The sequence below is a fragment of the Streptomyces sp. YKOK-I1 genome (assembly GCF_054660435.1).
The window spans coordinates 4,919,975-5,371,262 of record NZ_BAAGDR010000001.1; the positions used below are offsets into that span (position 1 = coordinate 4,919,975).

The following is a 451,288-nucleotide window of genomic DNA, read 5'->3' on the forward strand; positions in this document are numbered from 1 at the left end:
GGCGCTGGGGGCCACCGTCGCGACGGGCCGGTTCGGGGCGCGGATGCGGGTGTCGCTGACGAACGACGGCCCCTTCACGGTCCTCCTGGAGATCTGAGCCCCGGGGACATGAGGCGGCTTACGGCTCGACCACCGTCTCCTGGGCCGCCGCCGTGGTGCCGGCCATCAGCGGGGCGTCCACGGGGACGTTCCGCTTGACCAGGGCCAGGGCCACCGGGCCCAGTTCGTGGTGGCGTACCGAGGTCGTGATGAAGCCGATCTTGCGGCCGTCGGGGGCCTCGTCGGCGACCCGGAGCTCGGTGCCGTGGGGCGGGAGGTGGACCTCGCTGCCGTCGAGGTGCAGGAAGACCAGGCGGCGGGGCGGCTTGCCCAGGTTCTGGACCCGGGCGACCGTCTCCTGGCCGCGGTAGCAGCCCTTCTGGAGGTGGACCGCGGTGCCGATCCAGCCCAGTTCGTGCGGGATGGTGCGGTGGTCGGTCTCGAAGCCGACGCGGGGCCGGTGCTGCTCGACGCGCAGGGCCTCATGGGCCAGGATCCCCGCCGCGGGGCCCGCCTTCCCGGCGTACGACTCCAGGTCCGCGCGCGGGAGGAAGAGATCGCGGCCGTACGGCGTCTCGCGGACGACGGTGCCCTCGGGCACCTCGGCGATGGAGCCGGCCGGGAGGTGGACGACGGCGGTGTCGGCGGTGCGGTCGGCGACCTCGACCCGGTAGAAGAACTTCATCGACTCCAGGTAGGCGAGGAGCGCCTCCCGGGTGCCGGGCTCGACATGGGCCCAGACCGTGGTGCCGTCGTCGACGAGGTAGAGCGCGTGCTCGATGTGGCCGTGCGCGGAGAGGATCAGGGCCTCGGCGGCCTGGCCGGCCGGGAGGTCGCTGACGTGCTGGGTGAGCAGCAGATGCAGCCAGCTCAGCCGGTCGCCGCCGGTGACGGTGACGACTCCGCGGTGCGAGAGGTCGACGAAACCGGTGCCGTCGGCGAGGGCGCGCTGCTCGCGGAACAGGTCGCCGTAGTGGGCGGCGACACCTTCGTCCACGCCCTCGGCGGGGACGGCGCCGGGCAGGGACAGCAGAGGGCTCTTCATGCGCCAAGCCTACGACTCGGTAAGGGAACCCTTGGCGGTCGAACGTCCGTCCGCCACGGCCTTGGACGTGCAGTCCCGGCACCGGCCGAAGATCGCGAAGTGCTTCATGTCCGTCTCGAAGCCGAAGGTCTCCCGCAGCTTGGCGGTGAACTCGGCGGCCACCTGCACATCCGCCTCGATGACGTTCTCACAGTCCCGGCAGACCAGGTGGATGTGGTGGTGCCGGTCGGCGAGGTGGTACGTCGGCGCGCCGTGCCCCAGATGGGCATGGCTGACCAGGCCCAGCTCCTCCAGGAGCTCCAGGGTCCGGTAGACGGTGGAAATGTTGACCCCCGAAGCCGTCCTCTTCACTTCCGTGAGGATGTCGTCGGGGGTCGCGTGCTCAAGGGTGTCCACGGCTTCCAGCACGAGTTGCCGCTGCGGCGTCAGCCGGTAGCCGCGCTGCCTGAGGTCGCTCTTCCAGTCGGTGTTCACCACACGGGAAGTCTAGAACTACTTGAAGAACGCGATGCCGTCGTCGGGCATGTCGTCGGGCAGGGCCTTGGCCCAGCGCTCGACGTCCTCGGGCGTGACGACCTTCTTCAGATGGGCCGACATGTAGGGGCGCAGCTCCACCTCGGGGGTCTGCTTCTCCCCGACCCACATCAGGTCGCTCTTGACGTAGCCGTAGAGCCGCTTGCCGCCGGTGTAGGGGCGGGAGGCGGCCGTGCGGGCGACGGCGTCCGTGAACAGGTCGATCTGCGGCTTCTTGTCGGCCATCTCGCCGTACCAGATCTCGATGACGCCGTCGTCGCGGGTCATCGTCACCTCGACCTTGCGGGAGCCGTCGATCCGCCAGAAGCCGGACTCGGACTCCAGGGGACGGACCTTGTTGCCGTCGTTGTCCAGGACCCAGGTGTGGGACCGGTACTCCAGGAAGTCACGGCCGTCGTGGCCGAAGGTGACCTCCTGCCCGAAGTTGCACTTCTGCGCACCGGGGAAGTCGTGCACCCCGGCGCCCGCCCACGTGCCCAGCAGGAAGGCGAGGGGGACGAGGTCCTTGTGGAGGTCGGACGGGATCTCGATCATGGTTGGCAGTTCCTGGATCGGTCGGTCAGCGCTGGCCCTGGTACAGCTTCTTCACGGTCAGGGCGGCGAAGGCGAGGACGCCGACGCAGACCAGGACCAGCAGGGTTTCGAAGAAGATCTCCACGGGGTGCTCCTCGGATGAGCGTGTTTGGTTCCGTACGTACACAGGGCCGGCCCCCAGCTTACGCGGCCGGGGACCGGCCCTCCGTGTGAGGTGGGCCCTCACGGGCGCCGCGCGGTCACTCCAGCAGTTCGCTCTGGAGGACCACCGTCTGCTGGAACGGGATCACCGGCATGCCGCCCTTCCCGGCCTGCACGATCATCGCCAGGACGTCGCCGGCGCTCAGGTACGCGAGGCGGACCTGCTCACTGCCGTACGGCTTCGTCTCCGCGTACGGCGTCAGCGCGACGTTCTTGGACTGGGGGGTCAGCGGGAAGTCCTCGTCCCGCTCGTAGGCGTCGGCGCCGCGGACCGGGTAGACCGGGCCGTCGTAGCGCGTGAGGTCGTCGCCGAGGACCTGCTCGGTGACGGCGACCGAGCCGAATCGCAGCAGGTAGACCCGGGTGGTGACACCGTCCGGGGTGGTCCAGCCGCGGGCCGCGATGTGCCTGAGGCCGGCGTCCACGAGCTTGTCCTGGATGTCGCCCCGCCGGGTCTCCTCGAACTCCTTCAGGAAGTCCTTCGTCGCCAGCCAGCCGTCGGCGCCGGCCAGCGTCTTGTCCTGCGTCGCGCCCTCGGGGGCGGGCAGCACGAGGGCGCGCAGGTCGGCGTAGTGGGCTCCGGAGGGGTTGGCCCGGGTGAAGGGGGCGGGGCTGCCGGAGGGGAGGGGCGGCCTGGTGAGCGTCGGGTACGCCCACCGGCCGTCGGACCGCGTCTCCAGACCCGGTACGTCCGTGCGGTCCATCCTCGTGATGCCGTACGCGGTGGACGCGCCGACCAGGGCGAAGACGGTCACCGCGGCTGCCCAGCGCAGGATGCCGCGCAACCGGGCACCACGAACCGCCTCGCCTCCTGCTTCCCCACCCGTGCGGCTTTCGTCGTCGAGCACGGCCGGCCCCGGTACCACGTCCCCACCACCGGCACCCGCGGCTCCCAGCGACTCCCCGGCAGCCACCGCGGCTTCATGCTGCTTTGGGCCGGACACCGCGGCTCCGAGCGGCTCCGAAGCAGCCGCCGCAGGTTCGTGCGGCTCCGAAGCGGGCGCCGCAGCTCCGAGCGGCTCCGAAGCAGCCACCGCGGCTTCGTACGGCTCCAGGCCGGACACCGCAGCTCCGAGCGCCTCCCCAGCAGCCACCGCGGCTTCATGCGGCTCCAGGCCGGACACCGCAGCTCCGAGCGCCTCCCCAGCAGCCGCCGCCGTTTCGTGCGGCTCCGAATCGGACACCGCAGGTTCGTGCGACTCCGGAGCGGGCACCGCGGCTCCGAGCGGCTCGCCGGCAGCCACCGCGGCTTCATGCGGCTCAAGGCCGGACACCGCGGCTTCGAGTGGCTCCCCAGCAGCCGCTGCGGATTCGTGTTGCTTCGGGTCGGACACCCCAGGTTCGTGCAGCTCCGGATCGGGCGCCGCGGCTCCGAGCGGCTCCCCAGCAGCCGCCGCGGCTTCGTGCGGCTCCGGGCCGGACACCGCGACTCCGAGCGGCTTCGGAGCAGCCGCCGCGGCTTCGTGCGGCTCCGGGCCGGATACCGCGGCTTCGTGCGGCTTCGGTGCAGCCGCCGCGGCTTCGTGCGGCTGCGGAGCGGGCGCCGCGGCTTCGAGTGGCTTCTCGGCAGCCGCTGCGGATTCGTTTTGCTTCGGGGCGGGCGCTGTCTGTGGGGGAGCCGCGTCAGGCGGGATCGGGGGCCGTTCGTCGGTCATACCGCCTCCCCCGGTTCCGCGATGCGGTCGAGTTGTTCGCTCAGGAGCAAGGCGACTCCCTTGGTGTCGAGTGGCTTGACGGCCTCGGCGTTCAGGCTGACCAGGACCTCGCCCACGTACGCGGAGCAGAACATGCCCTCGAGGTCGGAGTCGGCGTCCTTGGGCGGCAGGAAGCACTTCGCGTTCTTGTGGCCCTTGATCTGCGGCCCCTTGCGGAAGATGTCCAGCGCGTCGAGGAACTCGCCCTGGAAGGTGGCGATGTCCCGCACCGCCGCCTTGTTGTCCATCTGGGACAGCGTGATGCTGACGGAGTACACCCCCTCGTTCACATCGAGGGCACTGGTCTCCTCGCTGAGGTAGCTGCGCATCGCCATGCCCTTGATGCGCTGCTTGTCGATCCGCTGCTCCAGCCGCTTGCGCTGCGACCGCGGCAGATCCTTCAGCGACTCCTTGCGCAGGGCGGCCGCCCGCTCCCCGCTGAGCTGCGCGTCGGCGCCGAACTCACCAATGTCCGGCCCCCGGGTGAACCCCTCCGTGCCGTACGGGACGAGCATCGCGGCCAGGCCGGTACCGCTCGCCCCGGGCCACTCCGGCTGCTCGGACGCCGGCGTCTCCTTCGGGAACTTCCACACGGGCTCCCCGGCGTCCCGGTCGGCGTCCCGCACGGTGACGACCGTGAAGCCGACCCCCGCGACCACGGCCCCGGCCAGCACCAGGGACCCCGCGACGGCCGCGGCCCGACGCCGCCGCCTGCGCTGTGCGGCGGGGTCGGCGGGTTCGGCCGGTGCCACGATCAGTTCGGGGCCCACCGGCTCCACCGGGCCCACCGAGCCGGCTCCCCCGGCCTCGTACTCCTGCTCGCTCACAGCCGCTCCATCTGCCGCTCGGCCAGGTCCATGACCGTCTTCTTGCTGATCGCCTCGGACCCGTAGATCCAGACCTCCATGGCGATGTCGCCGCGCCAGGCGTGCGCCTCCGCGCTGTAGAGCGGCAGGTACCCGGCCTCGGTCTTCGGCTTGCGGTGGACGTACGCCATCCCCGTGCCGGTACCGGCGATCGGCCAGCTGTCGGTGGAGGCCTCCTTCTCCGCCCAGTACTGGCCGTTGTCGCAGTAGTCGGCGGCCGCGACCGTCTCCTCCTGCCGGAACTGCACCAGCCGCAGCTCCACGGTGTACGAGCTGCCCGCTTCCCAGCCGGTGACGGCGACCCTGCGGAACTCGTTGCCGACCAGGTCGCCGAACATCTCCTCCGGCTTCTCGTAGGAGTCGGCGTAGGCGGCCAGGTCCAGCCAGCCGTCCTGGCCCTCGAGCCAGGAGGCGTCCTTGGTGCCCTTCGGCTTCGTCAGCAGCAGCTTGCGCAGGTCGCCGTCGGTCTTCACCTGACGGTCCCGCGCCGCCGCCAGCGGCTCGGGGGCGGGCCCCTTCGCCTGCGGCATCGTCGGCTGTGAGAGGGAAGGCAGCTTCGTCGGCTCCCGGTCGGCCTGGACCAGATAGCCGGCGCAGGCCCCGGCCACCAGGCCGAGCACCACGGCACCGGCGATCAGCGACGCCGTACGGCCCCTCCTTCGTACGGGAGCCTCCCGCGGTCTTTCATGAACCTCTTCCGGCACACCGTCCCCCTCCGTGGATGCAGCGCCGACATCCGTGTCCGCATCGGCGCTGCACAGGAGACACATGATCAACACCGTGAGTTGTAAGGGAGTTGATTACGATTCGGGCATGGCGAAGAAGCTCGTGATCAAGGTGACCGCCGGGGCCGACGCCCCCGAGCGGTGCTCGCAGGCGTTCACGGTCGCGGCGGTGGCCGTGGCCAGCGGGGTCGAGGTGTCGCTGTGGCTGACCGGGGAGTCCGCGTGGTTCGCGCTGCCGGGCCGGGCGGCCGAGTTCGAGCTGCCGCACGCCGCCCCGCTGCCCGATCTCCTGGAGTCGGTGCTGGCCGGCGGGCGGCTCACGCTCTGCACGCAGTGCGCGGCCCGGCGGGACATCACGGAGAAGGACGTCATCGACGGCGTACGGATCGCGGGTGCGCAGGTGTTCGTGCAGGAGGCCCTGGCCGAGGACACCCAGGCACTGGTCTACTGACGGCGCTTCTTGCCGTCCAGTTCGTCCCACCACTCGTCGGACTCCGGGTCGCCGGAGGGGTCGTCCCACCAGCGGTCCTCCGGGCCGCGCCGGTTGGCGACCATCGCCGCGAGCGGCGGGATGACCATGGCGACCACGCACATGCCGACCGCCACCGGCACCGACCAGATGCGCACGACGGCCCAGGCCAGGACGAACAGGCCGATGCAGGTGCCCATCATGGCGAAGTAGAGGTGGCGCCGCCGCGCGTACATGCTTCCAGCGTAGGTCCGGCAACGGCCGAGGGCCGTACCCGCGGGGTCATCCCCGGGGTACGGCCCTCAGTCATCAGGCGTCCGTCACCAGGCGTCCGTCACAGACCGCCCGAGCCCTGCGGTCCTCAGACCGCGATCGCGACCTCCGCGAGTCCGCCCTGCTGGGCGACGACCGTACGGTCGGCGGTGGCGCCGGGGACGAGGGCGCGGACGGTCCAGGTGCCCTCGGCCGCGTAGAAGCGGAACTGTCCCGTGGCGGAGGTGGGGACCTCCGCGGTGAACTCGCCGGTCGAGTCGAGCAGCCGGACGTATCCGACCACCGGCTCGCCGTCGCGGGTCACCTGGCCCTGGATCGTGGTCTCACCGGGCTTGATCGTCGAGGCGTCCGGGCCGCCGGCCTTCGCTCCACACATGTCTTTCTCCATCGGGGTCTGACCGGACGGAAGGAAGGCCGGTCGGTCGGGATTGCGGGCTGGGTGGGTTACTTGTTGGCGCCGAGCTCGATCGGCACGCCGACCAGGGAGCCGTACTCGGTCCAGGAGCCGTCGTAGTTCTTGACGTTCTCGACACCGAGCAGCTCGTGCAGGACGAACCAGGTCAGGGCCGAGCGCTCGCCGATACGGCAGTAGGCGATGGTGTCCTTGGCGAGGTCCACCTGCTCGGCGGCGTAGAGCTCCTTGAGCTCGTCGTCCGACTTGAAGGTGCCGTCGTCGTTGGCGTTCTTCGACCACGGGATGTTGCGGGCGGTCGGGACGTGGCCCGGGCGCTGGGACTGCTCCTGCGGCAGGTGGGCCGGGGCGAGCAGCTTGCCGGAGAACTCGTCGGGCGACCGCACGTCGACCAGGTTCTGCGCGCCGATCGCGGCGACGACGTCGTCACGGAAGGCGCGGATCGCGGTGTTCTGCGGCTTGGCGGTGTAGGCGGTCTCGGCGCGCGCCGGGACCTCCTCGACCAGCTCGCGGGCGTCCAGCTCCCACTTCTTGCGGCCGCCGTCGAGAAGCTTGACGTTCTCGTGGCCGTACAGCTTGAAGTACCAGTACGCGTAGGACGCGAACCAGTTGTTGTTGCCGCCGTAGAGGATCACCAGGGTGTCGTTGCCGATGCCCTTGGCCGAGAGGAGCTTCTCGAAGCCCTCCTGGTCGATGAAGTCACGGCGGACCGGGTCCTGGAGGTCCTGGGTCCAGTCGATCCGGATGGCGTTGCGGATGTGGTTCTTCTCGTAGGCCGACGTGTCCTCGTCGACCTCGACGATGGCGATGTCGGCGTTGTCGAGGTTGGCCTCGACCCAGTCGGCGTCGACCAGGACGTCGTTGCGGCTCATGCTCGTTCTCCTCCGGGGCAGTTGCGGCGGGGGTGTGCAAGAAAGAGGGGGTGCGCGGCCGGGTCTCGCCGGCGGCCGGCGCACGGATGCCCTCGGATCGAGGGCGCCGGGAGGCGCGGAAGGCCGGCGGCGCTTCCGCTGTCAGACAGGGCGACAGAGCATGGCGGCGACGCGGCACAGGTCTACTGCCCGCCGCTTCGTGAGATCCGCCTGTCGCTGCATCATGCGGTCGATCGTAGGGACGGACAGGCGGGCGTGTCATCAGCTGGCCGGATGATGAGATGCGATCGTCCACATGTCGGGACGAGGAAGGCGTCCGGTCCGTCCCCGCGGGGGCTCCGGGCGGATGTATCCGTCGTCACATCTACGGTTCGGACGGCGGCGTCTCGCCTGTCGGACTTCGGGGCGGACATCGGGTCGGACGTCGGGTCGGACGTCGGCCGTCCGAATGTCCTGGATGTCGCCGGGGCCGGATCCGGTCGGGCCGGCGCGCCAGGGGTCCTACCCGGCGAGCCGGACGTTCGAACCCTTCACCGTGATCTCCACACCGTTCTTCCCCGCCTGCACCTTGTCGAGGCTGATGCCGCCGGGCAGCCCCTCGATCTTCTGCTGGAAGTCGGTGACGGAGCGGACCTCGTTCTCGGCGGCCGTCACCCCGCGGAAGTCGGGGAGCGAGTCGGCGTGCACCCGGACGGTGTCGCCCTCGACGCTGACCGTGCTCAGCACGGAGACCGGCTCCTTCAGCTTCACGCCCAGGACGGTCGCCTCGACGGTGACCTTGATCTTGCCGTTGCCGCCGTCGGAGAGGCCGACGACCTCGGCGGTGAGTCCGGGCGCGACCCGGGTCTCCTCGGACTTGGCGGTCTTCAGAAGCTCGTCGTAGGCGACGGTCGCCGTACCGGAGGCCGTGGTGGCGGTGGCGGAGCTGTAGTCGCCGGAGAACGCGACGCCCTTCATGTCGGCCCGGAGGTCGTCGATGCGGAGGGTCTGCCCGTTGACACCGGTGTCGGCCTCGTAGTCCTCGATGCCCACCTCGACGTCGTCCAGCGAGCCGCCGGCCAGCTGGGTGAGGAAGGGGAAGCCCTTGATGGACACGTCGGGGGTGGTGGCGAGGCCCTCGGTGGTCTTCAGCTTGTCCGCGACCTCGCCCTCGGCGAAGTGGACGGCGAGACGGTCCGCGAGGACGAAGAGGCCCCCCAGGACCACGACGATGACCAGCAGTATTCGAAGCGCGCGCATTGCCGTTGATCCCCCGGATGGCCTGACGGTCGGTCTGCTCTGTCTGCTCTGCCTGCTCTGCCTGCCCTGTGTGCACTTTCGCTTGGTTCGCCGACCACCGTAACCCCGGGGGCGAGGGCCCCCGGGGAATTGTCGATCAGCTGTGACAGAGCCCGTCCGGGCCCGCCGGTACGGCTGGGACCTGTCCTAGCCGAGCGCCCGGCCCAGCACGTAGACCGCCGGTGCGGCGGCCGCGAGGGGCAGGGCCACGCCCGCGGTGAAGTGGACGAAGCGGGAGGGGTAGTCGTAGCTCGCGACCCGGTGGCCGATCAGGGCGCACGCCGCGGCGCCCGCGCCGAGCAGCGCGCCCTGCGCGCCCATTCCGGTCATCCCGCCGACCGCGATGCCCGCGCCCGCGGCGGCGAGCAGCGACACGACGACGGAGGCCGGGGTCGGCAGCGGCAGCGCGCGGGCCAGGACGGCGACGGCGACGGCCGCGGTGCCCACGGTCACCGCCTCGGGGTCCGCGCCGAGGTGCCCGGTCGCGATGATCGCCAGCGCGGCGGAGACGACGGTCGCCATCAGGCCGTACATCCGCTCGTCGGGGTCGGCGTGCGAACGCAGCTGGAGCACCAGGCAGAGCAGCACCCACACGCCCAGGGTGCCGAGGATCGCGGCGGGCGCGTTCTCCCGGCCCGCGGCGAGCAGCGCCACGTCCGAGACCAGCGCGCCGAGGAAGGCGAGCGCGATGCCCTGCCGGGCCGGCCACATGCCGTTCAGCCGGAACCAGCCGGCCGCCGTCACGGCCTGGAGCGCGACGAGCGGCACGAGCAGGGCGTACGACCCCACGGCCGCCGCGCCGGACAACAGCAGCCCCAGCAGCGCGGTGAGCGCGGCGGGCTGCATCCCGGGCTCGATGATCGGCGAACGCCCTTCGAGCCGGGCCCGCTGGGCGTCGGTGATCCGGGAGTTGCCGACGAGGGTGGCGGGGCCGTAGGCCGCGGCCGCCTCGGGTTGGGCGGGCGCGGCGGCCTGGGCCCCGTAGGCCTGGTGGCCGGGCTGGCCCGGCTGTCCCGCGTGGCCCGGCTGTCCCGCGTGGCCCGGCTGTCCCGCGTGGCCCGGCTGTCCCGCAAGGCCCGGCTCTCCCGCGTGACCCATGTGACCCATGTGCCCCGGCTGTCCTGCGTGACTCATGTGCCCCAGCTGTCCCGCGAGGCCCGGCTGTCCCGCGTGGCCCATATGACCCGGCTGGCCCGCGTGCCCCGGCTGCCCCACGTGACCCGGCTGGCCCGCGTGACCCGCATATGCCTGGCCCGCGGCGGTCCCGTCGGTGGCGGGTGCCGCGTATCCGCCCTGGTACCCCTGGGCCGGCATGGGGGCCGGGTCCGCGGTGACCGGGGGCTGGACGCTGGTCTCCCAGGTCTGCCCCTGCCACTGCTGGGTGTACTGGAGGTGCGCCTGCGGGTCGTCGTGGCCCTGCTGCTGCGCGGGCCAGTTCTGCTGGTCGTACCCCGGATACTGCTGGTACGGCTGCTGGTCGGTCATCCTCACCCTCCTGCGAACGGCGGGAGCACCTCGACCGTGCCGCCGTCGGCCAGCCGTACCGTCTCATGTGCGCGGGTGCCCACGGGGTCACCGTCGATCAGGAACGAGCATCGCCGCAGCACACGCGTGAGTTCGCCGGGGTGTCGCGCACGCGCGGCGTCGAGGGCCTCGGCGAGGGTGTCCGCGTCGTACGGCTCCTCGTCGACCCCGGCCGCGGCCTTGGCGGCGGCCCAGTAGCGCACCGTGACCTTGGGCATCGCGTTCCTTCTCGGATCGGTTCGTCGGATCGGTCGGTCTGTCGTCGGTTCCCCGACAGGGTTCAGGCTAGCCCGCCCGGGCCGCCGCCCAGTCCGCGATCCGGGCCAGCAGGGCGTCGTCGGTCGCGTGCTCGGCGTGGCCCATGCCGGGTTCCAGCCAGAGTTCGCCGTACTCGCCCGCTGCCGCGGCGAGCATCCGGGGGTGGTCGAGGGGGAAGTAGCCGTCGCGGTCGCCGTGGACGATCAGCAGCGGGGCGGGCGCGATCTTCGGGACCGCCTCGGCCGGGGAGAGCGGTATGGGGTCCCAGTCGCGGTGGTGGATCCGGGTGCGGAAGCCCCAGCGGCCGAGCAGCCGGCCCTCGGGGCGGGTGATCAGCCAGTGCACCCGGCGCATCGCGACGGTGCCCCGGTAGTACCAGCGGGCGGGCGCGCTGACGGAGACGACGGCGTCCACGCCCCGGTGCAGGGCCGCGTGCCGCAGCACGACCGAGCCGCCCATCGAGAAGCCGACGGTCACCACGCGCGCGTGTCCGAGCGAGCGGGCCCACGCGACGGCGGCCTCCAGGTCGAGGACCTCCTTGTCGCCGACCGTCGAGCGCCCGCCGGAGCGTCCGTGGCCCCGGAAGGAGAAGGTGACGACGGCCCCGTACCGCGCGAAGGCCTCCGCGACCCGGCGCACCTGGGGGCGGTCGGCGTCGCCGGTGAAACCGTGGGCGATCACGAACACCGGGTGAACGGTGGATGACGGCGAGCTGTTGTATACGACCGCACCCGGGTTGTATACGGAATCAATCGGAATCCCGTCGACGGTGCGCCGAAACGTCCGCAAAGGTGTACGGGTGCCCGTCTCACAGTTCGGACGAACGGCGGAACGGCCCACATGACCTGCCCGGCTGTTGCTCATGTGGGCTATTCTGCTGGGCAGAGGACTCGGGCAGCGTAGCCCCCGGGTCCTTTTGTGCTTTCGGAAGCGTTGTATACGAAGCGGGAAACTCCAGGTGACCGCGGGTGTACGGGGCCTTCGGGAACGTGCAGTGCAGTGCCGCAGTGCCGTAGTGCCGCAAACGTCCTCGCAGGGACCGAGGAGGAACCAGACATATGAGTTCTCTGCTGCTCCTGACCAATGCCCTCCAGCCGTCGACCGAGGTGCTGCCCGCCCTCGGCCTGCTGCTGCACAACGTGCGCGTCGCCCCGGCGGAAGGACCCGCGCTCGTCGACACCCCGGGCGCCGACGTCATCCTGATCGACGGCCGACGCGATCTCCCGCAGGTGCGCAGCCTGTGCCAGCTGCTGCGCTCGACCGGGCCCGGCTGTCCGCTGATCCTCGTCGTCACCGAGGGCGGCCTGGCCGCCGTCACCGCCGACTGGGGCATCGACGACGTCCTCCTCGACACCGCCGGCCCGGCGGAGGTGGAGGCGCGGCTGCGGCTCGCCATGGGCCGCCAGCAGATCGTCAACGACGACTCCCCGATGGAGATCCGCAACGGCGATCTGTCGGTGGACGAGGCGACCTACAGCGCGAAGCTGAAGGGCCGGGTCCTCGACCTCACCTTCAAGGAGTTCGAGCTGCTGAAATACCTGGCCCAGCACCCCGGCCGGGTGTTCACCCGCGCACAGCTCCTCCAGGAGGTGTGGGGCTACGACTACTTCGGCGGCACCCGCACCGTCGACGTGCACGTACGGCGGCTGCGCGCCAAGCTCGGCCCGGAGCACGAGTCGCTGATCGGCACCGTCCGGAACGTGGGTTATCGATTCGTTACGCCTGAGAAGGCGGAGCGCGGGAGTGACGACGCGAAGGCCAAGGCCGGGCAGGCAAACGAGGACGATTCGGACAACGCGGTCACCGTGGGCGCCGAAGAGGTCGCGGCGGACGCGTAGTACTCGCCGGTACCCCTCGGTTACCCGTCGGTACCACCCAGGATCCGCTCGGCGGAGGCATTGCTTCCGCACAGGGACGTGACGTACGCCCTGCCCAGAGCGGGTCCATCCGCGTAGACTCCGCGCGTGGCCAAGGTGACTCGGGACGATGTAGCACGCCTGGCGGGGACCTCCACCGCCGTCGTCAGCTACGTCATCAACAACGGACCCCGGCCGGTCGCCCCGGCCACGCGCGAGCGTGTCCTCGCCGCGATCAAGGAGCTGGGGTACCGGCCCGACCGGGTGGCCCAGGCGATGGCGTCCCGGCGCACGGACCTCATAGGCCTGATCATCCCGGACGCCCGCCAGCCCTTCTTCGGCGAGATGGCGCACGCGGTCGAGCAGGCCGCCTCCGAGCGCGGGAAGATGGTCCTCGTCGGCAACACCGACTACGTCGCCGAGCGCGAGGTCCACTATCTGCGGGCGTTCCTCGGGATGCGGGTCTCCGGCCTGATCCTCGTCAGCCACGCCCTCAACGACCTGGCCGCCGCCGAGATCGAGGCCTGGGACGCCCGGGTGGTGCTGCTGCACGAGCGGCCCGAGGCCATCGACGACGTCGCCGTCGTCACCGACGACCTGGGCGGCGCCCGGATCGCCGTCCGCCACCTCCTGGAGCACGGCTGCGCGTACGTCGCCTGTATGGGCGGCACCGCCGAGACCCCCTCCGTCGGCGACCCGGTCTCCGACCACGTCGAGGGCTGGCGGCAGGCCATGGCGGAGGCCGGGCTCAGCACCGAGGGCCGGCTCTTCGAGGCGCCGTACAACCGCTACGACGCCTATCGCGTCGCCCTCGACCTGCTCTCCGGCCCCGACCGCCCGCCCGCGATCTTCTGCTCCACCGACGACCAGGCGATCGGTCTGCTGCGCGCGGCGCGCGAGCTGCGCATCGACGTCCCGGGCGAGCTGGCCGTCATCGGCTTCGACGACATCAAGGAAGCCGCCCTCGCTGATCCGCCCATGACAACGATCGCATCGGACCGCTCGGCGATGGCCCGTGCGGCGGTGGACCTGGTCCTGGACGACGGGGTACGGGTCGCGGGCTCGCGCCGGGAACGCCTCAAGCAGTTCCCGTCCCGTCTGGTGACCCGCCGCTCCTGCGGCTGCGCCTGACCGTACGAGACGCCGTACAAGACGTCGTACGAGACGCCGTATGAGAGGCCTCTGAGAGACCCGCGCCCGGCGCCTGTTCCGCCTTTATATCGGGCATACGAGGTTCTGGCGGCGTTCTCAGGGAGCACTCAGGGAGCTCTCATGGTCACGGGACAAGCTTCTTTCCATGACCGAGAGCTTCCGCCGCAGCGGCGAGTACGAGAACTTCGACACCCCTTACCAGGGCGCCCAGCAGCACGCTTCCTCCCCCGTCAACCCGGAGTGGCCGCCCCCGCCGGCGTACGTGCCGGTGCAGCAGCCGGTGGTCGAGCCCACCGCGGTGTGGCAGACGCCGGTGCAGACGCAGGCCGCGCCGGCCGGCGGGGACGGCAACGGCGGCGGAACCGCTCTCCTCACCCCCGTCGCGGCCGAGCCGGGCGCCCCGGAGCCCAGGAAGAAGCGCACCCGCGGCCCCCTGGCCCTGCTCGCCGCCGTGGCGATCGTCGCCGCGGCCATCGGAGGCGGCACGGCGTACGGCATACAGGAGCTGACCGGCAAGGACCAGGTCGTCTCCTCCTCCACCACGACCAGCGTGGTGCCGTCCAGCAAGACCGGTGACGTCGCCTCGATCGCCGCGGCGGTCAGCCCGAGCGTCGTCGAGGTCAACGCCACCCTCAGCAACGGCTCCTCCACCGGCTCCGGTGTGATCATCACCAGCGACGGCGAGATCGTCACCAACAACCACGTCATCTCCGGCGCCTCCTCGATCAAGGTGACGACCAGCGACGGCAAGACCTACACCGCGAAGGTCGTCGGCACCGACAGCAAGAAGGACCTCGCGCTGATCAAGCTGGAGAACGCCTCCGGTCTGAAGGCGGCGACCCTCGGCGACTCCGACGGTGTCCAGGTCGGCGACGAGGTCGTGGCGATCGGCTCCCCCGAGGGCCTCACCGGCACGGTGACCAGCGGCATCGTCTCCGCGCTCAACCGTGACGTGACCGTCTCCACCGACGAGAGCCAGGGCCAGCAGCAGCAACAGCAGGGCAGCGGCGGGTGGCCGTTCGAGTTCGGCGGCCAGCAGTTCAACGGTGACACCGGCACCTCGACCACCACCTACAAGGCGCTCCAGACGGACGCCTCCCTCAACCCCGGCAACTCCGGCGGCGCGCTCATCGACGCGAGCGGCAACATCATCGGCATCAACTCCGCGATGTACTCCGCGTCCTCGTCCTCCTCCTCGGACGCCGGCAGCGTCGGCCTCGGCTTCGCCATCCCGATCAACACCGTCAAGTCCGACCTGGCGACCCTGCGCGCCGGCGGTTCCGACAGCTGACCATCCACCGCATCAGTAGGGAGTACGTCATGATCAAGCAGGTTTCGCACACGGTGACCGGCGTCGGCGCGGCCGACCTCGCCCTGGCCCTCGACGTGGCGTACGAGCTGCACGAGCCGGTGACGCAGCTGGTCGTACGGGCCCCGGAGGTGGCGGCCCCGCAGCTGATGGGTCTGCGCACCCCCGCCACCCGCCCGCACCGCCGCAAGGTCCCCCTGAACCGCCTCACGGCGATGCGCGGCTGATCTCCCGCAGCCCCTCTCTCTACGAACGGACCGGGAAGCATGCGAGGCTGAAGGTCTCGTCCCCCGTCCGTCCCACCGCACCCGAGGATCCACGCCCATGAGCCCCGCCGAAGGCGACCGTGACACCCAGCGCATCCTGATCGTCGACGACGAGCCGGCGGTGCGCGAAGCACTCCAGCGCAGTCTCGCCTTCGAGGGCTACGACACGGAGGTCGCCGTCGACGGCGCCGACGCCCTGGACAAGGCGACGGCCTACCACCCCGACCTGGTCGTCCTCGACATCCAGATGCCCCGCATGGACGGCCTGACGGCCGCGCGCCGCATCCGGGGCGCGGGCGACACGACCCCCATCCTCATGCTCACGGCCCGCGACACGGTCGGCGACCGGGTCACCGGGCTCGACGCGGGCGCCGACGACTACCTGGTCAAGCCGTTCGAACTGGACGAGCTGTTCGCCCGGGTCCGCGCGCTGCTGCGGCGCAGCTCCTACGCGGCGGCGGCCGGCGCGGCCGTCGTGGAGGAGGACGAGGCGCTCACCTTCGCCGATCTGCGCATGGACCTCGCGACCCGCGAGGTCACCCGGGCCGGGCGGCCCGTCGAACTGACCCGCACGGAGTTCACCCTCCTGGAGATGTTCATGGCGCACCCGCGCCAGGTCCTCACGCGTGAGCAGATCCTGAAGGCGGTGTGGGGCTTCGACTTCGAGCCGTCCTCCAACTCCCTGGACGTGTACGTGATGTACCTGCGCCGCAAGACCGAGGCGGCGGGCGAACCGCGGCTCGTGCACACGGTGCGGGGGGTCGGGTACGTCCTCCGACAGGGCGGCGCGGAGTGAACAAGCTGGTACGGCGTTTCCGGACCCTCCCGATCCGGGCCCGCCTCTCGATGCTGGTCGCTGCCGCGGTGGCGTTCGCGGTGGCGGCGGTTTCGGTGACGTGCTGGTTCATCGTGCAGGGGAAACTGTACGAACAGATCAACGCCGATCTGCGGAAGTCCGCAGCGATGGGCCGCCTTGGCGATCAGGCCAACGCTGCGGTCACCAACTGCACCCAGACCACGACGAACAATGGCTTCGGGCCCAACACGTACATGCAGGTGGTCCTGGAGAACGGAACGTCCTGCGTCATGGACTTCTCCGTGGGCCTGGTCAAGGTCACCCAGTCGGACAAGACGGTGGCGAAGAACGGCACCGATGGGGTCTTCCGCAACGGAACGGCCTCCGACGGCGAATCCGTCCGTGTGCTCACCCTGCCCCTCACCCCGAACAGCCCCAACCTGCCCAAGGCATCCGTACTCATCGCCCTCCCTCTGAAGAACACCGAGAAGACCCTCAACGACCTTGCCCTGGTCCTCCTCCTCGTCTCCGGCATCGGAGTCGTCGGCGCCGGCGCCGCCGGCCTGGCCGTAGCCCGTGCCGGACTCCGGCCCGTCGACAAGCTCACCGAGGCCGTCGAACACGTGGCCCGTACGGACGACCTGAGCACCCGCATCCCGGTGGAGGACGACGCCGACGACGAGATCGCCCGTCTCTCCCGTTCCTTCAACTCGATGACCGCCTCCCTCGCCAACTCCCGTGAGCTCCAGCAGCAGCTGATCGCCGACGCCGGGCACGAGCTGCGTACGCCGCTCACCTCCCTCCGGACGAACATCGAGCTCCTCACCCGCAGTGAGGAGACCGGCCGCCCCATCCCGGAGGCCGACCGCAAGGCGCTGCTCGCGAGTGTGAAGGCGCAGATGACGGAGCTGGCGTCACTCATCGGCGACCTCCAGGAGCTGTCCCGCTCGGAGGGCCAGCGCGGCGAACGCGTCCAGGTGGTCGACCTGGAGGACACGGTCCAGGCCGCCCTGCGCAGGGCCCGGCTGCGCGGCCCCGAACTGACGATCAACGCCCACCTGGAACCCTGGTTCACCCGGGCGGAGCCCGCCGCGCTGGAGCGCGCGGTGGTCAACATCCTCGACAACGCGGTGAAGTTCAGCCCCGAGGGCGGCACGATCGACGTCCAGCTGACGAACGGCGTCCTGACCGTCCGCGACCACGGCCCCGGTATCTCCGAGGACGAACTCCCGCACGTCTTCGACCGCTTCTGGCGCTCCCCCAGCGCCCGCGCCCTCCCCGGCTCCGGCCTCGGCCTGTCCATCGTGGCCCGCACGGTCGAGCAGGCCGGCGGTGACGTCACCCTGGCCCGCGCCCACGGCGGCGGCACGGTGGCCACCGTACGGCTGCCGGGCGCGCCGACGTCTCCCCCCGAGGCGCCCGAAGCGCTGTAGCCGACGCCTCGGCCGCCCCCGAGTCGACCGTCAGAGAAATCGCAGCCGTTCGAGCGCCTCGCGGAGGTCGCTGACCCAACGGGCGTAGGCCGGCCGCCGGCCAAGCCTGTCGAAGTCGTGCTCGGGCCGGTGCCGCGGGCCGAACGCGTCGGCGGGGATCGGGCACCGCGCTTCGCACTCCGCAGGACGACGGAGTCTCAGTGGAAGCCGAGCATGCCCGGGGAGTCGATGTCGACCGTGACCACGCCCGGTGGGTAGTTCTGCTCCCGGTCCGTGAGCAGGATCGACATCCCCGTGAACTCGGCGCGCGGCAGCGCACAGTACAGGGCATGGCAGGTGTCCACGCCGCCGTAACCGTCCCGGATCATGGTGCCGACCGTGACCGAGGAGACGGTGTCAAGGGGGTCGACGACCACCGAGGAGTACGAGAGCACTCGGCGCGCAGCCCCCGCGTCCTCCGATTCCGCCTGCATGAGGCAGAGGGCGGGAATCCGGAGAAGGTCCCCCGGAGTGCGGGCCATGTTGCCGGCGAGCAGGTTCAGCGTCTTGTGCCCCTCGGCGAGGGCACGGGTGGCGCCGGTGTCGAGAATGATCACGCGGCGGCACCTCGCGCCGCACGTACCTTCTCGGCGGCGATCCGGTAGATGTTGCCGAGTACATCGGGTGCCCGCTCGAACTCCTCGTCACTGATGTCGACGCCGATCACCTCCCGGGCGACCTGCCGGTCGGCCGCCAGCCTCTCGGCCGTCTGCTCGGCCGTGAGCTGCTGAGCCGCAAGTTCCTCGACAAGCTGCCCCAGAGTCATCCCCCGGTCCTTGGCGACCTGGGCAAGGTGGTCCCGGGCCTGCCGGGACACCTGAATGGTCGTGTGATCCGCCATGGCTCCACCATAGCCACACTGCAGCCGACCTTGTCCGGCCTGGGTTCCCACTTCGCCCGATCGTGTTCCAGCACCCCTCGTCGAAATTTCCATGAGTTCGGCAACCTTTCCGTTCCGTGCGGCGACCTACCCGCGGTCCCACTCCCCGCATGGAACGGAATGTCGTATGAGCGCGCACAGAAGCACGGGCACGGGCACGGGCAAGCCCCGGCACCGCAGGCGCCGGACCGCACTCGCCGCAGGTATTCCCCTCGCCCTGACCGCCGCGGGGACTCTGGCCTACGGCACGGACCTGGGGCTCTTCGGCGCCGACGCGCAGACGAAGGCGTCGGCGGCCGGCGCCGCGCCCGCCTGGGCCACCGCCTCCGCCGACGGTTTCGCCTCCGTGAACGCGCTGGGCCAGAACGGGACCTACGGCGGCCGGGACGGCAAGACCGTCACGGTGAAGACGCTCGCCGATCTGGAGAAGTACGCGACGGCCACCGAGCCGTACGTCATCGTCGTCGCCGCGACCATCAACATGGACCCGGTCGGCAAGGAGATCAAGGTCCAGTCGAACAAGACGATCATCGGATCCGGGACGTCCGGGCAGATCGTCGGCGGCGGCTTCTTCCTCGGCCAGGGCGTCCACAACGTGATCATCCGGAACCTGACGATCCGGGACGCGTACCAGGGCGTCTGGAACGACAAGGAGCACGACTACGACGGCATCCAGATGGACGGCGCCCACCATGTGTGGATCGACCACAACGACATCCGGCACATGGCCGACGGGCTCATCGACAGCCGCAAGGACACGACCTATCTGACGGTCTCCTGGAACAAGCTCAGCCAGGAGAACAAGGCCTTCGGCATCGGCTGGACCGACAACGTCACCGCGGACATCACCATCCACCACAACTGGATCCGCGAGACCGAGCAGCGCAACCCCTCCACGGACAACGTCGCCCACGCGCACCTCTACAACAACTTCCTGGAGGACGTGGCGGGCACGGAGATCAAGTCGTCGTACGGCAACTACGCGCGCGGCAGGACCAACATGGTCCTGGAGAACTCGTACTTCCAGGGCCTGACCAACCCCGTCGTCCGCGACACCACCGCCACCCTGGTCCAGCGCGGCAACGTGTTCTCCGGGACCACCGGCAAGAACGAGAGCGGCGGCTCGGGCACGGCCTGGGACCCGAAGAAGTACTACGCGTACACCCTGGACAAGGCGGCCGACGTCCCCTCGCTCCTCAAGTCGGGCGTCGGCCCCCGCAGCAGCCTCGGGACGTCCGCCGGCACGAGCACGGACACCACCAAGGCGGCCACGACGACGATCACCGTCGCCGCCGACGGCACCGGCCAGTACAAGACGGTCCAGGCCGCCGTGGACGCCGTACCCGCGAACAACACCGCTCGGGTCGTCATCTCCGTGAAGCCGGGGACGTACCGCGAGGTCGTGAAGGTCCCCGCGAACAAGCCGCACGTCACCATCCAGGGCAGCGGCGGCAGCCGCAAGGACACCACGATCGTCTACGGCAACGCGGCGGGCATGACCAAGCCCGACGGGTCGGGGACGTACGGCACCCCGGGCAGCGCGACCGTGTCCGTCCTCTCGGACGACTCCCAGGTCCGCAACCTCACCGTCACCAACGACTTCGACGAGTCCAAGCACCAGGACATCGCGAACCAGGCGGTGGCGCTGCTGACGCAGGCCGACCGGATCGTGCTCGACGGAGTCATCGTCAACGGCGACCAGGACACCCTGGAGATGGAGACCGCCGCCAAGGACAAGCTCGGCCGCGTCTACATCAGCAACTCCTACATCACCGGCAACGTCGACTTCATCTTCGGCCGTGCCACGGCGGTCGTCGACAAGTCCGTCATCACGCTGAAGAAGCGCTGGAACGGCACGAGCGCCGGCTATGTCACCGCCCCCAGCACCCCGGCGGGCCGCAAGGGCATCCTGATCAACCGCTCGACGATCAACGGGGACGTCGGCGCCGCCTCCTTCTTCCTCGGCCGCAACTGGCACCCGGGCGGCGACACGACCGTCGACCCGCAGACCACGGTCCGCGACAGCTCACTCAGCGCGGCGGTCAAGTCGACCCCCTGGTCCGACATGGGCGGCTTCTCCTGGAAGGACGACCGCTTCGCCGAGTACAAGAACACCGGCGCCGGCGCGGGGGCCGCGAGCAGCAACCGCCCGCAGCTGACCGACGCCCAGGCCGCCGCCCAGGAGGTCGCGGACTGGCTCGGCGACTGGACGCCGTCGGCCTCCTGATCCCAGCCCAGCCACACCCCTCTGCCAGCTCAGCCACAGCCCTCCGCCCCACCGTGAAGGAATGGTGAATCAAACGGTGAGGGGAACGGAAACGGGCACCACGACGCACGCGGCGGGCAGGATCCTGCTCGCCGACGACGACGCGGACATAAGGGAAGGCATCGGCAGACTGCTCAGGTTCGAGGGATACGAGACCGTCCTCGCCGGCGACGGACGGCTCGCCCTCGACCTGATCGCGGCCCCCGGCAGCACACCCGACCTGGTCCTGATGGACGTCACCATGCCGGGCCTCGACGGCCTGGCCGCCACCCGCCGCATCCGCGCCTCAGGCTCCACGGTCCCGATCCTGATGATCACCGGCCGGAACGCGGTCGGCGACCGTATCGTCGCCCTGGACAACGGCGCCGACGACTACCTGATGAAACCCTTCGCCGTCGAGGAACTCCTGGCCCGGGTCCGCGCCCTGCTGCGCCGCGCCACCCGCCGCACACCCCCGCCCCCGCCGCCCTCGGCCCCGGACACCCTCACGTTCCTCGACGTCGTCATGAACCACTCCACCCGTACGGTCACCCGGGCCGGCCACGCCGTCGACCTCACCCGCACGGAGTACACGCTCCTCGAGTACCTCCTGCGCCACCCCGCGAAGGTCCTCAGCCGCGCCCAGATCCTCCACGACGTCTGGGGCTTCGACTTCGAGCCCACCTCCAACACCCTCGACGTCTACGTCATGTACCTCCGCCGGAAACTGGAGAACCACGGCCGCCCCCGTCTGATCCAGACGGTGCGGGGGCTGGGGTACATGCTCCGGGAGGGCTGAGCCGCCCTGGTTCCGGTTCCTACAGCCGCAGGACCAGGGTGTCCTCCGCCCAGTGCTGCCTCGCGGCGGGGGCGGTGGACCAGGGTTCGGTGAGGCGGGTGTAGGCCGGGCAGGTCCTCATCAGCGTGTCATGGGTGCCTGCGGCCAGGAGCCGGCCCCCGTCGATGAGGAGGACGCGGTCGGCCTCGGCGGCGAGGCTGAGGTCATGGGTGATCATGATCGTCGTACGGCCGGACATCAGCCGCCGCAGGGGCTGGACGATCTGGCGGGCGGCCACCGAGTCGAGGCCGGCGGTGGGTTCGTCGAGGACGAGGACCGGGGCCGCGCGGAGCATGGCGCGGGCGATGGCGATCCGCTGGAGCTGACCGCCGGAGAGGGCGGCGGTGCCGGGGGCGATGGGGGTGGCGTAGCCCTCGGGCAGGGCGCTGATGAAGTCGTGGGCCGCCGCCGCCCGGGCCGCGTCCTCGATCTCCCGGTCGCTCGCGCCCGGCCGGCCGCAGGCGATGTTCTCGTGGATCGTGCCGTTGAGGACGAGGGTCTGCTGGGGCAGCAGGGCCACGTTCTCGCGCAGGAACTCCAGCGGTACGTCGGTGAGGGGGACTCCGTCCAGGGTGATCACGCCCGCGTCGGGGTCGTAGAAACGGGTGAGGAGCTTGGCGAGGGTGGACTTGCCTGCTCCGCTCGCGCCCGTGACCAGGATCAGTTCGCCGGGGGAGGCGGTGAGCGTCAGGTCCGTGAGGGAGGGGCGCGGGGTGTCGGGGTAGGTGAAGCCGACGCCGTGGAAGCCGATGTGGCCGTGGACCGGCCAGGTGGGGACGGGGGCGGCCGGGTCCGCCACGGCCGGGCGGGCGTCCAGGATCTCGGCGATGCGGTCCGCGCCCGCCGTGGCCGCGGTGACCGTCAGACCGAGCTGGCCGAGGCTGCGGACCGGTGGGTAGAGGTAGCCGATGAAGGCGGCGAAGGCGAGGAGGGTGCCGAGGGTCATCCGGCCGGCGGAGATCTCCCAGACGCCCAGGCCGATCACCGCGAGGACACAGAGGGTCTCGACGACCTCGACGAACTGCTCGTACATCTCGCTCAGCCGCGCTCCGCGCACGCTCGCCCGCATCCAGGCGCGTGCCTCGCGGTCCAGGCGGCGCTCCTCGTCGGCGCGGCGGTTGTACGCCTGGGTCAGCACGACGTTGCCGAGGGACTCCTCCACCACCGAGGTGATCGCGCCGTCCGCGACCCGTTCGTCGCGCGACGCCTGCTTGATGCGGCCGGAGAAGCGGCGGGCGGCCAGCAGGAAGAGAGGGGCGAGCAGGAAGGTGGCCAGGGCCAGGTCCCAGCGCAGATACAGCGCGGCGGCCGAGTAGAAGACGGCGGAGAAGGCCGCGGAGACCGTGCCCACCACGCCCGAGACCACCAGCTGTTCGATCGCCTCCACGTCTCCGGTCAGGCGTTCCACCAGGTCGCCCTGGCGGTGCCGCTGGAAGAAGTGCGGTGGCAGGCCCTGGACATGGGCGAACGTCCGTGCGCGCAGGCGCAGCACGAACCGCTCGGCGGTCCAGGTGGCGAGCGAGTTGCCCAGGTAGCCGACGAGCGCGCCCAGCACGGCGACGCCCAGCCAGGCGCCGGCGGGCCCCCAGAACGCGGAGAGCGAGCCCTCCTTCAGGGCGTTGTCGGTGAGCTGGGCGAACAGCAGGATGGCGGCGGTCTCGGCGAGCGCGGAGACCACCACGCAGGCCACGATCACCAGCATCCAGCCGCGGTCGCCGCGGGTCAGCGGCCAGAAGCGGCGGAAGGCCTCGCGGGCTTCCCTCATCGTCGGTTCCTTCCGTGCATGGCCGAGGCGGGGCCACCGGGAGGTGGCCCCGCCTCGTGGCGTTGCGTCAGCCCTGGTGCGAGACCGGGCGGCGCTTCGGCGCGGGCTGGGCGGCGGCCTTCTTCTTCGCGGCGCCCTTGCAGTCCTTCTTCGCGGCCTTGGCGGGCTTGGAGGTCTTCGCGATCGGGGCGATCTTGTGGAAGCTCATGGGAATTACCTCTCGCTTTAACAGGTGCTGATTACGTGGTTTTTATTTGTCGCGGGTTTGCAACAGTTTCTGCTGCAACCTGGTTCCGCTCAGTTCTTATGGGAGACGGGGCGGCGCTGCTGAGCCGGCTTCGGCGCCTCCTTCTTCTTGGCGGCGGGCTTCGGCGCGGGGGCAGAAGCGGTCTTACGGGCCTTCTTGACCGGGGTGATCTTGCGGAAGCTCATGGCGTTCTCCATTCACGGTGTTCGCGATCTTCGCTTTTGCGTCGTTCGCTCTCGACGTGGAAAACACTACGGGACACCCGGAGCGGAAAAAGCCGATTCCGCTGAGACCTCAATGAATTACGGCTGAGACAAGTTTTCAGGCGGATACGGGAACCCAACGGGGACTCACACAGGTTTTAAACACAGGTCCCGGAACACGACGAGGCCGCCGCGTCGATGACGCGACGGCCTCGTGAGGGACGAGCCGTGGGCTACTGCACGATCGTGATCCGGTTCGCCACCGGCGGCGCGATCGGGCTGGTCGCCGAGGAGTTGGCGGTCAGGTACTGCTCGAGGGCCGCGAGGTCGTCCGTGCCGACGAGGTCGCCCGTGCCCTGGCCGAGGGTGGTGAAGCCGTCGCCGCCGCCCGCGAGGAAGCTGTTGGTGGCGATGCGGTAGGTGGCCGCCGGGTCGACGGCCGCGCCGTTCAGCCGGATGGAGTCGGTGACGACCCGGTCGGCGCCGGTCTTCGTCAGATCCAGCGTGTACGTCAGGTTCGCGGACGGCTGGAGGATCTTCGGCGCGCTCGCGTTGGTCCCGCTGACCTGCTCCTTGAGGACCTGGATCAGCTGGGCACCGGTGAAGTCCTGGAGGTTCACGGTGTTGGAGAACGGCTGGACCGTGAAGCCCTCGGCGTACGTCACCACACCGTCGCCCTCGCTGCCCTTGGCCGCGTAGGTGAGACCGGCCCGGACACCGCCCGGGTTCATCAGCGCGAGGTCGGTCTCGGGGTCGAGGCCCTTGCCGTACGCCAGCTGCGCGTCCGCGATCAGGTCACCCATCGGGGACTCGGTGCCCGTGTTGGGCACGTCGGCCGAGATGTAGCCGATGGCGCGGTTGCCGATCGGGGCGGCGAGCGTGTTCCACTTGCCGATCAGCTCGGTCATGTCCGGCGCCTTGGCGACGGTCCGGGTGACCACGTGGTTCGCCGACGTCGGCGACTTCACCGCCGTGCGCGCGATGTCGCCGGTGAAGCGGTCGTACGTCAGCGTGGTGTCCGTGTAGAGACGGCCGAAGGACGCGGCCGAGGTGACCATGCGCGGGTTGCCCGCCGGGTCCGGGATCGTGCAGACGTACGCGGCGTGGGTGTGGCCCGTCACCAGCGCGTCCACCGACGGGGAGATGTTCTTCGCGATGTCCACGATCGGGCCGGAGATACCGGCACCGGCGCCCGCGGAGTCGCAGTTGTAGTTGTACGCGCCCGACGCCGGCAGTCCGCCCTCGTGGATCAGCGCCACGATCGACTTCACGCCCTGGCGCTGGAGCACCTTGGCGTACTTGTTGATCGTCTCGACCTCGTCCTTGAACTTCAGGCCCTTGACGCCCTCGGCGGAGACCACGCCCGGGGTGTCCTCCAGGGTCACCCCGATGAAGCCGATCTTGACGTCCTTCTTCTTCCACACCCAGTACGGCGCGAGGACCGGCTTGCCGGTCTTCTCGTTCAGCACGTTGGCCGCCAGGTACGGGAAGTCGGCGCCCTTGAACTTCTTGTCCGTGTAGCAGCCGGCCGTCGGGTGACAGCCGCCGTACTGCAGACGGGCCAGTTCCTTCGCGCCCTCGTCGAACTCGTGGTTGCCGACGGAGGTGACGTCCAGGTCCAGCTTGTTGAGCGCCTCGATGGTGGGCTCGTCGTGGAACAGACCCGAGATCAGCGGGGACGCGCCGACCATGTCACCGCCGGCCGCGGTGATGGAGTACGCGTTGTTCTTGCGGGCCTCGCGCAGATGGGTGGCGAGGTACTCGACACCGCCCGCGTCGATGGTCTTCGTCGTGCCGTCCGCCTGAAGCTCCGTCACCCGGCCGGACGAGCCCGACGGGGGTTCCAGGTTGCCGTGCAGATCGTTGAACGACAGCAGCTGCACATCCTGGTAGCGGCTGGGCAGCGGCTTGCCGTGGTGCGCGTCGTGGGCGTCCGCCGGAAGAGCCGCGGCCAGCGCACCCGTGGTGGCGAGCGTGGCGGCGGCCGCGAGCAGACGGTACGTACGACGTCTGCGGCCCGGGTCCGGCTGGGAAGTGGCTGGCATGCGCCCCCCTGTGAATCGGCTGAGGTAGGTGGCCCCGTCCGGCGCAGCCTAAGGTCAACGCGCGTAGCGCGACAGGGGGTTCCGGGTTACATCCTGGTTTCCCTTTGCCCTCCCCTTTGCCCCCATTTTGCGGCGCCCGCCCCTTACCCTCGTACGCATGACCAGCGACGACATCGCACGGCCCCACGGCTCCCGATCCATCGAGACCCTCATCGAGCTCTCCCCCGAACAGACCGATGCCGTCCTCGACCTGCTCGCGGAGGCCCTCCACACGGACGGGCAGCAGGCGGTGTCCGAGCAGGGCCGGCTGCAACTGCGCGGGGGCCCCCGCGACGGCGTCTCCCATCTGGTCCTCACCGTCGGCGGCGAACTCGTCGGCTACGCCCAGCTGGAGGACACCGACCCGATCGAGGCCCCGGCCGCCGAACTGGTCGTCCACCCCTCCCACCGCGGCCACGGCCACGGCCGCGCCCTCGGTGCCGCGCTGCTCGCCGCCTCCGGCAAGCGGCTGCGGGTGTGGGCCCACGGCGGCCACTCCGCCGCCCGCCATCTCGCCCAGGTCCTCGGGCTGACCCTGTTCCGCGAACTGCGCCAGCTGCGGCGGCCGTTGACCGGCCTCTCGCTGCCCGACCCGGTGCTGCCCGAGGGGGTCACCGTCCGCACCTTCGAGCCCGGCCGGGACGACGCGGCCTGGCTCGCCGTCAACTCCGTGTCCTTCGCCCACCACCCCGAGCAGGGATCCCTGGTCCAGCGCGACCTCGACGACCGCAAGGCCCAGCCCTGGTTCGACCCCGCCGGCTTCTTCCTCGCCTTCCGGGGCGAGGAACTCATCGGCTTCCACTGGACCAAGGTCCACGCCGAGGAACAGCTCGGCGAGGTGTACGTCCTCGGCATCGCCCCCGGCGCCCAGGGCGGCGGCCTCGGCAAGTCCCTCACCACGATCGGCCTGCGACACCTCGCGGACCAGGGCCTGCCCACGGCGATGCTCTACGTCGACGCCGACAACAAGGCGGCGGTGGCGGTGTACGAGGGCCTGGGCTTCACCACCCACGAGACGGACCTGATGTACCGGACCGAGACGTGACGGGCGATCAGGAAGAGTCCGTGCGGGCGGCCATCGGCGCCGAGCTGTCGCTGCTCGATCCCGGGGTGCGCGCTTCCGGCGAGCGGGTGCTCGCGCTGCTGGACCCCGAGTTCGAGGAGATCGGGGCCTCCGGGCGCCGGTGGGACGTGAAGACGATCCTCGCCGCGACCGGTGACGGCGAGGTCTCCGCCGAGGCTCCGGTCGAGGTCGGTGAGATGACCGGGACCCTTCTCGCTCCGGGTCTCGTCCATCTCACCTACTTCTCCGACCGCCGGGGCCGCCGGGTCCGGCGCAGCTCCCTGTGGCGCCTCACCGAGACGGGCTGGCGGATGTACTTCCACCAGGGGACCCCGGCCGCCTGAACGCCGGCCCCGGGCCGAGGGGTTCTCGGGTCCACAGGGCGCATATCGCCAGCGTCACTCCCAGGACAGCCGCCCATCGCAGCTGTGCCGGCTCCCACCAGGGGTCGGACGGTGTGGCCAGCAGGCCCCAGCGGTCGGGGGTCAGGACAGCCACCGCGGATGCCGTGACCAGGGATATCGCCGTGCTCCTGCCCACCTGGGGGGAGTCCGTGAAATGGACGGCGAGCGTGGCGAGGGCCAGGGCGGCCGCGGTCGTCGCCGCCGCCTGGAGCGTGACCGGGAGGAGCGGGGGCCGGGTCGGTGACGGGACGAGGAGGAGAGCCGTCGTCCACCACAGGGCGGTCAGCGGGAGCGCCATCGCCAGGCGCAGGACCGTCCGCAGCGGGCGGGCGACCGGAGTGGTCGCACTGGTGTTGCGCGCCGGGTCGTCCAGGAGGAAGGCCAGGCCCAGGGCGCCGGAGAGTGCCGTGAGGCGCAGGACGAACAGGCCCGGCTCGGTGCCCGGGGCGTGGTCGGGGAGGCGGGTGCTCGCCGCCAGCAGCAGACCCACCGCGCCGGCGATCGTCAGGGCCCGCCGGGGCAGGGTGCGCCAGACCGGCACCAGCAACCCGCGGAGCAGGGCCGCCGTGTCTCTCCTCCCGTCCACCGTCGCCCCGACGGCCTCCGCTCCCTTGATCTCCGTCCCCTTGGCCTCCGTCCTCCTGATCTCCGTCCCCTTGGCCTCCGGTCCGTTGTTCTGCACTCCCCCGGGCTCCTCTACTCCTCGCATGTGTTCGCCTCCTTCGGTACCGGGACGCCCAGCAGCTTCGCGGCCTGGGCCGTCGTCGTCGACGCGGACGTCAGCTCCGTCCAGTGGTTCTTGACCCGTTCGGTGATCTCGGCCCGCGGGCGGTCCAGGAGCTCCCGGACGACCGTCGTCTGATCCGCCCCCAGGGAGAACCCGCTGGTGGGGGCGAGGATCACCGCGGAACCCTGGTCGCTGTCGTCGAGCCGGACGTCACGGAAGGTGGCCAGCGGGGTGGGGTCTGCGCCCAGGGCCAGCCACATGATCGACACCGCGCGGGCGTCGCCGCAGAGTTCCCCGCTCGTCGCGTCCTCCGTGCCGGCCACGAGGACGGAGGCGACACCGACCGCGAACTCGGGGACCCGGTTGCCACCCCAGTGCGTGCCGACCGTGACCTCGCCGGGCGTGGACAGGGCGACGAGGGAGCTGTCCTGCTCCACACCGCCGCTGAGGTCGATGCGCTGGCGGATCGTCAGCGGCCTCGTCGCGGCCGTGCCGCCCGCCTGGGAACGCACCCTCCGGACCACACCGGCCCAGTCGTCCCGTACGCCGTTCCACTCGGGGAAGGAGCAGTACGTCGAGCCGTCGAACCTGGTGCAGGACTGCACCTTCAGCGGGGTCTCGGACGCCACCTTGCGGGCCGCCTCCAGGGCCGCCGTGTCCCGGGGCGCCTGGCCGACCACTCCGGCCGCGGTGGTCGCCAGCGCGAGGACCGCGGCCGCCTTGACGGCGCGGGTGCGACCGCCGGACAGGAGCAGGGCCGCACAGACCACCAGGGCGCACAGACCGAGCAGGTAGACGGCGTGCCAGGCGGCAGGGCGGCCGAGCAGGTCGGAGGGGACCGGGTCGCCGCTGGGCAGGGAGTCCAGGGAGACCGGGCTGAGCCACTGCCAGGCCCAGCCCTTGCCCTGGTCGGCGAGGTTGGCGGCGACGACCAGGGCCAGGTAGAAGACGATGACGAACAGGAGGGGCGCGAAGGTCAAGGGCAGCAGACGGGCCAGCAGCACACCCACGACCCCGGCCAGCAGGACCGTCAGGGGCCCCACCGCGAGTTCGCCGAGCGAGCCTTGTCCGATCGCGCCCGGCTTGAGCGCCTCCCGCGTGTACTGCGCGAGGACGAGGAGCGCGGTGAGCGCCGCGAAGGGCACCACGGACAGGATGTGGGCGAGGGTGCGCCGCCACGGGTCCATGGCCAGGACGTCGAGCTGATGGACCGTGCCGTGCTTGCGGGAACGCAGCGCGGCCGCGTTCCCGCAGACGAGCACGGCGAGCGCGAACAGCGGGGAGACCCCCTGGGTCTGCCGGTCCACCATGTTGAGGATCGGGTAGTCGTCCATGCCCTCCTGCCGCACCATCTGCACGCCGACGAGGACGAGGCAGAGGGCGAAGAAGAAGAGGATCTGGATCTGCGTCAGCAGCTCGCGCGCCTCGAAGCGGGCCAGAGCGAGGACCGCGCGGGAGCGGCCGCGCTCGCCGGGCTGCCCGGAACCGATGGCGGCGGGCGCCTCGTCGAGCGGCGCGGCCGGGGGGCCGGCCGGAGTGACCGGGGCATCGGGGGCGGCGGGAGTGGGGCTCATGCCGTCACCTCCGCGCTCTGCCCGTCCAGGGCCAGCAGATAGCCGTCCTCGAGGGTGGGTTCGAGCAGATCGGCACCGGCGGGCGGGTCGCCGATGTTGCGGAAGGTGCCCATCCCGGTGCGCCAGCCCGCCAGCGCGTCCGGGGCGCGTTCCGCGCTGCTCCAGACCCGGCCCGCCGCGCGGGCGGTCAGCTCGGCGGGGGTGCCCTCGAAGCGGACCCGGCCCCCGGCGAGGACGACGACCCGGTGGCAGAGCATCGCCACGTCCTCCGTCTGGTGCGTGGACAGCAGGACCGTACGGCCCTCGCCGGCCTGGGCGATCAGGTCCCGGAAGCGCATCCGCTGCTCGGGGTCCAGGCCGACGGTCGGCTCGTCCAGGACGAGAAGACCGGGGTCGCCGACCAGCGCGGCGGCCAGGGCCACCCGCTGGCGCATCCCGCCGGAGAGCCGCTTGAGCCGCTTGCCGCGCACATCGGAGAGGTCGACGGCGTCCAGGACGCGGCGCACCTCGCGGTGCCGGGCCCCCCGGTCGGTCAGCTCCTTGAGGATCGCGACGTAGTCGACGAACTCGAAGGCCGTGAAGTCCGGGTGGAAGCCGGGGGTCTGGGGCAGATAGCCGAGCTCGCGCCGCAGGGCGAGGCGGCCGGCGGCGGTGCGGGGGTCGTGGCCGAGGGCGGTGAACCGGCCGTCGTCGGCCGGTACGGCCGTGGCCAGCACCCGCAGCAGGGTGGTCTTCCCGGCGCCGTTGGGACCGAGCAGCCCGGTGACACCGCGCGTCAGCCGGAGGGAGACGCCGTCGAGGGCACGGGTGCCGCCGAACCGCAGGGCCAGCCCGTCGGCCCGCAGTGTGGGCTCGGTGAGGGGATCGATGGTCACGCGGGGCTCCTGAAAGTCCTGGAAGAGAGTCCTGGAAGGGGGAGGGGAAGACGGGAGGAATACGGGGAGGCGGGGGCAGGGCGGTCCGGGCTCATGCCGGGCCCCCGTCCGCGAAGCCGCGCAGCGGGCGGACGTCGAAGCGGTCCCGGGCCTGGTAGAGCAGCAGGGCGGCGACGACCGTCACCCCGGCAGCGGCGGACTGGCCGGCCGCGGTGAAGGGGGCGAGGGTGCCGGCGGTGTGCGGCTGGTTCTGCAGCACGACCAGCAGGGACAGCCAGGCGCCGCCGACCAGGGCGGGCGCGAGGACCGGGCCCAGCCGGGCGGAGAGGGCCAGACCCGTGGTGGTGAGGGCGAGGGCGGGCAGCAGCCAGGCCAGGGCCGTCAGTCCGTACCCCGGCAGGGCGAGGGTCGCCAGGCCGTTGAGCGCGAGTCCTGTGATGAGGACCGCGACCGTGCGGATCATCAGCAGACGGAAGCCGTGCAGTGGGGCGACGACCGCCATCTCGTACGTCGGGTCCAGGCCGGGGCCGTAGGACAGCGCGACGCCGGCCAGCGGGAGCAGCGGGGCGAGCGCGAGGAACAGCCCCGGCAGGTCCGCGACCCGTACCGCCAGCACCGTCATGACCAGCAGGGACAGCACCGACAGCAGCCAGGAGCGGCGCAGCACCGGCGTCGCCGTCAGCAGCCGCGCGGTGTGGTCGGCCACGCCGATCCGCACCAGGAGCCGCTCGGTCAGGCTCGGCCGGGGCGCGTCCAGTTCGGCGTCCAGCCGCTCCCAGGCGGTGTCCAGTGCCACGGGGTCGGCGCCGGCCGCGAGCCGGGCCCGGCACTCCGCGCACCGGGTGAGGTGCGTGTCGGTGGACCACAGCAGGGGTGGCGCCAGCTCGCCGAGGGCGTAGGCCCGCAGATCGTCCTCCGCCACATGCCATGTCATGCCTGTGCCTCCCTCGGTCATGCCTGTGCCTCCCTCGGCTGGTGCCGGTCGGCACCGTCGTCCGAGCGGTCGTACGAGCTGTCGTGCACGCGGTCGTGCACGCGGTCGGACGAGCCCTCGTGCGAGCTGTCGTGCGAGCCCTTGTGCGAGCTGTCGGACGCGCCGCCGTACCAGCCGTCGGACGCGCCTCCGTGCGAGCGGTCGTCCCGGCCGTCCGCGATCCGTCTCATGCCAGCGCCTCCCGCAGTTGCTTGCGGGCGCGCAGGGCCCGCGTCTTGACCGTGCCGGGCGGGATGCCGAGCAGAACCGCGGCCTCCCTGGTGGTGAGCCCGTCGATGACGGTCGCCTGGAGGACGGCCCGCAGCTCCGGTGAGAGGCGGGTGAGGGCCCCGGCGAGGTCCCCGTGCTCCACCCCCGCGAGCACGCGTTCCTCCGCCGAGACCTCGTCGCGGTGGCGCAGGCGCGACAGGGCCTGGCGCAAGCGGCCGCGCGCGCCGTCACCGCGCAGGGCGTCGACCAGCCGGCGCGCGGCGATGCGCCACAGCCAGCCCGCCACGTCGCCCTCCTCGCGATAGCGGGCACTGCCCCGCCACACCGCGAGGAACGTCTCCTGCACGACGTCGTCGACTATCCCGGCGTCGGCGCAGCGGCCGCGCATCCGCGCGGTCAGCCACGGCGCGAACCGCCGGTACAGCTCCTCGAAGGCGTGACGGTCCGCGTCTGCCGCGATGGCCCGCAGCAGCTCCCCGTCGCTTCTCGTTTCGCTCACAACCCCTCATCGGTCCGGCCCCGCCGATCGGTTCACGATCCGGCCCAGGAATTTTCCTCGAGCGGTATCGACCCGGGGTCCACCCCCTCCACCTGGCCTTTCGTCCCGATCACCGGCCGGGATCAGGGCAGTTGGGTCTCCGGCGGGGGCGTCCGCACCCGGCCGGCCGCCTTCTCGATCTTGACTTCCCCCGCCCCTTCCACCACCCTTTCACTACTCAATTAGTGAAAGTAGGGAAGGGGGTTGATCCGCGTGGTCGAGTACCGCATCGACCGGCACAGCGGCGTGGCCACCTACGTCCAGATCGTCCAGCAGACCAAACAGGCCCTGCGGCTGGGCGTGTTGCGGCCCGGGGACAAGCTGCCCACCGCCCGCGAGGTCGTCGAGGCGACCGCCATCAACCCGAACACCGTGCTGAAGGCGTACCGCGAGCTGGAGCGCGAGGGGCTGGTGGAGGCGCGGCGCGGACTCGGCACGTTCGTGCGGCGCGGCCTGAGCACCGCCCCGGCCGACTCGCCCCTGCGCACCGAGCTGGACGCCTGGGCCGTACGGGCCCGGGACACCGGCCTGGACCGCGAGGACGTGGCCGCGCTCTTCACCGCCGTACTCGAAGAACACTTCGCCCCGCCGGCCGCTCGCACAGAGCCCGTCCATCCCCAGGGAGACCCCTCATGACCGACCTCGCCATGGCCGCCAGCGCGCTCGGCAAGCGATTCGGCCGGCGCGGGGGCTGGGCGCTGCGGAACTGCACGTTCCGGCTCCCCGCCGGGCGGGTCTGCGCCGTCGTCGGACCGAACGGGGCCGGGAAGTCCACGCTCCTCTCCCTCGCCGCCGGGCTGCTGGTCCCCACCGAGGGCACCGTCACCGTGCTCGGCACCGACCCGGCGTCCGCACGCGCGCGTGTCGGCTACGTCGCCCAGGACAAGCCGCTGCACCCCCAGCTCACGATCGCCGAGACGCTGCGCATGGGCGCCCACCTCAACCCGGGCCGCTGGGAGGCCACGGCCGCCGAGCGGATCGTCGCCGCGGGAGAGCTCGACCCCCGACGGAAGATCCGCGCGCTCTCCGGCGGCCAGCGCACCCGGGTCGCCCTCGCGCTCGCCCTCGCCAAGCGGCCCGAGCTGCTGCTCCTGGACGAGCCGATGGCCGACCTGGACCCGCTCGCCCGGCACGAGCTGATGGGCGCCCTCATGTCCCAGGCGGCACAGCACGGGACGACGATCGTGATGTCGTCGCACGTGGTCGCCGAGCTGGAGGACTCCTGCGACCATCTGCTGCTCGTGGGCGGCGGCCGGGTCCGGCTGGCCGGGGAGATCGACGACCTGCTGGCCGCGCACACGCGCGTGAGCGCGACGGCGGAGGGCGCAGAGGCCGCAGAGGGCGCGGCAGAGGCGGTGGCCGGGCTCCCCGGCCTCTCCGCGCACACGGTCGTCGAGTCCCGGGTCACCGGGCGCCAGGTCACCGCGCTGATCCGCCCCGCCGGGCGCCTCGCCGACGACTGGCGCACCTCGGCGCCCTCCCTGGAGGAACTCGTCCTCGCCTATCTGCGCAACCCCGAGGCCGCCTCCCTCACCCCGGCCGCCCCCGAGGAGGCCCTGGCGTGAGCACCCCTCTCAGGCACCCCGCCGCCCTGCTCCGGCGCTCCACCCCATCCACACCCTCGCCGCCCGCGTCCTCGCCATCGGCCCCCTCACCGTCCGCGTCCTCGCCATCCGCGCCGCCGCCATCCGCGCCCCCGCCGTCCGCGTCCTCGCCATCCGCGCCCTCACCGCCCGCACCCTCCCCAACCGCACCCTCACGGCCCGCGTCCTCGCCAACCGCACCCTCACCGTCCACACCCCCGCCGCCCGCGTCCTCGCCGCCCGCCCTCTTCCCATCCGCCCGCTTCCCGCCCACCCTCGCTCGGCCGGCCCTCGCCCTGCCCGCCCTCGCTCGGCCCATCCACTCCCTGCCCATCCACTCCCTGCCCATCCACTCCCTGCCCATCCACTCCCTGCCCGCCCACTCCCCTTTCCCCGTTCAGGAGGCAGCCGTATGACCGCCGTCGCCCACCCGCGAACCGGCGCCCCGCAGCCCGCCGCCGAGGCCGTGCCCCCGGGTGCCTCCTGGGGCACCGTCCGTACAGTCCTGCGGCTGCACCGCACCGCGCTCGTCCTCTGGACGCTCGTCGTCGTGGGCCTGTCCGGCTGCCTGGTGTGGCTGGGCGCGGTCACCGCCGACGACGAGCGCGCCACGGTGGAGGCCTGCGACCGTGCGGGCCAGGACTTCTGCGACATGACGACGTCGTACTTCTCGGGTGGCATGGGCCTGATCGGCATGTTCCTCGCCTACTCCTTCCTCGTGGTGGCCGCCTTCGCGGGCGGCTCGCTGATCGGCCGCGAGATGGAGAACGGCACCGCGCACCTGGCGTGGACCCAGGGCATCAGCCCGGTCCGCTGGCTCACCGCCAAGCTCGCCGTCCCCGCGCTGGTGCTGACCGCCGGCACCACCACCCTGGTCCTCCTCTACCGCTGGGCCTGGGACGGCAACCGGGACCTCCTGTACTACGCCTGGATGGGCGAAGCGTTCACCGCCCGTGGCCCGGCGGCCGTCGCGTACGTCCTGTGCGCCCTCGCCGTCGGCGCGCTCGCCGGGCTGCTGCTGCGCCGCGCGCTGCCCGCCCTCGCCGCCGCCACCGGCACGACCTGGGCGCTCTCCTTCGTCATCTCGCTGTACCGCGCCCGGCTGTGGCCCACGGTGACCACCACCTCGACGACGAAGGGCTACCCCCACATCCCCGACGCCGCATGGCAGGTGGAGAACGGCGCGTTGATCCACGGCCGGCGGGTGGCGAATGCCGGGTCCTGGCAGTGCGACGGAAGCGCCGCCGAGATACGGCGCTGCTTCGACGACCTGGGCATCACCGGCTACTACGCCTCCTTCCACCCCGAATCCCATTACTGGCCGATCCAGCTCCGGGAGACCGGGATCGTGCTCGCCGTCACCGTCCTCGCCACCGTGGCCGTCTACCGGCTGGTGCGCCGCCGCACGGCCTGAGCCGGCGGCCCGGGTGAGCCCGGGGTGCGTACGCCCCTCCGCGGGGGAGACGGCCGTACGCACCCCGTCACGGCACCCAGCGCCACCGGCCCCGCCACCACCCGGCTCCGCCCCCCGCGAGCCGCCCCCCGATATCCCGCACGCCATGTCTCCGTAACCACCGGTTAAGACGACCTTGCGAGGCTCGGCGAATGAAGCCCGCCGCGCCCGAGGCCTCGCCGCCCCCCGAGGGGAACGACCCCGACGGGCAGCCCGTCATGCTCCCGCCTGCACGTTCTGACGCGCCCGTATCGCTGCTGGCGCGGAAGAATGGGTACATGAGCCAGTCACATGCCCCTCAGGCCGATGTCCAGCACGCGCAGCCCTCCGTGGGCTCCATAGCCGCGCACCGCCCGCACACCGTCGCGGCCGCGGTCTCCGATCTGGAACCCGACATCGACGCCGACCTCGACGCGTACGAGGAATCGCAGGCCGACGGGGTCAAGCTCCCGCAGGGCCGCTTCCTCGACCGGGAGCGCAGCTGGCTCGCGTTCAACGAGCGGGTGCTCGAACTCGCCGAGGACCCGAACACGCCGCTGCTCGAGCGGGCGAACTTCCTCGCCATCTTCGCGAGCAACCTGGACGAGTTCTTCATGGTCCGGGTGGCCGGGTTGAAGCGCCGTATCGCGACCGGCGTCGCCACCCGTTCCGCCTCCGGGCTCCAGCCACGCGAGGTGCTGGAGATGATCTGGGCCCGCTCGCGCGAGCTCATGGCCCGGCATGCCGCGACCTACCACGAGGACATCGCCCCCGCGCTCGCGGAGGAGGGCATCCACCTCGTCCGCTGGAACGAGCTGACCGAGAAGGAACAGGCCCGCCTGTTCACCCTCTTCCGGCACCAGATCTTCCCGGTCCTCACGCCGCTGGCCGTCGACCCCGCGCACCCCTTCCCGTACATCTCGGGTCTCTCGCTGAACCTCGCGGTCGTCGTCCGCAACCCGGTGAGCGGTCACGACCACTTCGCGCGCGTCAAGGTGCCGCCGCTGCTCTCCCGCTTCCTGGAGGCCTCCCCGGGCCGGTACGTCCCCATCGAGGACGTCATCGGCGCCCACCTGGAGGAGCTGTTCCCGGGCATGGAGGTGCTGGAGCACCACGCCTTCCGGCTCACCCGGAACGAGGACCTGGAGGTCGAGGAGGACGACGCCGAGAACCTGCTCCAGGCCCTGGAGAAGGAGCTCATGCGGCGCCGGTTCGGCCCGCCGGTGCGCCTGGAGGTCGAGGAGTCCATCGACCGCAAGGTGCTCGACCTGCTGGTGCGCGAGCTGAAGATCTCCGAGGCGGAGGTCTACCCGCTGCCCGGCCCGCTCGACCTCACCGGTCTCTTCCGCATCCACGGCCTCGACCGGCCCGAGCTGAAGTACAAGAAGTTCATCGCCGGCACGCACCGTGACCTCGCCGAGGTGGAGTCCGCCTCTCCCCCCGACGTCTTCGGCGCGCTGCGCAGCCGCGACGTGCTGCTGCACCACCCGTACGACAGCTTCTCCACCTCCGTCCAGGCCTTCCTGGAGCAGGCGGCCGCCGACCCGGACGTCCTCGCGATCAAGCAGACCCTGTACCGGACCTCCGGCGACTCGCCGATCGTGGACGCGCTGATCGACGCGGCCGAGTCCGGCAAGCAGGTCCTCGTGCTGGTCGAGATCAAGGCCCGCTTCGACGAGCACGCCAACATCAAGTGGGCGCGCAAGCTGGAGGAGGCCGGCTGCCATGTCGTCTACGGCCTCGTCGGACTGAAGACCCACTGCAAGCTGTCCCTGGTGGTCCGTCAGGAGGGCGAGACGCTACGGCGTTACAGCCACGTCGGCACCGGCAACTACCACCCGAAGACGGCCCGGCTCTACGAGGACCTCGGGCTGCTCACCGCGGACCCGCAGGTCGGCGCGGACCTCTCCGACCTGTTCAACCGGCTCTCCGGCTACTCGCGCCGCGAGACCTACCGCCGTCTCCTCGTCGCCCCCAAGTCGCTGCGGGACGGACTGATCTCCCGGGTGGAGAAGGAGATCCAGCACCATCGCGCGGGGCGTCCGGCGTACGTCCGGATCAAGGTCAACTCGATCGTCGACGAGGCGCTGATCGACTCCCTCTACCGGGCCTCCCAGGCGGGCGTGCCCGTCGACGTGTGGGTGCGCGGGATCTGCGCGGTGCGCCCGGGCGTGCCCGGCCTGTCGGAGAACGTCAAGGTCCGCTCGATACTCGGCCGCTTCCTGGAGCACTCCCGGGTCTTCTCCTTCGGCAACGGCGGCGAGCCCGAGGTGTGGTTCGGCAGCGCCGACATGATGCACCGCAACCTCGACCGCCGTATCGAGGCCATGGTCAGGGTCGTGGACCCGGCCCACCGGGCCGCCCTGAACCGGCTGCTGGAGACCGGCATGTCCGACGCCACCTCCTCCTGGCACCTCGGCCCGGACGGCGAGTGGATCCGGCACGCGACCGACCCGGACGGCCAGCCCCTGCGCAACGTCCAGGAGATGCTCATAGACGCCCGGAGGCGCCGGCGTGGCACAGCAACACCATGACCTGACGGACCCCGCGGCCGGGCCCGGTGTCGTCGCCGGGCCCGTCCCCGGGCCCGTGACCGGGGACGCCCTGGCGGGCTATCTGCGGGCCCAGGCCACGGACTTCCTCCGCGCGCTGCGGCTGCACCGGGAGACAGGAGGCGGCGGTACGGCGGCGGGCGGGACGTCGGCCGCCGGCCCCGCCGCGTCCCCCGGTGCGCCGGGCGGCGCGGCGGACGCCGTCGACGCGGCGCGCGCCCTGCGCCGCGCCGCCCGCCGCATCAGCGGCAGCCTGCACACCTTCCGCCCGCTCCTCGACCCCGAGTGGTCGGAACAGATCCGCCCGGAACTGGCCTGGCTCTCGGGCACGCTCGCTCTCGAACACGCCTACGAGGCCCGCCTGGAGCGCCTGCTCCTCGCCCTGCACCGTCTGTCGGGCTCCACGCCGGTCCCGTCCCAGACGCCGGGAACCCCGGGATCGGGTGCGGCCGCGGGCGGTCGTGGCGCCGGGGCGGCGTCCGTCCCGCAGCGCGCCGCGCTCGGCGCGGCCGGCACCCGCGCCGCGGCGACCCCCGACCGCGGCAACCTCACGGTCGGCGCCGCGAAGGCCGGCGCCCTCCTGGACCGCCAGCTCACCCTCGCCCGCACCCGCGCCCACAGCACCGCCCTCCAGGCCCTCGGCTCCTCCCGCTTCCACGCGGTCGCCGACCAGGTCGCGGTCCTCGCCAGCGAGGTCCGGCTCACCCCGGCCGCGCCCGGCACCGACCTGCACCCCCTCGCCGCGGCCGCCGAGGAACGCCTCGCGGACGCCGTCGCCGCCCTGCCCCTCCTCACCGCGGGCAGCCCCTACAACGCGGAGGCCCTGATCCACGGCCTCTCCCCCGACCCGGCCCCGCACCCTCAGGACGCCCCGTGGCACCAGGTCCGGCTGCTGCTGCGGCTGCACCGCTACGCCTGCGAGGTCCTGCACGGACCCGGAGCGCCCCTGGACATGCGGCTGCTGACCGCGGGCCAGGCCCTCGACCGGCACCGCGACGCCTCGGAGGCGGCGGCCGCCGCGGCCCAGGCGGCCCGTACGCCCCGGATCGCGCCGGCCACCGCGTACGCGCTCGGCGTGCTGCACGCGGACCAGCGGCACGAGGTGGAGGCGGCGCGGTACGCGTTCCAGCACTGCTGGCAGAAGCAGACCGCCGGCAGAGCCTGAGGCCCCGCCCGCGCGGCGGGGCGCACCGGGCGGACACCCTGCCGTAAGCCGCAGGACAACACCACGTCGACACCAGGACAGGCGGCCGGGAAGACATCAGGACAGGATGTCGGAAGTCGGAAGTCGGAAGAGCCAGGCGGTGAGGACGAAGTGAGTTCCCCGAACCGGACCCCCTTGCAGACCACCCCCGTACAGGCCGCGGGCTGCGTCCTGTGGCGGCGCTCCCCGAGTGGCGGTGAACTGGAGGTGTGCCTCGTCCACCGACCCAAGTACGACGACTGGTCACACCCGAAGGGCAAGCTCAAGCGGGGGGAGGACCCGCTGGCCGGTGCCCTGCGCGAGGTCGCGGAGGAGACCGGGTACCGGGCGGCGCCCGGCGCGGTGCTGCCGTCCGTGAGCTACTACGCGAACGGCCGGCCCAAGCAGGTCCGCTACTGGGCGGCTCAGGCCGTCTCCGGCGCTTTCAGCCCGAACGACGAGGTAGACCGCCTCCTGTGGCTGCCCGCGTCGGCGGCCCGCAACCGCCTCACCCAGCCCCGGGACCGCGACCTGGTGGACGCCCTCCTGAACACCCTGCGCCTCACCTGACCCGGGACCCCGCTGTGTCCTCGGCGTAAGCGTTCCGTGACCTAACCGGGCCTTCCCCATGGGTTCACCCGCCGTTCACTCGTGCCCGTAGGCGCCTTCACCTGATCTGCCTAATTTCGGCCTTACCCGGTGCGGTGCGCGGTCCGACGACCACGCCCATGCCACCCATGGCTTTCGCACGCCGCCGAATTCAGGACGGCGGCTACTGGAAGGATCTCCCTCAAGTGAAGCTTCAGCGCATGAACCGGCGGGCCCTCACCCTCGGTGCTCTCGCCGTCTCCGGCGCCCTGGCCCTCACGGCGTGCGGCTCCGACGACACGGGCTCGAGCGGCAACAGCAGCAGCAGCTCCTCCGCGACCGCCGCCGCCGGCTCGATCAAGTGTGACGACGCCAAGGGCCAGCTCCTGGCCGACGGCTCCTCGGCGCAGAAGAACGCGATCGACGCCTGGGTGAAGAACTTCACGCAGGCCTGCTCGGGTGTCCAGGTCAACTACAAGGGCTCCGGCTCGGGCGCGGGCGTCACCGCCTTCACCCAGGGTCAGGTCGCCTTCGCCGGTTCGGACTCCGCGCTGAAGCCCGAAGAGGTCACCGCCTCCAAGTCGGTCTGCACCGGCGGCCAGGGCATCGACCTGCCGATGGTCGCGGGCCCGATCGCTGTCGCGTACAACGTCTCCGGCGTGGACGACCTGGTGCTCGACGCCTCGACGATCGCCAAGATCTTCGACGGCAAGATCACCAACTGGAACGACGCCGCGATCAAGAAGCTGAACCCCAGCGCGAAGCTTCCCGACCTGAAGATCCAGCCGTACCACCGCTCCGACGAGTCGGGTACGACGGACAACTTCACCAAGTACCTGATCGCCGCCGCCCCGAGCGACTGGAAGTACTCCGGTGGCAAGGCCTGGCAGGCCAAGGGCGGTCAGTCCGCCGCCGGTTCCTCCGGTGTCGCCCAGGGCGTGAAGCAGACCAACGGCGCGATCGGCTACATGGAGCTGTCGTACGCCAAGGACGGTCTGGGTGTCGTCTCCATCGACACCGGCGCCTCCGCCCCGGTGGCGGCCTCCTCCGAGGGCGCGACCAAGGCCGTCGCCGCCGCCCAGGTCGTCGGCACCGGCAGCGACCTGTCGCTGAAGCTCGACTACACCACCAAGGCCGAGGGCGCGTACCCGATCACCCTGGTGACGTACGAGATCGTCTGCGACAAGGGCAACAAGGCCGCCACCCTGCCGGCCACGAAGGCGTTCCTGACCTACCTCGCCTCCACCGACGGCCAGGGCATCCTCTCGGGCATCGACTACGCGCCGATCCCCGACGCGATCATCTCCAAGGTCCGTACCACGATCGACGGCCTGAGCTGATCTGAAGGTGCGGTCCGGCACCGGGGAGACCCGGACCGGACCGCACCCGTCCGGTGCACCGCCGCCAGGGGCCGCCCGAGGGCCGGCCCCGTCCGAGCCGCCCACACCCGCAGCGGCTCCGCAGACCGGAGACCCCGATGGACATATCCACGCAGAAGACAGGCGCCGACGGCGCACCCCCGCCCCACGACGACCCTCCCCCCACGACCTCCGCCAACGGCCCCCACAAGCGCGCGGCCCGCGGCACCACCCGACCCGGCGACCGGATCTTCCTCGGTCTCTCCCGCGGGTCGGGCATCCTGCTGCTGGTGATCATGGCGGCGATCGCGGTCTTCCTGACCTACCGCGCCTACCTCGCCATCAGCAAGGACGACGCCAACTTCCTCACCACCTTCGAGTGGAACACCGGTCTCGTTCCGCCGAAGTTCGGCATCGCGGTCCTCGCCTTCGGCACCGTCGTGTCGTCGATCATCGCGATGGGGATCGCGGTCCCGATCGCCGTGGCGATCGCCCTGTTCATCACGCACTACGCCCCGCGCCGCCTGAGCGGCCCCATCGCGTACGTGGTGGACCTGCTCGCCGCCGTCCCCTCCATCGTCTACGGCCTCTGGGGCGCCCTCGTCCTCGTGCCGCACATGGACGGACTGTTCGGCTGGCTCAACGACTACTTCGGCTGGACCGGGATCTTCTCCTGGGACGAGGGCGCGCCGCGCTCCATGCTGACGGTCGGCATCCTCCTGGCGATCATGATCCTGCCGATCATCACCAACGTCAGCCGCGAGGTCTTCCGCCAGGTCCCGCAGATGCACGAGGAGGCGGCCCTGGCGCTCGGCGCCACCCGCTGGGAGGTCATCCGCATGGCGGTGATCCCCTTCGGCCGCTCCGGTGTCATCTCGGCCTCCATGCTCGGCCTCGGCCGCGCGCTCGGCGAGACGATGGCCGTCGCCACGGTCCTCTCCCCCGACTTCGACATCCACGCCAGCCTGCTGAACCCCGGCGGCGGCACCTTCGCCCAGAACATCGCCAGCAAGTTCAACGAGGCGACGGAGTACGGCCGTGACGCGCTGATCGCCTCCGGTCTCGTCCTCTTCGTCATCACCCTGCTGGTCAACGGCGCGGCCCGCATGATCATCGCCCGCCGCAAGGAGTACTCGGGGGCCAACGCATGAGCCACGCAACCGCAGTCGCCGACAAGCGCCCCAGCACGCTGCGCGGCGCGAGCCTGCCCCGCTGGTCCCCGTACGCGATCGCCGGCGGTTCGGTCGTCGTCGCCGTCGGGATCGGCCTGGCCGCCGGCCTGGACAGCAAGGTCCAGTGGGGCCTGATCGCCGGTCTCCTGTTCGTCGCCGGCACCTACGGCATCGCCGCCAAGGTCGAGGGCCGCCGCCAGGCGAAGGACCGCATCGCGACCTCCCTGGTCTGGGTGGCGTTCTTCCTGGCCGTGGTCCCCCTGGTCTCCCTCCTCTGGACCACCATCGTCCGCGGTGTGAAGGTCCTGGACATCTACTTCCTGACCCACTCCATGGGAGTCGTCGCCGACTCCGAGCCGGGCGGCGGCATCTACCACGCCATCATCGGCACCCTGGAGCAGGTCGGCCTCGCCACCCTGATCGGCGCCCCGATCGGCATCCTCACGGCGATCTACCTCGTCGAGTACGGCCGCGGCGGCCTGGCCAAGGCGGTCACGTTCTTCGTGGACGTCATGACGGGCATCCCGTCCATCGTCGCCGGCCTGTTCATCCTCAGCCTCATGCTGATGTTCGACATGCAGCCCTTCGGCTTCGCGGGCTCCCTCGCACTGGCGATCCTGATGATGCCGGTGGTCGTGCGCTCGACCGAGGAGATGCTCAAGCTCGTCCCGAACGAACTGCGTGAGGCGAGCCTGGCGCTCGGCGTGCCGAAGTGGCGCACCATTCTGAAGGTGGTCGTCCCGACCTCGATCGGCGGCATCATCACCGGCGTCATGCTGGCGATCGCCCGTATCGCGGGTGAGACGGCCCCTGTCCTGCTCCTCGTCTTCGGCAACCCGTTCATCAACAACAACCCCTTCGAGGGCGCGCAGGCGTCTCTGCCGCTGTACATCTACCAGCAGTACTCGCAGAGCGCCGGTTCCACGGCGGCGTACGACCGTGCCTGGGCGGCCTCGCTCACGCTGATCGCCTTCGTGATGATCCTCAACCTCGTGGCCCGGGCCATCGCCCGCTGGAAGGCCCCGAAGACCGGTCGCTGACCGCGGCCCCACAGCATCAGCGACCGAGACGGAAGTGAAGAAGCAACCATGTCCAAGCGAATCGATGTAAGCGGGCTCACCGCCTACTACGGCACCCACAAGGCGATCGAGGACATCTCGATGACGGTCGAGCCGCGCACGGTGACGGCCTTCATCGGCCCGTCCGGCTGCGGCAAGTCGACGTTCCTGCGCACGCTGAACCGTATGCACGAGGTGACGTCGGGCGGCCGGGTCGAGGGCAAGGTCCTGCTGGACGACGAGGACCTGTACGGCGCGGGCGTCGACCCCGTGGCCGTCCGCCGTGAGATCGGCATGGTCTTCCAGCGACCGAACCCGTTCCCCACGATGTCCATCTTCGACAACGTGGCCGCGGGCCTGCGCCTCAACGGCAACTACAAGAAGTCGCAGCTCTCGGACATCGTCGAGAAGTCCCTCAAGGGCGCGAACCTCTGGAACGAGGTGAAGGACCGCCTCAACAAGCCGGGCTCCGGCCTCTCCGGCGGCCAGCAGCAGCGTCTGTGCATCGCGAGGGCCATCGCGGTCGAACCGAAGGTGTTGTTGATGGACGAGCCCTGCTCGGCCCTCGACCCGATTTCGACGCTGGCGATCGAGGACCTGATCGGCGAGCTGAAGGAACGCTTCACGATCGTCATCGTGACGCACAACATGCAGCAGGCGGCGCGTGTCTCCGACCGCACGGCCTTCTTCAACCTCGCCGCCGTCGGCCAGCCCGGCAAGCTGATCGAGATCGACGACACGGAGCGCATCTTCTCCAACCCGTCCGTCCAGGCCACCGAGGACTACATCTCGGGCCGCTTCGGCTGACCGGGCCTACACCTCGGCCAACCCCAACGGACCGAGACGGTCTGCCAGGGCTGACCAAGGCCTGAGCCTCGGGCTGCTACGCCTGCCCGAGGCCACCACGAACCCCTCGCGGTGCTGCATGGCGGTGCCACCGCGAGGCCACAAAGGGCCCGCTCCCCGACCACTTCGGGGGGCGGGCCCAGGTGCGTCTCCGCTGGGCACCGGCTTGGCGCGGGGGCGGGGCCCGGTGCGTTGTCCGCTGGGCACCGGCTTGGCGTGAGGGCGAGGCCCGGTGCGTTGTCCGCTGGGCACCGGCTTGGCGTGAGGGCGGGGCCCGGTGCGTTGTCCGCTGGGCACCGGCTTGGCGCGGGGGCGGGGCCCGGTGCGTTGTCCGCTGAGCACCGACTTGGCGTGAGGGCAGGGCCCAAGTGCGGTTCCTGCGGGCCCCGGCCTGGTACTTGGGCGGGCGCAGGCGCGGTTCCCCACGGGCCCCGACCCGGCAGTAGGGCGAGCCTGCGTGGTTGCCCAGGCCCCGACCCGGCACGAGGACAAGCCCAGGCACGCTTCCCACAGGGCCCCAGCCCGACACCAGGGCGAGCCCAGGCACGGTTCCCCACAGGCCCCGACCCGACACCAGGGCTAGCCTGCGCGGTTTTCCCAGGCCCCGACCCCGCACTAGGGCGAGCCATGTGCGTTCCCCCTCGGGCCCCGGCCCCGCACGAGGACAAGCCCAGATGTGGTTCCTGCGGGCCCCGGCCCGCCCCTCACCCCGCATCCGGCCGACACAACGCCCACCCCTCGACGAACCGAGACGGGTGGGCGGGTGGGCGGGACGGGTAGGTGGCCCGGCGCCTACAGAAACGCCAGGTTCACCACCCAGAACGCCCCCGCAGCGACCAGCGCAGCAGCCGGCATCGTGATGAACCACCCCAGCACGATGTTCTTCGCGACACCCCACCGCACCGCGTTGACCCGCTTGGTAGCCCCCACACCCATGATCGCCGACGTGATCACATGCGTCGTGGAGATCGGCGCCTTGAACAGGAACGCCGTCGTGAACATGATCGTCGCCCCCGTGGTCTCCGCGGCGAACCCCTGCGGCGGATCCAACTCGATGATCTTCCGCCCCAGCGTCCGCATGATCCGCCACCCACCGGCGTACGTCCCCAGCGACAACATCACCGCACACACGACCTTCACCCACACCGGAATCGGATCATCGGCCCCCTGCACATCCCCGATGACCAGCGCCATCACCACCACGCCCATCGTCTTCTGCGCATCCTGCAGACCGTGCCCGAGCGCCATCCCCGCGGCCGAGACCGTCTGCGCTATCCGGAACCCCCGCTTGGCCTTGTGCGGATTGGCCCGCCGGAAGATCCACAGGATGAGGCACATCACCAGATACCCGCCGACCAGCCCCACGACCGGCGAGAGGAACATCGGGATGATGACCTTGTCGACCACGCCCGACCAGATGACCTCCGTCCCCCCGGCCAACGCCGCCCCCACCATGCCGCCGAACAGCGCATGAGAGGAGGACGAGGGAAGCCCGAAGTACCAGGTGACCAGATTCCAGACGATCGCCCCGACCAGCGCGGCGAAGAGGATCGCCATCCCCGTGGAGCCCTCGGGCGTCTCGATCAGCCCGCTGCTGACGGTATGAGCGACCCCGCTCCCCAGAAAGGCCCCGGCGAGGTTCATCACCGCGGCCATCGCGAGCGCGGCGCGCGGTGTGAGCGCCCGCGTCGACACCGACGTGGCGATCGCGTTCGCCGAGTCGTGGAAACCGTTCGTATACGTGAAACCGAGCGCGACACAAATGGTCACGACCAGAGCAAAGGTGTCCATGTAAAGCTCAGGACTCCTTGACGGCGATGGTCTCCACCGTGTTCGCCACATGCTCGAACGCGTCGGCAGCTTCCTCCAGCACGTCCACGATCTGCTTGAGCTTCAGCACCTCGATCGCGTCGTACTTGCCGTTGAAGAGGTGGGCCAGCAGCTTCCGGTGGATCTGGTCCGCCTGGTTCTCCAGCCGGTTGACCTCGATCCAGTACTCGGTGAGGTTCTCCATCGTCCGCAGATTCGGCATGGCCTCCGCCGTCAGCTCGGCCGCCCGCGCCAGCACCTCGATCTGCTGCTCGACCCCCTTGGGCAGATCCTCGACGTTGTAGAGGACGACCAGGTCGACGGCCTCCTCCATGAAGTCCATGATGTCGTCGAGGGAGGAGGCGAGGGAGTAGATGTCCTCGCGGTCGAACGGCGTGATGAACGAGGAGTTCAGCTGGTGGAAGATGGCGTGCGTCGCGTCGTCACCGGCGTGTTCCGCGGCCCGCATACGCTCTGCGATCTCGGCCCGGCCGGCGGTGTCCGCCCCGAGCAGTTCCATCAGGAGTTTCGAGCCCGTGACGATGTTGTCCGCGGATGCGGCGAACATGTCATAGAAGCTCGTCTCCCTGGGGGTCAGACGAAAGCGCACTTGGGGTCCTCGGGATGCATCGGTTTCGGTCAGCCGGTGGCCAGAGGTGATGCTAAGCGGCACCATCCGGACATGGCTATCGGGCCGTCCCCCAGTGTCACCCATCGGACAGCATGATCAGCACGGGGGCTTCAAGGGTCCTGTACCCGGCAAAGTTCGTTACGATATACCCGGCAGGGGTATATGTCCGTAACGGGAGGACGCGATGACGACGACACGGGCCACCGAGCCCACCGACCCGGCACCCGCCGAGGACGTGCCGCACGTCACGCACGGCTACCACAAGCAGAAGGAAGAGCACCTCAAGCGCCTGCGCCGGATCGAGGGCCAGATCCGCGGCCTCCAGCGCATGGTCGACGAGGACACCTACTGCATCGACATACTCACCCAGGTGTCCGCCTCCACCAAGGCCCTGCAGTCCTTCGCCCTGCAGCTCCTGGAGGAACACCTGCGCCACTGCGTCGCCGACGCGGCCCTCAAGGGCGGCGACGAGGTCGACGCGAAGGTGGAGGAGGCGACCAAGGCGATCGGCCGTCTACTGCGGACCTGACGCGGCCGGCGGACCAGACGCGCCGGACGCGGCCCCGCCCCCGTCCGGCTCCTCCCGCACGCGCAGCACCTGGTCGATGCTCTCCAGGCTGAGCCGTTCCTCCCCGGCCGCCGAAGCCGCGATGATCAGCTCCCCGCACAGCTCGATCTCGGCGAGGGCCACGTGGTCCTGAACTGCCGTACCGCCGACCGGAGCCACGCGCATCACCTCGTCTCTGCCGTCACCGGCTTCCTAGAGTAGGGAGCGGTGTACACGGCGCGCATGGCACGGACGGGCTAGTCCTTGCGCGGGCCCGGTGACCTCAGTCCTCCGCGATCCGCCCCGCGAAGATGTCCCGAGCCGCCGGCAGCCGTACGTCGGCGGGGGCCCCGAAGTCGTACAGCAGCGTCGTCGAGGCGACCGCCACGGCCTCCGCCTGCCGCCCGTTGACGAAGCTGAACCGGTGTCTGACCTTCCGGATCCGCCCCGCGTCGTCCAGATACACGTCGAACGGCACCCTGGCCGTGGCGAAGCCCTTCGCCGCCGCCGCCAGCGCCCCCTTGCTCCCCGCCGACGCCCCCTCGGCCGCCACCGCCAGATCCGCGGTCCCGCGGTAGTGCCGCACCGCCGTCCCTGCGACCTCGCTCCGCCCCATGTACGTCGCGGTGCGCGCCCCCCGCAGCACCTCCGCCGCGGCGAACGGATCCGTGGCCCCGCCCGTCACCAGGTTCCCGTCGGACAGCGTCGCCGTCTCCACCCGGACCCATTTGTCGTCCGGCACCCCGGCCCCGCGGTGCTTCATGAACAGCGCCCCCGGCGCGAGCAGTTCGGTGATCGGCCGGTGCTCGCTCGTCCCCGCCGGATCCTGCGGCAGCAGCACCTTCAGCCGCCCCCGCTGCCGGCGGTAGTCGTAGACCCCCTCGCCCCGGATGGTCACCCGCGTCCCGCCGGTGGCCATCTCCATGGACGTACGCGCCTTCGAACTGCCCGTCTCCCGCAGCGTGTCCGCGGCCCCGCGCAGCAGCCGTACCGCGTCACCGCCCCGCGCGTCCACCGCCCCGGCCGCCCCGCCGGCGACCCCACCGGCGGCTCCCGCGCCCGAACACCCGGTCACCCCCGCACACCCCCCGGCCACCAGCCCGGCGGCCACGACCACCGCACCACCCCACCCGCGCCGCCTGTACCACCGCTCCGTCATCGTCTGCCTACCCCCAGCCGGTACGTCCGTCACGGGTCCCCCTGTCGTCCCGCCTAACGACGGTCACGTGCCCCCGTCACGCGCCCCACCCCCCGCGCGACCGCCGAACGGGTCGTTCCGGCCGCCCCGCGCCCGGCATACGTGCCTTTTACGTTTCCTGGGTAACGTTGTCTGCGTGACGCAGCAGGACGGCTCGGCCCCTCCCCGTACCGAGGGGGAACACTCCACCACGACCGTCGAACAGGGCCGGTTCTGTCTGGCCCGGTGCACCTGCGGCTGGCGCGGTCCGGCCCGCAGAGCGAGAAGCCTGGCCCGGTCGGACGCCGAGGGGCACGCCCGCGGCTGACGTCACCGTTCCGTCACCGCCACCGCCCGCGGGAACCCGCACCCCCGGCACCCCGTCTCGCACAATGAGGCCGACAGGCCGCGGGAAGCCGACAGGCCGACGGAAGGCGCAGAACATGGAACGGCGTACGTTCATCGCGGGCGGAACGGCCGCAGTCGCGGCGGTCACGACGGCGGCGTGCAGCACCTCGAAGGGCGGCGGAGCGAGCGCCTCCGCCGGTGGGACCGCCACCGGCCTCACCTCCCTCACCACCACCGCCGGCGCCGGCCCCGCGAACTGGGCGGCGCTCGCCCGCGACCTGGACGGCACCCTGGTCCGCCCCGGCGACGCCTCCTGGACGACGGCCCGGCAGCTGTACAACACCCGCTTCGACAACCTGAAGCCCGCCGCGGTGGCGTACGTCGCCCACGCCGACGACATCCGCACCGTCCTCTCCTACGCCCGCGCGCACCGCACCAAGGTCTCGATCCGCAACGGCGGCCACTCCTACGGCGGCTGGTCCTCCGGCGACGGCCGGCTGATCGTCGACGTCTCGAAGCTGCGGACGGTCCGCGCGAGCGGAAGCTCGGCCGTCGTCGGCGCGGGCGCCAAGCTGATCGACGTCTACCGCGCCCTCGCCGCCAAGGGCGTCACGATCCCGGCCGGCTCCTGCCCGACCGTCGGCGTCTCCGGCCTGGTCCTCGGCGGCGGCCACGGAGTCGTCTCCCGCGCCTACGGCCTGACCTGCGACAGCCTCACGCAGGCCACGATCATCACGGCCGACGGCAAGCAGCTGGTCGCCGACGCCACCCAGAACAAGGACCTGTTCTGGGCCCTGCGCGGCGCGGGCAACGGAAACTTCGGCATCGTCACCGAGCTGCGTTTCAAGACCCACGCCGCCCCGCAGGCCGTGACCGGCTATCTCACCTGGCCCTGGGCGAAGGCGGCCGCGGTGATCAAGGCCTGGCAGGAGTGGGGCCCGTCCCAGCCGGACGAGATCTGGTCCTCCCTGCATCTGGAGAACTCGGCGGGCGGCACCCCCCGGGTCGCCGTCGCCGCCTTCTGCATCGGCACCTACGGCCAGCTCCAGAACGCGGTCGACCGCCTCGCCAACCGGGTGGGCGCCCCCGCGTCCTCGGTGTCCCTGCGCCGCAAGGGCTACGAGGAGGCCATGGAGGCCTATGCGGGCTGCTCCTCCTTCAGCGCCGACGCCCAGTGCCATCTGCCCGGCTCCACCCCGGGCCGCTCCCCGCAGGGCAAGCTGGGCCGGGAGACGTACACGGCCCGCAGCGACTTCTTCGACCGCTCCCTGTCCTCGGCGGGCGTCCAGACCCTGCTGAAGCAGATCACGGCGGTCCAGGGCGGCGCCGGCAGCATCGCCCTCACCGCCCTCGGCGGCGCGATCAACCGCGTCTCTCCCACGGCCACGGCGTTCGTGCACCGCCGCTCGCGCATGCTGGCCCAGTACCTCGTGTCCTGGCGGGCGGGTACGACGGGTTCGACGGCCCAGTCCTGGCTGAACACGGCCCACAAGGCGATGCGGCCGTACGCCTCGGGCGCCGCCTACCAGAACTACGCCGACCCGACCCTGACGGACTGGCGCAAGGCGTACTACGGCGACGCGCTGCCGCGCCTGACCCAGCTGAAGAAGCAGTACGACCCGACGGGCTTCTTCACCTACCCGCAGGCGCTCTGACTCCCAGGCCTCCAAAGGCCTCTCAGGCGGCGAGATCCCGCTCCTCGGCGGCCGCCCCGGAGCGGGCTCCCGGAATGAACGCGTCCCGGGCCCGCTCCCGCGCGCCCCTGCTCCGCACGACCCACCCCGCCCGCGGCGACCGCTCGACGGCCTTCAGCAGCGGGGTGAGCGCCAGCGAGGCGAGCGGCGACAGCAGCAGCGCGACGGCGGTCCCGAGCGCGAACCCGCCCACCACGTCGGTCGGGTAGTGCACGCCCATGTAGACCCGGCAGAACCCTTCGAGCAGCGCGATCGCGATCCCGTAGAGCCCGAACTTCCGATGGGCCACGAACAGTCCGACGGCCATGGCCATGGTCAGCGTCGCGTGATCGCTCACGAACGAGTAGTCGGTCTTCCCGGAGACCAGGACCTCGAGCCCCTGGTGATCGAGGAACGGCCGGGGCCTCTCCACGAATCCCCGTATCGGCACGTTCACCAGCACGGCGACGGCGGCGGCCAGCGGCGCCCACACGAGCGCGGCGACCGACGCCGAGGCCTCCTCGGCCCCCCGCACCGTGCGCCGCCCGCTGGCCCAGCACCACAGAATCAGCAGGACCATGGCGAGGAGCAGTCCGTACTCCCCCACGAACTCGACGATCCGGTCGAACCAGTGGGGGGCGTCCTTGGCGAGACCGTTGATGTCATAGAGCAGGTCGACGTCGGGGTTCGACCCGGAATCGGCGAGTCCAGCCATGGTGCTGCGGCCCCTTCGTCATGTTCTGCCCAGCGCATCTCTCATGCGCACGCCTCAACAGGAACGCACGGCCCCGGTTGATACGTTCCACTCTCCACTGAATGATCACTCAGACGTTATCGAAGAGAGATGCAAAGCCGCAGCTCAGGGGGATTTTCCCGGACTGTCTCAGACGTTCGTCGGGAGCGCTTTCGCGCCATCTTCGGTCACCCGGGTGGCACCAAAGTACTCAGCCGTGTCGATGGGATCAAACCGGATCACGGCCCCCGTGTAGGGCGCGTCGATCATGTACCCGCCGCCGACGTAGATACCCACGTGGTGGATGGCCCGTGAGTTCCCGAGATCGGTCGAGAAGAACACCAGGTCCCCCGGCAGCAGTTCACTGCGCTTGGGGTGCGGCCCGGCGTTGTACTGGTCGTTGGCGACCCGGGGCAGGGTGATCCCGACGCTCTCGTAGGCGGCCTTGGTCAGCCCGGAGCAGTCGAACCGTCCCCCCTGGTCAGCGGTCCCGTTGCCGCCCCACAGATAGGGCGTGCCGAGCTTCTTCTGGGCGAAGTAGATGGCCCCGGCGGCCTGCTCGGAGGGATCGACACGGGAGACGGGCGCGGCGAACGACTCCTCCAGCGTCGTGATCGTCTTCACGTAGTTCCGGGTCTCGCTGTACGGCGGCACACCGCCGTACTTGATGACCGCGTACGCCCCCGCGTTGTAGGCGGCGAGCATGTTCTTCGTGACGTCCCCGGGGACGTCCTTCACGTACGAGGCGAGCTGGCAGTCGTACGAGGCGGCCGACGGAATCGCGTCATTCGGGTCCCATACGTCGCGGTCACCGTCTCCGTCGCCGTCGATGCCGTGCGTGGCCCAGGTCCCCGGGATGAATTGCGCTATCCCCTGCGCGGCGGCGGCGCTCTGCGCGCGCGGGTTGAACCCGCTCTCCTGGTACAACTGCGCGGCGAGCAGCGCGGGATTGATGGCGGAGCAGAGATTGCCCCACTTCTGCACGAGCGCGCTGTAGGCGGCCGGCACGGCCCCCTTGGCCAGCGACTTGGTGCTGCCGCCCACGCCGTTGACCATGTTCCCGGCGACGATGTAGACGCCGACGACGAGCACCATCATGAAGGCGGCACCGGCACCGACTGCAGCGGTCGCCACGATCCATGCCCTACGCACCGTCAACCGCCCCTCGCCGCCCGGGAGTCCACCCCGGCCAGTGTAGGGGCGCCCCCGCCCTTCGTGGTGATCATGCACGGGGTGGTTTCTGCAGGTTCTCCGGGCCCCGGGAGGTTTACGGATCGGCGGCCGCGTCCTCGTAGAGTTCCGCGGCCTCCGCGCCCAGCACCACGCTGTACGAGATGTCCGCCGTCGCCCCGCCCTGTTCATGGCCGCCGAGGACGCCCACGATCCGGTCGTCGCCGTTGACCCAGGGGCTGCCGCTGGTGCCGCCCGTGAAGTCGGGGCAGTCGATGCGCTGTTGGGTGGAGCTGTGGGCGGTGGGGCGGTTGACGCAGCGGACGGGGGTCTCGCGGGAGTCCGGGTAGCCGGTGACGGTCACGGCGGTGGCGCCGGTGGTCGTACGGGTCGCGAGCCGGTTGGCCCCCACGACGTCCTCGATCTCCTTGCCGCCGTCGGCCCGCAGAACCGCGAAGGCGACGTCGCTGTCCTCGTCCTGGCCCTTCGCCCACCCGTCGGGCAGGAAGACACGGGCGACCTTCCAGGTCCCGTACGGCGCCTTGCCGTCCCGGTATCCCGGCACGAAGACGAGGTCGCCGCCCCCGCCGAGGCAGTGCGCGGCCGTGACGAGGAGGTTGCGGTGGGGGGAGTGGACCACGGAGGCCGTACAGAAGTGGGCGCCGGCCAGACGGCCGGCGTCCGCCGCGTCGAACAGCGCGCCGACGCGCGCCGAGTCGGTCGTCGCCGCGGCCACGGTGGTCACCCCCAGGGGGCCCGGCCCACCGTCCGCCGCCGCCTCGGAGGCGGAGGTGACGGCCACGGCGAGCAGCCCGACCGCACCGAGCAGAGCGTTTCGCTTCACCGGCTTCACCGGACCCACTGTGACCCACGAAGGTGAGAGAAGCGTCAGACAATGGAGCGATCACTGGTCCGTACGAGTGACGGGTGACGGGTGACCAGTGACCGGAGGGAAGGAGCCCCCATGACCGCGTCCCCTGACATCCCCGCCGGCCTCACCTGGGTCCGTGCCGCCCCGCCGGAGGCGACCGGGCCCGGTCCCTGGATCGAGATCGCCTTCGGCGAGGGAGCCGGGGACGACGACGGCGAGGCGCCCGTCTACCTCCGGGAGACCAGCGCCCCGGACACCGTGGTCACCACCAACCGCCGCAAGTGGGACGCCTTCGTCCTCGGCGTCCAGGCGGGGGAGTTCGACCACTTCGTGGAGGGCGTCGAGCTCGGCGAATGAGGGGGCGGGGCGTTGTCAGTGGGGTGCCGTACGGTTCAGGACATGACCCGAACCGCCCGCCTGGTCGCCACGCTCGACGCGCCGCTCCCCGACCCCGACGCCGCCCCCGCGACGCTCCTCCGGCTGCGCGACGGGCGTACGGCGCTCATGCAGCGCGACGACGACGAGGTGGTCGTACAGCCCCTGGACGACGCCTTCCGACCGGTGGCGCGGATACGGTTCCCGGCTCCGTGGACCCACCGCTTCGGCACCTGCGCCGTCTCCCCCGACGCCGACGTCGTCGTCTTCGCGGGCACGCACGCCCTGCGCGCGGTGGACCCGAGCGGTGCCACGCTCTGGGAGATACGGCACGGCTGCTGGGGCTGCCCCGCGTCGCACGGCTCCTTCGAGGAGTACGCGACCGACGGCGGGCACCGGTACCCCGAGGGCGGTTCCGCCGGCTTCTCCGTGGACGGCTCGCTGCTGTGGGCCCACATACGCGGCCCGCTCGCCGAGGGCGGCGAGCTGGACTCACAGCCTGTGGACGAGTGGCTGCTGCTCACCCCCGAGGACGGCCGGGTGCTGGCCCGGGTCGACGCGCGGGCGGCCGCCGCCGGCAGCGACCACGTCCCGCACCCGGACCCGCGCCGGATGGGCCTGAGCATCGGCGAGGGCCAGGACGGCGCACCGATGCGCTGGGGCCGCTGGGACGGCGAGCGGCTGACGGTGGAGTACTTCGAGGGACAGGACCTGGCCCTGCTGGACGTGAGCCCGTCCGGGGCGCACTTCATGACCGTCTCGCACGACCAGGACAGGCTCGCGCTGTACGACACGTCGTCCGGGGCCCCGGTCGCGGAGTGGGACGTGGAGGAGTGCGTGCCCCGGCACCCGGACGCCGATCCGGGGAACGACGAGGTGTGGCCCGCCTGGGACTGGGCCGGCGGTTTCGTCGACGACGCGACGATGGTCGCCGGGACCGTGTGGCAGGACGAGGAGTGGGGCGAGGGCCGGCACTGGCTGGTGGCACGGGACGCGCCCCGGCCCGAGCCGCTCGTCTACCCGGGCCCGGTCACCAGCTCCCCGGCCGCGCTGGGCGCCGGCCACTGGTACACGCACAGCGAGGACCACCGCACCGTCTCGGTGTGGACGCTCGGCCCACGCTGAGCGCCCACGCTGAGCGCCCGCACCGAGCCCCGCCGGGCCTGAGGCGCTCACGCCACCCCGACCCCCGACCGCACCCCGGTCAGCTCCTCCGACAGCGTCCACAGCCGGCGCGCCGCCTCCGCGTCGCTCGCCGCGGCCGAGCGTCCCACCAGCGTGGGCGCCCCGCGCATCTCGCCCGGCCCGTCCGGCCCGACGTAGCTCGCCCCGGGCAGGTCCTGGGTCGCGGCGTACAGGGTGGGCAGCGCGCCCGCGCGGTCGTCCTGGGCGAACAGGACGTTGCCCACGCGCATGAGGACCCGGGCGAGCGGACTGGCCGCGTGGCTCTGGAGATTGGTCGCGGAGTATCCGGGGTGCGCGGCCAGGGCCCGTACGGACGAGCCGGACCCGGCGAGCCGACGCTGGAGCTCCAGTGTGAACAACAGGTTCGCCAGCTTGGACCGGGCGTAGGCGCGCTGCGGCGTGTAACGCGCGGTGAGGTTCGGATCGTCGAAGTCGATCACCGCGCCGCCCCACCGGTGCGCGCCCGAGGAGACCGTGACGACCCGGTCGGTGACGGCCGGCAGCAGCAGGTTGGTGAGGGCGAAGTGGCCCAGGTGGTTCGTGCCGAACTGGCGCTCGAAGCCGTCCGCGGTCGACTCCCGGGGCACCATCATCACCCCGGCGTTGTTGATCAGCGTGTGCAGCGGGGCCCCGGCCCAGTCCGCCGCGAACTCCCGCACGGACGACAGGTCCGCCAGGTCGAGGCGCCTGACCTCCGTACTGCCCGGGATCCGCGCCGCGGCGGCCCGCCCGCGCTCCGGGTCCCGTACGGCGAGGACGACGTGCGCCCCCGCCTTCGCCAGTGCGTCGGCGGCGGTGAACCCGATGCCGCTGTTGGCCCCCGTGATGATCACCGTGCGCCCCGTGGCGTCGGGTATGTCCGCGGAACTCCATGCCTTCTTCTTCTCAGCCATGATGCCAATGTAGACGCCGACAACAAAGAGGGCAATGACAACAATGATGACGCCGCCTACATCGGGATATGATGCCCCCATGCCGCCGTCGCCGTCCCTCGAGAACCGCCCCTACCACCACGGCGACCTCCGCTCCGCCCTCCTCGCCACCGCCGAGCGCACCCTGCGCGACAAGGGCGCCACCGCCCTCTCCCTGCGCGAACTGGCCCGCGAGATCGGCGTGAGCCATGCCGCGCCCGGCCGGCACTTCAAGGACAAGCAGTCCCTGCTCGACGCCCTCGCGCTCACCGGCTTCGACCGCCTGGCCGAGGCCCTCGAGGCCGCCGACGACCCGGCCCTCGCCCTGGAACCCCGGCTCACCACGCTCGCCCGCGCCTACCTGGGCTTCGCCCTCGACAACGCCGCACTGCTGGAGCTGATGTACGCCCGCAAGCACGCCCCCGCCACCCCGGACACCGCCCAGGGGATGGCCGCCGCGATGGACCGCACGATCGGCGCGCTGGAGCGGCTGATCGCCGACGGACAGCGGCGCGGCGAGATCGTCGAGGGCGAACCGGCCCGGCTGACCCTGTTCCTGGGCTCCACCCTGCACGGGTACGCCTCGTTCGCGGCGAACGAGATGCTCACCCCCGAGGCCGTCCTCGCGGGCGTCGCCGATCTGGTCCACCACACCCTGCACGGCCTGATCCGCCACTGACCGCCCGGCCCACACCCCCTGTGCCCCGTCTGTGAGCAGGGTCAAGGACCGGCCACCCCTCACCCATCCGCCCACCATCGACGGGCAATCCCCCCATCCCCCCGGGTAAGGCGGAAGTCAGAACTCCGCAACCCTCCTTGTTGTCGCGTACTCAACAAGCGCACAGTCGTCGCGGGCCGCCGCCCGCCGCCGGGGACCACGCACCGGCGGCAACGCATCACCCCCACCCGCACCGCCCCTGTCACCCACCTCAGGAGCTGTCCGTTGCGTACGACGACTTCCCCCAACCCCCCTGCCGCCCCCGGCAGATGGCGCCGCGTCGGCGCCTCCCTCCTCGGCACCGCGGCCCTCGTGCTCGCCGGCCTCGGCACCGCGGCCCACGCGAACGCGGCCCCCACCGCCACGCCCTCGAAGGTCACCTGGGCGGCCACCCCCTGCGCCACCCCCAGGCACACGGGCGAACTCGCCTGCGACTCCTTCCGCGTCACCGGCGGCACCACCGCCTTCCAGAAGGCGCAGGCCCGGCGGACCGGCGACACCGCACAGGTCACCCCCAAGGCCGCCGCCGCCAGCCCCACCGGCTACGGCCCCTCCGACCTCCAGGACGCCTACGGCCTCACGGACGCCGCCGCCGACAACGGCTCCGGCGAGACCATCGCGATCGTCGACGCCTACGACGACCCCAACGCCGAGGCCGACCTCGCGAAGTACCGCTCCTACTACGGCCTCTCCGCCTGCACCACCGCCAACGGCTGCTTCAAGAAGGTCAGCCAGACCGGCTCCACCACCTCCCTCCCCTCCGCCGACAGCGGCTGGGCCGAGGAGGAGTCCCTCGACCTCGACATGGCCAGCGCGGTCTGCCCGAACTGCAACATCCTGCTCGTCGAGGCCAAGTCCGCCACCATGGCCAACCTCGGCACCGCGGTGAACCGGGCCGTCACCCTCGGCGCGAAGTACGTCTCCAACAGCTACGGCGGCTCCGAGTCCTCCTCGGACACCTCCTACGACTCCTCGTACTTCAACCACGCGGGCGTCGCCATCACCGTCAGCGCCGGCGACGAGGGCTACGGCGCCGAATACCCCGCCGCGTCCAAGTACGTCACCTCGGTGGGCGGCACCGCCCTCTCGTCCTCCTCCACCACCCGCGGCTGGACCGAGAAGGTCTGGAACACCAGCTCCACCGAGGGCACCGGCTCCGGCTGCTCCTCCTACGACGCCAAGCCCAGCTGGCAGACCGACACCGGCTGCTCCAAGCGCACCATCTCCGACGTCTCCGCGGTCGCCGACCCCGCCACCGGCGTCTCGGTCTACGACTCCTACGGCGTCACCGCCGGCTGGTACACCTTCGGCGGCACCAGCGCCTCCGCGCCCATCATCGCCGCGGTCTACGCCCTCGCCGGCACCCCCGGCAGCAGCGACTACCCGGCCTCCTACCCCTACGCCTACCTCGGCACCTCGTCCCTGAACGACGTCACCAGCGGCAGCAACGGCACCTGCTCCTCCAGCGCGAGCTACCTGTGCACCGCCAAGTCGGGCTACGACGGCCCCACCGGCGTGGGCACCCCGGAGGGCATCGACGCCTTCACCGGCTGACATCCCCTCACCACCCCGAAGGACAGCCGCAGTGGACCGTGGGGGCCACAGTGGCAAGGGCGAACGGGCCGCGGCATCCAGCCGCGGCCCGTTCGCCATGCGTTCCAGCCGGACATGAGACCATCGAAACGTGCACTCACCCGACCAGCCGTCAGAAACGGCACGGAGCCGTGAAGTGGGTCAACGACGGAACCACACCCAGGTTCCGTTCCGGCCTCATTGCCCGGCGTGACCTGCCGTGATACACAGAGTGACCGTACCAACCATTCATACGAATCCCACCCGTCAATGACGCCAAGTCGACATACGGCGGCGACATCGTCGGCGACAATGAGGCCTGACCTCTGCACTCCGCAGGGGGCAGGCGGAACTACCCACCAGGGGCGGTGACTTACATGCTGTTCGCGGCCGACAAGGGCGACATCAACACCATCATCGGCGGAATCGCTCCGGACTGGGGGCCCTTCGGCAGCCTGGGCAACGAGGCGAAGGTGATGATCGAGGTCGTGATGGCGGTGGCCATCCTCCTCTGCCTCGGCATCGCCGTCTGGGGTGCGGCCAAACAGCGCATCGGCGCCACGGCCCTGAGGGACACCTTCAGTGCGGAACAGGGCAAGGGCCTCATCATCGCCGGACTCACGGGCGTCTTCATCATCGGCTCCCTCGGCACACTGTTCACGATCGTGTACGGCATGGCCGTATAGCCGCCCGCCGACGCCCCTCCTCCCCCACCCACCCGTCGTGCCCACCGGCTGAGGTTGCGTTTCCCTGATGTCGAGTCACCACACCGCGCCCGCGCGGGAACCAGCACGGCTACCGTCGTACTTCTACGCTTTTCAGTACGGCAACGAGGGGGCGAACGCGGCATGACTCCCGGCGACGAACACGACTACGGCGAGCCCACGGGCACCCGCGTCCGCCTGCCCGAGGCCGACCCCTACGGCGGCGCCCGCCGCCCCGCCCGCTCCTCCTCCCGCAGCCTGGTCACGGTGGTCGGCGTCGTCGTCCTCCTCATCGCGGCCATCGCCTTCGCGAATCGAGGCGGCGACAACTCCACCGAGTCGGAAGCCACCCCCGACACGAACAAGCCGAAGACGACGTCGACGGCAGCGAGCGGGACGAAGCCGGTGGACACGAAGACGGGCGGAATCCCCTCGGGCTTCGCCCACACCGAGCAGGGCGCCCAGTCCGCCGGCGCCAACTACGCGGTGGCCCTGGGCTCGACCGGCATGTTCCAGAAAGACAGCAGACACACCCTCGTCGACACCGTCTACACCAAGGCCGCCGCGGCCAAGCTGCAGAGCGCCATGGACCAGGCCTACTCGGCGGACTTCCTCGCCAAGATGGGCCTCGACGCGAACGGCAACACCCCCGAGGGCAACACCTTCGTCTCCCGCGTGGTCCCCGTCGGCACGACGGTCCAGAACTACTCGGACACCACCACCCAGGTCGCCGTCTGGTACCTGGGCCTCATCGGCATGTCCGGAACGGACTCGACCGACCCCGTCACCTCGTCCTGGAAGACCTGGACCTTCGACCTGACCTGGACCGACGGAGACTGGAAGATCAGCACCGACAGCCAGAAGGACGGCCCCGCGCCGGTCCCCGGCGACGACCAGGCCGCCGCCTCCGACGAGATCAGCAAGGCCATCGAGGAGTACGGAGGGTTCACTTATGCCCGGTAACCCGCACCGCCTGCTCAGGCTCGCCGGAGTCGTGACAGCCGTTCAGACGAGCGCCGTCCTGCTGGCCGGCCGCGCCTTCGCGGCCCCGACACCCGACCCCTCACCCAGCCCGTCGGGCTCGGCGTCCCCCTCGCCCAGCGGCTCCCTCGACTGCAGCCTCATCTCCGGCGAAGCCAAGAAGTACTGCGAACGCGGCAACAACTCCACCGGCAGCACCGCCACCAACCCCGGCGTCTCCGACACCCTCGACCCCCTCTCCTCCCTCGCCAAGGGCTGTGCCGACGCCGCCTCCTGGACCGTCGACAAGCTCAGCGAAGCCGTGAAGGAGACCGCCAACGTCGACTTCACCAACACCAGGTTCCTCCAGCAGTACGCCGTCGTCTTCGCCGCCTCCACCGTCCTCACCCTCGTCCTGTGGCTCCTGGCCGTCGCCAAGCGAGCCGTCCGGGGCGTCCCCCTCACCACCGCCATCGGCGAAGCCGTCGGCTTCCTCTGGCTCACCGTCCTCGCCTCCGCCTTCACCCCCCTGATCCTCTACACCGTCGTCTCGGCCACGGACGGCATCACCGAAGTCCTCGCCAAGACCACCGGCGACCAGACCGACACCTTCTTCGGCACCTTCTCCGCCGCCCTCGCCAAGGGCGAAAACATCGGCGGCGGCCCGATCATGCTGATCGTCGTCTCCCTCGTCTCCATCCTCGCCGCCGGCGTCCTCTGGCTGGAGCTCGTCATCCGGGCCGCCCTCCTCTACGTCGGCGCCCTCCTCGGCACCGTCGTCTACGCCGGCCTCGTCGACAAGAACCTGTGGAGCCACGTCCGCCGCTGGGCCGGCATCATGATCGCCGTCATCCTGGTCAAACCGGTCATCGTGATCGTCCTCGGCCTCGCCGGCGCCCTCTCCGCCGACGACGGCCCCGACGCCTTCTCCGCCGTCGTCTCCGGCCTCGCCATCATCCTGCTCGCCATCTTCGCCAGCGCGATGATCTACCGCTTCGTCCCCGGCTTCGGCGACGAGATCGCGAACTCCCGCAGCAACCGCATCATGCAGGGCGCCGAAGGCAAGGCCGCCGCCGTCATCAGCTCCCCCGCGACCCTCGTCGCCCAGGGCATCAAGACCCACAGCACCCGCGCCGACAACAACGGCGGAGGCGGCCAGTCCTCCTCCGGCCCCCGCCCCTCGAACCCCGCCTCGGGCGGCGTCGCCGCCCACAGCTCGCGCCCCTCGAACGGAGGCGGCGGATCTGTCCCCTCCGCCGCACCCGCACCCCGCTCCAGCAGCGCGGTGAACAGCCCGCACACAAGCAACACCCGCAACAACCGCACGGGAGGTGAAGGGCGTTGACGACGGATTCCCACCTGGCCCACGTGTCCCACGTGGTCTCGCCCCGCCGCACATATCTCATCGGCCGCGCCCGGCCGAACGCCATCGTCGGCCGCAACCGCGAAACCGGCGAGATCGCGCTCATCGTCGTCGGCGCGTTCCTCGGCATGATGTGCGGACTCCTCGTCCCCCTCCTCCCCCTGCGCATCGTGCTGCTCGCCGGCTTCCCGATGATCGCGCTCGCCGCGGTCTACGTGCCGTACAAGCACCGCACGTTCTACAAGTGGTTCGAGATCAACCGCAGCTACAAGCGCACCCTCCGCCAGGGCACGACCTACCGCTCCGGCGCCATGGAGGCCGGCACCCGCATCGACGGCCAGGAGGTCGAGGTAGGCCCGCCCCCGGGCATCGGCCGCATCAGCTGGCTCGCCGCCCCCTTCGGCCCCGACGAGATCGCCGTACTCCTGCACGCGGACCGCCGCACCGTCACCGCCGCCATCGAGATCGAGGGCCCCGGCGTCGGCCTGCGCGACAGCGAGGACCAGGAAGCCCTCGTCGACCGCTTCGGCACCCTCCTCAAGCACGTGGCCAACGGCGACGGCTTCGTCACCCGCCTCCAGATGCTCGCCCGCACCCTCCCCGCCGACCCCGACGCCCACGCCAAGGACGTCGCCCAGCGCGGCGACGGCAGGGCACCGGGCTGGCTGGCCCAGTCCTACGACCAGCTCCAGTCCATGGTCTCCACCAGCAGCGAGCAGCACCGCGCCTACCTCGTCGCCTGTATGCACTACACCCGCGAGCTGGCCGCCGAGGCGCACGCCATGGCCCGCGCCGCCCGCCCCCAGTCCGGCCGCAAGCTGGACCGCGACGCCGGCCTCGCCGTCGTCATGGCCCGCGAGCTGACCGACATCTGCTCCCGCCTCCAGGAGGCGGACATCCGCGTCCGCCAGCCCCTGGGCCAGGGCCGGCTGTCCTCGCTGGTCCACTCCATGTACGACCCGGACCACCCCATCGACCACATCCAGGCGATGACCCGGCGCAACGCCTGGCCGGCCGAGCTGGACGCCATGGAGCCCACGTTCCTCCAGGCCAAGACCCGCGAGTCGACCACCCGCGCCCCCTGGTGCCACGCCACCGCCTGGGTGAAGGAATGGCCGATGACCCCCGTGGGCGTCAACTTCCTCGCACCGCTCCTGGTCCACACCCCGGACGTCATCCGCACCGTCGCCGTCACGATGGACCTCGAACCCACCGAGATCGCCATCGAGCGCATGCTCACCGAGAAGACCAACGACGAGGCCGAGGCCAGCCGCGCCGCCAAGATGAACCGCACCGTCGACCCCCGTGACGTCGCCGCCCACTCCCGCCTCGACCAGCGGGGCGAGGACCTGGCCTCCGGCGCCGCCGGCGTCAACCTGGTCGGCTACATCACCGTCTCCTCCCGGACCCCCGAGGCCCTGGCCCGCGACAAGCGCACCATAAGGGCGTCCGCAGGCAAGTCGTACCTGAAGCTGGAGTGGTGCGACCGCGAGCACCACCGCGCGTTCGTGAACACGCTCCCGTTCGCCACCGGCATCCGAAGGTAGGGGCTTCACATGCGGGACCCGCTGTCCGTCCTCACCGACGCCTTCACGTCCTTCCTCTTCGGCAAGGTCGAGACCACCCGCCTGCCTGTCCGCACCTCCACCGGCCAGGCCCAGGCGGTCTACCTCCCCACGGCCGCCCCCGGCCTCGGCGACTCCGGCGTCATCATCGGCCGCGAGGTCTACTCCGGGAAGGGCTACATCTACGACCCCTTCCAGCTGTACGGCCAGCAGCTCCCCGCTCCGCACTGGCTGGTCCTCGGCGAGTCCGGCAACGGCAAGTCGGCGCTGGAGAAGACCTACGTCCTGCGCCAGCTCCGCTTCCGCGACCGCCAGGTCGTCGTCCTGGACGCCCAGGGCGAGGACGGCGTCGGCGAATGGAACCTCATCGCCCAGGCCCTCGGCATAACCCCCATCCGCCTGGACCCGATGGCCGCCCTGAACGACGGCATCCGGCTCAACCCCCTCGACCCCTCGATCACGACGACGGGCCAGCTGGCGCTGCTCCGCACGATCATCGAGGTGGCGATGGGCCACGGCCTGGACGAACGCTCCGGCTTCGCCCTCAAGGTCGCCCACGCCTACGTCAACGAGACCATCGTCGAACGCCAGCCGGTCCTCACCGACATCGTCGAACAGCTCCGCCACCCCGAACCGGAATCGGCGGAGGCGATGAACGTCGCCATAGACGACGTCCGCGCCTGGGGCCTGGACGTCGCCCTGGTCCTGGACCGCCTGGTCGACGGCGACCTGCGCGGCATGTTCGACGGCCCGACGACGGTGGGCATCGACCTGGACGCCCCCCTGATCGTCTTCGACCTCTCGCACATCGACCGCAACTCCATCGCCATGCCGATCCTGATGGCGATCGTCGGCGTCTGGCTGGAACACACCTGGATCCGCCCCGACCGGAAGAAGCGCATCTTCCTGGTCGAGGAGGCCTGGCACATCATCAACAGCCCCTTCGTGGCCCAGCTCTTCCAGCGCCTGCTGAAGTTCGGCCGCCGACTCGGCCTGTCCTTCGTCGCGGTGGTCCACCATCTGTCCGACGTGGTGGACGGCGCGGCGGCGAAAGAAGCCGCGGCGATCCTCAAGATGGCCTCGACCAGGACGATCTACGCCCAGAAGGCGGACGAGGCGAGGGCCACCGGCCGCGTCCTGGGCCTCCCCCGCTGGGCGGTGGAGATCATCCCCACCCTCACCCCCGGTATCGCGGTCTGGGACGTCAACGGCAACGTCCAGGTGGTCAAACACCTGGTCACCGAGACGGAACGCCCCCTGGTCTTCACCGACCGGGCGATGACCGAGTCCTCCACCGACCATCTGACCTCCGAGGACGCCCTGCACGCCGCCGAACTCGAACAGGAACGGCGGGCGGCGGCCTTCATGGAACAGCACCTGGCCGACTTGGACGACTCGTCCGAGTCGACGGTGGCCTAGCGGCAGGGGGTTGCCATGAGACCCGGTGACGAGCGCGCCCCCGGCCGCGAAGGCGGCCAGGCCGGCGGCATCCCCGACGGCCTCCTGGTGGGCCTGCTGGCCTTCCTCCTCGGCATGACCCTCCTGGTCTGGACGGCCACGGGCCTCGCCGCCCTCTTCACCCACGGCTCCTGGCCCGACGGCGTCACCTTCACCCGCACCCCCCTGGCCATGCGCCACCTCATCGCCCAGCCCCACGACATCCCCGGCGCCTGGCCCGACGCGACCCCCACCGCCCTCTCCGGCTACGGCCTCTTCTGGGGCCTCTTCATCGGCCAGCTGATGATCCTCTTCGTCCTCACGGTGTTCGCCATAGGGACGGTGGCGAGGTGGCGGGCCGTGCGAGCCCGGAGAAGGGCGAGACCCGAACCGGTGCCACAGCCGTACGAGGTACCGACCCCCAGAGCCGAACAGGAACCGCAGAGCGAACCTGCTCCTGCCGAGGAACGTGAGCCGGATCCTGGCTTGCTCACTTCTCTGTCCGAGGGTGAACAGGCGGGCAGATGGGAGAGCACCCGCGCCGAAGGCGCGGTCCGCTACGCCCCACCGGACATCCGCAAGGCCACCGCCGCCCAGGCCCTCCGCGACGCCGAGGCCGCAGCCCTCGTCCTCACCTCCAACCCCGCCCTCTGGCAGGAGACCAAGGACGCCAGGGCCAAACTGGGCCCGGTCCACCTCTACGACCCCACCCACCTCTGCGACACCCCCGCCCGCCTCCACTGGTCACCCACCGCCGGCTGCGAGGACAAGGCGACAGCGGCCCACCGAGCCACCGCCCTCCTCGCCCCCGTACGCCCCACGGCTCGCCTCGACCAAGCAGTCACCGACACCGCCGAAACCCTCCTCCGCAGCTACCTCCACGCCGCCGCCATCGACGGCCGCACCATCCGCCATGTCCATCGCTGGTCCCAGGGCACCGGTATCCAGGACGCGGTCCGCACCCTCCGCACCAACCCGAAGGCCGCCCCCGGCTCCGCCGGCGAACTGGAGGCCGCCCTCACCGCCCACCCCGAGCGCCGCGACATCGCCCAGGAACTCACCTCCCGCGCGCTCTCCGCCCTCTCCACGATCAACATCCGCGAGGCATGCACTCCCAACCGAAGTGATGCCCTCGCCTTGGATTCCTTCGTGGACGAAGGGGGAACGCTTTACGTGGTCGGCGAATCCCTCGAGGACCCCAGGACAAACCCAGGCGCCATGCCTCTCCTCACGGCCCTCGTCTCCAGCGTGGTCGAGCGCGGCCGGCGCATGGCCGAACGGTCATCCTCCGGTCGCCTCGACCCACCACTGACCCTGATCCTGGACGACATCGCCGCTGTAGCACCTCTCCCCCAACTCCCGGACCTCCTGGCAACCGGAGCGGACCGCGGCCTGCCCACCCTGGCTCTCCTGCGCTCCCGCGAACAGGCCAGGGCCCGCTGGCCCCACCACGAACTACCGGTCTGAGGGATTTCTACCCCCGCTCGCGCACAAACTCGATCTCGACCTCCCCCGAGAAGTCCCCGAATCCCTCCCCTACGGGTACCGTCACCCCGCTCGGCGCGAACCCCACCTTCCGATAGGCCTGCTGCGCCCGAAGGTTCTTCTGGTGCACCAGCAACCGCACCCGCTCCACTCCGGCCCCCCAGGCCCACTCCACCCCGGCCTCGAACAACTCCCGGGTCATCCCACCCCCACGCCACTCGGGCCGTACGTACACGCCCACCACATGCCCCTGCCGCCGCTCGACGGGCAGCCCGGCCCAGTCGACGCTCCCGGCCTCCTCCACGAGCACGGTGACGGTCCCGACCCATTCCCCGCCGGCCGCCTCGGCGACGAACTGCCGCACCGCGCCGGCCTCTCCCCCGGCCCCCAGGGCCCGCTCCTGCCAGAAGGAGTCCGGCCGCGCCACGGCATCCTCGTAGGTCTCGAGAAAGGCGATCGCCGCAACGGAATCCTGGAGCGCCTCCAGACGCAACGCCTTGACCGGACGCCACTCGTCGGCCTGTATACCGCGCACCACAAAATCATTCATGCGGGTCACGGTACCTAAACGCAGAAAACCCCCGCACCGTATTTTGGTGCGGGGGTTTCCCGGAATGATTGTTCGGCGGTGTCCTACTCTCCCACAGGGTCCCCCCTGCAGTACCATCGGCGCTGTGAGGCTTAGCTTCCGGGTTCGGAATGTAACCGGGCGTTTCCCTCACGCTATGACCACCGAAACACTATGAAACTGTTTCAGCCGCACCACGCTGTGGCAACGTGGGGCCGTTCGTGGTTTCAGAACCAACACAGTGGACGCGAGCAACTGAGGACAAGCCCTCGGCCTATTAGTACCGGTCACCTCCACACATTACTGTGCTTCCAGATCCGGCCTATCAACCCAGTCGTCTACTGGGAGCCTTACCCCATCAAGTGGGTGGGAATACTCATCTCGAAGCAGGCTTCCCGCTTAGATGCTTTCAGCGGTTATCCCTCCCGAACGTAGCCAACCAGCCATGCCCTTGGCAGAACAACTGGCACACCAGAGGTTCGTCCGTCCCGGTCCTCTCGTACTAGGGACAGCCCTTCTCAATATTCCTGCGCGCGCAGCGGATAGGGACCGAACTGTCTCACGACGTTCTAAACCCAGCTCGCGTACCGCTTTAATGGGCGAACAGCCCAACCCTTGGGACCGACTCCAGCCCCAGGATGCGACGAGCCGACATCGAGGTGCCAAACCATCCCGTCGATATGGACTCTTGGGGAAGATCAGCCTGTTATCCCCGGGGTACCTTTTATCCGTTGAGCGACGGCGCTTCCACAAGCCACCGCCGGATCACTAGTCCCGACTTTCGTCCCTGCTCGACCCGTCGGTCTCACAGTCAAGCTCCCTTGTGCACTTACACTCAACACCTGATTGCCAACCAGGCTGAGGGAACCTTTGGGCGCCTCCGTTACTCTTTAGGAGGCAACCGCCCCAGTTAAACTACCCATCAGACACTGTCCCTGATCCGGATCACGGACCCAGGTTAGACATCCAGCACGACCAGAGTGGTATTTCAACGACGACTCCACAACCACTGGCGTGGCTGCTTCAAAGTCTCCCACCTATCCTACACAAGCCGAACCGAACACCAATATCAAACTGTAGTAAAGGTCCCGGGGTCTTTCCGTCCTGCTGCGCGAAACGAGCATCTTTACTCGTAGTGCAATTTCACCGGGCCTATGGTTGAGACAGTCGAGAAGTCGTTACGCCATTCGTGCAGGTCGGAACTTACCCGACAAGGAATTTCGCTACCTTAGGATGGTTATAGTTACCACCGCCGTTTACTGGCGCTTAAGTTCTCAGCTTCGCCACACCGAAATGTGACTAACCGGTCCCCTTAACGTTCCAGCACCGGGCAGGCGTCAGTCCGTATACATCGCCTTACGGCTTCGCACGGACCTGTGTTTTTAGTAAACAGTCGCTTCTCGCTGGTCTCTGCGGCCACCCCCAGCTCGGGAAGCAAGTCCCCTCACCAGGCGTGGCCCCCCTTCTCCCGAAGTTACGGGGGCATTTTGCCGAGTTCCTTAACCATAGTTCACCCGAACGCCTCGGTATTCTCTACCTGACCACCTGAGTCGGTTTAGGGTACGGGCCGCCATGAAACTCGCTAGAGGCTTTTCTCGACAGCATAGGATCATCCACTTCGCCACAATCGGCTCGGCATCGGGTCTCAGGCTATGTGAACGGCGGATTTGCCTACCGTTCGCCCTACACCCTTACCCCGGGACAACCACCGCCCGGGCTGGACTACCTTCCTGCGTCACCCCATCACTCACCTACTGCAAGTCTGGTTCGTCGGCTCCACCACTCCCCTTTGCCCGAAGGCTCCGGGGCGGCTTCACGGACTTAGCATCGCCTGGTTCGATGTTTGACGCTTCACAGCGGGTACCGGAATATCAACCGGTTATCCATCGACTACGCCTGTCGGCCTCGCCTTAGGTCCCGACTTACCCTGGGCAGATCAGCTTGACCCAGGAACCCTTAGTCAATCGGCGCACACGTTTCTCACGTGTGAATCGCTACTCATGCCTGCATTCTCACTCGTGAACCGTCCACAACTACCTTCCGGTGCTGCTTCACCCGGCACACGACGCTCCCCTACCCATCACAGCACCCGTTGGGGCTTATCGCTGCAATGACACGACTTCGGCGGTACGCTTGAGCCCCGCTACATTGTCGGCGCGGAATCACTAGACCAGTGAGCTATTACGCACTCTTTCAAGGGTGGCTGCTTCTAAGCCAACCTCCTGGTTGTCTCTGCGACTCCACATCCTTTCCCACTTAGCGTACGCTTAGGGGCCTTAGTCGATGCTCTGGGCTGTTTCCCTCTCGACCATGGAGCTTATCCCCCACAGTCTCACTGCCGCGCTCTCACTTACCGGCATTCGGAGTTTGGCTAAGGTCAGTAACCCGGTAGGGCCCATCGCCTATCCAGTGCTCTACCTCCGGCAAGAAACACACGACGCTGCACCTAAATGCATTTCGGGGAGAACCAGCTATCACGGAGTTTGATTGGCCTTTCACCCCTAACCACAGGTCATCCCCCAGGTTTTCAACCCTGGTGGGTTCGGTCCTCCACGAAGTCTTACCTCCGCTTCAACCTGCCCATGGCTAGATCACTCCGCTTCGGGTCTTGAGCGTGCTACTGAAACGCCCTGTTCGGACTCGCTTTCGCTACGGCTACCCCACCCGGGTTAACCTCGCAACACACCGCAAACTCGCAGGCTCATTCTTCAAAAGGCACGCAGTCACGAGGTAGGAACAAGTTCCTACCCGACGCTCCCACGGCTTGTAGGCACACGGTTTCAGGTACTATTTCACTCCGCTCCCGCGGTACTTTTCACCATTCCCTCACGGTACTATCCGCTATCGGTCACCAGGGAATATTTAGGCTTAGCGGGTGGTCCCGCCAGATTCACACGGGATTTCTCGGGCCCCGTGCTACTTGGGTGTTTCTCAAACGAGCCGTACAGATTTCGACTACGGGGGTCTTACCCTCTACGCCGGACCTTTCGCATGTCCTTCGCCTATCCATACGGTTTCTGACTCGCCGACCAGCCGGCAGACTGATCAAGAGAAATCCCACAACCCCGTATGCGCAACCCCTGCCGGGTCTCACACGCATACGGTTTGGCCTCATCCGGTTTCGCTCGCCACTACTCCCGGAATCACGGTTGTTTTCTCTTCCTGCGGGTACTGAGATGTTTCACTTCCCCGCGTTCCCTCCACACTGCCTATGTGTTCAGCAGCGGGTGACAGCCCATGACGACTGCCGGGTTTCCCCATTCGGAAACCCCCGGATCAAAGCCTGGTTGACGACTCCCCGGGGACTATCGTGGCCTCCCACGTCCTTCATCGGTTCCTGGTGCCAAGGCATCCACCGTGCGCCCTTAAAAACTTGGCCACAGATGCTCGCGTCCACTGTGCAGTTCTCAAACAACGACCAGCCACCCATCACCCCCAACCACACGGTCAGAGTTCACTGGGGCCGGCATCCGAGGGTTCATTCCCTCAGACACCCAACAGCGTGCCCGACACCCTCGCCCCTCCAACTCGCGTTCCACGCCGAAGCAGTACTAGCGACCAGAGCAGGTCAAGAGTGCCGAATAATCAACGTTCCACCCATGAGCAACCAGCACCGGACACTCGCCGGTGTACTGGCCTCTGGACCGCAGAGCGGCCTAGAAGTGCTCCTTAGAAAGGAGGTGATCCAGCCGCACCTTCCGGTACGGCTACCTTGTTACGACTTCGTCCCAATCGCCAGTCCCACCTTCGACAGCTCCCTCCCACAAGGGGTTGGGCCACCGGCTTCGGGTGTTACCGACTTTCGTGACGTGACGGGCGGTGTGTACAAGGCCCGGGAACGTATTCACCGCAGCAATGCTGATCTGCGATTACTAGCAACTCCGACTTCATGGGGTCGAGTTGCAGACCCCAATCCGAACTGAGACAGGCTTTTTGAGATTCGCTCCACCTCACGGTTTCGCAGCTCTTTGTACCTGCCATTGTAGCACGTGTGCAGCCCAAGACATAAGGGGCATGATGACTTGACGTCGTCCCCACCTTCCTCCGAGTTGACCCCGGCGGTCTCCTGTGAGTCCCCATCACCCCGAAGGGCATGCTGGCAACACAGGACAAGGGTTGCGCTCGTTGCGGGACTTAACCCAACATCTCACGACACGAGCTGACGACAGCCATGCACCACCTGTACACCGACCACAAGGGGGCGACCATCTCTGGCCGTTTCCGGTGTATGTCAAGCCTTGGTAAGGTTCTTCGCGTTGCGTCGAATTAAGCCACATGCTCCGCTGCTTGTGCGGGCCCCCGTCAATTCCTTTGAGTTTTAGCCTTGCGGCCGTACTCCCCAGGCGGGGAACTTAATGCGTTAGCTGCGGCACCGACGACGTGGAATGTCGCCAACACCTAGTTCCCACCGTTTACGGCGTGGACTACCAGGGTATCTAATCCTGTTCGCTCCCCACGCTTTCGCTCCTCAGCGTCAGTAATGGCCCAGAGATCCGCCTTCGCCACCGGTGTTCCTCCTGATATCTGCGCATTTCACCGCTACACCAGGAATTCCGATCTCCCCTACCACACTCTAGCTAGCCCGTATCGAATGCAGACCCGGGGTTAAGCCCCGGGCTTTCACACCCGACGTGACAAGCCGCCTACGAGCTCTTTACGCCCAATAATTCCGGACAACGCTTGCGCCCTACGTATTACCGCGGCTGCTGGCACGTAGTTAGCCGGCGCTTCTTCTGCAGGTACCGTCACTTTCGCTTCTTCCCTGCTGAAAGAGGTTTACAACCCGAAGGCCGTCATCCCTCACGCGGCGTCGCTGCATCAGGCTTTCGCCCATTGTGCAATATTCCCCACTGCTGCCTCCCGTAGGAGTCTGGGCCGTGTCTCAGTCCCAGTGTGGCCGGTCGCCCTCTCAGGCCGGCTACCCGTCGTCGCCTTGGTGAGCCATTACCTCACCAACAAGCTGATAGGCCGCGGGCTCATCCTTCACCGCCGGAGCTTTCGACCCTCACAGATGCCTGCGAGAGTGATATCCGGTATTAGACCCCGTTTCCAGGGCTTGTCCCAGAGTGAAGGGCAGATTGCCCACGTGTTACTCACCCGTTCGCCACTAATCCACCCCGAAGGGCTTCATCGTTCGACTTGCATGTGTTAAGCACGCCGCCAGCGTTCGTCCTGAGCCAGGATCAAACTCTCCGTGAATGCTTTTCACGGGAGCGGAACAGTCGGAGGAATGATCCGACCGTTCACAGCGTCCTCGCTGTGTTTTTTCAAAGGAACCTCATCCTCGGCTATCACTGCCGGGGACGGGGTATCAACTAATCTGGCGTTGATTTTTGGCACGCTGTTGAGTTCTCAAGGAACGAAAGCTTCCTTTGTACTTGCCTGAGAGGCTCTCTCAGGTTTTCCTCCGGGCTTCCCTTCGGTCTTGCTTTTCCGACTCTATCAGATCTTTTCTCGATCCGATTTCCTCGGTGCTTTCCAGGTCTTCGCTCTCGCGTTTCCCTTTCCGGCGGTTCCGACTCTATCAGATCCTTTCGGCGTCTGATTCCCAGTCAGCGGGGTTTGTCTTCCCGGCCCTTCGGCCGTTCCGACGTCTCAAACCTTAGCGGATCCGCTCGGCAGTTCCTAATCGGGCTGCCGGCCCCAAATCGAATTGAATTCGGGCACGCCGAATTCGACCCCGTGGGGAGATCGTGCTGTTGGTGTGAGGTGCCGCTGCTGCGGCGGGAGTGTCACCGAAGAACCGTTCCGGCTCCCCGACAACCCGAAGAACTTTACGCGCCCCACGCATGCGCGTCAAGCACCCCGTGTCAAGATCTTTTCCGACCGGGTCAGTCCAGGTCGCTGAGCCGCCCGCCGGCGTCCGGCTGGGCGTGCTCCACCCGGCGCAGAAGCCTGGTCAGGACGTCTCCGAGCGTCGTGCGCTCCTCGGCGGAGAGGTCCTGGAGCAGGTCCTCCTCGAAGACGGTGGCCAGGCGCATCGCCTCCAGCCACTTCTCCCTCCCCTCCGGCGTCAGCTCCACGATGACGCGCACACGGTTGGACTCGTCCCGTTCCCGGGTCACCAGTCCCTCGGTGACCATGCGGTCGATCCGGTGGGTCATCGCGGCCGGCGTCAGCCCGAGGCGCTTGGCCAGGTCGCTGGGACCGAGGCGGTAGGGGACGCCGGCGAGGACGAGGGCCTTGAGGACCTCCCACTCGGCGCTGCTGATGCCCAGCTCGGCGGTCTGGCGGCCGTAGGCGACGTTCATCCGGCGGTTGAGCCGGGAGAGCGCCGAGACGATCTTCTCGACCTGGGGGTCCAGGCCCCGGAACTCGCGCTGGTACGCGGCGATCTGTTCTTCGAGCGTCGGCTCTGTGACGCCGGGGGTCTCGGCCATGTGCGCAGTATCGCATGCACCTCCTTTGCCTTGAAGTCCTTCGGTCTGTACTCTTTAGCTTCGAACTTTAGCTTTGAAGTCTTCACTCCTAACTAGTGAGAGAGGTGAACGTGACCAGGGCCAAGGGCGCAGCGATGCGCCGGATCCACGTGGGCAACGCACTCAGCGCTTTCGGGCTCGGCTTCACGGTCCCCTACCTGTACGTCTATGTGGCGCAGGTACGGGGACTGGGAGCCATGACGGCGGGGCTCGTGCTCACCGTCTTCGCCGTGGCCGCGCTGATCGTGCTGCCGTTCGCCGGACGGGCGATCGTGCGGCGCGGCCCACTGCCGGTCCTGCTGGCCGCCCTGGTCGCCGCCGCCGTCGGAGCCCTGGGCCTGGGGCTGGCCGGTACCGCCACCGCCGTACTGGCGGCCTCGGTCGCGCTGGGGGCGGGGCAGGCCGTGATGCAGCCGGCGCTGGCGACGATGATCGTGGACTGCTCGACGACGGAGACGCGGTCGCGGGCGTTCGCCATGCAGTTCTTCCTGCAGAACCTCGGGCTGGGCATCGGTGGGCTCATCGGCGGGCATCTCGTCGACACCACGCGCGTGTCGTCGTTCACGCTGCTGTTCGCGATCGAGGCGGCGATGTTCCTGCTGCTGGTCGTGGTGATGGCGACCGTGCGGGTGCCGTCCGCGCCGCGGGTCGGGGACGCGTCCCGGCAGCCGGCCCGGGGTGGCTGGCGGCAGCTGCTCGGCAATCGGGCCATGGTGCAGTTGTCCGTGCTGGGCTTCGTGCTGTTCTTCGCCTGTTACGGGCAGTTCGAGTCGGGGCTGAGCGCGTACGGGGTCGAGGCCGCCGGGATCTCGACGTCGGCGCTCGGTTCGGCGCTGGCCGCCAATACGGCCGTGATCGTCGTCGCCCAGTTCGCCGTGCTGCGGTTCGTGGAGCGGCAGAAGCGGTCGCGGGTGATCGCGGCCGTGGGGCTGATCTGGGCCGTGGCGTGGGTCGTGGCCGGGTATGCGGGGCTGGGGCACGGAAGCCGGGAGATGGCGACGGCGGCGTTCGTGTCGACGTACGCGCTGTTCGGACTGGGTGAGGCGATGCTGTCGCCGACGGTGGCGCCGCTGGTGGCCGATCTGGCGCCGAGTGGGATGGCGGGGCAGTACAACTCCGCGTTCGCCCTGGTGAAGCAGCTGGCGCTGGCCTTGGGGCCGGCGGTGGGCGGGCCGATGGGGGCGTCGCTGCACGCGCCGTACATCGTGACGTTCCTGCTGTTCTCGCTCGGGATCACCTACCTGGCGCTGCGGCTGGGGCGGCAACTGACCGCCGTACAGGATCAGCCGTGGCTGGCGCGGAACCGGGTGGTGGCCAAGGGTGGGGCCGCTGTGGGGCCCGTGGCCGCGGAGGCGCAGGCCTGAGGCGCCGGGCCGGTGAGGGCGGCCGTCGTTCCTGGGAGGGACGACGGCCGCCCTCTTTTATGCGATCAGCCATGCCATCAGCGATGCCATCAGCTAGGTGATCAGCTCTTGTGTGATCAGCGGATCGCGGTCACCAGGGTGGCGCTGAACGGGAAGGTCGTCGTGTCGGTGGGGAGGTGGGCGCGGATCGTGTCGGCTGCCCGGGTGAGGGCTTCTTCTCCGGCGGTCTCGATCAGTGCCTGGCCCCAGGGGATCGCGGCCAGGTGGCCGGGGACGTAGTCCTCCAGTGGGGGCAGGTTGATCGCGAACGTCAGTTCGCGGATCGTCAGGTCGTGGAAGCCGGCGCCGGTCAGGGAGGTGGTCATGCGGTCGGCTGCGGCGAAGGCCGACCTGAAGGCGGCCGCGTTCTCGGGGGTGCCGTGCTGCTCGACGGCGCGCTGCTGGGCGACGAAGTAGGGGGTGTCGTCCAGGTGGGACCAGACGGTGGCGGCGAAGCGGCCGCCGGGGCGGGTGACCCGGGCCGTCTCGCGCAGGGCCGCGTCGAGGTCGGGGAAGAACTGGGCGCCCTCCTGGCACAGGACGGCGTCGAAGGTCGCGTCGGGGTAGGGGAGGTCGTCGGCGGAGGCGGTGGTGAACTCGATGTCCGGGTAGAGGCGGGGGTGGCACGCTACGGCGATCTCGAGCATGCCCTGGTTGACGTCCGCGCCGGCGACGCGGCCGGTGGGACCCGCCTGGGCGGCCGCGGCACGGGCCGCGAAGCCGGTGCCGCAGGCGAGGTCGAGGACGGTGGCGCCGGGAAAGAGGTCCGCGGCGTCCACGAGTGCGGTGACGAAGGGCGCCATGAGGGGCGCGACGTAGTGTTCGTAGCGCTCGGGGGCGCTTCCCTTGAGGTGAAAGCCCGTTGCGTCTGCCATTGGGAAGCAATTAGCACCGAGGAGCGGATTCGCCTAGGTCGTCGGCAGGACGAACTCGCACCACACCGCCTTTCCGCCGCCCGGGGTGCGCCGGCTGCCCCAGTGCGAGGCGATGGTGGCGACGATCGCGATGCCCCGGCCGGACTCGTCGCCCGGTTCGGCGCGGCGGCGGCGCGGGAGGTGGTCGTCGCCGTCGGTGACCTCGATGATCAGCCGGCGGTCGGTGCGGCGCAGCCGCAGCCGCATGGGCGGGGTGCCGTGCTGGAGGGAGTTGGCGACGAGTTCGCTGGTGGCGAGGACGCCCGCGTCGTGGAGGTCGCTGGGGAAGCGCCAGCTGGTGAGGACGCCGGAGGCGAAGGCACGCGCGCGTGGGGCGGCTTCGACGCCGCCGAGGAGTTCGAGGGCGGCGTTGCGGAAGAGTTCGCTGTCGGCGCCGGTGCGGGCGGGGTGCTGGAGGACCAGGACGGCCACGTCGTCGTCGTGGTCGGCGGTGACGCCGGCCGAGCGGACCAGGCGGTCGCAGACGACCTGGGGGGTGCCGGTGGCGCCGGCGAGGGCGCGCTCCAGGGCGGCGATGCCTTCGTCCAGGTCTTCGTCCCGGCGTTCGACGAGTCCGTCGGTGTAGAGGACGGCGGTGGAGCCGGGGCCGAGCGGGATGGAGCCGGAGGCGTGCATCCAGCCGCCGGTGCCGAGGGGCGGGCCGGTGGGTTCGTCGGCGCGCTGGACGTGTCCGGTGTCGTCGCGGACCAGGATGGGGAGGTGTCCGGCCGAGGCGTACACCAGGCGGCCCTCGTTGGGGTCGTGGACGGCGTAGACGCAGGTGGCGATCTGGTTGGCGTCGATCTCGGTGGCGAGGCCGTCGAGGAGGTTGAGGACCTCGTGCGGGGGGAGGTCGAGGCGGGCGTAGGCGCGTACGGCGGTGCGGAGCTGGCCCATGACGGCCGCCGCGCGGACGCCGCGGCCCATGACGTCGCCGATGACGAGGGCGGTGCGGCCGCCGCCGAGGGTGATGACGTCGTACCAGTCGCCGCCCACGGCGGCCTCGGTGCCGCCGGGCTGGTAGGTGGCGGCGATCCGCAGGTCGTCCGGTTGTTCGAGTTCCTGGGGGAGCAGGGAGCGCTGGAGGGTGACGGCGGTCTCGCGCTGGCGGCGCTCGCTGGTGCGCAGGCGTTCGGCGGCCTCGGCGTGGTCGGTGACGTCGGTGGCGAATACGAGGACGGCGCGGTCGGCGCGGTCGGCGCGGTCGGCGCTGCCCGTGCCGTCGGCGTCGTCCTCGGCCACGGGGGTGCAGGTGAAGGTGTAGTGGCGGCCGTCGGGGGCCTTGCGGGACTTCAGGGTGCGGGGCTTGCCGCTGCGCAGGGCCTGGTCGAGGAGCGGCATGAGACCGAGGTCGCGCAGTTCCGGGAGGGCTTCGGCGGCCGGTTCGCCGCAGGGGCGTGCGCCGAAGGCCGCCGTGTAGGCGTCGTTGACGTAGGCGAGGCGGTGGTCGGGGCCGTGGACGAGGGCGACGAGGGCCGGGACGCGGTCGAGGACCTCACGGACCGGGAGTTCGTCGACGGCCGGCACGGGCGGCGGCTCGTCGGTCAGTTGTTCGGCGCGGGCCGCGGGTACGGAGCCCTCGCTCCGCCGGTCCGTGGTGGTGACCGTGTGCTCGGCCCGCGCGGCGGCGCGGCGCTGAGTTCCGGGGAGCCGGGAGCTCCAGCGCGTGAAGTTCACGAATCCTTGCCTCGTGTAGTCGTCGTCGGCCAGCTCCGGGCCCGGCCTGGGCTCCGGGGGCCGCGCGGCGGTGGCCGCACATTGTTGCAGCACCCGGGGTGTGGAGCACTGGGGAACAGCCTCGTGAGTGTGGCGATGAGCAGGGAGCAGTCTGGCAGGGTGGCCGCGGTCCGGGCCGACATTCGTCAGACGCGGGGGCGGCCGGGGGAGTTCCTGTATGGCCTGTATGGGGTCAGGACGAGCCCTTCGGGTCGTCGGAGGCCTCGTCAGAAGGTTTTCCCCCGGCAGCGAGTTCGAACTCGGCGCGCGGATGTTCGAGGGATCCCAGGGAGACGATCTCGCGTTTGAAGAGCCCGGAGAGGATCCACTCGGCGAGCACGCGCGCCTTGCGGTTGAAGGTGGGCACGCGGCTGAGGTGGTAGGCGCGGTGCATGAACCAGGCCGGGTAGCCCTTGAGCTTGCGGCCGTAGACGTGGGCGACGCCCTGGTGGAGGCCGAGCGAGGCGACCGAGCCGACGTACTTGTGGGCGTACGTCTGGAGGGGTTCGCCGCGCAGGGAGTGCGCGATGTTGTCGCCGAGGACCTTGGCCTGGCGGAGGGCGTGCTGGGCGTTGGGGGCGGTCTCCGCGCCGGGTTCGGCGGCGGTGACGTCAGGGACGGCGGCCGCGTCTCCTGCCGCCCACGCGTGCGTGACGCCGTCGACGGTCAGCTCGGGGGTGCATTTCAGCCGACCTCGCGCGGTGCGGGGGAGGTCGGTGGCGGCGAGCACGGGGTGGGGTCTGACGCCCGCGGTCCACACGATCGTACGAGTCGGGAAACGGGCGCCGTCGCTGAGGACGGCGACGCGGTCGACGCAGGACTCCAGGCGGGTGTTCAGACGGACGTCGATGTTGCGGCGGCGCAGCTCACTGACGGTGTAGCGGCCCATCTCCTCGCCGACCTCGGGCAGGATCCGGTCGGAGGCCTCGACGAGGATCCACTTCATGTCCTCGGGCTGGACGTTGTGGTAGTAGCGCGTGGTGTAGCGGGCCATGTCCTCCAGTTCGCCGAGCGCCTCCACTCCGGCGAAGCCGCCGCCGACGAAGACGAAGGTGAGGGCGGCGTCGCGGATCGCGGGGTCACGGGTGGAGGAGGCGATGTCCATCTGTTCGATGACGTGGTTGCGCAGGCCGATGGCCTCTTCGACGGTCTTGAAGCCGATGGCGTGGTCGGCGAGGCCCGGGATGGGGAGCGTGCGGGCGACGGAGCCGGGCGCGAGGACGAGTTCGTCGTACGTCAGCTGCCGGGCGCCGGTGCCCTCCTCCTCGGTGGCGAGGGTGGTGAGGGTGGCGGTGCGTTTGGCGTGGTCGACGGCGGTGACCTCGCCGACGACGACCCGGCAGTGCGGCAGGACGCGGCGCAGCGGGACGACGACGTGGCGGGGCGATACGGCGCCCGCGGCGGCCTCGGGGAGGAACGGCTGATAGGTCATGTACGGCTCGGGGGTGACGACGGTGATCTCCGCTTCGCCCCGGGCGAGTTCCTGTTTCAGATTCCGTTGGAGCCGCAGTGCCGTGTACATCCCGACGTAGCCACCGCCGACAACGAGAATGCGCGCACGTTCCTTCACCATCCCATGACGCACCCGGCGCCGGATTTTGTCCACAGCCCCGACCATTTGTGTGACTGCCGGTCGAGTGCTCGCGGGGTTGGCCGAAACACCGGCGTGTGGGGCAGATACGCAGGTCAGAAGGTGTGCGCCGGGGTGCGGGAGGGGGTGCAATCAGGACGTAAACGACCCGTACTCCGATCGGGGGGCGCTCCGTGCGGAACCTGCCCCTTCTGAATTGACTGCCTCTCAACTATGTTCGTGTCGACGGGGTGTCAGGGGGAAGTGCGCTCCACGGGTCCGCGACGGGCGGGTCCGGGAAGCAGTCCCCTGTTCCATGCGCCCCGGAATTTCGATGGCGGGGAGAGTCTCCGGGGGGAGACGTCATTACCGGGGGATCATTCATGCATATTCAGGACACGCATTGGTCGTCCGCCTCCGCGCTCGCGCATGGCGGCGGCGTGAGCGCGGCGGTGGGCAACGGACGCGGGGACGGCCCGCGGACCACGCCGCTGCGCGTGGACGCACAGCGCAATCTCGAGCACGTCCTGCGGGCGGCGCGCGAGGTGTTCGGCGAGCTGGGCTACGGCGCGCCGATGGAGGACGTGGCGCGACGCGCGCGCGTGGGCGTGGGGACGGTGTACCGGCGCTTCCCCAGCAAGGACGTCCTGGTGCGGCGGATAGCCGAGGAGGAGACGTCGCGGCTGACCGGCCAGGCGCGGGCGGCGCTGGGCCAGGAGGACGAGCCGTGGTCGGCGCTGTCGCGCTTCCTGCGGACCTCGGTGGCCTCGGGCGCCGGGCGGCTGCTGCCGCCGCAGGTGCTGCGGGTCGGCGCCTTCGCCGAGGACGGCGCGCAGGGTCCGGGGGCCGAGGAGCCGCGGGTGCCGCAGCAGCGGACCCAGCCGGGCGGTGGCGAGCTGCGGCTGGTCGCCGAGGACGGTGCGGCGACGGGCGGGCCGGCCGGTTCCGTCGGCGCGGCGGGCTCCGTGGGCTCCGTGGGTGACGATGCCGGGGCGGCCGCGCTGCTCGAGGTGGTGGGCCAGCTCGTGGAGCGGGCGCGGGCGGCGGGTCAGCTGCGGCCCGACGTGTCGGTGTCGGACGTGCTGCTGGTGATCGCGACGGCGGCGCCCTCGCTGCCGGACCCGGCGCAGCAGGCGGCGGCGTCGGCGCGGCTGCTGGACATCCTGCTGGAAGGACTGCGCTCGCGGCCGTCCTCCTGAGGGAGGGGGTCACGGGTCGCTCGAAGGGGTGAGCGGGGCGGGGGCGTGGCAACGCCCCCGCCCCGCCCCGCACCGCCGGGTGAGAGTGAGTACGGGAAGGCGACAGGTCCCCACGGACGAGTGGACGGCCCCTTCCGTCCGGTCCTGACCAAAAGCCACTGTGGCACTCTGACCCGGTGTCGGGACCGGTAGGGCAGGCGGCGGGGGCTTTCCGCGATGAGCGTTGACGGGCGGGACGAGCAGGTACCGGGCCAGGGCAGGCGCACCTCCCGGGCGGGCGGGGTCCCCGCACAGTGGGAACGGTCCGACGACGGCGTCCTGCCGCCGCCCCGCGATCTGCCGGCCGCCGACACCGATCTGATCGCCCGGATGCGCGGGGGCGACGACACGGCGTACGAGGAGCTGTACCGGCGCCATGCCGACGCCGTGCGCCGCTACGCGCGCACCTGCTGCCGGGACGCCCATACGGCCGACGACCTCACCGCCGAGGTCTTCGCCCGAATGCTCCAGGCCGTACGCGGCGGCTCCGGGCCCGAGTACGCCGTCCGCGCCTATCTGCTCACCTCCGTCCGGCGCGTCGCCGCGGGCTGGACGCGGTCGGCGAAGCGCGAGCAGCTCGTGGACGACTTCGCCCTGTTCGCCGCCCAGGCGGGCCGCGCCGCGGAGACCTCCGACGACACGGCGTCCCTGGGCTCCTTCGGGGCGGGCCTGGACGTCGGGGCCGAGGTGCGCGCCCTGCACGAGGCCGAGCAGTCCATGGCCATGCAGGCCTTCCGCTCACTGCCCGAGCGCTGGCAGGCCGTGCTGTGGCACACCGAGGTCGAGGACGAGTCGCCGAGCGAGGTCGCCATGCTCTTCGGCCTCGACGCCAACGGCACGCGCGTGCTCGCCAGCCGCGCCCGCGAGGGTCTCAAACAGGCCTACCTCCAGGCCCATGTCAGCTCCACCCTCACCAGCGACGAGGAGTGCGCCCGCTACGCCGACCAGCTCGGCGGCTACGCCCGTCGCCGGCTGCGCACCCGGGCCGAGCGCGGGCTGCGCAGGCATCTGGAGGAGTGCGCCAAGTGCCGGCTCGCCGCCCTGCAGATCGAGGAGGTGGCGAGCAGCATCCCCGCCGTCGTCCCGGTCGCGGTCATCGGCTGGTTCGGCGCCGCCGGATACGCCAAGGCCCTCGGGCTCATCGCCGGCGGGGCCGGGGTCGGGGCGGCGGGTGCCGCGGGCGCTGCCGCCGCGGCGAGCGGGGGCGCGGCCGGAGGGGCGGCGGGGAGCGGGGCGGCCGGAAGCGGTGGCGCCTCCGGCGGGGCCGGCGGGAGTACGGCCGCCTCGGAGGGACTGGGGGCGCCCGTGAAGGCCGGGATCGCCGCCGGTGTCGTCGCGGTCGCGGCCGCCGCGCTGGCCCTCGCCCTCGTCGGCGACGAGAGCCCCGCCAAGCAGCCCGCGGCCGCGCCCGCGGCCTCCGCACCCGCGGCCCGCCCGCAGGACCCGACGCCCGCGCCCACGCGTACGACGGCATCGCCCGAGCCGGAGGTACCCGCGACGGTCGTCCCCGCCGCGGCCCCGACCCGGACGCCCGCGCCCACCCCGCGACGGACGTCCGCACCGGCCCCGGCCGCCACCCCCGCACCGACCCCCACGCCGACCCCGACGCCCCCACCCCGCGCCGCGACCCCGCCCCCGGCGCCCGCTCCCCCGCCCACCCCCGCCGTCTACCCGCTGAGCGAGCTGTCCTTCGACGTCAACGGCGACGGCACCGGACCCGAGATCCGGCTGGGCGGCAGCAGTTGGGTGTGGCAGCGCTACGGGGTGTCCGTCGGCGGCCGGCAGTACGCACGCGGGGTGACCGTCCACGGCCGGTCCTCCGTGACCGTCGACCTCAATCGCGCCTGCGCCTCCTACGACGCACTGGTCGGCCTGGACGACCTGACGCCGTACCTCGGCGAGGTGACCTTCTCCGTCTACGCCGACGGGGCCCGGCTGTGGACGTCCGGGACGGTGAAGGGCGGTGATCCCGCCGTGCCCGTCCATGTGGACCTCGTCGGCCGGACGACCGTGCGGCTGGTGGTCGAGCCGCGCAGCCCCTTCGACGGGGTGGCCCTCGCGGACTGGGCCGAGTCGAAGTTCAGCTGCTCGTAGGGGCCGGCGGGCCGACGGCCGGCGCCGGGTGCGTCCGTACGGCCTCGGCGAGTTCCTTCTGGACCTCGGTCACCGTCAGGTCGCCGCCCCGGGCCCGCTCGGCGGCGTGCCGCTCCGCGCCCAGGGCCCGGCGGGCCTGCGCCTCCGCGTGTTCGGCGCGCTCGCACCGTAGAGCCGCACGGGGGAGGGGACCGCGCAGCCGGTCGGCCGCGGCCAGCAGCAGCACCGTGCGCGGGAAGTCCCCGAGCCGGGCGAGCTGGTCGGCCGCGCCGTCCACGACCGCCGCGACGATCGCTTCGCTGCACTCGTCGGCCACCGCCCGCCGCAGTCCCTCGGCGAGCATCGGCAGTGCGTGCTCCGGGCCGGACTCCAGGCCGGTGAGCTCCGCGTCGAGCAGGGTCAGGGCAGCGGTGAACTGGGGCGGCGGAGTGCCCTGCCGCACCGTCACGAGGTTCACGTCGCACAGTTCACGCGCGCGGACGACATCCCCCTCCTCCAGCGCGACACAGGCGCGCAGCAGCATCACGAAGGCCTGGGCGTCCGCCACTCCCTGCCGGTCGGCGGCGGCGCCCGCCTCGTCCAGGACGGCCATGGCGCCGGGGAGATCGCCCGAGCGGTAGGCGATCTCCGCGAGCCGGGCCATCAGGAACGGCGCCTCGGTGTACGCGCCGACCTCGTAGGCGAGCCGCAACGCCTCGCGGTACGCCGCCTCCGCCTCCGCGAACCGGCCGCGCGCCATCTCCGCCTCCGCGGCCGCGCTGCACACCTGGGCCAGCATCCAGCGGTCGCCGACCCGTCGGCTGATCAGGCGCAGCTCCGCCAGGTCGTCGTCCACGCCGGCCATCCCGCCGGGGGAGTCGACGACCATGTGCGTACGGAACATCAGGGTGCAGCCCAGCTCCCAGTCGCTGCCGTGCTCACGGCAGTTGGCGACGGCCGCGTCCAGGAGGCCGCGGACGTCGAAGGTGCCCCGCATCTCGAAGGCCGCCGCCACCGGCCAGACCAGCCCGGGCATCCGGGCCGCCGCCGGGCCGCCCGGCTGGAAGCAGGCCCGCAGCCGCAGGAGGTAGGCCCGGTAGCGGGGGTCGCCCTCGACCTCTCTGGGCTCGGACTCGGAGAGCAGGAACACATGCAGCATCCGCAGGTCCATCCGCTGCGCGTGCCGGGGATGACCGCCCGACGCACCGCCGTCATCCGGCCCCTGCGCGGTGTCCGGCTCGGCGAGGAAGGCCTCGACCGGGTCGACGGCGGCCATGCGGGCGGCGAGATCGGCGGGGACGGGGAGGGAGCAGCAGGTGGGGGCGGATGCCGTCGGGGAGGGATGTGCGGTGTCCGTCGACGGGGTGGGGAGCGTGTCCAGGACCGCGCCGAGGCGCAGGACACGGTCGGCCCAGGCGGCGCCCTCCTGGCGGTAGTTGCGCAGCCACCAGAACCAGCCCATGGCGAGGCAGAGGGCGGCGGCGTCCTCCTCGTCGGCCGCGGTGATCGCGCGCCGGGTCGCCACCCGGATGTTGTCCAGTTCGGTCTCCAGGCGGGAGATCCACGGGAGTTGCTCGGCGGAGCGGAGCAGGGGGTCGGCACGCTCCACGAGCGCGCGCACCCATGCGCGGTGCCGTCGCTCGGCCGCCTCGCGTGCGGGCGGGTCCTCGGCGGCGCGCTCCACGGCGTACTCGTGGATCGTCTCCAGCATGCGATAGCGCATGCCGTCGCCATCGCCCCCGCCGTCGCCGTGGTCGCCACCGGTGCCGTCGGGCGGGTGCGGGGCCGCCAGGACCAGGGACTTGTCGACCAGCGCGCCGACGAGGTCGGCGACCGGGCCGGTGCACACGGCCTCGGCGGCCTCCAGGTCCCAGCCGCCCGCGAAGACGGACAGCTCGCGCAGCAGGGTCCGCTCCGCTTCGTCGAGCAGGTCCCAGGACCAGTCGACGACGGCCCGCAGGGTCTGCTGGCGGGGCAGGGCGGTGCGACTGCCGGAGGTGAGGAGGCGGAAGCGGTCGTCGAGGCGGTCGGCGATCTGGCGGGGGGTGAGCAGCCGGAGCCGGGCGGCGGCCAGCTCGATGGCCAGGGGCAGTCCGTCGAGCCGTCGGCAGATCTCCGCGACCGCCTGCTCGTCCCGGTCGGGCGCGGTGGTGGCCGTGGTGGGGCGGACGGCGGCGGCGCGCTCCCTGAAGAGGCGGTGCGCCTGGTCGGGGAGGAGGGGGTCGACCGGGCGGACCGACTCGCCGGGGACGCCGAGGGGTTCACGGCTGGTGGCGAGGATCGTGAGCCCGGGACAGCGGGTGAGGAGGGTCTCGGCGAGGGCGGCGGCCGCGTCGATGACATGCTCGCAGTTGTCAAGGATCAGGAGCCGGCTGCGGGTGGCGCAGTGCTCGACGAGCAGGGCGACCGGGTCGTCCTGCGCGGGCGCGAGGTCGGTGGCCATCAGGGCGGTCTCGCGCAGACCGAGGGCGCTGACCACCGCGCCCGGTACCGCCTCGGGCCGGTCGAGCGGTGCCAGCTCGACCAGCCATGCCTGCGGGAGCCCGGCGGCGGCTTCCTCGGCGAGACGGGTCTTTCCGGAGCCGCCCGGTCCGGTGAGGGTGACGAGGCGGGCCCTGTGCAAGTCCGAACGGATGGCGTCGATCTCGGGTTCCCGGCCCACGAAAGAGGTAAGACGCGGACGGATGTTGCCGTTTCGCCCGGGCGGTGGGGGTGGCGGGAGGGGCCGGGGCTCGGGGCGGGCGAGGAGTTCGGCGTGGAGGGCGCGCAGTTCGGGGCCCGGGTCGGCGCCGAGGGTGTCGGCGAGGGTGCGGCGGGCGGTCTCGTAGGCGGCGAGGGCGTCGGCGGCGCGGCCGGTGTCGCGCAGGGCGCGGATGAGGAGGGCGTGCAGGGGTTCGTCGTACGGGTGTGCGGCGACGAGTTCCCGCAGGCGGGGTACGGCTTCCCGGGCGCGGCCGAGGAGGAGGTCGGCCTCGGCGCGGGCGCGGACCGCCTCGGCGTGGAGGGCCTCGGGGCGGGCGGCCGGGGCGCGGTCGGGGAGGTCGGCGAGGGCGGGGCCGCGCCAGAGCGCGAGGGCATCGTCGAGGGTGCGGGCGGCGGTCTCGGGGTCGCCGCCCTGTTCGAGCGTCGTGGTGGCCTCGCGTACGAGGCGTTCGAAGACGTGGAGGTCCACGTCGGTCTCGGTGGCGGTGAGGCGGTAGCCGCCGGGGGTGGAGGTGACGGCGTCCTTGCCGAGGGTACGGCGGAGCCGGCCGACGAGGGCCTGGAGGGCGGCGGGGGCGTCCTGGGGCGGGGCATCGGGCCAGATCTCGTCGATGAGCGTTTCAGGGGGTGTGGGCCGGCCCGGACGGAGGGCGAGGGCGGTGACGAGGGCTCGGAGGCGGGGGGCGGTGAGGGGTATGGGGGTGCCCTGGTCGTCCTCGGTCTGGGCGACACCCAGGATGTTGAACCGCACGGGTTCATTGTCGCCGGGGGTTGGGGCGGGGGCACGGGGTTTGCGCCGCGGGGTGTGTTGGACCGGGGGTTGGGCTGATGAACGTGGCTCCTGGTTGCCCGGGGTCGGTGCCGGCCGGGGGTGGGTTCAACTCGCGCGCTGCCAGGGTGCGGCCGCACCCCCTGTGCCACCCAGCGGCACGGCTGCGGCAGTGGCTACGACGATGGCGGCCCTCGGCTACGCCAAGCAATCGGGCAACGCGACCGCAACCCCCCAGGGGCGCGGGGAACTGCGCGACCGGCCACGACGAACCCGCACCCGAACGACACGACGCACCCGCACCCGCACCCGCACCACAGCCACAGCCACAGCCACAGCCACAGCCACAGCACCACACGGACAACGTGCCGCGTCCGAGAGGAGACGCGCGCTCCCCCGCCCCCGGCTCAGCCTCCGGAGGACACCGCTCGGCGTTGTGGCGCGATTCCCGCCGGTACCGCGCGGGAGCGGGCCGGGGTGCCGGTCCAGCAGGTGCCCCGGCGGGAGAGCAGGCGGCGGAGCCAGAGTTCGAGGGAGATCAGGTCGGCGAGGCCGTCCAGTGGAAGGGGCTCGCCGGAGGCCGCCGCGCGGACCGCCTTGCGGACGACCCGCGCCTCGATCAGGCCCGCCTCCGCGAGGAGGGGCGCGTCGAAGAGCGTGAGGAGAGGGTCCGTGGCGAGGCGGAGGCCGTTGCGGGCGGTCGTGGCGGCGGTGCCGTGGGCGGGGGCGCCCCAGCCGGGCGGCAGGTCGGTGATGCCGGCGCCCTTGAGGACGGTCCGCAGGATCGCGGCACGCGCGCCCGGCTGCACGCGCAGGGTCTCCGGGAGGGCGCGGCAGGCGCGGACGACCTGGTTGTCGAGGAAGGGGGCGTGCAGGCGCTGGGAGCGGATCTCGGCGGCCTGTTCGAGGATGCGCAGGTCGGCCGCGTGCCGGGTGAGCGCGGCACGCGCGCGGTAGTCGCCCGGGCGCTGACCGGGGCCGATCCCGGCGCGATGGGCCGAATTCTGCAGAAGAACCGATACTTCAGCCAGGGCCTCACCCGTCAGCCAGCGGGCCGCGGGGCCGGGTCCGGCCCAGGTCAGCGCCGCCAGCGAGGCGCCGACCGCGCCTCCCGGGTCGTCCTCGAAGCTGCGGTGCAGCAGGCGGCCGGCGAGGTTCTCGACGCCCGCGCGGTACGGCGTACGGGCGAGTCTTCGGGCCGCGCCGTACACGCGCGCGGGGACGAGCACCGAGCCGTCCGCCTTGGTCAGGGCCGCCACCGGGCGGACCAGGTGACGGCGTTTGCGGTCCATGAGCAGGTCCGCGAGGCGGGCCGGGTGGGCGTCCAGGACCTGCCGGGCGCCGTAGCCGGTGAAGTGGTCGGCGCTGCCCGCCGCGAGGCGCGCACGGTGGCGGGCGGCGGTCACCAGGCTGGGGCCGGGTTCGTCGGTCAGCGGGCCGTCCAGGTCGGCGTACGGCAGGGTCTCCTCGGCGCCGGTCACGACGACGTGGTGCAGGCGCGGGTTGGCCGCCAGGGCGCCGGCCCGTTGCAGCTCCTCCTCACGCGCGCGTGTCGTCAGGTCGTTGAAGGTGACCGCCAGCAGCCGCTCCCCCGCGCCCGTGCCGTGGCCGAGGACGGTGCCCGGCATACCGGGCAGGCCGGCCGCCAGCAGGGCCAGCGTGCCGGAGGCCGGGCCGCCGGAGAGGTCGGCGCCGATGCCCGGGACCGGCATCCCGCGCGCGGCGCGCCGCTCGGCGGGACCCATTCCGGGCACGGGACCGGGATCGATGTCGGGCACGTGTCTGGGCGCGGACAGACGCGCGCGTACGGCGTCTACGAGCGCGTCGCGCACCGCGTCGACCGCGCTGTCCGGGTCGGCCGGCGGTGCCGCCACGGCGAGCGACGCGACCGGGTCGTAGCCGGCGATCTCACGCGCCCCGGCGCGCAGGATCAGCGCGTGCCCCGGCGGAACGCGCCGCACGCCGTCGTACGGGGTGGAGTCGTGCAGGGCGGCGGGGACGTCCGGGGCGGCCAGGAGCGCGGCCAGGTGGCCGAAGTCGAGGTTGGCCTCGATGAGGTCGGCGAGCGGCAGCGCGGCCGTGGCGTAGGCGGTTCCGCCTGCCCAGGGGGTGTGGAAGACCGGGCGGGCGCCCGCGAGGTCGCCGCAGACGGTGACCCGGCGGCCGACCTGGACGACGGCGGTGTAGCTGCCGGGCCAGGCCGTCAGATGGCGCAGTGCGCCGCCGCGCGCGGCGAACAGTCCGACGCGCAGCTGCTCGTCGCTCGCCCCGCAGGTGCCGAGGACCGCGATCCGGGTCCGGGCGTCGGCCTTCACCACCCGTACCTCGTCGGGGCGCCAGTCGCCGACCGCCCACAGCGGATCGGGGTCGCCCCACAGGAGTTGGGAGCCGACGGGGTGCAAGGTCTCCCCGTCGTAGCCGACTTGACCGCCGTGGGTGTCGCCGCCGTCGTAACCGACAGCCCCGCCCAGCGCACCCGCGGCGGTGCTGCTCCATCCCACCAACCACCGCATCGACGCCTCCACGGGCCGTGGACAACCAGGTGCACCGTACGAACGGTTCACCATGCTGCCACGAAGAACGCGCCGCAGCGGGAGGCGGCGCCGCTTGTGATCCGGGGAGTGCGCCCGTGTCGACGCGTCGCCGCCGGCCCGTGCGGCCTGGGGTACCCCGGTGTCTGCGGCATGAATGCGCCCCCGGTACGCTCCCCCAAGTCGCCCTGTGCGCCCTCGATTTCCATGGTCGGAGGCGTTGTCACCCATGGAACGCAGGGTCGATTTTCGGCCAAATCCGGCGCGGGCGAGTCCCGTCGGCCGTCCCGTGCGCAGGCTCCGCACACGCTCCGTACACACGCGCGTACCCGTCACGAGCCGCGCCGGCCCGGGAGACGGAAGACGTCTCCCGGACCGCTCCGCCGCCCGCGGGGATGAAGGCGGCGGTGTCCCCCAGCCCACTGGATCCAGTACAGCGGGCCGACCCACGCACGACCCATGGAACCGCTCCCCCGATGGCCGGAGAAGAGCGCACACGCAGGCGCACGGCCACACAGCGGGAGCACGCGGCGACGGACCGTACCGAAGGCCGTACTTCAGTACGGACCACAATCCCGCCAACCGGCAGAATGCCCCTTAACGCTTGGGATGCGGCGAACTACGCTGGGTTTACGAATGCCGCGTGGTTATGCCAGAGCGGCAGCCGGATGTGTCGAGGGGTGGCGCAATGTCCAGGGAGCAACGCGGGCCGAACGAAAAGCTCGGCGCCGTTCTCGCCCTCGCGGGAATCAGCAACGCAGGACTCGCGCGCCGCGTCAACGACCTTGGCGCTCAACGCGGGTTGACTCTTCGCTACGACAAGACGTCCGTGGCGCGCTGGGTGTCGAAGGGCATGGTGCCGCAGGGCGCCGCGCCGCACCTCATCGCGGCCGCCATCGGGCAGAAGCTCGGCCGCCCGGTGCCGCTCCACGAGATCGGCCTGGCGGACGCGGACCCCGCGCCCGAAGTGGGCCTCGCCTTCCCCAGGGACGTCGCCCAGGCCGTGCGCTCGGCGACGGAGCTCTACCGCCTCGACCTGGCCGGCCGCCGGGCCGGTTCGGGAGGCATCTGGCAGTCCCTGGCCGGATCATTCGCAGTAAGCGCATACGCAACGCCCGCGTCGCGCTGGCTGATAACCCCGGCCGACAGTTCGGTGGCGCGTGAGGCCCACTCCCTGGAGGGGACCGGCGCACCGCTCAAAGTCGGCCACAGCGATGTGCAGAAGCTGCGGGAGGCCGCCGAGGACGCCAGACGGTGGGACTCCAAGTACGGGGGCGGGGACTGGCGTTCGTCGATGGTCCCCGAGTGCCTGCGGGTGGAGGCGGCGCCGCTGCTGCTGGGCGCGTACTCCGACGAGGTCGGGCGCGCCCTGTTCGGGGCGAGCGCCGAACTGACCCGGCTGGCGGGGTGGATGGCCTTCGACACCGGTCAGCAGGAGGCCGCTCAGCGGTACTACATCCAGGCGCTGCGGCTCGCCCGCGCGGCGGCGGACGTACCCCTCGGGGGGTATGTGCTGGCGTCGATGTCGCTCCAGGCGACGTACCGGGGCTTCGGCGACGAGGGCGTCGACCTCGCGCAGGCCGCCCTGGAGCGCAACCGGGGGCTGGCGACCGCCCGCACGATGAGCTTCTTCCGGCTCGTCGAGGCACGCGCGCATGCCCGCGCGGGGGACGCGCAGGCCGCCGGGGCGGCGCTGAAGGCGGCGGAGAGCTGGCTGGAGCGGGCGCGGGAAGGGGATCACGACCCTTCGTGGCTCGGGTTCTACTCGTACGACCGGTTCGCCGCCGACGCGGCCGAGTGCTACCGGGACCTGAAGGCGCCCCGGCAGGTGCGGCGCTTCACCGAGCAGGCCCTGTCGCAGCCGACCGAGGAGTTCGTGCGCTCGCACGGGCTCAGGCTGGTCGTGTCCGCGGTCGCCGAGCTGGAGTCGGGGAACCTCGACGCGGCGTGCGAGCAGGGGGTGCGGGCGGTGGAGGTCGCCGGGCGGATCTCGTCCGCGCGGACCACCGAGTACGTGAAGGATCTGCTGCACCGGCTGGAGCCGTACGGGGACGAGCCGAGGGTGGTGGAGCTGCGGGAGCGGGCACGGCCCCTGCTGATGGCTCCGGCTTGAGGATCTTCGCCTCTCATCCGCCCGGCCCCTGGGTGGGCTGTACTGACCCGCGTTTGAAGTGGCTGTCAGTGGCGCAGTGCACTATCGAGGGTGGAGGTGGTGCCGGTGGTGGCGTACGACTGTGATGTGCTCGTGATCGGCGGGGGGATCGTCGGGCTGTCGACCGCGTATGCGATCTCCCGTGCCGCACCGGGGACCCGGGTCACCGTGCTGGAGAAGGAGCCGGGACCGGCCCGGCATCAGACCGGGCGCAACAGCGGGGTGATCCACAGCGGGATCTACTACCGGCCCGGCTCGCTGAAGGCGCGGTACGCGGTGCGGGGCGCCGCGGAGATGACCAAGTTCTGCGCGGAGTACGGCATCGCGCACGCCGTCACGGGAAAGCTGATCGTCGCCACCGAGCGGGACGAGCTGCCCCGCCTGCACGGGCTCGTGCAGCGCGGCCGGGAGAACGGCATACCGGTGCGGGAGCTGGGCATCGCGCAGATCGCGGAGTACGAACCGGAGGTGCGGGGCCTCGCCGCGATCCATGTCGGGACGACGGGGATCTGCGACTACACGGCGGTCGCCCAGCGGCTCGGTGAGGCGTCCGGGGCGGAGATCCGCTACGGCGCCGAGGTGGTGCGGATCGACCGGCGGCCCGAGCGGGGCGTGGCCGTGCTCACCGCGCGCGGGGACGTGGTGCGGGGCCGCGCGCTGGTGAACTGCGCGGGGCTGTACTGCGACGAGATCGCCCGGATGACCGGGGACGAGCCGGAGGTGCGGATCGTGCCGTTCCGGGGCGAGTACTACGAGCTGGCGCGTCCCGACCTGGTGCGGGGACTGGTGTATCCGGTGCCCGATCCGGCGTTCCCGTTCCTCGGGGTGCATCTGACCAGGGGGATCGACGGCGGGGTGCACGTGGGCCCCAACGCCGTGCCGGCGCTGGCCCGCGAGGGGTACGACTGGGGAGTCGTACGGCCCCGGGAGGCACTGGCGACGGCGGCGTGGCCCGGGGTGTGGCGGATGGGACGCCGGCACTGGCGGTACGGGGCCGGGGAGCTGCGGCGGTCGGTGTCCAAGGGGGCGTTCGTGCAGGCGGTGCGGCGGCTGTTGCCGGCGGTGCGCGAGACGGACCTGGTGCGGACGGACGCGGGGGTGCGGGCGCAGGCCGTGCTGCGGGACGGCGGCCTGGTGGACGACTTCCTGATCCGGGAGGGCGCCCGGGCGGTGCATGTGCTGAACGCGCCCTCACCGGCGGCGACGGCCTCGCTGCCGATCGGCCGGGAGGTGGCCCGCAGGGCCCTGGAGGTGCTGGGGACCCGGTGAACCTGGTGAGCCCTGGGCACGGCAGTAAAATCGACTCCACTGTGTCTGATTCCGTGAACACCCCCGAAGTCCCCCGGCCCGCTCCCGGCGGCGAGCACCACCCCGGCGAGTCCGTCCGGCACACCCGGGCCAAGGGGGAGCCACGCTTCCCCGACGGCCCGAAGGCCGACCCCGCCGGGTCGCACTTCGAGCGGCGGATCAGGAGCTTCCAGCCCCGGCGCAGCCGGGTGACGGCCGGGCAGGCCGACGCGCTGCAACGGCTGTGGTCGCGGTGGGGCCTCGACATCGACGGGCGTGCCGTCGACCTCGGCGAGCTGTTCGGGAACGACCGACCCGTGGTGCTGGAGATCGGGTTCGGGATGGGCGAGGCCACCGCGCAGATGGCGGCCGCCGACCCGGACACCAATCTCCTCGCCGTGGATGTGCACACCCCCGGCCAGGGCAATCTGCTCAACCTCGCGGACCAGGGCGGGCTGGACAACGTCCGGGTCGCCAACGGCGACGCGATCATCCTGCTGCGGGAGATGCTGACACCCGACTCGCTGGCCGGGCTGCGGGTCTTCTTCCCGGACCCCTGGCCGAAGAAGCGCCACCACAAGCGGCGCCTCATCCAGCCGGAGTTCCTCAGCCTGGCCGCGACGCGGCTACGGCCCGGGGCGACCGTGCACTGCGCGACCGACTGGGAGCCGTACGCGGAACAGATGCTGGACGTCCTCACCGCGCACCCCGACTTCGAGAACACGCAGGCCGACGGCGGTTTCGCGCCCCGGCCCGCGTTCCGGCCGCTGACCCGTTTCGAGGGCCAGGGTCTGGACAAGGGTCATGTGGTGAACGACCTCCTCTTCCGTCGCGTACAGCACGGCGATCGCTGACCGACAGACCGTCCACCACAGTCCCCTCCCTCGTTAGGGCCGATGCCGTGGCCATCAGTCACCCGTTTCCGCCGTACCCACCGCACCCGGGCGGCCCGGCCGAGGACGCCCGGCTCCGGCGGGTGCACTGGTGGCGGAGGAGAGGGGTGCGGTACGGGGCGCTCATCACGCTGCTCACGCTGTCCGGGCTGGTGATCCTGGCGCTGGTGCGGGAGCAGACCGGCACCGAGGGGTTCCTGGTCGGGCTGGGGCTCGCCGTGCTGCCGGTGCCGCTGCTGATAGCCGCCTTCCGCTGGCTGGACCGGGTGGAGCCCGGCCCCTGGCGGAATCTGGTGTTCGCCTTCGCCTGGGGCGCCTGCGCGGCCGCGCTGATCGCGATCGTCGCCAACAGTTTCGCCACCCGCTGGATAGCCACCGCCACGGCGGATCCGTCCGGGGCGGACACCCTCGGGGCGACCGTCATAGCGCCCGTCGTCGAGGAGTCCGCCAAGGCCGCCGCGATCCTGCTCGTGTTCCTCTTCCGCAGACGGGACTTCACCGGGCCGGTCGACGGGGTGGTCGTCGCCGGGATCACCGCCACCGGCTTCGCGTTCACCGAGAACATCCTCTATCTGGGCACGGCGTTCGGCACCGACCAGCTCAGCGGGGAAAGCGGCATCGCGTCCGTGACGGCCGCGACCTTCTTCGTGCGGATCGTCATGTCGCCGTTCGCGCACCCTCTGTTCACCGTGCTCACCGGCCTGGGCTTCGGGCTCGCGGCGCGCTCCGGGTACGGCCGGCAGGTGCGCCGCGTCCTGTTCCCGCTGGGCGGGCTGCTCCTCGCGATGGGCATGCACGCCCTGTGGAACGGCTCCTCGACCTTCGGCGACTTCGGGTTCTTCGCGGTGTACGCGTCGTTCATGGTGCCCGCGTTCGGGCTGCTCACCTGGCTGGTGGTGTGGACCCGGCAGCGGGAGCTGCGCACGGTCCGCGAGGAGCTGCCGGCGTACACGGCGGCCGGCTGGCTCACCCCGGCCGAGCCGTACGCGCTCGGCTCGATGCGGGCGCGGCGGCTCGCCCGCGAGTACGCCAAGTGGCATGGGGGTCGGCCGGCCGCGCGGGCGGTCGCCGAGTACGAGGCGTACGCGACCTCGCTGGCGTTCCTGCGGCACCGGGGGCGGGGCGGACGGGCGGGCGACGACTTCGTCGTACGGGAGCGGGAGCTGCTGAACGAGCTGTGGCGGCGCCGGGAGGTCGCCCGGCCGGCGCTGGACCATGCGGCGCGGATGACGGCGCCCGCGGCGCCCGCGCCGGTCCACGGGTACGGATACGGATACGGGTACGAAGCCGGATACGGCAGCCCGCATGGGTACTACGGGTACCAGGGGTACGGGTATCCGGCGGGGCCGTATCCCGCCCAGAACCCCTATCGGTCGTAGGGGGCGGGGCGGTTCGGCACCGCCGGAACGCACACCCGTGCCTACGCCGAGGCCGCCGTCAGCCTGGTGAGCTCCTCGTCCGTGAGCTCCAGGTCGGCCACCGCCAGCAGGGGCGGCAGCTGGTCCAGGGTGCGGGCGGAGGCGATGGGGGCGACGACCGTCGGCTGGGCGGCGAGCCAGGCCAGGGCGACCGTGGCGACCTCGGTGCCGTGGGCCCGGGCGATCTCGTCGAGGGCGGCCAGGACGCGGACGCCCCGCTCGGTGTCGAGGTGCTTGCCGGCCCCCGCGGCGGCTCGCGGTCCCTCCACCGTCGTACCGGGGCGGTACTTGCCGGTGAGGAAGCCGGAGGCCAGGGCGAAGTAGGGGACGGCGGCGAGACCGGAGCGGGCCGCGAGGTCCTGGAGGCCGCCCTCGTAGGTGTCGCGGGAGACCAGGTTGTAGTGCGGCTGGAGGGCGACGTACCGGGCGAGGCCCTCGCGGTCGGAGAACTCCAGGGACTCCCGGAGGCGTTCGGGCGAGATGTTGGAGGCGGCGATGTGCCGCACCTTGCCCGCCCTCACCAGCTCGTCCAGCGCCCCGATGATCTCCTCGACCGGCACCTCGGGCTGGTCGAAGTGGGTGTAGTAGAGGTCGATGCGGTCGGTGCCGAGGCGGGTGAGGGACGCCTCGGCGGCGGCCTTGATGTTGGCGGCGGTCAGGCCGGGGAAGTCCGGGTGCTGGCTGACCTTGGTGGCGATGACGACGTCGTCGCGGTTGCCGCGCTTGTTCACCCACCTGCCGAGGATGGTCTCGGACTCGCCACCGCTGTTGCCGTCGACCCAGGCGGAGTAGGAGTCGGCGGTGTCGACGAAGTTGCCGCCGGCGGCGGTGTAGGCGTCCAGGACGGCGAAGGAGGTCGCCTCGTCGGCGGTCCAGCCGAAGACGTTGCCGCCGAGGGAGAGAGGGAAGACCTCGAGGTCCGAGGAGCCGAGCTTGCGCAGAGAAGTCATGTCGTACGTCAACAACGGCTTCGGAGCGGCCCATTCCGCCCGCCGCGCCGAAGCGTACGAAGAACGTGTGAACAGGACCGCTCCGAGAAGGACGGTGCCGGGAGGACGGTGCCGGGAGGGCACCCTTACGGGTTGAGCCCCTTGCTGTGCAGCCAGGCCATCGGGTCGATGCCGTTGGCGGCGCCGTCGGGGTGGACCTCCAGGTGGAGGTGGGCGCCGGTCACGTTGCCGGTGGCGCCCACGCGGCCGATGACATCGCCGGTGGCGACCTTCTGGCCGGCGCTGACGCTGATCGAGGACTGGTGGCAGAACCACAGCTCGGTGCCGTCGTCCAGGGTGAGGATGGTGCGGTAGCCGTAGGAGCCCGCCCAGCCCGCCTCGGTGATGGTGCCGCTGTGGACGGCCTTGATGAGGGTGCCGGTGGGGGCGGCGAAGTCGAGGCCGGTGTGGTAGCCGGAGGACCAGTAGGCGCCGGCCTGACCGAAGGTCGCGGTGAGCGTGTACGAGGAGGTCGGCAGCGTGTACTGCTTCGCCAGCTCGGCCAGGCGCGCGGCCTCGGCCTTCTCCTTGGCGGCCTGCTCGGCCTTCTCCTGCGCGGCGGCGGCCGCGTCCTTGGCGTCCTTCTCCGCCTTGGCGACGGCGGCCGCCTCCGCCTTGGCCGCGGCTGCCTCGGCACGGTCGGCGACCTGGGTCTGCTGCGACTCGGCCTGCGCGATGATCCGCTCGCGCAGCGCCTCGCCGGCGTCGGCGGAGGCGCCGCCGCTCTTGTCGGCGGTGTCGGAGGCCTCGGTGCCGAAGCCGGAGAGCGCGGGCGCGGCGTCCTGGCCGGAGTCGTCGTCGGAGATGAAGGAGCCCACGGAGGGCAGGTCCGGCATGGAGATGGAGACCGGGGGCTTGCCGGTGTTGGCGCTGGCCATGCCGCCGGCGCTGAAGGCGGCTATGACGCCGACGCCGAGGACGGTGGAGCTGCGGGCGAATCCGCCGCCGCGCTGCTTGGCGACCCGGTGCTTGCCCCGGGGCGGGGCGAGGGACTCCTCGGTGGGATTCCACTCCTCCCAGGGGCCCTCGTCAGCGCGGTAGCTGCCGTAGCCGAAGGTGTCGGAAGAGGAACGCTGGCTCGGCACGAAGGGGGCTTCGGGAGCAGGCCGGTTGGACGCCACGCGGGCGCACTCCTTTCCTTCCGACGCCTACCGGGTTAGCTGACGGGTTCGGAGCGGGAAGGTCTCCTACGCGCGTAAACCGTTCGTGACTCTGTGAGTTCACGACGGCGTCCGTGCGATTCACCCCAAGGTGGTGGTTCCCCGGTTCCCTTACGGGATTCGACGCGTGCGCACGGAGCCGACTCTTGTGACGGCTGGGACGACCGCGCTGCGTTATCGAACGTTAATAGACCCGGGCGTAGCTTTCCAAGCTCTTCTGCTTGATCAACAACCTTTTTTGGCCTGGACTTTCGGGCCATGACCGGTGAAAAACGGGCGAGTTGCCGGAATTCACAGTACACACACAGCCCTCACGTGGGGCCGGGGGAAGAACGCACGACACAAACACCGATGGCCGGAACCCTTTCGGATTCCGGCCCTCGGCCTTCAGTAGCGGGGACAGGATTTGAACCTGCGACCTCTGGGTTATGAGCCCAGCGAGCTACCGAGCTGCTCCACCCCGCGTCGGTGAAACCACTGTATCACCCGGTCAGGTGCAGGTTCGCCACCCTCGCCCGCTCGGCGTACTCCGGGAGGACGACGACGTCCACGCCCTCGGCCGTCAGCAGCCCGTTTCCGTCGGCGGCCGTCACGAAGGTGTCCGGCTCCTGCCAGGCGGTGACCACCCGGCGCACCCCCGCGTCGAGGATGAGCCGCGCACAGGGCTTCGGGCGGGAGGCGCGGCGGGCGCAGGGTTCGAGGCTGCTGTAGACGGTGGCCGTGGCCAGCCGGGGGTCGGCCGGGTCGAGTTTCGCGAGGGCGGCCTCCTCGGCGTGGACGACGGGGTCGCCGGCCTCGCGGGAGTGGCCGCGCGCCAGTTCCGTGCCGTCGGCGGCGACGATCACCGCGCCGACGCTGAAGGCGGTCTCGGAGGGCGGGCACGCGGCGGCGAGCTCGCAGGCGAGGGCCAGCCAGTGGCGGTCGGCGGCGGAGGGAAGCAGGCCGGTGCCGGGGGCGGTGGGCTCGTACCGCATGAGGACGACGTCCTCGATCCGCCGGGTCTCGGTCAGCCGGAGCCGTCCGCCCTGGTAGGCGCCGGGGCCGAAGAGGCGGGGTGCGCCCGGGTCGCCGACGAAGAGGGGGGCGAGGACGAGCTGGACCTCGTCGGCGAGGCCCTGCTGGAGCAGCTGGGTGTGGATGGTGCCGCCGCCCTCGACCATGAGCCGCCGTACACCGCGCTCGTCGTGGAGGTGCTCCAGGAGGCGGCGCCAGTCCAGGTCGGGGCCGAGCGGGACGACCTCGGCGGCGATGCCGAGCGCCCCGGCGCGCCGGGCGCCCTTGTCCGTCGTGTAGACGACCTTGTCGCCGCCGGTGTGCCAGAAGTGCGCGGCCGGGTCGAGGTCGCCGGAGCCGCTGACGGTGACCTTGAGGGGGTACTCCGGTTTTCCGGCCGCCACGCGCGCGTGTCGGCGGTCGGCGGAGTTCACCAGCAGCCGGGGGTTGTCGGCGCGGATGGTGCCGGCGCCGATCAGGATCGCGTCGACCGAGGCCCGTACCTCGTCGACGCGGTCGAAGTCGGCGGGGCTGGACAGCAGCAGGCGCTCGGCGGTGGTGTCGTCCAGGTAGCCGTCGAGGGAGACGGCGGCGGACAGCAGGACGTACGGGTACGGCATCGGCGCGGCTCCCCGGGTCTTGGTTCAAGTTTGAAACAAACCTACACTGGAGGCATGACGACCCGCTGGCTCACCCCCGAGGAGCAACGCGCCTGGCGCGCGTACGTCGCCGGCTACCTCCTCCTGGAGGACGCCATCGACCGGCAGCTCCAGCAGGAGGCCGGCATGCCCCATCTGTACTACTCCATCCTCGCGAACCTGTCCGAGTCCCCCGAGCGTCGGCTGCGGATGACCGATCTCGCGGAGTCGCTGAAGATCACGCGCAGCCGGCTGACGTACGCGGTGACGCGCCTCGAGAAGGACGGGCTGCTGCGGCGCGAGGACTGCCGCTGGGACAAACGCGGCAGTGTCGCGGTGCTGACGGAGGAGGGCATGGCGGCCCTGGAACGGCTGGCCCCCGGCCATGTGGAGACGGTCCGCGCCGGCCTCTTCGACCGGCTCACCCCCGAGCAGGTCCGCCAGCTGGAGGAGATCTTCACGCAGGTGGTCGGCGGATTCCAGGACGACGACGAGGCGCTGCCGGAAGAACTGCCGTGGCGGCGGCGTTCATCCGGATGTTCCGGCAGCTCGTGAAGCGCCCGTGAATCGCTCGTGAACCGGGCCACAATCCAGTTGCTTCAAATTTAAAACATGGGGTAGGGTCTCATCCGGCACACTGCTTCAAATCTGAAGCAGCAGCCGTACCGACCGCACTCGCCCCGGGAGACCCGCATGCCCGACACCCCCGCCGCCACCCAGCGCGCCCGCGTCCGGGTTCCGCTGCGCTTCCAGGACGGCTACTCCGTCGACGCCGAGCTGGTCACCTTCCACGGCCTGGCCGACGGGCAGGAGCATGTCGCCGTGGTGCTCGGCGAGCCCGCGCCCGGCACCGTCCCGCTGGTCCGGCTGCACTCCGAGTGCCTCACCGGGGACGTCTTCGGCTCGGCCCGCTGCGACTGCGGCCCGCAGCTGCGCGAGGCCGTCGAGCGCATAGCCGAGACCGGCGGCATCCTGCTCTACCTGCGCCAGGAGGGCCGCGGCATCGGCCTCTACAACAAGCTCGACGCGTACGCCCTCCAGGACCAGGGCCTGGACACCTACGAGGCGAACGCCGCCCTCGGACTGCCCGAGGACGGCCGTGACTACACCGCCGCCGCCCAGATGCTGCGCGCCCTCGGCGTCACCAGCCTGGACCTGCTGTCCAACAACCCCGACAAGGCCGACCAGCTGCGGGCGCTCGGCATCGACGTCCACGACCGGGTGCCGACCGGTGTGTTCACCACCCCGCACAACGTCCGCTACCTGCGCGCGAAGGTTCTGCAGACCCAGCACACGCTGCCGCTGGCCCAGCTCAGCGCCGGCTGAACGGACCGTCCAGGGCGGCCCACTGGAGCAGCATGATGGTCTTCGCGTCGGCGATCGCCCCCGAGCGGATCATGCCGAGGGCCTCCCCGAACGGCAGCTCCACGACGGCGATGTCCTCGCCCTCGGCCGCCACACCCGCCGTGTCGGCGCCGGGGGCCGAGCCGTCGTAGGGGGCGGCGAAGAAGCCCAGGCGCTCGGTGACCGAACCGGGGCTCATGAACGCGTCGAACACGTGCTCCACCTCATGGACGGTACGTCCCGTCTCCTCGACGGCCTCACGACGGATCGCCGCCTTCGGGTCGTCGCCGTCCAGCAGCCCCGCCGCCGTCTCCAGGAGCATGCCGTCGGGGTGGCCGTTGACATAGGCGGGCAGCCGGAACTGACGGGTCAGCAGGACCGTTTCCCGTACGGGGTCGTAGAGCAGGATCGTCGCGCCGTCGCCCCGGTCGTAGGTCTCCCGCCGCTCGCGGCTCCAGTGGCCGTCGTGGTGCCGGTAGTCGAAGGTGGTGCGGCGCAGGACCGCCCAGTCGCAGGCGAGGACCTCGACGTCGAGGATGCGGACACGCGGGTTCCCGGTGAGGTCACGGCCGTGCAGGTGCAGGCCGGTGCGACCGCGGGGGTCGGGGGTGTCGATGCCGGCGGTCATGGAGGCTCCTCGGGTCGCGGCGGGCTTCGCTCGGATGTTCCATGATCCCAAGGCCCCGGAGCGGGGCAGCGATCACCGGCCGGGCGGGCGGTCATACGGCGTCGGCGGCAGCGTCCTGCTCTCTCGACGGTGGGGGTGAAAAGCCGGCCGGCGGCAGGACGAGCACGGGGACGGTCCAGCGGGTGCCGGGCACGACGGCGGCATCGCGTGCGAGGCCCCGCCGGGGCGCTGCGCACCACGCTGTGGAGGACCGAGATCTCCAACGGGGCGGCCTTCGTGGGACAGCGCCCGGTCTCCGGGGACACCCGTGCCCTGCGCGCCGAGGAAGAGGCGGTGCCACCGGGTCCCGGGCAGGTTCGCTATGGGGCGCGGTCCACGTCAGGACGGCTTCTGCCACACCGTCCGCTCGGGCGCTCGCGCGCCGGACAGCAGATTCTGGAAACCCGTGCGCACCCCCCTTGCCAAATGGTCAAGAAGTGTTGACCATTGTGGACATGCCAACCGACGACCTCCCCGAGACGTTTCACGTCACCACTGACGACCAGCTGCGTGCCGTTTCCAATCTCACGCGTCACCGGATCATGGCCGTGCTCCGCTTCGAGCCCTCGACGATCACGCAGATCGCCGAGCGGGTCGGCCTTGCCAAGGGGAGTTCCAGCTACCACGTACGGCTGCTGGAACGGGCCGGCCTGGTGAAGGTGGTGCGGACGCGGAAGGTTCGAGGGGTCACCGAGCGGTACTACGCCATGGCCGCGCGGGCGATCGTGCTGCCGGATCCGGGCGAGGGAGGCCCGGATGTGCTGATGCGGCATGCGGTGGCGGACCTGGAGGCAGCGCCGGCGGATGGTGAGCGGCACGTGCGGATGGCGCATCTGCGGCTCACCGAGGAACAGTTCGCGGAGCTGGGGGCGCGGCTTGAGGCATTGGCGGACGAGTACCGGGAGCTGTCCGATCCGTCGCTGCCGGACGCGTCACTCGTCTTCGCACTGTTCCACCCGGCATCGGGCCACCGGACCGAAGGGGACGCCAAGTGACCTCAGACATCCGGAAGTTGCCGACCGGGTTCGGACGGCTGTGGACCGCGCAGACGATCTCCTCGCTCGGTGACGGGGTGACGCATGCCGCGCTGCCGCTGCTCGCGTTGACGTTGACGCGGGACCCGATGGCGCTCGCCGTCGTCACGGCCGTCGGAACGCTGCCGTGGCTGCTCTTCGGGGTGCTCGGCGGTGCGCTGGTGGACCGTTGGGACCGTCGCCGCACGATGTGGGTCACGGACGCGGCCCGTGCGGCGCTGCTGGCGATACCGACGGCAGCGGCCGTCCTCGACGTGCTGAGCATTCCCCTGCTCGCGGCCGTCGCCTTCCTCCTCGGCCTCGGCGGACTCTTCTTCGACACGGCCGCCACGGCCTATCTGCCGGATCTGCTCGGCCGCGACCCCGCGCTCCTGGAGCGCGCCAACTCCCGCCTGCGCGGCACCCAGACCGCCGCGTCCGGGTTCGCCGGGCCGCCCGCGGGCAGTGCCCTGCTCACACTCGGGCGGGCGGTTCCGCTGCTCGCCGACGCGGTCTCATTCGCCCTGTCCGCACTGCTCGTACGGTCGCTGCCTGCCGCACCCCGGCCCGTGCCGCAGGCCCGTGAGTCGCTGCTGCGGCAGGCACGGGCCGGCGCCTCGTACGTCTTCCGGGACCAGGTGCTGCTCGGGCTCGCGCTGCGTCCGGCGGTCGGGAACATCGCCTTCATCGCCGTGGAGACCGTACTCGCCCTCTTCGCGCACGAGCGTCTCGGCATCGACACCTACGGCTTCGGCCTGCTCCTCACGGCGGAGGCCACCGGCGGCCTGCTCGGCGCGGGCATCGCCTCCTCCCTCGGCCGGCGACTCGGCACCGGCACCGCGCTGACCTGCACAGCCGCCATTGAGGGGCTTGCCGTCCTGGGCCTCGCCGCCGCCCCGAACCCGTACGTCGCCGGCCTCGCGCTCGCGGTCTGCGGGGCCGCCATGGGCGCCACGATGGTGCTCGGGCCATCCCTCCGGCAGGCGATCGTCCCCGCCCAGCTGATGGGCCGGGTCGCCTCCACCTCCCGAATGCTCGCCATGTGTGCCGCCCCGTTCGGCGCCTTCCTCGGCGGCTGGCTGGCTTCCGCCTACGACATCCGCACCCCGCTCTACGCCGCCGCCGGCATCCTCCTGGCGATGACGGCCATCACGGCATCCATGACCGGCAACCGCCGGGTCGAGGCGGCGCTGCGCGCCGTCGCCACGGCAGATGGGCCAGATCACCCGGAATCCCGGGATCCCTTTGTAGAACGTGCCTCTTAGGGCTCCCCGGCCTGCCGAAAGTGCTGGCCAACAGCCTGGCCATGCTGCAAGGGTTTGCGGATGTCGTCGGCGAACTGAACGCGGAGGGAACCTTGTTGGCGGATCTGCCCGTGCTCGTCGCGTTGCCGGTGACTGCGGTCCAGGCCACCGGCGGCCACTTGACGGCGCCCGCCCGGCCCTGCCCCGGCTGACGTCACCCGCGAGATCACCACCGCCCTCGGCTCCGCTTGAGGGCGGAGACGTCCGAGCCATTCCTCGTCCTACCGAAGGGACAGCCATGAGCTCCACGAACGCGTCCACCGCCGTATGGACCGGCATGGTGCAGGTCGACGACACCGCGTTGGCGGTCACCGACACCGGCGGCGACGGTACCCCGGTCATCTACTGCAACGGCCAGTTCGCCACCCAGGAGTACTGGCGGGGAGTTGTCGCCGCACTCGGTCCCGGCTTCCGGCACATCACCTTCGACGAGAGAGCCCGCGGGAAGTCGAAGACGTCGAGCGACTATTCCTTCGAAGCCGCTGTCCGCGACGTCGACGTCGTGCTGGACGCTCGGGGTGTCGACCGGGCGGTGGTGGTGGGCTGGTCATACGGGGCCTTCGTCGCGGCCCACTGGGCCAGCCGCAGTCCCGCCCGCGCCATGGGGGCGGTTCTGGTCGACGGCGCGCAGCCGTATGACTGGCTGGACGAGGCCATGGAGCAGCGCATCCGCAAGCTCTTCAAGCGACTGAGATGGATCACGCCGCTGCTGCGCCCGTTCGGCCTGGCCCCGCGCATGAGCGCCGCGCAGCAGGCCGAAAGCAACATCGAGATGGGCGTCATCGCCCGCGAACGCGAGCTGGGGCCGGTGCTGGACAACATCACCGTGCCGACCCGGTACGTGCTGGCTTCCGGGGCGTCGTTCGGCAGCAAGGGCGACGAGCAGGAACGTATCCGCGCCAGCCTCGGCGCGGTGGTCGAGCGTAACCCGAACATCGAGATCAGCGCCAAGGTCGCCAGCAACCACGGCGCCATCCTCAAGAAAGACGCCGCGGCCGTCGCTGCGGCCACGCGCGAGGTGGCCGAAATCAACCGGCCGTCAGGCTGACCGCACTGCCGACCCGAGCACCGGCTCGACGCCGACCGGACCACTCGGCCACGCACCCCAGAGCGGTCGGCAACGGGTCTCAAGGACCGTGAGCCGACCGTTCGGTGAGGGGATGGCGGAGCGCCGGCCCTCGGCTCCCGGTTCTCCGTGCCGTCGGCGGCCACAGGTCACGCGATCTGTGCGGCGCAGTCGACACGTTCGGATGCGCCGCCGCCCACCTCCTGGAAGCGGTTCGGGTTCTGTCGGATCCATCCACACCGTTGACAGCACTCTTACTTGATCGAGGTCTTTCGAATGATCGACACAGTCATCGTCGGTGCCGGCCCGACCGGTCTCATGCTGGCCGCCGAGTTGCGCCTGTCCGGCGTACGGCCGCTGGTGCTGGAGCGACTGCCACAGCGTCGCGACGCCCCGAAGGCAGGTGGTCTGGGCGGGCAGATCCTGGAGCTGCTGCGCTTTCGGGGCTTACTGGAACGGTTCGAGGCGGCCTGCACCGGGCCCGCTCCGGCTCCCCGGTTCCCGTTCGGCGGAGTGCATCTGGACCTCACCCAGCTGGCAGATCCCCCGCTGCACGCCCTGCCGCTCCCGCAACAGCAACTGGAGCGGCTGCTGGACGAACGCGCCGGCGAACTCGGTGTCGACATCCGCCGCGGACACGAGGTGACCGGACTCAGCCAGGACGAGAACGCGGTCACCGTGGACGTACGGGGCCCGGACGGCTCCTACCAGGTGACCGCCCGCTACCTCGTGGCATGCGACGGCGCCCGCAGCCGGGTCCGGGACTGGGCCGGCATCGGCTTTCCCGGCACCACCTACCCGGAGGTCAACCGGCTGGCCCAGGTCACCCTGCCGGACGCGGTGACCGTGCGCGACAACGGCGATCTCGATGTCCCCGGCTTCGGCAGGATCCGCTCGGGCTTCACCCGCACCGACCAGGGCCTCCTCGGAGTCGGCTCCTCGCCCGCCTCCCGGGCCGTCTCCCTGTACACCGTCGAGGACGAGACGGTCGAATACGACGACGACGTCCCGATGACCGTGGCCGAACTGCAGGACAGCATCCGCCGGGTGATCCGCGTGGATCTGCCCGTGGCCGAGGCGACGCGGCTGTCCCGGTTCACCTTCAAAGCCCGCCGGGCCGAACGCCATCGTCAGGGGCGGGTCCTGCTGGCGGGCGACGCGGCGCACCTTTTCCCCGCCACCGGAGTGGCACTCAACGCCGGCATGCTGGACGCGGTGAACCTCGCGTGGAAGCTGGCCGGAGACCTGCACGGCTGGGCGCCGGCAGACCTGCTGGACACTTACGAGAGCGAACGCCGTCTGGCCGCCGACCGCACCATGTTGCACACGCGAGCCCAGGTGGCCCTGCGCCGCGGGCACGACACGGCCGCCGAGGCACTGCGGGAAGTCTTCCAGGAACTGCTCACCGACGAACAACCGTTGCGCCGTATGGGAGCCATCGTCGCCGGAACCGACATCCGCTACCCGATGCCCGGTTCCCCCCACCCATGGGCCGGCACCTTCGCACCCGACCTCACTCTGAACACCGACCAGGGCATCACCAGCGTCGCCGAACTCATGCACGGCGCACGGCCGGTACTCCTCGACCTCGCCGACCGGCCGGACCTGCGGGAGACGGCCCGAGGCTGGCAGGACCGCATCGACGTCCACTGCGCCAAGACCGATCAACGGCCGGCCGACGCCCTCCTGATCCGCCCCGACGGCCACATCACCTGGGCCGCCACCATCGACGAACCCGCCGACACCGCCACCCTCGCGCTACGAAGCGCGCTCTCCGGCTGGTTCGGCACACCCCGGACACAGACAGACCCAGCCACCGACCGGCCATCCTGACCGCGAGGGCAACGGTCTCCTCGAACGTGCAGGGGTGACGCGTTACGGGTGGCAGGGCGCTGCTCGGTGTCGGCGTGCGTGTCACCTCGTACGCCGACACCGGGACGGGGAAGTCGCACTCCGCGGAGGGGCCGGCTCACCCTTGCCAGGCTCCGCCGGGGGTTCCGCCGCCCCGCGTGAAGGCCGCCCGTCTCGCCGACGTACCCAGCCCTGTGCGGCACTCAGCTCACTGGTCGACCCGTAGCAGGCTCAGCCCTCCCGGGATGACGTAGTCACCCGTCTCTGCCGGTCATGGTCTGCGACTGCGGATAGCGCGCCTTCAACGTCGGGCGCACAGGCTCCATGACCCGTGGCCATCCGGCGCCCTCGGCGAGCCGACGCAGCGCGTTCAGTAATCCCCGGCAAGGCCGCGTCCCTTGAGCGACGGCGTGACGATCGCCCCACAGATCACCAGAGTGTCGGGGTCGACGCCCTGCTCTCGGCCCTCGACGGCGCGGATGATGGCCTGGGTGTAGCCGGTAGGGAGCGTTTCGGTCCGCCCGTCCCACCGGGTCGGTATGCCCCAGCCGGACGCGACCGGCTGTGATGAACTCCGGGAAACCCTCACTGAAGAGCTCGCGCAACTGCGCATCAGGCCACGTACGTGCATCTGTTCGCTCAACGATCAGTGTCACGGGCCCGCGGGGTTCGCTCTTCAAGTGGCCCGCCCGAAGAAGCCCTTCCTGTACGTCGTGTGCGCCTGCGGCATCGTCGGCGATGTCGGCACAGACCGGCTGCCCGATCCGCTCGGCCTGGCGCACGCCCGGCGAAGCCCGACCGCTCCCGCCCGCGGACGCCATCGCCGTCGTCCCGGCAACCTTCAACACGGTCGACAAGTGGGCCGCAGGCACCTCCGACACCCTCGCCCTGGGCATCCTGCGAGGCATACGGCACGGACATCCCCACCGGACCACTCACGCAAGCCCCCGAAACCGAAGCAGCGCCCGACCCGACCGAAGTCGACCCAGGCGCTGCACCGCAGGTCAGAAGGGGTAACCCCTCCCCCGCATCCGTAGGCCCTGTGGGACTCGAACCCACAACCAATGGATTAAAAGTCTGATGAGTGCCCAACGCGCGTCGTACCGCGCTGTATCGGGCCGTGCCGCCAATCGCCATAACGCCCTGATCAGACACCCGCTGCCGATGATCCTCAGCAACCTCTCACCGTGCCTCGTACCGCCTCGTACCGCGTTGCAACGTGGCTTTCGGGCCAGCACGGGGCCAGCAAGAAGGGCCCCCGACCCGCAGGTCAGAGGCCCTTCATCTGTCCCTCAAGTCTACGCCGGGGACTCCCCGTTGTCAGCGCTGGCCCGTACCGTGGAGGAGTCCATTTCAGCGTCTGCAACTGGCTGCGACGCGCCCGGCCCCTGCTGCGGGACAGCGACCGAAGCAGGGGCCTGCTGCTGCCCACGGCGAGCGCGGGGCACCACGGCGGCCGCCTTCTCGGTCAACTCGTCCTCGTACTCCTCGAACAGCTCCATGTATGTGTCCGACGTCAGCGTGATGGTGCTGTGCCGCAGCTTCACCTTCGCGTCGTGCAGCTCACCGCCGCCCGCCTTCACCAGCGCCGCAGCTCCGTGCCGGAGGTCGCGCAGGTTGATGGGCGGCAGGCCGGCCGCATCCGCGATCCGGCGGAACGTCTTCGAGACGACGTCCGGGTGGAGCCACGCGCCGTCCTCAGCTGTGAACATCTTCCCCGTGTCGAGCCAGTCGGCTACGTTCTCGCCCGCGGCCCGCCGCTCGGCGGCCCGTGCGTTCCACGCTTTGCGCTCCTGCTGCTGTCGTTCGCGGTGTTCGAGCAGCACGCGCACCGTCTCCTGGTCGATCTTCACGACGCCCACGGATCCGTCGGTCTTCGGCTCGGTTTCAATGGGCGTCCAGCCGTCGACCACGATCTCGGCGGAGACGCGGATCTCCTTGCGCGCCGGGGAGAAGTCGTCCCATCCCTGGCCGACGCCCTCACCGCGGCGCAGGCCGTGGTGGGCGATCAGGTGGAAGAGGGGGTACAGCGGGTCGCCCTCGGCAGCGTCGAGGAACTGGCCGAGGAGCGCGGGTGTCCAGACCATGACCGGGCCGGGCTTCTGGCCCGTCTCCCGCCAGCGCGCAATACGCTCGTCGGTCCACAGCAGGCCCTTCGGGCGGGCACCGGCCGCCAGCTCGACGTGCTGTGCCGCGTTGAAGGTGATGAGCTGCGCGCCGATGGCCTTGTTCAGCGCCATGCGCAGTGTCCGGCGGATCGCCTGCTTGGTGGCAGGCCCCGTCACCTTCCGGAAGGGCGGCATCGCGGCGAGCTTCTCGCGCTCGGCCGCCAGCTGCGCCCGCTCGGCTGCCTTCGGTGCGCCCGGCTTGCCTCTCTTGCAGCGGGCGACCTGCTCACGGCGTGCCTGGTTCTCGGCGCGGACGACGTCGTTGCGGTCGTTGATCGCGTTGAACATGTCCTGGACGTGGCCGACTCCGAGTCGGTCCAAGCGCAGGTGGCCGAGTGCAGGCTTCAGGTGTACGCGGATGTGAGACTCGTAGCCGTGGTTCGTGGTGGCGCGGGTTGCCTTGTTGGCCATGACGTGGTCGAGCCACTGGGCGACGGTCATCGTGCCGTCGAGGGGAACGCCGACCCCGAGTCGACGCTGCACCTCGGAAGTCTCTGGGATGTCTGCGCGGCGCCGGGCGATGTCGGCGAGTAGATCGCCCACGCGTCGCTGTTCGTCGGGGTCATCACCGGGGAGGTCGAGGATGGCCTGTAGGCGGGAGAGATCGCCCTGGGCCTCCGTGACGCTGCCGTACCCGGTGCGCCTGAACGTCCGGCGCGTCCCCTCGGCATCCGGCGGGAGCTCTTGCCGGATCGCAGGGGCGCCATGGTTCTTGCGCTTCAACTTGGGGCACGTCTGCCCCAACAGCTTGCCGTCGGGACCGCGGCACTCGCAGCGGCGGCGGATGCTGCCTGCGCGGCGGGCTGACGGCATCTGGCTACTCCTCTCGAGCCAGGTCGGGCGGCTTCTGCTGCTCAGTCTGGCCCAGATGAGCCAGGCCGACTCCGAGAACAAACTCTGCGGTCGCGTTCAGAGCATCGACGAGTTCCTCGGCGGTTGCCGTCGGCCGGACCGCGAACGCGAGGCCCTGGCTGTTTTTGATCGGTACGATCACCTCCCCCGACGGCACCCTGTCGTCGAAGAAGTACCAGGCTCGCGAAGCCTGTGGTGACACCATGCAGCCTCCCCCATCTCCCGCAAGCGCGTTCGATACGTGGCTTAGACCAGCGCTCTTTTGGCCTCAGAGCGTCTGGACATGATCGCACCACGGGCCACAGATATCCACTGTCCGCTCGTAGATGTCACCGTGAGTGATGCAAAGGGGAACGCATGAGTTAGTCAGCATCACCCAAACGCGGTGGAACCAGTGAGTCAATCAGGCTAAGCAGGCGCTCGCGCTGGTCAGGCGGCAGTGAGTCGAGCTTTCGAACATAAGCGACCGCTTCCCCCGTTCCTGACCGAAGCGGGTCCACGCCATGGAACTGCGCGCCGGCCGCATCCTGGAGCCGTTCGACTGGCAGCCGGTAGGCAGCAGCTAGCGCCGCCAGCTCTTCGTACACCGGAGGGGTGACCTTTTCGGCCCGTTCCAGCCGGTTGATCCTCCCCCGGGTCACCCGGACGCCACTGACCGGATCAAGAGCCTTGGGCGCGATGGTGTCGAGGGACTCACCCAGCTCCGCCCGGCGCTCCCGGAGCAGGTCGCTCATGTGCGTGCGCCGTTCAGGGCTAGGAGTCGTGTCACGTGGGGGTTCATCCGTAGCCGCCATGGGGCTCATCCTGCCACTCCTGCGCTCTCTGTGACTGAGGGACCGTTCAGGGTTCGTTGACGTCTTCCCGACGTACGGGCAGGTCAGACGCGCCGTTCATTCTGCACGCTGAATGAATTGTTCAACACACCGGGTCGACCCGCTAGGTAGCGAAGAGTCATTGGCCGATTACCGACGCGCGCCCCCGGTCATTCAACGAGCTGGACAAACCGTTCAACCCATGGAATGCTCACAGCCTCCCCATTCAACTCGTTGAATGATCTGTACTACGAGGTGAACGTGAGTAACGAGACCAGCCCGCCCACCATGTACGCGGTCCACAGCAGCGACCGACTGAAGACGCTCATGGAGCGCACCGGCGACGGAGAGCAGATCTCCAGCCGCGAACTCGCCGCCAAGGCCGGCGTCGCCCACGGGACCATCGGCGGCCTGATGTCGGGCGCGCAGCGCATCGTCCCGGAGGACAAGGCCCAGGCCATCGCCGACGCCCTCGGCGTCAAGCTGCTGGTCCTCTTCGTCGAGATGGTGCGCGACGGCCGCGTCTTCATCCCCGCCCAGGCCGCCGTATGAGCACCGCCACCGCACTCACCCCGGACGAGGTCCGCGCCCTGCCCGCGATGCTCAGCGCCAAGCAGGCGTTCGCCGCGCTCGCGCTTGGCGAAACGCTCGGCTACCAGCTGATCGATGACGGGGACTTCCCCATCGAGGTGCTCCGGTTCGGCCGCGTCTACCGATTCCGCAAGGCCGACGTGATGACCGTCCTCGGCCTCTCCGAGACCGCTGCTGCCGAGGTCCAGTCGGCAGCAGCCACCCATGACGACGGCGCCCCCGGGGTCCAGCCGAAGGCGCCGTCCGAGCAGTCCGCACCCACCCGCGCCAGCAAGTAGAGAACGGGGTCCGCTCATGCCTGAGCTTCCCACGGCCGCCGAGCCGTCCACCACGCCCGAGGTAGCCCGCGTGCTCGCCGAGATCGAGGCCGCCAAGCTGGGCGCCAGCGACGACGTCGCTGACTGTCTCACCACCATCGGCGACCTGATCAGGACCACCGGCACACCGAAGGCCCTCGACTGGGTGAAGGACTTCCTCATCCGCGAGGAGCTGCGGGTGTTCGCCGAGCGGCACCGCGTCACGCTGCACGAGTCGCGGGCCACCAACGAGGAGCAGCTGGACCGGGCTGTCGTCATCTGGACCGTCGGCGGCGACGGGATGGCCATCATCCCTGCCGGACAGGCTCCGGCCGCCACGCTCCTTCACCTGCGCGAGGAAGTCGCGCAGCGCGACGAGGACCTGAAGCGGGCCATCGACTTCCAGGCGTCCGTCGCGGCCGGGCACGTCGAGAGCCTGGCCGACTGGGACGCGCGCACCGCCCAGGCGGGTCAGTGACGGCGACCAGCGCGCGGGCCCGGGACACCCCGGGCCGGGCGCCTGCCCGTCCGCAGATCGAGGGCCTGCTGGTCATCGACGCGAAGAACACCCGCGCTCACTACGAGTGCTACCGCCTTGGGTGCCCCAAGCCCCGCGAGGTCCCGATCCAGCCGTCCGCCATCAGGGCGTTCATCGGCGGGATCAAGGCCCGGCACCTGCGCCAGTACCACGGGGAGAACCGTTGACCGACTCACAGACCCCAGACCTCCGGGCGGCTGCCCGCGAGCTGCACGACGCTGGCCTGTGCGTCCTGCCCATCAAGGCCGACGGCAGCAAGGCGCCGGACGTCCGCAGCTGGACCCCGTACAAGCTCGACCGCTCGACCCCCGCCGAACACGACCAGTGGTTCGGCGGCGACCGACCCCACGGCATCGCAATCGTCTACGGCTCCGTGTCCGGGGCGGTGGAGATGCTGGAGTTCGAGGGCTTGGCCGTCCGCGAGGGCATGCTGAACGCCGCAACCGAGATCATGGAGGCGTCCGGCCTCGGCGAGCCGTGGGCGGCCGTACTCAGCGGCTGGGCCACCGAGTCACCGTCCGGTGGCAGGCACTACCGCGTCCGCGTCGAAGGCGCCGACGTGCCGGGCAACACCAAGTTGGCCAGTCGCCTCGCTCGCGAGGACGAGTACACCGCCGAGGAGCGGCAGCGTCTCCGGGAGAAGCCGGGCGCGCGCATCGTCCGCGTCCTGATCGAGACCCGGGGCGAGGGCGGGTACGGCCTGGTGGAGCCGTCCGGCGGCACGGTGCACGCCTCTGGCCGGCCGTATGTCCGGCTGGAGGGCGGCCCGGCCACCATCCCCGTCCTGGACGCGGACACCATGGCCGCGATTCGCGATGTCTGCCGCATGCTGGACCAGCTGCCCCGGCCAGAGGCTCCGAAGTCCACTGCACCTCGCCCCGCACCGCCCCGGCCGGACGGAAGCCTGCGGCCGGGCGACGACTTCGAGGCCCGCGCCACCTGGGCGGACATCCTCCAGGGAATCTTCCGCCCCCTCACCACCCGCGGCAGCGAGACCTACTGGGGCTGGGCCGACGGCGTCGGCGGGGTGAAGGCCACCACGGGCAAGGACGAGCACGACAGGCTCTTTGTCTTCGCGACCGGATCGGACTTCGCCCCCGAGGTGCCGTACAGCAAGTTCGGCGCGTACGCCGTACTCCAGCACAACGGCGACCACAAGGCCGCTGCGAAGGAGCTGGCCCGCCAGGGCTACGGAAGCCGGCACCTCGCTGCGGTCGGGCCCCGCCCTGCCGCTGCTCCCCCGGCGCCCGAGCCCTCCGTGGACGAGCAACAGGACGCTCCCCCCGCAGCCGCCGAGGACGAGCGCGACCCCGAAGGGTTCGACTACGCCGAGGCGTTCGACCTCCCGGCCACCGTGCGCACGCCCTACGACTACCGGGTCACTGGCCGGGGTGTCGAGGTGCTCAGCACCAGCGGCGAGAACTGGATCAGGGTGACGTTCGCCCCGCTGGTCGTCACCGCCACCTTCGAGGACCCCGAGGGAGACCAGTACGTCGAGCTGTCGTGGATCGACCGCAGCCTGGGCAGGCCGCGCCGGATCTCCCGGATCGTCTCCCGCGAGACGGCGAAGCGCGGGCGCAAGCTGATCGAGACTCTCGGCAGCGCAGGCCTGCCCGCGGTCGAGGGCGACGCACGCGCCGTCGAGAAGTGGCTGGCCGAGTTCGAGGCACGCAACGTCGGCCGCATCCCCTCCGAGCAGCTGGCCCGCTGGCTCGGTTGGCAGGACGACGGCACGTTCGTCTCCTCGCCCGAGGACGGCATCAAGGTCGACGTCCCGTTCGAGGAGCAGCGTGGCCCGGCCCGCGCGCACGCCAGGAAAGGCACGCTCGACGGCTGGCGGGACACCGTCGCCCAGCTCGCCGCCTACCCGGTGCCGCGCGTCGCCATCGCGGCCGCGCTGGCCGCGCCCCTGCTCAAGCCGCTCGGCCTGAACAGCTTCACGTTGGATATCTCCAGCCGCTCCACGAAGGGCAAGACGACCGCGCTCCAGTGCGCGCTCAGCGTGTGGGCCGACCCGTCAGAGCACGCCTCCGCGATGAGCAACTGGAGGACCACGCTCTACGCGATCGAGAAGCGGCTGAACCTGGTGCGCGGCATCGTCACGATCTTCGACGAGACGATGGCCGTCACGGACGACACCCTCATCGACGAGGTGCTTTACCAGCTCCCGATGAACCACGGGAAGGCCCGGTCCGGCGGGGCGTTCGGCAACATGCTGCCCTGGGAGACCATCCTCCTGTCCTCCGGCGAACGTCCCGCTCTCTCCTTCACGACCAGCCAGGGCGCTGCGGCCCGCATCCTCGGTACGACGATCGCCCCATTCGGCGACGGCGGCGGCCCTACGGCGGCGGCGGCCCGGGAGGGCGTGCTCGCCAACCACGGTCACGCCGGTCCCGAGTTCATCCGCTACATCCTCAGCGGCCTCGCCCAGCCGAACGGCCGGGAGAAGCTGAAGGAGCATCACCGCACGCTGGTGGACGAGTTCCGCGGCGGCGGAGACATGACGAACCGGCGCGCGCCGATGGTCGCGGTCCTGGTCCTCGCCGAGACCCTGGCCTGCCGTACCGGGCTGCTGCCGTACGAGCCGCTGCCGCACGATGTGTGGCGGGGCCTGTTCACCGCTCACAACCCGACCGACAACCGGCCTGAGATGGCGCTGGACGTCCTCCGGGAGTACGTGGCCGGCCACGCACACGAGCTGTACAGCGCCGCCCGGGCCGCCATCAACGAGCGGCCGCCGTACTCCGGTTGGATCGGCGCCCTGTCGGGTGACGGCAGCACGCGGAAGGTCGCCCTGCTGCCGGAACGGGTCCGCAAGATCCTCGCCGAGGCTGGCTACTCCCTCGACGCCGTCGTGGGCAGCTGGGTCGACGCCGGATACCTCGAGACCCTCAAGAGCCAGCGACCGCCGCACCTGGTGCCCAAGCGGTTCGACGGCGCCCGGGCGAAGTGCCTCGTTTTCACCCCCGAGGGCATCGGCTTCGGCGATGACGAGGCAGCGGCATGAAGGCCGTGATGCGGGTGGTACGCACGATGTGCGTACCACCCGGCCGCCCCGCTTTCCGCAGGTCAGAGGCGTACACGGGCCCCATTCAGGGGCGGTACGCAGTCGCCCGGAAATGGCACCCCTCGGGCATGGGCGCGTGTGCGCGTGCGTGCGTGCGGGTGCGCACACGTGGACCCCTGTCTGTTTCTGCGTACCTGCGTACCACTCCCTCTAGAGAGAGACATAAGAGCAGCTCACAGGCACTTTCGCCCCGGTACGCAGCCGGTACGCAGCCGGTACGCAGCGCGTACCGCCCCTTCCCCCACTCCATCGAATCGAGGTGACCCATGTCTTTCACCCCCCGCCCCTATCAGGTCGACGCCATCGAGGCGCTCCGCCAGGGCTGGACCACGGGCCGGAACCGCCTCGCCGTCGTCCTCCCCACCGGCGCCGGCAAGACCGTGGTGTTCTCCCACCTGGCCCACCAGATGCTCGACAGCCTCAACGGCCGCCGCGCGCTCGTCATCGCCCACCGCGAGGAACTCATCGAGCAGGCCGCCGCCAAGCTCCTCGCCGTCGACCCGATGCTGCGCGTCGGCATCGTCAAGGCGGCCCGCGACGACCACCACGACGCCGACGTGATCGTGGCCAGCGTCCAGACCCTGGCCGTGAAGAAGCGCCGCGAGGCCATCCGCGACATCGGCCTGATCATCGTGGACGAGTGCCACCACGCGGCCGCCCGCACCTACATGGAGGTGCTCCAGCACTTCGGCGCCTGGGACGGCGTGCCCACGGCAGGCTTCACCGCGACCATGACCCGCACCGACGGCGGCCTGGCCGAGGTCTGGGAGGACGTCGTCTTCCGCCTCGACATCCTCGACATGATCAGCGACGGCTACCTGTGCGACGTCCGCGGCAAGGCCATCACCGTCGACACCCTCGACCTCAACAAGGTGAAGACCAGGGGCGGCGACCTCGTCGAGGGCCAGCTGGGCCAGGCGCTGGAGGACTCCGGGGCGCTGGACGCCATTGCCAAGGCCTACCTGGAGCACGCGGCCGACCGGCCGGGCGTCGTCTTCACGCCGACCGTCGCGACCGCCCAGGCCGCCGCCGCCTCGCTGCGCGCGGTCGGGATCAGCGCGGCCCCGGTCTGGGGTGACATGGGCCGCGACGAGCGCCGCGCCACGCTGGCCCAGTACGTGGCCGGTGAGGTCCAGGTGCTGACCAACTGCATGGTCCTCACCGAGGGGTTCGACGCGCCGCACACCAGCTGCATCGTGGTCGCCCGTCCGACCAAGTCGCCCGGCCTGTATGTGCAGATGGTCGGCCGCGGCCTGCGCCCGGCTCCCGGGAAGACGGACGCGCTGCTGCTCGACGTCATGGGGTCTGCGACCCGCCACAAGCTCGCCAGCATGGTCGACCTCACCGAGCGGGATATCGGCGAGCAGGAGAGCGGCAAGAGCCTGCGGGAGACCGCCGAGGAGCACGTGGCCGCCGAGAAGCGCCGGGTCCTGGCCGCGCAGATCCAGGCCGAGGAGATCAACCTGTTCGGCGGATCGTCCATCTGCTGGCTGCGGACCCCGGCCGGCACCTGGTTCATCCGGGTGTCCAACACGATGACGCTCTTCCTCCAGCGCGACCCCGGGACCCGGCTGTACCGGATGCGCCGCTGGACGGCGGAGGACGGAGTGCGGCCGCCGCGCGAGGACACGGCCCGCCCGCTGGGTGAGGCCCTGGCCTGGCTGGAGCAGCAGGCCCGTGTGCTGGCGCCGGGTGCGTTTGTCGACCGCCGGGCCCGCTGGCGGGCGGGCAAGCCCAGCCCGAAGCAGATGGGGCTGTGCCGCCGCCGGGGCATCGCCGTGCCCCGGCAGGCTTCGGCCGGCGAGGTCGCCGACCTGATCGACACCGAGCACGTGACGTCGGTCCTCGACGTCCTGCTGACTCCTGCTGCCTGACGGCCCGGGCCTGTCGGAATCAGGCCCGGACCTCCACCCATCACACCACGGAGGACCAGATGCCAGCTTTCCGCTACGACTGCGGGTTCAGCGTCACCGACTTGTTCTGCGGTCTCGGCGGCGCCAGCCAGGGGCTAATCGAAGCCGGGTTCTGGCTGCGCCTCGGCATGAACCACGACCCCATCCAGGTCGCCGCCCACCGTGCGAACCACCCGGATGCTGAGCACCTGTGCGAGGACATCAACGCCTTCGACAAGCGCAGCCTGCCCCGCACCCGCATCCTGTGGGGCTCCCCGATCTGCACCGAGATCAGCCCCGCCGGCGGCCGGAAGCGGACCCGCGGGCAGATCGCGCTACTCGATCAGGACGGCCAGCCGATCGAGGGCGACCCGCAGCCTGAGTTCCAACGCACCCGCGCGACCGCGCTGGACATCATCGCGGCCACCGAGGTGCACCGGTACGACGTCGTCCTGTGCGAGAACGTCCCGGAGTTCTTCCTCGACTGGGAGCTGTTCGACTGGTGGCTCGGCGGCTTCCGCATCCTCGGCTACAACCACCAGATCGTCTGTGCCAGCAGCGCGCACCTCGGGGACGGTGACAACGACCTGGCGCCGCAGCACCGCAACCGCGGGTACGTCGTGTTCACCCGCGAGGGCATCCCGCTCCCCAACCTTGAGGTACGCCCCGCCGCCGACTGCCCGACGTGCGGGCCGGTCCGGGCCATGCAGGTCTGGCGTAACCCCCGCCGCCGCAAGATGGGCAGCTGGGGCGTGCAGTACGACTACCGCTGCCCGACCCGGGCCTGCGGTCTGATCCTGGACCCGACGACCCGGCCGATCGGCGACGTCATCGACTGGTCGGCCCCTGGCCGCCGGATCGGCGACGGCCGCCCGGACCGGAAGAAGTTCACCCCGTACGCCGTGTCGACGCGCGAGCGGGTCGCCGCTGGCCTTGCCCGGTTCGGGCACGAACCGCACGTCACCATGCTGCGCCGCAACACCACCGCGGTCAGCGTCAGCGGACCGGTACCCGCGGTCTCGGCGCAGGGCAAGCACCACGCACTGATCGTCCCCAACGGTCGCAAGGGTGCCGTCCGCACGACGGACGAGCCGCTGACGACGGTGGCCTGCAAGCCGCACCACAGCCTGGTCCGCCCGGCACCGGAAGTCGACGACTGCACGCTGCGGATGCTGTCACCGCGCGAGCTGGCCTCGGCGCAGCGCTTTCCCGCGGATTACATCCTCCCGGACGCCAGCCAAGAGGCGCAGATCCTCGGCATCGGCAATGCCGTGTCGGTGAACGCCGCGCGCTGGCTTGGCGAGCGCGTTCTCGCCGTCCTGGCCTGACAGCAGACCGGCCGCCCCGCAGTCGAGTTGCGGGGCGGCCTCCCACCCATCACACCACGGAGGACCTCATGGCTGACTTCACGTCCGAGACCGTCACGCGCACGATCCGCCGCTGGGTCGTCCCCGCCGCCGAACCCTGGGGCGCGGCGGCTGCCGAGATCGGCAAGGCGTGGGCGGCCGCTGAGCGGGCGTACCGGGAGCACTTCGAGATCCCCGACGAGCGCCCGCTGCACGACGACGCGCTGCGCTTTCACGTCCGGGACGAGGAGATCGTCATCGAGTTCGCGACCGAGGCGAGGAACTCGTGATGGCCCGCCCGCGCTGCGCCAGTGGCCACTTCATCCCCGCCACCGCCCAGCCCGGCGGCCCCTGCCACTGCGCCCCTTCCCCACGCCGACGCGCCCGCGTGCGCGACCACAGAGATCTGTGGGGCCAGGGCCGCCGCATCAACCACCGCCGCATGACCACCGTCCAACTCGCCGGGAGCTACCTGTGACCCTCACCGACCGAGTCCTGCGCTGGCTCTACCTCGCCGCCGGCGCCTTCACCGCCCACTGCGCCAGCATCAGCGCCGAGGCCGGCGACCTCCGGTACGCCCTCGGCCTCGGCATCGTCACCGTGCTGTTCGTCGCCGCGGAGGTCCGCGAGTACCTCGCCGCTGACGGGCGCCGGGCCGCCAAGGTGCGGGCCGAGCGCGTCGCCCGGCTCCGGGACCGGGCCGAGCAGGACCGCATCCGCCAGGCCGCCGACGCCCTCGGACACACCTGCTGCGAAGTGTGGTGGACGTCCTGCGGCACCCGCCACACCCGCACCTGCAAGAACCAGCGGAGGCCCGTATGACCGCGAAGCGCCACACCGCCGACAGCATCACCGACGACGCCCTGGACGAGCTGTACGCCAACGCGTCGAAGGGCTGGCGCCGCGGCGACGAGTGGAAGGAACGGGCGGTCGCCGCCGCGGCCGCCGTCGCCCGCCTCACCGCCTGGTGCGACGAGCTCGACGCCCTCGCCCGGCGGAACGCCAAGGACCAGACGATCGTGCACCCCGTGGCCGCCAACATCCGCGCCAAGCTCGCCGCCCCCGAGGAGACCAGCACACCGTGAACGACTGCGGACTGTGCGAGCAGCAGCTGGGGCACGGCCACCTGTGCCCTGGCTGCACCCTCGCCACCCTCAACCGCCTCGAACGCATGCCGAAGCTGTGGGCAGACCTCGCCGAGTTCCTCGCGCCTGGCAGCGGCGCCCCGCAGTACGGGCGCGTCCGGCCCGTCGAGGCTCCGCTGCCCGTCGTCGAGGACGTCCTCAGCCTCCGGGCCCAAGGCGGCATCCTCGGCGTCCTGGAGGACTGGTACAGCGCCATGCGCCTCGACCGCGGCTGGGCCCGCCCGCTCCGGCGCCGGCCGAAGGGCGACGGCGTCGGGGCCCGGGTCGAGGCCGCCGCCCAGGCGCTCGTGCTGAACCTGGAGTGGATGGCCGAGTACTGGCCGACCGCCGGTCAGTTCGCCCTGGAGATGCGGCAGCTGGAGGCCGAGGTGCTGTCCATCGTCGACCCCCGGGACCCGGACACCGTGGGCCGCCGCTACGGGTACTGCGTCGCCCTCAACCAGGGCGGCGAGGTGTGCGGGGCAGTGCTGCGGATGTACCCGGGTGAGACGGCGATGACGTGCCGCTGGTGCCAGTACGTCTACCAGCCGGCCGACTTCCTTCGGCTGCTCGCGCTCCAGCCCGACACGGGCGCGGAACCCGCCGAACCCGTTGCCTAGAACCCTAGGGTTCGGGTAGTCTGATCTGCGTGCCAACCACCAATTGGCGCGAACGAGTTGATGCCGAGGACCGAGAACAGACACGACTGCTGGCCCTGATCTCAGCCAGCGCCGGACGAAGAGCGGCAGCGCTCGAAGACGGCGTACGCGAGTTGGGGAGCAAGAGCGCGGTCGCTGCGGTCCTCGGTGTCAGCCCGAGCGCAGTCCGAAGATCCATCCGCGAGCACGGGACCGGGACCCTACCCCCGACCGGCAGCTCCCCGACCACAACCGAATAGGCCCGGAAAGCGGGCAGTCCCCAGCTAAGCCGACCCTACCGGCCGCCGGGGACCACCACCTGATCACGAGAGAGATGGACCCTCCTCATGACCCAGCGGAACCTTATCGCCCCCGACCAGGGGGCCGCCGCGCGCGTCGCTACGCTGCACCAGCTCGCCCGCGAGGACTACGCGAAGGGCCAGCGCGAGCGCGCGGAGCACGTGGCCCTGAGCGCCACCCGCCTCGCCGACCCGTCGCTCACCAGCCCGTCGGAGCCGAGCGACCTCGAGGTTGCCATCCGCGTCGGCCAGCAGCTGCTCGACAGCAACCAGATCCTCTCCGTCCGCGAGGCCCTCCGCCTGCTCCTGCGCGCCCTCGGCGCCGAGCCCGCGGCCAAGCCGACCCCGACACCGCCCCTCAGGCGGTGCCCGGCCGCCCACCGCGACGACCCCACCCCGTGCGCTGGCCCGGTCGCCGTCATGGTCCTCGACGCGGGCAACGCAGGCGCCCGCAGTTGCGAGCACCACGGTGCCCGGCTCCTCGCCAGCCTCAACGGGGGCCGCGTCTACGCCCTCCCCGACGCCCCCGACGGCGCCGCCATCCGCGTCTTCAAGGCCGCCGCCACCACCCGCCCCTACGCCTGGGTCGAGCGGGGTGAGGGCCAGTGACGTCCTACACGCCGCTTCACAGCGCCGACGAAGAGCCCCCGTTCCCGGCCTCCCTCGACGGCGAGCTGAAGCTCACCCGCCAGTACCTCGACCAGGTCGCCGCCTCCAACATCCACGACCACACCGCGATGGTGAAAGCCGCGGTTGGCCTCAACTACCGGCTGCGCGCTCTCGCCGCCGCCCTGGACGCCGAGCGGGGTGGCAAGCGGTGACCACCCGCGAACTCACCAACGGGCAGGCCGTCGTCCTCGGCGCGGCCGCGCTCGCCACGACCGTCATCGGCGGCATCGGCGCCGCAGGCACCTACAGCAACGCCGTCACCGAGTTCCACCGGCAGGCCACCGCCGCTGGCGTCGTCGCCGCGGGCGAGGGCCTCACCCTGATCCTCGCGCTCACCATGCTTGGCCTCACCATGCTCAACCAGGCCGCCCCGGCCTGGGTGCGCATCGGCCTGTGGCTGGCCCCGGTCGGTGCCAGTCTCACCGGCCTGGCCATCGCCGACAGCCCCCGCGAGCGTGTCGTCTACGCCGTCACCCCGCTCGCCATGTCCGGCGCCGCCGAAGGCCTCGGCCTGATCGCGCGCCGCGTCGTCATCTACCGCACCGGCCGCGACGCCGAAGCCGACCGCCGCAACGCCTCCGTCGTCCAGCGGCTCGCGTACCAGCAGGCGCTCGCCGCCGGGCACCCCGACGAAGAAGTCCAGCAGGCCGCGACCCGGAAGGCCTGGAAGCTCGCTGGCCACGTCGGTGTCGGCGACCCCCAGCTCGGCGAGGACCTCGTCGACGTGTCCCGCGCCAAGCTGACCGCAGGCGCCGGCCACGCCCTCGACCGCATGCTCGCGCTCCCCGCAACGACCCCCAGACCCGTTGCGCCCGCCCGCCGGACCGCGTCCGCGACCGAGGTCCTGCGTGCCAACTTCGCCACCATGGACCCCTCCGACGCCATCCGCTTCGCCGCCCAAGGCCGCCCTGATGCGGACGCCGTCGAGCTGGCCGACATCCTCGGCACCTACGGCCTCGCCGTCGACCCTGTCGCGGTCGCTCTGGTCCTCGGCCAGCAGCCCTCCGAGTACACCGTCGACAGACCTGATGCAGGTGTTGCGCCGCAGTTCAGAGAGCTGCCCGCACTCAACTTGCAGGGCGCTGTCGAAGAGGCCGCAACCGCCCTGGGGCCGGACGCAGTCGCCCGCGATATCGCCGGGCACCTGGAGCGCACCCGGCGCCTGATCGTCCCCGAGAACCACATCCGGGCCGCTCTCTCCCGCGCCGCCGCGAAGAAGTCCGAGCCGGAAGAGCCGGCCAAGCCGATGGAGGGCGGATACGCATGATGCGCATCATCTTCGGGGCCATCCTCGGCGTCCTCGTCGCCTACCCGACGCTGTTCGTCTTCCTCCTGTCCGTCGTCGCCGCGCTCATCTCGCAGCCCGTCATGCTCGCGTTCGCCGCCGGCGTCCTGCTGTGGCCGCGCATCAGCCGCCGTATCAGGGGGTGGGCGCAGTGAGCGACCCGCTCGCCAAGGCCGAGGCCGCCGCCGTGGAGGCCGCCGAGAACACGGACGTCGTCCGGATCGTGGCCGCCGTCCTCGCCGCCCAGCAGATCGCCCAGCAGCAGGCCCCGGCCCCCGCGCCCGCCCCGGCCTCGCCGTTCGACGCCCGCAAGTGGCTGACCATCGGCGGCCTCGGCATCGCGGGCGGCCTGGTCGCCTCCCTGTTCGCCGTCGCCGTAGCGATCGGCGCCGTGTCCGTGGCGATCCTCGCCCTGGTCCTGCGCGCCATGTGGCGCGACTTCCAGAAGGGCCGCTGACCTGCCCTTCCGTCCTCCGCCAGGCGTTTCATCTGAAACACCTGCGGGGGTGCGGTGGGGCCGGACAGTCCGACCCCAGACCGAGAGGAGCCCACCGTGGCGAACGACTTCATCGAGGCCAAGGCCGCCCAGGCGCTGGCCGCCATGGCCGCCGGAGACCCGCAGGGCGTCGGCCACGCCCTCGCCGAGGCCATCAGCGAGAACGACGCCCCGTTCGAGCAGACCGTCCAGGCCATGACCGACGCCGTCAACCGCCAGAAGGGCAAGTGACCATGCCCAAGCGCGACATCACCTGGGACGACCTCAACGGCGCCGAGAAGCGGGCCGTCCTACGCGCTGACCTGCGCGGCAGCTGGCAGATGCTCCGCGGCGCCAGCGGCACCCCGCGCGTCGACAAGCGCGTCGAGGCCATCTACGACAAGGCGCGCAAGCGCATCGCCGACGGCAAGTAGCTCCACCCCGGGGACGACCACGGCTTGGCGGTCAGGCCGTCCCCGGGCCCGGAACGCCCATCAGAACGACCGGAGAGATCAGCATGACGGACAACGTCGTACAGCTCCACAAGACCCCGCCGACCATCGACACCGACACCCTCACCGAGACCATCATCGACGTCGTCGCCAACGCCGAACCCCGGCCCGTCGACCCGCCCACCCCGGCCTCGGAGCCCGGCACCTGGATCGCTGAAGCGCAGGCCTACCTCGCCGACGCCCCGCCCGTCGTACCCCCGGCCCTGCGCCGCTGGGACGCCTTCACCAACGCCGTCCGCTGGACCGCGTCGTACTACGCGCACGTCACCGGCTTCCACACCCTCCGCGCGCCCGTCTACCTCGCCCGCCTGCTGCTCCGCTCTCCGCGCGGCACCGGCCGGCTGATCGTCCGCTGGGGTAAGTGGGTCGCCGACACCGAGGCACGCCCCGTCGAGGCCAAGGCCGCCGCGTCCGCGGACGTCGAAGCGTGGCTCGCCCTCTCGCGCGAGCACTCCCGCCGTGTCCGCCCCCGCCGCGTCGCCTCCCTCGCCGTCGCCACCACCACGGGCATCACCAGCCTGATCAGCGTCTTCCTCGTGCCCGGCTGGAGCCTCACCGCCGCTGTCGGCGCCGCCGCCCTCACGGGCCTGGCTGGGAAGAAGCACGGACGGCCGCTGATCACCCGGTACGTGGCCACCAACGTGATGCGCCGCCTCGACTCCACCGAGGTGTTCGACGCGCTCGCCGCCATCGGCATCGAGGGCAAGAAGGGCCGCAAGGGCGTGGAGTTCGCCTCCGAGGTCATGCGCGACGGCCCCGGCTGGCGCGCCGAGGTCGACCTGCCTCCGGGCATCGAGGCCACCGCCGTCCTGGAGAAGCGTGCCGCGCTCGCCGCCGCCATGCGACGGCCCATCAGCACGGTGTGGCCGGAGGCCGACCGCACCGCCCACCCCGGCCGGCTCGTCCTGTGGGTCGCTCAGCGCGACCCCGCCAAGGCCGGCCGCAAGCTGTGGCCGCTCATGAAGGACGGCCAGGCCGACGTCTACGAGCCCCTGCCGTTCGGGTTCGACCCGCGGGGCAACCTTGTCGAGATCACCCTCATGTACTCGAACCTGCTGGTCGGGGGCATCCCCGGCTCCGGCAAGACGTCGTGCGCGCTCGCCATCGTCCTCGGTGTCGCCCTCGACCCGACCGCCGAACTGTGGATCTACGAGCTGAAGGGGTCCGGGGACCTCGACTCGGTCAAGCCCATCTGCCACCGGTACGTGTCCGGCGACGAGGACGAGGACCTGGAGGCCGCCCTCGGCGGCATGCGGTCCGGGATCGCCGAGTACCAACGCCGTGCCGCGTTCGTGCGCTCCCTGCCCGCCTCCGAGGTCCCCGAGGGCCGCAAGGTCACCCGCGCGCTCGCCGAGAAGTACCCCGAGCAGGACCTGGGCCCGCGCGTCATCGTCATCGACGAGGTGCAGGAGCTGTTCACCCACGCCGAGTACAAGGAGGAGGCCGCCGCCCTGGCCACCCGCCTGATCAAGAAGGCCCGGGCCTACGGCATCATCCTCATCCTGCTCACCCAGAACCCCGACGCCCCGTCCCTGCCCACCTCCGTCTCCTCCTCGGTCGGCACCCGCCTGTGCCTCGCCGTCATGGACTGGCGGGCCAACAACAACGTCCTGGGTACCGGCGCCTACGACCGCGGCATGCGCGCCACCGACATCAGCGTCGACGAGCAGGGAACCGGCATCCTCGCCCGCGGCCGCGAAGGCATCACCGTCCGCGCCGCGTTCATCAAGCAGACCGAGGCCGAGGACATCGCCGCCCGCGCGCTCGCCCTGCGCACCGCCGCCGGCACCCTGTCCGGGCAGTCCGTCGGCGCGTCCGTCGAGGAGCAGGACGTCGAGACGGTCGTCGACCACCTGCGCGCCATCTGGCCCGACGGCGTGGAGTCGGTGCACTCCCACCGCCTCGTCGAGGCCCTCGCCGCCTACCGGGCCGACCTGTACAAGCCGTGGACCGAGATGGACGCCGCCGGATCCTCCACCGCGCTGAGTGCTGCCCTGAAGCCCTTCAAGGTGTCCACCCGGCAGCTCACCATCCGGGAGTGCTGCGGGGGCGCCAAGGGGCTCCGCTGGGCCGACATTCCGGCCGCCGAGGACGGCGAGTAGAGGCCATCAGACCGGTTTCGGATCAAGCCGATGGTTTCACCTTGATCCGAAACCGGTTTCGCCCCCGATATCGGCCCCCACCTGCACAGTTTCGGGTTTCGGGGCTAGCCGCGAGGGGCCGTATCCGCCCCGGAACCAGCCCCGCAGAGTGGGCCGCCGGGCGACACCGTTGCCGCATCATGGAGGCATGGAGTCGCAGATCCTTCGCCCCGGCTACCTCACCGCCCACCAGACCGCCCGCACCCTCGGCGTCGACCTCGCCACCGTCCGCCAACTCGTCCACCGCGGCCAGCTGAAGCGCGCTGGCGGCAGCGCCCGCCAACCCTGGTACGCCGTCGCCGAGGTCACCGCCTACGCCGCGAAGCGCGCCGCCGTCAAGGTCGCTTGACCTGCTGGTCAGCACGGTGTCACGATCTCCGTGTACAGCCATGCCCGCATACGGGCACCACAGACACACGACGAAGCCCCTCGGTGACCTGAACCCGAGGGGCTTTGTCGTGCAAGCACGGCGGCGCGGAAGACGGGTTGCACCGTCCGCGTGCAGGAAGGGCGCCTGCCCGCGCCGCCGCCCCCACGTCACAACACGGACACACCGTCACCTGCAGCACTCCGCGTCGCGCATGATGCACCCTCAGTCACACGGACCCAAGGGGGACCATGCGCACCCGCATCATGGCGGCCGCCATCACCGCCGCGCTCACCATCGCCCTCGCCGGATGCAGCAGCGACAAAGGCGAAGCCGCAGACGTCACCACGCCGAAGGCCCCGGCAACCCACACGCCCGACCCCGGCTACAGCGAGGCCATGAAGGCCGCCGGCATCCCGCCCGAGCCCACCGGCGCCAAGCGCACCGCGCTCCTCAGCGCCCTCGCCAGAGTGAACCCGGACATCGTCAACTACGAGGGCAAGGCCATCGACGCCGCCCGCAACCAGTGCTCGTCCATCAACCGCGGTGCCCTGCGCCTGGACCAGTCCGCAGCAACCCGCTTCACCTACAAGGACGTCACGACCACCGAGGCCCAGGGCAAGCAGATCAACCAGGCCCTGAAGGACAGCGGCTTCTGCAAGGTCTGACCCGCGACGCCCACTGGCCCGGCCGCGCCCCGCGAGGCCGGGCCGCGCCACGTCCAGGAGGTGAGCGTGGCCACCGACCGCGGCGAACTCACCAGCTACGCCTACCGCCAGCTGCGCGCCCGCATCCTGCGCGAGTCCGACGTCTGCATCGTCTGCGGCCACGGCGCATCCGACGCCGTCGACCACATCCACGCCGCCAGCAAGGGCGGCGCCCGCCTCGACCCCGACAACCTCGCCCCCATCCACGGCGTGAACGGCTGCCCCACCTGCCTCCGCAAGTGCAACTCGGAGAAGGGCGACCGGCCGCTCGCCGACGTCGTGCAGCTGCACACCTCGGTCGACTGGTTCGCCGGACCGTAGAGAGGAGAGCACGTGGCCATCACTCGCGAGCAGGCCGAGGCCATCGAGGAAGCGCAGCGCCGCGCGCAAGGACTGGGCTGGGCGACAGGCCACCGGCTCACCATCCACAACCAGATCGAGTCCAGGCCAGGGCCCGTCCAGGACGACGGCACCTCATGGCTGGAGAACCGTTCGGTCGGCATGGTGCACCTGCTGTGCAACTGCGGCTACAGCTCAGGGTGGATCCCTCGCGACCAGATGCCCGGCCCCGACCAGCTGAAGGCAGAGCACGGCGTGCCCTTCGAGGCCCTCATCATCTGGTGAAGGCAGGCAAGGCAAACGTGCAGGTCAAAGTCGTGATTCCGAGATGATCGATCCGATCGAGCTGGGATCTCCCAAGATTTTTTAGAAATCGGACATATCGCAACCCCGCGCCCAGCTTTTATTTTTCTCCCCCCGGGCCGATGACCCTGGATGATCATGGAAGGGGGCGTCATGGGCCCCGTCGAGGAGGCCGTGCGCAGCGACGTCGAGCAGCTCGGCGACCTGGCCGGCGTCGAGCCGTCGCTGTCCGAGCTGGCGTTCACGCTGGCCCGCTCGATCGACACCGTGGCGAGCGGCGAGTGCCAGACCTGCGGGGAGGCGGTGACCGACGCCGGCGACAAACTGCTGCCCCAGTTGACCCGCGAGCTCCGGCAGACGCTCGCCACGCTGCTGGAGGGGCGGGCCGCTGACGATGACGACGACCTCGGAGACCTGGGCTCCCCCGACTGAGTTCGCCGAGGACCTCTACGAGCGGTACGGACTGACCTGCCCTCCCCGGTGGGGGACCCCCCGGCATCCGGACCGGCCGTCGCTCGGGCCGAAGCTGTGGAAGGTCATGACCAAGCTCGGCGCCCCGCCGATGCCCTGGCAGCGCTACGTCAGTGACGTGGCCCTGGAGCTGGACCCGGACACCGGCCGGTTCGCGCACCGGGAGGTCGGTCTCTCCGTCTCCCGGCAGCAGGGCAAGACCGAGCTGACCCTGGGCGCCCAGGTCCACCGTGCGATGGCGTGGCCGCGGCAGAACATCGTCTACGCGGCGCAGACCCGGGGCATGGCGAGGCAGCGCTGGGAAGACGAGTTCTGGGAGAAGATCAGCGGCTCCGACCTGGCCCGGTACGCGCGCATCCGGAAGAGCAACGGCAACGAGGCGATCCTCTTCCCCGGCAAGCGCTCGCGCATGGGCATCACCGCGAACACGGAGAAGGCCGGCCACGGGCCGCCGCTCGACCTGGGCTTCATCGACGAGGCGTTCGCGCACGAGGACGACCGCCTTGAGCAGGCGTTCTCTCCGGCGATGCTGACCCGGGCCATGGCACAGCTGTGGTGGGCGTCCGCCGGCGGGACGACCAAGAGCGTGTGGCTGAACAAGAAGCGCGAGAACGGCCGGGCTCTGATCGAGGCGCTGTTCGCGGCGCTCGCCGAGGACCCGTTCGCGGCCCGGCCGCGCTCGGCGTACTTCGAGTGGTACGCGCCGGAGGACATGGACCGGTCGGACCCGGCGACGTGGCGGGCGACGCTGCCCGCGCTGGGGTACACGGTGACCGAGGAGATCATCGCCGCCGAGCTGGAGAAGATGGACCCGGCCGAGTTCGACCGGGCCTACCTCAACCGGACGCGGAAGCCGACCCCTCCGTCCGACCCGAACGTGCCGAAGGCGAAGTGGCCCGGCCTGGTCGATGCAGCCAGCAAGGCGAACACCGACGTGGCTCTGGCCATCGACGTGTCGCAGGACCGCAAGCACGCGGCGATTGGAGCGGCCTGCCGGCTGCCGGACGGCAAGGTGCACCTTGAGGTCGTCGCGCACCGCGCCGGTACCGACTGGCTCGTCCCGGCCGCCGTGCGGCTGGCCGCGCTGTGGAAGCCGGTGGCCGTGGCGGTCGCCGCCGGGTCACCGGCCGCCTCGCTCATCGACGACCTGGTGGCCGCGGGCATCGACGTGCCGAAGGACAAGGCGGAGCCGGAGCGCGGGGACCTGGCCGTGATGCGGTCGGGCGACATCACCGAGGCCTGCGGGCAGCTGGCCGACGCCATGAACCAGGGCACCGTCAAGCACATCGACCAGGTGCCGCTCACCGCCGCGGTGAACGGGGCGAGGACCCGGCGGCAAGGGGACGCCTGGACGCTGGACCGGACGAACAGCCTGGTCGACATCAGCCCGCTCGCCGCCACGACCTTCGCCCGGTGGGCGCTGGTCATCCGGGGCCCGCACGTGCTGGACGACTACGACCCACTCGACTCGATCTACTGAAGGAGGGGCGTAGTGCGCGAGCGGATGACGACAGCTCTCGACACCGTCGGCCTGCTGCTCGTCGCGGCCGGCGCGGGCGCCGGGGTGTACCGGTGGCTGGGGTGGGCGGCGCTCGCCGTCAGCGGTGTGGTGGTCCTCTCCGGTTCCTGGCTCGCTGCCGGGGCCGGCCGGACGAAGGGCGGTAGGACGTGAGCCTGTTCCGCCGCCGCGACTTCGCGGGCCAGACCGCCGACCAGCTGATCCCGCCACGGCCCGGCTCGTCGGGCGGGGCCGTGGCCATCACGAACGACACAGCCCTCCGGCACAGCGCGGTGTGGGCGTGCCTGCGGCTGCGGGCGAACCTCATCTCGACGATGCCGGTGGACCTCTACCGCAAGGTCGACGGGATCCAGGTCGAGGTGCCCAAGCCAGCCGTCCTCGTCACCCCGGGCGGCGACGAGGTCGAGATGCCGGAGTGGATGTACTCCAGCCAGTTCGACCTCGACCGGGCCGGGAACACGGTCGGCCTGATCACCGCGCGGGACGGGCTGAACCTCCCGGCCCGTATCGAGCTGGTGCCTATCGGCGACGTCACGGTGCGGATGCGCAAGGGCCAGAAGAAGTACCGGATCGCGGGCACCGAGTACGACCCGAGCGAGGTGTGGCACGAGAAGCAGTACACGGTGCCCGGCCTGCCCGTGGGGCTGTCGCCGGTGGCGTACGCGGCATGGTCCATCAGCGAGTACCTGTCCATCCAGCAGTTCGCCATGGACTGGTTCCGCAACGGGGCCGTGCCCTCGGCGCATCTGAAGAACACCGCCAAGACGATCACCCAGGATGTGGCCGACGCGACCAAGCTCCGCTTCAAGGCCGCCGTCCAGGGCCGGGACCTGTTCGTCACCGGCAACGACTGGGACTACGAGATGATCCAGGCCGAGCAGGCGGGAGCCGACTGGATCGCCGCGAAGCAGTTCGGCATCGGGGACATCGCCCGGTTCTTCGACTGCCCGTCCGACCTGATCGACGCCTCGGTGTCGGGCAGCTCGGTGACCTACGCCAACATGACCCAGCGCAACCTTCAGTTCCTGGTCATGTCCCTCGGCCCCGCCGTGTCCCGCCGTGAGAACGCGCTGAGTCGCCTGTCGTCGCGGCCGCGGTTCGTGAAGCTCAACCGCAACGCGCTGCTGGCGATGGACCCGCAGGCCCAGGCCAGCGTCCTCAAGACGCGCATCGACTCCCGGACGCTGACGCCGTCCGAGGCCCGCGCCTTCTACGACCAGCCGCCGCTGACCGAGGAACAGAAGGCGGAGTTCGACCGGCTCTTCGGCAAGGGCGCCCAGGCGCAGCCCACCACCGCGACCCCGACTGGAGGCACCCCCTCATGACCGACATGGCGACCCTGCGGCAGCAGGCTGCCCAGGCCCGCGCCGGCGCGGCGGGCTCGACGGCGATGGCCGTCCCCCGGGACCGGCCCGAGTCACCCGAGCTGCGGTTCACCTCGCAGCTGCGGGCGAAGAAGATCGTGCGGGACGACATGGAGTGGTACCAGGTCGAGGGCTACGCGAGCGCCTTCGAGCAGGGCTACGAGATGTACGACTTCTACGGCCCGTACACCGAAATCGTCTCCCTGGGCGCGGCCGATGGCACTCTCGCCGCCGACCCCGAGGTCGTGTTCCGCTTCAACCACGCGGGCACGCCGATGGCCTCGACGCGCAACGGCCGGCTGACGCTGTGGGCGGACGAGCAGGGGCTGGGGCAGCGCGCGCTGCTGAACCCCAAGCGGGCCGATGTGCAGCTGCTCGTCCAGGCCATCGAGGATGCGGACGTGCGCGAGCAGTCGTTCATGTTCCGCATCACCTCGGGCCAGTGGTCCCCGGACTACACCGAGTACCGCATCAATAGCTTCGACCTGGAGCGCGGCGACGTCGGCCCCGTCACCTACGGCGCCAACCCGCACACCAGCATCGCCGCCCGCTCCGGCGAATTCCTCGACCTCATCCCCAACCTGCCGCCGCTGCTGGCCCGCGAGGCATACAGCCGCCTGGCCCAGCGATCCGACCTCACCATCCCCGCCGCCGTGCCCGTGCCGCAGATGCCGGCACCCGCACGTGCCGCGGCCCCGGCCGCCAGCGGGCGGTCGATCTCCATGCTCCGCACTCAGCTGCTCGTCGACTGCGACGAGGACTGAGCACACCAGACACAGCGCGCTGTCCGGGCAGACGCCCCCGGAAGCTCACCGCCCTGTGCCGCCCGGCAGATGACCCGGGTGGGCCGTGGCCCCGCTGTTGCTGCACCCACCCCTGCCCCATCTGCACGGAGGGAACTTCCCCATGCCCGGAACCATCGACGACCTGATCGCCTCGATCGAGGTCGAGCTGGAGGCCGCCCAGAAGCGGCTGAAGAAGTGCGGCGCCGAGGTCCAGCTGATCCTGGACAAGGCGCAGCAGGACGGCCGCTCCAACCTCTCCGCCGAGGAGGACGAGCGCGTCGCCGAGCTGTTCGCCGCGCGCGACCAGGCGAAGAACGACATCGCCGGCATCGAGAACAAGCTGGCCACCACGCAGCGACTCAAGACCGAGGAGCAGGAGCGGGAGGCGAAGCAGCGGGAGGTCCGGGCGACCGAGACCCGCAAGCCTTCGTACGACCAGGTCGCCCGCGTCGGCCAGGAGGAGCGGACCTACCGCAAGGACCAGGACCCGCTCGGCAAGGGCTTCCTGATGGACGTCTCCCGGCAGTTCCTGTTCCAGGACGTTGAGGCCTCACACCGGCTCGCCCAGCACATGCGTGAGGAGCGCGTCGAGCGGGCCGAGTACATGCAGCGTGCCGTCGGCACGGGCGCGTTCGCAGGCCTGACGGTGCCGCAGTACCTGACGGACCTGTACGCCCCGGCCACGGCGGCGCTGCGCCCGTTCGCGGACGTCTGCAACCGGCACCCGCTGCCGGAGGCGGGCATGTCCGTGAACATCTCCCGCGTCACCACGGCGTCCAGCGCCGCGGTGCAGGCGTCGGAGAACACCGCGGTGTCCGAGACGAACATGGACGACACGCTGCTCACAGTGAACGTGCAGACCGCGGCGGGCCAGCAGACCGTGTCCCGGCAGGCGATCGACCGCGGCACGGGCATCGAGGACGTCACGATGCAGGACCTGTTCAACCGGGTCGCCACCGTGCTCGACTCCACGCTGCTCAACCAGGCCACCAACGGTCTGACGAACGTGGCGAACGCCAATGCCTACACCGACGGCACCCCGACGGGCGCCGAGCTGTACCCGAAGATCCTCGGGGCGGCCGCGGGCGTCGAGGCGGCGCTGCTGGCGATGGGCCGCCCGAGCCACGCCGTGATGCACTCCCGGCGCTGGTACTGGCTGTCGTCCCAGATGTCCTCGACGTGGCCCCTGATCAACTGGTCGGGCCTGCCGGTGCAGGCGGGCGGCACGGCCAACCCGAACAGCTCCTACGCCTCCGGCCCGCGCGGTGTCCTGCCCTGCGGCCTGGAGGTCGTCGTCGACAACAACATCGCGACGAACCTCGGCGCGGGCACCAACGAGGACGAGATCTACGTGGTGCCGTCCTCGGAGTGCCACCTGTGGGAGGACCCGAACGCGCCGCTGTTCATCCGTGCCGAGCAGCCGGCCGCCGCCTCGCTGGGCGTCCTGCTGGTGGCGTACTCGTACTTCGCGTACACCTTCGGCCGCTACACCAACGGCACGCAGAAGGTCGGCGGCACGGGCCTGGTCACCCCGGCGTTCTGACCGTCCCTGACCGCGCGGCCCGGCCGACTCCCCGGGCCGCGCGGTCCACCACGGCACACGGGACGGGAGCCCCACACGATGTCCACTCTCCAGGCGCTCGGCGGCGACCGGCTGCCGAACTCTGTACGGCTGTCGTCGGCGCAGGCCGGGGACGGCGTCTCGACGAACGTCCTCGATCGCGGGGCGGCCGTCGAGCGGCCCGCGCTGCTGGCCATCACCACGGCGGTTGGTGCGACGCCGACATGCACGTACGCGATCGAGGGCAGCGCGGATGGCACCAACTGGTTTGCCGTCTCCTACGCAGCCCCGGCCACGCCCGACACCGGGGCGGTCGCCACGTTCGCCATCACCACGGCGGGCACCACGCTGAAGATCCTGCGGCCGGACCAGCCGTGGCGGTTCCTGCGGCTGACGTACTCCGCCAACACCAACGTCACGAACACCGCTGACGTGACCGTCTTCTGAGGAGGCCCCATGGCCAGCATCGACAACATGCTCGCCGCGCTCAAGCGGGAGCGCGCCGGATACGAGAGCCGCGGCCTGGACGACCGCGTCGCGCAGGTCGACGAGCAGATCGCCCTGCTGCGCGGCGACGACGAGCAGGACGGGCCGCAAGGCCGTACGGCTGCGCCGCAGCAGACCGCCGCCCAGGGCAAGCCCCCGGCGAAGAAGACTGCCGCGAAGAAGACCGCGGCCCCGGCCTCGCCCGAGCCGCCGTCCGCGCCGCCGACGGAGTGACGCCCGGTGGCCAACGAGTACGTCACCCTGTACGAGCTGAGGCGCCAGTTCGGCCTTGAGCCGGACGACGAGAGCCGGGACGCCGAGCTGGACCGGGTCCGCGCTTCGGCGTCCCGCAGCATCGACAAGGCCACCGGCCGCCGATTCTGGCTCGACGAGGCGCCCGTGCAGCGGACGTTCCGGCTGGCCGGGCGTGTGGTGTGCGAGGACGACGGAGACCTGCTGCTGGTCGACGACATCGGCGACGCCACTGGCCTGGTGGTGGAGACCGGAAGCGGCTCATCCTGGACGGCCATCACCGGATACGAGACCCAGCCGGACAACGCCCTCGCCGACGGCCGCCCCATCACCGGACTGCTGCGCTCCGGCAGCTGGGGGAGCACCACCACACGCGTGCGGGTCACCGCCCGCTTCGGCTGGCCCGCCGTGCCCGAGGACATCCACGAGGCCGCGCTGATCCAGGCGTCCCGCCTGTATAAGCGCAAGGACAGCCCGGAGGGGATCATCGGCTCGGCCGAGTGGGGCGTGCGCAACCTCTCCCGCCGCGACCCGGACGTGTGGGCGTTGATCGAACCGTTCATCCTGCCGGGCTTCGGATAGGGAGCAGCATGCAGATCTCCGCCGTGCGCGACGCGCTCGCCGACGCGGCCCGCGCGGTCGTCCTCCCGGACGGCCTGCCCAAGCTCACCGCGACCGGATACGTCCCGGACGCCGTGATCGCCCCGCACTTCTTCGTCGCCGAGTACGAGCAGGACTTCGACAAGGCCATGCGCCGGAGCCTGGACGAACTCGTCTTCACGACCCGCATCCTGGTCGGCCGCGCCGACGACAAGGCCGGACAGCAGCTGCTCGACCTGATGCTGTCCGGCTCCGGCCCGGCCTCGCTGAAGCAGACCATCGAGGCCGCGCGCGGGGAGCCCGGCGAGTACGCCCTGGGCGGCCTGGCCCACGACCTGCACGTGATGCGCGTGCAGGGCTACCGCTGGTACGACCACGCCGGCACCACCTACGTCGGCGCCGAACTGATGATCAAAGTCATCGGAGAAGGGAGCTGACATGCGCATCCGCATGCTGGTCCAGATGCCCGACGGGGCCACCCGCGACGGCGAGCCCTGGCCCGCCAAGGGAGAGGCGGCCGAGCTGCCGACGGCGGCCGCCGCGCACCTGGTCGCCTCCGGCGTCGCCGAGGAGGTCACCGACGAGGACGACGGCCAGGCCCCGGCCGAGCCGCGCACCCGCCGCCGCAAGTCGGCCGAGACCGAGGGCGAGGCGACGTGAGCAAGACCGTCCTGCTGAACGTCCGTACGTTCGCCGCCGGCGTCGACCTTACCGGCGCCTCGAACAAGATCGAGCTGTCCTCGGAGGTCGAGGACAAGGACTCGACGAACTACGCGTCCGGCGGATGGAAGGAGGTCCTCGGCGGCCTGGGCTCGGCGGAGCTGTCGGGCGAAGGACAGTGGGAGGCGGCCGACCCGTCCAAGGTCGACGACGCGTCATGGGCGCACATCGGCACCGTCATCCCCTGGTCCGTCAGCGCGAACAACGCCGCGAACGTGGGCGACCTGGCCTACCTGATGTCGGCGCTGCGCTCGGACTACGCCCTGTTCGACGCGGTCGGCGAGGTCGCCCCTTGGTCCGGCACGGCGAAGTCCGCCTCGCCTCTGGTGCGCGGGCAGTTCGCCCACCCGCCCGGTACCGCCCGCACCGCGACTGGTACCGGCACGGGCCTCCAGCTCGGCGCCGTCCCGTCCGGCAAGAAGCTGCACGCCGCGCTGCACGTCCTGTCCGTGGCCGGCACCAGCACGCCCACCATCACCGCGCGCGTCGAGTCCTCGGTGGACAACACCTTCGCCAGCCCGACGACTCGGCTCACCTTCGCCGCGGCGACGGCAGTCGGCGGGCAGATCCTGCGCACGAACGGGACCGCGATCACGGACACGTGGTGGCGGATCGCCTGGACGATCAGCGGCACCACGCCGTCGTTCCTGTTCGTCGGCTCGCTCGGCATCGGCGCGTAGCCACCCTCGTAACCCACTCCACCCCGGCCCGCACCGGGGCCGTAGTCACGCCCTGGAAGGGGGCCCGTCATGGCCAAGATGGTTCTGCTCGCCCAGTACCTGTCGATCAACGGCACGGTCCTGAGCTCCAACACGAAGAAGGCCGAGCTGTCGGTCGAGGTCGAGGACAAGGACGTCACGACCTACAGCTCCGCCGGATGGAAGGAAGTCCTCGGCGGACTCAAGAGCGCCGAGCTCGCGGTCGAGTTCCTCCAGGACTTCGCCGCCGCACAGCTCGACTCGATCATGTGGCCCCTGCTCGGGACGGTCGTGGCGTTCGAGGTGCGCGCCGACCAGGCCGCGGTCGGCACGTCCAACCCGAAATACACCGGGTCGATCCTGATCAAGGCGTGGAACCCCATCGAGGGCAGCGTGGGCGACGAGGCCACGGTGGGCGTGTCCTTCCCGACGTCGGGCGCCGTCACCCGCGCCACGGCCTGATGGCTGGCGGCGGCCCGCCGTTCTCCCTCGGCGTCGAAACGCACGAGGGCCTGGTCGCCCTCACCCGGGCGATCCGCGCCGAGGAGGACGGCAAGGCCCTGCGCAAGGAGCTCGCGGCGAACATGCGCGAGGCGCTCAAGCCGGGGGCCGCCGAGGCCAAGAGCAGCATCATGGCGATGTCCTCGGCGGGCCTGCCCACCGCGCCCGCCCTGCGCTCCAGCGTCGCCCGGAAGATCAGGCCAGAGGTCAAGCTCGGCGGGCGCTGGTCCGGCGCCCGGGTGAAGGCCTTCAAGACGAAGAACGTCCGCAACTTCCCCAACGCCCCACGCCGGCTGAACCGGGCGCGCGGTTGGAGGCACCCGGTGTTCGGCAACCGCGAGGTGTGGGTGCAGCAGCACGGCAAGGTCGACTGGTTCGACCGCAGCTTCCAGGGGCGTGAGGGCACGTACAAGGCCGCCGTCGAGGCGGCGATGGAGAACATGGCCCGGCGCATCGCCGCCCGGGCGGGATAGGAGCACGGTGTACCTGGTTTACAGCCCCGAGGGGCAGGCCGAGCCGACGCGCTGGAAGTACAACCCCCGCAAGATCATGTCGGCGGAACGGGAGTGGATCGAGCGGCGCACCGAACGCAACTGGTCCGACTTCACCAAGGACGTCGTCCAGGGCAACAGCCTGTGCCGGCGCGCGCTGCTGTTCGTCTTCCTCAAGCGGGACCACCCCACCGTTAAGTGGGACGACGTCGACTTCGCGTGGGACGAACTGAAGCTGGAGTACACCAAGGCCGAGCTGATCGAGATCCGCGCCACAGTCGCCGACTCGGCCACCGGCGAGGAGCGCGAGACGGTCCTGGCCAAGCTCGACGGCGAGATCGCCGAAGCCTACGAGGACCCCGAGGACGAGGGAAAAGCCCAGCTGCCCGTCGCCGACTGACGCGGCTGGGCGACGCCGCCCACCTGCTCGGCATGCGGCCACGGGACTGGGACGAATGCACGGTCGAGGAGACAGACCTGCTCCTCGACTGGCTCGACGCCTACGAGAAAGCACAGCGCGAGGCCGCTGAAGAACTGAACAGGGGCCGCTGAGCCCCCTACTCGCAGGGGGTGCTCGGCGTGAGCGATACGTCGCTGGTGTTCAACCTGGTCAGCCGCGACAACACCGAGCAGGGGCTGTCCTCCGCCCGGGAACGGTTCGACACGGCGGCCGCCGGCATCGGGGCGAGCGTCGCGGCGGCCCTCGGCGTCGGCGTCGCGGCGAGCCTGGACATGTCGGCGGCCAACGCCAAGCTCCAGGCCCAGCTCGGCGTGGGACCGCAGGAAGCGGCCGAGCTGGCGAAGGTGTCCGCCAGCGTCTACTCCAACGCCTGGGGCGACAGCGTCGAGACCGTGAACACGGCGATCCGGGGCGTCTACCAGAACATCGGCGACGTCTCGCAGGCCGAGGGCGGCCTCGAAGGGGTCACCACCAAGGCCATGGCGCTGGCCGACACCTTCGACCAGGAGGTCGGCCCGGTCACCGCAGCCGTCGGGCAGCTCATGCACACCGGACTCGCCTCCAGCGCCGAGGAAGCCTTCGACATCATCAGCCAGGGTTTCCAGACCTCGGCGAACAAGGCAGACGACTTCCTCGACACGCTCAACGAGTATTCGGTGCAGTTCGCCCGGGTCGGCCTCGACGGGCAGACTGCCGTCGGCCTGATCGACCAGGCCATCGACGCCGGCGCCCGCGACTCCGACCAGGTCGCCGACGCCCTCGGCCAGTTCGGCGAGCTCGCCATCGGCCAGAGCCAGGGCGTGAAGGACGCCTTCAAGTCCATCGGCGTGGACTCCGACATGGTCGCCGCCAAGCTGAAGAAGGGCGGCGCCGACGGCAAGGCGGCCCTGCAACTCACCCTCGACGCGCTGCGCGGCACGAAGGACGAGACGGTACGCCTCAACGCGGCCACCGCCCTGTTCGGTGACCCCGGCACCGTCATGGGCGACGCCCTGTTCGCCCTCAACCCGGCCTCCGCCGCCGCGGCTTCGGGCATGGACAAGGCGGGCGGTTCGACCGACAAGCTCGTCAAGACCATGGGCGGCAGCGCCGCCTCCGCGCTGGAGACCTTCAAGCGCAAGGCGATGATGCAGCTCACCGAGGTCACCGGCGGGTTCGTCCAGTTCGCCATGGACAACCAGGCCGTCTTCGAGCCGCTCGCCTACACCTTCGCGGGCCTGGCCGCCACGGTCCTCGTGGTCAAGGCCGCGATGACGACCTACGCCGCCGTGTCCACGGTGGTCACGGCCGCGCACACCGTGATGGCGTCCTCGACCTGGACGGTCATCGCCGGGTGGGTCCGGATGAACGCGGTCGGCCTGGCCGCCTACGTCCGTATCGGCGCCGGGGCGGTCGCCTCAGCCGCGACGACGGCGGCCGCGTGGACCGGCTCCGCGCTGCTGTCGATGGGCACCTGGGTGCTGGCCGTCCTGCGCGCCGGCGCGACCGCTGCTGTGCAGTTCGCGCTGATGGCCGCACGGGCCATCATCTGGGCGACGACCATGGCCGCTCAGTGGCTGATCGCGATGGGCCCCATCGGCTGGATCACCGCCGCCGTGATCGCGATCGTGGCCCTGATCGTCGCGAACTGGGACACGATCAAGAAGGCCACGCTCGCCGCCTGGAACTGGGTGGTGGCCAAGCTGGTGTGGGCCAAGGACTTCATGGTCAAGGCGTTCCTGAACTGGACGCTCATCGGCCTGATCATCAAGCACTGGAACTCGATCAAGTCGGCGACCATCAGCCGTGCCATGGCCATGGTGGCGTGGGTGCGAGGTCTGCCCAGCCGGATCTCCGCCGCGATGGGCAACCTCGGCAGCCTGCTGGTGTCCAAGGGCAAAGCAGTCGTCCAGGGCCTGTGGTCCGGGATCGTCAGCATGGGCGGATGGATCAAGTCCAAGCTGCTCGGCTGGGCCAAGTCGATGATTCCGGGCCCGATCGCCAAGGCCCTCGGCATCAACTCGCCGTCCAAGGTCACAGCCGCGCAGGGCCGGTGGATCGCCCGGGGTCTGATCGACGGCCTGACCGGCTCGTCGAAGCAGGTGAAGGCCGCCTCGACCAAGCTCGCCGACATCGTCCGCGACAGCCTGGCCACCGGGGGAAAGCGGTCCAAGGCACTGTCCAAGATCAGCACCGGGACCAGTTCCCTGGTGAAGCTGGCCAACCACGAGGCCGCCCTGGCCACCCGGCTGAAGACCGCGTCGAAGGGCCTGGCCGACCTGATCAAGCAGCGGGACAAGCTCGCCGCCGACGTGAAGAAGGGCGTCCTGGACGCCGCGAACATCACGTCGAACACGGACGGGGCGACCACCGCGCGCGGCATCCTGGAGGGCCTGAACCAGAAGCTCCTCGCCGCCCAGACGTTCGCCTCGAACCTGAGCAAGCTGCGCGCCAAGGGCGTCAGGAGCGACCTCATCGCGCAGATCGCGCAGGCCGGGGTCGAGGGCGGCAGCGCCGCAGCTATCGCGCTCGCCCAGGCCGACAAGGGCACCATCGCCCAGATCAACTCCAGCCAGTCCAAGCTCGTCACCGCCGCCGGGCAGGCCGGGAGCGTGGCGGGCAACGCCATGTACGGGGCCGGGCTTGACGCCGCGAACGGCCTGATCAAGGGCCTGCGCGCCAAGGAGAAGGCGATCGAGCAGCAGATGCTGCGCATCGCCAAGGGCATGTCGGCCGCCGTGAAGAAGGCCCTCGGCATCCGCTCCCCTTCGCGCCTGTTCGCCGACGAGGTCGGCGCGTTCATCCCGCCCGGCGTGGTGGCCGGCATCCAGCGGACCCAGCCCCAGCTGGACACCGCGCTGCGCACGCTCGTGCAGCCCGGGCTGGCTGCACCGCAACGGCCGCTCACCGCGACGGGCATGGCGCCGATGGTCGGCGCCCAGGCTGCCGCTCCCGGCCGCCTGATCATCGACGTGCGCGGCGCCGACGAGGAATGGAAGCGGCTGTTCCGAAAGATGGTCCGGATCGACGGGCGGGGCTCCGCCCAGACCCTGCTCGGTAACGGCTGACCCAGAGAGGAGACACCCGGTGGCGTTCCCCCAGACCCCGCTCGACATCAAGGCCGAGCTGCGCATCGACGGGACATGGACGGACGTCACCGCCGACGTCTACACCCGCGACATCATGACCATCACCCGCGGGCAGCCCGACGAGGGCAGCCGCTCGGACCCGGGCAAGTGCACCCTCACCTTCAACAACGGCGCCTCCAAGGCGGCGCCCGGGATCTCCGGCCGGTACAGCGAGGGCAACCCGCTGTCCGACCTGTACGGGAAGATCGGCCGCAACACCCTGGTGCGGGTGCACGTGCCGAAGTCGACCGCGCACCTGGAGCTCGACGGCGACACGACCGGCTACGTCTCCACCCCGCACGCCGCCGCCCTCAACATCACCGGCGACATCGACGTGCGGGTCGAGTTCGACGCCGACATGACCGACACCGCCCGCAACCAGAACCTCATCGGCAAGTGGTCGACGACCAACACCGAGCGGGCCTGGTCCATCCGCTGGTACGTCGGACGGCTGGTGTTCGGCTGGCGCGACGCGTCGGCCGCCTCGGTGGAGGCCTCGATCAGCGCGGCCCTGTACGGCGGGGCCGCGCTGCGCGTGACCCTCGACGTCGACGACGGCGCCGGCGGCCTGGCCGTGCGCTTCTACCAGGCCGACTCCATCAGCGGCCCGTGGACCCAGATCGGCAACACCGTCACCGGCGGCTTCACCACCGCGATCCAGTCGACCACCACCAGCGACCTGCGGATCGGCCCGACCGACGCGACGACCACACCGCCGCGCGTGCCGTTCATCGGGACCGCGACCCGGGCGCAGGTGCGGTCCGGGATCGACGGGACCCTCGTCGCCGACCTCGACACCCGGGCGCTGGCCGACGGCGCCACCGGCACCACGGACAGCACGGGCCGGGTGTGGACGGTCAACGGCACGGCCAAGGTCCGCAAGCGGGCGGACCGGTTCGTCGGAGAGATCTCCTCCTGGCCGCCCCGGTGGGACGTCTCCGGCAAGGACCGGTGGGTGCCCGTCGAGGCGGCCGGGATCCTGCGCCGCTACGGCCGCCCGAACTCCCCGCTCGGCTCGACGCTGCGGCGCCGGATCCCGTCCGGGACTCCGGACGCGTACTGGCCGATGGAGGAGGGATCCGGGGCGACCCAGGCCTACAGCCCCATGGCCAGCGTCCGCGCGGCCGCCGTCAGCGGCATGTCGTTCGCGGGCATCGACACCCTGCCCGGCTCGTCCGCACTGCCCACCCTCGGCGCGGCCGCCACCCTCCAGGCCACCGTCCCGGCGGGCAGCGCCACCGGATGGCATGCCGAGTTCGTCTACTTCCTGGAGACGCTGCCCTCCACCCAGCAGCAGATCGCCCGCGTCAAGGTCTCCGGCGCGGGCATGGCGGCCGCCGTCGTCCTGGCCGGCACCGCCGGGATCCGCGTCGAGGTCCGCGACGCCGACGAGAACGTCACCGCGTTCTTCAACTTCAACGACGCCGACGCCCTGGCCGCGTTCACCGGGACCTGGAACCGCCTGCAGATCTACACCTCCGTCAACGGCGCCGACACCTACGTCCACGCCGGCTGGCGCAAGGTCGTCGAGAACGAATACTGGGTGGTGCGCACCATCTACACCGGCGTCCCCGGCCGGGCCGTCCAGGTCATCGGGTCCTGGGGCTCGGCCTATCAGGGCATGGGCGTCGGACACCTCGCCGTGTGGAACGGTGTCGCGGCCTCGCTCACCACGCCGTACCGGTCCTCGGTCACCACCTACGAGAGCGCGGACGACGGCTTCCAGCGGGAGTACGCCGGCGAGCGCGTCTACCGCCTGGGCAGCGAGGAGAACCTGCCCTTCTCCATCCGGGGCGTGGTCACCGACCAGCAGCGCCTGGGAGCACAGCGGCCCGGCCCGCTGCTCAACCTCCTCGAGGACGCCGCCGCCTCCGACATCGGCATCCTCATGGAGCACCGCACCCGGCCCGCGCTGCGGCTGCGGGGACGGGCCACCCTCTACAGCCAGACCCCGGCCCTGACCCTCAACTACGCCGCCAACCGCGAGGTCGCCCCGCCGCTGGAGCCCGCCACCGACGACGCCGAGATCACCAACGACGTCACCGTGGAACGCGCCGATGGCTCCTCCGGGCGCGCGGTCCTCTCCACCGGGACCCTGTCGGTGCAGAACCCGCCCAGCGGGGTGGGCCTGTACGAGTCCAGCGTCACCCGCTCGCTGGGCGACGACAGCCAGGCCCAGCCGCTCGCCGAGTGGCTGCTGCACCTGGGCACCATGGGCGGCTGGCCGACCCCGCGCTACCCGGTCGTGCACGTCGACCTCGCCGCCGCCCCGCACCTCATCGACGCCGTCCTCGCCGTCGACCAGGGCGACATGCTCCGCATCACCAACCCGCCCCGCGACGTCCCCCCGGGGAACATCGACCTGATCGTCCGCGGCTACAGCGAGAGCTTCGATCAGTACGCGTGGGACGTGTACTTCAACTGCGTCCCGGCCGTGCCGTGGCGGGTGGCCGCGGCCGCGCTCGTCGAGGACTTCGAGGACACGACCTACGTGGTCACCGCCGCCAACGGCGGCGCCGTCCCCTGGGCGCGCTCGCAGCTGCACTTCAACACCGGCGCCTGGTCCCTGCGGTCCGGGGCGATCACCAACAACCAGACCAGCGACTGGATCGTCAACGTCCCGCCCGGGGCGACCGAGATGCGGTTCTGGTACTGGACGTCTTCCGAGGCGGCCGGCTCCGGGTTCCTCGGCGACCGGCTCATCGTCCTGGCCGACGCGACCACCGTCCTCACCGCCCAGGGCACCACCGGGTGGACCCAGTTCATCACCGACGTCACCGGCAAGACCACGATCACTTTCCGCTACGCCAAGGACAACTCGGCGTCCAGCGGCGAGGACGCTGTCCACATCGACGACCTGTCCTTCGAGGGCGAGTCCCCGGTGCGGGTCGACACCGACGGCAGCCAGCTCGCCGCCGGCGCCACGTCGACGGCGACGAGCCTGTCCGTCGCCGTCACCGCCGGGAACCTGTGGGCCACGTCCGCCGCGTACCCGACCGAGTTCCCCTTCAACGTCCTGATCGGCGGCGAGGAGATGCGCGTGGACGCGATCACCGGGGCCAGCAGCCCGCAGACCTGGACGGTCGTGCGGTCCGTCAACGGCATCGTCAAGGCCCAGACCGCCAACACCGTCGTGCGCCTGGCCGAGAACCCCATCGGCGCCCTGTAGGAGGCAGCATGTCGCAGTACCCCGCCATCCCCGCAGGCGTCCGGCTCACCACCCTGCTCCTGTCGAGCATGCTGCCCCAGTTCATCCGCAAGCAGGGCGACACCAACCGCAACACCACGACCACCGTGACCGCGGACCCGGACCTCCAGATCGCGCTGGAGGCCAACGCCACCTACCGGGTGCGGATGCTAATCCACTACAGCGCGGGCAGCGCGGGCGGCTTCAAAACGCAGTGGTCCGTCCCCTCCGGCGCGACCGGACTGCGGTCCTGCTGGGGCGTCGGCACCTCGCCCACCTCGACGACCGACCCGCAGGGCGACGGCCGGTGGGGCATCCACGGGTTCACCACCGACACCAGCTACGGCACCCGCAACTCCACGAACCAGGTCCTGGCCGTCGAGGAGGGCGACATCACCACCACCAACGCCGGGACCCTCGCCCTGATGTGGGCCCAGACCGCCTCATCCGCCACCGACACCCGCGTCGCCGGCCGCTCGTACCTCGAGGTCCGCCGACTCGCCTAGGAGAGACCGTGCCCGAACTGCCCTACCCCTACTACCAGGTACAGGCCGACGGCCCCGACGAGACCGGCCTGCACCTCACCGTCAAGGTCGAGACCGGCGCCGGCGGTGCGCTCCCCAACATCAGCGAGGAGCAGCTGATCGCGCACCTGAAGGAGTACCTCGCAGGCGCGGACGGCAAGGTCGCCGTCCGCGCCTCCGCCTACGCCATACAGGTCACCGAGGACCTCTGACCGTTCCTGCCCCGCCCGCCCCGTGCCGCTGGCCGGGGCTTTCTTCATGCCTGGAGGCCACGTGCCGGGGCAGGACTGCCGCTGCGTGATCTGCGGCTGCTGTCGCCACGACCACGGCGGCTGGAACCACGAATGGAAGCCGAAGGAGATCACAATGCCCGTGCGCGCGAAGTTCCGCTGCCTCTTCGAGACCCACAAGAAGTGGGGGCCCGAGGACTCGCAGGTCCACCGCTCCTACGAATTCGCGGCCGTGTACGACCCGGCCGTCCCCGAGGACCAGCGCTACGCGAAGGCCTCGCCGACGGGCAGCCTCACGATCCAGGTGGACAACCCGGCCGTCACCTTCGAGCCGGGCAAGCAGTACTACCTGGACTTCACCCCGGTCGACGACGCGAACGGGGGCACCCAGTGAAGCTCGTCACCCGCGCCCAGCTCGGCTGGCCCGCCTCCGCCGCACCGATACAGACGTCCACCCTGGGCGTGAAGGTCCACTACGAGGGGACGCCGGTGAGCACCAAGCTGCTCACCGACCACGACGCCTGCATCGCCGAGTGGCGGGCCATCCGCGCCAGCCACCTCGCGAACACCAAGGAGAACTACTCCGACGTCGCGTACAACTACGCGGCCTGCCCGCACGGCTACCTCCTCGAGGGCCGCGGCATCGGCAAGCGCACCGGCGCCAACGGCAACCAGGACCTCAACCGCGCGCACTACGCCATCGTCGGCCTAGTCGGCGACGAGGGCCTGACCGAGCCCACGGACGCCATGCTCGGCGCGATCCGCGACGGCATCGAGCTGCTGCGCGAGCACGGTGCCGGGAACGAGGTCAAGGGCCACCGTGACGGCTACGCCACCTCGTGCCCGGGCGGTCCGCTGTACGCGTGGGTGCAGAAGGGCGCGCCCCGCCCGGGCGGCACGGTGGTCGAGACGCCGGCGCACCAGCCGTTCCCGGGCGCCGCGTGGTTCAGGAAGACCCCGCGCTCGGCGATCGTCACCGCGATGGGTAAGCGGCTGGTCGCGGTCGGCTGCTCGGCGTACGAGGACGGCCCTGGCCCGCAGTGGACCGAGGCCGACCGGAAGTCCTACGCGAAGTGGCAGCGGAAGCTCGGCTACACCGGCGCGGCCGCCGACGGCTGGCCGGGCGCGAAGTCCTGGGCGGCCCTGAAGGTCCCCCACGTCTGAGAGGCTCCCGTGACCGCGATCGACTATGACCTGGAGTTCCTGGAGGACGGCCGCACCATCGAACTGATCTCCATCGGCATGGTGTGCGACGACGGACGTGAGTACTACGCCGTCAACAGTGACATGCCAGTCGACAGGATCCTGAACCATCAGTGGCTGAAGGCCAACGTGTGGCCTCACCTGCCGCTTCGCGGCTACAAGCCGCCGCCGCAGATCAACGCACTCCAGCAGAGCGACGGCGCGCTGGACACGACGGACACGCGCGTGAAGCCGAAGTGGGTCATCGCCAACGAGGTCCGCGCCTTCCTCCAGGCCACACCGGACGTGGAGCTATGGGCGAACTACGGGGCCTACGACCACGTCGCCCTCGCTCAGCTCTGGGGCCCCATGGTCCGCCTCCCCGAGGGCGTCCCGATGTTCACCAACGACATCCAGCAGGAAGCCCGGCGACATGGCCTCCGCTGGGACGACCTGCCCGAGCAAGAGGACGGCGAGCACAACGCGCTCGCCGACGCTCGCCACAACCAGCTCGTCCGGCGATGGCTCGCCGGACAGGAAGCGAGACCATCATGAGCGACTCCGCCAAGCGCACCCTGCGCACCGTCCTCCAGACCGCGCTCGGCATCGCGGTCGTCCTGCCCGCGGTCGTCGGCGCCTCCGGCATCCCGGCCGCGCTGCCCTGGGTGGCCGGCGCCCTCGCTGTCGCGGGCGGCTTCGCCCGCGTCATGGCCGTCCCCGGCGTCCAGGCCCTCCTCCCGAACTGGCTGCGCACCGACGACCAGGCGGGTGGATGACCGAGGGAGCGACCGGCGTGGGATCGGTCGACGTAGCTGTCGCCTGGTCGGTGGCGATCGTGGCGATCGCCGGGCTTCTCGCTCTGGTGTGGCGGGTCCTGCGGGCCGTACTGCGGATCGCCGACCGGTTCGACGACGCGTGGGAGGACTGGTCGGGCGCCGAGGCCCGGCCCGGTGTCCCCGGCCGCCCAGGTGTGATGACCCGGCTCGGCCAGCACGACGAGCAACTGGAAGACCACGAGAAGCGGATCACCCGGGTCGAGACCCGAGCCGAAGGCGGCCCAGCCTGAACACCGCGGCCCCGCCCTCCCCATGTGGGAGGGCGGGGCCGCTTTCGTCATGTCCGAGGGCCCCGCACAAAAAGGGTCTCGCCCCCTACCCTGGCAGTGCGACCTGTTCAGAGTGGAGGGCGAGACCGTGCCATCTGATGCTACCCCGGACCCGTACGCCGAAGACGTGGCCTTCGGCCAGCGCATGCAGATCCTCCGTCAGCGCCGCGGCATGAGCCGCCCCGTCCTCGCTGGCTTCCTCGGCAAGTCCCCCTCGTGGGTGAAGCAGGTCGAGGGCGGCCAGATCCAGGTACCCAAGTTGCCCACCATCCTCCGCATCGCGGAGATCCTCCGCGTCCGCGACCTCGCCGACCTCACCGGCGACCAGTCCACCCACGTCGACCTCTTCATCGGGCCCGGCCACCCGCGCCTCGCCGCCGTGAAGGCCGCCATCGACGCCTTCCCGCTCTCCACCGACCGCCAGGCCCCGTCCGCGCAGCACCTGCGGCTCCGCCTGGACCGCGCGTGGGCGGCCCGGCACTCGGCGCCCAACCACCGGGAAGTCATCGGCGCCCTGCTTCCGGACCTGATCCGTGACGCGCAGCTCGCCGTGCGCCAGGCCGACGACGGGCGCACCCGGCGCGCGGCCCAGGCCGTCCTGTCCGAGGTGTACTCGCTGGCCCAGTTCTTCGTCGCCTACCAGCCGGACAGCGCCCTGCTGTGGCGGGTCGCCGAGCGCGGCATGGTCGCCGCCCAGGACTCCGAGGACCCGCACGCGATCGGCGTCGCCGCGTGGCTGACGACCCAGGCCCACCGCGACAGCGGGCCCAAGCACTTCGACGCCGCCGACTCGGTGACGCTGGAGGCGCTGCGCTACCTCGAACCGCAGCTGGCGGATGCGGAGGGCAAGGTGCTGGCGATCGCCGGGGCCCTCCAGTTCGAGGCCGGGTACACGGCCGCGCGCCGGGGCGAGACCGGCACGGCATGGGGGTGGTGGGACAAGGCCAGCAGGACCGCCACGAAGCTGCCTGCCGACTTCTACCACCCCGTCACCAGCTTCAGCCGCGCCATCATGGGCGCGCACGCGGTCACCGTCGCCGTCGAGCTCCACCAGGGCGGCGAGTCCGTACGCCAGGCCGCGCGCACCGACGAGACGGTCATCAAGTCCCGGCCGCGGCGGGCCCGGCACCGGATCGAGGAGGCCCGCGCTTACCAGCTGGACGGGCAGCCGGACGTCGCCCTGGCCACCCTGGACCGCGCGTTCGAGGCAGCCCCGGAAACGATCCGGTACAACGGCTACGCCCGGCGGATCGTGCTGGAGGAGTCGGAATCCAAGCAGCCGGACCGGCGCCGGCGCGCGTCGGACCTGGCAGTGAAGTTGGGCCTGCTGGCGGCCTGAGCGATGGGGCAGGATTCCTGCCCCATCCTTCGTTCCACAGCCCCTACGGTCACGTTGTGAGACGGATCACCGTGACCGTGGAGGCGTGAGATGGCACCCGACCCCGCCGTGAGCAGCGGCAAGCCCACGTATGAGGCGCTCGCTCTGCTGCCCCTCCCCGAGTCTCTGTCGGCCCCTCAGCGCGAGGGCTACGTCTGCGTCTGGGGCGGCGAGGCGCTCTCCACGAGTATGGCGGTCGATCTCGGCTCCAGGATGGTCGGCGACACCCGGGTGTTCCCGCGGGCCTGCCGCACGTGCGTCGGCCGTGCCGCCATGAGCGCCCTCTTCGACCACGCCTCCGGGCCGGACGCCTGCCCCGAGTGCAAGAGCACCCCGGACTGCGACACCGGCCGCGCACTGAACCGGCTGATCCGGGGGTACCTGCGATGACCACGATGAGCAGCGCGTACCGCCTACAGATGCCGCCTACGCCGCCGAAGCCTGTACCGGGGTGCGTCATCTGCGCGAACCTGGCGAGGAAGCGAGCCGAGGCCACCGCCGTCGGCGACTACTCGCGGGCATCCGACTGCAACGTCCGCATGCGCGGCCACACGCACCGCACTGCTCCGATACCCCACTGACCGGCCCGGCCTGCGCGTCCCCTGCGCGCGGCCCGGCCTCGGCCGCTGCGCCCCCGGGGAAAGGGGCCAGGCGGCCACTGGGCCCGCCGTCACGCGTTCCCCCCGAGCGCCGGCGGCGGGCCCTCTCGCCAGACCAGGTCCGACACCGTCACGCCGAGGGCGGCTGCGATGCGGATGAGTGTGTCCGTGGTGGGTGACTGCTGCCCCAGCTCGATGCGCACGACGCCAGCCCGGTCCAGGCCTGCGCGGAGAGCCACCTGTTCCTGCGTCAGGCCCGCCTGGACCCGAGACGTACGGATCGCGCGGCCGAGCACCGTCCGCTCAGCGAGGACCCAGGGCGGTTGTGGTGAGGCAGCTGGCACCCGGCTCACGCTCACAGCCTGTGATCATGTTGTCTGTAGCGGTAGCCCTACATTGAGGAGCGCTCCGGGAGAGGGGCGTCACAGACCCGCCGAGGCGTTGGGCGACGGCCCAGGAGAGGCGCCGAGGCGGGAGCCGGGCGGTCACCCCCGTGGGTGGCCGCCCGCGCTCATTCCCGTTGTCCTCTCGGGCCAGCGACGGGCCAGCCCGCGATCATGGAGGGGGCCCAAAACGGACGCGCCCCCAGCTCGAAGTACCTCTGAGCTGGGGGCGGTTCTGTAGGCCCTGTGGGACTCGAACCCACAACCAATGGATTAAAAGTCCACTGCTCTGCCAATTGAGCTAAGGGCCCAGGCGATGTTGCCTCCACGAGCATAGCCGGACCCGGCCGTGTCTCCGATCGGGTATCGGGGACACGGCCGCGCCGCGGGCCGGGAACCGGTGAGGATCAGCCGGTCAGGGGGTCTTTCCGGCCCGGGCCGCCTCGCGCGCGGCGGTCCGTTCATGGTCGGGGTTGAGGAACCAGGTGCGGGCCGAGGCCAGCCACCACCCGCCCGCGAAACCGAGGACGACCAGGACGGCGACCGGGGCGTAGTTGAAGTTCTCCCAGGTGACCGGGGCGACCTGCGGCAGCATGAACAGCACGGTGATCACCGCGACCCACCCCACCGACACCACGCCGATCGCCTGCGACCAGCGGCCCAGATGCCATGGACCCCGCTCGAAGGCCGCGCCCTTGCGGACCCTCAGCAGCGTCGGGATGACGTAGGCGATGTACAGGCCGATCACCGCGATGGAGGTGACCGCCGCGTAGGCCGTGACGTTGATCAGGTACGGCAGGCCGAGGACCAGCGCGCCGCCCGCCGCCAGCCAGACCGCCGCCACCGGGGTCCGGGTGCGCGGGCTGACCGTGTGCCAGACGTGCGACCAGGGCAGCGCGCCGTCCCTCGAAAAGGCGTAGATCATGCGGCTGTTGGCGGTCACGGAGGCCATTCCGCAGAAGAGCTGGGCGCCGATCACCACCAGGAGCAGCAGCTTGCCCGCCGTGGCGCCGAGCGCGTCGAGGAGGATCTGGGCGGGCGGTGCGCCGGTCGGGGAGTCGAGGGCGCCGTCGTAGGACTGGATGGCGAAGGTGAAGCCGAGCAGCAGGACGAAGCCGGCGATCCAGGAGGTCCAGATCGACTGGACGATGCCCTTGGGGCCCGCCGTGGCGGCGTCGTGCGTCTCCTCGGTCATATGGGCGGAGGCGTCGTAGCCGGTGAAGGTGTACTGGGCCATCAGGAGGCCCAGCAGCACCACGTAGACGCCGCTGCCCCAGCCCGTGTTGTTGACGAACTCGCCGAACACGAAGGACGCGGACTGGTGGTGGTCCGGTACGAAGGCCAGGGCGCCCACGATCACGGCGACGCCGAGTACGTGCCACCACACGCTGACGCTGTTCAGCAGCGCGACGATCCGCACGCCGAAGGTGTTCAGCAGACCGTGCAGCAGGAGGATCCCGGCGAACAGCAGGACCGTGCGGCCCGGCGTCACCTCGAAGCCGAACTCGAGGTTGAGGTACGCCCCGAGGAAGGACGCCGCGCCGAAGTCGATGCCCGCGGTCACCGCGACCTGGCCCAGCACGTTGAACCAGCCCGTGAACCAGGCCCACGCGGCCGCCGTGCGCGGCGGGGCGAGGCGGTGGGCCCAGAAGTACAGGCCCGCGGAGGTGGGGTACGCCGAACAGATCTCGGCCATCGACAGACCCACGAAGAGGGTCATGAGGCCCACGGCCACCCAGCCCCAGGTGATCACCGCGGGGCCGCCGGTGTTCATCCCGAAGAGGTAGAGGGTCAGACAGCCGGAGAGGACCGAGATGATCGTGAAGGAGACCGCGTAGTTGGAGAACGCCGACATACGGCGGGCGAGAACCTGCGTGTAACCGAGCTGGGCCAGCCGCTCCTCGTCCGAGAGGCCGCTCCCTGTGCCTTCATCTGTCATGCCCCCAGCAATGCCCGCACGGAGGCCGTGACACACGTCACAACCTGGCCGAAAAGTGCGGTCGGTGGCCGGGATGCCGAAAGGGCCCGTACGACGGGGAGTCGTACGGGCCCTTCGGTCAGCCGGTCACCGGCCGGTGTCAGCCGTTGCGCTTCCAGCGCGGCTTGTCGTCACGGCGGCCGAAGGAGCCGCCGCCGAAGGAGCCGCTGCCGCGGTGGTCACCGCGGTGGTCGTCACGGCGGCCGAACGGGCGGTCGTGGCCGCCGGAGCGGAAGCCCGGGCGGTCGTCGCGGCGGTCACGGTTGAACGGGCGGTCGCTGCCACGGTGACCGGCACGGTCGTCACGGCGGAAGCCGCCACGGTCGTCGCGGCGCTCGAAGGAACGGCCGCCGCGGTCGTCACGGTCGCGGTTGTCGCGGTTGTCGCGGTTGTCGCGGTTGAAGCCGCCACCACGGTTGTCGCGGTTGTCCCGGTCGTCACGGCGGAAGCCGCCACGGTCGTCACGGCGCTCGAAGGAACGGCCGCCCCGGTCGTCACGGTTGTCGCGGTTGAAGCCACGGTTGTCGCGGTCGCGGTTGAAGCCACGGTCGCCACGGTTGTCGCGGTCGTCACGGCGGACGCCACCGCGGTCGTCACGACGCTCGAAGGAACGACCGCCACGGTCGTCACGGCGCTCGAAGGAACGGCCACCCCGGTCGTCACGGTTGTCGCGGTTGAAGCCACCGCGGTCGTCACGACGCTCGAAGGTACGACCGCCACGGTCGTCACGGCGCTCGAAGGAACGGCCGCCCCGGTCGTCACGGCGCTCACGGCGCTCGTACGACGGCGTGGACGGCGTGCGCTCCTCGCGCGCGACCCGGTCGATGTCACGCGCGGCCGGCTGCTCGGGGACGGAGGCCGCCTCGACCGCCGCCTGCACCTCGGCCTCGGCCTGCTCCTGCGCCTCGGCCACCGCCGCCTCGGGGTCCTCGCCGCGCTCACGGGCGACGCGGGCGACCAGGCGGTCCGCCTCCTCGCGCAGCTCGCTCGCACGGCGCTGCGCACGCTCCAGCTGCTTGGTGAGGTGGGCGACCTCGCGCTCGGCCTGCTGGGCCGCGTTGCCCGCGGACTCCGCCTGGACCTCGGTCATCGAGCGGGCGCCGGTGATCTCGGCGACCTCCGGGTCGAAGGCGGCGCCGCCCTGGATGATGTGGCGCGCGGCGTCGACGCCCGCGTCCTCCATCAGCCGGAAGATCTGCCGGCGCTGGTGCGGCAGGGAGAGGGAGACGACCGTGCCCGTGCGCCCGGCGCGCGCCGTACGGCCGGCCCGGTGCAGGTAGTCCTTGTGGTCGCCGGCCGGGTCGACGTTGAGGACCAGGTCGATGCCGTCGACGTGGATGCCGCGGGCGGCGACGTCGGTCGCGACCAGGACGTTGACGTAGCCGTCCTTGAAGTCGGCGAGGGTCCGGGTCCGCGCGCCCTGCGTCATGCCGCCGTGCAGCGCGTCCGCCTTCACGCCCGCCTCGCGCAGCTGCTCGGCGACGCGGTCGGCGCCCAGCTGGGTGCGGACGAAGATGATGGTGCGGCCCTTGCGGGAGGCGATCGCGGCGGTGACCGGCGCCTTGTCCTTGGGCTTCACGATCAGGATGTGGTGGGACATGGTCGTGACGGCGCCCTGGGCGGCGTCGACCTCGTGGCTGACCGGCTTGTTCAGGTAGCGGTCGACGAGGGTCTTGATCTCGTTCTCCATGGTCGCGGAGAAGAGCATGCGCTGGCCGCCGGCCGGCACCTGGTCGAGCAGCTCCGTCACCTCGGGCAGGAAGCCCAGGTCGGACATCTGGTCGGCCTCGTCGAGAACGGCGATCTGCACGTCCTCCAGGGAGCAGGCGCCGCGGTTGATGATGTCGCGCAGTCGGCCCGGGGTGGCGACGAGGATGTCGACGCCGCGCTCGAGGGCGTAGATCTGGTTGCCCATCGACGTACCGCCGCAGACGACCTTCATCTTCAGGCCGAGGACGTCGCCGTACGGCTGGAGCGCGTCGGCGACCTGCATCGCCAGCTCACGGGTGGGGGTGAGGATGACGGCGCGGGGCTTGTGCTTCTGGGTGTGACCGCCGGCCAGCGTGGCCAGGGTCGGCAGACCGAAGGAGAGGGTCTTGCCGGAGCCGGTGCGGCCACGGCCGAGGATGTCCTTGCCGACCAGGGCGTCCGGGATGGTCGCGGCCTGGATCGGGAAGGGGACCGTCACACCGTTCTGCGCGAGCTTGCGCACGACGCCCTCGGGCAGGCCCAGGTCGGCGAAGGTGATCTCGGGGGTCTCGTCGGCCTCGTCGGCCTCGTCGGCCACCTCGACGATGTCGACGATCTCGTCGTCGACATCGTCGAACTCGACGTCACCGATGTTCTCGAGCGCCTCGTTCTCGACGGCCTGGGAGGCCTCGGCGGCCTGGGTGTCCTCGGGCAGGACAGCGTGATCGGTACTGGAAATGGACATGCGTAAGCGAAACCTTCCGGAGTCTCGTCGGCACGCGCCCGTCAACTCCGTGTTCGCATTACGACCGCCTCAATGCGGTCCGCCACGGCAAGGGAGAGTACGCGCCACACGGCGCGCTCTGCGGTGGCGCCGGGCAAATGGGATCAAACGATCTACCACCATACGCACCCTGCCCCACCGAAGGCAAATCAAGCCCCCGGAACACCGGGGAGACCCTCATCACGTCCCCCGGCGGCCCGGGGCGGTGCCCCGGGCGCGGCCGGGGGCTACACCGGCGCCCCCGCCTCCGGTGCCGGCTCCCGCTGGATCAGCTGGGCGGCCGCTCCGCCACCGGTCTCCTCGTGCGCGGAGGACGAGGGTTCCGCGACCGTCGGGTCCGGCGCCGGGGACGGCGGCTCGGGGGAGGGCGCCGGCGGCTCCGGGGCGGCCGAGCCGGGCGCCGTCGGCTGCTCGTCCGTCGGCGCCGGCTCGCCCGGCTGCACCGTCCGCCCCGGCATGGCCGGTCCCGCCGACGCCGACGCGCTTGCACCGGCGGACGGCGAGGCGGTCGCGGAGGCGGAGGCGCTCGCCCCGTGTTCGCCCCGGCCCTTCCCGTGCCCGTGCTTGCCGTCCCCGCCGGCGGCGCCCAGGTAACCGCCGCCCACCCCCGCCGGACCCCCGTCGCGCTCCGCACCGCCGTTCCGCCCCGCCGAGTGCGACGGCTTGACCGGGCCCTCGGCGTCGTTGCCCACGCTCATGCAGCCTGCGGCGGCGGTCACGGCCAGGACGGTGGCGGCCAGACGAACGGGTACGTACTTGGGGCGCACGGGGCCACCTCCGGTGCAGGCGCAAAATGAGTCACCTCACCAACTCCCGCCGCCCGCAGGAGGACACGCGCCCCGTTCACGAAGGGCGCCGGCCGCGGCCGTCAGCCGTAGCCGAGGGCGTGCAGCCGTGCGTCGTCGATGCCGAAGTGGTGGGCGATCTCGTGCACCACCGTCACCTCGGTCTCCGCGACGACCTCCTCCCGGGTCGCGCACATCCGCAGCGTCGGACCCCGGTAGATCGTGATCCGGTCGGGCAGCACCCCCGCGTACCACTCCCCGCGATCCGTCAGCGGGGTCCCCTCGTACAACCCGAGCAGCTCGGGATCGTCCGCCGGCGGCTCGTCCTCGACGAACACCGCGACGTTGTCCATCAGCCGCGTCAACTCCGGCGGAATCCGGTCCAGCGCCTCGGCGACCAGTTCCTCGAACTCCTCGCGCGTCATCTCCAGCACAGCCCCATTGTCGGGTACGCCCCCCTGGCGGGAGGAGAACCCGACCGCATACCCGGACGCACACCCGGGCATACGGCACCAATGGCTCGCGTCCGTGTCCGTGTCCCCCGTACGCCTCCCGCCCCGTCCGCCCCCGCCCTCGAACTCGCGCCCCGCCCGCGCCCCTGGTCCCGCGTCCTCGGTCTGGTCGCGGTCGTCCTGCTGGGCGCCTGGCTGGGCCTGCTGGTCGTCGGGAACGTACGCGTACCGGTCGGCCCCATGAACACGACGATGACCCTGCGCCCCTCCCTCACCGGCGGCACCAAGATCAACGTCTCTCCGCTGGGCGCCCTCACGCTGGACAGCCACACCGCCCCGGTCCGCCTCGACGTCAACGTCGACCAGCTCGACCCCGCCCGCTCGCAAGCCCTCGTCGACCACCCCGAGCGGCTCTCCGGCCTCCAGGACGAGGTCGCCCACGACGTCGAGCACGGCACCCTCGACCTCGCCGTACGCTCCTGCGCCGCCGTCGTCATCGGCGCCACCGCCCTCGGGCTCGTCGTCTACCGCCGCCCGCGCCGCGCCCTCGCCGCCGGCGGCCTCGCCCTGGCTCTCCTCACCACCTGCGGCGCCACCGCGTACGCCACCTGGAACCCCAAGTCGGTCCTCGAACCCCGCTTCTCCGGCCTGCTCTCCTCCGCGCCCTCGCTCGTCGGCAACGCCCGCAGCATCGTCACCGAGTTCGACGTCTACCAGCAGGAGCTGGCCCGCCTGGTGACGAACGTGACCAAGCTCTACGACGTCACCTCGACGCTTCCGGCCTACCAGCCCGACCCCACCACGGTCCGCGTCCTGCACGTCTCCGACATCCATCTCAACCCCGCGAGCTGGAAGATCATCGCCTCGCTGGTGGAGCAGTACAAGGTGAACGTGATCGTCGACTCCGGCGACACCATGGACCACGGCACCTCCGCCGAGAACGGCTTCCTCGACCCCGTCGCCGACCTGGGCGCGCCGTACGTCTGGGTGCGCGGCAACCACGACTCCCGCGTCACCCAGAGCTACCTGGACCGCATCAGGAACGTGCACGTCCTCGACGACGGCCGCGCCGAGACCATCGCCGGGCTGCGCTTCGCGGGGATGGGCGACCCCCAGTTCACCCCCGACCGCTCCTCGGTGCCGGGCGCCGGGGCGTCCCAGGAGGAGGCGGGCGACCGCCTGGCGCGGGCGCTGCGCGCCGAGACGGTCGCCGGCACCCCGGTCGACGTGGCCGTCGTCCACGAGCCCTCCGCCGCCCGCCGCACCGACGGCACGGTCCCGCTGGTTCTCTCCGGCCACCTCCACCACGAGCAGACGGAGGTCATGGAGAACGGCACCCGGCTGCGCGTGGAGGGCTCGACGGGCGGCAGCGGCCTGCGGGCCGTCGAGGGCGAGTACCCCGACCCCATCGAGGCGTCGATCCTCTACTTCGACCGCGACACCAAGCGCCTCCAGGCCTGGGACGAGATCAAACTGGGCGGCCTGGGCCTGACGACGGCAGAAGTCAGCCGCCACCTCCCCAAGGAGAACCAGCCCGGCGCCTCCCCCACCCCGCCCTCGTCCCCGCCCCCTTCCAGCCCCTCCCCGTAAACCGTTTTGGCGATCCCTCCCGCCATCCCATATGCTTCTCACGTCCCCGACGCGCTGAGAAGCGCGCAGGCGGGCCGATAGCCCTCATCGTCTAGCGGCCTAGGACGCCGCCCTTTCAAGGCGGTAGCACGGGTTCGAATCCCGTTGGGGGCACGCAACACCGTGTGCGACACTGTCGTACACAACAGCTTGGTCCTGTGGAGCAGTTTGGAGTGCTCGCCACCCTGTCAAGGTGGAGGCCGCGGGTTCAAATCCCGTCAGGACCGCTGAGGTTTCACGTGAAACCTCGTGGCTGGGTAGCTCAGTTGGTACGAGCGATCGCCTGAAAAGCGATAGGTCGCCGGTTCGACCCCGGCCCCAGCCACAACCGCTGAACAGTGGAAAGAACCCTCGTCGGGATCCTCGACGGGGGTTCTTTCGTTGCCGGGCAAACCCCTTCTCCCTATCCGGTACGTTCGTGGCCGTCGGCGTGTCATGGAGGGGGCGGGGAGCGCGTGAGCGGGAGTGTCGCACTGGAGAAGGACCGGGCGCGGTACGGACTGATGGCGGTGATCGTCAGCAATCTCGCGGTCGCCGGAATCGCCGTCTTCGGGGTCTGGCGGCTGGACGGGGACCGCTCGGTGATCATCGGGGTGCTCACCGCCGCCTTCACGGCCGTGAGCAGCACGACCACCGCGTACCTGGGCATCAAGGCCGTGTCCAACACGGCGAAGTCCATCGCCCTCGCGGAACCCCAGCGCCGCGCCGAGGCCGCGGCCCTCGCCGCCGCAGCAGCAGCAGCGGCCCCGGCGACACCGCCGGCCTCCCCCGCCGAACCGGCTCCCGTCCCGCCCCCGGCGCCGCGCAGCCCCTGACCCGTGGGGGCGCCGCGTCCCCTCGGGCAAAAGGGTTCGCCACGTATTTGGCCGGGATGAGATCCTGGACCGCGTATGTCTACGCATCCCGCCCCCGCCCTCGGCGCCCTCGCCCCCCGCCTGGCCGAGCTGTCCCTGCGCGACGCGCACCGGCTCGGGCGCCGGCTCGAAGGCGCGCGCAAGATCCGCAAGCCGGAGGCCCGTGCCGCCGTCCTCGCCGAGATCGAGGCCGAGGTCGCACAGGTCGAGGAGCGGATGTCCCTCCGGCGCGACCGCGTCCCGGCCGTCACGTATCCCGAACAGCTCCCGGTCAGCCAGAAGAAGGACGAGATCGCGGCCGCCATCCGTGATCACCAGGTCGTCATCGTCGCCGGTGAGACCGGGTCCGGAAAGACGACCCAGATCCCGAAGATCTGCCTGGAGCTGGGGCGGGGGGTGCGCGGGATGATCGGGCACACCCAGCCCCGTCGTATCGCCGCCCGCACCGTCGCCGAGCGCGTCGCCGAGGAGCTGCGGACGCCGCTCGGTGAGGCCGTCGGCTGGAAGGTCCGCTTCACCGACCAGGTGAACCCGGACGCCACCTTCGTGAAGCTGATGACGGACGGCATCCTGCTCGCCGAGATCCAGACGGACCGCGAGCTGCGCGCCTACGACACGATCATCATCGACGAGGCCCACGAGCGGTCCCTGAACATCGACTTCCTGCTGGGGTACCTGGCGCAGCTGCTGCCGCGGCGGCCCGATCTGAAGGTCGTCATCACCTCGGCGACCATCGACCCGGAGCGCTTCTCCCGGCACTTCGGCGACGCCCCGATCGTCGAGGTCAGCGGACGGACGTATCCGGTCGAGGTGCGCTACCGGCCCCTTTTGGAGGAGGAGTCCGAGGACGCCGACCGGGACCAGATCACCGCGATCTGCGACGCCGTGGAGGAACTCCAGGCCGAAGGCCGGGGCGACATCCTCGTCTTCCTCTCCGGGGAGCGCGAGATCCGGGACACGGCGGACGCCCTGGAGAAGAAGCAGTACCGGTTCACCGAGGTGCTGCCGCTGTACGCCCGCCTCTCGCACGCCGAGCAGCACCGCGTCTTCCAGCCGCACACCGGCCGCAGGATCGTTCTGGCGACCAACGTCGCCGAGACCTCCCTCACCGTCCCGGGCATCAAGTACGTCATCGATCCCGGCTTCGCCCGGATCAGCCGCTACAGCCACCGCACCAAGGTGCAGCGCCTGCCCATCGAGCCGATCAGCCAGGCCAGCGCCAACCAGCGCAAGGGCCGCTGCGGACGCACCAGCGACGGCATCTGCGTCCGCCTCTACACCGAGGACGACTTCCACGCCCGCCCGGAGTTCACGGACGCCGAGATCCTCCGGACGAACCTCGCCTCCGTCATCCTCCAGATGACCGCGGCCGGCCTCGGCGACATCGAGAAGTTCCCCTTCATCGACCCGCCGGACCACCGCAACATCCGTGACGGTGTCCAGCTGCTCCAGGAGCTGAACGCGCTCGACCCGGCCCAGAAGGACCCGCGCAACCGGCTGACGCAGACCGGCCGGAAGCTGGCCCAGCTCCCCGTCGACCCGCGCCTGGCCCGGATGGTCCTGGAGGCCGAGAAGAACGGCTGTGTCCGCGAGGTCATGGTGATAGCCGCCGCGCTGTCCATCCAGGACCCGCGCGAGCGCCCGGCCGACAAGCAGACCCAGGCCGACCAGCAGCACGCCCGCTTCAAGGACGAGACCAGCGACTTCCTGGCATACCTCAATCTGTGGCGGTACGTCCGTGAGCAGCAGCGCGAGCGCGGCTCGTCGTCCTTCCGCCGGATGTGCAAGCAGGAGTACCTGAACTTCCTGCGCATCCGCGAGTGGCAGGACATCTATACACAGCTGCGAACGGTCGCCAAGCAGATGGGCATCCCGCTCAACGAGCAGGACGCCTCGGGCGACAGCATCCATGTCTCCCTCCTCGCGGGCCTCCTCTCCCACATCGGGATGAAGGACGTGAAGGACGGCGCCAAGAACGAGTACCTGGGCGCGCGCAGCGCCAAGTTCGCGATCTTCCCCGGTTCGGCGCTGTTCAAGAAGACACCCCGGTTCGTGATGTCGGCCGAGCTGGTCGAGACGTCCCGGCTCTGGGCACGGGTCAACGCCAGGATCGAGCCGGAGTGGGTCGAGCCGATCGCCGGGCACCTCCTGAAGCGGACGTACAGCGAGCCGCACTGGGAGAAGGACATGGCGGCCGTGATGGCGTTCGAGAAGGTCACGCTGTACGGCGTACCGATCATCGCCCAGCGGAAGGTCAACTACGGCCGGATCGACCCGGAGACGAGCCGCGAGCTTTTCATCCGCAACGCGCTCGTCGAGGGCGACTGGCGGACGCACCACAAGTTCTTCACCGACAACCGCAGGCTCCTCAGCGAGGTCGCGGAGCTGGAGAACCGGGCCCGGCGCCGCGACATCGTCGTCGACGACGAGACGCTGTTCGACTTCTACGACCAGCGGGTGCCCGAGCATGTGGTGTCCGGGGCCCACTTCGACTCCTGGTGGAAGCGCAAGCGGCACGAACAGCCCGACTTCCTGGACTTCGAGCGGGAGATGCTCATCCGGGAGTCGGCGGAGGCGGTCACCAAGGCCGACTATCCCGACTCCTGGCACCAGGGGCAGCTGAAGTTCCGGGTGACGTACCAGTTCGAGCCCGGCGCCGACGCGGACGGTGTGACGGTCCACATCCCGCTCCAGGTCCTCAACCAGGTCACGGACGACGGTTTCGACTGGCAGATCCCGGGACTGCGGGCGGAGGTCGTCACCGAACTGATCCGCTCCCTGCCCAAGCCGGTCCGCCGCAACTACGTGCCGGCGCCGAACTTCGCCCAGCGCTTCCTGGACCAGGCGGTCCCCCTCCAGGAGCCGCTCACCACCGCCATGGCCCGCGATCTCAAGCGGATGGTCGGCGTCCCCTTCGAGGCGGAGGACTTCGACTGGTCGAAGCTCCCCGACCATCTGAAGATCACCTTCCGGATCGTCGACGAGCGGCGGCGCAAGCTGGCGGAGGACAAGGATCTGGAGGCGCTGAAGCTGCGGCTGAAGCCGAAGGCGCGCCAGGCCATCTCCCAGGCGGCCGCCGCCACCGCCGTACGGCAGGGCGGTGAGTCGCTGGAGCGCAAGGGGCTGACGGACTGGTCGATCGGCTCCCTGACGCGGGTGTTCGAGACCCGCCGGGCGGGCCAGCCGGTGAAGGCGTACCCGGCCCTCGTCGACGACGGCGACACCGTCTCCGTCCGCCTCTTCGACACGGAGGCGGAGCAGGCGGAGGCGATGTGGAAGGGCACCCGACGGCTCATTCTGCGCAACATCCCGGTCAACCCTGCGAAGTTCGCGTCCGAAAAGCTCACGAACGCTCAGAAGCTCGCGCTGTCGGCCAATCCGCACGGTTCGATCCAGGCCCTGTTCGACGACTGCGCGATGGCGGCGGCGGACAAGCTGATCGCCGACCTCGGAGGGCCGGCGTGGGACGAGGAGTCGTACCGGAAGCTGTACGACAAGGTGCGCGCGGAGATCGTCGACACGACCGTGCGGACCGTCGGGCAGGTGCAGCAGGTGCTGGCGGCCTGGCAGGCCTGTGAGCGGCGGCTGAAGGGCGTGCGCAGCCCCGCGCTGCTCGCGAACCTGACGGACGTGCGCAAGCAGTTGGACGCCCTGGTGAAGCCCGGCTTCGTGACCTGGGCGGGGCTGCGCCGGCTCCCGGACCTCATGCGCTACCTGGTGGCCGCCGACCGGCGCCTTCAGCAGATGCCGACGGGGGTCCAGCGGGACACCACGCGCATGGAGAAGGTCCACGAGATGCAGGACGAGTTCGCCTGGCTCCTGGAGCAGCTGCCCCAGGGCCGGCCCGTGCCGTCCTCGGTCCTGGAGATCCGCTGGATGATCGAGGAGCTCCGGGTCAGCTATTTCGCCCATGCGCTGGGCACGGCGTACCCGGTCTCGGACAAGCGGATCGTGAAGGCGATCGACGCGGCCGCTCCGTGACGGACTGTTCACAGAGGGTGAGTTCGACCAGTGGGCTCACCCTCCTGTACAGTCCTTCTCGCAGCACAGCGCAGCACAAAGTGCCGCAAAGCCTGGTCCTGTGGAGCAGTTTGGAGTGCTCGCCACCCTGTCAAGGTGGAGGCCGCGGGTTCAAATCCCGTCAGGACCGCAGCAGAGGAAGCCCGGATCTTCGGATCCGGGCTTCTTCGCGTGTCCGGGTTACGCCCTCCCCGGGGCCGCATACCCGGTGGCTCCCTTGACGGCGTCACATTCGCTCGGTACCCCAGAACTCAGGGCACGTTCCCCGTGTGACCCTCCTGGAGGTGGCGTATGGCGGCATCGGCTAGGCACGAGACGCGGGCGTTGCTCCGCGCGCATCTGTCGGCCGCGTCGTCGTACGGGCATCTGACCCGCCACTGTCCGATCTGCCACCGCTTACTGCGGCTGGCCATGGACGGCGCTCCACCGGGCGCACAGGACCCCGCAGAGGCCCTGGAGGGCGCCCTGGAGGACGGAAGCTCCTCGACCGCGTGATCAACGTCGGTACCGCCGCGGGTAGTTGCCGCCCCTCCACTAGCGCAGGGGAACGCGCGGCAACAAGGCCACTGGCATGTGACAGGCATCACGGAATAAGTTTTGGAACCGGGCGTTCCCACCCGTCTCCTACAACTGGTCAATTTAATATGTGCAATTGCACCACTGGGGAGGAAGCCCCCGGGACACCCGCGGACCCCTGCGTCAGACGCTTCCAGGAACCCACGCACACCCTCCCCAGAGTCCGACAGGCTCGCTCACAGACCGACCTGATCCGACTACGCAGACGTCTCCGAGCGGCCTCAAGCGCACAAAAAAGATCGCGCTGGACCCGGCGGAGTCCAGCGCGATCGACGACGTTCCCGATGGGCGAGGGACCTGTTGGGGCAGGACCCACGTCGCTTGGAGCTAGGTTTCGGGCGTCCGTACAGGTTGGGGGACCTGACGTTTTGCCCGGTTATTCAGTTGTTCAGGCCTCGCTGCGCTGCTGCGGAATACCCGCCAGCAGGGCGCGGACCTCGGCCTCGCGGTAACGGCGGTGTCCGCCGAGCGTACGGATCGACGTGAGCTTGCCGGCCTTCGCCCACCGCGTGACCGTCTTCGGGTCCACGCGGAACATGGTGGCGACCTCAGCCGGGGTCAGCAGCGGCTCAGCATCAGGGGTGCGAGCGGTCATGAGCGGCCTCCTCGGGAGAACCGAACCTTCTCGGTTCTTTCCTCTAAATTCTGCACCTTGACCCGCGTTGCCCGAAATGGCGGACGCGAGTCGAGTCGGTTATAGGACGAACGGCTTGTCCTCGGCACTACAACTACACCATCTGTCCAGCCGCGTCGGCCAAACCGATGGAATTGCCCCCCAGGTGTTCATCGGCGACGGAAGCCGATGGACCATGCCATAGCGGACAGTCACGCCCCTGTGACGATCAGTCACAGGGGCGCTCAGGAGTCACCAGACCCCCCAAAGCGTGTAATGCCGAGATTCCCCCCACCATGGAGCATAAGTAGGCGGATGGAGCCCTCCCCGGACTCCTTGTCCTATTTTGGCACGAGGAGGGGCAAGCTACGCAAGGGCCGTGTACGTGCGGTCCGTCACCCTTGCGACATAAGCCCGGATCGGGGACCTACGCCCCGTCAGTTCCGTGAAGTGCGGTCGACCGTACGCCGTTCGACCCGTTTCGGCCGTGACGTAGGTCACTTTGTGAAAGCGCTGTCGCCTCTGTCACATCGTCAGATCACAGCATGCCGGATCAGACGCCCGTACGACGGGGTCCCCTAATTGGCGGAACGGCGGTCCCGGACCGCCCGCCACCGCTCGACGAGCCGCCCGTACGCCTGGCCGGCCGCCGCCCCGTCGCCCACCCGCAGCGCCTCGATGCCCTCGGCGACGTCCGCCGCCGAGTGGTCGCCCTCCAGATGCCCGGCCGCAAGCGTGTGCACCAGACCGCCGTAATCCAGTTCCACCAGCGAACGCGGATGGAACTCCTCCAGCCAGCGGCCCACGTCCAGCAGACCGTCGATGAGCGGTCCCTCGTCCAGGGACTCCTTGAGGGTGCGCAGCCCCCGGGCCGTCCGCCGCCGCGCCTGGACCATCGGTGTGCGGTACCGCAGCACGGGCGCGGACTCCCCCGTCCCCTTCTCGTACACCCGCTCCTCGTCGGAGAAGAGCACGAACCAGTCCAGCGGCACCTGCCAGGTCGCCGTGCGGATCCAGGGACGCGCGTCGGGATTGTCCTCCCGCCAGCGCTCGTAGTCCTTCGCCGCCTGGGCCCGTACGACCTCCGGAAGCACCGCCTCCAGAACCGTCCGGGGCAGTTCGTCGCCCAGCTCGGTCAGGGCCTGCCAGCCGCGCAGCCGGGTACGCCACGGGCAGATGTGCAGCACGCCGTCCATCTCGGCGACGAACGCCTCCCCGCTCTCGTGCACCGGCACAGCCACCGGCGGAGTGGGCAGCAGATCGGCCAGCGAGCGGCGCAGCTCGTCCTGGTAGGAGGGGCGGTCGGGGCGGCGGGCGTAGCGCGTCCAGTGGGTGCGCTCGGGCTCGGGGAAGGCGGCCAGCGGCTCGTACACGCGCAGGTAGGTCGCATAGGGGACGATCACCGAGGACACCTTGGGCACGCCTGCTCCCTCCCCCGCCACCCGGCCGGGAAACCTGATCGGCCCGCGCGCGGGGACACGGGAAACGCCTGCGCATCGTCGCACGGGCGTACTCCGGGAGGAGGTCATCCGCCATCCGGAAGGAGGTGATCCGTACCGGTGCGCGGTCGGCGGGCCGTGCAGGCTCTACGCTCGTCCCACAGGCCCCGCCACCCCTTGGGCGCCTGCGTCCCGCCCGCCGCCAGTTACCCAGGAGTCACCACCGTGACCGACGTAGACAACGGCGTCCTGCACACCCTGTTCCACTCGGAGCAGACGGGTCACGAGCAAGTCGTGCTCTGCCAGGACCGCAAGAGCGGCCTCAAGGCCGTCATCGCCCTCCACTCCACCGCGCTGGGCCCCGCGCTCGGCGGAACCCGGTTCTACCCCTACGCGACCGAGGCGGAGGCCGTCGCCGACGCGCTGAACCTCGCGCGCGGGATGTCGTACAAGAACGCCCTGGCCGGTCTGGACCACGGCGGCGGGAAGGCCGTGATCATCGGCAACCCCGACACGATCAAGAGCGAACAGCTCCTGCTCGCCTACGGCCGTTTCGTGGCCTCCCTCGGAGGCCGGTACGTGACGGCCTGCGATGTCGGCACCTATGTCGCCGACATGGACGTCGTGGCCCGTGAGTGCCGCTGGACCACCGGCCGCTCACCGGAGAACGGGGGCGCGGGCGACTCCTCCGTGCTGACCGCCTTCGGTGTCTACCAGGGCATGCGGGCCTCGGCCCAGCACACCTGGGGCGACCCCTCGCTGCGCGGCCGCCGAGTCGGCGTCGCCGGCGTCGGCAAGGTCGGCCACCACCTGGTGGAGCATCTGCGCGCGGAGGGCGCCGAGGTCGTCGTCACCGATGTGCGCGAGGACGCCGTACGCCGCATCCTCGACCGGCATCCCGAGGGCGTGACCGCCGTCGCCGACACCGAGGCGCTGATCAGCGCCGAGGGCCTCGACATCTACGCCCCCTGCGCGCTCGGCGGCGCGCTGAACGACACGTCGGTCCCCGTGCTCACCGCGCGGATCGTCTGCGGCGCGGCCAACAACCAGCTGGCCCACCCGGGCGTCGAGAAGGACCTCGCCGACCGCGGGATCCTCTACGCGCCGGACTACGTGGTCAACGCCGGCGGGGTCATCCAGGTCGCCGACGAACTGCACGGGTTCGACTTCGAGCGGTGCAGGGCGAAGGCGTCGAAGATCTTCGACACCACGCTCGCGATCTTCGCACGTGCGAAGGAGGACGGGATTCCGCCGGCCGCGGCGGCGGACCGGATCGCCGAGCAGCGGATGCACGAGGCGGCCCAGAAGCGCGGATGGTGAGGTTCCGGTAACGGGTCCGCCGGAGGCGCCCCGAGGGTTTGGTCGGTACCGCCGGGTGGAAAGTTAGAGAGAACTCTCACTCTTCCCGGCGGGTCGGCCGCCGATAAGTGGTTAAAATCGCCACTGACCAGCGAGGACGGGGCGTCTCACAGGTCCTGCGCACACGCGCGTGCTACGGGCGACGTACCGTACGGGCGTGGGCTCAGGTACCGTGGGAGCCCTACGACGGGCTCTCCGAGGAGAGACCGTTCTGGATCATGAACGCGTGTCAACCTGGGGCCAGCGAGCCCCGTCGTTGAGGGGGTCGAGCCATGGGGCGCGGCCGGGCCAAGGCCAAGCAAGCGAAGGTCGCCCGCCAGCTGAAGTACAACAGCGGCGGGACGGATCTCTCACGCCTGGCCGAAGAGCTGGGCGCATCGCCATCGAACATGCCGCCGAATGGCGAACCGTTCGAGGACGATGACGATGAGGAAGACGACGACCCGTACGCACGGTACGCCGATCTGTACGGGGACGACGAGGACGACGAGGACGACGATTCGTCCCACCAACATCGTCGCGGCGCTTGACCTCGCTGTGAGCATCCACCCGGTCGGTGACTTCGGTCACCGACCGGCTCTTGTGCTGTGCCCGGGACCCCGCACCTGTCGTGCACGGGGTCCCCGCAGCCGCTCTCAGGCGTAGTCGCCGACCAGTTCCGCACCGGTGGTGTGCTCGCCGCGCTCGGTGATCTCGCCGGCGACCCATGCCTCGACACCGCGGTCGGCGAGGGTGGCCAGGGCCACGTCCGCCGACTCCTGGGGCACGATCGCGATCATGCCGACGCCCATGTTCAGGGTCTTCTCCAGCTCCAGGCGCTCGACCGAGCCGGTCCTGCCGACGAGGTCGAAGATCGGGGCCGGGGTCCAGGTGGAGCGGTCGACCGTCGCGTGCAGTCCGTCGGGGATGACGCGGGCCAGGTTGGCCGCGAGTCCGCCGCCGGTGATGTGCGAGAAGGCGTGCACGTCCGTCGTGCGGGTCAGGGCCAGGCAGTCCAGCGAGTAGATCTTGGTGGGCTCCAGGAGCTCCTCGCCGAGGGTGCGGCCCAGGTCGTCGATCCGTGCGTCGAGAGCGAGGCCCGCCTGGTTCAGCAGGACGTGCCGGACCAGCGAGTACCCGTTCGAGTGAAGGCCGGAGGCCGCCATGGCGATCACGGTGTCACCCGTGCGGATACGATCCGCGCCGAGCAGCCGGTCGGCCTCCACGACGCCCGTTCCGGCCCCGGCGACGTCGAAGTCGTCCGGACCGAGCAGCCCCGGGTGTTCGGCCGTCTCACCGCCGACCAGGGCGCAGCCGGCCAGCACACAGCCCTCGGCGATGCCCTTGACGATGGCGGCGACCCGCTCGGGGTGGACCTTGCCGACACAGATGTAGTCGGTCATGAACAGCGGCTCGGCACCGCACACCACGATGTCGTCCATGACCATGGCGACCAGGTCGTGGCCGATCGTGTCGTAGACGCCGAGCTGGCGGGCGATGTCGACCTTCGTGCCGACGCCGTCCGTGGCGGAGGCGAGCAGCGGACGCTCGTAGCGCTTGAGGGCGGAGGCGTCGAAGAGGCCGGCGAAACCGCCGAGGCCGCCGAGGACCTCGGGGCGCTGCGTCTTCTTCACCCACTCCTTCATCAGCTCGACGGCGCGGTCGCCCGCTTCGATGTCGACGCCGGCAGCCGCGTAGGAAGCACCGGGAACAGCAGTCTCAGACATTGCCTGGGATCTTTCGGGTTGGTTTCTACGGGGCTTACGGGCGACGGATGGCGTCGGCCGCGGCCGTGGCTGCCGGACCGGCCGCCAGCTCGGTCTCCAGCAGCTGCTTGCCGAGCAGCTCGGGGTCCGGGAGCTCCATCGGGTACTCGCCGTCGAAGCAGGCGCGGCAGAGGTTCGGCTTGGCGATGGTGGTCGCCTCGATCATGCCGTCGATGGAGATGTACGCCAGGGAGTCGGCGCCGAGCGAGGTGCCGATCTCGTCGATGGTCATGCCGTTGGCGATCAGCTCCGCGCGTGTGGCGAAGTCGATGCCGAAGAAGCAGGGCCACTTCACGGGCGGGGAGGAGATCCGGATGTGGACCTCGGCGGCGCCGGCCTCGCGCAGCATCCGCACCAGCGCGCGCTGGGTGTTGCCGCGCACGATCGAGTCGTCGACGACGACCAGGCGCTTGCCCTTGATGACGTCCTTGAGCGGGTTCAGCTTCAGGCGGATGCCGAGCTGGCGGATCGTCTGCGAGGGCTGGATGAAGGTCCGGCCGACGTAGGCGTTCTTGACCAGGCCGCTGCCGAAGGGGATGCCCGAGGCCTCCGCGTAGCCGATGGCGGCGGGGGTGCCGGACTCCGGGGTCGCTATGACCAGATCGGCCTCGGCGGGGGCCTCCTTGGCGAGCTTGCGGCCCATCTCCACACGGGACGCGTACACGTTCCGGCCGGCGATGTCGGTGTCGGGGCGGGCGAGGTACACATACTCGAAGACACAGCCCTTGGGCTTCGCTTCCGCGAATCGAGAGGTGCGCAGGCCGTTCTCGTCGATGGCGACGAACTCGCCGGGCTCGATCTCGCGGACGAAGCTGGCGCCGCAGATGTCGAGGGCGGCGGACTCGGAGGCGACGACCCAGCCGCGCTCGAGGCGGCCGAGGACCAGCGGGCGGATGCCCTGGGGGTCACGGCCGGCGTAGAGGGTGTGCTCGTCCATGAAGACGAGACTGAAGGCGCCCTTGACCTGCGGAAGGACCTGATGGGCCGCCTCCTCGATGGTCAGCGGTTTGCCCTCCGCGTCGACCTGGGCCGCGAGCAGAGCGGTGAGCAGGTCGGTGTCGTTGGTCGCCGCGACGCGCGGGGTGCGGCCTTCCTGCTTGGGCAGGTCGGCGACCATCTCGGCGAGCTGGGCGGTGTTGACGAGGTTGCCGTTGTGGCCGAGCGCGATCGAGCCGTGCGCGGTGGCGCGGAACGTCGGCTGGGCGTTTTCCCACACGGAGGCACCGGTGGTCGAGTAGCGGGCGTGTCCGACCGCGATGTGACCCTGGAGCGAACCGAGCGAGGTCTCGTCGAAGACCTGGGAGACGAGGCCCATGTCCTTGAAGACGAGGATCTGGGAGCCGTTGCTGACCGCGATACCCGCGGATTCCTGGCCCCGATGCTGGAGGGCGTAGAGCCCGAAGTACGTGAGCTTTGCGACCTCTTCGCCTGGAGCCCAGACACCGAAGACGCCACAAGCGTCCTGGGGGCCCTTCTCGCCGGGAAGCAGATCGTGATTGAGTCGACCGTCACCACGTGGCACGCCACCGAGTGTAGGCGAGATCGACCACTGGTCCGAATTGGCGATACCTGCCGGTAACTGGATCTTCGTTGGTCCGATCCATCGATGATCGACTTGTTTACGCAGGTCAGACACGCTATACGGCCATCATGTGACAGCCTGTGACGCAACCCGGACGGGCCCGTGCGGTCGCGTTCCGTATGCACGAGTGAGGTGTCGCACACCATTCTGCGTGGGCCGGGTCAGGACATCAGCGGCAGGAGCGCTCCCAGATCGGCCCGCTCGCCGCTCGCGCTCACCTTCGCCGCGTCCATCACCTCGGCCCAGGTCTGCCGTCCGGTCGCCAGCCTGACCCAGGTCAGGGGGTCGGTCTCGACGACGTTCGGCGGGGTGCCACGGGTGTGCCGCGGGCCCTCGACGCACTGCACGACGGCGTACGGCGGGACGCGCACCTCCGTCGCGCCCCCGGGCGCCTTGACGGCGAGCGCGTCCGCGAGGAGCCGGGTGGTGGCGGCGAGGGCCTGACGGTCCAGGGGGACGGCGAGGCCCGGCACGGCGGCGTTGAGGTCGTCCGTGTGGACGACCAGCTCGACGGCGCGGGTGACGAGGTAGTCGGCGAGCGGCAGCGCACCCGCGTTGGTCTGGAGCAGCCGGGTCCCGGGGTGGGTGTCGAGCTGCTCGACGAGGTCGCGCTCCACGGCGGCGAGGTAGCCGTCGAGGTCGGGGTGTTCCCCGGTGAGCCGCCGGGTGAAGTCATCGATGGCCGCGGAACTGGCGGAGGTCGCGAACGGCCAGTCGAGCAGCACGGCGTCCTGCTTCGGCGGCTCCGGCAGGGCGAGCGCGCGCCCGATGGCGGTGAGGGCCATCCCGATGTGCGCCACCAGCTCCCGCACCCGCCACTCACCGAGCCGCGTCGGCGACGCGAGCTGCTCGGGCGTAAGCCCGGCGACACCCTCCCGCACCTTCCCGAACTGCACGAGCACCGCCGCCCGGGTCTTGACGGGGTCGTAGGTCCGAGTGCGCTTCTTGGCCGCAGGCATGGCGGTGAGCCTAGCCGTCGGTGAACGGATGCCCGGCGGGATCAGGGCTTGCGGGCGAAGTCGCGCAGGCCGCCCTCGCGGCCCTCGCCGCGGCCTTCTCCGCCGCGCTGCTGCTGGTCACCGAATGGGGCGGCAAGCAGTACGCGTGGTCCTCACCGCGGATCGTCGCGCTGACCCTGGCCGCACTGGCCGCCCTCGGCCTGTTCCTGCGGCGCCGGGTCACCGCCGCCGAGCCGATCCTGCCGCTGTCGCTGTTCCGGGTGCCGGAGCTGCGCCTGGGCTTCGCGATCCAGGGGCTGCTGGGCGCTGCCATGGTGGGCGCGATGTACTACGTGATGGTGTATCTGCAGGTGGCGCGGGGCGTCGCCAGCTCCTCGGCGGGGCTGTACCTCATCCCCATGGCGATCGGCATGACGGCGGTCGGGGTCGTCTCCGCCAAGCTCGCCGAGCGGGGGCTGCCCGAGCGGACCTTCGCCATCGCGGGCTCGGCGATCGCCACCACGGCGTTCCTGCTGCTGTCCGCCCTCGGCGCCCACACCGGCCTGTGGCTGCTGCGCGCCGAACTCCTGCTGGTCGGCATGGCCTTCGGACTGCTCCTCGGCCAGCTCATCGAGCTCGTCCAGGAAGCGGCCCCGCGCCACCAGCTCGGCGTCGCGACCACCGCCGTCCGCTTCTTCCAGACCCTGGGGACAGCCCTCGGCGCGGCCCTCTTCGCCACGCTCATATCCCGGCTGTACGACGGTCCCGGCCCCCTCGCCTCCCTGTCGGGCGCGGCTCGCTCGGCGGGCATCGCGTCGTACGTCTCCGCAATGGACTCGGTGTTCCTGTGCGGGGCGGCCGTCATGGCCCTGTGCCTGGTCCTCGCCCTGCGGCTGCCCCGGCCCCGCCCTGCCGGGGGCTCCCCGGAGCCGGCACGGGAACCCGTGGCGGTGTAGCGCCGGGCGGTGGGACACCGCGCCGCGACGGAACGCGGACACGGGGAAGGCCCCGACCGTCTCGGCGATCGGGGCCCTCACCGTCGTACGCGGACCGCACCCTCGTGCGGCCCCCGCCGGTTCGCCTATGCGAGCAGCGCCGGGATGGTCGCCTCGTGCGCCGTGCGCAGCTCCTCCAGGGAGAGCGCGAACTCGCCCTGGACGTCGACCGTGTCGCCGTCGACGACACCGATGCGGGTGACCGGAAGGCCCCGGGCGCCGCACATGTCGTTGAAGCGGACCTCCTCCGAGCGCGGGACCGCGACCACGGCGCGGCCGGCCGACTCGGAGAACAGGAAGGTGAAGGCGTCGAGCCCGTCCGGTACGACCAGACGCGCGCCCTTGCCGCCGAGCAGCGCCGACTCCACGACCGCCTGGACCAGACCGCCGTCGGACAGGTCGTGCGCGGAGTCGATCATCCCGTCGCGGCTGGCGGAGATCAGGATCTCGGCCAGCAGGCGCTCGCGCTCCAGGTCGACCTTCGGGGGCAGACCGCCGAGGTGGTCGTGGACGACCTGGGACCAGGCCGAGCCGCCGAACTCCTCACGGGTGTCGCCGAGGAGGTAGAGCAGCTGGCCCTCCTCCTGGAAGGCGACCGGGGTGCGGCGGGCGACGTCGTCGATGACGCCGAGGACCGCGACCACCGGGGTCGGGTGGATGGCGGCCTCGCCCGTCTGGTTGTAGAGGGAGACATTGCCGCCGGTCACCGGGGTGCCGAGCTGCAGACAGGCGTCCGCCAGACCGCGGACGGCCTCCGCGAACTGCCACATGACGGCCGGGTCCTCGGGCGAGCCGAAGTTCAGGCAGTCGGAGACGGCGAGCGGCTTGGCGCCGGTGGTGGCGACATTGCGGTACGCCTCGGCGAGCGCGAGCTGGGCGCCGTGGTACGGGTCGAGCTTGGCGTACCGGCCGTTGCCGTCGGTCGCGATGGCGACGCCGAGACCGGACTCCTCGTCGATCCGGATCATGCCGGAGTCCTCGGGCTGGGCGAGGACGGTGTTGCCCTGCACGAAGTGGTCGTACTGCGAGGTGATCCACTTCTTGGAGGCCTGGTTGGGCGAGGCGACGAGCCTGCGGACCTGGTCCTTCAGCTCCTCGCCGGTCTGCGGCCGGGGCAGCTTGTTCGCGTCGTCGGCCTGGAGGGCGTCCTGCCAGTCCGGGCGGGCGTACGGGCGCTCGTAGACCGGGCCGTCGTGGGCGACCGTGCGCGGGTCGACGTCGACGATCTTGCCACCGTGCCAGAAGATCTCGAGGCGGTCGCCGTCGGTCACCTCACCGATGACGGTGGCGATGACGTCCCACTTGTCGCAGATCTCGAGGAACCGGTCGACCTTCTCCGGTTCGACGACGGCGCACATGCGTTCCTGCGACTCGCTCATGAGGATTTCCTCGGGCGAGAGGGTCGAGTCGCGCAGCGGGACGTCGTCGAGGGTGACGCGCATACCGCCGGAGCCGTTGGAGGCGAGCTCGCTGGTGGCGCAGGACAGACCGGCGGCGCCGAGGTCCTGGATGCCGACGACGAGCTTCTCCTGGAAGGCCTCCAGGGTGCACTCGATGAGGAGCTTCTCCTGGAAGGGGTCGCCGACCTGGACGGCGGGGCGCTTCGACGGCTTGGCGTCGTCGAAGGTCTCGGAGGCGAGGATCGACGCGCCGCCGATGCCGTCGCCGCCGGTGCGGGCGCCGTACAGGATGACCTTGTTGCCGGCGCCGGAGGCCTTCGCGAGGTGGATGTCCTCGTGCCGCATGACACCGATGGCACCGGCGTTGACCAGCGGGTTGCCCTGGTAGCAGGAGTCGAAGACGACCTCGCCGCCGATGTTCGGCAGGCCCAGGCAGTTGCCGTAGCCGCCGATGCCGGCGACGACGCCCGGCAGGACGCGCTTGGTGTCGGGGTGGTCGGCGGCGCCGAAGCGCAGCGGGTCGACGACCGCGACCGGGCGGGCGCCCATGGCGATGATGTCGCGGACGATGCCGCCGACACCGGTGGCCGCGCCCTGGTAGGGCTCGACGTACGACGGGTGGTTGTGCGACTCGACCTTGAAGGTGACCGCGTAGCCCTGGCCGACGTCGACCACACCCGCGTTCTCGCCGATGCCGACGAGGAGCGCGTCGGACTGCGGGGCCTTCTCGCCGAACTGGCGCAGGTGCACCTTCGACGACTTGTAGGAGCAGTGCTCGGACCACATGACGGAGTACATGGCGAGCTCGGCGCCGGTGGGGCGGCGGCCGAGGATCTCCACCACCCGCTCGTACTCGTCCTTCTTCAGACCGAGTTCGGCCCAGGGCAGCTCGACGTCGGGGGTCGCGGCCGCGTGCTCGACCGTGTCCAGAGGCGTCCGGCTCATGCGTTGACCAGCTTCTTGAGGATCGAGGTGAAGAACGGGAGACCGTCGGTGCGGCCGGACCCGATGAGGGGCTCGACGGCGTGCTCCGGGTGCGGCATGAGGCCTACGACGTTGCCGGCCTCGTTGGTGATGCCGGCGATGTCGTTGAGCGAGCCGTTCGGGTTGAAGTCCAGGTACCGGAAGACGACCCGGCCCTCCGCCTCCAGCTTGTCGAGCGTGTACGCGTCGGCGACGTACCGGCCGTCCATGTTCTTCAGCGGGATGTGGATCTCCTGGCCGGCCGTGTAGTCGGCGGTCCAGGCGGTGTCCGCGTTCTCCACCCGCAGCTTCTGGTCGCGGCAGATGAAGTGGAGGTGGTCGTTGCCGAGCATCCCGCCGGGCAGCAGATGGGCCTCGGTGAGGATCTGGAAGCCGTTGCAGATGCCGAGGACCGGCAGGCCGGCCTTCGCCTGTTCGATGACGGTCTCCATCACCGGCGAGAAGCGGGAGATGGCACCGGCGCGCAGATAGTCGCCGTACGAGAAACCGCCGGGCAGGACGACCGCGTCGACCTGGTGGAGGTTCTTGTCCTTGTGCCAGAGGGCGACCGGTTCCGCGCCCGCGAGGCGGATCGCACGCTGGGTGTCCCGGTCGTCGAGGCTGCCCGGGAAAGTGACGACGCCAATACGAGCGGTCACTTCGCGGCCTCCGCGACTTCCTCCACCTTGACGGTGAAGTCCTCGATCACGGTGTTGGCGAGGAAGGATTCCGCAAGATCGTGGATCCGGGTGAGGGCGGCCTCGTCGACCGGCCCGTCAACTTCCAGTTCGAATCGCTTTCCCTGACGTACGTCGGAGATGCCTTCGAAACCCAGGCGCGGCAGTGCGCGCTGCACCGCCTGGCCCTGGGGGTCGAGGATCTCCGGCTTGAGCATGACGTCGACTACGACGCGTGCCACTGGCACTCCCGGTGGTGTGGTGCTGAGCAGGTTCCTGCGGTGTCTCCGACAGGTGCCTTCAGACTACCCGTACAAAATTTCTACGCGAGTAGAGTTGTAGGAATCTACGTGAGCGTCATCACGATCAGGTATCGGACCAGTGCCTCCGCGAAAAGTTCAGGGAAAGATCCGGGGTGCACCCGTGTTCCCTATTGCGCTGGGACACGCGGACAGATTTAGTCGGGCTTCACATTCGATTGCCGGGCACTGTACAAATGAATTGGCAATAGCCGATACTTTGCCCCATAACTGGCGGACAGTCGACATCTCCGTGGCGTCTTGGCACGTCATCGCAGAGCTGTCGCACGAAGGGACCGATATTCGTGGCGCAGAAGGTCGTGGTCACTCTCTTTGACGACATCGACGGCTCGGAAGCGGCGGAAACGATCGCCTTCGGACTCGACGGCAAGTCGTACGAGATCGACCTGAATGAAGCCAATGCCAAGAAACTGCGTAAGGCGCTCGCGCCCTACGTGGAGGCCGGCCGCAAGCGGTCGAAGTCCGGCAAGGCGTACAAGCAGACGGAGGTCGCGCCCGACCCGGCGGCCGTGCGCGCCTGGGCCCAGGCCAACAAGATGGAGGTGCCCGCCCGCGGCCGCATCCCCAAGAAGGTCTACGAGGCGTTCGCCGAGGCGCAGTAGCCCGGCGGCCGTTCGAGCCGCTCCCGCGGTGGTCCCCGGGGCCGTCAGCACGGCCCGGGGACAACCGACTTGCGTTACCCCCCACATGGTCGGCTAATGTCTGGAGCACGCCGCCGGGCGGGGCCGAAAAGCCCAGCTCACGGAGGCCACGCGGGTGTAGTTCAGTAGTAGAACATCCCCCTTCCAGGGGGAAGGCGCAGTGTGCGATCCCTGTCACCCGCTCTGCATCACCGTCCTGACCACGGTCGTGGATCAGGTAGGCTGGTGCTCGCGCCGATCGGTGAGAGCCGGTCGGAGGCAATGCGGACGTAGCTCAGTTGGTAGAGCGCAACCTTGCCAAGGTTGAGGTCGCGAGTTCGAGCCTCGTCGTCCGCTCGGGAATGAGACCCCGGTCCATCGGACCGGGGTCTTTTCGTGTGTTCCCCTTCGTGTTCCCGTTCGGGCGCCGCAGTCACCTGACATTTGTCATACGGAGTGATGACACCTCGCACTGCTGTCGGCCGCTGTCCGACGGGAGCCTTGAGGCATGGACACGAATGAACACGTGATTGAGGTCACCGGCCTCCGGCGTGTGTACGGGGGCGGGTTCGAGGCGGTCCGTGGAATCTCCTTCCACGTCGACCGCGGTGAGATCTTCGCACTGCTCGGCACCAACGGCGCCGGCAAGACATCGACTGTCGAACTGCTGGAGGGCCTCGCGCGCCCGGACGCCGGACACCTCCGTGTCCTCGGCCACGACCCGTACACCGAGCGGGCCGCGGTCCGGCCGCGCACCGGCGTGATGCTGCAGGAGGGCGGCTTCTCCTCCGAGCTGACCGTCGCGGAGACCGCGCGGATGTGGGGCGGCTGTGTGAGCGGCGCCCGGCCCGTCGGGGAGGCGCTGACCCTGGTCGGACTCGCCGGCCGGGCGGACGTACGGGTCAAGCAGCTCTCCGGCGGTGAGCGGCGCCGCCTCGACCTGGCGCTGGCCCTGCTCGGCGACCCCGAGGTGCTGTTCCTCGACGAGCCGACGACCGGTCTGGACGCCGAGGGCCGCCGCGGCACCTGGGACCTGGTCCGCGCCCTGCGCGCCTCCGGTACGACAGTGCTGCTGACCACGCACTACCTGGAGGAGGCCGAGCAGCTCGCCGACCGGCTGGCCATCCTGCACCAGGGGCGCATAGCCGCCTCCGGGACACCCGCCGAGGTGACCGCGGCCCAGCCGTCCCGGATCGCCTTCGAGCTGCCCGAGGGGTACTTCGTCGGCGATCTGCCTCCACTCGGCGAACTGGGCGTGTGCGATCACGAGGTCGAGGGACGCGTGGTCCGGCTGCGGACCCGGGAGTTGCAGCGGACGGCCACGGCACTGCTGGTGTGGGCCGAGCGGGCGCGGGTCGAGCTGCGGGGGCTGGATGTGCGGTCGGCCTCGCTGGAGGAGGCGTTCCTGGGCATCGCCCGGGAGGCGTCGGAGCGTACGAAGGCCGAGGGGGCTGTGGCATGAGCGGGAACACGGTGAACGGCGGGACGGGTGAGAACACGATCGTGGGTGGCGCGAGCGGCAGCACGGCGGCCCAGAGCGCGGTCAAGGGTGGGGTGACGACCCCGGCGAGCCGGATGGCGGCCCTCGCGCGGGCCGAACTGACCCTGCTGGGGCGCAGCAGAAGCACACTGCTCTCGGCGGTGCTGATGCCGCTCGCGCTCCCGTTCAGCTTCGGGCCCCTGATCGACGACATGCACGTGGAGGACGTCGGTCTGACGATCGGTCTGGTGCTGCTGCCGGCGGCGATCGGCTTCTCCCTGCTGTTCGGGGTGTACTCGGCGCTGACCGCCATCTACACCGTCCGGCGCGAGGAACTGGTCCTGAAGCGACTGCGCACCGGGGAGCTGCGGGACACCGAGGTCCTGGGCGGGACCGCGCTGCCGGTCCTGGTCACGGGGCTGGTGCAGTCCCTGGTGCTGGTGGCGGCCTCCACCGTCGTGCTGGACATACCCGCGCCCAAGGCCCCCCATCTCGCCGTCCTGGGGCTCCTGTTGGGTCTGGCCCTCTGCGCGGCCCTGGGGGCGCTCACGGGGGCCCTGACCCGGACCGTGGAGAGCGCCCAGGTCACCCCCCTGCCGTTCGTGCTGGTCTCGATGATGGGCTCCGGGGTGACCGTCCCCCTGGAGATGCTGCCCGACAGGGTCGCCTCGGTCTGCGAACGGCTGCCGCTGTCCCCCGCGATCACTCTGATACGCGGCGGCTGGACCGGCGACCTCTCCGCCTACGAGGCGCTGGGGGCGATATCCACAGGCCTGGCCTGGACCGTGCTGGCGGTGTTTGCTGTACGGCGGTGGTTCCGGTGGGAACCGCGGCGCTGAGACGGGGGACGAGGGGAAGACATGCGCGGGCCGGGGGGCTGGTGGCGGGGGAAGAGCACACCGGCGAAGTTCGAGACGTACACACGGTGGTCGTTCCACTTCTTCGGGGTGAGCGAGATCCTCGGGGTCGGTCTGCCGGCCGTCGGTTCCCTGGGGCCCGGACTCGGCAGCGCGCTGCTGGCCCTGGTCACCGTGCACGCCGCGCTCTGCATGCTCACGGTGTCACGGGGGCTGGACTGGACGCGCGGCCGGCGCCCCCAGCCCGTGCGGCTGCTGTGGACGCTCGCCTCGCTCACCGCCGCCATAGCGGTGGTGGCCATCCTGATCGCCCAACGGGGTCCCGACCGCGAGAGCGTGGACGCGACCGCGGGTGCCGTCTTCGGGGTCGTACTGGTCATAGGGGTGGGGGTCCTCACCCTCGGCGTGCGGGACCGGCGGCAGGTGTACGCGATAGTGACCGGCTTCTCGCTCGGCGCGGGAGCCGTCTGCTTCCCGCTGAACGTGCCGCCGCCCGACGCCGTCCTCAGCATGGTGGGCGTCTTCCTCGGCTCCGGGCTGCTCGCCTTCACCGCGCTCTTCTCCGTCTGGCTGCTCGACGCCGTCTACCAGCTCGACGAGGCCCGCGAGACCAGGGCCCGGCTCGCCGTCGCCGAGGAGCGGCTGCGCTTCGGGCGGGATCTGCATGACGTGATGGGGCGCAATCTGGCGGTGATAGCGCTGAAGGCAGAGCTGGCGGTGCAGCTGGCCCGGCGGGGGCGGCCTGAGGCGGTGGAGCAGATGATCGAGGTGCAGCGGATAGCGCAGGACTCGCAGCGGGAGGTGCGGGAGGTCGTACGGGGCTACCGGGAGGCCGATCTCGCAGTGGAACTGGCGGGTGCGCAGGGGGTGTTGACGGCCGCCGGCATCGACTGCGAGGTGCGCGGGAAGGCGGACGGGCTGCCCGGCGAGGTGCAGTCGGCACTCGGCTGGGTGGTGCGGGAGACGACGACGAACGTGCTGCGGCACGGGGACGCGCGGCGGTGCTCGGTGGGGCTCCGGATCGCGGAGAGGTGTGTGGTGCTGACCGTGGAGAACGACGGGGCCGAGGCCGCGCACGACGAGGCCGGCGGTGGCGGATCGGGGCTCGCCGGGCTGCGGGAGCGGCTGCGGCAGGTCGAGGGGACGCTGGCGGCCGGTTTCGCCGGGCCCGGGGTGTTCCGGGTGGTGGCCGAGGTGCCTCTGGACAGAACGAGCAGGGTGAAGGAGGTCACTTCATGACGGTGCGTGTGCTGCTCGCCGACGACGAGCATCTGATCCGGGGTGCGCTGGCCGCGCTGCTCTCCCTGGAGGACGATCTGCTGATCGTCGCGGAGGCGGCCACCGGACCGGAGGCCCTGGCGATGGCGCGGGCGCATGCACCGGATGTGGCCGTGCTGGATCTGCAGATGCCGGGCGCGGACGGTGTGAAGGTCGCCACATCGCTGCGGACCGAACTGCCCGGCTGCCGGGTGCTGATCGTGACCAGCCATGGCCGGCCGGGGCATCTGAAGCGGGCGCTCGCGGCGGGGGTACGGGGTTTCGTCCCGAAGACGGTGAGCGCTCAGCGGCTCGCGGAGATCATCCGGACCGTGCACTCCGGAAACCGTTACGTCGATCCGGAGTTGGCCGCCGATGCCATAGCGGCCGGGGATTCGCCGCTGACCTCGCGCGAGGCCGAGGTGCTCGAACTCGCCGCCGAGGGGGCGCCCGTCACGGAGATCGCCGAGCGGGCCGGGCTGTCGCAGGGGACCGTGCGGAACTATCTCTCGTCGGCCGTGTCCAAACTGGGGGCGGAGAACCGGCACGCGGCGGTGCGTCTCGCTCGGGAGCGGGGTTGGGTATAGTTGGCCTCGCGCCACGGCGCAGTGCGGACGTAGCTCAGTTGGTAGAGCGCAACCTTGCCAAGGTTGAGGTCGCGAGTTCGAGCCTCGTCGTCCGCTCCAGTGAAACCCCGGTCCGGTGGGCCGGGGTTTTTTGCATGTGGGTTCTCGCTTGCGCCGGGGGAAGCGGTCCGGGTGGGCCCCCGCAGGTCACGGGGGCCGTCCCGGTCAGGACCAGGTCAGACCCGTCAGACGCTCGTAGGCCTCGATGTACTTGGCGCGGGTCGCGTCGACGATCTGGCGGGGCAGCGGCGGCGGGGGCTGCTCGCTCTTGCGGTCCCAGCCGGACTCGGGGGAGGTGAGCCAGTCACGGACGAACTGCTTGTCGTACGACGGCTGGGCACGGCCCGGCTGCCACTGGTCGGCCGGCCAGAAGCGGGAGGAGTCCGGGGTGAGGACCTCGTCGGCGATGACGAGGGTGTCGCCGTCGAAGCCGAACTCGAACTTGGTGTCGGCGAGGAGGATGCCGCGGTCGCGGGCGATGTCGCGGGCGCGGCCGTAGACGGCGAGGGTGGCCTGGCGGAGCTGGGCGGCGGTGTCGGCGCCGACCTGACGGGCGACCTCCTCGTAGGAGACGTTCTCGTCGTGCTCGCCGACGGCGGCCTTGGTGGCCGGGGTGAAGATCGGGGCGGGCAGTTCGCTGCCGTCGACCAGGCCCTCGGGGAGGGCGAGGCCGCAGACCGTGCGTGACTCGACGTACTCGACGAGGCCGGAGCCGGTGAGATAGCCGCGGGCCACGCACTCGACCGGGAGCATCCGCAGGGACTTGCAGATCAGGGTACGGCCGGCCCAGTCGGCGGGGGCGCCGGGGGGCAGTTCGGTGCTAAGGACGTGGTTGGGAACCAGGTCGGCGAGCTGGTCGAACCACCACAGGGAGAGCTGGGTCAGGACGCGTCCCTTGTCGGGGATCTCGGTCGGCAGCACCCAGTCGTAGGCGGACATACGGTCGCTGGCGACCATCACGAGGTCGCCCGCCTCGTTCTGGTACAGCTCGCGCACCTTGCCGGTGTGCAGATGCACCAGGCCCGGCACCTGGAGGGGCTCGGGCTTTTCTACGAATCCGGACACGGTTCCTCCCCGTGGTTCTGTCCTAGGCCTTGATTGTCCCGTACGTCGGGATGGATCAAGGACGGAGGGTCCGTCGCCCCGGTGGGGAGGTGTCAGTCGCGCTTGCAGATGCGGTCGAGGAGGTTGGCGGTGGCGCGCTGGATCCGGGGGTCGACATGGCCGGGGCGATCGAGTGCGGGGGACCAGGCGAAGGTGCCGGAGGCGAAGACGAGGGCGCCCGAGGGGGCGCGGTACAGGGAGGTCTCCTGGTGGCGCAGGACGCCTTCTGGGTCGGTGTACGGGGAGTGGGCGAGGAGGATGCGGTCCTCGTGGGGCGGGAGCGGGGTGCGCGGGAAGTAGCGGTCGGCCTCGCCCGCGACCAGGCCCTCGATGCCCTCGCCCTCCTCGGTTCCGGTGGCCTCCCAGAGCCAGTGGTCGGCGTTGCGCACGATCAGTGGATGCGGCTCGGGGACGCGGCCGGCGTACTGGATGCCGACCAGCTGCTGCTCGGCGCGGTCGATCTCCCGCCAGAGGACGGACTTGCCGGGGCCCCGGCGTTTGCGGCAGCTGAGCAGCCGGGCGGGGACTCCGGACGGGGACGGGCCCAGCTCCACCTGCCAGTACAGGCTGTTGGCGGAGAGGAAGACCAGGGAGGTGCCGCTGTCGCGGGCGAGTTCGACCGTGCGGCGCATGTTCGCCGACCAGTACTCGTCGTGGCCGGGGAAGACCAGGCCCCGGTAGCGGGTGGGGTCGACCTGGCCGGAGTGCAGATCGCGGGCGTCGGCGTAGGCGAGGTCGTAGCCGTAGCGCTCGGCCCAGCGGATGACGTCGTAGGCATGGCCGACGTGCAGGGGCAGGCCCGCGCCCGCGTACGGCCGGTCGAAGGAGACCGTGGTCGCGGCGTCGGCCTCGCCGAGGAGCCGGCCGTTCCCGTCCCAGGCGTGGTAGAAACTGGCGCCGGTCCGGCCGTCCTCGGGGTAGAGGTTGTAGGCCTGCCAGGTGACGTCCGGCAGGAGCAGCAGCAGATCGGCGGGGTGCTGGTCGCGGACCGTGAAGGGGATGTGGGAGCGGTAGCCGTCGGCTGTGGTGAGGACGGCGACGTACGCCCCGACGCTCCAGTACGAGGGGATCTGGAGCCGCCAGGAGAGCCACCAGTGGTGGCAGGAGACCGTGCGGTCGGCGGTCAGCGGCGGGGGCTGGACGATGCCGGCCAGACGCGGGCTGGTGGTGATCTTGGCGGCGCCGGCCCCGTCGTAGTGCCCGATGCGGTAGATGTCGACGCTGAACTCCTGGGGCGGGTCGACCGTGATGTGGAAGTCGACGGCCTCGCCGGGGGCGACCGGGCCGGTGGAGGTGAAGCCCTTGATCTGGCGGCGGACGTCGTCGGCGGAGCGGGGGACGCCGGACGCGGACGCCGGGCCGGGCGCGGTGCGGGGACCCGGGACCTTGGGGCCGCCCTCACCGCCCGGCGCGCCCTGCCTGCCCTGCCTGCCCTGCCTGCGCGCGGGGGCCGGGTCGACGTACCAGGGAACGACCTGGCCCGTGTCGTCGAAGTACGTCTCGCTGCCGCGCAGCCAGGGGACGGGTCCCTGGCCGAAGGGATCCGTCACGGCGTGGGCCAGTGCTCCCGACTCCCAGCGGCGGATGTGCTCCGGTCCCGGTGCCATGGCGCTCCCCTCCCTGGTGCCCCGTGATCGTCCGGCGGTGCGGTCGCTTCGCGCTGTACGCCGACTGACCGGCCGGCAGGTCGGCTGTCCTATGTCGCACGCCCATGCCATGGGCGCGATCGGTCCCAGCACATCACATAACGCGCGCAGACAGTCACTATTCGTTGCGAATTGGCCGAAAGTGGAACCAGGGGGTCCGTTCCGGGCGGGCAGGGTGGGGCTGGGTGCGGTCAGGGGTGGCCGTGCGGGTGGGGAGGTCAGCCGAGGCGTACCGGCTTCTCGGGGCGTATGCCCAGCTCCACCAGCCAGGCGCGCAGGGGAGTCGCGTCACCGTCCTCCACCAGACTGAGAACGCGGGGGGTGAGGTCGGCCACCCGCTCGCCGTCGACGAGGAGGGTGGGGCCGTCGAGCCAGTCGAGGCCGGGGGTCGCCCCGACGGTGTCCATCGCGGCGCAGCACACCATCGCCGTGACGTGGTCGGCGAGCAGTTCGCGGTCGGTGCGTGGGGGCTGCAGCGGGAAGAGCGGAAGCGCGCCGTCCTCCCAGAGGGGTCCGTCGGGGCCGCCCTGGCCACCGCTGGGCGCCGGAGGCTTCGCCGCCGTCGCCGTCGCCTCCTCCCGCGCCACCTCCGAACCGAGCCGCGCGGCGAGCGCCGAGCAGCGGGGGCTGGGGGCGGGGAGACCGTCCCCGTCGTCGTCCTCGTCGCCCCCGATCCCGGGATCGGCCCCGATCCCGAGTTCGGCGGCCCCGATCCCGAGTTCGCCCCCGATGCCTGCGCCGTCGTCGGGTCGGGTGGGGGGTGCTGTTTCCGTGGGGGCCGGTTCGGCACCCGCCGTGGAGGCGGTGGTGGGAGGTGTCGGGTCGGCGGAGGTCACTGGGGCCGCCGGGTCCGTGGAGGCCACTGCGGCTGTCGGATCCACGGAGGTCGTCGGGGCCGTCGGGGCCGTGGAAGTCACTGACGCCGCCGGATCGGCGGAGGTCACTGGCGCTGTCGGGTCCGCGGAGGTCACTGACGCCGTCGGATCCGCGGAGGTCGTGCGGGCCGTGGGGTCTTCCTTGTGTCCGGTCGGCGGGGGATCGCCTCGGTCCGGCGTGGTGTCCTCGATCGGCAGGGATTCCGTGGTCGACGACCGGTCAGGCCGAGCGATCGTCTTCGGGGCGCCAGGGTGGGTGGGGCTCGTGGGGAGCGGCGGCAGGTCGGGGTCGTCGGCCGTCAGGTGGTCCAGGACGCGGGCCAGGGTGGGGCCGGACGGGTGGTGGGACCCGTGGTCGGAGGTGGGGCGGACGCCGAGGGAGTCGAGGACGCGGTGGAGGCGGGCCGCGTCGGTGCGCCACTTGCGGTCGACGACCTCCTCCGGGTACTCCTGCCAGTCCACCGGGGACCAGTCCGGGCCGCATTCCGCGGGCCCGCCGTGGAAGAGGCGGGCGGCGAGCAGGGAGGCCGCCTCGTCCACCGCGCCAGGCTCTTCGAGCAGGTCGCAGGCGGGGCGCTCACCGAGGCGTGAGGCGAACCCCTCGGCCAGGCGGTCCCGGCGGGAGAGCTCGGTCAGCGCGGCCACGACACCGGCGTCCAGCCGGGAGGGCCAGCGGCCCATCCGCCAGGCCGGCAGCGCGACCCGGGTCAGCAGCCGGTCCCAGCCCGCGTACGCGAGGCCCACCTGCTCCTGGGCGACGATCCGCAGCCCGTAGTCCACCGCCTGGGCGCGCTCGGCGGCCGCGGCGGCCACCCCCCGCTCCATCTCGGCGGCGTGCACCTGGCAGCTGCGCAGCATCAGCCGGCTGACCCAGCCGATGCCGGAGCAGACCAGACGGGCGGCCGGACAGCGCCCTCGGTCGGCGGAGACGGCCACCGCGGCGTCCAGTCCGCGCACGAAGCGCCGGGCCGCGGCTATGTCGGGGTGCGCCGAAGGGCCCGTACCGGCGACGACCGGCGCGAGGACGGCGCGCAGTTCACCGACGCGCATCCACCACAGGAAGGGGGAGCCGATGACGAGGACCGGCGCCGTCGCCGTACGACGGGGCAGGTGGTGGCGGCTCGGGCCCGCACCGGCTATCTCGTCGCCGCGCCGGGGCGCGGGCGGGCCGTGGGCCGGGTGCGTGCGGTCCTCCAGCCAGCTGTCGCAGTCCGGGGTGAGCGCTATGGCGGAGGGCGCGGGGACGTCGAGGCGGTCGGCGAGGTCGCGCACCAGCCGGTACAGATCGGGCGCCGCCTTCTCGGCGACGGCGACCGTGGGGCTGACGGCGGGCCGGGCACGGGCGACGACCAGGCCCACGACCCCGGCGGCGAGCAGGACGACCAGCGCGACCACGCCCACCACCCAGCGGGCGCCGTCCCAGCCCGGGCCCACGAGGTGTCCCGTGGAACCCCCGGCGAAGAGGATCACGGCGGCGGCCGCGGGCAGCAGCGCGACGGCGAGCGCCCGGCTGCGGACCCGCAGCACGGCCAGCGCCCGGGCCCGCGCACTCTGCGCGCCCGTCTCCACTCCCATACCGGTCACGACCGGAACTCACCCCCTCACCGTCTCGCGGTCCTGGCTCGCCTGCTCCTGCTCATTCCCCCACTGTGACACCCGCCACTGACATCGCAATGCCGGTGGGCCAAGTGCCGGAATGCTTGCGCCGCACCCTAGTTGGCGCTCCGGCGTCCGTCAGCCGGATAGCGCAGCGCTCACTCGATGGAATGGCTTTGGGGAAAGGTGCAGGACGGTGGACGGCGATCAGGCCCCGGGTCCCGGAGGAGTCCACGAGGGATTCCCCAGGGGCCCGGGGCCTGGGTGGTGCGGTGGGAATGCGGCGCGTTCGCCGGCGTGTTACGCGCCCGCCGCCGCCTTCGCCGCGATGTCCGTACGGTGCTGGGAACCGTCGAGGCCGATACGCGTGACGGCCTGGTAGGCCCGGTCGCGGGCCTCGGTGAGGTCCGTGCCGGTCGCGGTGACGGACAGCACGCGGCCACCGGCGCTGACGACCGTCTCGCCGTCCTTCCTCGTCCCGGCGTGCAGGACGTACGCGTGCGGGGCGTCCTCGGCGGCCACCGTGTCGAGGCCGGTGATGGCGTCGCCGGTGCGCGGGGTGCCGGGGTAGTTGTGCGAGGCGATGACGACGGTGACGGCCGCGTCCTCGCTCCAGCGCAGACGCTCCAGGTCGGCGAGGGTGCCGGTCGCGGCCGCGAGCAGCACGCCGACGAGCGGGGTCCGCAGCCGGGCCAGGACGACCTGGGTCTCCGGGTCGCCGAAGCGGGCGTTGAACTCGATGACACGGACCCCGCGCGAGGTGATCGCGAGGCCGGCGTAGAGCAGCCCGGAGAACGGGGTGCCGCGGCGGCGCATCTCGTCGACGGTCGGCTGCAGGACGGTCTCCAGGACCTCCTCGACCAGCTTCGGGTCGGCCCACGGCAGCGGCGAGTACGCGCCCATGCCGCCGGTGTTCGGGCCCTCGTCGCCGTCGAGCGCGCGCTTGAAGTCCTGGGCGGGCTGGAGCGGGAGGACCGTCTCGCCGTCGGTGATCGCGAAGAGGGAGACCTCCGGGCCGTCGAGGAACTCCTCGATGACCACACGGTCGCAGGCCGCGGCGTGCGCCTTGGCCGCCTCGAGGTCCTCGGTGACGACGACGCCCTTGCCGGCCGCGAGACCGTCGTCCTTCACGACGTACGGCGCGCCGAACGCGTCGAGGGCCTCGGCGACCTCCTCGGCGGTCGTACAGACGTACGAGCGGGCGGTCGGGACGCCGGCCCCGGCCATGACCTCCTTGGCGAAGGCCTTCGACCCCTCCAGCTGGGCGGCTTCCCCGGACGGTCCGAAGACCGGGATCCCCGCCTCCCGTACGGCGTCGGCGACCCCGGCCACGAGCGGCGCCTCCGGGCCTACGACGACCAGCTCGGCGCCGAGCTCCCGCGCCAGCGCGGCCACGGCGCCGCCGTCCAGGGCGTCGACCTGGTGCAGCTCGGCGACCTCGGCGATGCCGGCGTTGCCGGGCGCGCAGTGCAGCGCGGTGACGGCGGGGTCGAGGGACAGGGAGCGGCACAGGGCGTGTTCGCGGGCGCCGTTACCGATGACGAGGACGTTCACAGGGGTCAGCCTAACGGGAGGGGCGGGCGCCCTTGTGCGGGAGGCCGAGGGGCGGGGGGCCGGGAGTTCGTAGGTTTCGACGAAAGGAGGCCGTGTGCGGTGGTGAGCGTCCTGCCGGAGCCGTGGTGAGCGTCCTGCCGGACGGTGACGCGGCCGACGCCCGGTGCGGGCCCGCCTACTCGTTGGTGTACTCCTCCACCACCGTCGCGCCCAGTTCGCGCACGATCAGTTCATGGCCGGAGAGGGCCGACTCGTTGAGGTCGGGGTCGTCGTCCTCGGGGATGTCGTCCTCGGGGGCCACCGGTTCCGGGGCCGGGGGCCGGGGCGGGGCCGGGGCGGGCGCCGCGGGGGCGGGCTGGGACGGGGGTGCGGAGGGGGACGGGGCCTGGGGCGTCGGGCCGGCGGACGCCGGGGGCGGGGCGGACGGGGCACCGCCGCCGTAACCACCGCCGTAACCACCGCCGGGGCTGCCGTACCCGCCGGGTGCGCCCGCGCCGCCGGTGCCGCCACCGCCGTATCCGCCGGTCGGCGCGGGGGCCGAACCGCCGGACGGATCGATGACCGCCTCGATCTTCCACTGGACGTTGAACTGCTCGCCGAGGGCCTGGCGCAGCACGTCCTCGCTGCCGCTGCTCGCGAAGTTGTCCCGGGCACCGGCGTTGACGAAGCCGAGCTGGAGGGTGGTGCCGTCGAAGCCGGCGATGTGCGCGTTCTGGCTGAGGAGGATCCAGGTGAAGCGGCGGCGGTTCTTGACCGCCTCCAGGATGTTGGGCCAGAGCGTGCGGGGGTCGAGGCCACCGGCGGGGGGTGCGTACGCGGCGGGGGAGGCCCCGGAGGCGGGCGGGGCCGCGGGAGCCTGGGCGGGGGAAGGGGCGGACGCCGCCGGAGGACGTACCGCTCCGCCGCCCGCGGGGGCGGCCGTCGGCCAGCCGCCCGGCCGGCGTCCACTGCCGGCGGCGGTGGCGGTGGGCCAGGCGCCGGGGGCAGGGGCGGGGGCGGTAGGGGGCTGGGCGGGCCCGGCGTCGGCGGGGGCCGGCACGGGGGCTGCGGAGGGGGGCGCCACGGCCGGGGCGGGGGCGGCGGCCGGAGGCATGGCGGGGGGCTGGGCCGGAGGCTGAGCAGGCGGCTGCCCCTGGAACTGGGCCGTGGGCTGACCGGCGTAAGGGGAGGCCGCGGCAGCCGCACCACCGGCGCCGACACCGGCCCCGGCACCCACTCCGCTTCCCTCAGCCGCACCCGCTCCCGCACCACCCCGCACCGCCGCCCGGGCTGCGGCCGCTCCGCCTCCCGGGGGGATGGGGGTACCGCCGGGCGCGGCCGGGCCGGCATGGGCCTCGGGCCCGGGTACGTACCCCATGGCGGGCATGCCCTGGACGCCGCCGGCGGCGAAGTTCACACCGCGCTCGATGCGATCGAGGCGGGCCATGACGGAGCGCTCGTCGCCATAGGCGGCGGGAAGCAGCACGCGGGCACAGATCAGCTCGAGCTGGAGGCGGGGCGAGGTGGCGCCGCGCATCTCGGTGAGGCCCTCGTTGACGAGGTCGGCGGCGCGGCTCAGCTCGGCCGCGCCGAAGACGCCGGCCTGGGCCTGCATCCGCTCGATGACGTCGGCCGGGGCGTCGAAGAGCCCCTTCTCGGCGGCGTCCGGGACGGCGGCGAGGATGACGAGGTCGCGCAGCCGCTCCAGCAGGTCGGCGACGAACCGCCGCGGGTCGTTGCCCCCCTCGATGATCCGGTCCACGACCTCGAAGGCGGCGGCGCCGTCACCGGTGGCGAAGGCCTCGACGACGGAGTCGAGGAGGGAGCCGTCCGTGTAGCCGAGGAGGGAGGTGGCCATGGCGTACGTCACACCGGCGTCGGTCGCGCCCGCGAGCAGCTGGTCCATGACGGACATCGAGTCACGCACGGAACCGGCACCCGCGCGCACCACGAGCGGCAGCACGCCGTCCTCGACCGGGATGGCCTCCTGCTGGCACACCTGGCCGAGGTAGTCCCGCAGCGTCCCGGGAGGCACGAGCCGGAAGGGGTAGTGGTGCGTCCGCGACCGGATCGTCCCGATGACCTTCTCGGGCTCGGTGGTGGCGAAGATGAACTTCAGATGCTCCGGGGGCTCCTCGACGACCTTGAGGAGCGCGTTGAAACCGGCCGACGTGACCATGTGGGCCTCGTCGATGATGTAGATCTTGTAGCGGCTGCGGGCGGGCCCGAAGAAGGCCTTCTCGCGCAGGTCACGGGCGTCGTCCACACCACCGTGCGAAGCGGCGTCGATCTCGATGACGTCGATCGAACCCGGGCCGTTGCGTGCCAGGTCGCGGCAGGAGTCGCACTCTCCGCAGGGGGTCGGCGTGGGGCCCTTCTCGCAGTTCAGGCAGCGGGCCAGGATGCGCGCGCTGGTGGTCTTGCCGCAGCCGCGCGGACCGCTGAACAGGTACGCGTGATTGACCCGGTTGTTCCGCAGCGCCTGCTGCAGCGGGTCGGTGACATGCTCCTGCCCGATGACCTCGGCGAACGACTCCGGGCGATAGCGGCGGTACAGCGCGAGAGACGACACGCCTACGAGGTTATAGGCGCCCACCGACAACCGGCCCCGCGCGCCCAACGCAAGCGCCCCCCACGCACCCGCCAGAGCCGACCTACCCTTGCTGCCTTCCGGCCCTGGGGGAGTTCAGTCAGATAGCGCCGCGTGAGGGGCTGCCCAAACAGTACCCGATGCCGACGGCCGGGAACGAGTTCGCAAGCACTCCTCTCGGTCATGTAATGTTCCCAGCGGAGGATTCGCCTAGAGGCCTAGGGCGCACGCTTGGAAAGCGTGTTGGGGGCAACCCCTCACGAGTTCGAATCTCGTATCCTCCGCCAGTGCCTCACCGGGCACGATGTCGAAGGGCCCCACCGCAAGGTGGGGCCCTTCGACGTTGTCCTCAGACCTCGTTGTCCTGGTTTTTGTCCACAGCGGGTGTCTCCGGGGCTTCCGAGGTCCCCCAGATGGCATCGGCGATCTTCCGGGCGACGTCCTTCAGCATGGCGTCCGGCACATGCAGGTACCTCGCCCGCATGCTGTCGGAAGTGCCCGGCTCCCACCCCATGATCTGGTCGATGACGCGCGCCGGGACACCGAGCAGCATGAGCACGGTGGCGGCCGTGTGCCGGGCATCGTGCAGCCGGCCGTTCCGAACCCCCGCGTCTTCCAGCAGCCGCTTCCAGTCGTGGTAGTCCGTGTTCGGGCTCAGTGGGCCACCCAACCGCTTGGTGAACACGTAGTCCGACTCGATCCACAGGTCCCCGGCGGTCTTGCGCTCGCGCGCCTGTGCCTCCGCGTGCGAGCGGAGCATGGCGACCAGCGGGCCCGGCAAGGGGACCGCGCGGCGGCCGGCGCGGGACTTGGTGTTCTTGGTCTCGCGCCGGACCTGTTCCTTGTCCGGGCAGTACCCCGCCGCCGCCCGGCCGCACGGTGAGGACTCCGGGCACCCGTGCTTGTACCGGGGGCGCAGACGGTTGCGGCGCAGCTTGAGGTACTCGTTGTCCAGGTCGACGTCAGACCAGCGCAGCCCGAGTGTCTCGCCCTGCCGCAGACCGAGGGCAAGGGCAAGCATCCATCGGGCGCTGTTCCGGCGCTTGTTGGCTTCCATCAGCAGCCGCTGAACCTCGTCTACGGAGTAGGGCTCAACCTCTGATTCGTCCTCTTCCATCCGTGGTGGTTTCGCCAGTGCGGCAGCGTTCTTGGCTGCGTGGCCGCGCCGTACCGCCTCACCGAGCGCGGTCCGGGCGGTGCGGTGCGCCTGGTGAGCAGTGCCAGCCTTGCGGGCCCCGTTCTTCTGCATCCGGCGGTACAGGCTTTCCAGGTGCTCGGGCTCCAAGCGGTCAAGCCGGTGTTTGCCGACTCCGGGCACGAGGTGGACGCGAACCGCCACCTCGTAGCCGTCGTAGGTGTTCTCGCTGACGGTCGGCTTGGCGATGTTCTCGACCCAATGCAACAGCCACTTCTCGACCGTCCACGGCTTGCCGGGCTGTTGCGCTGAACCCTGGTCGCGCTGCTTCTCCAGCTTCCTGACCTCGTCGACCAGCTCTTTGCGCGTCGGGCGCGTCAAGTGTCGGCGGTACGGCGTGCCGTCGTCCTTGTAGCCCATGGGTACCCGGGCGTGCCAACGTTCGTCTTTCCCGTAGTAGATGGCGGATTCGCCATTCGCGCGGCGGGTGCGCTTCTTCTCTTCTGCCACAGGCAGACTCCTGTTTCGCGGTGACGGAATGGGGCCGGGGCCGCGGGCTGCCCTGTCCGGCAGCGCCGCCGCCCCGGGCGGGGTCAAGCGGCTCGTTTCGCCGCGCGCCGGCGGGCGAGGTACGCGGCGGGTGCGTCCGCCGGGACGCGGCGGAGACGGCCGATGTCGATGGACTCCAGCTCTCCGGAGCGGATGAGCCGGTAGCAGACGGTTCGACCGATCTGAAGACGGCGGGCGGCCTCTTCGACGGTCAGCAGCACGAGGGTGGAGTCAACGACTTCGGCGAGGTTGGCCGTGGCCATGCGTGTGGTGCTCCTTCGGCTGAGGAGAGGGAGCGGGGGCCGTCGCCCCCCTCTGGGAAGTCCGCTACTTCCGCTACCGCCGCTACCGCGCAGGTCAGGGGCCTGTTCGAGGTAGCGGGAAGGGGTAGCGGTAGCGGATGGGTAGCGGCCGGGTAGCGGCAAGTTCCGACGCTTGCCGCTACCTCATAACTGCTGGTCAGGCAGCGTTTTCCATGCCGGGTAGCGGAGGTAGCGGACTTTCCGGGGGAGGGGGGCAGTAGCGTGCCCACGCGTCCCAGAGATCGGCGGCGTAGTAGCCCTTGAGGACGCTGCCGGCGGCCTTGATGTTGCGGGAGGCGATGGGCTCGTTGTCGGCCGTCATGTACTCGGCGAGCATCTTGGACAGGCGCCGGTTGTCCAGCGGCTTGCCGTTGAGGTCGGCCCATGGGGCGTCGTCCATGGCGTTGAGCCGGTCCAGGATGGCGACGGTGGGCAGGCGGTCGATGCCGAGCATGACGTGGTCGCGCAGGTCGGTCAGCAGCCGCACGCCCATGCTGCCTTTGTCGTTGGCCCGGGAGGCTTTGACGAGGGTCAGGCAGGCTTCGCGGGCCCGGTCGGGCCAGTCACCGCCGGCCGCGTCGGCGATGGCCAACAGTGGTTCCCACACGTCCGCCGGTCGGTCGGCGACTCCGTCCGGCATGTCCGGCCACGCGCCCATGACGAACCCCCGGGCCTGTTCCGCCCACGTGGCGAGCCGGTCACGGAGCTTGTGCCCCTCCGCCTCATGGATGCGGGCCCGGAAGGGCTCCACCTTCTCGTTCCTGGCCCGGCGGCGCATGCGGATGATGACGGAGCGGGTCAGGATCGTGTCGGGCAGCGAACCGAGACCGGCGACCGCGACCGCGCAGTACGAGGGGAACGCCTGAACGGTCTGGTTGCCGCCGTCGCCGATGCACCGGTACGTGACCCCGGTACGGCGGTGGCCGGCGTTGAGGAACCCGCGCAACTCCTCGTTGTCCCCTGCCTTCGGGCCGAAGACGGTATCGATCTCGTCGAACAGGATCGTCGGCTTTCCGCCGGGCCCGGAGACAGACCGGAACAGGGCGGCGGCGGACGCGTTGACGGCCGTCATGGGCTGCGGCACGAGGGTTTCCACGATCTCCAGCGCCCTGGTCTTACCCGACCCCGGTTCGGGGGACAGGAAGGCGATGCGCGGGGTGGAGTCGAAGCAGTCGAGCAGGTGAGCGTGCGCGTCCCACAGGGCGACCGCGACGAACGCGGCTTCGGTGGGGAAGACATTGAAGCGGCGGTGGAAGGCTTCCACCTCGTCGAGCAGGGCGGCGCCGTCGATGGCGGGCTCGGTCATGCGGCGGTCCTCCGTTCGGGGAGCGTGGCGGGGGTGCCGGTGCAGAAGTGCTTGTGGGCCGCGTAGTCGGCGACCAGGTCGGCCACGGCCTGTTGGCCGGTGGCGGTGTCGGTGTGGCCGCAGGGGCAGGCGTAGGCGGCGGTGGGGGTGTCGCCGTAGCGCTTGGACCAGCGGGCGCCGTCGTAGGGGTGGCGGTAGATCGGCGGGGCGTAGATGCGGATGCCGGGCCGGTCCGGCGTGGGGTCCCCGAGGTCGCGGCCCGCCGCGCCGGCAGGGAACCGGTCCGGGCGTTGAAGAGCTGAAACGACGCCCTTGCGGGCGGCGACCTTCGGCCCGCCCACGGCCGCCGGGGGCGGGGCCGGTTCGGCGGGGCGCGGCCGGTCGGGGGTGAGTGCGAGGCTTTTACCTGCGGGGCGGGGCCGGGGGGCGGTCATGCCGTCGCCCGTGGCCAGGCGGTGCGGATGGAGTAGTCCAGGGCCTTGCGGATCGTGGCGCGGCACTCGGCCGGCGGCAGTCCCGCAGACTCGCCCCCGCAGGTAAAAGCCGCTTCGACGGTGGCGCGGTCGAGGTCTCCCCAGGCCACGAACCGGCCTACCGCCCGTACGGCGCGCAAGAGTTCGGCCTGACGTCCGCCCTCGGCGGTGGTGGCCACGGCCGCGACCTCGCGTTGCAGGACGGCGGTGGCGTACCGGTCGGTGTCGCGGGTGGGCATGGGCAGGATCGGGGCCGCGGCGGGCCTCTGAGGGGCCGTCAGAGCCTTTTGGAGCCATTCAGGCAGGTTTGTAACCGGCGCGTCGTCCAGGACCGCGTACGGGCCTTGTGGCGTCACGCTGCCCGGGGCGACGACCTGACCGCCCCATGCACGGGTGTCCACCTTCGGGGTGAGGGTGCCGGTGGTGTTGCTGAACCGGACACCGGGCGGGGCGGTGAAGTACAGGTGTTCACCACCGCTGGGGGTCCGGATACGGCGGGTGGCAGGGGCGGTCTGCCCGGCGCGCTCGCAGAGCGCTTGGAAGTTGGCCGCGCCGTCAGGCGTGCCCTTTTCGTCTTTGGACTTGAGCGTGTCCAGGTCGACGACCAGCAGACCGGCGGGGCCGGTGGCAATGCCGACGTTGAACGGGCCGGTGGCCCAGCAGCGTTCGATGCGGGCGGGGTCGGTGGTGGAGCGCTGCTCGAACGTGCGGTGTCCGTCGATGCAGTCACCGGTGCCCGGGCAGCGCCGTTCCCCGTGCAGGGCGGGGACTTTGCTGCGCGGGCGGAGCGGGATGACGGGCCATCCGCGTTCGGCGGCGGTGAGGGCGGCGTTCATGAGGTGCTGGTTCATGCGGCGCTCCGGTCGGTCAGGAGCATCTGCCCGTGCGTGGGGATGGCGTTGATGACGCGCTGACGCCACATGAGGGCGTAGTCGATGCAGTTGGCACAGTTCTTGTGCGTGTGGCCGGGCAGCGGGGGCCGGCGGCGGGCGTGGGCGCTCCAAGCGGCGGAGTCGGCGGAGGCCAGCAGATGACCGACGCGTTCCAGACCGAGAATCTTGAAGCCGAAGCCGTGCAGCTTGAAGCCATGCGCGGCCATGGCGGTGACGATCGCGGCGCCCTCACGGGTGGACTGCAACCGGCAGACCGACCCCAGACCCACGACCGGTTCGGCTCGCAGGTCGACACCCGCCTTCTCGTACAGTTCCACGCACCGCTCGTACTCGGGGATGCTGCGGCCCTGGAGAACGGGAGCGATGCGTAGATCCGGGGCGAGAGAGCGCAGTTCGAGGAAGTTGGCCACCGTGAGCCGTTGGTGTTCCGCGACGCTCAGGTGGGTGCCGACGAACACGTTCTTCCCGACCTGGCCGCCATGGATGATGAGGTCTTCACACATCCAGTCCTGTTGCGCGGCCCAGTCGTAGGGGCCCACGCACTCCCAGATGCGGCGCAGGTCGTTCACGTACTGGCGCGGGGTGCGTGTCCAGCGGCCGTTGCGCTGGAGTTCCGAGAATCCGCCGGAGTCGACCGCATACGGACCGCGGGCGGGGTAGAGCTTGGCAGCGCTCGCGAAGTGCTCGGACTTCAGGAACAGCGGCACGTCGGTGAGCTTGATCCAGTGCCGTTTGTGGGTGGTCAGGTAGAACCGCATCGGGGGCGCGGCGGGAGCTCCCGACTCAGGGGCACGATTGGCCGGCGGTAAGGCTCGCCGGAAGGCGGCGGGTTGGGTCATGCTGGGAGACCTCCAACAGGTCTGTAGTGGGCTGGTTGGCAAGGGCGACCCCGGTTCTTTGGCGAGATGCGGGGGTCGCCCTTGGCGTAGCTAGTTGTTCCTGGCCCAGTACACGTACTGGCGGCGGACGTAGGCGCGCGGGTCGCCGGTGACGTCCGCGCCGTCCAGCTCGATCAGGAAGTGCGCCAGCTCCATGGCGTGCTCGTCGCGCAGGCGGCCGTCAGGCGGGAGGTGGGCGGACCTGCGGTCGACGACGGCGGCGCGGCGCAGCCACCACTCACGGTTGCGCCTGCCGGCGTGCGCCTCGCTCAAGAGCCAGTCGAACTCTTCACGGGCGTCGGGGGCGTCGGCGTACGCCTCTGAGGCGCTGGGCCAGTCCTCCGAGGGCGCGGTGTCGGCGGCCTGGTGGTTGGCGCGGACGTAGAGACGGTGCCGCTTGCGGTCGCGGGTGGGGTACACGGTCACGGTGCCGGTCGTGAAGGTGCGGTCCAGCCCGGCAACGATGGTGTCGGTGTCGGCGGGGTCGCAGATGACGCGGATCTCGAACACGCGGGGCTCCCTGTCAGCCGTTGAAGTGGTTGCGCTTGAAGACGGCCTTGCGGATGTGGAACGTGTTGCCGCCGCTCGTCTCGCGGTGGCCGAAGACCTGGACGGCGATCCATCCGCCGAAGACGACTGCGGCGAGCGTGATGAGCTGGGTGATCAGTGCGGTCAGGGCCGCGATGAACGTGGTCAGCAGCAGCAGACCGCCGCACACGGCGAGGAAGCCGACACCCCCGAGGGCGACGTTCACCGCCGCGCGGGAGACGGCCGGCTTGGCGGCGACCGGTTCGGGCTGCGCGGTGGGGATGGCGTAGCCGGTGACGACACGGCCGTCCGGGAGGACGACGCTCGCGACCGCCGGCACGGCGTGCGGCTGGACGGGAACGAGCGGCGCCGCGTACGGCGCGGCGGGGGTGATGGGGGTGGGGTGGTGGACTTCCGGGGCCCGTACGGCGGGCGCGCGGTCGGCGTGCTCGGGGTACATGCGGAATCCCTTCCGGTCGCGGTTCAGGGAGGCGGAACCACCCCCTTGGGGGTGGCGTGTGGAGGGGGTTTCGGGGGCGCTGACCTGCGGACCTCCCTGACTCCCTGACTGATCATTCGCGCAGGTCAGGGCCAGGGAGGCGGGCCAGGGAGGGGTTCAGGGAGTTCTCCCTGTCTCCCTGGCCCGGGGAGGGGTCGCCTCCCTCTACTCGGAGGCGGAAGCGGAACCGTCGCCGTCGCGGTTGGCGAGCGCGCGCAGGACGCGGTCACGGGCGACGACCATGCGGCCATCGGACTTGTAGGGCTCCGCCCCGTGGGCGTCCAGGACGCGCTTGAGGTCGCCGTTCGTCCAAGTGCCGTAGGCGTCCTCGTTCAGGGCGGCGAGCCGCTTGAGGACGTCGGTGGTCGGCATGCGCGCCGCGTCGCCGAGAGCAGTGGCGATGTCGGCGAGCGGGTCACGCTCCTCGCCCCGCTCGATCGCGTGCAGGGTGGTGACTCCGTCCCGCAGGGCCTTGGCCCGGTCGGCGATCACGTGCGCGTCGTCGGTGCTGATGTAGTGCGTGCGGACCGTGATGGACGCCTGTCCGGCCGGGATCTCGATGCCGTCGGACGCGACCACGACCGTGCCCTTGTCCAGCCCCGGGCGCAGCAGGTTCGGCGCGGCCCCGCCGTCGACGGCCTTGTCCCCGAGCGCCATCCGTGCCTGAGACTCGGTGCCCAGGGCGAGCGAGGCACGTGTGTGTGCGCCCTCCCGCACGAGCTTGGGGAGGTTCTGGTCGGTGGGGTCCTGCGTGCCCTGCCACATCAGCACGTTGACCGCGCGGCCCTGGTTGTGAATCTTGCGGACGGCGGTGAAGTACCGGGACTTGGCCTTGGACCCGCCATACGGGCGCTTCTCGTCGTCCACGGCCGGGCACATGAACGCCACCTGCGCTTCGTCGACCAGCACGATCAGCGGCGGGAAGACGGTTCCGGGCGGGGCCTGGAGACGGCGGTTCATCTCGTCGACCGCACCCTCAACCATCTCGGTCACCTCGATCACGTGCTCATCCGTCGGGCCCTGGATGAGCACGGTGGCCAGGCCGTCGAACATGGCCCAGTCGCCGGCGCCCTTGAGGTCACCCATCAGGAACTGCACCGACCTGTCCAGCGCCAGCCACAGCGCGAGCGCCCGCAGCGCGGCGGTCTTGCCCTGGTTGGACAGACCCGTGATCAGGAAGTGCCGCTGATACAGGCTGATGGCGGCGGCATCCCCGCGCAGGTCCTGCCCCCACGGGGCGCGGCCCTTGGTGTAGTCGCCGGTCAGCGTTTCGTCGGTGACCAGCGGAGACGGGCCGATCGGCTCGTCCAGTGCCCCGGAGTCGGCGACCCACAGCCGCACCGTGCGTGCGGCCTGCGGGATGGTAATGAACACCTCGTGTTCGTGCCTGCTCAGGTTCTCGGCGAGCTTGCGGCGGCGCTGCTGGATCTCGTTCGTCGACACCCCCGACGGGAGGGTGACGTCGACTTCCACCCCGCATCCGGCGATCACGATCGGGGAGAGCATGGACGCGCCGGCGTCGCCCATGTCCTTGATGGCGTTGCGCATGGCCGGGATGCCGAGGTCGCGCAGGGCCTTGACCACGATGGACGGGGTGATCGGCTCGCTCTCACCGTTGCGGACGTGCGCGGGCATGACCCATGCGGGCGCTGCCTGCTGCTTGCTGCCCACGGCCCACAGTGCGAGCAGGGCGAGGAACGGGCCCAGGGTGACCAGCGGGCCCCACACCACCTGAATGATCGTGATCATCAGGCGGATGAACTCGATGACCGCCATGACCGGGGTGATGACGTCGGTGACGTCCTTGTTCGCGATGGCCAGGACGACACCGAGGGCGACCAGGGAGCCTATGCCCATGCCCGTGCCGACCAGGGCGCCCTTGGCCGCGTCCACCGGGGAGTGGAGCAGGTCCATACGGCGGCGGTGGCGTGCCTCGCGGAAGCGCTGCCCGCGCTCCTCCCACTCCATCGCGGCCTCGTAGTTCCCCGCGGCTTCGGCGGCGCGCAGGCCGCGTTCGTAGCGGGCGGGGGTGCGGGCGTCCCAGGCGCGGCGGGCCACGATCCGCGCCCCGCCGGCCACGTAGAGGGTGTGCCGGACGGCCGCGCGGGCGGCGGTCCTCGTGTGCTCGTGCGTGGCCGCGTGCTTCACCGCGCGCCCGGAGCGCACCCACAGCGGGACCGGGGCGGGCGGGGCGGGGTCGGGCACCACGGTCAGCGTGGTCACGGCGGCCGGGTCGGTGTTCTTGTGCAGGTGGACGACGGTGTCACCCATGACGGGAGCACTCCTGACTGCCCCGGGTCGGGGCGAGAAGTTGAGGGCCCCGCCCGGTAGCCGGGACGGGGCGGGGGGTGGTTCAGCGCGCGCGGCGGGCGCGGTTCTCGATCTCGCTGAGCTGGGACGGCTCGGTGCGGGGGCCGTCCAGCCAGCAGAAGGGGCGGATACCGGCGGCCGCCTTGAACACGCGGATGGCGGTACCGGGCGCGGCGTGCGGCAGGCCGTAGACGCGCCCGCCGTCGAGGGAGGCGAGCAGGCGCGCGCCGTGATGTTCGCAGCCGTCCGCGCCCGCGTTGAAGCGGTCCAGCACGGTCACCACGACCTCACCCACGCACGGCGTGGGGTCCTCCGGGTGCGTGGCCGGGCAACGGCCGTGCGCGGGGCGGGTGTTCACCACCACCCGGACGCCTTCTTGGCGGCCTTGGCGGCGGCGTACTCGCGCACGATCCGCTGACGCTCGATGTGCAGCGCGGTGATCTCGGCCGTCAGCCGGGTGATGGCCTGCTCCGAGACGGACTCCAGCCGGTTCTCCTGCCGGGTGGCGCTCTTGCCGCGCAGGACCCGGTACGAACCGCCGGCGAGCGCCCCGAGGACGGCGCGGCGCTCCGAGCTGTTCAGGGGCCACATCTCGCCCCGCCGGACGGCTTCCAGCTTGCGGTTCGTCTTGCTGATCTCGCGGTCGATGCTGCGGGTGTCGGGCTTGCCCATGGCTTGGGACTCCTCAGACGTCGAAGAAGGGGAAGGGTGCAGGCGGGGCCGTGGGGCGGGTCGGGTCGCAGGGCTCGCACGTGCCGATGGACGGGCGGATCACGTAACCGACGTCGCGACGGCAGGCGGGGCAGATGCGGCGGGGGCGCATCATCGCTTCGTGCGCCCGCCACCGGCCCGGCGTCATCGGGCGCACCGGTTTCGCGCGGTCGATGCGGTAGAGGCAGGAATGGGCGATGCCGCGCGGGTAGCGCCACATCAGTTGCGCCACCGGGTCCTGACCACCCGGGCGCAGGCCACGGGCCCGCAGTTGGCGGCGGGTGGCCAGACCCTCGGGGGCCATGCGTAGCGGGTAGGTGGGGATGCCGTACTTCTCGCCGTCCGGATCCCAGAACCGCACGCTCACGCGGCGGCCGCGCCGGCGTCGCCACCGTTCTCGGCGCGCTCAGCGAGCAGGGTGTCACGCAGCATCCGGGCGTTCGCCGGCGACGTGTGCACCTCCCGGCGGATCCCCTCGGCGGTGATCTGTGCATCGGTCCAGCCGACCGTGACCGACCGTGCCTCGGCGAGCAACTGATCCGGAGTGCGCTTCGGCCGGCTCGACCGGGCGACCTCCGGAAGCCGGCCGGTGGCCCGGCGCGGCTTGCCCGACTCCGCCGGCACCGACCGCACGGCGGGAGCCTCGATCGATGCCGGGAGCTCCCGTACGGGCTTGAGCGGCAGAGTCGACTTGCCCAGGTCGACCGCGACCGGATCCGGCACGCTCAACCGGGTCAGCTTGACCGAGGGTGCCGGGGTCGATTCGAGCAGGTCAGGTGTAGACCGAATCCTCTCGGTCTCAGTGGATTCCTCCGCATTCGTGCCTACGGCCGGAATCGGGGCGGGGCGGTGGTGCAGCACCTTCGCGACCAGATCGGATCCGAAGTAGATCGACCCGACCGGGAGCGAGGTGGCGAGTAGTACGAGAGCCCAGTTCGCCGGATCCCACTGCGCCAACCGTCCCCAGTCGACCTCACGGCCGTGCAGCTCGGGGACCAGCCCGTGAACGTAGTTCAGGACCAGCGAAGCGAGCGTGTAGGTGCCCAGCACCCGCAGCGCGAACTTGCGGTCGTCGTCGACCAGCACGAGGGCGGCGACCAGGGCCAGCGCCATCAATCCGTCGACGACGAACGGGTACAGCGTTGCGGCGGTTGCATCCGCCCCGATCGCGCCGGCGATGTCCCGCAGCGCGTTCCACGAGACGCGAAACGCCATCCCGACCACACCGACCAGCGCCAGCACCAAGGCGGCGCGGCCCTTGCGGCCCAGGTTCATGCCGCGCCGCCCGCCGTGCTCGCGCCGGCCGTGCGGTTGGCCAGGTCCCGGCGGGCGGTCAGCACCTTGTTGCGGGCCCTGCGGATCCGGCGGGCGTCCACCTCGTTCGCGGGGCGGTCCATGGCCTTGATCTGCGCGTCCAACAGGTCGACCTCCGCCAGGATCACGGGGGACTCCAGCTCGATCGCGTCCAGCTCCGCAGTCGTCGGCTCGGTCCACTCGGCGAACGCCGTAACAGCATCCTGAACAGTGACGATGTGCTTCATTGGGTCGTGTTCCTCTCACAGGGTTGAACGGCCCGTCAGCGGCCCCGGGTCTGGACACCCGGGGCCGCGCGCCGTTGGAGACCATGGCTTCCGGCTCCCTGCCACCCCGCCCGTACGGCCGGCGCAGGAAGCGCGGTCGGACGGGCGGGGGAGGCAACCGGCCGCAGCGCTAGCCGCTGCGATGCCAGGAAGGGGCGGACCGGTTCGGCCGTGAACGCGTGCGCTCCGCTCACTGGCTCGGGTGTCGCACTGGCGCCGTCGGCCGATCCATCACGGCGGCGCCCAAAGGGTTCGTCGAAGCATCGGAACTCCCAGGTCGAAGGGGTAGGAAACAAACACTGCAAGGGGGACCTTGTCCCCACACGCCGGCCGTTGCTCGCGGTCGCCGGGCCACCTCGCCAGTACGGGCCGAAACCCTGTTCTGCCTGGCCTTTAGCGGGATTGCAGCGTCCCCGCCCCATGCATTCGTGCAGGTCAAACAGTCGTGACAGCACTTCCCTGACTTGCCTAGGGGGGCTTGCCGTCTCGCTTGATAGGTACGGTAGGCAAACTCAGAGCTGCGCGCAACCCCCTCTCGCGATAGAGTTCGATAGCCCCCCTAGGCAACGATCGGAGAGCCGTGCAGAACGACATGGAGAAGGTCTCTGGGATCACCGATCCCGTTGACCGCGCCAAAGCCGCAATCGACCTGATGGCGCGGTACCAGAGCCACGTGAACGAGCTGTCGCGCGTCCGCCGGGAAGCGATCGAAGAGGCCCAGGCGGCGGGCATGACGCAAGCGGAGATTGCGAAGCGACTCGGGGTCAGTCGGGGGCGCGTAGGTCAGCTCGCGTCCGCTGGCCCGCCGCCAGAGCGCGCCTTCTTCGGCACGGACCTGGTCACGGTGTCGCTCGGTGGCAAGTACGAAGCGGGCAAGGCGGCTGACCAGAACCCCAGCGAGGTAGTCACCCGCGAAGACCTGAACAACTTCGAGAGCCTTCGAAAGTTGCTGGGGGGCATGAAGCTAGACACTCAGTACGAGGTGATTCCGCCCACCGGGATCGTGAACCTCAACCGGGACAACCACGTCGTGATCTGCGGCCCCCGTCTCTCCCCGATCGTGGCGCAGGTACTCGAAGGTGACGACAACCTTCGGTTTGCCAAGGACCACGCGTGGCACCTGGTCGACCAGGTGGCCGGGGCGGAGTTCCGGTCACCGCAGGATGAAGAAGGGTCGGCCGGTGACGTCGGGTACCTGGGACGGCTCCCCCGCCTGGACGGAAAGGGCACGTTCCTCTACATCGCGGGTATCCACGCGATCGGAGCGAACGGAGTCGTTCACTTCCTCGAAAACAACCTTGCAGAGCTGTACCGCGAGGTTCGCACGCGGCGCTTCTCCACCCTCATTTCGTGCCGTTACGACCCGAAGACGCTCGAAGTGCTGGAGAGTCGACGCGTCACCCCGCTGTACCGACACGAAGGCTGAGCATGCGCGTCGCCATCGACACCCAACCTGGTGGAGCCGCCCCCAACGAAGATTGGGTGGCCGGCACACCGTCTCTCGCCGTCGTGTTGGACGGGCTCAGCACGGCGGGCCTGGACACCGGATGCCGCCACGGCGTGCCCTGGTACGTGGCCCACCTGGGCAGTCAGCTTGTGGGCGCACTGGCAGACCCGGACACGTCACTCACAGCCGGTCTGGCGGGAGCTCTCGAACGGGTGGCGGCGCTGCACCCTGAATGCGACCTCGGCAATCCCGGAACGCCCTCTGCGACGGTGGCGATCCTCCGGGAGCGACAGGGGTTCCTTGACCACCTGGTCTTGGCGGACTCGCCCATCGTGCTCGAAGAGGCCGACGGCTTCACCGTCCACACCGACCTGCGGGTAGATGGCGTTCTTCCCGAGTTGCGGGCGGAAGTCGAGCAGTACGAGACCCACACCCCGGAGCATCAGGAAGCACTCCGGCGGCTCGTCACCGAGCAGCGCCAGACCCGCAACACGCCCTCCGGATACTGGGTCGCTGCCTCCGACACAGAGGCCGCCGCTCACGCCCTGGTCGGCACCGCCCCCACCGAGGACGTACGGGCCGCCGCCGTGCTCTCCGACGGCGCATCGCGGCTGGTCACCGAGTACGGCATGGCCACCTGGTCAGAAGTCTTCACGGCGCTCCGTACCGGCGGCCCACAAGAGCTGATCGCCACCGTGCGAAAGGTCGAAGCCACCGACCCCACAGGGCGACGGTGGCCGCGCTACAAGTCCGGCGACGATGCCGCCGTGGCCTTCTGTCAGTGGTGATCGCTGCTGGTCAGTGACCACGCTCGTTGTCCTGGTCTTTGTCCAGTGCGCTCACGGCCGCCACCGTTCACCGCAGTACACACACCCGCTCTGACCTGCCGCGCGAACCCCCATGAACGCCCCCGGATGATCGCGCGGACAGTTGGAAAGCGTGTTGGGGGCAACCCCTCACGAGTTCGAATCTCGTATCCTCCGCAGCCGCCCGACCAGGCGAAACGAAGAGCCGAGCCACGAATGTGGCTCGGCTCTTCGGTGTGGACCGGTCGCATTTTTGGTTGCATTTCAGGATGACATTCGGGACATCACGGCGAACGGCCAGCCGCACGCTTCCACATTTGTGCCGGCGGCTGCTGCCCCCGGCCACCGCGACGGCACGGATCGGCGCCGACCTCGCCGCCGTCGTCACCGGCACACCGTCCGCGCGGCCGGCCTCGCTCCTGGACTCCGTCGCCGACCGGGAAACCGGCGGTGCAGCATCCGTGTGGCGGTTCAACGCCAGCAGCATCCGCCGGGCCGTTGACGCCGGCCACACCCCTACCGGCATCACCGCCGACCTGGCCGCTGTCGCTGCCGGGCCCCTGCCGCAGCCGCTGTCGTAGCTGATCGCCGACACCGCACGTGGCCACGGGCGTGTGCGCATCGCCCCCGCCGCCTGTGTCCTCCACGGCGACGAGCCCGCGCTCCTGGTGGAACTCGCTGCCCACCGCAAGCTCGCCAAGCTCGGGCTACGACAGCTGGAGCCGACGGTGCCGGTCGGCCGCAGCCCGCTCGACACGACCGTCGCCGCGTTGCGGGCCGAGGGATACGCCCCCGTCGCCGAGACTGCCGAGGGCACGGTACGGATCGGGGGAACCCGGCCTCAGCGGGCCGCCGCCGCTGTGCCGGATCCGCGCCGCAACGGGGCGAGGGGCAGTGGCCGGATCGCCGCCACAGGCGTGGCGCGGGCGGCCACCGCAGTCGACCCGGACATCGTGGCGGCCCAGCTGCTGAAGGCCCCGCCGGCGCTTCCCGAACCCGCGCCGTTCGCCGGAGGACCAGCCTTCGCCACGGACACCGAGGAGATCGTCGCAGGGTGGGCGAAGCGGCTGCCGTACAGCGACGTCCGTCAGCTCGCCCATGCCATCGACACCGGTGAACCCCTCACCGTCGAGTACGTCGCCACATCGGGGAACCGGACGGTGCGCACCCTCAGCCGCCTCATGCTCGACCCGCCCTGCCTCGAAGCCTGGTGCCACCTTCGGGACGCCGAGCGCGTTTTCACCCTCTCCCGCAGGGAATTTAGTATCGCCAGAGATAGTATCTACATCGATACTGTCTCTGGTGGGAGGCTGCCATGCGTCGTTTCATCGGGCGGGATCGCGAACTGAGCGTGCTCGGCAACGCCTTGCAGGCGGTTCACGATGCCGTGGGGTCGGCGAAACCCGGGCAGTGCATTCTCATGCGGGGAAGGCGGCGGGTCGGCAAGTCCAGCCTCGTCGAGGAATTCCTCCGGCGTACCGAGACGCCGCACCTCTTCTTCACCGCGGCGGGCGGCACCGCAGAGGACGAACTGGCTGAGCTGCTCGACGCCGTCGCCAGATCCACCCTGCCGGAGCGGGGACTGTTCTCGGAAGAGACCCCGGGGCAGTGGAACGCGGCGTTCAGGCTGCTCGCGGAGATCCTTCCCGACGACAGCCCGAGCGTGGTCGTCATCGACGAGGTTCCCTATCTCATGGACCGCATCGACGCCTTCGAGGGCATGCTCCAGCGGGCATGGGACCGGCTGCTCAGCCGTAAGCCGGTACTTCTCCTCCTGGTCGGATCCGATCTGTCGATGATGGAGGCGCTGAACAGCTACGACCGTCCCTTTCACCAACGGGGCCGGGAAATGATCGTGGGGCCCCTGAACCCGGCCGACATCGGCGAGATGCTCGGCCTGTCGGCGGCAGCCGCGTTCGATGCTGCTCTGGTCACTGGAGGACTCCCCCTGATCTGCGCCGAGTGGCAGGCCGGAGCAGACGTCTGGGAGTTCCTCCGCGACTCTCTGAACAACCCGATCTCGGCCCTGCTGGTCTCCGCCGAGCGCTCACTGGCCGCGGAGTTTCCACCGCAGGCGATGAGCAGGGAGGTACTGCGGGCCATCGGATCCGGGGAGCGAACCTTCACCAACATCGCTCGCGCGGCCGGCGGCATCGCCCACACCACTCTCACCCGAGCCACCGACGTCCTGACCGAGAAGAGGGTCGTGGCCGCCGAGCTGCCGCTCTCACTGAGGCCGTCGAAGGAACGCCGCTACCGAGTGGCCGACCCCTACCTCCGGTTCTGGCTCGCGTTTCTGGACCCGCACATGGCGGAGATCGAACGAATGCGGGGAGATCTCACCCTGGGCCGGATCAAGGAACAGTGGACGAGCTGGCGGGGCCGCGCGATCGAACCCCTCGTCCGGGAATCCCTCACCCGCCTCCTGCCGGACGGGCTCCTGCCCGCAGCCCCGGCGATCGGCGGGTACTGGACTCGCAGCAACGACGTCGAAATCGACTTGGTGGGCGCCGACCGGCAGCCGGTGGCCAAGCAGTTGCTCTTCCTCGGCTCGGTCAAGTGGTTGGAGAACTCCGCGTTCGACAGCCACGACCTGGCCGCACTGCAGAAGCACCGGGCGGCGATCACCACCGAGCCGGTACCGCTCGTGGCGGTCTCCCGAAACGGGACCAGCTGTTCCGGGCTCCAGGCGGCGTACGCACCCGAAGAACTGCTCAGCGCCTGGCGCAGGGTGTGAGCAGGGGGCCGGTTCTCCCAGTGGTTGCGGTTCTGGTTGCCTTCGCCTCCGTCCGGTGCGGTCCGGACTGAGCCAGATCGATTGCTCCGTCGCAGGTCAGGACGGATCCGTGCGTCCACGAAGCCCCGAACGAACATGTGGAGAGCCTGTTGGGGGCAACCCCTCACGAGTTCGAGTCTCGTATCCTCCGCCAGCCCAAAGGGCCGGACCACAAAAGTGGCCCGGCCCTTTGGCATTCACGGTGATGTGGAGCGAGGTCGCGGCGACACGGCGGCGGGTGCCGGCCGCGGAGCGCAGGGAGCTGCTTCTCGGCACCGCCCTCACCCTGGCGCGGCAGGACGGCGCCGGGTCGCTGACGCTCGCCAAGGTGGCGGACGCGTGCGGGGTCAGCAAGCCGATCGCCTACCAGCACTTCGGTTCCCTGCCCGGGCTGCTGCACGCGATGGCGCGGCGGGTCGGCGCCGAGTACGAGGAGACGGCTCGGACGGCCGCCGCTTCCGCAAGGGCCTGCGGGTCATGGGCGGCCCGCATCTCACTCGGGGCGAGAAGGCCCTGGCCCAGTATGTGGCCGTACCCGAGGAGTACCTCGCCGAACTGCCCGAGCCGCTCGACCTCACCCGGGCGGCGGCCCTGCCGATCGGCGCGGAGACCGCGTTGACGAGCCTCGACAAGGCCGCCGTACGCGACGGGGACCGGGTGCTGGTCGTCGGCGCGAGCGGCGGTGTGGGCGTGTACGCCGTCCAGATCGCCGCGGCGCTCGGCGCCACCGTCACCGCACTCGGCGGACGGAACTCCGCGGCCCGGCTGACCGAGCTGGGCGCCACGGCCGCCCACTCCTGCCGCGACACCTCCTTCGACGACCTGCCCGGCGCCTTCGACGCCGTCCTCGACTTCTCCGGAACGCTGCGCTTCGGCCGGGTGCGCAGGAGGCTGTCCCGGCGGGGAGCCTTCGTCAACGTCAACCCCCAGAAGGACGTCACCGGCATGATCGCCGCCCGCCTCGGCCGGCGGACGGCCCCCTTCGTCTATGTCCCGCACTCCTCGGCACCGATACAGAGCCGCGTCCTGGACCTGGTCGCCCAGGGTCGGATCACGCCCGTGGTCGAGGCGTCCTACGACATCACCGACCACCGCACCGCCTTCGGTGACCTCCTCCACCACGCACGGTTCGGGAAGATCGTCATCACCTTCGGCGGCACGGGCGGCCCCGAGGAGACCGGCCGCCGCTGACCGCGCGGCAGGGGCAGGGGCAGGGAAGCGACCGGGACAGGCCGGCACGGCTCCCTAGCGGTTTCGGCCACCCGTCGGGAAGGCCAGGAGGGCCAGGGACAGGGCGAGGACGGCCAGGCCGGTCCAGGAGACGGCCGGGAGACGCTCGCCGAGGACCGTGACGCTCAGGACGGCGGCCACCGCGGGCTCGGCCAGGGTCAGGGACGTGGCCGCCGACGCGGACGTACGGCGCAGTCCGTGGCCGAAGAGACGGTAGGCCAGGCAGACGGTGAACAGGGCCAGGTAGCCCGCCACCGCCGCGCCGCGCGTCGTGGTGATCCACCGCATGTCCACGGACGCCAGGAGCGGCAGGACCAGCAGCCCGGCCGCGCCGAACAGCACGCCCATCACCGCGTCGGAGGAGTGCCCGCGGGTGATCAGGGTGCCGCCGATCAGCGAGTAGACGGCGTACGACAGTCCGCCGCACGCGGCGAGGGCCACCCCGGTCAGGTCCATCGGCGTGGCGGCGCCGGTGAGTTCGGGGCCGAGCACCAGCAGGGCACAGCCGAGCACGGCGGCAGCGGTGGCGGCGGTCCAGCGCGGGGTCGGGCGGGACCGTCCGGTGAGCCAGGACAGCAGCCCGGTGAAGACCGGCGCGCTGCCGAGCGCGATCACGGTGGCGACGGCCACCCCGGTCCGGGCCACCGCCGGGTAGAAGGTGACCGGGTATCCGGCCACCGCCAGGGCGCCCAGGACGAGCAGCCACCGCTCGCCCCGCGTACAGGCGGCCGGCAGGGAACCGGCGCCCCGGGAGAGCAGGAACAGCAGGATGCCGCCGAGGGCGAGACCGGCGGAGCCGATGGCCGCCGCGGGCGCGCCGGCGGGCGCCAGGGAACCGGCGGTTCCGGTCGTGCCCCACAGCACGGCCGCGAGCAGGATGGGTGCGGGGCCGCCGAGGAGGGCGCTACGAGAGGGGCGCGGGCCGGCGTCGGACGGGCGCGCGGGAGTCAGGGGGGTGGTGCGGTTCGGCACAGTCGTGAACTTCCGTCGTCGAATGCGTCAGGGACTGGATCCGCGTCGGGCGCACGACGACCACCCCTGGCCGAGCTCGGCTCGGTGGGGCGGCGGAGAGCGGAACGGCCCGGTCGGGCCTCAGGTGTCCGCCGGTCTCCGCCGGTCTCCGCCGGTCTCCGCCGGTCTCCGCAGGTGTTCGCAGGTGTTCGCAGAGGCCTGCTGGTGGTCGGCGCCCGTCAGGCGCAGAGGGGCGGCAGAACGACGTGCCAGTAGGTGTTCACGCGGCCGATGGTACCCGGGCCACCCGGCGGGCCACCGTGGCACACCCTGCCCGCGCCCCTGGCGCCGGCCGGCACCGCCGTCACCGCCCTCACCGGCCTCACCGCCCTCACCGCTCCACCGGCGCCGTCGTCCCGCGCGTCACCAGACGGGGCTCGACGACGTCCTCCCCGGTCGTGGTGGCGCCCCCCTCCAGACGCGCGGTGACCTGGGTGACCGCGAGCCGGGCCATCCGGGGGATGTCCTGGGCGACGGTGGTGAGGTCGACGTGGGGCAGACGGGCCAGACGGCTGTCGTCGAAGCCGACGACCGAGAGCGCGCCGGGGACGGCGACGCCGGCGCGGAAGAAGGTGCTGAGCGCGCCCGAGGCGCACGCGTCGTTGAAGGCCAGGACGGCGCTGGGCCGGGGGCCGGTGGCGAGGAGGGCGGTCGCCGCGGCGGCGCCGTCCTCCGCGGCGAGCCCGCCGGGCAGGACGCGGATGTGCTCGGCCAGGCCGTGGCGGTTCATGGCGGTGCGGTAGCCGCGGCGCCGTTCGGCCGCGCCGGGTGCCCGGCCGCCGTCGAGGTGGACGATGTCGCGGTGACCGAGGGCGACCAGGTGGTCGACGGCCTGGCGAGCGCCCTCGTCGTCGGCCGTGCGCACGACGTGGACGCCCGGGACCGCCGGGCGCAGTCGTCGGGCCACGGAGACCAGCGGCAGGAGCGCGGCGAGTTCGGCGAGCCGTGCGGCGGGGGCCCGGGAACCCAGCAGGATGAGCGCCTCGCAGCGGTCGCCGAGGAGCGACTCGACGGCCTGGCGCTCGCTGCGGCTCGCGGCGACGGGGCTGAGGGCGATCTGGTAGCCGGCCGACTCGGCGGCGGCGTAGAGGTGTTCGACCAGGTCGGTGTGGAACGGCTCCTGGATCTCGAACTGCACGCCGATCAGATGGGTGCGGTTGCTGCGCAGCAGCCGGGCCCGGGAGTCGGGGCGGTAGCCGATCGCGCGGGCGGCCTCGAGGACGCGTTCGCGCGTGGCCGGGCTCGCGCCCTTGGCGCCGCGCATGACGATGGACACCAGCGCCGTGGACACGCCGGCGCGGGCGGCGACGTCGGCGAGTGTCGGCCGACGGCCGTCGGGGCCTTTGGGGGTCGGTGGCACGGCGGCCCTCCCTGGTCCAACTGGTCGAGTACGCGGTCGGTGTGCACGGTCGGCGTGTGCGGTCGGCGTGTGCGGTCGGTGTGTGCGGTCGGCGTGTGTGTGCAGTCCGCCGACGATCGTAGACGAGGGCGAACACTCAGGTCAGATGCACTGCAACGTTCTAGAGCGGATGTCTTGACATAGCCGCCCTGGGCTGGCGTACTAACCGCAGCTTCTAGAACGTTCTAGTCTATGAGAGGGGCGAACGACGATGTTCACGCTGGCGGTCTGCGCCGAGATGGTCTTCCGGGACCTGCCCGTCGACGAGCGGGCCCGACGGATCCACGACGAGGGTTTCCAGGTCGAGATCTGGGACTGGACCCGGCACGACCTCGACGCCCTGGCCCGCACCCCGGCCGAGTTCTCCTCGATGACCGGCTACATCCGGGGCAGCCTCACGGACCCCGAGGGCGCGGCCGAACTGCTGCGCACCGCGAAGGAGTCCATCGAGGCCGCCGAGCAGCTCGGCTGCCCCCGCCTCAATCTGCACGGCACCGGGCTGGACGGCGAGGGCCTGCCGGTGGTGCCGGTGAAGGACGAGCCCACCGAGGAGATGTGGGCCGCCGCCCGCGACACCCTGGGCCGTATCGCCGAGTCGGGTGAACGCGCCGGTGTGGTATTCACCCTCGAGAACCTCAACACGGCCGTCGATCACCCCGGGGTGCCGTTCGCGAGGGCGGCCGACACGCTGGCCCTGGTCGCCGCGGTGGACCGGCCGGGGCTGCGCATGAACCTGGACCTCTACCACGCGCAGATCGGCGAGGGGAATCTGATCGAGCTGGTCCGCCGGGCCCACGGCCTGGGGCTGATCGGCGAGATCCAGGTGGCCGATGTGCCGGGCCGCTGCGAACCGGGCACCGGTGAGATCAACTATCCGGCCGTCGCCCGCGCCCTCGCCGACCTCGGTTACGACGGCACGGTCGCGATGGAGGCCTGGGCCGCGCAGGACAGCGAGGCCGCCCTGCACCGCTTCCGCACGGCGTTCACCGTCTGACCGAAACACCGGGCGCCTCCCCCCGAGGGAAGCAGCCCACCTCGTACACCTCCCGCTCGTACACCTCCCACCCTCGGAGGCCACCCACCTCGTACGCCTCCCGCCCTCGGAGGCCACCCGCTCGTACGCCTCCCGCGTCGAGGGCCGCCCCTCCCCCAGGCCCTCACCTCGCGGGCTTCTCACTGCCTGGGCCTCCCATCTCTTGGGCGCCCTCGCAGGTTTCTTACTCCTGGGCGCCCATCTCATAGGCCTCCCCCCTCCTCCCCCTGGCCTCACACGCCCCGCACCCCTCTCCCGGCGCCCCGCAGCCCCTTCCCAGCACCCTCGCACCCCTCTCCCAAGCCCTCCCCCCTCCCCCGCAATTCCCCAAGCCCCCGTACACCCGGAGAACCCTCATGACCAGCTCCCCGCCCCTGGCCGTGGGCCTGATCGGCACCGGCCGGATGGGCTCCTTCCATGCCGAGACGCTTGCCCGGCGGCTGCCCGGTGTGCGGCTCGCCGCCCTCGCCGACCCCGCCCCGGGTGCCGCACGGCGGCTCGGTGAGCGGCTCGGCTGCTCCACCGCCCACACCGACGTCGGCGAACTGCTCGCGGACCCGAAGATCGACGCCGTCGTGATCGCCACCCCGGCCCGCACCCACGCCGACCTGGTCGAGGCGGCCGCCCGGGCGGGCAAGGCGGTGTACTGCGAGAAGCCCATGGCGACCACCCTCGCCGACGCCGACCGGGCGATCGGCGCCGCCGAAAAGGCGGGCGTACCGCTCCAGGTGGGCTTCAACCGCCGCTACGACACCGGCTTCCGGGCCGCCCACGACCGGATCGCGGCCGGCGGCATCGGCACCCCGCAGCTGCTGCGCTCGCTCACCCGCGACCCCGCGCTGGCCGATCCGTCGCCGATCCCGCCGTGGACGGTCTTCCTGGAGACCCTCATCCACGACTTCGACACCCTGCGCTTCCTCAACCCCGGCGCCGAACCCGTCGAGGTCTTCGCGATGGCCGACGCCCTGATCCGCCCCGACTTCAAGGACCGGGGGCTGCTCGACACCGCGGTGGTCACCCTCCGCTTCGACAACGGCGCCCTGGCCACCGCCGAGGCCAGCTTCCAGGCGGTCTACGGCTACGACGTCCGCGGCGAGGTCTTCGGCTCGGACGGCATGCTCACCCTGGGCGACATCCGCCGCGCCCACCTCACCGCCTACGGCCCCGACGGCATCACCGCCGACTGCACCCGGTACGACCAGGACCTCTTCCACGGCGCCTACGTCGCCGAACTCGCCGACTTCACCGACGCCGTCCGCACCGGACGGACCCCCCGCGTCACCGGCCACGACGCGCGCGCCGCCCTGACCGTCGCGCTCGCCGCCATCGGATCCGTCACCTCCGGCGGCCCCGTGCGCATCGCCGGCCTCTAGTCCACCACGTCCACCACGTCCATCAGGTCCATCAGGTCCATCAGGTCCATCAGGTCACCAGCTCCACGGGGGCCCGCAAGCCGACGAGCCGCGCACAAGGACGTGCGCGGCTCGTCAGGGGCTGAGGGGCTTGTGCCTTCGGTTCAGCGGACGATCTGTACGTCCTTCACCACGCTCACCTGGTCGATGTCCGTGGCCCGGATCGTCGTCTTCATCTCCCAGGTGCCCTCGATGGGCAGACTGACCTTGCTGGAGGCCCAGTAGCCGCCCTTGTCGACCAGCTTGGCGTCGAGCGGGCCGATGTCCTGGCTGGGCAGGGTGAAGGAGATCCGCAGCTCGGGGACGGTGACGAAACCGCCGTCGGGGCCGTAGACCACGGCCTGGAGGGTGTTGTCGCCGACCGTGCCGGGGTCGAGGGTGACCTGCACCTTGCCCCGCAGTCCGGGCTTGCCGAGGTCGAAGGGGACGATCGTCACGGAGGCGACCGGCAGCCCGGCGGACTGCTGGGTCGTCGCCGCCTCGGCCGCCGCCCGGCCCGGCAGGGTGCCGGTCAGGATCGTCGTCAGGACGAGGACGACGACGGAGACGGCGACCTCCAGCAGGACCGACCGGCGCAGCGCACGGCTGTGCGCGGACTCGGCCGGGGTGAGACGCGGCCCGGTGGACGACGGACGGTCCGGAGACGGGGTGGCGTCCTCCGCGGCGGGCGCCGAGGGGGTGGGAGCGCCGTCGGCCGGCTTCGCGGGCTGCTCCCCCGCCGGCCCTTCGGCGGCCTCCTCGTGTGCCGACGTCCCGCCCACGGTCGCCTTCTGCAGAACCCTGGCCTCCACCGTCACCGCCTTCTCCACCTTCACCGCCTTCACCGCCTTCTTTACCTCCGCCGACTTCTCCGCCGACTTCTCCGCCGACTTCTCCGCCTGCGCGTTCGCCCGCGCGTTCGCCTGGTCCGTCCTGCCTCTCGCCACGTTCGCCTGGCTGGTCACCGTCGCCCGCGACCACGCCCCCGCCGCCAGCAGCACCGTGACCGCGACCAGCTTGGCGAGGAGGACCCTGCCGTACGTCGTGTCCGTCAGCGCCGACAGCGAGCCGAGGCCGCGCCAGGACTGGTAGACGCCCGTCACCACGAGGACGGTCACCGAGATCCCGGCCAGCCGGGAGAAACGGGTGACCACGCGCGAGGGGACCGAGGCGCGGGGCAGCAGGGTGAGCAGGGCGACCAGACCGCCGAGCCAGACCGCCATGGCGAGCAGGTGCAGCACCGAGGAGGTCATCGCCAGCGGGACCTGGATGCCGGCCGAGGCGTGTTCGGCGCCCGCCCAGGTCAGCGCGAGGCCCACCGCGAGGGCGGAGCCCAGCACGAGGGCCGCCTTCGACGGCTCGGGGCGGCTCCGCTGCCGTAGGAGCAGGGCCACCGCCGCCGCGAGCAGCAGCAGGCGCGCCGCCAGGGCGAGGCCCGGGCGGCCTTCCAGGGTGCGGAGCAGTCCGGAGGGGTCGAGCGCGCCGGCCGGGCCGGTGCCGGCCTCGTAGGGGGCGCGGAGGAAGAACAGGAACACCGTCGAACCGGCCAGCGTCCAGCCGCCGATCAGCAGCGGCCGGCGCAGCGGGCGGGTGTCCGGCGGGCGGCAGACGGCGACGAAGGCCGCCGTGCCGACGAGCAGGGCCGCCGCGATGTACGCGAGGTAGCGGCCGATGTTGTAGAGGCCGTCGGTCGCCGGGTCCTCGGTGGCGTCGGACGGCAGGACGGCCAGGGTCGGGGATGCCTTGCCCACGGAGAAGGTGAAGGCGCCCGACACCGGGTGGCTGTCGGCCGAGACCACCCGCCAGGCCACCGTGAAGGTGCCGGTGCCGAGCTTCTTCGGCAGCTTCACCCGCACACTGTCCGAGCGGCCCGCCACATGGCCCGAGCCGCCCAGCTTCACCCGCTGGTTCTCGGGGTCGAGGAGGCGGAAGGAGTCGTCGAGGAGGCCGACCGACTCGGTGAAGGTCAGGGTGATGCTTCGGGGGCTGTTCTTGACGACACTTCCGTCGACGGGGTCGGTGGAGCGGAGGGCCGCGTGCGCCGAGGCCGGTCCCCCGCCGAGGAGGAGCAGGACCAGCACGGTGCCCAGCAGCACCAGCCCTTGAAGTCGCCTTCGTCCACTGCCGTGTCGTCCGCCATCGCGCCCTTCGCTCACGTCACCGCTCCGAACCACCCGGACTGCCCGGGACTCGAGTCTCGTGTGCTCGGGGATACGTACGGATGGACACGGCATCCTTCTCACCCGCTCGGCCCCCTACCAGGTCGGCCGGGCCGACACCCCGCCGTCCACCACCAGGTCGTGGCCGGTGATCCAGGCCGCCAGCCGTGAGGCCAGGAAAACACACGCGTCGCCGACGTCCTCGGGCCGGCCCAGCCGGTCGACCGCGACTGCCTCCCGCCACCGCCGCACCCCCTCCGGCCAGGCCTCGGCGAGCCCCTCGCGGTCGATCAGACCGGGCGAGACCGTGTTGACGCGGATGCCGTGCGGGCCGTACTCCAGGGCCGCCGCGCGCGCGTGCATCACGACGGCGGCCTTGGCGGCGGCGTAGTGGGCGTGGCCCGGGGCGGGCAGCCGGGCCTCCACCGAGGCGATGTGCGTGACGCTGCCGCCGCCCCGCTCGCCCATGACCTCGGCGGCCGCCTGGGTGACGGCGAACACGCTGGTCAGGTTGGTGTCGACGACCGCCCGCCAGTCCGCCGCCGGCATCCCGGGCAGCGCCCGGACCGGCTGGACGCCCGCGTTGTTCACCAGCGCGTCGAGCCGTCCCCCGCCCCACGCGGCGGCCCGCGCCACCAGTTCGCGGCACTCGTCCTCGACGGTGAGGTCGGCACCGGGCAGTACGACGGCCCGCTCGCCGCTCGCCTCGATCTCCTCGGCGAGCGCGCGGGCCGCCCCGGTGCTCGTACGGCAGTGCAGGGCCACCGCGGCGCCCTCCTGCGCGAACCGGCGCGCGATACCGGCGCCGATCCCGCCGCCCGCCCCCGTGATCAGGGCCACCCGGCCCGTCAGCAACGTCATGGACGGCACAGTCCCGCGATCAGCGCGGACCGGTCCGGATGACGCGCCGTCAGGTCGGCCGCGTCGCCGTGCTCGTAGTCCTCGTAGGTGAAGCCGGGGGCCATGGTGCAGCCGAAGAAGGTCCAGGCGCCCCCGGTCCGCGCCCCCATCCAGGTGCGGGCGGGGACCGTGAGCTGAAGGTGCTGCCCGCCGAGCACGTCCGGCCCGAGCACCGCCGTACGGGAGCTGCCGTCGGGGGCGAGGAGCAGCAGCTCCAGCGGGTCGCCGAGGTAGTGGTGCCAGACCTCGTCGGTGGGCAGGCGGTGCAGGGCCGAGAAGTCGCCCGCGGTGAGCAGCGCGACGATCGCGGACCCGGCCGGGCGTCCGTCGGGCGCCTCGGGTCCCGCCCAGGTGCGGCGGAACAGGCCGCCCTCGCGGGGTATCGGTTCGAGTCGGTAGTGGGCGACGAGGTCTTCCGGGGTCAGCGGGGCTCTCATCCCGGAAGGGTAAGGGGACTGAGGGAAGTGACTACGGGAACAGCACCTCGCGGCGCAGGAACGCCAGTTGGGCCTTCTTCTCCGGCAGGTACACGTCCGGCAGGTCGATCTCGGGCAGGGTGACCGGCGGCCCGGCCTCGAAGCCCTGCCGCAGGAAGCGGGCGAGGGCCTTCTCGTTACGGACGTCCGGGTCCACCACGACCCGCCGCCGGCCGAGGCCGAGCAGCACGTACGCGGCGAAGGCCCGCATCAGCGCCGCCGACCAGCCGGGCCGCGCGCCCCGCTCACGCGCGGGCGCGAGGAGCACATGGACGCCGATGTCGCCGGGCTCCACCTCGTAGACCTCGCCGACCCGGTCCTCGGCGGGCTCGTACGTCTGGAGCAGGCCGACCGGGGTGCCGTCGAGTTCGACGAGGAAGGCGTGGTGGGTGTCGAGGCCGGCCATGTGGGTGTAGATCTCGGCGACCTGGTCCCGGGTCAGACCGTTCATGCCCCAGAAAACGGCCCGTTCCTCGCGCACCCAGCCGTGCACGACGTCCGCGTCGCGCTCGGCGTCGAGGGGACGGATGCCGACGGTGCCGAACCCTTCGGCGTGCTCCGTGTGGACGTAGTGGACGGGGACGTGCCGGTCGTGCTGGTCAGACATCGCTCTCCTTCGTCAGCTGTGCCCAGTCGGTGACGACCGGGGCCAGCTCGCCCCTGAGCCACAGGGGCAGCTGGTCGTGGTGGTGGCGGCTGTCCGGGTGGCCGCAGGCGCCGAGCGGGACCACCCACAGGCTGTCCTCGCGGCGGGCCAGGTCCCACACGTAACGGGCGGCCGGGCCGCGCGCGGCGAGGTCGGTCCAGCCGGGCACGGCCGTGGTGCACAGCACGCAGTCGTGGTCGCCCGAGAGGGCCGGTGCCTCGTACGACGGGTCGGGCAGGGCCCGCCAGGGGGCCAGGCGGTGGGTGTCGCCCCAGCGGGCGGGCGGCTGTACGGCGATCTCCTCGACGGCCTCGCGGACCAGCCGGGGCCGGTCCACGCCGTACAGCTCCTCCGCGCGCAGGAGGTGTTCGAGGGCGAAGCCGACCCGGGGCAGCAGGGCCAGCCAGGGGAGGAGGACCTCGGGGTAGGCGGGCGGGGCGGTCAGGGCGGCGAAGGCCGGGTGGGCGGCGAGCCGGCGGACCACGGCGCCGCGCAGGGCCGCGTACCGGGCCGCGTCCTCGCTGTCGGCGTCCATGCGGCGGTTCCAGCGCAGGAGGCGGGCGCGCAGTTCGGCGGCGGGGCCGGTGAGGCCGTCGAGGGCGGCGAGCTGGTCGAGGAGCGGTCCGGCGGAGCCGAGGTGGGTGTCCGTGTGGAGGGCGGCCATGTCGGAGGCGGTCCAGGTGTCCTTCCCGTCCTTCCCGTCCCTCTCGCCTCTCTGGTCCTGCCCGTCCATCCCGTCCTTCCCGTCCTTCCCGTCCTTCCCGTCCCTCTCGCCCCGCTGGTCCCGCCCGTCCTTCCCCTCCAGCAGGGCGCGGATGCGGTCGGCGCGGTGGGGCGGGGCGAACTCGACGCCCAGGGGGGCGGCCGGGCCGCGCTGGTTGGCCATGACCGCGACGCCGTCGGTGAGGCCGGCGCGGGGCGTCTCGTGCCAGCCGGTCCACTCGTGGCCGGGCTCCCAGGCGGGGACCAGCCGGATGCCGTTGGCCGCGGCGCGCACCGGGACCCGGCCGGCGACCCGGTGCAGCAGTCCGCCCTCGGTGTCGGCGGCCTGGACGACGTTGACCGGCTCGGCCCAGAGATCGAGGGCGGCGTCCACGTCGGCGACCCGGCGGGCCCGCAGCAGGGGGAGGAGGGCGCTGAAGCCGAGGTCCTCGGTGACGCGGGGCGGGTAGCGGAGGGCGAGGGCCAGGGGTACGTCAGGCGTGGGGGTGTCAGGGTCACGATCGAACCCGGGAAACGTTTCTGCCGGACTGTTCGTCACCCCGCTCTCCAGCCCCTCCGGTCCCCCGGCGATCACCGGCCCCCGGTCGGTCTCGATCACCTCCACCTCGACGGGCTCCTCCCCGGCCACCGCGACGGTCTCGGTGTGCCGGGCGGCGCGGCGCCAGACGCCGTCCGGGCCGAGGGCCTCGACACCGGCGCCGGTGCGGCGCAGCCGTTCGCGGTAGAGGTCCTGGTAGTCGGCCATGGCGTTGGTGATGGCCCAGGCGACCGGGCCGGTGTGGCCGAAGTGGGCGATGCCGGGGACGCCGGGCACGGCGAGGCCGACGACGTCGAACTCGTCGCAGGCGAGCCGGATCTGCTGGTAGACCCCGGGATCCTCGATGAACCGGTGCGGGTCTCCGGCGATGACCGCCTGCCCGGTGACGGTCCGTGCGCCGCTCACCAGCCAGCCGTTGCTGCCGGAGGTGCCGGGGCCGTCGGTGGCGAACAGTCCGACCGCGTCGGGCCCGAGGTGCCGTACCGCCTCCTCGCGCCACAGCTTGGCGGGGAACCCGGCGAACAGGAGGTGGACGGAGAGCCAGACCGCGAGCGGGGTCCAGGGCTCCCAGCGGCCGGGGGCGAGCCCCACCCGGGTGAACTCGGGGGCCGCGTGCGCACCCGGCGTGGACCCGGAGGTCTCGTGGAGCCCTTCGTTCACGCCGTCGACGTACGCCCGTACCCACGCGGCGGTCTCCGGGTCCTGGTGCTCCAGCCGGTCGAAGCAGCGGCGGGCGGTGTCGGCGAGGCGGGCCCGGCGGACGAGGACGTCCCAGGCCACGGCCTCCGGGCCGAGGAAGGCGGCGGAGGTGCCCTGGGCGCGGTGCCGTTCGACCTCCAGCTGCCAGGCCCGGTCGCGGGCCGTGACCAGGCCCTGGGTACGGGCGAGTGCCCGGGCGTCCGCCGCGCGCAGATGCGGGACGCCCCACGCGTCTCTGTGGATCTCGGTCGTCACCCTGTGGCCCTTCCGTCCCTCTGTCCCTTCCATCGCGGGACGTGCTTTAGGTTAGCCTTACCTAATCAATCGATGCAGGAATCGTACGCGAGGGGTGAAGAGGCCATGGCGCAGGGGCGGGGCTGGGAGGGCGCGGTCCTCCGGCTGATGCGGGCGAAGGACTTCACCCTGACCGTGACCGGCGCGCAGGACGTCACTCCGCGCTTCCGCCGGGTGCACCTCACCGACGGCGGCCTGCTCGCCGCGACCGGGGTGCACCCGACCATGTGGGTGCGGCTGTGGTTCGGCAACGCGGGCGGGCCGCACCAGCGGGCGTACACCCTGGTCGACCCCGATCCCGCGGCCGGCACCTTCTCGCTGGAGTTCGCCGTGCACGAGGGCGCGGCGAGCGACTGGGCGCGGGCGGCACGGCCCGGCGACACCGTGGAGGCGACCGTCCAGGGCACCGCCTTCGGCATCCCCGCCCCCGCCCCGGACCGCGTCCTCGCGATCGGCGACCCCGCCTCCCTGCCCGCGATCAACTCCCTGCTGGCCGCGCTGGACCCGGCCCCGGCGACCGTCTGGTTCGAGGGCTCCGACGGCGCGGGCGACGGCCTCCCCTTCCGCACCGACCCCGCCCGGCACGAACTGCGGCACGTCCCGCGCGCGGAGCTGGTCGAACGGGTCCGCGCCGAGCTGCCCGCCCTGCTCACGGCCACCGCGCACCCGTACGTCTGGATCGCCTGCGACACCCGCACCACCCGCACCCTCTCCGCATACGTCCGCAAGGACCTCGGCGTCCCCAAGGAACGGGTGCACGCCCTGGGGTACTGGCGGGCGGACTGAGCGGAACGGGCGAACGGGTACCGGCGCGCGGGGCGGGGGCCGGTCGGGGATCATCGACGCATGGACGTCACCCTTCACCTCGCCCAGGACCCCGAGGCCGACGAGCTGCTCGGCCGTTCCCCGCTGGCCGCGCTGGTCGGGATGCTGCTGGACCAGCAGGTCCCGATGGAGTGGGCGTTCAAGGGCCCCCGCACGATCGCCGACCGCCTCGGCGCCGAGGACCTCGACGCGCACGACATCGCCGCCCAGGACCCGGAGGCCTTCGCCGCGCTGCTCTCCGAGAAGCCGGCCGTGCACCGCTACCCGGGCTCCATGGCCAAGCGCATCCAGCAGCTGTGCCAGTACCTCGTCGAGCACTACGACGGTGACCCCGAGGCCCTCTGGAAGGACGCCGACACCGGCAGGGAGCTGCTGAAGCGGCTGGAGGCGCTGCCCGGCTTCGGCAAGCAGAAGGCCCAGATCTTCCTGGCCCTGCTCGGCAAACAGCTCGGTGTGCAGCCGGAGGGCTGGCGGGAGGCCGCGGGGTCGTACGGCGAGGCGAAGTCCTTCCGGTCCGTCGCCGACATCACCGGCCCGGAGTCGCTGACCAAGGTGCGGGCGCACAAGCAGGAGATGAAAGCGGCGGCGAAGGCCGCGAAGAAGTAGGGGCGCCGCTCGGGGGCGCGCAGGGCCGGAAAGGCGCCGTCCGCCGAACGGGTGCATCCGGCCTCCACCGTGCTGAACCGCGGGCGTGTCGTGGGCAGATGACCCTCCATGAGCACCGCAGCACGCCTCCCCCGCAGCCGCACCCGGCTGCGGGTGATCGTACTGCTGTTCGCCCTGCTCGGCCTCCTCGGCCTGCTCGCCCCGGGTGTACCCGCCGAGCTCCCCGCCTCGCCCGTCGTCGCCGGTGAGACCGTCGAGTACGACGCCGTGGACACCGCCGTCCGGCCCACCCCCGGTGACCGGCGCGCCGCCGCACCCCTGCGCCCGGCGCCCCGTCCGGCCCCGGCGCCGGGCGCACCGGCCCCGCGGCCGCGGCCCGCCCCGCCCGGGACGCCGTACGCCCCCCACACCCTGCGCACCGTGGTCCTGCGCTGCTGACCGACGCCCGCACCAGGTCCGTCAGCACGACGCAAGGAGCACAGCCATGCCCACCGACCCCTACGCCGTCCTGCGCGCCCTGCTGCGCGCGGAGGCCGCCCGCAGCACCGCGCCGAAGCCGCAGGTGAAGAAAGCCGAGCAGGAGCCTCCCGCGGTGGAACGGGAGCGCTGACCGGCCGGCGGAGGCGGGCCACCGCCTCCGCCGGACCGTGCCGAAGAGGGAGCGGGTGATCTCGCGACCCACCCGGGTGCCGATGGACCGCCCGGGCGCGGTCGCGCTTCGCGTCCCGCCGATCCTCTGTCCACAGCCTGTGCATACCGCTCGCGCGGCGGGGACTCCCGCACCGCCCGGTCCGGGACGGTCCCGTCCACTCCTCCAGGCCGTAGGCGGAGTCCGGGAACCGTGACCACCTGGTGGACCAGGCCGCCCGCGTCGGCACCCTCCACCGACAGACCCCTCGCTCCCGTTTTGACCCCGTTCGTCACGGCTTTTCCGGCGTCGCACTCGGCCGCCATGGCTGCGCCCGGAAGGTCTGGGCCGGTAGGCTTTCCGTGTGATCTTCAAGCGCATCGGAAACGGCCGGCCGTACCCCGACCACGGCCGGGAAAGCACCCGGCAGTGGGCGGACGTCGCGCCGCGCCCGGTCCGCCTCGATCAGCTGGTGACCACCAAGCAGCAGCTCGACCTGGAAACCCTGCTCGCCGAGGACTCGACCTTCTACGGCGACCTCTTCGCCCACGTGGTGAAGTGGCAGGGCGACCTCTACCTGGAGGACGGGCTGCACCGCGCGGTGCGGGCGGCGCTCCAGCAGCGTCAGGTGCTGCACGCGCGCGTCCTCGAGCTGGACTGAGCCGCTCCGCCGTGAGCGGGATTGGCCCTTTCGGGTTCTTTCCGCCGCCCTTGAGCGATGTCGGATGATCGTTTATTAGTCACGGCCGCCCGGGCGCACTACGCTGCGCCCATGAGCATGCTGACTCCCCCCGGCATGGGCGGCAAGTACCGGATCACGGGGGACAAGTACCCCCGCATGCGCCGTCGTCGGCGGCGCGGCAGGCTGGTCGTCGTGGTCGTCGCCTGCGGTGCCGCGCTGGGCGTGGCCGGCTGGGGCACCCTGCAGCTCATCGATGTCTTCACCGGGGGCGGAGGGACCGCCTCCGCGGCCGGTTCCAAGGCTTCCTGCACGGTGAAGTCGGCCAAGGCGAGCCCATCGGCCTCCGCCTCCCCGGCCGCGCTGCCCAAGCCCGCGCAGATCACGGTGAACGTCCTCAACGCCACCACCCGCAGCGGGCTCGCCAGGACCACCGCCGACGCGCTGGAGAAGCGCGGCTTCAAGATCGGCGAGGTGGGCAACGCGCCCAAGGAGTACGACAAGAAGGTCACCGGCGCGGCCCTGCTGCTCGGGCCGACCGCCTCCCTGAACACCTCGCTGTCCGTGCTGTCCACGCAGGTCGACGGCGCCGAGCGGCGGGCCGACGCGGCGCGCAAGGGGGCGGAGGTCGATCTGATCATCGGCGACCGGTTCCAGGCGCTGAGCACCGAGGCGGAGGCGGCGAAGGCGCTGAACGCGCTGGTGTCGCCGCAGCCCACGGCGACGACGAAGAAGGCCTGCTAGGCACTTCAGGGCCGTTTGTCCGGTGCGGCGGGCCGGTCGTGGCTGGTCGCGCCCGCACGGCGGAGCCGCATATCGGAACGGCCCCGCGCCCTTGGGCGTAGCGGGCCCTCGGCCTCGCCACGCCCCCCTTTGCTCGGCTTCTACTCCGCCGCGCCGTACAGGCGGTCGCCCGCGTCGCCCAGGCCAGGGACGATGTAGCCGTGGTCGTTGAGGTGGTCGTCGACGGCCGCGGTGACGACCGTCACCGGGGTGCCCGCGAGTTCGCGCTCCATGAGTTCGACGCCCTCGGGGGCGGCCAGCAGGACCACCGCGGTCACGTCGTCGGCGCCGCGCCGGATCAGCTCGCGGATCGCGGCGACCAGGGTGCCGCCGGTCGCCAGCATCGGGTCGAGGACGTACACCTGGCGGCCGGAGAGGTCCTCCGGCATGCGCGTGGCGTACGTGGACGCCTCCAGCGTCTCCTCGTTGCGGATCATGCCCAGGAAGCCCACCTCGGCGGTCGGCAGCAGACGGACCATGCCGTCCAGCATGCCGAGGCCCGCCCGCAGGATCGGGACGACCAGCGGACGCGGGTGGGAGAGCTTCACCCCGGTGGTCTCGGCGACCGGCGTGACGATGTCGACCTGCTCGGTGCGCACGTCACGCGTGGCCTCGTAGGCGAGCAGGGTGACCAGTTCGTCGGCCAGGCGGCGGAAGGTCGCGGAGTCCGTGCGCCGGTCGCGCAGCGTGGTGAGCTTGTGAGCGACCAGGGGGTGGTCGACGACGTGGAGACGCATGTCCACAACAGTAACCGGGCGGGACCGGCCGGGCTCCCCCGCACTCGGTGGCGGGCTTGGGCCGTTCGCCTGCATCAAACCGCCCGGGCGGGGGAAAGTGGTGGAGACGGACCCGGGGTGGTGAAGCCTATGCCTGACCTGCCGAAGCGCGACGCGCCGGAGCCGACCGAGCGCTCGGGCGTGCCGCGGGAGACCGACGCCGAGCGCCGCCGGCGCCGCGACCGCTTCCTGCGCGAACTCACCGAGGCCCGCGAACTGCGTGACCGGGTCCAGCCCCGACGCGCCAGAAGCGCCCGTCTGCGTCATGCGATGCGCATGCGCACATTCCGCTGGTAGCCGAACGATCCCCTCCTGCGCGTACGGCACTTGGGACGTTCGGGGAAGATCGCCACCGTCACGGGTGGCACCGGGGGGTGGACGTGCGTGGACGCACGGGAAAGCCGCGTACGATCCGCAGTGGCCGCAACGAGTGTGCTGGTGAGTTGCCGCGGACGTAGTCATGGACGTGCGATCAAAACCACCGGACACAGGGAGCCGAAGACGTCCCCTGAACGCCTTGTTTCTGCCACGATTCCGAGTGGGTGGGGCTCGGAGCACAGCTCTCTCCGCCCGTAACCTCCGCCGGGGGGACCCCCAACCGGCACGCCTATGACCAGTGGGAGAGTCACGGTGTACTTCGCCGCACTGCTCGCGCGCACCGAAGACGGGTGGGAAGCGAGCGACACAGAGCTCGACGATGTGGAGACCCTGTCGGATCTCGCCGACCTGGCCCGGGAAGCCACTGCCGACGAGGACACGGTGCTCGTGCTCATCGAGCAGGAGGACTCGTGGTTCGGTGTCGTCCGCATCGATGGCGAGGAAGACCCTCGCATCTACGTCTCCGACGCCGCTGCCGCCGCCCGCAGCTCGTACGGCGAGCTGCTGCTCACCGACGAACTGCTCGGAAGGGAGCCGGGTGACGACGACGACCTGGACGCCCTCGACCTCGACGGCACCGAGGACGGAGAGGACGAGGACGACGACGAGGGCGGCGCCTCCGGTTCCGCCGAGGCCGTGCCGCACGGCCCGGTCGGCGACGCCGGGATCCTCGACGACCTGGGTGTCAGCGAGAAGGAGCTGAAGTCGCTGTCCGAGGACGCGCTCAGCGAGATCGCCGACGCCCTGGGCGCCTCGGAGGTCCTGGAGACCGTCCGCTGACCGCAGCCGAGGCGCCGCCGGACCCGGTACGCGATCCCTGGCGGGCCGCCATGCGGCTCGCCCTGGACGAGGCCCGGCTGGCCGTCCGGGGCGGGGACGTCCCGGTCGGCGCCGTGGTGCTGGCTCCGGACGGCACGACGGTCCTCGCGGCCGGCCACAACGAACGCGAGGCCGACGGCGATCCCACGGCCCACGCGGAGGTGCTCGCCCTCCGGCGGGCGGCCGCGCGGCTCGGGGAGTGGCGGCTGACCGGCTGCACGCTGGTCGTCACGCTGGAGCCCTGCACGATGTGCGCGGGCGCGCTCGTGCAGTCCCGGGTGGACCGGGTCGTCTACGGCGCCCGCGACGACAAGGCGGGCGCGGCCGGCTCCCTGTGGGACGTCGTCCGCGACCGGCGGCTCAACCACCGGCCCGAGGTCGTCGAGGGCGTCCTCTCCGACGAGTGCGCGGGACTCCTCACGGAGTTCTTCCGCACCCGCTGACGCGTCGCTGTCGACCTCCTCGAATACCGATTTCAAACCACGCCCCCGGGTGCTGTAAGGTCTCCCTCGGTAGCGTGTCCGAGCGGCCGAAGGAGCTCGCCTCGAAAGCGAGTGTGGCGCAAGTCACCGAGGGTTCAAATCCCTCCGCTACCGCGCTTGAGCGAAGGGCTCGATCTTCTTAGATCGAGCCCTTCGCCGTGTCCGCTATCGGCTTCTTGCCGAAGTAGGTCCAGGCGAGGGCGGCGACGACCGAGCCGTGGAACAGGATGAGCAGCCACAGCAGCTTGGGCAGGAACCGCACGCGCTCCATGGGGGTGCGGATGCAGTCGATCAGCGCCCACAGCGTGATGGCGGCGACCAGGACGATCAGGACGAGGACCGGCAGGTCCATCAGCTGCAGCATGTGTCTTCTCCCTTGCTGGGGCAGTGGCTCGGTTCTGCCTTCACCCCCTCATCGGACGAGGCCTTCCGATCGGTTCACGGATGCGCGAAAAAATTTCACGGGCACGCCGCACCCGCTCAAAAGCGGTGCGTAAATCGCACTTACGGTTACACTCGCGGCCGTCAACAGGGGCCCCAGCGGCCACGACAGGGGAGGCCAGGTGGCGGTGAACGCCAAGAAGATCGCCGTCTACATACTCGTGGTCTTCGCGCTGTACGTGATCATCACGGACCCGTCCCGGGCGGCGGACTACGTCCAGATAGGCTTCGAGGGCATATCGGACGCCGCCAAGGCCATCGGCGACTTCTTCACCTGGCTCGCCAACGGGGCCCACTAGCCGCCGGGCCCAGCAGCACGCATCGGGAGTGCCCATGATCCGCCACCTGGTCCTGTTCAAGCTGAACGAGGGCGTCGAGCGCGACGACCCCCGCGTGGTCGAGGGCGAGGCGGCCTTCCGGACACTCGGCGGGCAGATCGAGGACCTGGCCTTCTGGGAACTGGGCTGGAACATCAGCGAGCGCCCCATCGCCTACGACTTCGCGATCAACTCGGCGGTCGAGGACGCCGACGCCCTGAAGCGGTACCTCGAGCACCCGGCGCACCAGGCGGGCGTCGCCCTGTGGCGGGAGTTCGCCACCTGGGTGGTCGCCGACTACACGTTCTGAGCCGCACCCGCAGAGCCGGAGAGCCCTCCGCCGGACGGCGGGGGGCTCTCGCGCGCCCTATGCCCCAACTTCTCCCTCAACACGGTGTTATGGGGTGCTTGCACACAGTGCACATGTCTTGTGATGCTATGACCGCTTTTGACGGATGAGTGGATCGATGTTGTTGACCTGACGAAGAGGTGGCGTTGACCGTGTCGGCCAGTACTGCGCCCCCTCAGGAAGAGACCCAGGAAGAGGCCCAGGAAGAGGCACCCGCCCCGGGCCCCGAGCGGCGCCGCGGCGCCGACACCCGGGCGCTCACCCAGGTGCTCTTCGCGGAGCTCAAGGAGCTCCAGCCGGGCTCCCCGGAGCACAACCGGGTCCGCGGGGCGCTCATCGAGGCCAACCTCCCGCTCGTGCGCTACGCGGCCGCCCGGTTCCGCTCCCGCAACGAGCCGATGGAGGACGTGGTCCAGGTCGGCACCATCGGACTGATCAACGCCATCGACCGCTTCGACCCGGACCGGGGCGTGCAGTTCCCGACCTTCGCCATGCCGACCGTCGTCGGCGAGATCAAGCGCTACTTCCGGGACAACGTCCGTACGGTCCACGTACCGCGCCGGCTGCACGAGCTGTGGGTGCAGGTGAACAGCGCGACCGAGGACCTGACCACCGCCTTCGGCCGCACCCCGACCACCGCCGAGATCGCCGAGCGGCTGCGCATCGGCGAGGACGAGGTCCTGTCCTGCATCGAGGCGGGGCGGTCGTACCACGCGACCTCCCTGGAGGCCGCCCAGGAAGGCGACGGACTGCCGGGCCTGCTGGACCGCCTCGGTTACGAGGACCCGGCCCTGGACGGCGTCGAACACCGCGACCTCGTCCGCCATCTCCTCGTCCAACTCCCGGAACGCGAACAGAGAATCCTTCTGCTGCGCTATTACAGCAATCTCACGCAGTCTCAGATCAGCGCGGAACTCGGCGTCTCACAGATGCACGTTTCCCGGCTACTCGCGCGTAGCTTCCAGCGACTGCGTTCCGCGAACCGTATCGAGGCCTAGCGAAACGTGGGGACGCGGGAGCACGGCCGTATGCACAGGCGCACAGGTGGGGCGCACGCATAGGGCGCACGGCTCTGGTTACGTCATCCGATGGGTGTTCGCATGCAGGAGCGAGAAGTCACCGGTGAGAGCGAATCCCTCACTGAGGCACTTCCCGACATATCTGCGCTGAAAAACCGTCACACCCCCTGTTTCCAGGGCTGATTCGTCACTGTGATGTCGACATGTCACTACAGCGTGTTGCCGACATGTGACATTCTCCTGGAAGCGCGTTTGCCAGGGCTTCGGCTCCGGTATTCAGGTGAAGGCTGACGTTCTCCACTGGCGGAGAACGAACGCCGCGACCGTCCCGCGACCCAAAGGGGGTGGCATGTCCGCAGACCAGGGCAGCTCGAAGGTGCTCACGCTCACGAAGAGCGAGACCGAGCCCGTCGCGCCCGTCGAGCCCGATGTGCTCGACGACGTCACGGCCCTCGAGGCCGCCGCGCCGGCTCCGGCCCTCCCGTCCTCCGGTGCCATCGACACCCGCACCCTGTCCCGCTCCCTGTTCCTGCGACTGGCCGCACTCGACGAGAACAGCCCCGAACGGGTCTACGTCCGGGACACCCTCATCGAGCTCAACCTCCCGCTCGTCCGCTACGCCGCCGCCCGCTTCCGCTCGCGCAACGAGCCGATGGAGGACATCGTCCAGGTCGGCACGATCGGCCTGATCAAGGCCATCGACCGCTTCGACTGCGAACGCGGCGTGGAGTTCCCGACGTTCGCGATGCCGACGGTCGTGGGCGAGATCAAGCGGTTCTTCCGCGACACCTCGTGGTCCGTCCGCGTCCCGCGCCGGCTCCAGGAGCTGCGCCTGGCCCTCACCAAGGCCAGCGACGAGCTCTCCCAGAAGCTGGACCGCTCGCCGACGGTCGCCGAACTCGCCGCGGTCCTCGGCGTCTCCGAGGAGGACGTGGTCGACGGCCTCGCCGTCGGCAACGCGTACACGGCCTCCTCGCTGGACTCCCCGGCCCCCGAGGACGACGGCGGCGAGGGCTCCCTGGCCGACCGCCTCGGTTACGAGGACACGGCCCTGGAGGGCGTGGAGTACCGGGAGTCGCTCAAGCCCCTGCTCGCCAAGCTCCCGCCGCGCGAGCGGCGCATCATCATGCTGCGCTTCTTCGCCAACATGACGCAGTCCCAGATCGGCGAGGAGGTCGGCATCTCGCAGATGCACGTCTCCCGCCTCCTGACCCGCACCCTGGCCCAGCTCCGCGAGGGCCTGATCTCGGACTGAGGGTTCCTCACCGAGGGTTCCTTACTGACGCATCGTCAGCCACACTGTCGCGATGCGCGCGACACCGGAAGGAACGTCGGAACGGTCACGCGGCCGTCGGCGCGCCCTGTGGGGCCTGTCGGCGGCCGTCGCCGTCGTGGCGGGAGCGGCGGGCGCCCTCGGGGCGTACGGCGGTGGCGGGCACGGGCGGGATTACGTCGCGATCGGCGTCCCGGGCGGGAGCCCTCCGCCGGCGGGACCCACGGGAGGCGTACGACTGGTGCCGCTGGACGAGCCGGCGGACATCGGCCCGCCCGCGTCGGAAACGGCGAGAACTCCGGGCGTCCCCGGGACATCGGCGGCCGATCCGCCCACGACGGTGGCCGACTCGCCGGTGCAGAGCACGGATACGAGCACGGATACGAGCACGGGCTCCGGCGCGGGCAGGCCGTCGCGGCAGACGCCGTCCCCCTCGCCCACGCCCACCGGCACGCCCGCCCCCGCCGCCCTTCTCACGAGCGACCCCGTCCGCACCCCCACCGAGCGCCGCTGGTGCGAGGACGTGACGCTGACCTTCCGCAACACGGGTGGCGCGCCGGTGCGTTCGGGCGCGGTCACCTTCGGGACGCACGTCATCGACGCCCTCGGCATCGACTGGTCCACCGTCGAGTCGACGGTGGAGCTCCCCGCGCCCCTCGCCCCCGGTGCACGGAAGGAGCGGACCTGGACGGTGTGCGTCGAGGCCTGGAGGGTGCCGCTGGGGATGCGGGTCGAGACGCGGGACGTGTCCGTGCGGTGGGAGTAGCCGGGGGAACAGCGGGGGAGTAGCGGTGGGATCAGGGGCGGTGGTTACTTCAGCGCCAGCCAGGCGACCGCCGCCACGATCGCCACGGCGGCGACGATGCCGATGATCAGACCGATGCGGGGGCCGGCCGGCGCGGGCGCCTGACGGGAGGTGGCCTGGGGGCCGCCCTCGTCGACGAACGCGCGGAACATCTGGGTGCTGCCGGCGGGGTCGTGGTTGCCCTGCGGGCCCTGGGTGTTAGCCATGGCCAGAGACCCTAGCGAAAACGGCGGCGACGGCCCAAGCGGGGGTCCCGCAACGGCGCCCGCCAGGGCGGCCTGCGGCGCTCTACAAGGTGCCCGCCTCCGGCCAGTTCGACCAGTGGGTGTTGGGCGGCAGGGTCGGACGGTAACGGGCCGGGTCCCCCGACTCCAGTACCTCCGCGAGCAGGCGGAACGTCTCGTGGCCGCCGGGCGGGGTGTCCCAGTGGTCGTCGGGGTGGTTCCACTCCTCCAGCCTCAGCAGGAGCGGCAGGTCGGCGGGTATCTCCTCGCGCAGCTCCGCCCCGTCGGCCAGCAGCAGCTCCCGGTGGGCGGGGACCAGCTCGCGGAAGACCTCCTCCAGCGGTGTCCCCGCCCCGGCGGTCACCGTCAGCGGGGTGCCGTTCACCACGAGGGGGACCTCGCCGACGTACTCCTCGGTGCCCTCGGGGTCGATCTCGTCCATGTTGTCCACCCGGTCGAGGAAGGCGCCGTAGCCGGGCCCGGAGCCGGTGAGGCAGTTGCCGTAGCGGTAGAGGACGCAGGACAGGCTCGCCTCGCGCGGGTTGTAGCCGAGGATCTCCACGACCATGGCCCAGCGCGCCGTGTCACCGAAGAGGTGGAGGCGGACGTCGGCCGGGTGGACGTAGCCGTTGTTCAGGTCGGGGAACGTCCCGTTGCCCGCGTGCTGGTCGAACTGTCCGAGGATCGACGAGGTCGTGATCATGCGCCCACCCTAGGGCGGACCCCTGACAATCCCGACGTCACCCCACCCACCTGCACATTTACCCCAGCAATACGTGCCTTTGCCAAGTTTTTGCGGCACCCCACCCCGTTTTATTTGCCTGCAGCAACCAATCACTCTTATGGTTGCCCTAAGCAACAAACAAGGAGGGCTGATGGCCGCGCGGACGCAGTACGAGGAACTTGCGCGTCAGCTCAGTGCCTTCGGAGTCGTGAAGCGGGACCTCGGGCGGATCATGCCGGCCGACTGCTCCCCCGGCTCCGCCGCCGTGCTGACCCTCCTCGGCCGCCACGGGGAGATGCGCATGAGCAATCTCTCCGAGCTGCTCGCCGTCGACATGTCGGTGACCAGCCGCCATGTCGCGCACCTCGCCGAGCGGGGCTGGATCGACCGGTCCCCGGACCCGGCGGACAAGCGCTCCCGCATCCTGCGGCTCACCCCCGAGGGCCGGACGGTGCTCGCCGAGCTCTACCGGCGCAGCGTCGGCCTGCTGGCGGAGCGCCTGAGCGACTGGAGCGACGACGAGATCGGCCAGCTCATCCGGCTGATGAGCCGGCTGCGCGCCGACTTCGGCGACTGCCGGGGCACCGCGTACCGGCCGACGGCACCGGCCGCGCGTCCCGCGCGACCCTCGCCTCCCCTGTTGCACGAGACCACCCGTACACCCGCGTAGAGCCGGTGTCATCTCCCCGGTCGGATCAGCGCGCGTGCCAGGCGGCGGGCGCCCGGCCGGGGAGATGACACCGGCTCAGAGAAAAGGAAGTCCATGGCAACGACCACACCGGCCGGTGTGCGGGCCCCCGGCAAGCACGGGGGTGGGCCTGGCGCCCACGCCCCGATGACGCACCGGCAGATCATGGAGGCCCTCTCCGGCCTTCTGCTCGGCATGTTCGTGGCGATCCTGTCGTCCACGATCGTCTCCAACGCCCTCCCGGAGATCATCGGCGACCTCGGCGGCGGCCAGTCCGCCTACACCTGGGTGGTGACCGCCACCCTGCTGGCGATGACCGCGACCACCCCGCTGTGGGGCAAGCTCGCCGACCTCTACGACAAGAAGGCGCTCGTCCAGATCGCGCTGGTGATCTACGTCCTCGGATCGGCGGCCGCCGGGCTCTCGCAGAACCCCGGCATGCTGATCGCCTGCCGTGTCGTGCAGGGCGTCGGCGTCGGCGGTCTCTCCGCCCTCGCGCAGATCGTGATGGCCGCGATGATCTCGCCGCGGGAGCGCGGCCGTTACTCCGGCTACCTCGGCGCCACCTTCGCCGTCGCCACCGTCGGCGGCCCGCTGCTCGGCGGTGTCATCACCGACACCTCCTGGCTGGGCTGGCGCTGGTGCTTCTACGTCGGCGTCCCCTTCGCCGTGATCGCGCTGATCGTGCTGCAGAAGACCCTGCACCTGCCGGTCGTGAAGCGGGACGTGAAGGTCGACTGGGCCGGCGCGTTCTTCATCTCCGCCGCCGTCTCCCTGCTGCTCGTCTGGGTCACCTTCGCGGGTGACAAGTACGACTGGCTGTCCTGGCAGACGTACACGATGGTCGCCGGGTCGGTCCTGCTCGGGCTGGTCTTCGTGTTCGTCGAGTCCAGGGCGAGCGAGCCGATCATCCCGCTGCGGCTGTTCCGCAACCGGACCATCACCCTCTCCTCCATCGCCTCGATGTTCGTGGGCGTGGCGATGTTCTCCGGCACGGTGTTCTTCGCCCAGTACTTCCAGCTCGCCCGCGACGAGTCCCCGACCATGTCCGGGGTGCTGACCATCCCGATGATCGGCGGTCTGTTCGTCTCCTCCACCGTCTCCGGGCAGTTCATCACGCGCACCGGCAAGTGGAAGGCCTGGCTGGTCAGCGGTGGTGTGCTCATCACGGCGGGCCTCGGTCTGCTGGGCACCATCCGCTACGACACGGACTACTGGAAGACCGCGGTCTTCATGGCGCTGCTGGGTCTCGGCGTCGGCATGATGATGCAGAACCTGGTGCTGTCCACGCAGAACCAGGTGGAGCCGAAGGACCTCGGCTCGGCCAGCTCGACCGTCACCTTCTTCCGTTCCCTCGGCGGTGCGATGGGCGTCTCGGCGCTCGGTGCCGTCATGGCGAACCGCATCACCGACTACGCCAAGGACGGCATCGCCGGTCTCGGCCCGAAGTACGCGGCCCTCGCGTCCGGTTCCAGCTCCTCCGGCACGATCCCGGACATGGACAAGCTGCCCGCGCCGCTGCGCACGGTCATGGAGGACGCGTACGGCCACGGCATCGCGGACGTCTTCCTGATCGCCTCGGCGCTGGCCCTGCTCGCCTTCCTGATCACGCTGTTCATCAAGGAGGTCCCGCTGCGGACCAAGGGCGCGCTGGCCCACGCCGCGGAGGCGGACGCCGGGGTGCAGACCCCGGCCGAGGCCGCCGACGCGCCCGTCACCGACGCGCCCGTCCAGGAGCACGGTGCCGCGGCCGTCCCGGTCAGCGGTTTCGTCCGGGGCGCCGAGAGCGCGCCAGTCCCGCAGGCCGCCGTCACGCTGATCTCCCTGGCCGGACGCCGGCTGGGCCGGTCGGTCGCACAGGCCGACGGCGGCTACGCGCTGGACGCGCCCGGGACGGGGTCGTACGTCCTGATCGCCTCGGCGGACGGGTTCCAGCCGCAGGCCTCCACGATCGTCGTGAACGGCGAGCCGCTCGCGTACGACATCCTGCTGAGCGGGACCAGCGGCCTCACCGGCGTCGTCCGGGCCGCCGGGTCGGACGAGGGAGTCAAGGACGCGACGGTCGTCCTCACCGATGTGCGCGGCGAGCTGCTGGCCACCGCGGCCACCGGTGACCAGGGCGAGTTCGCCGTCACCGAGCCGGTGCCGGGCGGGGTGACCCTCGCGGTGAACGCCACGGGCTTCCGGCCGCGCGCCCTGCCCGTCGAGATCGGCGGGACCGGGGTGACCCGGGTGGAGGTCGCGCTCGACGCGGGCGCGCGGCTGCGGGGTGTCGTCCGGGCGCCGCACGGGCCGCTGGCCGACGCGCGGGTGACGCTCGTCGACACGGCGGGCAACGTCCTGGGCTCGGCCACGACCGGCGCGGACGGGGCGTACGCCTTCGCGGACCTGGACGGCGGCGAGTACACGGTCATCGCGACCGGCTATCCGCCGGTGGCCAGCGCGCTGACGGTGGCCGGGGCCGACGTGGACGGCCATGACATCGAACTCGCCCACCCGGGCGAGTGACCGACCGGCAAACGCTCCGGCCCGGTGCGGGGTTCACCCCCGCACCGGGCCGGTTCCCGTCGAGGAGCAGGGCCGAGGCGGACGACGAGGGCCTCGTACGCGACACGTCGGGGCTCGCGCCGGGGCCGTACACCGTGATCGTCACGGCCGTCGGGTACGGACGGTGTGACCCTGGCCCGGGTGTGCGGGGCCGGTTCGCGGAGTTCTCGGGGCCCGTCGACCTGGACCTCGCCCGCCTCGGCACCGGCGCCGATCCCTCGGGCGGCCAGGTCGTCCAGGTGGGCATCGCCGCGATCGGTACGACGCCGAGGGTGGAGCCGGAGGTCCAGGCGGTGCAGGGCGGGTCGCCGCCCGGAGCGTAGGACCGGCAGGGTCACCTACGGAGGCTCCGCGTCCGCCTAGGCTGACGGCATGGCACCGAACATCGCGACCAACACCGCCGTCTCGCTCGACGAGCTGCTGGAGTTCGTACGACCCCGTCACCGCGCGATCCTGCTGACCCGGCGGGGTGACGGCGGGCCCCAGGGGTCGCCGCTGACCTGCGGCGTCGACGACTCGGGGCGGATCGTGGTCTCCACCTACCCCGAGCGGGCCAAGACGCGCAACGCCAAGCGGGACGAGCGGGTGAGCCTGCTCGTGCTGAGCGACGACTGGGACGGGCCGTGGGTGCAGATCGACGGGACGGCCGAGGTGCTCGACGTGCCGGAGTCCGTCGAGCCGCTGGTGGAGTACTTCCGGAACATCGCGGGGGAGCATCCCGACTGGGAGGAGTACCGGGCGGCGATGGTGCGGCAGGGGAAGTCGATCATCCGGGTCACTCCGGTGCGGTGGGGGCCGGTCGCGACCGGCGGCTTTCCTGCGCGGCTCGCTCCGCGGGGGTGAGCGCCTGCTGACACGGGGCGCCCTGTCGTCTTGCGGGTGCGGGTCGTCCGTGGCTGATCGCGCCCACGCGGCGGAGCCGCATATCGACACAGCCCCGCGCCCCTAACCGCCCGCGCCCCTAACGGCCCTCGCCCCTGGCTGCCATCGCTTCGATGCCTGCGATCAACAGGTCCAGGGCGTACGCGAAGTCCCGCTCCCACATCTCCTCGACCGTGTCGCCTCCGCGGGCCGCCATGATGTCCTCGCTCTCCTTGACGACGTCGGCGGCCTGGGGGGCCTGGGTGACCGTGGTGAGGGCCTGGCGGAAGTAGGCGTCGGGGGTCAGGCCCACGGCCGCGGAGCGGGCGATGAAATGGCCCTCGATCGTGCCGAAGCCGTACACGAACTGGAAGACGGAGGACGTGGCCGCCGCCAGCCCGTGGGTGGGCAGGCCGGTGCGGCGGACGATCTGCTGGACGGCGCGGGAGAACGCGAGGTTGTTCGGTCCGATGTTGAGGAACGTGCCCGCCAGCGGGGACACCCAGGGGTGGCGGACCAGCAGGGCGCGGTAGGAGCGGGCCAGGGCGCGCAGCTGGTCGCGCCAGTCCTCGTCCTTCTTCGACGGGTCGGGCAGCTCCATGCCCTCGAAGGTCGCGTCCAGGGCCAGTTCGAGCAGGTCGTCCTTGGTGTCGACGTACCAGTACACGGACATCGCCGTCACGTTCAGCTCGGCCGCCAGCCGCCGCATGGAGAACTTGGCGAGGCCCTCCGCGTCCAGCAGCCGTACGGTGACCTCGGTGATCCGGGTCCGGTCGAGCCCGGAGGGCTGGCCGCCGCCCCGGCCGCGCCGCCGTGCCTTGCCCTCCAGCCACACGCTGTGGTGCGGGGCGTCCTTGGCGGTCTCGGCCATGGCAGGGCACCTTCCTCTTCGTCCGGTACGGGGAACTGTGTTCCGGTACTGGGGAAGATGCTAGGCCCGCCCGCGGCGGCCGGTGTTCAGCGCAGGGTGAGCGGGGTCTCGGAGTCGACCCGGGTCAGTTTCTCCGGGTTGCGGACGTAGTAGAGGCCCGTGATGCGGTCGTCCTCGAAGCGGATCGCGACGACACCGTCCAGCTCGCCGTCCACGCGCAGGGCGAGCGCCGGGCCGCCGTTGACCATGGTGAACTCGCTGGTGAGCGTCGCCGCGTGGCGGCGGCTGGTGCCGAGGATGAAGCGGGCCACCTTGTCGGCGCCGCTGATCGGGCGGGGCGCGGCCTGCCGGAGCCCGCCGCCGTCGCTCAGCATGACGACCTCGGGGGCGAGCACGTCGAGGAAGCCCTGGAGGTCCCCGGTGGTGAGCGCGTGCTGGAAGGACTCCAGGGCGGCCCGGGTCCTGCGCTCGGAGACCGCCTCGCGCGGGCGGCGGGCGTCGACGTGCCGGCGGGCGCGGTGCGCGATCTGGCGGACGGCGGCGGGGCTCTTGTCGACGGCGGCGGCGATCTCGTCGTAGCCGACGTCGAAGACCTCGCGCAGCACGAAGACGGCCCGCTCGGTCGGCGACAGCGTCTCCAGGACGAGCATCAGCGCCATCGACACGCTCTCGGCGAGTTCGACGTCCTGGGCCACGTCGGGGGTGGTGAGCAGCGGCTCGGGCAGCCAGGGGCCGACGTACGCCTCCTTGCGGCGGGTCAGGGTGCGCAGTCGGTTGAGGGCCTGCCGGGTGGTGATCCGGACGAGGTACGCGCGCCGGTCGCGCACCTCGTCCAGGTCGGTGTCGACCCAGCGCAGCCAGGTCTCCTGCAGCACGTCCTCGGCGTCGGCCGCCGAGCCGAGCATCTCGTAGGCGACGGTGAAGAGCAGATTGCGGTGGGCGACGAAGGCCTCGGTCGCCGGGTCGGCGGTGTGATCGTCCATGTCCGGGTCCTCCCCCGTCCGGGTGTGGCTCAGACCGCGTGTTCGGTGGTGGCCGGGGTCCCGGTGGTGGCCGGGGTCCCGGCGTGCTCGCTGCGGAGCCGCAGCTGCTCCTGGCGCCGCCTGCCTTCCTTGAACATCTTGTGCAGACGGAACGAGCCGGGCCCCCGGGCCTCGTCCGCCAGCTGCTTGACGGTGCCCTTGCAGATGAGCTCCTTGACCTTGGCGCCGGACCGGCCGCCGAGGTGGATCCCCTTCGCGGCGTCCTCCTTGTCGGCGAACTGGAAGATCCCGAAGCGTCGGCCCAGGCTGATGCACTGGCCGGCGAAGCCGATGGTGAGGGTCGCGGGACGCTCGCCGTCGATCCGGCTGAGGACCGTGTCGGCGGCGTGGGCGCCCAGCGGGCCCGCGGCCTGGCAGCTCATCCGCAGCGGCAGGTCCGAGGGGGCCGCGGAGTCCCCGGCCGCGACGATGTGCGCGTCGTCGACGCTGGTCAGCGTCTCGTCGGTGAGCAGCCGGCCGAGGGCGTCGGTGCTCAGGCCGCTGCGCACGGCCAGGTCGGGCACCCCGAAGCCGGCGGTCCAGACGGTCACCTCGCTCGGCAGCTCCCGGCCGTCGGCGAGCCGTACGGCGTCACGGGTCACGGCCGTCACCTGGGTGCCGGGGCCGTCCAGGACGGTCACCCCGAGCGCGGCCAGCCGCCCGGCGACCGAGCGCCGGCCCCGCGGGTGGAGGTACGGGCCGAGGACCCCGCCGCAGACCAGGGTCACCGTGCGGCCCTGCTCGGCCAGCTCGGCGGCGGTCTCGATCCCGGTCGGACCGGCTCCGACGACGGTCAGCGGTGCCCGCGCGGACGCGGCCTCGACGACCGGCCGCAGTCGCCGCGCGTCCTCCAGGGTGGCGATCGGATGGGCGAACTCGGCCGCTCCGGGCACGCGCGGGTCGGCGCTGCCGCTGCCCACCGCGTAGACCAGGTGGTCGTAGCGGACGGTGCCGCCGTGCTCCAGCGTCAGGGCGCGGGCGGCCGCGTCGATCCGGGTCACGGTGTCGACGACCAGCCGGACGCGCTCGCCGAGGATCTCCGTGTAGTCGGTGAGGGCGGTATGGGTCCCGGCCACGAGCTGGTGCAGCCGGATCCGCTGCACGAAGGACGGGCGCGGGTTGATCAGCGTGACGTTCACGTCGTCGCGGCTCGTCAGGCGGTTGGCGGCCATGACGCCGGCGTAGCCCCCGCCGATCACGACGACTTCGGTGTTCTCGCTCACGGTGTCTCCTCCGGTTCCAGGGGGTTCGGCCACAGGACACCGGGGGCCCGCTCCGCGTGACAGCATGTGACGCAGCTCACAGTGGCTCACACGAGAGCGGGCCGTTTCTCCTTGTCCGCCCTGCGCAGCAGTCCCGCCGCCACCAGCCCTCCGCCCAGCACGGCGACCGCCCCCACCAGCAGGCCCGCGCCGAGCCCGTCCGACAGCGACGCGCCCGAGGCCAGGGAGGCGCTGAGCACGGCGCCCAGGACGGCGACGCCGAGCCCGTTGCCGAACTCCGCCAGCGTGCCGTTGACGCCCGCGCCCACGCCGGCCTTCTCCGGCGGTATCGCGCTCATGACCGCGTGGGCCATCGCCGGGTTGGCCACCGCGCAGCCGACGCCGATCAGCACCAGACCGGCCGCGACACCGCCGTATCCCTCGCCGCTGAACGCGATCGAGACGAGCCCGCCCGCCATCAGCACCATGCCGGCCAGCGCCGACAGCGGGGCCCCGAGCCGCGCGGTCGCCCTCGCCGCCAGCCCGCTGAAGTTCAGGACGACGACGGTCAGCGCCAGCGGCGCGGTGCGCAGGCCCGCCTCCAGGGGGCCGTATCCGAGGACGGACTGGAGGTGCTGGGTGAGCAGGAAGAGCGCGCCGCCCATGCCGAAGGCGATCAGGACGGCCCCGCCGACCGCGCCGGTGAACCGGCGGTCGCGGAAGAACTCCAGGTCGAGCATGGGGTACGGGATCCGGCTCTCCCAGCGGGCGAACAGGGTGAGGACGACGGCGGCGACCGCCGCGCTCACCAGCACCCGGGCCGAGGTCCAGCCGTGGGTGGGGCCGGAGATGATCGCGAAGACCAGCGCGGCCATGCCGATCGTGGACAGGAGCGCGCCGAGCAGGTCGGGGCGGTCCCCCTGGCCCGGGGGTCCGGGGGTTGTCCCCCGGGAGGACTCGGCCTTGGACTCGGGGACCAGGGCGAGGACGGCGACGAGCGCGAGCGCCGCGACCGGCAGGTTGACCAGGAAGATCGCGCCCCACCGGAAGTGGTCGAGCATGAAACCGCCGACGAGCGGGCCGGTGGCGAACCCGAGCGCGTTCACCGCGGCCCAGATCCCGATCGCCCTGGGCTGCTCCGCGGGCGCGAAGATCTGCATCGCCACGGCGAGGGTGGTGGTGAGCAGCAGCGCGCCGCCCACGCCCATGCCGGCCCGGGCGGCGATCAGCTGGCCGGAGGTGGTGGCGAACCCGGCCACCGCCGAGCCGGCGCCGAACAGCGCGAGGCCCGTGGCCAGCATCTTCCTGCGGCCGTACCGGTCGGCGGCGCTGCCTGCGGTGAGCAGCAGACCCGACTGGACGAGCGAGTACGCGTTGATCATCCACTGGATGTCGGCGGTGCGCGCGTCCAGCTCCCGGGTGAGGGAGGGGATCGCGACGTTCAGGATCGTGTTGTCGAGCAGCACGGTGAGCTGCGCGAGACAGATGACGGCGAGGATCAGCCAGCGTCGGGGGTGAGACATGCCGTACACCGTAGAAGGTTTCCCATACGGCGTATAGCGAATAAGCGAGGAGAGGGCGGTGGCCCGTGAGCCACCGCCCTCTCCTCGTATGCCGCCGACTCAGCTGTCGGAGCTGCTCGCCTTCTGCGTCAGGTCGTAGAAGGTGGACGAACCCACCGTCACCTTCTTGAAGTTGGCCTCGACCCAGGAGGTGATCTGCGAGGACGTGCCGCTGCTGCTGCCGCCCATGCCACCGCCGGTGCCGCTGGAGATGAAGTAGTGGATCTTGCCGTCCGCGACGTACTGCTTGAACTGCGCCAGCGTCGGGGACGGGTCGGTGCCGTTGAAGCCGCCGATCGCCATGACCGCGTCGCCGGTCGCGAGCTGGTAGCTGGCGGCGTTCTGGGCGCCGATCGCCGCCGCGGCCCAGGTGTACTTGCCGGAGTCCGCCTCCAGCAGCTTCTTGGCCTCGTCTGTGACGCTCGCGCCGTTCAGCAGGCCGCCGACGCCACCGCCGCCGCCCATGCCGCCGCCGTCACCGGTCTGGCCGCCGGGACCGCCCTGCTGCTGGTTCTGCTGGCCCTGGCTGTTGCCGTTGCCGTTCTGCTGGTTCTGGGTGGAGCCGTTGCCGTTCTGCTGGCCCGGCATGCCGCCGCCCATCCCGCCGCCGGGGAAGCCCTGGCCGTTCTGGGTGGTGCCGTTGCCCTGCTGGTTCTGGGTGTTGCCGTTGCCGTTCTGCTGGTTCTGGCCCTGCTGGCCGCCCATGCCGCCGCCGTTGCCGCCGCCGAAGCCGCCCCGGCCGCCGCCACCGCCCGGACCGCCGCCCATCATGGACGCGCCCGAGGGGCCCGCCGTGACGATGGAGCCGGTGTGGCCCGTCTGGAGGGTGCTGATCGTGTACGCGGTCGGGCCGGCCAGCGAGGCGACCAGGCCGACGGAGGCCGCCGCGAGGGCGAGCTGACGGTTGATCCGGCCCGCGAAGACCAGGCCCAGCGCGGCGGCGAGGCCGCCGATCAGGACCAGCCACTTCAGCCAGGGCAGGTAGTCCGAGGTGCGGTTGAGCAGGACGTACGACCAGGAGGCCGCCGCCACGACCGAGGCCGCGAGGGTGATCGAGGCCCACAGCTCGGCGCGCTTCTCCCACAGGAGACCCGCGCCCATGCCGATCACGGCCGCCATGTAGGGGGCGAGGGCGACGGTGTAGTACTGGTGGAAGATGCCCGCCATGTAGCTGAAGACCACCATGGTGATCAGCAGCGAGCCGCCCCAGACGAGGAACAGACCGCGGGTGGCCGAGGTGCGCCTGAGCTTGCGGGTGGCCACCAGACCGGCGACCAGCAGGATCAGCGAGGCCGGCAGCAGCCAGGAGATCTGGCCGCCGATCTCGGAGTTGAACATCCGGTCCCAGCCGGTCTCGCCCCACTGGCCGGTGTTGCCGCCGCCCCCGCCGACGCTGCCGGTCTCCTCGCCGTTGAGGCGGCCGAGACCGTTGTAGCCGAAGGTCAGCTCCAGGAAGGAGTTGTTCTGCGAGCCGCCGATGTACGGGCGGGAGGAGGCCGGCCACAGCTCGACGATCGCGACCCACCAGCCGCCGGACGCGATCAGCGCACCGGTGGCCAGGGCCAGCTGGCCGAACCGCTTCTTCACGCTCACCGGCGCGCAGACCGCGTAGACGATCGCGAGCGGCGGGAGGATCAGGAACGCCTGGAGCGTCTTGGCGAGGAACGCGAAACCGATCGCGACCCCGGCCCACACCAGCCACTTCGTCCGGCCGTCCTCGACGGCACGGGCCACGAAGTAGCAGGCCACGGCCATCAGCAGGGCCAGCATCGCGTCCGGGTTGTTGAACCGGAACATCAGCGCGGCGACGGGGGTGAGCGCGAGCACGGCGCCCGCGATCAGACCGGCCGCGGCGCTGAACCGGCGGCGCACCGAGGCGTAGACGACGGCGACCGTGCCGACGCCCATCAGCACCTCGGGGGCGAGGATCGCCCAGGAGTTCAGACCGAAGAGCCTGACCGACAGGGCCATCGGCCACAGCGAGGCCGGGGGCTTGTCGACGGTGATGGCGTTGCCCGCGTCCAGCGAGCCGAAGAAGAAGGCCTTCCAGGACTGGCTGCCCGCCTGGACGGCCGCCGAGTAGAAGGAGTTGGCGTACCCGGAGGCGCTCAGGTTGTACAGGTAGAGGAGCAGGGTGGCGAGGAGGAGACCGAGGAAGGCCGGGCGGGCCCAGCGGGGGTCCTCGGGGCGGCCGCGCCAGAGTCTGCGGAGGAAGGGCTGCTTCGGCTCACCCGACTCGGGGGCCGGGACGGCCGGCGTCTGCGGGGGCGCCGTCGGCGCCGGGCCCCAGGTGGCCGTCGGTTGGTCGAGATGGGTGGTCATCGGGGGTCCCCCGGGTCGGTGTCGTGAGGGCGCACCGGCTGCAGTCGCATGGTGGCGTCCCTCCAGGTGCCGTCCGCGGCTTCACCGGCGCGGAACTGGGTGGTCTCTTGGGTGGCGGTGGTGTTCCGGTACGGCGAGGCGTACGCCGGCGCGGTCGGACGGGCCGGGTGCTGCGGCCCGTACGACGGTGCGGCCGGGTACGACGACGCGTACGGCGCCGGCCGATCCGGGAGGTGGGAGGCGACCACGGTCGACGCCGGGGCGTCGTCCTCGTTGTCCTCCCGCCGGTCCGAGAACACCCACGCGCGGAAGAGCAGGAAGCGGAGCACCGTCGCCGCCAGGTTGGCGGCGATGAGCACCGCGAGTTCGGTGGCGTGCGCGGGCTGGGTCGTCGCCGCGTTCAGGGCGACGAGCGAGCCGCTGGTCAGCGCCAGGCCGATGCCGAAGACGACCAGGCCCTGCGCCTGGTGCTTGACGGCCCCGCCGCGGCCGCGGACCCCGAAGGTCAGTCGGCGGTTGGCGGCGGTGTTGGCGATCGCGGACACCAGCAGGGCGAGTGCGTTGGCGAACTGCGAGCCCGTGAACTGGCGGAAGCCGCTGTAGAGCAGCAGGTAGAACAGCGTGGACAGACCGCCCACCACACAGAAGCCGACGAGCTGGCGGGCCAGCCCCTTGGGCACGTCCTGGATCTCGCGGTCGCGCGGGTCGTCGCCGAAGGGGCGGGCGAGCCGGTCGAGCGAGAGGGAGCCGGTGGCCAGGGCCTTGCCCACGCGCCACACGCCCTTGAGGTCGTCGGTGGCGGTCTTGACGATGTGCACGGTGGAGTCCGGGTCGTCGACCCAGTCGACGGGCACCTCGTGGATCCTGAGGCCGGCCCGCTCGGCGAGGACCAGCATCTCCGTGTCGAAGAACCAGCCGGTGTCCTCCACCAGGGGGAGCAGCACCTGCGCGACATCACGGCGGATCGCCTTGAAGCCGCACTGGGCGTCCGAGAAACGGGCCTGGAGCGAGCCACGCAGGATCAGGTTGTAGGCGCGGCTGATGAACTCCCTCTTCGGGCCGCGCACCACGCGCGAGCTGCGGGAGAGCCGGGAGCCGATCGCCAGGTCGGAGTGACCGGAGATCAGCGGGGCCACCAGCGGCAGCAGCGCGTTGAGGTCGGTGGACAGGTCCACGTCCATGTAGGCGAGGATCGGGGCGTCCGAGGCCGACCAGACGGTCCGCAGCGCACGGCCGCGGCCCTTCTGCTCGAGCCGGAAGTTCCTGACCTCCGGGATCCGCGTCTCCAGCCGGCGCGCCACCTCGGGGGTGGTGTCGGTCGACGCGTTGTCCGCGATCGTGATGCGGAACGTGTACGGGAACGTACGCGTCAGGTGGTCGTGCAGTCTCTCGACGCACGGCTGGAGGTCCTTCTCCTCGTTGTAGACGGGGATCACTACGTCCAGGACAGGCGTACCGGCTGTGGCGGCCGGGAGGTGCTCCCGCGCCGGCAGGGTGCCGGGAGAAGAGTCGGTTCGCATGTCAACGACTTTCGTCAAGCGCCCTGTTGCACCCATGTGGTGGCACTGTGCTCGACCTGTGAGTCCAGTTGCCAGTTCGTTTCGGGAGCGGGCTGGGGCACGGCGGGGGCAAGAGCGGGCAAATGCACCGTAAAGATGGTCTGCCCGGGCACGCTGTCCACCGTCACGGCACCGCCGTGCGCGGTCGCCACGGCCTGCACGATGGCGAGACCGAGGCCGGTGGAGCCGGTGGAGCGGGAGCGCGCCGAGTCGCCGCGGGCGAACCGCTCGAAGACGTGCGGGAGCAGATCGGGCGGAATGCCCTGCCCGTTGTCCTGGACGTCGACACACAGCCAGGGCCCGCGCCGCTGCACCCGTGCGGTGACGGTCGTCCCGGGCGGGGTGTGGGTACGGGCGTTGGCCAGCAGGTTCACGAGGACCTGCTGGAGACGGGCCGAGTCGGCGGAGACCAGCGCGGGCTCGTCGGGCAGTTCGAGCCGCCAGACATGGTCGCGGCCGGCCGCGCGGGCGTCGCTGATCGTGTCGATGACCAGCGGTACGAGGTCGGTGTGCTCGAACTGGAGCGGGCGCCCGGCGTCGAGCCGCGCGAGCAGCAGCAGATCCTCGACGAGGAGGGTCATCCGCCCGGCCTCGGACTCGATGCGGCCGAGGGCGTGCTTGGTGTCGGGGCCGACCTCTTCGCGTCCGCGGCGGGTCAGCTCGGCGTATCCGCGGATGGACGCGAGCGGCGTCCTCAGCTCATGGCTAGCGTCCGCGACGAACTGGCGGACCCGCATCTCGCTCTCCTGGCGGGCGTGCAGGGCGCCGTGGACGTGGTTCAGCATCCGGTTCAGCGCGGCGCCGACCTGGCCGACCTCGGTGTGCGGATCCGTCTCCGACTCGGGCACCCGCTCACTGAGGTTGACCTCACCGGTGTGCAGGGGCAGCTCGGAGACGCGGGTCGCGGTGGCGGCCACCTTGCGGAGGGGGCGGGTGGCGACGTTGACCATGACGGTCCCGGCGAGCCCGGCGGCGACGAGACCGGCGACGGTGAGGCTGATCTCTACGATGATCAGGGTGTTGATGGTGCCGTCCACGTCGGAGGTGGGGATGCCGACGTAAAAGTTGCCGTTCTTGCCGGTGACGTACTGGACCATGTAGGTACCGAGACCCGGAATCTCGATGGTGTGGAAACTCCGGTCTTGCGACACCGAGCCGAGCGCCTTCATCTGGGACTCGTTGAGGTCCACCGGGTCCGTCCGCATGACGCCGGCGGCGTCGTTCTTCTTGGCGGCGACCTTGGCGCTGGTGATCGAGCCGCCCTCCACCTTGGCCGCGACCGTCTTCTGCGGACCCGGGCCCTGGACGACCTCGTCCAGTGTGGTCGTCTCCTGGGGTGCGTTGCCGCTGGTGGTGCCGTTACCGGTCTTGGCGCCGCCCTTGTCTCCGAAACCTCCGGCCGGCCCGCCCGAGGCGCGCATGGCGGACTCCTTGAGGGAGCCTTCCAGCTGGCCGTACAGATGGTCCCGCAGGACCAGCGTGGTGACCGTCCCGATCACCGCGCACACCACGGCGATCAGCGTCACGGACACGACGACGAGCCGGGTCCGCAGGGTGCGCGGCTTCCCCGCTCGTCGCTTCTGCGGACGCGGCCGTCGTCGCCCGCTCATGACGCGGCGGGCTTGATCAGGTAACCGGCCCCACGCCGGGTGTGGATCATCGGCTCCCGGCCGGCGTCTATCTTGCGGCGCAGGTAGGAGATGTACAGCTCGACCACGTTGGCCTGGCCGCCGAAGTCGTAGGACCACACCCGGTCCAGGATCTGCGCCTTGCTCAGCACGCGCCGCGGGTTGCGCATCAGGAAGCGCAGCAGCTCGAACTCGGTGGCGGTGAGGTGGATGTTCTCCCCGGCCCGCGAGACCTCGTGGCTGTCCTCGTCGAGGGTGAGGTCACCGACGACGAGCACGGAGTCGGAGCGCCGGTCGGCGGCACCGGAACGCCGGATGAGCCCCCGCAGCCGGGCCACGACCTCTTCGAGGCTGAACGGCTTGGTGACGTAGTCGTCGCCACCGGCGGTCAGACCGGCGATACGGTCCTCGACGGCGTCCTTGGCGGTGAGGAACAGGACGGGGACGTCCGGCAGCTCACGGCGCAGCCTGCCCAGGACGGTCAGCCCGTCCATGTCGGGCAGCATCATGTCGAGGACGACGGCGTCGGGACGGAACTCCCGGGCGGTCTGGATGGCACCGGTGCCGTCACCCGCGCTCCGGATCTGCCATCCCTCGTAGCGCAGGGCCATGGACAGCAGTTCGGTGATCGACAGCTCGTCGTCCACCACAAGCACTCGGACGGGGCTCCCGTCCGGCCTCAGCAGTTCGGTGCGCCCCTGGGGCGAGGTCGTGGTCATGGGGAACACCATGTCGCTGTCCTCTGAGAGCACTCTTTCCAGAACCTGTGATTTCCCTAAGAAACTCACAGGAGCCTCTCAGGCAATGCCTGGCAACCCCTGACGCCGAGTTGATCTCGGGCGGCTCCGGCCCAGCTCACCGACCGTCGTCCCCGATCAGCCGGGTGCGGGCCGCTCGAACCCGTGGCTGTGCTCCACCTGGGCAACGCGCAGGCCGGACCGCTCGGTTCCGGCCGCCTCCTTCAGAAAAGGCCGTCCTGTGCGTGCCCTTCCTCCCTGAACTCCCGCAGCGGAAGACGTAGGTGCGGCCCTTCCTCGGGACCGGCCGGAACCAGCTCCCACCCCCTCATCAACCGGGTGTCCAGCACGATCACCCCCTCCCCGCCCGCCACATGAAGATCGGGCCCCGCCACGGCCACCAGCTCCCCGCTCACCACACCCCCCGCGACCAGCCCCGTCACCTCGCCCCGGGCCGTGGGTGCCGCATCGAGGCCGAACACCCGCAGATGGTCGACGCCTTCGAAGGGCGCCCGGACCAACGACTCCGGCCACTGGGCCAGTTCCACGGCCCGCCCGTGCAACTCCCTGATCTCACCGACCCGCTCCTCCTCGTCTTCCGGCAGACCGGCCCGCACCGCCCGCTTCTCGGCGTACGGAATCCGGTCCGGCACCCGCAGCGCGGCCCGCAGCAGCTCCTCGGTCCGCCGGGCGGCCATCAGCGGCCCGCTGCCCAGCCAGCTGAAGCAGACCGCCCCCTGCTCCAGCAGCCGCGCCGGCCCCCGCTCGACCGCCGTGATCCCGACCTTGACCAACCCCGGCCCGAACCACGCCAGATACACCCGGTACGGCCGCGGATCGTCGGCGATCCCGTCCGCGGCGACGGAGTGCGCCCGGTCCAGCCGCGCGCACTCCTCGCACCGCGCCCCCGTGCTCCTCCCCGACACCGCCGCCCGCACCGGGCACGCATGTCCCCGAGCCCCGACACACTCCCGTACGCCCCCTTCCGCGACCGCGAAGGCCACCCGCTTCCCCCGGGACAGCGGGCTGCGCCGGCCCCCGTCCCACAGCAGCACGGGACCCTCAGTCGCCCACCGCAGCCCCGCGCACTTCCATCCCTGTGCCATCGCCCACCACGCTAGCCCCCACCTCTGACAACACGCCCCGACCTGCGGCTTTCCGCCCGGCGGCTTTCCGCCCGGCGAGCAGGCATCCGACGCACTCCGGATGACCGTCCCGGGCCGAGGTGTCCCGCACGCGCATCCCCCACTCCGCCCGGGGCCGTACCCCCGGCGGCTTCCCCCACCCGGTCAGGTGCAGCGCCCAGGTGACCAGCGCGCCCAGCACCACCACGGCGCCCCCGCCGATCAGCAGGGCGGGGGATACGGCGCACACTCCGACCCCCATCACCGTCGTCCCGGCGGTCGCGATCGCGACGCCGGTCCAGCCGGCGACCGTGTGCCCCTCGTCGTACAGATGACCCGCCACGCCATTCCCTCACCATCTAAGAGGTTTATGAACTGAACCTCTTACAAGGTAAGAGAAACCGAAAGCAGATAACAAGGACCCAGCACGAACCCTCCGAGAGGAACCCCGCCCGCGATGACAGCCCAGCCACCCCGCCCCCGCCCCGCGGCGACCCCCGCCCAGGCGATCTCGGCCATGGACGACCTCATCGCGGCGAGCATGATCGGCCAGCAGGAGATGGCCCAGCGCCTCGGCCTGAACGTCACCGACCTGACCTGCTTCGCCTATGTCCTCCAGGCGGGCGAGAACCTGCTGACGGCGGGCGAGTTGGCGACCCGCGTGCACGTCACCACCGGCGCGGTCACCGGCATCCTGAACCGGCTGGAACGCGCCGGTTACGTCACCCGGCGCCCCGACCCCCAGGACCGCCGCAGGGTCCGGGTGGCCGCCGTACCCTCCGCCGTGGCCCGGGCGTACGCGCTCTACCAGCCGTACTACGACCGCCTGAACGAGCTCTTCGCGGACTACTCCCCGGAGGAGACCGCGGTGCTGGCGGACTGGTTCACCCGGGCGACGGCCCTGGCGAACGCGTACCGCGAGGAGCGCCGCGCCGACGAGGGCGGGGAGCCCGTCACGGGGTGAAGGAGACGACCGAGGTGTAGTCGGAACCGACGTGGAACTCCACCCTCTGGGTCCGGCTCGGTGAGCCGATGCCCCCCAGCGGCAGGGTCCAGGTCCGGGTGGAGCCGCTGACCGACATCGAAGGGCTGGTGCCCAGCTCGCTCCAGCTCCACTCCGTCGAACGGCTCCGGTAGAGACCACCGTTCTCGATCATGTAATCGGCGCCGAGGGCGGACGGCGACGGATAGGGGAGCTGATAGCCGGTCGAGGTGTCGCCGTCGGTGTCGATGAAGACGTGGTAGAAGCGGTCCGAGGCGTGGAAGGCCGCCCGGAAGGTGACGGTTCCGGAGGACACACAGACGGAGTAGTCGGTGATGGGGCCGGAGCCCGCGCCGGAGACACAGGAACTGCCGCCGCTGTCACCGCTGCCCGAACCGCTGCCCGAGCCGCTGCCCGAGCCGGTGCCGGTCTGCTTGGTGGCGGCCCCGGAACCGGCGGCCGGCTCGTCCTGGGCGTCCGCGCCGGACGACGTACCGGCGGTGGCGGACTCCGTGGCCGACGACGCCTCCGGCGAGGCGCTCTCACGGTCGGCCGACGGCGATGCGGAGACGGACGCGGACGCCGAGGCCGACGCGGGCACGCTGGGCGGCGGGCCGTACGTGCCGCCCCCCTGGGTGTGATCGAGCCCGGCCCCCGGTACGGCCGCCGAGGACCGGCCGTCACCGCCGCCGCGGACGATGAACACACCGGCGATCAGCGCGGCGACGACGACTCCGACGCCGGCGAACCACACGGCCCGCGGCGACCGCCGCCGGACGACCGGCTCCGCGGCCCCTACGGGGGAACCGGTCTCGGCGCGTTCGTCACCCGCCCCACCGCCCACCCGACGTCGACGGACACGGGGACGGTCGCCTCCGGCCGAACCGGCCACCGCCTCCCGCTCCCCGAGTTCCGCGACGAACGACTCGGCCGCCGAGGACATCACCGCGGGCGAACCGTCCGCCTCCGGCTCACCCTCTGCCGTATCCCGGGAGTCCTCCTCGGAACCGTCCCCGGTCCCCGGCCTGGCGCCCCGGGCGGACGCCGCGGCGATCGCCGACGGTCCCTTGGACCGGCGCGGCAGCGGACCCGTCACTGTGGGGGCGTCCTTCCACGAGAGCTACGCCGAAACCCGTCGGGCGGCAACAGGCCGCCGATCGTAACGGAGTTCGAACGCATCCAACCCGACGATTGTTGTCGCCGGATTGCTTCGCCACGGACGCCCGGGTTCGAGTCCCCTCGACGCCTCGATACCTCACTCCGCGGGGATACCCTCCGGCCATGCCGTCCCCCGATATCCCCTTGGTCGCCGCCGACTTCACTCTCCCGTCCCCACCCGCCACGCACAGCTTCCGCCTGGAGCCCCTCGGCCCCCGGCACAACGCCGCCGACCACGCCGCCTGGACCTCCAGCATCGCCCACATCCGCGCCACCCCCGGTTTCGCCGGCCGCGCCTGGCCGCCCCTCGCGGGCATGACCCCGGAGGCCAACCTCGAGGACCTGCGCCGCCACGCACAGGACTTCGCCCACCGCACCGGTTTCACGTACACGGTCCTGTCCGTCCCGGAGGGGGACGTGATCGGCTGCGTCTACATCTACCCGTCCCGCGACGACCCGTCCCGCAAGGACCCGTCCCTCCCCGAGGTCCGCTCCTGGGTCCGGGCCGACCACGCCGCGCTCGACCCCGTACTCCACCGGGCCGTCTCGGCCTGGCTCCGCGACGACTGGCCGTTCGACGAGGTGATCTACGCGGCCAGGTAAGGGCACGCCGGTACCCTCCGGCGCATGACGGTCTATCTGCTGTGGCACGTGGGACACCAGAACGAAGCCGGTGCCGACGGCACCACCGTGCACGTCGAGGACGGGACGGTGTACATCGACGAACAGGACGGCGACGACCCCAAACTCCTCGGTGTCTACTCCACCCTCGACAAGGCGGAGGACCGCATCCACCGGGCCCGCCTCCTGCCCGGCTTCTCCGCCGAACCGGACTGCTTCGTCGTGGAGGAACACACCCTCGACGAGGACGACTGGCCCGAGGGCTTCGTACGCGCCCACCCGGAGCCCCCGGCCTGACGTGACCTCACCTGAGCATCGCGCGCGGTGTCGAGTCGCCCGTTCGGCCCACGAAGCGAGAGGCCGTGCCGGGCGTCTCCGCCGTCACCGGTCTTCCGGCTGTGACCATGAAACGTCCGTGGAACCGACACGCTGTGGGTGATGTGGGTGAACTGGTTGACCTCGCTGCCGGCGGCGGTGCTGGTCGTGGGCGGGCTCTTCCTGGCCCTCCTGCTCACGGCCGTGGCGCGGCTCGGCGTACGGGCGCTGGTACCGGCCGGGGAACAGGACCAGGTCACGAGGATCGCCACGCCTCTGATGCCGTCCCTGGGCGCCGCCTTCGCGATCTTCGCGGCCCTCTCCCTGGCCAGCGAGGCCGGCTACGTGCGCGCGGCGGAGGCGCTGGTGAGCGACGAGGCGGCCGCGGCCTCCCGCCTGGCATGGGCGGCGACCAGCCCCCGGGTCCGGTCGGAGCCGATCCACACGGCGCTGCTGGACTACCTGCGGACCACACGTGCGCAGGAGTGGAAGGGTGCGGCAGCGGCGTCCGGCGACGACCCGGCCACCGCCCGCGCGATCGCCCGGCTGGAGCGGACGGTGCGGGCCGAGGCCGCCCGGCCCGAGGTGGGCACCACGACGGGCACGGAGCTGGTGCTGTCCCTGGACGGCGTCACCAGCGGCCGTCGCGCCCGCGTCGCCGCCGCCTCGCGCGACGTACCCGTGCTCTACGTCGTCACGCTCGCGGTCAGTGGACTCGCCCTGATCGTGAACTCCGGCGCACTGGTCTTCCGCACCGGCCTGCGCACGTCGCTGCTCGTCGTAGGCGTGTCGAGCGTGGTCGGGCTGAGCCTGGCACTGCTGTTCGCACTCAGCGCGTCCTGGAGCGGACCGTTCGTCGTCAGCGGGCATCCGCTCGACGCCGTCGTCGTGGACCTGAGGTCCGGCTTCTTCGAAAACGGGCCATAGCCGGCAGCAACAACTCCATTTTCCCCGACACCAGTTGCTCCTGTCACCGGACGGTGACGGCCTCGTCCTGGATCGACGACCGACGCATCCGACCGGACCCTGATCCCCCTCTCCACAGTCGAACAGGCACTGAGGCACCGCACACACCGCACACACCGCAGAGCCGCTCAATCGACCGCTCGACCACTCGTTCTACTACTCGGGGGACTTGACCCATGATCCGCAACCGTCGCAAGGCTCTGCTCGTTTCCGCCGCCCTCCTCGGCAGCACCTTGCTGATGACGGCGTGCAACCAGGGCACCGACGCCGCCGAAGGCTCCTCCGGTACGGCCGACACGACCGCGGTGGCGGACAAGTCCGACGCCAAGGGCGTCAGCGGCACCTTCGTCGGCGGAACGGTGACGTACCTCGCGTCGGGCAAGTACATCGTCAGCGTGTCCGGCAAGTCCGATCAGCAGTTCTGGATCGGCGACAACACCGAGATCCACGGCGCGGGCACCATCTGCGGGGACGCCTCCTCGAAGGTCGACGCCCCGTGCGAGGAGTCCGACCTGGAGACCGCGACCAAGGGCGGACGCTCCGTCAACGCCGATGTGGTGCTGAAGGACGGCGTGGCGACGGAGATCACGGAGCGCCGCGCCACCGCGTCCGCCTCCGGCACCGGAAGCACGTCCGGCACCGGAAGCGCCTCCGACTCCGGCTCCGGCTCCGACCCGGGTGAGACCGTCGTGGAGGGCCTCGACAAGGGCAAGGGCGTCAACGGCACCTGGTACGGCATCGTGCGGTACATGGCCCCCGGCAAGTACCTGGTCGACGGCCCCGCGGCCCAGGGCTCCGGCGGCGAGCAGCAGTCCTTCTACCTCTCCGAGGACACCGTGATCCTGGGCGGCGGCCAGATCTGCGGCACGGCCGGTTCGAAGGTGGACGCCCCGTGCGAGGAGTCCGACCTGGAGAAGGCCGCCAAGGAGGGCGTGGAGGCCAGGGTCGAGATCAAGAACGGCATCGCCACCCAGATCACCGACGGCGCACTCCTCTGATCAACAGCCGCACGCTCGGACGCGGTGAAACCGTTGCGCCTGGTGCGGCGTCTTGATGGACAAGAACGGCAGAACGTATCAGAGAGGACGGTTCGACATGGCACACCGAACCCGCTCCCTGTCCCGCGGTGTCGCTCTGTGCATGGCCGCTGCGGCAGTGACCCTGCTGACGAGCTGCACGCCGAACAGCGGCATTGCCCACAGCAGCCCTCCACACACCACCACAGGCTCTTCGGCAAGGACCGGCGCCTGTCGCTCCTTGCCCGCATCACCCGCCGTCAAGGCGAGCGTCACAACCGCCTACGGCAACCAGGCCGAACCGCGCCTCAGCCACCTCGCCCCGGTCGAGGGCTCCTTCTACTACGGCAGTTGTGACGGGACCCTCTACGCCGGAACGCGCTTCCGGCCCACCGCCGACAGCACGATGGCGGAGCAGGTCGCCCTCCAGGACGACGGAGCCGCGATGAAGTACTTCACCGACCGCCCCGGCGCCGGCTGGACCTACCTGGCCGACGCCGGCTTCCCCGCCGCTCCCCAGGGCTGCGCCGCCATCCCCCAGATCCCGGCCCGCCTCGCCACCCTGTGGAACGGCTGCCGGTCCCCGTCAGAACAACAGTGACCAAACACAAGAGGCCCCGGATCTCTCCGGGGCCTCTCACCTGTGTGCACTCGGCAGGATTCGAACCTGCAACCTTCTGATCCGTAGTCAGATGCTCTATCCGTTAAGCTACGAGTGCTTGTTATTCGGTTTTTCTTGTCTTCGATCCTTGCCCTTCCGGGCCGCTCTCGGCGACAGGAAGAACATTACATGACTGCCGCCGACATGTGAAATCCGTTTGCCATACCCCTTGTGACCTGCGGAAACGCCTTCAGGGGGCGATCAAGAGGGTGTCGGGGTACGACGAAGCCCCGGGCCGTGAACGGACCGAGGCTTCGGGAGATCTGGCGGAGGCGGAGGGATTTGAACCCTCGATGGGCTTTAAGGCCCAAACCGCATTAGCAGTGCGGCGCCATAGACCGGACTAGGCGACGCCTCCAGCACAACCCCTCGCGTGGGTGCGAGTGGTGCGTGCAGATGATGACACAGTCGAGCGTGCTGTCACCAATCGACGTCCACGGTACTAGGCAGTCGGGTCACAGGGCAAAGGTGTTCCCCAGGCGCAACGTCCGGCGTGGCGCCGCGTTGGTCCGGGCATGTCGCAGGTCACCCCCCTCTCGCTCAGCAGCAGCCCGCCCCGGCGGCGCCGCAGCACCCTCGCCCTGTCCCTGGCCGGCGCCCTCGCCCTCGGCGCCCTCCTGCCTTCTCCCGCCTTCGCCGGCGCCGTCCTCGCGCCCCCGCCCGTCCGGGAGGAGGACCGGGCCGACCAGGATCACCTCGTCGTCACCGTCCGGCACGCGGGCGGGCGGGTCGACGGGGTGTTCGAGGTGTGGTGCCGGCCCGCGGGCGGCCGTCACCCGGACGTGTCGGGCGCCTGCCGGACCGTGGACCGCGGCACCCGCTGGGGGCGGGACCCCTTCGCCCCGGTGCCGAGCGGTTCGCTGTGCACCATGCGGTACGGCGGACCGGCCACCGCCCATGTCACCGGCCGCTGGGCCGGGCGCCCCGTCGAAGCGACGTACGACCGCCGCGACGGGTGCGAGATCGAGCGGTGGAACCGGATGGTGCCCCTGCTGCCCGCGCTGCCCGGCCACCGGCCCGCCGGCCTCAGGCCGCCCCAAGGGCGGTAGCCCGGATTCCGTTCCGTGGCTGCCGTCCCGGGGCGGCAGCCCGCGCACAGCGTCCCCACGGCGTGTTCACCCGTCCCGTAAATCTCCCGCGAAGGTCATAGGACGGTCACACGTTCTGCGTCACTTCGTCGTGCGAGCTCCCTCTCATCCGGGGCCTGAGACGGGAACCCAGCCCTTAGACTCCCTCGCGTGACACGCTGCGGGCCGGTTGGCAAGATGGCCCGAGCGGTCGGCAAGGTGCGGTAACAGGGAGGAAGCGACTCGTGAGCAGCAGGCCATCCCGAGGCGCTGCTCGCCTCGCAGCCATACTCGACGCGCTGCCCGATGCGTTGTTGCTGGTCAACGCCAACGGGACCGTCGTCAACGCGAACACCATCGCGCTCGAGGCCTTCGAGACGCCCGGTACGGCTCTGGTGGGGCGGGGGCTGCTCGATCTGCTTCCGCAGTTCGACTCCAAGCTCATCCCCGGTTCCATGCGGCGGCCCGACCACATGGACCCGCGCGGGCGGACCAAGCCGACCCGGATGGTCGCCCGGCGGACCGACGGCTCGGAGTTCCCCGTCGAGGTCACCAGCGCCAATCTGGAGAACGGCCAGCAGGCCTACGACGGCTACGGCTACAGCGGCGACGAGCTGCTGATGCTCGTCGTACGGGATCTGACCGGCACCGTGGACACCGAGGCCGAGCTGGCCCGGTCGCAGCGGCAGACCGAGATGATCCTGCGGGCCGCCTCCGAAGGTGTCGTGGGGACCGACACCGACGGGCGGATCGTGCTCGTCAACCCGGCCGCCGCGCAGATCCTCGGCTACCGGGCCAGCGATCTCGGCGGCAAGGAGCTGCACACCCTCATCGTGCACTCGCGCGCCGACGGCTCGCCCTTCCCGTACGACGAGTCGCCGCTCGCCGACACCCTGCGCTCCGGGCGCAAGCACCGGGTGCGCGGGCAGGTGCTGTGGTCCAAGGGCGGGGAGAAGGTCTCGGTCGACCTGACCACCGCACCCGTGCGCGACGGGGACCAGCTCGTCGGCGCCGTGATGACGTTCACCGACCGGCGCTCGTACGACGATCTCGTCGCGGAGAAGGAGGGCGTCGAGAAGCGGCACGAGGACGAGCTGGAGCGGCTCTCCGAGGAGCACGCCTCCGACCTCACCGCGCTCCGCCAGCAGCACGTCACCGAGCTGGAGGAGCTGCGCGAGGAGCACACGGAGGAGGTCGCCGCCGCCGAGGAGCGCTACGCGGCCCTCGGCGAGCGGGAGAAGGACCGCTACGACGCCCTCGCCGGGCGGTACGACCAGCTGCTCACCCTCCTCGCGACCTCCCTGCGCGGCCCCCTCGACGAGCTGCGCCGCGAGCTGGCCGCGCTCGCCGCGGACGACGCCGGTCAGCTGTGGCCCGAGGCCAACCAGGTGCTCCATCACCTGTCGGCGGGCTATTCGAGGATCACCACCCTCATCGACAACGTCCTCGGCTACCAGCAGCTCGACGCGGGCGGCGCGGAGATCGTCCGTACGAACGTGATGCTCGACGCCGTGGTCGCCGCGGGCGTCGACGGGGCCGTCGAGCTCATCGGGCCCGGCCGGGTGCAGTTCGCCGTGCACGCGCCGCCCATCGAGGCCGAGGTCGACGCACGGCTGCTCGCGACCGCGCTCGCGCATCTCGTCGCCGATGTCGCGGGGGTCGACGCCACCGGCAACGCGCCCGTCTCGGCGGGCGGTTACATGGACAACACGGTCGTCGTCGCGGCCGCCCAGCGGGGCGAGGTCGTACGGATCGAGGTGCGCGGACCGTACAGCGGGGGCGACCCGGTGCACGAGCCGATCGTGCGCGGGATCGTGCGCGCCCACGGGGGCGTGCTCCAGACGCACGAGGTGCCGGGCATGAGCGGCAGTGCGTACGTCCTCGAGGTCCCCCTCGGGGGTGGAGCGGGCGCGGTCGCCCCTCCGGCGCCCGCCGCGCTGCCCGCCGCCCTGCCCCCGGCGCAGAGCGCCCCGGGCGAGGGCGAGCCGCCCGCCGAGCAGGCTCCCGGCCGCCGCCGGGCCCGCCGGTCCTCCGTGGACGCCTTCCTGGAGGGCGAGGTTCCGGGTGCGGCCGAGGGCGCCGAGGCGGAGAGCGCGCCGCCCACCGGACGCCGGCGCCGGCGTGGCCCGGCCGCCGACGAGACGCCCGGCGAGCTGCCGGAGGGGGCCGAGGAGGCCCCCGGCGGTTCCGGGCGACGCCGCGGCCGTCGCGCCGAGAACGGCGCGGTGGTCGAGCCGGCCGGTGCGGGCGTGGCCGAGGGCGCGGTCGTGACCGCCGCCGAGAGCGCGGCCGGTACGGCCGCGGCGGGTACGGGACTGGGCGGCACCGTTCCGCCGCAGGGTGTCCCCGCGCCGCCCGGCGGACGCCGGGCCCTGGCCGCCGACGAAGGACCGCAGAACGCCCTGCCCCCCGCCCTGCCCGCGGTCGCCGGTGCTCCCGTGCCTGCCGGGTCCGCGGTGCCTGCCGTGCCTGCCGGGTCCGGCGAGGACGGCGAGCCGACCGGGCGTCGGAGGCGTGCCCTCGCCGCCGCGTCCGAGCGTGCCGCCGCGCAGGAGGCGGGGCCGCGCACGGTGTTCGCCCTGCCGCCCGCCGAGGCGGACCGAACGGCCGACGGTCCGGGCGGGCCCGGCCAGATGCCCGGTCAGGTGCCCGGTCAGGTGCTTGGGCAGATGCAGGGCGCCGGGCAGGTTCCGGCCGCGGTCCCGGTCCCTGTACCGGTTCCCGTGCCCGGTCAGGCTCCGGTGGCCCAGATTCCGGCCCAGGGCTCGTCCGAGGACGCGCTCATCGACCACGGCCGCCATGACGCCGCGGCTCAGGACCAGACCGACGACCACACCCCGCCCCAGCCGCACCCCACGAACGCGCCCACCGGCCGCCGACGGCGCGCGGTGGGCCAGCCCGCGGAGCTGGGTGCCGTCCCCGTCGCGCCCATGGGCACGGTGGCGCCCGGAGGCGTCCCGAACCAGGCCATGGCGCCTGCGCAGGCGCAGGCACTGGGTCCGGAGGCCGTCGGCCAGCCGGTGCCCGCCGCCGGCATGCCGGTCCCCCCTGCCGGCCAGCCCCTCCCCGCCCAGGCGCTGCCCGGTCAGCCGGCCCTGCCTCAGCCCGTCCCCGGTCCGGCCGTGCCGCCCCAGGCGGCCACGGCCCCGGCGCAGGGCAGGCCGCTCCCGGCCGAGTCCGCGCCCGGTGCCGCCCAGAGGACTCCCGCCGTACCCGGCGTACCCGGCGGACCGGTCCCCGCCCAGACCCCCGCCCCGCCGACCGCCACCCCCAGCACGGGCACGCCCCTCCCGCCCGAGGCCCCGGTGCCCCCGGCCGCCCCCGTGGCGCAGCCGCTGCCCGCCGAGGCGGCGGCGCTGCCGATGGACCCGAACTCCACGCAGGGCCGGGCGATCAGTGTGCGGACGCTGGGGCAGGGTGTCCCCTTCACCCGGCAGGCCGCCCAGGTCCAGCAGGCGCAGCCCGCCGCGCAGGCCACGGCCACCCCCGCCCCGCACGCGCCGGGCGGTTCCGGGCGTCGCCGCAAGCTGGGCACCCCGCCGGACCCGGCGTCCCGCCCGGAGCAGACGGCGCGTCCGCATCCGCCGGCCGAGCAGCCCGTCGCCGGCCAGGCCCCCCTGCCCGCGCACCCCTCGCTCGCGGGGCAGCCGCTGCCCCAGCCCTCCCTGGCCGGTCAGTCACGGCTCGTTCCCGGGGCGACCGACGGGGCCGGACGGTCGTACGCCATAGGGGCACCGGACGAGAACGCCGCCGAGGGCCCCGAGCCGCTGGACGGTCCCGGTGGGGCCGTCGAGGTGGCGGATCCGCCGCGGCCGATGCCGATGGACGACGAGCTGCCGCCGGAGCCGCTGGACAACCCGCGCCGGCTGCTGGTGTGGCCCGCGCCGGACGTCTCCACGCAGCAGGCGCTCAGCGACCGCGGCTACCGGCCGGTCATCGTGCACTCGCGCGAGGAGGTCGACGCGCAGATCGCCGCGTTCCCGGCGGCGCTGTTCGTGGACCCGCTGACCGGGCCGATCACCCGTACCGCGTTGCAGTCGCTGCGCCAGGCGGCGGTGGCAGCGGAGGTCCCGGTGCTGGTCACGGCCGGTCTCGGGCAGGCGACGCGGGAGGCGGCGTACGGCGCCGATCCCGCCGTACTGCTGAAGGCGCTGGCGCCCCGGGACAGTGAGCAGCACCCGCCGCGCGTGCTGCTCATCGAGGAGCACGCGGAGATCGCGCTGGCCCTGACAGCGACGCTGGAGCGGCGCGGGATGCAGGTGGCGCGGGCGGCCAGTGACGCGGATGCCGTGACGCTCGCCGGGCAGCTGCGGCCGAACCTGGTGGTGATGGACCTGATGCAGGTGCACCCCCGGCAGGCCGGATCCGCCGGGATCATCGACTGGCTGCGGGTGAACGGCCAGCTCAACCGCACCCCGCTGGTCGTCTACACCGCAGCCGTGGACCAGGCGGACCGGCCCCGGCTGGCGTCGGGGGAGACGGTGCTGTTCCTGGCGGAGCGCTCGACGAGTCCCGAGGTCCAGATCAGGATCGTGGACCTGCTGGCCCGCATCGGCACCAACTAGGAGCCCTCCCGGGCCCCGCCGTCCGCATCAGCCCCGGCAACGGCCACCGCGCCAGCCACCGCAACGGCCTCTGCCCCGGCTGCCGCAAGGGCCTCTGCCCCGGCCGTCCTGCTGCCCGGTGCCGCCCGGCACCGGGCAAAGCCGGACGGGGGCCCGGCCCAGGCGGACAAGACCCGGGGCCTGGATTGCCGAGCGGTCCTGACCGTAGACACCCCACCCGACAGTCCACGACCGCACACCACCCCGCCGCCGGACAGTCCACGGCCGCGCCCGCCCTCACCCCAGCAGAGAGTCCACAGCCACGCCCCCACCCCGCCCGACGCCCTACGGCCGAGCCACCAGCCTGCGGGCCGCCTCCCGTACCGAGGCGCGCAGGCGTTCGCGGTCGTCCGGGTCGGCGCCGACCACGATGCGGCTCATCTGGGGGACGACGGCGGTCCAGTTGGCCAGGGCGATGAGCAGGAAGAGCAGATCACGGGCCGGGATCGCGTCGCTGACGACTCCGCGCTCCTGGCCCTCCCGGATGGCGGCGATCTTGTCGCGGTAGTGCTCGCGGCGCTCGGCCTCGTCGGGCAGCTCGGTGGTGCCGTACTCGAGTCCCTCCCAGAAGAGCAGGCGCAGCACCTCGGGGTGGGCGACGTGGTAGTCCATGATGCGGTCGATCCAGCCCTCGATGTCGTCCGCGTCGACCGGGACGGCGATCGCGAGGTCGAGCATGGCCTTCTCCAGGACCCGGGTGAACAGCTCGGCCTTGTTGCCGAAGTAGGCGTAGATGAGCTGCTTGTTCGCCTTGGCCGCGGCGGCGATGCGGTCGATGCGGGCGCCGGCGACGCCGTAGCGGGCGAACTCGGCGACGGCGGCGTCGAAGATCCGGCCCTTGGTGGCCTCGGGGTCGCGGGTGGTTGCCATGGGGGCATGGTAGCGGCGGACCGGCAGTAACCAACTAGTTGGTTGACGGGGAATCCCGCACCACCCCAGACTGTTGCACCCCACGATCCAACCAACTGGTTGGTTATCTCCTCTCCAAGGAGCGCCTCAGCCATGCCGTCCGCAGTCACCGTCCCGCAGCGCGTCCGGCGGCCCGCCGCCCCGCGCCGCCGGGGGGACCTCCTCCTCGCCCTCATCGCACTCTGCACGGCCGTCACCGCCGCCAACATCTATGTCGCGGCCCCGCTGCTCCCCCTCATCGCCCACGACTTCGGCTCCACACCGTCCGCCGTGGCCTGGATCGCCTCCGTCGCGCAGTTCGGCTACGCGGCAGGCCTGCTCTTCTTCGCCCCGCTCGGCGACCGCGTGAACCGGCGCCGCCTGGTCGCCGTCCTCTCCCTGGTCACCACGGCCGCGCTGACCGCCGGCGCCGCCGCGGGCGGCACGACCGCGCTCGCCGCCGCCGTCCTGGTCGCCTCCGCCGCGACGGTCGTCCCGCAGCTCCTGGTGCCCCTGGTCGCCGAACGCGCCCCCGCCCACCACCGCGCACGGCATGTCGCGGCCGTCATCGCGGGCCTGTTCACCGGGATCGTCGCGGCCCGGGTCCTCGGCGGACTCGCTGGTCAGGCCTTCGGCTGGCGGGCGGTGTTCCTGGGCGCGGCCGGACTCACCGCCGCCCTCGGCCTGCTGACCGCCGCCGCCCTGCCGGCCGAACGCCGCCGTCCCCGCGAGGGCGGTCTGCTCACCGGCCTGCGCACCATGCCCGCTCTGGTCCGCCGCTCCCCCGACCTGTGGCGGGCCTGCGTACGGCAGGCCGGCATGTACGGCGCGTGGAGCGCCCTGTGGACCTCGCTGGCCCTGCTGCTGACGGGTGAGCCGTACGGGCTGTCGACGGCCACGGCGGGTCTGTTCGGGCTCTTCGGGCTGGCGGCGAGCGTGGTGGCGCCGCTGGCGGGCGGTCTGGTCGACCGCTTCGGCGCCGCCAAGGTCGTCCGCACCGCCTATGCCCTGGCCGCCGTCTCCGTCCCGCTCTTCTGGCTGGGCGGACGGCTGCTCCCGGCGCTCTTCGTGGCCGCCGTCGCGATCCACGCGGCCCTGGTGGCCTCCCATGTCGCCAACCAGACCCTCGCCCTGACCACCACCTCGGCCCCGGCCACCGCCAACAGCGCCTATGTCGTCGCGGGCTTCGCGGGCGGCGCCACCGCCTCGGCCCTGGCGGGCCTCGCCTTCACCCACTTCGGCTGGGGCGGCGTGGTCACGGTGGCGGGGGTGTGGCTGACGCTGGGGTGGAGCACGACGGCGGTACGACGGTGACGGCACCGTGGCCGACAGGGCGCACGCCGGGCAGGTGCCGCGAGGTGACCTGCCCGGCGTGCGCCTCCACCGTACTCAGAGGCGCACTCGGAGCCGCCCTGGGAGCCGCCGGCGGAGCCGCGCTCAGAGCTGTGTGACGTCCAGCGCGCCCTCGGCGTACTGGCGCCGCAGCACCTTCTTGTCGAACTTGCCCACGCTCGTCTTCGGGACCGCCTCGACGATCGTCCAGCGCTCCGGAAGCTGCCACTTGGCGATCTTCCCCTCCTCGGCGAGGAAGGCGCGCAGGGTCTCGAAGTCGGCCCCGGCACCCTCCTTGAGGACGACGGTGGCCAGCGGGCGCTCGCCCCAGCGGTCGTCGGGGACGGCGACGACGGCCGCCTCGGCGACGGCCGGGTGGGCCATCAGGGCGTTCTCCAGCTCCACCGAGGAGATCCACTCGCCGCCGGACTTGATGACGTCCTTGGCGCGGTCGGTGAGGGTGAGGAAGCCGTCGGGGCTGATGGTGCCGACGTCACCCGTCTTCAGCCAGCCGTCCTCGCTGAACTTGTCAGCGGGGCGCAGGGCCTCGCCGCCGGGGCCGTTGTAGTAGGCGCCCGCGATCCAGGGGCCGCGCACCTCCAGCTCGCCGGCGGACTCGCCGTCCCAGGGCAGGCGCTCGCCGCCGGGGCCGCTGAGGCGGGCCTCGACGCCGGCCGGGAAGCGGCCCTGGGTGAGGCGGTAGGCGAACTCCTCGGGCAGGCCGACGACATGGGCCGGCGGGCGGGCGATGGTGCCCAGCGGGGAGGTCTCCGTCATGCCCCAGGCGTGGCAGACGCGCATGCCGAGGTCGTCGAAGGCCGACATCAGGGCGGGCGGACAGGCCGAGCCGCCGATGGTCACCTGGGTGAGGGAGGTGACGTCCCGCGGCTTGACGGTGAGCTCGGCCAGCAGGCCCTGCCAGATGGTGGGGACGGCGGCGGCGTGGGTCGGCTTCTCGCTCTCGATCATCTCGGCGAGCGGGCCGGGCTGCAGGAAGCGGTCCGGCATCAGCATGTTGACGCCGGTCATGAACGTGGCGTGCGGCAGGCCCCAGGCGTTGACGTGGAACTGGGGGACCACGACGAGCGAGGTGTCCTGGTCGGTCAGGCCCATCGACTCGGCCATGTTGACCTGCATGGAGTGCAGGTAGATCGAACGGTGGCTGTAGACCACGCCCTTGGGGTCGCCGGTGGTGCCGGAGGTGTAGCACATGGAGGCGGCGGTGCGCTCGTCCAGCTCGGGCCAGTCGTACGCGGTGGGCTTCTCGGCGATGAGGTCCTCGTACTCGTGGACCCGGGCGTGGGCGCCCGCGAGGAGGGAGCGGTCGCCGGGACCGGAGACGACGATGTGCTCGACCGTCGGCAGGTGCGGGAGCAGCGGGGCCAGCAGGGGGAGCAGCGAGCCGTTGGCGATGACGACCTTGTCGGCCGCGTGGTTGACGATCCAGGCGAGCTGCTCAGCCGGGAGGCGCAGATTGAGGGTGTGCAGGACCGCGCCCATGGAGGGGATCGCGAAGTACGCCTCGACGTGCTCGCCGTTGTTCCACATGAGGGTCGCGACCCGGTCGTCGCCCTCGACGCCGAGGTCCTCGCGCAGGGCGTGGGCCAGCTGGGCGGAGCGGGCACCGATCTCGGCGAAGGTGCGGCGCTGCGGGGCACCCTCGCCCGTCCAGGTGGTCACCCGTGATGATCCGTGGATCGTCGCCCCGTGGGTCAGGATCCTCGAGATCAGCAGCGGTACGTCCTGCATGGTGCTCAGCACGGCGTCCTCCCAGGGCGGCGACATTGCCTACGCGGTGGTAACGGTTGCGCTGATTCTGCGCACATACCGCGCGGTATGTCACTAGGTAGCGATGATCGATCACCTCACTTAAAGCCCCGGTAAAATCACCACGTCGGCACGCTACCGGACAAACACCAGCTCAGGGTCCTCGCGGAGCTTGCCGAGCGCCCGGGACACCGCTGATTTCACCGTGCCCACCGAGACCCCGAGGACCTCGGCCGTCTGGACCTCGCTGAGGTCCTCGTAGTACCTCAGCACGACCATCGCCCGCTGCCGGTCCGGCAGCTTCATGATCGCCCGCCACATCGCGTCGTGCAGCGCCTGCCGCTCGGCCTGGTCCTCCTCGCCGGCCGTGGGCTCCGGCTCGGGCAGCTCGTCACAGACGTACTCGTCGACCTTGCGCTTGCGCCACTGCGAGGTACGGGTGTTCAGCAGGGCGCGGCGGACATAGCCGTCGATCGCCCGGTGGTCCTCGATCCGCTCCCACGCGACATACGTCTTGGCGAGCGCGGTCTGGAGCAGGTCCTCGGCGTCGTTCGGGTTGGCCGTGAGCGACCGGGCGGTGCGCAGCAGCACCGGCTGGCGGGCTCTGACGTACGACGCGAAGGACGGGTACGGAGACGGCCGCCTCTGGCCGTGGGAGGCGCTGGTGCAGACGGGTGTGGTCATGGCTCCACGCTAGGAGTGAGACCGTGTGGTCCGGATCGCCCGCAGGTGCCGAAGACGGGTCCGCCTCAGGTTGTAGGGGTGGTGCCCGCTCCACCTCCTGTAGGTGGAGCGGATCACGCCGAGTACTACGGGTCGACCCCTGAGACGTACCGCCCGGGTTCAGCCGTCGGCCGTCAGGACCAGGCCGGACGTGGGCACTCCCGTCCCGGCCGTCACCAGGGTCCGGACCGCGCCCGGCACCTGGTTGACGGAGGTCCCGCGCAGCTGCCGTACCGCTTCCGCCACCCCGTTCATCCCGTGGAGGTACGCCTCCCCGAGCTGGCCCCCATGGGTGTTGAGCGGCAGACGGTCCTCCGCGACGAAGGCGGCCGCCTCGCCCGGCGCGCAGAAGCCGAACTCCTCCAGCTGCATCAGCACGAACGGGGTGAAGTGGTCGTAGACGACGGCCACGTCGACGTCGGCGGGCGCGAGCCCCGAGGTGCGCCAGAGCTGACGGGCCACCACGGCCATCTCCGGCAGGCCGGTCAGGTCGTCGCGGTAGAAGCTGGTCATCTGTTCCTGGGCCCGTCCGGCGCCCTGCGCGGCCGCCGCGATCACGGCGGGCGGCCGCGGCAGGTCACGGGCCCGCTCCAGCGAGGTGACGACCAGGGCCTGCCCGCCGTCCGTCTCCTGGCAGCAGTCCAGCAGCCGGAGCGGCTCGGCGATCCAGCGGGAGGCGGCGTGCTCGGCGAGGGTGATCGGGCGGCCGTGGAAGTACGCCGCCGGATTCGCCGCCGCGTGCCGGCGGGCCGTGACGGCGACCGGCCCGAAGGCCTCCTCCGCGCTCAGCCCGTAGGTGTGCAGATACCGCTGGGCCGCCATCGCCACCCAGGAGGCCGGGGTGAGCAGCCCGAACGGCATCACCCAGCCCAGCGCCGTCCCCTCCGCCGTGGGCTCCCGGTGCCGTACGCCCGAGCCGAAGCGCCGGCCCGAGCGCTCGTTGAAGGCGCGGTAGCAGACCACCACCTCGGCCACGCCCGCCGCGATCGCGAGCGCCGCCTGCTGGACGGTCGCACAGGCCGCCCCGCCGCCGTAGTGCACCCGGGAGAAGAACGACAGCTCGCCCATCCCGCAGGCCTGCGCCACGGTGATCTCCGGACTGGTGTCCATCGTGAACGTCACCAGACCGTCCACGTCGGCCGCCGTCAGCCCCGCGTCGTCGAGCGCCGCCCGCACCGCCTCCGCCGCCAGCCGGAGTTCGCTGCGCCCCGAGTCCTTGGAGAACTCGGTGGCCCCGATGCCGACGACGGCGGCCCGGCCGCCCAGCCCGTCACGCGCGCGTACGCTCATCGCGGGTCGTCCTCCCGGAGGGTGACCGTCACGCTTCCGATGCCGTGCCCCGCGCCCGCCGCGCCCGGCACCGCGCAGGTCACCGTGCCGGTGACATGCCGTCCGACGCCGTTGTCGCCGGTGATCCGCACCACGACCGTGTCGTCCGCGCGGACCTCCTCCACCGTGCCGCGCAGCACCAGCGTGTCCCCCGGGTGGTTGGGCGCCCCGAGCCGAATCGCGACCTTGTGGATCCGGGCCTGCGGTCCGAAGGTGTCGGTGACATAGCGGCCGACCAGGCCGTTGGTGGTGAGGATGTTCATGAAGATGTCCGGGGAGCCCTTCGCGCGGGCGGCCTCGGGGTCGTGGTGCACGTCCTGGTAGTCGCGCGAGGCGAGCGCCCCGGCGACGATCAGCGTCCGGGTGATCCCGATCTCCAGCGGGGGCAGCGCGTCACCGGCGTTCACACCGTCACCTCCCGGAACACGGGCAGCGTCAGCTCGTCGTCGTAGCGCCGGAACTCCAGCCGTACCGGCATCCCGATCCGCACCTTGTCGTACGGCGTCCCGACCACGCCGCTCACGATCCGCACCCCCTCGGCGAGTTCGACCAGGACGACCGCGTACGGCGGCTCGAAGGCCGGGAACGGCGGGTGGTGCAGGACGACGTACGAGAACACGGTCCCCTCGCCGGACGCCGCCACCGTGTCCCACTCCGGGCAGCCGCAGCTCTGGCAGCCGGGCAGCCACGGGAAGCGGAGGGCCGCGCAGGCCGCGCAGCGCTGGAGGAGGAGGCGATGCTCGCGCACGCCCTCCCAGAAGCCGGCGTTGTCGCGGTTGACGACGGGCCGGGGCCGGCGCTCGGACGGGGCCGCTCTCCGGCGGGCCGGGGCGTACTTGAGGACGCGGAAGCGGTGGGTGCCGACGAGGTCGGGGCCGACCCTGACGTCCGTCCGGGTCGTGACGAAGTGGCCGGTGCCCAGCTTGGTGGTCTTCCGCTCCGACACCGACTCGATCACCGTGTCGAAGGCGACCTCGTCGCCGGGGCGCAGCGGCCGGAGGTACTCCTGCTCGCAGTCGGTGGCCACGACCGCCGTGCAGCCCGCCTCGTCGAGTACGGCGAGCAGCTCCTCGTAGGCCGGGGCGCGGCCCCCGTGGCCAGCGAGGCCGCCCATGATCCAGGCCTGGAGCATGGTGGGCGGGGCGATCGCGTCGGGCCCGGTGTACGCGGGGTTCCCGTCGCCCATGGCCTCGCACCAGTGGCGGATCATGGGCGCGTTGACGGGGTCCCGACCGGTGCCGGCGACGGCGGCGGGCCGGCCCTCGTAGGCCTTCAGACGTGCGTGCAGCCCGTCGTCGTCCACGGTCGCCGCTCCCTCCGGGAAGTCACCGCTCGGGCAGGTTGCGGTTTCTGACTGTCCGTCAGATACGGAGTGGTGTCAAGGTCACGGGAGGGCCGTCGAGGTGGCGTGAAAGCGCCTGCGCGACGGCCGCGCGGACACGGCGGCGCGGCAGTCGCGCGGACACGGCGGCGCGGCGGCGCCGAAGCACCGCCGCGCAGTCGCTGTCACACCCCCACGGAGCACGCTCCGGCGGGGACTGGGGCCGGTGCCCCCGGCCCCCGCCGGCTCACCGGCTCACCGGAAGAGCGGGGCGAAGGAGACCGCGGTGTTGCTGTTGCCCTGGTTGAGGGCCGTGTAGGCGGCCCCGTTGACCTGCCCGGTATTGCTCTGGTTCGCGGCGCCCGAGCCGACGGCGTTCTGCTGGGTGGTCGAGGCGTTGCCGTTGTTGTCGCGTCCGACACCGCTGCCCACGATGCTCGCGACACCGGCGTTCGATCCGTCGTCCGCGAAACCGCCGTTGTCCGCCACCGCGACGCCGGTGAAGAGCGCGGCGGCCAGCGGAAGGGCGGAGACGGCGGCGATGACGCGGGCGGTACGGATGCTTGCCATGTTGGTCCTCCAGAACCATCGGTCTATGCGGTACGAAGCCCTGAACTGCGGCTTCCACCAGGTCGGTTGGCCGACCGGCCCGGCGCGGTGACGACGTCGCGAGACCAGAGTTGCCCACCTGATCACCGCCGAACCACCCCGGAAGACCTGATTCGCACGCAAGCGTGATGACAAGTCGATAAACCCCTGGACGCACCTTTCCTGCCCTGGACGCCACAACCACCGACGAGTCGGACACCCGCCACGCAGGCCCCCCAAGGGGCGAAGCGTTCCGCCGGATTTCCGCTTCCGCACGTCGGCCCTGCCGCCGCCCGGCGCGTCGCGACATCCTCCCCCTTCCCTTTGTCGAACACCAGTACGACACTGAGTGCATGGCCATCACCGACCGGCAGGCCGCCACCCTGGCCCTCGCCCACGCCCTGTCGGCCGCCGAGCGCGGCCTGGCCGTCATCCCCCTGTCCCGGACCAAACTCCCGGCCCTGCGCTCACCCCACCGCGCCGAAGACCCTCCGTGCCACGGCTCCTGCGGACGCTTCGGCCACGGGGTGTACGACGCCTCGACCGACCCGGCCCGCATCCGCGCGCTGTTCGCCGCCGCCCCCTGGGCCACCGGTTACGGCATCGCGTGCGGCCTGCCCCCGCACCATCTGATCGGCGTCGACCTGGACACCAAGTCCGGCACGGACGCCCCGGGCGCCCTGCGCGAACTGGGCCTGCGCCATCTGTTCGTCATCCCGCCGACGGTCGTGGTCGTCACCCCCTCGGGCGGGCGGCACCTCTGGCTCACCGGCCCGCCGGACGTCGTGATCCCCAACTCGGCCGGCCGCCTGGCCCCCGGCATCGACATCCGGGGCGCCGGGGGATACCTGGTCGGCCCCGGCTCGCGCACGGCGCACGGGGTGTACGGCACGGCCCCGGGCACGGGCCACCTCGTACCGGCGCCCTGCCCGCGGGCCCTGCTGAGGCTGCTGGCGCCGGGGGTGCGGCGGGGGCGGGGGGTGTCCCCGGCCGGGGCCGAGGGGGTGGCCTCGGCCGGGGCGGACGGCGCGCACGGCCGCGGGCTGGTCCAGTTCGTCCTGGCCGCGCACGAGGGCCAGCGCAACACCCGGCTGTTCTGGGCGGCCTGCCGGGCCTACGAGAACGGCGTCGGCGAGGCGCTCGCCGACGCGCTGGTCGCGGCCGCGGTCCGCACGGGGCTGACGGAACGCGAGGCCCGCTCCACGGTCGCATCGGCGGCGCGGATGTCCCGCCCTACGGCGTGAAGACCTGCTCCAGCCGGTGGACGGCCCCGTCGTCGCCGGTCTCGTACCGGAACACCAGTCCGGAGTCGGGATGCGCGTCGACCCAGTCGATCAGCTCCTGCACGCCGATGCGCCGGTTCTCGGTGCTGTCGGTGATCGGCGTGACGGCGGTGACGTACGCGGCCTGGTCGAGGGCCCAGCGGCTGTCCTCGCCGGAGACGACGAACGGGGCGCCGTCGGTGTCCTTGTCCGGGCATCCCCAGGCCCCGTGCTGGATCACCAGGTTCACCTTGCCGGTGTCAGAGGGGAGTTCCTCGATCCGGAACAGGGCGAACTCGTCGGGGTCGTAGTCGTCGGGGGTGGGGGGCTCGTCGACGCAGGAGGCGGCGGATCCGGCGGGCGGGGCGGGGGTGACGGGGGTGGTCGTGGTCGCGGAGGAGGGCTTGGCCTTGGAGATACCGGCGGAGGCACCGGTCGACGTACCGCCGGAGGTACCGGTCGTCGTCGTCCCGGTGGACGTGCCGGTGGGCGCCTCCGTGGCGACGGGCTCCGCGGTCGCCCCGGCGCTCGCCGCCGTACCGGCGCTCGCGGCGGAGCCGCCCTTCCCACAGCCGGTGAGTACGGCGGTCAGCGTGGCGGCGGCCATGAGCGCGCCGACGACGGGTCTGAGCCGGTTGACCTTCATCTGGGACGTCCCCCCTGTGCACGGGCGGCCCAGTCGGCCGCACCCCGAGCCGGGACGCTAACAACGTCCCTGGTCAGAGGGGGAGACCAGCAAGCCCTTGCGTCACACGGTCGGGACACAGCTGTCACGGGGCGGGGACGGGTGTGACGGGACGCATGCGGAGGGGGCGCCCCCGCGGAGGCGCCCCCTTGAGGCGGGCGTCAGTCGGGCAGCCGGTCGAGCACCCACTCGCCGAGCCCGGGCGTCATGAGGGAGTGCGGGTCGTTGTTCTCGGAGAGCAGGAAGTCGTCGAGATCGGACTCGTCCGGGGGCAGCTCGTCGATGGTGACGTACAGGTCGTCCTGCCGGTCGAGGTCGCGGATGGAGACCGCGCTGACGGACGGCACGAAGCACACGGACCGGTGCACGAGGTCGGCGGTCTCGCCGACCTCCGCGAGCTTGTCGCCGACGAGGCCGAACGCCTCCAGGGTGCCGCCCGGCGCCCCGTCCAGCTCGGGGAAGCCGCGGGTGGCGATGGGGTGCGGTCCGCCGAGGATGCCGTTGAGCACGGCCACCTCGGCCGGATCGCCCTGCGACTGCGCGAGGAAGTACGTCCCGTCGAAGAGGGGACCGGAGCAGCTCAGCGTCTTCGCGCCGGCCCGGACGCCGTTGCCCCGGCCGTCGCCGCGGCCGTTGGAGACGCCGAGCAGACGCGGGATACGGGGCCATGAGCCGACCCGCTCGAGCTGCTCGAGGAACTCCCTCCGCAGCGGGCTCTGCTGCGGGGTGCCGTCCAGGCCGTCCAGATACCGCCAGAGCATCTGCTGCGAGGCCGGACTGCCGATCTGCCGCAGGTAGGTGTCGTCGACGTCGGCGAGGTAGTGCGCGAACGCCTGGAGCCCGATGGGGACCCATCCGCCCCGGTGCGGGGTGTCGAAGGAGAGGTAGACGCCGACACGGTGGTCCATGCGCTGCGTTTCCATCTTCGCCAGCGCGTAGCGGGTGACCATGCCGCCCATGCCGAATCCGCCGACGAGCAGCCGCGTGTCGCCGAGCTGCTGGGCGACGGTCCGCATGAGGGCGGCGGTCGCCGTCTCGGCGTTGCGCAGGATCGACTCGCTGCGCTCGTCAAACCCGAGGAGGATCAGCGTGCGCCCCCGGGCCCGGAGGCGGCTGACGAACGGGAACTTCTCGTTCTCCAGCCCGTTCCAGAGCCGGTCGAAGTCGGTCGGCCCGAGATTGAACCCGTCGGCGAGGATGACGGGACGGATCACACCCTGGTGCCCCTGCCCGTAGTACACCCGGGCACTGCCGCCCGGAAGCTGCCACTCCTCGTCGGCCTTGGGCGCCGGCGGAAGGTCCGCCCCGCCCATCGGGGTGACGAGTCCGAGCGCCCCGGCGACCTTTCTGGCTTTCTCGGCCTTGCTGTCGGCCACAACCGTCCCTTTCCACGCTGCTGACAACGGCTCAGGGACATGGTTGGCATATGAATACACCCTTACACGCCCATTGAAATCATTTCACCGCTTCAGACCGATAGATCACTTTTCCTCACGCGGGCGGGATGGTGGCGATGCCGCCCTCCTCCTCGGGGGTGAGAGGGGGGCGCCGTTTCGTTCCGCCGCGCCACCACAGGAGACGGCCGTAGGTGAAGAAGACGACGAGGGCGGCGCCGACGACGCAGTAGACGCTCAGGACGATCAGCGGCTGGGTGATGGCGTGGCCGTCGAAGTAGAGGGTGTTGCGGACCAGAACCGTGCCGTTCCACGGGGGCAGGCCGGGGCCGAGGTCCTGCCAGAAAGCCGGCAGGTAGGCGGTGCCGTTGACACCGCCGGTGGAGGGGTTGCCGAAGAAGACGACGATGACGACGGTGAGCAGGGTGCCGATCGGGCCGAGCAGGCTCTGCAGGGTGGCGGCCAGCAGCGCCACGGCGAGGCACATCAGGGCGAACTCGCCCCACAGGGGCCAGAAGTTGCTGCCGACGTCCGGGTAGGCGTTGAGGATCGGCCCGATGACCACGTCGAAGACGAGGGCGGCGACGATCGCGTAGGCGACGAGGCTGAGGACGCGACGGCGGGCCGCGGCGGTGCCGGTGCGTTGCAGGGCGAGGGTGGAGCCGAGATAGCCGGCCACGAGCAGCACGAACACCGCGATGCCGGGGACCACGCCGAGCGGGTCCTCCTTGGGCAGTCTGTTGGTCACCTTGAGGGCGATACGCGTGCCCTGGGCCTTGGCGGCCTGCTCGTAGTAGGCGGGAAGCTGGCCGGGAGCGACCAGACTCGCGGCTTCGGCCACCACGACGGTGTTGCTCTGCGGCACGAAGCCGCCGTAGATCTCGGTGCGTCCGGCCGCCTCCTCCAGGGCCGACTGGTCCTTGTACTGGTGGATCTTCAGAGAGACCTTCTCCTGGACGGCCGTGGTCAGCGGCGAACTGCCGGTCACGCCCCAGGGGAGGTCACGGGCGACCACGCCGTGCTGCGCCGACACATACGTCGTGACCATGATCGTGGTCATGACGAGGGCGATCAGCAGGCCGGTGATCAGCGCCCGCCAGGACGGCGGCTTCGGCCCTTCGTCCCGCCGGTCGTCCGCGGCACCGCCGCTCGGGTCCTCGTTCGGGCCGGAGCCCTCTGGCCTGTCGCTCATGGCATTCCCCGGTCACTCGGCACATGGGGCACCCGACCCGGTGCACCGCGACGACCCTGCCAGAGCGCATCGCGCAGATCGTTCACTTATCCACACGTTTCCTGCTGATTACCCCCGACAGCCGACCGGCAGCGGCGGCGGCCGGTCTCCTGAAGCGTGATCGTCAGGGGCCGTTCTCGGGCCGGTGAGAGGGCTGTTTGCGCACAGCGCGCCAACGCGACCGCGTCTGTTCGACGATGCTGTCCCATTGGCGGCGGACCTCGTCCGGGGAAGGGCGCCGGCCCTGGCGGATCCGGATGAGTTCGTCCCGCACTTCCCGCCCCAGCGCCGCCGACGCGACGACGACGAGCATGGCGCCGAAGAGGGCCGACGCCATCCCGAAGACCGCTCCGGCCGGGCCGTAGCGCGCGGTGTAGGAATTGAACAGGCGCGGCAGGTAGACGGCCGCGACCACCGAATAGACCGCGGTGAGAACGGCCGCAGAGACCGCGAACGGAAACAGGACCGCCCCCGCAAGCCGCTTCGCGGAGAGGATCCGGCCACTCCAGGTGAGGAAGACCGCGGTCACCGGCACCTCGCACACCGCGGCCGCCAGCCCCAGGCGTCCCCCGTCCAGGGCCACGTAGAGCCACCCGATCACCGCGCTGTAGATGCTGAGCGCGCAGATCCACCACAGACCGTTGCGTGTGTTGCGTACGCCGAGCGGCCTCAGTTCCCAGGTCTGCTCGAACAGCCGCTGCACGGTCCGGGAGAAGCTGAGCACCGAGATCGCCAGGAACACGGTGCCGAAGACGCCGACGCCGGCACCCGTGGATTCGGCGGAGAACACCGCCCGGACGGCCTCGGCGCCCTCGCCGGTGAGCCTGTAGCGGTTGATGATCCGGTCTGCGGCTTCGCCGCCGAAGAGGGCACCGATCAGCACGGAGAGCGGAATCAGCGCGGCCAACGCACCGGAGGCCAGAGCCATCGCACGATCGAAGCCCGCGATCTTCTGGAACCGGTTGACGACCCGCAACACGAACGCGGGCCGCAGCCAGAACGTCAGCGTTCTGATGAGCCGCTCGCGGTTGATTCCCGCCGTCCTCTCCTCCGCCGATCAGGGGTCCTATGGGGCGAAGCGAGCCTAAGGGAGGTCGATCCACGAAGTGGAGGACGACACCCGGAGTCCGAGCCGGCCTCTCCTGGAACCGGAGCGAGAGGACCGACGAGACGCCGACGCGGACGCCCCGAGGAGGACCTCCCAGCGGTCGACGAGACGGCCCACCAAGTGGTCCAGGAGGCCAACGGCCAAGGACGCGGCTGTGCGCCGGTGCGCACAGGAGGTACGCCCCGCAATACGCCGACCCCTGACCAAATAACCTGGTCAGGGGCCGTTCGCACTGCTCACCACGCGGAGACGGTGGGATTTGAACCCACGGTGACATCGCTGCCACGAGCTACAGCCGGGCGATCGGTTGCCCGGTGAACCCTCGTTGGTGAAGACGTAGGGCGTCGCCAAGATGACCGCCAACCAGGCGCTGAAGATCCTCGTGAGTGAGGGCCTGGCGGTCGCGCGGCCCGGATCGGGAACGTACGTCCGCGAGTTCAGGCCGATCCGCCGAGTGGCCAACGACCGCCTCTCCAAGACCCGCCGAGACGCAGGGCAGTCCATCTGGTCAGCCGATGTCGCCCAACGCCCCCTGGTCACCGACGTCCAGGTCTACGAAGCCGAGGTCCCGCGCCAGATCGGACGGCTGCTGAACCTTGACCCCGGCGCGGCCGTCATCGTGCGGAGCCGGAAGTTCGTGGTCGAGGACCGCCCGGTGCAGATCGCGACGTTGTACCTCCCGGCGGACCTGGTCCGACCCAGATGCTCTTGGAAGCCGGTTCGTACGTCCTGGAATACCGCCTGAGCAGCTGAGCTGTTACAGGAATCCCTACCTCATTCAAGCACCCGTCGTCGCTCCGCTCCTCCGGGCGGGAGCCAGGCATACGGGCATGAGGTCAGAACAAGCCTCCGGCGGGGGATCGGCCGACGCCGGGATCAAGGGGGCGCCGTGCCCGAGTGCGGGTTCGTCGGAGCGTGCGAGGGAAGCTCCCATCTCGTTTGCCGTCGACCCAGGCAGAGCCGAGCAGACGCGGCCCCTGGCGTCCAGGTCGTTCGTACATGGGAGCTGGGGTGCGTAGCGGGTTACGGAGTGCCGACGCAGACCTGTCTCGCTGTGGATCAACAGCCGTGCAAGTACCTTTGACCACCGGCCGAGGGAGAAGCGTGAAGTACGCAGTTGTGGAGAAGCAGGGGCAAGGCACCTACTGGCATGACCCCAGCCCCTATATCGCCAAGCTGTCCGAGATCCTTCCGGCGCTGCCGCCCGGGGCACGAGCCTTTGCTTCGCATCCCGAACACTACGACTTCTCGGCGCCACGCTGCGTGAAGGATCTCAGACCCCAAGAGCTGCCTTCAGCTGCTGATGGCCAGGGTCAGTACGAGCTTCGATTCACCTGGTCGGGGGGCGAGAGCGACGTGCTCACCATCCGCTACAGGGGCGTCAGCAGCGTTCAAATCACGTCTGACGACGGCGGTCCTGTCGAGTTGTCGGACTACAACAGCGTCCGCCTGGACGAAGTCCTTCCGCACGAGGCCGGATGCAGCCATGAGCTAAGGCTGACGACCGGAACCGTGCGGATCGAGTGCGCGGACCTCACAGCGAGCTGGGCGCCGATCAGCAGCTAACGAGGCGTGCCCCTTCCGCGCCCGATCAAGCGGGCAATGTCGGGGAACAACGGTTACTCACAGGCAGAGACCACAGGAACGGCCCCCGACCGATTCACCTGGTCAGAGGCCGTTCACGTGCGGAGACGGTGGGATTTGAACCCACGGTGACATCGCTGCCACGACGGTTTTCAAGACCGTTCCCTTAGGCCGCTCGGGCACGTCTCCCCGCGTCGCGCTTGATCGGCGGCGCGGGGACAAGGGTAACGGGTGAACACGCGCGCGTGTGGGTCAGTGGGTGCTGATCCGGGGAGGTACGCGCGCGTGGGCTCAGTTGTCGCCCTTGCGGGAGCCGAGGGTGAGTTCGACGGTGTGGGTCTTGCCGTCGCGCTCGTAGGTGATCGTGACCTGGTCGCCGGGCTGGTGGGTCCAGATCTCGCCGATGAGGGTCGGGCCGGAGTCGATCACCGTGTCGTCGAGCTTGGTGATGACGTCGCCCGGCTTGAGGCCGGCCTTGTCGGCGGGGCCGCCCGACTCCACGGCGGAGGCGCCGCCCGAGCCCTGGTCGGTGATCTTCGCGCCGCTGCCCGAGTCCTCCAGGGAGACGGACGCGCCGATCTTCGCGTACACCGGCTCACCGGTCTTGATCAGCTGCTGGGCGACGTACTTGGCCTGGTTGATCGGGATGGCGAAGCCGAGGCCGATCGAGCCGGACTGGGAGGTGCCGCCCAGGCCGCCGCTTCCGGTGGACTGGATCGCGGAGTTGATCCCGATGACATTGCCCTGGGCGTCCAGGAGCGGGCCGCCGGAGTTGCCCGGGTTGATCGACGCGTCGGTCTGCAGGGCGCTCATGTAGGAGGAGCTGCTGCCGCTGCCGTCCGAGGAGGCAACCGGGCGGTTCTTCGCGCTGATGATGCCCGTCGTGACCGTGTTGGAAAGGCCGAAGGGGGCGCCGATGGCGATCGTCGAGTCGCCGACCGCGACCTTGTCGGAGTCGCCGAGGGTGAGCGGCTTGAGGTCCGACGGGGCGTTCTTCAGCTTGATGACGGCGACGTCGTAGCCCTGGGCGTGGCCGACGACCTCGGCGTCGTACTTCTTGCCGTTCGGGAAGGTGGCCGTCACCTTGCCGCCGTCCACTGCGTCGGCGACGACGTGGTTGTTGGTGACGATGTGGCCCTGGGTGTCGAAGACGAATCCGGTGCCGGTGCCGCCCTCGCCGTTGCTGGACTCGGCCTCGATGGTGACCGTGGAGGGCAGGGCCGCCTCGGCCACCGCGGCGACCGAGCCGGCCGCGCGCTTCACGTCGCCGCCGCTGGTGGAGGCGGAGACCGTGGTCGAGCCGGTGTTGTCGTCGTTCTTGGCGAGGGTGTAGCCGAGTCCGCCGCCCAGGCCGCCCGCGACCAGCGCGGCGACGAGCACGGCGGCGACGAGTCCGCCCCGGCCGCTGCGCGGCTTGGGCGCGGGCTGCTGGTAGGAGGCGCCCCAGGCGAGGCCGTCGGCGCCGCCCGCGCCACCGGCGCCGCCCACTCCGGCGGCATTGGCGTCGCCGTACGCGTGCGTGCCAGCGCCGACGCCTGCCTCGGCGTAGAGCGGGGTGGTGGGCGGGTTCTGCCAGCCGTCCGCCGCGGCGGCAGGGGCCGGAGCGGTGGGTGCGGCCTGAGGCGCGGTCGGCGGGGGCCAGTTGCCCTCGGCCGCGGCCGGCACCGGCTGCGGGGCGGCGGGCGGCGGCCAGTCACCCACGGGAGCCGGCGGGGTCTGCGGGAGGGGCGCGGTGGCGCCGGAGTCCGACGCGGGTGCCTGAGGGGCGGCGGCGGCCGAGGAGGTCTCCACCGGCACGGGGGGTGCGGACGGCGCCGGGGGGACCGGGGTGCCCTCGTTCGTGCCCTCGTTCTCGGTGCTCACAGCTCTTCTCCTCGATCCACGGCTGTTGTCGTCGGTCGCACTAGGTCTCGCCCGTTCACGCTTGTCGTCGACCCGGCGCGGGGGTGGCTGTGCGTTGCGCTTGTGTACTGCTCAGCTTTTCCCACGGGCCGTCAGAGCACCATAAGCGCTGGCTGTGGGTCTTCGGGCAATCTTTATAAGGGACTTTTAGTGCACTAAGTGCGCATCTTCGAAACATCTCAGACTGTTCTCAGATGCTCGCGGTGGCACCATGACGCGGTGACCCACGCACGGCAGCACCACATTCAAGTCGTCGCCCACCGCGGAGCCTCCGAGGAGGCCCCCGAGCACACCCTGGCCGCGTACAAGAAGGCGATCGAGGACGGTGCGGACGCCCTCGAGTGCGATGTACGGCTGACCGCGGACGGACATCTCGTCTGCGTGCACGACCGACGCGTCAACCGTACGTCCAACGGCCGCGGCGCCGTCTCCGCCCTGGAGCTCGCCGATCTCGCGGCGCTGGACTTCGGCTCCTGGAAGACCAAGGAAGCGCGCGAGGCCTGGCACGCGCGCGTGGAGGACCCGGACTGGGAGGTCCGGCCGGAGGACCGCGAGGAGACCTCCGTCCTGACCCTGGAGCGGCTGCTGGAGCTGGTCTCCGACTCCGGCCGCCGGGTCGAGCTGGCCATCGAGACCAAGCATCCGACGCGCTGGGCCGGCCAGGTCGAGGAACGGCTGCTGGTCCTGCTGAAGCGGTTCGGCCTGGACGCGCCGGAGTCGGCGGCCGAGTCGCCGGTGCGGGTCATGAGCTTCTCGGCGCGTTCGCTGCACCGCGTACGCGCGGTGTCGCCGACACTGCCGACTGTCTATCTGTCGCAGTTCGTCTCCCCCCGGCTGCGCGACGGGCGGCTGCCGTCGGGAGTGGGGATCGCGGGCCCGTCGATCCGGATCGTGCGCAACCACCCGGTGTACGTCGAGCGCCTGAAGCAGTCCGGTCATCAGGTGCACGTCTGGACCGTGAACGAGCCGGAGGACGTCGACCTCTGCGTCGAGCTGGGCATAGACGCGATCATCACCAACCGCCCACGCGCGGTGCTCGACCGGCTGGGCCGCTGACCGCACGCACGCGGCCGGCCACCGTCCCGCTCCGACACCCCACAGGTCACTCACACCTCACAGATACCTCACGCCCCCTTGACCCCGCGCCAACCCTCCCTCATCCTCCAAATCGGCCACTCCGTCGAAATTCAGCCAAGCGCTTACGGGGAGTGCTCCGGCGCGTTCGCTCCGTATTCGATCGTTGCGAATGCGTCTGAGGACGTGGATTGGCCGGTTTCCGGTACAGGCCAATGGGGCATCCACACCGTGGCGTGGGGCGAAGGAGGTCTCGGGGGTGGCGTTGGTGGTGGCACAGGAGGTGCCCACGTCGTCGAGCATGGCCGTACCCCATGGCCCTGCGGGCGTGGGGGAGGCGCGACACCGCATGCGCGACCAGCTGCGCAGGGGCGGGGTGTCGGAGGCGGTCATCGATGATGCCGTACTGATCCTTTCCGAACTTTTGAGCAATGCGTGCAAACACGGCCGGCCCCTGGGTGACGCCCTGGCGGGGGACGGCGACGTGCGGGCCGCGTGGCGGGTCGACACCGGCGGCCGGCTGCTCGTCGAGGTGACCGACGGCGGCGGCCCGACCCGGCCCTCGCCGGCCACCCCCTCCGTCACCGCGCACGGCGGCCGGGGGCTGAACATCATCACGGCGCTGTCCGACGACTGGGGGGTACGGGACTCCGCCCGCGGCGAGGTGACCGTCTGGGTCCTCGTCCACGCGGACGTCCACGACCCCGACGCCGGCTGCCGCCGCGACGACTTCGCCTCCCGGGTCGCCGCGCCCTCGGTGTCGTCGATGCCGGGACTGGACTTCGCCGACGCGTTCGACGACCTGGACTGACCCCGGCCGACCACCGGCGACCGGCGACCGGCCGACCATGGACGGCCAACAACCGATCACCGACGGCCGACACCCACCGGTCCGGACCCGACCGGTCGCGACCTGGCGGCCGGCCTGGGCCGGACCACCGTCGACCGACCAGGACCACCGTCGAACGCCCTGGGCCGTACCGGACCGCCTGCGGACGACCGGGGACGACCGCGGACGCCACCGCCCGGTCCCGGTCCGCCACCGCCCGGTCCCGGTCCGCCACCGCCCGGTCCCGGTCCGCTACGGCCCGGACCGGGACCGTTCCCAACCCGCTCCGGGCGTTCCCAACCCGCTCCGGCCGGCCCGGACCGGCCCCGACCCAGCCTGATCCCACCCGATCCCACCCGATCCACCGCGATCCACCCCGATCCGCTCCAGTCAGCCCCACTCCGCTCCAGTCAGCCCCAGTCGACCCCGGTCCGCCCCGGTCGCCCCCCTGAAGCACCAACCCGTTGTCCACAACCGCCACGTTGTCCACAGGTTCCCGTGGTCTCGGGTGCGAACGGCTAGGCTCCGCCCGTACCAGACGAGCCGTACCCGGGAGACACCCAGTGGCCAAGAAGCGACCCCAGACGAAGGCCGGCCGGCCGCAGCTCACGGACGGGGAGATCCCGGTCGTCGGCGCCCGGGAGCCCTGCCCGTGCGGCAGCGGCCGCCGTTACAAGGCCTGCCACGGCCGGGCCGCCGCGCACGCCGTGACCGAGCTGGTGCAGCGCCCCTTCGAGGGGCTGCCGGGCGAGTGCGACTGGGTGGCCCTGCGCGAGCTGGTCCCGGCTGCCACGGTCGAGCTGACGCTGAAGGACGGGCTGCCCGAGGGCGTCCCCTCCGTCACGCTCGCCACGGTCCTGCCGATGGCGTGGCCGGCGCTGCGCCGCGACGACGGCTCGGTGCTGCTCGGCCTGCAGAACGACACGCCGTCCGGTGACATCAGCCGCGACCTGGCGGACACCCTCCAGCGGGCCCTCGAGGCACAGCCGGGTACTCCGGTGCAGGCCCGCCGTGCCCCGGCGGACGGCCCTCGGATGCAGGATCTGCTCGACGCCGAAGGCGTGTTCGAGCCAGTTGTGCACGACGGTTTCGAGTTCTGGGTGCCGGACCCGGAGAACGCCGCCCCGGACGTCGCCGCCTCCCTGGAGCGGGCCAACGCGGCGGCGATCCCGACCGTGAAGCTGACCGGTGTGGACTCCGCCTACTGGTGCGAGACGCCGGACAAGAACCACCTGCGGTGGGTCATGCCGCACCCGGAGGAGCGGCTTCTGGACGCTCTCGCGCGGTTGCACGCGGCGGGCCGTTCCAGCCTCGGTGAGGGGACGCGTCTGGTGGGCTCCTTCCGGGCGCACGGCTTGACCGTGCCGGTCTGGGACCTGCCGAGCGGGGTCTCGGCGGACGACGTCGAGAAGCCGGCCGCCGAGTTCGCCGAGCGGCTCGCGGCGGCCCTGGCCTCGGAGGCACCGCTGACCCCCGAGGAGCGCCGGGCACGCGGCGGGCTCACCAACCGCCAGGTGACGCTGAGCTGATGCACGGCCCCGGACCGGGCCCCGGCTGACCGGTCGGTCAGCCGGGCCGGACGGACGGAAGGCGTGACTCCGCTCACAACTCCCGTACGCACAAGGTGAGTCGGCGCCAGAAATCGCCGATCAGCACATGTCCGAAAGCCCGATGAAAACCAGAGATCGAATTTGCTTGGAGCCGATCTCTTGTTACCGTTCCAATAGCCCGGTTGCTGGTGCATCCCCCGTCGCCAGCAACCGGGTCTTTGCATGCCCGGGTCTGCCCGGTCGGTCCGGGCAGACCCGGACCCGTCCGTCAACTGCCTTCGGCGCCCGGGGAGTTGCTGCCGGAGCGCAAGAGCAGCGGCCCTTCGCCCGCCTCCCCCGCGAACGCCGAGAACTCGGCGACGGCGGTGTACGCGTCCAGGGTGCCCCGCGTCCGTTCGCGGGGCGTCTCACAGGTCTCCGGCTCGTCCTCGGCGGCCACGGCACAGTGCATCCGCACCGTGCGTCCCTCGGGCGCCATGAGGCTCAGGGCGGCGTCCAGGGCGCGTCCCGTGGCGTTGCGGTAGTAGGTGCGGGCCCAGGTGTCCTCGCCCTGGGTCAGCACACAGGTCTGCGCCTCGACGCCCTCGGGCGAGGTCAGTCCGGGACCGCAGCGGACGGCGGTCGCGAGACCGAGGCCGAGCAGCAGCGGGGACGAGCCGGCGGCGGGTGCCGGGGACGGGGCCGGGAAGGCAGAGAGCGCCTTCGGGTCCGTACCCCCGTCCGAGGACGAACCCGAGGACGAACCCGAGGACGAACCCGAAGCCGCACCCGAAGCCGCACCCGAAGACCGGTCCGGAGACAGATCCGAAGACTCGTCCGAGGACATCAGGGAGCGCACCGCGGAGCGGCCTTCGTCTCCGACCTGCCCCGCGGAAGCCATGGCCAAGGGCAGTGCGAGCGCGCAGGCCACGGCTCCGCCGAGGGCGAGGAGACGAAGGTTCATAGGGGGAAGATAGGGCGCGCGACCAGGCCTCCCGGGTCGGCGCGCGCCCGACACCCCTACATCTCGGGCGCGTTCACACCCGTACGAGTGAGGGCGTCGACGACGGCGTCCACCACGGCCTCGACGTCGGGCACCCAGGGCGAGGCCGAGCCGGGCAGCGGAGCGCGTTCCCAGCGGATGTCGCCGCGGCCGGTCTCGGAGGGGGGCAGGGCGAGGTAGCCGCCCTCGCTGTGGAAGCGCAGGGAGCCGGGGACGAAGTCCTTGGCGTACAGCAGTTCGCCCAGCTGCTCCATGGAGTAGGGGCGGACGAGGATCGCCCACCGGGTGGGCGAGGCGACGACCGGGCCGAGCCGCATGCCCTGCCGGTCCAGCGCCACGAGCGCGCGGGACGCGGCGAGCGCGGGCAGGCTGACCGCGCAGGGGGCCTGGCCCCCGGTGGCGAGGATGATCGGCGCCGCCGGCCGGTTGCTCCACCACCAGCGCACCATGCGGGCGTCGGTGGTGGCCGCGAGCAGGCCGGGGTCGAAGGGGTGCGCGCCGGGCAGCACGCACTCCGGGTCGGGACAGCCGCACCGCGAGGTGCTGCGCTGGTCCGCCGTCACGCCGGGCAGGACGGGCCACTGCCATTCCGTCGCGAAGGTCAGGGCCGAGTCGATCGGCTCAGGCCCCTTGTCACCGGACTGGGACAGAAGCCTGCGTCGCTTTCCGAGGATCTCGCGCATGAGCGCTCGTTCCTTTCCGTTGCACCGCTGGCAACACCGTGGGCCACATCACACCATGTGTCGATCAGTTCACTGGGCGTACCTGTTGGCGCATCACACCCTTGTCCTCGACAAGGGGAACCCCTGGGGCTGAGCTCCGGCCGCTTCCGCGGCCGCTCCGCCGACTTGCGTCCATCAAAACGCTGGGCGTGGCGTGGGGTGGCGAAGTCTGGCGTTTTGCCGCTCGCCGTATTTCTCTCGGCCTCCGCCACGGGAGGATGGGGCACGGTCGTCGGTGGCTATGACGCCCGGTTCGGCCACCAGGTTCCGGGTGGCTCCCGACGACCCCTGGTCCTTACCGAGTACGTACCCATCACGACCGTTGTGACGCTCCGTGGAGCAAGGCCAGTCGACCGCAAACAACCGTAACCCGAGTCAGTTTTAAGCCATTTTCGCTATTCGACAAGAGGGCGGGAAGAGTAGCGTCCGATTCCCCCCAAAGGCCTCATGGACACCACTAATCCCAGCAGGACAATGCTGGACATCCCCTTACGAGTGCGTGTACATGTGGAGACACCGCCAGCGGCGCAGATTGACATGGGGGTTTGCGATGCTTTTGAGCAATACGCTCCGGTCCGAGAGCCGGATGCCATGAACGCCCCTCACGCTCCGAAAGTGGCTGGAATCGATTCAACGGTTCCCTCGCCAGCACACACTGTCGCGCCCGCGCCCGCCTCCCCGGAAACCCCGTCGGCCGCCGCGGCCCCCTCCGACCCGGGCACCCTGCTCACGGACCGCCTAGCCGGCTGGGTCTCGGACCTCACGACCCTGCACGAACTGACCGAACGTCTGGCCCGCACGGATGCACTGAGCGAGGCACTCACCGAACTGCTGCGCGCCGGAGCCGCCCTCGTGGGCGCCCGGCGCGGTCTCGTCGTCCTGGAACCGGCCAGCGGCCTCGGCCCCGACACCACCATCGGCCTCGGACTCGGCCGCGCGGACCTCGGTCACATCGAGACCGTGCCGCGCAGCGCCATCTCCTACGGCCGGATCCTCGACGGCCTGCCCGGCGCCGACGGCGAGATCGCCGAACCCGACCTGCTCGCCGAGGACGGCCTCGACCCCCGCCACCGCGAGGTGGCCGCCCGCCTCGGCTACGCCGCCAGCTACGCCCTGCCGCTGGTCGCCGAAGGCCCCGAGGGCCGGGTCGGTGCCGCCGTCTGGCTCTACGACGAGCCCGCCGAGCCGGGCGAGCGCCAGCGCCATCTGATCGGTCTGTACGTCCGCACCGCCGCCGAGCACCTCGCCCGCCTCGTCGAGGTCGAGCGCACGCGCGCGTCCCTGGCCACGATGGCCGAGGAACTGCTGCCGTCCCGGCTGCCGAGGGTGCCCGGCGTCCAGCTCGCCGCTCGCCGCAGCAGCGGCCCGCGCGGCGGCGGCGACTGGTACGACGCGCTGCCGCTGCCGGACGCGGCCCTCGGCCTCGCCGTCGGGTCGGTCACCGGCTCCGGGCCGAGCGCGGTCGCCGCGATGGGCCGGCTGCGGGCCTCCCTGCGGGCGTACGCCGTGATGGAGGGCGAGGACCCGGTCGCCGTCCTGTCCGACCTGGAGCTGCTGCTGCGCCTCACCGAGCCGGCCCGCTCCGCGACCGCCCTGTTCGCCTACTGCGAACCCGCCCTGCGCAAGATCACCCTGGCCGGGGCCGGGCACTGCCCGCCGCTGCTGGTGGGTGAGCACCGCACCGAGTTCGTGGAGACCTCCGTCTCCGCTCCGCTCGGCATGCTGACCTGCTGGGAGGCGCCGAGCGTCGAGCTGGATCCGGAGCCCGGCGAGACGGTCCTGCTCTACACCGACGGGCTGCTGCACCGCACCGGCGACCCCGTCGACCGTGCCTTCGCCCGGCTGCACGCGGCCGCCTCCGGAGTGCCGAAGGCCCTGCGGGGCGACCCCGGCGCGGTCGCCGACCATGTGCTGCGCACGATACTGCCGGACGGGGCGGCCGAGCGGGACAGCGAGGAGGACGTGGTGCTGCTGGCGGCGCGCTTCGAGTAAGGGGGCGGTATCAGGTCTCTCCCCTGCGGGTCCCCTTACGCACGACCGTACGATGGACGGGGTCCAGTGCCGTATCGAGGAGGATGACCGTGGCAGAGGAACTCGCGGAGACCCCGGAGACTGCCGAAGAGGAGCCCATCAAGCAGCGCAAGAACGGCCTGTACCCGGGCGTGTCCGACGAGCTCGCCGAGAACATGAAGTCCGGCTGGGCCGACACCGAGCTGCACGACCTGGAGCCGATCGCCCAGGCCGCCGAGACCGCCGCCCGCCGCGCCGCGCTCTCCGCGCGCTTCCCGGGCGAGCGCCTGGTGATCCCCGCGGGCCATCTCAAGACCCGGTCCAACGACACGGAGTACCCCTTCCGTGCCTCCGTCGAGTACGCGTACCTGACCGGCAACCAGACCGAGGACGGCGTCCTGGTCCTGGAGCCCAGGGGCGAGGGCCACGAGGCGACGATCCACCTGCTGCCGCGCTCCGACCGCGAGAACGGCGAGTTCTGGCTCTCCGGCCAGGGCGAGCTGTGGGTCGGCCGCCGGCACTCCCTGAGCGAGGCGCAGAAGCGTTACGGCATCCCGGCCGCCGATGTGCGCGAGCTCGCCGGCGTCCTGCGCGAGGCCACCGGCCCGGTGCGGGTCGTCCGCGGGTACGACGCCGGCATCGAGGCCGCCCTGACCGACAAGGTCACCGGGGAGCGCGACGAGGAGCTGCGGGTCTTCCTCTCCGAGGCACGGCTGGTCAAGGACGCGTTCGAGGTCGGCGAGCTGCAGAAGGCCGTCGACTCGACGGTCCGCGGCTTCGAGGACGTCGTACGGGTCCTGGACAAGGCCGAGGCGACCAGCGAGCGGTACATCGAGGGAACGTTCTTCCTCCGCGCGCGTGTGGAGGGCAACGACATCGGCTACGGCACGATCGCCGCGGCCGGCGCGCACGCCTGCACGCTGCACTGGGTGCGCAACGACGGACCCGTGCGCTCGGGCGATCTGCTCCTGCTGGACGCGGGCGTCGAGACGCACACGTACTACACCGCGGACGTCACGCGCACGCTGCCGGTCGACGGCCGGTTCACCGGGATCCAGAAGAAGATCTACGACGCGGTGTACGACGCCCAGGAGGCCGGGATCGCGGCGGTCGTGCCGGGGGCGAAGTACCGCGACTTCCATGACGCGGCGCAGCGGGTGCTCACCGAGCGGCTCGTCGAGTGGGGCCTCGTCGAGGGGCCGGTGGAGCGGGTGCTGGAGCTGGGTCTTCAGCGCCGGTGGACGCTGCACGGCACCGGGCACATGCTCGGCATGGATGTCCACGACTGCGCCGCCGCGCGCGTGGAGTCGTACGTCGACGGGACGCTGGAGCCGGGAATGGTGCTGACCGTCGAGCCCGGGCTGTACTTCCAGGCCGACGATCTGACCGTGCCGGAGGAGTACCGGGGGATCGGGGTGCGGATCGAGGACGACATCCTCGTGACGGAGGACGGTCAGCGGAATCTGTCGGAGGGGTTGCCGCGGCGGTCCGACGAGGTCGAGAGCTGGATGGCCTCGCTGAAGGGCTGACGTCGGATTGACGGCCGGGTACCGGTGGTGCCCGGCCATCGCCCCTCAGGGGGTTGCGGCCACGTCCGGCAGGGAGTCCACGAAGAGGGCGCCCGCCAGGAGGCCCGCGCTTCCCCGGGGGCTCCAGCCCCGCTCGTGGAGGTCCGCGTCGAAGGCGGACAGGGCCTCACGGCCCCCGTCCGTGTGGGCGCCGCCCGCCTCCAGGACTCCGCGGGCGCCCGCCTGGACGTGGCGCAGGCCCAGGGGGCCGGCCGTGTACAGGAGTTCGGAGTCCTGGAGGGTGGACATCACGGTGAGCAGGGCGTCCAGCCGTGCCTCGGCCTCGCCCGCGCCGGCGGAGCGTGCCGTGGCCAGGGCGTCCAGTGCCCGCCGTACATGAGGGAACCCGGCGCGTGCCTCGCCCCGGGCGCCCGCCGCGCCGTACTTCGCCGAGACCGTCGAACCGCGTGACGGCCGCCGTGGTGCGCCCCGGTCGGGGTGCGCGGCGATCCGCTTGGCGGCCTGGGCGACCTCGGCACCCCGCGCGCGGGGGTGGAGGGCGGCCGCGGCGACCAGCAGTCCCAGCGTCCACAGGGCTCCCCGGTGTCCGCCTCCGGCCAGGCCCACCGAGTGTTCGGTGCACCTCCCGATGGCGCCGAGCTCCGCACGGAGCCTGGGTGTGGGTTCGCCGGTACGGCGGGCGGCGGCAGCCATCGCCGCAAGGCCTGGTGCGAGTGCCTTGGCCGACCAGCGCAGCCCGCAGTGGTCCCTGCGGGTGACACGGGCGTCCAGGTCACGGGGGTCGGGCAGGCCGGGCTTGGGAGCCAGGGCCAGCTGACCGGTCAGCGCGGCCACGGCGGCCTGCGCGAGCACGTCGTCCTCACGGCTGGTCATGACCCCGCCTTACGAGGACGTGGTGGCGGAGTCGGTGGGCGCGTCGCTCGGCGGGGCACCCGTCGGGGCGCCGCTCGGCGGGGTGCCGCCGTCGCCACCGCCGCTGCCGCTGCCCGCGCCGGTGCTCTCCGCGTCCGGGTCGACACCGAGGGTCAGGAAGCCCTTGTAGCCCTTGGAGGGGTCCTTCTTGTGGACGGCCTTCAGGGTCAGCAGACCGCTGGAGGCGCCGCCGCCGTCGTACACCATGTCGTTGTCGAGGGTGGTGTAGCTGCCGGAGTGCTTGGAGTACGGCTCGAGGGTGAAGATCTCCTCGGCGATGGCGTCGTCGAAGAAGAACTGGCCGGTGTAGTTGACCTTGCCGCCCTCGTAGGTGCCGTCCTCCTTCTCGCCACCGGTGTGCACCTTGACGTGGATGTGGCAGGTGCGGGGCGTGTACCAGCCGGGGAAGATCGTCTCGAACTTGACGACCCCGTTGGCGTTGGCGATCTGGTAACCGCGCAGGTAGGTGCTGTCGTTGGCGGTGGAGCCGTCCTCGCTCTCGGCGGGCGCGGAGCCGCCGGGGTTGGCGGTGGTGTAGCCGGAGTAGTAGCCCCAGGCGTCGCAGTGCCAGATCTCGACCGCGGCGCCCTTGACCGGGGTGCAGCCGTCGGTGGCGTCGACGACCGTGAGCCGCAGGGTCAGCGGCACTCCGCTCTTGCCCTCGGTGATGTCCTTGCGCACCAAGGCACCGTCGAGGTAGTAGGGCCCTTCCGTGACGCTGCTCATCAGCGTCATGCACTCACTGCTGGTCGAGGTGGCGTCCGCGGTCGCCTCGGTGTCCGTGGTGGTGTCGGCGAACGCCGCCTGGTAGCCCGCGACGGCGAGTCCGCCGGCCGCGACCGTGCCACCCGTCACCACGAGAGCGCGGCGCCGGGTGATGCTGGTGTCTTTGTGGTTTCCCGTCATGAACAGGAAATTAGGAACGCAGTCCATCAGCGGGCTGGAAGAACGCTGAGAGGAACCTGTGAGTGCTGAGGAACCTGAAGCTCCGTGCCGCTCAGCCGACCTGAGGAGGCGTCATACGGCCATGAGCGGGGCGTCCTTGCGCCACTTCAGGATCTTGTCGAAGCTGACCACCGCTCCGCCGCGCCCCGGGGTGTTGCCGATGTGCACATGGTCGGCGAGCTCCTGGATGAGGAAGAGGCCTCTGCCCTGTTCGGCGTCCGTGCTCGTGCGCACCGGCGCGGGCGCGGGGCGCTCCGCGGTGAAGCCGGGGCCGGAGTCGGCCACCTCGATCCGGCACTTCTCGCCGTCGAGATACGCGGTGACCCGGTACGCCTCCGAAGGACCGCCGCGCGCGTACTCCCCGCCGTGCTCCACGGCGTTGGCGCAGGCCTCGCTCAGCGCGACCGAGAGGTCGTAGCTCACGTCGGGATCGACTCCCGCCGTCTCCATCGTCCCGAGCAGCAGACGGCGGGCGAGCGGAACACTCGCGGCTTCGCGCCGCAGATGGAGTGACCACCAGATGCTCATGCTCCAGCCTCCTGGCCGCGGCTCGACATACCGATACGTATTGCCGCCCGGACGCCGGTGTAAGCGCGAATTCCGCGTGATGCCGCCCATATGGGGGATGCACGGATGACAAGAATCGGTGTATGTGGTGCTCAGGAGGTGTCCGTCGTACATGGACCTGCCGTAGGGAGGCCGTAAGGCCAGTGCGATGATGAGGCCGCCATGACTGCCCCCCACGAGGTCCGCCTGCTGCGGGCCGCGGTCTTCACCGCGGTCTGTGTCGTGCTGGCCGCGGCCGGGCACACCATGGCCTCCTGCGCCACCGTTCCGCTGTGGACGCTCGGCGCGGGTTTCCTCGGCGCCCTGGCCGTCGTGGTGCCGCTCGCCGGGCGTGAGCGCTCACTGCCGGGCATGGTGGCGCTGCTCACGGTCGGACAGACCGTGCTGCACACCCTGTTCGGGCTCGGGCAGCACACCGCCACCACGACCACCGGCGCGATGTCGGCGTCCGACGCCGCGCTCGTCGCGCGGGCGGCCCGGCTGGTGTGCGGGGCGACGGCGGCGGCGATCAGCCCCGCCCAGGCCCAGAAGATCCTCGTCGACGCACGGCTCTACAGCCCCACCGACGGCACGGACATGACGGGCATGAGCGGGATGGGGTCCATGACCCACCCGGCGGACGCCCTGTCCACGGCCGGTCCGGCCATGTCCCTGCTGCCGTCGCTGCCCATGGTGCTCGGGCATCTCCTCGCGGCCCTCGCCACGGGCTGGCTGCTGCGGCGCGGCGACTGCGCCCTGCGGCGGCTGATCGAGCTGTCGGCGCACGGAGTCGCCGAGGGAGCGCTCGTACGGTCCCTGCGCGGGGCGCTCGCGCTGGTGCGTGCCCTGCTCGCGGGAGTGCCGGCCACGCCGGGAACGGGGCCGCTTCTCCCGCGCACCGCCCTTCTCGCACCCCCGCAGCCCCGTACCACCGCACTCCAGCACACGGTGATCAGGCGTGGCCCGCCGGCCGGGGCCGGCCTCGTCCTCGCTGCCTGACGCGACACGACCAGCACTCCGTGGGAGGGGTGGCCGCTGTCGTGCGGCACGCGTGCGTGCGCGCTCCCGCCGGTGTCGTCCGGCCCGTCGCGTACGCCTCCCCCGTCCCACCCTGTCGTCAGACCTCACCCGGAGTGGAGTGCTCCTCGCCATGCAGGCCTCTCGTATCGCCGCCGCCGCTGCCGTCGCCGGTTCCACCGTCCTCCTGCTGTCCTCGCCCGCGTTCGCGCACGTCAGCGTGCAGCCGGACGGCACGGCCGCGAAGGGCGGCTACGCCCTGGTCAACTTCCGTGTTCCCAACGAGCGCGACGACGCCTCGACCACCAAGCTCGAGGTGAGCTTCCCGACCGACCACCCGCTGGCCTCCGTGATGCCGGAGAAGATCGCCGGCTGGAAGGCCGTCGTCACCAAGACCAAGCTCGCCAAGCCGCTCGAGGTGCACGGCCAGAAGATCAACGAGGCGGTCTCCAAGGTCACCTGGACCGCCGACGGCAAGGGCATCGAGCCCGGCTACATCCAGCGGTTCCCGGTCTCCATGGGCGCCCTGCCCGAGGACACGGACGAACTGGTCTTCAAGGCGATCCAGACCTACTCCGGCGGCGAGGTCGTGCGCTGGATCGAGGTCCAGGAGGACGGCGCGGAGGAGCCGGAGAACCCGGCGCCCGTGCTCGCCCTGTCCGCCGCCACCGAGGACCACCATGGCGGCGCGGCCACCGCCGAGGACGCCTCCGACGAGTCGGACGAGTCGGACGACGCCAAGGCCGCCTCCGTGACCGCCGAGGCCGCCGCCGACTCCTCCGGCGGCAGCGACACCACCGCCCGGGTCCTCGGCGTGGTCGGCATCGTCGTCGGCGCCGCCGGGGTGGCCTACGGCGTGCTCGCCGGCCGCCGCCGTACGACGTCCGACGCCTGACCGCCCACCCGCCTCCGCGTACCGCCGTACTGCCGTACACGCCGGGCCCGTGCAGCCGCACGGGCACACGGGCCCGGTGCGTACCGGAGTTCCTACATCTGGGACATTTCTCTATGCGCAAGAAGACGTTCGCCGCGGCCGCGCTGCTCGCCGCCGCCACCCTCACCCTCTCCGCCTGCGGCAGCGGCGACAGCGCCGACACCTCCGTCGCCGCCGTCGCCGGGGACAGCGGCAAGCAGCAGGCCGCGACCGTGCTCGACCAGCCCTTCACCAAGCCCGACCTGGTCCTCACCGACACCCAGGGCACGTCGTACGACCTCCGCAAGGAGACCGCGGGCCACCCCACGCTGATCTACTTCGGCTACACCAACTGCCCGGACGTCTGCCCGCTGACGATGAGCAACATCGCCGTCGCCAAGAAGCAGCTGTCCCGGGCCGACCAGGACGAGCTGCGCGTGGTGTTCGTCACCACCGACCCGGACCGGGACACCCCGGCCGCGCTCGGCAAGTGGCTCAAGGGCATCGATCCGCAGGTCGTGGGTCTCACCGGCAAGTTCGCCACCATCCAGGCCGCCGCCCGCACCGTCGGCATCTCCGTCGAGCCGCCGCACAAGGACAAGAACGGCAAGATGGTCTCCACCCACGGCACCCAGGTCATCGCCTTCTCCCCGAAGACGAACGGCGGCTATCTGCTGTACGGCGAGGACGCCACGGTCGACGACTACACCAAGGACCTGCCCAAGATCATGAAGGGGCAGAACCCGTGAGGCGCCCCGCGGCGGGCGCCGCGGCGGTGATCGCCGGAGCGTTCCTGCTCGCGGGCTGCGGCTCCGACGGCACGGCCGAACTCTCCGTCGAGTCCGCCTACATACCGCAGCCCGTCTCCGACACCATGGCCGCCGGTTTCCTCACGGTCGTCAACAAGGGCGGCGCGAAGGACGAACTGACCTCCGTCACCAGTGCCGTCGCCGGCAGCGTCACCCTCCACGAGACCGTCGGGTCCTCGATGGAGGAGGTCACCTCGCTGGCGGTGCCCGCGCACGGTCAACTCGTGTTCAAGAGCGGCGGAAACCATCTGATGTTCGAGAAGCTGAAGCGCAAGCCGGTGCAGGGCGAGACGGTCGACGTCGAACTGCACTTCGCCGGGTCCGGCCCGCTGAAGGTCGAGATCCCGGTGGAGTCGGCCGTGTACAGCCCCAAGACCGGCCACTGAGGGAAGGACCACCGTGAGGCAGACCATCGCCCCCCGCGTCCGGATGATCGTGCTGCTGTTCCTGGCGGTCACCGGCGCGCTTCTCGCCGGCGCCGGACCGGCCGCCGCGCATGCCGCGCTGACGGGCAGCGACCCCGCGCAGGGAGTGGTGGTCGACAAGGCACCCACGCAGGTGACGCTGACCTTCTCCGAGACCGTCTCCCTGAACGACGACTCGCTGCGCGTCCTCGACCCCAAGGGCACCCGGGTCGACGAGGGCGAAGCGTCCAACACCAGCGGCACCTCGTACGCCGTCCAGCTGCACTCGGGGCTGCCCGACGGCACGTACACCGTGACCTACCAGGTGGTGTCCGCCGACAGCCATCCCGTCGCCGGCGCCTACACCTTCTCCATCGGCTCGCCCTCGAAGACCAGCGTCTCGGTCTCCGACCAGACGGCCGGTGGCGGGGTCGTCGGCTGGCTCTACGGCTTCGGGCGGTACATGTCGTACGCCGGCTTCATCGTGATGGTCGGCGGCGCCGCCTTCGTCCTGGCCTGCTGGCAGCGCGGCAGCGGGGTACGGGCGCTGCAGCGACTGGTGGTCTCCGGCTGGCTCACGATGACCGCGGCCACGCTGTTCCTGCTGCTCCTGCGCGGTTCCTACACCAGCTCAGGCAAGGTCGGTGACATCTTCGACCTGGAGCTGCTCGGTCAGGTCCTGCAGACCAAGACGGGCGCGGCGCTCGTCTCCCGGCTGCTGCTGCTCGCCGCGGCGGCGCTGTTCGTCGCCGTCCTGTTCGGCGCGTACGACAAGCGCGAGGAAGAGGAGAAGCGGGACCTCACCTTCGGGCTCGCGGTCGGCGGGACGGTCGTGGCCGCCGGGCTCGCGGCGAGCTGGGCCATGGCCGAACACGCCTCGACCGGGCTGCAGCCGGGCATCGCGATGCCGGTCGACATCCTGCACCTGGTGGCCGTCGCCACCTGGCTGGGCGGGCTCGCCGCGCTACTCGTCGCCCTCTACCGGGCGCCCGCGGACCGGCCCGTCGAGGCCGCGGCGGTCCACCGCTTCTCCCAGGTCGCCTTCGGCAGCGTCATCGCCCTGGTCGGGACCGGCGTCTACCAGTCCTGGCGCCAGCTCGGCTCCTGGTCGGCGTTCACCGAGACCCGGTACGGCCAACTGCTCCTGGTGAAGATCGGCCTGGTGGCCCTGCTCGTCGGCATCGCCTGGATCTCCCGGCGGTGGACGGCCCGGCTGGCGGACGCGGCGGCGGCAGGGGACACGGAGACCACAGGAGAGGCCGGGGAGGAGCAGCCGGAGAAGGAGCACGCGACCGCTCCCGCGCGGGCCGGTGAGTCCCAGAGCGCCGGCGAGTCCAAGAACGCCGGGAGCGCGAAGGGGGGCGGCGATGCCGGTGATGCGCGGCGGGCCGCGCAGCTCGCGCGGCAGCAGGCCGCCGTGGACACCGCCCGGCAGAAGCGGCTGCGGGACGGCGACCCCCACCGCCTCGGGCTGCGCCGCTCGGTGCTCGCCGAGGCCGGTGTCGCCGTCGTGCTCCTCGCCGTCACCACCGCGTTGACCTCGACCGAGCCGGGCCGCACGGAGCTGGAGGCCGCCAAGGCGGGCTCGTCGTCCACGTCCTCTTCTTCCGCGTCCTCGGATTCCTCGGACTCCACCTCCGGTGCCCTGACGCTGGACATGTCCTTCGACACCGGCGGCGCCGACGGCAAGGGGGTCGTCAGCGTGGACATCGACCCCGCCCGGGCCGGCGCCAACGAGATGCACGTCTATGTGACCCGGCCCAACGGACGCGGCTTCGACGTCCCCGAGGTCAAGGTCGCCTTCACCCTCGAAGCCAAGAACATCGGGCCGCTGCCCGTCACCCCCGACCACATCACCACCGGACACTGGGCGGCGAATGGGGTGCAGATCCCCATGGCCGGCGAATGGAAGATCGCCGTGACCGTGCGGACCTCCGACATCGACCAGGTGACCGTCTCCAAGAACGCGCAGATCGGCTGAACCGCACCATGCCTGACCAGTCCACCACCGAAGTTCATGAGCCGGCGGCCCCCTCCTCTGAGGAGGGCGCGGCGCGGCTGACCCGGCGCACACTGCTCGGCACCGCCGGTGCCACCGGGCTGGTGCTCGGGGCGGCGGGCGCGACCGCCGGTTACGCGGCGGCGCCCGCCCGGGCGACCCCACTGTCCTCGGTCGGCGCGGGGCAGGCGCCGTTTCACGTGAAACACCAGCCCGGCATCACCCAGGGCCTCCAGGCGCGGGGGCATCTGGTGGCCTTCGACCTGGCGGCAGGTGCGGGCCGCAAGGAGGCCGCCGCGCTGCTGCGCCGCTGGTCGGAGACGGCCCGTCTGCTGATGGCGGGCGAGGCGGCCCCGAACGACGACACGGACATCGCCCGGGACGCGGGGCCGTCCTCGCTGACGGTCACCTTCGGTTTCGGCAACAGCTTCTTCGCCCGTACCGGTCTGGAGAAGCAGCGCCCGGTCGCCCTGGACCCGCTGCCCGACTTCTCCTCCGACCACCTCGACAAGACCCGCAGCAACGGTGACCTCTGGGTGCAGATCGGCGCCGACGACGCCCTGGTCGCCTTCCACGCCCTGCGCGCGATCCAGAAGGACGCGGGCAGCGCGGCGAAGGTCCGCTGGCAGATGAACGGCTTCAACCGCTCCCCTGGTGCCACCGCCCACCCCATGACCGCCCGCAATCTGATGGGCCAGATGGACGGCACCCGCAATCCCAAGCCGACCGAGTCCGACTTCGACGAGCGCATCTTCGTCCCCGCGAAGAGCGCCAAGGACCCCGTCTGGATGGCGAACGGCTCCTACGCCGTCGTACGCCGTATCCGCATGCTCCTCGACGACTGGGAGAAGCTGTCGCTCACGGCGCAGGAGCAGGTGATCGGGCGGCGCAAGTCCGACGGGGCGCCGCTGACCGGGGGCGGCGAGACGACCGCGATGGACCTGGAGAAGACCGACGCGAACGGCGATCTGGTCGTCCCGCTCAACGCGCACGCCCGGATCACCCGGCCCGACCAGAACGGCGGCGCGGCCATGCTGCGGCGGCCCTTCTCCTTCCACGACGGCATCGACCCGGACGGCACCCCCGACGCGGGGCTGCTCTTCGTCTGCTGGCAGGCGGACCCGCTGCGCGGTTTCGTCACCGTCCAGCGCAAGCTGGACCGCGGGGACGCCCTGTCGAAGTACATCCGCCATGAGTCGAGCGGTCTCTTCGCGGTGCCGGGTGGAGCGGCGGCCGGGGGATATGTGGGGCAGGCGTTGCTGGAGGGATGAGACGGGGCGTGTGGGGCGGGCTGTTTCTCCGGTCCGGTCCAAGGGGTGCGCCCGGGGTTACGCGGATTCATTCGTCGGAGGGGTGCTCGTGAGACAGCGGCCCGTGGTTCCGCTACGGCCATTAGGGTGAGGTCATGCCAGCGAGCTATGCGTATCTCGGCCCCGAGGGGACCTTCACGGAGGTCGCCCTGCGCACGCTTCCGGAGACCGCCACCCGGCAGCTGATCCCCTATGTGTCGGTGCAGTCCGCGCTCGACGCGGTGCGCGGGGGCGAGGCCGAGGCCGCTTTCGTGCCGATCGAGAACTCCGTCGAGGGCGGGATCACCACGACCCTGGACGAGCTGGTCGCGGGCGAGCCGCTGATGATCTACCGCGAGGTGCTGCTGTCGATCACCTTCGCGCTGCTGGTGCGGCCCGGCACCACGCTGGCGGACATCAAGACGGTCTCCGCGCACCCGGCCGCCCAGCCGCAGGTGCGCAACTGGCTGAAGGCGAACCTCCCCGAAGCGGTCTGGGAGTCGGCCGCCTCGAACGCGGACGCCGCCCGGCTGGTCCAGGAGGGCCGCTACGACGCCGCCTTCGCGGGCGAGTTCGCGGCCTCCCGGTACGGCCTCGCCGCCCTGGAGACCGGGATCCACGACGCCGAGAACGCCCAGACCCGGTTCGTGCTCGTCGGCCGGCCCGCCCGGCCCGCGGCACCGACGGGCGCGGACAAGACGTCGATCGTGCTGTGGCAGCGCGACGACCATCCCGGTGGGCTGCGTGATCTGCTGGGCGAGTTCGCCACCCGCGGCATCAACCTGATGGTGCTGCAGTCCCGGCCCACGGGCGCGGGCATCGGCAACTACTGCTTCTGCATCGACGCCGAGGGGCACATCACCGACCGCCGGGTGGCGGACGCGCTGATGGGGCTGAAGCGGATCTGCCGCGATGTGCGTTTCCTCGGCTCGTACCCGCGCGCGGACGCGACCGCGGCGGACGTGCCCGCTCCGCTGACCGGGACCTCGGACAGCGCGTTCGTGGCGGCGGCCGACTGGGTCGCGCGCTGCCAGGACGGCCGGTTCTAGAACCGGTGCCGGGCGACTCGGTCCGGTCCTACCTACACATCTTCGTTATCCACAGAAGTTATCCACAGGTGGGCTTCTCGACCTGGGGACAAGTCGACAACGAAGCGCCATCCAGTCGACAAATCGCCCTGGAGGGCGCAAGCGGGCCCACAGCCCTGCGCATCACCCTTCGTCCACCCGTTTCCTTCGATCAATCCTTTGGGACGACTCATTTCCACTCGAAAGTGGGGGTGGCGGGCGTCAGGGACGGGAATTCCCCGTGTCGCCGAGGCGGCTCGGAATGATCCATTCCAATGTCCACAGACTTTTCGCACACCCTGTGGATAACTCACTCGGGGTGTGGATCCCTGTGGACAACCCCGCCTCCAAGTCCCGTCCCGCGCAAGGAAATCGAGTCAATGCGACGCCCGTCACATGACCCGTCCCAGGGAGTGAGACACTTTTCCTTGACACGTTCGGCAATTACCCCATAACGGAACGTAAGCCATGATTCCGAACATCCGGTGCGTGATTCGGAAGAGTGAGTCGTGAGCCGCAACCACGCACCGGTAGCCTTGACCGCGTGATTGACCTTCGCCTGCTCCGTGAGGACCCCGACCGTGTGCGCGCGTCCCAGCGCGCCCGTGGAGAGGACGTCGCGCTCGTCGACGCTCTCCTGTCCGCCGACGAGCGGCGCAGGTCGTCCGGCGTCCGCTTCGACGAACTGCGCAACGAACAGAAGTCGCTCGGCAAGCTGATCCCCAAGGCCGCCGCCGAGGAGAAGGCCGAGTTGCTGAAGCAGGCGAGCCAGCTCGCCGCCGACGTCAAGACGGCCGACGCCGAGCGCGACGCGGCCGACGCCGAGACCCAGGAGCTGCTGCTCCGGCTCGGCAACCTCGTCCACCCCGGTGTGCCCGTCGGCGGCGAGGAGGACTTCGTCACCCTCGAGACGCACGGCACGATCCGTGACTTCGGCGCCGAGGGCTTCGAGCCCAAGGACCATCTGGAGCTCGGCCAGCTGCTCGGCGCGATCGACGTCGAGCGCGGCGCGAAGGTCTCCGGCTCCCGCTTCTACTTCCTGACCGGCGTGGGCGCGCTGCTGGAGCTGGCCCTGGTCAACGCGGCGATCGCGCAGGCCACGGCGGCCGGCTTCACGCCGATGCTGACCCCGGCCCTGGTCCGCCCCCAGTCGATGGCGGGCACCGGCTTCCTCGGCCAGGCGGCCCAGGACGTCTACCACCTCGACAAGGACGACCTCTATCTGGTCGGCACCTCCGAGGTCCCGCTCGCCGCGTACCACATGGACGAGATCATCGACGCCGAGCGCCTTCCGCTGCGCTACGCGGGCTTCTCGCCCTGCTTCCGCCGCGAGGCCGGTTCGCACGGCAAGGACACCAAGGGCATCTTCCGCGTCCACCAGTTCGACAAGGTCGAGATGTTCTCCTACGTCCACCCCGACGACTCGGAGGCCGAGCACCAGCGTCTGCTGGAGTGGGAGAAGCAGTGGCTGACCTCGCTGGAGCTGCCGTTCCGGGTGATCGACGTCGCCACCGGTGACCTCGGCTCCTCGGCGGCCCGCAAGTTCGACTGCGAGGCGTGGATCCCGACCCAGGGCAAGTACCGCGAGCTGACCTCGACCTCGGACTGCACCGAGTTCCAGTCCCGCCGGCTGTCGATCCGGGTCCGCGAGGGCAAGCAGGTCCGCCCGCTGGCCACGCTCAACGGCACCCTGTGCGCCGTCCCGCGCACGATCGTCGCGATCCTGGAGAACCACCAGCAGGCCGACGGTTCGGTGCGGGTGCCCGAGGTGCTGCGCCCCTACCTCGGCGGCCGTGAGGTCCTGGAGCCGACCGCCAAGTGAGCACCGCGTCTCCCTCCGGCGGGTTCCCCTACCGGCTGATCGCTACCGACCTCGACGGCACGCTCCTGCGCTCCGACGAGTCGGTCTCGCGGCGCACTCGTGACGCGCTCGCCGCCGCCACCGCGGCGGGCGCGGCGCACATCGTGGTCACCGGCCGCGGGGTCCCCTGGACCCGGCACATCCTCGACGACCTCGGCTACCAGGGCCTCGCGGTCTGCGGCCAGGGCGCACAGGTGTACGACGCCGGCGAGCACCGTCTGCTGACCTCGGTGACCCTGGACCGGCAGCTCGCCGGGGTGGCGCTGGCGAAGATCGAGGCGGAGACCGGACCGCTGCACCTGGCGGCGAGCCGGGACGGGCTGGACGGCGATGTGCTGGTCGGGCCGGGGTACTCGGTCACCGGCAGGCTGCCCTCGACGCCGTTCACCGACGCGTCGGATCTGTGGGCCGCCCCGCTGAGCAAGATCTACATACAGCATCCGACCCTCACGGACGACGAGCTGGCCGAAGCCGCCCGCCGGGCCGCGGGGGGTTTCGTGACCGTCGCGATGGCCGGTGAGGGCATCGTGGAGCTGCTGCCGCTGGGGCTGTCCAAGGCGACGGGGCTCTCGCTGGCGGCTCGCCGTCTGGGCGTGAAGGCCGCCGGGACCATCGCCTTCGGCGACATGCCCAACGACCTTCCCATGTTCGCGTGGGCCGCGCGGGGGGTGGCCATGGCCAACGCCCATGAGGAACTGAAGGCCGTCGCCGACGAGGTGACGTCCTCGAACGAGGAGGACGGGGTCGCGGTGGTGGTGGAGCGTCTGCTGGGCTGAGGCTGTGGGGCGTGGCGGCCACAGTTGTCACTTCTTGCGGAGGATGCACGGATCGAACGTGCGCGGGGTGTGACCCCCGACCACGGTTTAGCAAACCGGTGCCTTGCCACTCGGCCAATCCTCCGGGTGGGCGGCCCACGCGAGAGCGACATCGCGTGCTCGAAGCGGCCGCCCCGGGCAGCTCCCCGTGCGACCGGGGCTTCTCGGAGGGGTAACTACTCCGGAGCCCGCCGCCGGCTGCCCTGTCGGGAGCTGGACGTACTGCCGTGCATGGACATCGCCCCGCTCCTCTCCCAGCTCGTGGTGGACGACAACCACTCTGCCCGGTGCGCGAGTTGGGCGCCACTGAATAAAACAGGTGTGCTATCGGCGGCGCCACCTGCGACGGCGTGCCTTGCTGAAGAACCATCCGGCGGGCGGCTCGTCGGAGCGCCACGGCTGCGGCTCGGGCTCCTGGGCCCGCCAGCGTGCGGCGAGCATCCGGGCCCGGGCGGACGGCTCGGACGTCTCGGCGGCCCGGACGAAGTCCTCGTCCAGGACCAGGTCGTCCCAGATCTCGTCACCGGATTCCTCGCGACCGCCGCGTTGTGACGTCCTGTCTGCCATCCCGGCCTCCTGCCCTCCTGATGGGCCGCAATCCTTCGGCCCAGTGTGCCCGGGAGGAGGTGAAGCCACCGTCAAGAGCGACGGCGGCCGCACCCCCGCCCCTGCTACTCCTCGCCCGCCAGGGTCAGTGCCCGCAGCTTCTGTCCCGCGTACCAGGTGGCCAGGACGGTCACCGCGACCAGCAACACGGTCGCCGTCGTCAGTCCGACGTCCGAGGTGACCAGGTCCCCGCCGGCCACCTTGTGGGCGACGGCCAGCGACCACTGCTGGACGCTGAGGGTGCGCGCGCCCGGCACCAGGGAGCCGAACAGGGCCTCCCAGACCAGGGCGTAGACGAGCCCGAAGACCACGGCGTGCCGGGACACCGTGCCCAGCAGCAGGAAGAGTGCCGCGTAGGCGATGGAGGAGACCAGGGCCGCGACCGTGTAGGCCACGGCGATCTGCTGGCCGTTGCCGTTGAGGATGAACCCGGCGATCAGCGTGGGCAGGGCCGAGAACACCATCGTCACCGCGATCGCCACGATCAGCTTGGTGAAGATGATCGTCGGTCGCTTGATCGGCTTGGACAGCAGGTACACCACCGAGCCGTCGTCGATCTCCGGGCCGATCGCGCCGGTGCCGGCGATGACACCGATGATCGGCACCATCGTGGCCAGCCCGAGCCCGCCCAGCAGGTCGGCGGCCGTCTGGTCGTCGGCGCCGGTCAGGGCCCGTACGACCAGGGAGATCACGATCAGCAGCAGGGGCAGGGCGCCCAGGATGAGGGCCCGACGGCGGCCGAGCAGGGCCCGGTAGGTGAGCCGGGCGACTGTGGGGTCGTACATCTTCGGCCTCCTACGCCGCGACCAGGTACGAGAAGACGGACTCGAGGGACTCGTCGGACGGCGAGACCGCCAGCAGCCGGATGCCGTGGTCCCTGGCGACCCTCGGCAGCAGTGCGGTGAAGCGGCCGAAGTCGACGGCCTGGATGCGCAGGGCGCCCTCGGCCAGGTCCACCTCGATGCCGGAGGTCGACGAGTCGGCGATCAGTGCGGCCGCGAGGGCGCGGTCGTCGCTGGAGCGCACCAGATAGCGGTGCGGTCGGTCGGTCATCAGACGGCGGATCCTGCGGAAGTCGCCGCTGGCCGCGTGCCGTCCGGCGACGACGACCTCGATGTGCCGGGCGAGCTGCTCGACCTCTTCGAGGATGTGGGAGGAGAACAGCACGGTGCGGCCCTCGTCCCCCATGCGCCGCAGCAGGTCCATGAGCTGCATGCGCTGGCGCGGGTCCATGCCGTTGAAGGGCTCGTCCAGCAGGAGCAGTGAGGGGTCGTGGACGAGGGCGCTCGCCATCTTCACGCGCTGGCGCATGCCCTTGGAGTAGGTCGAGATCTTGCGGTCCTGGGCGTACTCCATCTCCACCGTGGCCAGGGCCCGCTGGGCCGCCTTGTCGCCGAGGCCGTGCAGTTCGGCGTTGGCGACGACGAACTCGCGGCCGGTGAGGAAGTCGTACATCGCCTCGCGCTCGGGGACGATGCCGATGTGCTTGTAGATGGCCTCGTTGCGCCAGACCTGCTGTCCGTCGAGGGTGACGGTGCCGGTGGAGGGGGCGAGGAAGCCGCCCATCATGTTGATCAGGGTGGACTTCCCGGCGCCGTTGGGGCCGAGCAGGCCGGTGACTCCGGGGCCGATGGTCATGGTGATGTCGTTGACGGCGACCACGTTGCCGAACCAGCGGGAGACATGGTCGATGTGGAGCGTGGTCACAGGCCCACCTTCCGGTAGCGGCGCATCAGGAGGCCGTAGCAGGCGGCGATCAGACCGAGGGTGACGGCGAGGAAGACCACGCCCTCGCCGGTGCTCGGGCCCATGGCGCCGGGGTAGGCCGAGCCGGCGCCGAGGAACGCGGACTGGACGCCGTCGATCAGCGTGACCGGGGAGAACAGTCCGATCCAGGCGATGGCGCCGGTGCTGTCCTGGGCGTCGGCGATGGCCTGGAGCGTGGAGACGGCGCCGTAGGAGATGGTCAGGACGGCGATGACGGCCGCGATGCCGAAGCCGCGGCGGGGGGTCACCGAGGCGATGACCAGGCCGATGCCGGCGAAGAGCAGGGAGAGCAGGGCCACGGAGACGAGTCCTTGGGCGAATCCCTTGCTCTGGTCGGCGAAGTCGAGCTTGGCCAGCAGCGCGCCGACGTAGAGCACGAGAAGGGGGGCGGCGGTGAGGACGAACAGCGCCGAGGCCAGGGCCGCGTACTTGGCGCGTACGTAGTCCGCGGTCTCGATGGGCCGGGAGAAGTACAGCGGGACGGTCTTGAAGCGCAGGTCGCGGGAGACGGACTGGGGTGCCTGCGAGGCGACGTACAGGCTGATGACGGCCTGCATGATGATCGCGTAGCGGGTGTAGTCGACGGGGAGTTCCTTGGCCTTCGTGGCGACCGCGACGGCGACCATGATGGCCGCGGGCACGCACATCACCACGAACAGCAGCATGGGCAGCACCTTGGACTTCACCGAGCGGCCGAGGCCGTAGGCGCCGCGCAGGGACTGCGAGTAGAGGGAGCGGCGGGCGTAGGCGCGGCCGAGGCGGGGGCCGTCGTAGCTGCGGTAGCCGATGTTGTGGATACGGGTCTGGTCCCCCGTGGGGGTGGTGACGGGCTGGTCAACCGCCATGGCCGACGGCCTCCTTCCTGGTCGTGTCTCCGTCCGTCGGGCCGCCGTCCCTCGTCGCGTTGTCCGCGTCGGTGAAGACCTCGGAGATGTGGTGCCGGCGCTGTTCCATCCGGACCAGGCCGAGTCCGAGGTCGGCGACCACGTCACGGACGAGGTCGTAGGTCTCCTCGCCCTGGGCGGTCAGCAGCAGGATGTGGCCGGCGCCGGGCAGGCCCGCGCCGGATTCCACGATCTCCACCCCGCGCGCGTGGAGCGCCTCGCGGACCGCGCGGGTGCCGTCCGGGTGGGCGTCGGTGTCGGTGACCTCGATCGCGAGGGTGGTGGTGGTCTGGGTGAAGTCGGTGGTGGAGCTGGAGCGCAGGAGCTTGCCGCCGTCGACGACCACGACGTGGTCGCAGGTGCGCTCCAGTTCGCCGAGGAGGTGGGAGGTGACGAGGACCGAGATGCCGAAGTCGGTGTGGATGCGGCGGATGAGGCCGAGCATCTCGTCGCGGCCGACCGGGTCGAGGCCGTTGGTCGGCTCGTCGAGGAAGACCAGCTGCGGGTCGTGTACCAGGGCCTGCGCCAGTTTGACGCGCTGTTTCATGCCCGTGGAGTAGCCGCCGATGGGGCGGTAGCGCTCCTCGTACAGCCCGACGTGGCGCAGGGTGTCCGCGGTGCGCTCGCGGGCGGCGGTGGGCGGCAGGCCGGACATGCGGGCCATGTGCACGACGAACTCGGTGGCCGAGACGTCGGGCGGCAGGCAGTCGTGCTCCGGCATGTAGCCGACCCGCTCGCGGATGGTGGCGCCCTGGGTGGCCACGTCGAGGCCGAGCACTTGGGCGCGGCCCTCGGTGGCGGGTGAGAGACCCAGCAGGATCTTGATGAGCGTGGACTTGCCGGCGCCGTTGGCTCCGACGAGTCCGGTCACACCGGGTCCGATGTCCACGGACAGCCGGTCGAGCGCGGTCACCCGGGGGAACCGCTTGCTCAGGCTTTCGGTCGCGATCACAGTCACAGCTCCGAATGTAGTGACGCACGCCACGGACATCGTCAGACCTCAGAGCCGTCTTCGCCTCAGACCTCAGATGTACGGGCCCGTAGGGGACGCCCTGCTTCAGAGTTACGGGGCAACCTATTGACGATTTATCTAACAACTGCCAGATTCGGCGTGGTCAAGTTACGGACACGTACCGCAGTCGGCGCGGACCGGTGGGACGAGGTGGCATGACGACGGCAGTGACGGGCGGACTCCCCGCCGAGCTGCGGGGGTTCAGACAGGTGCAGCGGCTCGCCTACGCGTGCGCGGAGGCGGTGGCGGCCCGGCTGGAGCCGGGGATCACGGAGCGCGAGGCGGCGCGGATGCAGCGGGAGTGGCTGCGCGAGCGGGGGGTGCGCGACTGGTTCCATCTGCCGTTCGCCTGGTTCGGGGACCGCACGGCCTTCGCGGGCTTCCGGATCCCGCTCCAGTTCTTCCCCACGGGCCGCCGGCTGGAGCCCGGGATGCCGTTCATCCTCGACCTGGCCCCCGTGTTTCAGGGGTATACGGCGGACATCGGCTACTCGGGCGCGCTCGGCGCCCACCCGGTGCAGGAGCGGCTCCTGGCCGATCTGGAGGCGCACCGGGAGCTGATCCTGCGTGAGGTGCGCGAGCGGCGGTCGCTGCGCGAGATCTACGCCGACGTCGACCGCCTCATGGTCCGCCAGGGGTACGCCAACCGGCATCGCGCGTACCCCTTCGGGGTGATCGCCCACAAGGTGGACCGGGTGCGCGAGCACCGTTTCCCGCCCCGGCTGTTCGGGTTCGGTACCCAGGCCCTGAGGGGGCTGGCGGCGGACGCGCTGCACGGGCACCGCGAGGGCTGGTCGCCCCTGTGGTCGCCGTACCGTTTCTCCGACCATCCGCCGCGGCCCGGGCTGTGGGCGGTGGAACCCCATCTCGGGTTCCGGGGCACGGGCGCCAAGTTCGAGGAGATCCTCGTGGTCACCGACTCCGCGGATCCCGAGGAGGGGGCCTTCTGGCTGGACGACGACGTGCCGCACGTGCGGCGCTGGGCGGAAGCGAAGACGGCGGGGAAGGCGGAGGGGAAGTGACGGTGCTCCAGGGCGCGCGCGAGCGGTGGGTGCGGACCGGCGGGACAGAGCTGTGCGTGGCCGAGCTGGGGGACCCCGGGCGGCCGGTGGTCGTGCTGGTGCACGGCTACCCGGACAGCAAGGAGGTGTGGTCCGAGGTCGCGGTCCGGCTGGCCGGCCGGTTCCATGTGGTGCTGTACGACGTCCGGGGCCACGGCCGTTCCAGCGCGCCGCGGCCGCTGCGGGGCGGGTTCACCCTGGAGAAGCTGACGGACGACTTCCTGGCGGTCGTGGACGCGGTCAGTCCGGACCGGCCGGTGCACCTGGTGGGGCACGACTGGGGTTCGGTGCAGTCCTGGGAGTTCGTGACCGTCGAGCGCACCAAGGGCCGGATCGCGTCGTTCACCTCGATGTCCGGGCCGTCCCTCGACCATTTCGGGCACTGGATCAACAAGCGCCTCAGCAGGCCCACTCCGCGCCGGGTCGGTCAACTCCTCGGCCAGGGCGCCAAGTCCTGGTACGTGTATCTGCTGCACACGCCCGCCCTGCCCGAACTCGCCTGGCGTGGACCGCTCGGCAGGCGCTGGCCCGCGATCCTGCGCCGGGTGGAGAACGTGCCGGGCGACGGCTATCCGACCTCGTCGCTGCCCTCGGACGCGGCCAACGGCGCCTGGCTGTACCGGGACAACGTACGGAGCCGGCTGAGGCGTCCGCGCCCCGACGCGCACGCGCACGTGCCCGTGCAGCTCATCACGCCGCTGGGCGACAAGTTCCTGTCGGAGCGGCTCTACGACGAACTGGAGCAGTGGGCTCCGCGGTTGACCCGGCGCACGCTTCCCGCGAAGCACTGGGTCCCGCGCACGCGCCCCGACCGGGTCGCCTCCTGGATCACGGAGTTCGTCGCGTCCGTCGAGGCCACGGGCGAACCGGAGCCGCAGGCCACCGGGCGCCATGCCGAGCGTTTCGGCGGGCAGTTGGTGCTGGTGACGGGCGCGGGCAGCGGCATCGGTCGGGCCACGGCGTTCGCGTTCGCGGAGGCCGGGGCACGGGTGATCGCAGTCGACCGGGACCCGGAGAGCGCGGTCCGCACCGCCGGCATGGCACGGCTGATCGGCGCTCCCGAGGCCTGGGCGGAGACCGTGGACGTCTCCGACGAACGGGAGATGGAGAAGCTCGCGGCCAAGGTGCACGCCGAGTACGGGGTGTTGGACGTGCTGGTGAACAACGCGGGGGTGGGGCTCTCGGGTTCGTTCTTCGACACCACCTCCGAGGACTGGCGCCGGGTGCTGGACGTCAACCTGTGGGGGGTCATCCACGGGTGTCGGCTCTTCGGCGGGCGGATGGCCGAGCGCGGTCAGGGCGGGCACATCGTCAACACCGCGTCCGCCGCCGCCTTTCAGCCGTCCAGAGCGCTGCCCGCCTACAGCACGTCCAAGGCCGCCGTGCTGATGCTGAGCGCCTGCCTGCGCGCCGAACTGGCCGGTCAGGGCATCGGTGTTACGGCGATCTGTCCCGGACTGGTGAACACCGGCATCACGGCCACGGCCACCTTCGTGGGCGTCGACGCGGAGGAGGAGAAGCGCCGCCAGAAACGGGCCACGCGCGCGTACGGGCTGCGCAACTACCCGCCGGAGAAGGTCGCGGACGCGATCCTGCGCGCCGTGGCGCGCAACGAGGCCGTGGTCCCGGTGACGCCGGAGGCGCGCGGGGCGCATGTTCTGTCGCGCTTCGCACCCAGGGTGTTGAGGGCGCTCGCCCGAGTGCGGCCGCCGGTGTGAGGCGACTTGGGCCGCCCTTCTCCACATCAGCTGTCCTCAGGGGCAGTTGGCGAAAGCTCCTGTGAGGACGGCCAGTTGTCCACAGAAACTCCAACTCGCCTGTGGATAACTACTGTTGGTTGTGGATCAAACCTCGGGCCTAAAAGAAAGTGCGTGATCCACGTCTCTCCCGTCATTGTGGAGGGATGGACGAAAGACGCACCGTGAAGGTGTCGAAGTACCTCTCCAAACATCTGCGCCACCAGCCCGAGCGCATCGGCCTCACCCTCGACGAGGCCGGCTGGGTCGAGATCGACGAGCTGATCGCGGCCTGCGCCGCGCACGGCTTCCGCTTCACCCGGGACGAGCTGGACCTTGTCGTCGACACCAACGACAAGAAGCGCTTCGCGATCGAGGGCAGCCGGATCCGCGCCAGCCAGGGCCACAGCATCGACGTGGAGCTCGGACTGCCCCCGGCGACCCCACCGCCGTACCTCTACCACGGGACCGTGGCCCGCTCCCTGGACGCGATCCGGGCCGAGGGACTGCGGCCGATGAACCGGCACGATGTGCATCTCTCCGCCGATCGTGAGACCGCGACCCGGGTCGGAGCCCGCCGGGGCCGCCCCGTCGTCCTGTCCGTGGACGCCGGAGCCATGCACCGCGACGGCCATGTGTTCCACCTCAGCGCGAACGGGGTGTGGCTGACGAAGGCCGTCCCGCCACGGTATCTGCGGTTCCCCGAGAAGCACTGACCCTGGATGATCGATGGTATGGACCATCTCCCCAGCACCGAAGCTGCTGTGACCGCCCTCCGGGTGATCGCCGAGGAGTACGCCCTCGACATCGAGGTCACCCATGACATCGGCGCCGACCAGACCTCCCGCCGCACCGCCGCGGGCTTCGGCGTCACCACCGACCCGGACGGCTCGCTGCCCCATGAGGCCTACGTCGAGCTGGGCGGTCGGCCCAGCGTGAGCGTGCAGCTCTACCCGGACGGCGACGCCCTGATCACCGTCGACGGCCTGGCCTGCCCCGACGTCGACCGCGACGACGTGCCCGCCTTCCTCCGCGCCCTCTACGAGGGCCACGCCTGGGTGAAGACCCGCCGTTTCCCGCCGGGCGCCTCGCTCATGGTGCCGCTGCCGGGTGACCGGGTGCACAAGGAGTTCATCTCCTTCGCCCTCAGTCCGTGGCTGTCCGGTCGCGTACGGTGACTGTTTCACGTGAAACACCGGCGTCCGCATACGCTCGATGACATGAGTCTGCGCCTGAGCACCGTGATCCTCCCGTACCGCCGCTGGAACGAAGGGGGCCGTTCGGCGTGGACGCGCGCCGAGCAGCTCGGTTTCCACACGGCCTACACCTACGACCATCTGTCCTGGCGCAGCTTCCGTGACGGCCCCTGGTTCGGCGCGGTCCCCACGCTCACCGCCGCCGCCGCCGTGACCGACCGGCTGCGGCTGGGCACCCTGGTGACCTCGCCCAACTTCCGGCATCCGGTGACCCTCGCCAAGGACCTGATCTCCCTCGACGACATCTCCGGCGGCCGGGTGACCCTCGGCATCGGCGCGGGCGGCACCGGCTTCGACGCCACCGCTCTCGGCCAGGAGCCGTGGACCCCGCGCGAGCGGGCCGACCGGTTCGCCGAGTTCGTGCCGCTGCTCGACCGGCTGCTCACCGAGGACTCCGTGTCCCACGAGGGCGCCTTCTACTCGGCGCACGAGGCACGCAACATCCCCGGCTGTGTCCAGCGTCCCCGGCTGCCCTTCGCGGTGGCGGCGACCGGACCGCGCGGACTGCGGCTCGCGGCCCGGCACGGTCAGGCGTGGGTGACCACCGGCGACCCCAAGCTGTATGAGAACGGCACCCCTGAGCAGTCGGTTCAGGCCATTCGCGCTCAGGTCGGGAAACTGGCCGAGGTATGCGCCGCCGAAGGCCGGGACGTGAACGGGCTGGAGAAGATCCTGCTCACCGGGTTCACCCCGGACCGCGGCCGCCCGCTGGAATCCCTGGACGCCTTCGTCGACTTCGCGGGACGGCACCAGGAGCTCGGCTTCACCGAGCTGGTGCTCCACTGGCCCATCCCGGACTCCGACTTCGCCTCGGACGAGAAGGTCTTCGAGCAGATCGCCATGGAGGCGCCGGCCCAACTCGGCTGACGCCGACGGCCGGTCGCCGACCGCGAGGACCGGCCGCCTGAGCCCTTCCTGTGTCTCATGTGTGCGAGCTCTCGCACGGCCGTGCGGGCATATGCGCGAGAATGGCCGGGTGACCTCAGCGACTCGACAGCCCGAGACCCCGGCCCCCGCCCTCCCGCCGCGGCTGATCGCCACCGATCTCGACGGCACGCTGCTGCGCGACGACAAGTCGGTGTCCCCGCGCACGGTCGACGCCCTCGCCGCCGCCGAGGAAGCGGGCATCGAGGTCTTCTTCGTCACCGGCCGCCCCGCCCGCTGGATGGACGTCGTCAGCGAGCACGTCCACGGCCACGGCCTCGCGATCTGCGGGAACGGCGCCGCCGTGGTCGATCTGCACGGCGGCCCCGGCACCCACCGGTTCGTGAAGGTGCGCGAGCTGGAGCGGAACAACGCGCTGGACGCCGTACGGCTGCTGCGCGACGCGGCGCCCGGCACGATGTACGCGATCGAGCAGACGTACGGCTTCCACCAGGAGCCGGAGTACCCGAAGATGCACATGGAGGTCCCGGACCGTCTCGCGCCCGCCGAGGAGCTGCTGGCGCCGGACGGCCTCGCCGCCGCTGAGCCGGTGCTGAAGATCCTCGCGTTCCACCCCACGCTCGACCCGGACGCCTTCCTCACCCTGGCCCGCCTCGCCATCGGCGACCGCGCCAACGTCACCCGGTCCAGCCCCAGCGCCCTGCTGGAGATCAGCGGCCCGGACGTCTCCAAGGCCAGCACGCTCGCCCTGTGCTGTGCCGAGCGCGGGATCTCGCACGAGGAGGTCGTCGCGTTCGGGGACATGCCCAACGACGTCGAGATGCTGACCTGGGCGGGCCGCTCGTACGCCATGGGCAACGCGCACCCGGACGTGATCGCCGCCGCCTCCGGGCAGACGGTCGCCAACAACGAGGACGGGGTCGCCGTGGTCATCGAGCGGCTGATCGCCGAGCGGCGGTAGGCGGCCCACGTCCTCCTAGGCGACCGGCACACCGCGTTCCGCCAGCCACGGCACCGGGTCGACCGACGAGCCCAGCTCGGGCGTGACCCGTACCTCGAAGTGCAGATGCGGTCCGGTGGAGTTGCCGGAGGTGCCGGACTGGCCGATCCACTGCCCGGCCGTCACCCGGTCCCCCTGGTCCACCGTCACGGCGGCGAGATGGGCGTACTGGGTGCAGTAGCCGTCGGCATGCCGGATCACCACCTGGATGCCGAACGCACCCCCGCACGCCACCCGCACCACGCGCCCCGCGCCGACCGCCCGCACCGGCGTCCCGATCGGCACCGCGAAGTCCTGACCGGTGTGCCGGTTCACCCAGCGGTCACCGCCGCTGCCGAAGCCCGCCGACAGGGTGTACGTCTCCACCGGGGTGACCCACGCGCCCATGACCCGCGCGGGCGGCTGGTCGAGCCGTACGGCACCACGGCACGCGCCCGCGGCCACCGAGGCGTCCGCCTGCCCCTGCAGCTCCCACCGCGCCTGCTCCAGCTTGTCCTCGATGCCCTGCTTCAGGCCGGCGAGCTCGACCCGTCTGCGCTCGACCTCCTGCCAGACCGCGACGGCCCGCGCCTCGTCGGCGGCCAGCCGGGTCTCGGCCCGGCGGCTCTTCTCCAGCGCGTTGTCAACGGCCAGATTCGCCTGGGAGAACAGGTGCTGACCGCGCATCAGCCGCTCCGGGTCGGCCGCCAGCAGCATCTGCGCGACGACCGGGAGCCCGCCCCCGTCGCGGTACTGGGCGCGCGCGATACGGCCCAGATCCTCGCGCAGCACCGCGGTCTCCCGCCGTTCCCGGCCGAGGAGTTCCTCCAGCCGCCGGACCTCGGCCTGCTTCGCGTCCGCCGCGCGCCGCCCCGTCTCGTACCGCCGGGTGGCCGCGGCCGCGTCCTCGTACAGCCGCGCCACCCGCGTACTGAGTCCGGAGTCCGCGCCGGCCCCGTCGCCGGGCTCCCCGTCGGCGGCCATGGGGCGGGCCGCGAGCAGGGCCGCCCCGCAGAGCAGGACCACGACGAGCCGGGAACGACGGCGAAGTGAGCGCATGTCAGCGATCGTGACCCGGCCGGCGGCCCCGGTCCTGTCGGAGGCGTACGCCCGGGGGACACCTCACCCCCGATGGCTCAACCCTACGGCTGCGCGGCCACGAGCAGGTCCGCCGCCGCCTCCCGCTCGACCATCGCGCGCAACGGTCCCTCCACGGCCGCCAGTTCCGCGTACGTGCCGCGCTGGACGATCCGGCCCGCGTCGAGGACGACCACCTCGTCCACCGCCCCGAGACCGGCCAGCCGGTGGGTGATGAGCAGGGTGGTACGGCCCTCGGTCGCGGCGAGCAGATCCGCGGTGAGCGCGTCGGCGGTCGGCAGGTCGAGGTGCTCGGCGGGCTCGTCGAGCACCAGCACCGGGAAGTCGGCGAGCAGCGCCCGGGCCAGCGCCAGACGCTGCCGCTGACCGCCGGAGAGCCGGGCCCCGTGCTCGCCGACGAGGGTGTCGAGCCCGTCGGGCAGTCCGTCCGCCCACTCCAGCAGCCGGGCCCGCGCCAGCGCGTCCCGCAGTTCTTCCTCGCTCGCGCCCTTCCGCGCCAGCAGCAGGTTCTCGCGCACCGAGCTGTCGAAGAGATGCGCGTCCTGGGCGCACAGCCCGACCAGACGGCGTACGTCGTCGCCGTCCAGGGCGGCGGCGTCCACCCCGCCGAGGGTGTACGAGGAGCCCGCACCGGCGTCCAGGAAGCGCAGCAGCACCTGGGCGAGAGTCGTCTTGCCGGAGCCGGAGGGGCCCACCACGGCGATCCGGTGCCCCTGTCCCAGCGTGAGGTCGACCCCGGCGAGCGCGTCCCGGTCCTGCCCGGCGTGCCGGGCGGTCAGCCCCCGGACGGTGAGCGGGAACGGCGTCGTGGGCGCCTGCCGGGGCCGCTCCGGCTCGCGCACCGGGTCGGGGGAGTCCAGCACCTCGTACACCCGCTCGGCGCTCCTGCGGACCCGCTGGCGGTACTGCACGGCGAGCGGCAGCCCCAGGACGGCCTCGAAGGCGGCCAGCGGGGTCAGCACCACCACCGCCATGGTCACGCCGTCCAGCCGCCCGGCGGCGACCGCCTGGGCGCCCACGAGCGCCGCCGCGGCCACGGTCAGTCCGGAGACGAGCGCGGTCAGGCCGTCGCCCAGGGCGGTGGCCGTGGCGGCCCGCGAGGCGATCCGGGTGAGCACACCGTCGGCGGCCCGCACCTCGGCCCGGCGGGCGGGCAGGGCGCCCGCGACGGTCAGTTCGGCGGTGCCGGTGAGCAGGTCGGCGGTACGGGTGGCGAGCACGCCCCGGGCGGGGGCCAGCCGGCGTTCGGCCCGGCGGGCCACCGCGCCGGTGATCAGCGGGACGCCCACCCCGGCCGCGAGCAGCCCGGCGGCGAGCACCGCGCCCGCCTCCGGCAGCAGCCATGCCGTGAACGCCACCGACCCGGCCGACACGACGGCGGCGGCAGCGGCAGGCAGCAGCCAGCGCAGCCAGTAGTCCTGGAGGGCGTCCACGTCTGCGACCAGCCGGGTCAGCAGGTCGCCCCGCCGGGTCGTGCGCAGCCCGGCGGGCGCCAGCCGCTCCAGGCGGCGGAACACCGCGACCCGGGTGTCGGCGAGCATCCGCAGCACGGCGTCGTGCGACACCAGCCGCTCCGCGTACCGGAACACCGCCCGGCCGATGCCGAAGGCGCGGGTCGCCGTCACCGCCACCATCAGATAGAGCACCGGCGGCTGCTGTGAGGCCCGCGAGATGAGCCACCCGGACGTGGCCATCAGCCCGACGGCGCTGCCGAGCGCCAGAGCACCCAGCAGCAGCGCGAGGGCGAGCCGGCCGCGGCGGGCGCCCGCCATGCCCCGGATCCGGGCGAGCACGCTGTGCTGGGAGGCGGCGGGAGGGGTCTCGGCGGCGGCCGGGGTGCCGGAGGCCGGCGCCTCCGGCGGGGCGGGGGCCGCCGTGACGGCTGCCGCGGACCGGCGGGGGCCGGGGTCGGCCGGCTCCGCCAGCCGGACGATCCGGTCCGCCACGCCCAGCAGCGCAGGCCGGTGCACCACCAGGAGGACCGTCCGGCCGGCCGCCAGCCGCCGTACGGCCGTCACGATCTCCGCCTCCGTCGCGCCGTCGAGCGCCGCCGTCGGCTCGTCGAGCAGCAGGACGGGACGGTCGGCGAGGAAGGCACGGGCCAGGGCGAGTCGCTGGCGCTGACCCGCGGACAGGCCGCTGCCGTCCTCGCCCAGGACGGTGTCCGGACCCTCGGGCAGCGCGGTCACGAAGTCCAGCGCCCCCGCGTCCGCCAGCGCCCGCCGTACGGCCGCCTCGTCGGCGTCGGGACGCGCCAGCCGTACGTTCTCCGCGATCGTCCCGGCGTACAGGTGGGGGCGCTGCGGTACCCACGCGATCCGTGACCGCCACTGCTCCGGGTCGAGGTCGGCGAGATCGACTCCCCCGATCCGCACCCGGCCTCCGGTGGGCCGTACGAAGCCCAGCAGGGTGTGCAGCAGGGTCGACTTGCCCGCGCCGCTCGGGCCGACCAGCGCGACGGTCTCCCCCGGTGCGACGGTGAACGACACCTCGGAGAGGGCGTCGGCCGCGCGGCCCGGGTAGCGGACGGTCACGTTCTCGAAGGCCAGCGGGCCCTGAGGGACCTCGGTCGTGCCGGGGGCCGGGACCGGCGTCTCCAGCACGGCGAAGATCTCCTCGGCGGCCGCGAGCCCCTCGGCGGCCGCGTGGTACTGCGCGCCGACCTGCCGCAGCGGCAGATACGCCTCGGGCGCGAGGATCAGGATGACCAGGCCGATGTACAGGTCCATCTCGCCGTGCACGAGCCGCATGCCGATCGTCACGGCGACCAGGGCCACCGAGAGGGTCGCCAGCAGCTCCAGCGCGAAGGACGAGATGAAGGCGATCCGCAGGGTCCGCATGGTCGCCCGGCGGTACTCGCCGGTGATCCGCCGGATGGACTCGGCCTGTGCCTTGGCCCGCCCGAACACCTTCAGCGTCGGCAGCCCCGCGACCACGTCCAGGAAGTGCCCGGACAGCCGGGACAGCAGCCGCCACTGACGGTCCATCCGGGACTGGGTGGCCCAGCCGATCAGCACCATGAAGACCGGGATCAGCGGAAGGGTGCCGACGACGATGGCCGCCGACACCCAGTCCTCGGTGACGATCCGCGCCAGCACCGCGACCGGCACGACCACCGCGAGCCCCAGCTGGGGGAGGTAGCGCGCGAAGTAGTCGTCGAGGGCGTCGACCCCCCGGGTGGCCAGGGCGACCAGGGAGCCGGTGCGCTGTCCGTCCAGCCAGCCGGGACCGAGCGCGGTGGCCCGCTCCAGGAGCCGCCCCCGCAGCTCCGACTTCACCGCCGCGCTCGCCCGGTGGGCGGCGAGTTCGGTGAGCCAGGAGACCAGGGCACGGCCGGCCGCGACCGCCGCCAGCAGCAGCAGGGGGGTGCGCAGTACGGAGACGCCCAGCCCGTGCTGGAACGCACCGACCACCACCTCGGCGATGAGCATCGCCTGGGCGATGACCAGGAGCGCTCCTGCGGCGCCCAGGCCGATCACGGCCATCAGGAAGAACCGGGTGGCCCGGGCGTGACGGAGGAGACGCGGATCGATCGGTTTCACGTGAAACACACCTCAGTGGGCGACATCGGCGGCGATGTGCTGGGTACCGATCCGCTTGCGGAAGACCCAGTAGGTCCAGCTCTGGTAGAGCAGGACGAGCGGGGTGGCGACCCCCGCGCACCAGGTCATGATCTTCAGGGTGTACGGGCTGGACGAGGCGTTGGTGACCGTGAGGCTCCAGTCCTCGTTCAGGCTGGACGGCATGACGTTCGGGAAGAGCGTCAGGAAGAGCATGGCCACGGCGGCCACGATGGTGACGCCGGAGAAGGCGAACGACCAGCCCTCGCGCCCGGCCTGGTTGGCCACGAGCGCGGCGACCAGGGCGGCGACCGCGACGACCAGCGCGACCAGGCTCTTGGCGTCACCGCTGTCGACCTGGGTCCACAGCAGGAAGACCAGCGCGACCACGGCCGTGACGAGACCGACGTACAGCGCCAGCTTCCGGGCCCGCTCCCGGATCTCGCCGACGGTCTTGAGGGCGGTGAAGACCGCCCCGTGAAAGGTGAACAGCGTCAGGGTCACCAGACCGCCGAGGAGCGCGTACGGGTTGAGCAGGTCCCCGAAGGTCCCGACGTACTCGAAGTGCCGGTCGATCTTCACGCCGTGCACGATGTTGCCGAAGGCCACACCCCACAGGAACGCCGGGAGCAGCGAGGTCCAGAAGATCGCGGTCTCCCAGTTGCGCTGCCAGTTCTCCTCCGGCCGCTTCGCCCGGTACTCGAAGGCGACGCCCCGGACGATCAGGCAGACCAGGATGAGCAGCAGGGGCAGGTAGAAGCCGGAGAAGAGCGTGGCGTACCACTCGGGGAAGGCGGCGAAGGTGGCGCCGCCGGCCGTGAGCAGCCATACCTCGTTGCCGTCCCAGACGGGGCCGATGGTGTTGATCAGCACCCGCTTCTCGGGCCGGTCGCGGGCCAGCAGCTTGGTGAGGATCCCGACTCCGAAGTCGAAGCCCTCCAGGAAGAAGTAGCCGGTCCACAGGACGGCGATCAGGACGAACCAGACGTCGTGCAGTTCCATGACTGTGCAGCTCCCTCGGCCTAGTAGGAGAAGGCCATCGGCTTGTCGGCGTCACGGGAGTCGCCGCCGATCTTCGTGGGCGGGTTCAGGTCGGCCTCGGTGAGCTCGGGCGGACCGGCCTTCACGTACTTCAGCAGCAGCTTGACCTCGACGACGGCGAGGACGGCGTACAGGGCCGTGAAGACGATCATCGAGGTGAGGACCTCGGCCTGGGAGACTCCGGGGGAGACCGCGTCGCGGGTCTGCAGGACGCCGTAGACGACCCAGGGCTGGCGGCCCATCTCGGTGAAGATCCAGCCCCAGGAATTGGCGATCAGCGGGAAGCCGAGGGTCCAGATCGCGACCAGCCAGTACAGCTTGGCGATCCTGGGGCTGAGGGCCTTGTTCCGGAAGAGGACGAGGTGGGGCACCTCGTCGTCACCGACCCGCAGGTGCTGCGGCAGCAGGAACTTCTTGCGGGTGAGCCAGAGTCCGGCGAGACCGATGGTGAACGACGCCATGCCGAAGCCGATCATCCAGCGGAAACCCCAGTAGGCGACGGGGATGTTGGGCCGGTAGTCACCGGGCCCGTACTTCTCCTGCTCGGCCTTGTTGACGTCGTTGATGCCGGGGACGCGCGAGGTGAAGTCGTCGTTCGCGAGGAAGGAGAGCAGGCCGGGGATCTCTATGGCGACCTTGTTGTGCCCCTTCTCGACATCGCCGTAGGCGAAGACCGAGAACGGCGCGGGCGCCTCACCGTCCCACAGCGCCTCCGCGGCGGCCATCTTCATCGGCTGCTGCTTGAACATCACCTTGCCGAGGACATCGCCGCTGACCGCGGTGAGCAGTCCGGCGATGACGACGGTGACCAGGCCCAGCCGCAGCGAGGTCTTCATCACGGTGACGTGCTTCTTGCGGAAGAGGTGGAAGGCGGCGATGCCGACCATGAAGGCGCCACCGGTCAGGAAGGCCGCCGACAGGGTGTGGAAGACCTGGCTGAGCGCGGTGTTCTGGGTCAGCACGGCCCAGAAGTCGGTCAGCTCGGCACGGCCCTTCGCCTTGTTGATCCGGTAGCCGACCGGGTGCTGCATCCAGGAGTTGGCCGCGAGGATGAAGTAGGCCGACAGGATCGTGCCGATCGAGACCATCCAGATGCAGGCCAGGTGGATCTTCTTCGGCAGCTTGTCCCAACCGAAGATCCACAGCCCGATGAAGGTGGACTCGAAGAAGAAGGCGATCAGGGCCTCGAAGGCCAGCGGGGCGCCGAAGACATCGCCGACGAACCGCGAGTAGTCGGACCAGTTCATGCCGAACTGGAACTCCTGCACGATGCCGGTGACGACACCCATCGCGATGTTGATCAGGAAGAGTTTGCCCCAGAACTTGGTCGCCCTGAGGTACTTCTCCTTCTCCGTGCGCACCCAGGCGGTCTGGAGCCCCGCGGTGAGCGCCGCGAGGGAGATGGTCAGGGGCACGAACAGGAAGTGATAGACGGTCGTGATGCCGAACTGCCAGCGCGCCAGGGTCTCCGGCGCCAAAGCCAGGTCCACGTCGCCGCTCCTTACCTCACAGGCTTGTGGAACATGCGCTCAGCGAGCGCTTGTGAAAGCGTTCACATTCACAAGCAATTATGACGCATAGCCGTTCGACACCACAGAGGCGGGGGGTCCCCTTGCGCACCCAGGGGGTCCCGCCGGTGTGGACCACTCGGCCCATGGCCGAAAACGAGCGCCTCGGTTCCACGTGAAACCGAGGCGCCTTGTGGACTACAGCCCCTTGCGGAAGCCCTCCGCCGCCTTCAGGAAGATGTCGTTCGCCTCGGGCTCGCCAACCGTCACCCGGACACCCTCTCCGGGGAACGGCCGGACCACGACCCCGTGCTGCTCACAGTCCGCCGCGAACGCCGCCGTGCGCTCCCCCAGCCGCAGCCACACGAAGTTGGCCTGGCTCTCGGGCACCGTCCAGCCCTGGGCGCGCAGCCCGTCGACCACCCGGGCGCGCTCGCCCACCAGCGAGCCGACCCGGCCGAACAGCTCGTCCTCGGCGCGCAGCGAGGCGACCGCCGCCTCCTGCGCCAGCTGGCTCACCCCGAACGGCACCGCCGTCTTGCGCAGCGCCTCCGCCACCGGCTCGTGCGCGATCGCGAAGCCCACCCGCAGACCGGCGAGACCGTAGGCCTTCGAGAACGTCCGCAGGACGCAGACGTTCGGCCGGTTCCGGTACAGCTCGACGCCGTCCGGCACCGCGGGGTCGCGGATGAACTCCCGGTAGGCCTCGTCGAGGACGACCAGCACATCGCCCGGCACCCGGTCGAGGAACCGTTCCAGCTCGGCCCGGCGGACGACCGTGCCGGTGGGGTTGTTGGGGTTGCAGACGAAGATCAGCCGGGTCCGCCCGGTGATCGCGTCGGCCATCGCGTCCAGGTCGTGCACATCCCCGTCGGTGAGCGGCACCTGCACCGCGGTCGCCCCGCTGATCCGGGTGATGATCGGGTACGCCTCGAAGGAGCGCCAGGCGTAGATCACCTCGTCGCCGGGGCCCGCCGTCGACTGCACCAGCTGCTGGGCGACGCCGACCGAGCCGGTGCCGGTGGCGATGTGGGAGGCGGGCACGCCGAAGCAGCCGGAGATCTCCTCCACCAGGGCCGTGCACGCCAGGTCCGGGTAGCGGTTGAAGTTGGCGGCGGCGGCCGTCACGGCCTCCATCACCCCGGGCAGCGGCGGGTAGGGGTTCTCGTTGGAGGACAGCTTGTAGGCCACGGGACCGCCGGCCGCGGCGGGCTTGCCCGGCTTGTAGGTGGGAATCCCCTCCAGCTCGGCACGCAGCTTGGGGCTCGTCTCGCTCACCGCAGTCCTCCTCGTGACCACCACCGGCTCCCGGCTTCAATACTGCACACCTTATGAGGATTCAGTGCGCGTGCGTACAGGTGCGCAGGGATCTCCGCGACCTCTGCGGACGAAGCCGTACGAAGGCGTACACGCCAGGGGGCGCGCCATACATATATCTATGCGCCGGTGGCTCACGCCGTGGCGCGCATCCCTCGTGCAGGTGAGTTGAGACCTCTTCGAAACATCGGTGCGTTGGCAGGCTCATCCGTGCCAACACGTCACGTCTTGGGATGCGAACGCCCAACTGACTTGTTTTCTAAGGCATTTGATAGCTGAAGACCTTGCAGAAACGTGCCTGTCAACGCGTGCATATGCGTCCGCCCTACCCCACCGGATGAGCCCTACTATCGGCTCGCCATGACAGCAGCAGGGAAGCACCAGGTGAGCCGCGCGGAAACCTCACGCCGAGGCAACCGGCCGGGCCGAGCGGGCATCAGGGACGTGGCCGCCGCCGCCGGAGTGTCCATCACGACCGTCTCCGACGCCCTCAACGGCAAGGGCAGGCTCCCCGACGCCACCCGACGCCATGTCCGCGAGGTCGCCGACCGACTGGGCTACCGCCCCTCGGCCGCGGCCCGAACCCTCCGTACCGGCAAGTCGGGCCTCATCGGTCTGACCGTGACGACGTACGGGGATGAACCTTTCACCTTCACCGAGTTCGCGTACTTCGCGGAGATGGCGCGCGCCGCCACCTCGGCCGCGCTCGCCCGCGGCTACGCGCTCGTCATCCTCCCCGCGACCTCGCGCCACGACGTGTGGTCGAACGTCGCCCTGGACGGCACGGTCGTCATCGACCCGTCCGACCAGGATCCGGTGGTCAGCGAGCTCGTGCGCCAGGGTTTACCGGTGGTCTCCGACGGCCGCCCGGTCGGCTCGCTGCCGGTGACCGCCTGGGTCGACAACGACCACGAGGCCGCCGTGCTCGACATCCTCGACCACCTGGCCGACGCCGGCGCCCGCCGCATCGGCCTGCTGACGGGGACCACGACGGACACGTACACGCGTCTGTCCACCACGGCGTATCTGCGGTGGTGCGAGCGGGTCGGGCAGGATCCGGTGTACGAGGCCTACCCCGCCCACGACCCGTGCGCCGGCGCCGTCGCCGCCGACCGGCTGCTCGCCCGCCCCGACCGCCCCGATGCGGTCTACGGGCTGTTCGACCCCAACGGCACCGATCTGCTCGCCGCCGCCCGCCGCTACGGGCTGCGGGTGCCGGAGGACCTGCTGCTGGTGTGCTGCAGCGAGTCCACGGTGTACGCCAGCACCGAGCCGCCCATCACCACGCTCTCGCTGAAGCCCCGCCGCATCGGCACGGCGGTGGTCCAGCTCCTCATCGACGCGATCGAGGGCGTGGACGCGGACTCACCGGTCGAACAGGTGATACCGACCGAACTGATCATCCGTACCTCTTCCCAGCGACGTCCGCCCCGGACGACGGTCAGTCCGCCTCGGACGCCGGAGAAGGGGTAGCGGTCGGCCGACGTCCGGCGGAGCGCGGTGGACGTCGGCCAAAGGCCCCGGCGCGGGGCCGGAGGCGGCGCTGAGGGGATGGTGGTGGTACGGCGGGGGCGTACCCGTCGTACCCCCTCCTGGGTGGCACAGCCGTCGGCGCCCTCGGCGTGCCTCCGGTCGGTCCTGTCCGTACGGTCGGGCCGTCCGACCCTCCCGGGTCGCCCCGGGAAACCGGTCCTGCGCCCCCTCGGCGGGGCCCGGCGCGTATGAGTGCGGTGTGCGCCGGGTGTGTACCGGCTGCAGAAGCCCGGCCCAATCGGGGCGAAAGCGGCGATGAACTGGACCCTTGCTCCGATTCACCACCCCTGGGTCATCACACGGCTCGATCCGCATTCCTATGATGGGCGCACGGCACCGCGGGCGGCTTCGACCAAGCAGCCCGCAGGGTGCAGCTGCGGCGCGATGGTGGAGGGGTCTGATGACTCAGGGGGCCGGTCAGGGACCGGAGGCGGAGCGGACGGCGACGTTGCGCGACTTCCGGGTGCCCGCTTACGTGCACGAGACCGGACCGTACGACCAGAGCGCACATCCGGGCAACGTCGCGCCGCCCTTGGAGGACGCCGTGGAGCATCCCGAGGGCTACACGCCCACCCAGCGCGACCTGCCGGTCATCAAGCGCGGCGACACCCTCCAGGTGCCCGTGGACCCGGCGCCCGCGCCCGTACCGCAGCCCTCGGCCGGCCCGGGGCCCCTGTTCGTCGTCGGCGACGTGCACGGCTACCTCGACGAGCTGCTGGCCGCGCTCCGGGAGAAGGGCCTGATCGACACGGCCGGCAACTGGTGCGCGGGCACCGCCCGGCTGTGGTTCCTCGGCGACTTCACCGACCGCGGCCCGGACGGCATCGGTGTCATCGACCTCGTCATGCGGCTGTCCGCCGAGGCCGCGGCCGCCGGCGGCTACTGCAAGGCCCTCATGGGCAATCACGAGCTGCTCCTGCTCGGCGCCAAGCGGTTCGGCGACACCCCCGTCAACTCCGGTGCGGGCACCGCCACCTTCCAGGCGGCCTGGCTGCTCAACGGCGGCCAGAAGAACGACATGGACCGCCTCCAGGACCACCATCTGCAGTGGATGGCCCGGCTCGACGCCGTCGAGGAGGTCGACGGCCATCTCCTCGTCCACTCCGACACCACCGCCTATCTCGACTACGGCGACTCGATCGAGGCGGTCAACGACACCGTCCGCGAGACGATCACCCGCAACGACGCGGACGAGGTGTGGGACCTCTTCCGTAAGTTCACCAAGCGCTTCTCCTTCCGGGACGAAGGTGGAGCCGACGCCGTCCGTTCCCTGCTCGATACGTACGGCGGTACCCGGATCGTTCACGGACACAGCCCGATCCCTTATCTGCTGGGCGAAGTCGGCTCCGAGGAGGACGAGGACGGCGACGGCCCGCACGTCGAGGGACCGCACGTCTACGCGGACGGACTGGCCATCGCGATGGACGGCGGCGTGACGATGGCCGGAAAGCTGCTGGTCCAGCAACTGCCGCTGGACGACTGAACGTTCGGGGGCGGATGGCCAAGCGCTCGCTCGGCGGGCCCGCCCCCTCGCGAAGCGGTCGGCGACGGTGCAGGTCGGCGGCCAATTTCGGCAAACCCCCTGTCACCGCGGGCCGTCGCCGCTCTACCATCGGCTTATCCGTAGCAGGCTCCCCTCCGTTTCTGCCCGACGGCTCGTTGGCATGCGAGCCCCAAGCCCTACGGAGCATCGGGGGATGCACATGAACAGCGTTCCGCAGCACCTGCACAGTGAGGACCGCCAGGAGTACGAGCGGGTCCTCGACGAGGCGCTGCGCTCCGCACCACACCACCCGGAACCGGCCGCTGTGGGACAGCGGCTCAATCCCGAACAGCTGCGCACCATGGCGCTCAACGCCTCCGCGCTCATCACGGCGGCCGCGGCGACCGAGTACCAGCACTACATAAAGGTCCGCGAGGAACTGCGTCACCCGGCGCCGTCCACCCCTTCGTCCCCGCATGAATCCGGTTCGGGGGAGCCGGGCGCGGGCGCGGTGGGGCTCGCGACCACCATGGGCGACGCGGCGCAGGTCGCCGAGACCGCCGGAGCGGGCGCCGTGGCCGTCGCCGCCGTCCTCACCCCGGTCCTCGCCGGCACCGCCGCGTTGATCTTCCTGCTGGTCGGCTACCTCCTGCGGGCGGTCGACCCCGACCGGACGGCCGCCCACGCCATGCTCAACGTCGGATGGGCGTTCGGAGCGATCGCCGCCCTGGCGATCCTGGTCGCCACCGTGGGGCTGCTGCTCACCGCCCTGCGCAACCGTCCTTCCCTCGAGGCGGGACCGTACGGCGAACTGAACGACGAGGTCGAGCGGGCGAAGGACGCCTGGCGGGAGGCTCTGCTGGAGCGGGGCATCCTGCCGTTCCTGCGGGAGGCCCTCGCCAGCCCGGGCACGACGCTCCTGTCCCCCGAGCCGGCCCCGCCCGCCCCCACCGGCCGCCTGCCGAAGATCGGGTACGACCGTCCGGGCTTCACCAGCCCCGACGACGGCCCCGCGGCGGGCCCGCGCCCGAGCTTCACCAGCCCGGACTACACGAGCCCGGACTTCGGCGGCCCCGAGCACCAGCCGGAATAACCAGTCGGCTTGCGCCCCCGCATACCTGGGGCCGGGGAGCGCAAGCCGATCGGTGGGATGACGTGGTGGCAGGTGTCCTACGGCCGCTCAGAGGATGCCGGCGTGTCCGGCCGCCGTGATCCAGGACGGGAACTCCGACAGCAGCCGGTCGTAGAGTTCCTGATCCGGTACGGCACTGATGTCGTCCACGGCGAAGAAGCCGACGTTGTCGACGCGTCGGCCGGGGAGGGTGTCGAACCGCTCCAGGACGCCGTAGTTGGACCGGCCGAGCCCCACGAACTGCCAGAAGACCGGCTCCTCGACCGCCGCGCGCAGCTCCTGCTCGATCGCCGCATCGCGGTAGACCCCTCCGTCGGAGAAGAACAGCACGAGCGTGGGCAGGGGCGTGGGGTTCTCCCGCACATACGCCCTGACCTCGGCGATCGCCTTCTGCTCCTCGTTCTGGATGCCGACCGTCCGCATGTCCACCTGGCCGGGCTCCAGCCCCTTGCGGGGCTTCTTGCCGCGGCGGAACAGGCTGATCTCGCCCACCCGGACGTGCAGCCGCAGCCACTCGGGGAGTTCGGCCAGCCGGAGATCGGGGAGCCGGGCGGGATTGCTGGCGAACGTCCAGGCCTGCATCTCGCCGTCGTCGTCGAGCTGCGCCGCCACCGCGGCCATGCGCTCCACGACGTCCGCCACCACTCCGCGCGAGTAGTGGAACGCCATGGATCCCGAGGCGTCCAGCACCAGCAGGATCCGCGCCCGGACCCCGGCGGCCCCCCGCTTGCTCAGGCTGACGGCGACCTGCTCCTTGCGGAGGGACAGCCGCTTGCGCATGTCGACGGGGAGCTGGTCCTCGCCTTTGATCAGGCGGGGGGTGGCGGGTGTTGGGGTGGTGGTTGGGGTGGGCGAGGTGACGGGGACGGGGGAGGTGGGTGAGGTGGGCGGTGGCTCCTCGTCGACCGTGATGCCGAAGTCGGTGGCGAGTCCGGCGAGTCCGGAGGCGTATCCCTGACCGATGGCGCGGAACTTCCAGCGCCCCTCGCGCAGATACAGCTCGCCGCAGAGGAACGCGGTCTCCGTCTCGGCTTGCATCTCGAAGCGCGCCAGTTCGGACCGTCCGTCCGGGCCGAGCAGCCGTAGCGTGAGCCCGGCCACCTGCCCGAAGGTGCCGCCGTCGGCGGATGCCCCGAGCACCACCCGCGTGACGGCGCTCTCCAGCGCGCCGAGGTCCACCTGGACCGTGTCGGTCAGGACCCCGTCGGCCCGCTGTTTGCCGAGGTGGATGACGGCGCCGGACGCGTGGCGCGGCTGGTTGTAGAAGACGAAGTCACCGTCGTCCCGCACGCGTCCGACGCCGGTCAGCAGCAGTGCGGAGGCGTCGATGTCCGGCCCTCCGGCCCCCTCGGACCAGCTGAGCTCCGCCCGGACGGCGGAGGAGTCGACCGGCACGTTCGCGCCCTTGCTCATGGATCGCGCGTTCATGGACTCAGTCAAGCACCTGGGACGCCGTCCACGACGCCCGTCTTGATGGCGGCTCCCCGGCGGCGGATCGTGGGAGGGGACGACGACGCCCCCTCACCGGCCCCCGAGGAAGCCCCCATGCCTCCCCTGCCTCCCGCTCCCCTTCTGCGTGTGAAGGCCTTCGACCACCTGGTCCTCAATGTCGCCGATGTCGAGCGATCCCTGGACTTCTACACCGGGCTCCTCGGCCTGGAACCGGTCCGCGTGGCCGAATGGCGGGCCGGCGAGGTCCCCTTCCCCTCGGTGCGGATCACCCCCGACACCATCGTCGACCTGCTCGACCGCCCCCGCGGGGAGGCGAACGTCGACCACATCTGTCTCACCGTCGACCCCCTGGACTGGGACGAGCTCATCGCGTCCGGAACCTTCACGGTCCTCGAAGGCCCCGCACCACGCTTCGGCGCCCGCGGCACCGGCACGTCGGTCTACATCGCGGATCCGGACGGCAACACGGTGGAACTCCGCTGGTACCCGCAGGACGCCCCGGCCTGACGAGCGAGCCGGAAGGCCCCGGGCCGACCCCTCCGGCTCCGCCCGCCGCGGGGATCTCAGTCCGCGATCGGGAGATACACCCTGTTCCCGCCGGCCGCGAACTCCTTCGCCTTCAGAGCCATGCCTTCTTCGACCTCCTGCCGACTTCCCCCATGGGTGCGGCGGATGTCCTGAGAGATCTTCATCGAGCAGAACTTCGGCCCGCACATCGAGCAGAAGTGGGCCGTCTTGGCCGGCTCGGCCGGGAGGGTCTCGTCGTGGAAGTCACGGGCCGTGTCCGGGTCGAGGGCCAGGTTGAACTGGTCCTCCCAGCGGAACTCGAAGCGGGCGTCGGACAGTGCGTCGTCCCACGCCTGGGCGCCGGGGTGGCCCTTGGCGAGGTCGGCCGCGTGGGCGGCGATCTTGTAGGTGATGACACCGGTCTTGACGTCGTCGCGGTTGGGCAGGCCCAGATGTTCCTTGGGCGTCACGTAGCAGAGCATGGCCGTGCCCCACCAGGCGATCATCGCGGCGCCGATACCGGAGGTGATGTGGTCGTACGCCGGAGCGACGTCCGTCGTCAGCGGGCCGAGCGTATAGAACGGAGCTTCATCGCAGATCTCCTGCTGAAGGTCGATGTTCTCCTTGATCTTGTGCATCGGGACATGTCCCGGGCCCTCGATCATGGTCTGTACGTGGAAACGCTTGGCGATCGTGTTGAGTTCCCCGAGCGTGCGCAACTCCGCGAACTGCGCCTCGTCGTTGGCGTCCGCGATCGAGCCGGGCCGCAGCCCGTCGCCCAGTGAGTACGTGACGTCGTAGGCGGCGAGGATCTCGCAGAGTTCCTCGAAGTTCTCGTACAGGAACGACTCCTTGTGGTGCGCCAGGCACCAGGCCGCCATGATCGAGCCGCCGCGCGAGACGATGCCGGTCTTGCGGTTCGCGGTGAGCGGGACGTACGCGAGACGCACGCCCGCGTGGACCGTCATGTAGTCCACGCCCTGCTCGGCCTGCTCGACGACGGTGTCCTTGTAGATCTCCCAGGTCAGTTCCTCGGCCCTGCCGTCGACCTTCTCCAGCGCTTGGTACAGCGGCACCGTGCCGATGGGGACGGGGGAGTTGCGCAGCACCCACTCTCGGGTGGTGTGGATGTTGCGGCCGGTGGAGAGGTCCATGACCGTGTCGGCGCCCCAGCGGGTCGCCCAGGTCATCTTCTCGACCTCCTCCTCGATGGAGGACGTCACCGCCGAGTTGCCGATGTTGGCGTTGACCTTCACCAGGAACCTCTTGCCGATGATCATCGGCTCGATCTCCGGGTGGTTGACGTTGGCCGGCAGCACCGCGCGCCCTGCCGCGATCTCCTCGCGCACGACCTCCGGAGAAACGTTCTCCCTGAGAGCCACGAACTCCATCTCGGGCGTGATCTCGCCCCTGCGGGCGTACGCGAGCTGGGTGACCGCCCTGCCGTCCCGGCTCCGGCGCGGCAGCCGCGGACGGCCGGGGAACACCGCGTCGAGATTGCGCAGTCCACCGCGCGGCGCGGTGTGCTTGATGCCGTCGTCCTCGGGCCGGACCGGCCGGCCCGGGTACTCCTCCGTGTCCCCGCGGGCGATGATCCAGTTCTCCCGCAGCGGCGCCAGGCCCCTGCGTACGTCGGTGTCGGCGAGCGGATCGGTGTACGGCCCGGAGGTGTCGTACAGCGTGACCGACTGCCCGTTGGTGAGGTGCACCTGGCGGACCGGCACACGCAGGTCGGGGCGAGCGCCCTCGATGTACCCCTTGTGCCAGCCGATGGACGTCCCGCTCTTCTCGCTGGTCGCCACGGCCGCGTCCGTGTCGGCCGCGTTCTGCGTGAAGGCAGGCGTGCGTGCGTCCTTGTTGGTCATGAGACCTACTCCCTACGCCGGCATTACCCGGTAACAGGTTCGGCGGTCGACGCAGCGGCTACCGTCTGCCGACGTTTCATGTGAAACATCACTCGCTCTGGTGACGTTCCACGTGAAACATCGCGAAGACGGAGGTCAGCGCCCTCTCAGCCCGGTGCTCCGAGCTCCCGCGTGTGCAAAGGTGGCTCCACGCTAGCGGCATGTGTGGCGCGGTGAACAGTGGGCCACCGCCGTTCTTGCGATGATCGGGCGGTGACCACGACACACCAGCCCCCGTATCCGCCCGGCGAGCCGCCTCGCAGGCCCGGCGCCGGTGGCGGCCCTGGTCCCACACCTGCCAACGCTCCGCAGGGCGGACCCACCGCCCAAGGGCGCCAGGACGAACGCGACTTCGGCTTCGGCGGTGGTTTCGACCGCGGTCATGAGGCCGGGCCCGGTTACGGGCAGCACCCGGGACCCCGTCCGGGAGGCGACGGCACTCCCGGACGCCACGGGCCGGGTCACCATGAGCCCGGTCACCATGAGCCCAGTCACCATGAGCCCCAGCACTCCAGAAACGGACACCCCGGGCACTCCGAGCGTCCTGAACACTCCGGGCACGGGCACGGGCACGGGCACGGGCATGGGCACAGCCACAGCCACGGTCCGGCCGCCCCGGTCTCCAAGCATCTGCGCAAGGTCATCGGAGCCGTCCTCATCCCCTTCGCCGCGGCGGTGCTGGTCGGACTGGTGGTGCTGTGGCCCGGCGGTGCACCGGCGCACGAGCGCACCGGCGTCGGCTTCGACCGGCAGACGCAGCACGCCACGGTGACCAAGGTCGTCAAGGTGAGCTGCCAGTCGGTGAACGCCTCCGGTGGCACCCCGATCGGCGGCACCTCCACCACCGAGGGCTCCTCCGCCGAGCAGAAGGCGAACGGCACCTGCAAGAAGGCCACGATCCGCGTGGACACCGGCGACGACAAGGGCCGTACGTTCACCGAGATCGTCCAGCCGGACCAGTCGCGGCAGTTGGAACAGGGCGAACAGGTCGTGGTCGCCTACGAGCCCTCGGCGCCGAAGGACCTGCAGTACTCGGTCACCGATGTGAACCGCCGGATCCCGATGACGGTCCTGGCCGTGATCTTCGCGGTCGCCGTCGTGGTCGTCGGGCGGCTGCGGGGTGTCATGGCGCTGGTGGCGCTCGCCGCGAGCTTCCTGATCCTGAACTTCTTCATCCTGCCCGCGATCCTTCAGGGCTCGAACCCCCTGCTGGTGGCCGTGGTGGGGTCCAGCGCCATCATGCTGATCGCCCTGTATCTGTGTCATGGGCTGTCGGCCCGTACGTCCGTCGCCGTGCTCGGCACCCTCATCTCGCTGATGCTGATCGGCGTCCTCGGCTCCTGGTTCGTCGACTGGGCCGCGCTCACCGGCAACACCGACGACAACACCGGCCTGATCCACGGTCTGTACCCGTCGATCGACATGAGCGGTCTGCTGCTCGCCGGCATCATCATCGGCTCGCTCGGTGTCCTCGACGACGTGACGGTCACCCAGACGTCCGCGGTCTGGGAGCTGCACGAGGCGAACCCGGCGATGGGCTGGCGCGGGCTGTACCGGGCCGGCATCCGGATCGGCCGTGACCACATCGCGTCCGTGGTGAACACGCTCGTCCTCGCCTACGCCGGTGCCGCCCTGCCGTTGCTGCTGCTCTTCTCGATCGCGCAGAGCAGCGTCGGCACGGTCGCCAACAGCGAGCTGGTCGCCGAGGAGATCGTGCGCACGCTCGTGGGCTCCATCGGTCTGGTGGCCTCGGTACCGGTCACCACGGCCCTCGCGGCCCTGGTGGTCGCCGCCGACCGCCCCGAACCGGGTATGGCGGCCGCGTCCGCACCGGTGCCGGAGACGGCCCCGGCGGGCGCGCCGACGGCAGGACCCGGACAGCCTCGTGGCGGCCGGGGGAGACGGCGCAAGCACTGACGACAGGAGGGCGGGGCCCCGGAAGAGGCGCCCCGCCCTCTGAAGAAGCGTTCCTGCGTGGCCCCACCCCCCTGGCGAAGCGTTACGCCTGCGCCGGCCGTCGGAGGAGTCAGCCGGTGCTCTGCTCCTCCGCGAGGATCCGGTCCAGCGCCTCGTCGAGATGGGTGTCGAAGTCGGCCAGCGCCCCCTCCTGGCCCAGCGGGACCAGCTTGTCGGTGCGGTCCAGGAAGGCCACCAGAGGTGCCGCCGAAGACCGGAACAGCGCCTGGTCGGCGCCCACCTGCAGCCGGATCAGGACCTCGCCGAGCACATCGGGGTCCACCGGCGAGACCCGGACGTCCCCCTCGCCGCACGGCCTGCCCACCCCGTCGATGAGCAGCTCGCGCCCGAACGCCCAGGTCACCGGAGCGTCACCGGGAAGGTGGAAGGTGAGCCGTACGGCATAGGGATCGCGCGACTCATAGCCCAGTTCCACCGGGATGCGGAACGAGAGTTCCTCGGACACGAGGAAGCTCATCATGACTTCTGCCTGAACTGCCTGTACGGACTCGCGCATCGCGTTACCCCGTCATTTGCCGTCGAATGGCCGGTAATCAACCCCTGACACTGCACCGCATCTTGCTGAACGTACACAACAGATCACAAGGAGTGAGTTTTCACATACTGATAGAGATCGCGATTGACCCCAACTTGCTCCCGATCTCACTCTGCAACTGCCGCGCCGCCGGGAGCAGCCGATCGGCCTGCCGGGCGGGCAGGGAGATGGCCATCGTCGCCGCCGTGGCGCCCACGGTGATCGGGACCGCGGCACACACCGTGCCCAATGCGTATTCCTGCCTCTCCACGACCGGTTCCATGCGTCGGGTCCGCTCCAGGCGCCTGAGCAGGGTGTGGTCGTCACGCACCGTGTACGGGGTGATCGACTGCACGGGGTGGCGGTCCAGGTGATCACGGCGGGCGATCTCGTCCATCTGGGACAGCAGACACTGGCCGATGGCGTGCGCATGCGCGGTCTCACGGAAGTCGGCCCACTCCTGCACCGCCGGATTGCCGGGGGTGTCGGAGACACACATGATCTCGATCTCGCCGTCGCGGTACCGGGCGTAGTACACGGGGACACCGATCGAATCACGCCACTGGGCGAGGGTGTCGGCGACCGTGCTGCGACGTTTCTGCGCCGCTCCGCTGCTGGCCAGCCGCTCCGCGGCCTCGCCGAGGAAGAACAGCCCCTTGTCCCGGCGCAGATAACCCTCGTACACCAGGGTGCGCAGCAGGTGGTAGGCCGTGGGGAGCGCGAGGCCGGTCTCCCGGGCCAGTTGCTTGGCCGGAGCACCGCACTGGTGCTCGGCGACGGACTCCAGCAGTCGCATCGCGCGCTGTACGGAGCCGATCAGCGTCATGGCGGGGTTCGGCTCCGTCGCCGTGGGACGGGGCTGCTCGGGGAGTCCCGTGCCCGGAGGGCGCTGGAGCGGGGGCGCGGCGGGACGCGGGGCGGGTGGTGCGTGTGGTTCCGGGGAGGCGGTGTCGACCAGGGCCAAGGGGTCACTCCCGAAGCGCGAGGGGGCGGCCCGTGCGGGGAGACACGGGAGGGGGGTGTACGCCGCTCGCGGGGGTCTTCCCCGCGTCGAGTTCCGGACTTTAACCGCCCGCCGACGCCCGGGAACCGGCCCCGCCCGAAACTTCCCCCAGCCGAGGGAACAGGTGAATCCTGTTACCGCTCAGCGGTCTCCCGCGCCGCTCACCAGTCGCCTCGCGAGGAGGAACCCGCCATGAACTTCCGTACGACGTAGACCAGTCCGCCGACCAGGGCCACGAAGATCAGCACCTTGAACAGGAGCCAGACCAGGAAGCCCACGACGCTGGCTATCAGGCCGCCGAAGACGACCAGGGCGATGACCGGCACCGCCACCCACTTCACCCACCACGGCAGTCCCGCGAAGATCTCTCGCATCGCCTTCGTCCTTGTCCTCGTCCTGGTCCGGCCCGAACTCCTGTGAGTCCGGATGCTTCCGGTGTCCTGTCGTCGATGCTAGGTCCGCGAGGGGGGCCGGCGGGGGCCCGGCGCCCCTTGTCCTCCCCTGATCGATCCCCTAGGGAACCCGGAGACCCGGGTCAGGCCTCGGGCGGAGAGAACACCACCAGGACCCGCAGGTCCTCGCTGATGTGGTGGAACCTGTGGGCCACCCCGGCCGGGACGTACACCACACTGCCGCGCGCGACCTGGGTGGTCTCCAGCCCGACGGTGATCGAGGCGCGGCCGCTGACGACGAAGTACACCTCGTCCTGGTTGTGCGGGTTCTGTGGATCGTGTTCCCCGGCATTGAGCGCGTACAGGCCCACGGACATGTTCCGCTCCCGCAGGAACTGCAGGTAGGCCCCGTCGTTGGAGGCTCGCTCCGCCTCCAGTTCGTCCAACCGGAATGCCTTCATCGTGTTCGTCCGCCCTCGCCCGGTGCCCGTTGCCGATCTCTCTGCCACGATCAGACACATGAAGAATTTCGTAGTCAAGACGATCGCCAACGCGGGTGCCCTGGCGGTCGCCGTCTGGGCGCTGTCCGGCATAACCCTGTCCGGTGACAACAAGGGCAAGGAGATCTTCACCCTCCTGCTCGTCGCCCTGCTCTTCGGCCTGGTGAACTTCCTGGTCAAGCCGATCGTGAAGGTGCTGACCTTCCCGCTGTTCATCCTGACCCTCGGTCTGATCACCTTGGTCGTCAACGCCCTGATGCTGCTGCTGACCTCGTCGCTGGCCGACGTGTTCGATCTGAGCTTCCACGTCGACGGCTTCTGGACCGCGGTCGGCGGCGGCCTGATCGTCTCCGTCGTCTCCTGGGCGCTCAACGTCGTCCTGCCCGACGGGGACTGAGCACGCGATGACGTACCGCGTCTGTTTCGTCTGCACCGGCAACATCTGCCGCTCGCCGATGGCCGAATCGGTCTTCCGCGCGCGGGTGGAGGAAGCCGGTCTCGACGGGCTGGTCGAGGTCGACAGCGCCGGCACGGGCGACTGGCACGAGGGCGAGGGCGCCGACCCGCGCACCCTCGCCGTCCTGGAGCAGCACGGCTACGCCCTCGATCACACGGCCCGGACGTTCCGGCCGTCCTGGTTCGCCCGCCTCGACCTCGTGCTCGCCCTGGACGCCGGACACCTCAAGACCCTGCGCCGGCTGGCGCCCACCGCGCAGGACGCCGGCAAGGTGCGTCTGCTGCGGTCCTACGACCCCGCCGCCGACGACCTCGACGTGCCCGACCCCTACTACGGCGGCCTGGACGGCTTCGAGGAGTGCCTCGGGATGGTCGAGGCGGCGGCCGACGGCCTGCTGGCCGCCGTACGCGAGGATCTGGAAGGACGGCAGGCATGAGCGGCTCCGCCACCCCCGAGGGCCTCCCCGGGGACGCCGGGGAGGGCACGCGCGCGGTCCGGGCCGGGCTGCCCGAGGCGGTGAAGTACGAACCGACCCTGCCGGGGCCGGTGTTCGCCGCGCACTACCACCTGCCGGGGGAGCCGACGGGGCCGTACACCTACGGCCGCGACGAGAACCCCACCTGGACCCGGCTGGAGCGGGCGATCGGCGGCCTGGAGGCACCGGGGCGGGACGACGTCGAGACGCTCGCCTTCGCCTCCGGGATGGCCGCGGTCTCGGCGCTGCTCTTCTCTCAGCTGCGCTCGGGCGACACGGTCGTCCTGCCCAGCGACGGCTACCAGGCGCTGCCCCTGGTGCGCGCCCAGTTGGAGGCGTACGGCATCGGGGTGCGGACCGCCCCGACCGGCGGCGACGCCCAGCTCGGCGCCCTCGACGGCGCCCGGCTGCTGTGGATCGAGTCGCCGTCGAACCCCGGCCTCGACGTGTGCGACATCCGGCGGCTCGTCGAGGCGGCACACGCGCGTGGCGCCCTCGTGGCCGTCGACAACACGCTCGCGACCCCGCTGGGACAGCGCCCGCTGGAGCTCGGCGCCGACTTCGCCGTGGCCAGCGGCACCAAACAGCTCACGGGGCACGGGGACATCCTCCTCGGATACGTCACCGGGCGGGCCGGCGAGGCGATGACCGTCGTACGGCGCTGGCGGAAGATCGTCGGGGCGGTCCCCGGGCCCATGGAGGCCTGGCTGGCCCACCGCTCGATCGCCACGCTCCAGCTGCGCGTCGACCGGCAGGCCGCCAGTGCGCTCGCCGTCGCCGAGGCGCTGCGGGACAGGCCGGAGGTGACCGGGCTGCGCTATCCCGGTCTGCGCGACGACCCGGCCCACGAGGTGGCCGCCCGGCAGATGCGGCGCTTCGGGTGCGTGGTGTCGTTCACGCTGCCCACGCGTGCGCGTGCCGAGCGTTTCCTGGAGGCGCTGCGGCTCGTGGACGACGCGACCAGCTTCGGCGGGGTGCGCTCCACCGCCGAGCGGCGTGGGCGCTGGGGCGGCGACGCGGTGCCGGAGGGCTTCGTGCGGCTGTCGGTCGGCGCCGAGGACCCCGAGGACCTGGTGGCGGATGTGCTGCGTGCGCTGGGGGAGTCGGCGTCATGACCGGTTTACGGACGCCCTCGTGGTGTCCCTCCGTACGACGGACGGTCCGAGCCTCCCCCCTCGTGGCTCGGACCGTCCTCGGTTCTGCGCGCGAAGAACCGCGCCCACAAGGCTAGTTGACTCTGTGTCAGTGTCCAATCACAGTAGCGACAGGGGCCTATCGACATATTTATCGTTGGATCCTGCCCCCGAGCCGGGACGAAGGCGGGGAGAGGCAGGAGGACACACCGTGGATCTGGCCTTGCTGCGCACCTTCGTGACCGTGCACCGGGCCGGCTCCTTCACCCGCGCCGCGGCCCTGCTGGGCCTGTCCCAGCCGGCCGTCACCTCGCAGATCCGCACACTGGAACGGCAGCTGGGCCGCCCCCTGTTCCTGCGCCAGGCGCGGGGCGTCACACCGACGACCATCGGGGACGAGCTCGCCCACAAGGCCGCCCCGCATCTCGACGCCCTGGTGGAGATCACCGGGACCGGGCTGGACGACGAGTCCTCACGGCGGTCCCTGCACCTCGCCGGGCCCCCGGAGTTCACCGCCGAACGGGCTCTGCCGGCCCTCACCGGGCTGACCGGCGACGACGGCCGGCAGCTTGCCCTGCGGGTCTCCTTCGGCACCGCCGAGGAGGTCCTGGAGGGACTGGCGGCCGGCCACACCGACCTCGCCATCAGCACGGCACGGCCACGCGGCACCCTGCTCACGGCCACCCCGCTGTGCGACGAGGAGCACGTCCTGATCGCCGCCCCGCAGTGGGCGGACCGGATCGACACGGGGAGGCTGCGCCGCAAGGGTGCTTCCGCACTGGAGAATCTCCCGGTCGTCGAGGTGCACGAGTCACTGCCGCTCGTCTCCCGCTACTGGGCCTCCGTCTTCGACTCCCGCCCCGCCGCCTCCGGCACCGTGATCGTCCCCGATCTGCGCGCCGTGCTCGCCTGCGCCGTCGCGGGCGCCGGGCTCGCGGTGCTGCCCCGCTATCTGTGCGAGGCCGCCCTGGAGCGCGGGGACGTCGTCGCCCCGCACGAGCCGGCGGTGCCGCCGCTGCGCACCTATGTGCTCGCGGTGCGGACCGGAACCCTGACGATGCCGCATGTCGCGCGGGCCCACGAATGGCTGCTGGGGGCGGCTGCCGAGTGGTGCTGAGCCGGCGCCGGGAGGACTTTCCGGATCCGTCACCGGGTGCGCTCCCCCGGTGACGTTTCGCGATGTTTCACGTGGAACATGCGGGGCCACATTTCTCCCATGACCGTCCGACCTGTGGTCAAGCGCACCGCCCGCGCCGTTCTGCTCGACGGCGACGACCTCATCCTCATCAAGCGCACCAAGCCCGGTGTCGACCCGTACTGGGTCACGCCCGGCGGCGGCGTCGAACCGGATGACGCGACCGTCGTGGACGCCCTGCACCGTGAGGTGCACGAGGAGCTCGGCGCGAAGATCACCGATGTGGTCCCCTGCTTCGTCGACACCGTCGAGCACATCGGCGAGGACGGCGGCGCGACCGGCGTCAAAGTGCAGCACTTCTTCGTCTGCCGTCTGGAGTCCATGGACCCCTCGCTGCGGCACGGACCCGAGATCGACGAGCCCGCCGGGGAGTACGAGATCGTCTGGGTGCCGTTCACCCGGGTGGGTATCGCGTCCGTCCATCTCGTGCCGCTGTCGCTGCGCCACTACCTCGACGGCAACATCGAGGGCGTACGGGCCATGCACGCCCCCGATCTCGGATGAGCCCGTAGGCCGCCTCCGGCGTCAGCTGCCGGAGGCGACGAGCTCCTCGACCGAGTCGTGCCGTATGCGCTCCACGGGGAAGCCGACACCGCGCAGGGCGTCCACTCCGCTGCGGATCATGCCGGGCGGACCGGAGACATAGGCGTCGTACGCGGTCCAGGGCCCGAAGGTCCGTATGGCATCGGGGAGCTGGAGCAGCCCGTCCCGGTCGACCACCGGGTGCACCTCCAGCCATGGGTGCGCCTGCTGGAGCCGGAGCATCGTGTCGATGTCGTACAGGTCGTGGTTGCTGCGGGCGCCGTAGAACACCTCGACCGGGCGGCGCGCGCCGTGCTCCGCCACGTCCTCGACCAGCGCCTTGATGGGGGCGATGCCGGTGCCGCCGCCCAGACAGAGCAGACCGCTGTCCCGGGTGTGGTCGACGGTCATCGAGCCGGCCGGTGGTCCGAGCCGTACGACGTCGCCGGGGCGGGCTCGGTGCACCAGGGCGTTGGAGACCCAGCCGGCCGGAATGGCCTTCACATGGAAGGTCAGAAGCCCGTCGGACCGGGGCGCCGACGCGAACGAATAGTGCCGCCAGATCCGCGGCCACCACGGTGTCTCGAGGCTCGCGTACTGCCCGGCCCGGAAGGGGTAGGGCTGGTCGGGGCGGAGGGTGAGCACGGCGACCTCGGGCGTTCTGAGGTCGTGGGAGACGACCTCCGCCTGCCACCAGGGCGGAGCGCGCAGCTCGTCGACGGCAGCCGCGTCGATCATGACCTGCGAGATGGTCGTGTACGCCCGGACCCAGGCGGCTTCGGTGTCGGCGTCCCAGACGGCGTCGGCGTACTTGTTGAGCGCGCCGATGAGGCACTCTCCGACGGCCGGGTAGTGCTCGGCCCGGGTGCCGTACTTGCGGTGGCCGCGGCCGAGGTTCTGGAGGTACTCGACGAGGACCGGGGTGTTGTCGATGTGCTCGGCGGCGGTCAGCAGGGCCTTGAGCAGCCGGTCGCGCTGGGCGTCCATCGCGGGCGGGAAGAGCGGGCGCAGTCCGGGGTGGCGGACGAACAGCAGGGCGTAGAAGTACGAGGTGACCTTGTCGGCCACCGGGCCCACCTCGGCCATGGTCCGGCGGATGAGGACGGCGTCCGGAGAGGCCTCCTGGGCGGGGGCGGGACGCTGGGTGGGCACCACGGGTCCGGCGGGCGGGGAGGGCCGTGCCGCTTCGGCGGGCGGAGAGGGCTGCGCCACCGAGGGCTCGAGGGCTTCTGCGGGCCCGGACACGTGGGGGGCGGCCGATGCGGCCCGCTGCGGGGGAGCCTCGGCCAGCGTGCCCGCTCGCGCAGGGACGGGCTGCTGGGCCTGGAGGGGCTGCTGGGCCTGGACGGGGATGCGGGGATCGGCGGGAGGCTGCGGTTCCTGCGGCGCAGGGGCTTGTCCGAGGGTGGTCCCGCCTGAGGCCGCCGGTGGGGCCGCCATCGGCGTCACAGGGGCGCCTGACGGGCCGTAGGGGCTCTGTGACCCCTGTTCCGGCTGCCGCACCCCGTCCGCCTCCCCGCGTTCTCCTGCGACCGCAGGAGCGCTCCGGGGCAAGTCGCCGTCGGTCTGACGGGGGCCGGGGTCGGACGGGGGCGTGCCACGGCCCACCGGGCGGAGCGCGGCCAGGCGGCGGCCGTCCGACGCTCCCTGCTCACCTCCGGCCGTCGGCTCCGGCTGTTTGCGCGGCGAGAACCATCCGTCCCCGCCGCCGGACGTGCCGTTGTCGGCCGACTTGGTGGTCGGAGCGTCCATGGTCTGCCTCGCCTCGAACATCTTTCGGTCGGTCTGCGCACTTCCTGGCCCGGAAGGCCCTGCTTCCCCCGCAGACGGCTTGCTTTTCCGTTCGGTTGCGCACGCCCGTTCGGAAGGTGTGCGCAGAGCCCCGCGCGCCTGACTCCGCAAGCGAACCGGAGTCGACCATACCGGCCACGGTGGGCCACACAAGTCCCCCCTTCCCTCCCCTGGAAAACGGCCGGGGAGTGAACCGTCGATTCCCTCAACTACCGGGCTTGACGCACCAATTCATAGGCATCCCACAGATCCTTCCCTGCGTAGGAATGCGTCGCGAGGCCCGCCAGACGGTGGTCCGCATTGACCGCCACGGAGACCGGCACGGCTTTGAACAGGTCTTTGTCGGAACCCGAGTCGCCATACGCGACACAGTCCTCCCGCGTCACTCCGAACTCCGCACACAGCCGATCGGCGATCACCACCTTCGCCGCGGCGCTGAGAACTCCCGCCGGATCCACCGGCTCGGTGAAAGGGAGGGCGGGAAAACGGGATCCATGGGCCGCGTGGGCGCCCCAGCCCGTGAGTTTTTCCACAAAGAAGGAGGGGGAGAGCGACACGACGGCGCAGTACTCCCCTCGGCTGCCGATCTCCGCCCAGACCTCACGGATGCGCGCCAGCCAGGGAGCGCCCTCGAACGCCGCCGTCACATGCTCCTCGGTGAGGCTCGCCCACAGGGCGTGCGCCTGGCGCGCGTACTCCGGCGGCTGGATCCGTCCCTCGGCCGCGGCGCGGTCCAGCGCCACCGCCTCGGCCTCCAGACCGAGTTGGCGCGAGATCTCCCGGGGCGCGGAGGTGCCGTGGAGCAGGGTGCCGTCGAGGTCGAAGAGATGCAGTCTCGCCATGGGCCGAGGCTAACCGGGACAGACGGCCGCTGTTTCACGTGAAACAGCGGTGGCCAAAAGCGCGTGCGTCCCAGGGGAAACAGGTGGACGTCAGGGGCGCCCGTCGGACAGCCTGGCCCGCGTGCCGACTCCTTCCCTCGCCGCTCTGCCCATCCGCCGTCTGACGCACCGCGACCTCACCGCCTGCGCCGACTTGTCCGAGGACCGGGGGTGGCCGCGCGAGGAGCACAAGTGGGGCCTCCTCCTCTCCGCCGGAAAGGGCTACGGCATCGACGACCCCGCCGGAGGCCTGGTCACCGCCTGCGTCGTCACCTCGTACGGCTCCCCCGACCGTCCCACGCTCGGGGCCATCGGCATGGTGCTGGTCGCCGAGCGGCATGCGCGGCAGGGCGTCGGCCGCCGGCTGATGCGGCACGTCGTCGCCGCGACGGGCCCGGTCCCGCTGACGCTGCACGCCACCCCGAACGGCCGTCCGCTGTACGAGGAGCTCGGCTTCAAGACCACGGCCCGGGCGGAGATGGTGTGCGGGCGCTTCACCCCGGACGGCCCGCCGTCGGACGTCGTCACTCGCGCGGCCACGGCCGAGGACCTGTCCGCGATCCTCCGGCTCGACGAGGAGGTGTTCGGTGCTGATCGCACACATGTCATCACGCGGCTGCCCGCCTTCGCCGACCAGCTGCGGGTCGCCGAGGACGGCGGCCGGATCGTCGGCTACGCGGCCGCCTGGCCGAACATGGCCACCCATGTGGCGGGTCCGCTGATCGCCCGGGACACGGAGACCGCCAAGGCTCTGCTGGCCTCCCTCGCGGCCCACACCGACCGGCCGCTGCGCACGGACATCGACGTACGGCACGAGGAACTGCTGGCGTGGGTGAAGGCCCGGGGTCTGGAGTCCGTCGCCTTCAACGCGGTGATGACGCATGGCATCGCGGAACTGCCCGGGGACTGGAGCCGACGGTTCGCACCGCTGACCGTGGCGGCCGGCTGAGACACGGCACTACGTCAGGCCAGTGCCTCCACGGCGGCCGCGGCGAAGGCGTGGTCCTGCTCGGGGGCGCCGCCGCCGACTCCGATCGCGCCGACGAGACGGCCGTCGCGGTGGACCGGAATCCCGCCCGCGATGAACAGCAGCGGGCGGTCGAGCGCGGTGGGCAGGGTGTGGAAGGGGCCTCCGGGCCGCACGGCGTCCACGAGGCCGGCGGTGGGGGCGTCGAGCTGGAGAGCGGTATAGGCCTTGCGCGTGCTCGTCTCACCCGAGATGAGCACGGCCCGGTCGTCCCGCCGGAAGGCCAGCAGATGGCCGCCGGCGTCCAGGACGGTGACGCTGACCGTGGCTCCGGCCGCCTCGGCGGCGCGGCGAGCGGCCGTGACCAGGGCCTCGGCGTCGTCGATGGTCAGAGGTGCGGCGGCGGTGGTGGTGTTCATACGGGGTCCTTGCTGTGGGTGTTGGTGCTGTGGGAGTCGGCGGGGGCTGACGTGCGGGCTTGGCGGGTTCAGAGGTGGGCGGCCGCCCGCTGGGCGGCGGCGCCGGCGACGACCTTGCCGGGGACACCGGCACGGCGTTCCAGGGCCGACGAGACGACGGCGAGGACCAGGGCTCCGGCGGCCAGGGCGGCGCCGACCCAGTTCGGGGCGGTGTAACCGAGACCTGCGGCGATGACGAGGCCGCCGAGCCAGGCGGACAGCGCGTTGCCGAGGTTGAAGGCGCCGATGTTCACGGCCGAGGCGAGCGTCGGGGCGCCGTGCGCCTGGTCGAGGACGCGCTTCTGCAGCGGCGGCACGGTGGCGAAGCCCAGGGCGCCGATCAGGACGACCGTGAGGGCCGCGAGGGCCTTGTGGTGGGCGGTGACGGTGAAGAGGGCCAGGACGACCGCCAGGGCGCCCAGGGAGACGTACAGCATCGGCATCAGGGCGCGGTCGGCGTACCGGCCGCCGACGAGGTTGCCGGCGACCATGCCGAGCCCGAAGAGGACCAGCAGCCAGGTGACGGAGCCGTCGGCGAAGCCGGTGACATGGGTCGCCATCGGCGCGATGTAGGTGATGGCCGCGAAGACGCCGCCGAAGCCGAGGACGGTCATCGCCATGGCGAGCAGCACCTGGGTGTTCTTGAAGGCGGCCAGTTCGTGCCGCAGGCGCACGCCCCGTACCCGAGGCATCTCGGGCACCAGCCGGGCGATGCCGGCCAGGCCGACCACGCCGAGGGCGGCGACGATCCCGAAGGTGACCCGCCAGCCGATGTGCTGTCCGACGAGGGTGCCCAGCGGGACGCCGACCACGTTGGCGACGGTCAGACCGGTGAACATCATGGCGATGGCGCCGGCCTTCCTGTCCGGGGCGACCAGATCGGCTGCGACGACCGAGCCGATGCCGAAGAAGGCGCCGTGGGCGAGCGAGGCGACCACCCGGCCGATCAGCATCACGGAGAAGGCCGGGGCGACGGCGGAGAGCAGGTTGCCGACGATGAACAGGCCCATCAGCAGCATCAGCATCCGCTTGCGGGGGACCCTCGTGCCGAGGACGGTCATCAGCGGGGCGCCGAACATGACGCCGAGCGCGTAGCCGGTCACCAGGAAGCCGGCCGTGGGGATGGAGACCCCGAAGTCGGCCGCGACCTCGGGCAGCAAGCCCATGATCACGAACTCGGTGGTGCCGATTCCGAAGGCCCCGATCGCGAGGGCCAGAAGCGCGAGAGGCATGGGGGTGGACCTTCCCAGACGATTGCAGGTGCGCTTTGCGTGCGCTCACAATAGTTGCAGGCGCGGGCTATATGCAACCGCCGACTATCGCGGCGCTGTTCTATCCTGGTCCCAGCCGCTCCGGGACCGAGGAGAACGCCCATGACCGCGACGGACCCCGCGCTCACCGCCCTTGCCCAGGGCTGGTGCGCCCTCTCCCTGCTGCACGGCAGGATCGAGGCCCACATCGAGCGCGCCCTGCAGCACGGACACGACCTGAGCGTGCGCGAGTACTCCCTGCTCGACGTGCTCAGCCGGCAGCACGAGGGCGAAGGGGGTCATCTCCAGATGAAGCAGGTCGCCGACGCGGTCGTCCTCAGCCAGAGCGCCACCACCCGGCTGGTCACCCGGCTCGAGGACCGCGGCCTCCTGGAGCGCTATCTGTGCCCCACCGACCGTCGGGGCATCTACACCAACGTCACCGGGGCAGGCCTCGCCCTGCTCGCCGAGGCCCGGCCGACCAATGACACCGCCCTGCGCGAGGCCCTCGACCAAGCCGCCGAGAACCCCGAACTGGCACCGCTGGTACGCGTCGTGGAGACACTGAAGGCGCCGGCCGTCGCGTAGAGCGCGCCCACCCCGGCTGCGTAGGGTGCGGCCATGGGAGATCTCGACATCCGAGCCGCCGTCGCCGAGGACATCCCCGCGATTGTCGCCCTGCTCGCGGACGACCCGCTGGGCGCACAGCGGGAGTCACCTGACGACCTCACGCCGTACCGGAGCGCGCTGGAGCGGCTCACCGCCGACCCGAACCAGCGGCTGGTCGTCGCCGTACGCGAGGGGCGCGTCGTCGGCACCCTCCAGCTGACGGTCATCCCCGGCCTGTCCCGTCGCGGTGCGACCAGATCGGTCATCGAGGGTGTACGCGTGCACGCCGACGAACGCGGCGGCGGTCTGGGCACGCAGTTCATCGAGTGGGCGATCGAGGAATCCCGCCGGGAGAACTGCCAGTTGGTGCAGCTCACCTCCGACGTCACCCGCACCGACGCCCATCGCTTCTACGAACGGCTGGGGTTCGTGGCCTCGCACGTGGGCTTCAAGTTGCAGCTCTGAAGAACCTGAAGGGGGCCATGTTTCACGTGAAACATGGCCCCCTTCTCCAGGGGAACGGTCAGCCGATCCCCCGCCACCCCTCCGGGTCCACCCCACCGGGCACGGCGGCACCCTCCTCGTACGGCCGGCGGGTGAACACGAACGACCCGAGGTCCAGGTGGTCCACGGTCCCGTCCGGCCGCCGTACGGCCCGCAGAACCTCTCCGGCGAAGTAGCCCTCCAGACCCGTCCAGGTGCCGTCCCCGTTGGCCCGGAACCGTGATCGGCGCCCACCGCCCGACAGCGGGCCCAGGGAGACCAGACCGTCGGCCGTCACCCGCAGGACGCTCGGACTGGTCCCCCAGTACCACGGGCCCGCCAGCTCCAGCACGGACGGGTCGACCTCCCGCAGCGGCCGCCACGGCTGCGGGATGCGCGGTTCGGCCTCCGCCACGAGCCGGACGAGATCGGCGCCCACCTGACCCAGCAGCGGGCCGGACGTGCAGTTGGCGAGGACCACGGCCGCGACATCGTCCGCCACGGCGACCGTGAGGCTGGCCAGGAAGCCCGGGACCGAACCGGAGTGGCCCACGAGCACCCGTCCGTCCCGGTGCTGGATCTGCATCCCGAGCCCGTAGGTGGCTCCGTCGGCGAGATCGGCGACCTCGGCCGGTGTCGCGGGCGTCCCCATCTCCCGCAGGGTCCCCTCGCTCAGCACCCGCTCGTCGCCGCGCATCAGGAAGGCGGCGAACCGCGCGAGGTCCCCGCTGGTGGACCAGAGCTGGCCGGCCGGGGCCATCGGCCCGTACTCCTCGATGGGTTCGGGCTGCATCGCGTCGGCCCAAGGATGCACCGCCCAGCCGCCCGCGGCAGGAGCCTGCGGTCGGACGCTCGTACGGTCAAGGCCCAGGGGTTCGAGCACTTCACGCCGGAGTACGTCCTCCCAGGCCGCTCCGCGCAGCTTCTCCACGAGGGCGCCCAGCACGGCGTACCCGGGATTCGAGTAGTGGTGGCGGCGGCCCGCCGGATGCAGGGCCGTCCCCTCGCCCAGGACGTCGGCGAGCTCCGGCCGCAGCGATCCCGGTGTGCGCTCCCACCACGGTCCGGGTGTCTCGGCCGCCAGCCCGCCCGTGTGGGCGAGCAGATGGGCGATGGTCAGCTCCCCCGCCCCGGTGCCGGGCAGATGCTTCTCCAGCGGGTCCTCGAGGTCGAGCGCTCCCTCGTCGCGCAGTCGCAGCACGAGGACGGCGGTGAAGGTCTTGGTGATCGAGCCGATCCGGTACTGCACGTTCTCGTCCGGAGCGTGCCCGTCGACCGAGGTCCGCGCCCCGTGCCAGACGGCCCGTCCGTCCCGGACGACCGCGGCGACGAGCGACGGGGCGCGACCGTCGGCCTGGGCCACGGCGATCCGGTGCAGCAGCGCACGCCGGGTACCGGGAAGCAGCTCTTCCTGAGGTGTGGTCATGGGCCCAGTCCACCCGCCCGCGATCCCGGCGTCGAGTTCATTTCACCCGGACTCATGTCACCCGGGGCCGGATCAGGTCTGTGCCATGTCCACGAAGCGGGAGTAGTGGCCCTGGAAGGCCACGGTGATGGTGGCCGTCGGGCCGTTACGGTGCTTGCCCACGATGATGTCCGCTTCGCCGGCGCGCGGGGACTCCTTCTCGTAGGCGTCCTCGCGGTGCAGCAGGATCACCATGTCGGCGTCCTGCTCGATGGACCCGGACTCACGCAGGTCGGAGACCATCGGCTTCTTGTCCGTGCGCTGTTCGGGGCCACGGTTGAGCTGGGAGAGCGCGATCACCGGGACCTCCAGCTCCTTCGCCAGGAGCTTGAGGTTACGGGACATGTCGGAGACCTCCTGCTGACGGCTCTCGGAGCGCTTGCCGCCGGACTGCATCAGCTGGAGGTAGTCGATGATGACGAGCCTGATGTCGTTGCGCTGCTTGAGCCGACGGCACTTCGCGCGGATCTCCATCATCGACAGGTTCGGGGAGTCGTCGATGAACAGCGGCGCGGACGACACCTCGGGCATCCGGCGGGCCAGCCGGGTCCAGTCCTCGTCCGTCATGGTGCCGGAGCGCATGTGGTGCAGGGCGACCCGGGCCTCGGCGGACAGCAGACGCATCGCGATCTCGTTGCGGCCCATTTCGAGGGAGAAGATGACGCTGGGCAGGTTGTTCTTGATCGACGCGGCCCGCGCGAAGTCCAGCGCGAGCGTCGACTTGCCCATCGCGGGACGGGCGGCGATGACGATCATCTGGCCCGGATGCAGCCCGTTGGTGAGCGAGTCGAGGTCCGTGAAGCCGGTGGGCACACCGGTCATCTCGCCGCTGCGTGAGCCGATCGCCTCGATCTCGTCGAGCGCGCCCTCCATGATGTCGCCGAGCGGGAGGTAGTCCTCGCTGGTGCGCTGCTCGGTGACCGCGTAGATCTCGGCCTGGGCGCGGTTGACGATCTCGTCCACGTCGTCGTCGCCCGCGTATCCCATCTGGGTGATGCGGGTGCCGGCCTCGACCAGGCGGCGCAGCACCGCCCGCTCGTGCACGATCTCGGCGTAGTACTCGGCGTTGGCCGCCGTCGGCACTGTCTGCACAAGGGTGTGCAGATACGATGCGCCGCCGACCTTGTTGATCTCGCCGCGCTTGGTGAGTTCGGCGGCGATCGTGATGGGGTCGGCCGGCTCGCCCTTGGCGTAGACGTCGAGGATCGCCTGGTAGATCGTCTCGTGCGCGGGCTTGTAGAAGTCATGGCCCTTGAGGACCTCGACGACGTCGGCGATGGCGTCCTTGGACAGCAGCATGCCGCCGAGGACGGACTGCTCGGCGTCGAGGTCCTGCGGCGGGACGCGCTCGAAGGTGGAGCCGCCCTCCCACTCACCGCTGTCCCGGCCCCGCTCGTGCTGCTCGTCACGGCCTCGGCCGCCGTCCCCGCCGCGGCGACGGGCGGGAGGCAGACGATCACTGGGTCCGCTCTCGGCCCACGGGTCGTCCAAGGGCTCGGAAATGCTCACCGAGCCACCTCCTCCCGTCCGCCGAGCGGACCTCGCCGTGACCTCAGTTCTACGGCACGGCACTGACAACTGAGAGGCCCAACTCCGGTTCAGGCGCGTCGGTTTTGTGACGGTTCCGGCGGCCGGTGGACGGAGCGGGCGCCGGACCACGGTAGGCCCGCGGGCACCGTCAGCCAATCTGGTTATCCACAGGCCATGTGGACGACGGCCCGGATGCTGTGGACAACTCCGCAAAACCTGTGCACGACCCGGTGGACAGCCCTGTGAACAAGCCCTCTTCTTTTCCCGTCGGCAGCCCCTGACCTGCACCTTTCCGATCCACTGGCTGTGCAGAAGAAAAACTTCCCCCATCAGCGCAAGATCGCTTCGAGCAAGGGGGGAAGCGACACGCAACGCAACAAGAGGTAAGGGTCACATCGCCATTGCATCTCTTACCTGTGGACGATTAGATTGATGCCCATGACACAGGCTCCCGCGCCCCCCAGGGCCATCCGGCGACAGCACGATCGGGAGATCGTCGCGCTGGCCGTCCCGGCCTTCGTCGCGCTCGTCGCCGAGCCCCTTTTCGTCCTGGCCGACAGTGCGATCGTCGGTCACCTCGGCACCGCCCAGCTCGCCGGACTGGGTATCGCCTCCGCGCTCCTGACAACGGCCGTCAGCGTCTTCGTCTTCCTCGCCTACGCCACCACGGCCGCCGTCGCCCGCCGCGTGGGAGCCGGTGACCTCACCTCGGCGATCCGGCAGGGCATGGACGGCATCTGGCTGGCGCTGCTGCTCGGCGCCGTCGTGGTCGCCGCCGTCCTGCCCACGGCCCCGGCGCTCGTGGAACTCTTCGGGGCCTCGGACACCGCCGCCCCCTACGCGACCACCTATCTGCGGATCTCGGTGGCCGGCATACCGGCCATGCTCGTCGTGCTGGCCGCGACCGGAGTGCTGCGCGGACTCCAGGACACGAAGACCCCCCTGTATGTGGCGGTCGCGGGCTTCGTCGCCAACGCCGCCCTCAACGCCGGCCTGGTCTATGGCGCCGGGCTCGGGATCGCGGGCTCCGCGTGGGGGACGGTCATCGCCCAGTGCGGCATGGCCGCGGCCTATCTGGCCGTGGTGATCCGGGGAGCCCGCCGCCACGGTGCCTCGCTGCAGCCCGACGCCGCCGGCATCAGGACGTCCGCCCAGGCCGGCGTCCCGCTGCTGGTCCGTACGCTCTCCCTGCGGGCGATCCTGATGATCGCCACCGCCGTGGCAGCCCGTCTGGGCGATGCGGACATCGCGGCGCACCAGATCGCGCTGTCCTTGTGGAGCCTGCTCGCCTTTGCCCTCGACGCCATCGCGATCGCCGGGCAGGCCATCATCGGCCGCTATCTCGGTGCGGGGGACGCCCAGGGAGCCCGGGACGCCTGCCGCCGCATGGTGCAGTGGGGCATCGCCGTCGGCCTGCTGCTCGGGCTGCTGGTCATCCTGGCCCGGCCCGTCTTTCTGCCGCTGTTCACCAGTGACTCCGGGGTGAAGGATGCCGCGCTGCCCGCTCTGCTCGTGGTGGCGCTGTCCCAGCCGATCAGCGGCATCGTCTTCGTCCTGGACGGCGTACTGATGGGCGCGGGGGACGGGCCGTATCTGGCCTGGGCGATGGTGCTCACCCTCGCCGTCTTCACACCCGTAGCCCTGCTCGTCCCCGTCCTCGGCGGCGGTCTCACCGCGCTGTGGGGCGCTCTGACGCTGATGATGACGGTGCGGATGGTGACGCTCTGGCTGCGGGCCCGCTCCGGCCGCTGGCTCGTCACGGGCGCGACCCGCTGACTGTTTCACGTGAAACCGGCGTTTCACGTGAAACATCGAGAACGGGAACGGGAAGAACGCGAACGCTGAGAAGGGGCCGCACCCTGGTGGGTGCGGCCCCTTCTCAGCGATTCAGCGGAGGCTGTTCAGCCGAAGCTGTTCACGCCGGACGCGCGATCAGGCCGCGACGACCTCGATGTTGACCTTGGCGGCAACCTCGGGGTGCAGACGCACGGACGTCTCGTGGGCGCCCAGGGTCTTGATCGGCGTGCCGAGCTCGATGCGGCGCTTGTCGACCTCGGGACCACCGGCAGCCTTGATCGCCGAGGCGATGTCGGCCGGGGTGACGGAACCGAAGAGACGGCCGGCGTCGCCCGAGCGGACGGCCAGGCGGACCTTGACGCCCTCGAGCTGGGCCTTCACCTGGTTGGCCTGCTCGATGGTCTGGATCTCGTGGATCTTGCGAGCACGACGGATCTGCTCGACGTCCTTCTCGCCACCCTTGGTCCAGCGGATCGCGAACTTCCGCGGGATCAGGTAGTTACGGGCGTACCCGTCCTTGACGTCGACGACCTCGCCGGCGGCACCGAGGCCGGAGACCTCGTGGGTGAGGATGATCTTCATGTGTCGGTCACCCTTCCCTTAGCGCGCGGTGGACGTGTAGGGCAGCAGCGCCATCTCACGGCTGTTCTTGACGGCCGTGGCGACGTCACGCTGGTGCTGCGTGCAGTTGCCGGTCACGCGGCGGGCACGGATCTTGCCGCGGTCGGAAATGAACTTCCGCAGCATGTTCGTGTCCTTGTAGTCCACGTACGTGACCTTGTCCTTGCAGAAAGCGCAGACCTTCTTCTTCGGCTTGCGCACAGGCGGCTTCGCCATGGTGTTTCTCCTGTGTGATCAAGAAGTGGGGATGCGAGCCCTAGAAGGGGGGCTCGTCCGAGTAGCCGCCGCCGCTGCCGCCGCCGGAGTTTCCACCCCAGCCACCGCCGCTGCCGCCCTGGTTGCCACCGGCGGGAGCACCGGTCGCCCACGGGTCGTCGGCCGGCGCGCCGCCCTGCTGACCGCCGCCGGAGCCGCCGCCCCAGCTGCCGCCACCCTGGCCGCCACCGCCGCCGTAACCGCCCTGGCCACCGCGTCCGCCGCCACCGCCGCCGCCACCACTGGTCTTGGTGACCTTGGCCGTGGCGTTGCGCAGGCTGGGGCCGACTTCCTCGACGTCCAGCTCGAAGACCGTGCGCTTGACACCCTCACGGTCCTCGTAGGACCGCTGCTTCAGCCGGCCCTGCACGACGACGCGCATGCCTCGCTGGAGCGACTCGGCGACGTTCTCCGCCGCCTGACGCCAGACCGAGCAGGTCAGGAACAGGCTCTCGCCGTCCTTCCACTCGTTCGTCTGGCGGTCGAAGGTGCGGGGGGTGGACGCGACACGGAACTTCGCGACCGCCGCACCCGAGGGGGTGAAGCGCAGCTCGGGGTCATCGACAAGGTTGCCGATGACCGTGATGACGGTCTCGCCTGCCATGGGGGAACCTCTCGGCGGGTTTGCTGCTGCTGGCTGCTTGTGCTGCTACTCAGAATCCCGAGATCGGCTGAGCGGGAGAGCTCAGTGGGTCTCGGGACGGAGGACCTTGGTCCGGAGGACCGACTCGTTCAGGTTCAGCTGGCGGTCGAGCTCCTTGACGACCGCAGGCTCGGCCTGCAGGTCGATGACCGAGTAGATGCCCTCGGGCTTCTTCTTGATCTCGTACGAGAGACGACGACGGCCCCAGGTGTCGACCTTCTCGACCTTGCCGTTGCCCTCACGGACGACGGAGAGGAAGTTCTCGATCAGGGGGGCGACAGCGCGCTCCTCCAGATCGGGGTCGAGGATGACCATCACCTCGTAGTGACGCATGTGGAACCCACCTCCTTCGGACTCAGCGGCCACGGTCGTTCCGTGGCAGGAGGGTTGTGATGCGTACGCAACGGTATCGGCCGCCACTGACAATCGGGGGTCGGATGCCGACGTCCCCGCTCTGATCTGGGCGGAGTCCCTGGCTGTGCCTGGGCAGACACCGGTGCAGACGGTACAGACTACCTGCACACCTGCTTCCGGTTGAAATCCGGTCCCGAGGGCAGCCAATCTGTACACATCGGGTGTGTATGGCGCTACAGTGCGCCGTCTTCCGCAGGAGGTGCCCCATGGCACAGGCATTGCGACCCAACACCGGAGTCGGATCTCTCTTCGCCACCGATGGAAAGCCCCATCCCGTCCAGGACACCCTCATGGCGGTGACCCTGGTGCTGGGAGTCGTGTCCTTCGTCACCGCGCAGTTCGACAACCTCCATCTGCTCAGCTCATGGACCGGTCTGGTGGGGATCCTGACCGGCGCGTACGGCCAGTGGATCTCCGAGACCACCCGCCAGCGCTTCGGTCTGATCCTGGGTCTCGGCGCCTCCGGCGTCGGCTTCTTCCTCGGTATGGCGCACGGCGGCCTCTTCGGCAGCCTGTGGTGACCTGACCCGGCCGGCGCACCACCGCAACCACCGCACCACGCACACCGTCCGCGCCGCGGGACTCGTAGGACACCTACGAACCCTGACGTAACGCCCCGGCCCTCCAACTGGCCGGGGCGAAGGTGCCGTACGCCCAGTCGGGGCCCGCGCACGGCGCAGTAGGCTTCGGCGAGAGCCGGAGCCCCTGTACCCATGGGGACACACCAGCCCGAGGAGCGCCCCGAATGAGCCTGACCCTGAGGACGATCAGCCGCGAGCAGCATCTGGCGTACATCCAGAGCCTGCCGTCGGCGAGCCACATGCAGGTGCCGGCCTGGGCCGACGTCAAGGCGGAGTGGCGGTCGGAGAACCTCGGCTGGTTCGACGAGCGGACCGGCGAACTGGTCGGCGCGGGTCTCGTCCTCTACCGGCAGCTGCCGAAGATCAAGCGCTACCTCGCCTATCTGCCCGAGGGCCCGGTCATCAACTGGTACGCGCCGAATCTGACCGAGTGGCTGGAGCCGATGCTCGCGCACCTCAAGCAGCAGGGCGCGTTCTCGGTGAAGATGGGCCCGCCGGTGATCATCCGGCGCTGGGAGGCCACCTCCATCAAGGCGGGCATCCAGAACCCGGACGTGAAGCGGCTGCGCGACATCGAGGCGGACTTCATCGAGCCGCGCGCCTTCGAGGTGGCCGACAAGCTGCGCCGGATGGGCTGGCAGCAGGGCGAGGACGGCGGCGCGGGCTTCGGCGACGTCCAGCCGCGCTACGTCTACCAGGTGCCGCTGGCGAACCGCTCCCTCGAAGAGGTCCACAAGAACTTCAACCAGCTGTGGCGCCGCAACATCAAGAAGGCCGAGAAGGCCGGCGTCGAGGTCGTCCAGGGCGGCTACCACGACCTCGAGGAATGGCAGCGGCTGTACGAGATCACGGCCGTGCGCGACCACTTCCGGCCGCGCCCGCTGTCGTACTTCCAGCGCATGTGGACGGCCCTCAACAGCGAGGACCCCAACCGCATGCGGCTGTACTTCGCCCGCCACGACGGGGTGAACCTGTCGGCGGCGACGATGCTGATCGTCGGCGGCCACGTCTGGTACTCCTACGGCGCCTCCGACAACATCGGCCGTGAGTTCCGCCCGTCCAACGCCATGCAGTGGCGGATGCTGCGCGACGCCTACGCGCTCGGCGCCACCGTCTACGACCTGCGCGGCATCTCCGACTCGCTGGACGAGACCGACCACCTCTTCGGACTGATCCAGTTCAAGGTCGGCACGGGCGGCCAGGCGGCCGAGTACCTCGGCGAGTGGGACTTCCCGCTGAACAAGCTGCTCCACAAGGCGCTCGACATCTACATGTCACGCCGCTGACGTCACACCCCACCTCTTCCCAGCCACGAGAAAGGTCCCAGGTCCGGCCATGGCGCTCACGCTCTACGTCGACACCGCGCGCTGGCGGGCGCACCACAAGCACGTGCAGGAGCAGTTCCCGGGGCTCGTCCCGGTCTGCAAGGGCAACGGCTACGGCTTCGGACACGAGCGGCTGGCGGAGGAGGCGACCCGGCTGGGCTCGGACATCCTCGCGGTCGGCACGACGTACGAGGCCGCGCGCATCAAGGACTTCTTCAGCGGCGACCTGCTGGTGCTGACGCCGTACCGGCGCGGCGAGGAGCCCGTTCCGCTGCCCGACCGGGTGGTGCGCTCGGTGTCGTCGGTGGACGGTGTGTACGGCCTCGTGGGCGCGCGGGTGGTCATCGAGGTGATGTCGTCGATGAAGCGGCACGGCATCAGCGAGCAGGACCTGTCGCAGCTGCACTCCGCGATCGAGAACGTCCGGCTGGAGGGTTTCGCCATCCATCTCCCGCTGGACCGCACCGACGGCTCCGACGCCGTCGAGGAGGTCATCGGCTGGATGGACCGGCTGCGCGCGGCCCGGCTGCCGCTGCACACCATGTTCGTCAGCCACCTCAAGGCCGATGAGCTGATCCGGTTGCAGCAGCAGTTCCCGCAGACCCGGTTCCGCGCCCGGATCGGCACCCGGCTGTGGCTGGGGGACCACGACGCCACCGAGTACCGCGGGGCGGTCCTGGACGTCACCCGCGTCGCCAAGGGCGACCGCTTCGGTTACCGCCAGCAGAAGGCGGCCTCGGACGGCTTCCTGGTGGTCGTGGCGGGCGGTACCTCGCACGGGGTGGGCCTGGAGGCCCCCAAGGCCCTGCACGGCGTCATGCCGCGCGCCAAGGGCGTCGCCCGGGCCGGCCTCGCCACGGTCAACCGCAACCTCTCCCCGTTCGTCTGGGGCGGCAAGCAGCGCTGGTTCGCCGAGCCGCCGCACATGCAGGTGTCGATCCTCTTCGTCCCCTCGGACGCCCCGGAGCCCACCGTCGGCGACGAGCTGGTGGCCCATCTGCGCCACACCACGACCCAGTTCGACCGGCTGGTGGACCGCTGAGCGGACCAGCACACCGAAGAGGCCGTACACGATGTCCCGTGTACGGCCTCTTTCATGCTGGTGGGACGCCCCTGTTCGCTCAGGGCGAACCGTCGGTGGTGCCCTGCCTGCCCCACTCCACCTCGTGCTGGGTGCCCCAGTCCAGCTGCGGCCCCTCGGCGTGGGAGGCGTGCCGGGGCGGATGCGCCGCGGCGCCGAGGACGAAGACGTCCTCCGCCCCGTCGAGCACCCCGCCCGAGGGGTCGTCGTCGCCGTTCTGGCGCACCACGTCCCGCTCCGGCATCAGGATGTCGCGCACGACCACGGCGCACAGGTAGAGCGTCCCCAGCAGATGCACCCCGATGGCCCAGTGGTAGCCGTCGGTCGGCAGTCCCTTGTGGGCATCTCCGCTGGTCGTGTAGGCGAGGTAGAACCAGATGCCCAGGAAGTACGCGACCTCGCACGCCTGCCAGATCAGGAAGTCCCGCCACTTCGGCCGGGCCAGCACGGCCAGCGGCACCAGCCACAGGACGTACTGCGGCGAGTAGACCTTGTTGGTGACGATGAAGGCCGCCACCACCAGGAAGGCGAGCTGGGCGAACCGGGGGCGGCGCGGCGCGGTCAGCGTCAGCCAGGCGATGCCGGCGAAGCACACGACCACCAGGAGGGTGGCGAGGGTGTTCACGCTGTCGGTGGCGAGGGGGTCGCTGGAGTTCTGCGCCAGGATCAGCCAGAAGGATCCGAAGTCGACGCCGCGCTCCTGGCTGAAGCGGTAGAACTTCGACCAGCCCTCGAAGGCGAAGAGCATCACCGGCAGATTGACCACCAGCCAGGCGACGGCCGCGCCGCCGAAGGCCTTGCCGTAGTCCCGCCACTTCCCCGCGCGCCAGCAGAGCACGAACAGGGGTCCGAGGAGGAACACGGGATAGAGCTTGGCGGCCGTGGCGAGCCCCAGGAGGACACCGAAGGCGAGCGAGCGGCCCCGCGACCACATCATCATCGCCGCGGCCGTCAGGGCGACGGCCAGCAGGTCCCAGTTGATGGTGGCGGTCAGTGCGAAGGCGGGCGCCAGGGCCACCAGCAGGCCGTCCCAGGGGCGCCGGGCGTGCGTACGGCTCACACAGACGGCGATGACGGCCGCGCAGGCCATCAGCATCCCCGCGTTGACCATCCAGTACCACTGCTCCTGGTGCTGGATGCTGCCGCTGCCCGGCGTCAGCCAGGCGGCGACCTCCATGAACACACCGGTCAGCACCGGGTATTCGAGGTAGTCCATGTCGCCGGGGAGCTTGTCGAAGTACGGCACCAGCCCATCGGCGAAGCCACGCCCCTGGTAGAGGTGCGGGATGTCCGAGTAGCAGGCGTGGGTGTACTGCGTGCCGGCGCCGAAGAACCAGCCCCCGTCGTAGCAGGGCATCTTCTGGACCAGGCCCAGGGCGAACATCCCGATCGCCATGAGCGCGACGACCCGTACGGGCGTCCACCAGGACATCCCGATCAGGGCTCGCTGTCCTAGGGGGCCGCCGATCAGCTCACTGCCGGCCGAGGCCACCTTGTCGTTCCTGGTCGGCTGCACCGGCTCCGGCTCGGCCACGCGCGCGGGCGTCGATTCTGCACTGGGCATGGGGCACATCCTGCCGTACCGAGTTAGGAAAAAGCCGAGAGCCGCCCCACCAGGTTCGGTGGGGCGGCTCTCGTTTCACGTGGAACATCCACATGTTTCACGTGAAACACCCGTGCCGGGCAATCGGACGGCTATCCGTCCGATCCTCCGAAGAGGCCTCCGTTCTGGTTGCCTCTGGTGCTGTCCGTCTCGGTGGCGGTCGGTGTCGCTGAGGAGTCCCCGTCCGAGCCACCGTTGGAGTTGCCGTTGCTCGTGCCCGCGGTGTTGCACTCGAAGAAGTTGCCACAGGTCTCCGTCGCCGTGGGCGAAGGCTGGATCTGTGTCTCCGTGGCGGTCGGGGTCGGGGACGGCTCCGCCTCCTCGGTCTCGGTGGCCGTGGGGGTCGGCGTCGCCGACGGTTCCGCGTTGACGACCTCACCGATGGGCTCGGGCTCCGGGAAGTCCTTCACCGGCGTGCCCTCCAGCGCGGCCGCCATGTAGTCGTGCCAGATCTGCGCCGGGAACGAGGCACCGTGGATCTTCTTCTGGCCACCCGTCCCGAACATCTCCAGGAACGTGCGGTTCTTGTTCTTCTCGTCGTCGTCGAGCCGGAACATGCTGATCGCGGTCGACAGCTGCGGCGTGTAGCCCACGAACCAGGCCGACTTGTTGCCGTCGGTGGTACCGGTCTTGCCGGCCACCTCACGGCCGGGCAGCTGGGCGTTGGTGCCGGTGCCCCGCTCGACCACGGTCTTCAGGACGTCCGTGACGTTGTCGGCGACCTTCGAGGTGAAGGCCTGGTTCGACACGACCTTGTGCGTGAAGATCTGGCCTTCCTCGCTGGTGACCTTCTCCACGGAGTACGGGTCGCGCTGCTTGCCGCTCGCGGCGAAGGTGGCGTAGGAGCCCGCCATCCGGATCGCGCTCGGGTCGGAGATACCGATCGAGAACGAGGGGAAGGTGGTGCCGGCGAGGCTGCTCTCCCGCAGGCCCGCGCTGACGGCGGAGTCCTTGACCTTGTCCAGACCGACATCCATGCCGAGCTGAACGAAGGCGGAGTTCACCGACTCGCGCATGGCCTCGCGCAGGTCGATCTTGAAGTCGGGCGCGGTGCCGTACGACTCGTTGCCGTCATTGGTCTGGAGCCACTCCTCGCCCTTCTCGTTCTTCCAGACCGTGCGGTTGTAGTCCTCGATCTTCAGCTTGTTCTTGCCGCTGAACAGACTCTCCGGGGAGACGATGGTGCGCTCGTCCTGCGCCTGCGACGAGCCCAGGTCGGGGTCGCGCACGCCCCAGGTCATCGCGGCCGCCAGCACGAACGGCTTGAAGGTCGAACCGACCTGGGCACCGGTTTCGTCGGCGTTGTCGGTGAAGTGCTTGGTGGCGTCCTCACCGCCGTAGATGGCCCGGATGGCGCCGGTGTCCGGCTCCACGGACGCCCCGCCGAACTGGACGTGGGTGTCGGTGTCCGGGCGTTCCTTCGGCTTGATGTTGGCCTTCTGGACCTTGGTCACCGCGTCCTCGAGCTCCTGGACCTTCTTCTTGTCGAAAGTCGTGTAGATCGAGTAGCCGCCCTGCTGGAGCAGGTTCTGCGTGATCCCGGTCTCCTTGCTGTGGGTGACCAGGTAGCCGTTGGCGAGGTCGACGAGATAGCCGATCTGACCGCTGAGCTGGGTGTTCGACCGCGGGTTCTTCACCGCGGGGAGCTTGGTGTACTTGGCGCGGACCGAGGCGTCGAGGTGGCCGTACTCGACCATCTTGTCCAGGGTGTCCTGCATCTGGAGCGTGGCCCGCCGGGTGTTCTTCAAGGGCGTGGCGCCGACGGGGTCGATCGAGGTCGCGCCCGCCGGGTCGTAGTACGTGGCGCCCTTGAGCATGGCGGCCAGGAAGGCGCACTCGCCCGGGTTGAGCTTGATCGCGTCCTTGTTGAAGTAGGCGCGGGCGGCGGCCTGGATCCCGTACGCGTTGCGTCCGTAGTACGCGGAGTTCAGGTAGCCGGCCATGATCGTGTCCTTGTCGACCTCGGCGCCCACCTTTATCGACACGAAGATCTCCTTGAACTTGCGGGAGATCGTCTGCGACTGGTCGTTCAGCATCGCGTTCTTGACGTACTGCTGGGTGATGGTCGAACCACCCTGCGTCTGGCCGCCCCGGGCCATGTTGAACAGGGCCCGGGCGATGCCCTTGGGGTCGATGCCGCTGTCGTCGTAGAAGGTCTTGTTCTCCTGCGAGATCACCGCGTAGCGCATTTCCTGCGGGATCTGGGAGAGCGAGATGTTCTGACGGTTCGTCTCACCACCGGTGGCCACCATCTGGGAGCCGTCTTTCCAGTAGTAGACGTTGTTCTGGGCCGTCGCGGTCTTGGCGACGTCGGGCACGCCCACCATGGCGTAGCCGATGCCGGCCACGGCCACCATGCCGCCGACGAAGCCGATGAACAGACCGGCGACGAGCTTCCAGGACGGAATCCAGCGCTGCCAGCCGTACCTGTCGGCGCGCGGATAGTCGATCAGGCGCTTTCTGCCGGGCGCCGAGCGCCCTCTGCCCCGGCCGGGCCCGTGCGGGCCGCCGAAGTGGTCTCCCGCGGGCTCGGCCCCTCTGCGCCGGCCGCCGGGCGGTCGCTGGGCGGCGCGCCGGGCGTCGGCGCGGCTGCCGTACGACTGCTCCGGACTTCCCGACACCTGGCCGAACCCATAGTCGGAAGGAGATCCGGAGGCGCCTCGCGGTGCGCGGCGGCCGGAGGACGGCCCGGACTGGCCACGTCGGGCCGCGGCACGTCCGCCTCCCTGCGGCTGCGGCGGTTTGCGACGGTGCTCGCTCATCGAACGATTACTCCTAGGGCAGGCGCATCCGTGCGCGCCTGAAAAGGGCGGCTGGTTTCCTGTCCCCCCGAAGTACGGATGCGGTCGGCTGCGCATTCACCCGTACGGCACCGGGGGCCTCGACGCCCCCCGGCGTCCCTCGGGTCCCGGTGGTCTGCATGGCGCACAGACTACGCACCGTCAAAACCCACCCAGCCCCAAGGTTCGCCCCATTCCGGACAAGTCAGCTGCGAAGAAACGGTGATGTGATCCCGTTCACCACCGTCCCTCTTGTCGCATCCGGAAGGCCGTTCTATCGTCGTGATGTATCGAGTCGATACATCAGAGCGAGATAAGCGCGCTGCGGACGAGAGGAGGCGACAGTGAGCCGACGTTCCGGCATCCTCGAGTTCGCCGTGCTCGGCCTGCTCCGCGAATCCCCGATGCACGGCTATGAGCTGCGCAAACGACTCAATACGTCACTGGGCGTGTTCCGTGCCTTCAGCTACGGGACGCTGTACCCCTGCCTCAAGACGCTGGTCGCCAACGGCTGGTTGATCGAGGAACCGGGGAACACCCCCGAGGACGCCCTCGCCGCGCCCCTCGCGGGGCGTCGCGCCAAGATCGTCTACCGGTTGACGGCGGAAGGTAAGGAACACTTCGAGGACCTGCTCTCGCAGACGGGCCCCGACGCCTACGAGGACGAGCACTTCGCCGCCCGTTTCGCCTTCTTCGGGCAGACGTCGCGCGATGTACGCATGCGCGTCCTGGAGGGCCGCCGCAGCCGGCTGGAGGAGCGTCTGGAGAAGATGCGCGCCTCGCTGGCACGCACCCGGGAGCGCCTCGACGACTACACGCTTGAGCTCCAGCGCCACGGGATGGAGTCCGTGGAGCGCGAAGTGCGCTGGCTGAACGAGCTCATCGAGAGCGAGCGGGCCGGACGGGACCTGAAGGGTTCCGCCTCCGGGGAGTCCGCTCAGCAGAACACCACTGGAGCGCCGGGCGTCCTGCCCCGTCCCGGGGACACCCCCGGGACGGATACGTCCGGCGACACCACCCCGTGAGCGCCCAGCCAGGGCCTCACTCGTACACACAGGGAGCAACCGGAATGGGTTCGGTTCGCGTAGCCATCGTCGGTGTGGGCAACTGCGCCGCATCGCTGGTGCAGGGCGTCGAGTACTACAAGGACGCCGACCCGGCGTCCAAGGTCCCGGGCCTGATGCACGTCCAGTTCGGCGACTACCACGTCCGTGACGTCGAGTTCGTCGCCGCGTTCGACGTGGACGCCAAGAAGGTCGGTCTGGACCTCTCGGACGCGATCGGGGCGTCCGAGAACAACACCATCAAGATCTGCGACGTGCCCAGCACCGGTGTCACCGTGCAGCGCGGCCACACCCTCGACGGTCTCGGCAAGTACTACCGCCTGACCATCGAGGAGTCCGAGGCCGAGCCGGTCGACATCGTCCAGATCCTCAAGGACCGGCAGGTCGACGTCCTCGTCTGCTACCTGCCGGTCGGCTCCGAGGACGCGGCGAAGTTCTACGCCCAGTGCGCCATCGACGCCAAGGTCGCCTTCGTGAACGCCCTCCCGGTCTTCATCGCCGGCACCAAGGAGTGGGCGGACAAGTTCACCGCGGCGGGCGTGCCGATCGTCGGTGACGACATCAAGTCCCAGGTCGGCGCCACCATCACGCACCGCGTCATGGCGAAGCTGTTCGAGGACCGCGGTGTCGTCCTGGAGCGCACCATGCAGCTGAACGTCGGCGGCAACATGGACTTCAAGAACATGCTCGAGCGCGACCGCCTGGAGTCCAAGAAGATCTCCAAGACCCAGGCCGTCACCTCCCAGATCCCCGACCGGGAGCTCGGCGAGAAGAACGTCCACATCGGCCCGTCCGACTACGTGGCGTGGCTCGACGACCGCAAGTGGGCCTACGTCCGTCTCGAGGGCCGCGCCTTCGGTGACGTCCCGCTGAACCTGGAGTACAAGCTCGAGGTCTGGGACTCCCCGAACTCCGCGGGTGTCATCATCGACGCCCTGCGCGCCGCGAAGATCGCCAAGGACCGCGGCATCGGCGGCCCGATCCTGTCGGCCTCCAGCTACTTCATGAAGTCCCCGCCGGTCCAGTACTTCGACGACGAGGCCCGCGAGAACGTCGAGAAGTTCATCCGCGGCGAGGTCGAGCGCTAGCTCGTACCTCACCGAAATTCGCTCCTGCCAGGGCTGAGAGGGTCCCCGGGTCGTATGACCCGGGGACCTTCCCCGTATGTGAGGCTGGGCCCCATGGCCGTCGTCCGTGATCTGCGCGTCCTGCTGCGCCTCGGCGCCTTCCGGCGCCTGCTCGCCGTACGACTGCTGTCCCAGTGCGCCGACGGCGTCTACCAGGTCGCGCTCGCCACCTACGTCGTCTTCTCCCCCGAGAAGCAGACCTCGGCCGCGGCGATCGCCTCCGCGATGGCGGTCCTGCTGCTGCCCTACTCCCTCGTCGGCCCCTTCGCCGGCGTCCTGCTGGACCGCTGGCGACGCCGCCAGATCCTGCTCTACGGCAATCTGCTGCGCGCCCTGCTGGCCTCGGCGACGGCCGTCCTGATGCTCAGCCACGTCCCCGACTGGCTCTTCTACGTCTCCGCGCTGTGCGTCACCGCCGTCAACCGGTTCGTCCTCGCGGGCCTCTCGGCCGCCCTGCCGCGCGTGGTCGACGCCGAGCGCCTCGTCATCGCGAACTCCCTCTCCCCGACCGCCGGCACCCTGGCCGCGGTCGCGGGCGGCGGTCTCGCCTTCGTCGTACGCCTGGCGATCGCGGACACCGATGCCGCGGTGGTCCTGCTCGGCAGCGCGCTGTACCTGTGCTCGGCGCTGATGTCCCTGACCATGGCCGTGGATCTGCTCGGGCCCGAACGCGACCTGGTTCCGGCCGGATGGGCGAGCGCCGTCAGAGGGACGGCCCGCGGACTCGCCTCCGGGGTACGCCATCTGACGGAGCCGAAGCGCAGGGAGGCCGCCTGGGCGCTCGGTTCGATCACCCTGATGCGGTTCTGCTACGGCGCCCTGACGGTCATGGTGCTGATGCTGTGCCGGTACGCCTGGTCCACCGACACCGACCAGGGGCTGGCGCTGCTCGGTGTGGCCGTGGCCATCTCCGGCGTCGGCTTCTTCGTCGCGGCCGTGCTGACCCCGACGGCCGCCGGACGGCTGGGCCCCGGCCGCTGGATCATGGTCTGTTCGGCGGCGGCCGCCGTACTGGAGCCCGCCCTGATGCTCCCCTTCACCCAAGCCACCACGTTCGTCGCGGCGTTCGTCCTCGGACTGGTCACGCAGGGCGCGAAGATCGCCACCGACACGATCGTCCAGTCGTCCGTGGCGGACGGCTTCCGCGGCCGGATCTTCTCCCTCTACGACGTCCTGTTCAACGTCGCCTTCGTCGGCGCCGCCGGAGTGGCCGCCCTGATGCTGCCGCCTGACGGCCGCTCAGCCCCCTTGGTGGTAACGGTCGCCGTTATCTACGGGGTAATTGCTGTGGCTATGGCCCGCTTTGAGCGCCAGTAAGTGTCACATCAAAGACACAGAGTTCCCCTGTGGTCGGGCACTGTCAGTGGTGGCCGGTACTTTACGTGGGTCTTATTTCGCGCCATGCGCACGCATGTTCCTGCGCACCCACGTTCTAGGGGGACCCCAGCATGACCACTCCGCCGCCTCCGCAGGGCCAGAACCCGTACGCCCAGCCCACCGCGCCCACGGGGCAGCAGCCGTACGCCCCGTTCCCGAACCAGGGCGGTGCTCCGGTTCCCCCGCCGCCCGCGCCGGCCGGCAAGCGCATGGGCAAGAAGGCGATACGCATCATCGGTGCGATCGTCGTCGCCGTCATCATCGGCATCCTCAAGTTCGGCGCGGGCTGGTTCCTGACGCGCGACGACGCGGAGACGACCTCGGTCGGCGCCTGCATGCACAACGAGGGCACGGACTCCAACGCGGACCTCAACGAGGTCGACTGCTCCGACAGCAAGGCCCAGTACAAGGTCGTCGAGAAGTTCGACGGCTCCAGCGACGACAGCAAGTGCGAGGCCGTCACCGACGCGACGATCTCCTACGTCCAGTACGGCGGCGGCCACGACGTGGTCCTCTGCCTGAAGGAAGTCAAGTAGCAGCACGCCTGCCACGGCTGAGGGCCGGTGTTTCACGTGAAACACCAACGGGGCGATGTTTCACGTGAAACATCGCCCCGTTTCCTTGCCTCAGCTCTGCTCGGCCCACCATTCCTTGAGCGCCGCCACCGCCGCGTCGTACTCCATCGGCCCGTTCTCCAGGCGCAGCTCCAGCAGGAACTTGTACGCCTGCCCGATGACCGGGCCGGGGCCGACACCGAGGATCTCCATGATCTGGTTGCCGTCCAGATCGGGGCGGATCGCGTCGAGCTCCTCCTGCTCCTGGAGCTGGGCGATGCGCTCCTCCAGGCCGTCGTAGGCCCGGGAGAGCGCGGTGGCCCTGCGCTTGTTGCGGGTCGTGCAGTCCGACCGGGTCAGCTTGTGCAGGCGGTCGAGCAGCGGACCCGCGTCCCTGACGTACCGGCGGACGGCGGAGTCGGTCCATTCGCCGGTGCCGTACCCGTGGAAGCGCAGGTGCAGCTCCACCAGCCGGGAGACGTCCTTCACCAGGTCGTTGGAGTACTTGAGCGCGGTCATGCGCTTCTTGGTCATCTTCGCCCCGACCATCTCGTGGTGGTGGAACGAGACCCGGCCGTCCTTCTCGAACCGCCGGGTGCGCGGCTTGCCGATGTCATGCAGCAGTGCGGCGAGCCTCAGGGTGAGGTCGGGCCCGGTCTCCTCCAGCGCGATCGCCTGCTCCAGAACGATCAGCGTGTGGTCGTAGACGTCCTTGTGCCGGTGGTGCTCGTCGCGCTCCAGCCGCAGGGCGGGCAGCTCCGGCAGGACACGGCCGGCGAGGCCGGTGTCGACCAGCAGACTCAGGCCCTTGCGCGGATGCGCGGAGAGGATCAGCTTGTTCAGCTCGTCCCGCACCCGCTCCGCGGAGACGATGCCGAGGCGCTCGGACATCTCCTTCATCGCCGTGACGACCTCGGGGGCGACCTCGAAGTCGAGCTGCGCGGCGAACCGGGCGGCACGCATCATCCGCAGTGGGTCGTCCGAGAAGGACTCCTCCGGTGTGCCCGGGGTACGCAGCACCCGGGCCGCGAGGTCGGCACGACCGTTGTGCGGGTCGATGAACTCCTTCTGCGGGAGCGCCACGGCCATCGCGTTCACGGTGAAGTCACGCCGGACGAGATCCTGCTCGATGGAGTCGCCGTACGACACCTCGGGCTTGCGCGAGGTGCGGTCGTACGCCTCGGAGCGGTACGTCGTCACCTCGATCTGGTAGCCGTCCTTCTGTGCTCCCACGGTGCCGAAGGCGATCCCGACCTCCCACACCGCGTCCGCCCACGGCCGCACGATCTTCAGGACGTCCTCGGGACGGGCGTCCGTGGTGAAGTCGAGGTCGTTGCCGAGCCGGCCGAGCAGCGCGTCCCGGACCGAGCCGCCGACCAGGGCGAGGGAGAACCCGGCCTCCTGGAAACGGCGGGCGAGGTCGTCGGCGACAGGCGCGACCCGCAGCAGCTCGCTCACGGCGCTGTGCTGCGCCTGGCTCAGGGCGCTGGGGGTGTCTTCGTTGGCGTTCGGCACAACAGGAAAGGGTACGTGGCCGGGCGGACGCGGGGCGCCCCGATTACGGCCGGGGAACACATCGCCCCATAGCTCCGGAAGGACGTCCTCAGGCCTTTTTCGCCGACACTCCCCTCCATACGCGACGATAGAGGACAGGACGCGGACCCCACCTGATCTTGTGGACCGGTCCGCGGCACTTCACCTCCGCGCACATCGTTACCATGCGTGGACGCACATTCCGACGACCACTGACGACGACGAGAGACGGGCGAACGCGTGGCCGAGGCGGCAGACTTCCCGGGGACGAGTCCCTCACCTGCCCGCCGCTGGCTGCGGCGCACCGGAGCACTGCTCGCCGGGGCGCCCCTGCTGGCCGGGCTGCTCCAGCTGCCCGCACTCCCCGCCCACGCCGACGCCCCGGCAGGCGCCAAGGAAGCCTCCGACAAGGGCTCGGTCTCCGTGGCCGTCGACTCCCTCAGCCCTGCCGTCCCCACCGACGGCGACACGGTGACCGTCTCCGGCACGGTGACCAACAAGGGCAAGCAGGCCGTCACCGAGGCGCACGTCGGCCTGCGGGTGGGTTCCGCCCTCACCACCCGCTCGGCGATCGACGACGCCGCCGACGGCGCCGAGGACCTCTCCGCCGGCTACGGCTCCGAGGTGGGCGGCAAGTACGTCGCGAAGTTCGCCAAGCTCACGCCCGGGGTCGCCGAGCACTTCAGCATCTCCGTACCGGTCGACGAGCTGGACCTCGGCGGCGACGGCGTCTACCCGCTCGGGGTCTCCCTCTCGGGCGAGACGTCCACGCAGCAGTGGGAGCAGGTGCTGGGCATCCAGCGGACCTTCCTGCCCTGGCAGCCCGACGGCGCGGACACGGCGACGAAGACGACGGTCCTCTGGCCGCTGGTGTCCACCGTCCACATGACGGCCGAGACCGGCTCGAACGCGAGCCAGACGCCCGTCTTCCTCAACGACGACCTCGCCGACGAGATCGCCCCCGGCGGCCGCCTGGACCAGCTGCTGAGCCTCGGCAAGGACCTGGACGTCACCTGGGTGATCGACCCGGACCTGCTGGCCTCCGTGGACGCGATGACCGGCAGTTACCGGGTTCGCGCCGACGGTGACACCACCACGGCCGGCACCCATCAGGCGCTCGCCAAGAAGTGGCTGGCCGACCTCCAGGACGCGGTGGCCGACAAGGAGATCGTCGCCCTGCCGTTCGCCGATCCCGACCTGGCCTCCCTGGCCCACGACGGCACCGGGGTCACCGGCTCGCTGAGCCAGTTCAAGGCGGCCACCGATGTCGCCGCGACCACGGTGGAGACGATCCTCCACGTGACGCCGAGCACCGACTTCGCCTGGCCGGTGGACGGAGCCGTCGACCCCTCGATCGTGAAGGTCGCCACCTCCGCGGGCGCCGACAAGGTGATCGCGCGCAGCGACAGCCTGGCGGAGACCGGCAGCCTGTCCTACACCCCCTCCGCGGCCCGGCCCATCGGCGGCGGCACCACGGCGGTGGTGGCGGACGCCCGGCTCTCCAAGACCTTCCAGGGCGACCTGACGAACGCCTCCGCGTCCACGCTCGCGGTGCAGGAGTTCCTCGCCCAGAGCCTGGCCCTGAACCTCCAGACGCACAAGCAGCGCAGCATCGTCGTCGCCCCGCAGCGCACGCCGACCGCCGGCCAGGCCCAGGCGATGGCGGCGGCCGTCACGGCCCTCCAGGACTCGGGCTGGTCGCAGTCCCAGGACCTCACCGCGGCCGCCAAGGCCAAGCCCGACGGCGGCGCCACCACCAAGGTGCCCTCGCGGTCCTCCTACCCCTCCGCGCTGCGCAAGCAGGAGCTGCCGAGGTCGGCCTTCGAGCAGATCGCGGCCACCCAGGACACGCTCGACAACTTCAAGGTGATCCTCGCCGACAAGTCCCGGGTGGTGACCCCGTTCGGGAGGGCCACGAACCGGGAGATGTCCACCTCGTGGCGAGGTCGCTCGACCGCGGCCGGCACCTTCCGCCAGGGCGTGCAGAGCTATCTCGACACCCTCACCGACCAGGTCAAGCTGATCGACAAGTCGGAGACCAAGCTCTCCGGGCGCAGCGCCACGATCCCCGTGACGGTGCAGAACAACCTGGTCCAGGGCGTCCACCACCTGGTCCTGCGGCTCTCCTCGTCGAACAACACCCGCCTGGAGATCGACGGCCACGACTACGCCGAGCAGCGCATCGAGATCTCCGGCGGGCACAGCACGACGGTGAAGTTCACCACGACCGCCAACGTGAACGGCCAGACCACGGTGATCGCCCAGCTGTACACCGAGGACGGCCAGGTCTACGGTGCGCCGGTGACCTTCGACGTGAAGGTCACCGAGATCACGGCCACGGTGATGCTGGTCATCGGCGGCGGTGTGCTGCTGCTCGTACTGGCCGGCTTCCGGATGTACACCCAGCGCAAGCGGGCCGCGGCCCGTGAGGCGCAGGAGGCGGAAGCCGAGGGCGACACCGAGGACGCCGAGGACGCCGAATCCTCCGAGGACGCCGAGGACGAGTCCGGGGAAGAATCCGGGGAAGAGTCGGCCGCCCAGTCGGGGGCAGACGACCCGGAGCAGCCGAGTGACGGGACAGCGGACACCGCAGCGGAAAGCACGGCCCCCTCGGGGACGGGTGAGAGAGTGGACCGTTGAGGATGTCGTGGCCGGTGGGCCCGGGACGATGAGGTGGGGTAGTCATGAACGCGCCGTACGAGGGTGACCGCGGCCAGGCCGCGGGCAGCTCGGGTCACCCCGAGGGCCCGCCGCCCGAGCACGGCCAGGTGCCGCCGCAGCACCCCGCGGACATGTACCTCCAGGACGCCTACGACCAGGACCCCTACGGGTCCCAGGACCTCACCGCGCAGGACCCGGTCACCGAGGCGCTCTACGACCGTGCCGCCCACCCGCCGCCGCCCCCGGGCACGTACGCGCCGCAGCAGCCGCTCTACGGCCGCCCGACGCCGTCGCCGTACGCGCCCGACCCGCAGGTGTGGGCCCGGCCCCCGGCGCCCGAGCCGGAGGGGCCCACCCAGTACCTGCCCTACGGCGACGACCCGCGCACGACCGAGTTCGTCGGCGTGGACGACCTGGTGTCGCACTCCGGTGAGGAGCAGCACCAGCCCGACGCCTTCGCGCACCTCTTCAAGGACCAGCAGCAGGGCGGCGCCCGCCCGCCGGCCGAGTCCCCCGCGGTGCCCGGCCCGGCGCCGGCCCCCGGCGGCCAGGGGCCCGTGCCGCGCCACCAGGCTCCGGCTCCGGTGCCGCCCGTGGACGACCGCACCATGAACCTCGGCAGCGCGGCCGCCGTGGCCGAGGCGCCGGCTCCCGAGCCGACGGCCGCTCCGGCCGCGAAGAAGGGCGGCAAGGCGGCCGGCCTGCTGAAGTCCAGCGCCGTGATGGCGGCGGGCACGATGGTCTCCCGCCTCACCGGCTTCGTCCGCTCCGCGCTGATCGTCTCCGCGCTCGGCGTCGGCCTGCTCGGCGACACCTTCCAGGTCGCCTACCAGCTGCCGACGATGATCTACATCCTGACCGTCGGCGGTGGTCTCAACTCCGTCTTCGTGCCCCAGCTCGTGCGGGCCATGAAGGAGGACGAGGACGGCGGCGAGGCCTACGCCAACCGGCTCCTGACGCTGGTGATGGTGGCGCTCGGCGTGCTGACCGTCGCCGCGGTCGCCGGCGCCCCCCTGCTGATCCGGGCGCTGTCCGACCCGGTCGCCAGCGACCCGGCGGCCAACGAGGTCGGCATCACCTTCGTCCGCTACTTCCTGCCCTCGATCTTCTTCATGGGCGTCCATGTCGTGATGGGTCAGATCCTCAACGCGCGCGGCAAGTTCGGCGCGATGATGTGGACCCCGGTCCTGAACAACATCGTCATCATCGTGACGCTGGGCATGTTCATCTGGGTCTACGGCACCGCCGCCGACTCCGGCATGAAGGTGACGTCCATCCCGCCCGAGGGCCAGCGGCTCCTGGGCATCGGCGTCCTGCTGGGCCTGGTGGTGCAGGCGCTCGCGATGATCCCCTATCTGCGGGAGACCGGCTTCCGGCTGCGGCTGCGCTTCGACTGGCGGGGCCACGGCCTCGGCAAGGCCGTGACGCTCGCCAAGTGGACCTTCCTGTTCGTCCTCGCCAACCAGGCGGGCGCGATCGTCGTCTCCCAGCTGTCGACCGCGGCCGGCAAGGCCTCGCCCGTCGACGGCACCGGCTTCGCCGCCTACGCCAACGCGCAGCTGATCTGGGGCCTGCCCCAGGCCATCATCACCGTCTCGCTGATGGCGGCCCTGCTGCCGCGGATCTCCCGCTCGGCGGCCGAGGGCGACGGCGGCGCGGTCCGCGACGACATCTCGCAGGGTCTGCGCACGACGGCCGTCGCGATCGTGCCGATCTCCTTCGGCTTCCTCGCCCTCGGCATCCCGATGTGCACCCTGATCTTCGGCTCCTCCGGCACCAGCGAGGCCACCAACATGGGCTTCATGCTGATGGCCTTCGGCCTCGGCCTGATCCCCTACTCGGTGCAGTACGTCGTCCTGCGCGCCTTCTACGCGTACGAAGACACCCGCACCCCCTTCTACAACACCGTCATCGTGGCCGCGGTCAACGCGACCGCCTCGGCGGTCTGTTACTTCGTCCTCCCGGCCCGCTGGGCCGTGGCGGGCATGGCCGCCGCCTACGGACTGGCCTACGCGATCGGCGTCGGTGTCGCCTGGAACCGGCTGCGCAAGCGGCTCGGCGGCGACCTCGACGGCTCCCACGTCCTGCGCACGTACGCCCGGCTGTGCATCGCCTCCGTACCGGCGGCGCTGATCAGCGGCGCGGCCTGCTACGGCATCGCCCGGACCCTGGGTCAGGGCGTCATGGGCTCCTTCGCCGCCCTGCTGGTCGGCGGAGCCCTGTTGCTCGGCATCTTCTTCGTCGCCGCCCGGCGCATGCGCATCGAGGAGCTCAACTCCCTCGTCGGCATGGTCCGCGGGCGCCTGGGGCGCTGAGCGAGGGGGAGTCGCACAACCATCGTTAGCCGCCGTGTGTCGTGCATAGCGGCGGACTGTGGGCACAATTGGATCCGGCGTCGGACGGCGCGCACGAGGTCGGCGGCGCGCATGGGATGGGGAGGCAGGAACGACGGTGGCGGAACGGAGCACGGCTGCCGTCGACGTGGCAGACAACAGCGGCGATGAGCCGCTGACCGCGCAGGCGGACCAGTCCACGGCCGACGGGGTGGCCAAGAACCGGGAGCGGGACACGGACAGCGACGAGGCACAGGGGAGTGGCGGGATCGAGCATCCCGGCAGGACCTCACCGCCTGAACTGCACAGCGGACACAAACTCGCCAGGCGGTACCGCCTCGAGGAGTGCGTCACCCGTCTGGACGGTTTCAGCAGTTGGCGTGCGGTCGACGAGAAACTTCGCCGTGCCGTGGGGGTCCACATCCTGCCCGCGGACCACGCCCGCGCCCGCTCGGTGCTGGCCGCGGCCCGCTCGGCGGCGCTGCTCGGCGACCCACGCTTCGTGCAGGTCCTGGACGCCGTCGAGGAGAACGACCTCGTCTATGTCGTCCACGAATGGCTGCCCGATGCCACCGAGCTGACCACGCTGCTGGCGTCCGGCCCGCTGGAACCGCACGACGCGTACCAGATGGTCAGTCAGCTCTCGTCGGCGATGGCCGCGGCGCACCGTGAGGGGCTGGCGCATCTGCGCCTGAACCCCAGCGCGGTCCTGCGCACCTCCACCGGCCAGTGGCGGATCCGGGGGCTCGCGGTCAACGCCGCGCTGCGCGGCATCACCTCGGAGACCCCGCAGCGCACCGACACGGAGGCGATCGGCGCCCTGCTGTACGCGGCGCTCACCCAGCGCTGGCCGTACGAGAACGACGCCCACGGCCTGTCCGGGCTGCCCAAGGACATCGGTCTGATCGCACCGGACCAGGTCCGTGCCGGCGTCCACCGGGGTCTGTCCGAGCTGGCCATGCGCGCGCTCGCCAACGACGGGGCGACCGCGTCCCGGCACGAGGCCGCGTGCACCACTCCGGAGGAACTGGTGAAGGCGATCGGGGAGATGCCCCGGATCCGCCCGCCGGAGCCGGCGTTCACCGCGCCGCCGGAGTACCAGCGCACGACGTACCAGCAGGGCTCCTACGGCCGCCCCGCGCCCCACCCGGGTGCCACGCAGCCGGTCCCGGCTCCGCCGCCCCCGCTGCAGAGCCGCACCGGCCGGGCCCTGAAGTGGGCGGTCTCCGCGCTGCTCATCGCCGCCCTCGGCCTGGGCAGCTGGCAGCTCGCGGACGCCCTGATGGACCAGGACAAGTCCGACGACACCAACAAGACGCAGACGACGGACGACGGCGACAAGAGCAGCACCTCGCCGAAGCCGGTCACCACGCTGAAGATCCAGGGCGCAGCCGAGTACTACCCCGACGGCAGTGCCCAGCACCCCGGCGACGTGAAGCTGACCTACGACAACGACAGCTCCACGTACTGGCGGTCCAAGTCCTTCAACGGCGGCCCCGTGCTCGCCCCGTACAAGCAGGGCGTGGGCATCGTCTACGACCTGGGTTCCGAGCAGAGTCTGTCGGCCGCTTCGATAGGGCTGCACTATGGCGGGAACTACACGGCCGCGACGCTGTACGCGGCGGACTCCCTCTCGTCGTCGGCGTCCCTCAGCTCCATGACGAAGATCGCTGACGCCAGGACCACGGGCAAGGAGTTGCAGATCTCCGCCAAGACGCCGGTGAAGACACGGTACGTTCTCGTATGGATCACGGCGGCCCCGTACTCGGGGTCGGACGACTACAGCGGGGCCGGCTACAAGCAGGCCATCACCGATGTGAAGTTCACGGGCTGATGACGCACCGGAGGGAGAGGGGGTCCCATGACGCAGGGCGGCGGCTACGACGCGGCCGGCGATCAGGACCTCCTCGCCCGGCATGTGGACGGCGACCCCGACGCCTTCGGTGAGCTCGTACGGCGGCACCGTGACCGGCTCTGGGCGGTCGCCCTGCGGACGCTCGGCGACCGTGAGGAGGCCGCCGACGCCGTCCAGGACGCCCTGGTGTCGGCGTACCGGGCCGCCCACACCTTCCGTGGCCAGTCCGCCGTCACGACCTGGCTGCACCGCATCACCGTGAACGCCTGTCTGGACCGGGCCCGCAAGGCGGCCTCCCGCAAGACCTCGCCGGTCGACGACACCGAGCGCCTGGAGCAGCTGCTCGAACCCCATGAGTCCGCCGCCGCCCCCGCGGAGCGCAATGACGTCCACCGTCAGCTCCTCGAAGCGCTCGGCACCCTTCCCGCCGACCAGCGGGCGGCCCTCGTCCTCGTGGACATGCAGGGCTACCCGGTCGCCGAGGCCGCCCGCATCCTCGAGGTGCCGACGGGGACGGTGAAGAGCCGCTGTGCCCGGGGCAGAGCCCGGCTGCTGCCGCTGCTGACCCATCTGAGGCCGGAAAACACCGGAGACGACGAGGAAAGCGGCAGGGGGCGGAACCGGGCGCAGGGGACAACCGTCCCACCCGCAGCGGACCCTTCTGAGGAGGGATCGTCCAACGCCGGGTCAGGCGATTCAGCAGCGGTGAAGGGCGGAGGTGGGCGAACGTGACATCGACGACGGACACGGCCGGGCACCCGGACGTCACGGAGATCTCCGACCTCGCCGAGGGGCTGCTCGCCCCTTCCCGGAGCGCCGATGTACGCCGGCATCTCGACGGCTGTGCACTCTGCGCCGACGTCCACACCTCGCTCGAGGAGATCCGCGGCCTGCTGGGCGACCTCCCCGAGCCGCCCCGCATGCCGGAGGACATCGCCCGGCGCATTGATGCGGCACTCGCCGCCGAAGCGGTCACCTCCACGACGACCGACACAGCCGACACAGGCGACGCGGCCGACACGGGCGCCAAGGCACCCCATGTTTCACGTGAAACACCGGCCGCCGCGGACCGGCCCTCCGGTCATGCCCGCACCGCCACCACCGGCCCGGGCCGCAAGAGCGGCAAGCGGGGCGGACGCCGCAGGGTCGCCGTGCTGGGCGCCGTACTCGGTGCCGCCGCCCTGGGGCTCGGTGGCGTTCTGGTCTCCTCGCTGACCGGCGGCAGCGGGCCGGGCACCGCGGCGCACGGGCAGTCCACCGCCGCCGACACCTTCGCCCAGGGCTCCCTGGAGCAGAAGGTCACGGATCTCCTCGGCAGGGCCCAGGGGTCCAAGGCTCCGAACAGTCTGGGCATCGAAGGCACCACCGGCAGCCCCCGGCCCAGGGTCTACACAGAGCCCACCGTCCCCCTCTGCGTCCAGAAGGGCATCGGCCGCAGCGACACGGCACTCGCCACCGAGGAAGGCGTCTACAAGGGAACGGACGCGCTTCTCGTCGTGCTGCCCGACACCTCCGACAGCACCAAGGTCGACGCCTACGTCATGGACAGCACCTGTGTCACGGATTCCTCGTCCGGCCCGGCCAAGATCCTTCTGAAGGCTTCTTACATCCGTCGCTGACGGCCCACCTGCGACTCCGTCCCCGGCGGTTCTCCCCAGGGGATCCTCTCTCCGTGTGCCCGGACACAGTGGGAATGCGCGCCCCTTAGGATCCGTTGGGTGGGGTGAGAGTTCAGAGCAGCTCCCACCGGTCGAACGACGCAGACCAGAGACGAGGAACAAAGCCGTGAGCGACGTCCGTAACGTGATCATCATCGGCTCCGGGCCCGCCGGCTACACCGCCGCGCTCTACACCGCGCGCGCGTCGCTGAAGCCGCTGGTCTTCGAAGGCGCCGTCACAGCGGGCGGCGCCCTGATGAACACCACCGAGGTGGAGAACTTCCCCGGCTTCCAGGACGGCATCATGGGCCCCGAGCTCATGGACAACATGCGCGCCCAGGCCGAGCGCTTCGGTGCCGAGCTCATCGCGGACGACATCGTCTCCGTCGACCTCACCGGTGAGATCAAGACCGTCACGGACACGGCCGGCACGGTCCACCGCGCCAAGGCCGTCATCGTCACCACCGGCTCCCAGCACCGCAAGCTCGGCCTGCCGAACGAGGATGCCCTCTCCGGCCGCGGTGTCTCCTGGTGTGCCACGTGTGACGGCTTCTTCTTCAAGGACCAGGACATCGCCGTGATCGGCGGCGGCGACACCGCGATGGAGGAGGCCACCTTCCTCTCCCGCTTCGCCAAGTCCGTCACCATCGTCCACCGCCGGGACACCCTGCGCGCCTCCAAGGCGATGCAGGAGCGCGCCTTCGCCGACCCGAAGATCAAGTTCGTCTGGGACAGCGAGGTCGCCGAGATCCAGGGCGACCCGAAGCTGGCCGGGCTGAAGCTGCGCAACCTCAAGACCGGCGAACTCTCCGACCTCGCGGTCACCGGTCTGTTCATCGCCATCGGCCACGACCCGCGCACCGAGCTCTTCAAGGGCCAGCTCGACCTGGACGAGGAGGGCTACCTGAAGGTGGCCGCGCCCTCGACCCGGACGAACCTGACCGGTGTCTTCGCGGCCGGTGACGTGGTGGACCACACCTACCGCCAGGCGATCACCGCGGCCGGAACCGGCTGCTCCTCCGCTCTCGACGCCGAGCGCTTCCTCGCCGCCCTCGCGGACGAGGAGCAGGCCGAGCCCGAGAAGACCGCTGTCTGACCCCCCTCTCCCGCCCCACCGCACAAGGAATGAAGGAGCCCCCTGTGGCCGGCACCCTGAAGAATGTGACCGACGCCGACTTCGATGAGGTCGTCCTCAAGAGCGACAAGCCCGTTCTGGTGGACTTCTGGGCCGAGTGGTGCGGCCCGTGCCGCCAGATCGCTCCGTCCCTCGAGGCCATCGCCGCCGAGCACGGCGACAAGATCGAGATCGTCAAGCTCAACATCGACGAGAACCCGAACACGGCCGCGAAGTACGGCGTCATGTCGATCCCGACGCTGAACGTCTACCAGGACGGCGAGGTCGCCAAGACCATCGTCGGCGCCAAGCCGAAGGCCGCGCTCGTCCGCGACCTGGAGACCTTCATCTCCGAGTGACGCACTGTTTCACGTGAAACAGAGAGGGGCCGGTCCGTGAGGACCGGCCCCTTCGTCATCACTGCAGAATCACTACAGCGGTCGCAGCGCCGGCTCCTTCTGTACGGCTCCCAGCAACCGGTCCAGGGCCATCTCCACGTCTTCCTTCCAGGAGAGCGTGGTCCGCAGCTCCAGCCGCAGCCGAGGGTGGCTGGGATGCGGCCGTACCGTCTTGAAGCCCACGGCCAGGAGATGATCGGCGGGGAGCAGACAGCCCGGTTCCTTCCAGCGGGCGTCGCCGAACGCCTCGATCGCCTTGAAGCCACGCCGCAGCAGATCCTTCGCGACCGTCTGCACCATCACCCGGCCGAGCCCCTGTCCCTGGTACCCCGGCATGATGAACGAGGTCATCAGCTGCACGGCGTCCGGCGCCACAGGGCTGGTGGGAAAAGCCGTCGAGCGGGGCACATAGGCGGGCGGAGCGTAGAGCACGAACCCCACGGGACGGTCGTCGACGTACACCACCCGGCCGCATGATCCCCAGTCCAGCAGGACGGCGGAGATCCAGGACTCCTTCTCCAGAGCGGCCCTGCCCGCCTTCAGCGCGGCCGCGCCCCTGACGGGATCCAGTTCCCAGAAGACACACGAGCGACAGCGCTTGGGAAGGTCCTGAAGGTTGTCCAGCGTGAGCGGTACGAGCCGACGCCCCATGAAGGCTGTTCCTCGCTTCCTTCGCCCGCGGCATCGCGAGCGGCTGTCAGAGCGCTGCGTTCCCTGAGCAGACTGCCGACGAATCCGCCGACCGCCCCCAGCCCCAGCCCCGCGCTCACCAGTCCGGTCCGGCTCATCGTTCGCATGACCCTCGCCTCCCACTTCGAGGTGCTGCCTGGTGGATGCGCCATACCCCCTCGCATCGTATCCACGATGCGATTCCCGTCGATACCGACTGAACGCAAAGAGCGAGCCGTGTTCCGGACACACCGGACACGGCTCGCTCAGACGCTCATGGGTCGGCCCGGTGACGGGGTCTCAGAACCGACCCATGACTCACTCGTCCGCTTCCTCCGAGTCGCTCTCCTCTTCGAGCCCCTTCTGCAGGGCGAAGCCCTCACCCGGGGCCAGCGTGCCGAGGATGCGCTCCAGATCCTCCACCGAGGCGAACTCGACGGTGATCTTGCCCTTCTTCTGCCCCAGATCGACCTTCACCCGGGTCTCGAAGCGGTCCGAGAGCCGGGTGGCCAGCTCGGACAGCGCCGGGGAGACCAGAGCGCCGGCACGTGGCTTCCGGGCGCGCTGAGCCGTCTGCGGCCGGGAGCCCATGAGCGTCACGATCTCTTCGACGTTCCGCACCGAGAGCCCCTCGGCCACGATCCGGTGAGCCAGCCGCTCCTGCTCCTCCGCGTCCTCCACGGAGAGCAGCGCACGCGCGTGACCGGCGGAGAGCACACCCGCCGCCACCCGGTTCTGCACCGCCGGCGAAAGCTTCAGCAGACGCAGTGTGTTGGAGACCTGCGGACGAGACCGGCCGATCCGGTCCGCGAGCTGGTCGTGCGTGCAGTTGAAGTCCTTCAGCAACTGGTCGTAGGCGGCCGCCTCTTCCAGCGGGTTCAGCTGCGCCCGGTGAAGGTTCTCCAGGAGCGCGTCCAGAAGAAGCTTCTCGTCGTCCGTGGCCCGCACGATCGCCGGGATCGCCTCCAGCCCCGCCTCACGGCAGGCCCGCCAGCGGCGCTCACCCATGATGAGCTCATAGCGCCCGGGACCCAGCTGCCGTACGACGACTGGCTGGAGGAGTCCGACCTCCTTGATGGAGATGACGAGTTCTTCCAAGGCGTACTCGTCGAAGACCACACGCGGCTGCTGCGGGTTCGGCGTGATCGCATCGAGGGGGATCTCCGCGAAGTACGCCCCGATGGGCGGCCCGGGCGTCTCCACGACGTCAAAGACCGACGGCTCCTCTGTTTCACGTGAAACAGCGGGCAGTGTGGCCACCTTCGCCGCGGCCACCCCACGCTCGTTCAGACCCGGGACAGCCGCCGGGGCCGTCGAGCCGGCCACTGCGGTCTGTGCCGGCGTCTTCTCCGTGGGGGCGGCAGGGATCAGTGCGGCGAGACCACGGCCCAACCCCCTCCGTCGCTCATTCACTGGATCCCCTCCACCATGCTCGGACTGTTCTGAGCGCCGATATGGGCGTGGGTGGCGTCATAGCTGATGCCCACCCCCCTCAGCGCGATCTCTCGGGCCGCCTCAAGATAGGAGAGGGCGCCGCTCGATCCTGGATCGTAGGTCAGCACCGTCTGCCCATAGCTCGGTGCCTCGGAGATACGGACCGAGCGAGGAATGCTCGTCCGCAGCACCTCGTCACCGAAGTGGGTGCGCACCTCTTCGGCGACCTGGGACGCCAGGCGCGTCCGGCCGTCGTACATGGTGAGCAGGATGGTCGACACATGCAGGGCGGGGTTGAGGTGCCCCCGCACCAGATCGACGTTGCGCAGCAGCTGGCCCAGCCCTTCCAATGCGTAGTACTCGCACTGGATCGGGATCAGGACCTCTGCGCCCGCCACCATCGCGTTGACCGTCAGCAGGCCGAGCGACGGCGGGCAGTCGATGAGGACGTAGTCCAGCGGCTGCTCATAGGCCTGGATGGCGCGCTGCAGTCGGCTCTCTCGTGCCACCAGCGACACCAGCTCGATCTCCGCACCGGCGAGATCGATCGTGGCGGGGGCACAGAAGAGGCCTTCGACATCGGGTACCGGCTGGACGACTTCCGCGAGCGGGCGGCTCTCGACCAACACGTCATAGATGGACGGGACCTCGGCGTGATGGTCGATCCCCAGAGCCGTGGACGCATTGCCCTGCGGGTCGAGGTCGACGACCAGGACACGGCCACCGTGCAGAGCCAGAGAGGCGGCAAGGTTCACCGTCGTGGTGGTCTTGCCGACCCCGCCCTTCTGGTTGGCGACCACGATGATCCGGGTCTGCTCCGGACGTGGCAGACCCTCGCCGGCGCGGCCCAGTGCTTCCACCGCCAGTTGGGCGGCACGACCGATCGGAGTGTCGTCCATCGGGGGCGGTGTTTCACGTGAAACATCCTCCCCCAAGGACTCGGTACGGGGACCGGGGACCGGATCGGCCATCGGTCCCGCGATGTTGGCGTCGGACCGCAAGGATTCACTCTCCTCGACTTCAAGCTCGCAATGAACAGAGCCTGCCATGCCTTCGGGGTCGCGAACCAGTGAGGCCTGTTGTTCTGTGGAGAAATCCACCTCTGTGGACAACTCCACCCCCGCATCGAGTGAACCGAGGGGCTTTCGTTTGCGGGGTTCGGCCGCGGCGCGACCGCGGCCGATGATGCCGTGCAGCAGGGAGCGACGTTTCACGTGAAACACGATGCACAGCGCCTACGCCCGAACGGACGCGACACTCCGTCCAACGTAGGTGGGGCAGCTTGTGTGGAGTACGTTCAGCGTCGGCGGCGGGCCCGTCCCGTCCGGGCGGCCTTCGCCCGTTTGGCCGCGAACCGCACACCACCGGGGCTCTCCCCGACCTCGACCCGCACCACCGTGGAGAGCGGATCGACGACGTCCTCGCCCACCTGGAGGATCGAGGTACCGACCGCGCCCAACTTGCTCAGGGCGGTGGCCGCGCTCTTCAGCTCCTCCTCGGCGGTGTCGCCCTTGAGGGCGAGCATCTCACCGTAGGGGCGCAACAGCGGGATGCCCCAGGTGGCCAGGCGGTCGAGGGGCGCCACGGCGCGGGCGGTCACCACATGGACGGGAGGAAGGGTACCCATGACCTCCTCCGCACGGCCACGGACCACGGTGACATGGTCCAGGCCGAGGAGTTCGACCACCTCGGTGAGGAAGTTCGTACGCCGCAGCAGCGGCTCCAGAAGAGTGATCTTCAGATCCTCGCGCACCAGCGCCAGGGGGATGCCGGGCAGCCCGGCGCCCGAGCCCACATCGCACACGGTCACACCCTCGGGCACGACCTCGGAGAGCACCGCGCAGTTGAGGATGTGCCGCTCCCACAGGCGTGGCACCTCTCGTGGGCCGATGAGACCGCGCTGCACACCTGCCTCGGCCAGGAGCTCGGCGTACCGGACCGCATCCGCGAAGCGATCACCGAATACCTCGCGTGCCACCTCGGGCGCAGGGGGGAGCTCCGCTGCCTCCGTCACGGGGACCGTCCTTCCGTACCGCTTCGGCGCGTGCAGCGCCGACCACCAGACAACCAGGCTGACAAAGACCGGCCCCGCCTGCGCTACAGACGGGGCCGGGGGTGACGTACGTAACGAATCTAGTCGGGGAGCACGACGACGAAGCGCTGCGGCTCCTCGCCCTCGGACTCGCTGCGCAGGCCCGCGGCCTTGACCGCGTCATGGACGACCTTGCGCTCGAAGGGCGTCATCGGCTTCAGCTTCACGGGCTCGCCGCTGTTCTTGGCGTCGGCCGCGGCCTTGGCGCCCAGCTCGGAGAGCTCCGCACGCTTCTTGGCCCGGTAGCCGGCGATGTCCAGCATCAGCCGGCTACGGTCCCCGGTCTCCCGGTGCACGGCCAGGCGCGTCAGCTCCTGCAGCGCCTCCAGCACCTCGCCGTCCCGGCCGACCAGCTTCTGCAGATCACGGGTGCCGGAGTCGCTGATGATCGACACCGCGGCACGGTCGGCCTCGACGTCCATGTCGATGTCGCCGTCGAGATCGGCGATGTCCAGCAGACCCTCGAGGTAGTCCGCCGCGATCTCGCCCTCCTGCTCCAGGCGGGTCAGGGTGTCTGCACCCTCGGCAGCGGAGGTGGTGCCTTCCGTCACGGGATGGGCTCCTTCTTACTTCTTGGACGGGGACTTGGGGCGCTGCGGGCCGCCCTTGCGCTGACCGGACTGGGCCTTGCTGCGACCGCCGCCGGTACCGGCCTGGGGGGCGGACTGCCGGGCGGCGCCGGAGGGCTTGGCGTCCTCGGGCTCGTCGGACTTGCTCAGCGAGGTCGTCTCACCGGCCGCCTTCGGGCCGCCGGTCTGGCGCTGGGACTTGGACTGCCGCTTGGGCTGCTGGCGCTTGGCGGCGGCCGTGGACGTGGTGGTGGTGCCGTCCTCGGCGGTCTCCACGACGGTCTGGCCGTCGCCCTTCACCACGCTGCCGTCGGCCTGGGCCGCGAGGCCCGCCTTGGTCAGACCGTTGATGAACTTGCGCTCGGCCTCGTTACGGTCGCGGCCCTTGGCGACGATCGCCTTGATGATCGTCTTCTCGCTGCGGCGGCGCGTCTTGCCGGCGTGCGTCACGTGCTTGTACAGCCGCTCCAGGTACGCGGCCTGGGCCTTGGAACCCGGGGTCGGGTTGTTGTGGATCACGTACATCTGCTGGCCCATGGTCCACACGTTGGTGGTCAGCCAGTAGACGAGGACACCGACGGGGAAGTTGATGCCGAAGACGGCGAACATGACGGGGAAGACGTACATCAGCATCTTCTGCTGCTGCATGAACGGCGTCTTCACCGAGGTGTCGACGTTCTTCGTCATCAGCTGGCGCTGGGTGAAGAACTGCGAGGCCGACATCAGGACGATCATGATCGCGGTGACGACCCGGACGTCCGTGAGCGAGGCACCGAGGGCCGCGGCCTCCGAGGCGCTGTCGGTGAACTTCGCGGCCAGGGGAGCACCGAAGATGTGCGCCTTCTGCGCGCTCTCCAGCAGGCTCTGGTTGATCACACCGATGGTGTCACCGTTGGCGATGCCGTTGAGCACGTGGTAGAGGGCGAAGAAGAACGGGGACTGCGCCAGGATGGGAAGGCACGAGGAGAGCGGGTTGGTGCCCGTCTCCTTGTACAGCTTCATCATCTCTTCGGACTGACGCTGTTTGTCGTTCTTGTAGCGCTCCTGGATCTTCTTCATCTCGGGCTGGAGCGTCTGCATCGCCCGGGTCGCCTTGATCTGCTTCACGAAGAGCGGGATCAGGCAGATGCGGATCAAAATCACCAGAGACACGATCGACAGGCCCCAGGCCCATCCGGTGTCAGGGCCGAAGATCTTGCCGTACACCGTGTGGAACTGGACGATGACCCAGGAAACGGGTGTCGTGATGAAGCTGAAGAGGCTGGCAATCGTGTCCACTAATCATGCTCCTTGGGCATGGGACGGGGTCTCTGCGGCCGGGCTCGGGGAATCGTTCTCCCCGGTGGCCGTTTCGGCGGCGGAGGTCCCGCCCCTGCGTGCACGCCAGGCGTCCCGCAGCATTTCGTGCCACCGCGGGCGCTTCCGCGGCGGGACATGGTCCACACCCCCCAGCGACCACGGGTTGCACCGCAGGATGCGCCAGGCGGTGAGTGCCGTTCCCTTGATCGCGCCGTGCCGGTCGATCGCCGTGTATCCGTAGTGGGAGCACGACGGGTAGTACTTGCACACCGGCCCGAGCAGTGGACTGATCGTCCACTGATAGAGCTTGATCAGGGCCAGCAACGGGTACTTCATCGCGCGCCCCCTCCCAGCAGCCGTTGAAGGGCGGCATCAAGGTCTTGGGCCAGCTGTGCGTGGTCGGCGTCGCCCGCACCGGGCAGCGCCCGTACCACTACCAGGCTACCGGGGGGCAACAGAACGACTCGGTCGCGCATCAGATGACGCAGTCTGCGCTTGACCTTGTTGCGTACGACCGACCCGCCCACGGCCTTGCTGACGACGAAACCCGCACGCGTCGGGGGAGCGCTCTCCCCAGGCGCGTGCGGGTCCGTGGCACCGCTACGAAGGTGGACGACAAGGGTCGGGCGTCCGGCCCGACGGCCCCGTCGTACCGCGGTCGCGAAGTCCTCGCGCCGCCTCAGCCGGTTCTCGGTGGGCAGCACGACGGCATGACCTGACCGGGATCAGGCGGACAGGCGGGCGCGACCCTTGCTGCGGCGGGACGCGAGGATCGCGCGGCCGGCACGGGTGCGCATACGCAGGCGGAAGCCGTGGGTCTTGGCGCGACGACGGTTGTTCGGCTGGAAGGTGCGCTTGCTCACTCGGGGGCTCCAGAAATCAATCGGTGGTGGCGGGTGCCGTCCTGGCTGTCACCGTGCGCCCACGAGTAGCTCTCGTTACGCCCGAGTGCACCGCTTCCCGATCACCTGACGCGATCTGTGCCCATCGGAGGCAGGCGGCAGCAGCCATCGACAACTCGACCTGGTTACGGTACGCGCGGCTGCGCCATCCGGTCAAACCAGGGGTCACAGGGAGACACTATCCACAGCCTGGGGACAACAACTTGAACCGCAGCCGCCGCCCTGACTACCGTGGCTGGACTCCGATTCGTTCCTTTGACCCCCGGTTCCCGACCCGTCCCGCAACCACACGTGCGTGGGACCCCCCACGAGAGAGCGTGCCCTGTGGCTGACGTACCTGCCGATCTTGCCGCAGTGTGGCCACGCGTACTGGAGCAGCTCCTCGGTGAGGGCCGCGGCCAGGGTGTCGAGGCGAAGGACGAGCACTGGATCAGGCGCTGCCAGCCGCTGGCGCTGGTCGCCGACACGGCCCTGCTCGCCGTGCCGAACGAGTTCGCCAAGGGCGTACTCGAGGGCCGGCTGGCCCCGGTCGTCAGCGAGACGCTGAGCCGTGAGTGCGGCCGCCCGATCCGGATCGCGATCACCGTGGACGACTCCGTCGGCGAGCCCCCGGCCCCGCCGGCGCCCCCGGTCCAGCAGCAGCCGAAGCCGCGCTACGAGGAGCCCGAGCTCCCGTCCGGCCCGTACGACAGCCCGTACGACGAGCCCAAGGGCCGCTACGACAGCACGTACGACAATTCCTATGACAGCCCGTACGACGGGAGCTACGGCCGGCACCGCGCCGAGCAGCTCCCCGGTCCCTCCGGCGAGGGCCCGCGCGGGGAGCAGCTGCCGACCGCACGGCCCGCCTACCCCTCGGAGTACCAGCGTCCGGAGCCCGGCGCCTGGCCGCGGCCCCAGCAGGACGACTACGGCTGGCAGCAGCAGCGGCTCGGCTTCCCGGAGCGGGACCCCTACGCCTCGCCGTCCCAGGACCCCTACGGGTCGCCGTCCCCGGCGCCGTACTCCCAGGACTCCTACGGCCAGCCGCCGCAGGACTACCGGCCGCAGTCGATGGAGCGGCCGCCGTACGACCCGGCCCCCTACGAGCCCAAGCGGCCCGAGTACGACCAGCGGGACGCGGGCCGGCGCGAGCTGCCCGAGCCCCCGGCCGGTTCCGGGCCGCCGCAGCGGCCCGGCGCGCCGGGGGTGCCCGGGGCGCCGGCCGCGCCGTCGCCGTCGGCGGGCGGGCCCGGTGAGCCGACCGCCCGGCTGAACCCGAAGTACCTCTTCGACACGTTCGTCATCGGCGCGTCCAACCGTTTCGCGCACGCGGCCGCGGTCGCCGTCGCCGAGGCGCCCGCGAAGGCGTACAACCCGCTCTTCATCTACGGCGAGTCGGGGCTCGGCAAGACGCACCTGCTGCACGCGATCGGACACTACGCGCGGAGCCTGTACCCCGGCACGCGCGTGCGGTACGTGAGCTCGGAGGAGTTCACCAACGAGTTCATCAACTCCATCCGCGACGGCAAGGGCGACAGTTTCCGCAAGCGGTACCGCGAGATGGACATCCTGCTCGTCGACGACATCCAGTTCCTCGCGGACAAGGAGTCGACGCAGGAGGAGTTCTTCCACACCTTCAACACGCTCCACAACGCCAACAAGCAGATCGTGTTGTCCAGCGACCGGCCGCCCAAGCAGCTGGTGACGCTGGAGGACCGGCTGCGGAACCGTTTCGAGTGGGGTCTGATCACCGACGTGCAGCCGCCCGAGCTGGAGACGCGGATCGCGATCCTGCGCAAGAAGGCGGTGCAGGAGCAGCTCAACGCCCCGCCGGAGGTGCTGGAGTTCATCGCCTCGCGGATCTCGCGCAACATCCGTGAGCTGGAGGGCGCGCTGATCCGGGTGACCGCGTTCGCCTCGCTCAACCGGCAGCCGGTGGACCTGGGGCTGACGGAGATCGTCCTGAAGGACCTGATCCCCGGCGGCGAGGACTCGGCGCCCGAGATCACCTCCACGGCCATCATGAGCGCCACCGCGGACTACTTCGGGCTCACGGTCGAGGACCTGTGCGGGACCTCGCGCGGGCGGGCGCTGGTGACGGCCCGGCAGATCGCCATGTATCTGTGCCGCGAGCTGACGGACCTCTCGCTGCCGAAGATCGGGGCGCTGTTCGGCGGCCGCGACCACACCACGGTGATGCACGCCGACCGCAAGATCCGCAATCTCATGGCCGAGCGGCGCTCCATCTACAACCAGGTGACCGAGCTGACCAACCGCATCAAGGCCGGCTGACCGCCGTACGACGCCGCACAGGGCGCCTCGGGAGCCGCTCCCGAGGCGCTTCTCGCATGTCCGGGGGAGCCATGACGCGTCCCTGGGGGAGCCGTGACGCGTTCCCGGAGGGGCCGGGGGACATCCGTGCGTCCCGGCGGTCCGTCATCCGCTGTTCGATTCCCGGCCGGGTTACGGCCACTCTCCACAGATTCGGTGACTTTTTTCCGTCCACACCCTGGGGACCCGGAAGTTGTCCAGACTGTATCCACAGGCGAGCCTGTGGGAGGAGCATCGAGCCAGGTCAACAGGTTGTGGATTCGTGGACGAAGGACATCCACAGGCTGTGGACAAAAAAATGATCCACAGGCTGTGCACGAAGTTGTCCACCGGCAACCCACAGGCTGCGGGCGGTTGTCCCCAGCGATCAGCGGTTTCTCCACATGTCTGTCCACTGTTCGGCAAGCTGACGCGCCTCCTCACCGGGGCGAGTGAAAGGCGTCACACGAAGTTGCCGGGTTGGCCTGTGGGAAAGGTGGGTAAAGCTGGGGACGGCGCTGGGGACAACTCGCCTCTCCCTGTGCACGGAGTGTGCAGAACTTTCCGTTCTCCACAGACGGGCCCGGTTGTCCACCGCCTCCGCCCACAGGGCCAGTGGATAAAAAATCGCCTCTGAGCTGCGAAAACAGGGTTATCCACGGTATCCACAGGCCCTACTACTACTGACAACTAGAGAGAGCTCGGAATCCGTTTCGAAGTGGGTCCTGTGCACAACTCGCTCTCCGGCGTCCGGCTGCCCCTCGTCACGACTTGACCCCGAGAGGCACCTACTGTCAGTGCGGTGCGTCAGACTGGACCCCGGTGGTTCTTCCCTTCGCCGGGGCCGATCACACCGACACCAGACGACGAAGCCAGGCAGGCCGAGAAGCGCCGGCAACAGCAGGAGGCGGCAAGAGTGAAGATCCGGGTGGAACGCGACGTACTCGCGGAGGCAGTGGCCTGGGCGGCGCGCAGTCTCCCGGCCCGCCCGCCGGCGCCTGTCCTCGCGGGCCTGCTGCTGAAGGCCGAGGACGGCGCCCTGAGCCTCTCCAGCTTCGACTACGAGGTCTCGGCGCGCGTGTCCGTGGAGGCCGAGGTCGAGGAGGAGGGCACGGTCCTCGTCTCCGGCCGTCTGCTCGCGGACATCTGCCGCGCGCTGCCCAACCGGCCGGTGGAGATCTCCACAGACGGTGTACGGGCGACCGTGGTCTGCGGCTCCTCGCGGTTCACCCTCCACACCCTGCCCGTGGAGGAGTACCCGTCGCTGCCCCAGATGCCGAACGCGACGGGCACCGTCCCCGGCGAGGTCTTCGCCTCCGCCGCCGCCCAGGTGGCCATCGCCGCCGGGCGGGACGACACGCTCCCCGTCCTCACCGGTGTGCGCATCGAGATCGAGGGCGACACCGTCACCCTCGCCTCCACCGACCGCTACCGCTTCGCGGTCCGTGAGTTCCTGTGGAAGCCGGAGAACCCGGACGCCTCCGCGGTCGCCCTGGTGCCCGCCAAGACGCTCCTGGACACCGCCAAGGCCCTCACGAGCGGCGACAGCGTCATCCTGGCGCTCTCCGGCTCGGGCTCGGGCGAGGGGCTGATCGGTTTCGAGGGTGCGGGCCGCCGCACCACCACCCGTCTCCTCGAGGGCGACCTGCCGAAGTACCGCACGCTGTTCCCGACCGAGTTCAACTCCGTCGCCGTGATCGAGACCGCCCCCTTCGTGGAGGCCGTCAAGCGCGTGGCCCTGGTCGCCGAGCGCAACACCCCGGTGCGGCTCAGTTTCGAGCAGGGCGTGCTCATCCTGGAGGCAGGCTCCAGCGACGACGCACAGGCTGTGGAAAGGGTCGACGCCCAGCTGGAGGGCGACGACATCTCGATCGCCTTCAACCCGACCTTCCTGCTGGACGGCCTGAGCGCGATCGACTCCCCTGTCGCCCAGCTGTCCTTCACGACGTCCACCAAGCCCGCGCTGCTCAGCGGCAAGCCGGCGCTGGACGCCGAGGCGGACGACGCCTACAAGTACCTGATCATGCCGGTGCGGCTGAGCGGCTGAGCTGCCTGACGTTGTCCACAGGCCGTGGAGAACCGACTCCCGGCCTGTGGGCGAATCCGCAGGTGAGCCCGCGTCTGTGGGTCGACGTCTGAGCGCGTATGCCCACAGGTGTGCGTGACCGTCCGGGTTTAGGCTCGGACATGGGTACGAAGGTGCCCCACACGCCACACAGCGACCTAAGGAACAACTGATGGAGCTCGGTCTCGTCGGCCTCGGCAAGATGGGCGGCAACATGCGCGAGCGGATCCGCCGCGCGGGCCACACCGTCGTCGGATACGACCGCAACCCGGACCTCGCCGACGTCCACAGCCTCGAAGAACTTGTGGGCAAGCTCAAGGGCCCGCGCGTGGTGTGGGTGATGGTCCCGGCCGGTGCCGCCACCCAGTCGACGATCGACGAGCTGGCCGAACTGCTGGAGCCCGGCGACGTCGTGGTGGACGGCGGCAACTCCCGCTGGACGGACGACGAGAAGCACGCCGGGGAGCTGGCCGCCAAGGGCATCGGCTTCGTCGACTGCGGTGTCTCCGGCGGCGTCTGGGGCCTGGAGAACGGCTATGCGCTGATGTACGGCGGCGACGCGGAGAACGTCGCCAAGGTGCGGCCGGTGTTCGACGCGCTCAAGCCCGAGGGCGACTTCGGTTCGGTGCACGCCGGCAAGGTCGGCGCCGGCCACTTCGCCAAGATGGTCCACAACGGCATCGAGTACGCGATGATGCAGGCCTACGCCGAGGGCTGGGAGCTGCTGGAGAAGGTCGACTCCGTCACGGACGTGCGCGAGGTCTTCCGCTCCTGGCAGGAGGGCACCGTCATCCGGTCCTGGCTGCTCGACCTCGCGGTCAACGCCCTCGACGAGGACGAGCACCTCGACAAGCTCAAGGGCTTCGCCCAGGACTCCGGCGAAGGCCGCTGGACCGTCGAGGCCGCCATCGACAACGCCGTGCCGCTGCCCGCGATCACGGCCTCGCTGTTCGCGCGGTTCTCCTCCCGCCAGGAGGACTCCCCGCAGATGAAGATGATCGCGGCGCTGCGCAACCAGTTCGGCGGCCACGCGGTCGAGACGAAGTAGGACCCGAGAACCCTGGGGGAGGTCGGCGAACGACCATGCACGTCACGCATCTGTCGCTGGCCGACTTCCGTTCGTATGCCCGGGCCGAGGTCCCGCTCGACCCGGGCGTCACCGCCTTCGTCGGCCCCAACGGCCAGGGCAAGACCAACCTCGTCGAGGCCGTGGGCTATCTCGCCACCCTCGGCAGCCACCGGGTCGCCTCCGACGCGCCCCTGGTCCGCATGGGCGCCGACCGCGCGATCATCCGGGCGCAGGTACGGCAGGGCGAGCGGCAGCAGCTCGTCGAGCTGGAGCTGAACCCGGGCAAGTCCAACCGCGCCCGCATCAACCGGTCCTCGCAGGTCAGACCCCGGGACGTGCTGGGCATCGTACGGACCGTGCTGTTCGCGCCCGAGGACCTCGCGCTGGTCAAGGGGGATCCCGGGGAGCGGCGGCGGTTCCTGGACGAGCTGATCACCGCGCGGTCGCCGCGGATGGCGGGGGTGCGCGCGGACTACGAGCGCGTCCTCAAGCAGCGCAACACCCTGCTGAAGTCGGCTGCGCTCGCGCGGCGGCACGGCGGGCGGTCCATGGACCTGTCGACGCTCGACGTCTGGGACCAGCATCTCGCGCGTGCGGGGGCCGAGTTGCTGGCCCGGCGGCTCGACCTGGTCGCGGCGATCCAGCCGCTGGCCGACAAGGCGTACGAGCAGCTGGCGCCCGGCGGGGGGCCGCTGGCCCTCGAGTACCGGCCGTCGGCGCCCGGCGAGGCGCACACGCGCGAGGACCTCTGCACCCAGCTGATGGCGGCGCTCGCGGACGCCCGCAAGCAGGAGATCGAGCGGGGCGTCACCCTCGTGGGCCCGCACCGCGACGATCTGCTGCTCAAGCTCGGTCAGCTGCCGGCCAAGGGGTACGCCTCGCACGGCGAGTCCTGGTCGTACGCGATCGCGCTGCGGCTGGCCTCCTACGACCTGCTGCGGGCCGAGGGCAACGAGCCGGTGCTGGTGCTCGACGACGTCTTCGCCGAGCTGGACGCGCGCCGCCGGGAGCGGCTGGCCGAGCTGGTCGCGCCGGGGGAACAGGTGCTGGTGACCGCGGCGGTCGACGACGACGTACCGCATGTCCTGAGCGGGGCGCGGTACGCCGTGGCGGACGGGACGGTGGAACGCGTATGACCGAGCAGGAGCCCCGCAGGACCCCCGAGCCCTCCGGCGTCGACCTCGCGCGCGTGGCGCTGAGGGCGGCGCGCGAACAGGCACGCGCGCGTGGCGACGCCGCGCAGCAGAAGAAGCAGGCGCGGCGCGGGGGCGGTCTGCGCTCCGGCGCGCGGGCGGACGGGCGCGACCCGATGGCGCTCGGCGCGGCGATCAACCGGCTGCTGAACGAGCGCGGCTGGGAGGCGCCGGCCGCGGTGGGCGGGGTGATGGGGCGCTGGCCGGAGATCGTCGGCGAGGACGTGGCCAAGCACTGTGTGCCCGAGCGGTACGACGAGGACGAGCGGGTCCTGGTCGTGCGCTGCGACTCCACGGCCTGGGCGACGAATCTGCGGCTGCTGGCCCCGACCCTGGTCGCCCGGCTCAACGAGGACCTCGGGCACGGCCGGGTCAGACAGATCAAGGTGCAGGGTCCCGGCGGCCCCGTGCGCCGGTACGGCCCGCTGCGCGCCCCCGGATCCACCGGTCCCGGCGATACCTACGGGTGATCTGCGTCACGTAGAGACGGCCGGGGTGGCACGCGCGTACCGCCCCGGCCGTCTTTTCGTGTGTCCGGCACGGGGTCCGCGGGTGAGGTGCGGTTCTTCGCCCACAGCCTGTGGACGGCGCCGGAACGGCCCGCACGCGGGGGCGATTTCCCATGATTTCCGACCTGACCCGTCGGTAGCCAAGGGTTGACACCCGGAAGCGCTGAGTGCCTCCGTGAGCCCCTTGAAGCCCCCTTCCGTATATCGGGACCCGTCGGAGACCGGTTGAGGGCGGCACATCCGGACTCAGGTACCGGCAAACCCCCATCACTGTCAGTGCTACCGGTAGACTGGAAGCCAATCCCGCCCCGAACGTGGGGACCGCCCGGGACAAGCTGAGCAACGCTGATCAAGGCTTACCAACGCAACATGCCGCAGCCGCCCCGGCAACCTGCCGAGGAGCCTGGCTCGTGCTGTGCCAGAAAGGGCGCTTCGTGGCCGATTCCGGCAACCCCAACGAGAACAACCCGTCCACCGGCGCCGGCGTGAACGGCGAGGTCACCGCCTCGTACGACGCCAGCGCCATCACCGTCCTCGAGGGCCTGGACGCGGTCCGCAAGCGCCCCGGTATGTACATCGGCTCCACGGGCGAGCGCGGCCTCCACCACCTGGTGTACGAGGTCGTGGACAACTCCGTCGACGAGGCGCTGGCCGGTCACGCCGACACGATCGACGTGACGATCCTGGCCGACGGCGGGATCCGCGTCATCGACAACGGCCGTGGCATCCCGGTCGGCATCGTGCCCTCCGAGGGCAAGCCGGCCGTCGAGGTCGTGCTGACCGTGCTGCACGCGGGCGGCAAGTTCGGCGGCGGCGGCTACGCGGTCTCCGGCGGTCTGCACGGCGTCGGCGTCTCCGTCGTGAACGCCCTGTCGTCGAAGGTCGCCGTCGAGGTGAGGACCGACGGCCACCGCTGGACGCAGGACTACAAGATGGGCGTCCCCACGGCGCCCCTCGCCCAGCACGAGGCCATCACGGAGACCGGCACCTCGGTCACCTTCTGGGCCGACCCGGACATCTTCGAGACCACCGAGTACTCGTTCGAGACGCTCTCCCGGCGCTTCCAGGAGATGGCGTTCCTCAACAAGGGTTTGACGATCAAACTCGCGGACGAGCGCGAGTCGGCGAAGGCCGTGACCGGTGCGGACGAGGCGGGCGCCGACGAGAAGTCCGAGGTCAAGAGCGTCACGTACCACTACGAGGGCGGCATCGTCGACTTCGTGAAGTACCTCAACTCCCGCAAGGGAGACCTGGTGCACCCGACGGTGATCGACCTCGAGGCCGAGGACAAGGAGCGCGCCCTCTCCCTCGAGGTCGCGATGCAGTGGAACAGCGGTTACAGCGAGGGCGTCTACTCCTTCGCCAACATCATCCACACGCACGAGGGCGGCACCCACGAGGAGGGCTTCCGCGCGGCCCTGACCAACCTGGTCAACAAGTACGCGCGCGACAAGAAGCTGCTCCGCGAGAAGGACGACAACCTCACGGGCGACGACATCCGCGAGGGTCTGACCGCGATCATCTCGGTCAAGCTGAGCGAGCCGCAGTTCGAGGGCCAGACCAAGACCAAGCTGGGCAACACCGAGGCCAAGACCTTCGTCCAGAAGGCGGTCTACGAGCACCTCCAGGACTGGCTGGACCGCAACCCGGTCGAGGCGGCGGACATCGTCCGCAAGGGCATCCAGGCGGCCACCGCGCGCGTGGCGGCCCGCAAGGCCCGCGACCTGACCCGGCGCAAGGGCCTGCTGGAGAGCGCCTCGCTCCCGGGCAAGCTCTCCGACTGCCAGTCGAACGACCCCACCAAGTGCGAGATCTTCATCGTCGAGGGTGACTCCGCCGGCGGCTCGGCCAAGTCCGGCCGCAACCCGCAGTACCAGGCGATCCTCCCGATCCGCGGCAAGATCCTCAACGTCGAGAAGGCCAGGATCGACAAGATCCTGCAGAACCAGGAGATCCAGGCGCTGATCTCCGCCTTCGGCACCGGTGTGCACGAGGACTTCGACATCGAGAAGCTGCGCTATCACAAGATCATCCTGATGGCGGACGCCGACGTCGACGGCCAGCACATCAGCACCCTGCTGCTGACCTTCCTGTTCCGCTTCATGCGGCCGCTGGTCGAGGCCGGACACGTGTACCTCTCCCGTCCGCCGCTCTACAAGATCAAGTGGGGCCGGGACGACATCGAGTACGCGTACTCCGACCGCGAGCGCGACGCGCTGATCGAGATGGGCCGCCAGCGCGGCAAGCGCGTGCGCGAGGACTCGATCCAGCGCTTCAAGGGCCTCGGCGAGATGAACGCCGAGGAGCTGCGCGTCACCACGATGGACCAGGAGCACCGCGTCCTCGGCCAGGTCACCCTCGACGACGCCGCCCAGGCCGACGACCTGTTCTCGGTCCTCATGGGCGAGGACGTCGAAGCCCGCCGCGCCTTCATCCAGCGCAACGCCAAGGACGTCCGCTTCCTCGACATCTGAGTCGGTCTCAGCTGACCGGGCCAGAAAGGATCATCACCAGCAATGACCGACGAGAACACTCCCGTCACCCCTGAAGAGGGCGGCGACATCGCCATGCGCATCGAGCCCGTCGGGCTCGAGACGGAGATGCAGCGCTCGTACCTCGACTACGCGATGTCCGTCATCGTGTCCCGCGCGCTGCCCGACGTCCGCGACGGCCTCAAGCCCGTCCACCGCCGGGTGCTCTACGCCATGTACGACGGCGGCTACCGCCCCGAGCGCGGCTTCTACAAGTGCGCCCGCGTGGTCGGCGACGTCATGGGCAACTACCACCCCCACGGCGACAGTTCGATCTACGACGCGCTGGTCCGCCTCGCCCAGCCGTGGTCGATGCGCATGCCGCTCGTCGACTCCAACGGCAACTTCGGCTCCCCGGGCAACGACCCGGCGGCCGCCATGCGCTACACCGAGTGCAAGATGGCGCCGCTGTCGATGGAGATGGTCCGTGACATCGACGAGGAGACCGTCGACTTCACGGACAACTACGACGGCCGCTCCCAGGAGCCGACCGTCCTGCCGGCCCGCTTCCCGAACCTGCTGATCAACGGCTCGGCCGGTATCGCGGTCGGCATGGCGACCAACATCCCGTCGCACAACCTGCGCGAGGTCGCGTCCGGCGCCCAGTGGTACCTGGAGAACCCGGACGCCTCCCACGAGGAGCTCCTGGACGCGCTGATCGAGCGCATCAAGGGCCCCGACTTCCCGACCGGCGCCCTGGTCGTCGGCCGCAAGGGCATCGAGGAGGCGTACCGCACGGGCCGCGGCTCGATCACCATGCGGGCAGTCGTCGAGGTCGAGGAGATCCAGAACCGCCAGTGCCTGGTGGTCACCGAGCTGCCCTACCAGGTCAACCCGGACAACCTCGCGCAGAAGATCGCCGACCTCGTCAAGGACGGCAAGATCGGCGGCATTGCGGACGTCCGCGACGAGACGTCGTCCCGCACGGGCCAGCGTCTCGTGATCGTGCTGAAGCGCGACGCGGTCGCCAAGGTCGTCCTGAACAACCTCTACAAGCACACGGACCTGCAGACGAACTTCGGCGCCAACATGCTGGCCCTGGTCGACGGCGTCCCGCGCACGCTGTCCCTGGACGCGTTCATCCGCCACTGGGTGACGCACCAGATCGAGGTCATCGTCCGCCGTACGCGCTTCCGGCTGCGCAAGGCGGAGGAGCGCGCGCACATCCTGCGCGGCCTGCTGAAGGCCCTGGACGCCATCGACGACGTCATCGCGCTGATCCGGCGCAGTGAGACCGTCGAGGTCGCGCGCACGGGCCTGATGGACCTCCTGGAGATCGACGAGATCCAGGCGAACGCGATCCTCGAGATGCAGCTGCGGCGCCTCGCCGCCCTGGAGCGCCAGAAGATCGTCCAGGAGCACGACGAACTCCAGGCGAAGATCAACGAGTACAACCAGATCCTCGCCTCGCCGGTCCGCCAGCGCGGCATCGTCAGCGCCGAACTGACCGCGATCGTCGAGAAGTTCGGCGACGACCGCAAGACCATGCTGGTGCCCTACGACGGTGACATGTCCATCGAGGACCTGATCGCCGAGGAGGACATCGTCGTCACGGTCTCGCGCGGCGGCTACGTCAAGCGCACCAAGACCGTCGACTACCGCGCCCAGAAGCGCGGCGGCAAGGGCGTGCGCGGCACGAAGCTGAAGGAAGACGACATCGTCGACCACTTCTTCGTCTCCACCACGCACCACTGGCTGCTGTTCTTCACCAACAAGGGCCGGGTGTACCGGGCCAAGGCGTACGAACTCCCCGACGCCGGACGTGACGCGCGTGGACAGCACGTCGCGAACCTGCTGGCCTTCCAGCCGGACGAGGCGATCGCCGAGATCCTCGCCATCCGCGACTACGAGGCGGCGCCGTACCTGGTGCTGGCCACCAAGGGCGGCTTGGTCAAGAAGACGCCGCTGAAGGATTACGATTCGCCCCGTTCCGGCGGTGTCATCGCGATCAACCTCCGTGAGACGGAGGACGGTTCCGACGACGAACTGATCGGTGCCGAACTCGTCTCGGCGGACGACGATCTGCTGCTGATCAGCAAGAAGGCACAGTCGATCCGCTTCACGGCAACAGACGAAACGCTCCGCCCCATGGGCCGCGCCACCTCGGGTGTCAAGGGCATGAGCTTCCGTGAGGGCGACGAGCTGCTCTCGATGAATGTTGTTCGACCCGGTACGTTCGTGTTCACTGCCACAGACGGCGGGTACGCGAAGCGGACCGGCGTCGACGACTACCGCGTCCAGGGCCGCGGCGGCCTCGGTATCAAGGCCGCCAAGATCGTGGAGGACCGCGGTTCGCTCGTCGGCGCGCTGGTGGTCGAGGAGACGGACGAGATCCTCGCCATCACGTTGTCGGGCGGTGTGATTCGTACGCGAGTCAACGAGGTCAGGGAGACGGGCCGTGACACCATGGGCGTCCAACTGATCAACCTGGGCAAGCGCGATGCCGTGGTCGGTATCGCGCGCAACGCCGAGGCGGGGCGCGAGGCGGAGGAGGTCGACGGCGACGTGGCCGTGGACGAGACCGCCGAGGGAGCCGCGAGCAGCGGCACGGACGAGGGTGAGGCGCCCTCGGCCGAGTAGGCACGAGGAGTGAGTCATCGTGAGCGGAGCCACGGGCGCCGGTACGTCTGCCGGCACGGACAAGAACGGCGGCGGCCGTGGCTCCGCCGCGCCGGAGGGGGACGCGCGCACGACCGGCGCGCGGGGCGCGGAGGGACGTGAGCAGGACACGCACACGACCCAGCTGAAGGCGATCAAGCCGGCGGCCGCCGACGCGCCCTCCTCCTCGCCCGAGACGCAAGGATCCAAGGGATCCCAGGGGGGAACCGTGACGGACACCCGCGGTCCGCAGGCCCAGCAGCCGGCCTCGCCGCTGCCCGGCGACCGGCAGGCCCAGCAGCCCGCCGCGGCGCCGTACCACCCGCCGCAGGCCTACCCGACCCAGGCGACGCCGCCGGGCACGGTACGGCGGCCGCGCACCGGCGCCGGCGCGCGGACCGTGCCGCGGGTGCGCAAGGCGCGGCTGCGGGTGGCCAAGGTCGACCCGTGGTCGGTGATGAAGGTCAGCTTCCTGCTGTCGATCGCGCTGGGCATCTGCACGATCGTCGCGGCGGCGGTGCTGTGGATGGTCATGGACGCGATGGGCGTCTTCTCGACGGTCGGCGGCACCATCTCCGAGGCCACCGGCTCCAACGAGTCCAACGGCTTCGACCTGCAGTCCTTCCTGTCCCTCCCCCACGTCCTGATGTTCACGACGATCATCGCGGTCATCGATGTCGTCCTGGCGACGGCCCTGGCGACCCTCGGCGCGTTCATCTACAACATCTCCGCCGGTTTCGTCGGCGGAGTGGAGCTGACGCTCGCCGAGGACGAGTGAACTCCCGCTGAACCTGTCGTGGGCGGTCCCCCGACAACCGATTTTGGGACTGCCCACGTCGTGCGCTAATCTTCAGGAGTCAGCGCGCGGGACACACACCGCAGAGCGCGGCGGGGCTATAGCTCAGTTGGTTAGAGCGCATCCCTGATAAGGATGAGGCCACAGGTTCAAATCCTGTTAGCCCCACAGTGGAAAAGACCCCCGGTTCGGATGAACCGGGGGTCTTTCGCGTGTGCGAGTGCGTGTGTGCGCACGGTGCGGTGCGATGTGGGTGGCAAAAGGCCCGGTCGCTGGCGACGGGGGATGCACCAGCGACCGGGCTTGGGCCAAGGCTAACAAGGGTGGTTGATCAACGGGAGGCGACTGGTCGGGCGGAGTGGGGAGTTGTGATCGGGATCACTTCCGGGGCGGGTCGGGGCACGGAGGATCGTACGAGAGGCGCGGGAGGTACTCGTGCCACTTCTCGGCGGTGAGGACGCCCCGGGTGGTGGCGCAGATGTGGGCGATGGCGCGGTCGACGTCGAGGTTCCAGAGGCGGACCGTGTCGGCGCCGCTGGAGACGCCCAGCATCCGGCTGTTGGGGCTGAAGGAGAGGAAGTTGCCGGTCTTGGCGTTGGGGCTCATCGACTGGCCGATGGGGGAGGCGTCGGAGGGGGTGCGGACGTTCCAGAGGCGGACCGTGTTGTCGTTGCCGCCGGAGGCGAGCGTGCCGCCGTCCTGGCTGAACGTCAGGGAGACCACCGCCTCGGTGTGCCCGGTGAGGGGGGAGCCCAGGCCGCCCGCCCGGGAGAGGTCCGTGAGGTCCCAGAGGCGGACCGTGTCGTCGTCGCTGCCGGAGGCCAGGGTGGTGCCGTCCGGGCTGTAGGCGAGCGCGTTGACCGGACCGGAGTGGCCCTTGAGGGGTGCGCCGACGCCCGTCACCCGGCTCGGGTCCGTCACGTCCCACAGACGGATCGTGGCGTCCGCGCTGCCGGAGGCCAGGGTCTTGCCGTCCGGGCTGAACGCGAGCGCGTTGACATAGCCGCGGTGGCCGGTGAGCGGGGAGCCCAGGGCGGTGACATGGGCGGGGTCGGTCACGTTCCAGAGCTGGATGGTGCGGTCGTCGTAGCCGGTCGCCAGGGTCTTGCCGTCGGGGCTGTACGCGAGCGCGTCCGGGCCGGTGAAGCGGGTGCGCAGGGTGATCGGGGCGCCGTGCGAGACGGGGTGGGACGGATCGGTGACGTCGTAGAGGTGGACCGCCTGGTTGTCGGTCAGTACGGCGAGGGTGTGGCCGTCGGGGGAGAAGGCCAGGGAGCGGTAGCCGCCGTCCGCGGCCATGAACGGCCTGCCGAGCGGTTCCGGACGGTCGGGGCGCGCCACGTTCCACAGCCGGATGCGTCCGTCGCGGGCCGCCGTGCCGAGCACCCGCCCGTCCGGGCGGAAGGCGCCGGTGCGGCCGATCATGTCCGCGGTGGGGACCGACCACAGCCGGATCTTGTTGTCTCCGCTGCCGGTGGCGAGGGTGGTGCCGTCGGGGCTGAAGCCCAGCGCGTACATCTCACCGCTGCTGCCCGCGAGGGGCTCGCCGACCTGGGAGGGGTACGCCGGGTCGCTGACGTTCCAGAGGATGGCCGTGCTGTCCGCGCTCGCGCCGGCGAGCAGCGAGCCGTCCGGGGAGAAGGACACCGACCAGACCGGGCCGGTGTGGCCGGTGAGCGGGGCGCCGAGGGCGCTCGGGTGCGCGGGGTCCGACACCTTCCACAGACGTACGGTGTCGTCCGAGCCGCCGGAGGCGAGGGTCCGGCCGTCCGGGCTGAACGCCAGGGAGTGGACCGTGCCGTCGTGGCCGGTCAGCGGCTCGCCCAGCGGGCGCGGCCGGACCGGGTCGGCGGTGTTCCACAGCCGTACGGCGTTGTCGTCCCCGCCGGTCGCGAGGGTGCGGCCGTCGGGGCTGAACGCCACGGAGCGCACCGCGGCGCGGTGGCCGGTCAGGGTGGCGAGGGCCTTCGGCGCGGCCGGGTCGGCCACGTTCCACAGGCGCACCCTGCTGTCCTCGTTGGCGGAGACGAGCGTACGGCCGTCGGGGCTGAAGGCGACCAGGTAGACCGTGCCGCCGTGCGCCTGGAGGGGCTTGCCCAGGGGGCGGGGAGCGGTGGGCTTGCGGACGTCCCAGAGACGGACCGTGCCGTCGTCGCCGGCGCTGGCGAGGGTGTGGCCGTCGGGGCTGAAGACCGCGCTGCTCACCCAGCTGGTGTGGCCCTTGAGCGGCTTGCCCAGGGGCTTGGGGTGGGCGGGGTCGGCCAGGTTCCACAGCCGGACCGTGCGGTCGTAGCTGGCGGTGGCGAGGAGCTTGCCGTCGGGGCTGAAGGAGGTGAGGTAGACGGCGCCGGTGTGGCCGAGGAGCGGGGTGGCCAGGGGCGCGTTGACGATCGAGATCAGCCGGTTGCGGGCGCCCTCGTCGTCCGGCCGCAGCCGGTGGGCGACCAGGTCGAGCTGGGCGGACAGCGACGGGTCGGTGTACTGCACCCGGTCGGCCTCGGCGACCACCTGTTCGAACACGGCGTCGTTGCGCTGCTGCCAGGCGACGACCGCCGCGCCGACGGCGAGCAGGGACAGCACCACCAGGGCGGAGACGGCGGCGCGGCTGATCCAGACGGTGCGCCGGCGCAGCCGCACCGAGGCGGCCAGGAAGTCCATCGCGCTGCGGGTGAGGAAGGTGTCGCCGGCGGACCGCGCCCAGGCGTGCGCCTGTTCGAGCCGTGAGCCCCGGTAGAGCAGCGAGGAGTCGCGGTGCGAGCCCTCCCAGGCCCGGCCGTCCTCCTCCAGGCGCTGGCGCAGCAGATGGTCGCTGCGGTCCTCGTCGATCCACTCGCGCAGCCGCGGCCACGCGGTCAGCAGGGCCTCGTGGGTGATCTCCACGGACTCCGCGTCCAGCGTCACCAGTCGGGCGCGCACCAGCGCCTCCAGGGACTCCTCGGTCGCGCCGGGGTCGGTGGACTCCTGGGCCAGCTGACGGCGGGTGCCGCGCCGACGGGTGGCCTGGGTGTCCTCGCCGAGCCGGACCAGCCGGAGCAGCAGCAGCCGCGCGGCCGTGCGGGCGGCCGGGTCGAGGCCGGACCAGGCCCGTTCGGCGGTCGCGGCGACCGCACCCTGGATACCGCCGGCGGCGCGGTAGCCGGCGAGGGTCAGCCGGCCGGCCTTGCGGCGCTGCCAGGTGGCGAGCAGGGCGTGCGAGAGCAGTGGCAGCACCCCGGCGTCGTGGGCGCCGCGCGGACCGTCGGCGCTGACCTCGCGGACGATGAGCTCCGCGAGGCCCGGTTCGAGCTCCAGGCCCACGGCCTTCGCGGGCCCGGTGACCGCCTCGCGCAGCTCGGCCGTGGTGAGCGGGCCGAGGACCATGTGCCGGTGCTGGAGGGCGTCGGCGAGTTCGGGGTGGGCGAGGCACTGTTCGTAGAAGTCGGCGCGGATGCCGAGCACGACCAGCACCGGGGCCCGCTCCCCCGCGCCCGGTGTGGCCGCGGCGTGCAGCAGCTGGACGAAGAGGCGCCGGCTCGCGTCGTCGGAACAGAGGGTGAAGACCTCCTCGAACTGGTCCACGACGACGACCGCCCGGCCGCTCCCGGGTGCCGCGCGGCGCGCCCAGACGGTCACAGCCTCCCGCACGGAGCGCGCGAACCGCAGCGGAACGGGGTCGGAGAGCTCATGGGCGCCCTCGACGAGGGGCGCGAGCTCGGGGATGCGCGCGGTCAACTCGGCGAGGGGATCGGCACCGGGGACCAGATGCAGGACGTCTTCCCGCGGTACGTCTCCCTGCGGTGTGTCTCCGTGCGGTGCGTTCGGCTGGGGTGTGTTCGGCTGCGGTGTGTTCCCCTCCGGTACGTCCGACTCCTCGTCGCCTTCCCTGAGCGCGCCCTTGCGCAGGGCGGGCACCAGTCCCGCGCTGAGCAGGGAGGACTTCCCCGCGCCCGAGGCGCCGACCAGCATCACCGGTCCGCCCGTGCGCCGGGCCGCCCGCAGCTGGGCGACGAGGGCCTCGGTGCTGCGCTCCCGGCCGAAGAACCAGCGGGCGTCCTGCTGACGGTAGGAGGCCAGGCCCCGGTAGGGGCAGACGCTCCCCGGAACGCCGGACTCACCCGAGCCCGAGCCCGAGCCCGGTCCCCTGCCCGAGCCCGGTCCCCTGCCCGAGCCCGGTCCCCTGCCCGGACCTGATCCCGTGCCCGTCCCGGAGCCGTGGCCGTGGCCCGAGGCGCCCCGCTCCCCCTCCGGCTCCTCGGCGGACGCGGTGCCCTCTCCGGCCACGACCGGGTCGGCCAGTGCGCGCTCCCACAGCCGCTGCCACTGGGGCAGGTCGTAGAGGCCGGGGGAGACGGGGGCGGGCCGGGCGCGGCGCGCGTCGGGTATCAGGACGTGGAGGACGGCGGCGAGCGCGGCGAAGTGGGCGGGGACGTTGCGGGCCCGGCGCCAGTCGCTGATCCGCTGGGCCGACACCCGCACCGGGCGCCCGCGCTCGTCGACCCGGTGCTGCCGCGCCACCGCCTCGGACACGCGTTTGAGGGGCGGGTTGCCGGCCTCCTTGTAGAGCAGCGCGAGGCGTTCCGCGAAGGCTGTGCGCGCCCCTGAGTCGGAACTCAAGGCCTCCACCCCTTTACTTCCCCCGCACCTGGAATCCGGACCGGAAAACTCACTTTATACGGCTGACCTGCGGCGACGAGGGGGGCCCGTGGTCGGCACCCTCCTCGCCACGGGCCGCGGCTGGCAGGATCCGAAGGGCAACCGGACGTCACCCGCACCGTTCGGCAGCGGTCCGCACGTGGGGAGGGACCGGTGCCGAACGGCGCGGTGCGCGCGATGGCGTGTGCAGTGCGCACCGGTCACTTTCCGCTCCTCGGTTCCCGAACCGGGTTGAGTTACCCCGGGCCCGCGGCCCCCACGCATTGATCCACTTCCCGGGCCGGTTCCCGATCACCTTTGGCCGAGACCCGGGCCCCGCTGTCCGGATACCGTCCCCGACCCCCTCGCCTGAATGCTTGATTCGCGCCTGGTGAGAATGTAGTTTTCAAAAAACGAGAGTGCGGATCCAGCAGGGCGTGCGGGAGGCACTGACATGCAACGGGACGATCTGATCCTGATCAGCGTGGACGACCACATCATCGAGCCGCCGGACATCTTCGTGAACCACCTGCCGAAGCGGTACCTGGACGACGCGCCGAAGCTCGTCCACCGCGAGGACGGCAGCGATGTGTGGCAGTTCCGCGACAACACCGTGGGCAACGCCGCGCTCAACGCGGTCGCCGGGCGGCCCAAGGAGGAGTACGGCCTCGACCCGCAGGGCATGGACGAGATCCGGCCCGGCTGCTACGACGTCCATGAGCGGGTCAAGGACATGAACGCGGGCGGTGTCCTCGCCCAGATGAACTTCCCCTCCTTCCCCGGCTTCTCGGCGCGGATGTTCGCCACCGAGGACTCCGACTTCTCCCTCGCCCTCGTGCGCGCCTACAACGACTGGCACATCGACGAGTGGTGCGGGGCGTACCCCGGCCGGTTCATCCCCATGGCCCTGCCCGCCATCTGGAGCGCCGAGCTCACGGCGGCCGAGATACGGCGGGTCGCGGCCAAGGGCTGTCACTCGATGACCTTCCCCGAGAACCCGGCCGCCCTCGGTTACCCGAGCTTCCACGACCCGTACTGGAACCCGGTGTGGCAGGCCGCCTGCGACACGAACACCGTGCTGTCGGTGCACATCGGCTCCTCCGGCCGGCTCGCCATCCCCGCCGTCGACTCACCGCCGGACGTGATGATCACGCTCCAGCCGATCAACCTCGTCCAGGCCGCCGCCGACCTCCTCTGGTCCCGGGTCCTCAAGGAGTTCCCCGCCCTGCGGATCGCGCTGTCCGAGGGCGGCACCGGCTGGATCCCCTACTTCCTGGAGCGCGTCGACCGCACCTTCGAGATGCACGCGACCTGGACCCTCCAGGACTTCGGCGGCAAGCTCCCCTCCGAGGTGTTCCGCGAGCACTTCCTGACCTGCTTCATCACCGACCGGCTGGGCATCAGGCTGCGGCACGACATCGGCATCGACAACATCTGCTGGGAGGGGGACTACCCGCACAGCGACTCGCTGTGGCCGGACGCCCCCGAGCAGCTCCACCAGGTGTTGCGGGAGTGCGCCGTACCGGACGCGGACATCGCGAAGATGACCCACGAGAACGCGATGCGCTGGTACTCCTTCGACCCCTTCGCCCACATCCCGCGTGAGCGGGCCACGGTCGGCGCGCTGCGCAGCGCCGCGGCCGGCCATGACGTGACTGTCCGCTCGCGCAGCCGGCAGCTGACCGAGCCGGTGGACAAGCTGGAGGCGTTCCGGGCGCGGGCCCGGGCGGCGATCGCGGCGGCGCAGTAGGGAGGCCCGAGAGCCCTACTCGGTCCTCGTCAGGCCTGGATAGCTGACGGTCCGTCAGTTATGGTCGCCCCGCCGTGCCGATACGGCGATACGGAAGGGGTGAGCGCCATGGAGACCCGACAGGCCCGACAAGGCAGTCCCCAAAGCCCGCAGCCGCCGGGGGACCCGCGCTGGGTCGCGATGTTCCACGACCCGTCCTCGGATTCCTGGCGGCCCGCCGCCGAATCTCCCGACCGCACCCCCGTGCTGTACGCGATGGGTGAGATGACGCAGGTCAAACGGGCCCGGGGGGACGCGGTGACGGTCGCCCTGTGGGGTCCGAAGGACGGCGGGTGGCACCTGTTCGACCCGGCGGGCGCCCCGGCGGGCGTCCCGGTTCCCGCTGCGGCGCCCGCGGGAGGAGGCACGGCCGCCGAGAACGCGGAGGAGGCGGAGGAGGCGGAGGGCCTGGAGGAGACGGAGGGCCCGGTCGCGGCCGAGGGTCCGGTGGCCGCCTCTCCCACCAAGCTCGCCGAGCGCATGGAGGACCGCCGGCACCAGGTGCTCATGGCCGGGCTGAGCAAGGCGGGCCTCTACGACCTCACCCCGGACGACGTCACGGCCGTACGGGCCCTGGTCGACGGGGCCGACGAGAGCACGCTGCGCCGGGTGGCCCACTGGCTGGCCGCCGCCGGTCAGGCCGGGTAGGTCCAGCCCAAGGAGGCCAGTGCCCGTGCCCTGGCCTCCGCGACCGCCATCCGGGCCGCCCGCTCGGCGGGGTCGACATGCGAGGCCTGGCCTGTGGCCTGACCTGCCCATTTGCGGTAGAAGAGCCCCGCTTGCGGGGTGAACCAGCCACGGCTCACCGCGTTCAGCGCGAGCAGCAGACCGGTGTCCTCGGAGGCGGGCAGCGCCATCCAGCCGCCGAGCGCGGCCAGCAGGTCCCGTCGGACGAACAGGGAGGCCGGGTGCACCTGGGCGCGGTGGTCGTGCGCCGCCCAGTGGTCGAGCACGGCGCCGCGTTCGAGGGGCCCGCCCGCGGGATCGCCGGGAAAACCGACCGTGGAGCCGTCGGGGAGCAGGTCCAGCACCCGCGAGGTCGCCCAGCCGAGCCCGGGATCGCCCTCCAGTGCGGCCAGGTCCCGGGCGAGCGCACCGGGGGTGAGCAGGTCGTCGGCGTCCAGGACCTTCACGTACGACCCGTCGCCGGCCGCCAGCGCGATCGTGCGGGCGACTCCGGGGCCGCCGGGGCGCCCCTGCCGGAAGGTCACTCGGGGGTCCTGGGGGACGTACGGGCGGACCTGGTCCGTCGTACCGTCCTCCTGGATCACCCAGTGCCACTCCCAGTCGTCGGGCAGTCTCTGTTCACGCAGCGACTTCCAGGCCTCGGGCAGATACCGGGCCGAGGGCGCGTGGACGGCGGTGAGGACGACTATGCGCCGGATTCGTTCATGGTCCTGGGGCACGGCCTCAGGGTAGCCGTGTGATGTGTACATGCGGCGAAGACCCGGTCGCTTCGGAGCCGCCGGGCCTGCATCGTGCGGTCTGTACGCAAGTCGCCGTCACGTCGAACGTCGGTGGTGCTGCTGGGTATTGCTCAGTACTGCTCAGTACGGCTCCGTACTGCTGGGTACGGTTCGGTACCGCTCTCCGCGTCTCAGCGCTGGACCGGGATCGACGGCTCGGCCGCCTCCGCGAGGTCGAGGTCGCGGTCGCGGTCGCAGTCCGCGTCCCGCTCGGCCGCGTCCGGGTCGTCGAGGGAGCTGTGGCGGCAGCTGGGGGACTTGCCGTGGGCTTCGGCGAGGATGCGCTGCTTCATGGTGGGCGGCAGGGAGCGGGTCTGGAACCAGTCCCAGGCGGAGGCGCTCGACGGGGTCGTGACCGGGCCGCTCGGGCGCTCACCGGCGGCGCTCACGGAGCCGACGCCCCGACCGCCGACACCCTCTTCGGAGGCGAACCCGCCGGAGGAACGCTCCTCGGACCGGAACTCGCCGTGCACACGCTCGCCGGAGGGGACCCCGCCGCCGATGCCCGCACCGCGGGGGCTCGACGCCTCGGGGCTCGCGGCGCGGACGCTCGTACCGTTGCCGCTCGTACCGTTGCCGCTCGTACCGCGGGTGCTCTCGCCGCCGGAGTGCGAGCTTGCGGCACTCGGGCCGCCGGGGCTCGATCCTCCGGGGCTCGATCCGCCCGCGCTCTCGGTGCGCGGGCTCTCGCCGCCGCCGGCCTTCTCGGCGTCGGTGTGCGTCGGTCCCGTCTGTGCCGTCGCGGTCGCGGCGGTCGAAGCGACGAAGCCGAGCGCCGTGCACAGCGCGAGGAACGCGGTGACGATGGCGGTCCACAGCTTCATGACCCGGTTCACGGTCATGCCCCTCACCTTCAGGTTGGGCGATTTGCGTACTTTGGTCATCATGTGTATGGCGAGGGGGAACCGGGGGACCGACGCACACGACGAGGCGATGTTCCGATGAACACCACTCGTATGGACGCACCGGGGGAAACGAGTCACAGGGCGGCCGAAGAAGGGAGTTGGGACGCCGACTCAGGTCACCGATCGATATCGGTCGGTGTGTATAGTCGGGCGCCAGAGGTCCCCTACGTCAAGGAAAGACGAGGTCGCGCGGTGAAGAAGCTGCTCCTGGTCGCACTGGCCGCCATCGGCGGTCTCCTCGTGTACCGGCAGATCCAGGCGGATCGCGCCGAGCAGGACCTGTGGACGGAGGCCACCGACTCCGTGCCCACGGGTTCGTGAGCACCGACACCAGAGACTGAGATCGAGATCAGACCCCGGCCGCCGAAGCGGTCGGGGTTTTGTGTTGCCGCCCCTGGTGTGCCGCCCCTGGTGTGCGGCACCCGGTGCGCGGCCTCCGGTTGCGGAGGTTCCGGTTTGCGGATAGAGGCGGGCGTTCCGGACGCTCGTGGGGAATGCCGGGGCGGGGGCCGGGGCGGCGGGGCAGGATGGGCCCCGTTCGGACCAAGGCGAGGGGGCGGGTTCTGATGGCCCGGCGTACGGGGGGTACGGGACGCGCGGCGGTGGCGCTGCGCGCCGTGGTCCTGGGGGTGCTGCTCGGGTGGACGGTCCCGGCGCCGCCCGCCGTCGCCGCGCCGGACGTCCCGTCGTACGCCTTCGCCGACGACGTCCGCGAGGCCCGTGCCGCGACCGGCGCCGCCCAGGCCGCACGGCTGGAGCCCGGGGCGACGTACCGGAGCACCCTCGAAGGCGGCAGCAAGGCGTACTACCGCCTTGAACTGGACGACGCCTCCACCACGTACGTCGCCGTCACCGCGGTCCCCCGCCTCGGCAGCACCCCCGCCGTCGGCGACGGCATCACGGTCTCCGTGCAGGACGCCGACAGCGGAAGCTGTTCCTTCGAGTCGGCGACGATCGGCGCCGCGCGCAGCCCGCAGCCCGTCACGGCCTGGGGCGCGCGGGAGATCCGGTCCGGCAAGGGGCTGTGCCAGGAGGCGGGCACCTACTACGTGGTCGTCGAGCGGTCGGACACGGGCACCGGGGAGACCGCCGGCGACCCCTGGAAGCTGGAACTCGCGCCCGTCACCGAGCCCCCGCTCGCCGGGACCGGCGACACGAGCACACCCCGGGCCTGGGACTCCGCGACCCCCGCACCGCCGTCCGGGGAGCCGGTCGCGCGGCCCGGCGGCGCCGGCTTCACCGCGGCCACGGCCGTCGGGCAGGGCGTCTGGCGCGACGAGGTGGTCCCGGGCGAGACCGTCTTCTACCGGGTGCCCGTCGACTGGGGACAGCAGCTGTACGCCGAGGCGGACCTGGCCGGCGGCACGCCGAGCAGCGCCTCGGGGACCGGGGCCGGAGCCGGGACCGGATACGCGGTCGACGCGCTGGAGCTGACCCTCTACAACCCGGTGCGCGCCAAGGTGGTGGCCCGGGGCACCGGCTACGGCGGCACCCAGAAGTCGGCCGCTCTGGACCCCGTCCCACCCGTGCGGTACGCCAACCGGTACGCGCCCACCGACCCGCAGAACAGCCTGCGGTTCGCCGGCTCGTACTACCTCGTCGTCCATCTCTCCACACAGGTCGCCGAGCAGTTCGGCGACGGCCCCTACGAGGTGACCCTGCGGGTCCGTCTCGGGGGTACCCCGGAATCCGGGCCGGGGTACCTGGGCCGGCCCGTGCCCGGCGGGGTCTTCGGCACCGACACGGGGACGGGGTCGTCCGGGGGATCCACGGGAGCGGGGGACGACCCCGTGATGCGGGCGGTGGCGGCGGCCGGCCTCGGCACGGGCAGCGCGCTGCTGCTCTTCCTCGGCGGCTGGACCCTGATCGCCCGCCGCCGGGCCTCCGCTCAGATCCGCGTCAGCGCCCAGAACCCGACGGCGTAACAGGCCAGCGCGAGCAGCAGCAACGGCACCGTGACCCTGACCGGCGGCCCCGGCCGCCGCTGCCGCACGGCCCGGTGCCCCCGCGGCCGCGGGGCCGCCGCCACCGGGGCCTGCGCGGTGTAGGAGGCGGTGGCGGTGGCGGCACGCGGGCCGTGGGAGGCCATCAGGGCGAAGGTGGGGTCGTAGAGGGCGGGGGGCGGCGTCGTCGCAGGGGTGGGCGTGGGCGTGGGCGTGGGCGTGGGCGTGGGCGTGGTGGTGACCGTCGGCAGCGGGGGCGGGAGGTGGAAACTGCCGGTGTCCGACATGGACGGGGTGGGGGTGGGTGTCGGGGTCGGTGTGGGGGTCGGTGTCGGGGTGGCCGTCGGGGGGTGTGCGGGCGGCTGTGGGGGGACGGGGCCGGAGGGGGAGGGCGTCGGCGTGGACGCCGTGTGAGGGGACGTTTCGCCTGGACCCTTCGGACGGGTCGGTGCGGGTGGTCCCACCGGGCCGGGGGGCGTGACGGGCCGCGCGGGCAGGGAATCCGTGCCCGGACGCGCCTGGCCGGGGGGAGTGGTCGGCCGGGCGGGCAGGAGGCGCTCACCGGTGGATCCCATGTGGCTGGTCGGTCCCGTGTGGCCGGTGGGTCCCGTCCCCGTGGAGGGAGGCTTCTTCGGGAGCGGTGTCAGGGGCCCCTCTGGGCCGAACCCCTGGGGAAGGGGCCCGAGTTGGTCGAATATCTCGATGAGTTCGTCGTCGGGGCCGGGCTCCGGCAGGAGTTCCGCGGTCGCCGCCAGCGCCTTGCGCGCCCCCGTGGCCGTACGGAAGCGGGCCTGCGGATCGGGTTGCAGCAGCATGGCGACGACCTGCCAGAGCGGATCCGGGATTCCCTTGGGAGCACCCGGAGTTCCGTGCTCGGCGAAGTACTGCACGAGCGCCTTGGCGTCCGGCTTGGCGCCTTCGAGGAGGTACAACGCGACGAGTCCCACGGCGAACAGGTCGGCGGGGAAGTCGGGCTCGGCGCCCAGCATCTGCTCGGGGGCGAGGTAACCGGGCGTCCCCACCACGAGGTTGGTCTCGGTCAGGCGCGGTTCGCCGAGCCGCATCGCGATGCCGAAGTCGGACAGCCTGAGCCGGGGGCGGGCGGTGCCGGTGGCCTCGAGGAGCACGTTCGCCGGTTTGATGTCACGGTGGACCACGCCCTCCGCGTGCACGGCGGCGAGCCCGGACAGGAGCTGGTCGAGCAGGCCGCAGACGAACGCGGGCGGCAGCGGACCGTAGTCGTTGACGAGGTGGACCAGCGAACCGCCGGCCACCAGGTCCATGGTGAACAGCACCTTGTCGTCGTCGGCGGCCCAGCTGGCGGGCGCGAGCACATGCGGGTGGTCGATCCGCAGTCCCTGTTCGCGGACGAATCGCAGCAGGGAGTGGGCGTCCCGCTGCTGGAGCACCTTCGCGGCCACGTACCGGCGGCGGCGGTGGTCCCAGGCGCGCCACACCGCGCCGACCCCTCCGCGCCCGATCGGGTCGGCCAGTTCGTACCGTCCGGCGAAGACCTCACCCATGGCAGTGCGTCGCTCCTCCCCCTCGGCTGTCCCCCTGCTACCCCCTCGCTACCCCCGTGGCGAGCGATGGACCCCCGTGTCCCCGCGGTCCTGTGGGAAGGTCTTCCCGGCCCCTCGGGTATGTCCCCCGTGCCCCCGTATGTATCCCCCGAGTACCCCGTACTCGTCCCCCATGTACCCCGTACTGGTTCCCGGTCCACCCTGTACCGGTTCCCGACGGGAACCCCGTCCGGTTCCCCGTCCCCCGCGTACTCGTCCCCCGCGTACTCGTCCCCCGTGTACTCGTCCCCCGTGTACCCGTACCGGTGCCCCGTGCACCCGTAGTGGTCTCCCCGAGTACCCCATGGCCGTCCCCCGACGGCCGGGCGCGTGCGTCCGGTGCCGAACCCCCTTCAGCGACCGGTCGGACGGCTCAGCTCTGGTGGGACTGGTAGTGCGTGACGGCGTCCGAGGTACGGCCTGCCCCGTACACCCGGAGGAACTCCGCCAGTTCCGGGTGGCTCGGGGCGAGCGTGTCGGCGGCGTCGATGATGTCGCCGGCGGCGGCCACCGAGCGCAGCAGCGACTGGATCTCCCGGACCACGCGCTTCACCGTGGGAGCCCCCGAACTGCTCGTCGTGGTGGTGGTGTTGCTGAGCACGGAGCCCCCCTGCGACCGCTTGATCTCGTCCATCCGCTCGGTCGCCTCGGCGGCGCTGACGCTGCCGTCCGCGACCTGTCCGGCCAGCTCCTGGAGCAGCTGCACGCGCTGCACCACGGCCGGGTTGCCGATCTTCGCCCGCTGACCGCTCATCAGCTGGGACAGCATCGGGGCCGACAGCCCCAGCACCCCCGCGAGACGAGCCTGGTTGAGGCCAAGATCGTCGATGAGCTTACGGAAGAGCGCCCCCAGTGGCTCCCCGTACCAGTTCCGCTGAAGTTCCCGCGCTCTCGCGGTCGCTTCCTGTTGTGCGGCGTCCATTGCGTCTCCCCATCGCTTCCCCAGAACATCCACGGTTCGCTGTAGCGAACCACGTCGAGCATCTTACGGAGAGTGGTCATTCACGGGGACCCCCCATCTTTTTGCGAGATACCCCCGGTGACCCGGTACTCTGGTCTGCGGCGGCCGTCGGGACGAGTTCCCGGCCGGACGTCCCTTCCGGGGCCTTAGCTCAGTTGGTAGAGCGCTGTCTTTGCATGGCAGATGTCAGGGGTTCGACTCCCCTAGGCTCCACACCCCGAAAAGCCCCTCTGATCTGCGGAAACGCAGAGCAGAGGGGCTTTTCTCGGATGGTCTCGCGGGGCGTCGGCGGGGCGGCGGGCGGCCCCGCCCGACCGGTCGGACGGACGCGTCCCCCTGTCCGGAAGGACACGAGGGGCGGCGAACTCCGGTCGGGCCGGGTCCCGTTCGGGCGGGCGTCGGCCGCGGTCGTCGTCCGGTCGCCGGCCGGGCCTCAGCCGCGGTCGTCGTCGCGGTGCGCCGCCTCCTCCTCGGCCTGCTTGGCCTGTACCTCCGGGTCCAGGACGGCACCGCTGCCGTCCACCGAGGTCAGACCGCCGGAGGCGGGGACCTCCGTGGGGGCGGGCGGTTCGACCAGCCAGTCGGGGTTGGCCTGCTTGTCCCACCACTTCCAGGCCGCGAAGGCACCGCCGGCGACCACCCCGCACACCAGGAGGATCCGGGCCGCCTTGCCGGCCTTGGCGCGCCGCCGGTGCCTGCGCACCAGCCGCTCGATCTCCCGGGGCGTCACCTGGCCGCGCAGCGCGGCCACCGCGGCGATGCCCCGGGCAGTGGCCTCGTCCTTCATGGGCCCGGCCGCGGCGACCGCCTGTTCGATCCTCGGCCGGGAGTACTCGGCGGCCTGCCGGGAGTACTCGGCGGCCTGCCGGGCGGCGATCCGGGTCCGGACGGCCGCCTCGTGCGCGGCCTGGTCGACCTTCGGCGGTACATGCGTCCGGGCCAGTTCCAGCCGGGGCGCGACATGGGTGTCGTACTGGGTGCGGGCCTGCTCGGCGGCCAGGGACACCCTGGGCGCGAGTCGTTCCCGGGCCTCCTGCGCGTACTGCGCGGCCCTTTCCTTGGCCGTGTCGGCGTAGGGCGCCACCACTTCCGCGGCGTGCAGCACGCTGTCCTTCGCCGAGCCGGTCGCGGCGCGCACGCTGTCGATGCGGGTCACGGGTTTCCTCCTCCTCGGTGGCGTACGGTATTTCGACTTTCCACCCTTTTACGGATCATGCCTGCCGGTGTCCGTCACGGCACGTGCGGAGGGGCATCCGGGTGCCGGACGGGTGCGACAGGGGGCCGGGCGAGTGCCATAGGGGATGAATAAGGGCAACGGGACCTTGTCGTCGACAATGCCACGGATCGGCGCCGCCCGCTCCCGTCCGTGCGAGGATCGGGGGATCACACGAGCACAACGGAAGGCAGGATCGTGGCAGAGCAGCTCTACGCCACCCTGAGGACCAGCAGGGGCGACATCGAGATCCGGCTCTTCCGGGACTTCGCCCCGAAGACGGTCGCGAACTTCGTCGAGCTCGCCACCGGCGAGCGCGAGTGGGTCCACCCCGCGACCGGCGAGCGCTCCACGGCTCCGCTGTACGACGGCACGGTCTTCCACCGGGTGATGAGCGGGTTCATGATCCAGGGCGGTGACCCGCTGGGCAACGGCACCGGCGACCCCGGCTACCAGTTCCCCGACGAGTTCCACCCCGAGCTGCGCTTCGACCGCCCGTATCTGCTGGCCATGGCCAACGCGGGTCCGGGCACCAACGGCTCCCAGTTCTTCATCACCGTGGCCCCGACGGCCTGGCTCAACCGCAAGCACACCATCTTCGGGGAGGTCGTCGACAAGGCCGGCCAGAAGGTCGTGGACGACATCGCGGCCACCGAGACCAACCCGCGCACCCACCGCCCGCTGCGGGACGTCGTCATCGAGTCGGTCGTCGTCGAGACGCGGTAGAACCCGTCCGCGCGCCGTCCGTGGCGGGAACAGGAACCATTTGCCCCGCTCGTCCGTAAGGATGAGCAGGGCGGATCCCGTACGCCCGCCCCGCCCGACGACGAACTGGGGGAGCTCATGGACCAGGCGCCAGGCAGCCGGCCGGACGGCACCCACAGCGGGCTGCCCTCCTGCTACCGGCATCCGGGCCGCGAGACCGGCGTGCGCTGCACCCGCTGCGAGCGGCCGATCTGCCCGGAGTGCATGGTCAGCGCCTCGGTCGGCTTCCAGTGCCCCACCTGCGTCCGGGAAGGATCGGGCACGGGGCATCCGCCGGCGGCCTCCCAGCCGCGCACCCTCGCCGGGGGCGCCCTCAAGGACGATCCCCGCCTGGTCACCAAGATCCTGATCGGCCTGTGCGTGGCCGTCTATCTGGTCCAGATGGCCGTCGGCGACCGCTTCACCAACAGCTTCGAGCTGCTGGGCCGGGCGTACGTGCCGGTCCTCGGCGGTGTCGAGGGCATCGCGGAGGGGCAGTGGTACCGGCTGCTGACGCCGATGTTCCTGCACGGCGGGGTCGTCCACATCCTGTTCAACATGATGAGCCTCTGGTGGCTCGGCGGCCCGCTGGAACAGGCGCTCGGCCGGGCCCGCTATCTGGCGCTCTACTTCGTCTCCGGTCTGGCGGGCAGCGCGCTGACGTATCTGATCGCCGAACCCAACCAGCCGTCCCTCGGCGCCTCGGGCGCGATCTTCGGGCTCTTCGGCGCCACGGCCGTGCTGATGCGCCGGATGCGCTATGACATGCGGCCGATCATCGCCCTGCTGGTGATCAACCTGATCTTCACCTTCGGGTGGAGCAACATCGCCTGGGAGGCCCACATCGGTGGTCTCGTGGCGGGCGTGGTCATCGGATACGGCATGGTCCACGCCCCGCGTGAACGCCGGGCCCTGGTGCAGTACGGGACCTGTGCGGTGGTGCTGGCCGCGGTGGTCGTGTTGACCCTCCTGAGGACCGCCCAGCTCACTTGAGCGCCCTGTTGTCCACAGCGCGTGGCGAATCTTGTGCACAACGTGCGGGAACGGCGACGCCCCCTGCTGGTGACCAGTGTTCTTGCAGGTCAGGCAGGGGGCGAACGAGCTTTCGAGGGCTGGTGACTGCCGGTAGTTACGTCATACCGGCGTCAACCTCCAGTGAGTTATCCACAGATCGTCGTTTCTTTTCCCCACTCTGTGGACAGAAGGCTCAGGCCTGTGGATAACTCAGCGAACAGCCCTGGGGAGAGCTGCGGCCGGGACCGCTACTTCCACTGGGTGGAGACGCCGAAACCGGCCGCGATGAACCCGAAGCCCACCACGATGTTCCAGTTGTTCAGGCTGTCGATCGGAAGCGTGCCGTCCGTCACATAGAAGACGACGATCCAGGCCAGCCCGATCAGGAACATGGCCAGCATCACCGGGGCGACCCAGGCGCGGTTGGTCAGCTTGATCGCCGTCGCCTGCTTCGCCGGCGGCGGCGTGTAATCGGCCTTCTTGCGGATACGTGACTTCGGCACGAGGGTCTCTCCTGTCGATGCGCTGCGTGGCCGCGCAGGTGCTGGTCGGGCTCGGAGGCTGCGTACTAGGGGACTGAGGGGCTCCCCCGGGCGTCCGTTAGCGTAGTGCTTCTACGGCGCCGAAGGAGATAAGGGTACGTTGAGCAATTCTGCCGACTCCCCCCGGACGGGTTCAACGCCCCGCCACCGTCCCGTGCGGATGCTCACGGCGGGCGTCTTCGCCCTCGCCGGACTCCTCTTCGTCACCAGCTTCCAGACGGCCAAGGGGACGAACATCCGTACGGACGCCTCCCTGCTGAAACTCTCCGACCTGATCCAGGAGCACAGCCGCAAGAACGGCGAGCTGGACGAGTCCAACGGGGCCCTGCGCGCGCAGGTGGAGTCCCTGGCCGAGGCCGACGACGGCAGCACCAGCGCCGAGGACGAGAAGCTCGCGGGCCTGGAGAAGAACGCCGGCACCCAGAAGCTCAAGGGCAAGGCGATCACGGTCACCCTCAACGACGCCCCGCCCGACGCCACCGCCAAGCTCCCCGGCTACCCCGCGCCCCAGCCCGACTACCTGGTCATCCACCAACAGGACCTCCAGGCCGTGGTCAACGCCCTGTGGAAGGGCGGCGCCGACGGCATCAAGGTCATGGACCAGCGGCTGATCTCCACCAGCGCCGTGCGCTGCGTCGGCAACACCCTGATCCTCCAGGGCCGGGTCTACTCACCGCCGTACAAGATCCAGGCGGTCGGCGACCCCGGGAAGCTCCAGAAGGCGCTCGCGGACTCGCCCGCGATCCAGAACTACATGGTCTACGTCAATGTCTACGGCCTCGGCTGGAAAGTCACCGAGGACGGGACGGTGACTCTGCCGGGCTACTCGGGCACAGTGGATCTGCACTACGCGAAGCCTGTGGAGTAGCAACCGGCGGGAGCGCCTGTGTCGTTACGGGTGATCGTCAGGACGTTCAGCGAGCTGTGCATCACCGTCGGCGCCGTCATCGTGCTCTTCGTCGCCTATGTGCTCTTCTGGACCGGCGTGCGGGCCGACCGGGCCATGGGCGACCAGATCGACGACCTGCACCAGCAGTGGGCGACCCGGCAGCCGGCCCCGCGGGTGAGCACCCCCGCGCCGCCGGCGCCGTACCGGAACGGCCGGCCCTTCGCGGTGATGTACATCCCGCGTCTCGGTTTCACGTGGAACAAGCCGGTCCTCGAAGGCACCGGGACCGGCACCCTGAAGAAGGGGCTGGGCCACTACGCGGGCACGGCCCGGCTCGGACAGCCCGGGAACTTCTCCGTCGCAGGTCACCGGCGTACCTACGGCGACCCCTTCAAGGACTTCCCGAAGCTCCGGCGCGGGGACGCGGTGGTGCTCACCGACGGCACGACCTGGTTCACGTATCGGATCGACAAAGGCCCCTACAAAACCGTGCCCTCCGATGTCGAGGTGATCGACGCTTTGCCACGTAAGTCGGGGTACACGCGTCCGGGCCGGTATCTGACGCTGACCACGTGCGATCCGGAATGGGGGCACAGTCATCGGCTGATCGTCTGGGCGCATCTCGACTCCACACAGCCTGTGGAGGCAGGAGAACCCAAGGCCCTGCGCCGTTAGTCTGGTGGCGTACGGCGTGAGTCAGGTGCCGTGGTGCGACGGAAGGGACGGCATGTACGGCTGGATCTGGCGGCATCTGCCGGGAAACGCGTGGGTGAAGGCGCTGATCTCGATCGTGCTGGTCCTCGCTGTCGTCTATGCCCTGTTCCAGTACGTATTTCCGTGGGCCGAACCGCTGCTTCCCTTCAACGATGTGACGGTGGACAACCAGTGAGCGCGCGCATTCTCGTCGTCGACAACTACGACAGCTTCGTCTTCAACCTCGTCCAGTACCTCTACCAACTGGGCGCCGAGTGCGAGGTCCTGCGCAACGACGAGGTCTCCACCTCCCACGCCCAGGACGGCTTCGACGGCGTCCTGCTGTCCCCCGGACCCGGCACGCCCGAGGAGGCCGGCGTCTGCATCGAGATGGTCCGCCACTGCGCGGCCACCGGAGTCCCCGTCTTCGGGGTCTGCCTGGGCATGCAGTCGATGCAGGTGGCGTACGGCGGTGTCGTGGACCGCGCGCCCGAGCTGCTGCACGGAAAGACCTCGCTGGTGGAACACGAGGGCAAGGGCGTCTTCAGCGGACTGCCCACCCCCTTCACCGCGACCCGCTACCACTCCCTCGCCGCCGAGCCGGCCACCGTCCCGGCCGAGCTGGAGGTCACCGCCCGCACCCACGACGGGATCGTCATGGGCCTGCGCCACCGGGAACTGCCCGTCGAGGGCGTGCAGTTCCACCCGGAGTCGGTGCTGACCGAGCACGGCCACCTGATGCTGGCCAACTGGCTGGTGGAGTGCGGCGACCAGGGCGCGGTGGCGAGGTCGGCGGGGCTCGCCCCGGTGGTGGGCAGGGCCACGGCGTGACCGCGCTGCGCCCCGAGCGCGAGGACTCGTACGGCACCGCGCCGTACGAGTCCTTCGGTGTGGATGCGTATGCGGGGGAGCGGCCGCCGAGCGCCGAGCCGTACGTCGGCGATCCGCGCCCCGGCACCGGGCGGCGGCGGAAAGCGGCTCCGGATGCCGGGCCGAGGAGTGTCGAGCCGGGTGGCGGCGCGGCGGGTGGCGGCGCGGCGAGGGGCGCGGAGGCGTTCACACAGCAGCTTCCGCCCATCGACGAGGAGACGGTGGCGCTGCGGATACCGGAGCCACCGCCGGCCGGGGCCGACCCGTTCGGGGACGCCACATCGGTCTCTGGCGCCACAGAGGCCTCTCCTGCCCCTGGAACCCCCGCCGGGGGCCGAGCGGCCCGCAGAAAGGCCGCCAAGGGCCGTCACGGCCGCCATGGCGGCTCCGCCGCGGGTTCCCTCGACGTGGACGACCCGGCGATCGCGCCCTCGCAGGACGAGCGGCCGCTGTCCCGGGTGGAGGCCCGGCGGCAGGCCAAGGCGCGCAAGCCCAGCGCCGCGGTGGTCGCCAGCCGGGCGGTCGGCGAGGTGTTCATCACCACGGGCGTGCTGATGCTGCTCTTCGTCAGCTACCAGCTCTGGTGGACGAACGTGCGGGCGCACGCCCAGGCCAGCAAGGAGGCGGACAGCCTCCAGGACGACTGGGCGAACGGCAAGCGCAACCCGGGCACCTTCTCCCCCGGGCAGGGTTTCGCGATCCTGCACATCCCCAAGCTGGACGTGGTCGTGCCGATCGCGGAGGGCGTCAGCAACAAGAAGGTGCTCGACAAGGGCATGGTCGGGCACTACGGCGAGGACGCGCTGAAGACGGCCATGCCCGAGGACAAGACCGGCAACTTCGGGCTCGCGGGGCACCGCAACACGCACGGCGAACCGTTCCGGTACATCAACCGGCTCAGCGCGGGCGACGACATCGTCGTGGAGACCCAGGACGAGTACTTCGTCTACAAGATGACGTCCTCGCTGCCGGTCACCTCGCCCAGCAACACCAGTGTCCTCGACGCCGTACCGCCGCAGTCCGGATTCACCGGTCCGGGCCGGTACATCACCCTCACCACCTGTACGCCGGAGTTCACCAGCAAGTACCGGTTGATCGTCTGGGGCAAGATGGTCGAGGAACGGCCGCGCAGCAAGGGCAAGCCGGATGCGCTAGTCGAGTAGGGGCAGATGAACGTGGCAGCGACCACCGGCGACACCGAGCAGGTACGGGATCCTCAGGCGGACTCGTCGGCGGGGCCGCCGCGGCGGGGGCGGATCGCCCTCGCCGTCAGCGTCTTCGGCGAACTCCTCATCACGGCGGGCCTGGTCCTCGGCCTGTTCGTCGTCTACTCCCTGTGGTGGACGAACGTCGTCGCCGACCGGCACGCCGACAAACAGGCCGACAAGGTGCGGGACAACTGGGCCCAGCAGGACACCGGGCCGGGCGCGCTCGACACGAAGGACGGCATCGGCTTCCTGCACGTGCCCGCCATGAGGAACGGCGAGGTCCTGGTCGAGAAGGGCACCTCGACGGACATCCTCAACGAGGGCGTGGCCGGCTACTACACCGACCCCGTCAAGGCCGCGCTCCCCAGCAGCGGCAAGGAGGGCAACTTCACCCTCGCCGCGCACCGGGACGGCCACGGCGCGAAGTTCCACAACATCGACAAGCTCAGGAAGGGCGACCCGATCGTCTTCGAGACGCGGGACGACTGGTACGTCTACAAGGTCTACGCGATCCTCCCCGAGACCTCGAAGTACAACGTCGAGGTCCTCGGCCGGATCCCCGAGGAGTCCGGCAAGAAGAAGGCCGGCCACTACATCACCCTGACCACCTGCACCCCGGTCTACACCTCGCGCTACCGCTATGTGGTGTGGGGCGAACTGGAGCGGGTCCAGAAGGTCGACGCGAAACGCACTCCCCCGAAGGAACTGCGCTGACCGGGCGCCTTCCAGGAGCCCAGTCGCCGGCATGACGTGGCGCTGGTGATGGAGGGGTTGCGCCGACCCGGTCGATGCACGACGAAACAGCCGTGAGTGACATGTTCAGGGGCCCAGCACTCGGACGAGTACCGGGCCCCTCTCGCTTGCCTCACTGGCTCAGCGGCTAACCACCGTTGCCCCCGTTGAGGAAGCCGCCGTTGCCGCCGTTGTTGTTCCCGGTGTTTATGGCGACCAGGTTGACCGTCGTGCCGCGGTTGACCGTGCTGCCGGGGCTCGGGTCGGAGCTGATGACCTGGGCGTCGTCGTCCTGGGAGCCGGAGATGTTGCCGACGTTCAGACCCGCGTCCTGCAGCGCCTGCTTGGCGTCCTTCAGGGTCTTGCCCTGGAGGTCGGACGGCACCTGGGTCTGGCTGCTCTTGCCGACCTGGATGGTGACCGTCGAGCCCTTGTCGACCTGGGAGCCGATGGACGGGCTGGTCGAGATGACCTTGCCGACCTGGTTCTGGTCCTGGGTGTCGACCTCGACGCAGTTGCCGGTCAGGTTGTTGGCCTGCATCTGGGCCTTGGCGGCTTCACAGGTCTGACCGGAGACGTCGGGGACCGTGGACTTCTCTGCGGCCTTGGCGACCTCCAGGGTCACGGTCGAGCCCTTTTCCAGCTCGGTGCCCGGATCGGGGTCCTGGCTGAGGACGGTGCCCGCATCCTGGGTGGACTCCGTCTGCTTCGTCTTGACCTCGAAGCCCTTGTCCTCGAGTTGGCTCGTCGCCGTGTCGACGTCCTTGTTGATCACGTTCGGCACCGCCACCTTCGGCGCGCCGGTCGAGACCACCAGGTTGACCGTGGTGTTCTTCTTGACCTCGGTCTTGGGATCGGGGTCCTGGTCGCAGACCTGGCCTGCGGGCTGGTTCTCGCAGGGCTTCTTGGTGACCGTGCCGACCTTGAGGTCGACATTGGTCAACTGTTGTCTGGCATTGGCCTCGGTCTGGCTGATCAGGCTGGGTACGGCCACCGTCTCGTCGCTGGCGTTCTTGCTGCTGAAGACGTACTTCCCGATCAGGATTGCCCCGACCAGCACCAGGACCGCGGCCACCACCAGCAGGATCGTCGAGGTGTTCGACTTCTTCTGGCGGCGGCGGTCCGGGCGGTCGTCGTAGACGCCGAAGCCGTAGCCCCCGTCGTCCGGGTTCATCGGCGGCAGCATCGAGGTGGCGCCGCCGTCGGCGGAGCGCAGGGCCGTGGTGGCCTGGTCGTCGCCGTAGCCGTAGCCGACGGAGCCCATCGCCGCCGTGGCCGCGACCGGCTGGCCGTCGAGGCAGGCCTCGATGTCCGCGCGCATCTCGTCGGCCGACTGGTAGCGGTAGTTCGGGTCCTTGACCAGCGCCTTCAGGACGATCGCGTCCATCTCGGGGGTGATCTCGGGGTCGAACACCGACGGGGGCTGCGGCTCCTCCCGTACGTGCTGGTAGGCCACCGCCACCGGGGAGTCCCCGACGAAGGGCGGGCGGACCGTCAGCAGCTCGTAGAGGAGACAACCCGTCGAGTACAGGTCCGAGCGCGCGTCGACCTGCTCGCCCTTCGCCTGCTCCGGCGAGAGGTACTGGGCGGTGCCGATCACGGCCGCGGTCTGGGTCATCGTCATCCCGGAGTCGCCCATCGCACGGGCGATGCCGAAGTCCATGACCTTGACCTGGCCGTTGCGCGTCAGCATGACGTTCGCCGGCTTGATGTCCCGGTGCACGATGCCGCTTCGGTGCGCGTACTCCAGGCCCTGGAGGATGCCGATCGTCATCTCCAGCGTCCGCTCCGGCAGCAGCTTGCGGCCGGAGTGGAGCAGCTCACGGAGCGTGGAGCCCTCGACGTACTCCATGACGATGTACGGGATCGAGACCCCGTCGATGTAGTCCTCGCCGGTGTCGTAGACCGCGACGATCGCAGGGTGGTTGAGCGAGGCGGCCGACTGGGCCTCCCGGCGGAACCGGGCCTGGAAGGAAGGGTCGCGCGCGAGGTCCACGCGCAGCGTCTTCACCGCCACGGCGCGGCCGAGGCGGGTGTCGTGCGCGAAATAGACCTCCGCCATGCCACCACGACCGAGCACATGGCCCAGCTCGTACCGGCCGCCGAGGCGACGCGGCTCTTCCATAGCTACCTACCAGCCCTCTCCGTCGGTCCCGACCGGCACACGTGTGCGGTCGAAGGCTGCCGTCCGGGCATACCGTACCCGGACGGCGGTCTGTGACCTGGCCAAGCCCGTCACCCGATGCAGGACCGGTATCGCAACGTGCACCGATGTGCAGGCAACGTGATGGGGGTCACTTCTTGCTGTCGATGACTGCCTTCATCACGCTCCTCGCGATCGGGGCGGCGAGACCACCGCCCGTGATGTCGTCACGGTTGGCGGCGCCGTCCTCGACGACCACCGCGACGGCCACCGGCGCGCTGCCGTCGGACAGCTTGGCGTACGAGATGAACCAGGCGTACGGCTTCTCGCTGTTCTTGAGGCCGTGCTGGGCGGTACCGGTCTTGCCGCCCACGGTGACGCCGTCGATCTTCGCGGCCGTACCGGTGCCCTCCTTGACGACCGTCTCCATCATGTCCTGGAGCTTCTGGGCGGTTTCCGCCGAGACGGCCTGGGACAGCTCCTGGGGCTCGGTGGTCTCCAGGGTGTCCAGGTTCGGGGCCTTGAGCTCGTCGACCATGTACGGCTTCATCAGCTTGCCGTCGTTGGCGACCGCCGAGGCGACCATGGCCATCTGCAGCGGGGTGGCCCGCATGGAGCCCTGGCCGATGCCGTCGAGCGCGTTCTGCGGACGGTTGTCCTTGGGGTAGACGCTCTCCGCGGCACGCACCGGGGTGTCCAGCTCCGCCTCGTTGAAGCCGAACTTCTCCGCCTGCTCGATCATCTTCTCGTTGCCGACGTTGTCGGCCATCTTCGCGAAGACGGTGTTGCAGGAGACCCGGAGCGCCTCGCGCAGGGTGGCGTTCTCGCAGACTCCGTGCTCGTTGGTGAGGTCGGTGCTGGACTGCGGCAGCCTGAACGGGTCGGGGGTCTTGGTCGCGTCGTCGATGCCCGACACCACGCCGTTCTCCAACGCGGCCGCGCCGGTGACCACCTTGAAGGTGGAGCCCGCCGGGTAGGTCTCGCGCAGTGCGCGGTTGAGCATCGGGTCGTCGGGGTCGTTCTTCTTCTGGACCGCCTCCCAGGCCTCCTGGTCCTTGTTGGAGGACCCGGCGAACTTCGAGGGGTCGTACGACGGCGTGGAGACCAGGGCCAGGATCTTGCCGGTGGACGGGTCGATCGCGGCGACGGCGCCCTTCTTGCTGCCGAGGCCGTTGTAGGCGGCCTTCTGGGCGGCGGCGTTGAGGGTGGTGACGACGCTGCCGCCCTCCTTCTCCTTGCCCGTGATCATGTCCAGGGTGTTGCGGAAGAAGAGCCGGTCGTCGTTGCCGGAGAGGATGCCGTCCTCGAGCTTCTCCAGCTGGTTGGCGCCGAAGGCCTGCGAGGAGTAGCCGGTGACCGGCGCCCACATGGCGCCGTCCTTCCAGGTGCGCTTGTACTTGTAGTCGCCGGTGGTCTCGACGGAGCCGGTGATGGCCTTGCCGTCGACGATGATGTCTCCGCGCGGCGTGGAGTAGCGCGTGATGTTGACGCGGCGGTTCTTGGTGTCGCTCGCGAGACTGTCCGCCTTGACGTACTGCAGGTAGTTGTCCCGCAGCAGCAGGGTCAGCACGAGCAGGCCGCAGAAGATCGCGATCCGACGCAGGGGCTTGTTCATGACGGGCGGACCACCTGGGTCATCTCGGCGTCGGGGTTGGAGGCGGGGGCCGGGGCCGGGCGTCGCGCGGTGTCGCTGATCCGGATCAGGATGCCGATCAGCGCCCAGTTGGCGATGACGGACGAACCGCCGTACGCCAGGAAGGGCATCGTCATACCGGTGAGCGGGATGAGGCCCATCACACCGCCGGCGACGACGAACACCTGGAGCGCGAAGGCGCCGGAGAGGCCGATGGCGAGCAGCTTGCCGAACGGGTCGCGGGCGGCGAGGGCGGTGCGCACACCGCGCTCCACGATCAGGCCGTACAGCAGGAGCAGCGCCATGATGCCGGCGAGCCCGAGCTCCTCGCCGAACGTGGCGAGGATGAAGTCGGAGTTGGCGGCGAACTTGATCAGCTCGGAGTGGCCCTGGCCCCAGCCGGTGCCGAGGGTGCCGCCGGAGCCGAACGCCCACAGGGCCTGCATGGCCTGCTCGGAGTGGCCGATGACGCCCTCCTGGGAGAGCTTGTACTCGCCCATCGGGTCGAGCCAGGCCTGGACACGCTGCTGGACGTGGCTCTCGAACTGGGCCACGCCGACCGCGCCGACGGCGGACATCAGCAGACCGAAGACGATCCAGCTGGTCCGCTCGGTGGCGACGTACAGCATGATGACGAACATTCCGAAGAACAGCAGCGAGGTGCCGAGGTCCGTCTCGAAGACCAGGATCAGGATCGAGATCAGCCAGACCACGATGATCGGGCCGAGGTCGCGGCCGCGCGGCAGGTACAGGCCGAGGACGCGGCGGCTGGCGAGGGCGAGCGCGTCGCGCTTCACCATCAGATAGCCGGCGAAGAAGATCGCGAGCACGATCTTCGCGAACTCACCCGGCTGGATGGAGAAACCGGCGACGGAGATCCAGATCTTGGCGCCGTAGATGTTCTGGCCGAGGCCGGGGACGAGGGGGAGCAGCAGCAGGAAGACCGCGCCGACCATGGAGATGTAGGTGTAGCGCTGCAGGACGCGGTGGTCCTTGAGGAAGATCAGCACCACGATGAAGAGCGCGATGCCCATCGCCGTGTACATCAGCTGCCGGGGTGCGGCCGTGCCCGCCTGCTTGATCTGCTGGAGCAGCTTCGACTGGTCCAGTCTCCAGATGGCGACGAGCCCGAGGCCGTTCAGCAGGGTGGCCAGCGGCAGCAGCAGCGGGTCGGCGTACGGCGCGAACTTGCGTACGACGAGATGGGCGACGCCGGCCAGCAGGCCGAGGCCCAGGCCGTAGGCCAGCAGGCCGGACGGCACCTGGTCGTTGATCGCGAGGCCCACGTTGGCGTAGGCGAAGACCGGGATCACGACGGCGAACACCAGCAGCGCGAGCTCGGTGTTGCGCCGGCTCGGGGTGCCGATCGAGCCGATCGTGGACGTGTGATGCGTCGGCGAATTAGTAGTACTGCTCATGATGTGACAGGGCCTCTCACGGCTTGCCTACTGCTCACCGCACCGCGAGACGACCTTCTGCTCTTCCTCCGAGAGAGTGGGGCCGGGGCTGGGAGTGGCGGTCGCGGACGGGGACGGGGACGACGAACCCGAGGGCTTGCTCGGGTTCGGGGTCGGGCTCGGTGAAGCCTTGGACGTGAGGGACACGGGGGTGGTTCCCGTGCCGCCGCCGGCCTGGCCGGAGCCGGTCTTCGAACTGGCCGTGGTCTTGGCCGCGTCGGCCTGCGTCTGCTTCTGGCACGCGGACGCCTGGACCGACAGTTCCTCGATCTTCTTCTGGGCGCTGCTCAGGCTGCCCTCGGGGATCGTGGCCTGGACCTGCTTCTGCTGGTACTCCGGGAGGTACTTGAGTTCGATCTCGGGGTGGTCCTTCTCCACCTTCGAGAGCGAGACCCAGGCCAGGTCCTGGCTGATGCCCCGGTACAGCGCGAGGTGCTCGCCGTTGGTGCCGACGTAGTACTGCGTCTGCGTCCAGCGCCAGCCGCCGTAGAGACCGCCGCCGATCACGGCGAGGGTGAGGACGCTGTAGAAGGATCTCTTCAGCCACCTGCGGCCCTTGCGCGGCTTGACGAAGTCGTCGTCGGTGTACTCCCCGAAGCCGCCCGTGTCGATGAAGCCGGTGATGTCGCCGCCGGAGCCGGGCGGGCCGAACTCGCCGCCCCCGCCGCCCGCGTGGCGCCTGCGGCCGAGGTTCGAGGCACGGCCGGCCGGGGTCTGCATGATGCCGTTGTCGTGCAGCTGGTGCTGGGTCTCGGCGACCGCGCCGACCACGACGGGGGTGTCGGAGAGCTGTCCGGCGAGGGTGTCGCCGGTGTCCAGGTCGAGGACGTCGGCGACGATGACGGTGATGTTGTCGGGGCCGCCGCCGCGCAGTGCGAGCTGGATCAGCTCCCCCACGGTCTCCTGCGGGCCCTGGTAGCTGGCGAGGGTGTCCTCGAGGGTCTGGTGGGAGACCACCCCGGACAGTCCGTCGGAGCAGATCAGATAGCGGTCGCCGGCCCGGACCTCACGGATCGACAGATCGGGCTCGACGTGCTCGCCGCTGCCGAGCGCCCGCATCAGCAGGGAGCGCTGGGGGTGGGTGGTGGCCTCTTCCTCGGTGATGCGGCCCTCGTCGACCAGCCGCTGCACCCAGGTGTGGTCCTGGGTGATCTGGGTCAGTACGCCGTCCCGGAGCAGGTAGGCGCGCGAGTCGCCGACGTGCACCAGACCGAGGCGCTGGCCCGTCCACAGCAGGGCGGTCAGGGTGGTCCCCATGCCTTCGAGCTGGGGGTCCTCCTCGACCAGGGAGCGCAGCTGGTCGTTGGCGCGCTGGACGTAGGTGCCGAGCGAGGTGAGGACGTCGGAGCCGGGCACGTCGTCGTCGAGGGCGACGATGGTGGAGATGGCCTCGGAGGAGGCGACCTCACCGGCGGCGGCGCCGCCCATGCCGTCGGCGATGGCGAGCAGGCGGGGACCGGCGTACCCCGAGTCCTCGTTGCCCTCGCGGATCATGCCCTTGTGCGATCCGGCGGCGAAACGCAGTGACAGACTCATGCCCACCTCGCCCGTCGGCCCCGGGTACAGCCGGTCGTGTCGAGCCACACTGCCCACCCTCCGGTCGGGAGCGCGCCCGGGACCGGGGTGCCGGCCGCCCTGGCGTGCTCGCTCCGCTCGCGCTCAGTCATGATGTAGCACTACTTCCGCAGCTCGATGACGGTCTTGCCGATACGGATCGGCGCGCCCAGCGGGATCGGCGTGGGGGTCGTCAACCGCGTTCGGTCGAGGTACGTGCCATTGGTGGAGCCCAGGTCCTCGACGATCCACTGGCCGTCGCGGTCCGGGTAGATCCTGGCATGACGGCTGGAGGCGTAGTCGTCGTCCAGCACGATCGTGCTGTCGTGCGCGCGGCCCAGGGTGATGGTCTGGCCCTGCAACGCGACGGTCGTGCCGGTGAGGATGCCTTCGGACACGACGAGTTTGGTCGGGGCGTTACGGCCCCTGCGGCCGCCGGAGGCGGCGGGCTGCTGGCGCTGCTGCGGGGGCGCCTGCTGGCGCTGTGCCTGCTGCGGTCGTCCCGCTTCCCGTCGCGAGCCGCGCTGAGTGACGCGCGTACCGAACAGGTCGCTGCGGATGACCTGTACGGCCACGATCACGAACAGCCACAGTACGGCCAGGAAACCCAGCCGCATGACCGTGAGGGTCAGCTCTGACATTGCCCCCGCTTCACCCTTCGGCTTGCCTATAGATAACGGTGGTGCTGCCCACGACGATCCGCGAGCCGTCGCGGAGCGTAGCGCGGGTGGTGTGTTGCCCGTCCACCACGATGCCGTTGGTGGAGCCGAGATCCTGGATCGTCGAGGGCGAACCGGTCCGGATCTCGCAGTGCCGGCGGGACACGCCGGGGTCGTCGATCCGCACGTCGGCCTCGGTGGAGCGGCCCAGGACGAGAGTGCCGCGGGAGATCTGGTGGCGGGTGCCGTTGATCTCGACCCAGTGGCGGGTGCGCGAGCCGGGCGCGGGGGCGCCGGCGAGGCCGCCGCCTCCGGCGCCGGGGCGCTGGGCACCGCCGGCGGGCGGGTAGCCGTAGCCTCCGGCGCCCGGCGGGGGCGCGGACGGCATGGGGGGAGCGGCGGTGCCTCCGGCGGGCGGGTAGCCGTAGCCGCCGGGCCGCTGGGCCGCGCCGCCGCCGGGTGCGCCCGCGGCGGCCTGGCTGCTGGAGGAGGCGAGCGTACGGCTGCGCACCCGGTACAGACCGGTGTCGAGGTCGTCCGCCTTCTCCAGGTTGACCTTGATCGGTCCCATGAAGGTGTAGCGCTGCTGCTTGGCGTAGTCGCGCACCATGCCGGCGAGCTCGTCGCCGAGCTGGCCGGAGTAGGGGCTGAGGCGCTCGTGGTCCGGCGCGCTCAGCTCCACGATGAAGTCGTTGGGGACGACGGTCCGGTCGCGGTTCCAGATCGTCGCGTTGTTGTCGCACTCGCGCTGGAGCGCTCCGGCGATCTCCACGGGCTGGACCTCGGACTTGAAGACCTTGGCGAAGGTGCCGTTGACCAGACCCTCGAGACGCTGCTCGAACTTCTTCAGGACTCCCATGGGGCACCTCCTCCGTCGTGACCTGCGTCCCGTGTCCTGCTGCCTACCTGGTACTGCTTACTGATCGTATCCACGCGCCGGTGAATCGGCTGGTTCCCCCTGTCGGCCCCGTCGGCGGGTGTCGACGCCCTCGTCCTCACCTGTCTCCGTACCTGCTTCCGTACCTGTTTTCTGCCCAGGATCGTAGAGGCGGCCGAGGACCAGTGTCCCGCACCCGACTGTGGACCTCGTCCGGCTCCCGGGGAGACGGACGCCATAGGTACGAGGTTGATACGTGAACCAGTCACCGCCGAGACGTACGAGGTTGCCGTCGGTCTCTCAGGGGTCCTGTGCCCCGGATAAGGGATGTGAACGCACCCTGGTCACCGTGCTAGTGTTCTGCATGTCGGAAGGGGCCGGGACGAAAAGCCCGAAGCCGGAGGACACACCCAATGCGCGGGTGGCGGAATAGGCAGACGCGCTGGATTCAGGTTCCAGTGCCCGCAAGGGCGTGGGGGTTCAACTCCCCCCTCGCGCACCAGACGGAAGCCCCCAGGTCTCGGACCTGGGGGCTTCCGCGTGTTCGGATCCGCTCACCGTGTGTGAGGAACGTCTCAGGCTGTCGGCCTCTGTGGTTTCACGTGAAACAGGGCTGCCGTGATGCAGGCCACGGGCTGTACGGTCGGCTCGAATTGATCGACGTGTACGGATATGGCGTGTACGGATATGCGGGGGAGGCGGTCACCGTGACCGAGGCCGAGGCGGGGGCAGTTGCGGGCGAGGCGCGCAGACTGCCTCACGTGCGGGGATTCGCCGGGCGGTTCACGGCGGAGGCGGAGGCCGGGACAGGGCCCGTCGCGGAGGCCATGGCAGCCCGCACGCCGAAGGAGCGGGGCAAGGCGCTGCGGGACGCGGTGGCGCGGTCCTCGCACGCCCTGCTCGACCTGGACGCCTCCCGCCCGGACGCGGTGACGGCGGTCGAGGAGTCCAACCAGGGCCGTATCGCGGAGCTGACGCCGATACGGGTCGGACGGATGGCGGCCACCCCGTTCGCGTTCCTGCGCGGTGCGGCCGGTCTCATGGCCCATGACCTCGCCCGCACCCCGATGACCCGGATCGGCGCCCAGATCTGCGGTGACGCCCACGCGGCCAACTTCGGTCTGTACGGGGACGCCCGCGGCGGTCTCGTCATCGACCTCAACGACTTCGACGAGACCGTCCACGGCCCCTGGGAGTGGGACCTCAAGCGGCTCGCCGCCTCCCTGGTGCTGGCGGGGCGGGAGGCCGGCGCCGACGAGGACACCTGCCGCCAGGCCGCCCACGGCGCGGCCGGCTCCTACCGCCGCACCATGCGACTGCTGGCCCGGCTGCCCGTGCTGGACGCGTGGAACGCGATCGCCGACGAGGAGCTGGTCTCCCACACCGACGCCCACGACCTGGTGGGCACGTTGGAGCGGGTCTCGGAGAAGGCGCGGGCCAACACCAGCGGCCGGTTCGCGGCGAAGTCGACCACCCGCACCGAGGACGGCGGCCGCCGCTTCGTCGACGCCCCGCCGGTGCTGCGCCGGATCCCGGACGAGGAGGCCGCGGCGGTGGCCCTCTCCCTGGAGCCGTACCTGGCCACCCTCTCCGAGGACCGCCACCCGCTGCTGTCCCGGCACGCGGTCCACGACGTCGCCTTCCGGGTCGTCGGCACGGGCAGTGTCGGCACCCGCTCGTACGTCGTCCTGCTCCTGGACCACCGGGGCGAGCCGCTGATCCTCCAGGTGAAGGAGGCACGCGCGTCGGCCCTGGTGCCGCATCTGCGGACGGCCGGCTTCGAGACGCCGGACGAGGGCCACGAGGGCCGCCGGGTGGTCCTGGGCCAGAAGCGGATGCAGGTCGTCAGCGACATCCTGCTGGGCTGGACGACCGTCGAGGGCCGTCCCTTCCAGGTACGGCAGTTCCGCAACCGCAAGGGCAGTGTCGATCCGGCCGCGCTCGCCGCCGACCAGGTCGACGACTACGGCCGGATGACCGGCGCCCTGCTGGCCCGCGCCCACTCCCACAGCGCCGACCCGCGGCTGATCGCCGGCTACTGCGGCAAGAACGAGGAACTCGACGAGGCGATCGCCGCCTTCGCCGTCGCCTACGCCGACCGCACCGAGGCCGACCACGGCGATCTGGTGACGGCGGTACGGGCGGGGCGGATCGCGGCGGAGACGGGGATCTGAGAAGGGGGTCCGGGACGGCCCGTCCGCCGACCCCGTCGTAGCCGGTCGGGGGCGGTGAGTCGCCTCGGGTCGGGCGCGCTTGGCCTACGCTGGTCGGGTGACGACCCCCGAAGCTGAGCAGCCGCGGCCCGAGGAGCGGCTGGAGCAGGCCGTGCGGGCCGCCGAACAGGCGTTGATCGAGTTCGAGATCGCGGTGGAGACCTTCCGCGTCGAGGTCGAGAACTTCTCGCGGCTCCACCACCAGAAACTCGGCCCCATGTACACCCGGCTCGACGAGCTGGACGCACAGATCGCCGAGGCGAGGGCGGCCCGCACCGGCGACCCCGAGGACCTGCGCCAGGCACAGGAGGCGCGGGCCCGGGTGCTGCCGATGCCGGGGGTCGAGGAGCTGTTCCACGGCTGGATGGACGGCGAAGGGCTCTTCCCCGAGGCCGTGGCGATGCTCACGGAACAGCCGGTGCGGCCCCCGGAGCGGGTGCGGCCCAGCGAGGAGGCCCGCAAGCTGTACCGCGAGCTGGCCCGCAAGGCCCACCCCGACCTGGCTCAGCAGGACGAGGAGCGGGCCCGGCGCGAGGAGTTCATCACCCGCGTCAACGCCGCCTACGCCCGCGGGGACGAGGCCGCGCTGCGCGAGCTGGCCGAGGAGTGGGCCGCCGGTCCGCCGCCCGCCGAGCGCCGCCCGACGCCCAGCGAGGAGCTCTACGCCCGGCTGGAGTGGCTCGCCGAGCGCAAGGAGCTGCTCACACTGGTCGCCCGCAACCTGGAGGACAGCGCCATCGGCTCCATGCTGAAGATGGCCCCGGACGACCCCGACCGCCTGCTCGACGAGATCGCCGAGCAGCTGCTCGCGGACGTCGCCAAGAAGGAGGCGGAGCTCGCCGAGCTCGTGGGGTAGCCCGTCCCTTCACGTCGGGTAGCGTCGGGGGCATGAGTTTTGGAGCTGGGGTGCCCACGGTCGAGGTCGGCGAGGTCGGGGAGAGCGACTTCCTGCTGGACGTCCGTGAGGACGACGAGTGGCAGGCGGGTCACGCCGAAGGCGCGCTGCACATTCCCATCAGCGAGTTCGTCGCCCGCTACGGCGAGCTGACCGAGGCGGCCCCGCAGGACGGACGCGTCCATGTGATCTGCCGCTCCGGCGGCCGCTCGGCCCAGGTCACGATGTACCTCGTCCAGCAGGGCATCGACGCGGTGAACGTCGACGGCGGCATGCAGTTCTGGCAGGCCCTGGGCCGTTCCGTGGTGACGGACGGGGGACAGCCGGGGGCCGTTCTCTGACCTGACGGTCAGCCGGTGCCATCAGCCGACGAGCGGATGGGCGGCCAGCAGGTCGCCCAAGGCCTCCTCGTGCGCCGCCGCCGGTCCGAGCGACAGCTCCAGATGCTTCGCCCAGGCGTGGTAGCGGTGCAGCGGGTAGTCGACGTCGGCACCGAACCCGCCGTGCAGATGCTGTGCCGTCTGCACGATCCGCCGTACCCCTTCCGAGGCCCAGATCTTGGCCACGGCCACATCGCCGGAGGCCGGCAGCGCGCCAGGGGCCCCGGAGGCGATCCGCCAGGCGGCCTGCCAGAGGGTGACCTCCATGGCACGCAGATCGATGTAGCGGTCGGCGGCCTGCACGGCGACGGCCTGGAAGGTGGCGATCGGGTGCCCGAACTGCTCGCGCTTGCTCGCGTAGTCACCGGTCATCGCGAGGACCCGGTCCCCCAGGCCGAGCGCCAGCGCACAGGTTCCGGTGGCCAGCAGCTGCCGCAGCCACTCCCCGGCGCCCTCGGCGGTGAGGACGTACCGGGCCGGGATCCGCGTCGACTCCAGCCGCAGTTCGCCGAGCCGCTCCCCGGTGGTGGCGATCTGCTCGGCGAGGACGACCCCCTCCTGCGCCCGGGCGACCACGGCGAGAACGTCACGGTCGTCGCCGGTGCGCGCCGGTACGAGGACGTAGTCGGCGTCATGGGCCCAGGGCACCGCCGTCTGCACCCCGTCCAGGATCCAGTCGCCGCCGCCCTCGCCGCGCCCGGCGCTCTCACCGTCGTGCCGGGCGGTCACCGCGAGTTCGGCCGCGTCGTGGCCCGTACGGCCGTGTGAGGCGACCGTCAGCACGGTCTCGCCCCGCCCGGCCCCCGCGAGCAGCTCGGCCCGCAACTCCGGCCCGCCGTAGGCCTGTACGGCCGCCGCGGCGGCGGTGTTCTCCAGCAGCGGCACCCGCGCCAGCACCTTCCCGGCCTCCCGCAGCACCAGACACAGCGCCACGGCGTCCAGTCCGGCCCCGCCGTACTCCTCGTCGAGCAGCAGGCTCAGCAGGTCCGCCGAGGCGAGCCGGTCCCACAGCGCCCGGTCGAAGCCGTCGGCCACCGGGCGGCCCTGGGTGAGCGCGGGGCTCGGCACGGCGTCGGGCGCGACCCCGGCGAAGACCCCGCGGGCCGCCTCGGCCGCCGCCTGCTGCTCCTCGCTGAAGGTGAAGTCCACGGCCTGTCCTCTCCGAGGGGTCGGCTGATCCGGCGGAACTCCGATGGCTGCGCCCAGATCTGACGGTCCGTCAAGATAGAACAGGTTCTAGAAGAAGGGAACGCCCGCGGCGGGTCCGCGGCGGGTCCGCGGCGGGGCCCCTCACCTCACCGGTCGAAGTCCACCTCCACCGCCTCCGTCACCGGATGCGACTGGCAGGCCAGCACATACCCGGCCTCCGTCTCCTCCGGCTCCAGCGCGAAGTTGCGGTCCATGCGCACCTCGCCGGAGACCAGGAAGGCCCGGCAGGTGCCGCACACCCCGCCCTTGCAGGCGTAGGGCGCGTCGGGCCGGTTGCGCAGCACCGTGTCCAGCACCGACTCCCCGTCCCGCACGGGCCAGCTGCCGCCCCGGCCGTCGAGCCGGGCCGTGACCGTGGCGTGCGCGGGCGCCGACGCCAGGGCGGGGGGCGCCGCCTCGTCCACGTGGAAGATCTCCTCGTGGATCCGGGCGCGGGTCACCCCCAGCTCGCGCAGCGTCCGCTCGGCGCCCTGCACCAGCCCGAACGGCCCGCACAGGAACCAGCCCGCCACCTCCGCCACGGGCAGCAGCGCCGGCAGCAGTCCGGCCAGCCGCTCCCGGTCCAGCCGTCCCGACGGCAGCCCCGCCTGCTGCTCCTCCCGCGAGAGCACGGTGACCAGCTGCAGCCGGTCGGGATGGCGGTCCTTGAGGTCGGCGACCTCCTCCAGGAACATCGTCGACGCGGCCGTACGGTCGCCGCGGATCAGACAGAACCGGGCGCCGGGTTCCCGGGCCAGCAGGGTCGAGACGATCGACAGCACCGGGGTGATGCCGCTGCCGCCGACGATCGCCGCGTAGAGGCCGGGCGCCGGGTCGAGCGTGAAGCGGCCCGCCGGGGTCATCACCTCCAGCTCGTCCCCGACGCCGATCTCCTTCAGCGCGTACGTCGAGAAGGCGCCGCCCTCCACCAGGCGCACGCCCACCCGCAGGGTGCGCGGTCCCTCACCGGCCGGGTCGGGGGCGGCCGAGCAGATCGAGTACGTCCGCCGGATCTCGGTGCCGTCGGCCGTGCGCCGCAGCGCGAGATGCTGGCCGGCCGCGTGCCGGTACTCCTCGCGCAGGGCCTCGGGGACGGCGAGGGTGAGGGCGACGGAGTCGTCGGTGAGCCGGTCCACCGCGGCCACCGGGAGCGCGTGGAAACGGGCCGTCACGGCTCGGGCCATCACAGCTCCTTGAAGTGGTCGAAGGGTTCACGGCAGGCCAGACAGCGGCGCAGCGCCTTGCAGGCGGTGGAGGAGAACCGGCTGAGCAGCTCGGTGTCGGCGGAGCCGCAGTGCGGACAGCGCACCGGGTCCTCGTCGAGCGTTCTGGTGGGGCCCAGGGCGAGCGCGACCGGGCCGGTCTCCCGTGTGGTCCGGGGCGGCGCTATGCCGAACTCCCGCAGCTTGCGCCGGCCTTCGTCGGTGATGTCGTCCGTCGACCAGGCCGGGGCCAGCACGGTGCGCACGGTGACGTCCTGGACGCCGCGCTCCTGCAGCACCTGGCGGATGTCCGCGGCCATCGTCTCGATCGCCGGGCAGCCGGTGTACGTCGGGGTCAGCTCGACCTCGACCGCGCCGGCCTCCTGGACGTGCACACCCCGCACCACGCCCAGCTCGCTCAGTGTCAGCACCGGCAGCTCCGGGTCGGGCACCGAACCGGCCAGCGCGAGCAGCTCCGCCTCCAGGACGGTGGCCGTCACCATGACGCCCCCGGGTGGCTGCGGTGCAGATGCTGCATCTCGGCGAGCATCCGGCCGAACGGCTCGGTGTGCAGGCCCTGCCGGCCCGCGCCGGCCGTCCAGGCGCCGGACTGCGCTCCTTCGGGAACCGTGAGCCCGGCCCGCCGCAGCACCGCGCCGACCGCCTCCAGCCAGCCCGCCCGCAGCGCTGCGGGGTCCGTGCCGAGCCCCTCCACGGGCTGGAACATCTCGCCGGTGAACCGCCACAGCGCGGTGCACGCCGTGCGCATCCGCTCATGGCTGAGGTCGGTGCCGTCGCCGAGCCGCAGGGTCCACTGCTCGGCGTGGTCGCGGTGGTAGGCGGTCTCCTTGACGGCCTTGCCGGCGAGCGCGGCGAACGGACCGTCACCGGCGGCCAGTTCGGCGTACAGCAGGTGCTGGTACGTCGAGAAGTACAGCTGGCGGGCGATGGTGTGGGCGAAGTCGCCGTTCGGCTGCTCGACGAGCTGGAGGTTGCGGAAGGCGCGCTCCTCCCGCAGATAGGCGAGTTCGTCCTCGTCACCGGCCATCGACAGCAGAACGCGGGCCTGGCCCAGCAGATCGAGGGCGATGTTGGCGAGGGCGACCTCCTCCTCCAGCACGGGCGCGTGGCCCATCCACTCGCCGAGGCGGTGGGAGAGCACCAGGGCGTCGTCGCCGAGGGCGAGGGCGGCGGTCACCGGGACGGTCGCGGTCACAGGTGCTGCACCCCTTCCGGGATCTCGTAGAAGGTCGGATGCCGGTAGGGCTTGTCGGCGGACGGTTCGAAGAACGGGTCCTTCTCGTCCGGCGAGGAGGCGGTGACGGCCGAGGACGGCACGACCCAGATGGAGACGCCCTCGCCGCGCCGGGTGTACAGATCGCGGGCGTTGCGCAGGGCGAACTCCGCGTCCGGTGCGTGCAGGCTGCCGGCGTGGGTGTGGGAGAGGCCGCGCCGGGAGCGCACGAAGACCTCCCACAGCGGCCAGTCGGTGTGCGTCATTCCTGTCCCACTTCCTTCTCTGTCCTTCCGCCGGTGTGCGCGGCCGCCGCGCCGCTGTGCCGGGCCGCGTGGGCCGCGGCGGCCTCCCTGACCCAGGCGCCCTCGTCATGGGCCCGCCTGCGCTGGGTGATCCGCTGTTCGTTGCAGGGCCCGTTGCCCTTGATGACCTCCTTGAACTCCGTCCAGTCGATCGGGCCGAAGTCGTGGTGTCCCCGCTCCTCGTTCCACCGCAGGTCCGGGTCGGGCAGGGTGAGGCCGAGGGACTGCGCCTGCGGGACGCAGATGTCGACGAAGCGCTGGCGCAGCTCGTCGTTGGAGTGCCGCTTGATCTTCCAGACCGTGGACTGCGCGGAGTGCGCGGACTCGTCGTCGGGCGGGCCGAACATCATCAGCGACGGCCACCACCAGCGGTCCACCGCGTCCTGCGCCATCGCGTGCTGCCCGGGGGTGCCGCGGCTCAGGGCCAGCAGCAGTTCGTACCCCTGGCGCTGGTGGAAGGACTCCTCCTTGCAGATGCGGACCATCGCACGGGCGTACGGCCCGTAGGAGCAGCGGCACAGGGGGACCTGGTTGGTGATCGCGGCGCCGTCCACGAGCCAGCCGATCGCGCCGACGTCCGCCCAGGTCAGCGTGGGGTAGTTGAAGATCGAGGAGTACTTCTGGCGGCCGGAGTGGAGCTTGTCGAGAAGCTCGTCGCGGCCGACGCCGAGCGTCTCGGCGGCGCTGTAGAGGTAGAGCCCGTGGCCCGCCTCGTCCTGGACCTTGGCCATCAGGATCGCCTTGCGGCGCAGGGAGGGCGCACGTGTGATCCAGTTGGCCTCGGGCTGCATGCCGATGATCTCGGAGTGGGCGTGCTGGGCGATCTGCCGCACCAGCGTCGCGCGGTAGGCGTCGGGCATCCAGTCGCGGGGCTCGATGCGTTCGTCGGCGGCGACGGCGGCGTCGAAGGCGTGCTGGTACGCCTCGTCGTCGGCCGTGCGGGGCGCGGTAGCTGTCGCCATGAGGTCCCCCTCTGTCTTCCCGTGTCTTCCAGGCTGTCCTCCGGGCCGTCTGCCCGAATCGCTCCCGACCGATCGTTCGGTCTGTGCCATTCCATGGTGGGGCGGCCGTCGTAAGGTGTCAACCGCTGTGGATAACCTGCGGGCGGGGAGGGGCTGCGCCGAACGGGTGGGGCTGAGTACCGTTCGCGATTGCGCGACGCAGCAGGCACGGGAAGTCGACCGGGATCGGGGAACGGGGCGGAATGGACGCGTACGACAAAGGGCCTGACGCCGCACGGGGTCCGGGCTCGGCGGAGGAACCGGAGGCAGGGCCTCCGCCGGCGGCCGTCACGCCCCTCGGCACCCCGCCCCCGCAGGCCCCGCCCCCGGACGGCCCGCCCCCGGACGACCCGCCGCCGCCCGAGTCCCGTACCGGTGTGGCCGCGCTCTCGCCCCGCTACCAGATAGGCGCCGCGCTGGCGCTCGCCGTCGTCGCCGTCGCCGTCTGTGTGCACCTGGGCATGGTGTTCCTGCACGTCGCGCCGTCGAACACGGTGACGAAGACGCACGGCAAGGCGATAGACGAATGGGTCTACCCGGAGTTCGAACAGAACTGGAAGCTGTTCGCGCCGAACCCGCTCCAGCAGAACATCGCGGTCCAGGTCCGCGCCGAGATCCGCACCGACGACGGCCGCTCGCGCACCACCGGCTGGTACGACCTGTCCGCGCAGGACGGCCGGGACATCGACCGCAACATCGTGCCGAGCCACACCCAGCAGAACGAACTGCGCCGCGCCTGGGACTTCTTCACCGCCACCCACGGCTCCGACAACCGCCCCGTCGGACTGCGCGGCGACCTCTCCGAGACCTATCTGCGCCGGATCGTCGAGCTGCGCCTGGAGCGCGGCGGAGCCATGGAGGCGGACGGCGCGGACGGCGCGCTCCAGCGGGTCCAGGTCCGCTCCCGGACCGTCAACGTGACCCCGCCGAAGTGGAGCACGGAGAAGGTGTCGTCCACGCCGGCGTACCGGGTGCTGCCCTGGTGGACGGTACCGGCCGCCGAGGCCCGGGGAGGTGTGTCGTGAACCGCTTCACCCTGACGGTGTCCGCCGCCATCGCGCGCGTGACCGAGTCCGCGCACGGCCCGTACCAGAGCGCCGTGATCCGGATCGGCTTCAGCGCGACCTGGCTGATGTTCCTGCTGCGCGAGCTGCCCCACCGCGCGGAGCTCTACGGTCCCGACGGCCCCTGGAGCTGGATCCTGGCCCGCCAGCTGATCGACACCAACGGCGCGTTCACGGCGCTGATGTGGTCGGACGGACGGGTCTGGTTCGAGCTCGTGTACGCCGTCGCCGTCCTCGCGAGCGCCCTGCTCCTGGTGGGGTGGCGTACCCGGACGATGTCGGTGCTGTTCATGGTCGGCGTGCTCTCGCTGCAGAACCGCAGCGTCTTCATGGGCGACGGCGGCGACAACGTCCTGCACCTGATGTCGATCTACCTGGTGTTCACCCGCTGCGGCCGGGTGTGGTCGCTGGACTCGCGCCGGGCGCGCCGCACCGAGGCGGCACGCGCGCGGGGCGAGCGGGTCACCGACCGGGTGGGGCCCGCCCTGTGGCTCGTCCTCGGCGCCCTGCTGACCACCGTGACGGCCACGGGCGGCTTCCACAGCCAGTGGACGATTCCCGCGCTCCTGTGGGCGGCCTGGGCCGCGCAGGCCCTGTGGTGGCTCGTCGGGCGCCGCACCGGATCGGCGGAGCCCAGGATCCTGCTCGACGTGATCGGCAACATCCTGCACAACGGCGCCCTGGTCGTGATCATGGCCGAGGCGTGTCTGATCTACGCGACGGCCGGCTGGTACAAGATCCAGGGCTCGCGCTGGCAGGACGGCACCGCCGTCTACTACCCCCTGCACCTGGACTACTTCTCGCCCTGGCCCGCGCTCGGCGGCCTGCTGTCGAGCAGCGGCACGATGGTGATGCTGGTGACGTACGGCACGGTCGTCGTCCAGGTCGCCTTCCCGTTCACGCTGTTCAACCGACGGGTGAAGAACGTGCTGCTGGCGGTGATGATGACCGAGCACGCCGCGATCGCCGTGATCCTCGGCCTGCCGTTCTTCTCGCTGGCGATGATCGCGGCGGACGCGGTCTTCCTGCCGACGCCCTTCCTGCGCCGGCTCGGCGCCTGGGCGCTGCGCGCACGGGAGCTGGTGTTCTCGCGCGACGGCCGTGCCCCGGTGCCGCGCCAGCGCACCCCGGAGCACTCCGAGGCCCCCCACGTGGGCTCCCCCACGTAGGCGCCCCACGTAGGCTCCCGACATGACCGACCCCGTCAGCACCTGGCACCGTCTGGCCGACTCGCACGTCCTGCTGGACGGCTTCCACGCCCTCAAGCACGCCGTGCGCTTCGGGGCGGGGGTGCCGGTCGCGGTCACCGCCGACCGGCCGGCAGCGCTCGCCCTGGCCGACGAGCTCGCCCCGGACGTACGGGGCACCCTGGACGCCCTGCTGACGGAGGTCCCGGAGAGCACATACGCCGCGCTGGTGCCGCGCCCGCATCCCACGGCCGTGGCCGCCCTGGCCGTACGGCCCGCCCGCGCGGCCCAGCTGGCGAGGCTCGCGCTGCTGCCGCGCACCGCGCCCGTCGTGGTCCTCGACCACCCGCGCAACCTGGGCAACGCGGGGGCGGTGATCCGGCTGGCCGCCGGTTTCGGGGCGACCGGCGTGGTCACCACCGGCACGCTCGACCCCTGGCACCCGACCGTCGTGCGGGGTGGGGCGGGGCTGCACTTCGCGACCGCCGTGGAGCGGCTGGTCGTCGGCGAACTGCCTGCGGGGCCGGTGTTCGCCCTCGATCCGGAGGGCGACGACCTACGGGGCGTCAAGCTCCCCGACGACGCCCTCCTGGCCTTCGGCTCGGAACGCACCGGGCTGTCCGCCGACCTGCGCGCCCGCGCCGACCACCTGCTGTCCCTGCCGATGCGCCCCCAGGTCTCCAGCTACAACCTGGCGACGAGCGTGGCGATGACGCTGTACCACTGGAGCTGTGGCGGGACGAGCGCCCCGTAGGGCCTCGTCCCGACCTCTCAGGCGTCCCGACGCACCTCGACCACCCGGAACCGGTTCGCCACGAACGCCCCGTCGCACAGGGCGGAGTTGGCCGCCGGGTTGCCGCCCGACCCGTGGAAGTCGGAGAACGCGGCCGTCTGGTTGACGTACACCCCACCGGTGAGGTTGAGCGACAGCTGCGCCGCCTCCGCCAGGCAGACCTCCTCGACGTCCCGCTCGAACGCCGGGTCGGTCGTGTACGCCCCGACCGTCATCGCCCCCTTCTCCCGCACCGTCCGCCGCAGCAGCGCCAGCGCGTCCGCGGCGGAGTCGACGGCGACGGCGAAGGAGACCGGCCCGAAGCACTCGCCCATGTAGGCGGCCTCGTCGTCCGCCCCCTCCCAGTACTTCCGCGCCCCGTCCAGCTTCACGATCACCGGTGTGCGCACGACCGCGTCCGGGAACTCCGGGTGGGCCACCTCGCGGGAGGCGAGGGCGACCTCGCCGAGGCCGGCGGCGGCCTCCAGCCGGGCCTTGACGTCCGGGTTGACGATGGCGCCGAGCAGCGCGTTCGCGCGCGCGTCGTCGCCGAGCAGGCCGTCGACGGAGCGGGCGAGGTCGGCGACCACCTCGTCGTAGGTCTTGGGGCCCTCGTCGGTGCGGATGCCGTCCCGGGGGATCAGCAGGTTCTGCGGGGTGGTGCACATCTGGCCGCTGTACAGGGACAGCGAGAACGCCAGGTTGGCGAGCATGCCCTTGTAGTCGGCGGCGGACTCCACGACGACCGTGTTGACGCCGGCCTTCTCGGTGTAGACCTGCGCCTGCCGGGCGTTGGCCTCCAGCCAGTCGCCGAAGGAGGTCGAACCCGTGTAGTCGATGATCCTGATCTCGGGGCGGGTGGCGAGCTCCTTGGCGATGCCCTCGCCCGGGCGCTCGGCGGCCAGGGCGACCAGGTTCGGGTCGAAGCCGGCCGCGGCGAGCACCTCGCGGGCGACGCCCACGGTCAGCGCCAGCGGCAGCACCGCGCGCGGGTGGGGCTTGACCAGGACCGCGTTGCCGGTGGCCAGGGAGGCGAACAGGCCCGGGTAGCCGTTCCACGTGGGGAAGGTGTTGCAGCCGATGAGCAGGGCGATGCCGCGCGGGACGGGCGTGAAGGTCTTGGTCATCGCGAGCGGGTCGCGCTTGCCCTGGGGCTTGCTCCACTCCGCCGTGCCGGGCGTGCGGACCTGTTCGGCGTACGCGTAGGCCACGGCCTCCAGGCCGCGGTCCTGCGCGTGCGGGCCGCCCGCCTGGAACGCCATCATGAACGCCTGGCCGGAGGTGTGCATGACCGCGTGCGCGAACTCGTGCGTCCGGTCGGCGATCCGCTTGAGGATCTCCAGGCAGACCACCGCGCGGACCTCCGCGCCCGCCTCGCGCCAGGCGCGCTGTCCGGCCGTCATGGCGGGCAGCAGCACGTCCACGTCCGCGTGCGGGTAGGTCACGCCCAGGGCGATGCCGTAGGGGGAGATCTCCTCGCCCACCCAGTCGTCGGTGCCGGGCTGGCCGAGGTCGAGACGGGTGTTCAGGAGGGCGTCGAAGGCGGCCTTTCCGGCGGCCGCGTCCAGGCTGCCGTTCTCCCCGTAGGCCTTGGGGTGCTCCGGGTGGGGGGACCAGTACGCGCGGGTGCGGATCGCTTCCAGGGCCTGGTCGAGGGTGGGCCGGTGCTGGGCGATCAGATCGTGCGCGGTCGGTTCGGCGGCGGCCATGCGGGACCAACTCCTCGTCTTGAGAACTCTCCGTCGAGCTCGTGACCTGGCGGAAACCTGGGCAGGAGCTGCCAGTCAGGGCTAGAGTAACCGAACGATCGGTCGGGACAAGGGGGCCTGCCGCATCTGTGGAAAACCCCGTGCGGGAGGATCGCGCACATGACAGCACTCGACCTCAGCAGCCCCGTGGCCGTCGTCGGCACCGGCACCATGGGCCAGGGCATCGCCCAGGTCGCGTTGGTCGCCGGCCACCCCGTACGGCTGTACGACGCCGTCCCCGGCCGGGCCCGGGAGGCGGCCGCCACGATCGGCGCCCGCCTCGACCGGCTCGTGTCGAAGAACCGTCTCGCCGCCTCCGACCGGGACATCGCCCGCGCCCGTCTGACGGCCGCGGAGAGCCTCGCCGACCTCGCCGACTGCGGACTGGTCGTGGAGGCCGTCCTGGAGCGACTGGAGGTCAAGCAGGAGCTCCTGCGCCAGTTGGAGGACGTGGTCGGCGAGGACTGTCTGCTCGCCACCAACACGTCCTCCCTGTCGGTGACGGCCATCGGCGGCGCCCTGCGCAACCCGGGCCGTTTCGTGGGCCTGCACTTCTTCAACCCGGCGCCGCTGCTGCCGCTGGTCGAGGTCGTCTCCGGGTACGCCACCGACGTCACGTCGGCCACGCGCGCGTACGAGACCGCGCGCTCCTGGGGCAAGACCCCGGTCGCCTGCGCCGACACCCCCGGCTTCATCGTCAACCGCATCGCGCGGCCCTTCTACGCCGAGGCGTTCGCGGTCTACGAGGCGCAGGGCGCCGACCCGGCCACCATCGACGCGGTGCTGCGGGAGTCCGGCGGGTTCCGGATGGGCGCCTTCGAGCTGACCGACCTGATCGGGCAGGACGTCAACGAGTCCGTCACGCACTCGGTGTGGCAGTCCTTCTTCCAGGACGTGCGCTTCACCCCCTCGCTCGCCCAGCGCCGCCTCGTCGAGTCCGGCCGCCTCGGCCGCAAGACCGGCCACGGCTGGTTCGACTACCGCGACGACGGCGCGGCGGCGGAGAGCGCCGAGCCGCACACCGCCGAGAAGCACCAGGCGCCCGCCTACGTCCTCGCCGAGGGCGACCTGGGCCCCGCCGCCGAGGTGCTCGCGCTGATCCGCGAGGCGGGCATCCAGGTCCGTGCGGACGAGGAGGACCACGGCACCCGGCTGGTGCTGCCCGGCGGCGGCCAGCTCGCCCTCGCCGACGGCCAGACCTCCGTGGAGTTCCGCGACGTCGTCTACTTCGACCTCGCCCTCGACTACCGCAAGGCCACCCGGATCGCCCTGTCCGCCTCCCAGGACACCTCGCCGCAGACCCTGTCCGAGGCGATCGGCCTGTTCCAGGCGCTCGGCAAGGACGTCAGCGTCATCGGCGACGTCCCCGGAATGATCGTCGCGCGGACGGTCGCCCGGATCGTCGACCTCGCGCACGACGCCGTCGCCAAGGGCGTCGCCACCGAGGAGGACGTCGACACCGCGATGCGGCTCGGCGTGAACTACCCCCTCGGCCCCTTCGAGTGGAGCCGGCGCCTCGGCCGCATGTGGGCCTTCTCCCTCCTGGACGACCTGCACGACCGCGACCCCTCGGGCCGCTACGCGCCGTCCCTCGCCCTGTACCGGCACTCCTTCGCCACCGAGAAGCGGGAGGGCGGCGCCTCATGACCACCGCCAAGCGCGACACGTACACCCCGGAGACCCTGCTCTCCGTCGCCGTCCAGGTGTTCAACGAGCGCGGCTACGACGGCACGTCCATGGAGCACCTCTCCCGGGCGGCCGGCATCTCCAAGTCGTCGATCTACCACCATGTGGCCGGCAAGGAGGAACTGCTGCGCCGGGCCGTCAGCCGTGCCCTGGACGGTCTGTTCGGGATCCTCGAGGAGGAGCACGCGTGCGTGGGGCGCTCGGTGGAGCGCCTGGAGTACGTCGTACGGCGCATGGTCGAGGTCCTCATCGGTGAGCTGCCGTACGTCACGCTGCTGCTGCGCGTGCGCGGCAACACCGACACCGAGCGGTGGGCCCTGGAGCGGCGGCGCGACTTCGACCACCGGGTCGCCGACCTGCTGAAGGCGGCCGCCGCCGACGGGGACGTGCGCGGCGACGTGGAGGTGCGGCTCGCCACCCGGCTGGTCTTCGGGATGATCAACTCGATCGTCGAGTGGTACCGGCCCGGCGGCCGGGGGATGGCCGAGGGCGACGTGGCCGACGCGGTGGTGCGCATGGTCTTCGCCGGTCTGCGCACCGAGCACTAGCTAGCTCTGCGGTTCCAGGTCCTCCTCCTCGAACACCAGCAGCGTGCGGGTGCTGAGCACCTCGGGGATGGCCTGGAGCCGGGTCAGCACCACCTCGCGCAGCGCCCTGTTGTCGGGTGTGTGCACCAGCAGAAGGACGTCGAAGTCGCCCCCGACGAGGGCGATGTGGGAGGCGCCGGGCAGCTGGCGGAGCTGCTCGCGCACGGTCCGCCAGGTGTTCTGCACGATCTTCAGGGTGATGTACGCGCTCGTCCCCTGACCCGCGCGCTCATGGTTGACCCGGGCGCCGAACCCCCGGATGACACCGTCCTCGACGAGCCGGTTGATCCGCGCGTAGGCGTTGGCCCGCGAGACGTGCACCCGTTCGGCGACCGACCGTATCGAGGCCCGGCCGTCCGCCTGGAGCATCTGGAGGATGTCCCGGTCGATGGCGTCGAGCGGCCGGGCCGGGGGCGGCTCCTGCGCGCTCTCCCCGCTCTCCGGGTACTCGGCCATTTGTTCACGCGCCATGTCCCCCCGCCTCTCCGCCATGGACGACCTGCATCCATCTCAGGTTGTGGAGAACCGTTTGTCCACAGCCTGAGGGTGCCTGTAGCCAAAATGTGCCGACGACCGAACAATCGGTAGGTGAGGCGGGTCACAAGCCGACCCGCCTCCCTGAGCCGCTCCCACGAGGAGGTGCCGTCATGACGGTCATGGAGCAGCGGGGCGCGTACCGGCCGACCCCGCCGCCCGCCTGGCAGCCCCGCACCGACCCCGCGCCGCTGCTGCCCGACGCGGAGCCCTACCGCGTTCTCGGCACCGAGCGGGCCGCGAAGGCCGATCCGGAGCTGCTGCGGCGGCTGTACACCCAACTGGTGCTCGGCCGCCGCTACAACGCGCAGGCCACCGCCCTCACCAAGCAGGGACGGCTCGCGGTCTACCCGTCCAGCACCGGCCAGGAGGCCTGCGAGGTGGCCGCCGCGCTGGCTCTGGAGGACCGCGACTGGCTGTTCCCCAGCTACCGCGACACCCTCGCGGTCGTCGCCCGCGGGGTCGACCCGGTCGACGCGCTCACCCTGCTGCGCGGCGACTGGCACACCGGCTACGACCCGTACGAGCACCGGGTGGCCCCCCTGTGCACCCCGCTCGCCACCCAGCTCCCGCACGCCGTGGGCCTCGCGCACGCCGCCCGCCTCAAGGGCGACGACGTGGTGGCGCTCGCCCTGGTCGGCGACGGCGGCACCAGCGAGGGCGACTTCCACGAGGCGCTGAACTTCGCCGCCGTCTGGCAGGCCCCGGTCGTCTTCCTCGTCCAGAACAACGGCTTCGCGATCTCCGTACCGCTCGCCAAGCAGACCGCCGCCCCCTCCCTCGCCCACAAGGCCGTCGGCTACGGCATGCCGGGCCGCCTGGTCGACGGCAACGACGCCGCCGCCGTGCACGAGGTCCTCGCCGACGCCGTGCGCCGTGCGCGCGAGGGCGGCGGCCCCACCCTCGTCGAGGCCGTCACGTACCGCATCGACGCCCACACCAACGCCGACGACGCCACCCGCTACCGGGGCGACGCCGAGGTCGAGACCTGGCGCGAGCACGACCCGATCCGGCTGCTGGACCACGAGCTCACCACGCGCGGACTGCTCGACGACGACGCCCGGCAGAGCGCGCGGGACGCCGCCGAGACGATGGCCGCCGACCTGCGCGCCCGGATGAACCAGGACCCGGCCCTGGACCCGATGGACCTCTTCGCCCACGTGTACGCCGAGGCCACCCCGCAGCTGCGCGAACAGCGCGCCCTGCTGGAGGCCGAACTCGCGGCGGAGCAGGAAGGCGCCCACCGATGACCACCGTCGCCCTCAAGCCCGCCACCATGGCGCAGGCCCTCACGCGCGCGCTGCGCGACGCGATGGCCGCCGACCCGGCCGTGCACGTACTGGGCGAGGACGTGGGCACCCTCGGCGGTGTCTTCCGGGTCACCGACGGGCTCGCGAAGGAGTTCGGCGAGGACCGCTGCACCGACACCCCGCTCGCCGAGGCCGGCATCCTCGGCACCGCCGTCGGCATGGCCATGTACGGACTGCGCCCGGTCGTGGAGATGCAGTTCGACGCCTTCGCCTACCCTGCGTTCGAACAGCTCATCAGCCATGTCGCCCGGATGCGCAACCGCACCCGCGGCCGGATGCCGCTGCCGATCACGATCCGCGTCCCCTACGGCGGCGGCATCGGCGGCGTCGAGCACCACAGTGACTCCTCCGAGGCCTACTACCTGGCGACCCCGGGGCTCCACGTCGTCACGCCCGCCACGGTCGCCGACGCCTACGGCCTGCTGCGCGCCGCCATCGCCTCCGACGACCCGGTCGTCGTCCTCGAACCCAAGCGGCTCTACTGGTCCAAGGACACCTGGAACCCCGAGGACCCGCAGCCGGTCGACCCGATCGGACGCGCCGTCGTGCGCCGCTCCGGCAGCAGCGCGACCCTGATCACCTACGGCCCCTCGGTGCCCGTCTGCCTCGAAGCCGCCGAGGCGGCCCGCGCCGAGGGCTGGGACCTCGAGGTCGTCGATCTGCGCTCCCTGGTGCCCTTCGACGACGAGACGGTCGCCGCGTCGGTGCGCCGCACCGGGCGCGCGGTCGTCGTCCACGAGTCGGGCTCCTTCGGCGGCCCCGGCGGGGAGATCGCGGCCCGGGTCACGGAGCGCTGCTTCCACCACCTGGAGGCGCCGGTGCTCCGGGTCGCCGGCTTCGACATCCCGTATCCGCCGCCGATGCTGGAGCGCCACCACCTGCCCGGCGTCGACCGCATCCTGGACGCCGTGGCACGGCTGCAGTGGGAGGCCGGGAACTGATGGCACAGGTGCTGGAGTTCAAGCTGCCCGACCTCGGTGAGGGACTCACCGAGGCGGAGATCGTGCGCTGGCTCGTCCAGGTCGGCGACGTCGTCGCCGTGGACCAGCCGGTCGTCGAGGTCGAGACGGCCAAGGCGATGGTCGAGGTGCCCTGCCCCTACGGCGGGGTGGTCACCGCCCGCTTCGGCGAGGAGGGCACCGAACTGCCCGTCGGCGCCCCGCTGATCACGGTCGCGGTCGGCGCCCCGGCCTCCGGCGGCCCGGCCGAGGGCTCGGGAAACGTGCTGGTCGGGTACGGCACCTCGGAGGCACCCGCGCGGCGCAGGCGGGTACGGCCGGCACAGTCCCCGCACGCCGCGCAGCCGACCTCCGTCGCATCCGCCGAGGCCACGCCCGCCGCCCCGGCCACGGAGCCCGGGGGGCCGGTCGCCGTGATCTCCCCCCTGGTGCGGCGCCTGGCCCGGGAAGGCGGGCTGGATCTGCGGGAGCTGAAGGGCTCGGGCCGTGACGGGCTCATCCTGCGCGCGGACGTGGAGAACGCCCTGCGGGCGGCGGTGGCCGCGCCCGAACCCGCCCTCGAACCCTCGCCCGCCCCCGCGCCCTCCACCCTCACCGGCGGGCATCGCATCCCCCTCAAGGGCGTCCGGGGCGCCGTCGCCGACAAGCTCTCCCGCAGCCGTCGCGAGATCCCCGACGCGACCTGCTGGGTGGACGCCGACGCGACCGGGCTGATGCGAGCCCGCGCAGCGATGAACGCCGCCGGCGGCCCGAAGATCTCCCTCCTCGCGCTGCTGGCCCGTATCTGCACCGCCGCCCTGGCCCGGTTCCCGGAGCTGAACTCCACCGTCGACCTCGAGGCGCGGGAGATCGTCCGGTTCGACCAGGTGCACCTGGGCTTCGCCGCGCAGACCGAGCGGGGGCTGGTCGTGCCCGTCGTCCGCGACGCCCACGCCCGGGACGCCGAGGGGCTCACCGCGGAGTTCGCCCGGCTCACCGACGTGGCCCGGGACGGCCGGCTCACCCCCGCCGACCTGACCGGCGGGACCTTCACACTGAACAACTACGGGGTGTTCGGCGTCGACGGCTCCACGCCGATCATCAACCACCCCGAGGCGGCCATGCTGGGCGTCGGCCGGATCGTGCCCAAGCCGTGGGTGCACGAGGGCGAGCTGGCCGTGCGTCAGGTGGTGCAGCTCTCCCTCACCTTCGACCACCGGGTCTGCGACGGCGGCACCGCCGGAGGCTTCCTGCGGTACGTGGCGGACTGCGTGGAACAGCCCGCGGTGCTGCTGCGCACCCTGTGATCACGCGGCTCCCCGCGTTCCCTGTGATCGAGGAGGCCCTCATACTCAGGGGGTGACCTCGTTCGAACCCCCCGGCACCCCCGGAGGCCGTCCACCGGGGCCGGCCGCCGCGTACGACGCCGTCGTGCTCGCGGGCGGCGGCGCCCGGCGTCTCGGCGGCGCCGACAAGCCGGGGGTGCGCGTGGGCGGCCGGGCGCTGCTGGACCGGGTGCTCGCCGCCTGCGCCGACGCCCGCACCAGCGTCGTGGTCGCCGATCCCCGGCCCACCGCCCGGCCCGTGCGCTGGGCGCGCGAGGAGCCGCCGGGCGGGGGTCCTCTGGCCGCGCTCGACGCCGGACTGCGCCGCACCACGGCCGACGACGTCCTCGTCCTCTCCGCCGATCTGCCCTTCCTCGCGGCCGGCACCGTACGGCGGCTGCTGGCCGCCCTGCGCGCGGGCACCGCGGAGGGCGCGCTGCTCACCGACGCCGACGGCCGCGACCAGCCGCTCGTCGCCGTGTACCGGACCGCCGCCCTGCGGCGTGAACTGGCGCCGCTCGGCGCCGCCCCCGGCGGCCTCACGGGGCTGCCCCTGCGCCGGCTGACCGCCGGACTCGACCTCATCCGCGTCCCCGACCCCGTCGCGTCCTTCGACTGCGACACCTGGGACGACATCGCCACCGCCCGGGCCCGCATCAGGGAGCATGACCACGTGTTGGACGAATGGATTTCCGCAGTCAAGGACGAGCTGGGCATCGACCTGGAGGTCGACACCGGTGTGCTCCTCGATCTCGCCCGGGACGCCGCCCACGGCGTGGCCCGGCCCGCCGCGCCGCTGACCACCTTCCTGGTCGGGTACGCCGCCGCGCAGGCCCAGGGAGGCCCCGAGGCCGTCGCCGAGGCCTCCCGCAAGGCAGCCGCCCTGGCGCTGCGCTGGGCGAAGGAGGCGGAGGAGGCGAAGGCGGCCGGTCCCGACGGCTCCGCCGCCGCCCGGCCCGGCGACACGGCACCGGACGCCGGATGACCCGCCGCGGCATCCGTGAGGGCCGGGACACCCAGGCCCCCGATGCCGAGGGCTTCGACGTCGAGGAGGTGCTCGCCCTCGTGAACGACGGCAAGGGCCCCACGCACGGCCCCCCCACCCCGGATGCCGCCCACCGGGCGCCCTCCGCGGCTCCTCCGGCCGACCGTCACGGCCACCGGCACCACGCCACCGCCTGGCCCGAGGCCCGCGCCGTCGCCGCCCGTGCGGCCCGGTCCCAGGCCGTGCGCCGCGACCCCGTCTCCGTGACCCTCGGCGACGCCCTCGGGCTGGTCCTGGCCGGCCCGCTGACCGCCCTCACCGACCTGCCCTCCTTCGACACCTCCGCGATGGACGGCTGGGCCGTGGCGGGCCCTGGCCCCTGGCGGGTCCGGGACGCGGGCGTGCTGGCGGGCAGCACCGCGCCCGAACCCCTCGCCGACGGCGAGGCCGTCCGGATCGCCACCGGCGCCCGGATCCCCCCGGACACCACGGCGGTCCTGCGCAGCGAGCACGGCCGCACCGACGCCCAGGGCCGGCTGCACCCGACCCGGGACATGAGCCACGGCCAGGACATCCGGCCCCGCGGGCAGGAGTGCCGCAGCGGCGATCAGCTGCTGCCCGCCGGTGCGGTGGTGACCCCGGCCGTCCTCGGCCTCGCCGCGGCCGCCGGGTACGACACCCTGTCCGCCGTGCCGCGGCCCCGGGCCGAGGTCCTCGTGCTGGGCGACGAACTGCTCACCGAGGGCCGCCCGCACGACGGACTCATCCGGGACGCGCTCGGCCCCATGCTGCCGCCGTGGCTGCGGGCCCTGGGCGCCGAGGTCGTCGCCGTGCGGCGGATCGGCGACGACGAGAAGGCCCTGCACAAGGCCGTCAGCAGGTCCTCCGCCGACCTGATCCTCACCACCGGCGGCACCGCCTCCGGCCCGGTCGACCACGTCCATCCCGTCCTGCGCCGCATCGGCGCCGAACTCCTCGTGGACGGCGTCCAGGTGCGCCCCGGACACCCCATGCTGCTGGCCCGCACCCAGGACGAGCAGCACCTGGTCGGTCTGCCGGGCAACCCCCTCGCGGCCGTCTCCGGGCTGCTCACGCTCGCCGAGCCTCTGCTGCGCACCCTGTCCGCCCGTCCGGCCCCGGAGCGGTACGCGCTGCCCCTGCGGGACGAGGTGCACGGGCATCCCCAGGACACCCGGCTCGTTCCGGTGGTGATGCGCGGCGACCATGTCGTCCCGCTGCACTACAACGGTCCGGCGATGCTCCGGGGCGTCGCGGCGGCCGACGCGCTGGCCGTCGTACCGCCCGGGGGAGCGCGGGCGGGTCAGCGGACGGAGCTCCTCGACCTGCCCTGGGCGGCGGCCGGGGTCGCGGCCTGTTTCACGTGAAACAGGCCCGCCGGTTTCACGTGAAACAAACCGGGTGTTTCACGTGAAACACCCGCATGGCGGCCCCGTCACACCTGTTCGGGCGCCGGAACGGCCCGGCGGACCGTGATCACCCGGTCCCCCTGCTGGAGCTGGGTGAGCCGGGGGTCGGCGTAGTCGAGCAGCTGCCGGCCCCGTACGACGGCCACGACCAGGTCCACGGAGCTGCGCGGCGACTGCCCTTCCTCGCCTTCGGTGACCGGGCGTTCGAAGAGGGACAGCCCGCTGCCGAGGGTCATCAGGTCTTCCAGGGTCTTCGCCACGGTCGGGCTGACCATCGAGACGCCGAGCAGCCGTCCCGCGGACGAGGAGCTGGTGACCACGGTGTTCGCGCCGGACTGCCGGAGCAGGGGCACGTTCTCGTCCTCCCGGGCCGCCACCACGATCGTGGCGCGCCGGTTGAGCTGCCGGGCCGTCAGCGTGACCAGGGCGGCCGTGTCGTCGCGTTGCGGGGCGACGATCACCCGGGAGGCATGCTGCACCTCCGCCCGTCGCAGCACCTCGCTGCGGGTGGCGTCCCCGGTGATGGCCACCAGCCCGTCGTCGCCGGCCGCTTCGGTGGCCTTGCGCTGGGTGTCCACGACCACGATCCGCTCCTTGGCGATGCCCTGCCCGACGAGTGTCTGCACCGCGTGCCGGCCCTTCGTGCCGTATCCGACGACCACGACATGGTCCCGGGTGCGCATCCGCCAGCGGTGGATGCGGACCTGTTGCCGGGTGCGCTCGGTGAGCACCTCCAGGGTGGTGCCGACCAGGATGATCAGGAACAGCACGCGCAGCGGGGTGATGACGAGGATGTTGACCAGCCGGGCGGTGTCGCTCACAGGGGTGATGTCGCCGTAGCCGGTGGTGGAGAGGGTGACCGTGGCGTAGTAGGCGGAGTCGAGGAGGTCCACGGACCCGTCGGAGTTGTCGTTGTAGCCCTCGTGGTCGGCGTAGACGATCAGGGTGGTCAGGGCCAGCACCAGCAGGCCCATCGCGAGGCGGCGCAGCACCTGCTGGAGCGGGGGTGCGCCGACGTTCACCGGCATGGTGATGGAGCGCCCCGCCTCGGCGTCGTCCCGGGCCTCGCGGCGGGAGCGGTACCAGAGGGACCTGACGAGAGAGAGCCGCACCGGCCCGGTGGGCTGTCGTTCCTGGTCCTTCATCGCGTGCCCCCTGTGGCCGTGATCCGATCGATGGGCACCATGGTTCCCGGCGGGTTCCCACCCGTCATGAAGCAACACGGTCCCAGGGCCCGTGTCCGTTCCCGCACCGGAGGTCCCCTTGCGCGACCACATTGTCGTCGTCGGCTTCGGTACGAAGGGCAGGTCCGCGATCCGGACGGCCTGTGCCTCGGGGCTGCGCAAGGACCAGGTCGTGGTGATCGACCCCAGCTCCAAGGCGATCGACGCGGCGACCGCCGAGGGCTACGAGGGCGTGGTCGGGGACGCCACTCGCAGTGATGTGCTGCGGCGGGCGGAGGTGCAGCGGGCCGGGAAGATCGTCATCGCCACCCAGCGCGACGACACGGCCGTCCTGGTGGCGCTGACGGCCCGCCAGCTCAACCCGGCCGCGAAGATCGTGGCCGCGGCGCGCGAGGAGGAGAACGCGCCGCTGCTGAAACAGTCCGGCGCCGATGAGGTCATCACCAGCGCCGGGGCGGCAGGACGGCTGCTGGGGCTCAGTGTGCTCAGCCCGTCGGCCGGTCTGGTGATGGAGGACCTGATACAGCAGGGCAGTGGGCTGGACCTCGTCGAGCGGACCGTGACCAAGGCGGAGGCGGGCCGCGGTCCGCGCGAGACGGACGACCTGGTGGTCAGTGTCGTCCGCGGCCACCGGGTGCTCGCCTACGACGATCCCGCCGTGGGCGTCCTGGAGCTGACGGACCGGCTGATCACGATCGTGCGCGTCGACTGAGCGGCCGCGCACCGGCCCTGCGTCCCCTGCGGTTGCACAGCCGCATGGTGATCGGCCCGAAGACGAGCACGAACAGCCCGGCCCACCCCAGCGACCAGGCGATCTCGGCGACCGGCCGGTCCCCGGCCATCAGACCCCGTACCGCCGACGACAGAGGGGTGACCGGGCTGTTGTCGACGAAGGCCTGGGGGCGGCGAGACGCCCGTGTACATCGTGATCATCACGACCGGCATCACCAGGATGCCCGGCAGCAGGCCGAACCCATCGGTGATCGCACGCCGATTTCCCGGGGGATGCCGTGCCGGGGGCGCGGGGTAGCGTCGCCTTCATGCATGCGATCACGATTCCCGAACCTGGTGGTCCCGAGGCGCTGGTGTGGGACGAGGTCCCCGATCCCGTGCCCGCCGAGGGCGAGGTCCTGGTCGAGGTGGTGGCCGGCGCCGTCAACCGCGCCGACATCCTGCAACGGCAGGGCTTCTACGACCCGCCGCCCGGCGCCTCCCGTTACCCCGGCCTGGAGTGCTCCGGCCGGATCGCCGCACTCGGCCCCGGAGTCTCCGGCTGGTCCGTCGGCGACGAGGTGTGCGCGCTGCTCTCGGGCGGCGGATACGCCGAGAAGGCCGCCGTCCCGGCCGGGCAGCTGCTGCCCGTGCCCGAGGGCCTCGACCTCCGGCAGGCCGCCGCGCTCCCCGAGGTGACCTGCACGGTCTGGTCGAACGTGTTCATGGTGGCCCAGCTGCGCCCCGGCGAGACCCTGCTCGTGCACGGCGGCTCCAGCGGCATCGGCACCATGGCGATCCAGCTGGCCAAGGCCGTCGGCGCCAGGGTCGCGGTGACCGCCGGCACCAAGGAGAAGCTGGAGCGCTGCGCCGAGCTGGGCGCGGACATCCTGATCGACTACCGCGAGCAGGACTTCGTCGCCGAGCTGAAGGCGGCCACCGGCGGTGCGGGCGCCGATGTGATCCTCGACAACATGGGGGCGACGTACCTGGACCGCAATGTCCGCAGCCTCGCCGTCAACGGCCGGCTCGCGATCATCGGCATGCAGGGCGGCATCAAGGCCGAGCTGAACATCGCGGCGCTCCTGACCAAGCGCGCCGCGATCAGCGCGACCTCGCTGCGGGCCCGTCCGCTCGCGGAGAAGACGGCCATCGTCGCCGCCGTGCGCGAACACGTCTGGCCCCTCCTCGAGGCGGGCCACGTCCGTCCCGTCGTCGACCGGGAGATCCCGATGAGCGACGCGGCCGCGGCGCACCGGGTCGTCGAGGAGAGCGGCCACGTGGGCAAGGTGCTGCTGGTCGTGCCGTAGCGGGCCCGCTCAGGAGCGCCGCAGCCGGAGTGCGGCGAGGCCGAGGCCCAGCCCGAGCCCGATGAGGACCAGTCCGCTGCCCAGCGGCAGGATCCGCAGCACGGGCCCCTCGGCCCGCTCCCCCGCCGCGGCGGCCGGACCTGCTCCGTCCTGCGGCGCGGAGGCCTCCGGCGCCACGGCGGCCTCCGGCGGGGACTCGGCTCCGGCGTCGGCGTCCGGGTCGCCTTCGGGCCGGTCCTGCGGGTCGCCGACGTCCTCGGAGGCGCCGGTGTCGCCCGAGCCGGTGTCGGCGGAGCCCTCGGTGGCACCGGTGCCGTCCGTCCCGTCCTCGCCGTCACCGGCCTCCTGGCCCGTACCGTCCTCGTCCTGCGCGGCGCCCTTCTCCTCGTCCGGCCGCCCGGGCCGCGCCCGCCCCTCACCGGCCCGGCTCCCGGCCCGGTCGGGTTCGGGGGAGGTGGAAGCGGAGGAGGAGGGGACCGCCACCGCGCTCCTGCGGTGCGCCGAGTGCGCCGAGCCCTTGTCGTCCGTCGCACCCTCGCGGTACCCGCCGCCGCGCCGGTCGCCCGTCGGAACACCGTCGTACGACGTGTCGCTCTCGTACGACGAGACGCTCCCGTACGTCGATACGGCCTCGTACGTCGATACGGCCTCGTACGTCGATACGGCTCCGTACGACGATACGGCTCCATACGACAGCACCAGCATCCCCACCGCGCACAACCCCCGCCGCAATCGAGTCACGCCCCCCAGACTCACACTCCCGCCAAAGCGCCGCATACCGGACTACACCGAACGCGTGCCGTGTGGAAACGGTGGATCTTCCTTCATGGGGGGGCACCACGGTGATGAGGTGGAGGGGTGCGAGAGAATGGCGGCATGGAGATGCCGAGGAACGAAAGGTCGCCGGAGACCGCCCAGAAGATCCTGGTCGTGGGCCAGGACGGTATGGCACTCGGTGGCGTCGACGCCGACGAGGACTCCCGTGAGATCCCGGTGACGGAGCAGGTCGAGCAGCCGGCGAAGGTCATGCGGATCGGCAGCATGATCAAGCAGTTGCTGGAGGAGGTGCGCGCGGCTCCCCTGGACGAGGCGAGCCGGGCCCGGCTGAAGGAGATCCACTCCAGTTCGGTGAAGGAACTCGAGGACGGCCTGGCGCCGGAACTGGTCGAGGAGCTGGAGCGGCTGTCCCTGCCGTTCAACGAGGACTCCACCCCCAGCGACGCGGAACTGCGGATCGCGCAGGCCCAGTTGGTGGGCTGGCTGGAGGGGCTCTTCCACGGCATCCAGACCACGCTGTTCGCCCAGCAGATGGCCGCACGGGCGCAGTTGGAGCAGATGCGCCGGGCGCTGCCGCCGGGCGTGGGCGGTCACGAGGGGGTCGACGACCCCCGCGCGGGCGGCCGCACGGGCGGGCCGTACCTCTAGGCACAACCTCAGACACTCGTAGACGACAACAGGGCCCGGCGTGCACGCCGGGCCCTTTCCTCTGCCGTCGGCCCGTCAGGAAGCCGGATTGCCCGTCGACACGCTCAGCTCGATCTCCGGCACGTCCGAGGGGTCGACGTCCGTCCCGGCGGACGGGAACTGGTCCATCACCGCGCCGTCGCCGTAGGTGTTCTCGTCCACGTACTTGATCTTCATCTTCCAGCCGGCCGCCTGGAAGCAGGCCTTGACCGACTGGATGTACTTGAACTTGAAGTTCGGCACCCGGACCTTGTCGGGGTCGTTGTACGACTCCTCCGGTTCGGAGCACTCGGTCGACTCGATCGTCTTGGCCGTGTCGGGGCCGCGGTAGCCCGCCGCCTTCGTCGCCGAGGGCGAGGCGCTGGTGCCGCCGCTGCCGCCCTCGTCGTCACCGCCGCCGTCGACGGCGAGGCTCAGCAGGAACGCGCCCACCGTCACCACCGCGACCAGGACCGAACCGATCACCACCGGCTTGCCGCCCTTGCCGCCGCCCGGGGGCACCGGGGCCGGGGCCTGCGGCGAGAGGTTGTACGCCGGGGGCGTGGGCGGCCCCTGCTGGTGGCCGTAGGCCGGGGCGGGCGTCTGGTAGCCCGGCTGCTGCGGGTAGCCGTAGGAGGCGTTCGGCGGGGTCGGGGCGCCGTACGGGTTCGGGGTCGGCGCAGGCTGGTACGGCGTCTGCACGCTGCCCAGCGGCGGCTGCGGCGTGTTCTGGCCGACCGGCGGGAACACCGCGGAGCCCACGCCGGAGCCGCTCTGCGCCGGGGTGCCCGGGACGATGCTCGGCGGGGCCGGCTGGAGGGAGGCGGCGATACGCAGGCACTCGTCGCGCATGGCGACGGCGCTCGGGAAGCGGTCGTTCGGGTTCTTCTTCAGCGCGCGGGCGACCAGCGCGTCCACCGCCGGCGGCAGCGCCCGGTTGATCGAGGAGGGCGCCACCGGCTCCTCCTGCACATGCGCGTACGCGATCGCCAGCGGCGAGTCCGCGTCGAACGGCAGTCGCCCGGTGACCAGTTGGAACAGCATGATGCCGACCGAGTACAGGTCGGAGCGGGCGTCCACGCCCCGGCCCAGGGCCTGTTCGGGCGAGAGGTACTGCGGGGTGCCGACGACCATGCCGGTCTGCGTCATCGACGTCACACCGGACTGCATCGCGCGGGCGATGCCGAAGTCCATCACCTTGACGACGCCCCGCTTGGTCATCATCACGTTGCCCGGCTTGATGTCGCGGTGCACCAGCCCCATCTCGTGGCTGATCTCCAGCGCCGCCAGCACATCCGCGGTGATCTTCAGCGCCTTGTCGGCGGGCATCGCGCCCTGCTGCCGTACGTCCTCGTCGAGCACGGAGCCGAGCGGGCGGCCCTCGACGTACTCCATGACGATGTACGGCGTCGTCAGGCCGCCCATCTCGTCCTCGCCGGTGTCGAACACCGAGACGATGTTGGTGTGCGTGAGCTTGGCCACTGCCTGGGCCTCGCGGCGGAAACGCTCACGGAAGGCCTGTTCACGGCCGAGTTCGGTGTGGAGCGTCTTGACCGCGACCTGGCGGTCGAGGACCGAGTCGTAGGCGAGGTGCACCGAGGCCATGCCGCCCTGGCCGAGCAGATCGCGCAGCTGATACCGGCCATTGGCCAGCGCCCGCCCCGCGTGCGCGCCCTGGGCGCCGTCCTGGCTCATGTTCCGCGTCCCCCGTAGGCCCTCGAGGCGCCGTCGTCCGCCGCCGGGCGTCTCTCTGCCGTTGACTGCCATTGATCGAAAGTGCTATTCCCGGCCAAGTCTGCCGCAGGGCACTGACACGTCAAGCTCGGTGCCCGTTCCGTGACCCTACGAGAAAGAAGCGTCGCGGAAGCGTTACAGGTGACTTGCGGCCGGTACACAGAATTTGCACGCCGGCCGGTGGTACGGGTTTGATGACCGGTCCCTCCCGGACCGGCGGAGGAGCCCGGCAGGGGCTCATCCAGGACCGGAGGCTTGCGGGAAGGCTGTAGCGTGGCCGACGGAGACCGTAACAACACCGCGCGCACCGCGGGCAGAAACGACGGCGAGGACTGATGGCACAGCAGCAGCCCCAGGGCCCGTCCGACCCCGAGGCGACTGGCGGCGGTATGTCAGACGCGCCGGAGAACTGGGGCAACGGCGGGCTGGTCGGCGACGGCCGGTACCGGCTGACCCGCAGGCTCGGTCGGGGCGGCATGGCCGAGGTGTTCGCGGCCGAGGACGTACGACTCGGCCGCACCGTCGCGGTCAAACTGCTGCGGGCCGACCTCGCCGAGGACCCCACCTCCAAGGCCCGCTTCACACGCGAGGCCCAGTCGGTGGCCGGCCTCAACCACCACGCGATCGTCGCCGTGTACGACTCCGGCGAGGACTTCGTGGGCGGCCAGAGCGTGCCGTACATCGTCATGGAGATCGTCGAGGGGCGCACCATCCGCGACCTCCTCCTCAACGCCGAGGCGCCCGGGCCCGAACAGGCCCTGATCATCGTCTCCGGTGTGCTGGAGGCGCTCGCCTACTCGCACCAGCACGGCATCGTGCACCGCGACATCAAGCCCGCGAACGTGATCATCACGCACAACGGCGCCGTCAAGGTGATGGACTTCGGCATCGCGCGCGCCCTGCACGGCGCGTCCACGACGATGACGCAGACCGGCATGGTCATGGGCACCCCGCAGTACCTCTCCCCGGAGCAGGCGCTCGGCAAGGCCGTCGACTACCGCTCCGACCTGTACGCGACGGGCTGCCTTCTGTACGAACTGCTCGCGCTGCGCCCGCCGTTCATCGGCGAGACCCCGCTGTCGGTGGTCTACCAGCATGTGCAGGACATCCCGATGCCGCCGTCGCAGAGCTCCGAGGGCGAGTGCCCGCCGGAGCTCGACGGACTGGTCATGCGGTCCCTCGCCAAGGAGCCCGACGACCGGTTCCAGACGGCCGAGGAGATGCGCGGACTCGTCCAGTACGCGCTGCAGATGCTGTACGACCAGGGCGGCCACACCGGCACCTGGAACACCGGCCCGGTCGCGATGCACGACGGCCGGGGCGCCGCCGCGAGCCCCTACGCGGGCACCACGATGATGCCCCAGCACGACGGCGGCATGACCTCGCAGATCCCGCAGCCGATCCTGCCCACGGGCTACGGCAACGGCGACGACGGCGGCTTCGAGGGGCACGGGAACCGGGGCAGTGGCCGCGGCAAGCTGTGGATCCTGGCCGTCCTCGCGGTGATCGCCATCGCGGCCGGTGTGGCGCTCGCGCTGAACACCAAGACCACGGGCAGCGGGGACGCCGGGACCACCGAGTCACCGAGCGCCAGCCAGTCCCAGAGCGCCGAGGCCAGCGAGTCGCCGACCGACGAGGAGTCCGAGGAGCAGTCGGACGACTCCTCCGACGACAGCACCGGCTCGGACTCCGGTTCGAACTACACCCCGTCGTACACGCCCTCCTACACCCCGTCGTACACGCCCTCCGAGACGGCCAGCAGCGAGCCGACCGACACGGAGACCGACCCGGGGACCTCCGAGGAGCCGACCGGCTCGGAGACCGGCAGCACCGACAGCGGTGGCACCGGTGACGGCGGCGCCGACGCCGGCGGTACCGACGCGGGCTCCACACAGGGCTCGGCCCAGGGCAACACCAGCCTCGGCGCCGTCGGCGGCTGACCGGCCGGCCCCGCGTTTTTCAGCCACGCGCGCGTGAAGCCCTTTCCGGGGCGGCACGCGCGCGTGGTGCATTCGGGGGACTCTTCCCGTGACCTGGGTCACCGGGATAACGTGCCCTTGTTCCGGCCCCCTGCAAGGCTGTGACCAGGAAGAGTTCCCGATTTTGCGAATTTACTTGGAAATCCAAGCAAAAACGCAGGTCAGGAGGGGTTTCACAGAAATGTGGACTACTGGGTAACGTGCCTGTTGCAGGGCGCTCGCCGGGGCACCTGTCACATCTGTGCCCGTTTTGCCGCACCCACCCTGTGCGGATGCGAAGGCGCAGGTGAGCCGCACTGGCAACCCGGCGAACCCGGGTAGCCGGACCGACGGAGGAGCACACGTGACCGTGGAGAGCACTGCCGCGCGCAAACCGCGACGCAGCGCCGGAACCAAGAGCACGGCCGGCAAGCGCACGACCGCAAGGAACGCGCCAGGCACCGACCCCGAGCTCGTACAGCTGCTGACGCCCGAGGGCGAGCGCGTCAAGAACGCCGAGTACGACAAGTACGTCGTCGGCGTCACCCCCGAAGAGCTCCGCGGCCTGTACCGCGACATGGTGCTCACCCGCCGCTTCGACGCCGAGGCCACCTCCCTCCAGCGCCAGGGCGAGCTGGGCCTGTGGGCCTCGCTGCTCGGCCAGGAGGCCGCCCAGATCGGCTCCGGCCGGGCGCTGCGCGACGACGACTACGTCTTCCCGACCTACCGGGAGCACGGCGTCGCCTGGTGCCGCGGGGTCGATCCGACCAACCTGCTCGGCATGTTCCGCGGGGTGAACAACGGCGGCTGGGACCCGGGCGGCAACAACTTCCACCTCTACACGATCGTCATCGGCTCCCAGACGCTGCACGCGACCGGGTACGCGATGGGCATCACCAAGGACGGCGCGGACAGCGCGGTGATCGCCTACTTCGGCGACGGCGCGTCCAGCCAGGGCGACGTGGCGGAGTCCTTCACCTTCTCCGCCGTCTACAACGCGCCGGTGGTGTTCTTCTGCCAGAACAACCAGTGGGCGATCTCCGAGCCGACCGAGAAGCAGACCCGCGTCCCCCTCTACCAGCGCGCCCAGGGCTTCGGCTTCCCCGGCGTCCGCGTCGACGGCAACGACGTGCTGGCCTGCCTCGCGGTCACCCGCTGGGCCCTGGAGCGGGCCCGCAACGGCGAGGGCCCCACCCTCGTCGAGGCGTACACCTACCGCATGGGCGCCCACACCACCTCCGACGACCCGACGAAGTACCGGGCCGACGAGGAGCGTGAGGCTTGGGAGGCGAAGGACCCGATCCTGCGCCTGCGCCGCCACCTGGAGACCTCAAACCACACGGACGAGGGATTCTTCGCGGAACTCGAGGCCGAGAGCGAGGCGTTGGGCAGGCGAGTGCGTGAAGCGGTCCGTGCCATGCCGGACCCGGACCACTTCGCCATCTTCGAGAACGTGTACGCGGACGGGCACGCGCTCGTCGACGAGGAGCGGGCCCAGTTCGCCGCCTACCAGGCGTCGTTCGCGGACGAGGGGGGTAACTGAGATGGCTGAGACGGCGACATCCAAGAACATGGCCCTGGCCAAGGCGATCAACGAATCGCTGCGGCGCGCCCTGGAGACCGACCCGAAGGTCCTCGTCATGGGCGAGGACGTCGGCAAGCTCGGCGGTGTCTTCCGGGTCACGGACGGCCTGCAGAAGGACTTCGGCGAGAGCCGCGTCATCGACACCCCGCTCGCCGAGTCCGGCATCGTCGGCACGGCCATCGGCCTGGCGCTGCGCGGCTACCGCCCCGTGGTGGAGATCCAGTTCGACGGCTTCGTCTTCCCCGCCTACGACCAGATCGTCACCCAGCTCGCCAAGATGCACGCCCGTTCGCTGGGCAAGGTCAAGATGCCGGTCGTCGTCCGCATCCCCTACGGCGGCGGCATCGGCGCGGTCGAGCACCACTCCGAGTCCCCGGAGTCGCTGTTCGCGCACGTGGCCGGCCTGAAGGTGGTCTCCCCCTCCAACGCCTCCGACGCGTACTGGATGATGCAGCAGGCCATCCAGAGCGACGACCCGGTGATCTTCTTCGAGCCCAAGCGGCGTTACTGGGACAAGGGAGAGGTCAACACCGAGGCCATCCCCGGCCCGCTGCACAGGGCCCAGGTGGTCCGTGAGGGCACCGACCTGACCCTGGCCGCCTACGGCCCGATGGTGAAGACCTGCCTGGAGGTCGCCGCCGCGGCCGCCGAGGAGGGCAAGAACCTCGAGGTCCTGGACCTGCGCTCGGTCTCCCCGCTCGACTTCGACTCCATCCGGGCCTCGGTCGAGAAGACCCGCCGCCTGGTCGTCGTCCACGAGGCGCCGGTGTTCTTCGGCTCCGGCGCGGAGATCGCCGCCCGGATCACCGAGCGCTGCTTCTACCACCTGGAGGCCCCGGTGCTCCGGGTCGGCGGCTACCACGCCCCGTACCCGCCGGCCCGTCTGGAGGAGGAGTACCTGCCGGGCCTGGACCGGGTGCTCGACGCCGTCGACCGTGCCCTGGCGTACTGAGGAGAGGGTCGTGACGACGATGACGGAAGCGTCCGTACGCGAGTTCAAGATGCCGGACGTGGGCGAGGGCCTCACCGAGGCCGAGATCCTCAAGTGGTACGTCCAGCCCGGTGACACGGTCACCGACGGCCAGGTGGTGTGCGAGGTCGAGACGGCCAAGGCCGCCGTCGAACTGCCCATCCCCTACGACGGTGTGGTCCGCGCGCTCCACTTCCCCGAGGGCACCACGGTGGACGTGGGCATGTCGATCATTGCGGTGGACGTGGCGGGCGGCGCGGCACCGGCTCCCGCCGAGGCACCGGCGCAGGCTCCCGCTCCGGCCCCCGAGGAGAAGAAGCCGGAGGGCTCCGGCCGCCAGCCGGTGCTCGTCGGGTACGGGGTGGCCGCCTCCTCCACCAAGCGCCGCCCCCGCAAGACCACCGTGATCCCGGCCCAGGAGCCCGCCGCGGCGGCCGCGCAGCCCGAGCTGAACGGACATGGCGGCACCCCGGCCGTGAAGGAGCGCCCGCTGGCCAAGCCGCCGGTGCGCAAGCTCGCCAAGGACCTGGGCGTGGACCTCACCGCGGTGGTCCCGACCGGCCCCGACGGCATCATCACGCGGGAGGACGTGCACGCGGCGGCGGCCCCCCAGACCACGGCCCCCCAGACGATGGCCCCGCTGACCACGGCCCCGGCAGCCCCGGCCGAGGCACCCGCGCCGGTCGGCCCGGTCGCCCCGCCCGCGCCGGCGCCCGTCGCGTCGTACGACTCGGCGCGTGAGACCCGTATCCCGGTCAAGGGTGTCCGCAAGGCGACCGCGGCGGCGATGGTCGGCTCGGCGTTCACCGCGCCGCATGTCACCGAGTTCATCACGGTCGACGTCACGCGCACGCTCAAGCTGGTCGAGGAGCTCAAGCGGGACCCCGACAAGTACGGGATGCAGGGGCTGCGGGTCAACCCGCTGCTGCTGATCGCCAAGGCCCTGCTGGTCGCGATCCGGCGCCACCCGGAGATCAACGCCTCCTGGGACGAGGCGGCGCAGGAGATCGTGGTCAAGCACTACGTCAACCTGGGCATCGCGGCGGCCACCCCGCGCGGTCTGCTCGTGCCGAACATCAAGGACGCGCACGCCAAGACGCTGCCGCAGCTGGCGGAGTCCCTGAGCGAGCTGGTCTCCACCGCGCGGGAGGGCAGGACGTCCCCGGCCGCCATGCAGGGCGGCACCGTGACGATCACCAACGTCGGCGTCTTCGGCGTCGACACCGGCACGCCGATCCTCAACCCCGGTGAGTCGGCGATCCTCGCGGTCGGCGCGATCAAGCTCCAGCCGTGGGTCCACAAGGGCAAGGTGAAGCCCCGCCAGGTGACCACCCTGGCGCTGTCCTTCGACCACCGCCTGGTCGACGGGGAGCTGGGCTCCAAGGTGCTGGCCGATGTGGCGGCGATCCTGGAGCAGCCGAAGCGCCTGATCACCTGGTCCTGAGCCGGAACCGGAGCGGTACCGCCCAGGCCAGGTCCTAGCCCCGGTACCCCTCCGGCTCCTGCTGGAGCCAGTGGCCGCCGATCACCCAGCCGAGGAACAGACGGCCGGTGCCGTCGTCCGCGTGGCCGCCCTCGGTGACCTGGCGCAGTCCGGTCAGGGCCGGGGCGAGCCGGGCGCCGACCCGGCCGGGGTGGCGGGCGGCCTCCTCGGTCAGCCGGGCGAGGACCGCGGCCCGTTCCCGCGCGGTGCACAGGGACAGCTGGAAGACCATCTGCCGCCAGGCGTAGGCCGCGTCCTTGATCGTGGCCAGCGGGAACGCCTGGCCGTGCGCCCGCGCGGTCAGCCGGCACACGGTGACGAAGCTGCGGCGCGCCAGGTCCGCCCAGCCCGGGGCCGGGGCGATGCCGACCCGGTGGACCAGGGTGGCCAGGTTGTGCGTGGTGAGGATCTGCGCCTGCTCGATCACCTTGCCGTTCCCGGCCACCGACCAGCCGGAGGACCGGGACCGGCTGCCCGCCGAGAAGGCCTCCGCCCGCTCCAGGCACAGCTTCCCGAACCCCGGCGAGGTCCGCGGCCGGTCCTTGCGGGTCAAGGCCTCGGCGGCCTCCACGATCGCCAGGTCACGGACGGCCGCGTAGTCGATGCGGTAGTAGCGCTCGTAGAGCGAACCGCCGCCGAGCAGCTCCGCCGCCACCCGCGCCGAGGCGAGGAACTTCGGGCTGAACGCGCCCGTGAAGATGTCGTTGGCCAGCTCCTCCACCAGGGGTGCGCCGAGGTCGGCCTGACGGGCGAGCACGGACAGCTCGCGGACCAGCGGGTTCGGCAGGATCGTCGCGGGGAACGCCTGCACGGCCAGCTCGCCCAGCCGCCGCAGCGCGACCGCCGCCACACGGTCGGCCCCGCCCTCGGTGCGCTGTCCGGCCACGGCCCGCACCCACGGCAGCTCCTCGATCCGCACCTGCTGCTGGAGGTTCAGCAACAGCAGCGAGCGGCGGCCGGCGAACGCGCGGTGGTTCGCGACGGCGAGCGTGCGCAGGGCGCCCTCCGGGTAGGCCCGGGCGGCGGTGACGGCGACGAGCTGCGGGACGATCTCCGCGAGCACCTCCGCCGAGGGCACCAGACCGCGCTCCACCAGCGTCTCCGGGGCAGCGCTCAGCGCGCCCTCGACGGGCCGGCGGACCCCGGCCGGGACCACCGCGCCCAGCGGCAGCCCGGTCTCGCGCGCCTCGGCCTCCGTCACGGGGACGAGCAGCGGCTCCGGGTCGGCCACGCCCCCCGTCTGCTCCAGTCCGGACAGCCGGCGCAGCACCAGCTGGGCCAGCGCGTGGTGGGAGGGCAGCGCCGCCTGCGCGGCCTGTTCCCGGCGCAGCGCCGTGTGCGGAGCGGAACCGGGCAGTCCGCGCCGCCGCACCATCGCCGGGACGGCGTGCCGCAGCAGCCCGAGCCGACGCGGGTCCGGGCCCCGCCCGCGGACGGTCATCTCCAGGGCGCCCCGCAGGATCGTCAGGTTCTGCCGGGGATCGAGGTGCTTGGTGCAGTGCGTGTGCCGGCGCGCCAGCTCGTCGTAGCGGCTCAGCAGGGCGGAGCCCCGCTCGTACCAGCCGGCGTGGGCGGCCCGTGCCGGGATCTGGACGGTGCCCTCGTCGTCGGTGGTCTCCAGCCAGTGCGTGAGGAGTTCGTCGGCGAACGGCTGCCACACGGTGAGGGCCTCCCGCTGGGTCTCCACGGCCGCGCTGGGCCGGCGCCGCGCCAGGCTCTCCCCGGCGTCGGCGACGGTCTGCCGGTGCACGGCGTCGGCCCCGGCCACGGGCCGGCCGGCCGGTCGCGGGGTGAACCGCAGCCGCCCGGCGAACGGGGCGAGTTCGGCGACGAGAGCGGCCGCGGCACCGGTCCGCCCGGTGCGGGCCAGCCAGGCCACGGTGAGCAGGGCGGCCTCCTCCGGCACGGTCACCTCGTAGCGTCCGCTGTCCAGGAGGTCGTAGAGCCGGCCCAGGCCGTCCGCGGAGAGCCAGTACACGAACAGGGCCTGCCGCTCGTGCGGGACCCCGGCGCGGCGCGCCGCTTCCTTCTCGTACTCCGTCAGGGGGCCGGCGGCGCAGGCCTCTCCGGTGGCGAAGCCGCCGCGCAGCACCTCGGGGGTCACCCAGGCGGGGAGCCCCGCGACGGGCGTGCGAGAGCCGATCGTGAGGACGCCCTCCGCCATGCCGGCGAGGACGGACCGCCAGGAGCGGCCCCGCCGCGCGGCGCGGCGCCGGGTGCCGGGGTCGTCATGGGTGAGCGCGGTGCTGAGCGCCCTGGCCAACTGCCCGGAGGCGTAGCCCGGGTCGGCCTGTGCGAGGTGCTGCTGGTCAGCGTCGCTGTTCATAAGCCGACGTGGCGGGTGCCGCCCCCGCTCCCTCCGGGTCTCAAGCCCGGCGCTCTGCTGATGAGCTACACGTCGATCGGCCGACGTGGCGGGTTCCGCCCCCGCGCCCTCCGGGTTCGCAGCCCGGCGCTCTGGCTGACTGAGCTACACGTCGACGACACCGACGCTAAGGGCCGAACGGGCGTGCGGACAACCGGGTTTCCCGGTCACCCGCGCGCCCGTGCCCTCGGTCATCCGACGCCCTGCGCCGGTACGTGCACGGTCTCCACCCGGCTCGCCACCAGCCGCTCGCGTTCCCGGCGGGCCGCCCGCTTGCGCAGCCGCAGGATCTGGCTGACGCCGAGGGCCTGGAGGACGAACACCGAGGAGAAGGCGATCGTGTAGTCGTCGCCGGTCGCGTCCAGCAGCACGCCGATCGCGAACAGGGTCGTCATGGAGGCGGTGAAACCACCCATGTTGGTGATGCCGGAGGCGGTGCCCTGACGCTCGGGCGGGTTCGCGGGGCGGGCGAAGTCGAAGCCCAGCATCGAGGCGGGGCCGCAGGCGCCGAGGACCGCGCAGAGGACGACGAGGAGCCACATCGGCGCGTGCTGGGCGGGGTAGAGCAGGGTCACCGCCCAGACGAGGGCGGTCGCGCCCACCGTGCCCAGCGCCAGCGGGAGCCGGGCGCCGTGGTGCCGGGCGACGATCTGGCCGTAGACCAGGCCCACGACCATGTTGCACAGGACGACCAGCGTCAGCAGTTCGCCCGCCGTCGCCCGGGACAGGCCCTGGGCCTGCACGAGGAACGGCAGGCCCCACAGCAGCAGGAACACCATCGCCGGGAACTGGGTGGTGAAGTGCACCCACAGGCCGAGCCGGGTCCCCGGCTCCCGCCAGGACGCGGCGATCTGCCGGCGGACGTACGTGGCGCCGTGGTGCGGGAAGGGCTCCGGCTCGTGGCCCTCGGGGTGGTCCTTGAGGAAGAGGACCAGCAGGACCAGGACGACCACGCCCGCGAGGGCGCTGCCCGCGAAGGCCGCCGTCCAGCCGACCCCGTGCAGCAGCCGGGCCAGCAGCAGGGTGGAGACCAGGTTGCCCGCCATGCCGGCGAGACCGGCGAACTGCGCGACCAGGGGGCCCCGCCGGGCCGGGAACCAGCGGGTGCCGAGGCGCAGCACGCTGATGAAGGTCATCGCGTCCCCGCAGCCGAGCAGCGCGCGCGAGGCGAGCGCCATGCCGTACGACGGGGAGAACGCGAAGCCGAGCTGGCCCGCGGTGAACAGCACGACGCCGATCGTCAGCACCCGCTTGGTGCCGAGCCGGTCCACCAGCAGCCCGACGGGTATCTGCATGCCCGCGTAGACCAGGAGCTGGAGGATCGAGAAGGTCGACAGGGCCGAGGCGTTCACATGGAAGCGGTCGGCCGCGTCGAGGCCGGCGACCCCCAGCGAGGTACGGAAGATGACGGCGACGAAGTAGACCGAGACGCCGATCCCCCAGACGGCCATCGCACGCCGTCCGCCGGGGGGATCACCCGGAAGGGTGGAGTGGGATCCACCGCGGGTGACGCTCATCGGACCTCGCCCCGGGCCAGATGGGAGAACCAGCCGACGTGCCGGTGGACGATGTCCACGGCCGCGTCGGCGTCGCCCGCGCGCAGTGCCCGGAGGATCTCCTCGTGCTCCGTCAGCGTCTTCGCGATGCGGTCGGGGTGGGAGTGCAGGACGGCGACGCCCATCCGCAGCTGGCGGTCGCGGAGCTGGTCGTAGAGGCGGGAGAGGATCTCGTTGCCCCCGCTGCGGACGATCTCCGCGTGGAAGCAGCGGTCCGTGACCGCGGCCGCCGCGAGGTCGCCCGCGGCGGCCTGTGCCTTCTGCTGCGCGAGCAGCTCCTCCAGGCGCTCGAGGAGGCCGGGGGGCGCGGGGACCGCCTTGCGCGCCGCGTGCTCCTCGACCAGCAGCCGGGTCTCCACGACGTCCGCGATCTCCTGTGCGGAGACCGGCAGGACCAGGGCGCCCTTCTTCGGGTACAGCCTGATCAGGCCCTCGACCTCCAGGCGGAGCAGCGCCTCGCGCACGGGGGTCCGGGAGACCCCGACGGCTTCGGCCAGCTCGCCCTCGGTGAGGAGGGTGCCGCCCTCGTAACGGCGGTCCAGCACACCCTGCTTGACGTGGGCGTAGACCCGCTCGGCGGCGGGCGGCTGCTTGAGGGAGAGGGACGGGGAGTCGGGGGTGGAGGTGGGGCGGGGCGGAGCGGACGACGGCATGCCCACAGGATAGATACAACATGGGCGCAATGGGGGGAGCGTCCAGCATCCGAAACCCCGGTCGCCCGCAGGGTGTTCGCGCTGGGGGTAATCAGAAATTCGTCCCAGCGGGCGCACAACCTTCTGTGCTACCTGTGTGTCACACACGTGCGGCCCCACCAACTTTCCCCATGCCAACCCGGCCGCACTTCAGGGGCATTCAACATAATCGGGGTATTTCAGTTGATAACCGCCACCAAGGGCATCCGCGTTCGAGCCGCCGCCGTCGTCGCCACGGCCAGTGCAGTGCTCGCCGGAGGAGTCCTCACCGCGGCTCCCGCGCAGGCTGTCACGACGCCCACCATCACCGCCAAGGGCGGGTTCCTGATGAACAGCGCGACCGGCAAGACGCTCTTCAGCAAGGCCGGCACCACCAAGACGATGATCGCGTCCACCACGAAGATCATGGCCGCGAAGGTCGTGCTCTCGCAGTCGAACCTGAACCTGGACGCCAAGGTCACCATCAAGAAGGCGTACAGCGACTACATCGTGTCGAGGGGCGCCTCGTCGGCCCGGCTGATCGTCGGTGACAAGGTCACCGTGCGTCAGCTGCTGTACGGGATGATGCTCCCGTCCGGCTGCGACGCGGCCATGGCCCTCGCCGACAAGTTCGGTTCCGGCTCGACCGTCTCGGCCCGCACCAAGAACTTCATCGCCAAGATGAACACCATGGCCAAGAGCCTGGGCATGACGAACACCAAGTACGACTCGTTCGACGGCAACAGCAACGGCGCCAACGGCTCGTCGCCGAAGGACCTGTCGATCCTCGCCCGGAACGTGATGAAGAACTCCACGTTCAAGACGGTCGTGAAGACCAAGTCCTACACGGCGAAGACGATCACCAAGACCGGCTCCGTCCGCACCATGGGCGCCTGGACCAACACCAACACGCTGCTCGGCTGGAACGGCACGATCGGCGTGAAGACCGGTTCCGGTACCGACTCCAAGTACTGCCTCGTCTTCGCCGCCACGCTCAACGGCGAGTCGGTGGTGGGCGCCGTCCTCACCGCTCCCGACGCCGCGAGCCGCACCGCCGACGTCAAGAAGCTGATCAACTACGGCTACGCCAAGATCAGCTGACGCGGATCACCGCACCGAACGCG

Annotated in this window: 418 protein-coding genes, 20 tRNA genes, 3 rRNA genes, 1 other RNA gene, 6 pseudogenes and 1 riboswitch (1 of these 449 only partly in view); of the genes and pseudogenes, 251 read left to right on the plus strand and 197 right to left on the minus strand. The window is 71.1% G+C overall.

What is annotated here, in order from left to right; translation table 11 throughout:
• Positions 1-97 carry the final stretch of a D-aminoacyl-tRNA deacylase gene (gene dtd, locus ACYQ8Q_RS21635; protein ID WP_460067182.1) on the plus strand. 329 nt of this gene lie to the left of the window's left edge, so the window shows 97 of its 426 coding nt (coding positions 330-426); its start codon lies beyond the left edge, outside the window; it ends in the stop codon at positions 95-97.
• Positions 98-118: 21 nt separating this feature from the next.
• Here the strand turns inward: dtd and ygfZ are convergent, their stop codons facing one another.
• From ygfZ to ACYQ8Q_RS21665, 6 genes are all read right to left on the minus strand, one after another.
• Positions 119-1,084, minus strand: a complete 966-nt coding sequence (gene ygfZ, locus ACYQ8Q_RS21640; RefSeq protein WP_460067184.1) for a CAF17-like 4Fe-4S cluster assembly/insertion protein YgfZ — start codon at positions 1,082-1,084, stop codon at positions 119-121.
• A 9-nt stretch (positions 1,085-1,093) separates the two neighbouring features.
• Positions 1,094-1,561 carry a Fur family transcriptional regulator gene (locus ACYQ8Q_RS21645; RefSeq protein ID WP_460067185.1) on the minus strand — a complete coding sequence of 156 codons (468 nt, stop codon included), beginning with the start codon at positions 1,559-1,561 and terminating at the stop codon, positions 1,094-1,096.
• Between the two features lie 15 nt (positions 1,562-1,576).
• Entirely contained in the window at positions 1,577-2,152 is a 576-nt protein-coding gene (locus tag ACYQ8Q_RS21650; RefSeq protein WP_460067187.1) for a heme-binding beta-barrel domain-containing protein, read from the minus strand.
• Between the two features lie 239 nt (positions 2,153-2,391).
• Positions 2,392-3,267: a hypothetical protein gene (locus ACYQ8Q_RS21655; protein ID WP_460067189.1), complete on the minus strand. Its 876-nt coding sequence runs from the start codon at positions 3,265-3,267 to the stop codon at positions 2,392-2,394.
• A 737-nt stretch (positions 3,268-4,004) separates the two neighbouring features.
• Positions 4,005-4,874, minus strand: coding sequence for a hypothetical protein (locus tag ACYQ8Q_RS21660; RefSeq protein WP_460067190.1), 870 nt, complete (start codon positions 4,872-4,874; stop codon positions 4,005-4,007).
• The gene (locus tag ACYQ8Q_RS21665; protein ID WP_460067191.1) at positions 4,871-5,536 is read right to left on the minus strand and encodes a hypothetical protein; all 666 of its coding nucleotides are present in this window, start codon (positions 5,534-5,536) and stop codon (positions 4,871-4,873) included. The genes ACYQ8Q_RS21660 and ACYQ8Q_RS21665 overlap by 4 nt, the downstream gene beginning before the upstream one ends.
• A 190-nt stretch (positions 5,537-5,726) precedes the next feature.
• On the opposite strand from ACYQ8Q_RS21665, the gene ACYQ8Q_RS21670 reads away from it, so the two are divergent.
• Positions 5,727-6,089: a DsrE family protein gene (locus tag ACYQ8Q_RS21670; RefSeq protein WP_460067193.1), complete on the plus strand. Its 363-nt coding sequence runs from the start codon at positions 5,727-5,729 to the stop codon at positions 6,087-6,089.
• Here ACYQ8Q_RS21670 and ACYQ8Q_RS21675 read toward each other — a convergent pair.
• The 8 genes from ACYQ8Q_RS21675 to ACYQ8Q_RS21710 all read right to left on the minus strand — a co-directional run bounded on the left by ACYQ8Q_RS21675 (position 6,083) and on the right by ACYQ8Q_RS21710 (position 11,588).
• Entirely contained in the window at positions 6,083-6,343 is a 261-nt protein-coding gene (locus ACYQ8Q_RS21675; protein ID WP_359001222.1) for a DUF3099 domain-containing protein, read from the minus strand. The two genes, ACYQ8Q_RS21670 and ACYQ8Q_RS21675, sit on opposite strands and share 7 nt — an antisense overlap.
• 125 nt (positions 6,344-6,468) lie before the next feature.
• On the minus strand, positions 6,469-6,756 hold the full coding sequence (locus ACYQ8Q_RS21680; RefSeq protein ID WP_020122955.1) for a DUF1416 domain-containing protein: 288 nt from the start codon (positions 6,754-6,756) through the stop codon (positions 6,469-6,471).
• Positions 6,757-6,824: 68 nt separating this feature from the next.
• On the minus strand, positions 6,825-7,664 hold the full coding sequence (locus tag ACYQ8Q_RS21685) for a sulfurtransferase (protein WP_460067195.1): 840 nt from the start codon (positions 7,662-7,664) through the stop codon (positions 6,825-6,827).
• A gap of 141 nt (positions 7,665-7,805) precedes the next feature.
• Complete coding sequence (locus tag ACYQ8Q_RS21690; RefSeq protein ID WP_397804075.1) at positions 7,806-7,889, minus strand: Ms5788A family Cys-rich leader peptide; 84 nt, start codon at positions 7,887-7,889, stop codon at positions 7,806-7,808.
• 276 nt (positions 7,890-8,165) lie between these two features.
• Positions 8,166-8,903 carry an LmeA family phospholipid-binding protein gene (locus tag ACYQ8Q_RS21695; RefSeq protein WP_460067197.1) on the minus strand — a complete coding sequence of 246 codons (738 nt, stop codon included), beginning with the start codon at positions 8,901-8,903 and terminating at the stop codon, positions 8,166-8,168.
• Between the two features lie 186 nt (positions 8,904-9,089).
• Positions 9,090-10,427, minus strand: a complete 1,338-nt coding sequence (locus tag ACYQ8Q_RS21700; protein ID WP_460067198.1) for a hypothetical protein — start codon at positions 10,425-10,427, stop codon at positions 9,090-9,092.
• A 2-nt stretch (positions 10,428-10,429) separates the two neighbouring features.
• Positions 10,430-10,684 (minus strand): MoaD/ThiS family protein, encoded by a 255-nt coding sequence (locus tag ACYQ8Q_RS21705; protein ID WP_359001209.1) that lies wholly within the window; start codon positions 10,682-10,684, stop codon positions 10,430-10,432.
• Positions 10,685-10,751: 67 nt separating this feature from the next.
• Positions 10,752-11,588 (minus strand): alpha/beta hydrolase, encoded by an 837-nt coding sequence (locus tag ACYQ8Q_RS21710; protein ID WP_460067200.1) that lies wholly within the window; start codon positions 11,586-11,588, stop codon positions 10,752-10,754.
• Between the two features lie 194 nt (positions 11,589-11,782).
• Between ACYQ8Q_RS21710 and ACYQ8Q_RS21715 the strand changes: the two genes are divergently transcribed.
• The 6 genes from ACYQ8Q_RS21715 (at position 11,783) to ACYQ8Q_RS21740 (ending at position 17,536) form a co-directional block, all read left to right on the plus strand.
• A complete protein-coding gene (locus ACYQ8Q_RS21715) occupies positions 11,783-12,562 on the plus strand; it encodes a winged helix-turn-helix transcriptional regulator (RefSeq protein ID WP_460067202.1) in 780 nt (259 codons plus the stop codon).
• 126 nt (positions 12,563-12,688) lie between these two features.
• On the plus strand, positions 12,689-13,711 hold the full coding sequence (locus ACYQ8Q_RS21720) for a LacI family DNA-binding transcriptional regulator (RefSeq protein ID WP_460067204.1): 1,023 nt from the start codon (positions 12,689-12,691) through the stop codon (positions 13,709-13,711).
• Positions 13,712-13,877: 166 nt separating this feature from the next.
• Positions 13,878-15,023 (plus strand): S1C family serine protease, encoded by a 1,146-nt coding sequence (locus ACYQ8Q_RS21725; protein ID WP_460067206.1) that lies wholly within the window; start codon positions 13,878-13,880, stop codon positions 15,021-15,023.
• A gap of 29 nt (positions 15,024-15,052) precedes the next feature.
• On the plus strand, positions 15,053-15,268 hold the full coding sequence (locus ACYQ8Q_RS21730; RefSeq protein ID WP_460067208.1) for a hypothetical protein: 216 nt from the start codon (positions 15,053-15,055) through the stop codon (positions 15,266-15,268).
• A gap of 97 nt (positions 15,269-15,365) precedes the next feature.
• On the plus strand, positions 15,366-16,103 hold the full coding sequence (locus ACYQ8Q_RS21735; RefSeq protein ID WP_460067211.1) for a response regulator transcription factor: 738 nt from the start codon (positions 15,366-15,368) through the stop codon (positions 16,101-16,103).
• On the plus strand, positions 16,100-17,536 hold the full coding sequence (locus tag ACYQ8Q_RS21740) for a HAMP domain-containing sensor histidine kinase (RefSeq protein ID WP_460067214.1): 1,437 nt from the start codon (positions 16,100-16,102) through the stop codon (positions 17,534-17,536). Before ACYQ8Q_RS21735 ends, ACYQ8Q_RS21740 begins: the two co-directional genes overlap by 4 nt.
• Before the next feature lie 197 nt (positions 17,537-17,733).
• On the opposite strand, the gene ACYQ8Q_RS21745 is transcribed toward ACYQ8Q_RS21740, so the two are convergent.
• Complete coding sequence (locus ACYQ8Q_RS21745; protein WP_460067216.1) at positions 17,734-18,132, minus strand: PIN domain-containing protein; 399 nt, start codon at positions 18,130-18,132, stop codon at positions 17,734-17,736.
• Positions 18,129-18,416, minus strand: a complete 288-nt coding sequence (locus ACYQ8Q_RS21750) for a hypothetical protein (RefSeq protein WP_460067218.1) — start codon at positions 18,414-18,416, stop codon at positions 18,129-18,131. The genes ACYQ8Q_RS21745 and ACYQ8Q_RS21750 overlap by 4 nt, the downstream gene beginning before the upstream one ends.
• Positions 18,417-18,582: 166 nt before the next feature.
• On the opposite strand from ACYQ8Q_RS21750, the gene ACYQ8Q_RS21755 reads away from it, so the two are divergent.
• Complete coding sequence (locus ACYQ8Q_RS21755; RefSeq protein WP_460067220.1) at positions 18,583-20,682, plus strand: pectinesterase family protein; 2,100 nt, start codon at positions 18,583-18,585, stop codon at positions 20,680-20,682.
• A gap of 61 nt (positions 20,683-20,743) precedes the next feature.
• Entirely contained in the window at positions 20,744-21,499 is a 756-nt protein-coding gene (locus ACYQ8Q_RS21760; protein ID WP_460067221.1) for a response regulator transcription factor, read from the plus strand.
• A 19-nt stretch (positions 21,500-21,518) separates the two neighbouring features.
• On the opposite strand, the gene ACYQ8Q_RS21765 is transcribed toward ACYQ8Q_RS21760, so the two are convergent.
• The 4 genes from ACYQ8Q_RS21765 to ACYQ8Q_RS21780 all read right to left on the minus strand — a co-directional run bounded on the left by ACYQ8Q_RS21765 (position 21,519) and on the right by ACYQ8Q_RS21780 (position 25,798).
• The gene (locus ACYQ8Q_RS21765) at positions 21,519-23,303 is read right to left on the minus strand and encodes an ABC transporter ATP-binding protein (protein WP_460067223.1); all 1,785 of its coding nucleotides are present in this window, start codon (positions 23,301-23,303) and stop codon (positions 21,519-21,521) included.
• A 67-nt stretch (positions 23,304-23,370) separates the two neighbouring features.
• Positions 23,371-23,511, minus strand: coding sequence for a hypothetical protein (locus tag ACYQ8Q_RS21770; RefSeq protein ID WP_460067225.1), 141 nt, complete (start codon positions 23,509-23,511; stop codon positions 23,371-23,373).
• 89 nt (positions 23,512-23,600) lie between these two features.
• The gene (locus ACYQ8Q_RS21775) at positions 23,601-23,735 is read right to left on the minus strand and encodes a hypothetical protein (protein ID WP_460067226.1); all 135 of its coding nucleotides are present in this window, start codon (positions 23,733-23,735) and stop codon (positions 23,601-23,603) included.
• A gap of 251 nt (positions 23,736-23,986) precedes the next feature.
• Positions 23,987-25,798 (minus strand): bifunctional metallophosphatase/5'-nucleotidase, encoded by a 1,812-nt coding sequence (locus ACYQ8Q_RS21780; RefSeq protein WP_460067227.1) that lies wholly within the window; start codon positions 25,796-25,798, stop codon positions 23,987-23,989.
• 157 nt (positions 25,799-25,955) lie between these two features.
• On the opposite strand from ACYQ8Q_RS21780, the gene mshD reads away from it, so the two are divergent.
• Both mshD and ACYQ8Q_RS21790 read left to right on the plus strand, forming a co-directional pair.
• A complete protein-coding gene (gene mshD, locus ACYQ8Q_RS21785; RefSeq protein WP_460067229.1) occupies positions 25,956-26,882 on the plus strand; it encodes a mycothiol synthase in 927 nt (308 codons plus the stop codon).
• Positions 26,879-27,244, plus strand: coding sequence for a nuclear transport factor 2 family protein (locus tag ACYQ8Q_RS21790; RefSeq protein WP_460067231.1), 366 nt, complete (start codon positions 26,879-26,881; stop codon positions 27,242-27,244). The genes mshD and ACYQ8Q_RS21790 overlap by 4 nt, the downstream gene beginning before the upstream one ends.
• On the opposite strand, the gene ACYQ8Q_RS21795 is transcribed toward ACYQ8Q_RS21790, so the two are convergent.
• The 6 genes from ACYQ8Q_RS21795 to ACYQ8Q_RS21820 form a co-directional block, all read right to left on the minus strand.
• Positions 27,192-28,013: an ABC transporter gene (locus ACYQ8Q_RS21795; protein ID WP_460073774.1), complete on the minus strand. Its 822-nt coding sequence runs from the start codon at positions 28,011-28,013 to the stop codon at positions 27,192-27,194. The genes ACYQ8Q_RS21790 and ACYQ8Q_RS21795 overlap by 53 nt on opposite strands.
• The gene (locus ACYQ8Q_RS21800) at positions 28,001-29,605 is read right to left on the minus strand and encodes an ABC transporter permease (protein WP_460067233.1); all 1,605 of its coding nucleotides are present in this window, start codon (positions 29,603-29,605) and stop codon (positions 28,001-28,003) included. The genes ACYQ8Q_RS21795 and ACYQ8Q_RS21800 overlap by 13 nt, the downstream gene beginning before the upstream one ends.
• Positions 29,602-30,480 (minus strand): ABC transporter ATP-binding protein, encoded by an 879-nt coding sequence (locus ACYQ8Q_RS21805; RefSeq protein WP_460067235.1) that lies wholly within the window; start codon positions 30,478-30,480, stop codon positions 29,602-29,604. The genes ACYQ8Q_RS21800 and ACYQ8Q_RS21805 overlap by 4 nt, the downstream gene beginning before the upstream one ends.
• Positions 30,481-30,571: 91 nt before the next feature.
• A complete protein-coding gene (locus ACYQ8Q_RS21810; RefSeq protein WP_460067237.1) occupies positions 30,572-31,414 on the minus strand; it encodes an anti-sigma factor family protein in 843 nt (280 codons plus the stop codon).
• Positions 31,415-31,431: 17 nt separating this feature from the next.
• Positions 31,432-31,644, minus strand: a complete 213-nt coding sequence (locus ACYQ8Q_RS21815) for a hypothetical protein (RefSeq protein WP_460067238.1) — start codon at positions 31,642-31,644, stop codon at positions 31,432-31,434.
• Complete coding sequence (locus ACYQ8Q_RS21820) at positions 31,641-32,183, minus strand: RNA polymerase sigma factor (RefSeq protein ID WP_059203033.1); 543 nt, start codon at positions 32,181-32,183, stop codon at positions 31,641-31,643. Before ACYQ8Q_RS21820 ends, ACYQ8Q_RS21815 begins: the two co-directional genes overlap by 4 nt.
• A 252-nt stretch (positions 32,184-32,435) precedes the next feature.
• On the opposite strand from ACYQ8Q_RS21820, the gene ACYQ8Q_RS21825 reads away from it, so the two are divergent.
• The 10 genes from ACYQ8Q_RS21825 (at position 32,436) to pstB (ending at position 43,955) form a co-directional block, all read left to right on the plus strand.
• A complete protein-coding gene (locus tag ACYQ8Q_RS21825) occupies positions 32,436-32,858 on the plus strand; it encodes a GntR family transcriptional regulator (protein WP_460073441.1) in 423 nt (140 codons plus the stop codon).
• Positions 32,855-33,787 carry an ABC transporter ATP-binding protein gene (locus ACYQ8Q_RS21830; RefSeq protein ID WP_460067241.1) on the plus strand — a complete coding sequence of 311 codons (933 nt, stop codon included), beginning with the start codon at positions 32,855-32,857 and terminating at the stop codon, positions 33,785-33,787. The genes ACYQ8Q_RS21825 and ACYQ8Q_RS21830 overlap by 4 nt, the downstream gene beginning before the upstream one ends.
• A gap of 430 nt (positions 33,788-34,217) precedes the next feature.
• The gene (locus ACYQ8Q_RS21835) at positions 34,218-35,219 is read left to right on the plus strand and encodes a hypothetical protein (RefSeq protein ID WP_460067244.1); all 1,002 of its coding nucleotides are present in this window, start codon (positions 34,218-34,220) and stop codon (positions 35,217-35,219) included.
• Positions 35,220-35,410: 191 nt separating this feature from the next.
• Complete coding sequence (locus ACYQ8Q_RS21840; RefSeq protein WP_460067246.1) at positions 35,411-37,771, plus strand: RNA degradosome polyphosphate kinase; 2,361 nt, start codon at positions 35,411-35,413, stop codon at positions 37,769-37,771.
• Positions 37,752-38,954 carry a CHAD domain-containing protein gene (locus tag ACYQ8Q_RS21845; protein WP_460067247.1) on the plus strand — a complete coding sequence of 401 codons (1,203 nt, stop codon included), beginning with the start codon at positions 37,752-37,754 and terminating at the stop codon, positions 38,952-38,954. The genes ACYQ8Q_RS21840 and ACYQ8Q_RS21845 overlap by 20 nt, the downstream gene beginning before the upstream one ends.
• A 150-nt stretch (positions 38,955-39,104) precedes the next feature.
• Positions 39,105-39,542, plus strand: a complete 438-nt coding sequence (locus tag ACYQ8Q_RS21850; protein WP_460067249.1) for an NUDIX hydrolase — start codon at positions 39,105-39,107, stop codon at positions 39,540-39,542.
• Between the two features lie 224 nt (positions 39,543-39,766).
• A complete protein-coding gene (gene pstS / locus ACYQ8Q_RS21855; protein WP_460067252.1) occupies positions 39,767-40,900 on the plus strand; it encodes a phosphate ABC transporter substrate-binding protein PstS in 1,134 nt (377 codons plus the stop codon).
• 137 nt (positions 40,901-41,037) lie between these two features.
• Positions 41,038-42,069 (plus strand): phosphate ABC transporter permease subunit PstC, encoded by a 1,032-nt coding sequence (gene pstC / locus ACYQ8Q_RS21860; RefSeq protein WP_460067255.1) that lies wholly within the window; start codon positions 41,038-41,040, stop codon positions 42,067-42,069.
• Positions 42,066-43,130, plus strand: coding sequence for a phosphate ABC transporter permease PstA (gene pstA / locus ACYQ8Q_RS21865; RefSeq protein ID WP_460067257.1), 1,065 nt, complete (start codon positions 42,066-42,068; stop codon positions 43,128-43,130). Before pstC ends, pstA begins: the two co-directional genes overlap by 4 nt.
• Before the next feature lie 48 nt (positions 43,131-43,178).
• Positions 43,179-43,955, plus strand: coding sequence for a phosphate ABC transporter ATP-binding protein PstB (pstB, locus tag ACYQ8Q_RS21870; RefSeq protein ID WP_055638195.1), 777 nt, complete (start codon positions 43,179-43,181; stop codon positions 43,953-43,955).
• Between the two features lie 831 nt (positions 43,956-44,786).
• On the opposite strand, the gene ACYQ8Q_RS21875 is transcribed toward pstB, so the two are convergent.
• Both ACYQ8Q_RS21875 and ACYQ8Q_RS21880 read right to left on the minus strand, forming a co-directional pair.
• Positions 44,787-45,785: an inorganic phosphate transporter gene (locus ACYQ8Q_RS21875; RefSeq protein WP_460067259.1), complete on the minus strand. Its 999-nt coding sequence runs from the start codon at positions 45,783-45,785 to the stop codon at positions 44,787-44,789.
• Between the two features lie 7 nt (positions 45,786-45,792).
• Complete coding sequence (locus ACYQ8Q_RS21880) at positions 45,793-46,413, minus strand: DUF47 domain-containing protein (RefSeq protein ID WP_055638981.1); 621 nt, start codon at positions 46,411-46,413, stop codon at positions 45,793-45,795.
• A 205-nt stretch (positions 46,414-46,618) separates the two neighbouring features.
• Between ACYQ8Q_RS21880 and ACYQ8Q_RS21885 the strand changes: the two genes are divergently transcribed.
• Positions 46,619-46,963, plus strand: coding sequence for a metal-sensitive transcriptional regulator (locus ACYQ8Q_RS21885; RefSeq protein WP_460067261.1), 345 nt, complete (start codon positions 46,619-46,621; stop codon positions 46,961-46,963).
• Here the strand turns inward: ACYQ8Q_RS21885 and ACYQ8Q_RS21890 are convergent.
• Together ACYQ8Q_RS21890 and ACYQ8Q_RS21895 are read right to left on the minus strand one after the other, a co-directional pair.
• Entirely contained in the window at positions 46,949-47,167 is a 219-nt protein-coding gene (locus tag ACYQ8Q_RS21890) for a hypothetical protein (protein WP_460067263.1), read from the minus strand. The two genes, ACYQ8Q_RS21885 and ACYQ8Q_RS21890, sit on opposite strands and share 15 nt — an antisense overlap.
• 97 nt (positions 47,168-47,264) lie before the next feature.
• On the minus strand, positions 47,265-48,140 hold the full coding sequence (locus tag ACYQ8Q_RS21895) for a hypothetical protein (protein ID WP_460067264.1): 876 nt from the start codon (positions 48,138-48,140) through the stop codon (positions 47,265-47,267).
• A 175-nt stretch (positions 48,141-48,315) separates the two neighbouring features.
• On the opposite strand from ACYQ8Q_RS21895, the gene ACYQ8Q_RS21900 reads away from it, so the two are divergent.
• Positions 48,316-48,486 carry a hypothetical protein gene (locus ACYQ8Q_RS21900; protein WP_460067265.1) on the plus strand — a complete coding sequence of 57 codons (171 nt, stop codon included), beginning with the start codon at positions 48,316-48,318 and terminating at the stop codon, positions 48,484-48,486.
• A gap of 115 nt (positions 48,487-48,601) precedes the next feature.
• On the plus strand, positions 48,602-50,161 hold the full coding sequence (locus ACYQ8Q_RS21905) for an FAD-binding oxidoreductase (RefSeq protein ID WP_460067267.1): 1,560 nt from the start codon (positions 48,602-48,604) through the stop codon (positions 50,159-50,161).
• Between the two features lie 22 nt (positions 50,162-50,183).
• Here ACYQ8Q_RS21905 and ACYQ8Q_RS21910 read toward each other — a convergent pair whose 3' ends face one another.
• The 3 genes from ACYQ8Q_RS21910 to ACYQ8Q_RS21920 all read right to left on the minus strand — a co-directional run bounded on the left by ACYQ8Q_RS21910 (position 50,184) and on the right by ACYQ8Q_RS21920 (position 52,926).
• Positions 50,184-50,894, minus strand: coding sequence for a phosphatase PAP2 family protein (locus tag ACYQ8Q_RS21910; protein ID WP_460067269.1), 711 nt, complete (start codon positions 50,892-50,894; stop codon positions 50,184-50,186).
• 168 nt (positions 50,895-51,062) lie between these two features.
• On the minus strand, positions 51,063-52,070 hold the full coding sequence (locus ACYQ8Q_RS21915; protein WP_460067270.1) for a C40 family peptidase: 1,008 nt from the start codon (positions 52,068-52,070) through the stop codon (positions 51,063-51,065).
• Between the two features lie 109 nt (positions 52,071-52,179).
• Positions 52,180-52,926 (minus strand): trypsin-like serine peptidase, encoded by a 747-nt coding sequence (locus tag ACYQ8Q_RS21920; RefSeq protein ID WP_460067271.1) that lies wholly within the window; start codon positions 52,924-52,926, stop codon positions 52,180-52,182.
• A 120-nt stretch (positions 52,927-53,046) separates the two neighbouring features.
• Here ACYQ8Q_RS21920 and ACYQ8Q_RS21925 point away from each other — a divergent pair, with 120 nt between their 5' ends.
• On the plus strand, positions 53,047-53,310 hold the full coding sequence (locus ACYQ8Q_RS21925) for a DUF397 domain-containing protein (RefSeq protein WP_460067273.1): 264 nt from the start codon (positions 53,047-53,049) through the stop codon (positions 53,308-53,310).
• A gap of 42 nt (positions 53,311-53,352) precedes the next feature.
• A complete protein-coding gene (locus tag ACYQ8Q_RS21930; protein ID WP_460067275.1) occupies positions 53,353-54,453 on the plus strand; it encodes a hypothetical protein in 1,101 nt (366 codons plus the stop codon).
• Between the two features lie 47 nt (positions 54,454-54,500).
• Here the strand turns inward: ACYQ8Q_RS21930 and ACYQ8Q_RS21935 are convergent, their stop codons facing one another.
• Positions 54,501-55,406, minus strand: a complete 906-nt coding sequence (locus ACYQ8Q_RS21935) for an oxidoreductase (protein WP_460067276.1) — start codon at positions 55,404-55,406, stop codon at positions 54,501-54,503.
• A 79-nt stretch (positions 55,407-55,485) separates the two neighbouring features.
• Here ACYQ8Q_RS21935 and ACYQ8Q_RS21940 point away from each other — a divergent pair, with 79 nt between their 5' ends.
• From ACYQ8Q_RS21940 to ACYQ8Q_RS21975, 8 genes are all read left to right on the plus strand, one after another.
• The gene (locus tag ACYQ8Q_RS21940; RefSeq protein ID WP_460067278.1) at positions 55,486-56,103 is read left to right on the plus strand and encodes a TetR/AcrR family transcriptional regulator; all 618 of its coding nucleotides are present in this window, start codon (positions 55,486-55,488) and stop codon (positions 56,101-56,103) included.
• 264 nt (positions 56,104-56,367) lie between these two features.
• Entirely contained in the window at positions 56,368-57,696 is a 1,329-nt protein-coding gene (locus ACYQ8Q_RS21945; protein WP_460067279.1) for a S53 family peptidase, read from the plus strand.
• A gap of 395 nt (positions 57,697-58,091) precedes the next feature.
• Positions 58,092-58,400: a hypothetical protein gene (locus tag ACYQ8Q_RS21950; protein ID WP_014673544.1), complete on the plus strand. Its 309-nt coding sequence runs from the start codon at positions 58,092-58,094 to the stop codon at positions 58,398-58,400.
• A gap of 162 nt (positions 58,401-58,562) precedes the next feature.
• Positions 58,563-59,381, plus strand: a complete 819-nt coding sequence (locus ACYQ8Q_RS21955; RefSeq protein WP_460067280.1) for a hypothetical protein — start codon at positions 58,563-58,565, stop codon at positions 59,379-59,381.
• Positions 59,371-60,723 (plus strand): hypothetical protein, encoded by a 1,353-nt coding sequence (locus ACYQ8Q_RS21960; protein ID WP_460067281.1) that lies wholly within the window; start codon positions 59,371-59,373, stop codon positions 60,721-60,723. Before ACYQ8Q_RS21955 ends, ACYQ8Q_RS21960 begins: the two co-directional genes overlap by 11 nt.
• A complete protein-coding gene (locus tag ACYQ8Q_RS21965) occupies positions 60,720-62,288 on the plus strand; it encodes an SCO6880 family protein (RefSeq protein ID WP_460067282.1) in 1,569 nt (522 codons plus the stop codon). Before ACYQ8Q_RS21960 ends, ACYQ8Q_RS21965 begins: the two co-directional genes overlap by 4 nt.
• 9 nt (positions 62,289-62,297) lie before the next feature.
• Positions 62,298-63,725 carry an ATP-binding protein gene (locus tag ACYQ8Q_RS21970; protein WP_460067284.1) on the plus strand — a complete coding sequence of 476 codons (1,428 nt, stop codon included), beginning with the start codon at positions 62,298-62,300 and terminating at the stop codon, positions 63,723-63,725.
• Positions 63,726-63,740: 15 nt separating this feature from the next.
• The gene (locus ACYQ8Q_RS21975) at positions 63,741-65,210 is read left to right on the plus strand and encodes a type IV secretory system conjugative DNA transfer family protein (RefSeq protein WP_460067286.1); all 1,470 of its coding nucleotides are present in this window, start codon (positions 63,741-63,743) and stop codon (positions 65,208-65,210) included.
• Positions 65,211-65,217: 7 nt separating this feature from the next.
• Here the strand turns inward: ACYQ8Q_RS21975 and ACYQ8Q_RS21980 are convergent, their stop codons facing one another.
• The 5 genes from ACYQ8Q_RS21980 to ACYQ8Q_RS22000 form a co-directional block, all read right to left on the minus strand.
• Positions 65,218-65,778, minus strand: coding sequence for a GNAT family N-acetyltransferase (locus ACYQ8Q_RS21980; protein WP_460067288.1), 561 nt, complete (start codon positions 65,776-65,778; stop codon positions 65,218-65,220).
• 70 nt (positions 65,779-65,848) lie between these two features.
• Positions 65,849-65,965 (minus strand): 5S ribosomal RNA (gene rrf, locus ACYQ8Q_RS21985).
• An 88-nt stretch (positions 65,966-66,053) separates the two neighbouring features.
• A 23S ribosomal RNA gene (locus ACYQ8Q_RS21990) occupies positions 66,054-69,175 on the minus strand.
• Positions 69,176-69,469: 294 nt separating this feature from the next.
• Positions 69,470-70,995 (minus strand): 16S ribosomal RNA (locus ACYQ8Q_RS21995).
• Together the 16S, 23S and 5S rRNA genes form the textbook arrangement of a ribosomal RNA operon.
• A 632-nt stretch (positions 70,996-71,627) precedes the next feature.
• Positions 71,628-72,176 carry a MarR family winged helix-turn-helix transcriptional regulator gene (locus ACYQ8Q_RS22000; protein WP_460067290.1) on the minus strand — a complete coding sequence of 183 codons (549 nt, stop codon included), beginning with the start codon at positions 72,174-72,176 and terminating at the stop codon, positions 71,628-71,630.
• A gap of 104 nt (positions 72,177-72,280) precedes the next feature.
• On the opposite strand from ACYQ8Q_RS22000, the gene ACYQ8Q_RS22005 reads away from it, so the two are divergent.
• Positions 72,281-73,579, plus strand: coding sequence for an MFS transporter (locus ACYQ8Q_RS22005; RefSeq protein WP_460067292.1), 1,299 nt, complete (start codon positions 72,281-72,283; stop codon positions 73,577-73,579).
• A gap of 116 nt (positions 73,580-73,695) precedes the next feature.
• Here ACYQ8Q_RS22005 and ACYQ8Q_RS22010 read toward each other — a convergent pair whose 3' ends face one another.
• The 3 genes from ACYQ8Q_RS22010 to ACYQ8Q_RS22020 all read right to left on the minus strand — a co-directional run bounded on the left by ACYQ8Q_RS22010 (position 73,696) and on the right by ACYQ8Q_RS22020 (position 77,821).
• A complete protein-coding gene (locus tag ACYQ8Q_RS22010; protein ID WP_460067294.1) occupies positions 73,696-74,493 on the minus strand; it encodes a class I SAM-dependent methyltransferase in 798 nt (265 codons plus the stop codon).
• A gap of 33 nt (positions 74,494-74,526) precedes the next feature.
• Entirely contained in the window at positions 74,527-76,209 is a 1,683-nt protein-coding gene (locus ACYQ8Q_RS22015; RefSeq protein WP_460073443.1) for an ATP-binding SpoIIE family protein phosphatase, read from the minus strand.
• Between the two features lie 232 nt (positions 76,210-76,441).
• Positions 76,442-77,821 (minus strand): NAD(P)/FAD-dependent oxidoreductase, encoded by a 1,380-nt coding sequence (locus tag ACYQ8Q_RS22020; RefSeq protein WP_460067296.1) that lies wholly within the window; start codon positions 77,819-77,821, stop codon positions 76,442-76,444.
• A gap of 380 nt (positions 77,822-78,201) precedes the next feature.
• Between ACYQ8Q_RS22020 and ACYQ8Q_RS22025 the strand changes: the two genes are divergently transcribed.
• Both ACYQ8Q_RS22025 and ACYQ8Q_RS22030 read left to right on the plus strand, forming a co-directional pair.
• On the plus strand, positions 78,202-79,017 hold the full coding sequence (locus ACYQ8Q_RS22025; protein WP_460067298.1) for a TetR/AcrR family transcriptional regulator: 816 nt from the start codon (positions 78,202-78,204) through the stop codon (positions 79,015-79,017).
• Between the two features lie 216 nt (positions 79,018-79,233).
• Positions 79,234-81,150, plus strand: coding sequence for a sigma-70 family RNA polymerase sigma factor (locus ACYQ8Q_RS22030; RefSeq protein ID WP_460067299.1), 1,917 nt, complete (start codon positions 79,234-79,236; stop codon positions 81,148-81,150).
• On the opposite strand, the gene ACYQ8Q_RS22035 is transcribed toward ACYQ8Q_RS22030, so the two are convergent.
• Both ACYQ8Q_RS22035 and ACYQ8Q_RS22040 read right to left on the minus strand, forming a co-directional pair.
• A complete protein-coding gene (locus tag ACYQ8Q_RS22035; RefSeq protein ID WP_460067301.1) occupies positions 81,137-84,583 on the minus strand; it encodes a BTAD domain-containing putative transcriptional regulator in 3,447 nt (1,148 codons plus the stop codon). The two genes, ACYQ8Q_RS22030 and ACYQ8Q_RS22035, sit on opposite strands and share 14 nt — an antisense overlap.
• A 425-nt stretch (positions 84,584-85,008) precedes the next feature.
• Complete coding sequence (locus ACYQ8Q_RS22040; RefSeq protein ID WP_460067302.1) at positions 85,009-87,114, minus strand: asparagine synthase-related protein; 2,106 nt, start codon at positions 87,112-87,114, stop codon at positions 85,009-85,011.
• Positions 87,115-87,820: 706 nt separating this feature from the next.
• On the opposite strand from ACYQ8Q_RS22040, the gene ACYQ8Q_RS22045 reads away from it, so the two are divergent.
• The 4 genes from ACYQ8Q_RS22045 to ACYQ8Q_RS22060 all read left to right on the plus strand — a co-directional run bounded on the left by ACYQ8Q_RS22045 (position 87,821) and on the right by ACYQ8Q_RS22060 (position 92,843).
• Positions 87,821-89,245, plus strand: coding sequence for a hypothetical protein (locus ACYQ8Q_RS22045; RefSeq protein ID WP_055638960.1), 1,425 nt, complete (start codon positions 87,821-87,823; stop codon positions 89,243-89,245).
• A gap of 96 nt (positions 89,246-89,341) precedes the next feature.
• Positions 89,342-90,553 carry an L-2-hydroxyglutarate oxidase gene (gene lhgO, locus ACYQ8Q_RS22050; protein WP_460073445.1) on the plus strand — a complete coding sequence of 404 codons (1,212 nt, stop codon included), beginning with the start codon at positions 89,342-89,344 and terminating at the stop codon, positions 90,551-90,553.
• Positions 90,554-90,594: 41 nt separating this feature from the next.
• Positions 90,595-91,425 carry a tRNA (guanosine(46)-N7)-methyltransferase TrmB gene (trmB, locus tag ACYQ8Q_RS22055; protein WP_460067303.1) on the plus strand — a complete coding sequence of 277 codons (831 nt, stop codon included), beginning with the start codon at positions 90,595-90,597 and terminating at the stop codon, positions 91,423-91,425.
• Between the two features lie 53 nt (positions 91,426-91,478).
• Positions 91,479-92,843 carry a PrsW family intramembrane metalloprotease gene (locus tag ACYQ8Q_RS22060; RefSeq protein WP_460073447.1) on the plus strand — a complete coding sequence of 455 codons (1,365 nt, stop codon included), beginning with the start codon at positions 91,479-91,481 and terminating at the stop codon, positions 92,841-92,843.
• A gap of 41 nt (positions 92,844-92,884) precedes the next feature.
• Here the strand turns inward: ACYQ8Q_RS22060 and ACYQ8Q_RS22065 are convergent, their stop codons facing one another.
• From ACYQ8Q_RS22065 to ACYQ8Q_RS22080, 4 genes are all read right to left on the minus strand, one after another.
• Positions 92,885-93,832: an aldo/keto reductase gene (locus ACYQ8Q_RS22065; protein ID WP_460067304.1), complete on the minus strand. Its 948-nt coding sequence runs from the start codon at positions 93,830-93,832 to the stop codon at positions 92,885-92,887.
• A 125-nt stretch (positions 93,833-93,957) separates the two neighbouring features.
• Positions 93,958-94,992 (minus strand): M23 family metallopeptidase, encoded by a 1,035-nt coding sequence (locus ACYQ8Q_RS22070; RefSeq protein ID WP_460067305.1) that lies wholly within the window; start codon positions 94,990-94,992, stop codon positions 93,958-93,960.
• Positions 94,993-95,001: 9 nt separating this feature from the next.
• A riboswitch (cyclic di-AMP (ydaO/yuaA leader) is annotated at positions 95,002-95,167 on the minus strand.
• Positions 95,168-95,422: 255 nt separating this feature from the next.
• Positions 95,423-95,496 (minus strand) — tRNA-Met (locus ACYQ8Q_RS22075).
• A gap of 17 nt (positions 95,497-95,513) precedes the next feature.
• The gene (locus ACYQ8Q_RS22080; protein WP_460067307.1) at positions 95,514-96,644 is read right to left on the minus strand and encodes a dihydrofolate reductase family protein; all 1,131 of its coding nucleotides are present in this window, start codon (positions 96,642-96,644) and stop codon (positions 95,514-95,516) included.
• A gap of 54 nt (positions 96,645-96,698) precedes the next feature.
• Between ACYQ8Q_RS22080 and ACYQ8Q_RS22085 the strand changes: the two genes are divergently transcribed.
• Together ACYQ8Q_RS22085 and ACYQ8Q_RS22090 are read left to right on the plus strand one after the other, a co-directional pair.
• Positions 96,699-97,217: a MarR family winged helix-turn-helix transcriptional regulator gene (locus ACYQ8Q_RS22085; protein ID WP_460067308.1), complete on the plus strand. Its 519-nt coding sequence runs from the start codon at positions 96,699-96,701 to the stop codon at positions 97,215-97,217.
• A gap of 138 nt (positions 97,218-97,355) precedes the next feature.
• On the plus strand, positions 97,356-97,988 hold the full coding sequence (locus ACYQ8Q_RS22090) for a GTP cyclohydrolase II (RefSeq protein ID WP_460067310.1): 633 nt from the start codon (positions 97,356-97,358) through the stop codon (positions 97,986-97,988).
• On the opposite strand, the gene ACYQ8Q_RS22095 is transcribed toward ACYQ8Q_RS22090, so the two are convergent.
• Positions 97,975-98,634 carry an NUDIX domain-containing protein gene (locus ACYQ8Q_RS22095; RefSeq protein WP_460067312.1) on the minus strand — a complete coding sequence of 220 codons (660 nt, stop codon included), beginning with the start codon at positions 98,632-98,634 and terminating at the stop codon, positions 97,975-97,977. The genes ACYQ8Q_RS22090 and ACYQ8Q_RS22095 overlap by 14 nt on opposite strands.
• A gap of 494 nt (positions 98,635-99,128) precedes the next feature.
• On the opposite strand from ACYQ8Q_RS22095, the gene ACYQ8Q_RS22100 reads away from it, so the two are divergent.
• The 6 genes and pseudogenes from ACYQ8Q_RS22100 to ACYQ8Q_RS22125 form a co-directional block, all read left to right on the plus strand.
• The gene (locus ACYQ8Q_RS22100) at positions 99,129-99,668 is read left to right on the plus strand and encodes an ArsR/SmtB family transcription factor (protein ID WP_460073449.1); all 540 of its coding nucleotides are present in this window, start codon (positions 99,129-99,131) and stop codon (positions 99,666-99,668) included.
• On the plus strand, positions 99,665-100,951 hold the full coding sequence (locus ACYQ8Q_RS22105; protein ID WP_460067314.1) for an MFS transporter: 1,287 nt from the start codon (positions 99,665-99,667) through the stop codon (positions 100,949-100,951). Before ACYQ8Q_RS22100 ends, ACYQ8Q_RS22105 begins: the two co-directional genes overlap by 4 nt.
• 20 nt (positions 100,952-100,971) lie before the next feature.
• Positions 100,972-101,142, plus strand: a complete 171-nt coding sequence (locus tag ACYQ8Q_RS22110; RefSeq protein WP_460067316.1) for a hypothetical protein — start codon at positions 100,972-100,974, stop codon at positions 101,140-101,142.
• An 86-nt stretch (positions 101,143-101,228) separates the two neighbouring features.
• On the plus strand, positions 101,229-102,038 hold the full coding sequence (locus ACYQ8Q_RS22115; RefSeq protein ID WP_460067317.1) for an alpha/beta fold hydrolase: 810 nt from the start codon (positions 101,229-101,231) through the stop codon (positions 102,036-102,038).
• 294 nt (positions 102,039-102,332) lie between these two features.
• Positions 102,333-103,889, plus strand: coding sequence for an FAD-dependent monooxygenase (locus tag ACYQ8Q_RS22120; protein WP_460067318.1), 1,557 nt, complete (start codon positions 102,333-102,335; stop codon positions 103,887-103,889).
• Positions 103,890-104,642: 753 nt separating this feature from the next.
• Positions 104,643-104,871, plus strand: a pseudogene (locus ACYQ8Q_RS22125) (flavoprotein); the annotation flags it as partial.
• A gap of 334 nt (positions 104,872-105,205) precedes the next feature.
• Here the strand turns inward: ACYQ8Q_RS22125 and ACYQ8Q_RS22130 are convergent.
• The 3 genes from ACYQ8Q_RS22130 to ACYQ8Q_RS22140 form a co-directional block, all read right to left on the minus strand.
• Complete coding sequence (locus ACYQ8Q_RS22130) at positions 105,206-106,888, minus strand: tyrosine-type recombinase/integrase (protein ID WP_460067319.1); 1,683 nt, start codon at positions 106,886-106,888, stop codon at positions 105,206-105,208.
• A gap of 4 nt (positions 106,889-106,892) precedes the next feature.
• On the minus strand, positions 106,893-107,132 hold the full coding sequence (locus ACYQ8Q_RS22135) for a hypothetical protein (RefSeq protein WP_460067321.1): 240 nt from the start codon (positions 107,130-107,132) through the stop codon (positions 106,893-106,895).
• A 157-nt stretch (positions 107,133-107,289) separates the two neighbouring features.
• Positions 107,290-107,661: a hypothetical protein gene (locus tag ACYQ8Q_RS22140; RefSeq protein WP_460067323.1), complete on the minus strand. Its 372-nt coding sequence runs from the start codon at positions 107,659-107,661 to the stop codon at positions 107,290-107,292.
• Between the two features lie 339 nt (positions 107,662-108,000).
• Between ACYQ8Q_RS22140 and ACYQ8Q_RS22145 the strand changes: the two genes are divergently transcribed.
• The 50 genes from ACYQ8Q_RS22145 (at position 108,001) to ACYQ8Q_RS22390 (ending at position 145,339) form a co-directional block, all read left to right on the plus strand.
• Positions 108,001-108,291: a helix-turn-helix domain-containing protein gene (locus ACYQ8Q_RS22145; protein WP_460067325.1), complete on the plus strand. Its 291-nt coding sequence runs from the start codon at positions 108,001-108,003 to the stop codon at positions 108,289-108,291.
• Positions 108,288-108,608, plus strand: a complete 321-nt coding sequence (locus ACYQ8Q_RS22150) for a hypothetical protein (protein WP_460067328.1) — start codon at positions 108,288-108,290, stop codon at positions 108,606-108,608. Before ACYQ8Q_RS22145 ends, ACYQ8Q_RS22150 begins: the two co-directional genes overlap by 4 nt.
• Positions 108,609-108,624: 16 nt before the next feature.
• Positions 108,625-109,104, plus strand: a complete 480-nt coding sequence (locus ACYQ8Q_RS22155) for a hypothetical protein (protein ID WP_460067330.1) — start codon at positions 108,625-108,627, stop codon at positions 109,102-109,104.
• A complete protein-coding gene (locus ACYQ8Q_RS22160; protein WP_460067333.1) occupies positions 109,101-109,331 on the plus strand; it encodes a hypothetical protein in 231 nt (76 codons plus the stop codon). Before ACYQ8Q_RS22155 ends, ACYQ8Q_RS22160 begins: the two co-directional genes overlap by 4 nt.
• The gene (locus ACYQ8Q_RS22165) at positions 109,328-112,171 is read left to right on the plus strand and encodes a DUF927 domain-containing protein (RefSeq protein ID WP_460067335.1); all 2,844 of its coding nucleotides are present in this window, start codon (positions 109,328-109,330) and stop codon (positions 112,169-112,171) included. Before ACYQ8Q_RS22160 ends, ACYQ8Q_RS22165 begins: the two co-directional genes overlap by 4 nt.
• Positions 112,172-112,497: 326 nt before the next feature.
• On the plus strand, positions 112,498-114,105 hold the full coding sequence (locus tag ACYQ8Q_RS22170) for a DEAD/DEAH box helicase (protein ID WP_460067337.1): 1,608 nt from the start codon (positions 112,498-112,500) through the stop codon (positions 114,103-114,105).
• Between the two features lie 59 nt (positions 114,106-114,164).
• Entirely contained in the window at positions 114,165-115,451 is a 1,287-nt protein-coding gene (locus tag ACYQ8Q_RS22175; RefSeq protein WP_460067339.1) for a DNA cytosine methyltransferase, read from the plus strand.
• Positions 115,452-115,519: 68 nt separating this feature from the next.
• Positions 115,520-115,759: a hypothetical protein gene (locus tag ACYQ8Q_RS22180; protein WP_460067340.1), complete on the plus strand. Its 240-nt coding sequence runs from the start codon at positions 115,520-115,522 to the stop codon at positions 115,757-115,759.
• Entirely contained in the window at positions 115,759-115,947 is a 189-nt protein-coding gene (locus ACYQ8Q_RS22185; RefSeq protein WP_460067342.1) for a hypothetical protein, read from the plus strand. Before ACYQ8Q_RS22180 ends, ACYQ8Q_RS22185 begins: the two co-directional genes overlap by 1 nt.
• The gene (locus tag ACYQ8Q_RS22190; protein ID WP_460067344.1) at positions 115,944-116,291 is read left to right on the plus strand and encodes a hypothetical protein; all 348 of its coding nucleotides are present in this window, start codon (positions 115,944-115,946) and stop codon (positions 116,289-116,291) included. The genes ACYQ8Q_RS22185 and ACYQ8Q_RS22190 overlap by 4 nt, the downstream gene beginning before the upstream one ends.
• Positions 116,288-116,554 (plus strand): hypothetical protein, encoded by a 267-nt coding sequence (locus ACYQ8Q_RS22195; RefSeq protein WP_460067345.1) that lies wholly within the window; start codon positions 116,288-116,290, stop codon positions 116,552-116,554. Before ACYQ8Q_RS22190 ends, ACYQ8Q_RS22195 begins: the two co-directional genes overlap by 4 nt.
• Positions 116,551-117,213, plus strand: coding sequence for a hypothetical protein (locus tag ACYQ8Q_RS22200; RefSeq protein WP_460067347.1), 663 nt, complete (start codon positions 116,551-116,553; stop codon positions 117,211-117,213). The genes ACYQ8Q_RS22195 and ACYQ8Q_RS22200 overlap by 4 nt, the downstream gene beginning before the upstream one ends.
• A gap of 365 nt (positions 117,214-117,578) precedes the next feature.
• Complete coding sequence (locus tag ACYQ8Q_RS22205; protein ID WP_460067349.1) at positions 117,579-118,139, plus strand: hypothetical protein; 561 nt, start codon at positions 117,579-117,581, stop codon at positions 118,137-118,139.
• Complete coding sequence (locus tag ACYQ8Q_RS22210) at positions 118,136-118,351, plus strand: hypothetical protein (RefSeq protein WP_460067351.1); 216 nt, start codon at positions 118,136-118,138, stop codon at positions 118,349-118,351. Before ACYQ8Q_RS22205 ends, ACYQ8Q_RS22210 begins: the two co-directional genes overlap by 4 nt.
• On the plus strand, positions 118,348-119,466 hold the full coding sequence (locus tag ACYQ8Q_RS22215) for a hypothetical protein (protein ID WP_460067352.1): 1,119 nt from the start codon (positions 118,348-118,350) through the stop codon (positions 119,464-119,466). The genes ACYQ8Q_RS22210 and ACYQ8Q_RS22215 overlap by 4 nt, the downstream gene beginning before the upstream one ends.
• Positions 119,463-119,639, plus strand: coding sequence for a hypothetical protein (locus ACYQ8Q_RS22220; RefSeq protein ID WP_460067354.1), 177 nt, complete (start codon positions 119,463-119,465; stop codon positions 119,637-119,639). Before ACYQ8Q_RS22215 ends, ACYQ8Q_RS22220 begins: the two co-directional genes overlap by 4 nt.
• Positions 119,636-119,941: a hypothetical protein gene (locus tag ACYQ8Q_RS22225; RefSeq protein WP_460067356.1), complete on the plus strand. Its 306-nt coding sequence runs from the start codon at positions 119,636-119,638 to the stop codon at positions 119,939-119,941. The genes ACYQ8Q_RS22220 and ACYQ8Q_RS22225 overlap by 4 nt, the downstream gene beginning before the upstream one ends.
• A gap of 96 nt (positions 119,942-120,037) precedes the next feature.
• The gene (locus ACYQ8Q_RS22230; protein ID WP_460067357.1) at positions 120,038-120,211 is read left to right on the plus strand and encodes a hypothetical protein; all 174 of its coding nucleotides are present in this window, start codon (positions 120,038-120,040) and stop codon (positions 120,209-120,211) included.
• Entirely contained in the window at positions 120,208-120,393 is a 186-nt protein-coding gene (locus ACYQ8Q_RS22235) for a hypothetical protein (RefSeq protein ID WP_460067358.1), read from the plus strand. The genes ACYQ8Q_RS22230 and ACYQ8Q_RS22235 overlap by 4 nt, the downstream gene beginning before the upstream one ends.
• 83 nt (positions 120,394-120,476) lie before the next feature.
• A complete protein-coding gene (locus ACYQ8Q_RS22240; protein ID WP_460067359.1) occupies positions 120,477-122,573 on the plus strand; it encodes an FtsK/SpoIIIE domain-containing protein in 2,097 nt (698 codons plus the stop codon).
• Positions 122,574-122,760: 187 nt separating this feature from the next.
• Positions 122,761-122,961, plus strand: a complete 201-nt coding sequence (locus ACYQ8Q_RS22245) for a hypothetical protein (protein ID WP_460067361.1) — start codon at positions 122,761-122,763, stop codon at positions 122,959-122,961.
• A 269-nt stretch (positions 122,962-123,230) separates the two neighbouring features.
• Positions 123,231-123,647, plus strand: a complete 417-nt coding sequence (locus tag ACYQ8Q_RS22250) for a hypothetical protein (protein ID WP_460067363.1) — start codon at positions 123,231-123,233, stop codon at positions 123,645-123,647.
• 66 nt (positions 123,648-123,713) lie between these two features.
• Complete coding sequence (locus ACYQ8Q_RS22255; RefSeq protein ID WP_460067364.1) at positions 123,714-124,007, plus strand: HNH endonuclease; 294 nt, start codon at positions 123,714-123,716, stop codon at positions 124,005-124,007.
• Positions 124,008-124,019: 12 nt separating this feature from the next.
• Positions 124,020-124,310: a hypothetical protein gene (locus tag ACYQ8Q_RS22260; RefSeq protein WP_460067366.1), complete on the plus strand. Its 291-nt coding sequence runs from the start codon at positions 124,020-124,022 to the stop codon at positions 124,308-124,310.
• A 156-nt stretch (positions 124,311-124,466) separates the two neighbouring features.
• Entirely contained in the window at positions 124,467-124,760 is a 294-nt protein-coding gene (locus ACYQ8Q_RS22265; protein ID WP_460067368.1) for a hypothetical protein, read from the plus strand.
• Complete coding sequence (locus tag ACYQ8Q_RS22270) at positions 124,723-126,279, plus strand: terminase large subunit domain-containing protein (RefSeq protein ID WP_460067369.1); 1,557 nt, start codon at positions 124,723-124,725, stop codon at positions 126,277-126,279. The genes ACYQ8Q_RS22265 and ACYQ8Q_RS22270 overlap by 38 nt, the downstream gene beginning before the upstream one ends.
• Before the next feature lie 12 nt (positions 126,280-126,291).
• Positions 126,292-126,471 (plus strand): hypothetical protein, encoded by a 180-nt coding sequence (locus ACYQ8Q_RS22275; protein WP_460067372.1) that lies wholly within the window; start codon positions 126,292-126,294, stop codon positions 126,469-126,471.
• The gene (locus ACYQ8Q_RS22280; protein ID WP_460067374.1) at positions 126,468-127,643 is read left to right on the plus strand and encodes a phage portal protein; all 1,176 of its coding nucleotides are present in this window, start codon (positions 126,468-126,470) and stop codon (positions 127,641-127,643) included. The genes ACYQ8Q_RS22275 and ACYQ8Q_RS22280 overlap by 4 nt, the downstream gene beginning before the upstream one ends.
• Positions 127,640-128,446, plus strand: coding sequence for an HK97 family phage prohead protease (locus ACYQ8Q_RS22285; RefSeq protein ID WP_460067377.1), 807 nt, complete (start codon positions 127,640-127,642; stop codon positions 128,444-128,446). Before ACYQ8Q_RS22280 ends, ACYQ8Q_RS22285 begins: the two co-directional genes overlap by 4 nt.
• Positions 128,447-128,588: 142 nt before the next feature.
• Positions 128,589-130,010, plus strand: coding sequence for a phage major capsid protein (locus ACYQ8Q_RS22290; RefSeq protein WP_460067379.1), 1,422 nt, complete (start codon positions 128,589-128,591; stop codon positions 130,008-130,010).
• 78 nt (positions 130,011-130,088) lie between these two features.
• Positions 130,089-130,475 carry a hypothetical protein gene (locus tag ACYQ8Q_RS22295; RefSeq protein WP_460067380.1) on the plus strand — a complete coding sequence of 129 codons (387 nt, stop codon included), beginning with the start codon at positions 130,089-130,091 and terminating at the stop codon, positions 130,473-130,475.
• 9 nt (positions 130,476-130,484) lie between these two features.
• The gene (locus tag ACYQ8Q_RS22300; protein WP_460067381.1) at positions 130,485-130,748 is read left to right on the plus strand and encodes a hypothetical protein; all 264 of its coding nucleotides are present in this window, start codon (positions 130,485-130,487) and stop codon (positions 130,746-130,748) included.
• A gap of 6 nt (positions 130,749-130,754) precedes the next feature.
• Positions 130,755-131,348: a phage gp6-like head-tail connector protein gene (locus ACYQ8Q_RS22305; RefSeq protein WP_460067382.1), complete on the plus strand. Its 594-nt coding sequence runs from the start codon at positions 130,755-130,757 to the stop codon at positions 131,346-131,348.
• A gap of 8 nt (positions 131,349-131,356) precedes the next feature.
• Complete coding sequence (locus ACYQ8Q_RS22310) at positions 131,357-131,803, plus strand: hypothetical protein (RefSeq protein ID WP_460067385.1); 447 nt, start codon at positions 131,357-131,359, stop codon at positions 131,801-131,803.
• 1 nt (position 131,804) lies between these two features.
• The gene (locus tag ACYQ8Q_RS22315) at positions 131,805-132,026 is read left to right on the plus strand and encodes a hypothetical protein (protein ID WP_460067386.1); all 222 of its coding nucleotides are present in this window, start codon (positions 131,805-131,807) and stop codon (positions 132,024-132,026) included.
• Complete coding sequence (locus tag ACYQ8Q_RS22320; RefSeq protein ID WP_460067388.1) at positions 132,023-132,766, plus strand: hypothetical protein; 744 nt, start codon at positions 132,023-132,025, stop codon at positions 132,764-132,766. The genes ACYQ8Q_RS22315 and ACYQ8Q_RS22320 overlap by 4 nt, the downstream gene beginning before the upstream one ends.
• Positions 132,767-132,835: 69 nt before the next feature.
• Positions 132,836-133,246, plus strand: a complete 411-nt coding sequence (locus ACYQ8Q_RS22325) for a phage tail tube protein (RefSeq protein ID WP_460067390.1) — start codon at positions 132,836-132,838, stop codon at positions 133,244-133,246.
• Positions 133,246-133,758 (plus strand): hypothetical protein, encoded by a 513-nt coding sequence (locus tag ACYQ8Q_RS22330; RefSeq protein ID WP_460067393.1) that lies wholly within the window; start codon positions 133,246-133,248, stop codon positions 133,756-133,758. The genes ACYQ8Q_RS22325 and ACYQ8Q_RS22330 overlap by 1 nt, the downstream gene beginning before the upstream one ends.
• A 7-nt stretch (positions 133,759-133,765) precedes the next feature.
• Positions 133,766-134,176 carry a hypothetical protein gene (locus ACYQ8Q_RS22335; RefSeq protein WP_460067396.1) on the plus strand — a complete coding sequence of 137 codons (411 nt, stop codon included), beginning with the start codon at positions 133,766-133,768 and terminating at the stop codon, positions 134,174-134,176.
• A gap of 179 nt (positions 134,177-134,355) precedes the next feature.
• On the plus strand, positions 134,356-137,283 hold the full coding sequence (locus ACYQ8Q_RS22340) for a phage tail tape measure protein (protein WP_460067399.1): 2,928 nt from the start codon (positions 134,356-134,358) through the stop codon (positions 137,281-137,283).
• A gap of 19 nt (positions 137,284-137,302) precedes the next feature.
• Positions 137,303-140,512, plus strand: a complete 3,210-nt coding sequence (locus ACYQ8Q_RS22345) for a hypothetical protein (protein ID WP_460067401.1) — start codon at positions 137,303-137,305, stop codon at positions 140,510-140,512.
• A gap of 8 nt (positions 140,513-140,520) precedes the next feature.
• Positions 140,521-141,036 carry a hypothetical protein gene (locus ACYQ8Q_RS22350; protein ID WP_460067403.1) on the plus strand — a complete coding sequence of 172 codons (516 nt, stop codon included), beginning with the start codon at positions 140,521-140,523 and terminating at the stop codon, positions 141,034-141,036.
• Between the two features lie 8 nt (positions 141,037-141,044).
• Positions 141,045-141,266 carry a hypothetical protein gene (locus tag ACYQ8Q_RS22355; protein ID WP_460067404.1) on the plus strand — a complete coding sequence of 74 codons (222 nt, stop codon included), beginning with the start codon at positions 141,045-141,047 and terminating at the stop codon, positions 141,264-141,266.
• A 154-nt stretch (positions 141,267-141,420) separates the two neighbouring features.
• Positions 141,421-141,678: a hypothetical protein gene (locus ACYQ8Q_RS22360; RefSeq protein WP_460067406.1), complete on the plus strand. Its 258-nt coding sequence runs from the start codon at positions 141,421-141,423 to the stop codon at positions 141,676-141,678.
• A complete protein-coding gene (locus tag ACYQ8Q_RS22365; protein WP_460067408.1) occupies positions 141,675-142,448 on the plus strand; it encodes a peptidoglycan-binding protein in 774 nt (257 codons plus the stop codon). Before ACYQ8Q_RS22360 ends, ACYQ8Q_RS22365 begins: the two co-directional genes overlap by 4 nt.
• 9 nt (positions 142,449-142,457) lie before the next feature.
• Positions 142,458-143,021, plus strand: a complete 564-nt coding sequence (locus ACYQ8Q_RS22370) for a 3'-5' exoribonuclease domain-containing protein (RefSeq protein WP_460067409.1) — start codon at positions 142,458-142,460, stop codon at positions 143,019-143,021.
• Positions 143,018-143,242 (plus strand): hypothetical protein, encoded by a 225-nt coding sequence (locus ACYQ8Q_RS22375; protein ID WP_460067411.1) that lies wholly within the window; start codon positions 143,018-143,020, stop codon positions 143,240-143,242. The genes ACYQ8Q_RS22370 and ACYQ8Q_RS22375 overlap by 4 nt, the downstream gene beginning before the upstream one ends.
• The gene (locus ACYQ8Q_RS22380) at positions 143,239-143,532 is read left to right on the plus strand and encodes a hypothetical protein (protein WP_460067412.1); all 294 of its coding nucleotides are present in this window, start codon (positions 143,239-143,241) and stop codon (positions 143,530-143,532) included. The genes ACYQ8Q_RS22375 and ACYQ8Q_RS22380 overlap by 4 nt, the downstream gene beginning before the upstream one ends.
• Before the next feature lie 127 nt (positions 143,533-143,659).
• Positions 143,660-144,910 carry a helix-turn-helix domain-containing protein gene (locus ACYQ8Q_RS22385; RefSeq protein ID WP_460067414.1) on the plus strand — a complete coding sequence of 417 codons (1,251 nt, stop codon included), beginning with the start codon at positions 143,660-143,662 and terminating at the stop codon, positions 144,908-144,910.
• Positions 144,911-145,000: 90 nt separating this feature from the next.
• Positions 145,001-145,339, plus strand: coding sequence for a hypothetical protein (locus ACYQ8Q_RS22390; RefSeq protein WP_460067416.1), 339 nt, complete (start codon positions 145,001-145,003; stop codon positions 145,337-145,339).
• A 280-nt stretch (positions 145,340-145,619) separates the two neighbouring features.
• Here ACYQ8Q_RS22390 and ACYQ8Q_RS22395 read toward each other — a convergent pair whose 3' ends face one another.
• From ACYQ8Q_RS22395 to ACYQ8Q_RS22420, 6 genes are all read right to left on the minus strand, one after another.
• A complete protein-coding gene (locus tag ACYQ8Q_RS22395) occupies positions 145,620-145,907 on the minus strand; it encodes a helix-turn-helix transcriptional regulator (protein WP_460067418.1) in 288 nt (95 codons plus the stop codon).
• A 262-nt stretch (positions 145,908-146,169) separates the two neighbouring features.
• A tRNA-Lys gene (locus ACYQ8Q_RS22400) sits at positions 146,170-146,242 on the minus strand.
• 104 nt (positions 146,243-146,346) lie between these two features.
• Positions 146,347-147,870 carry an amino acid permease gene (locus ACYQ8Q_RS22405; protein ID WP_460067420.1) on the minus strand — a complete coding sequence of 508 codons (1,524 nt, stop codon included), beginning with the start codon at positions 147,868-147,870 and terminating at the stop codon, positions 146,347-146,349.
• Positions 147,871-148,009: 139 nt separating this feature from the next.
• Entirely contained in the window at positions 148,010-150,343 is a 2,334-nt protein-coding gene (locus ACYQ8Q_RS22410) for a DEAD/DEAH box helicase (RefSeq protein ID WP_460067421.1), read from the minus strand.
• A 266-nt stretch (positions 150,344-150,609) separates the two neighbouring features.
• A complete protein-coding gene (locus ACYQ8Q_RS22415; protein WP_460067422.1) occupies positions 150,610-151,149 on the minus strand; it encodes a hypothetical protein in 540 nt (179 codons plus the stop codon).
• Between the two features lie 101 nt (positions 151,150-151,250).
• The gene (locus ACYQ8Q_RS22420; RefSeq protein ID WP_055637702.1) at positions 151,251-151,601 is read right to left on the minus strand and encodes a metallopeptidase family protein; all 351 of its coding nucleotides are present in this window, start codon (positions 151,599-151,601) and stop codon (positions 151,251-151,253) included.
• A gap of 81 nt (positions 151,602-151,682) precedes the next feature.
• Here ACYQ8Q_RS22420 and ACYQ8Q_RS22425 point away from each other — a divergent pair, with 81 nt between their 5' ends.
• The 8 genes from ACYQ8Q_RS22425 to ACYQ8Q_RS22460 all read left to right on the plus strand — a co-directional run bounded on the left by ACYQ8Q_RS22425 (position 151,683) and on the right by ACYQ8Q_RS22460 (position 158,617).
• A complete protein-coding gene (locus ACYQ8Q_RS22425) occupies positions 151,683-153,209 on the plus strand; it encodes a metallophosphoesterase family protein (protein ID WP_460067423.1) in 1,527 nt (508 codons plus the stop codon).
• Between the two features lie 80 nt (positions 153,210-153,289).
• A tRNA-Glu gene (locus tag ACYQ8Q_RS22430) sits at positions 153,290-153,362 on the plus strand.
• Between the two features lie 38 nt (positions 153,363-153,400).
• Positions 153,401-153,475, plus strand: a tRNA-Asp gene (locus ACYQ8Q_RS22435).
• A gap of 24 nt (positions 153,476-153,499) precedes the next feature.
• Positions 153,500-153,573, plus strand: a tRNA-Phe gene (locus tag ACYQ8Q_RS22440).
• A gap of 130 nt (positions 153,574-153,703) precedes the next feature.
• Positions 153,704-154,063: a hypothetical protein gene (locus ACYQ8Q_RS22445; RefSeq protein ID WP_460067424.1), complete on the plus strand. Its 360-nt coding sequence runs from the start codon at positions 153,704-153,706 to the stop codon at positions 154,061-154,063.
• A gap of 75 nt (positions 154,064-154,138) precedes the next feature.
• Positions 154,139-158,083, plus strand: coding sequence for an ATP-dependent RNA helicase HrpA (gene hrpA / locus ACYQ8Q_RS22450; RefSeq protein ID WP_460067425.1), 3,945 nt, complete (start codon positions 154,139-154,141; stop codon positions 158,081-158,083).
• A 94-nt stretch (positions 158,084-158,177) separates the two neighbouring features.
• Positions 158,178-158,252 (plus strand) — tRNA-Asp (locus tag ACYQ8Q_RS22455).
• 161 nt (positions 158,253-158,413) lie between these two features.
• Complete coding sequence (locus ACYQ8Q_RS22460) at positions 158,414-158,617, plus strand: DUF6274 family protein (protein WP_460067427.1); 204 nt, start codon at positions 158,414-158,416, stop codon at positions 158,615-158,617.
• 469 nt (positions 158,618-159,086) lie between these two features.
• On the opposite strand, the gene bldC is transcribed toward ACYQ8Q_RS22460, so the two are convergent.
• Entirely contained in the window at positions 159,087-159,293 is a 207-nt protein-coding gene (gene bldC / locus ACYQ8Q_RS22465) for a developmental transcriptional regulator BldC (protein WP_003949541.1), read from the minus strand.
• A 596-nt stretch (positions 159,294-159,889) separates the two neighbouring features.
• Positions 159,890-160,732: a hypothetical protein gene (locus tag ACYQ8Q_RS22470; RefSeq protein WP_460067428.1), complete on the minus strand. Its 843-nt coding sequence runs from the start codon at positions 160,730-160,732 to the stop codon at positions 159,890-159,892.
• A gap of 243 nt (positions 160,733-160,975) precedes the next feature.
• Between ACYQ8Q_RS22470 and ACYQ8Q_RS22475 the strand changes: the two genes are divergently transcribed.
• Together ACYQ8Q_RS22475 and ACYQ8Q_RS22480 are read left to right on the plus strand one after the other, a co-directional pair.
• Positions 160,976-162,070 carry a Leu/Phe/Val dehydrogenase gene (locus ACYQ8Q_RS22475; protein WP_460067429.1) on the plus strand — a complete coding sequence of 365 codons (1,095 nt, stop codon included), beginning with the start codon at positions 160,976-160,978 and terminating at the stop codon, positions 162,068-162,070.
• A gap of 311 nt (positions 162,071-162,381) precedes the next feature.
• Positions 162,382-162,639, plus strand: a complete 258-nt coding sequence (locus tag ACYQ8Q_RS22480; protein WP_359281689.1) for a DUF3073 domain-containing protein — start codon at positions 162,382-162,384, stop codon at positions 162,637-162,639.
• Between the two features lie 105 nt (positions 162,640-162,744).
• Here ACYQ8Q_RS22480 and purM read toward each other — a convergent pair whose 3' ends face one another.
• The 3 genes from purM to ACYQ8Q_RS22495 all read right to left on the minus strand — a co-directional run bounded on the left by purM (position 162,745) and on the right by ACYQ8Q_RS22495 (position 166,395).
• Complete coding sequence (gene purM, locus ACYQ8Q_RS22485; protein ID WP_460067430.1) at positions 162,745-163,815, minus strand: phosphoribosylformylglycinamidine cyclo-ligase; 1,071 nt, start codon at positions 163,813-163,815, stop codon at positions 162,745-162,747.
• Between the two features lie 34 nt (positions 163,816-163,849).
• Complete coding sequence (gene purF / locus ACYQ8Q_RS22490; protein ID WP_460067431.1) at positions 163,850-165,376, minus strand: amidophosphoribosyltransferase; 1,527 nt, start codon at positions 165,374-165,376, stop codon at positions 163,850-163,852.
• 221 nt (positions 165,377-165,597) lie between these two features.
• A complete protein-coding gene (locus tag ACYQ8Q_RS22495; RefSeq protein WP_460067432.1) occupies positions 165,598-166,395 on the minus strand; it encodes a maleylpyruvate isomerase family mycothiol-dependent enzyme in 798 nt (265 codons plus the stop codon).
• A 20-nt stretch (positions 166,396-166,415) separates the two neighbouring features.
• On the opposite strand from ACYQ8Q_RS22495, the gene ACYQ8Q_RS22500 reads away from it, so the two are divergent.
• The gene (locus ACYQ8Q_RS22500) at positions 166,416-167,330 is read left to right on the plus strand and encodes an MFS transporter (RefSeq protein WP_460067434.1); all 915 of its coding nucleotides are present in this window, start codon (positions 166,416-166,418) and stop codon (positions 167,328-167,330) included.
• Between the two features lie 125 nt (positions 167,331-167,455).
• Here the strand turns inward: ACYQ8Q_RS22500 and purL are convergent, their stop codons facing one another.
• From purL to purS, 3 genes are read right to left on the minus strand one after another with little or no spacing between them, the layout of a single operon-like run.
• Positions 167,456-169,714: a phosphoribosylformylglycinamidine synthase subunit PurL gene (gene purL, locus ACYQ8Q_RS22505; protein WP_460067436.1), complete on the minus strand. Its 2,259-nt coding sequence runs from the start codon at positions 169,712-169,714 to the stop codon at positions 167,456-167,458.
• Positions 169,711-170,391 (minus strand): phosphoribosylformylglycinamidine synthase subunit PurQ, encoded by a 681-nt coding sequence (gene purQ / locus ACYQ8Q_RS22510; protein ID WP_460067437.1) that lies wholly within the window; start codon positions 170,389-170,391, stop codon positions 169,711-169,713. The genes purL and purQ overlap by 4 nt, the downstream gene beginning before the upstream one ends.
• Positions 170,388-170,651 (minus strand): phosphoribosylformylglycinamidine synthase subunit PurS, encoded by a 264-nt coding sequence (purS, locus tag ACYQ8Q_RS22515; RefSeq protein WP_460067438.1) that lies wholly within the window; start codon positions 170,649-170,651, stop codon positions 170,388-170,390. Before purS ends, purQ begins: the two co-directional genes overlap by 4 nt.
• 362 nt (positions 170,652-171,013) lie before the next feature.
• On the opposite strand from purS, the gene ACYQ8Q_RS22520 reads away from it, so the two are divergent.
• The 8 genes from ACYQ8Q_RS22520 (at position 171,014) to ACYQ8Q_RS22555 (ending at position 175,629) form a co-directional block, all read left to right on the plus strand.
• Entirely contained in the window at positions 171,014-171,331 is a 318-nt protein-coding gene (locus tag ACYQ8Q_RS22520; RefSeq protein WP_055631821.1) for a histone-like nucleoid-structuring protein Lsr2, read from the plus strand.
• A 150-nt stretch (positions 171,332-171,481) separates the two neighbouring features.
• Positions 171,482-171,553 (plus strand) — tRNA-Gly (locus ACYQ8Q_RS22525).
• Between the two features lie 80 nt (positions 171,554-171,633).
• Positions 171,634-171,706, plus strand: a tRNA-Gly gene (locus ACYQ8Q_RS22530).
• A gap of 151 nt (positions 171,707-171,857) precedes the next feature.
• Complete coding sequence (locus ACYQ8Q_RS22535; RefSeq protein ID WP_460067439.1) at positions 171,858-172,811, plus strand: ABC transporter ATP-binding protein; 954 nt, start codon at positions 171,858-171,860, stop codon at positions 172,809-172,811.
• Positions 172,812-172,924: 113 nt separating this feature from the next.
• A complete protein-coding gene (locus ACYQ8Q_RS22540) occupies positions 172,925-173,668 on the plus strand; it encodes an ABC transporter permease (RefSeq protein WP_460073451.1) in 744 nt (247 codons plus the stop codon).
• A gap of 21 nt (positions 173,669-173,689) precedes the next feature.
• Positions 173,690-174,925 carry a sensor histidine kinase gene (locus tag ACYQ8Q_RS22545; RefSeq protein ID WP_460067441.1) on the plus strand — a complete coding sequence of 412 codons (1,236 nt, stop codon included), beginning with the start codon at positions 173,690-173,692 and terminating at the stop codon, positions 174,923-174,925.
• Entirely contained in the window at positions 174,922-175,530 is a 609-nt protein-coding gene (locus tag ACYQ8Q_RS22550; RefSeq protein ID WP_460067442.1) for a response regulator, read from the plus strand. The genes ACYQ8Q_RS22545 and ACYQ8Q_RS22550 overlap by 4 nt, the downstream gene beginning before the upstream one ends.
• Before the next feature lie 23 nt (positions 175,531-175,553).
• A tRNA-Gly gene (locus ACYQ8Q_RS22555) sits at positions 175,554-175,629 on the plus strand.
• A gap of 105 nt (positions 175,630-175,734) precedes the next feature.
• Here ACYQ8Q_RS22555 and ACYQ8Q_RS22560 read toward each other — a convergent pair.
• From ACYQ8Q_RS22560 to ffs, 6 genes are all read right to left on the minus strand, one after another.
• Positions 175,735-176,634 carry a phosphoribosylaminoimidazolesuccinocarboxamide synthase gene (locus ACYQ8Q_RS22560; RefSeq protein ID WP_460067443.1) on the minus strand — a complete coding sequence of 300 codons (900 nt, stop codon included), beginning with the start codon at positions 176,632-176,634 and terminating at the stop codon, positions 175,735-175,737.
• A 92-nt stretch (positions 176,635-176,726) separates the two neighbouring features.
• Positions 176,727-178,280 carry a N,N-dimethylformamidase beta subunit family domain-containing protein gene (locus tag ACYQ8Q_RS22565; protein WP_460067444.1) on the minus strand — a complete coding sequence of 518 codons (1,554 nt, stop codon included), beginning with the start codon at positions 178,278-178,280 and terminating at the stop codon, positions 176,727-176,729.
• A gap of 257 nt (positions 178,281-178,537) precedes the next feature.
• Complete coding sequence (locus ACYQ8Q_RS22570) at positions 178,538-180,778, minus strand: M48 family metalloprotease (protein WP_460067446.1); 2,241 nt, start codon at positions 180,776-180,778, stop codon at positions 178,538-178,540.
• A gap of 312 nt (positions 180,779-181,090) precedes the next feature.
• Positions 181,091-182,344: a phosphoribosylamine--glycine ligase gene (gene purD / locus ACYQ8Q_RS22575; RefSeq protein ID WP_460067447.1), complete on the minus strand. Its 1,254-nt coding sequence runs from the start codon at positions 182,342-182,344 to the stop codon at positions 181,091-181,093.
• Positions 182,345-182,519: 175 nt separating this feature from the next.
• Complete coding sequence (locus ACYQ8Q_RS22580; RefSeq protein WP_460067449.1) at positions 182,520-184,895, minus strand: DNA polymerase III subunit gamma and tau; 2,376 nt, start codon at positions 184,893-184,895, stop codon at positions 182,520-182,522.
• A 46-nt stretch (positions 184,896-184,941) separates the two neighbouring features.
• Positions 184,942-185,040, minus strand: an RNA gene (ffs, locus tag ACYQ8Q_RS22585) — signal recognition particle sRNA small type.
• Between the two features lie 72 nt (positions 185,041-185,112).
• Between ffs and ACYQ8Q_RS22590 the strand changes: the two genes are divergently transcribed.
• A tRNA-Ser gene (locus ACYQ8Q_RS22590) sits at positions 185,113-185,200 on the plus strand.
• A 62-nt stretch (positions 185,201-185,262) separates the two neighbouring features.
• Here ACYQ8Q_RS22590 and ACYQ8Q_RS22595 read toward each other — a convergent pair.
• The 14 genes from ACYQ8Q_RS22595 to ACYQ8Q_RS22660 form a co-directional block, all read right to left on the minus strand.
• Complete coding sequence (locus ACYQ8Q_RS22595; protein WP_460067450.1) at positions 185,263-186,558, minus strand: tyrosine-type recombinase/integrase; 1,296 nt, start codon at positions 186,556-186,558, stop codon at positions 185,263-185,265.
• Between the two features lie 83 nt (positions 186,559-186,641).
• Positions 186,642-186,860: a helix-turn-helix domain-containing protein gene (locus tag ACYQ8Q_RS22600; protein ID WP_460067451.1), complete on the minus strand. Its 219-nt coding sequence runs from the start codon at positions 186,858-186,860 to the stop codon at positions 186,642-186,644.
• Positions 186,861-187,056: 196 nt separating this feature from the next.
• Complete coding sequence (locus tag ACYQ8Q_RS22605; protein ID WP_460067453.1) at positions 187,057-188,205, minus strand: DUF3631 domain-containing protein; 1,149 nt, start codon at positions 188,203-188,205, stop codon at positions 187,057-187,059.
• The gene (locus ACYQ8Q_RS22610; protein WP_460067454.1) at positions 188,202-188,639 is read right to left on the minus strand and encodes a hypothetical protein; all 438 of its coding nucleotides are present in this window, start codon (positions 188,637-188,639) and stop codon (positions 188,202-188,204) included. Before ACYQ8Q_RS22610 ends, ACYQ8Q_RS22605 begins: the two co-directional genes overlap by 4 nt.
• Positions 188,636-189,529 (minus strand): bifunctional DNA primase/polymerase, encoded by an 894-nt coding sequence (locus ACYQ8Q_RS22615; RefSeq protein WP_460067456.1) that lies wholly within the window; start codon positions 189,527-189,529, stop codon positions 188,636-188,638. Before ACYQ8Q_RS22615 ends, ACYQ8Q_RS22610 begins: the two co-directional genes overlap by 4 nt.
• Positions 189,526-190,329 carry a deazapurine DNA modification protein DpdA family protein gene (locus tag ACYQ8Q_RS22620; RefSeq protein ID WP_460067457.1) on the minus strand — a complete coding sequence of 268 codons (804 nt, stop codon included), beginning with the start codon at positions 190,327-190,329 and terminating at the stop codon, positions 189,526-189,528. Before ACYQ8Q_RS22620 ends, ACYQ8Q_RS22615 begins: the two co-directional genes overlap by 4 nt.
• Before the next feature lie 171 nt (positions 190,330-190,500).
• Positions 190,501-190,959: a hypothetical protein gene (locus ACYQ8Q_RS22625; RefSeq protein WP_460067458.1), complete on the minus strand. Its 459-nt coding sequence runs from the start codon at positions 190,957-190,959 to the stop codon at positions 190,501-190,503.
• Positions 190,960-190,972: 13 nt separating this feature from the next.
• Positions 190,973-191,437 (minus strand): hypothetical protein, encoded by a 465-nt coding sequence (locus tag ACYQ8Q_RS22630; RefSeq protein ID WP_460067459.1) that lies wholly within the window; start codon positions 191,435-191,437, stop codon positions 190,973-190,975.
• Between the two features lie 204 nt (positions 191,438-191,641).
• On the minus strand, positions 191,642-193,747 hold the full coding sequence (locus tag ACYQ8Q_RS22635) for an ATP-binding protein (RefSeq protein ID WP_460067460.1): 2,106 nt from the start codon (positions 193,745-193,747) through the stop codon (positions 191,642-191,644).
• Between the two features lie 82 nt (positions 193,748-193,829).
• A complete protein-coding gene (locus tag ACYQ8Q_RS22640; RefSeq protein ID WP_460067461.1) occupies positions 193,830-194,081 on the minus strand; it encodes a hypothetical protein in 252 nt (83 codons plus the stop codon).
• 59 nt (positions 194,082-194,140) lie between these two features.
• The gene (locus ACYQ8Q_RS22645) at positions 194,141-194,458 is read right to left on the minus strand and encodes a hypothetical protein (RefSeq protein ID WP_460067462.1); all 318 of its coding nucleotides are present in this window, start codon (positions 194,456-194,458) and stop codon (positions 194,141-194,143) included.
• A gap of 13 nt (positions 194,459-194,471) precedes the next feature.
• Positions 194,472-194,864 carry an RRQRL motif-containing zinc-binding protein gene (locus ACYQ8Q_RS22650; RefSeq protein ID WP_460067463.1) on the minus strand — a complete coding sequence of 131 codons (393 nt, stop codon included), beginning with the start codon at positions 194,862-194,864 and terminating at the stop codon, positions 194,472-194,474.
• Positions 194,861-195,772 (minus strand): DUF2637 domain-containing protein, encoded by a 912-nt coding sequence (locus tag ACYQ8Q_RS22655; RefSeq protein ID WP_460067464.1) that lies wholly within the window; start codon positions 195,770-195,772, stop codon positions 194,861-194,863. Before ACYQ8Q_RS22655 ends, ACYQ8Q_RS22650 begins: the two co-directional genes overlap by 4 nt.
• Positions 195,769-196,038, minus strand: a complete 270-nt coding sequence (locus ACYQ8Q_RS22660; RefSeq protein WP_460067465.1) for a DUF6284 family protein — start codon at positions 196,036-196,038, stop codon at positions 195,769-195,771. Before ACYQ8Q_RS22660 ends, ACYQ8Q_RS22655 begins: the two co-directional genes overlap by 4 nt.
• A 619-nt stretch (positions 196,039-196,657) precedes the next feature.
• Here ACYQ8Q_RS22660 and ACYQ8Q_RS22665 point away from each other — a divergent pair.
• The 6 genes and pseudogenes from ACYQ8Q_RS22665 (at position 196,658) to ACYQ8Q_RS22690 (ending at position 202,297) form a co-directional block, all read left to right on the plus strand.
• Complete coding sequence (locus ACYQ8Q_RS22665) at positions 196,658-197,503, plus strand: sigma factor-like helix-turn-helix DNA-binding protein (RefSeq protein ID WP_460067466.1); 846 nt, start codon at positions 196,658-196,660, stop codon at positions 197,501-197,503.
• Positions 197,504-197,505: 2 nt separating this feature from the next.
• Positions 197,506-198,312, plus strand: coding sequence for a hypothetical protein (locus ACYQ8Q_RS22670; protein ID WP_460067467.1), 807 nt, complete (start codon positions 197,506-197,508; stop codon positions 198,310-198,312).
• Between the two features lie 338 nt (positions 198,313-198,650).
• Positions 198,651-199,583, plus strand: a pseudogene (locus ACYQ8Q_RS22675) (helicase-associated domain-containing protein); the annotation flags it as partial.
• Positions 199,584-199,645: 62 nt separating this feature from the next.
• Positions 199,646-201,067 (plus strand): ATP-binding protein, encoded by a 1,422-nt coding sequence (locus ACYQ8Q_RS22680; protein ID WP_460067468.1) that lies wholly within the window; start codon positions 199,646-199,648, stop codon positions 201,065-201,067.
• Positions 201,068-201,311: 244 nt separating this feature from the next.
• Positions 201,312-201,500, plus strand: a pseudogene (locus ACYQ8Q_RS22685) (TetR family transcriptional regulator); the annotation flags it as partial.
• Between the two features lie 83 nt (positions 201,501-201,583).
• Positions 201,584-202,297, plus strand: coding sequence for a zinc-binding dehydrogenase (locus ACYQ8Q_RS22690; protein WP_460067469.1), 714 nt, complete (start codon positions 201,584-201,586; stop codon positions 202,295-202,297).
• 54 nt (positions 202,298-202,351) lie between these two features.
• Here ACYQ8Q_RS22690 and ACYQ8Q_RS22695 read toward each other — a convergent pair whose 3' ends face one another.
• Positions 202,352-203,308, minus strand: a complete 957-nt coding sequence (locus ACYQ8Q_RS22695) for a DMT family transporter (protein WP_460067470.1) — start codon at positions 203,306-203,308, stop codon at positions 202,352-202,354.
• Between the two features lie 370 nt (positions 203,309-203,678).
• On the minus strand, positions 203,679-204,707 hold the full coding sequence (locus tag ACYQ8Q_RS22700) for a LacI family DNA-binding transcriptional regulator (protein ID WP_460067471.1): 1,029 nt from the start codon (positions 204,705-204,707) through the stop codon (positions 203,679-203,681).
• A 250-nt stretch (positions 204,708-204,957) separates the two neighbouring features.
• Between ACYQ8Q_RS22700 and ACYQ8Q_RS22705 the strand changes: the two genes are divergently transcribed.
• Both ACYQ8Q_RS22705 and ACYQ8Q_RS22710 read left to right on the plus strand, forming a co-directional pair.
• A complete protein-coding gene (locus tag ACYQ8Q_RS22705) occupies positions 204,958-205,740 on the plus strand; it encodes a TIM barrel protein (RefSeq protein WP_460067473.1) in 783 nt (260 codons plus the stop codon).
• Between the two features lie 395 nt (positions 205,741-206,135).
• Positions 206,136-207,152, plus strand: coding sequence for a Gfo/Idh/MocA family oxidoreductase (locus ACYQ8Q_RS22710; RefSeq protein WP_460067474.1), 1,017 nt, complete (start codon positions 206,136-206,138; stop codon positions 207,150-207,152).
• Positions 207,153-207,295: 143 nt separating this feature from the next.
• Here ACYQ8Q_RS22710 and ACYQ8Q_RS22715 read toward each other — a convergent pair whose 3' ends face one another.
• The 5 genes from ACYQ8Q_RS22715 to ACYQ8Q_RS22735 all read right to left on the minus strand — a co-directional run bounded on the left by ACYQ8Q_RS22715 (position 207,296) and on the right by ACYQ8Q_RS22735 (position 213,566).
• Complete coding sequence (locus ACYQ8Q_RS22715; RefSeq protein WP_460067475.1) at positions 207,296-209,266, minus strand: copper resistance CopC/CopD family protein; 1,971 nt, start codon at positions 209,264-209,266, stop codon at positions 207,296-207,298.
• Positions 209,267-209,425: 159 nt separating this feature from the next.
• Positions 209,426-210,190 (minus strand): SDR family NAD(P)-dependent oxidoreductase, encoded by a 765-nt coding sequence (locus ACYQ8Q_RS22720; RefSeq protein ID WP_460067476.1) that lies wholly within the window; start codon positions 210,188-210,190, stop codon positions 209,426-209,428.
• A complete protein-coding gene (locus tag ACYQ8Q_RS22725) occupies positions 210,187-210,666 on the minus strand; it encodes a cupin domain-containing protein (RefSeq protein ID WP_460067477.1) in 480 nt (159 codons plus the stop codon). The genes ACYQ8Q_RS22720 and ACYQ8Q_RS22725 overlap by 4 nt, the downstream gene beginning before the upstream one ends.
• Before the next feature lie 31 nt (positions 210,667-210,697).
• Complete coding sequence (locus ACYQ8Q_RS22730; RefSeq protein WP_460067478.1) at positions 210,698-211,312, minus strand: GNAT family N-acetyltransferase; 615 nt, start codon at positions 211,310-211,312, stop codon at positions 210,698-210,700.
• On the minus strand, positions 211,305-213,566 hold the full coding sequence (locus ACYQ8Q_RS22735; protein WP_460067479.1) for a penicillin acylase family protein: 2,262 nt from the start codon (positions 213,564-213,566) through the stop codon (positions 211,305-211,307). The genes ACYQ8Q_RS22730 and ACYQ8Q_RS22735 overlap by 8 nt, the downstream gene beginning before the upstream one ends.
• Before the next feature lie 105 nt (positions 213,567-213,671).
• Here ACYQ8Q_RS22735 and ACYQ8Q_RS22740 point away from each other — a divergent pair, with 105 nt between their 5' ends.
• The 6 genes from ACYQ8Q_RS22740 to ACYQ8Q_RS22765 all read left to right on the plus strand — a co-directional run bounded on the left by ACYQ8Q_RS22740 (position 213,672) and on the right by ACYQ8Q_RS22765 (position 217,087).
• The gene (locus tag ACYQ8Q_RS22740; RefSeq protein WP_460073453.1) at positions 213,672-214,391 is read left to right on the plus strand and encodes a siderophore-interacting protein; all 720 of its coding nucleotides are present in this window, start codon (positions 213,672-213,674) and stop codon (positions 214,389-214,391) included.
• Positions 214,392-214,451: 60 nt separating this feature from the next.
• Positions 214,452-215,036 (plus strand): HhH-GPD-type base excision DNA repair protein, encoded by a 585-nt coding sequence (locus ACYQ8Q_RS22745; protein WP_460067480.1) that lies wholly within the window; start codon positions 214,452-214,454, stop codon positions 215,034-215,036.
• A gap of 108 nt (positions 215,037-215,144) precedes the next feature.
• Positions 215,145-215,474 carry a hypothetical protein gene (locus ACYQ8Q_RS22750; protein ID WP_460067481.1) on the plus strand — a complete coding sequence of 110 codons (330 nt, stop codon included), beginning with the start codon at positions 215,145-215,147 and terminating at the stop codon, positions 215,472-215,474.
• Between the two features lie 46 nt (positions 215,475-215,520).
• The gene (locus ACYQ8Q_RS22755; protein WP_460067482.1) at positions 215,521-215,646 is read left to right on the plus strand and encodes a hypothetical protein; all 126 of its coding nucleotides are present in this window, start codon (positions 215,521-215,523) and stop codon (positions 215,644-215,646) included.
• 382 nt (positions 215,647-216,028) lie between these two features.
• Positions 216,029-216,325 carry a type II toxin-antitoxin system VapB family antitoxin gene (locus ACYQ8Q_RS22760; RefSeq protein ID WP_004943146.1) on the plus strand — a complete coding sequence of 99 codons (297 nt, stop codon included), beginning with the start codon at positions 216,029-216,031 and terminating at the stop codon, positions 216,323-216,325.
• A 111-nt stretch (positions 216,326-216,436) separates the two neighbouring features.
• Positions 216,437-217,087, plus strand: a complete 651-nt coding sequence (locus tag ACYQ8Q_RS22765) for a LytR C-terminal domain-containing protein (RefSeq protein ID WP_460067483.1) — start codon at positions 216,437-216,439, stop codon at positions 217,085-217,087.
• Positions 217,088-217,227: 140 nt separating this feature from the next.
• Here ACYQ8Q_RS22765 and upp read toward each other — a convergent pair whose 3' ends face one another.
• Complete coding sequence (gene upp / locus ACYQ8Q_RS22770; RefSeq protein WP_460067485.1) at positions 217,228-217,863, minus strand: uracil phosphoribosyltransferase; 636 nt, start codon at positions 217,861-217,863, stop codon at positions 217,228-217,230.
• A gap of 129 nt (positions 217,864-217,992) precedes the next feature.
• On the opposite strand from upp, the gene ACYQ8Q_RS22775 reads away from it, so the two are divergent.
• The 4 genes from ACYQ8Q_RS22775 (at position 217,993) to ACYQ8Q_RS22790 (ending at position 219,695) form a co-directional block, all read left to right on the plus strand.
• Complete coding sequence (locus tag ACYQ8Q_RS22775) at positions 217,993-218,199, plus strand: hypothetical protein (protein WP_460067487.1); 207 nt, start codon at positions 217,993-217,995, stop codon at positions 218,197-218,199.
• 333 nt (positions 218,200-218,532) lie between these two features.
• Positions 218,533-219,060 carry a tRNA adenosine deaminase-associated protein gene (locus tag ACYQ8Q_RS22780; RefSeq protein WP_460073455.1) on the plus strand — a complete coding sequence of 176 codons (528 nt, stop codon included), beginning with the start codon at positions 218,533-218,535 and terminating at the stop codon, positions 219,058-219,060.
• Positions 219,061-219,110: 50 nt separating this feature from the next.
• Positions 219,111-219,542, plus strand: a complete 432-nt coding sequence (gene tadA, locus ACYQ8Q_RS22785; RefSeq protein WP_460067488.1) for a tRNA adenosine(34) deaminase TadA — start codon at positions 219,111-219,113, stop codon at positions 219,540-219,542.
• A gap of 68 nt (positions 219,543-219,610) precedes the next feature.
• A tRNA-Ser gene (locus ACYQ8Q_RS22790) sits at positions 219,611-219,695 on the plus strand.
• 25 nt (positions 219,696-219,720) lie between these two features.
• Here ACYQ8Q_RS22790 and ACYQ8Q_RS22795 read toward each other — a convergent pair.
• Positions 219,721-219,945: a PLDc N-terminal domain-containing protein gene (locus ACYQ8Q_RS22795; RefSeq protein WP_460067489.1), complete on the minus strand. Its 225-nt coding sequence runs from the start codon at positions 219,943-219,945 to the stop codon at positions 219,721-219,723.
• A gap of 199 nt (positions 219,946-220,144) precedes the next feature.
• Between ACYQ8Q_RS22795 and ACYQ8Q_RS22800 the strand changes: the two genes are divergently transcribed.
• The 5 genes from ACYQ8Q_RS22800 (at position 220,145) to ACYQ8Q_RS22820 (ending at position 223,746) form a co-directional block, all read left to right on the plus strand.
• Positions 220,145-220,321 carry a hypothetical protein gene (locus tag ACYQ8Q_RS22800; RefSeq protein ID WP_099054080.1) on the plus strand — a complete coding sequence of 59 codons (177 nt, stop codon included), beginning with the start codon at positions 220,145-220,147 and terminating at the stop codon, positions 220,319-220,321.
• Between the two features lie 34 nt (positions 220,322-220,355).
• A complete protein-coding gene (locus ACYQ8Q_RS22805) occupies positions 220,356-220,649 on the plus strand; it encodes a Dabb family protein (RefSeq protein ID WP_460067490.1) in 294 nt (97 codons plus the stop codon).
• 179 nt (positions 220,650-220,828) lie between these two features.
• Positions 220,829-221,686, plus strand: coding sequence for an RNA polymerase sigma factor SigF (locus ACYQ8Q_RS22810; protein ID WP_460067491.1), 858 nt, complete (start codon positions 220,829-220,831; stop codon positions 221,684-221,686).
• A 370-nt stretch (positions 221,687-222,056) separates the two neighbouring features.
• Positions 222,057-222,962: an RNA polymerase sigma factor SigF gene (locus tag ACYQ8Q_RS22815; RefSeq protein WP_067255577.1), complete on the plus strand. Its 906-nt coding sequence runs from the start codon at positions 222,057-222,059 to the stop codon at positions 222,960-222,962.
• Positions 222,963-223,014: 52 nt separating this feature from the next.
• Positions 223,015-223,746: a hypothetical protein gene (locus tag ACYQ8Q_RS22820; protein ID WP_460067493.1), complete on the plus strand. Its 732-nt coding sequence runs from the start codon at positions 223,015-223,017 to the stop codon at positions 223,744-223,746.
• 44 nt (positions 223,747-223,790) lie between these two features.
• Here the strand turns inward: ACYQ8Q_RS22820 and ACYQ8Q_RS22825 are convergent, their stop codons facing one another.
• Together ACYQ8Q_RS22825 and ACYQ8Q_RS22830 are read right to left on the minus strand one after the other, a co-directional pair.
• Entirely contained in the window at positions 223,791-223,991 is a 201-nt protein-coding gene (locus ACYQ8Q_RS22825; protein ID WP_055637087.1) for a hypothetical protein, read from the minus strand.
• 82 nt (positions 223,992-224,073) lie between these two features.
• Entirely contained in the window at positions 224,074-224,712 is a 639-nt protein-coding gene (locus tag ACYQ8Q_RS22830; RefSeq protein ID WP_460067494.1) for a DUF7003 family protein, read from the minus strand.
• Positions 224,713-224,884: 172 nt separating this feature from the next.
• On the opposite strand from ACYQ8Q_RS22830, the gene ACYQ8Q_RS22835 reads away from it, so the two are divergent.
• From ACYQ8Q_RS22835 to ACYQ8Q_RS22850, 4 genes are all read left to right on the plus strand, one after another.
• On the plus strand, positions 224,885-225,403 hold the full coding sequence (locus tag ACYQ8Q_RS22835; protein ID WP_460067495.1) for a MarR family winged helix-turn-helix transcriptional regulator: 519 nt from the start codon (positions 224,885-224,887) through the stop codon (positions 225,401-225,403).
• Positions 225,404-225,568: 165 nt separating this feature from the next.
• Positions 225,569-227,929, plus strand: coding sequence for an MFS transporter (locus tag ACYQ8Q_RS22840; RefSeq protein ID WP_460073457.1), 2,361 nt, complete (start codon positions 225,569-225,571; stop codon positions 227,927-227,929).
• On the plus strand, positions 227,926-228,291 hold the full coding sequence (locus ACYQ8Q_RS22845) for a hypothetical protein (protein ID WP_460067497.1): 366 nt from the start codon (positions 227,926-227,928) through the stop codon (positions 228,289-228,291). Before ACYQ8Q_RS22840 ends, ACYQ8Q_RS22845 begins: the two co-directional genes overlap by 4 nt.
• 49 nt (positions 228,292-228,340) lie before the next feature.
• The gene (locus ACYQ8Q_RS22850; protein WP_460067499.1) at positions 228,341-228,811 is read left to right on the plus strand and encodes a PPOX class F420-dependent oxidoreductase; all 471 of its coding nucleotides are present in this window, start codon (positions 228,341-228,343) and stop codon (positions 228,809-228,811) included.
• A gap of 118 nt (positions 228,812-228,929) precedes the next feature.
• Here the strand turns inward: ACYQ8Q_RS22850 and ACYQ8Q_RS22855 are convergent, their stop codons facing one another.
• From ACYQ8Q_RS22855 to ACYQ8Q_RS22900, 10 genes are all read right to left on the minus strand, one after another.
• Entirely contained in the window at positions 228,930-229,700 is a 771-nt protein-coding gene (locus ACYQ8Q_RS22855; RefSeq protein ID WP_460067500.1) for a TetR/AcrR family transcriptional regulator, read from the minus strand.
• An 86-nt stretch (positions 229,701-229,786) separates the two neighbouring features.
• A complete protein-coding gene (locus ACYQ8Q_RS22860) occupies positions 229,787-230,683 on the minus strand; it encodes an RNA polymerase sigma-70 factor (protein WP_460067501.1) in 897 nt (298 codons plus the stop codon).
• A gap of 29 nt (positions 230,684-230,712) precedes the next feature.
• The gene (locus ACYQ8Q_RS22865; RefSeq protein WP_460067503.1) at positions 230,713-231,945 is read right to left on the minus strand and encodes an NAD(P)/FAD-dependent oxidoreductase; all 1,233 of its coding nucleotides are present in this window, start codon (positions 231,943-231,945) and stop codon (positions 230,713-230,715) included.
• 86 nt (positions 231,946-232,031) lie between these two features.
• Entirely contained in the window at positions 232,032-233,447 is a 1,416-nt protein-coding gene (locus ACYQ8Q_RS22870; protein ID WP_460067505.1) for an MFS transporter, read from the minus strand.
• 99 nt (positions 233,448-233,546) lie between these two features.
• Entirely contained in the window at positions 233,547-235,808 is a 2,262-nt protein-coding gene (locus ACYQ8Q_RS22875; protein ID WP_460067507.1) for a glycosyltransferase family 39 protein, read from the minus strand.
• Positions 235,805-237,328, minus strand: coding sequence for a bifunctional glycosyltransferase family 2/GtrA family protein (locus ACYQ8Q_RS22880; protein ID WP_460067509.1), 1,524 nt, complete (start codon positions 237,326-237,328; stop codon positions 235,805-235,807). The genes ACYQ8Q_RS22875 and ACYQ8Q_RS22880 overlap by 4 nt, the downstream gene beginning before the upstream one ends.
• Positions 237,329-237,342: 14 nt before the next feature.
• Positions 237,343-238,977 carry an ATP-binding protein gene (locus tag ACYQ8Q_RS22885; RefSeq protein WP_460067510.1) on the minus strand — a complete coding sequence of 545 codons (1,635 nt, stop codon included), beginning with the start codon at positions 238,975-238,977 and terminating at the stop codon, positions 237,343-237,345.
• Positions 238,974-239,714: a response regulator transcription factor gene (locus ACYQ8Q_RS22890; protein WP_062701118.1), complete on the minus strand. Its 741-nt coding sequence runs from the start codon at positions 239,712-239,714 to the stop codon at positions 238,974-238,976. The genes ACYQ8Q_RS22885 and ACYQ8Q_RS22890 overlap by 4 nt, the downstream gene beginning before the upstream one ends.
• 242 nt (positions 239,715-239,956) lie before the next feature.
• Positions 239,957-240,838 (minus strand): DUF2797 domain-containing protein, encoded by an 882-nt coding sequence (locus ACYQ8Q_RS22895; protein WP_460067513.1) that lies wholly within the window; start codon positions 240,836-240,838, stop codon positions 239,957-239,959.
• Entirely contained in the window at positions 240,795-241,199 is a 405-nt protein-coding gene (locus ACYQ8Q_RS22900) for an HGxxPAAW family protein (RefSeq protein ID WP_460067515.1), read from the minus strand. Before ACYQ8Q_RS22900 ends, ACYQ8Q_RS22895 begins: the two co-directional genes overlap by 44 nt.
• 114 nt (positions 241,200-241,313) lie before the next feature.
• Here ACYQ8Q_RS22900 and ACYQ8Q_RS22905 point away from each other — a divergent pair, with 114 nt between their 5' ends.
• The gene (locus tag ACYQ8Q_RS22905; RefSeq protein ID WP_460067517.1) at positions 241,314-241,820 is read left to right on the plus strand and encodes a MarR family winged helix-turn-helix transcriptional regulator; all 507 of its coding nucleotides are present in this window, start codon (positions 241,314-241,316) and stop codon (positions 241,818-241,820) included.
• Here ACYQ8Q_RS22905 and ACYQ8Q_RS22910 read toward each other — a convergent pair.
• Positions 241,810-242,934: a hypothetical protein gene (locus ACYQ8Q_RS22910; protein WP_460067519.1), complete on the minus strand. Its 1,125-nt coding sequence runs from the start codon at positions 242,932-242,934 to the stop codon at positions 241,810-241,812. The genes ACYQ8Q_RS22905 and ACYQ8Q_RS22910 overlap by 11 nt on opposite strands.
• Before the next feature lie 185 nt (positions 242,935-243,119).
• Between ACYQ8Q_RS22910 and ACYQ8Q_RS22915 the strand changes: the two genes are divergently transcribed.
• From ACYQ8Q_RS22915 to ACYQ8Q_RS22935, 5 genes are all read left to right on the plus strand, one after another.
• Entirely contained in the window at positions 243,120-243,599 is a 480-nt protein-coding gene (locus ACYQ8Q_RS22915; RefSeq protein ID WP_460067520.1) for an N-acetyltransferase, read from the plus strand.
• Between the two features lie 24 nt (positions 243,600-243,623).
• Positions 243,624-243,914: a DUF7336 domain-containing protein gene (locus ACYQ8Q_RS22920; protein ID WP_460067522.1), complete on the plus strand. Its 291-nt coding sequence runs from the start codon at positions 243,624-243,626 to the stop codon at positions 243,912-243,914.
• A 147-nt stretch (positions 243,915-244,061) separates the two neighbouring features.
• On the plus strand, positions 244,062-244,859 hold the full coding sequence (locus tag ACYQ8Q_RS22925; RefSeq protein WP_460067524.1) for a bestrophin-like domain: 798 nt from the start codon (positions 244,062-244,064) through the stop codon (positions 244,857-244,859).
• 215 nt (positions 244,860-245,074) lie between these two features.
• A complete protein-coding gene (locus ACYQ8Q_RS22930; RefSeq protein ID WP_460067526.1) occupies positions 245,075-245,896 on the plus strand; it encodes a hypothetical protein in 822 nt (273 codons plus the stop codon).
• Positions 245,897-246,155: 259 nt separating this feature from the next.
• On the plus strand, positions 246,156-246,515 hold the full coding sequence (locus ACYQ8Q_RS22935) for a hypothetical protein (RefSeq protein ID WP_460067528.1): 360 nt from the start codon (positions 246,156-246,158) through the stop codon (positions 246,513-246,515).
• A 45-nt stretch (positions 246,516-246,560) separates the two neighbouring features.
• Here the strand turns inward: ACYQ8Q_RS22935 and ACYQ8Q_RS22940 are convergent.
• Positions 246,561-246,633 (minus strand) — tRNA-Arg (locus tag ACYQ8Q_RS22940).
• 206 nt (positions 246,634-246,839) lie between these two features.
• A tRNA-Ser gene (locus tag ACYQ8Q_RS22945) sits at positions 246,840-246,933 on the minus strand.
• 157 nt (positions 246,934-247,090) lie between these two features.
• On the opposite strand from ACYQ8Q_RS22945, the gene ACYQ8Q_RS22950 reads away from it, so the two are divergent.
• Positions 247,091-247,624, plus strand: a complete 534-nt coding sequence (locus ACYQ8Q_RS22950; RefSeq protein WP_460067530.1) for an SSI family serine proteinase inhibitor — start codon at positions 247,091-247,093, stop codon at positions 247,622-247,624.
• 263 nt (positions 247,625-247,887) lie between these two features.
• Positions 247,888-252,207: a hybrid sensor histidine kinase/response regulator gene (locus tag ACYQ8Q_RS22955; RefSeq protein ID WP_460067532.1), complete on the plus strand. Its 4,320-nt coding sequence runs from the start codon at positions 247,888-247,890 to the stop codon at positions 252,205-252,207.
• Between the two features lie 324 nt (positions 252,208-252,531).
• Here the strand turns inward: ACYQ8Q_RS22955 and ACYQ8Q_RS22960 are convergent, their stop codons facing one another.
• A complete protein-coding gene (locus ACYQ8Q_RS22960; protein WP_460067534.1) occupies positions 252,532-253,116 on the minus strand; it encodes a TetR family transcriptional regulator in 585 nt (194 codons plus the stop codon).
• A 132-nt stretch (positions 253,117-253,248) separates the two neighbouring features.
• On the opposite strand from ACYQ8Q_RS22960, the gene ACYQ8Q_RS22965 reads away from it, so the two are divergent.
• Positions 253,249-254,448: an MFS transporter gene (locus ACYQ8Q_RS22965; RefSeq protein WP_460067535.1), complete on the plus strand. Its 1,200-nt coding sequence runs from the start codon at positions 253,249-253,251 to the stop codon at positions 254,446-254,448.
• A gap of 123 nt (positions 254,449-254,571) precedes the next feature.
• On the opposite strand, the gene ACYQ8Q_RS22970 is transcribed toward ACYQ8Q_RS22965, so the two are convergent.
• From ACYQ8Q_RS22970 to ACYQ8Q_RS22995, 6 genes are all read right to left on the minus strand, one after another.
• Positions 254,572-256,251 (minus strand): long-chain fatty acid--CoA ligase, encoded by a 1,680-nt coding sequence (locus ACYQ8Q_RS22970; RefSeq protein WP_460067537.1) that lies wholly within the window; start codon positions 256,249-256,251, stop codon positions 254,572-254,574.
• Positions 256,252-256,368: 117 nt separating this feature from the next.
• Positions 256,369-256,917 carry a SigE family RNA polymerase sigma factor gene (locus ACYQ8Q_RS22975; RefSeq protein ID WP_460067539.1) on the minus strand — a complete coding sequence of 183 codons (549 nt, stop codon included), beginning with the start codon at positions 256,915-256,917 and terminating at the stop codon, positions 256,369-256,371.
• A 159-nt stretch (positions 256,918-257,076) separates the two neighbouring features.
• Complete coding sequence (locus ACYQ8Q_RS22980; protein WP_460067541.1) at positions 257,077-258,246, minus strand: lipid-transfer protein; 1,170 nt, start codon at positions 258,244-258,246, stop codon at positions 257,077-257,079.
• The gene (locus ACYQ8Q_RS22985) at positions 258,243-258,692 is read right to left on the minus strand and encodes a MaoC family dehydratase (protein WP_460067544.1); all 450 of its coding nucleotides are present in this window, start codon (positions 258,690-258,692) and stop codon (positions 258,243-258,245) included. The genes ACYQ8Q_RS22980 and ACYQ8Q_RS22985 overlap by 4 nt, the downstream gene beginning before the upstream one ends.
• Entirely contained in the window at positions 258,689-259,588 is a 900-nt protein-coding gene (locus ACYQ8Q_RS22990) for a bifunctional MaoC family dehydratase N-terminal/OB-fold nucleic acid binding domain-containing protein (RefSeq protein ID WP_460067545.1), read from the minus strand. The genes ACYQ8Q_RS22985 and ACYQ8Q_RS22990 overlap by 4 nt, the downstream gene beginning before the upstream one ends.
• A gap of 273 nt (positions 259,589-259,861) precedes the next feature.
• The gene (locus ACYQ8Q_RS22995; RefSeq protein ID WP_067255529.1) at positions 259,862-260,176 is read right to left on the minus strand and encodes a hypothetical protein; all 315 of its coding nucleotides are present in this window, start codon (positions 260,174-260,176) and stop codon (positions 259,862-259,864) included.
• 371 nt (positions 260,177-260,547) lie between these two features.
• Here ACYQ8Q_RS22995 and ACYQ8Q_RS23000 point away from each other — a divergent pair, with 371 nt between their 5' ends.
• Positions 260,548-261,438 (plus strand): bifunctional DNA primase/polymerase, encoded by an 891-nt coding sequence (locus tag ACYQ8Q_RS23000; protein WP_460067547.1) that lies wholly within the window; start codon positions 260,548-260,550, stop codon positions 261,436-261,438.
• On the opposite strand, the gene ACYQ8Q_RS23005 is transcribed toward ACYQ8Q_RS23000, so the two are convergent.
• The 4 genes from ACYQ8Q_RS23005 to ACYQ8Q_RS23020 all read right to left on the minus strand — a co-directional run bounded on the left by ACYQ8Q_RS23005 (position 261,428) and on the right by ACYQ8Q_RS23020 (position 265,745).
• Positions 261,428-262,102: a hypothetical protein gene (locus ACYQ8Q_RS23005; RefSeq protein WP_460067549.1), complete on the minus strand. Its 675-nt coding sequence runs from the start codon at positions 262,100-262,102 to the stop codon at positions 261,428-261,430. The two genes, ACYQ8Q_RS23000 and ACYQ8Q_RS23005, sit on opposite strands and share 11 nt — an antisense overlap.
• Before the next feature lie 200 nt (positions 262,103-262,302).
• Positions 262,303-263,517 carry a hypothetical protein gene (locus tag ACYQ8Q_RS23010; RefSeq protein ID WP_460067551.1) on the minus strand — a complete coding sequence of 405 codons (1,215 nt, stop codon included), beginning with the start codon at positions 263,515-263,517 and terminating at the stop codon, positions 262,303-262,305.
• A gap of 115 nt (positions 263,518-263,632) precedes the next feature.
• Positions 263,633-264,727 carry a hypothetical protein gene (locus tag ACYQ8Q_RS23015; protein ID WP_460067553.1) on the minus strand — a complete coding sequence of 365 codons (1,095 nt, stop codon included), beginning with the start codon at positions 264,725-264,727 and terminating at the stop codon, positions 263,633-263,635.
• A gap of 163 nt (positions 264,728-264,890) precedes the next feature.
• Positions 264,891-265,745 carry a hypothetical protein gene (locus ACYQ8Q_RS23020; RefSeq protein ID WP_460067554.1) on the minus strand — a complete coding sequence of 285 codons (855 nt, stop codon included), beginning with the start codon at positions 265,743-265,745 and terminating at the stop codon, positions 264,891-264,893.
• A 481-nt stretch (positions 265,746-266,226) separates the two neighbouring features.
• On the opposite strand from ACYQ8Q_RS23020, the gene ACYQ8Q_RS23025 reads away from it, so the two are divergent.
• Positions 266,227-266,619: a GntR family transcriptional regulator gene (locus ACYQ8Q_RS23025; protein WP_460067556.1), complete on the plus strand. Its 393-nt coding sequence runs from the start codon at positions 266,227-266,229 to the stop codon at positions 266,617-266,619.
• Positions 266,620-266,978: 359 nt separating this feature from the next.
• Positions 266,979-267,440 carry a hypothetical protein gene (locus tag ACYQ8Q_RS23030; RefSeq protein WP_460067558.1) on the plus strand — a complete coding sequence of 154 codons (462 nt, stop codon included), beginning with the start codon at positions 266,979-266,981 and terminating at the stop codon, positions 267,438-267,440.
• A gap of 120 nt (positions 267,441-267,560) precedes the next feature.
• Here the strand turns inward: ACYQ8Q_RS23030 and ACYQ8Q_RS23035 are convergent.
• Both ACYQ8Q_RS23035 and ACYQ8Q_RS23040 read right to left on the minus strand, forming a co-directional pair.
• Positions 267,561-267,647, minus strand: a tRNA-Ser gene (locus ACYQ8Q_RS23035).
• A gap of 102 nt (positions 267,648-267,749) precedes the next feature.
• Positions 267,750-269,321 (minus strand): S1C family serine protease, encoded by a 1,572-nt coding sequence (locus ACYQ8Q_RS23040; RefSeq protein ID WP_460067559.1) that lies wholly within the window; start codon positions 269,319-269,321, stop codon positions 267,750-267,752.
• 258 nt (positions 269,322-269,579) lie between these two features.
• On the opposite strand from ACYQ8Q_RS23040, the gene ACYQ8Q_RS23045 reads away from it, so the two are divergent.
• From ACYQ8Q_RS23045 to ACYQ8Q_RS23055, 3 genes are all read left to right on the plus strand, one after another.
• Positions 269,580-270,416: a glycerophosphodiester phosphodiesterase gene (locus tag ACYQ8Q_RS23045; protein ID WP_460067561.1), complete on the plus strand. Its 837-nt coding sequence runs from the start codon at positions 269,580-269,582 to the stop codon at positions 270,414-270,416.
• Between the two features lie 190 nt (positions 270,417-270,606).
• Entirely contained in the window at positions 270,607-271,245 is a 639-nt protein-coding gene (locus ACYQ8Q_RS23050) for an ATP-binding protein (RefSeq protein ID WP_460067563.1), read from the plus strand.
• A 581-nt stretch (positions 271,246-271,826) separates the two neighbouring features.
• Positions 271,827-272,792: a DUF5926 family protein gene (locus tag ACYQ8Q_RS23055; protein ID WP_398683886.1), complete on the plus strand. Its 966-nt coding sequence runs from the start codon at positions 271,827-271,829 to the stop codon at positions 272,790-272,792.
• A gap of 289 nt (positions 272,793-273,081) precedes the next feature.
• Here the strand turns inward: ACYQ8Q_RS23055 and ACYQ8Q_RS23060 are convergent, their stop codons facing one another.
• Both ACYQ8Q_RS23060 and ACYQ8Q_RS23065 read right to left on the minus strand, forming a co-directional pair.
• Positions 273,082-273,756, minus strand: coding sequence for a hypothetical protein (locus ACYQ8Q_RS23060; RefSeq protein ID WP_460067565.1), 675 nt, complete (start codon positions 273,754-273,756; stop codon positions 273,082-273,084).
• Positions 273,757-273,812: 56 nt separating this feature from the next.
• On the minus strand, positions 273,813-274,478 hold the full coding sequence (locus ACYQ8Q_RS23065; RefSeq protein ID WP_460067567.1) for a bifunctional DNA primase/polymerase: 666 nt from the start codon (positions 274,476-274,478) through the stop codon (positions 273,813-273,815).
• 513 nt (positions 274,479-274,991) lie between these two features.
• On the opposite strand from ACYQ8Q_RS23065, the gene ACYQ8Q_RS23070 reads away from it, so the two are divergent.
• On the plus strand, positions 274,992-276,509 hold the full coding sequence (locus tag ACYQ8Q_RS23070) for a PP2C family protein-serine/threonine phosphatase (protein ID WP_460073459.1): 1,518 nt from the start codon (positions 274,992-274,994) through the stop codon (positions 276,507-276,509).
• 83 nt (positions 276,510-276,592) lie between these two features.
• Entirely contained in the window at positions 276,593-278,056 is a 1,464-nt protein-coding gene (locus tag ACYQ8Q_RS23075) for an aminopeptidase P family protein (RefSeq protein WP_460067569.1), read from the plus strand.
• 45 nt (positions 278,057-278,101) lie between these two features.
• On the opposite strand, the gene ACYQ8Q_RS23080 is transcribed toward ACYQ8Q_RS23075, so the two are convergent.
• The 3 genes from ACYQ8Q_RS23080 to ACYQ8Q_RS23090 form a co-directional block, all read right to left on the minus strand.
• The gene (locus ACYQ8Q_RS23080) at positions 278,102-278,929 is read right to left on the minus strand and encodes a triphosphoribosyl-dephospho-CoA synthase (protein ID WP_460067571.1); all 828 of its coding nucleotides are present in this window, start codon (positions 278,927-278,929) and stop codon (positions 278,102-278,104) included.
• Positions 278,930-278,938: 9 nt separating this feature from the next.
• The gene (locus ACYQ8Q_RS23085) at positions 278,939-279,874 is read right to left on the minus strand and encodes an intradiol ring-cleavage dioxygenase (protein ID WP_460067573.1); all 936 of its coding nucleotides are present in this window, start codon (positions 279,872-279,874) and stop codon (positions 278,939-278,941) included.
• 111 nt (positions 279,875-279,985) lie between these two features.
• Complete coding sequence (locus tag ACYQ8Q_RS23090; protein WP_460067575.1) at positions 279,986-280,441, minus strand: ATP-binding protein; 456 nt, start codon at positions 280,439-280,441, stop codon at positions 279,986-279,988.
• Positions 280,442-280,642: 201 nt separating this feature from the next.
• Between ACYQ8Q_RS23090 and ACYQ8Q_RS23095 the strand changes: the two genes are divergently transcribed.
• The 9 genes from ACYQ8Q_RS23095 (at position 280,643) to ACYQ8Q_RS23135 (ending at position 290,594) form a co-directional block, all read left to right on the plus strand.
• Positions 280,643-281,458, plus strand: a complete 816-nt coding sequence (locus ACYQ8Q_RS23095; RefSeq protein WP_460067577.1) for a hypothetical protein — start codon at positions 280,643-280,645, stop codon at positions 281,456-281,458.
• A gap of 151 nt (positions 281,459-281,609) precedes the next feature.
• On the plus strand, positions 281,610-282,371 hold the full coding sequence (locus ACYQ8Q_RS23100) for a YcnI family copper-binding membrane protein (protein WP_460067578.1): 762 nt from the start codon (positions 281,610-281,612) through the stop codon (positions 282,369-282,371).
• A 113-nt stretch (positions 282,372-282,484) separates the two neighbouring features.
• Positions 282,485-283,138, plus strand: a complete 654-nt coding sequence (locus ACYQ8Q_RS23105) for an SCO family protein (RefSeq protein ID WP_460067580.1) — start codon at positions 282,485-282,487, stop codon at positions 283,136-283,138.
• On the plus strand, positions 283,135-283,584 hold the full coding sequence (locus ACYQ8Q_RS23110) for a copper chaperone PCu(A)C (RefSeq protein WP_460067582.1): 450 nt from the start codon (positions 283,135-283,137) through the stop codon (positions 283,582-283,584). Before ACYQ8Q_RS23105 ends, ACYQ8Q_RS23110 begins: the two co-directional genes overlap by 4 nt.
• Before the next feature lie 13 nt (positions 283,585-283,597).
• On the plus strand, positions 283,598-285,583 hold the full coding sequence (locus ACYQ8Q_RS23115; RefSeq protein ID WP_460067583.1) for a copper resistance CopC/CopD family protein: 1,986 nt from the start codon (positions 283,598-283,600) through the stop codon (positions 285,581-285,583).
• Between the two features lie 8 nt (positions 285,584-285,591).
• Positions 285,592-286,872, plus strand: coding sequence for an iron uptake transporter deferrochelatase/peroxidase subunit (gene efeB / locus ACYQ8Q_RS23120; RefSeq protein ID WP_460067585.1), 1,281 nt, complete (start codon positions 285,592-285,594; stop codon positions 286,870-286,872).
• 134 nt (positions 286,873-287,006) lie between these two features.
• Positions 287,007-287,939: a prephenate dehydratase gene (gene pheA, locus ACYQ8Q_RS23125; protein ID WP_460067587.1), complete on the plus strand. Its 933-nt coding sequence runs from the start codon at positions 287,007-287,009 to the stop codon at positions 287,937-287,939.
• 562 nt (positions 287,940-288,501) lie between these two features.
• Positions 288,502-289,779 (plus strand): serine--tRNA ligase, encoded by a 1,278-nt coding sequence (gene serS / locus ACYQ8Q_RS23130; protein ID WP_460067589.1) that lies wholly within the window; start codon positions 288,502-288,504, stop codon positions 289,777-289,779.
• Positions 289,776-290,594 carry an HAD family hydrolase gene (locus ACYQ8Q_RS23135; protein WP_460067590.1) on the plus strand — a complete coding sequence of 273 codons (819 nt, stop codon included), beginning with the start codon at positions 289,776-289,778 and terminating at the stop codon, positions 290,592-290,594. The genes serS and ACYQ8Q_RS23135 overlap by 4 nt, the downstream gene beginning before the upstream one ends.
• Positions 290,595-290,631: 37 nt before the next feature.
• On the opposite strand, the gene ACYQ8Q_RS23140 is transcribed toward ACYQ8Q_RS23135, so the two are convergent.
• The 6 genes from ACYQ8Q_RS23140 to ACYQ8Q_RS23165 all read right to left on the minus strand — a co-directional run bounded on the left by ACYQ8Q_RS23140 (position 290,632) and on the right by ACYQ8Q_RS23165 (position 294,842).
• Positions 290,632-290,718, minus strand: a tRNA-Ser gene (locus ACYQ8Q_RS23140).
• A gap of 239 nt (positions 290,719-290,957) precedes the next feature.
• Entirely contained in the window at positions 290,958-291,200 is a 243-nt protein-coding gene (locus ACYQ8Q_RS23145; protein WP_460067592.1) for an SGM_3592 family protein, read from the minus strand.
• A 104-nt stretch (positions 291,201-291,304) separates the two neighbouring features.
• Positions 291,305-292,024 (minus strand): ABC transporter permease subunit, encoded by a 720-nt coding sequence (locus tag ACYQ8Q_RS23150; protein ID WP_460067594.1) that lies wholly within the window; start codon positions 292,022-292,024, stop codon positions 291,305-291,307.
• A gap of 10 nt (positions 292,025-292,034) precedes the next feature.
• On the minus strand, positions 292,035-292,946 hold the full coding sequence (locus ACYQ8Q_RS23155; protein WP_460067595.1) for an ABC transporter ATP-binding protein: 912 nt from the start codon (positions 292,944-292,946) through the stop codon (positions 292,035-292,037).
• Entirely contained in the window at positions 292,943-293,851 is a 909-nt protein-coding gene (locus tag ACYQ8Q_RS23160) for an ABC transporter permease (RefSeq protein WP_460067596.1), read from the minus strand. Before ACYQ8Q_RS23160 ends, ACYQ8Q_RS23155 begins: the two co-directional genes overlap by 4 nt.
• Positions 293,841-294,842: an ABC transporter ATP-binding protein gene (locus tag ACYQ8Q_RS23165; RefSeq protein WP_460073460.1), complete on the minus strand. Its 1,002-nt coding sequence runs from the start codon at positions 294,840-294,842 to the stop codon at positions 293,841-293,843. Before ACYQ8Q_RS23165 ends, ACYQ8Q_RS23160 begins: the two co-directional genes overlap by 11 nt.
• A 215-nt stretch (positions 294,843-295,057) precedes the next feature.
• Between ACYQ8Q_RS23165 and ACYQ8Q_RS23170 the strand changes: the two genes are divergently transcribed.
• The 6 genes from ACYQ8Q_RS23170 (at position 295,058) to ACYQ8Q_RS23195 (ending at position 300,801) form a co-directional block, all read left to right on the plus strand.
• Complete coding sequence (locus ACYQ8Q_RS23170) at positions 295,058-295,924, plus strand: M24 family metallopeptidase (protein WP_460067598.1); 867 nt, start codon at positions 295,058-295,060, stop codon at positions 295,922-295,924.
• The gene (locus ACYQ8Q_RS23175) at positions 295,921-297,681 is read left to right on the plus strand and encodes an SDR family oxidoreductase (RefSeq protein WP_460067599.1); all 1,761 of its coding nucleotides are present in this window, start codon (positions 295,921-295,923) and stop codon (positions 297,679-297,681) included. Before ACYQ8Q_RS23170 ends, ACYQ8Q_RS23175 begins: the two co-directional genes overlap by 4 nt.
• A gap of 185 nt (positions 297,682-297,866) precedes the next feature.
• Positions 297,867-298,415: an RNA 2'-phosphotransferase gene (locus tag ACYQ8Q_RS23180; protein WP_460067600.1), complete on the plus strand. Its 549-nt coding sequence runs from the start codon at positions 297,867-297,869 to the stop codon at positions 298,413-298,415.
• 18 nt (positions 298,416-298,433) lie between these two features.
• Positions 298,434-298,877: a hypothetical protein gene (locus ACYQ8Q_RS23185; RefSeq protein ID WP_460067601.1), complete on the plus strand. Its 444-nt coding sequence runs from the start codon at positions 298,434-298,436 to the stop codon at positions 298,875-298,877.
• Positions 298,878-298,919: 42 nt separating this feature from the next.
• Entirely contained in the window at positions 298,920-299,822 is a 903-nt protein-coding gene (locus ACYQ8Q_RS23190; RefSeq protein ID WP_460067602.1) for an LLM class flavin-dependent oxidoreductase, read from the plus strand.
• 91 nt (positions 299,823-299,913) lie between these two features.
• Entirely contained in the window at positions 299,914-300,801 is an 888-nt protein-coding gene (locus ACYQ8Q_RS23195; RefSeq protein WP_460067603.1) for a Cof-type HAD-IIB family hydrolase, read from the plus strand.
• Positions 300,802-300,816: 15 nt separating this feature from the next.
• Here the strand turns inward: ACYQ8Q_RS23195 and ACYQ8Q_RS23200 are convergent, their stop codons facing one another.
• The 5 genes from ACYQ8Q_RS23200 to hisC form a co-directional block, all read right to left on the minus strand.
• Positions 300,817-301,878 (minus strand): M23 family metallopeptidase, encoded by a 1,062-nt coding sequence (locus tag ACYQ8Q_RS23200; protein WP_460067605.1) that lies wholly within the window; start codon positions 301,876-301,878, stop codon positions 300,817-300,819.
• Between the two features lie 83 nt (positions 301,879-301,961).
• Positions 301,962-305,459, minus strand: a complete 3,498-nt coding sequence (gene cydD / locus ACYQ8Q_RS23205; RefSeq protein WP_460067606.1) for a thiol reductant ABC exporter subunit CydD — start codon at positions 305,457-305,459, stop codon at positions 301,962-301,964.
• Positions 305,460-305,471: 12 nt separating this feature from the next.
• Positions 305,472-306,479: a cytochrome d ubiquinol oxidase subunit II gene (gene cydB, locus ACYQ8Q_RS23210; RefSeq protein WP_460067607.1), complete on the minus strand. Its 1,008-nt coding sequence runs from the start codon at positions 306,477-306,479 to the stop codon at positions 305,472-305,474.
• 20 nt (positions 306,480-306,499) lie between these two features.
• Complete coding sequence (locus ACYQ8Q_RS23215; protein ID WP_460067608.1) at positions 306,500-308,008, minus strand: cytochrome ubiquinol oxidase subunit I; 1,509 nt, start codon at positions 308,006-308,008, stop codon at positions 306,500-306,502.
• Positions 308,009-308,224: 216 nt separating this feature from the next.
• The gene (gene hisC, locus ACYQ8Q_RS23220) at positions 308,225-309,304 is read right to left on the minus strand and encodes a histidinol-phosphate transaminase (protein WP_460067609.1); all 1,080 of its coding nucleotides are present in this window, start codon (positions 309,302-309,304) and stop codon (positions 308,225-308,227) included.
• Between the two features lie 399 nt (positions 309,305-309,703).
• On the opposite strand from hisC, the gene ACYQ8Q_RS23225 reads away from it, so the two are divergent.
• The 3 genes from ACYQ8Q_RS23225 (at position 309,704) to ACYQ8Q_RS23235 (ending at position 313,452) form a co-directional block, all read left to right on the plus strand.
• Positions 309,704-310,816 carry a LacI family DNA-binding transcriptional regulator gene (locus ACYQ8Q_RS23225; RefSeq protein ID WP_460067611.1) on the plus strand — a complete coding sequence of 371 codons (1,113 nt, stop codon included), beginning with the start codon at positions 309,704-309,706 and terminating at the stop codon, positions 310,814-310,816.
• Between the two features lie 460 nt (positions 310,817-311,276).
• Positions 311,277-312,359: a metallophosphoesterase gene (locus ACYQ8Q_RS23230; protein WP_460067613.1), complete on the plus strand. Its 1,083-nt coding sequence runs from the start codon at positions 311,277-311,279 to the stop codon at positions 312,357-312,359.
• A 214-nt stretch (positions 312,360-312,573) separates the two neighbouring features.
• Positions 312,574-313,452 carry a hypothetical protein gene (locus ACYQ8Q_RS23235; RefSeq protein ID WP_460067615.1) on the plus strand — a complete coding sequence of 293 codons (879 nt, stop codon included), beginning with the start codon at positions 312,574-312,576 and terminating at the stop codon, positions 313,450-313,452.
• An 87-nt stretch (positions 313,453-313,539) separates the two neighbouring features.
• Here ACYQ8Q_RS23235 and ACYQ8Q_RS23240 read toward each other — a convergent pair whose 3' ends face one another.
• Entirely contained in the window at positions 313,540-314,919 is a 1,380-nt protein-coding gene (locus ACYQ8Q_RS23240; RefSeq protein WP_460067616.1) for a VWA domain-containing protein, read from the minus strand.
• A 117-nt stretch (positions 314,920-315,036) separates the two neighbouring features.
• On the opposite strand from ACYQ8Q_RS23240, the gene ACYQ8Q_RS23245 reads away from it, so the two are divergent.
• The gene (locus tag ACYQ8Q_RS23245; protein WP_460067618.1) at positions 315,037-315,450 is read left to right on the plus strand and encodes a VOC family protein; all 414 of its coding nucleotides are present in this window, start codon (positions 315,037-315,039) and stop codon (positions 315,448-315,450) included.
• A gap of 56 nt (positions 315,451-315,506) precedes the next feature.
• On the opposite strand, the gene thiC is transcribed toward ACYQ8Q_RS23245, so the two are convergent.
• The gene (gene thiC, locus ACYQ8Q_RS23250) at positions 315,507-317,315 is read right to left on the minus strand and encodes a phosphomethylpyrimidine synthase ThiC (protein WP_460067620.1); all 1,809 of its coding nucleotides are present in this window, start codon (positions 317,313-317,315) and stop codon (positions 315,507-315,509) included.
• Positions 317,316-317,567: 252 nt separating this feature from the next.
• On the opposite strand from thiC, the gene ACYQ8Q_RS23255 reads away from it, so the two are divergent.
• The gene (locus ACYQ8Q_RS23255) at positions 317,568-319,271 is read left to right on the plus strand and encodes a YibE/F family protein (protein WP_460067621.1); all 1,704 of its coding nucleotides are present in this window, start codon (positions 317,568-317,570) and stop codon (positions 319,269-319,271) included.
• A 109-nt stretch (positions 319,272-319,380) separates the two neighbouring features.
• On the opposite strand, the gene ACYQ8Q_RS23260 is transcribed toward ACYQ8Q_RS23255, so the two are convergent.
• The 4 genes from ACYQ8Q_RS23260 to ACYQ8Q_RS23275 form a co-directional block, all read right to left on the minus strand.
• Positions 319,381-319,827, minus strand: a complete 447-nt coding sequence (locus tag ACYQ8Q_RS23260) for an SsgA family sporulation/cell division regulator (RefSeq protein WP_460067622.1) — start codon at positions 319,825-319,827, stop codon at positions 319,381-319,383.
• Between the two features lie 100 nt (positions 319,828-319,927).
• Positions 319,928-320,809, minus strand: coding sequence for an IclR family transcriptional regulator (locus ACYQ8Q_RS23265; protein ID WP_460067624.1), 882 nt, complete (start codon positions 320,807-320,809; stop codon positions 319,928-319,930).
• A 200-nt stretch (positions 320,810-321,009) separates the two neighbouring features.
• Positions 321,010-321,222 carry a DUF5326 family protein gene (locus ACYQ8Q_RS23270; protein ID WP_133911160.1) on the minus strand — a complete coding sequence of 71 codons (213 nt, stop codon included), beginning with the start codon at positions 321,220-321,222 and terminating at the stop codon, positions 321,010-321,012.
• A 161-nt stretch (positions 321,223-321,383) separates the two neighbouring features.
• Complete coding sequence (locus tag ACYQ8Q_RS23275) at positions 321,384-321,701, minus strand: cupin domain-containing protein (protein ID WP_460067625.1); 318 nt, start codon at positions 321,699-321,701, stop codon at positions 321,384-321,386.
• Between the two features lie 58 nt (positions 321,702-321,759).
• On the opposite strand from ACYQ8Q_RS23275, the gene ACYQ8Q_RS23280 reads away from it, so the two are divergent.
• The 5 genes from ACYQ8Q_RS23280 (at position 321,760) to ACYQ8Q_RS23300 (ending at position 325,504) form a co-directional block, all read left to right on the plus strand.
• Positions 321,760-322,137, plus strand: coding sequence for a phage holin family protein (locus tag ACYQ8Q_RS23280; protein WP_460067627.1), 378 nt, complete (start codon positions 321,760-321,762; stop codon positions 322,135-322,137).
• A gap of 7 nt (positions 322,138-322,144) precedes the next feature.
• Positions 322,145-322,633, plus strand: a complete 489-nt coding sequence (locus tag ACYQ8Q_RS23285) for a low molecular weight protein-tyrosine-phosphatase (protein WP_460067629.1) — start codon at positions 322,145-322,147, stop codon at positions 322,631-322,633.
• Positions 322,630-323,787 carry a cystathionine gamma-lyase gene (locus tag ACYQ8Q_RS23290; protein ID WP_460067630.1) on the plus strand — a complete coding sequence of 386 codons (1,158 nt, stop codon included), beginning with the start codon at positions 322,630-322,632 and terminating at the stop codon, positions 323,785-323,787. Before ACYQ8Q_RS23285 ends, ACYQ8Q_RS23290 begins: the two co-directional genes overlap by 4 nt.
• Positions 323,788-324,016: 229 nt before the next feature.
• Positions 324,017-324,922 (plus strand): LysR family transcriptional regulator, encoded by a 906-nt coding sequence (locus ACYQ8Q_RS23295; protein ID WP_460067632.1) that lies wholly within the window; start codon positions 324,017-324,019, stop codon positions 324,920-324,922.
• A gap of 99 nt (positions 324,923-325,021) precedes the next feature.
• Positions 325,022-325,504, plus strand: coding sequence for an NUDIX hydrolase (locus ACYQ8Q_RS23300; RefSeq protein WP_055635816.1), 483 nt, complete (start codon positions 325,022-325,024; stop codon positions 325,502-325,504).
• 21 nt (positions 325,505-325,525) lie between these two features.
• Here the strand turns inward: ACYQ8Q_RS23300 and ACYQ8Q_RS23305 are convergent, their stop codons facing one another.
• Both ACYQ8Q_RS23305 and ACYQ8Q_RS23310 read right to left on the minus strand, forming a co-directional pair.
• A complete protein-coding gene (locus ACYQ8Q_RS23305; RefSeq protein WP_460067634.1) occupies positions 325,526-327,274 on the minus strand; it encodes a globin domain-containing protein in 1,749 nt (582 codons plus the stop codon).
• Between the two features lie 248 nt (positions 327,275-327,522).
• On the minus strand, positions 327,523-328,155 hold the full coding sequence (locus tag ACYQ8Q_RS23310) for an HAD family hydrolase (protein ID WP_460067635.1): 633 nt from the start codon (positions 328,153-328,155) through the stop codon (positions 327,523-327,525).
• A gap of 121 nt (positions 328,156-328,276) precedes the next feature.
• Between ACYQ8Q_RS23310 and ACYQ8Q_RS23315 the strand changes: the two genes are divergently transcribed.
• Positions 328,277-329,143, plus strand: a complete 867-nt coding sequence (locus ACYQ8Q_RS23315; protein ID WP_460067636.1) for a GNAT family N-acetyltransferase — start codon at positions 328,277-328,279, stop codon at positions 329,141-329,143.
• Between the two features lie 14 nt (positions 329,144-329,157).
• Here the strand turns inward: ACYQ8Q_RS23315 and ACYQ8Q_RS23320 are convergent, their stop codons facing one another.
• Positions 329,158-329,580, minus strand: coding sequence for a GlcG/HbpS family heme-binding protein (locus ACYQ8Q_RS23320; RefSeq protein ID WP_460067637.1), 423 nt, complete (start codon positions 329,578-329,580; stop codon positions 329,158-329,160).
• A 68-nt stretch (positions 329,581-329,648) separates the two neighbouring features.
• Complete coding sequence (locus ACYQ8Q_RS23325; RefSeq protein ID WP_460067638.1) at positions 329,649-330,851, minus strand: MFS transporter; 1,203 nt, start codon at positions 330,849-330,851, stop codon at positions 329,649-329,651.
• Between the two features lie 141 nt (positions 330,852-330,992).
• On the opposite strand from ACYQ8Q_RS23325, the gene ACYQ8Q_RS23330 reads away from it, so the two are divergent.
• Positions 330,993-331,457 carry a MarR family winged helix-turn-helix transcriptional regulator gene (locus ACYQ8Q_RS23330; protein ID WP_460067639.1) on the plus strand — a complete coding sequence of 155 codons (465 nt, stop codon included), beginning with the start codon at positions 330,993-330,995 and terminating at the stop codon, positions 331,455-331,457.
• Between the two features lie 33 nt (positions 331,458-331,490).
• Positions 331,491-331,943: an N-acetyltransferase family protein gene (locus ACYQ8Q_RS23335; RefSeq protein WP_460067640.1), complete on the plus strand. Its 453-nt coding sequence runs from the start codon at positions 331,491-331,493 to the stop codon at positions 331,941-331,943.
• A gap of 58 nt (positions 331,944-332,001) precedes the next feature.
• Here ACYQ8Q_RS23335 and ACYQ8Q_RS23340 read toward each other — a convergent pair whose 3' ends face one another.
• Complete coding sequence (locus ACYQ8Q_RS23340; RefSeq protein ID WP_460067641.1) at positions 332,002-333,387, minus strand: serine hydrolase domain-containing protein; 1,386 nt, start codon at positions 333,385-333,387, stop codon at positions 332,002-332,004.
• 72 nt (positions 333,388-333,459) lie between these two features.
• On the minus strand, positions 333,460-334,935 hold the full coding sequence (dnaB, locus tag ACYQ8Q_RS23345; RefSeq protein WP_460067642.1) for a replicative DNA helicase: 1,476 nt from the start codon (positions 334,933-334,935) through the stop codon (positions 333,460-333,462).
• Between the two features lie 459 nt (positions 334,936-335,394).
• On the opposite strand from dnaB, the gene ACYQ8Q_RS23350 reads away from it, so the two are divergent.
• Positions 335,395-336,732 (plus strand): MATE family efflux transporter, encoded by a 1,338-nt coding sequence (locus ACYQ8Q_RS23350; RefSeq protein ID WP_460067643.1) that lies wholly within the window; start codon positions 335,395-335,397, stop codon positions 336,730-336,732.
• 156 nt (positions 336,733-336,888) lie between these two features.
• Here ACYQ8Q_RS23350 and rplI read toward each other — a convergent pair whose 3' ends face one another.
• From rplI to rpsF, 4 genes are all read right to left on the minus strand, one after another.
• Positions 336,889-337,335 carry a 50S ribosomal protein L9 gene (rplI, locus tag ACYQ8Q_RS23355; RefSeq protein ID WP_055633673.1) on the minus strand — a complete coding sequence of 149 codons (447 nt, stop codon included), beginning with the start codon at positions 337,333-337,335 and terminating at the stop codon, positions 336,889-336,891.
• Between the two features lie 18 nt (positions 337,336-337,353).
• Complete coding sequence (gene rpsR, locus ACYQ8Q_RS23360; RefSeq protein ID WP_003949403.1) at positions 337,354-337,590, minus strand: 30S ribosomal protein S18; 237 nt, start codon at positions 337,588-337,590, stop codon at positions 337,354-337,356.
• Positions 337,591-337,630: 40 nt separating this feature from the next.
• The gene (locus ACYQ8Q_RS23365) at positions 337,631-338,233 is read right to left on the minus strand and encodes a single-stranded DNA-binding protein (protein WP_460067645.1); all 603 of its coding nucleotides are present in this window, start codon (positions 338,231-338,233) and stop codon (positions 337,631-337,633) included.
• 81 nt (positions 338,234-338,314) lie between these two features.
• A complete protein-coding gene (rpsF, locus tag ACYQ8Q_RS23370; protein WP_007383258.1) occupies positions 338,315-338,605 on the minus strand; it encodes a 30S ribosomal protein S6 in 291 nt (96 codons plus the stop codon).
• A gap of 287 nt (positions 338,606-338,892) precedes the next feature.
• Here rpsF and ACYQ8Q_RS23375 point away from each other — a divergent pair, with 287 nt between their 5' ends.
• The 3 genes from ACYQ8Q_RS23375 to ACYQ8Q_RS23385 all read left to right on the plus strand — a co-directional run bounded on the left by ACYQ8Q_RS23375 (position 338,893) and on the right by ACYQ8Q_RS23385 (position 341,634).
• A complete protein-coding gene (locus ACYQ8Q_RS23375) occupies positions 338,893-339,207 on the plus strand; it encodes a hypothetical protein (RefSeq protein WP_067255432.1) in 315 nt (104 codons plus the stop codon).
• A gap of 224 nt (positions 339,208-339,431) precedes the next feature.
• On the plus strand, positions 339,432-340,553 hold the full coding sequence (gene femX, locus ACYQ8Q_RS23380) for a peptidoglycan bridge formation glycyltransferase FemX (protein WP_460067646.1): 1,122 nt from the start codon (positions 339,432-339,434) through the stop codon (positions 340,551-340,553).
• 49 nt (positions 340,554-340,602) lie between these two features.
• Entirely contained in the window at positions 340,603-341,634 is a 1,032-nt protein-coding gene (locus ACYQ8Q_RS23385) for an alanine racemase (protein WP_055633669.1), read from the plus strand.
• A gap of 79 nt (positions 341,635-341,713) precedes the next feature.
• On the opposite strand, the gene ACYQ8Q_RS23390 is transcribed toward ACYQ8Q_RS23385, so the two are convergent.
• Positions 341,714-343,237: a glycosyltransferase family 87 protein gene (locus tag ACYQ8Q_RS23390; protein WP_460067647.1), complete on the minus strand. Its 1,524-nt coding sequence runs from the start codon at positions 343,235-343,237 to the stop codon at positions 341,714-341,716.
• A 131-nt stretch (positions 343,238-343,368) separates the two neighbouring features.
• Entirely contained in the window at positions 343,369-346,038 is a 2,670-nt protein-coding gene (locus ACYQ8Q_RS23395) for a transglycosylase domain-containing protein (protein ID WP_460067648.1), read from the minus strand.
• A gap of 362 nt (positions 346,039-346,400) precedes the next feature.
• On the opposite strand from ACYQ8Q_RS23395, the gene ACYQ8Q_RS23400 reads away from it, so the two are divergent.
• The 4 genes from ACYQ8Q_RS23400 (at position 346,401) to ACYQ8Q_RS23415 (ending at position 350,160) form a co-directional block, all read left to right on the plus strand.
• Positions 346,401-347,081: a PadR family transcriptional regulator gene (locus ACYQ8Q_RS23400; RefSeq protein WP_460067649.1), complete on the plus strand. Its 681-nt coding sequence runs from the start codon at positions 346,401-346,403 to the stop codon at positions 347,079-347,081.
• 44 nt (positions 347,082-347,125) lie between these two features.
• Complete coding sequence (locus ACYQ8Q_RS23405; protein ID WP_460067651.1) at positions 347,126-348,208, plus strand: inositol-3-phosphate synthase; 1,083 nt, start codon at positions 347,126-347,128, stop codon at positions 348,206-348,208.
• Positions 348,209-348,301: 93 nt separating this feature from the next.
• Positions 348,302-349,564 (plus strand): MFS transporter, encoded by a 1,263-nt coding sequence (locus ACYQ8Q_RS23410; RefSeq protein WP_460067652.1) that lies wholly within the window; start codon positions 348,302-348,304, stop codon positions 349,562-349,564.
• A 131-nt stretch (positions 349,565-349,695) separates the two neighbouring features.
• The gene (locus ACYQ8Q_RS23415) at positions 349,696-350,160 is read left to right on the plus strand and encodes an LppU/SCO3897 family protein (protein ID WP_460067654.1); all 465 of its coding nucleotides are present in this window, start codon (positions 349,696-349,698) and stop codon (positions 350,158-350,160) included.
• Between the two features lie 90 nt (positions 350,161-350,250).
• On the opposite strand, the gene ACYQ8Q_RS23420 is transcribed toward ACYQ8Q_RS23415, so the two are convergent.
• Complete coding sequence (locus tag ACYQ8Q_RS23420; protein ID WP_460067655.1) at positions 350,251-351,693, minus strand: CCA tRNA nucleotidyltransferase; 1,443 nt, start codon at positions 351,691-351,693, stop codon at positions 350,251-350,253.
• Positions 351,694-351,951: 258 nt separating this feature from the next.
• On the opposite strand from ACYQ8Q_RS23420, the gene ACYQ8Q_RS23425 reads away from it, so the two are divergent.
• The 7 genes from ACYQ8Q_RS23425 to trxA all read left to right on the plus strand — a co-directional run bounded on the left by ACYQ8Q_RS23425 (position 351,952) and on the right by trxA (position 361,691).
• Positions 351,952-354,351, plus strand: coding sequence for a DUF6049 family protein (locus ACYQ8Q_RS23425; protein WP_460067656.1), 2,400 nt, complete (start codon positions 351,952-351,954; stop codon positions 354,349-354,351).
• Positions 354,352-354,395: 44 nt separating this feature from the next.
• Positions 354,396-356,687 carry a murein biosynthesis integral membrane protein MurJ gene (murJ, locus tag ACYQ8Q_RS23430; RefSeq protein ID WP_460067657.1) on the plus strand — a complete coding sequence of 764 codons (2,292 nt, stop codon included), beginning with the start codon at positions 354,396-354,398 and terminating at the stop codon, positions 356,685-356,687.
• A gap of 136 nt (positions 356,688-356,823) precedes the next feature.
• Positions 356,824-358,539 (plus strand): protein kinase family protein, encoded by a 1,716-nt coding sequence (locus tag ACYQ8Q_RS23435; protein ID WP_460067658.1) that lies wholly within the window; start codon positions 356,824-356,826, stop codon positions 358,537-358,539.
• Positions 358,540-358,566: 27 nt separating this feature from the next.
• Complete coding sequence (sigM, locus tag ACYQ8Q_RS23440) at positions 358,567-359,292, plus strand: RNA polymerase sigma factor SigM (RefSeq protein ID WP_460067659.1); 726 nt, start codon at positions 358,567-358,569, stop codon at positions 359,290-359,292.
• The gene (locus tag ACYQ8Q_RS23445) at positions 359,289-360,179 is read left to right on the plus strand and encodes an anti-sigma factor family protein (RefSeq protein ID WP_460067661.1); all 891 of its coding nucleotides are present in this window, start codon (positions 359,289-359,291) and stop codon (positions 360,177-360,179) included. The genes sigM and ACYQ8Q_RS23445 overlap by 4 nt, the downstream gene beginning before the upstream one ends.
• 166 nt (positions 360,180-360,345) lie before the next feature.
• Positions 360,346-361,314 carry a thioredoxin-disulfide reductase gene (gene trxB / locus ACYQ8Q_RS23450; RefSeq protein WP_460067662.1) on the plus strand — a complete coding sequence of 323 codons (969 nt, stop codon included), beginning with the start codon at positions 360,346-360,348 and terminating at the stop codon, positions 361,312-361,314.
• A 44-nt stretch (positions 361,315-361,358) separates the two neighbouring features.
• Complete coding sequence (trxA, locus tag ACYQ8Q_RS23455; protein ID WP_055632129.1) at positions 361,359-361,691, plus strand: thioredoxin; 333 nt, start codon at positions 361,359-361,361, stop codon at positions 361,689-361,691.
• A 72-nt stretch (positions 361,692-361,763) separates the two neighbouring features.
• Here the strand turns inward: trxA and ACYQ8Q_RS23460 are convergent, their stop codons facing one another.
• The 9 genes from ACYQ8Q_RS23460 to rpmH form a co-directional block, all read right to left on the minus strand.
• A complete protein-coding gene (locus ACYQ8Q_RS23460; protein WP_460067663.1) occupies positions 361,764-362,381 on the minus strand; it encodes a GNAT family N-acetyltransferase in 618 nt (205 codons plus the stop codon).
• A 336-nt stretch (positions 362,382-362,717) separates the two neighbouring features.
• Positions 362,718-363,812 carry a ParB/RepB/Spo0J family partition protein gene (locus ACYQ8Q_RS23465; protein WP_460067665.1) on the minus strand — a complete coding sequence of 365 codons (1,095 nt, stop codon included), beginning with the start codon at positions 363,810-363,812 and terminating at the stop codon, positions 362,718-362,720.
• Entirely contained in the window at positions 363,809-364,882 is a 1,074-nt protein-coding gene (locus ACYQ8Q_RS23470) for an AAA family ATPase (RefSeq protein WP_340385266.1), read from the minus strand. Before ACYQ8Q_RS23470 ends, ACYQ8Q_RS23465 begins: the two co-directional genes overlap by 4 nt.
• Before the next feature lie 248 nt (positions 364,883-365,130).
• A complete protein-coding gene (gene rsmG, locus ACYQ8Q_RS23475; RefSeq protein WP_460067666.1) occupies positions 365,131-365,847 on the minus strand; it encodes a 16S rRNA (guanine(527)-N(7))-methyltransferase RsmG in 717 nt (238 codons plus the stop codon).
• A gap of 119 nt (positions 365,848-365,966) precedes the next feature.
• Positions 365,967-366,476: a Jag family protein gene (locus tag ACYQ8Q_RS23480; protein WP_055632124.1), complete on the minus strand. Its 510-nt coding sequence runs from the start codon at positions 366,474-366,476 to the stop codon at positions 365,967-365,969.
• A gap of 15 nt (positions 366,477-366,491) precedes the next feature.
• Entirely contained in the window at positions 366,492-367,772 is a 1,281-nt protein-coding gene (gene yidC / locus ACYQ8Q_RS23485; RefSeq protein WP_460067667.1) for a membrane protein insertase YidC, read from the minus strand.
• A 3-nt stretch (positions 367,773-367,775) separates the two neighbouring features.
• Positions 367,776-368,129: a membrane protein insertion efficiency factor YidD gene (gene yidD, locus ACYQ8Q_RS23490; protein WP_460067668.1), complete on the minus strand. Its 354-nt coding sequence runs from the start codon at positions 368,127-368,129 to the stop codon at positions 367,776-367,778.
• Positions 368,126-368,497, minus strand: a complete 372-nt coding sequence (rnpA, locus tag ACYQ8Q_RS23495; RefSeq protein WP_079061828.1) for a ribonuclease P protein component — start codon at positions 368,495-368,497, stop codon at positions 368,126-368,128. The genes yidD and rnpA overlap by 4 nt, the downstream gene beginning before the upstream one ends.
• 21 nt (positions 368,498-368,518) lie before the next feature.
• Positions 368,519-368,656, minus strand: a complete 138-nt coding sequence (rpmH, locus tag ACYQ8Q_RS23500) for a 50S ribosomal protein L34 (protein WP_003956500.1) — start codon at positions 368,654-368,656, stop codon at positions 368,519-368,521.
• A 363-nt stretch (positions 368,657-369,019) separates the two neighbouring features.
• Between rpmH and dnaA the strand changes: the two genes are divergently transcribed.
• The 9 genes from dnaA (at position 369,020) to ACYQ8Q_RS23545 (ending at position 381,916) form a co-directional block, all read left to right on the plus strand.
• Entirely contained in the window at positions 369,020-370,969 is a 1,950-nt protein-coding gene (gene dnaA, locus ACYQ8Q_RS23505) for a chromosomal replication initiator protein DnaA (protein WP_460067670.1), read from the plus strand.
• 934 nt (positions 370,970-371,903) lie between these two features.
• The gene (gene dnaN / locus ACYQ8Q_RS23510) at positions 371,904-373,034 is read left to right on the plus strand and encodes a DNA polymerase III subunit beta (RefSeq protein ID WP_067255394.1); all 1,131 of its coding nucleotides are present in this window, start codon (positions 371,904-371,906) and stop codon (positions 373,032-373,034) included.
• 190 nt (positions 373,035-373,224) lie between these two features.
• On the plus strand, positions 373,225-374,100 hold the full coding sequence (gene gnd, locus ACYQ8Q_RS23515) for a phosphogluconate dehydrogenase (NAD(+)-dependent, decarboxylating) (protein ID WP_460067672.1): 876 nt from the start codon (positions 373,225-373,227) through the stop codon (positions 374,098-374,100).
• A 35-nt stretch (positions 374,101-374,135) separates the two neighbouring features.
• Positions 374,136-375,257 (plus strand): DNA replication/repair protein RecF, encoded by a 1,122-nt coding sequence (gene recF / locus ACYQ8Q_RS23520; protein WP_460067674.1) that lies wholly within the window; start codon positions 374,136-374,138, stop codon positions 375,255-375,257.
• Complete coding sequence (locus tag ACYQ8Q_RS23525) at positions 375,254-375,784, plus strand: DciA family protein (protein ID WP_055632116.1); 531 nt, start codon at positions 375,254-375,256, stop codon at positions 375,782-375,784. The genes recF and ACYQ8Q_RS23525 overlap by 4 nt, the downstream gene beginning before the upstream one ends.
• A gap of 449 nt (positions 375,785-376,233) precedes the next feature.
• A complete protein-coding gene (gene gyrB, locus ACYQ8Q_RS23530; protein WP_460067675.1) occupies positions 376,234-378,297 on the plus strand; it encodes a DNA topoisomerase (ATP-hydrolyzing) subunit B in 2,064 nt (687 codons plus the stop codon).
• Positions 378,298-378,339: 42 nt separating this feature from the next.
• Complete coding sequence (gene gyrA, locus ACYQ8Q_RS23535) at positions 378,340-380,934, plus strand: DNA gyrase subunit A (RefSeq protein WP_460067676.1); 2,595 nt, start codon at positions 378,340-378,342, stop codon at positions 380,932-380,934.
• Between the two features lie 19 nt (positions 380,935-380,953).
• The gene (locus tag ACYQ8Q_RS23540) at positions 380,954-381,730 is read left to right on the plus strand and encodes a DUF3566 domain-containing protein (RefSeq protein ID WP_460067677.1); all 777 of its coding nucleotides are present in this window, start codon (positions 380,954-380,956) and stop codon (positions 381,728-381,730) included.
• Between the two features lie 112 nt (positions 381,731-381,842).
• Positions 381,843-381,916, plus strand: a tRNA-Ile gene (locus tag ACYQ8Q_RS23545).
• A gap of 210 nt (positions 381,917-382,126) precedes the next feature.
• On the opposite strand, the gene ACYQ8Q_RS23550 is transcribed toward ACYQ8Q_RS23545, so the two are convergent.
• On the minus strand, positions 382,127-386,350 hold the full coding sequence (locus ACYQ8Q_RS23550; RefSeq protein ID WP_460067679.1) for an nSTAND1 domain-containing NTPase: 4,224 nt from the start codon (positions 386,348-386,350) through the stop codon (positions 382,127-382,129).
• A 463-nt stretch (positions 386,351-386,813) separates the two neighbouring features.
• On the opposite strand from ACYQ8Q_RS23550, the gene ACYQ8Q_RS23555 reads away from it, so the two are divergent.
• Both ACYQ8Q_RS23555 and ACYQ8Q_RS23560 read left to right on the plus strand, forming a co-directional pair.
• On the plus strand, positions 386,814-388,109 hold the full coding sequence (locus ACYQ8Q_RS23555; protein ID WP_460067680.1) for an amidohydrolase family protein: 1,296 nt from the start codon (positions 386,814-386,816) through the stop codon (positions 388,107-388,109).
• Between the two features lie 108 nt (positions 388,110-388,217).
• Positions 388,218-388,796 carry a hypothetical protein gene (locus ACYQ8Q_RS23560; RefSeq protein WP_460067682.1) on the plus strand — a complete coding sequence of 193 codons (579 nt, stop codon included), beginning with the start codon at positions 388,218-388,220 and terminating at the stop codon, positions 388,794-388,796.
• Here ACYQ8Q_RS23560 and ACYQ8Q_RS23565 read toward each other — a convergent pair.
• Both ACYQ8Q_RS23565 and ACYQ8Q_RS23570 read right to left on the minus strand, forming a co-directional pair.
• Entirely contained in the window at positions 388,784-389,554 is a 771-nt protein-coding gene (locus tag ACYQ8Q_RS23565) for a glycosyltransferase family 2 protein (RefSeq protein WP_460067684.1), read from the minus strand. The two genes, ACYQ8Q_RS23560 and ACYQ8Q_RS23565, sit on opposite strands and share 13 nt — an antisense overlap.
• 295 nt (positions 389,555-389,849) lie before the next feature.
• Positions 389,850-389,925, minus strand: a pseudogene (locus ACYQ8Q_RS23570) (DUF6344 domain-containing protein); the annotation flags it as partial.
• Between the two features lie 786 nt (positions 389,926-390,711).
• Here ACYQ8Q_RS23570 and ACYQ8Q_RS23575 point away from each other — a divergent pair.
• Both ACYQ8Q_RS23575 and ACYQ8Q_RS23580 read left to right on the plus strand, forming a co-directional pair.
• Positions 390,712-390,840, plus strand: a complete 129-nt coding sequence (locus tag ACYQ8Q_RS23575) for a DLW-39 family protein (protein ID WP_003999697.1) — start codon at positions 390,712-390,714, stop codon at positions 390,838-390,840.
• Positions 390,841-391,085: 245 nt separating this feature from the next.
• On the plus strand, positions 391,086-392,444 hold the full coding sequence (locus ACYQ8Q_RS23580) for a hypothetical protein (protein WP_460067685.1): 1,359 nt from the start codon (positions 391,086-391,088) through the stop codon (positions 392,442-392,444).
• On the opposite strand, the gene ACYQ8Q_RS23585 is transcribed toward ACYQ8Q_RS23580, so the two are convergent.
• On the minus strand, positions 392,408-393,985 hold the full coding sequence (locus tag ACYQ8Q_RS23585; RefSeq protein WP_460067686.1) for a serine/threonine-protein kinase: 1,578 nt from the start codon (positions 393,983-393,985) through the stop codon (positions 392,408-392,410). The genes ACYQ8Q_RS23580 and ACYQ8Q_RS23585 overlap by 37 nt on opposite strands.
• 412 nt (positions 393,986-394,397) lie before the next feature.
• Complete coding sequence (locus ACYQ8Q_RS23590) at positions 394,398-394,946, minus strand: helix-turn-helix domain-containing protein (RefSeq protein ID WP_055636222.1); 549 nt, start codon at positions 394,944-394,946, stop codon at positions 394,398-394,400.
• A 179-nt stretch (positions 394,947-395,125) separates the two neighbouring features.
• Here ACYQ8Q_RS23590 and ACYQ8Q_RS23595 point away from each other — a divergent pair.
• Positions 395,126-395,198, plus strand: a tRNA-Ala gene (locus ACYQ8Q_RS23595).
• Positions 395,199-395,418: 220 nt separating this feature from the next.
• Here ACYQ8Q_RS23595 and ACYQ8Q_RS23600 read toward each other — a convergent pair.
• Positions 395,419-396,141 (minus strand): DUF5324 family protein, encoded by a 723-nt coding sequence (locus tag ACYQ8Q_RS23600; protein ID WP_460067689.1) that lies wholly within the window; start codon positions 396,139-396,141, stop codon positions 395,419-395,421.
• A 255-nt stretch (positions 396,142-396,396) separates the two neighbouring features.
• Between ACYQ8Q_RS23600 and ACYQ8Q_RS23605 the strand changes: the two genes are divergently transcribed.
• Together ACYQ8Q_RS23605 and ACYQ8Q_RS23610 are read left to right on the plus strand one after the other, a co-directional pair.
• Positions 396,397-396,924, plus strand: coding sequence for a peptidylprolyl isomerase (locus ACYQ8Q_RS23605; RefSeq protein ID WP_460067690.1), 528 nt, complete (start codon positions 396,397-396,399; stop codon positions 396,922-396,924).
• Between the two features lie 117 nt (positions 396,925-397,041).
• Positions 397,042-397,935 carry a rhomboid family intramembrane serine protease gene (locus tag ACYQ8Q_RS23610; RefSeq protein WP_460067691.1) on the plus strand — a complete coding sequence of 298 codons (894 nt, stop codon included), beginning with the start codon at positions 397,042-397,044 and terminating at the stop codon, positions 397,933-397,935.
• A gap of 269 nt (positions 397,936-398,204) precedes the next feature.
• On the opposite strand, the gene crgA is transcribed toward ACYQ8Q_RS23610, so the two are convergent.
• The gene (crgA, locus tag ACYQ8Q_RS23615; RefSeq protein ID WP_133911038.1) at positions 398,205-398,459 is read right to left on the minus strand and encodes a cell division protein CrgA; all 255 of its coding nucleotides are present in this window, start codon (positions 398,457-398,459) and stop codon (positions 398,205-398,207) included.
• A 139-nt stretch (positions 398,460-398,598) separates the two neighbouring features.
• On the opposite strand from crgA, the gene ACYQ8Q_RS23620 reads away from it, so the two are divergent.
• Genes ACYQ8Q_RS23620 through ACYQ8Q_RS23645 form a run of 6 tightly spaced genes read left to right on the plus strand, consistent with a single transcriptional unit; the run spans position 398,599 to position 402,872 of the window.
• On the plus strand, positions 398,599-399,366 hold the full coding sequence (locus ACYQ8Q_RS23620) for a DUF881 domain-containing protein (RefSeq protein WP_460067692.1): 768 nt from the start codon (positions 398,599-398,601) through the stop codon (positions 399,364-399,366).
• 18 nt (positions 399,367-399,384) lie between these two features.
• The gene (locus ACYQ8Q_RS23625; RefSeq protein ID WP_460067693.1) at positions 399,385-400,062 is read left to right on the plus strand and encodes a class E sortase; all 678 of its coding nucleotides are present in this window, start codon (positions 399,385-399,387) and stop codon (positions 400,060-400,062) included.
• Positions 400,063-400,114: 52 nt separating this feature from the next.
• Positions 400,115-400,276: a hypothetical protein gene (locus tag ACYQ8Q_RS23630; RefSeq protein ID WP_199844708.1), complete on the plus strand. Its 162-nt coding sequence runs from the start codon at positions 400,115-400,117 to the stop codon at positions 400,274-400,276.
• Positions 400,273-400,911 (plus strand): aminodeoxychorismate/anthranilate synthase component II, encoded by a 639-nt coding sequence (locus ACYQ8Q_RS23635; protein ID WP_460067694.1) that lies wholly within the window; start codon positions 400,273-400,275, stop codon positions 400,909-400,911. The genes ACYQ8Q_RS23630 and ACYQ8Q_RS23635 overlap by 4 nt, the downstream gene beginning before the upstream one ends.
• Positions 400,908-402,113 (plus strand): class E sortase, encoded by a 1,206-nt coding sequence (locus ACYQ8Q_RS23640; protein WP_460067695.1) that lies wholly within the window; start codon positions 400,908-400,910, stop codon positions 402,111-402,113. Before ACYQ8Q_RS23635 ends, ACYQ8Q_RS23640 begins: the two co-directional genes overlap by 4 nt.
• Positions 402,114-402,119: 6 nt before the next feature.
• A complete protein-coding gene (locus ACYQ8Q_RS23645) occupies positions 402,120-402,872 on the plus strand; it encodes a class E sortase (protein WP_460067697.1) in 753 nt (250 codons plus the stop codon).
• A 166-nt stretch (positions 402,873-403,038) separates the two neighbouring features.
• On the opposite strand, the gene pknB is transcribed toward ACYQ8Q_RS23645, so the two are convergent.
• The 6 genes from pknB to ACYQ8Q_RS23675 all read right to left on the minus strand — a co-directional run bounded on the left by pknB (position 403,039) and on the right by ACYQ8Q_RS23675 (position 411,195).
• Positions 403,039-405,015 carry a Stk1 family PASTA domain-containing Ser/Thr kinase gene (pknB, locus tag ACYQ8Q_RS23650; RefSeq protein WP_460067698.1) on the minus strand — a complete coding sequence of 659 codons (1,977 nt, stop codon included), beginning with the start codon at positions 405,013-405,015 and terminating at the stop codon, positions 403,039-403,041.
• A gap of 169 nt (positions 405,016-405,184) precedes the next feature.
• Entirely contained in the window at positions 405,185-406,648 is a 1,464-nt protein-coding gene (locus tag ACYQ8Q_RS23655) for a peptidoglycan D,D-transpeptidase FtsI family protein (protein ID WP_460067699.1), read from the minus strand.
• On the minus strand, positions 406,645-408,084 hold the full coding sequence (locus ACYQ8Q_RS23660) for an FtsW/RodA/SpoVE family cell cycle protein (protein WP_460067700.1): 1,440 nt from the start codon (positions 408,082-408,084) through the stop codon (positions 406,645-406,647). The genes ACYQ8Q_RS23655 and ACYQ8Q_RS23660 overlap by 4 nt, the downstream gene beginning before the upstream one ends.
• 27 nt (positions 408,085-408,111) lie before the next feature.
• Entirely contained in the window at positions 408,112-409,659 is a 1,548-nt protein-coding gene (locus tag ACYQ8Q_RS23665; protein ID WP_460067701.1) for a PP2C family protein-serine/threonine phosphatase, read from the minus strand.
• A gap of 140 nt (positions 409,660-409,799) precedes the next feature.
• Entirely contained in the window at positions 409,800-410,318 is a 519-nt protein-coding gene (locus ACYQ8Q_RS23670; RefSeq protein ID WP_055636209.1) for an FHA domain-containing protein FhaB/FipA, read from the minus strand.
• Positions 410,319-410,328: 10 nt separating this feature from the next.
• Entirely contained in the window at positions 410,329-411,195 is an 867-nt protein-coding gene (locus tag ACYQ8Q_RS23675) for an FhaA domain-containing protein (protein WP_460067703.1), read from the minus strand.
• A gap of 433 nt (positions 411,196-411,628) precedes the next feature.
• Between ACYQ8Q_RS23675 and ACYQ8Q_RS23680 the strand changes: the two genes are divergently transcribed.
• From ACYQ8Q_RS23680 to ACYQ8Q_RS23695, 4 genes are all read left to right on the plus strand, one after another.
• Positions 411,629-411,715, plus strand: a tRNA-Leu gene (locus tag ACYQ8Q_RS23680).
• Positions 411,716-411,890: 175 nt separating this feature from the next.
• Entirely contained in the window at positions 411,891-413,387 is a 1,497-nt protein-coding gene (locus ACYQ8Q_RS23685; RefSeq protein WP_460067705.1) for a DUF2252 domain-containing protein, read from the plus strand.
• A gap of 97 nt (positions 413,388-413,484) precedes the next feature.
• Positions 413,485-414,282, plus strand: coding sequence for a J domain-containing protein (locus ACYQ8Q_RS23690; protein WP_460067706.1), 798 nt, complete (start codon positions 413,485-413,487; stop codon positions 414,280-414,282).
• Between the two features lie 50 nt (positions 414,283-414,332).
• Positions 414,333-414,662, plus strand: coding sequence for a rhodanese-like domain-containing protein (locus tag ACYQ8Q_RS23695; RefSeq protein ID WP_460073462.1), 330 nt, complete (start codon positions 414,333-414,335; stop codon positions 414,660-414,662).
• A gap of 21 nt (positions 414,663-414,683) precedes the next feature.
• Here the strand turns inward: ACYQ8Q_RS23695 and ACYQ8Q_RS23700 are convergent, their stop codons facing one another.
• The 6 genes from ACYQ8Q_RS23700 to paaA form a co-directional block, all read right to left on the minus strand.
• Entirely contained in the window at positions 414,684-415,850 is a 1,167-nt protein-coding gene (locus tag ACYQ8Q_RS23700) for an acyl-CoA dehydrogenase family protein (protein ID WP_460067707.1), read from the minus strand.
• A 146-nt stretch (positions 415,851-415,996) separates the two neighbouring features.
• Positions 415,997-417,073, minus strand: coding sequence for a 2Fe-2S iron-sulfur cluster-binding protein (locus ACYQ8Q_RS23705; protein ID WP_460067708.1), 1,077 nt, complete (start codon positions 417,071-417,073; stop codon positions 415,997-415,999).
• The gene (paaD, locus tag ACYQ8Q_RS23710) at positions 417,073-417,594 is read right to left on the minus strand and encodes a 1,2-phenylacetyl-CoA epoxidase subunit PaaD (RefSeq protein ID WP_460067709.1); all 522 of its coding nucleotides are present in this window, start codon (positions 417,592-417,594) and stop codon (positions 417,073-417,075) included. Before paaD ends, ACYQ8Q_RS23705 begins: the two co-directional genes overlap by 1 nt.
• A complete protein-coding gene (gene paaC / locus ACYQ8Q_RS23715; protein ID WP_460067710.1) occupies positions 417,588-418,307 on the minus strand; it encodes a 1,2-phenylacetyl-CoA epoxidase subunit PaaC in 720 nt (239 codons plus the stop codon). The genes paaD and paaC overlap by 7 nt, the downstream gene beginning before the upstream one ends.
• Complete coding sequence (paaB, locus tag ACYQ8Q_RS23720) at positions 418,304-418,591, minus strand: 1,2-phenylacetyl-CoA epoxidase subunit PaaB (RefSeq protein ID WP_019526615.1); 288 nt, start codon at positions 418,589-418,591, stop codon at positions 418,304-418,306. Before paaB ends, paaC begins: the two co-directional genes overlap by 4 nt.
• Complete coding sequence (paaA, locus tag ACYQ8Q_RS23725; RefSeq protein ID WP_460067711.1) at positions 418,588-419,592, minus strand: 1,2-phenylacetyl-CoA epoxidase subunit PaaA; 1,005 nt, start codon at positions 419,590-419,592, stop codon at positions 418,588-418,590. Before paaA ends, paaB begins: the two co-directional genes overlap by 4 nt.
• Before the next feature lie 242 nt (positions 419,593-419,834).
• On the opposite strand from paaA, the gene ACYQ8Q_RS23730 reads away from it, so the two are divergent.
• From ACYQ8Q_RS23730 to ACYQ8Q_RS23740, 3 genes are read left to right on the plus strand one after another with little or no spacing between them, the layout of a single operon-like run.
• A complete protein-coding gene (locus ACYQ8Q_RS23730; protein ID WP_460067712.1) occupies positions 419,835-420,656 on the plus strand; it encodes a DUF5819 family protein in 822 nt (273 codons plus the stop codon).
• The gene (locus tag ACYQ8Q_RS23735) at positions 420,653-421,864 is read left to right on the plus strand and encodes an HTTM domain-containing protein (protein ID WP_460067713.1); all 1,212 of its coding nucleotides are present in this window, start codon (positions 420,653-420,655) and stop codon (positions 421,862-421,864) included. The genes ACYQ8Q_RS23730 and ACYQ8Q_RS23735 overlap by 4 nt, the downstream gene beginning before the upstream one ends.
• Before the next feature lie 22 nt (positions 421,865-421,886).
• Positions 421,887-422,636 carry a TrmH family RNA methyltransferase gene (locus tag ACYQ8Q_RS23740; RefSeq protein WP_460067714.1) on the plus strand — a complete coding sequence of 250 codons (750 nt, stop codon included), beginning with the start codon at positions 421,887-421,889 and terminating at the stop codon, positions 422,634-422,636.
• A gap of 17 nt (positions 422,637-422,653) precedes the next feature.
• On the opposite strand, the gene paaN is transcribed toward ACYQ8Q_RS23740, so the two are convergent.
• On the minus strand, positions 422,654-424,363 hold the full coding sequence (gene paaN, locus ACYQ8Q_RS23745) for a phenylacetic acid degradation protein PaaN (protein ID WP_460067716.1): 1,710 nt from the start codon (positions 424,361-424,363) through the stop codon (positions 422,654-422,656).
• A 159-nt stretch (positions 424,364-424,522) separates the two neighbouring features.
• Between paaN and ACYQ8Q_RS23750 the strand changes: the two genes are divergently transcribed.
• Together ACYQ8Q_RS23750 and ACYQ8Q_RS23755 are read left to right on the plus strand one after the other, a co-directional pair.
• Entirely contained in the window at positions 424,523-426,049 is a 1,527-nt protein-coding gene (locus ACYQ8Q_RS23750; protein ID WP_460067718.1) for a 3-hydroxyacyl-CoA dehydrogenase, read from the plus strand.
• Positions 426,046-426,636 (plus strand): TetR/AcrR family transcriptional regulator, encoded by a 591-nt coding sequence (locus ACYQ8Q_RS23755; RefSeq protein WP_460067720.1) that lies wholly within the window; start codon positions 426,046-426,048, stop codon positions 426,634-426,636. The genes ACYQ8Q_RS23750 and ACYQ8Q_RS23755 overlap by 4 nt, the downstream gene beginning before the upstream one ends.
• On the opposite strand, the gene ACYQ8Q_RS23760 is transcribed toward ACYQ8Q_RS23755, so the two are convergent.
• On the minus strand, positions 426,637-427,146 hold the full coding sequence (locus ACYQ8Q_RS23760) for an Lrp/AsnC family transcriptional regulator (protein WP_460067722.1): 510 nt from the start codon (positions 427,144-427,146) through the stop codon (positions 426,637-426,639). It lies immediately after the preceding gene.
• A gap of 176 nt (positions 427,147-427,322) precedes the next feature.
• Here ACYQ8Q_RS23760 and pdhA (ACYQ8Q_RS23765) point away from each other — a divergent pair, with 176 nt between their 5' ends.
• From pdhA (ACYQ8Q_RS23765) to ACYQ8Q_RS23785, 5 genes are read left to right on the plus strand one after another with little or no spacing between them, the layout of a single operon-like run.
• Positions 427,323-428,459, plus strand: a complete 1,137-nt coding sequence (gene pdhA, locus ACYQ8Q_RS23765) for a pyruvate dehydrogenase (acetyl-transferring) E1 component subunit alpha (protein WP_460067723.1) — start codon at positions 427,323-427,325, stop codon at positions 428,457-428,459.
• The gene (locus ACYQ8Q_RS23770) at positions 428,456-429,460 is read left to right on the plus strand and encodes an alpha-ketoacid dehydrogenase subunit beta (RefSeq protein WP_460067724.1); all 1,005 of its coding nucleotides are present in this window, start codon (positions 428,456-428,458) and stop codon (positions 429,458-429,460) included. The genes pdhA (ACYQ8Q_RS23765) and ACYQ8Q_RS23770 overlap by 4 nt, the downstream gene beginning before the upstream one ends.
• Positions 429,460-430,764 carry a dihydrolipoamide acetyltransferase family protein gene (locus ACYQ8Q_RS23775; protein ID WP_460067725.1) on the plus strand — a complete coding sequence of 435 codons (1,305 nt, stop codon included), beginning with the start codon at positions 429,460-429,462 and terminating at the stop codon, positions 430,762-430,764. Before ACYQ8Q_RS23770 ends, ACYQ8Q_RS23775 begins: the two co-directional genes overlap by 1 nt.
• A gap of 52 nt (positions 430,765-430,816) precedes the next feature.
• Complete coding sequence (locus ACYQ8Q_RS23780; RefSeq protein WP_460067726.1) at positions 430,817-431,767, plus strand: NTP transferase domain-containing protein; 951 nt, start codon at positions 430,817-430,819, stop codon at positions 431,765-431,767.
• The gene (locus tag ACYQ8Q_RS23785) at positions 431,764-433,152 is read left to right on the plus strand and encodes a molybdopterin molybdotransferase MoeA (protein ID WP_460067727.1); all 1,389 of its coding nucleotides are present in this window, start codon (positions 431,764-431,766) and stop codon (positions 433,150-433,152) included. The genes ACYQ8Q_RS23780 and ACYQ8Q_RS23785 overlap by 4 nt, the downstream gene beginning before the upstream one ends.
• Before the next feature lie 68 nt (positions 433,153-433,220).
• On the opposite strand, the gene ACYQ8Q_RS23790 is transcribed toward ACYQ8Q_RS23785, so the two are convergent.
• Positions 433,221-434,339, minus strand: a complete 1,119-nt coding sequence (locus tag ACYQ8Q_RS23790; protein ID WP_460067728.1) for a potassium channel family protein — start codon at positions 434,337-434,339, stop codon at positions 433,221-433,223.
• A 118-nt stretch (positions 434,340-434,457) separates the two neighbouring features.
• Between ACYQ8Q_RS23790 and ACYQ8Q_RS23795 the strand changes: the two are divergent.
• Positions 434,458-435,090, plus strand: a pseudogene (locus ACYQ8Q_RS23795) (potassium channel family protein); the annotation flags it as partial.
• Here the strand turns inward: ACYQ8Q_RS23795 and ACYQ8Q_RS23800 are convergent.
• Positions 435,068-435,277, minus strand: a pseudogene (locus ACYQ8Q_RS23800) (hypothetical protein); the annotation flags it as partial. The pseudogenes ACYQ8Q_RS23795 and ACYQ8Q_RS23800 sit on opposite strands and share 23 nt — an antisense overlap.
• A gap of 141 nt (positions 435,278-435,418) precedes the next feature.
• Here ACYQ8Q_RS23800 and ACYQ8Q_RS23805 point away from each other — a divergent pair.
• Positions 435,419-436,399, plus strand: coding sequence for an NAD(P)H-quinone oxidoreductase (locus ACYQ8Q_RS23805; protein WP_460067729.1), 981 nt, complete (start codon positions 435,419-435,421; stop codon positions 436,397-436,399).
• A 9-nt stretch (positions 436,400-436,408) separates the two neighbouring features.
• Here ACYQ8Q_RS23805 and ACYQ8Q_RS23810 read toward each other — a convergent pair whose 3' ends face one another.
• Entirely contained in the window at positions 436,409-437,140 is a 732-nt protein-coding gene (locus ACYQ8Q_RS23810; RefSeq protein ID WP_460067730.1) for a hypothetical protein, read from the minus strand.
• A 135-nt stretch (positions 437,141-437,275) separates the two neighbouring features.
• Here ACYQ8Q_RS23810 and ACYQ8Q_RS23815 point away from each other — a divergent pair, with 135 nt between their 5' ends.
• Complete coding sequence (locus tag ACYQ8Q_RS23815; protein WP_358987234.1) at positions 437,276-437,824, plus strand: bacterial proteasome activator family protein; 549 nt, start codon at positions 437,276-437,278, stop codon at positions 437,822-437,824.
• Between the two features lie 75 nt (positions 437,825-437,899).
• On the opposite strand, the gene ACYQ8Q_RS23820 is transcribed toward ACYQ8Q_RS23815, so the two are convergent.
• Positions 437,900-439,537 carry a protein kinase domain-containing protein gene (locus ACYQ8Q_RS23820; protein ID WP_460067731.1) on the minus strand — a complete coding sequence of 546 codons (1,638 nt, stop codon included), beginning with the start codon at positions 439,535-439,537 and terminating at the stop codon, positions 437,900-437,902.
• 374 nt (positions 439,538-439,911) lie between these two features.
• Between ACYQ8Q_RS23820 and ACYQ8Q_RS23825 the strand changes: the two genes are divergently transcribed.
• From ACYQ8Q_RS23825 to ACYQ8Q_RS23840, 4 genes are all read left to right on the plus strand, one after another.
• Positions 439,912-441,516, plus strand: coding sequence for a protein kinase domain-containing protein (locus ACYQ8Q_RS23825; RefSeq protein WP_460067732.1), 1,605 nt, complete (start codon positions 439,912-439,914; stop codon positions 441,514-441,516).
• Positions 441,517-441,898: 382 nt separating this feature from the next.
• Entirely contained in the window at positions 441,899-443,077 is a 1,179-nt protein-coding gene (gene pdhA / locus ACYQ8Q_RS23830) for a pyruvate dehydrogenase (acetyl-transferring) E1 component subunit alpha (RefSeq protein WP_460067733.1), read from the plus strand.
• 1 nt (position 443,078) lies between these two features.
• On the plus strand, positions 443,079-444,071 hold the full coding sequence (locus ACYQ8Q_RS23835; protein ID WP_460067734.1) for an alpha-ketoacid dehydrogenase subunit beta: 993 nt from the start codon (positions 443,079-443,081) through the stop codon (positions 444,069-444,071).
• Between the two features lie 10 nt (positions 444,072-444,081).
• Entirely contained in the window at positions 444,082-445,533 is a 1,452-nt protein-coding gene (locus tag ACYQ8Q_RS23840) for a dihydrolipoamide acetyltransferase family protein (RefSeq protein WP_460067735.1), read from the plus strand.
• Between the two features lie 34 nt (positions 445,534-445,567).
• Here the strand turns inward: ACYQ8Q_RS23840 and ACYQ8Q_RS23845 are convergent, their stop codons facing one another.
• The 5 genes from ACYQ8Q_RS23845 to ACYQ8Q_RS23865 form a co-directional block, all read right to left on the minus strand.
• On the minus strand, positions 445,568-447,898 hold the full coding sequence (locus ACYQ8Q_RS23845) for a hypothetical protein (protein ID WP_460067736.1): 2,331 nt from the start codon (positions 447,896-447,898) through the stop codon (positions 445,568-445,570).
• A 3-nt stretch (positions 447,899-447,901) separates the two neighbouring features.
• A tRNA-Ser gene (locus ACYQ8Q_RS23850) sits at positions 447,902-447,973 on the minus strand.
• A gap of 5 nt (positions 447,974-447,978) precedes the next feature.
• Positions 447,979-448,052: transfer RNA gene (locus tag ACYQ8Q_RS23855), tRNA-Arg, on the minus strand.
• 76 nt (positions 448,053-448,128) lie between these two features.
• Positions 448,129-449,454, minus strand: coding sequence for an MFS transporter (locus tag ACYQ8Q_RS23860; protein ID WP_460067737.1), 1,326 nt, complete (start codon positions 449,452-449,454; stop codon positions 448,129-448,131).
• Entirely contained in the window at positions 449,451-450,146 is a 696-nt protein-coding gene (locus ACYQ8Q_RS23865; protein WP_460067738.1) for a GntR family transcriptional regulator, read from the minus strand. The genes ACYQ8Q_RS23860 and ACYQ8Q_RS23865 overlap by 4 nt, the downstream gene beginning before the upstream one ends.
• A gap of 222 nt (positions 450,147-450,368) precedes the next feature.
• On the opposite strand from ACYQ8Q_RS23865, the gene ACYQ8Q_RS23870 reads away from it, so the two are divergent.
• Positions 450,369-451,265 carry a D-alanyl-D-alanine carboxypeptidase family protein gene (locus ACYQ8Q_RS23870; protein ID WP_460067739.1) on the plus strand — a complete coding sequence of 299 codons (897 nt, stop codon included), beginning with the start codon at positions 450,369-450,371 and terminating at the stop codon, positions 451,263-451,265.
• Positions 451,266-451,288: the final 23 nt, after the last annotated feature.

Excerpts from the sequence above, each read along its gene's own strand:
- ACYQ8Q_RS22080 (WP_460067307.1), bottom strand. The coding sequence starts at position 96,644 with ATGCCGTACCCGTACGTCCTGCTGTCCGCCGCCGTCTCCCTCGACGGC.
- ACYQ8Q_RS23610 (WP_460067691.1), top strand. The coding sequence starts at position 397,042 with ATGGACCAGGCGCCAGGCAGCCGGCCGGACGGCACCCACAGCGGGCTG.
- ACYQ8Q_RS22295 (WP_460067380.1), top strand. The coding sequence starts at position 130,089 with ATGTCCACTCTCCAGGCGCTCGGCGGCGACCGGCTGCCGAACTCTGTA.
- ACYQ8Q_RS23160 (WP_460067596.1), bottom strand. The coding sequence starts at position 293,851 with ATGGCGGTTGACCAGCCCGTCACCACCCCCACGGGGGACCAGACCCGT.
- ACYQ8Q_RS22040 (WP_460067302.1), bottom strand. The coding sequence starts at position 87,114 with ATGCGGTGGTTGGTGGGATGGAGCAGCACCGCCGCGGGTGCGCTGGGC.
- ACYQ8Q_RS23845 (WP_460067736.1), bottom strand. The coding sequence starts at position 447,898 with ATGAACAGCGACGCTGACCAGCAGCACCTCGCACAGGCCGACCCGGGC.
- ACYQ8Q_RS22605 (WP_460067453.1), bottom strand. The coding sequence starts at position 188,205 with ATGACCGAGCCCGCCATCGACGGCGCCGCCCTGCTCGACGAGGTGGAA.
- ACYQ8Q_RS23070 (WP_460073459.1), top strand. The coding sequence starts at position 274,992 with ATGCTGGACATCCCCTTACGAGTGCGTGTACATGTGGAGACACCGCCA.
- ACYQ8Q_RS22835 (WP_460067495.1), top strand. The coding sequence starts at position 224,885 with ATGGCCGCGCGGACGCAGTACGAGGAACTTGCGCGTCAGCTCAGTGCC.
- ACYQ8Q_RS22610 (WP_460067454.1), bottom strand. The coding sequence starts at position 188,639 with ATGACCGCCCCCCGGCCCCGCCCCGCAGGTAAAAGCCTCGCACTCACC.
- ACYQ8Q_RS21680 (WP_020122955.1), bottom strand. The coding sequence starts at position 6,756 with ATGTGTGGAGCGAAGGCCGGCGGCCCGGACGCCTCGACGATCAAGCCC.
- ACYQ8Q_RS23300 (WP_055635816.1), top strand. The coding sequence starts at position 325,022 with ATGACCGTCCGACCTGTGGTCAAGCGCACCGCCCGCGCCGTTCTGCTC.
- ACYQ8Q_RS23080 (WP_460067571.1), bottom strand. The coding sequence starts at position 278,929 with ATGACCAGCCGTGAGGACGACGTGCTCGCGCAGGCCGCCGTGGCCGCG.
- ACYQ8Q_RS22970 (WP_460067537.1), bottom strand. The coding sequence starts at position 256,251 with ATGTCGCCGCCCTGGGAGGACGCCGTGCTGAGCACCATGCAGGACGTA.
- ACYQ8Q_RS22155 (WP_460067330.1), top strand. The coding sequence starts at position 108,625 with ATGCCTGAGCTTCCCACGGCCGCCGAGCCGTCCACCACGCCCGAGGTA.
- ACYQ8Q_RS23730 (WP_460067712.1), top strand. The coding sequence starts at position 419,835 with ATGGACGCGTACGACAAAGGGCCTGACGCCGCACGGGGTCCGGGCTCG.
- ACYQ8Q_RS23350 (WP_460067643.1), top strand. The coding sequence starts at position 335,395 with ATGACACAGGCTCCCGCGCCCCCCAGGGCCATCCGGCGACAGCACGAT.
- ACYQ8Q_RS23015 (WP_460067553.1), bottom strand. The coding sequence starts at position 264,727 with ATGAGCGACAGGCCAGAGGGCTCCGGCCCGAACGAGGACCCGAGCGGC.
- ACYQ8Q_RS23630 (WP_199844708.1), top strand. The coding sequence starts at position 400,115 with ATGTACGGCTGGATCTGGCGGCATCTGCCGGGAAACGCGTGGGTGAAG.
- ACYQ8Q_RS22185 (WP_460067342.1), top strand. The coding sequence starts at position 115,759 with ATGGCCCGCCCGCGCTGCGCCAGTGGCCACTTCATCCCCGCCACCGCC.
- ACYQ8Q_RS23225 (WP_460067611.1), top strand. The coding sequence starts at position 309,704 with ATGACAGCAGCAGGGAAGCACCAGGTGAGCCGCGCGGAAACCTCACGC.
- ACYQ8Q_RS23305 (WP_460067634.1), bottom strand. The coding sequence starts at position 327,274 with ATGGACGCTCCGACCACCAAGTCGGCCGACAACGGCACGTCCGGCGGC.
- gyrA (WP_460067676.1), top strand. The coding sequence starts at position 378,340 with ATGACCGACGAGAACACTCCCGTCACCCCTGAAGAGGGCGGCGACATC.
- ACYQ8Q_RS22270 (WP_460067369.1), top strand. The coding sequence starts at position 124,723 with ATGACGACGACCTCGGAGACCTGGGCTCCCCCGACTGAGTTCGCCGAG.
- ACYQ8Q_RS22600 (WP_460067451.1), bottom strand. The coding sequence starts at position 186,860 with ATGGCCACGGCCAACCTCGCCGAAGTCGTTGACTCCACCCTCGTGCTG.
- ACYQ8Q_RS22765 (WP_460067483.1), top strand. The coding sequence starts at position 216,437 with ATGAGCATGCTGACTCCCCCCGGCATGGGCGGCAAGTACCGGATCACG.
- ACYQ8Q_RS22300 (WP_460067381.1), top strand. The coding sequence starts at position 130,485 with ATGGCCAGCATCGACAACATGCTCGCCGCGCTCAAGCGGGAGCGCGCC.
- ACYQ8Q_RS23775 (WP_460067725.1), top strand. The coding sequence starts at position 429,460 with ATGGCACAGGTGCTGGAGTTCAAGCTGCCCGACCTCGGTGAGGGACTC.
- ACYQ8Q_RS22180 (WP_460067340.1), top strand. The coding sequence starts at position 115,520 with ATGGCTGACTTCACGTCCGAGACCGTCACGCGCACGATCCGCCGCTGG.
- ACYQ8Q_RS22085 (WP_460067308.1), top strand. The coding sequence starts at position 96,699 with ATGACGACCCGCTGGCTCACCCCCGAGGAGCAACGCGCCTGGCGCGCG.
- ACYQ8Q_RS23195 (WP_460067603.1), top strand. The coding sequence starts at position 299,914 with ATGCGCGAGAATGGCCGGGTGACCTCAGCGACTCGACAGCCCGAGACC.
- ACYQ8Q_RS23060 (WP_460067565.1), bottom strand. The coding sequence starts at position 273,756 with ATGAACCTTCGTCTCCTCGCCCTCGGCGGAGCCGTGGCCTGCGCGCTC.
- ACYQ8Q_RS22310 (WP_460067385.1), top strand. The coding sequence starts at position 131,357 with ATGCAGATCTCCGCCGTGCGCGACGCGCTCGCCGACGCGGCCCGCGCG.
- ACYQ8Q_RS22025 (WP_460067298.1), top strand. The coding sequence starts at position 78,202 with ATGCATATTCAGGACACGCATTGGTCGTCCGCCTCCGCGCTCGCGCAT.
- ACYQ8Q_RS23320 (WP_460067637.1), bottom strand. The coding sequence starts at position 329,580 with ATGAACACCACCACCGCCGCCGCACCTCTGACCATCGACGACGCCGAG.
- ACYQ8Q_RS22535 (WP_460067439.1), top strand. The coding sequence starts at position 171,858 with ATGGACACGAATGAACACGTGATTGAGGTCACCGGCCTCCGGCGTGTG.
- ACYQ8Q_RS22265 (WP_460067368.1), top strand. The coding sequence starts at position 124,467 with ATGGAAGGGGGCGTCATGGGCCCCGTCGAGGAGGCCGTGCGCAGCGAC.
- ACYQ8Q_RS22635 (WP_460067460.1), bottom strand. The coding sequence starts at position 193,747 with ATGGGTGACACCGTCGTCCACCTGCACAAGAACACCGACCCGGCCGCC.
- ACYQ8Q_RS22870 (WP_460067505.1), bottom strand. The coding sequence starts at position 233,447 with ATGTCTCACCCCCGACGCTGGCTGATCCTCGCCGTCATCTGTCTCGCG.
- ACYQ8Q_RS23270 (WP_133911160.1), bottom strand. The coding sequence starts at position 321,222 with ATGCGAGAGATCTTCGCGGGACTGCCGTGGTGGGTGAAGTGGGTGGCG.
- ACYQ8Q_RS22325 (WP_460067390.1), top strand. The coding sequence starts at position 132,836 with ATGGCCAAGATGGTTCTGCTCGCCCAGTACCTGTCGATCAACGGCACG.
- ACYQ8Q_RS23090 (WP_460067575.1), bottom strand. The coding sequence starts at position 280,441 with ATGAGCATCTGGTGGTCACTCCATCTGCGGCGCGAAGCCGCGAGTGTT.
- ACYQ8Q_RS21675 (WP_359001222.1), bottom strand. The coding sequence starts at position 6,343 with ATGTACGCGCGGCGGCGCCACCTCTACTTCGCCATGATGGGCACCTGC.
- ACYQ8Q_RS23820 (WP_460067731.1), bottom strand. The coding sequence starts at position 439,537 with ATGAGCCAGGACGGCGCCCAGGGCGCGCACGCGGGGCGGGCGCTGGCC.
- pstA (WP_460067257.1), top strand. The coding sequence starts at position 42,066 with ATGAGCCACGCAACCGCAGTCGCCGACAAGCGCCCCAGCACGCTGCGC.
- sigM (WP_460067659.1), top strand. The coding sequence starts at position 358,567 with ATGACGCAGGGCGGCGGCTACGACGCGGCCGGCGATCAGGACCTCCTC.
- ACYQ8Q_RS23145 (WP_460067592.1), bottom strand. The coding sequence starts at position 291,200 with ATGGCAGACAGGACGTCACAACGCGGCGGTCGCGAGGAATCCGGTGAC.
- ACYQ8Q_RS23365 (WP_460067645.1), bottom strand. The coding sequence starts at position 338,233 with ATGGCAGGCGAGACCGTCATCACGGTCATCGGCAACCTTGTCGATGAC.
- ACYQ8Q_RS21905 (WP_460067267.1), top strand. The coding sequence starts at position 48,602 with ATGGAACGGCGTACGTTCATCGCGGGCGGAACGGCCGCAGTCGCGGCG.
- paaD (WP_460067709.1), bottom strand. The coding sequence starts at position 417,594 with ATGGTGACGGCCACCGTCCTGGAGGCGGAGCTGCTCGCGCTGGCCGGT.
- ACYQ8Q_RS23285 (WP_460067629.1), top strand. The coding sequence starts at position 322,145 with ATGACGTACCGCGTCTGTTTCGTCTGCACCGGCAACATCTGCCGCTCG.
- ACYQ8Q_RS21950 (WP_014673544.1), top strand. The coding sequence starts at position 58,092 with ATGCTGTTCGCGGCCGACAAGGGCGACATCAACACCATCATCGGCGGA.
- ACYQ8Q_RS23740 (WP_460067714.1), top strand. The coding sequence starts at position 421,887 with ATGACCGACCCCGTCAGCACCTGGCACCGTCTGGCCGACTCGCACGTC.
- ACYQ8Q_RS23185 (WP_460067601.1), top strand. The coding sequence starts at position 298,434 with ATGGACCATCTCCCCAGCACCGAAGCTGCTGTGACCGCCCTCCGGGTG.
- hrpA (WP_460067425.1), top strand. The coding sequence starts at position 154,139 with ATGTCTACGCATCCCGCCCCCGCCCTCGGCGCCCTCGCCCCCCGCCTG.
- ACYQ8Q_RS23230 (WP_460067613.1), top strand. The coding sequence starts at position 311,277 with ATGACTCAGGGGGCCGGTCAGGGACCGGAGGCGGAGCGGACGGCGACG.
- ACYQ8Q_RS21730 (WP_460067208.1), top strand. The coding sequence starts at position 15,053 with ATGATCAAGCAGGTTTCGCACACGGTGACCGGCGTCGGCGCGGCCGAC.
- ACYQ8Q_RS22805 (WP_460067490.1), top strand. The coding sequence starts at position 220,356 with ATGATCCGCCACCTGGTCCTGTTCAAGCTGAACGAGGGCGTCGAGCGC.
- ACYQ8Q_RS23000 (WP_460067547.1), top strand. The coding sequence starts at position 260,548 with ATGGCCATCACCGACCGGCAGGCCGCCACCCTGGCCCTCGCCCACGCC.
- ACYQ8Q_RS22115 (WP_460067317.1), top strand. The coding sequence starts at position 101,229 with ATGAGCTCCACGAACGCGTCCACCGCCGTATGGACCGGCATGGTGCAG.
- ACYQ8Q_RS22285 (WP_460067377.1), top strand. The coding sequence starts at position 127,640 with ATGACCGACATGGCGACCCTGCGGCAGCAGGCTGCCCAGGCCCGCGCC.
- ACYQ8Q_RS23665 (WP_460067701.1), bottom strand. The coding sequence starts at position 409,659 with ATGAGTCTGTCACTGCGTTTCGCCGCCGGATCGCACAAGGGCATGATC.
- ACYQ8Q_RS22850 (WP_460067499.1), top strand. The coding sequence starts at position 228,341 with ATGGCACCGAACATCGCGACCAACACCGCCGTCTCGCTCGACGAGCTG.
- ACYQ8Q_RS22880 (WP_460067509.1), bottom strand. The coding sequence starts at position 237,328 with ATGCGAACCGACTCTTCTCCCGGCACCCTGCCGGCGCGGGAGCACCTC.
- ACYQ8Q_RS21930 (WP_460067275.1), top strand. The coding sequence starts at position 53,353 with ATGACCCGAACCGCCCGCCTGGTCGCCACGCTCGACGCGCCGCTCCCC.
- ACYQ8Q_RS23675 (WP_460067703.1), bottom strand. The coding sequence starts at position 411,195 with ATGGGAGTCCTGAAGAAGTTCGAGCAGCGTCTCGAGGGTCTGGTCAAC.
- ACYQ8Q_RS21940 (WP_460067278.1), top strand. The coding sequence starts at position 55,486 with ATGCCGCCGTCGCCGTCCCTCGAGAACCGCCCCTACCACCACGGCGAC.
- paaB (WP_019526615.1), bottom strand. The coding sequence starts at position 418,591 with ATGACGCACACCGACTGGCCGCTGTGGGAGGTCTTCGTGCGCTCCCGG.
- ACYQ8Q_RS22745 (WP_460067480.1), top strand. The coding sequence starts at position 214,452 with ATGGACGTCACCCTTCACCTCGCCCAGGACCCCGAGGCCGACGAGCTG.
- ACYQ8Q_RS23375 (WP_067255432.1), top strand. The coding sequence starts at position 338,893 with ATGGCACAGGCATTGCGACCCAACACCGGAGTCGGATCTCTCTTCGCC.
- ACYQ8Q_RS21925 (WP_460067273.1), top strand. The coding sequence starts at position 53,047 with ATGACCGCGTCCCCTGACATCCCCGCCGGCCTCACCTGGGTCCGTGCC.
- ACYQ8Q_RS22660 (WP_460067465.1), bottom strand. The coding sequence starts at position 196,038 with ATGAAGCACATCGTCACTGTTCAGGATGCTGTTACGGCGTTCGCCGAG.
- bldC (WP_003949541.1), bottom strand. The coding sequence starts at position 159,293 with ATGACCGCTCGCACCCCTGATGCTGAGCCGCTGCTGACCCCGGCTGAG.
- ACYQ8Q_RS21830 (WP_460067241.1), top strand. The coding sequence starts at position 32,855 with ATGACCGACCTCGCCATGGCCGCCAGCGCGCTCGGCAAGCGATTCGGC.
- ACYQ8Q_RS21755 (WP_460067220.1), top strand. The coding sequence starts at position 18,583 with ATGAGCGCGCACAGAAGCACGGGCACGGGCACGGGCAAGCCCCGGCAC.
- ACYQ8Q_RS22825 (WP_055637087.1), bottom strand. The coding sequence starts at position 223,991 with ATGGCTAACACCCAGGGCCCGCAGGGCAACCACGACCCCGCCGGCAGC.
- ACYQ8Q_RS22755 (WP_460067482.1), top strand. The coding sequence starts at position 215,521 with ATGCCCACCGACCCCTACGCCGTCCTGCGCGCCCTGCTGCGCGCGGAG.
- efeB (WP_460067585.1), top strand. The coding sequence starts at position 285,592 with ATGCCTGACCAGTCCACCACCGAAGTTCATGAGCCGGCGGCCCCCTCC.
- ACYQ8Q_RS23670 (WP_055636209.1), bottom strand. The coding sequence starts at position 410,318 with ATGTCAGAGCTGACCCTCACGGTCATGCGGCTGGGTTTCCTGGCCGTA.
- pstB (WP_055638195.1), top strand. The coding sequence starts at position 43,179 with ATGTCCAAGCGAATCGATGTAAGCGGGCTCACCGCCTACTACGGCACC.
- ACYQ8Q_RS22020 (WP_460067296.1), bottom strand. The coding sequence starts at position 77,821 with ATGGTGAAGGAACGTGCGCGCATTCTCGTTGTCGGCGGTGGCTACGTC.
- ACYQ8Q_RS23385 (WP_055633669.1), top strand. The coding sequence starts at position 340,603 with ATGGCGCTCACGCTCTACGTCGACACCGCGCGCTGGCGGGCGCACCAC.
- ACYQ8Q_RS21715 (WP_460067202.1), top strand. The coding sequence starts at position 11,783 with ATGAGTTCTCTGCTGCTCCTGACCAATGCCCTCCAGCCGTCGACCGAG.
- rpsF (WP_007383258.1), bottom strand. The coding sequence starts at position 338,605 with ATGCGTCACTACGAGGTGATGGTCATCCTCGACCCCGATCTGGAGGAG.
- ACYQ8Q_RS22010 (WP_460067294.1), bottom strand. The coding sequence starts at position 74,493 with ATGGCAGACGCAACGGGCTTTCACCTCAAGGGAAGCGCCCCCGAGCGC.
- ACYQ8Q_RS21980 (WP_460067288.1), bottom strand. The coding sequence starts at position 65,778 with ATGAATGATTTTGTGGTGCGCGGTATACAGGCCGACGAGTGGCGTCCG.
- ACYQ8Q_RS23095 (WP_460067577.1), top strand. The coding sequence starts at position 280,643 with ATGACTGCCCCCCACGAGGTCCGCCTGCTGCGGGCCGCGGTCTTCACC.
- ACYQ8Q_RS22550 (WP_460067442.1), top strand. The coding sequence starts at position 174,922 with ATGACGGTGCGTGTGCTGCTCGCCGACGACGAGCATCTGATCCGGGGT.
- ACYQ8Q_RS21815 (WP_460067238.1), bottom strand. The coding sequence starts at position 31,644 with ATGAGACGGATCGCGGACGGCCGGGACGACCGCTCGCACGGAGGCGCG.
- ACYQ8Q_RS23330 (WP_460067639.1), top strand. The coding sequence starts at position 330,993 with ATGACCGCGACGGACCCCGCGCTCACCGCCCTTGCCCAGGGCTGGTGC.
- ACYQ8Q_RS21885 (WP_460067261.1), top strand. The coding sequence starts at position 46,619 with ATGACGACGACACGGGCCACCGAGCCCACCGACCCGGCACCCGCCGAG.
- ACYQ8Q_RS21910 (WP_460067269.1), bottom strand. The coding sequence starts at position 50,894 with ATGGCTGGACTCGCCGATTCCGGGTCGAACCCCGACGTCGACCTGCTC.
- ACYQ8Q_RS22795 (WP_460067489.1), bottom strand. The coding sequence starts at position 219,945 with ATGCTGCAGCTGATGGACCTGCCGGTCCTCGTCCTGATCGTCCTGGTC.
- ACYQ8Q_RS22205 (WP_460067349.1), top strand. The coding sequence starts at position 117,579 with ATGACCCAGCGGAACCTTATCGCCCCCGACCAGGGGGCCGCCGCGCGC.
- ACYQ8Q_RS23190 (WP_460067602.1), top strand. The coding sequence starts at position 298,920 with ATGAGTCTGCGCCTGAGCACCGTGATCCTCCCGTACCGCCGCTGGAAC.
- pheA (WP_460067587.1), top strand. The coding sequence starts at position 287,007 with ATGCCAGCGAGCTATGCGTATCTCGGCCCCGAGGGGACCTTCACGGAG.
- ACYQ8Q_RS23025 (WP_460067556.1), top strand. The coding sequence starts at position 266,227 with ATGACCGCCAACCAGGCGCTGAAGATCCTCGTGAGTGAGGGCCTGGCG.
- ACYQ8Q_RS21795 (WP_460073774.1), bottom strand. The coding sequence starts at position 28,013 with ATGCGAGGAGTAGAGGAGCCCGGGGGAGTGCAGAACAACGGACCGGAG.
- ACYQ8Q_RS22720 (WP_460067476.1), bottom strand. The coding sequence starts at position 210,190 with ATGACGTTGCTGACGGGCCGGGTGGCCCTGATCACGGGGGCGGGCGGC.
- ACYQ8Q_RS23865 (WP_460067738.1), bottom strand. The coding sequence starts at position 450,146 with ATGCCGTCGTCCGCTCCGCCCCGCCCCACCTCCACCCCCGACTCCCCG.
- ACYQ8Q_RS23785 (WP_460067727.1), top strand. The coding sequence starts at position 431,764 with ATGACCCGCCGCGGCATCCGTGAGGGCCGGGACACCCAGGCCCCCGAT.
- ACYQ8Q_RS22135 (WP_460067321.1), bottom strand. The coding sequence starts at position 107,132 with ATGGTGTCACCACAGGCTTCGCGAGCCTGGTACTTCTTCGACGACAGG.
- ACYQ8Q_RS23405 (WP_460067651.1), top strand. The coding sequence starts at position 347,126 with ATGGGTTCGGTTCGCGTAGCCATCGTCGGTGTGGGCAACTGCGCCGCA.
- ACYQ8Q_RS23560 (WP_460067682.1), top strand. The coding sequence starts at position 388,218 with ATGGAGACCCGACAGGCCCGACAAGGCAGTCCCCAAAGCCCGCAGCCG.
- ACYQ8Q_RS23750 (WP_460067718.1), top strand. The coding sequence starts at position 424,523 with ATGACAGCACTCGACCTCAGCAGCCCCGTGGCCGTCGTCGGCACCGGC.
- ACYQ8Q_RS21710 (WP_460067200.1), bottom strand. The coding sequence starts at position 11,588 with ATGAGCAACAGCCGGGCAGGTCATGTGGGCCGTTCCGCCGTTCGTCCG.
- upp (WP_460067485.1), bottom strand. The coding sequence starts at position 217,863 with ATGCGTCTCCACGTCGTCGACCACCCCCTGGTCGCTCACAAGCTCACC.
- ACYQ8Q_RS23415 (WP_460067654.1), top strand. The coding sequence starts at position 349,696 with ATGACCACTCCGCCGCCTCCGCAGGGCCAGAACCCGTACGCCCAGCCC.
- ACYQ8Q_RS21695 (WP_460067197.1), bottom strand. The coding sequence starts at position 8,903 with ATGCGCGCGCTTCGAATACTGCTGGTCATCGTCGTGGTCCTGGGGGGC.
- ACYQ8Q_RS23835 (WP_460067734.1), top strand. The coding sequence starts at position 443,079 with ATGGCTGAGACGGCGACATCCAAGAACATGGCCCTGGCCAAGGCGATC.
- pstC (WP_460067255.1), top strand. The coding sequence starts at position 41,038 with ATGGACATATCCACGCAGAAGACAGGCGCCGACGGCGCACCCCCGCCC.
- ACYQ8Q_RS22000 (WP_460067290.1), bottom strand. The coding sequence starts at position 72,176 with ATGGCCGAGACCCCCGGCGTCACAGAGCCGACGCTCGAAGAACAGATC.
- ACYQ8Q_RS21970 (WP_460067284.1), top strand. The coding sequence starts at position 62,298 with ATGCGGGACCCGCTGTCCGTCCTCACCGACGCCTTCACGTCCTTCCTC.
- ACYQ8Q_RS23860 (WP_460067737.1), bottom strand. The coding sequence starts at position 449,454 with ATGAGCGTCACCCGCGGTGGATCCCACTCCACCCTTCCGGGTGATCCC.
- ACYQ8Q_RS23655 (WP_460067699.1), bottom strand. The coding sequence starts at position 406,648 with ATGAACAAGCCCCTGCGTCGGATCGCGATCTTCTGCGGCCTGCTCGTG.
- ACYQ8Q_RS22725 (WP_460067477.1), bottom strand. The coding sequence starts at position 210,666 with ATGAGAGCCCCGCTGACCCCGGAAGACCTCGTCGCCCACTACCGACTC.
- yidD (WP_460067668.1), bottom strand. The coding sequence starts at position 368,129 with ATGAAGTACCCGTTGCTGGCCCTGATCAAGCTCTATCAGTGGACGATC.
- ACYQ8Q_RS21875 (WP_460067259.1), bottom strand. The coding sequence starts at position 45,785 with ATGGACACCTTTGCTCTGGTCGTGACCATTTGTGTCGCGCTCGGTTTC.
- ACYQ8Q_RS22030 (WP_460067299.1), top strand. The coding sequence starts at position 79,234 with ATGAGCGTTGACGGGCGGGACGAGCAGGTACCGGGCCAGGGCAGGCGC.
- ACYQ8Q_RS21895 (WP_460067264.1), bottom strand. The coding sequence starts at position 48,140 with ATGACGGAGCGGTGGTACAGGCGGCGCGGGTGGGGTGGTGCGGTGGTC.
- ACYQ8Q_RS21725 (WP_460067206.1), top strand. The coding sequence starts at position 13,878 with ATGACCGAGAGCTTCCGCCGCAGCGGCGAGTACGAGAACTTCGACACC.
- ACYQ8Q_RS22540 (WP_460073451.1), top strand. The coding sequence starts at position 172,925 with ATGGCGGCCCTCGCGCGGGCCGAACTGACCCTGCTGGGGCGCAGCAGA.
- ACYQ8Q_RS22840 (WP_460073457.1), top strand. The coding sequence starts at position 225,569 with ATGACGCACCGGCAGATCATGGAGGCCCTCTCCGGCCTTCTGCTCGGC.
- ACYQ8Q_RS22195 (WP_460067345.1), top strand. The coding sequence starts at position 116,288 with ATGACCGCGAAGCGCCACACCGCCGACAGCATCACCGACGACGCCCTG.
- ACYQ8Q_RS22960 (WP_460067534.1), bottom strand. The coding sequence starts at position 253,116 with ATGGCAACCACCCGCGACCCCGAGGCCACCAAGGGCCGGATCTTCGAC.
- ACYQ8Q_RS22915 (WP_460067520.1), top strand. The coding sequence starts at position 243,120 with ATGCCGTCCCCCGATATCCCCTTGGTCGCCGCCGACTTCACTCTCCCG.
- ACYQ8Q_RS22820 (WP_460067493.1), top strand. The coding sequence starts at position 223,015 with ATGCGCGCGACACCGGAAGGAACGTCGGAACGGTCACGCGGCCGTCGG.
- paaN (WP_460067716.1), bottom strand. The coding sequence starts at position 424,363 with ATGGCCGCCGCCGAACCGACCGCGCACGATCTGATCGCCCAGCACCGG.
- ACYQ8Q_RS21810 (WP_460067237.1), bottom strand. The coding sequence starts at position 31,414 with ATGACATGGCATGTGGCGGAGGACGATCTGCGGGCCTACGCCCTCGGC.
- ACYQ8Q_RS22670 (WP_460067467.1), top strand. The coding sequence starts at position 197,506 with ATGCGCGTCGCCATCGACACCCAACCTGGTGGAGCCGCCCCCAACGAA.
- ACYQ8Q_RS22140 (WP_460067323.1), bottom strand. The coding sequence starts at position 107,661 with ATGAGCGACCTGCTCCGGGAGCGCCGGGCGGAGCTGGGTGAGTCCCTC.
- ACYQ8Q_RS22630 (WP_460067459.1), bottom strand. The coding sequence starts at position 191,437 with ATGTACCCCGAGCACGCCGACCGCGCGCCCGCCGTACGGGCCCCGGAA.
- ACYQ8Q_RS22710 (WP_460067474.1), top strand. The coding sequence starts at position 206,136 with ATGACCAGCTCCCCGCCCCTGGCCGTGGGCCTGATCGGCACCGGCCGG.
- ygfZ (WP_460067184.1), bottom strand. The coding sequence starts at position 1,084 with ATGAAGAGCCCTCTGCTGTCCCTGCCCGGCGCCGTCCCCGCCGAGGGC.
- ACYQ8Q_RS22545 (WP_460067441.1), top strand. The coding sequence starts at position 173,690 with ATGCGCGGGCCGGGGGGCTGGTGGCGGGGGAAGAGCACACCGGCGAAG.
- paaA (WP_460067711.1), bottom strand. The coding sequence starts at position 419,592 with ATGGCGACAGCTACCGCGCCCCGCACGGCCGACGACGAGGCGTACCAG.
- ACYQ8Q_RS22705 (WP_460067473.1), top strand. The coding sequence starts at position 204,958 with ATGTTCACGCTGGCGGTCTGCGCCGAGATGGTCTTCCGGGACCTGCCC.
- ACYQ8Q_RS22895 (WP_460067513.1), bottom strand. The coding sequence starts at position 240,838 with ATGGCACAGGGATGGAAGTGCGCGGGGCTGCGGTGGGCGACTGAGGGT.
- ACYQ8Q_RS23460 (WP_460067663.1), bottom strand. The coding sequence starts at position 362,381 with ATGGGGCGTCGGCTCGTACCGCTCACGCTGGACAACCTTCAGGACCTT.
- tadA (WP_460067488.1), top strand. The coding sequence starts at position 219,111 with ATGCGGCTCGCCCTGGACGAGGCCCGGCTGGCCGTCCGGGGCGGGGAC.
- ACYQ8Q_RS23660 (WP_460067700.1), bottom strand. The coding sequence starts at position 408,084 with ATGAGCAGTACTACTAATTCGCCGACGCATCACACGTCCACGATCGGC.
- thiC (WP_460067620.1), bottom strand. The coding sequence starts at position 317,315 with ATGACCAACAAGGACGCACGCACGCCTGCCTTCACGCAGAACGCGGCC.
- ACYQ8Q_RS22890 (WP_062701118.1), bottom strand. The coding sequence starts at position 239,714 with ATGACCACGACCTCGCCCCAGGGGCGCACCGAACTGCTGAGGCCGGAC.
- ACYQ8Q_RS22330 (WP_460067393.1), top strand. The coding sequence starts at position 133,246 with ATGGCTGGCGGCGGCCCGCCGTTCTCCCTCGGCGTCGAAACGCACGAG.
- ACYQ8Q_RS22645 (WP_460067462.1), bottom strand. The coding sequence starts at position 194,458 with ATGGGCAAGCCCGACACCCGCAGCATCGACCGCGAGATCAGCAAGACG.
- recF (WP_460067674.1), top strand. The coding sequence starts at position 374,136 with ATGCACGTCACGCATCTGTCGCTGGCCGACTTCCGTTCGTATGCCCGG.
- ACYQ8Q_RS21960 (WP_460067281.1), top strand. The coding sequence starts at position 59,371 with ATGCCCGGTAACCCGCACCGCCTGCTCAGGCTCGCCGGAGTCGTGACA.
- ACYQ8Q_RS23235 (WP_460067615.1), top strand. The coding sequence starts at position 312,574 with ATGCACATGAACAGCGTTCCGCAGCACCTGCACAGTGAGGACCGCCAG.
- ACYQ8Q_RS21685 (WP_460067195.1), bottom strand. The coding sequence starts at position 7,664 with ATGAGCCGCAACGACGTCCTGGTCGACGCCGACTGGGTCGAGGCCAAC.
- ACYQ8Q_RS22565 (WP_460067444.1), bottom strand. The coding sequence starts at position 178,280 with ATGGCACCGGGACCGGAGCACATCCGCCGCTGGGAGTCGGGAGCACTG.
- ACYQ8Q_RS21750 (WP_460067218.1), bottom strand. The coding sequence starts at position 18,416 with ATGGCGGATCACACGACCATTCAGGTGTCCCGGCAGGCCCGGGACCAC.
- ACYQ8Q_RS22980 (WP_460067541.1), bottom strand. The coding sequence starts at position 258,246 with ATGAGCGTACGCGCGCGTGACGGGCTGGGCGGCCGGGCCGCCGTCGTC.
- ACYQ8Q_RS21840 (WP_460067246.1), top strand. The coding sequence starts at position 35,411 with ATGAAGCCCGCCGCGCCCGAGGCCTCGCCGCCCCCCGAGGGGAACGAC.
- ACYQ8Q_RS23390 (WP_460067647.1), bottom strand. The coding sequence starts at position 343,237 with ATGCCCAGTGCAGAATCGACGCCCGCGCGCGTGGCCGAGCCGGAGCCG.
- ACYQ8Q_RS23815 (WP_358987234.1), top strand. The coding sequence starts at position 437,276 with ATGGAGATGCCGAGGAACGAAAGGTCGCCGGAGACCGCCCAGAAGATC.
- ACYQ8Q_RS21780 (WP_460067227.1), bottom strand. The coding sequence starts at position 25,798 with ATGCCAGCCACTTCCCAGCCGGACCCGGGCCGCAGACGTCGTACGTAC.
- ACYQ8Q_RS23705 (WP_460067708.1), bottom strand. The coding sequence starts at position 417,073 with ATGGCCCGAGCCGTGACGGCCCGTTTCCACGCGCTCCCGGTGGCCGCG.
- ACYQ8Q_RS23805 (WP_460067729.1), top strand. The coding sequence starts at position 435,419 with ATGCATGCGATCACGATTCCCGAACCTGGTGGTCCCGAGGCGCTGGTG.
- ACYQ8Q_RS23825 (WP_460067732.1), top strand. The coding sequence starts at position 439,912 with ATGGCACAGCAGCAGCCCCAGGGCCCGTCCGACCCCGAGGCGACTGGC.
- ACYQ8Q_RS21670 (WP_460067193.1), top strand. The coding sequence starts at position 5,727 with ATGGCGAAGAAGCTCGTGATCAAGGTGACCGCCGGGGCCGACGCCCCC.
- ACYQ8Q_RS23335 (WP_460067640.1), top strand. The coding sequence starts at position 331,491 with ATGGGAGATCTCGACATCCGAGCCGCCGTCGCCGAGGACATCCCCGCG.
- ACYQ8Q_RS22245 (WP_460067361.1), top strand. The coding sequence starts at position 122,761 with ATGGAGTCGCAGATCCTTCGCCCCGGCTACCTCACCGCCCACCAGACC.
- ACYQ8Q_RS23590 (WP_055636222.1), bottom strand. The coding sequence starts at position 394,946 with ATGGACGCCGCACAACAGGAAGCGACCGCGAGAGCGCGGGAACTTCAG.
- ACYQ8Q_RS23395 (WP_460067648.1), bottom strand. The coding sequence starts at position 346,038 with ATGAGCGAGCACCGTCGCAAACCGCCGCAGCCGCAGGGAGGCGGACGT.
- ACYQ8Q_RS21955 (WP_460067280.1), top strand. The coding sequence starts at position 58,563 with ATGACTCCCGGCGACGAACACGACTACGGCGAGCCCACGGGCACCCGC.
- ACYQ8Q_RS22920 (WP_460067522.1), top strand. The coding sequence starts at position 243,624 with ATGACGGTCTATCTGCTGTGGCACGTGGGACACCAGAACGAAGCCGGT.
- ACYQ8Q_RS21935 (WP_460067276.1), bottom strand. The coding sequence starts at position 55,406 with ATGGCTGAGAAGAAGAAGGCATGGAGTTCCGCGGACATACCCGACGCC.
- ACYQ8Q_RS21770 (WP_460067225.1), bottom strand. The coding sequence starts at position 23,511 with ATGAGCTTCCACAAGATCGCCCCGATCGCGAAGACCTCCAAGCCCGCC.
- ACYQ8Q_RS23245 (WP_460067618.1), top strand. The coding sequence starts at position 315,037 with ATGCCTCCCCTGCCTCCCGCTCCCCTTCTGCGTGTGAAGGCCTTCGAC.
- pdhA (WP_460067723.1), top strand. The coding sequence starts at position 427,323 with ATGACGGTCATGGAGCAGCGGGGCGCGTACCGGCCGACCCCGCCGCCC.
- femX (WP_460067646.1), top strand. The coding sequence starts at position 339,432 with ATGAGCCTGACCCTGAGGACGATCAGCCGCGAGCAGCATCTGGCGTAC.
- ACYQ8Q_RS22460 (WP_460067427.1), top strand. The coding sequence starts at position 158,414 with ATGGCGGCATCGGCTAGGCACGAGACGCGGGCGTTGCTCCGCGCGCAT.
- ACYQ8Q_RS22975 (WP_460067539.1), bottom strand. The coding sequence starts at position 256,917 with ATGACCACACCCGTCTGCACCAGCGCCTCCCACGGCCAGAGGCGGCCG.
- mshD (WP_460067229.1), top strand. The coding sequence starts at position 25,956 with ATGACCAGCGACGACATCGCACGGCCCCACGGCTCCCGATCCATCGAG.
- ACYQ8Q_RS22380 (WP_460067412.1), top strand. The coding sequence starts at position 143,239 with ATGACCGAGGGAGCGACCGGCGTGGGATCGGTCGACGTAGCTGTCGCC.
- ACYQ8Q_RS22220 (WP_460067354.1), top strand. The coding sequence starts at position 119,463 with ATGATGCGCATCATCTTCGGGGCCATCCTCGGCGTCCTCGTCGCCTAC.
- ACYQ8Q_RS23755 (WP_460067720.1), top strand. The coding sequence starts at position 426,046 with ATGACCACCGCCAAGCGCGACACGTACACCCCGGAGACCCTGCTCTCC.
- ACYQ8Q_RS22095 (WP_460067312.1), bottom strand. The coding sequence starts at position 98,634 with ATGACCGCCGGCATCGACACCCCCGACCCCCGCGGTCGCACCGGCCTG.
- ACYQ8Q_RS22950 (WP_460067530.1), top strand. The coding sequence starts at position 247,091 with ATGTCGCAGGTCACCCCCCTCTCGCTCAGCAGCAGCCCGCCCCGGCGG.
- rpsR (WP_003949403.1), bottom strand. The coding sequence starts at position 337,590 with ATGGCGAAGCCGCCTGTGCGCAAGCCGAAGAAGAAGGTCTGCGCTTTC.
- ACYQ8Q_RS23200 (WP_460067605.1), bottom strand. The coding sequence starts at position 301,878 with ATGCGCTCACTTCGCCGTCGTTCCCGGCTCGTCGTGGTCCTGCTCTGC.
- ACYQ8Q_RS23170 (WP_460067598.1), top strand. The coding sequence starts at position 295,058 with ATGACGACGGCAGTGACGGGCGGACTCCCCGCCGAGCTGCGGGGGTTC.
- ACYQ8Q_RS22480 (WP_359281689.1), top strand. The coding sequence starts at position 162,382 with ATGGGGCGCGGCCGGGCCAAGGCCAAGCAAGCGAAGGTCGCCCGCCAG.
- ACYQ8Q_RS22655 (WP_460067464.1), bottom strand. The coding sequence starts at position 195,772 with ATGAACCTGGGCCGCAAGGGCCGCGCCGCCTTGGTGCTGGCGCTGGTC.
- rplI (WP_055633673.1), bottom strand. The coding sequence starts at position 337,335 with ATGAAGATCATCCTCACCCACGAGGTCTCCGGCCTCGGTGCCGCCGGC.
- ACYQ8Q_RS22615 (WP_460067456.1), bottom strand. The coding sequence starts at position 189,529 with ATGAACCAGCACCTCATGAACGCCGCCCTCACCGCCGCCGAACGCGGA.
- ACYQ8Q_RS21890 (WP_460067263.1), bottom strand. The coding sequence starts at position 47,167 with ATGCGCGTGGCTCCGGTCGGCGGTACGGCAGTTCAGGACCACGTGGCC.
- ACYQ8Q_RS21650 (WP_460067187.1), bottom strand. The coding sequence starts at position 2,152 with ATGATCGAGATCCCGTCCGACCTCCACAAGGACCTCGTCCCCCTCGCC.
- ACYQ8Q_RS23580 (WP_460067685.1), top strand. The coding sequence starts at position 391,086 with ATGGCCCGGCGTACGGGGGGTACGGGACGCGCGGCGGTGGCGCTGCGC.
- ACYQ8Q_RS23645 (WP_460067697.1), top strand. The coding sequence starts at position 402,120 with ATGAACGTGGCAGCGACCACCGGCGACACCGAGCAGGTACGGGATCCT.
- ACYQ8Q_RS21690 (WP_397804075.1), bottom strand. The coding sequence starts at position 7,889 with ATGATGCAGCGACAGGCGGATCTCACGAAGCGGCGGGCAGTAGACCTG.
- ACYQ8Q_RS23790 (WP_460067728.1), bottom strand. The coding sequence starts at position 434,339 with ATGAAGGACCAGGAACGACAGCCCACCGGGCCGGTGCGGCTCTCTCTC.
- ACYQ8Q_RS22405 (WP_460067420.1), bottom strand. The coding sequence starts at position 147,870 with ATGACAGATGAAGGCACAGGGAGCGGCCTCTCGGACGAGGAGCGGCTG.
- ACYQ8Q_RS22150 (WP_460067328.1), top strand. The coding sequence starts at position 108,288 with ATGAGCACCGCCACCGCACTCACCCCGGACGAGGTCCGCGCCCTGCCC.
- ACYQ8Q_RS22250 (WP_460067363.1), top strand. The coding sequence starts at position 123,231 with ATGCGCACCCGCATCATGGCGGCCGCCATCACCGCCGCGCTCACCATC.
- ACYQ8Q_RS23585 (WP_460067686.1), bottom strand. The coding sequence starts at position 393,985 with ATGGGTGAGGTCTTCGCCGGACGGTACGAACTGGCCGACCCGATCGGG.
- ACYQ8Q_RS21835 (WP_460067244.1), top strand. The coding sequence starts at position 34,218 with ATGACCGCCGTCGCCCACCCGCGAACCGGCGCCCCGCAGCCCGCCGCC.
- ACYQ8Q_RS23410 (WP_460067652.1), top strand. The coding sequence starts at position 348,302 with ATGGCCGTCGTCCGTGATCTGCGCGTCCTGCTGCGCCTCGGCGCCTTC.
- ACYQ8Q_RS22090 (WP_460067310.1), top strand. The coding sequence starts at position 97,356 with ATGCCCGACACCCCCGCCGCCACCCAGCGCGCCCGCGTCCGGGTTCCG.
- ACYQ8Q_RS23340 (WP_460067641.1), bottom strand. The coding sequence starts at position 333,387 with ATGACCACACCTCAGGAAGAGCTGCTTCCCGGTACCCGGCGTGCGCTG.
- ACYQ8Q_RS23065 (WP_460067567.1), bottom strand. The coding sequence starts at position 274,478 with ATGCGCGAGATCCTCGGAAAGCGACGCAGGCTTCTGTCCCAGTCCGGT.
- ACYQ8Q_RS22120 (WP_460067318.1), top strand. The coding sequence starts at position 102,333 with ATGATCGACACAGTCATCGTCGGTGCCGGCCCGACCGGTCTCATGCTG.
- ACYQ8Q_RS23325 (WP_460067638.1), bottom strand. The coding sequence starts at position 330,851 with ATGCCTCTCGCGCTTCTGGCCCTCGCGATCGGGGCCTTCGGAATCGGC.
- ACYQ8Q_RS22290 (WP_460067379.1), top strand. The coding sequence starts at position 128,589 with ATGCCCGGAACCATCGACGACCTGATCGCCTCGATCGAGGTCGAGCTG.
- ACYQ8Q_RS22410 (WP_460067421.1), bottom strand. The coding sequence starts at position 150,343 with ATGTCCATTTCCAGTACCGATCACGCTGTCCTGCCCGAGGACACCCAG.
- ACYQ8Q_RS23770 (WP_460067724.1), top strand. The coding sequence starts at position 428,456 with ATGACCACCGTCGCCCTCAAGCCCGCCACCATGGCGCAGGCCCTCACG.
- gnd (WP_460067672.1), top strand. The coding sequence starts at position 373,225 with ATGGAGCTCGGTCTCGTCGGCCTCGGCAAGATGGGCGGCAACATGCGC.
- ACYQ8Q_RS22065 (WP_460067304.1), bottom strand. The coding sequence starts at position 93,832 with ATGACTTCTCTGCGCAAGCTCGGCTCCTCGGACCTCGAGGTCTTCCCT.
- ACYQ8Q_RS23470 (WP_340385266.1), bottom strand. The coding sequence starts at position 364,882 with ATGGCAGGCTCTGTTCATTGCGAGCTTGAAGTCGAGGAGAGTGAATCC.
- ACYQ8Q_RS23150 (WP_460067594.1), bottom strand. The coding sequence starts at position 292,024 with ATGTACGACCCCACAGTCGCCCGGCTCACCTACCGGGCCCTGCTCGGC.
- ACYQ8Q_RS23760 (WP_460067722.1), bottom strand. The coding sequence starts at position 427,146 with ATGGCGCGTGAACAAATGGCCGAGTACCCGGAGAGCGGGGAGAGCGCG.
- ACYQ8Q_RS22905 (WP_460067517.1), top strand. The coding sequence starts at position 241,314 with ATGACAGCCCAGCCACCCCGCCCCCGCCCCGCGGCGACCCCCGCCCAG.
- ACYQ8Q_RS21760 (WP_460067221.1), top strand. The coding sequence starts at position 20,744 with ATGGTGAATCAAACGGTGAGGGGAACGGAAACGGGCACCACGACGCAC.
- ACYQ8Q_RS22740 (WP_460073453.1), top strand. The coding sequence starts at position 213,672 with ATGGCGCAGGGGCGGGGCTGGGAGGGCGCGGTCCTCCGGCTGATGCGG.
- ACYQ8Q_RS23260 (WP_460067622.1), bottom strand. The coding sequence starts at position 319,827 with ATGCGCGAGTCCGTACAGGCAGTTCAGGCAGAAGTCATGATGAGCTTC.
- ACYQ8Q_RS22860 (WP_460067501.1), bottom strand. The coding sequence starts at position 230,683 with ATGGACGATCACACCGCCGACCCGGCGACCGAGGCCTTCGTCGCCCAC.
- ACYQ8Q_RS23075 (WP_460067569.1), top strand. The coding sequence starts at position 276,593 with ATGACCGTGGCAGAGGAACTCGCGGAGACCCCGGAGACTGCCGAAGAG.
- ACYQ8Q_RS22100 (WP_460073449.1), top strand. The coding sequence starts at position 99,129 with ATGCCAACCGACGACCTCCCCGAGACGTTTCACGTCACCACTGACGAC.
- ACYQ8Q_RS22390 (WP_460067416.1), top strand. The coding sequence starts at position 145,001 with ATGGCACCCGACCCCGCCGTGAGCAGCGGCAAGCCCACGTATGAGGCG.
- cydB (WP_460067607.1), bottom strand. The coding sequence starts at position 306,479 with ATGGAACTGCACGACGTCTGGTTCGTCCTGATCGCCGTCCTGTGGACC.
- ACYQ8Q_RS22775 (WP_460067487.1), top strand. The coding sequence starts at position 217,993 with ATGCCTGACCTGCCGAAGCGCGACGCGCCGGAGCCGACCGAGCGCTCG.
- ACYQ8Q_RS23050 (WP_460067563.1), top strand. The coding sequence starts at position 270,607 with ATGCGTCTGAGGACGTGGATTGGCCGGTTTCCGGTACAGGCCAATGGG.
- ACYQ8Q_RS22045 (WP_055638960.1), top strand. The coding sequence starts at position 87,821 with ATGTCCAGGGAGCAACGCGGGCCGAACGAAAAGCTCGGCGCCGTTCTC.
- purL (WP_460067436.1), bottom strand. The coding sequence starts at position 169,714 with ATGAGCCGGACGCCTCTGGACACGGTCGAGCACGCGGCCGCGACCCCC.
- ACYQ8Q_RS22690 (WP_460067469.1), top strand. The coding sequence starts at position 201,584 with ATGGGCGGCCCGCATCTCACTCGGGGCGAGAAGGCCCTGGCCCAGTAT.
- ACYQ8Q_RS22965 (WP_460067535.1), top strand. The coding sequence starts at position 253,249 with ATGCCGTCCGCAGTCACCGTCCCGCAGCGCGTCCGGCGGCCCGCCGCC.
- ACYQ8Q_RS23005 (WP_460067549.1), bottom strand. The coding sequence starts at position 262,102 with ATGAAGGTCAACCGGCTCAGACCCGTCGTCGGCGCGCTCATGGCCGCC.
- ACYQ8Q_RS23100 (WP_460067578.1), top strand. The coding sequence starts at position 281,610 with ATGCAGGCCTCTCGTATCGCCGCCGCCGCTGCCGTCGCCGGTTCCACC.
- ACYQ8Q_RS22375 (WP_460067411.1), top strand. The coding sequence starts at position 143,018 with ATGAGCGACTCCGCCAAGCGCACCCTGCGCACCGTCCTCCAGACCGCG.
- ACYQ8Q_RS22830 (WP_460067494.1), bottom strand. The coding sequence starts at position 224,712 with ATGATCACGACCTCGTCGATCCTCGGACAGTTCGACCAGCACGCGGGC.
- ACYQ8Q_RS23555 (WP_460067680.1), top strand. The coding sequence starts at position 386,814 with ATGCAACGGGACGATCTGATCCTGATCAGCGTGGACGACCACATCATC.
- ACYQ8Q_RS21975 (WP_460067286.1), top strand. The coding sequence starts at position 63,741 with ATGAGACCCGGTGACGAGCGCGCCCCCGGCCGCGAAGGCGGCCAGGCC.
- ACYQ8Q_RS21800 (WP_460067233.1), bottom strand. The coding sequence starts at position 29,605 with ATGAGCCCCACTCCCGCCGCCCCCGATGCCCCGGTCACTCCGGCCGGC.
- ACYQ8Q_RS22130 (WP_460067319.1), bottom strand. The coding sequence starts at position 106,888 with ATGCCGTCAGCCCGCCGCGCAGGCAGCATCCGCCGCCGCTGCGAGTGC.
- ACYQ8Q_RS22875 (WP_460067507.1), bottom strand. The coding sequence starts at position 235,808 with ATGACCACCCATCTCGACCAACCGACGGCCACCTGGGGCCCGGCGCCG.
- ACYQ8Q_RS23085 (WP_460067573.1), bottom strand. The coding sequence starts at position 279,874 with ATGACGGGAAACCACAAAGACACCAGCATCACCCGGCGCCGCGCTCTC.
- ACYQ8Q_RS23275 (WP_460067625.1), bottom strand. The coding sequence starts at position 321,701 with ATGAAGGCATTCCGGTTGGACGAACTGGAGGCGGAGCGAGCCTCCAAC.
- ACYQ8Q_RS22855 (WP_460067500.1), bottom strand. The coding sequence starts at position 229,700 with ATGGCCGAGACCGCCAAGGACGCCCCGCACCACAGCGTGTGGCTGGAG.
- ACYQ8Q_RS22930 (WP_460067526.1), top strand. The coding sequence starts at position 245,075 with ATGATCCGCAACCGTCGCAAGGCTCTGCTCGTTTCCGCCGCCCTCCTC.
- ACYQ8Q_RS23280 (WP_460067627.1), top strand. The coding sequence starts at position 321,760 with ATGAAGAATTTCGTAGTCAAGACGATCGCCAACGCGGGTGCCCTGGCG.
- pknB (WP_460067698.1), bottom strand. The coding sequence starts at position 405,015 with ATGGAAGAGCCGCGTCGCCTCGGCGGCCGGTACGAGCTGGGCCATGTG.
- ACYQ8Q_RS21765 (WP_460067223.1), bottom strand. The coding sequence starts at position 23,303 with ATGAGGGAAGCCCGCGAGGCCTTCCGCCGCTTCTGGCCGCTGACCCGC.
- ACYQ8Q_RS21735 (WP_460067211.1), top strand. The coding sequence starts at position 15,366 with ATGAGCCCCGCCGAAGGCGACCGTGACACCCAGCGCATCCTGATCGTC.
- ACYQ8Q_RS23310 (WP_460067635.1), bottom strand. The coding sequence starts at position 328,155 with ATGGCGAGACTGCATCTCTTCGACCTCGACGGCACCCTGCTCCACGGC.
- ACYQ8Q_RS22350 (WP_460067403.1), top strand. The coding sequence starts at position 140,521 with ATGTCGCAGTACCCCGCCATCCCCGCAGGCGTCCGGCTCACCACCCTG.
- ACYQ8Q_RS22730 (WP_460067478.1), bottom strand. The coding sequence starts at position 211,312 with ATGTCTGACCAGCACGACCGGCACGTCCCCGTCCACTACGTCCACACG.
- ACYQ8Q_RS22315 (WP_460067386.1), top strand. The coding sequence starts at position 131,805 with ATGCGCATCCGCATGCTGGTCCAGATGCCCGACGGGGCCACCCGCGAC.
- ACYQ8Q_RS22170 (WP_460067337.1), top strand. The coding sequence starts at position 112,498 with ATGTCTTTCACCCCCCGCCCCTATCAGGTCGACGCCATCGAGGCGCTC.
- ACYQ8Q_RS22680 (WP_460067468.1), top strand. The coding sequence starts at position 199,646 with ATGCGTCGTTTCATCGGGCGGGATCGCGAACTGAGCGTGCTCGGCAAC.
- purM (WP_460067430.1), bottom strand. The coding sequence starts at position 163,815 with ATGTCTGAGACTGCTGTTCCCGGTGCTTCCTACGCGGCTGCCGGCGTC.
- ACYQ8Q_RS23240 (WP_460067616.1), bottom strand. The coding sequence starts at position 314,919 with ATGAACGCGCGATCCATGAGCAAGGGCGCGAACGTGCCGGTCGACTCC.
- ACYQ8Q_RS22175 (WP_460067339.1), top strand. The coding sequence starts at position 114,165 with ATGCCAGCTTTCCGCTACGACTGCGGGTTCAGCGTCACCGACTTGTTC.
- ACYQ8Q_RS22360 (WP_460067406.1), top strand. The coding sequence starts at position 141,421 with ATGCCCGTGCGCGCGAAGTTCCGCTGCCTCTTCGAGACCCACAAGAAG.
- ACYQ8Q_RS22240 (WP_460067359.1), top strand. The coding sequence starts at position 120,477 with ATGACGGACAACGTCGTACAGCTCCACAAGACCCCGCCGACCATCGAC.
- ACYQ8Q_RS22495 (WP_460067432.1), bottom strand. The coding sequence starts at position 166,395 with ATGCCTGCGGCCAAGAAGCGCACTCGGACCTACGACCCCGTCAAGACC.
- ACYQ8Q_RS22750 (WP_460067481.1), top strand. The coding sequence starts at position 215,145 with ATGAGCACCGCAGCACGCCTCCCCCGCAGCCGCACCCGGCTGCGGGTG.
- ACYQ8Q_RS21700 (WP_460067198.1), bottom strand. The coding sequence starts at position 10,427 with ATGACCGACCAGCAGCCGTACCAGCAGTATCCGGGGTACGACCAGCAG.
- ACYQ8Q_RS23525 (WP_055632116.1), top strand. The coding sequence starts at position 375,254 with ATGACCGAGCAGGAGCCCCGCAGGACCCCCGAGCCCTCCGGCGTCGAC.
- ACYQ8Q_RS22885 (WP_460067510.1), bottom strand. The coding sequence starts at position 238,977 with ATGAGCGGGCGACGACGGCCGCGTCCGCAGAAGCGACGAGCGGGGAAG.
- ACYQ8Q_RS22995 (WP_067255529.1), bottom strand. The coding sequence starts at position 260,176 with ATGGCAAGCATCCGTACCGCCCGCGTCATCGCCGCCGTCTCCGCCCTT.
- ACYQ8Q_RS21775 (WP_460067226.1), bottom strand. The coding sequence starts at position 23,735 with ATGAGCTTCCGCAAGATCACCCCGGTCAAGAAGGCCCGTAAGACCGCT.
- ACYQ8Q_RS23180 (WP_460067600.1), top strand. The coding sequence starts at position 297,867 with ATGGACGAAAGACGCACCGTGAAGGTGTCGAAGTACCTCTCCAAACAT.
- ACYQ8Q_RS23105 (WP_460067580.1), top strand. The coding sequence starts at position 282,485 with ATGCGCAAGAAGACGTTCGCCGCGGCCGCGCTGCTCGCCGCCGCCACC.
- ACYQ8Q_RS22815 (WP_067255577.1), top strand. The coding sequence starts at position 222,057 with ATGTCCGCAGACCAGGGCAGCTCGAAGGTGCTCACGCTCACGAAGAGC.
- murJ (WP_460067657.1), top strand. The coding sequence starts at position 354,396 with ATGAACGCGCCGTACGAGGGTGACCGCGGCCAGGCCGCGGGCAGCTCG.
- ACYQ8Q_RS21705 (WP_359001209.1), bottom strand. The coding sequence starts at position 10,684 with ATGCCCAAGGTCACGGTGCGCTACTGGGCCGCCGCCAAGGCCGCGGCC.
- ACYQ8Q_RS22620 (WP_460067457.1), bottom strand. The coding sequence starts at position 190,329 with ATGCGGTTCTACCTGACCACCCACAAACGGCACTGGATCAAGCTCACC.
- ACYQ8Q_RS22425 (WP_460067423.1), top strand. The coding sequence starts at position 151,683 with ATGGCTCGCGTCCGTGTCCGTGTCCCCCGTACGCCTCCCGCCCCGTCC.
- ACYQ8Q_RS23290 (WP_460067630.1), top strand. The coding sequence starts at position 322,630 with ATGAGCGGCTCCGCCACCCCCGAGGGCCTCCCCGGGGACGCCGGGGAG.